General features: G+C 68.2%; 413 protein-coding genes, 3 tRNA genes, 1 other RNA gene and 6 pseudogenes (2 of these 423 cut by a window edge). 212 read left to right on the top strand and 211 right to left on the bottom strand.

What is annotated here, in order from left to right; genetic code table 11:
* From TRAD_RS04475 to TRAD_RS04485, 3 genes are all read left to right on the top strand, one after another.
* On the top strand, nt 1–957 hold the 3' portion of the coding sequence (locus tag TRAD_RS04475; RefSeq protein ID WP_013177399.1) for a Gfo/Idh/MocA family protein. 162 nt of this gene lie to the left of the window's left edge; only the last 957 of its 1,119 coding nucleotides appear in the window; the start codon falls outside the window, past its left edge; the stop codon is at nt 955–957.
* Nucleotides 950–1,726: a sugar phosphate isomerase/epimerase family protein gene (locus tag TRAD_RS04480; RefSeq protein WP_013177400.1), complete on the top strand. Its 777-nt coding sequence runs from the start codon at nt 950–952 to the stop codon at nt 1,724–1,726. The genes TRAD_RS04475 and TRAD_RS04480 overlap by 8 nt, the downstream gene beginning before the upstream one ends.
* Nucleotides 1,727–1,792: 66 nt before the next feature.
* Nucleotides 1,793–2,836, top strand: coding sequence for a M42 family metallopeptidase (locus TRAD_RS04485; RefSeq protein WP_221401655.1), 1,044 nt, complete (start codon nt 1,793–1,795; stop codon nt 2,834–2,836).
* Between the two features lie 26 nt (nt 2,837–2,862).
* Here the strand turns inward: TRAD_RS04485 and TRAD_RS04490 are convergent, their stop codons facing one another.
* Nucleotides 2,863–3,852 (bottom strand): Kelch repeat-containing protein, encoded by a 990-nt coding sequence (locus TRAD_RS04490; RefSeq protein WP_013177402.1) that lies wholly within the window; start codon nt 3,850–3,852, stop codon nt 2,863–2,865.
* A gap of 759 nt (nt 3,853–4,611) precedes the next feature.
* Between TRAD_RS04490 and TRAD_RS04495 the strand changes: the two genes are divergently transcribed.
* The 3 genes from TRAD_RS04495 to lpdA all read left to right on the top strand — a co-directional run bounded on the left by TRAD_RS04495 (nt 4,612) and on the right by lpdA (nt 10,718).
* Nucleotides 4,612–7,386 (top strand): 2-oxoglutarate dehydrogenase E1 component, encoded by a 2,775-nt coding sequence (locus TRAD_RS04495; protein ID WP_013177403.1) that lies wholly within the window; start codon nt 4,612–4,614, stop codon nt 7,384–7,386.
* Nucleotides 7,387–7,511: 125 nt separating this feature from the next.
* Nucleotides 7,512–8,870, top strand: coding sequence for a 2-oxoglutarate dehydrogenase complex dihydrolipoyllysine-residue succinyltransferase (gene odhB / locus TRAD_RS04500; RefSeq protein WP_013177404.1), 1,359 nt, complete (start codon nt 7,512–7,514; stop codon nt 8,868–8,870).
* A gap of 462 nt (nt 8,871–9,332) precedes the next feature.
* Complete coding sequence (gene lpdA / locus TRAD_RS04505) at nt 9,333–10,718, top strand: dihydrolipoyl dehydrogenase (RefSeq protein WP_013177405.1); 1,386 nt, start codon at nt 9,333–9,335, stop codon at nt 10,716–10,718.
* Nucleotides 10,719–10,784: 66 nt separating this feature from the next.
* Here the strand turns inward: lpdA and TRAD_RS04510 are convergent, their stop codons facing one another.
* The 4 genes from TRAD_RS04510 to TRAD_RS16255 form a co-directional block, all read right to left on the bottom strand.
* Nucleotides 10,785–11,624 (bottom strand): phosphatase PAP2 family protein, encoded by an 840-nt coding sequence (locus TRAD_RS04510; protein WP_013177406.1) that lies wholly within the window; start codon nt 11,622–11,624, stop codon nt 10,785–10,787.
* A 32-nt stretch (nt 11,625–11,656) separates the two neighbouring features.
* Complete coding sequence (locus tag TRAD_RS04515) at nt 11,657–12,400, bottom strand: sirohydrochlorin chelatase (protein WP_013177407.1); 744 nt, start codon at nt 12,398–12,400, stop codon at nt 11,657–11,659.
* The gene (gene cobA / locus TRAD_RS04520) at nt 12,397–13,221 is read right to left on the bottom strand and encodes a uroporphyrinogen-III C-methyltransferase (RefSeq protein WP_013177408.1); all 825 of its coding nucleotides are present in this window, start codon (nt 13,219–13,221) and stop codon (nt 12,397–12,399) included. The genes TRAD_RS04515 and cobA overlap by 4 nt, the downstream gene beginning before the upstream one ends.
* Before the next feature lie 123 nt (nt 13,222–13,344).
* Nucleotides 13,345–13,485 (bottom strand): hypothetical protein, encoded by a 141-nt coding sequence (locus TRAD_RS16255; RefSeq protein ID WP_185095199.1) that lies wholly within the window; start codon nt 13,483–13,485, stop codon nt 13,345–13,347.
* 387 nt (nt 13,486–13,872) lie between these two features.
* On the opposite strand from TRAD_RS16255, the gene TRAD_RS04525 reads away from it, so the two are divergent.
* The 3 genes from TRAD_RS04525 (at nt 13,873) to TRAD_RS04535 (ending at nt 17,805) form a co-directional block, all read left to right on the top strand.
* Complete coding sequence (locus TRAD_RS04525) at nt 13,873–15,636, top strand: NADPH-dependent assimilatory sulfite reductase hemoprotein subunit (RefSeq protein WP_013177409.1); 1,764 nt, start codon at nt 13,873–13,875, stop codon at nt 15,634–15,636.
* Nucleotides 15,633–16,307: a phosphoadenylyl-sulfate reductase gene (locus tag TRAD_RS04530; RefSeq protein WP_013177410.1), complete on the top strand. Its 675-nt coding sequence runs from the start codon at nt 15,633–15,635 to the stop codon at nt 16,305–16,307. Before TRAD_RS04525 ends, TRAD_RS04530 begins: the two co-directional genes overlap by 4 nt.
* A 355-nt stretch (nt 16,308–16,662) precedes the next feature.
* Nucleotides 16,663–17,805 carry a PQQ-dependent sugar dehydrogenase gene (locus TRAD_RS04535; protein ID WP_013177411.1) on the top strand — a complete coding sequence of 381 codons (1,143 nt, stop codon included), beginning with the start codon at nt 16,663–16,665 and terminating at the stop codon, nt 17,803–17,805.
* A gap of 108 nt (nt 17,806–17,913) precedes the next feature.
* Here TRAD_RS04535 and TRAD_RS04540 read toward each other — a convergent pair whose 3' ends face one another.
* On the bottom strand, nt 17,914–19,353 hold the full coding sequence (locus TRAD_RS04540; RefSeq protein WP_013177412.1) for a UTP--glucose-1-phosphate uridylyltransferase: 1,440 nt from the start codon (nt 19,351–19,353) through the stop codon (nt 17,914–17,916).
* 525 nt (nt 19,354–19,878) lie between these two features.
* Between TRAD_RS04540 and mqnE the strand changes: the two genes are divergently transcribed.
* Genes mqnE through msrA form a run of 4 tightly spaced genes read left to right on the top strand, consistent with a single transcriptional unit; the run spans nt 19,879 to nt 23,166 of the window.
* Entirely contained in the window at nt 19,879–21,015 is a 1,137-nt protein-coding gene (gene mqnE, locus TRAD_RS04545) for an aminofutalosine synthase MqnE (RefSeq protein WP_013177413.1), read from the top strand.
* The gene (locus TRAD_RS04550; RefSeq protein WP_013177414.1) at nt 21,012–21,860 is read left to right on the top strand and encodes a menaquinone biosynthetic enzyme MqnA/MqnD family protein; all 849 of its coding nucleotides are present in this window, start codon (nt 21,012–21,014) and stop codon (nt 21,858–21,860) included. The genes mqnE and TRAD_RS04550 overlap by 4 nt, the downstream gene beginning before the upstream one ends.
* On the top strand, nt 21,848–22,555 hold the full coding sequence (locus tag TRAD_RS04555) for a Nif3-like dinuclear metal center hexameric protein (RefSeq protein ID WP_013177415.1): 708 nt from the start codon (nt 21,848–21,850) through the stop codon (nt 22,553–22,555). Before TRAD_RS04550 ends, TRAD_RS04555 begins: the two co-directional genes overlap by 13 nt.
* Before the next feature lie 59 nt (nt 22,556–22,614).
* Nucleotides 22,615–23,166 carry a peptide-methionine (S)-S-oxide reductase MsrA gene (msrA, locus tag TRAD_RS04560; RefSeq protein ID WP_013177416.1) on the top strand — a complete coding sequence of 184 codons (552 nt, stop codon included), beginning with the start codon at nt 22,615–22,617 and terminating at the stop codon, nt 23,164–23,166.
* A 22-nt stretch (nt 23,167–23,188) separates the two neighbouring features.
* Here msrA and hutH read toward each other — a convergent pair whose 3' ends face one another.
* The 5 genes from hutH to hutU are packed head-to-tail and all read right to left on the bottom strand — an operon-like array spanning nt 23,189 to nt 29,905.
* Entirely contained in the window at nt 23,189–24,757 is a 1,569-nt protein-coding gene (gene hutH / locus TRAD_RS04565; protein ID WP_013177417.1) for a histidine ammonia-lyase, read from the bottom strand.
* 24 nt (nt 24,758–24,781) lie between these two features.
* The gene (locus TRAD_RS04570; protein WP_013177418.1) at nt 24,782–26,110 is read right to left on the bottom strand and encodes a YjiH family protein; all 1,329 of its coding nucleotides are present in this window, start codon (nt 26,108–26,110) and stop codon (nt 24,782–24,784) included.
* A 24-nt stretch (nt 26,111–26,134) separates the two neighbouring features.
* Entirely contained in the window at nt 26,135–27,331 is a 1,197-nt protein-coding gene (gene hutI, locus TRAD_RS04575; protein ID WP_013177419.1) for an imidazolonepropionase, read from the bottom strand.
* Complete coding sequence (locus TRAD_RS04580) at nt 27,324–28,244, bottom strand: arginase family protein (protein WP_013177420.1); 921 nt, start codon at nt 28,242–28,244, stop codon at nt 27,324–27,326. Before TRAD_RS04580 ends, hutI begins: the two co-directional genes overlap by 8 nt.
* Nucleotides 28,241–29,905 carry a urocanate hydratase gene (hutU, locus tag TRAD_RS04585; RefSeq protein WP_013177421.1) on the bottom strand — a complete coding sequence of 555 codons (1,665 nt, stop codon included), beginning with the start codon at nt 29,903–29,905 and terminating at the stop codon, nt 28,241–28,243. The genes TRAD_RS04580 and hutU overlap by 4 nt, the downstream gene beginning before the upstream one ends.
* An 82-nt stretch (nt 29,906–29,987) precedes the next feature.
* On the opposite strand from hutU, the gene TRAD_RS04590 reads away from it, so the two are divergent.
* The 9 genes from TRAD_RS04590 to TRAD_RS04625 all read left to right on the top strand — a co-directional run bounded on the left by TRAD_RS04590 (nt 29,988) and on the right by TRAD_RS04625 (nt 40,211).
* The gene (locus tag TRAD_RS04590; RefSeq protein WP_013177422.1) at nt 29,988–30,731 is read left to right on the top strand and encodes an IclR family transcriptional regulator; all 744 of its coding nucleotides are present in this window, start codon (nt 29,988–29,990) and stop codon (nt 30,729–30,731) included.
* A gap of 283 nt (nt 30,732–31,014) precedes the next feature.
* Entirely contained in the window at nt 31,015–32,379 is a 1,365-nt protein-coding gene (locus TRAD_RS04595) for an NAD(P)-dependent oxidoreductase (RefSeq protein WP_013177423.1), read from the top strand.
* 23 nt (nt 32,380–32,402) lie between these two features.
* Complete coding sequence (locus tag TRAD_RS16260) at nt 32,403–32,561, top strand: hypothetical protein (RefSeq protein WP_013177424.1); 159 nt, start codon at nt 32,403–32,405, stop codon at nt 32,559–32,561.
* Nucleotides 32,562–33,917: an NAD-dependent dihydropyrimidine dehydrogenase subunit PreA gene (preA, locus tag TRAD_RS04600; RefSeq protein WP_013177425.1), complete on the top strand. Its 1,356-nt coding sequence runs from the start codon at nt 32,562–32,564 to the stop codon at nt 33,915–33,917. It begins immediately after the preceding gene.
* 139 nt (nt 33,918–34,056) lie between these two features.
* Nucleotides 34,057–35,433, top strand: coding sequence for a dihydropyrimidinase (gene hydA / locus TRAD_RS04605; RefSeq protein WP_013177426.1), 1,377 nt, complete (start codon nt 34,057–34,059; stop codon nt 35,431–35,433).
* Nucleotides 35,430–36,251 (top strand): ABC transporter ATP-binding protein, encoded by an 822-nt coding sequence (locus tag TRAD_RS04610; RefSeq protein ID WP_013177427.1) that lies wholly within the window; start codon nt 35,430–35,432, stop codon nt 36,249–36,251. The genes hydA and TRAD_RS04610 overlap by 4 nt, the downstream gene beginning before the upstream one ends.
* The gene (locus TRAD_RS15090) at nt 36,251–38,098 is read left to right on the top strand and encodes an ABC transporter permease subunit (RefSeq protein WP_013177428.1); all 1,848 of its coding nucleotides are present in this window, start codon (nt 36,251–36,253) and stop codon (nt 38,096–38,098) included. Before TRAD_RS04610 ends, TRAD_RS15090 begins: the two co-directional genes overlap by 1 nt.
* Nucleotides 38,095–39,027 (top strand): ABC transporter permease, encoded by a 933-nt coding sequence (locus TRAD_RS04620; protein WP_013177429.1) that lies wholly within the window; start codon nt 38,095–38,097, stop codon nt 39,025–39,027. The genes TRAD_RS15090 and TRAD_RS04620 overlap by 4 nt, the downstream gene beginning before the upstream one ends.
* A gap of 125 nt (nt 39,028–39,152) precedes the next feature.
* Nucleotides 39,153–40,211, top strand: a complete 1,059-nt coding sequence (locus TRAD_RS04625) for an ABC transporter substrate-binding protein (protein WP_013177430.1) — start codon at nt 39,153–39,155, stop codon at nt 40,209–40,211.
* A 119-nt stretch (nt 40,212–40,330) separates the two neighbouring features.
* Here the strand turns inward: TRAD_RS04625 and TRAD_RS04630 are convergent, their stop codons facing one another.
* Nucleotides 40,331–41,239 (bottom strand): SDR family oxidoreductase, encoded by a 909-nt coding sequence (locus tag TRAD_RS04630; protein ID WP_013177431.1) that lies wholly within the window; start codon nt 41,237–41,239, stop codon nt 40,331–40,333.
* Between the two features lie 322 nt (nt 41,240–41,561).
* On the opposite strand from TRAD_RS04630, the gene TRAD_RS04635 reads away from it, so the two are divergent.
* Both TRAD_RS04635 and TRAD_RS04640 read left to right on the top strand, forming a co-directional pair.
* Nucleotides 41,562–43,052: a sulfatase gene (locus TRAD_RS04635; protein ID WP_013177432.1), complete on the top strand. Its 1,491-nt coding sequence runs from the start codon at nt 41,562–41,564 to the stop codon at nt 43,050–43,052.
* Nucleotides 43,053–43,172: 120 nt separating this feature from the next.
* Nucleotides 43,173–43,249 (top strand) — tRNA-Pro (locus TRAD_RS04640).
* A 191-nt stretch (nt 43,250–43,440) separates the two neighbouring features.
* Here TRAD_RS04640 and TRAD_RS15095 read toward each other — a convergent pair.
* From TRAD_RS15095 to TRAD_RS16265, 3 genes are all read right to left on the bottom strand, one after another.
* Nucleotides 43,441–43,857, bottom strand: coding sequence for a helix-turn-helix domain-containing protein (locus TRAD_RS15095; RefSeq protein WP_013177433.1), 417 nt, complete (start codon nt 43,855–43,857; stop codon nt 43,441–43,443).
* Entirely contained in the window at nt 43,854–44,183 is a 330-nt protein-coding gene (locus TRAD_RS04650; protein ID WP_342606925.1) for a type II toxin-antitoxin system HigB family toxin, read from the bottom strand. Before TRAD_RS04650 ends, TRAD_RS15095 begins: the two co-directional genes overlap by 4 nt.
* A 258-nt stretch (nt 44,184–44,441) precedes the next feature.
* Nucleotides 44,442–44,618 (bottom strand): hypothetical protein, encoded by a 177-nt coding sequence (locus TRAD_RS16265; protein WP_013177434.1) that lies wholly within the window; start codon nt 44,616–44,618, stop codon nt 44,442–44,444.
* A gap of 137 nt (nt 44,619–44,755) precedes the next feature.
* Here TRAD_RS16265 and TRAD_RS04660 point away from each other — a divergent pair, with 137 nt between their 5' ends.
* Complete coding sequence (locus TRAD_RS04660; protein ID WP_013177435.1) at nt 44,756–44,953, top strand: hypothetical protein; 198 nt, start codon at nt 44,756–44,758, stop codon at nt 44,951–44,953.
* 49 nt (nt 44,954–45,002) lie between these two features.
* Here TRAD_RS04660 and TRAD_RS15970 read toward each other — a convergent pair whose 3' ends face one another.
* From TRAD_RS15970 to TRAD_RS15100, 3 genes are all read right to left on the bottom strand, one after another.
* A complete protein-coding gene (locus tag TRAD_RS15970; RefSeq protein WP_013177436.1) occupies nt 45,003–45,416 on the bottom strand; it encodes a hypothetical protein in 414 nt (137 codons plus the stop codon).
* A 96-nt stretch (nt 45,417–45,512) separates the two neighbouring features.
* Nucleotides 45,513–46,601 (bottom strand): S8/S53 family peptidase, encoded by a 1,089-nt coding sequence (locus tag TRAD_RS04665; RefSeq protein ID WP_041947147.1) that lies wholly within the window; start codon nt 46,599–46,601, stop codon nt 45,513–45,515.
* 750 nt (nt 46,602–47,351) lie between these two features.
* Nucleotides 47,352–49,934, bottom strand: coding sequence for a tetratricopeptide repeat protein (locus tag TRAD_RS15100; protein WP_013177438.1), 2,583 nt, complete (start codon nt 49,932–49,934; stop codon nt 47,352–47,354).
* 217 nt (nt 49,935–50,151) lie between these two features.
* Here TRAD_RS15100 and TRAD_RS15105 point away from each other — a divergent pair, with 217 nt between their 5' ends.
* Both TRAD_RS15105 and TRAD_RS04680 read left to right on the top strand, forming a co-directional pair.
* The gene (locus tag TRAD_RS15105; protein ID WP_013177439.1) at nt 50,152–51,849 is read left to right on the top strand and encodes a DUF6345 domain-containing protein; all 1,698 of its coding nucleotides are present in this window, start codon (nt 50,152–50,154) and stop codon (nt 51,847–51,849) included.
* 114 nt (nt 51,850–51,963) lie between these two features.
* On the top strand, nt 51,964–53,229 hold the full coding sequence (locus TRAD_RS04680; RefSeq protein ID WP_013177440.1) for an SBBP repeat-containing protein: 1,266 nt from the start codon (nt 51,964–51,966) through the stop codon (nt 53,227–53,229).
* 447 nt (nt 53,230–53,676) lie between these two features.
* On the opposite strand, the gene TRAD_RS16785 is transcribed toward TRAD_RS04680, so the two are convergent.
* Entirely contained in the window at nt 53,677–53,952 is a 276-nt protein-coding gene (locus TRAD_RS16785; RefSeq protein ID WP_425358644.1) for an FxLYD domain-containing protein, read from the bottom strand.
* A 77-nt stretch (nt 53,953–54,029) separates the two neighbouring features.
* Here TRAD_RS16785 and tnpA (TRAD_RS04685) point away from each other — a divergent pair, with 77 nt between their 5' ends.
* Entirely contained in the window at nt 54,030–54,458 is a 429-nt protein-coding gene (tnpA, locus tag TRAD_RS04685) for an IS200/IS605 family transposase (protein WP_013177059.1), read from the top strand.
* A gap of 209 nt (nt 54,459–54,667) precedes the next feature.
* Here tnpA (TRAD_RS04685) and TRAD_RS04690 read toward each other — a convergent pair whose 3' ends face one another.
* Complete coding sequence (locus TRAD_RS04690) at nt 54,668–55,090, bottom strand: PIN domain-containing protein (protein WP_013177441.1); 423 nt, start codon at nt 55,088–55,090, stop codon at nt 54,668–54,670.
* Complete coding sequence (locus TRAD_RS04695) at nt 55,080–55,322, bottom strand: DUF6364 family protein (RefSeq protein WP_013177442.1); 243 nt, start codon at nt 55,320–55,322, stop codon at nt 55,080–55,082. Before TRAD_RS04695 ends, TRAD_RS04690 begins: the two co-directional genes overlap by 11 nt.
* 206 nt (nt 55,323–55,528) lie before the next feature.
* Here TRAD_RS04695 and TRAD_RS04700 point away from each other — a divergent pair, with 206 nt between their 5' ends.
* On the top strand, nt 55,529–56,629 hold the full coding sequence (locus TRAD_RS04700) for an LLM class flavin-dependent oxidoreductase (protein WP_148221187.1): 1,101 nt from the start codon (nt 55,529–55,531) through the stop codon (nt 56,627–56,629).
* A 6-nt stretch (nt 56,630–56,635) separates the two neighbouring features.
* Here TRAD_RS04700 and TRAD_RS04705 read toward each other — a convergent pair whose 3' ends face one another.
* The 3 genes from TRAD_RS04705 to TRAD_RS04715 all read right to left on the bottom strand — a co-directional run bounded on the left by TRAD_RS04705 (nt 56,636) and on the right by TRAD_RS04715 (nt 60,271).
* Complete coding sequence (locus tag TRAD_RS04705) at nt 56,636–57,523, bottom strand: ABC transporter permease (protein ID WP_013177444.1); 888 nt, start codon at nt 57,521–57,523, stop codon at nt 56,636–56,638.
* Entirely contained in the window at nt 57,520–58,440 is a 921-nt protein-coding gene (locus TRAD_RS04710) for an ABC transporter permease (RefSeq protein WP_013177445.1), read from the bottom strand. Before TRAD_RS04710 ends, TRAD_RS04705 begins: the two co-directional genes overlap by 4 nt.
* Nucleotides 58,441–58,753: 313 nt before the next feature.
* Nucleotides 58,754–60,271, bottom strand: a complete 1,518-nt coding sequence (locus TRAD_RS04715) for an ABC transporter substrate-binding protein (protein WP_013177446.1) — start codon at nt 60,269–60,271, stop codon at nt 58,754–58,756.
* Between the two features lie 176 nt (nt 60,272–60,447).
* Between TRAD_RS04715 and TRAD_RS04720 the strand changes: the two genes are divergently transcribed.
* The 9 genes from TRAD_RS04720 to TRAD_RS04760 all read left to right on the top strand — a co-directional run bounded on the left by TRAD_RS04720 (nt 60,448) and on the right by TRAD_RS04760 (nt 72,975).
* The gene (locus TRAD_RS04720) at nt 60,448–61,800 is read left to right on the top strand and encodes a M20/M25/M40 family metallo-hydrolase (RefSeq protein WP_013177447.1); all 1,353 of its coding nucleotides are present in this window, start codon (nt 60,448–60,450) and stop codon (nt 61,798–61,800) included.
* Entirely contained in the window at nt 61,797–62,978 is a 1,182-nt protein-coding gene (locus TRAD_RS04725) for a M20 metallopeptidase family protein (protein WP_013177448.1), read from the top strand. Before TRAD_RS04720 ends, TRAD_RS04725 begins: the two co-directional genes overlap by 4 nt.
* 460 nt (nt 62,979–63,438) lie before the next feature.
* Nucleotides 63,439–64,449 carry a LacI family DNA-binding transcriptional regulator gene (locus TRAD_RS04730; RefSeq protein ID WP_013177449.1) on the top strand — a complete coding sequence of 337 codons (1,011 nt, stop codon included), beginning with the start codon at nt 63,439–63,441 and terminating at the stop codon, nt 64,447–64,449.
* Nucleotides 64,450–64,511: 62 nt separating this feature from the next.
* Nucleotides 64,512–65,858, top strand: a complete 1,347-nt coding sequence (locus TRAD_RS04735; RefSeq protein ID WP_013177450.1) for an ABC transporter substrate-binding protein — start codon at nt 64,512–64,514, stop codon at nt 65,856–65,858.
* Between the two features lie 59 nt (nt 65,859–65,917).
* Nucleotides 65,918–67,183 carry a carbohydrate ABC transporter permease gene (locus TRAD_RS04740; RefSeq protein ID WP_013177451.1) on the top strand — a complete coding sequence of 422 codons (1,266 nt, stop codon included), beginning with the start codon at nt 65,918–65,920 and terminating at the stop codon, nt 67,181–67,183.
* A complete protein-coding gene (locus TRAD_RS04745) occupies nt 67,180–68,400 on the top strand; it encodes a carbohydrate ABC transporter permease (protein ID WP_013177452.1) in 1,221 nt (406 codons plus the stop codon). Before TRAD_RS04740 ends, TRAD_RS04745 begins: the two co-directional genes overlap by 4 nt.
* Nucleotides 68,397–69,686 (top strand): amylo-alpha-1,6-glucosidase, encoded by a 1,290-nt coding sequence (locus tag TRAD_RS04750; RefSeq protein WP_013177453.1) that lies wholly within the window; start codon nt 68,397–68,399, stop codon nt 69,684–69,686. Before TRAD_RS04745 ends, TRAD_RS04750 begins: the two co-directional genes overlap by 4 nt.
* Nucleotides 69,686–71,014 (top strand): glycosyltransferase family 4 protein, encoded by a 1,329-nt coding sequence (locus TRAD_RS04755; RefSeq protein ID WP_013177454.1) that lies wholly within the window; start codon nt 69,686–69,688, stop codon nt 71,012–71,014. The genes TRAD_RS04750 and TRAD_RS04755 overlap by 1 nt, the downstream gene beginning before the upstream one ends.
* Nucleotides 71,015–71,028: 14 nt before the next feature.
* Nucleotides 71,029–72,975, top strand: coding sequence for a S9 family peptidase (locus TRAD_RS04760; RefSeq protein ID WP_013177455.1), 1,947 nt, complete (start codon nt 71,029–71,031; stop codon nt 72,973–72,975).
* Here the strand turns inward: TRAD_RS04760 and thpR are convergent.
* The 3 genes from thpR to TRAD_RS04775 all read right to left on the bottom strand — a co-directional run bounded on the left by thpR (nt 72,972) and on the right by TRAD_RS04775 (nt 74,551).
* Nucleotides 72,972–73,532 (bottom strand): RNA 2',3'-cyclic phosphodiesterase, encoded by a 561-nt coding sequence (thpR, locus tag TRAD_RS04765; protein ID WP_013177456.1) that lies wholly within the window; start codon nt 73,530–73,532, stop codon nt 72,972–72,974. The two genes, TRAD_RS04760 and thpR, sit on opposite strands and share 4 nt — an antisense overlap.
* Nucleotides 73,533–73,628: 96 nt before the next feature.
* Complete coding sequence (locus tag TRAD_RS04770; protein WP_013177458.1) at nt 73,629–74,135, bottom strand: DinB family protein; 507 nt, start codon at nt 74,133–74,135, stop codon at nt 73,629–73,631.
* Nucleotides 74,132–74,551 carry a hypothetical protein gene (locus TRAD_RS04775; protein WP_013177459.1) on the bottom strand — a complete coding sequence of 140 codons (420 nt, stop codon included), beginning with the start codon at nt 74,549–74,551 and terminating at the stop codon, nt 74,132–74,134. Before TRAD_RS04775 ends, TRAD_RS04770 begins: the two co-directional genes overlap by 4 nt.
* 116 nt (nt 74,552–74,667) lie before the next feature.
* Here TRAD_RS04775 and TRAD_RS04780 point away from each other — a divergent pair, with 116 nt between their 5' ends.
* Entirely contained in the window at nt 74,668–74,892 is a 225-nt protein-coding gene (locus tag TRAD_RS04780; RefSeq protein WP_041947148.1) for a ribbon-helix-helix protein, CopG family, read from the top strand.
* Between the two features lie 28 nt (nt 74,893–74,920).
* Entirely contained in the window at nt 74,921–75,325 is a 405-nt protein-coding gene (locus TRAD_RS04785) for a type II toxin-antitoxin system VapC family toxin (protein ID WP_013177461.1), read from the top strand.
* A 7-nt stretch (nt 75,326–75,332) separates the two neighbouring features.
* Here the strand turns inward: TRAD_RS04785 and TRAD_RS04790 are convergent, their stop codons facing one another.
* The 8 genes from TRAD_RS04790 to TRAD_RS04830 form a co-directional block, all read right to left on the bottom strand.
* Nucleotides 75,333–75,695, bottom strand: coding sequence for a DinB family protein (locus tag TRAD_RS04790; RefSeq protein WP_041947149.1), 363 nt, complete (start codon nt 75,693–75,695; stop codon nt 75,333–75,335).
* A 335-nt stretch (nt 75,696–76,030) separates the two neighbouring features.
* Nucleotides 76,031–76,735 (bottom strand): hypothetical protein, encoded by a 705-nt coding sequence (locus TRAD_RS04795; RefSeq protein ID WP_041947150.1) that lies wholly within the window; start codon nt 76,733–76,735, stop codon nt 76,031–76,033.
* Entirely contained in the window at nt 76,732–76,950 is a 219-nt protein-coding gene (locus TRAD_RS04800) for a helix-hairpin-helix domain-containing protein (protein ID WP_013177462.1), read from the bottom strand. The genes TRAD_RS04795 and TRAD_RS04800 overlap by 4 nt, the downstream gene beginning before the upstream one ends.
* Complete coding sequence (locus TRAD_RS04805) at nt 76,947–77,504, bottom strand: dihydrofolate reductase family protein (RefSeq protein ID WP_013177463.1); 558 nt, start codon at nt 77,502–77,504, stop codon at nt 76,947–76,949. Before TRAD_RS04805 ends, TRAD_RS04800 begins: the two co-directional genes overlap by 4 nt.
* Before the next feature lie 465 nt (nt 77,505–77,969).
* Nucleotides 77,970–78,854 carry a VOC family protein gene (locus TRAD_RS04815; RefSeq protein WP_013177464.1) on the bottom strand — a complete coding sequence of 295 codons (885 nt, stop codon included), beginning with the start codon at nt 78,852–78,854 and terminating at the stop codon, nt 77,970–77,972.
* A gap of 25 nt (nt 78,855–78,879) precedes the next feature.
* Complete coding sequence (locus TRAD_RS04820; RefSeq protein WP_013177465.1) at nt 78,880–79,326, bottom strand: VOC family protein; 447 nt, start codon at nt 79,324–79,326, stop codon at nt 78,880–78,882.
* A 54-nt stretch (nt 79,327–79,380) separates the two neighbouring features.
* The gene (locus tag TRAD_RS04825; protein WP_013177466.1) at nt 79,381–79,722 is read right to left on the bottom strand and encodes a YciI family protein; all 342 of its coding nucleotides are present in this window, start codon (nt 79,720–79,722) and stop codon (nt 79,381–79,383) included.
* A 126-nt stretch (nt 79,723–79,848) separates the two neighbouring features.
* Nucleotides 79,849–80,760, bottom strand: coding sequence for a helix-turn-helix domain-containing protein (locus TRAD_RS04830; protein ID WP_013177467.1), 912 nt, complete (start codon nt 80,758–80,760; stop codon nt 79,849–79,851).
* Nucleotides 80,761–81,151: 391 nt separating this feature from the next.
* On the opposite strand from TRAD_RS04830, the gene TRAD_RS04835 reads away from it, so the two are divergent.
* Nucleotides 81,152–84,973: an alpha-amylase family glycosyl hydrolase gene (locus TRAD_RS04835; protein WP_013177468.1), complete on the top strand. Its 3,822-nt coding sequence runs from the start codon at nt 81,152–81,154 to the stop codon at nt 84,971–84,973.
* Between the two features lie 258 nt (nt 84,974–85,231).
* Here the strand turns inward: TRAD_RS04835 and ruvC are convergent, their stop codons facing one another.
* Complete coding sequence (ruvC, locus tag TRAD_RS04840) at nt 85,232–85,738, bottom strand: crossover junction endodeoxyribonuclease RuvC (protein ID WP_013177469.1); 507 nt, start codon at nt 85,736–85,738, stop codon at nt 85,232–85,234.
* Nucleotides 85,739–85,837: 99 nt separating this feature from the next.
* Nucleotides 85,838–87,178 (bottom strand): type I glutamate--ammonia ligase, encoded by a 1,341-nt coding sequence (gene glnA / locus TRAD_RS04845; RefSeq protein WP_013177470.1) that lies wholly within the window; start codon nt 87,176–87,178, stop codon nt 85,838–85,840.
* A 538-nt stretch (nt 87,179–87,716) separates the two neighbouring features.
* Here glnA and TRAD_RS04850 point away from each other — a divergent pair.
* The 14 genes from TRAD_RS04850 to TRAD_RS04915 all read left to right on the top strand — a co-directional run bounded on the left by TRAD_RS04850 (nt 87,717) and on the right by TRAD_RS04915 (nt 103,888).
* Entirely contained in the window at nt 87,717–88,889 is a 1,173-nt protein-coding gene (locus tag TRAD_RS04850) for an ABC transporter substrate-binding protein (RefSeq protein WP_013177471.1), read from the top strand.
* Nucleotides 88,890–89,163: 274 nt separating this feature from the next.
* On the top strand, nt 89,164–90,297 hold the full coding sequence (locus TRAD_RS04855) for a branched-chain amino acid ABC transporter permease (RefSeq protein WP_221401662.1): 1,134 nt from the start codon (nt 89,164–89,166) through the stop codon (nt 90,295–90,297).
* On the top strand, nt 90,294–91,769 hold the full coding sequence (locus tag TRAD_RS04860; RefSeq protein ID WP_013177473.1) for a branched-chain amino acid ABC transporter permease: 1,476 nt from the start codon (nt 90,294–90,296) through the stop codon (nt 91,767–91,769). Before TRAD_RS04855 ends, TRAD_RS04860 begins: the two co-directional genes overlap by 4 nt.
* Nucleotides 91,769–92,641 (top strand): ABC transporter ATP-binding protein, encoded by an 873-nt coding sequence (locus tag TRAD_RS04865; RefSeq protein ID WP_013177474.1) that lies wholly within the window; start codon nt 91,769–91,771, stop codon nt 92,639–92,641. Before TRAD_RS04860 ends, TRAD_RS04865 begins: the two co-directional genes overlap by 1 nt.
* A gap of 23 nt (nt 92,642–92,664) precedes the next feature.
* The gene (locus TRAD_RS04870) at nt 92,665–93,423 is read left to right on the top strand and encodes an ABC transporter ATP-binding protein (RefSeq protein ID WP_373466585.1); all 759 of its coding nucleotides are present in this window, start codon (nt 92,665–92,667) and stop codon (nt 93,421–93,423) included.
* Nucleotides 93,424–93,794: 371 nt separating this feature from the next.
* Complete coding sequence (locus TRAD_RS04875) at nt 93,795–94,667, top strand: SDR family NAD(P)-dependent oxidoreductase (RefSeq protein WP_013177476.1); 873 nt, start codon at nt 93,795–93,797, stop codon at nt 94,665–94,667.
* A 373-nt stretch (nt 94,668–95,040) separates the two neighbouring features.
* A complete protein-coding gene (locus TRAD_RS04880; protein ID WP_013177477.1) occupies nt 95,041–96,285 on the top strand; it encodes an aspartate kinase in 1,245 nt (414 codons plus the stop codon).
* Between the two features lie 237 nt (nt 96,286–96,522).
* Entirely contained in the window at nt 96,523–97,890 is a 1,368-nt protein-coding gene (locus tag TRAD_RS15620) for a CHRD domain-containing protein (RefSeq protein WP_013177478.1), read from the top strand.
* Between the two features lie 435 nt (nt 97,891–98,325).
* Nucleotides 98,326–99,699 carry an O-antigen ligase family protein gene (locus TRAD_RS04890; protein ID WP_185095200.1) on the top strand — a complete coding sequence of 458 codons (1,374 nt, stop codon included), beginning with the start codon at nt 98,326–98,328 and terminating at the stop codon, nt 99,697–99,699.
* A 298-nt stretch (nt 99,700–99,997) separates the two neighbouring features.
* On the top strand, nt 99,998–101,062 hold the full coding sequence (locus tag TRAD_RS04895) for a Kelch repeat-containing protein (RefSeq protein WP_013177480.1): 1,065 nt from the start codon (nt 99,998–100,000) through the stop codon (nt 101,060–101,062).
* Nucleotides 101,063–101,141: 79 nt separating this feature from the next.
* Nucleotides 101,142–101,717, top strand: coding sequence for a hypothetical protein (locus TRAD_RS15110; protein ID WP_013177481.1), 576 nt, complete (start codon nt 101,142–101,144; stop codon nt 101,715–101,717).
* Nucleotides 101,718–101,796: 79 nt separating this feature from the next.
* A complete protein-coding gene (locus TRAD_RS04905) occupies nt 101,797–102,402 on the top strand; it encodes a UbiX family flavin prenyltransferase (RefSeq protein WP_221401663.1) in 606 nt (201 codons plus the stop codon).
* A complete protein-coding gene (gene ispD / locus TRAD_RS04910; RefSeq protein ID WP_013177483.1) occupies nt 102,399–103,064 on the top strand; it encodes a 2-C-methyl-D-erythritol 4-phosphate cytidylyltransferase in 666 nt (221 codons plus the stop codon). The genes TRAD_RS04905 and ispD overlap by 4 nt, the downstream gene beginning before the upstream one ends.
* Nucleotides 103,034–103,888, top strand: a complete 855-nt coding sequence (locus tag TRAD_RS04915) for a 4-(cytidine 5'-diphospho)-2-C-methyl-D-erythritol kinase (RefSeq protein WP_221401664.1) — start codon at nt 103,034–103,036, stop codon at nt 103,886–103,888. Before ispD ends, TRAD_RS04915 begins: the two co-directional genes overlap by 31 nt.
* Before the next feature lie 3 nt (nt 103,889–103,891).
* Here the strand turns inward: TRAD_RS04915 and TRAD_RS04920 are convergent, their stop codons facing one another.
* Entirely contained in the window at nt 103,892–104,167 is a 276-nt protein-coding gene (locus tag TRAD_RS04920; RefSeq protein ID WP_013177485.1) for an Rdx family protein, read from the bottom strand.
* A gap of 516 nt (nt 104,168–104,683) precedes the next feature.
* Entirely contained in the window at nt 104,684–106,375 is a 1,692-nt protein-coding gene (ilvD, locus tag TRAD_RS04930) for a dihydroxy-acid dehydratase (RefSeq protein ID WP_013177487.1), read from the bottom strand.
* 117 nt (nt 106,376–106,492) lie between these two features.
* Between ilvD and TRAD_RS04935 the strand changes: the two genes are divergently transcribed.
* Nucleotides 106,493–107,542 (top strand): UDP-glucose--hexose-1-phosphate uridylyltransferase, encoded by a 1,050-nt coding sequence (locus TRAD_RS04935; protein WP_013177488.1) that lies wholly within the window; start codon nt 106,493–106,495, stop codon nt 107,540–107,542.
* Nucleotides 107,543–107,629: 87 nt separating this feature from the next.
* On the opposite strand, the gene TRAD_RS15115 is transcribed toward TRAD_RS04935, so the two are convergent.
* Nucleotides 107,630–108,046 carry a PKD domain-containing protein gene (locus tag TRAD_RS15115; protein ID WP_013177489.1) on the bottom strand — a complete coding sequence of 139 codons (417 nt, stop codon included), beginning with the start codon at nt 108,044–108,046 and terminating at the stop codon, nt 107,630–107,632.
* Between the two features lie 244 nt (nt 108,047–108,290).
* On the opposite strand from TRAD_RS15115, the gene TRAD_RS04945 reads away from it, so the two are divergent.
* The 9 genes from TRAD_RS04945 to TRAD_RS04985 all read left to right on the top strand — a co-directional run bounded on the left by TRAD_RS04945 (nt 108,291) and on the right by TRAD_RS04985 (nt 116,929).
* Nucleotides 108,291–109,034, top strand: a complete 744-nt coding sequence (locus TRAD_RS04945; protein ID WP_281054494.1) for a DeoR/GlpR family DNA-binding transcription regulator — start codon at nt 108,291–108,293, stop codon at nt 109,032–109,034.
* Between the two features lie 181 nt (nt 109,035–109,215).
* The gene (locus TRAD_RS04950; protein ID WP_049773176.1) at nt 109,216–110,106 is read left to right on the top strand and encodes an ABC transporter substrate-binding protein; all 891 of its coding nucleotides are present in this window, start codon (nt 109,216–109,218) and stop codon (nt 110,104–110,106) included.
* 178 nt (nt 110,107–110,284) lie between these two features.
* On the top strand, nt 110,285–111,820 hold the full coding sequence (locus tag TRAD_RS04955; RefSeq protein WP_013177492.1) for a sugar ABC transporter ATP-binding protein: 1,536 nt from the start codon (nt 110,285–110,287) through the stop codon (nt 111,818–111,820).
* Nucleotides 111,817–112,785: an ABC transporter permease subunit gene (locus TRAD_RS04960; protein WP_013177493.1), complete on the top strand. Its 969-nt coding sequence runs from the start codon at nt 111,817–111,819 to the stop codon at nt 112,783–112,785. The genes TRAD_RS04955 and TRAD_RS04960 overlap by 4 nt, the downstream gene beginning before the upstream one ends.
* Nucleotides 112,786–112,788: 3 nt before the next feature.
* Complete coding sequence (xylB, locus tag TRAD_RS04965; RefSeq protein WP_013177494.1) at nt 112,789–114,273, top strand: xylulokinase; 1,485 nt, start codon at nt 112,789–112,791, stop codon at nt 114,271–114,273.
* Entirely contained in the window at nt 114,270–114,812 is a 543-nt protein-coding gene (locus TRAD_RS04970; protein WP_013177495.1) for a D-lyxose/D-mannose family sugar isomerase, read from the top strand. Before xylB (TRAD_RS04965) ends, TRAD_RS04970 begins: the two co-directional genes overlap by 4 nt.
* On the top strand, nt 114,809–116,254 hold the full coding sequence (gene xylB, locus TRAD_RS04975) for a xylulokinase (protein ID WP_013177496.1): 1,446 nt from the start codon (nt 114,809–114,811) through the stop codon (nt 116,252–116,254). Before TRAD_RS04970 ends, xylB (TRAD_RS04975) begins: the two co-directional genes overlap by 4 nt.
* An 89-nt stretch (nt 116,255–116,343) precedes the next feature.
* The gene (locus TRAD_RS04980) at nt 116,344–116,592 is read left to right on the top strand and encodes a ribbon-helix-helix domain-containing protein (RefSeq protein ID WP_013177497.1); all 249 of its coding nucleotides are present in this window, start codon (nt 116,344–116,346) and stop codon (nt 116,590–116,592) included.
* Nucleotides 116,579–116,929: a type II toxin-antitoxin system PemK/MazF family toxin gene (locus TRAD_RS04985; RefSeq protein ID WP_013177498.1), complete on the top strand. Its 351-nt coding sequence runs from the start codon at nt 116,579–116,581 to the stop codon at nt 116,927–116,929. The genes TRAD_RS04980 and TRAD_RS04985 overlap by 14 nt, the downstream gene beginning before the upstream one ends.
* 262 nt (nt 116,930–117,191) lie before the next feature.
* Here the strand turns inward: TRAD_RS04985 and TRAD_RS04990 are convergent, their stop codons facing one another.
* Nucleotides 117,192–126,434 (bottom strand): translocation/assembly module TamB domain-containing protein, encoded by a 9,243-nt coding sequence (locus TRAD_RS04990; RefSeq protein ID WP_013177499.1) that lies wholly within the window; start codon nt 126,432–126,434, stop codon nt 117,192–117,194.
* Between the two features lie 175 nt (nt 126,435–126,609).
* On the opposite strand from TRAD_RS04990, the gene TRAD_RS04995 reads away from it, so the two are divergent.
* From TRAD_RS04995 to TRAD_RS05065, 16 genes and pseudogenes are all read left to right on the top strand, one after another.
* The gene (locus tag TRAD_RS04995; RefSeq protein ID WP_013177500.1) at nt 126,610–126,909 is read left to right on the top strand and encodes an acylphosphatase; all 300 of its coding nucleotides are present in this window, start codon (nt 126,610–126,612) and stop codon (nt 126,907–126,909) included.
* Entirely contained in the window at nt 126,887–127,762 is an 876-nt protein-coding gene (trpC, locus tag TRAD_RS05000; protein WP_013177501.1) for an indole-3-glycerol phosphate synthase TrpC, read from the top strand. Before TRAD_RS04995 ends, trpC begins: the two co-directional genes overlap by 23 nt.
* Nucleotides 127,755–128,480: an SDR family oxidoreductase gene (locus TRAD_RS05005; protein WP_013177502.1), complete on the top strand. Its 726-nt coding sequence runs from the start codon at nt 127,755–127,757 to the stop codon at nt 128,478–128,480. The genes trpC and TRAD_RS05005 overlap by 8 nt, the downstream gene beginning before the upstream one ends.
* A 59-nt stretch (nt 128,481–128,539) precedes the next feature.
* Complete coding sequence (locus TRAD_RS05010) at nt 128,540–129,811, top strand: M16 family metallopeptidase (protein WP_013177503.1); 1,272 nt, start codon at nt 128,540–128,542, stop codon at nt 129,809–129,811.
* Nucleotides 129,808–131,031 (top strand): M16 family metallopeptidase, encoded by a 1,224-nt coding sequence (locus TRAD_RS05015; RefSeq protein ID WP_013177504.1) that lies wholly within the window; start codon nt 129,808–129,810, stop codon nt 131,029–131,031. The genes TRAD_RS05010 and TRAD_RS05015 overlap by 4 nt, the downstream gene beginning before the upstream one ends.
* 68 nt (nt 131,032–131,099) lie before the next feature.
* Nucleotides 131,100–131,819: a hypothetical protein gene (locus TRAD_RS05020; protein WP_013177505.1), complete on the top strand. Its 720-nt coding sequence runs from the start codon at nt 131,100–131,102 to the stop codon at nt 131,817–131,819.
* 54 nt (nt 131,820–131,873) lie between these two features.
* Entirely contained in the window at nt 131,874–133,901 is a 2,028-nt protein-coding gene (locus TRAD_RS05025; protein ID WP_013177506.1) for a hypothetical protein, read from the top strand.
* Nucleotides 133,902–133,923: 22 nt separating this feature from the next.
* Nucleotides 133,924–135,048 (top strand): LptF/LptG family permease, encoded by a 1,125-nt coding sequence (locus TRAD_RS05030; protein ID WP_013177507.1) that lies wholly within the window; start codon nt 133,924–133,926, stop codon nt 135,046–135,048.
* A 217-nt stretch (nt 135,049–135,265) separates the two neighbouring features.
* A complete protein-coding gene (locus TRAD_RS05035) occupies nt 135,266–136,981 on the top strand; it encodes an Eco57I restriction-modification methylase domain-containing protein (RefSeq protein WP_049772973.1) in 1,716 nt (571 codons plus the stop codon).
* Nucleotides 136,982–137,004: 23 nt separating this feature from the next.
* Nucleotides 137,005–137,687, top strand: a pseudogene (locus TRAD_RS16790) (PaeR7I family type II restriction endonuclease).
* A gap of 583 nt (nt 137,688–138,270) precedes the next feature.
* A complete protein-coding gene (locus TRAD_RS05045; protein ID WP_013177509.1) occupies nt 138,271–140,460 on the top strand; it encodes a RelA/SpoT family protein in 2,190 nt (729 codons plus the stop codon).
* A 50-nt stretch (nt 140,461–140,510) separates the two neighbouring features.
* Nucleotides 140,511–140,607: signal recognition particle sRNA small type (gene ffs, locus TRAD_RS15630), an RNA gene on the top strand.
* Nucleotides 140,608–140,771: 164 nt separating this feature from the next.
* Complete coding sequence (locus TRAD_RS16490) at nt 140,772–142,001, top strand: ATP-binding cassette domain-containing protein (protein ID WP_221401667.1); 1,230 nt, start codon at nt 140,772–140,774, stop codon at nt 141,999–142,001.
* 147 nt (nt 142,002–142,148) lie between these two features.
* Nucleotides 142,149–143,003 carry an ABC transporter ATP-binding protein gene (locus TRAD_RS05055; protein ID WP_013177511.1) on the top strand — a complete coding sequence of 285 codons (855 nt, stop codon included), beginning with the start codon at nt 142,149–142,151 and terminating at the stop codon, nt 143,001–143,003.
* A 6-nt stretch (nt 143,004–143,009) separates the two neighbouring features.
* The gene (locus tag TRAD_RS05060) at nt 143,010–144,791 is read left to right on the top strand and encodes an ABC transporter permease (protein ID WP_013177512.1); all 1,782 of its coding nucleotides are present in this window, start codon (nt 143,010–143,012) and stop codon (nt 144,789–144,791) included.
* Between the two features lie 17 nt (nt 144,792–144,808).
* Nucleotides 144,809–145,450: a hypothetical protein gene (locus TRAD_RS05065; protein WP_041947156.1), complete on the top strand. Its 642-nt coding sequence runs from the start codon at nt 144,809–144,811 to the stop codon at nt 145,448–145,450.
* A gap of 103 nt (nt 145,451–145,553) precedes the next feature.
* On the opposite strand, the gene TRAD_RS05070 is transcribed toward TRAD_RS05065, so the two are convergent.
* Genes TRAD_RS05070 through TRAD_RS05080 form a run of 3 tightly spaced genes read right to left on the bottom strand, consistent with a single transcriptional unit; the run spans nt 145,554 to nt 148,480 of the window.
* Nucleotides 145,554–146,534, bottom strand: a complete 981-nt coding sequence (locus tag TRAD_RS05070; protein WP_013177514.1) for an ArsA family ATPase — start codon at nt 146,532–146,534, stop codon at nt 145,554–145,556.
* A 12-nt stretch (nt 146,535–146,546) separates the two neighbouring features.
* Complete coding sequence (locus tag TRAD_RS05075) at nt 146,547–146,804, bottom strand: cory-CC-star protein (RefSeq protein WP_013177515.1); 258 nt, start codon at nt 146,802–146,804, stop codon at nt 146,547–146,549.
* Nucleotides 146,804–148,480 (bottom strand): carbon starvation CstA family protein, encoded by a 1,677-nt coding sequence (locus TRAD_RS05080; RefSeq protein WP_013177516.1) that lies wholly within the window; start codon nt 148,478–148,480, stop codon nt 146,804–146,806. The genes TRAD_RS05075 and TRAD_RS05080 overlap by 1 nt, the downstream gene beginning before the upstream one ends.
* 348 nt (nt 148,481–148,828) lie before the next feature.
* On the opposite strand from TRAD_RS05080, the gene TRAD_RS05085 reads away from it, so the two are divergent.
* On the top strand, nt 148,829–151,153 hold the full coding sequence (locus tag TRAD_RS05085) for an ABC transporter permease (protein ID WP_013177517.1): 2,325 nt from the start codon (nt 148,829–148,831) through the stop codon (nt 151,151–151,153).
* Nucleotides 151,154–151,210: 57 nt separating this feature from the next.
* Here the strand turns inward: TRAD_RS05085 and pulA are convergent, their stop codons facing one another.
* The 8 genes from pulA to TRAD_RS05125 all read right to left on the bottom strand — a co-directional run bounded on the left by pulA (nt 151,211) and on the right by TRAD_RS05125 (nt 163,194).
* Entirely contained in the window at nt 151,211–154,246 is a 3,036-nt protein-coding gene (gene pulA / locus TRAD_RS05090; RefSeq protein WP_013177518.1) for a pullulanase-type alpha-1,6-glucosidase, read from the bottom strand.
* A 146-nt stretch (nt 154,247–154,392) separates the two neighbouring features.
* The gene (locus TRAD_RS16495; protein ID WP_013177519.1) at nt 154,393–155,688 is read right to left on the bottom strand and encodes a c-type cytochrome; all 1,296 of its coding nucleotides are present in this window, start codon (nt 155,686–155,688) and stop codon (nt 154,393–154,395) included.
* On the bottom strand, nt 155,681–156,862 hold the full coding sequence (locus TRAD_RS05100) for a hypothetical protein (protein WP_013177520.1): 1,182 nt from the start codon (nt 156,860–156,862) through the stop codon (nt 155,681–155,683). Before TRAD_RS05100 ends, TRAD_RS16495 begins: the two co-directional genes overlap by 8 nt.
* Nucleotides 156,859–157,494, bottom strand: coding sequence for a c-type cytochrome (locus TRAD_RS05105; protein WP_013177521.1), 636 nt, complete (start codon nt 157,492–157,494; stop codon nt 156,859–156,861). Before TRAD_RS05105 ends, TRAD_RS05100 begins: the two co-directional genes overlap by 4 nt.
* A complete protein-coding gene (locus TRAD_RS05110) occupies nt 157,491–158,051 on the bottom strand; it encodes a DUF3341 domain-containing protein (RefSeq protein ID WP_013177522.1) in 561 nt (186 codons plus the stop codon). Before TRAD_RS05110 ends, TRAD_RS05105 begins: the two co-directional genes overlap by 4 nt.
* Nucleotides 158,051–159,475 carry an NrfD/PsrC family molybdoenzyme membrane anchor subunit gene (gene nrfD / locus TRAD_RS05115; RefSeq protein WP_013177523.1) on the bottom strand — a complete coding sequence of 475 codons (1,425 nt, stop codon included), beginning with the start codon at nt 159,473–159,475 and terminating at the stop codon, nt 158,051–158,053. Before nrfD ends, TRAD_RS05110 begins: the two co-directional genes overlap by 1 nt.
* Entirely contained in the window at nt 159,475–162,507 is a 3,033-nt protein-coding gene (locus TRAD_RS05120) for a TAT-variant-translocated molybdopterin oxidoreductase (RefSeq protein ID WP_013177524.1), read from the bottom strand. The genes nrfD and TRAD_RS05120 overlap by 1 nt, the downstream gene beginning before the upstream one ends.
* 33 nt (nt 162,508–162,540) lie before the next feature.
* Nucleotides 162,541–163,194, bottom strand: coding sequence for a cytochrome c3 family protein (locus TRAD_RS05125; protein ID WP_013177525.1), 654 nt, complete (start codon nt 163,192–163,194; stop codon nt 162,541–162,543).
* Between the two features lie 751 nt (nt 163,195–163,945).
* On the opposite strand from TRAD_RS05125, the gene TRAD_RS05130 reads away from it, so the two are divergent.
* From TRAD_RS05130 to TRAD_RS05145, 4 genes and pseudogenes are all read left to right on the top strand, one after another.
* Nucleotides 163,946–165,016 (top strand): L-threonylcarbamoyladenylate synthase, encoded by a 1,071-nt coding sequence (locus tag TRAD_RS05130; protein WP_013177526.1) that lies wholly within the window; start codon nt 163,946–163,948, stop codon nt 165,014–165,016.
* 230 nt (nt 165,017–165,246) lie between these two features.
* Nucleotides 165,247–165,765: a 5-(carboxyamino)imidazole ribonucleotide mutase gene (purE, locus tag TRAD_RS05135; protein ID WP_013177527.1), complete on the top strand. Its 519-nt coding sequence runs from the start codon at nt 165,247–165,249 to the stop codon at nt 165,763–165,765.
* Nucleotides 165,759–166,895 (top strand): annotated as a pseudogene (locus TRAD_RS05140) (5-(carboxyamino)imidazole ribonucleotide synthase); the annotation flags it as partial. The gene purE and the pseudogene TRAD_RS05140, both read left to right, overlap by 7 nt.
* Nucleotides 166,896–166,906: 11 nt before the next feature.
* Nucleotides 166,907–168,859, top strand: a complete 1,953-nt coding sequence (locus tag TRAD_RS05145; protein WP_013177529.1) for an amylosucrase — start codon at nt 166,907–166,909, stop codon at nt 168,857–168,859.
* Between the two features lie 216 nt (nt 168,860–169,075).
* Here the strand turns inward: TRAD_RS05145 and TRAD_RS05150 are convergent, their stop codons facing one another.
* Nucleotides 169,076–169,441, bottom strand: a complete 366-nt coding sequence (locus tag TRAD_RS05150) for a hypothetical protein (protein WP_013177530.1) — start codon at nt 169,439–169,441, stop codon at nt 169,076–169,078.
* Between the two features lie 245 nt (nt 169,442–169,686).
* Here TRAD_RS05150 and rpsL point away from each other — a divergent pair, with 245 nt between their 5' ends.
* The 36 genes from rpsL to TRAD_RS05325 all read left to right on the top strand — a co-directional run bounded on the left by rpsL (nt 169,687) and on the right by TRAD_RS05325 (nt 189,827).
* Nucleotides 169,687–170,076: a 30S ribosomal protein S12 gene (rpsL, locus tag TRAD_RS05155; RefSeq protein ID WP_083770908.1), complete on the top strand. Its 390-nt coding sequence runs from the start codon at nt 169,687–169,689 to the stop codon at nt 170,074–170,076.
* 8 nt (nt 170,077–170,084) lie between these two features.
* A complete protein-coding gene (gene rpsG, locus TRAD_RS05160; RefSeq protein ID WP_013177532.1) occupies nt 170,085–170,555 on the top strand; it encodes a 30S ribosomal protein S7 in 471 nt (156 codons plus the stop codon).
* A gap of 172 nt (nt 170,556–170,727) precedes the next feature.
* Nucleotides 170,728–172,800, top strand: coding sequence for an elongation factor G (gene fusA / locus TRAD_RS05165; protein WP_013177533.1), 2,073 nt, complete (start codon nt 170,728–170,730; stop codon nt 172,798–172,800).
* 110 nt (nt 172,801–172,910) lie between these two features.
* A complete protein-coding gene (tuf, locus tag TRAD_RS05170; protein ID WP_013177534.1) occupies nt 172,911–174,128 on the top strand; it encodes an elongation factor Tu in 1,218 nt (405 codons plus the stop codon).
* A complete protein-coding gene (gene rpsJ, locus TRAD_RS05175) occupies nt 174,128–174,448 on the top strand; it encodes a 30S ribosomal protein S10 (RefSeq protein ID WP_013177535.1) in 321 nt (106 codons plus the stop codon). The genes tuf and rpsJ overlap by 1 nt, the downstream gene beginning before the upstream one ends.
* Complete coding sequence (gene rplC / locus TRAD_RS05180; RefSeq protein ID WP_013177536.1) at nt 174,448–175,068, top strand: 50S ribosomal protein L3; 621 nt, start codon at nt 174,448–174,450, stop codon at nt 175,066–175,068. The genes rpsJ and rplC overlap by 1 nt, the downstream gene beginning before the upstream one ends.
* Nucleotides 175,068–175,718, top strand: a complete 651-nt coding sequence (gene rplD / locus TRAD_RS05185; RefSeq protein ID WP_013177537.1) for a 50S ribosomal protein L4 — start codon at nt 175,068–175,070, stop codon at nt 175,716–175,718. Before rplC ends, rplD begins: the two co-directional genes overlap by 1 nt.
* A complete protein-coding gene (gene rplW, locus TRAD_RS05190) occupies nt 175,715–176,002 on the top strand; it encodes a 50S ribosomal protein L23 (RefSeq protein ID WP_013177538.1) in 288 nt (95 codons plus the stop codon). The genes rplD and rplW overlap by 4 nt, the downstream gene beginning before the upstream one ends.
* A 9-nt stretch (nt 176,003–176,011) precedes the next feature.
* Nucleotides 176,012–176,848: a 50S ribosomal protein L2 gene (gene rplB, locus TRAD_RS05195; protein WP_013177539.1), complete on the top strand. Its 837-nt coding sequence runs from the start codon at nt 176,012–176,014 to the stop codon at nt 176,846–176,848.
* The gene (rpsS, locus tag TRAD_RS05200; RefSeq protein WP_013177540.1) at nt 176,848–177,120 is read left to right on the top strand and encodes a 30S ribosomal protein S19; all 273 of its coding nucleotides are present in this window, start codon (nt 176,848–176,850) and stop codon (nt 177,118–177,120) included. The genes rplB and rpsS overlap by 1 nt, the downstream gene beginning before the upstream one ends.
* Complete coding sequence (rplV, locus tag TRAD_RS05205) at nt 177,120–177,458, top strand: 50S ribosomal protein L22 (protein ID WP_013177541.1); 339 nt, start codon at nt 177,120–177,122, stop codon at nt 177,456–177,458. The genes rpsS and rplV overlap by 1 nt, the downstream gene beginning before the upstream one ends.
* A 2-nt stretch (nt 177,459–177,460) precedes the next feature.
* Nucleotides 177,461–178,255: a 30S ribosomal protein S3 gene (rpsC, locus tag TRAD_RS05210; protein ID WP_013177542.1), complete on the top strand. Its 795-nt coding sequence runs from the start codon at nt 177,461–177,463 to the stop codon at nt 178,253–178,255.
* On the top strand, nt 178,255–178,680 hold the full coding sequence (rplP, locus tag TRAD_RS05215) for a 50S ribosomal protein L16 (RefSeq protein WP_013177543.1): 426 nt from the start codon (nt 178,255–178,257) through the stop codon (nt 178,678–178,680). Before rpsC ends, rplP begins: the two co-directional genes overlap by 1 nt.
* Complete coding sequence (gene rpmC / locus TRAD_RS05220; protein WP_013177544.1) at nt 178,667–178,861, top strand: 50S ribosomal protein L29; 195 nt, start codon at nt 178,667–178,669, stop codon at nt 178,859–178,861. The genes rplP and rpmC overlap by 14 nt, the downstream gene beginning before the upstream one ends.
* The gene (gene rpsQ / locus TRAD_RS05225; RefSeq protein WP_013177545.1) at nt 178,858–179,103 is read left to right on the top strand and encodes a 30S ribosomal protein S17; all 246 of its coding nucleotides are present in this window, start codon (nt 178,858–178,860) and stop codon (nt 179,101–179,103) included. Before rpmC ends, rpsQ begins: the two co-directional genes overlap by 4 nt.
* 9 nt (nt 179,104–179,112) lie before the next feature.
* Nucleotides 179,113–179,481 (top strand): 50S ribosomal protein L14, encoded by a 369-nt coding sequence (rplN, locus tag TRAD_RS05230; protein ID WP_013177546.1) that lies wholly within the window; start codon nt 179,113–179,115, stop codon nt 179,479–179,481.
* A gap of 26 nt (nt 179,482–179,507) precedes the next feature.
* A complete protein-coding gene (rplX, locus tag TRAD_RS05235; protein WP_041947622.1) occupies nt 179,508–179,816 on the top strand; it encodes a 50S ribosomal protein L24 in 309 nt (102 codons plus the stop codon).
* 7 nt (nt 179,817–179,823) lie between these two features.
* Complete coding sequence (rplE, locus tag TRAD_RS05240; protein WP_013177548.1) at nt 179,824–180,375, top strand: 50S ribosomal protein L5; 552 nt, start codon at nt 179,824–179,826, stop codon at nt 180,373–180,375.
* A gap of 4 nt (nt 180,376–180,379) precedes the next feature.
* Nucleotides 180,380–180,565, top strand: coding sequence for a type Z 30S ribosomal protein S14 (locus TRAD_RS05245; RefSeq protein WP_013177549.1), 186 nt, complete (start codon nt 180,380–180,382; stop codon nt 180,563–180,565).
* Nucleotides 180,566–180,639: 74 nt separating this feature from the next.
* Nucleotides 180,640–181,035: a 30S ribosomal protein S8 gene (gene rpsH / locus TRAD_RS05250; RefSeq protein WP_013177550.1), complete on the top strand. Its 396-nt coding sequence runs from the start codon at nt 180,640–180,642 to the stop codon at nt 181,033–181,035.
* Nucleotides 181,035–181,574: a 50S ribosomal protein L6 gene (gene rplF, locus TRAD_RS05255; protein WP_013177551.1), complete on the top strand. Its 540-nt coding sequence runs from the start codon at nt 181,035–181,037 to the stop codon at nt 181,572–181,574. Before rpsH ends, rplF begins: the two co-directional genes overlap by 1 nt.
* A gap of 11 nt (nt 181,575–181,585) precedes the next feature.
* A complete protein-coding gene (gene rplR / locus TRAD_RS05260; protein ID WP_013177552.1) occupies nt 181,586–181,933 on the top strand; it encodes a 50S ribosomal protein L18 in 348 nt (115 codons plus the stop codon).
* Nucleotides 181,933–182,406, top strand: a complete 474-nt coding sequence (gene rpsE, locus TRAD_RS05265) for a 30S ribosomal protein S5 (protein WP_013177553.1) — start codon at nt 181,933–181,935, stop codon at nt 182,404–182,406. Before rplR ends, rpsE begins: the two co-directional genes overlap by 1 nt.
* Nucleotides 182,403–182,570, top strand: coding sequence for a 50S ribosomal protein L30 (rpmD, locus tag TRAD_RS05270; protein ID WP_013177554.1), 168 nt, complete (start codon nt 182,403–182,405; stop codon nt 182,568–182,570). The genes rpsE and rpmD overlap by 4 nt, the downstream gene beginning before the upstream one ends.
* On the top strand, nt 182,567–183,061 hold the full coding sequence (gene rplO / locus TRAD_RS05275; protein WP_013177555.1) for a 50S ribosomal protein L15: 495 nt from the start codon (nt 182,567–182,569) through the stop codon (nt 183,059–183,061). Before rpmD ends, rplO begins: the two co-directional genes overlap by 4 nt.
* Nucleotides 183,062–184,381: a preprotein translocase subunit SecY gene (gene secY, locus TRAD_RS05280; RefSeq protein ID WP_013177556.1), complete on the top strand. Its 1,320-nt coding sequence runs from the start codon at nt 183,062–183,064 to the stop codon at nt 184,379–184,381.
* Nucleotides 184,381–184,968, top strand: a complete 588-nt coding sequence (locus tag TRAD_RS05285; protein WP_013177557.1) for an adenylate kinase — start codon at nt 184,381–184,383, stop codon at nt 184,966–184,968. Before secY ends, TRAD_RS05285 begins: the two co-directional genes overlap by 1 nt.
* Nucleotides 184,965–185,759, top strand: coding sequence for a type I methionyl aminopeptidase (gene map / locus TRAD_RS05290; protein ID WP_013177558.1), 795 nt, complete (start codon nt 184,965–184,967; stop codon nt 185,757–185,759). Before TRAD_RS05285 ends, map begins: the two co-directional genes overlap by 4 nt.
* Before the next feature lie 79 nt (nt 185,760–185,838).
* On the top strand, nt 185,839–186,036 hold the full coding sequence (gene infA / locus TRAD_RS05295; protein WP_041947625.1) for a translation initiation factor IF-1: 198 nt from the start codon (nt 185,839–185,841) through the stop codon (nt 186,034–186,036).
* Between the two features lie 30 nt (nt 186,037–186,066).
* Nucleotides 186,067–186,183: a 50S ribosomal protein L36 gene (rpmJ, locus tag TRAD_RS15635; protein ID WP_013177560.1), complete on the top strand. Its 117-nt coding sequence runs from the start codon at nt 186,067–186,069 to the stop codon at nt 186,181–186,183.
* Between the two features lies 1 nt (nt 186,184).
* Nucleotides 186,185–186,565 (top strand): 30S ribosomal protein S13, encoded by a 381-nt coding sequence (gene rpsM, locus TRAD_RS05300; protein WP_013177561.1) that lies wholly within the window; start codon nt 186,185–186,187, stop codon nt 186,563–186,565.
* A 9-nt stretch (nt 186,566–186,574) separates the two neighbouring features.
* Nucleotides 186,575–186,970 carry a 30S ribosomal protein S11 gene (gene rpsK / locus TRAD_RS05305; protein ID WP_013177562.1) on the top strand — a complete coding sequence of 132 codons (396 nt, stop codon included), beginning with the start codon at nt 186,575–186,577 and terminating at the stop codon, nt 186,968–186,970.
* A gap of 86 nt (nt 186,971–187,056) precedes the next feature.
* Nucleotides 187,057–187,674 (top strand): 30S ribosomal protein S4, encoded by a 618-nt coding sequence (gene rpsD, locus TRAD_RS05310; protein WP_013177563.1) that lies wholly within the window; start codon nt 187,057–187,059, stop codon nt 187,672–187,674.
* Between the two features lie 23 nt (nt 187,675–187,697).
* Complete coding sequence (locus tag TRAD_RS05315; RefSeq protein ID WP_013177564.1) at nt 187,698–188,630, top strand: DNA-directed RNA polymerase subunit alpha; 933 nt, start codon at nt 187,698–187,700, stop codon at nt 188,628–188,630.
* Between the two features lie 93 nt (nt 188,631–188,723).
* Nucleotides 188,724–189,086, top strand: coding sequence for a 50S ribosomal protein L17 (gene rplQ / locus TRAD_RS05320; protein ID WP_013177565.1), 363 nt, complete (start codon nt 188,724–188,726; stop codon nt 189,084–189,086).
* Nucleotides 189,087–189,155: 69 nt separating this feature from the next.
* Complete coding sequence (locus tag TRAD_RS05325; RefSeq protein WP_041947157.1) at nt 189,156–189,827, top strand: hypothetical protein; 672 nt, start codon at nt 189,156–189,158, stop codon at nt 189,825–189,827.
* Here TRAD_RS05325 and TRAD_RS05330 read toward each other — a convergent pair.
* The 7 genes from TRAD_RS05330 to TRAD_RS05360 form a co-directional block, all read right to left on the bottom strand.
* Complete coding sequence (locus tag TRAD_RS05330) at nt 189,810–190,976, bottom strand: phosphopentomutase (RefSeq protein ID WP_013177567.1); 1,167 nt, start codon at nt 190,974–190,976, stop codon at nt 189,810–189,812. The genes TRAD_RS05325 and TRAD_RS05330 overlap by 18 nt on opposite strands.
* A 13-nt stretch (nt 190,977–190,989) precedes the next feature.
* The gene (locus TRAD_RS05335) at nt 190,990–191,793 is read right to left on the bottom strand and encodes an ABC transporter ATP-binding protein (protein ID WP_013177568.1); all 804 of its coding nucleotides are present in this window, start codon (nt 191,791–191,793) and stop codon (nt 190,990–190,992) included.
* A 19-nt stretch (nt 191,794–191,812) separates the two neighbouring features.
* Entirely contained in the window at nt 191,813–194,044 is a 2,232-nt protein-coding gene (locus TRAD_RS05340) for an ABC transporter permease (protein WP_013177569.1), read from the bottom strand.
* 6 nt (nt 194,045–194,050) lie between these two features.
* Nucleotides 194,051–194,632 (bottom strand): hypothetical protein, encoded by a 582-nt coding sequence (locus tag TRAD_RS05345; RefSeq protein WP_013177570.1) that lies wholly within the window; start codon nt 194,630–194,632, stop codon nt 194,051–194,053.
* A gap of 10 nt (nt 194,633–194,642) precedes the next feature.
* A complete protein-coding gene (locus tag TRAD_RS05350; RefSeq protein ID WP_041947159.1) occupies nt 194,643–195,617 on the bottom strand; it encodes a hypothetical protein in 975 nt (324 codons plus the stop codon).
* A gap of 420 nt (nt 195,618–196,037) precedes the next feature.
* Nucleotides 196,038–196,757 (bottom strand): thioredoxin domain-containing protein, encoded by a 720-nt coding sequence (locus tag TRAD_RS15975; protein WP_148221190.1) that lies wholly within the window; start codon nt 196,755–196,757, stop codon nt 196,038–196,040.
* Nucleotides 196,758–196,915: 158 nt separating this feature from the next.
* Entirely contained in the window at nt 196,916–197,461 is a 546-nt protein-coding gene (locus TRAD_RS05360; RefSeq protein WP_049772977.1) for a helix-turn-helix transcriptional regulator, read from the bottom strand.
* An 84-nt stretch (nt 197,462–197,545) separates the two neighbouring features.
* On the opposite strand from TRAD_RS05360, the gene tilS reads away from it, so the two are divergent.
* Both tilS and erpA read left to right on the top strand, forming a co-directional pair.
* On the top strand, nt 197,546–199,216 hold the full coding sequence (gene tilS, locus TRAD_RS15120; RefSeq protein WP_013177574.1) for a tRNA lysidine(34) synthetase TilS: 1,671 nt from the start codon (nt 197,546–197,548) through the stop codon (nt 199,214–199,216).
* 70 nt (nt 199,217–199,286) lie between these two features.
* Entirely contained in the window at nt 199,287–199,688 is a 402-nt protein-coding gene (erpA, locus tag TRAD_RS05370; protein WP_013177575.1) for an iron-sulfur cluster insertion protein ErpA, read from the top strand.
* Between the two features lie 72 nt (nt 199,689–199,760).
* On the opposite strand, the gene gcvPB is transcribed toward erpA, so the two are convergent.
* The 5 genes from gcvPB to TRAD_RS05395 form a co-directional block, all read right to left on the bottom strand.
* On the bottom strand, nt 199,761–201,266 hold the full coding sequence (gene gcvPB / locus TRAD_RS05375; RefSeq protein ID WP_013177576.1) for an aminomethyl-transferring glycine dehydrogenase subunit GcvPB: 1,506 nt from the start codon (nt 201,264–201,266) through the stop codon (nt 199,761–199,763).
* Nucleotides 201,263–202,621 (bottom strand): aminomethyl-transferring glycine dehydrogenase subunit GcvPA, encoded by a 1,359-nt coding sequence (gene gcvPA, locus TRAD_RS05380; RefSeq protein ID WP_013177577.1) that lies wholly within the window; start codon nt 202,619–202,621, stop codon nt 201,263–201,265. The genes gcvPB and gcvPA overlap by 4 nt, the downstream gene beginning before the upstream one ends.
* Nucleotides 202,618–203,001 carry a glycine cleavage system protein GcvH gene (gene gcvH, locus TRAD_RS05385; protein ID WP_013177578.1) on the bottom strand — a complete coding sequence of 128 codons (384 nt, stop codon included), beginning with the start codon at nt 202,999–203,001 and terminating at the stop codon, nt 202,618–202,620. Before gcvH ends, gcvPA begins: the two co-directional genes overlap by 4 nt.
* Nucleotides 203,002–203,228: 227 nt before the next feature.
* Entirely contained in the window at nt 203,229–204,317 is a 1,089-nt protein-coding gene (gene gcvT, locus TRAD_RS05390) for a glycine cleavage system aminomethyltransferase GcvT (RefSeq protein WP_013177579.1), read from the bottom strand.
* A gap of 103 nt (nt 204,318–204,420) precedes the next feature.
* Nucleotides 204,421–205,011 (bottom strand): GTP-binding protein, encoded by a 591-nt coding sequence (locus TRAD_RS05395; RefSeq protein WP_013177580.1) that lies wholly within the window; start codon nt 205,009–205,011, stop codon nt 204,421–204,423.
* Between the two features lie 439 nt (nt 205,012–205,450).
* Here TRAD_RS05395 and TRAD_RS05400 point away from each other — a divergent pair, with 439 nt between their 5' ends.
* Entirely contained in the window at nt 205,451–205,960 is a 510-nt protein-coding gene (locus TRAD_RS05400) for a DinB family protein (RefSeq protein ID WP_013177581.1), read from the top strand.
* Here the strand turns inward: TRAD_RS05400 and nrdR are convergent.
* Both nrdR and TRAD_RS05410 read right to left on the bottom strand, forming a co-directional pair.
* Nucleotides 205,957–206,427, bottom strand: a complete 471-nt coding sequence (gene nrdR / locus TRAD_RS05405; RefSeq protein WP_013177582.1) for a transcriptional regulator NrdR — start codon at nt 206,425–206,427, stop codon at nt 205,957–205,959. The genes TRAD_RS05400 and nrdR overlap by 4 nt on opposite strands.
* A 255-nt stretch (nt 206,428–206,682) precedes the next feature.
* Nucleotides 206,683–207,534, bottom strand: a complete 852-nt coding sequence (locus TRAD_RS05410; protein WP_013177583.1) for an SDR family NAD(P)-dependent oxidoreductase — start codon at nt 207,532–207,534, stop codon at nt 206,683–206,685.
* 259 nt (nt 207,535–207,793) lie between these two features.
* Between TRAD_RS05410 and accD the strand changes: the two genes are divergently transcribed.
* Both accD and TRAD_RS05420 read left to right on the top strand, forming a co-directional pair.
* Nucleotides 207,794–208,678 (top strand): acetyl-CoA carboxylase, carboxyltransferase subunit beta, encoded by an 885-nt coding sequence (gene accD / locus TRAD_RS05415; RefSeq protein WP_013177584.1) that lies wholly within the window; start codon nt 207,794–207,796, stop codon nt 208,676–208,678.
* Complete coding sequence (locus TRAD_RS05420) at nt 208,662–209,612, top strand: acetyl-CoA carboxylase carboxyltransferase subunit alpha (protein ID WP_013177585.1); 951 nt, start codon at nt 208,662–208,664, stop codon at nt 209,610–209,612. The genes accD and TRAD_RS05420 overlap by 17 nt, the downstream gene beginning before the upstream one ends.
* A 101-nt stretch (nt 209,613–209,713) precedes the next feature.
* On the opposite strand, the gene rpe is transcribed toward TRAD_RS05420, so the two are convergent.
* Complete coding sequence (rpe, locus tag TRAD_RS05425; protein WP_013177586.1) at nt 209,714–210,418, bottom strand: ribulose-phosphate 3-epimerase; 705 nt, start codon at nt 210,416–210,418, stop codon at nt 209,714–209,716.
* Nucleotides 210,419–210,440: 22 nt separating this feature from the next.
* Nucleotides 210,441–211,253, bottom strand: coding sequence for a TVP38/TMEM64 family protein (locus TRAD_RS05430; protein WP_013177587.1), 813 nt, complete (start codon nt 211,251–211,253; stop codon nt 210,441–210,443).
* Nucleotides 211,254–211,533: 280 nt separating this feature from the next.
* On the opposite strand from TRAD_RS05430, the gene TRAD_RS05435 reads away from it, so the two are divergent.
* Nucleotides 211,534–212,403, top strand: a complete 870-nt coding sequence (locus tag TRAD_RS05435; protein WP_013177588.1) for a sulfurtransferase — start codon at nt 211,534–211,536, stop codon at nt 212,401–212,403.
* Between the two features lie 194 nt (nt 212,404–212,597).
* Here TRAD_RS05435 and TRAD_RS05440 read toward each other — a convergent pair whose 3' ends face one another.
* Nucleotides 212,598–213,842 carry a sulfite oxidase gene (locus tag TRAD_RS05440; protein ID WP_013177589.1) on the bottom strand — a complete coding sequence of 415 codons (1,245 nt, stop codon included), beginning with the start codon at nt 213,840–213,842 and terminating at the stop codon, nt 212,598–212,600.
* 33 nt (nt 213,843–213,875) lie between these two features.
* Here TRAD_RS05440 and TRAD_RS05445 point away from each other — a divergent pair, with 33 nt between their 5' ends.
* The 4 genes from TRAD_RS05445 to TRAD_RS15980 all read left to right on the top strand — a co-directional run bounded on the left by TRAD_RS05445 (nt 213,876) and on the right by TRAD_RS15980 (nt 219,637).
* Nucleotides 213,876–214,316, top strand: a complete 441-nt coding sequence (locus tag TRAD_RS05445) for an RrF2 family transcriptional regulator (protein WP_013177590.1) — start codon at nt 213,876–213,878, stop codon at nt 214,314–214,316.
* A gap of 261 nt (nt 214,317–214,577) precedes the next feature.
* A complete protein-coding gene (locus tag TRAD_RS05450) occupies nt 214,578–215,687 on the top strand; it encodes an LLM class flavin-dependent oxidoreductase (protein ID WP_013177591.1) in 1,110 nt (369 codons plus the stop codon).
* Nucleotides 215,688–215,821: 134 nt separating this feature from the next.
* Entirely contained in the window at nt 215,822–217,531 is a 1,710-nt protein-coding gene (locus TRAD_RS05455) for a tetratricopeptide repeat protein (RefSeq protein WP_013177592.1), read from the top strand.
* A gap of 507 nt (nt 217,532–218,038) precedes the next feature.
* Nucleotides 218,039–219,637, top strand: a complete 1,599-nt coding sequence (locus TRAD_RS15980; RefSeq protein WP_185095202.1) for a hypothetical protein — start codon at nt 218,039–218,041, stop codon at nt 219,635–219,637.
* A 255-nt stretch (nt 219,638–219,892) separates the two neighbouring features.
* Here the strand turns inward: TRAD_RS15980 and gabT are convergent, their stop codons facing one another.
* Entirely contained in the window at nt 219,893–221,209 is a 1,317-nt protein-coding gene (gabT, locus tag TRAD_RS05460; protein ID WP_013177595.1) for a 4-aminobutyrate--2-oxoglutarate transaminase, read from the bottom strand.
* 179 nt (nt 221,210–221,388) lie between these two features.
* Here gabT and TRAD_RS05465 point away from each other — a divergent pair, with 179 nt between their 5' ends.
* Nucleotides 221,389–222,051, top strand: coding sequence for an HAD family hydrolase (locus TRAD_RS05465; RefSeq protein ID WP_013177596.1), 663 nt, complete (start codon nt 221,389–221,391; stop codon nt 222,049–222,051).
* A 381-nt stretch (nt 222,052–222,432) separates the two neighbouring features.
* Here the strand turns inward: TRAD_RS05465 and TRAD_RS05470 are convergent, their stop codons facing one another.
* Nucleotides 222,433–223,647, bottom strand: coding sequence for a lipase family protein (locus TRAD_RS05470; protein WP_013177597.1), 1,215 nt, complete (start codon nt 223,645–223,647; stop codon nt 222,433–222,435).
* 219 nt (nt 223,648–223,866) lie between these two features.
* On the opposite strand from TRAD_RS05470, the gene TRAD_RS05475 reads away from it, so the two are divergent.
* The 3 genes from TRAD_RS05475 to TRAD_RS05485 all read left to right on the top strand — a co-directional run bounded on the left by TRAD_RS05475 (nt 223,867) and on the right by TRAD_RS05485 (nt 227,109).
* Entirely contained in the window at nt 223,867–224,337 is a 471-nt protein-coding gene (locus tag TRAD_RS05475) for a hypothetical protein (protein WP_013177598.1), read from the top strand.
* A gap of 74 nt (nt 224,338–224,411) precedes the next feature.
* Entirely contained in the window at nt 224,412–225,212 is an 801-nt protein-coding gene (locus TRAD_RS05480; RefSeq protein ID WP_013177599.1) for a class I SAM-dependent methyltransferase, read from the top strand.
* A 415-nt stretch (nt 225,213–225,627) separates the two neighbouring features.
* Nucleotides 225,628–227,109 carry a phytoene desaturase family protein gene (locus TRAD_RS05485; RefSeq protein ID WP_013177600.1) on the top strand — a complete coding sequence of 494 codons (1,482 nt, stop codon included), beginning with the start codon at nt 225,628–225,630 and terminating at the stop codon, nt 227,107–227,109.
* On the opposite strand, the gene TRAD_RS05490 is transcribed toward TRAD_RS05485, so the two are convergent.
* A complete protein-coding gene (locus TRAD_RS05490; protein ID WP_013177601.1) occupies nt 227,092–228,492 on the bottom strand; it encodes an RsmB/NOP family class I SAM-dependent RNA methyltransferase in 1,401 nt (466 codons plus the stop codon). The genes TRAD_RS05485 and TRAD_RS05490 overlap by 18 nt on opposite strands.
* Before the next feature lie 384 nt (nt 228,493–228,876).
* Between TRAD_RS05490 and TRAD_RS05495 the strand changes: the two genes are divergently transcribed.
* Nucleotides 228,877–230,076, top strand: a complete 1,200-nt coding sequence (locus TRAD_RS05495) for a metallophosphoesterase family protein (protein WP_013177602.1) — start codon at nt 228,877–228,879, stop codon at nt 230,074–230,076.
* Nucleotides 230,073–232,865: an AAA family ATPase gene (locus tag TRAD_RS05500; protein WP_013177603.1), complete on the top strand. Its 2,793-nt coding sequence runs from the start codon at nt 230,073–230,075 to the stop codon at nt 232,863–232,865. The genes TRAD_RS05495 and TRAD_RS05500 overlap by 4 nt, the downstream gene beginning before the upstream one ends.
* Nucleotides 232,866–232,979: 114 nt before the next feature.
* Here TRAD_RS05500 and TRAD_RS05505 read toward each other — a convergent pair whose 3' ends face one another.
* On the bottom strand, nt 232,980–233,351 hold the full coding sequence (locus TRAD_RS05505; protein ID WP_013177604.1) for a hypothetical protein: 372 nt from the start codon (nt 233,349–233,351) through the stop codon (nt 232,980–232,982).
* A 256-nt stretch (nt 233,352–233,607) separates the two neighbouring features.
* On the opposite strand from TRAD_RS05505, the gene TRAD_RS05510 reads away from it, so the two are divergent.
* Entirely contained in the window at nt 233,608–234,759 is a 1,152-nt protein-coding gene (locus TRAD_RS05510) for an SPOR domain-containing protein (protein WP_148221192.1), read from the top strand.
* Nucleotides 234,760–234,910: 151 nt separating this feature from the next.
* On the opposite strand, the gene trxB is transcribed toward TRAD_RS05510, so the two are convergent.
* The 3 genes from trxB to TRAD_RS05525 form a co-directional block, all read right to left on the bottom strand.
* A complete protein-coding gene (gene trxB, locus TRAD_RS05515; protein ID WP_013177606.1) occupies nt 234,911–235,924 on the bottom strand; it encodes a thioredoxin-disulfide reductase in 1,014 nt (337 codons plus the stop codon).
* 325 nt (nt 235,925–236,249) lie between these two features.
* Nucleotides 236,250–236,323: transfer RNA gene (locus TRAD_RS05520), tRNA-Gln, on the bottom strand.
* A gap of 85 nt (nt 236,324–236,408) precedes the next feature.
* A complete protein-coding gene (locus TRAD_RS05525; RefSeq protein WP_185095203.1) occupies nt 236,409–237,329 on the bottom strand; it encodes a glycosyltransferase family 2 protein in 921 nt (306 codons plus the stop codon).
* A gap of 145 nt (nt 237,330–237,474) precedes the next feature.
* On the opposite strand from TRAD_RS05525, the gene TRAD_RS15125 reads away from it, so the two are divergent.
* Nucleotides 237,475–238,437, top strand: coding sequence for a patatin-like phospholipase family protein (locus TRAD_RS15125; RefSeq protein WP_049772980.1), 963 nt, complete (start codon nt 237,475–237,477; stop codon nt 238,435–238,437).
* 197 nt (nt 238,438–238,634) lie between these two features.
* On the opposite strand, the gene TRAD_RS05535 is transcribed toward TRAD_RS15125, so the two are convergent.
* Together TRAD_RS05535 and TRAD_RS05540 are read right to left on the bottom strand one after the other, a co-directional pair.
* Entirely contained in the window at nt 238,635–239,264 is a 630-nt protein-coding gene (locus TRAD_RS05535) for a ComF family protein (protein WP_013177609.1), read from the bottom strand.
* 92 nt (nt 239,265–239,356) lie between these two features.
* Nucleotides 239,357–240,373, bottom strand: coding sequence for a polyprenyl synthetase family protein (locus TRAD_RS05540; protein WP_013177610.1), 1,017 nt, complete (start codon nt 240,371–240,373; stop codon nt 239,357–239,359).
* A gap of 430 nt (nt 240,374–240,803) precedes the next feature.
* On the opposite strand from TRAD_RS05540, the gene TRAD_RS05545 reads away from it, so the two are divergent.
* From TRAD_RS05545 to TRAD_RS15640, 9 genes are all read left to right on the top strand, one after another.
* Nucleotides 240,804–241,739: a hypothetical protein gene (locus TRAD_RS05545; RefSeq protein ID WP_013177611.1), complete on the top strand. Its 936-nt coding sequence runs from the start codon at nt 240,804–240,806 to the stop codon at nt 241,737–241,739.
* 172 nt (nt 241,740–241,911) lie between these two features.
* Nucleotides 241,912–242,469 carry an elongation factor P gene (gene efp / locus TRAD_RS05550; RefSeq protein WP_013177612.1) on the top strand — a complete coding sequence of 186 codons (558 nt, stop codon included), beginning with the start codon at nt 241,912–241,914 and terminating at the stop codon, nt 242,467–242,469.
* Between the two features lie 45 nt (nt 242,470–242,514).
* Nucleotides 242,515–242,991, top strand: coding sequence for an acetyl-CoA carboxylase biotin carboxyl carrier protein (gene accB, locus TRAD_RS05555; RefSeq protein WP_013177613.1), 477 nt, complete (start codon nt 242,515–242,517; stop codon nt 242,989–242,991).
* Between the two features lie 121 nt (nt 242,992–243,112).
* On the top strand, nt 243,113–244,450 hold the full coding sequence (accC, locus tag TRAD_RS05560; protein WP_013177614.1) for an acetyl-CoA carboxylase biotin carboxylase subunit: 1,338 nt from the start codon (nt 243,113–243,115) through the stop codon (nt 244,448–244,450).
* A gap of 33 nt (nt 244,451–244,483) precedes the next feature.
* Nucleotides 244,484–244,906 (top strand): Asp23/Gls24 family envelope stress response protein, encoded by a 423-nt coding sequence (locus TRAD_RS05565; protein ID WP_013177615.1) that lies wholly within the window; start codon nt 244,484–244,486, stop codon nt 244,904–244,906.
* Nucleotides 244,899–245,396 carry a transcription antitermination factor NusB gene (gene nusB / locus TRAD_RS05570; RefSeq protein ID WP_013177616.1) on the top strand — a complete coding sequence of 166 codons (498 nt, stop codon included), beginning with the start codon at nt 244,899–244,901 and terminating at the stop codon, nt 245,394–245,396. The genes TRAD_RS05565 and nusB overlap by 8 nt, the downstream gene beginning before the upstream one ends.
* Before the next feature lies 1 nt (nt 245,397).
* Nucleotides 245,398–246,255 carry a bifunctional methylenetetrahydrofolate dehydrogenase/methenyltetrahydrofolate cyclohydrolase gene (locus TRAD_RS05575; RefSeq protein WP_013177617.1) on the top strand — a complete coding sequence of 286 codons (858 nt, stop codon included), beginning with the start codon at nt 245,398–245,400 and terminating at the stop codon, nt 246,253–246,255.
* Entirely contained in the window at nt 246,252–247,352 is a 1,101-nt protein-coding gene (locus TRAD_RS05580) for a DegT/DnrJ/EryC1/StrS family aminotransferase (RefSeq protein ID WP_013177618.1), read from the top strand. Before TRAD_RS05575 ends, TRAD_RS05580 begins: the two co-directional genes overlap by 4 nt.
* Before the next feature lie 108 nt (nt 247,353–247,460).
* Entirely contained in the window at nt 247,461–248,399 is a 939-nt protein-coding gene (locus tag TRAD_RS15640; protein WP_013177619.1) for an HD-GYP domain-containing protein, read from the top strand.
* 542 nt (nt 248,400–248,941) lie between these two features.
* Here the strand turns inward: TRAD_RS15640 and TRAD_RS05585 are convergent.
* Both TRAD_RS05585 and TRAD_RS05590 read right to left on the bottom strand, forming a co-directional pair.
* The gene (locus TRAD_RS05585) at nt 248,942–250,024 is read right to left on the bottom strand and encodes an aminopeptidase (protein ID WP_013177620.1); all 1,083 of its coding nucleotides are present in this window, start codon (nt 250,022–250,024) and stop codon (nt 248,942–248,944) included.
* A 59-nt stretch (nt 250,025–250,083) separates the two neighbouring features.
* The gene (locus TRAD_RS05590) at nt 250,084–250,506 is read right to left on the bottom strand and encodes a thioesterase family protein (protein WP_185095204.1); all 423 of its coding nucleotides are present in this window, start codon (nt 250,504–250,506) and stop codon (nt 250,084–250,086) included.
* Between the two features lie 288 nt (nt 250,507–250,794).
* Here TRAD_RS05590 and TRAD_RS05595 point away from each other — a divergent pair, with 288 nt between their 5' ends.
* From TRAD_RS05595 to TRAD_RS05605, 3 genes are all read left to right on the top strand, one after another.
* Entirely contained in the window at nt 250,795–253,269 is a 2,475-nt protein-coding gene (locus tag TRAD_RS05595; RefSeq protein WP_013177622.1) for a PQQ-dependent sugar dehydrogenase, read from the top strand.
* An 84-nt stretch (nt 253,270–253,353) separates the two neighbouring features.
* Entirely contained in the window at nt 253,354–254,256 is a 903-nt protein-coding gene (locus TRAD_RS05600) for an aldo/keto reductase (RefSeq protein ID WP_013177623.1), read from the top strand.
* Between the two features lie 33 nt (nt 254,257–254,289).
* Nucleotides 254,290–255,132, top strand: a complete 843-nt coding sequence (locus TRAD_RS05605; RefSeq protein ID WP_013177624.1) for a CPBP family intramembrane glutamic endopeptidase — start codon at nt 254,290–254,292, stop codon at nt 255,130–255,132.
* 300 nt (nt 255,133–255,432) lie between these two features.
* Here TRAD_RS05605 and TRAD_RS05610 read toward each other — a convergent pair whose 3' ends face one another.
* The 5 genes from TRAD_RS05610 to TRAD_RS05630 all read right to left on the bottom strand — a co-directional run bounded on the left by TRAD_RS05610 (nt 255,433) and on the right by TRAD_RS05630 (nt 261,533).
* Nucleotides 255,433–256,542 (bottom strand): ABC transporter permease, encoded by a 1,110-nt coding sequence (locus TRAD_RS05610; protein ID WP_013177625.1) that lies wholly within the window; start codon nt 256,540–256,542, stop codon nt 255,433–255,435.
* Nucleotides 256,535–257,455, bottom strand: coding sequence for a nickel ABC transporter permease (gene nikB / locus TRAD_RS05615; RefSeq protein WP_013177626.1), 921 nt, complete (start codon nt 257,453–257,455; stop codon nt 256,535–256,537). Before nikB ends, TRAD_RS05610 begins: the two co-directional genes overlap by 8 nt.
* A gap of 150 nt (nt 257,456–257,605) precedes the next feature.
* Nucleotides 257,606–259,123 carry a glutathione ABC transporter substrate-binding protein gene (locus TRAD_RS05620; RefSeq protein ID WP_013177627.1) on the bottom strand — a complete coding sequence of 506 codons (1,518 nt, stop codon included), beginning with the start codon at nt 259,121–259,123 and terminating at the stop codon, nt 257,606–257,608.
* Nucleotides 259,124–259,541: 418 nt separating this feature from the next.
* The gene (locus tag TRAD_RS05625) at nt 259,542–260,945 is read right to left on the bottom strand and encodes a radical SAM protein (RefSeq protein ID WP_013177628.1); all 1,404 of its coding nucleotides are present in this window, start codon (nt 260,943–260,945) and stop codon (nt 259,542–259,544) included.
* Nucleotides 260,946–261,029: 84 nt separating this feature from the next.
* Nucleotides 261,030–261,533 carry a hypothetical protein gene (locus TRAD_RS05630; RefSeq protein ID WP_013177629.1) on the bottom strand — a complete coding sequence of 168 codons (504 nt, stop codon included), beginning with the start codon at nt 261,531–261,533 and terminating at the stop codon, nt 261,030–261,032.
* Nucleotides 261,534–261,638: 105 nt separating this feature from the next.
* Between TRAD_RS05630 and TRAD_RS05635 the strand changes: the two genes are divergently transcribed.
* From TRAD_RS05635 to TRAD_RS05645, 3 genes are read left to right on the top strand one after another with little or no spacing between them, the layout of a single operon-like run.
* On the top strand, nt 261,639–262,142 hold the full coding sequence (locus TRAD_RS05635) for a MarR family winged helix-turn-helix transcriptional regulator (RefSeq protein ID WP_013177630.1): 504 nt from the start codon (nt 261,639–261,641) through the stop codon (nt 262,140–262,142).
* Nucleotides 262,143–262,159: 17 nt separating this feature from the next.
* Nucleotides 262,160–262,609, top strand: coding sequence for a DoxX family protein (locus TRAD_RS05640; protein ID WP_013177631.1), 450 nt, complete (start codon nt 262,160–262,162; stop codon nt 262,607–262,609).
* Nucleotides 262,596–263,477, top strand: coding sequence for a VOC family protein (locus TRAD_RS05645; RefSeq protein ID WP_013177632.1), 882 nt, complete (start codon nt 262,596–262,598; stop codon nt 263,475–263,477). The genes TRAD_RS05640 and TRAD_RS05645 overlap by 14 nt, the downstream gene beginning before the upstream one ends.
* Here TRAD_RS05645 and TRAD_RS05650 read toward each other — a convergent pair.
* Together TRAD_RS05650 and TRAD_RS05655 are read right to left on the bottom strand one after the other, a co-directional pair.
* On the bottom strand, nt 263,474–264,403 hold the full coding sequence (locus tag TRAD_RS05650; RefSeq protein WP_013177633.1) for a histone deacetylase family protein: 930 nt from the start codon (nt 264,401–264,403) through the stop codon (nt 263,474–263,476). The two genes, TRAD_RS05645 and TRAD_RS05650, sit on opposite strands and share 4 nt — an antisense overlap.
* 78 nt (nt 264,404–264,481) lie before the next feature.
* The gene (locus TRAD_RS05655) at nt 264,482–264,943 is read right to left on the bottom strand and encodes a hypothetical protein (RefSeq protein ID WP_013177634.1); all 462 of its coding nucleotides are present in this window, start codon (nt 264,941–264,943) and stop codon (nt 264,482–264,484) included.
* A 268-nt stretch (nt 264,944–265,211) separates the two neighbouring features.
* On the opposite strand from TRAD_RS05655, the gene TRAD_RS05660 reads away from it, so the two are divergent.
* On the top strand, nt 265,212–265,913 hold the full coding sequence (locus tag TRAD_RS05660; RefSeq protein ID WP_013177635.1) for a zinc ribbon domain-containing protein: 702 nt from the start codon (nt 265,212–265,214) through the stop codon (nt 265,911–265,913).
* 460 nt (nt 265,914–266,373) lie between these two features.
* The gene (locus TRAD_RS05665; protein WP_148221193.1) at nt 266,374–266,586 is read left to right on the top strand and encodes a hypothetical protein; all 213 of its coding nucleotides are present in this window, start codon (nt 266,374–266,376) and stop codon (nt 266,584–266,586) included.
* An 18-nt stretch (nt 266,587–266,604) separates the two neighbouring features.
* Here TRAD_RS05665 and TRAD_RS05670 read toward each other — a convergent pair whose 3' ends face one another.
* From TRAD_RS05670 to TRAD_RS05685, 4 genes are all read right to left on the bottom strand, one after another.
* Nucleotides 266,605–267,570, bottom strand: coding sequence for an autoinducer 2 ABC transporter substrate-binding protein (locus TRAD_RS05670; protein WP_013177636.1), 966 nt, complete (start codon nt 267,568–267,570; stop codon nt 266,605–266,607).
* An 82-nt stretch (nt 267,571–267,652) separates the two neighbouring features.
* The gene (locus tag TRAD_RS05675; protein WP_013177637.1) at nt 267,653–268,645 is read right to left on the bottom strand and encodes an ABC transporter permease; all 993 of its coding nucleotides are present in this window, start codon (nt 268,643–268,645) and stop codon (nt 267,653–267,655) included.
* The gene (locus tag TRAD_RS05680) at nt 268,632–269,597 is read right to left on the bottom strand and encodes an ABC transporter permease (RefSeq protein ID WP_013177638.1); all 966 of its coding nucleotides are present in this window, start codon (nt 269,595–269,597) and stop codon (nt 268,632–268,634) included. The genes TRAD_RS05675 and TRAD_RS05680 overlap by 14 nt, the downstream gene beginning before the upstream one ends.
* A complete protein-coding gene (locus TRAD_RS05685) occupies nt 269,594–271,087 on the bottom strand; it encodes a sugar ABC transporter ATP-binding protein (RefSeq protein ID WP_013177639.1) in 1,494 nt (497 codons plus the stop codon). The genes TRAD_RS05680 and TRAD_RS05685 overlap by 4 nt, the downstream gene beginning before the upstream one ends.
* 245 nt (nt 271,088–271,332) lie before the next feature.
* Between TRAD_RS05685 and TRAD_RS05690 the strand changes: the two genes are divergently transcribed.
* Genes TRAD_RS05690 through paaD form a run of 5 tightly spaced genes read left to right on the top strand, consistent with a single transcriptional unit; the run spans nt 271,333 to nt 274,663 of the window.
* Nucleotides 271,333–271,902 (top strand): TetR/AcrR family transcriptional regulator, encoded by a 570-nt coding sequence (locus TRAD_RS05690; RefSeq protein WP_013177640.1) that lies wholly within the window; start codon nt 271,333–271,335, stop codon nt 271,900–271,902.
* The gene (gene paaA / locus TRAD_RS05695) at nt 271,893–272,858 is read left to right on the top strand and encodes a 1,2-phenylacetyl-CoA epoxidase subunit PaaA (RefSeq protein WP_041947164.1); all 966 of its coding nucleotides are present in this window, start codon (nt 271,893–271,895) and stop codon (nt 272,856–272,858) included. Before TRAD_RS05690 ends, paaA begins: the two co-directional genes overlap by 10 nt.
* 4 nt (nt 272,859–272,862) lie before the next feature.
* The gene (locus tag TRAD_RS05700) at nt 272,863–273,402 is read left to right on the top strand and encodes a phenylacetic acid degradation protein (RefSeq protein ID WP_013177642.1); all 540 of its coding nucleotides are present in this window, start codon (nt 272,863–272,865) and stop codon (nt 273,400–273,402) included.
* Nucleotides 273,402–274,157, top strand: a complete 756-nt coding sequence (paaC, locus tag TRAD_RS05705) for a 1,2-phenylacetyl-CoA epoxidase subunit PaaC (RefSeq protein WP_013177643.1) — start codon at nt 273,402–273,404, stop codon at nt 274,155–274,157. Before TRAD_RS05700 ends, paaC begins: the two co-directional genes overlap by 1 nt.
* An 8-nt stretch (nt 274,158–274,165) precedes the next feature.
* Entirely contained in the window at nt 274,166–274,663 is a 498-nt protein-coding gene (paaD, locus tag TRAD_RS05710; protein ID WP_013177644.1) for a 1,2-phenylacetyl-CoA epoxidase subunit PaaD, read from the top strand.
* A gap of 47 nt (nt 274,664–274,710) precedes the next feature.
* Here paaD and TRAD_RS05715 read toward each other — a convergent pair whose 3' ends face one another.
* The 15 genes from TRAD_RS05715 to TRAD_RS05785 all read right to left on the bottom strand — a co-directional run bounded on the left by TRAD_RS05715 (nt 274,711) and on the right by TRAD_RS05785 (nt 289,169).
* A complete protein-coding gene (locus TRAD_RS05715) occupies nt 274,711–276,009 on the bottom strand; it encodes a hypothetical protein (RefSeq protein WP_013177645.1) in 1,299 nt (432 codons plus the stop codon).
* 85 nt (nt 276,010–276,094) lie between these two features.
* On the bottom strand, nt 276,095–277,267 hold the full coding sequence (locus TRAD_RS05720; protein ID WP_013177646.1) for an AI-2E family transporter: 1,173 nt from the start codon (nt 277,265–277,267) through the stop codon (nt 276,095–276,097).
* 448 nt (nt 277,268–277,715) lie between these two features.
* Nucleotides 277,716–278,807: a FecCD family ABC transporter permease gene (locus TRAD_RS05725; protein ID WP_013177647.1), complete on the bottom strand. Its 1,092-nt coding sequence runs from the start codon at nt 278,805–278,807 to the stop codon at nt 277,716–277,718.
* A complete protein-coding gene (locus tag TRAD_RS05730; RefSeq protein WP_013177648.1) occupies nt 278,807–279,841 on the bottom strand; it encodes a FecCD family ABC transporter permease in 1,035 nt (344 codons plus the stop codon). Before TRAD_RS05730 ends, TRAD_RS05725 begins: the two co-directional genes overlap by 1 nt.
* Before the next feature lie 6 nt (nt 279,842–279,847).
* On the bottom strand, nt 279,848–280,795 hold the full coding sequence (locus tag TRAD_RS05735; protein WP_013177649.1) for an ABC transporter substrate-binding protein: 948 nt from the start codon (nt 280,793–280,795) through the stop codon (nt 279,848–279,850).
* Between the two features lie 25 nt (nt 280,796–280,820).
* Entirely contained in the window at nt 280,821–281,177 is a 357-nt protein-coding gene (locus TRAD_RS05740) for a hypothetical protein (RefSeq protein WP_013177650.1), read from the bottom strand.
* A 4-nt stretch (nt 281,178–281,181) separates the two neighbouring features.
* Nucleotides 281,182–281,970, bottom strand: a complete 789-nt coding sequence (locus TRAD_RS05745; protein ID WP_013177651.1) for a HugZ family pyridoxamine 5'-phosphate oxidase — start codon at nt 281,968–281,970, stop codon at nt 281,182–281,184.
* 19 nt (nt 281,971–281,989) lie between these two features.
* Nucleotides 281,990–282,928, bottom strand: coding sequence for a heme ABC transporter ATP-binding protein (locus TRAD_RS05750; RefSeq protein ID WP_425358645.1), 939 nt, complete (start codon nt 282,926–282,928; stop codon nt 281,990–281,992).
* Nucleotides 282,883–283,965, bottom strand: a complete 1,083-nt coding sequence (locus TRAD_RS05755) for a FecCD family ABC transporter permease (RefSeq protein ID WP_013177653.1) — start codon at nt 283,963–283,965, stop codon at nt 282,883–282,885. The genes TRAD_RS05750 and TRAD_RS05755 overlap by 46 nt, the downstream gene beginning before the upstream one ends.
* Before the next feature lie 4 nt (nt 283,966–283,969).
* The gene (locus TRAD_RS05760; RefSeq protein WP_013177654.1) at nt 283,970–284,896 is read right to left on the bottom strand and encodes a heme/hemin ABC transporter substrate-binding protein; all 927 of its coding nucleotides are present in this window, start codon (nt 284,894–284,896) and stop codon (nt 283,970–283,972) included.
* A 151-nt stretch (nt 284,897–285,047) separates the two neighbouring features.
* On the bottom strand, nt 285,048–285,986 hold the full coding sequence (locus TRAD_RS05765; protein ID WP_013177656.1) for an ABC transporter substrate-binding protein: 939 nt from the start codon (nt 285,984–285,986) through the stop codon (nt 285,048–285,050).
* A complete protein-coding gene (locus TRAD_RS05770; RefSeq protein ID WP_013177657.1) occupies nt 285,983–286,198 on the bottom strand; it encodes a hypothetical protein in 216 nt (71 codons plus the stop codon). Before TRAD_RS05770 ends, TRAD_RS05765 begins: the two co-directional genes overlap by 4 nt.
* 291 nt (nt 286,199–286,489) lie before the next feature.
* On the bottom strand, nt 286,490–287,098 hold the full coding sequence (locus TRAD_RS05775; protein ID WP_013177658.1) for a nitroreductase family protein: 609 nt from the start codon (nt 287,096–287,098) through the stop codon (nt 286,490–286,492).
* Nucleotides 287,095–288,096, bottom strand: coding sequence for an iron-siderophore ABC transporter substrate-binding protein (locus tag TRAD_RS05780; RefSeq protein WP_013177659.1), 1,002 nt, complete (start codon nt 288,094–288,096; stop codon nt 287,095–287,097). Before TRAD_RS05780 ends, TRAD_RS05775 begins: the two co-directional genes overlap by 4 nt.
* Nucleotides 288,097–288,176: 80 nt before the next feature.
* Nucleotides 288,177–289,169, bottom strand: a complete 993-nt coding sequence (locus tag TRAD_RS05785) for a ferredoxin family protein (RefSeq protein ID WP_185095205.1) — start codon at nt 289,167–289,169, stop codon at nt 288,177–288,179.
* 147 nt (nt 289,170–289,316) lie between these two features.
* On the opposite strand from TRAD_RS05785, the gene TRAD_RS05790 reads away from it, so the two are divergent.
* On the top strand, nt 289,317–290,630 hold the full coding sequence (locus TRAD_RS05790) for an amidase (protein ID WP_013177661.1): 1,314 nt from the start codon (nt 289,317–289,319) through the stop codon (nt 290,628–290,630).
* Between the two features lie 196 nt (nt 290,631–290,826).
* Here TRAD_RS05790 and TRAD_RS05795 read toward each other — a convergent pair whose 3' ends face one another.
* The 3 genes from TRAD_RS05795 to TRAD_RS05805 all read right to left on the bottom strand — a co-directional run bounded on the left by TRAD_RS05795 (nt 290,827) and on the right by TRAD_RS05805 (nt 293,445).
* A complete protein-coding gene (locus tag TRAD_RS05795) occupies nt 290,827–291,615 on the bottom strand; it encodes a TspO/MBR family protein (protein WP_013177662.1) in 789 nt (262 codons plus the stop codon).
* A 121-nt stretch (nt 291,616–291,736) separates the two neighbouring features.
* Complete coding sequence (locus TRAD_RS05800) at nt 291,737–292,744, bottom strand: hypothetical protein (protein WP_148221194.1); 1,008 nt, start codon at nt 292,742–292,744, stop codon at nt 291,737–291,739.
* Between the two features lie 8 nt (nt 292,745–292,752).
* Nucleotides 292,753–293,445: an ABC transporter ATP-binding protein gene (locus TRAD_RS05805; protein ID WP_013177664.1), complete on the bottom strand. Its 693-nt coding sequence runs from the start codon at nt 293,443–293,445 to the stop codon at nt 292,753–292,755.
* Nucleotides 293,446–293,583: 138 nt separating this feature from the next.
* Here TRAD_RS05805 and TRAD_RS05810 point away from each other — a divergent pair, with 138 nt between their 5' ends.
* Complete coding sequence (locus tag TRAD_RS05810) at nt 293,584–293,949, top strand: four helix bundle protein (protein WP_013177665.1); 366 nt, start codon at nt 293,584–293,586, stop codon at nt 293,947–293,949.
* A 51-nt stretch (nt 293,950–294,000) separates the two neighbouring features.
* Here the strand turns inward: TRAD_RS05810 and TRAD_RS05815 are convergent, their stop codons facing one another.
* The 9 genes from TRAD_RS05815 to TRAD_RS05855 all read right to left on the bottom strand — a co-directional run bounded on the left by TRAD_RS05815 (nt 294,001) and on the right by TRAD_RS05855 (nt 306,194).
* The gene (locus tag TRAD_RS05815) at nt 294,001–295,230 is read right to left on the bottom strand and encodes an ABC transporter permease (protein WP_013177666.1); all 1,230 of its coding nucleotides are present in this window, start codon (nt 295,228–295,230) and stop codon (nt 294,001–294,003) included.
* 1 nt (nt 295,231) lies between these two features.
* Nucleotides 295,232–295,981, bottom strand: coding sequence for an outer membrane lipoprotein-sorting protein (locus TRAD_RS05820; RefSeq protein ID WP_013177667.1), 750 nt, complete (start codon nt 295,979–295,981; stop codon nt 295,232–295,234).
* Between the two features lie 190 nt (nt 295,982–296,171).
* Nucleotides 296,172–297,434: an ABC transporter permease gene (locus TRAD_RS05825; RefSeq protein ID WP_013177668.1), complete on the bottom strand. Its 1,263-nt coding sequence runs from the start codon at nt 297,432–297,434 to the stop codon at nt 296,172–296,174.
* Nucleotides 297,431–298,621 (bottom strand): serine hydrolase, encoded by a 1,191-nt coding sequence (locus TRAD_RS05830; RefSeq protein WP_013177669.1) that lies wholly within the window; start codon nt 298,619–298,621, stop codon nt 297,431–297,433. Before TRAD_RS05830 ends, TRAD_RS05825 begins: the two co-directional genes overlap by 4 nt.
* Before the next feature lie 25 nt (nt 298,622–298,646).
* A complete protein-coding gene (locus TRAD_RS05835) occupies nt 298,647–299,120 on the bottom strand; it encodes a GbsR/MarR family transcriptional regulator (RefSeq protein ID WP_013177670.1) in 474 nt (157 codons plus the stop codon).
* 114 nt (nt 299,121–299,234) lie between these two features.
* Nucleotides 299,235–302,624 (bottom strand): efflux RND transporter permease subunit, encoded by a 3,390-nt coding sequence (locus tag TRAD_RS05840; protein ID WP_013177671.1) that lies wholly within the window; start codon nt 302,622–302,624, stop codon nt 299,235–299,237.
* On the bottom strand, nt 302,621–303,841 hold the full coding sequence (locus TRAD_RS05845) for an efflux RND transporter periplasmic adaptor subunit (protein ID WP_013177672.1): 1,221 nt from the start codon (nt 303,839–303,841) through the stop codon (nt 302,621–302,623). Before TRAD_RS05845 ends, TRAD_RS05840 begins: the two co-directional genes overlap by 4 nt.
* The gene (locus tag TRAD_RS05850) at nt 303,838–304,944 is read right to left on the bottom strand and encodes a TolC family protein (protein ID WP_013177673.1); all 1,107 of its coding nucleotides are present in this window, start codon (nt 304,942–304,944) and stop codon (nt 303,838–303,840) included. The genes TRAD_RS05845 and TRAD_RS05850 overlap by 4 nt, the downstream gene beginning before the upstream one ends.
* A complete protein-coding gene (locus tag TRAD_RS05855; RefSeq protein ID WP_013177674.1) occupies nt 304,941–306,194 on the bottom strand; it encodes a TolC family protein in 1,254 nt (417 codons plus the stop codon). The genes TRAD_RS05850 and TRAD_RS05855 overlap by 4 nt, the downstream gene beginning before the upstream one ends.
* A gap of 794 nt (nt 306,195–306,988) precedes the next feature.
* Here TRAD_RS05855 and TRAD_RS05860 point away from each other — a divergent pair.
* Both TRAD_RS05860 and TRAD_RS05865 read left to right on the top strand, forming a co-directional pair.
* Nucleotides 306,989–308,197, top strand: a complete 1,209-nt coding sequence (locus TRAD_RS05860) for a pectin acetylesterase-family hydrolase (RefSeq protein WP_013177675.1) — start codon at nt 306,989–306,991, stop codon at nt 308,195–308,197.
* A 132-nt stretch (nt 308,198–308,329) separates the two neighbouring features.
* Nucleotides 308,330–308,932, top strand: a complete 603-nt coding sequence (locus TRAD_RS05865; RefSeq protein WP_013177676.1) for an HD domain-containing protein — start codon at nt 308,330–308,332, stop codon at nt 308,930–308,932.
* A gap of 72 nt (nt 308,933–309,004) precedes the next feature.
* Here TRAD_RS05865 and lepB read toward each other — a convergent pair whose 3' ends face one another.
* Together lepB and TRAD_RS16270 are read right to left on the bottom strand one after the other, a co-directional pair.
* A complete protein-coding gene (lepB, locus tag TRAD_RS05870; protein WP_013177677.1) occupies nt 309,005–309,967 on the bottom strand; it encodes a signal peptidase I in 963 nt (320 codons plus the stop codon).
* A gap of 75 nt (nt 309,968–310,042) precedes the next feature.
* Nucleotides 310,043–311,044 (bottom strand): patatin-like phospholipase family protein, encoded by a 1,002-nt coding sequence (locus TRAD_RS16270; RefSeq protein ID WP_013177678.1) that lies wholly within the window; start codon nt 311,042–311,044, stop codon nt 310,043–310,045.
* 182 nt (nt 311,045–311,226) lie between these two features.
* Here TRAD_RS16270 and TRAD_RS15645 point away from each other — a divergent pair.
* Nucleotides 311,227–311,957: pseudogene (locus TRAD_RS15645) on the top strand (IS5 family transposase).
* Between the two features lie 100 nt (nt 311,958–312,057).
* Here the strand turns inward: TRAD_RS15645 and TRAD_RS05880 are convergent.
* On the bottom strand, nt 312,058–313,404 hold the full coding sequence (locus TRAD_RS05880; RefSeq protein WP_013177679.1) for a S1C family serine protease: 1,347 nt from the start codon (nt 313,402–313,404) through the stop codon (nt 312,058–312,060).
* A gap of 176 nt (nt 313,405–313,580) precedes the next feature.
* Complete coding sequence (locus TRAD_RS05885; protein ID WP_013177680.1) at nt 313,581–314,543, bottom strand: DUF368 domain-containing protein; 963 nt, start codon at nt 314,541–314,543, stop codon at nt 313,581–313,583.
* Between the two features lie 113 nt (nt 314,544–314,656).
* Here TRAD_RS05885 and TRAD_RS05890 point away from each other — a divergent pair, with 113 nt between their 5' ends.
* The 4 genes from TRAD_RS05890 to TRAD_RS05905 are packed head-to-tail and all read left to right on the top strand — an operon-like array spanning nt 314,657 to nt 317,004.
* The gene (locus TRAD_RS05890; protein ID WP_013177681.1) at nt 314,657–315,865 is read left to right on the top strand and encodes a class I SAM-dependent rRNA methyltransferase; all 1,209 of its coding nucleotides are present in this window, start codon (nt 314,657–314,659) and stop codon (nt 315,863–315,865) included.
* A gap of 38 nt (nt 315,866–315,903) precedes the next feature.
* Entirely contained in the window at nt 315,904–316,179 is a 276-nt protein-coding gene (locus TRAD_RS05895; protein ID WP_013177682.1) for a DUF3248 domain-containing protein, read from the top strand.
* A gap of 54 nt (nt 316,180–316,233) precedes the next feature.
* Entirely contained in the window at nt 316,234–316,749 is a 516-nt protein-coding gene (locus TRAD_RS05900; protein WP_013177683.1) for a DUF3809 domain-containing protein, read from the top strand.
* A gap of 48 nt (nt 316,750–316,797) precedes the next feature.
* Complete coding sequence (locus TRAD_RS05905) at nt 316,798–317,004, top strand: hypothetical protein (protein WP_013177684.1); 207 nt, start codon at nt 316,798–316,800, stop codon at nt 317,002–317,004.
* A gap of 48 nt (nt 317,005–317,052) precedes the next feature.
* Here the strand turns inward: TRAD_RS05905 and mnmE are convergent, their stop codons facing one another.
* The 4 genes and pseudogenes from mnmE to TRAD_RS05925 all read right to left on the bottom strand — a co-directional run.
* Nucleotides 317,053–318,420: a tRNA uridine-5-carboxymethylaminomethyl(34) synthesis GTPase MnmE gene (gene mnmE, locus TRAD_RS05910; protein ID WP_013177685.1), complete on the bottom strand. Its 1,368-nt coding sequence runs from the start codon at nt 318,418–318,420 to the stop codon at nt 317,053–317,055.
* Nucleotides 318,421–318,422: 2 nt separating this feature from the next.
* Nucleotides 318,423–319,772 (bottom strand): glutamate-1-semialdehyde 2,1-aminomutase, encoded by a 1,350-nt coding sequence (hemL, locus tag TRAD_RS05915; protein ID WP_013177686.1) that lies wholly within the window; start codon nt 319,770–319,772, stop codon nt 318,423–318,425.
* Nucleotides 319,773–320,001: 229 nt separating this feature from the next.
* The gene (locus TRAD_RS05920) at nt 320,002–323,328 is read right to left on the bottom strand and encodes a Swt1 family HEPN domain-containing protein (protein WP_013177687.1); all 3,327 of its coding nucleotides are present in this window, start codon (nt 323,326–323,328) and stop codon (nt 320,002–320,004) included.
* A pseudogene (locus tag TRAD_RS05925) lies at nt 323,328–324,383 on the bottom strand (hypothetical protein); the annotation flags it as partial. The gene TRAD_RS05920 and the pseudogene TRAD_RS05925, both read right to left, overlap by 1 nt.
* Before the next feature lie 65 nt (nt 324,384–324,448).
* Here TRAD_RS05925 and tnpA (TRAD_RS05930) point away from each other — a divergent pair.
* Nucleotides 324,449–324,877, top strand: a complete 429-nt coding sequence (gene tnpA / locus TRAD_RS05930) for an IS200/IS605 family transposase (protein ID WP_013177059.1) — start codon at nt 324,449–324,451, stop codon at nt 324,875–324,877.
* Nucleotides 324,878–324,944: 67 nt separating this feature from the next.
* On the opposite strand, the pseudogene TRAD_RS05935 reads toward tnpA (TRAD_RS05930), so the two are convergent.
* The 13 genes and pseudogenes from TRAD_RS05935 to TRAD_RS16500 all read right to left on the bottom strand — a co-directional run.
* A pseudogene (locus tag TRAD_RS05935) lies at nt 324,945–326,696 on the bottom strand (DUF1156 domain-containing protein); the annotation flags it as partial.
* A gap of 154 nt (nt 326,697–326,850) precedes the next feature.
* A complete protein-coding gene (locus TRAD_RS05940) occupies nt 326,851–327,285 on the bottom strand; it encodes a PIN domain-containing protein (protein WP_221401669.1) in 435 nt (144 codons plus the stop codon).
* Between the two features lie 7 nt (nt 327,286–327,292).
* A complete protein-coding gene (locus tag TRAD_RS05945) occupies nt 327,293–327,613 on the bottom strand; it encodes a type II toxin-antitoxin system Phd/YefM family antitoxin (protein WP_013177689.1) in 321 nt (106 codons plus the stop codon).
* 170 nt (nt 327,614–327,783) lie between these two features.
* A complete protein-coding gene (locus TRAD_RS05950; protein ID WP_013177690.1) occupies nt 327,784–328,038 on the bottom strand; it encodes a hypothetical protein in 255 nt (84 codons plus the stop codon).
* A 73-nt stretch (nt 328,039–328,111) separates the two neighbouring features.
* The gene (locus tag TRAD_RS05955) at nt 328,112–331,594 is read right to left on the bottom strand and encodes a protein NO VEIN domain-containing protein (RefSeq protein WP_013177691.1); all 3,483 of its coding nucleotides are present in this window, start codon (nt 331,592–331,594) and stop codon (nt 328,112–328,114) included.
* Between the two features lie 354 nt (nt 331,595–331,948).
* A tRNA-Leu gene (locus TRAD_RS05960) sits at nt 331,949–332,035 on the bottom strand.
* A 76-nt stretch (nt 332,036–332,111) separates the two neighbouring features.
* Entirely contained in the window at nt 332,112–332,555 is a 444-nt protein-coding gene (locus TRAD_RS05965) for an S-adenosylmethionine decarboxylase (RefSeq protein ID WP_013177692.1), read from the bottom strand.
* 50 nt (nt 332,556–332,605) lie between these two features.
* Complete coding sequence (locus tag TRAD_RS05970; RefSeq protein WP_013177693.1) at nt 332,606–333,928, bottom strand: sugar ABC transporter permease; 1,323 nt, start codon at nt 333,926–333,928, stop codon at nt 332,606–332,608.
* Entirely contained in the window at nt 333,925–335,535 is a 1,611-nt protein-coding gene (locus TRAD_RS05975; RefSeq protein ID WP_013177694.1) for a carbohydrate ABC transporter permease, read from the bottom strand. The genes TRAD_RS05970 and TRAD_RS05975 overlap by 4 nt, the downstream gene beginning before the upstream one ends.
* A 232-nt stretch (nt 335,536–335,767) precedes the next feature.
* Nucleotides 335,768–336,958 carry a sugar ABC transporter substrate-binding protein gene (locus tag TRAD_RS05980; protein ID WP_013177695.1) on the bottom strand — a complete coding sequence of 397 codons (1,191 nt, stop codon included), beginning with the start codon at nt 336,956–336,958 and terminating at the stop codon, nt 335,768–335,770.
* Nucleotides 336,959–337,322: 364 nt separating this feature from the next.
* On the bottom strand, nt 337,323–337,577 hold the full coding sequence (locus tag TRAD_RS05985) for a hypothetical protein (protein ID WP_013177696.1): 255 nt from the start codon (nt 337,575–337,577) through the stop codon (nt 337,323–337,325).
* The gene (locus TRAD_RS05990; RefSeq protein WP_013177697.1) at nt 337,578–338,819 is read right to left on the bottom strand and encodes a Zn-dependent hydrolase; all 1,242 of its coding nucleotides are present in this window, start codon (nt 338,817–338,819) and stop codon (nt 337,578–337,580) included.
* 132 nt (nt 338,820–338,951) lie between these two features.
* On the bottom strand, nt 338,952–339,836 hold the full coding sequence (locus TRAD_RS16500) for a fasciclin domain-containing protein (protein ID WP_013177698.1): 885 nt from the start codon (nt 339,834–339,836) through the stop codon (nt 338,952–338,954).
* A 502-nt stretch (nt 339,837–340,338) separates the two neighbouring features.
* On the opposite strand from TRAD_RS16500, the gene TRAD_RS06000 reads away from it, so the two are divergent.
* From TRAD_RS06000 to TRAD_RS06020, 5 genes are all read left to right on the top strand, one after another.
* Entirely contained in the window at nt 340,339–340,599 is a 261-nt protein-coding gene (locus tag TRAD_RS06000) for a glutaredoxin family protein (RefSeq protein ID WP_041947669.1), read from the top strand.
* Between the two features lie 88 nt (nt 340,600–340,687).
* A complete protein-coding gene (locus TRAD_RS06005) occupies nt 340,688–341,500 on the top strand; it encodes a class I SAM-dependent methyltransferase (RefSeq protein WP_013177700.1) in 813 nt (270 codons plus the stop codon).
* Nucleotides 341,497–342,081, top strand: a complete 585-nt coding sequence (locus tag TRAD_RS06010; RefSeq protein ID WP_013177701.1) for a hypothetical protein — start codon at nt 341,497–341,499, stop codon at nt 342,079–342,081. Before TRAD_RS06005 ends, TRAD_RS06010 begins: the two co-directional genes overlap by 4 nt.
* A 3-nt stretch (nt 342,082–342,084) precedes the next feature.
* A complete protein-coding gene (locus TRAD_RS06015; RefSeq protein WP_013177702.1) occupies nt 342,085–342,864 on the top strand; it encodes an FAD-dependent oxidoreductase in 780 nt (259 codons plus the stop codon).
* Between the two features lie 129 nt (nt 342,865–342,993).
* Nucleotides 342,994–345,690, top strand: a complete 2,697-nt coding sequence (locus TRAD_RS06020) for an AfsR/SARP family transcriptional regulator (RefSeq protein WP_013177703.1) — start codon at nt 342,994–342,996, stop codon at nt 345,688–345,690.
* Nucleotides 345,691–345,898: 208 nt separating this feature from the next.
* Here TRAD_RS06020 and TRAD_RS06025 read toward each other — a convergent pair whose 3' ends face one another.
* The 4 genes from TRAD_RS06025 to TRAD_RS06040 all read right to left on the bottom strand — a co-directional run bounded on the left by TRAD_RS06025 (nt 345,899) and on the right by TRAD_RS06040 (nt 348,938).
* Nucleotides 345,899–346,936: an InlB B-repeat-containing protein gene (locus TRAD_RS06025; RefSeq protein WP_013177704.1), complete on the bottom strand. Its 1,038-nt coding sequence runs from the start codon at nt 346,934–346,936 to the stop codon at nt 345,899–345,901.
* A gap of 82 nt (nt 346,937–347,018) precedes the next feature.
* Nucleotides 347,019–347,480: a hypothetical protein gene (locus TRAD_RS06030; protein ID WP_013177705.1), complete on the bottom strand. Its 462-nt coding sequence runs from the start codon at nt 347,478–347,480 to the stop codon at nt 347,019–347,021.
* Nucleotides 347,481–347,574: 94 nt separating this feature from the next.
* A complete protein-coding gene (locus TRAD_RS06035; RefSeq protein WP_041947168.1) occupies nt 347,575–348,117 on the bottom strand; it encodes a hypothetical protein in 543 nt (180 codons plus the stop codon).
* A complete protein-coding gene (locus TRAD_RS06040; protein WP_013177707.1) occupies nt 348,114–348,938 on the bottom strand; it encodes a 1,4-dihydroxy-6-naphtoate synthase in 825 nt (274 codons plus the stop codon). The genes TRAD_RS06035 and TRAD_RS06040 overlap by 4 nt, the downstream gene beginning before the upstream one ends.
* 174 nt (nt 348,939–349,112) lie before the next feature.
* On the opposite strand from TRAD_RS06040, the gene infC reads away from it, so the two are divergent.
* The 8 genes from infC (at nt 349,113) to TRAD_RS06080 (ending at nt 357,036) form a co-directional block, all read left to right on the top strand.
* Nucleotides 349,113–349,658, top strand: coding sequence for a translation initiation factor IF-3 (gene infC / locus TRAD_RS06045; RefSeq protein WP_013177708.1), 546 nt, complete (start codon nt 349,113–349,115; stop codon nt 349,656–349,658).
* 29 nt (nt 349,659–349,687) lie between these two features.
* The gene (gene rpmI, locus TRAD_RS06050) at nt 349,688–349,885 is read left to right on the top strand and encodes a 50S ribosomal protein L35 (protein WP_041947170.1); all 198 of its coding nucleotides are present in this window, start codon (nt 349,688–349,690) and stop codon (nt 349,883–349,885) included.
* Nucleotides 349,886–349,888: 3 nt separating this feature from the next.
* Nucleotides 349,889–350,239: a 50S ribosomal protein L20 gene (gene rplT / locus TRAD_RS06055; protein ID WP_013177710.1), complete on the top strand. Its 351-nt coding sequence runs from the start codon at nt 349,889–349,891 to the stop codon at nt 350,237–350,239.
* Nucleotides 350,240–350,500: 261 nt separating this feature from the next.
* Nucleotides 350,501–351,688, top strand: coding sequence for an App1 family protein phosphatidate phosphatase (locus TRAD_RS06060; protein ID WP_013177711.1), 1,188 nt, complete (start codon nt 350,501–350,503; stop codon nt 351,686–351,688).
* Between the two features lie 71 nt (nt 351,689–351,759).
* Nucleotides 351,760–352,878, top strand: coding sequence for an App1 family protein phosphatidate phosphatase (locus tag TRAD_RS06065; RefSeq protein ID WP_041947171.1), 1,119 nt, complete (start codon nt 351,760–351,762; stop codon nt 352,876–352,878).
* A 46-nt stretch (nt 352,879–352,924) separates the two neighbouring features.
* The gene (gene ispH / locus TRAD_RS06070) at nt 352,925–353,959 is read left to right on the top strand and encodes a 4-hydroxy-3-methylbut-2-enyl diphosphate reductase (protein ID WP_013177713.1); all 1,035 of its coding nucleotides are present in this window, start codon (nt 352,925–352,927) and stop codon (nt 353,957–353,959) included.
* Between the two features lie 301 nt (nt 353,960–354,260).
* Nucleotides 354,261–354,929 (top strand): hypothetical protein, encoded by a 669-nt coding sequence (locus TRAD_RS16275; protein WP_013177714.1) that lies wholly within the window; start codon nt 354,261–354,263, stop codon nt 354,927–354,929.
* Nucleotides 354,930–355,938: 1,009 nt separating this feature from the next.
* Entirely contained in the window at nt 355,939–357,036 is a 1,098-nt protein-coding gene (locus tag TRAD_RS06080) for a glycerol dehydrogenase (protein WP_013177716.1), read from the top strand.
* Between the two features lie 372 nt (nt 357,037–357,408).
* On the opposite strand, the gene TRAD_RS06085 is transcribed toward TRAD_RS06080, so the two are convergent.
* From TRAD_RS06085 to TRAD_RS06140, 13 genes are all read right to left on the bottom strand, one after another.
* Nucleotides 357,409–358,236 carry a class II fructose-bisphosphate aldolase gene (locus tag TRAD_RS06085; protein ID WP_013177717.1) on the bottom strand — a complete coding sequence of 276 codons (828 nt, stop codon included), beginning with the start codon at nt 358,234–358,236 and terminating at the stop codon, nt 357,409–357,411.
* 106 nt (nt 358,237–358,342) lie between these two features.
* Nucleotides 358,343–359,380 (bottom strand): 5-dehydro-2-deoxygluconokinase, encoded by a 1,038-nt coding sequence (gene iolC, locus TRAD_RS06090; RefSeq protein ID WP_013177718.1) that lies wholly within the window; start codon nt 359,378–359,380, stop codon nt 358,343–358,345.
* A 21-nt stretch (nt 359,381–359,401) separates the two neighbouring features.
* Nucleotides 359,402–360,145 carry an MBL fold metallo-hydrolase gene (locus TRAD_RS06095; RefSeq protein WP_013177719.1) on the bottom strand — a complete coding sequence of 248 codons (744 nt, stop codon included), beginning with the start codon at nt 360,143–360,145 and terminating at the stop codon, nt 359,402–359,404.
* A gap of 124 nt (nt 360,146–360,269) precedes the next feature.
* Nucleotides 360,270–361,754 carry a CoA-acylating methylmalonate-semialdehyde dehydrogenase gene (locus TRAD_RS06100; RefSeq protein ID WP_013177720.1) on the bottom strand — a complete coding sequence of 495 codons (1,485 nt, stop codon included), beginning with the start codon at nt 361,752–361,754 and terminating at the stop codon, nt 360,270–360,272.
* Nucleotides 361,755–361,915: 161 nt separating this feature from the next.
* Complete coding sequence (gene iolB / locus TRAD_RS06105; RefSeq protein ID WP_013177721.1) at nt 361,916–362,749, bottom strand: 5-deoxy-glucuronate isomerase; 834 nt, start codon at nt 362,747–362,749, stop codon at nt 361,916–361,918.
* A 117-nt stretch (nt 362,750–362,866) separates the two neighbouring features.
* Nucleotides 362,867–363,802 (bottom strand): TIM barrel protein, encoded by a 936-nt coding sequence (locus TRAD_RS06110; protein ID WP_013177722.1) that lies wholly within the window; start codon nt 363,800–363,802, stop codon nt 362,867–362,869.
* A complete protein-coding gene (locus TRAD_RS15655) occupies nt 363,799–364,146 on the bottom strand; it encodes a DUF2513 domain-containing protein (protein ID WP_013177723.1) in 348 nt (115 codons plus the stop codon). Before TRAD_RS15655 ends, TRAD_RS06110 begins: the two co-directional genes overlap by 4 nt.
* Nucleotides 364,147–364,154: 8 nt before the next feature.
* Entirely contained in the window at nt 364,155–365,156 is a 1,002-nt protein-coding gene (gene iolG, locus TRAD_RS06115; protein WP_013177724.1) for an inositol 2-dehydrogenase, read from the bottom strand.
* Nucleotides 365,153–367,024, bottom strand: coding sequence for a 3D-(3,5/4)-trihydroxycyclohexane-1,2-dione acylhydrolase (decyclizing) (gene iolD / locus TRAD_RS06120; RefSeq protein ID WP_013177725.1), 1,872 nt, complete (start codon nt 367,022–367,024; stop codon nt 365,153–365,155). The genes iolG (TRAD_RS06115) and iolD overlap by 4 nt, the downstream gene beginning before the upstream one ends.
* A 40-nt stretch (nt 367,025–367,064) precedes the next feature.
* Nucleotides 367,065–368,087, bottom strand: coding sequence for an inositol 2-dehydrogenase (gene iolG / locus TRAD_RS06125; protein ID WP_013177726.1), 1,023 nt, complete (start codon nt 368,085–368,087; stop codon nt 367,065–367,067).
* Complete coding sequence (locus TRAD_RS06130) at nt 368,074–368,961, bottom strand: ATP-binding cassette domain-containing protein (protein WP_013177727.1); 888 nt, start codon at nt 368,959–368,961, stop codon at nt 368,074–368,076. The genes iolG (TRAD_RS06125) and TRAD_RS06130 overlap by 14 nt, the downstream gene beginning before the upstream one ends.
* A gap of 4 nt (nt 368,962–368,965) precedes the next feature.
* Complete coding sequence (locus TRAD_RS06135) at nt 368,966–369,997, bottom strand: ABC transporter permease (RefSeq protein ID WP_013177728.1); 1,032 nt, start codon at nt 369,995–369,997, stop codon at nt 368,966–368,968.
* A gap of 86 nt (nt 369,998–370,083) precedes the next feature.
* Nucleotides 370,084–371,028 (bottom strand): sugar ABC transporter substrate-binding protein, encoded by a 945-nt coding sequence (locus TRAD_RS06140; protein WP_013177729.1) that lies wholly within the window; start codon nt 371,026–371,028, stop codon nt 370,084–370,086.
* A 172-nt stretch (nt 371,029–371,200) separates the two neighbouring features.
* On the opposite strand from TRAD_RS06140, the gene TRAD_RS06145 reads away from it, so the two are divergent.
* Together TRAD_RS06145 and TRAD_RS06150 are read left to right on the top strand one after the other, a co-directional pair.
* Nucleotides 371,201–372,001, top strand: a complete 801-nt coding sequence (locus TRAD_RS06145; RefSeq protein WP_013177730.1) for a DeoR/GlpR family DNA-binding transcription regulator — start codon at nt 371,201–371,203, stop codon at nt 371,999–372,001.
* A 94-nt stretch (nt 372,002–372,095) separates the two neighbouring features.
* The gene (locus TRAD_RS06150; protein WP_013177731.1) at nt 372,096–372,620 is read left to right on the top strand and encodes a DUF2243 domain-containing protein; all 525 of its coding nucleotides are present in this window, start codon (nt 372,096–372,098) and stop codon (nt 372,618–372,620) included.
* A gap of 113 nt (nt 372,621–372,733) precedes the next feature.
* Here TRAD_RS06150 and TRAD_RS06155 read toward each other — a convergent pair whose 3' ends face one another.
* From TRAD_RS06155 to TRAD_RS06240, 17 genes are all read right to left on the bottom strand, one after another.
* Nucleotides 372,734–373,117, bottom strand: a complete 384-nt coding sequence (locus TRAD_RS06155; RefSeq protein WP_013177732.1) for a rhodanese-like domain-containing protein — start codon at nt 373,115–373,117, stop codon at nt 372,734–372,736.
* A complete protein-coding gene (locus TRAD_RS06160; RefSeq protein ID WP_013177733.1) occupies nt 373,114–373,788 on the bottom strand; it encodes a carbonic anhydrase in 675 nt (224 codons plus the stop codon). The genes TRAD_RS06155 and TRAD_RS06160 overlap by 4 nt, the downstream gene beginning before the upstream one ends.
* On the bottom strand, nt 373,785–375,530 hold the full coding sequence (locus TRAD_RS06165) for a SulP family inorganic anion transporter (protein ID WP_013177734.1): 1,746 nt from the start codon (nt 375,528–375,530) through the stop codon (nt 373,785–373,787). The genes TRAD_RS06160 and TRAD_RS06165 overlap by 4 nt, the downstream gene beginning before the upstream one ends.
* 154 nt (nt 375,531–375,684) lie before the next feature.
* On the bottom strand, nt 375,685–377,082 hold the full coding sequence (locus TRAD_RS06170) for an MBL fold metallo-hydrolase (protein WP_013177735.1): 1,398 nt from the start codon (nt 377,080–377,082) through the stop codon (nt 375,685–375,687).
* Nucleotides 377,083–377,357: 275 nt separating this feature from the next.
* On the bottom strand, nt 377,358–378,545 hold the full coding sequence (locus TRAD_RS06175; RefSeq protein ID WP_013177736.1) for an NAD(P)/FAD-dependent oxidoreductase: 1,188 nt from the start codon (nt 378,543–378,545) through the stop codon (nt 377,358–377,360).
* A gap of 52 nt (nt 378,546–378,597) precedes the next feature.
* The gene (locus TRAD_RS06180; RefSeq protein WP_013177737.1) at nt 378,598–379,278 is read right to left on the bottom strand and encodes a DUF1641 domain-containing protein; all 681 of its coding nucleotides are present in this window, start codon (nt 379,276–379,278) and stop codon (nt 378,598–378,600) included.
* Between the two features lie 193 nt (nt 379,279–379,471).
* Nucleotides 379,472–380,365, bottom strand: a complete 894-nt coding sequence (locus TRAD_RS15135; protein WP_013177738.1) for a LysR family transcriptional regulator — start codon at nt 380,363–380,365, stop codon at nt 379,472–379,474.
* 106 nt (nt 380,366–380,471) lie between these two features.
* Nucleotides 380,472–380,861 (bottom strand): hypothetical protein, encoded by a 390-nt coding sequence (locus TRAD_RS16280; protein ID WP_041947173.1) that lies wholly within the window; start codon nt 380,859–380,861, stop codon nt 380,472–380,474.
* 156 nt (nt 380,862–381,017) lie between these two features.
* Entirely contained in the window at nt 381,018–381,755 is a 738-nt protein-coding gene (locus tag TRAD_RS06195) for an ATP-binding cassette domain-containing protein (protein ID WP_083770916.1), read from the bottom strand.
* A 41-nt stretch (nt 381,756–381,796) separates the two neighbouring features.
* A complete protein-coding gene (locus tag TRAD_RS06200; RefSeq protein ID WP_013177741.1) occupies nt 381,797–383,044 on the bottom strand; it encodes a sugar ABC transporter permease in 1,248 nt (415 codons plus the stop codon).
* A 23-nt stretch (nt 383,045–383,067) separates the two neighbouring features.
* Nucleotides 383,068–384,087, bottom strand: coding sequence for a D-xylose ABC transporter substrate-binding protein (gene xylF, locus TRAD_RS06205; RefSeq protein ID WP_013177742.1), 1,020 nt, complete (start codon nt 384,085–384,087; stop codon nt 383,068–383,070).
* Between the two features lie 184 nt (nt 384,088–384,271).
* Entirely contained in the window at nt 384,272–385,228 is a 957-nt protein-coding gene (locus TRAD_RS06210) for a sulfotransferase family protein (protein ID WP_013177743.1), read from the bottom strand.
* Between the two features lie 231 nt (nt 385,229–385,459).
* The gene (locus tag TRAD_RS06215; RefSeq protein WP_013177744.1) at nt 385,460–386,809 is read right to left on the bottom strand and encodes a Kelch repeat-containing protein; all 1,350 of its coding nucleotides are present in this window, start codon (nt 386,807–386,809) and stop codon (nt 385,460–385,462) included.
* 84 nt (nt 386,810–386,893) lie between these two features.
* Nucleotides 386,894–388,123, bottom strand: a complete 1,230-nt coding sequence (locus TRAD_RS16505) for a 3-keto-alpha-glucoside-1,2-lyase-like domain-containing protein (protein ID WP_013177745.1) — start codon at nt 388,121–388,123, stop codon at nt 386,894–386,896.
* Nucleotides 388,124–388,162: 39 nt separating this feature from the next.
* Nucleotides 388,163–388,669, bottom strand: a complete 507-nt coding sequence (locus TRAD_RS06225; RefSeq protein WP_013177746.1) for a hypothetical protein — start codon at nt 388,667–388,669, stop codon at nt 388,163–388,165.
* 70 nt (nt 388,670–388,739) lie between these two features.
* Nucleotides 388,740–390,485, bottom strand: a complete 1,746-nt coding sequence (locus TRAD_RS15140) for a 3-keto-alpha-glucoside-1,2-lyase-like domain-containing protein (RefSeq protein ID WP_013177747.1) — start codon at nt 390,483–390,485, stop codon at nt 388,740–388,742.
* Between the two features lie 38 nt (nt 390,486–390,523).
* The gene (locus tag TRAD_RS06240) at nt 390,524–390,730 is read right to left on the bottom strand and encodes a hypothetical protein (RefSeq protein WP_013177748.1); all 207 of its coding nucleotides are present in this window, start codon (nt 390,728–390,730) and stop codon (nt 390,524–390,526) included.
* A gap of 567 nt (nt 390,731–391,297) precedes the next feature.
* Here TRAD_RS06240 and TRAD_RS06245 point away from each other — a divergent pair.
* Complete coding sequence (locus TRAD_RS06245) at nt 391,298–394,375, top strand: AfsR/SARP family transcriptional regulator (RefSeq protein ID WP_013177749.1); 3,078 nt, start codon at nt 391,298–391,300, stop codon at nt 394,373–394,375.
* A gap of 161 nt (nt 394,376–394,536) precedes the next feature.
* Here TRAD_RS06245 and TRAD_RS15145 read toward each other — a convergent pair whose 3' ends face one another.
* From TRAD_RS15145 to TRAD_RS06265, 4 genes are all read right to left on the bottom strand, one after another.
* Nucleotides 394,537–394,833: a hypothetical protein gene (locus TRAD_RS15145; RefSeq protein WP_185095206.1), complete on the bottom strand. Its 297-nt coding sequence runs from the start codon at nt 394,831–394,833 to the stop codon at nt 394,537–394,539.
* Between the two features lie 108 nt (nt 394,834–394,941).
* A complete protein-coding gene (gene sucD / locus TRAD_RS06255) occupies nt 394,942–395,880 on the bottom strand; it encodes a succinate--CoA ligase subunit alpha (protein WP_013177751.1) in 939 nt (312 codons plus the stop codon).
* A complete protein-coding gene (gene sucC / locus TRAD_RS06260) occupies nt 395,877–397,100 on the bottom strand; it encodes an ADP-forming succinate--CoA ligase subunit beta (RefSeq protein WP_013177752.1) in 1,224 nt (407 codons plus the stop codon). Before sucC ends, sucD begins: the two co-directional genes overlap by 4 nt.
* Before the next feature lie 227 nt (nt 397,101–397,327).
* Nucleotides 397,328–398,878: a sulfatase family protein gene (locus TRAD_RS06265; protein WP_049772988.1), complete on the bottom strand. Its 1,551-nt coding sequence runs from the start codon at nt 398,876–398,878 to the stop codon at nt 397,328–397,330.
* Between the two features lie 153 nt (nt 398,879–399,031).
* Here TRAD_RS06265 and TRAD_RS06270 point away from each other — a divergent pair, with 153 nt between their 5' ends.
* The 3 genes from TRAD_RS06270 to TRAD_RS06280 all read left to right on the top strand — a co-directional run bounded on the left by TRAD_RS06270 (nt 399,032) and on the right by TRAD_RS06280 (nt 401,513).
* A complete protein-coding gene (locus TRAD_RS06270; RefSeq protein ID WP_013177754.1) occupies nt 399,032–399,514 on the top strand; it encodes a DUF456 domain-containing protein in 483 nt (160 codons plus the stop codon).
* Between the two features lie 306 nt (nt 399,515–399,820).
* The gene (lgt, locus tag TRAD_RS06275; protein ID WP_013177755.1) at nt 399,821–400,741 is read left to right on the top strand and encodes a prolipoprotein diacylglyceryl transferase; all 921 of its coding nucleotides are present in this window, start codon (nt 399,821–399,823) and stop codon (nt 400,739–400,741) included.
* A 1-nt stretch (nt 400,742) separates the two neighbouring features.
* Nucleotides 400,743–401,513 carry a sugar phosphate nucleotidyltransferase gene (locus TRAD_RS06280; protein WP_013177756.1) on the top strand — a complete coding sequence of 257 codons (771 nt, stop codon included), beginning with the start codon at nt 400,743–400,745 and terminating at the stop codon, nt 401,511–401,513.
* Here TRAD_RS06280 and TRAD_RS06285 read toward each other — a convergent pair.
* Nucleotides 401,487–402,974: a sulfatase family protein gene (locus tag TRAD_RS06285; RefSeq protein WP_013177757.1), complete on the bottom strand. Its 1,488-nt coding sequence runs from the start codon at nt 402,972–402,974 to the stop codon at nt 401,487–401,489. The two genes, TRAD_RS06280 and TRAD_RS06285, sit on opposite strands and share 27 nt — an antisense overlap.
* A 179-nt stretch (nt 402,975–403,153) precedes the next feature.
* Here TRAD_RS06285 and carA point away from each other — a divergent pair, with 179 nt between their 5' ends.
* Entirely contained in the window at nt 403,154–404,305 is a 1,152-nt protein-coding gene (gene carA / locus TRAD_RS06290) for a glutamine-hydrolyzing carbamoyl-phosphate synthase small subunit (protein WP_013177758.1), read from the top strand.
* Nucleotides 404,306–404,732: 427 nt separating this feature from the next.
* Entirely contained in the window at nt 404,733–405,935 is a 1,203-nt protein-coding gene (locus TRAD_RS06295; RefSeq protein WP_013177759.1) for an AI-2E family transporter, read from the top strand.
* Here the strand turns inward: TRAD_RS06295 and TRAD_RS06300 are convergent.
* Nucleotides 405,880–406,851 carry a trypsin-like peptidase domain-containing protein gene (locus tag TRAD_RS06300; protein WP_013177760.1) on the bottom strand — a complete coding sequence of 324 codons (972 nt, stop codon included), beginning with the start codon at nt 406,849–406,851 and terminating at the stop codon, nt 405,880–405,882. The two genes, TRAD_RS06295 and TRAD_RS06300, sit on opposite strands and share 56 nt — an antisense overlap.
* Complete coding sequence (locus TRAD_RS06305; protein ID WP_013177761.1) at nt 406,848–407,096, bottom strand: hypothetical protein; 249 nt, start codon at nt 407,094–407,096, stop codon at nt 406,848–406,850. The genes TRAD_RS06300 and TRAD_RS06305 overlap by 4 nt, the downstream gene beginning before the upstream one ends.
* Before the next feature lie 260 nt (nt 407,097–407,356).
* On the opposite strand from TRAD_RS06305, the gene TRAD_RS06310 reads away from it, so the two are divergent.
* The gene (locus TRAD_RS06310) at nt 407,357–408,487 is read left to right on the top strand and encodes an AI-2E family transporter (RefSeq protein WP_013177762.1); all 1,131 of its coding nucleotides are present in this window, start codon (nt 407,357–407,359) and stop codon (nt 408,485–408,487) included.
* Here TRAD_RS06310 and TRAD_RS06315 read toward each other — a convergent pair.
* From TRAD_RS06315 to fba, 9 genes are all read right to left on the bottom strand, one after another.
* On the bottom strand, nt 408,439–409,137 hold the full coding sequence (locus TRAD_RS06315; protein ID WP_013177763.1) for a sugar transferase: 699 nt from the start codon (nt 409,135–409,137) through the stop codon (nt 408,439–408,441). The genes TRAD_RS06310 and TRAD_RS06315 overlap by 49 nt on opposite strands.
* Before the next feature lie 190 nt (nt 409,138–409,327).
* A complete protein-coding gene (locus tag TRAD_RS06320) occupies nt 409,328–409,750 on the bottom strand; it encodes an ABA4-like family protein (RefSeq protein WP_013177764.1) in 423 nt (140 codons plus the stop codon).
* A 149-nt stretch (nt 409,751–409,899) separates the two neighbouring features.
* On the bottom strand, nt 409,900–411,084 hold the full coding sequence (locus TRAD_RS06325) for a S8 family peptidase (protein ID WP_013177765.1): 1,185 nt from the start codon (nt 411,082–411,084) through the stop codon (nt 409,900–409,902).
* A gap of 274 nt (nt 411,085–411,358) precedes the next feature.
* Nucleotides 411,359–411,796 (bottom strand): D-aminoacyl-tRNA deacylase, encoded by a 438-nt coding sequence (dtd, locus tag TRAD_RS06330; protein WP_013177766.1) that lies wholly within the window; start codon nt 411,794–411,796, stop codon nt 411,359–411,361.
* Nucleotides 411,796–412,080 carry a DUF1844 domain-containing protein gene (locus TRAD_RS06335; protein WP_013177767.1) on the bottom strand — a complete coding sequence of 95 codons (285 nt, stop codon included), beginning with the start codon at nt 412,078–412,080 and terminating at the stop codon, nt 411,796–411,798. Before TRAD_RS06335 ends, dtd begins: the two co-directional genes overlap by 1 nt.
* Nucleotides 412,080–412,700, bottom strand: coding sequence for a uracil-DNA glycosylase (locus TRAD_RS06340; protein ID WP_041947176.1), 621 nt, complete (start codon nt 412,698–412,700; stop codon nt 412,080–412,082). Before TRAD_RS06340 ends, TRAD_RS06335 begins: the two co-directional genes overlap by 1 nt.
* Nucleotides 412,701–412,874: 174 nt before the next feature.
* Nucleotides 412,875–413,258, bottom strand: a complete 384-nt coding sequence (locus TRAD_RS06345) for a hypothetical protein (protein WP_013177769.1) — start codon at nt 413,256–413,258, stop codon at nt 412,875–412,877.
* A gap of 395 nt (nt 413,259–413,653) precedes the next feature.
* A complete protein-coding gene (locus TRAD_RS06350; RefSeq protein ID WP_013177770.1) occupies nt 413,654–413,902 on the bottom strand; it encodes a hypothetical protein in 249 nt (82 codons plus the stop codon).
* Between the two features lie 86 nt (nt 413,903–413,988).
* Entirely contained in the window at nt 413,989–414,909 is a 921-nt protein-coding gene (gene fba / locus TRAD_RS06355; protein ID WP_013177771.1) for a class II fructose-1,6-bisphosphate aldolase, read from the bottom strand.
* Nucleotides 414,910–415,020: 111 nt separating this feature from the next.
* Between fba and TRAD_RS06360 the strand changes: the two genes are divergently transcribed.
* Nucleotides 415,021–415,305 carry a hypothetical protein gene (locus TRAD_RS06360; protein WP_013177772.1) on the top strand — a complete coding sequence of 95 codons (285 nt, stop codon included), beginning with the start codon at nt 415,021–415,023 and terminating at the stop codon, nt 415,303–415,305.
* On the opposite strand, the gene mqnB is transcribed toward TRAD_RS06360, so the two are convergent.
* The 8 genes and pseudogenes from mqnB to rplM all read right to left on the bottom strand — a co-directional run bounded on the left by mqnB (nt 415,262) and on the right by rplM (nt 421,932).
* Nucleotides 415,262–415,942: a futalosine hydrolase gene (mqnB, locus tag TRAD_RS06365; protein ID WP_013177773.1), complete on the bottom strand. Its 681-nt coding sequence runs from the start codon at nt 415,940–415,942 to the stop codon at nt 415,262–415,264. The genes TRAD_RS06360 and mqnB overlap by 44 nt on opposite strands.
* Complete coding sequence (locus TRAD_RS06370) at nt 415,927–416,448, bottom strand: hypothetical protein (RefSeq protein ID WP_013177774.1); 522 nt, start codon at nt 416,446–416,448, stop codon at nt 415,927–415,929. Before TRAD_RS06370 ends, mqnB begins: the two co-directional genes overlap by 16 nt.
* Nucleotides 416,449–416,641: 193 nt before the next feature.
* A complete protein-coding gene (ftsY, locus tag TRAD_RS06375; RefSeq protein ID WP_013177775.1) occupies nt 416,642–417,586 on the bottom strand; it encodes a signal recognition particle-docking protein FtsY in 945 nt (314 codons plus the stop codon).
* Nucleotides 417,586–419,094: a glutamate--tRNA ligase gene (gene gltX, locus TRAD_RS06380; protein WP_013177776.1), complete on the bottom strand. Its 1,509-nt coding sequence runs from the start codon at nt 419,092–419,094 to the stop codon at nt 417,586–417,588. The genes ftsY and gltX overlap by 1 nt, the downstream gene beginning before the upstream one ends.
* A gap of 132 nt (nt 419,095–419,226) precedes the next feature.
* Nucleotides 419,227–419,987 (bottom strand): annotated as a pseudogene (locus TRAD_RS15665) (IS5 family transposase).
* Between the two features lie 59 nt (nt 419,988–420,046).
* Complete coding sequence (locus tag TRAD_RS06385) at nt 420,047–420,898, bottom strand: undecaprenyl-diphosphate phosphatase (RefSeq protein WP_013177777.1); 852 nt, start codon at nt 420,896–420,898, stop codon at nt 420,047–420,049.
* Between the two features lie 225 nt (nt 420,899–421,123).
* Nucleotides 421,124–421,510 (bottom strand): 30S ribosomal protein S9, encoded by a 387-nt coding sequence (gene rpsI / locus TRAD_RS06390; protein ID WP_013177778.1) that lies wholly within the window; start codon nt 421,508–421,510, stop codon nt 421,124–421,126.
* Nucleotides 421,510–421,932, bottom strand: a complete 423-nt coding sequence (gene rplM / locus TRAD_RS06395) for a 50S ribosomal protein L13 (RefSeq protein WP_013177779.1) — start codon at nt 421,930–421,932, stop codon at nt 421,510–421,512. The genes rpsI and rplM overlap by 1 nt, the downstream gene beginning before the upstream one ends.
* Nucleotides 421,933–422,680: 748 nt before the next feature.
* Between rplM and TRAD_RS15150 the strand changes: the two genes are divergently transcribed.
* The gene (locus TRAD_RS15150) at nt 422,681–423,340 is read left to right on the top strand and encodes a histidine phosphatase family protein (protein WP_013177780.1); all 660 of its coding nucleotides are present in this window, start codon (nt 422,681–422,683) and stop codon (nt 423,338–423,340) included.
* Nucleotides 423,341–423,400: 60 nt separating this feature from the next.
* Nucleotides 423,401–423,976, top strand: coding sequence for a GNAT family N-acetyltransferase (locus tag TRAD_RS06405; RefSeq protein ID WP_013177781.1), 576 nt, complete (start codon nt 423,401–423,403; stop codon nt 423,974–423,976).
* A 29-nt stretch (nt 423,977–424,005) separates the two neighbouring features.
* On the opposite strand, the gene TRAD_RS06410 is transcribed toward TRAD_RS06405, so the two are convergent.
* Nucleotides 424,006–424,701 carry a Crp/Fnr family transcriptional regulator gene (locus TRAD_RS06410; protein ID WP_013177782.1) on the bottom strand — a complete coding sequence of 232 codons (696 nt, stop codon included), beginning with the start codon at nt 424,699–424,701 and terminating at the stop codon, nt 424,006–424,008.
* Between the two features lie 139 nt (nt 424,702–424,840).
* Between TRAD_RS06410 and TRAD_RS06415 the strand changes: the two genes are divergently transcribed.
* The 5 genes from TRAD_RS06415 (at nt 424,841) to TRAD_RS06435 (ending at nt 430,863) form a co-directional block, all read left to right on the top strand.
* Entirely contained in the window at nt 424,841–425,551 is a 711-nt protein-coding gene (locus TRAD_RS06415) for an ABC transporter ATP-binding protein (RefSeq protein ID WP_013177783.1), read from the top strand.
* 210 nt (nt 425,552–425,761) lie between these two features.
* Nucleotides 425,762–427,327, top strand: a complete 1,566-nt coding sequence (locus TRAD_RS06420; protein ID WP_041947694.1) for an ABC transporter substrate-binding protein — start codon at nt 425,762–425,764, stop codon at nt 427,325–427,327.
* A 69-nt stretch (nt 427,328–427,396) separates the two neighbouring features.
* On the top strand, nt 427,397–428,452 hold the full coding sequence (locus TRAD_RS06425; RefSeq protein WP_013177785.1) for an ABC transporter permease: 1,056 nt from the start codon (nt 427,397–427,399) through the stop codon (nt 428,450–428,452).
* Nucleotides 428,453–428,494: 42 nt separating this feature from the next.
* On the top strand, nt 428,495–429,475 hold the full coding sequence (locus TRAD_RS06430; protein ID WP_013177786.1) for an ABC transporter permease: 981 nt from the start codon (nt 428,495–428,497) through the stop codon (nt 429,473–429,475).
* Nucleotides 429,476–429,492: 17 nt separating this feature from the next.
* The gene (locus TRAD_RS06435; RefSeq protein ID WP_013177787.1) at nt 429,493–430,863 is read left to right on the top strand and encodes an FAD-binding oxidoreductase; all 1,371 of its coding nucleotides are present in this window, start codon (nt 429,493–429,495) and stop codon (nt 430,861–430,863) included.
* Nucleotides 430,864–431,061: 198 nt separating this feature from the next.
* Here TRAD_RS06435 and nagA read toward each other — a convergent pair whose 3' ends face one another.
* Nucleotides 431,062–432,195 carry an N-acetylglucosamine-6-phosphate deacetylase gene (gene nagA, locus TRAD_RS06440; protein ID WP_013177788.1) on the bottom strand — a complete coding sequence of 378 codons (1,134 nt, stop codon included), beginning with the start codon at nt 432,193–432,195 and terminating at the stop codon, nt 431,062–431,064.
* A gap of 78 nt (nt 432,196–432,273) precedes the next feature.
* Between nagA and TRAD_RS06445 the strand changes: the two genes are divergently transcribed.
* A complete protein-coding gene (locus TRAD_RS06445; protein ID WP_013177789.1) occupies nt 432,274–433,188 on the top strand; it encodes an AEC family transporter in 915 nt (304 codons plus the stop codon).
* Here the strand turns inward: TRAD_RS06445 and TRAD_RS06450 are convergent.
* From TRAD_RS06450 to TRAD_RS06460, 3 genes are all read right to left on the bottom strand, one after another.
* A complete protein-coding gene (locus TRAD_RS06450) occupies nt 433,185–434,288 on the bottom strand; it encodes a DUF3810 family protein (RefSeq protein ID WP_013177790.1) in 1,104 nt (367 codons plus the stop codon). The two genes, TRAD_RS06445 and TRAD_RS06450, sit on opposite strands and share 4 nt — an antisense overlap.
* Nucleotides 434,289–434,344: 56 nt before the next feature.
* A complete protein-coding gene (locus TRAD_RS06455; protein WP_013177791.1) occupies nt 434,345–436,582 on the bottom strand; it encodes an ABC-F family ATP-binding cassette domain-containing protein in 2,238 nt (745 codons plus the stop codon).
* Nucleotides 436,583–436,749: 167 nt separating this feature from the next.
* A complete protein-coding gene (locus TRAD_RS06460; protein ID WP_013177792.1) occupies nt 436,750–437,244 on the bottom strand; it encodes a DUF427 domain-containing protein in 495 nt (164 codons plus the stop codon).
* A gap of 155 nt (nt 437,245–437,399) precedes the next feature.
* Between TRAD_RS06460 and TRAD_RS06465 the strand changes: the two genes are divergently transcribed.
* From TRAD_RS06465 to TRAD_RS06490, 6 genes are read left to right on the top strand one after another with little or no spacing between them, the layout of a single operon-like run.
* A complete protein-coding gene (locus TRAD_RS06465; RefSeq protein ID WP_041947697.1) occupies nt 437,400–438,767 on the top strand; it encodes a deoxyribodipyrimidine photo-lyase in 1,368 nt (455 codons plus the stop codon).
* Nucleotides 438,768–438,815: 48 nt separating this feature from the next.
* The gene (locus tag TRAD_RS06470; protein WP_013177794.1) at nt 438,816–439,040 is read left to right on the top strand and encodes a ribbon-helix-helix protein, CopG family; all 225 of its coding nucleotides are present in this window, start codon (nt 438,816–438,818) and stop codon (nt 439,038–439,040) included.
* A 44-nt stretch (nt 439,041–439,084) separates the two neighbouring features.
* Complete coding sequence (locus TRAD_RS06475) at nt 439,085–439,405, top strand: hypothetical protein (RefSeq protein WP_013177795.1); 321 nt, start codon at nt 439,085–439,087, stop codon at nt 439,403–439,405.
* A 47-nt stretch (nt 439,406–439,452) separates the two neighbouring features.
* Complete coding sequence (locus tag TRAD_RS06480; RefSeq protein ID WP_013177796.1) at nt 439,453–440,307, top strand: oxygenase MpaB family protein; 855 nt, start codon at nt 439,453–439,455, stop codon at nt 440,305–440,307.
* A gap of 45 nt (nt 440,308–440,352) precedes the next feature.
* Nucleotides 440,353–440,697 carry a hypothetical protein gene (locus TRAD_RS06485; RefSeq protein WP_013177797.1) on the top strand — a complete coding sequence of 115 codons (345 nt, stop codon included), beginning with the start codon at nt 440,353–440,355 and terminating at the stop codon, nt 440,695–440,697.
* A gap of 21 nt (nt 440,698–440,718) precedes the next feature.
* Entirely contained in the window at nt 440,719–441,261 is a 543-nt protein-coding gene (locus tag TRAD_RS06490; protein WP_013177798.1) for a 2'-5' RNA ligase family protein, read from the top strand.
* A gap of 50 nt (nt 441,262–441,311) precedes the next feature.
* Here TRAD_RS06490 and TRAD_RS06495 read toward each other — a convergent pair whose 3' ends face one another.
* Complete coding sequence (locus TRAD_RS06495; RefSeq protein WP_013177799.1) at nt 441,312–442,124, bottom strand: alpha/beta hydrolase; 813 nt, start codon at nt 442,122–442,124, stop codon at nt 441,312–441,314.
* Nucleotides 442,125–442,223: 99 nt separating this feature from the next.
* Between TRAD_RS06495 and lepA the strand changes: the two genes are divergently transcribed.
* Nucleotides 442,224–444,011 (top strand): translation elongation factor 4, encoded by a 1,788-nt coding sequence (lepA, locus tag TRAD_RS06500; RefSeq protein WP_013177800.1) that lies wholly within the window; start codon nt 442,224–442,226, stop codon nt 444,009–444,011.
* Between the two features lie 24 nt (nt 444,012–444,035).
* Here lepA and TRAD_RS15155 read toward each other — a convergent pair whose 3' ends face one another.
* From TRAD_RS15155 to TRAD_RS06520, 4 genes are read right to left on the bottom strand one after another with little or no spacing between them, the layout of a single operon-like run.
* Nucleotides 444,036–444,875, bottom strand: coding sequence for a PulJ/GspJ family protein (locus TRAD_RS15155; RefSeq protein ID WP_013177801.1), 840 nt, complete (start codon nt 444,873–444,875; stop codon nt 444,036–444,038).
* Nucleotides 444,876–444,877: 2 nt separating this feature from the next.
* Complete coding sequence (locus tag TRAD_RS16290; RefSeq protein WP_013177802.1) at nt 444,878–445,363, bottom strand: type IV pilus modification PilV family protein; 486 nt, start codon at nt 445,361–445,363, stop codon at nt 444,878–444,880.
* On the bottom strand, nt 445,360–445,800 hold the full coding sequence (locus TRAD_RS16295; RefSeq protein WP_013177803.1) for a pilus assembly FimT family protein: 441 nt from the start codon (nt 445,798–445,800) through the stop codon (nt 445,360–445,362). Before TRAD_RS16295 ends, TRAD_RS16290 begins: the two co-directional genes overlap by 4 nt.
* Nucleotides 445,797–447,998, bottom strand: coding sequence for a hypothetical protein (locus tag TRAD_RS06520; protein ID WP_148221197.1), 2,202 nt, complete (start codon nt 447,996–447,998; stop codon nt 445,797–445,799). The genes TRAD_RS16295 and TRAD_RS06520 overlap by 4 nt, the downstream gene beginning before the upstream one ends.
* A 460-nt stretch (nt 447,999–448,458) precedes the next feature.
* Between TRAD_RS06520 and scpB the strand changes: the two genes are divergently transcribed.
* Entirely contained in the window at nt 448,459–449,001 is a 543-nt protein-coding gene (scpB, locus tag TRAD_RS06525) for an SMC-Scp complex subunit ScpB (RefSeq protein WP_281054496.1), read from the top strand.
* Nucleotides 449,002–449,060: 59 nt separating this feature from the next.
* Here the strand turns inward: scpB and TRAD_RS06530 are convergent, their stop codons facing one another.
* Nucleotides 449,061–450,020 carry a phosphotransferase family protein gene (locus TRAD_RS06530; RefSeq protein WP_013177806.1) on the bottom strand — a complete coding sequence of 320 codons (960 nt, stop codon included), beginning with the start codon at nt 450,018–450,020 and terminating at the stop codon, nt 449,061–449,063.
* Nucleotides 450,021–450,513: 493 nt separating this feature from the next.
* On the opposite strand from TRAD_RS06530, the gene TRAD_RS06535 reads away from it, so the two are divergent.
* On the top strand, nt 450,514–451,077 hold the full coding sequence (locus tag TRAD_RS06535; RefSeq protein ID WP_013177807.1) for a helix-turn-helix domain-containing protein: 564 nt from the start codon (nt 450,514–450,516) through the stop codon (nt 451,075–451,077).
* Nucleotides 451,078–451,267: 190 nt separating this feature from the next.
* On the opposite strand, the gene TRAD_RS06540 is transcribed toward TRAD_RS06535, so the two are convergent.
* Together TRAD_RS06540 and TRAD_RS06545 are read right to left on the bottom strand one after the other, a co-directional pair.
* Entirely contained in the window at nt 451,268–452,191 is a 924-nt protein-coding gene (locus TRAD_RS06540; RefSeq protein WP_013177808.1) for an ABC transporter permease, read from the bottom strand.
* Nucleotides 452,184–452,262, bottom strand: the 3' portion of a protein-coding gene (locus TRAD_RS06545) for an ABC transporter permease (RefSeq protein ID WP_013177809.1). 905 nt of this gene lie beyond the right edge of the window; only the last 79 of its 984 coding nucleotides appear in the window; its start codon lies off the right edge, out of view; the stop codon is at nt 452,184–452,186. The genes TRAD_RS06540 and TRAD_RS06545 overlap by 8 nt, the downstream gene beginning before the upstream one ends.

Consider the following 452,262-nt stretch of genomic DNA (forward strand, 5'->3'; position numbering starts at 1 on the left):
GTGCCACGGGCCTGCACCGTCGGTGAGCTGCTCGCCGACCCCGAGATCGAGCTCATTATCAACCTCACCATCCCGAGCGCCCACGCCGCGGTGAGCACCCAGATCATCGAGGCGGGCAAATCGGTCTACAGCGAAAAACCCCTCGCGACGGCGCGCGACGACGCGCGGGCGCTGCTCGCGCTCGCTGCGGAGAAGGGGGTGCGGGTCGGCTGCGCCCCCGACACCTTTTTAGGGGGCGGTCTGCAGACCTGCTGCAAGCTCATCGACGACGGTTGGATCGGTCGGCCGATTGCGGTGACCGCCTTTATGCTCAGCCGCGGGATGGAGATGTGGCACCCCGACCCGGCCTTTTTCTACCAGCCGGGCGCGGGGCCGCTCTTCGACCTGGGGCCTTACTACCTCACGGCGCTCGTCAACCTCATGGGGCCTATGGCCAAGGTCGCCGGGTCGGCGGTGGCGAGCTTTCCGGAGCGCGTCGTCACCAGCCAGCCGAACTTCGGCGCGCGCATCCCCGTGGGCACCCCGACGCACGTCACGGCCCTTTTGACCTTCGCCTCCGGGGCGGTCGGCACCCTCCTCACGTCGTTTGACGTGTGGGCCTCGGAGCTGCCGCGCATCGAGGTCTACGGTACCGAGGGGACCCTATCGGTGCCCGACCCCAACACCTTCGGCGGCCCCGTGCGGCTCAAGCGGGGGGGCGCGGAGGTCTGGAGCGAGCTGCCCCTCACGCACGGCTACACCGACAACAGCCGCGGTCTGGGCGTCGCCGACATGGCGCACGCGCTCCGCTCCGGCCGCGACCACCGGGCGAGCGGCGAGCTGGCCTTTCACGTGCTCGACGCGATGCAGGCGGTTTTGGAGGCCGCCGAAGCCGAGCGCACCCTCGAGCTCACGAGCTGCGCCGAACGCCCCGCGCCCTTGCCGCTAGGTTTACTCGAAGGGATTCTCGATGACTGACGCTAAGCCCTACCGCGCCCGACTCGCCGTGCAGCTCTACACCCTCAGAAACCTCGAGCTGCCCCTTGAGGAGGTGCTCAAAGAGGTCGCGGCCGCCGGGTACGCGGGCGTCGAGACCGTCGGGACGCAGGGCGCCGACGCCGAGACGCTGCGGCGCGCGCTCGAGGCGAGCGGCTTGGTGGTCGCCTCGAGCCACGTCGCGTTGGCTGAGCTCGAGCGCGACCTTAAGGGCGTGCTGGCCTTTCAAAAAGCGGTGGGCAACGACACCGTCGTCGTGCCCTACGTGGGTCCCGGCGAGCGCGCCGAGGACGCTGGGGCGTGGCGCGCTTTCGGCGCGCGCCTCGGCGCGTTGGGGGAGCGTTGCCGGGACAAAGGGGTAACGCTCCTTTACCACAACCACGACTTCGAGATGGCTCTCTTGGACGGTAAGACGGCCCTAGAGCACCTGCTGGACGGCGCTCCTGAGGGCACCTTGGGCATCGAGCTCGACCTCGCTTGGGTGGTGCGCGGCGGCCGCGACCCGCTGCAGCTGCTTGAGACCTTCTCGGGCAAGCTCACCCGCGTGCACGTCAAGGACGTCGCGCCGGCGGGCGAGAACGAGGACGAAGACGGTTGGGCCGACGTGGGGTACGGCACGCTCGACTGGCAGAGCCTGCTGAGCGCCGCCGAAGCGGCTGGAGCGGCGTGGTTCGTGGTCGAGCACGACGCCCCCAAAGACCCCCTGGGGAGCATCCGGCGCTCGGCGGCGTACCTCAAGGGCCGGTGGTGAGCCGTGCGTGATGAGCGATGAGGCGTGAGGGTGGCAAGGCACATGGTGGACAACATGGTGGACAGTATGGACAGTAGCGTGGCGCTCGACATGGAGCTTTTAAAGCAGCTCTCCGAGGTCGGCGGCGTGCCGGGGCGTGAGGAGCGGGTGCGCGCGCTTTTGCGGGGGGCCCTGGAGGGGCACGTAGACAGCCTCGAGGAGGACGCCTTGGGCAACCTCGTGGCGGTCAAAACGTCCAAAAAGAAAAAGGCCAAGCGGGTGATGCTGAGTGCGCACATGGACGAGATCGGCTTCTACGTGCGCTTTGTGGACGACGCGGGTTTTTTGCGCGTGCACAACGTCGGCGGTTTCGACACCCGCAACCTCTTCGCGCGGGCTGTGACGGTCCACGCGAAGGAGGGCGACCTCATCGGGGTGCTCAACCCGGCGGTGAAACCGGTGCACCTCTCCACCCCCGAGGAGCGCAAAAAGGTGCCGGAGCTCGCCGAGTTCGCCGTGGACCTAGGCCTCAGCGCGGAGGAGGTGCGCGCGCGTGTGCGCCTGGGCGATCCCGTGACGCTGCGGCAACCGTTCGTTGACCTCGGCGCGGTCGTCACCGGCAAGGCGCTCGACGACCGCGTCAACTGCTTTATCCTGGCGCAGCTGCTACGGCAGCTCGACAAACCCAGCCATCACGTTTGCGCCGTCTTTAGCGTGCAGGAGGAGGTGGGGTTGCGCGGCGCCACGACGAGCGCCTACGCGCTCGAGCCCGACATCGGGATCGCGCTCGACACCACGCTCGCCGTGGACACCCCCGGCGCGCCCCCCGAGGGGCGGGTGACGCAGCTGGGCGGCGGCGTGGCGCTCAAGGTCATGGACTCAGCCAGCATCAGCACCCGCTGGCTGTTAGACGCCTTCGCGGCGCTCGCGGAGGAGCGCGGCGTGCCCTATCAGCTCGAGGTCCTGCCCCTAGGCGGCACCGACGCGGGGGCGATCCAGCGCTCGCGCAAAGGCGTCGCCACGCTCACCCTGTCGATCCCCTCGCGCTACGTCCACACCGTGACGGAGATGGTCGCCAAGCGCGACGTCGAGGCGTCGCTCGCGCTGCTTAAGGCGTACCTGCAGGGGTAGCGCGCGGCGAGACGGGCCCCGAGCGGCTATCTAAAGCGCCCCATCCAGGTGGTCGCCTGCGGTCCGCCGCGCATCCCCGTGGTGACGTAGAGGTGGCCGCCGATAGCACCCGCGACCGGCGACGAGCGCCCTTCGGGGAGCGGAGTGAGGTGGCTCCAACGGTCGCGCGCGGGGTCGTAAGCGACGACGCTCGCGACCCGCCTGCGCCCCTGCGTGGTGCCCCCCACGACGATAAGGCGCCCTTTATGCGCGAAGCTCGAGGCGCCGATGTGCCCGACTGGATACGGCAGATCGGCGACGCGGCGCCAGCGGTCACGCGCGGGGTCGTACGCGTGGACGAGGCGCAGGTTGCGGTTCACCTCATCGCCGAGGCGCTGCCCACCGACGGCGTAGAGCTTGCCCCCCAGCGCCACCCCGGCGAGGTGGTTGCGCGCCCGCGGCAGGGGCGCGGCGCGGCGCCAGGTTGTGCTCCCCCCCTTGACGTCGAGCGTCCAGTGATCGGGGCTGTCGTAGCGGTAGCGGTGTCCCTCGCGCACGGCCCCCCCGAAAAAGTGGAGGGTGCCGCCGAGGGCGACGAGCGCCCCCCCGCCGCGCGCTTGGGGCAACGGGGGCCCCCGGCGCCAGCGGTCGCGTTTGGTGTCGTAGATCCACACGCGGTTGCTAGGTGGGCCCGGGTGATCGCCGAGAAAGCCCCCCGCCAGATAGATGTCGTCGCCGTAGGCGGCTTGTCCGGCGTGCGTCACCGCCTCCGGCAGCGGTCTGAGGGCGCGCCACCGTTTGGTGGGGGCGTGAAAGGCGTAGCTCTTGGTGGTCGCTTGGATCCGGGAGTTGTAAAACCCCCCGAAGACGTAGAGCGTGTCGCCCACCGCGAGCCCCTGCGATTCGTACAGGGCGGTCGGCGAGGCGGCGCGCCGCGCCCAACTGAGCCCCTCGGCGAGCGGCTCGAGCGTTAGCGGCTCCGAGCAGGCGCTAAGGAGCGCTAAGACGACGAGCGGGGCAAACAACCGGACAGTCATCGCACGTCCTTTCTCGAGCCGCGCACCTCGGCGCCTAGCGAGGCCGCCGAGCGTGCACCGTCGGGGGCCTTGACTTGGCTAGCGGGCGCTCGCCTTCGGTCATCCGGCTAACGGCTCACGTCAGCCCCAACCTAAAGGAAGTGCGGAGCGCGCACCCGTAAAAAGTTCACGCGAGCAAGGTCACGCGCAGACGCCGCGCGTCGCCCCTCGGCGCTGGGTTCGCTCGGCGGTAACAGGCCTCTGCCACCGAAAGAGGCCGACGTTACAGCGACGTGCAGCGAAGCCGTCTCAAACACCCTTGGCGAGCCGGGGGCGTAAAAGACGACGCGACCCATCCAGAAGGCCGTTTTCGAGGGGGGCAACGCTGATGGCGAATCCGGCGGCTGTCTAAGAGCGGTGGCGTGTGCGCGCCGGCCAGCTTTCGCCGTGACCTCCTCTGCCATCTTCTGCCACGTGCAAACCAGTACCTGCGATTGCGGCGCTGCGGGAGCGCCTCTAGGGGCGCGTCGCGGGCGTGTCGTGTAACCGAGCGCCGCGCACCCTTGAAGGCCCAGATATCTTGCTAAGATGCTCTTTACGACGCCCGTGCATAACGGGTTGGAGGCGACAGGGGGTGCTCGGCGCCGTTTGGGGTGGCGCGGGGCCCGCTTCGGGGGAAAGGTCCGCAAACGGAAAGGATGGCAGCGTACAACGTCCATGAGTACAGTTGAACGTGCAGTTGACGAAAAACCGGGCGAAAGCCAAAGTGAGGTTGCGCATTTGCTGCTCAACCCGTCGAGCCTCGCGTTTGTCGAGGCGCTCTACGAGAGCTTTTTGGAGGACCCCAGCTCAGTAAGCGACGCGTGGCGGCGCTACTTTGAACACAACGGCCGCAACGGCCTCGGTGGGGCGTACCGCAGACCCACCTTCGCGCCGCGGAGCCTTTTTAACCCCGCGCCGAGCGTCGCCGCCGCGCCCGCGCGGGGTGAGGCGAGCGACGCGGCGTTGCAGCAGCGTGTCGGACGGCTTGTGCGCAACTACCGCGTGCGCGGCCACATCATGGCGCAGCTCGACCCCTTGGGGATGCCCAAGGCCGAAAGGCCGCCCGAACTCGACCCGGCCTACTACGGGTTAGAGGGGGACCTAGAGCGCAAGGTCGCCCCCGACACCATCCCCGGCACCGGCGAGCTGAGCGTGCGCGAGGTGATCGAGCGGTTGCAAAACACCTACTGCCGCTCGATCGGCGCGCAGTTTATGCACATCGACGACCTCGCGGTGCGCAAGTGGTTGCAGCGCCGGATGGAGACGACCGAAAACCGTTTGGAGCTCTCCCGTGAGGAGCAGATCCGCATCCTTACCAAGCTCACCGACGCGGTCATCTTCGAGGAATTCATCCAGAAAAAGTACGTGGGCGTCAAGAGCTTTTCGCTCGAGGGGGGCGAGAGCCTGATTCCGCTGCTCGACCTCGCGATCGAAAAGGCGGGCGCTCAGGGGATCAAAGAGATCGTCTTCGGGATGGCGCACCGCGGCCGCCTCAACGTCTTGGCCAACATCATGGGCAAGAGCCCCAAGCAGATCTTTCGCGAGTTCGACGACCGCGACGCCGAGAGCTACCGTGGCCGCGGCGACGTGAAGTATCACCTGGGGTACTCGAGCGATTGGGAAACGGCCGAGAAGGGGAGCGTGCACCTCTCGCTCTGCTTTAACCCCTCGCACCTGGAGTTCGTCAACCCGGTCGCCATGGGTCGCTTGCGCGCCAAACAAGACCGCGTCGGCGACCGCGCGCGCGAGCAGGGGCTCACCATCTTGATCCACGGCGACGCCGCCTTTATCGGCGAGGGGGTGGTGCAAGAGAGCCTCAACTTGAGCGAGCTCCCCGGCTACCGCGTCGGCGGCACCCTGCACGTGATCGTCAACAACCAGATCGGTTTTACCACCGGTCCCAGCGACGCGCGCAGCAGCGTCTACGCTTCGGACGTCGCCAAGATGCTGCAGGTGCCTATCTTTCACGTCAACGGCGAGGACCCCGAGGCGGTCGCGCAGGTCGTCAACTTGGCGCTCGACTTCCGCCGCGAGTTCAAGCGGGACGTGGTCATCGACCTCTACTGCTACCGCAAGTACGGCCACAACGAGGGCGACGAACCCGCCTTTACCCAGCCGCTGCTCTACAGCGCCATCCGCAAACGCAAAGGGGTGCGCGAGGGGTACATGGAGCGCCTCCTAAAGCTCGGCAAGATCACCCAAGAGGACGCCGACAAGATCGCCGACGCGCGGCGCGACCTCCTCGAGCGGGAGCTCTCGGCCGCCCGCGCCGAGGACTTTAAACCCTCGTACCAAGCCTTCGAGGGGCTCTGGGCGAACTACCGGGGGGGGTGCGACGCCGAGGTGCCCGAGGTCGACACGGGGTTCCCCGAAGCGCGCCTCGGCGAGCTCTTGCGGGCGCAAAACAGGTTTCCCGAAGGCTTTACGCCCCACCCCAAGCTCAAACGGATGCTGGACGGACGCCTGCAGATGGCCTCCGGCGAGCGCCCCCTCGACTGGGCGGCCGGCGAGCTGCTCGCCTACGCCAGCCTCGTGACGAGCGGCACGCCCGTACGCCTGACGGGCCAGGACTCGCTGCGCGGCACCTTTAGCCACCGCCACGCGGCGCTCTTTGACGTCAAGACGGGGCAGCCCTACCTGCCGCTGCAGCACCTCGCGCCCGACCAAGCGCCTTTAGAGATCTACAACTCGCCCCTCTCGGAGGCGGGCGTGTTGGGTTTCGAGTACGGCTACTCGCTCGACTACCCCGACGGCCTCGTGATCTGGGAGGCGCAGTTCGGCGACTTCGCGAACGCCGCTCAGGTGATCATCGACCAGTTCATCGCCTCCGGCGAGGAGAAGTGGCGCCGCCTGTCGGGGCTCGTGATGCTCTTGCCGCACGGTTTCGAGGGTCAGGGGCCGGAGCACTCCTCGGCGCGTCTGGAGCGCTTTTTGCAGCTCTGCGCCTCGGACAACATGCAGGTCGTCTACCCGACGACGCCCGCGCAGATCTTTCACCTGCTGCGGCGCCAGGTCCTGCGCCCGTGGCGCAAACCGCTGGTGGTGATGTCGCCCAAGAGCCTCCTGCGTCACCCCAAAGCGGTGTCACCCCTTAGCGACCTCGCCGAAGGCGCTTTTCAGCGCGTTATCGGCGACCCCGAGGTGGACCCCGCCGAGGTGAGGCGCGTTTTGCTCTGCTCGGGCAAGGTGTTTTACGACTTAGCGGCGCAGCGCGAAGCGGCGGGGCGTCAAGACGTCGCGATCATCCGGCTCGAGCAGCTCTACCCGCTCTCCGAGGAGGTGCTCGAGCGGGCGCTCGCCCCCTTCGACAGAGCGGCGAGCGTGCGGTGGGTGCAAGAGGAGCCCGCCAACATGGGCGCTTGGAGCTACCTGCGCGTCAGGTTTGGCGACACGCTCTTGGGGCGCCCGTTCTCCGGTCTCTCTCGGCCCGCCGCCGCGAGCCCCGCGACGGGTTCGGGGGGCGCGCACAAGCTCGAGCAGCAGGAACTTCTAAACGCCGCGTTCGCCGACTAGCACGCCCGCTTACCCTTAGGCCGCCCTACCAGCTGCCCTGTCACGAGTGCCCCTCCGTAACGGCTGACGGGGGCGGTGGCGGCGGCTGACTGGTTTAAGCTACGACATGTGTTCAAAGGAGAGAGATGGCGATTGAACTGAAAGTCCCCGAGGTCGGCGAATCGATCACCGAGGTCTTTATCGGTACCTGGCTTAAAGAGGAGGGGGAGACGGTAGAGAAGGACGAGGCGTTGGTCGAGGTCGAGACCGACAAAGCGACCCTCGAGGTCCCCGCGCCGAGCGCCGGCACCTTGAGCAAGGTCCTTAAAAAGCAGGGCGAGAGCGCGACGGTCGGTGAGGTGATCGCGCATATCAGCGCCGCTGGGGAGGCTGAGGCGCCCGCCCCGACCCCCGCCGAGGCCGAGGCGGCGCCGGACGACGAGGCCGCCCCCGCCGCCGACGCCGCCCCGAGGGCGACGGACGCCAAAGAGGCCCCCGAGATGGCCTTCGATCCCAAACCGAGCGAGGCGATCGACGCGCAGGCGGGCGCGCAAGCCGCAGGTGACCGCGCGGCCGAGCCGCTGGGCGGCCACGTGATGCCCGCCGCGCAGCGCCTTCTCGACGAGCACGGCGTCAAGGCCCGCGACGTGCGCGCCACGGGTCCCGGCGGGCGGCTCCTCAAAGAGGACGTGCAGCGCTACCTCGAGGCGCGCCAAGCTGCGCCGCTCACCCAAGCGCCGACCAAAGAGGCGCCCGCCAGGGAGGCGCCGCCCAAGCGCGAGGCGCCCGCGCCGGAGGGCGACCGCCAAGAGGAAGCCGTACCGATGAGCCCCCTTCGCCGCCGCATCGCCGAGCGCCTCGTCGAGGCGCAGCGGACGGCGGCGCTCCTAACCACCTTTAACGAGGTCGACATGAGCGCGGTGATGGCTCTGCGCAGCGAGTTCAAGGAGGCGTTTCAGGAGCGCTACGAGGGGACGCGCCTAGGCTTTATGTCGTTTTTCGTCAAGGCGACCATCGACGCGCTTAAGCTTATCCCCGAGCTCAACGCCGAAATCCGCGGGACCGACATCGTCTACAAGAACTACTTCGATATCGGCGTGGCGGTGAGCTCCAAAAAGGGCCTTATCGTCCCCGTGATTCGCAACGCCGAGCGCCTCAGCTTCGCCGAGATCGAGCGCACCATCGCCGACTTCGCCAAGCGTTCGCAGAGCAACAAGATCGCCCCCGAGGAGCTGCAGGGCGGCACCTTTACGATTACCAACGGCGGGGTGTTCGGCTCCTTGATGTCGACCCCCATCGTCAACCCGCCGCAGTCGGGGGTGTTGGGAATGCACGGCATCTTCGAGCGGCCCATAGCCCTCAAAGGCGAGGTGGTGATCCGCCCGATGATGTACATCGCGCTGACCTACGACCACCGCATCGTCGACGGGCGCGAAGCGGTGACCTTCCTTAAACGCATCAAAGAGGCCATCGAGAACCCCGCGCGGATGCTTCTAGAGGTCTAGACTGCTAGACCACGGCCCGAAACGGGCCGCTCGAGCGGCGCTCATCTGCAAAGATGGGCGCCGTTGTCGTGGGTTAAGGGCGCCGAGTGTAGGCGTGCTAGGGGCGACGAGCGATGTCGGGGTGACGTCGCCCGTAAAGAGGCTTAAGGGTGCCGCCGTCACCCGTTTCAAGGCGTGCACGGGCTTTTGGGCATGAGGCCGCCGCGACACACGTTCTCAAGGTGGACGCTCCTATGGTGTTGGCGCCTATAGTGTTGGCGTCCGAGCGCCACCAGGGATAGCGAGACCCTAGAACCTGTCGACGCGTACCGCCCCGATCCGCCGACGCCGCTAACGTCGCCTGTTAGGCGCTTGGCGACGGGTCCTGGTGGCGCTGAGAGCGTCTGTACACCGCGCGGCGTGGCGCGCCGGCGCCGCGCGTAGCCGCCGCGGGCAGGTAAGATGACCCGAGTGGAGGTACGTGTGGCTCAACATGATCTGATCGTCATCGGCGCGGGGCCTGGGGGTTACGTGGCGGCGATCCGCGCCGCGCAGCTCGGCTTCGACGTCGCCTGCGTCGAGAAAGAGGCCGACCTCGGCGGCACCTGCTTGCGGGTCGGCTGCATCCCGAGCAAGGCGCTTTTGGAGTCCTCCGAGAAGTTTCTCGAGACCCAGGGGGCGCTTAAAGAGCACGGCATCGAGGTCGCCGAGGCGTCACTAAACCTAGCGGCCATGCACGCGCGCAAGGACAAGGTCGTGAAGTCGTTGACGAGCGGCATTGCGGGGCTTTTCAAAAAGAACAAGGTGACGCGCTACGAGGGCGCCGCGCGCTTCGAGGGGCCGAACAAGCTTGTCGTAGCGGGGAAAAATGGGGAAGAGACGCTCGGAGCCGAGCGCATCATCATCGCGACGGGCTCTAAAAGCGTCGTGCTGCCCGGCATCGAGCTCGACGGCGAGCGCGTGGGGACCTCGACGGACGCACTGGCCTACCCCGAGGTGCCAGAGCACCTGGTCGTCATCGGGGCGGGGTATATCGGGCTCGAGCTCGGCTCCGTCTGGAAGCGCTTGGGCGCCAAGGTCACGGTGGTCGAGTACTTAGACCGTATCCTGCCGGGGATGGACGGCGAGATCGCCAAGGAGGCGCTCAAGGTCTTTAAAAAGCAGGGGCTCGAGTTCCGACTCGGCGCGCGCGTGACCTCCGCTAGGGCTCAGGGGGAAGGCGCGGTGGTCGAGATCGACGGCCAAGAGCCCCTGCACGCTGAGCGCGTGCTCGTCGCGGTCGGGCGCCAACCCAACACCGACGGGCTCAACGTGGAGGCGATCGGTTTGGAGCTCGACGCGCGCGGGTTTATCCCCGTCGACGCGCACTACCGCACCAAGATCCCCGGCATCTACGCGATCGGCGACGTGATCGGCGGCGCCATGCTCGCGCACAAGGCCGAGGAGGAGGGGGTCGCCTGCGTCGAGGGGATCGCCACGGGGGTGGGCCACGTCAACTACGGCGCTATCCCCGGCGTCGCCTACACGGAGCCCGAGATCGCCTCGGTGGGCAAGACCGAGGAGCAGCTCAAGGAAGAAGGGATCAAGTACAAAAAGGGCGTCTTCCCCTTTTTGGCCAACGGCCGCGCGCGGGCTCTGGGCCACACCGAGGGCAAGGTCAAGATCCTGGCCGACGCCGAGACCGACCGCGTGTTGGGCGTGCACATCATCGGCTCGCGCGCGGGCGACCTCATCGCCGAAGCGGTGGCCGCCCTCGAGTTCGGCGCCTCCGCCGAGGACTTAGCCCGCACCAGCCACGCCCACCCGACCTTGGCCGAGGCCCTCAAAGAGGCGGCCCTGGCGGTTGACGGGCGGGCGCTGCACATCTAAGCTGCACATCTAGAGCGTGTGGCAAGTGGCTCGTGGCGTGTGGCTTGTGGTGACGACGCTTTAGCGTCAGGGACTTTTAAACACGTCGACGCGCGCGGAGGGGGCCCGGTGGGGCGCCTCTTCGCCGCGTGTGAGCGCGTAGTGCGCCGCCAACACCGCGCCGACGACCTCGTCGTCGCTGAGACCGCGCGCCGCGGCGTCTTGCCGGTACGCCGCCACGACCTCGTGCGGCAGCGTGAGCCGCACGCTCCGCCTCGAGCGGTCGCGGCTGGCGTAGCGGTAGAGGGCGTTGACGCCCAAGACCCAGGCGCACCCCAGCGCGAGCCCGGCGAGGACGTCCGAAGGGTAGTGCACCTGCAGGTAGAGCCGCGAGGCCGACACCGAGAGCGCGAAGGCGAGCCCCAAAACGGCCGCGAGCGCGCGCCAGCGCGGGGCGAGCCGAGACACCACCAGGTAGAGCGTGAGCGCGAGCGCCGCGCTGCCGGTCGCGTGCCCGCTCGGAAACGACGATGAGCCGGTCTGCCAGAGGTCCACGTCGGGGAAGAGCTCGGGGCGCGGGCGCGCCAGGAGCACCTTGGTGAGCCCCATGATCGCCGACGCGCCGACCATGCTGGCGGCGAAGAAGACGGCCTCCCGGCGGCTCCGGAACCAGAGGAGGAGGGTGATGAGGGCGGTGAGGCCGACCATGACCTCGACCCCGCCGACGGTGCTCAGCGCGAGCGCGACGCGGGTCCGCAGCGGGGTGATGAGCCCGTAAAACCACCCGAGCACCGGCTCGTCGAAGAAAAAGCCCTCCTGCTCGTAGACCTCGTCGGTGAGTTCGGCAAAGGCCCACACGCTGCCCAAAAGCACCGCCCAGTAGAGCAGCAGGCGCCAGGAGAGGCGCGGCCAAAGGGTGCGATCCATAGACGCTACGCTACCGCGTCGCCGCTCTTTGGTTACGCGGCGCGCTCTGGGGCCGGCTGTGACGCCCTCAGCCGGTCGCGCACGACCGCTAGGAGCAGCGGGTCGTAGGCCAGGTACTCGGCTAAGGTAAAGCGCACCTGCGGGTGCTCGCGCTGCGCTCGTTGCACCGCTTCCGGTAGGTCGGCCGCGACGTGCTCGCCGAGCTGCAAAAAGTAGGGGACGGCGACGACGCGGCGAGCGCCCGCCCGAGCGAGGCTCGAGGCCGCTTCGGCAATCGTGGGCGCGTTACACTCCATAAACCCAAGCTGAACGTGCGCGTAGTGCGCGCGCAGCGCCGCGGCTACCCGGAGGATGGGGCCGTTCGCCGCTTCAAAGGGGGTGCCGTGGGCCATCAGCAGGAGCGCGTCGGCCTCGGGGTCGGCCCCCTGCGCGCGCTTATGGCTCAAGGTGACCAAGGCGGGGTGGTCATCGAACGCTTCGGCTAGGTGAAAGCGCACCGCCGGAAACGCCGCCTGGGCCTCCGCGAGAAGCTTGGGTACGCCGGTCTTGACGTAGTAGCCCGAGATCAAAAAGTAGGGTTGGACAAAGATCTCTGTAGCGCCCTTGCGGACGCACCGTGAAGCGGCGTCTGAGAACGTAGGGCGACTGAAGTTGAGGAATCCGGCGGTCGCGACCGGAAAGTCCCCCGCCTGGCGCAAGAGCGCCGCGAGGCGGATCATCGCGGCCCCCGACGCCTTGCGGAGGCTGCCGTGACCGACGAGGATGGCGGCTTTCACGGGGTGAGCGGCCCGGCGGCTCGCCCGGCTCCCACGGCCTCCGCCACCTCGGGGTGAAAGGGCAGGTCGAACCAGCGCAGCTCATCGCGCAGCTGCACGACCTCGCCGACGATCACCGTGGCGGGGGCGGTTAGGCCAGCGCGGCGCACCTCGGCGGCGATGGTCGCGAGCGTCCCCGTCACGGTGCGCTGCTCTGCGGTGGTGCCCCAACGCACGGCGGCTGCGGGCGTGTGGGGGGCGCGGCCGCCCGCGAGGAGCGCCGCGGTGATCGCCTCGAGGCGCCCCATACCCATCAGCACGACGAGGGTGTCGACCCGTGCGAGCGCCCCCCAGTCGTGCGACGACCCTCCCTTGAGGGGGTCCTCGTGGCCCGCCACGATGGCGACCGACGCCGAGAGGCGCCGGTGGGTGACCGGGATGCCCGCGTAGGCGGGGGCCGCGACCGCCGAGGAGACGCCGGGGACGACCTCGAAGGGGACGCCCGCACGGACGAGCTCCAGAGCCTCCTCGCCCCCCCGCCCGAAGACGAAGGGATCGCCGCCCTTAAGCCGCACGACCTGTTTGCCCGCTCTGGCCTTGGCGATGAGAAGGGCGTTGATGGCCTCCTGGGGGACGGAGGGGTGCAGGGGGTTGTCGCCGTGCTTGCCGACGAACACGAGCTCGGCGTCTAGGCGGCACTCTTTAAGCAGCACGGGGTTGGCGAGGCGGTCGTAGGCCACGACATCGGCCCGCTGCAACCGGCGCAGCCCCTTGACGGTCAAGAGCTCGGGGTCGCCGGGGCCGGCGCCGACGAGGGAGACGAAGCCTGGAGGGTTGGGCATGGGGACTCCTGGAGGGGGCCGCGCGGGGGCGCGGGCTCGCGATGCTTCGGTTATACGTTTAGTTGACAAAACTCGTCAAGTACTCGGCTGACATGAAGGCGGGCGAAGGCAGGAGGTTGCTGCCTAGGGGCGCTCTAAGCGGTAGTGTTCGGCCAACGCGACGATCATCGCGCCCATCCGTTCGTGCGCACTCTGGACGACGCGCGTCACCTTCGCTGCGCGGAGCGCCGCGCCGGTCATGTTTCCGACCGAGGCGGCCAGCACGTCCCCTGCGAAAGCGCCCCTCAGGGCGTCCGCTTTAAAAGCTGAAGGCGCGGCTCTTTGGGTAGCGTTTCGTGCGACGTTTCGCGGCGGCGCGGCCGTCGTGGACTGCGCGCCGTTTCGGTTCGGTCACCCTACGTGGCGCGGCCACGCCCCAATGTCCCACAGACTACTTGATAGAACTTGTCAACTACTATAGAGTAGGGGCGTGAACGCGACGCCACGCCCCCCCACGGCTTGTGTAACGCGACCCCGTTGGCGCGGCGCGCGATGTCGGTGAGGCGACGCTGAAGCCGTCCCTCTGGCCCTATGGGCCGCTCCAACGCCCAACGAAACCCTGAGGTGCTGCGGACACCCGTCCGCAGGCTGCCCGTTAATAGGAGGCGCGCCGTGGCCGCACCCGAAACCCCCGCTCCCAACCGCCCCGCCAGAGCCAAAAAACGCAGCGTCGAGGAGATCAAGTCGGACTCGCATTACCTCTCGCAAGGGATAGCCGAGGAGATGTTCGACGCCTCTTCTGACCACGTGAGCGACGGGGTCTACCAGCTCCTCAAGTTCTCCGGCATGTACCAGCAAGACGACCGCGACCAGCGCAAAGCGCGCCGTCAGGCGGGGCTCGACAAGGCGTACTCGTTCATGCTCCGCTCGCGCGCGCCGGGCGGTCGGCTGACGGCGGCGCAGTACCTCGTCCACGACCGCTTGGCGGATGAGGTCGGCAACGGCACCCTGCGCCTCACCACGCGCCAAGGGATTCAACTGCACGGCATTTTGAAGGGCGACGTCAAGGAGACGATCCGGGCGCTGCACCGCGAGATGGTCAACACGCTCGCCGCCTGCGGCGACGTCAACCGCAACGTGATGGCCTGCCCCGCACCCGAGCGCTCGCGCCAACACGCGCTCTTAGAGGAGGTCGCTCGGGAGATCGACGCGCACCTCCTGCCCCGGAGCGAGGCGTACTACCAGCTCTGGCTGGACGGCGAGCGCCAACCCCTGCCCGCAGAAGCGACGCCGAGCGCGGCCTTCGTCGCACCCACCGACGCCGTTGAACCCATCTACGGCCGCACCTACTTGCCGCGCAAGTTCAAGATCGGGATCGCTTTCCCGCACGACAACTGCGTGGACGTCTTTACCCAGGACATCGGTATCGTGCCGGTGATGGACGGCGAGGCCTTGCGGGGCTTTAACCTCCTCATCGGGGGCGGCATGGGGATGAGCCACACGGACGCCGACACGCACCCGGTGTTAGGCAAAGAGCTCGGCTTCGTCACGCGCGAGCAGCTTTTGCGCACGGTCGAGGGGATCGTCACGGTGCAGCGCGACTTCGGCAACCGCGAGGAGCGCAAGTTCGCCCGCATGAAGTACCTCGTCGAGGCGCGCGGCGTCGCCTGGTTCCGGGGCGAGTTGGAGCGCCGCCTCGGCTTTGCGTTGGGGGACTGGGTCCCCGTGGGGCCGTTTGCCGTGGACGACCACCTGGGGTGGCGCGAGCAGGGGGACGGGCGCTTCTACCTGGGTATCCCCATCGAGAACGGGCGCATCAAGGACGCCGGGCCCATGCGCCTGCGCACCGCGCTGCGCGAGCTTTTGACGCGCTACCCCAACGAGGTGCGCATCACGCCGCAGCACAACCTGCTCGTGACGAACCTGAGCGCGCAGGACAGGGAGCCCATCGAGGCGCTGCTACGCGAGCACGGGGTGCGGACGGTTGGTGAGATCACCCAGGCGCGACGCTACGCCATGGCCTGCCCCGCGCTGCCGACCTGCGGGTTGGCGGTCGCCGAGTCCGAGAGGATGCTGCCGGGGGTTATCGGCGCGCTCGAGCGCGAGCTCGAGGCGCTCGGCCTAGGGGGTGAGGAGATCGCCATCCGCATGACCGGCTGCCCGAACGGCTGCGCGCGCCCCTACACCGCCGAGTTGGCGTTTGTCGGCAGGTCGCTCGACAAGTACAACATCTACGTGGGCGGCGCTTTTGAGGGTACGCGCCTGGTGAGCGAGTACGCGCAGATGGTCGCGGGCGGCGACCTCGCGGCGACCGTGGCGCCCTTGCTGCGCTTGTGGCGCGATCAGCGAGATCCCGGGGAGCGCTTCGGCGACTTTTGCCACCGCGTCGGCGTAGAGCGGCTGCGCGAGGCCGCGCAGGGCGTGGTGGCGGCGTGAGCGGACCGGCGCTAGGGGTGCTCGAGGGGCGCGACCTGGAGACCAAGACCCTGGAGACGATCCGCTGGGCGCTCGCGACCTACCCCGACCTCTTGATGACGAGCGGCTTCAACTTAAACGGTACGGTCTTGATCGACCTCGCCGTGCGCGCGGGCTTTCGGGGCGAGCTGGTCTTTGTCGACACGCTGTCGCACTTTCCTGAAACGCTTTCGACGCGTGACGAGATCGCCGCGCGCTACCCCGAGGTCACGCTGACGACCCTGAGGCCCGAAGCGCGAGGGGGGGAGCTGCCCGCGTGCGGTGCGGCCGAGTGCTGCACCGTCCGCAAGGTGTTGCCGCTGCGGCGCTTTTTAGAAGCGAGGCGGCCGAGCGCGCTCTTAAGCGCCCGCAGCCGCTTTCAGAGCGAGACGCGCGCGCTTCTCAACACCGTCGAAGACGCGGGTGACTACGTCAAGGTCAACCCCTTGGTGGACTGGTCGCAGGAGGACCTCGAGCGCTACGCGCGCGAGCACGAGCTGCCCGTTAACCCGCTCTACTGGCAGGGCTTTTTGAGCATCGGCTGCGCCCCGACGACGCGCGCGGTGCGCGCGGGCGAGGGCGTGCGCGCGGGCCGCTGGGCGGGGCAGGAGAAGACCGAGTGCGGGCTCTGGTGGGGGGATAAGGCGCTCTAAACGGTGCTCATAACATTAGGTTAGACAGTAGAAGCCCTTCGGTGGAAAAGCCCACCGGGGGCTTTTTCAAGGAACGGTGCAGGCGCTTTGGGGCACGATGGGCCGTTCGCTAAGGCACCAGTTGGGTGGTGCGTCCCCGAGCGGCGCCAAGACACCGCCGACGGTGGGCTCTTGAGCTGACCCTTCAAGACCCCGACCGTGGGGAGGTCTACGGTCGAACCACGGGGGAGCCGATAGGGTGAGACAGTTAACGCCAGAGGCTGACGCCAACAAGGGCTGGCGCGTCGCGCGGGGTGATCAGCGAGTGCGAAGACGAAGGTGACGCGGCGCGCGGCCAACTACCAAAGGAGCTACTATGCAACCATCCATAAGACCGCGACGCGCAGTCCTCACCGTACCCGCGGCGCTCGCCGCCCTCTTCGGTGCGGCGCACGCGCAGGACATCGAGCAGCACCTTACCGAAGCGGGCCCCATCGCGATCGAGAGCCTTGCCGAGTTTTCGCACCCCTGGGGGATCGCCTTCTTGCCCGACGGCCGCATGCTCGTCACCGAGCGCGACGAGGCGATCTTGCACATCGTGACCATGGACGGTGAGAAGACGCACGTCGAGGGCGTGCCGCCGGTGTTTACGGGGGGGCAGGGCGGCCTGCTCGACGTCGCGCTCGACCCGAACTTCGAGGAGAGCGGCTACGTGTACCTCTCCTACGCCGAGCAGGGGGGCGAAGGCGCCTCGACGGCGCTCGGCCGCGGCGTGTTGGAGGGGAACGAGCTCCGCGACTTCGAGGTGATCTTCCGGCAGGAGCCCAAGACCGAAGGCGACATGCACTTCGGTAGCCGCATCGTCTTCGCGCCCGACGGGACGCTCTACCTCACGCTCGCCGACCGCTTTCTGTTCGACCCGGCGCAAGACCTCTCCAACCACCTCGGGACGATCGTCCGCATCAACCCCGACGGCAGCGTTCCGGAGGACAACCCCTTCGTGGGCCAGGAGGACGCTCTAGACGAGATCTTCTCCTACGGGCACCGCAACATCCAGGCGGCGGCGCTGCACCCCGAGACGGACGTCTTGTGGGTCGCCGAGATGGGGCCCTTGGGCGGCGACGAACTCAACGTCATCGCCGCGGGTGAGAACTACGGCTGGCCCGAGGTGAGCTGGGGGATCCACTACGACGGTCGCGACATCCCGGACCCCGACACGCGCCCCGAGTTTACCCCGCCGGTGACCTACTGGACGCCCGCCATCGCACCCTCGGGGATGATCTTCTATACCGGCGACGCCTTCCCCGCGTGGCAGGGGAGCGCCTTTATCGGTGGGCTCGTCTCCGAAGGTTTGGTGCGCGTCGAGCTCGATGGCGAGAGCGTCGTGCACGAGGAGCGCATCCCCTTGGGCGCCCGCGTCCGCGACGTCGAGCAGGGGCCCGACGGGTTTCTCTACGTCATCACGGACGAAGAGGACGGCGACCTCTTGCGGCTGATGCCGATGGAAGAAGACGAGTAGCGAGTAGTCCAGACCTATACACCGCACCGTTAAATAGGGGCGAGGCCGATGAACGGGCCTCGCCCCTATTTGGATGCGGGGCCTTGTCGGCCACGCGAGGTGGTAGCGCTACAGCAGCAGCGTCTGGCCCCGCGCGACCTCTTGGGGCAGGTCGCGCTGCGCGAGCTCCTCGGCTGAAAGGGCGGTGAGGGGGGAGATCTCGATCACCGCATCGACCGCGCCCGTTTCGGTGCGGGGCACCCGCACCCCCTGGCGCTCGAGCCACCTCGCCGCGCGCTCGATCTGCAGCTTCTGGCTCGTCTCGGGGGAGTCGGGCCCCTCGGCGTTTTTGATGGGGGCGAACTCCTCGACCCGGTCGGTCTCCAAGATGATGCTGTGACGCGCGAGCGGCAAGGCGTCGAAGATAAAGCGCTCGAGCTTGACCGCGTTGGGCGCCTCCGGGTAGACGTACTCCCCCGTGTAGGGGTCGATGTGCGGTACCGCCTTCTCGGCGCGGTGAAAGGGGAGCTCGAGCCGGTCGCCCTTGCCTTCGGTAAGGCGCCGCACGAAGTCGACGGCGATCACGTGGATGGCGATCGAACCGGCGCCAAACTTGAGGTGGCCCGCTTCGTCGCGCGCGTGGGCGAGCGCGTCGGGCATGTCCGAGTACTCGATGACGCAGAGTTTGCCCCCCGCTTTGCAGAAGTTGCCGACCCGCTCCTTGGGGCTCGCTTTGCGCAGCATCTTTGAGGAGATCTCCGAGCCCTCGAGGTCGTGCAGGCCGATAAACAGGGGGTCGATACAGCGCACGTTGGGGTTGTCGACCTGAAAGTACGAGATGTGCCGAACCCCGCGCGCGACCATCTCGGCGAGCGCGCCGCTCGCCTCGAGGGCGCTCAGGGCGCCGCCGTGACCGTTGGGGTTAAGCGCCAACTCGCCCTTGTCGGCCAGCAGGAGCTTGCCGTCAAAGCCGATGCTCGGCATCATCCCCTGCGAGAAGAGCTTGACGTTCTCCCGCCCCAGGCCGAAGTAGTCGTGCGCTTCGAAAAAGTCCTGCGTCACGGCGTGGTTGGTGGTGCTCGTCATCACGTACCAGGGGAGCACCTGGCCAAAGAGGTCGGCGGTGCGCAGCAGCTGCTCGGCGAAAAGCTGAAAGAGCGGTTTGCGGGAGACCGGGGTAGCCGGAAAGGTCCCTTTGGGGTCGTCCCAGCCGAGGCGCGTCCCCTGCCCCCCGGCGACGGTAAAAGCGGCTACCGCCCCCTCACGAATGAGCTGCGCCCCGCGCTCGCGCGCGCGGGCGTAGCGCGCCACGAGTTCGCCTTTGGGCGTAACGGGGTAGTACGGCGCCGGTTCAATCGGCTCGGGGGCGCTCAGGTTGGGTTTGTTGCGGACGTAGGCCTCGATGAGTTCATCCAGGTACGCCCAGTCGAGCTGCTGCAGCTGCGCCACGAGGCGCTCGCGCTGCGGCGCGGACAGTTGGTCGTAAAAGCGCAGAAGGTGGGCCTGCCCGTGCGCTTCCAACGTCTGTAGTAGCTGCGCGTGCCCGACGATCGGAACGGTTTCACTCATACTCTTCCTCGGTTTCTGCGGGTTGCGACGCCCCTGGGTGCGCCCCGCGTGGCCCTCGTTACGCCTCATGGGCGCGCTCATCGGTGCGCGTCCGGCGAGGTGGCTGCGCGCGCTTTGAGGCTGCGGTGACGCCCATCGCCGCGAGCTGCACACCGCCCGTGAAGGCCGCGCAGCCTTAGTCGGGGTAGTTTAACGCATCGCACCGCCCTAACGATGTGCGTTTAGCGGCCCCTGGGGTACACGGACGCGTGTTGAGGCTGGCGATCTCGGCCACGGGCGTCATGAGCGGCCCCTGGGGTACACGGACGTGTGACGTGCGGTTGGCGGGTGCTGCGCCCCAACCTGAGCGCGCCGGCTGAGGCGGTCCTTGGTGAGGTCGCTAGGGCAGGTACCGGTGAGGTGGGCGCGATCACGGTTGGTTTTGGTCAAGCGGTAGCAAGACGACGCGCAAAAGGTCGGAGGAGACGCCTTGTGAAGGGTTTTGCAAGCTTCGGCCGCGCGTCCCGCGGGGCGCTACAATAGGGCATGACGACCGTTCTCGTAGCTCCCGAGCGTCCGCTACACGTCCGCGACCCCGCGCTCGTCGCGGTCGCCGACAAGGTTCTAAGCGGCCAGCGGCTGTCGTTCGATGAGGGGATGCTGCTCTACCGTACCCCCGACTTGCCGACCGTCGCCCGCCTGGCCGACCTCGTGCGGGAGCGCTTGGTCGGTAACAAAGCCTACTTCGTCCACTCGCTGCGGCTCTCGCAGACCAACATCTGCTACGTCGGTTGCACCTTCTGCGGCTTTCAGCGCCGCTTCGGCGAGGAGGGCGTGTGGGACATGGAGCTCCCCGACGTCTGGGCGTACGTCGAGAAGCACCACCACCCCGACTTGACCGAGATCCACATCGCCTCGGGGCACCACCCGAAACGCCCCTTTTCGTACTACCTCGAGCTGGTGCGCGGCCTCACCGAACGCGGCTACCAGGTCAAAGCCTGGACGGCGGCCGAGATCCACCACTTCACCAAGATCACCCGGCCGCGCCTCAGCTACCGCGAGGTTTTAAGCGAGCTCCAGGCGGCGGGGCTCGTCGCGCTGCCGGGGGGCGGCGCGGAGATCTTCGCCGAACGGGTGCGTCGGCGGATCGCCCGCGCCAAAGTCACCGCCGAGGGGTGGCTCGAGGTCCACCGCACCGCGCACGAGTTGGGCCTGCCGACAAACGCCACCATGCTCTACGGACACATCGAGACCCTTGAGGAGCGGCTCGACCACATGCTGCGGCTGCGCGCCCTGCAGGACGCGACGGGTGGGTTCAAGTCGTTTATCCCGCTCGCCTTTCAACCCGACAACAACGCGCTCGCGCGCGAACTCAACAAGTCGGAGTTTACGACTGGCCTCGACGACCTGCGCAACTTGGCCGTCGCGCGGCTGATGCTCGACAACGTGCCCCACATCAAGGGCTACTGGATCATGATCACCCCCGAGCTCACCCAGGTGACGCTCTCGGCGGGCGTCTCGGACGTCGACGGGACCATTAAAGACGAGCGCATCGCCCACGCTTCGGGGGCGGTGACCGACAAGGGGATGAGCGAGGTGCAGCTCGTGCGGCTGATTCGCGACGCGGGCCGCGTGCCGGTGCGGCGCGACGCGCTCTACAACGAGCTCAAGGTGTTCGCGTGAGGCCTACCCCCGTCGGCGCGCCCGCCCGGTGCGGCGCGCGCCGCACCGAACGCTTGGGCGTCGTCGCCTACACGAACGTCGCGCCGCTACACTGGGGGCTGGCGCCCGGGCCGGGGCTGCGCTTCGTGCGCGGCGTACCCACCGAGCTCAACCGCCAGCTCCTCGCGGGTGAGATCGACCTGACGCTTATCTCGTCGGTCGAGTTCGTGCGCCACCGCGACCGCCTGCGGGCGCTGCCCGACTTTTCCGTCGCCACCTTGGGGCCGGTTTACAGCGTGACGCTCTTTCACTGGCGGCCGTGGGAGGCGCTCTCGGGGGCGCGCGTCGCGCTCTCCACCGATTCGGCGACCAGCGTCGCGCTCCTTAAGGTGCTGCTGCGCGCCGCGGGGCTCCGCGCGACCTTCGTCCCCATGGCGCCCGACCTGGACGTCATGCTGGGGCGCTGCGACGCGGCCCTGCTGATCGGCGACGTCGCGCTCCGCGAGGCCGTCGCCCGCCGCCCCTTGGGCGGCAAAACGCCCCTGATGACCGACCTGGGCGCGGCCTGGTACGCGCTCACCAAGCTGCCCTTTACCTTCGCCGTGTGGGCGTCCCTCGAGAACCGCCCCCCCTCGGAGCGGCTGGTCGCCGAGCTGCGCGCGGCGCGCGAGGCGGGGCTCGGCCAGCTCGGCGCGGTCGCGCGCGCCGAGGCCGAGAAGCTGGGGCTCTCGCCCAGCGTGGTGCAGCGCTACCTCGGCAACTTCCGCTACTACTTAGAGACGCCCGACCGCGACGGGCTCTTGGCCTTCGCCGAACGGGTGGCGCCGGGGATTCGCGCGAGCGAGCTGAAGTTTTGGGCGCTGTAGCGTCCCTCGGGGAGCTGCGGGGGTTTCTCGACGAGTTGCTCCTGGCAGACCGCTTCGCGGGCGATCAGAACGGCCCTTTCGCGCACTACCGCGCGGACGCGCCCGTGGCGCGGCTCGGCGTGGCGCTCGAGCCCAAGGGTGAGCTCGCGGCGTGGGCGCATCGGGAGCGCCTAGACGCCCTCGTGCTGCACCGCCCATGGGGTTTCGCGGGTGACCTCCCCGTGCTGGCCTACCACGGTGCCTTCGACGAGCGCCTGACGACGGGCTTTAACCCGAACCTAGCGGCGGCGCTCGCGCTTTGTGAGCCCGCGGTGCTCGGTTACAAGGAGGGCCGACCCTTGGGGATGATTGGCGACGTGCCGAGCGTGACCTGGGAGGCGTTTCGCGCGCGGGTCGCGGCGCTCTTTGGTGGCCTGGAGGGGGTCTACGGCGCCCCTGCGGGGGACGTCTCCAGGGTCTGCGTCGTCGGGGCGATGCGGCCGCCGCTCGTGTACGAGGCCGCCGAGCGGGGGGCGCAGGTCTACCTCACGGGGCAGTACCGACGCGGGGCGGCGCGCGCGGTTCTCGAGACGGGGCTCGCGGTCCTTGAGCTCGGCCACGCGCGGAGCGAGCGGTGGGGGCTCGGGGTGTTGGCGGCACTCCTGCGGGAGGCATTTCCCGACCTGAGCGTCTCCCTGTACGCGGCCGAGCGTTAGCGGCGGCGCTTGAAGCGGGTGCGACGGGGCGGGGGGCCACGCGGGCGTAGACTCGCCCTATGACCCACGTCCCTCACCGCGACACTGCCACCCTAGCGGGCGGCTGCTTCTGGTGCCTCGAGGCCGTCTATCAGCTCCTGCCCGGCGTCGAGCGCGTCGTCTCCGGCTACATGGGCGGCCACACCGAAAACCCCAGCTACGAAGAGGTCTGCACCGGCCGCACCGGCCACGCCGAGGTCGTGCAGCTGACCTTCGACCCACAGCGGGTCTCCTACGAGGACCTCTTGGGCGTCTTTTTCAGCATCCACGACCCCACGACCCTCAACCGCCAGGGGGCGGACGTCGGCACGCAGTACCGCTCGGCGATCTTCTACCACTCACAGGCGCAGCGCGAGGCGGCCGAAAAGCTCATCGCCGAGCTCGAGCGCGAGGGCGTCTGGAGGGGCATCGTCACCGAAGTCGTACCCGCGGGGACCTTTTACGAAGCCGAGCCCTACCACCAGAACTACTACCGCAACCACCCCTACCAGCCCTACTGCGTGGCGGTGGTGGCGCCCAAGGTGGCGAAGTTTCGCAAGTCCTACCTGAGCAAGCTGCAAAACGCTTCCTAACGCTTCGGCGGTGGGTACCCCTTTAGTGCTGGCTCTGCGTCGCGCTCTCGGGTGGCAGCGTCGGTTCGCCCCCCTCGCGCGCGTCCCCCTCCTCCGTAAAGCTCAGCCCCTTAAGGAGCGCGCCGGAGCGCACGCGCTCGCGGAGCCGCTCGAGCTCGGGTCTAAAGTAGCGGTCCCCCAGGAGCGGCGGCGCGACCTCGCGGATGCGTGCCCTCGCCGCCTGCACCCCCGCGCCCGGCTCGAGGGGCTGGAACTCGAGCGCCTGCGCCGCGCAGAGCAGCTCAATCGTGAGGACCGTAAAGGCGTTCTCGAGGACCGTGCGAAGCTTGCGCGCGGCGTGCGCCCCCATCGACACGTGGTCCTCCTGGTTGGCGCTCGTGGGGATCGAGTCGACCGAAGCGGGGTGCGCGAGCACCTTGTTCTCGCTCACCAGGGCGGCGGCGGTGTACTGGGCGATCATCAGGCCGCTGTTTAGTCCCCCCTCCGGCGTGAGAAAGGCCGGCAGCCCCGAGAGCGCCGGGTTGAGGAGCTGCTCGCAGCGCCGTTCGCTCACCGAGGCGAGTTCGGCGACCGCGACCGCGAGCGCGTCGGCGGTCAAGGCCAAGGGTTGGCCGTGAAAGTTGCCGCCCGAGACGACCTCGCCGGTCTCGGGCAGTAGGAGCGGGTTGTCGGTCACCGAGGCGAACTCGGTCGCGAGCACGCGCTCGGCGTGCGCCAGCACGTCCGCCGAGGCGCCGTGGATCTGCGGCACCGCGCGCAGGCTGTAGGCGTCCTGGACGCGGCCGCAGTGGGCGTGCGAGGGGGCGATCTGGCTGCCCCGCAGGTGCGCGCGCACCTCCGCTGCCACGCTGAGCGCGCCCGGGTGCGGGCGCAGCCGCACGAGGTCGTCGCGGAAGGGCCGGTGACTGCCGCGCATCGCCTCGACCGTCATGGCGGCCGCTAGGTTGGCGGTTTTGAGCAGGAGGCGGGCGTCGAGCACGCTGAGAGCGAGCAGGCTCCCCATAAGCTGGGTGCCGTTAATCAGCGCCAGACCCTCTTTGGCCGCCAACGTGAGCGGCTCATGCCCGAGTGCGCGCAGCACCTCGGCGGCGGGCTGCACGCGGCCCTCGTGTTCGATCTCGCCGAGGCCAATAAGCGCGAGCGCGAGGTGCGCCAAAGGGGCGAGGTCGCCCGAGGCGCCCACCGAACCCCCTTCGGGGATCACCGGGTGCGCGCCCGCGTTGAGCAGCTCGAGCAGGCGCTCGACGACGGTGACGCGCACGCCGGAGTGCCCGAGCGCGAGCGACTGCGCGCGCAGGAGCATGATGCCGCGCACCACCTCGGTGGGCAGGGGCGCGCCCACCCCGACCGCGTGCGAGACGATAAGGTTGTGCTGCAGCTGCGTAAGCTGCGCTTGGTCCACGCGGACGGTGGCGAACTTGCCGAAACCGGTGTTGATGCCGTAGACCGCCTCCTGCCCCGCTATGATGCGCTCGACGAGGCTGCGGGCGCGCGCCAGCCGTGCGCGCGCGGCGTCCGCGAGGGTGACGCGTTCACGGCCGCGCACGACGGCGGCGAAGCTTTCCAAGTCCAAGGTGGTGTCTAGTACCACGGGGTTCCTTTGGGTGTTTAGCGTTTAGGCCAGCCAGCCGAGGGCGACGAGCGCGCGGTAGACGAGGCCCGTGAGGACGATGGTGAGAGCGGTGCGCAAAAGCCAGACGGTGAGCAATCTACCGACACCGATGGGGATTTTGGTGGCTAGGATGCACGGCACGCTCCCCGAGAAGAAGATAACGCTACTTACGCAGGTGACAGCAGCGAGGTAGCGAACGGGTAAAACTGCTTCCTGAAGCAGCGCTGCGGGCAGAAACATCTCGGCAAGCCCAGAAGCGAGCGCGCCACTATGCTCGGTTGCTTCCGGTATGCCTGAGAGAAGTAAAAAGGGCCAGAGAAGAAGCCCTACGACATCGAACACGGGGGTGTACTGCGACAGCACGAGTCCCAAAAACCCAATAGCCAGGATGGACGGTGCGACGACTGATGCCATGGCGAGCCCGTCGCGTAGGTTGCTGAGAAGCATCTGACCTAGCGAGGGCTGTGTCTGTATGGCACGTGTGCCTGCGACAAGGGCTTGTGCGAAACGGTTGCGTCGTTCAGGCGGTTCCTGAAAGACAGGCTTACGGTTGTCGAGCCCAGCGATAGGAGGTAGGTGAGCCGTGATGGCCGTGACGGCGAAGGTAATCAACATGGTAGACCAGAAGTAGACGTTCCAGCTCTCCATAAGCCCTAGCGTGCGCGCTACAACCACCATAAAGGTGGCTGAAACGGTCGAGAAACCCGTAGCGATAATGACCGCCTCGCGCAGCGAGTACTTACCCTCTAGAAAGACGCGGTTGGTGATCAACAGGCCTATCGAGTAGCTTCCGACAAAAGAGGCGACCGCATCGACTGCTGAACCACCAGGAGTCCGGAAGAGAGGCCGCATAACTGGCTCCATCAAAACGCCTACGGTTTCCAAAAGTCCAAAGCCGAGGAGGAAGGTCAGTGCAAGCGCCCCGATGGGGATGAGGATACCCACGACGAGCGCAAGCCGTTCGAAAAGAAAAGGGAGCATGTCGGGTTCTGCTGCCCACCCCGGCGCCAAATCTAGCAAGTAGAGCACAGCCAGCAGAAGCCCGAACCCTTTAAGGACAGTGAAAATCTTGTCGCTTACGCTCGCCTGGAAGCGGCCATCTCGTAGCGGCGCCGCGACACCCCACAGCATAAGCAGGACTAGGGCGGTGACGGCGAGCGGCCGCGCTTGCGTGATGAGCAGGGTCGTGAGATGGTCCGGCACGATGGTGTTGCGCCCGTTGAAGGTGACGGGGACGAAGAAGAGGAAGATTCCGAGAGCGCTGAAGCCAATGAGCTTGGCGAGACTCGTGAGGTCAGGGCGCGTTGGGTCGTGAACGCTGCGGTCAGACACGAAAACCTCCTCGAAACAAAATCCTTAAGGGGTTAGCGCGGTATAGACCTCGCGCACCGGGTTCCTGCCGAGCGTGTAGGGGAGCTCGAGCCACGCTGGGCCCTCTAGCACCAACAGGTCGGCCCGCTGCCCCGGGGCGAGCGCCCCCCGGTCCGCAAGCCCCAGCGCGTGGGCCGCGTTGACGGTGCACGCGGTGAGCGCTTCGGCGGGGGTGAGGCGGTTGAGGCGCACGGCCAGAGCCAGCGCGAGCTGCGCGCTAAAGAGCGGGGAGGAGCCGGGGTTGAGGTCGGTGCCGACGGCGACGCACGCGCCCGCGTCGATGAGCTCTCGGCCGGGGGCGGCGGGGAGCCCTAAGTGCAGCGTCACGCCGGGCAAGAGGGTGGCGACGGTCTCGGAGGCGGCGAGCGCCGCGATCTGCGCTGGCCCGCTCGCCTCGAGGTGGTCGACGCTTAAAGCCCCGAGTTCGCACGCCAGCTCGACGCCGCCCAGGGCGTGAAACTGGTCGGCGTGCAGCTTGACCTTGAGCCCCGCGCGCTGCGCCGCTGTGAGGAGCGCGCGCGACTCCTCGACGCTAAAGGCCTCGCGCTCGCAAAAGACGTCGACCGCCTCGGCGAGCCCCTCGCGGGCGACCTCCGGGATGAGCACCTCGCACACCCCCTGCAGGTACGCCTCGCGCCCCTCGGTGGGGGGGACGTGAACGAGGAGCGTCGGGCGCAGCTCGAACGCGGCCCGGAGAGCTCGGATGGCCCGCAGGCTGCGCAGCTCCGCCTCGGGGGTGAGGCCGTAGCCGCTCTTGACCTCGACCGTCGCCGCGCCGGAGCCCCGCAGCGCTCGCAGCCGCGGCCTGGCGAGCGTGACGAGCGCCTCCACGCGCGCCTCGGCGGTCGCCCGCACGGTGCTGCGGATGCCGCCGCCGCGCGCGAGCAGCGTCTCGTAGCCCACCCCGGCGGCTCTGGCCTCGAAGTCCGCCAACCGGTCGCCGGCCCAGACCGCGTGCGTGTGCGGGTCGACGAGCGCGGGCGTCACCGCGCGGCCCCCGAGGTCGCGCACCCGCGCCGCCGCGGGGGCGTCCCGCTCGGGGCCGACCCAGGCGATGCGCCCGTCGCGGATGAGGAGGGCGGCCCCCTTGAGCACCGTGATCTCGCGCATCGCCGCGCCGCGCTGCGGCCCCGCGCGCGGGGTGGCGAGCTGCGCGATACCGATCAGGAGCAGTTCAGCCATCGCGCTCAAAGGCCGCGCAGAGCGTCTCCATGATAAGCCGCGCCCCCAAGAGGGCGCTGCGCCCGGTCGGGTCGAGGTTGGGGGCGAGCTCGACGAAGTCGAGGCCGACGAGGGGGTTGCGCCGCGCCGTCTCGGCCGCGAGCTGCGCGGCGAGCGCGTAAGGGAGGCCGTCGGGTTCGGGGGAGCTGGTACCGGGCAAGTCGGCGGGGTCGAGGGCGTCGGCGTCGATGCTCAAGTACACGGGTTTGCCGCTCGGCAGCCGCGCCAGCACCCCCGCGAGGTCCCCTAGAAGCGCGCGCATCGGCACCAGGGTGTGCCCGCGCGCGCGCGCAGCCCGCACCGCCTCGGCGTCCGCGCGCAGGCCGCGCAGCCCCAGGGTGGTGATGTGCACGAGGTTGGGGAGCGCCTCGACCGCGCGCCGGAAGGGGCTGCTGTTGGAGTAGCGCGTGCCGTTGCGTTCGTCCGTAAAGTCGAGGTGCGCGTCGAGCTGCACCACGTGCAGCTCCGGCACGTCGTCAAAGGCTTGCAGCAGGGGGAACGAGACGGCGTGGTCGCCCCCCAGAAAGACCGGCAGGCGCACCCGCGCGCGCACGCGCCGCGCCGCTTCGGTCGTGCGCGCGCGCATGAGTTCGGGCTCGAGCGCCGGCAAGTCCACGTCGCCCGCGTCGGCAAACGTCACCCCGGCGAGGTGGTAGCGGTCCCCTTCGAGGTCGTAAAACCCTTCGGGCGGGGGGGCGTAGCGCAAGCTCGCCTCGCGCAGCGCCCGCGGTGCGAAGCGCGCCCCCGGCCGAAAACCGACGGCCAGGTCGAAGGGGACGCCCAGCACGCCCACGTCGGCCCGCCAGTCGCCCTCTGTGGGGACGAGGGGCGCCCGCGCGAAGGTGGCGACGCCGCCGTAGGGGAGGGGACTCACCGGATCCCCAGGGCGGGGAGGTCGAGGCCGCGCTCCCGGGCGACCCGCAGCGCCTTCTCATACCCCGCGTCGGCGTGCCGGATGACGCCCATCGCGGGGTCGTTGACGAGGCAGCGCGAGAGCCGCAGCGCCGCCTCCGGCGAGCCGTCGGCCACCGCGACGAGCCCCGCGTGTTGGCTAAAGCCCATCCCGACCCCGCCGCCGTGGTGAAAGCTCACCCAGGCCGCGCCGCTCGCGGCGCCCACGGCAAAGTTCAACAGGGGCCAGTCGGAGACCGCGTCGGAGCCGTCGCGCATGGCCTCGGTCTCGCGGTAGGGGCTCGCCACCGACCCCGCGTCGAGGTGGTCGCGCCCGATGACGATGGGGGCTTTTAGGCGCCCGTCGGCGACCATCTCGTTAAAGAGCCGCCCGGCGCGGTCGCGTTCGCGCAGGCCGAGCCAGCAGATGCGCGCCGGCAACCCCTGAAAGGCGATCTCCTTGGCCGCGTAGGTCAGCCAAGCTTGCAGGCGCTCGTCGTCGGGGAAGAGCTCTAGAAGCGCCCGGTCGGTCGCGTAGATGTCCTCGGGGTCGCCGGAGAGCGCCACCCAGCGAAAGGGGCCGCGCCCCTCGCAGAACGAGTCGCGGATAAAGGCGGGGACGAAGCCGGGGTATGAAAAGGCGTCCGTGACGCCCGCCTCGAAGGCCCGCTGGCGCAGGTTGTTGCCGTAGTCGAAGGCGACGGCGCCGCGCCGCTGCAGCTCGAGGATCGCCCGCACGTGCGCCGCCATCGCCTCGTAGGCGCGCTCGCGGTACCTCTCCGGCTGCTCGGCGCGGAGCCTGTCGGGGTCCTCGTCGGGGCGCATCACGGGGATGTAGCCCCACATGGGGTCGTGGGCGCTCGTCTGGTCGGTCACCAGCTCGGGGGTAAAGCCGCGCGCCACGAGCTGCGGAAGCACCTCGGCGGCGTTGCCGAGCAGACCGATCGAGCGCGCGGTGCCCTCCTGTTTGTAGCGTTCGGCGCGCTTAAGGGCGTCGCCTAAGCTGCTCGCGACCTCGTCGAGGTAGCGCGTTGCCAGGCGCTTGTCGATGCGCGTCGGGTCGACCTCGACCGTCACGCTCACCCCGCCCGCGAGCTTGACCGCCAGGGGCTGCGCCCCGCCCATCCCGCCGAGCCCGGCGGTGACGGTGATGGTCCCTTTAAGCGTGCCGCCGAAGTGCTTGGCCGCCGCCCCCGCGAAGGTCTCGTAGGTCCCCTGGAGGATGCCCTGGGTACCGATGTAGATCCAGCTGCCGGCGGTCATCTGGCCGTACATCATCAGCCCGGCGCGCTCGAGCGCGTCGAAGGTCTCCCACGTGGCCCAGTGCGGTACCAGGTTCGAGTTGGCCAGGATCACGCGCGGGGCGAAGGGGTGCGTCTGGAGGACCGCGACGGGTTTGCCCGACTGCACGAGCAGCGTCTCGTCGTCCTCCAAGCGGTCGAGGGTCTCAATGAGCGCAAAGAGGCTCGGCCAGTCGCGCGCCGCTTTGCCGCGCCCGCCGTAGACGATAAGCGCCTCCGGGTGCTCGGCGACCTCGGGGTCTAAGTTGTTCAGGAGCATCCGCTTGGCGGCCTCCTGGATCCAACCCTTGGCGGTCTTTTGCGGCCCCCGGGGGGCGCGGAGGGTGGGAGGGGGGTGTGCCATAAGCTATTGTCGGCCGCCCGCCGAGGGCGCTCAAGGGGCAAATCCAGCGATGCGGGACACACGAGGGGCCTAAACTGGCCCCATGCGTTCGCTCGCCAAAGCCAGCGCCGTTTTGGCCGCCTTTCGCGCCGACCGGCCCGAGTGGGGGCCGCGCGCGCTCGCCCTGCACCTCGGGTTGCCGCGCGCGACGGTGCACGCGCACCTCGCCGCGCTCACCGAGGTGGGGCTCTTGCGCCGCGTCGCGCGGGGGCGCTACCGGCTCTCGTGGCGCCTCGCCGAGCTCGCCGCGCAGCTCACCGACGCGCTCCCCTTTCTCCCCCGCGCGCGCCTCGCGCTCGCCGAGCTCGCGGCGCGTGAGCGCGCCCTCGCCTACGTGTGCGTGCTCGAGGACCGCCGCGTGGTGTGCGTGGCCCGCACCCTCGGCGACCCCGCCGCGGGGGACGCGCTGCAGACCGACGTCGTGCTGCCCACTCACGCGACCGCCGCGGGCAAGCTCCTCTACGCCTTTGCCGGGCTCACGCCGCCGGCCTTGACCCCCTACACCGCGAGCACCATCACGACGCCCGACGAGTGGGCGAGCGAGCTCGCGCGCGTCCTCGAGCTCGGGTACGCGCGCGCGGTCGAGGAGTGGCTGCCGGGGCAGTGCGCGCTCGCCGCACCGCTCCTCTGGGAGGGCGGGGTGGCCGCCGCGCTCGGGCTGCAGCTGCCTCTAAAGCGCTTTCTCGCTCGCGAAAAGCGCCTCGTCACGGCCCTCCGGGCGGCCGCCGAGAGCGTGTCGCTACCACCCTCGGTGGGGGAGGCGGGCGCGGCCGCGGGGGCGCTGTGATGAAGCCCGTGCGCCTTGGTCTTGTCAAACGGTAGCTCTCCGATGTACGGAGCTCGCAAAAGTAGGGAGCTTACTGCCTCCGGCTGCACCCTTTTTGCAGAGCGTTCGTCTTTCGTTTGACACCTTGCACCCGAGCTGGTATATCCTGCAGCTAGGGGCGCTTTACAGGCTCTTGGGGCGCGCTTATGATGGTGCCTTCAACCCCCACAGGGAGCGTTCTCGCGACCCTTGCAAGGAGCCCAGATGCGTGGACGTCGTTTCGGCTGGTCGGCGGAGGTGGGCGATGGTGCAGCCTAGTTTGGAGGCGTTAGAGGCGCGCTTTCGCGAGCTTAAACCCCCCATGACGGCGCGGGAGGCCAAAGTGGAGGCGAACCGGTGCCTCTACTGCTTCGACGCCCCCTGCATCCGGGCGTGCCCGACGCACATCGACGTGCCGACGTTTATCCGCAAGATCGCGACCGACAACGTCACGGGCGCCGCCGTGACTATCTTGGAGGCCAACCTCATGGCGGCGACCTGTGCGCGCGTCTGCCCCGTCGAGGAGCTGTGCGAGGGGGCGTGCGTGTTGGGGGCCGACCACAAACCCATCGAGATCGGACGGCTGCAGCGCTACGCCATGGACCACCTCTACAGCCGCCGGAAGCTCCCCTTTACCCCCGCGCCCCCGACGGGCAAGCGCGTGGCGGTCGTCGGGGCGGGGCCGGCGGGCCTCTCCTGCGCAGGCGAGCTCGCGAGGCGCGGTTACGAGGTCACGGTCTTCGAGAAAAACCCCCTACCGGGCGGGCTCTCGACGTACGGCATCGTGGTCTTGCGCGAACCCATCCGGGTCGCGTTGGAGGAGGTCGCCATGATTGAGGCGCTCGGGGTGGAGATCCGCACGGGCGTCGAGGTCGGGCGCGACGTGCAAGCCCCCGAGCTGCTGCGGGACTTTGACGCGGTGTTTCTGGGGGTCGGGATGGGGGCGGTGCCGCACCTAGGCATCCCCGGTGAGGACCTCGAGGGCGTCACCGAGGCGCTCTCCTTTATCGCCGAGACCAAGCTCGCCGAGCGCGAGGGGCTGGAGCGGTTGCGGGCGCTCCCCGTGGGGCGGCACGTGGCGGTGATCGGCGCGGGCAACACCGCGGTCGACGCGGCGACGGTCGCTAGGCGCCTGGGCGCCGAGCGCGTGACGATGGTGTACCGGCGCGGCGAGACCGAGATGACCGCGTACGACTTCGAGGTCGCCTTCGTCCGCAACGAGGGGGTGGAGCTGCGCTTTTTTAGCCAGCCCGTGCGCATCCTGGGCGAAGGGGGGCGGGTGACGGGCCTCGAGTGCCTCCGCGTGGAGCTCGGCCCGCCGGGGCCCGACGGGCGGGCGCTGCCGCGGCCCGTCCCGGGGAGCGAATGGGTGCTCCCCTGCGACCAGGTGATTAAAGCCATCGGGCAGGAGAAGCGCGTCGACCTCTTCGCGCACTTCGGGCTCGAGCAGGAGCGCGGTTACGTCAACGTCGACGCGGCGCTGCGCACAAGCCACCCGAAGGTCTTCGCGGGCGGCGACTGCATCCGCGCGACCGGCGAGGCGATGACGGTGACCGCGACCGAGGACGGCAAGCGGGCGGCTAGAGCCATTCACGCGCTTCTCGGGGCCGCCGCCCTGGCCGCCGACTAGGCAACAGGAGGCGGACCGCGACCGTGGACACCCTAGACCGCAAGAAGCCGGAGCGCGCGGTGGACGTCGTGCGGCGCCGGCTTGTAGCGCTGCAAGAGAGAACCGACGCGCCAAGCACGCGCGCTTTGTCCCCAGTCCCCTACAGCCTCGAGCAGCGCCTCGACGGCTCCCCGGAGGGTTAGATGGCCGACCTCAGCACCGACTTCTGCGGGGTGAAAAGCCCCAACCCCTTCTGGCTCGCCTCCGCGCCGCCGACCAACACGGCCTATCAGGTCTGCAAGGCCTTCGACTACGGCTGGGGTGGGGCGGTCTGGAAAACCATCGGCACCCCCGTCCTCAACGTCTCGTCGCGCTACGGCGGTTGGGAGTACGGCGGCAACAAGCTCGCGGCGATCAACAACATCGAGCTGATTTCGGACCGTCCCCTAGAGGTCAACCTGCGCGAGATCGCCGAGGTCAAGCGGCTTTTTCCCGACCGCGCGGTGATCGTCTCGGCGATGTTCGAGTCCGACCCGCAGGTGTGGGCGGACGCGGTGCGGCGCATCGAGGACACCGGCGCCGACGCCATCGAACTTAACTACGGCTGCCCGCACGGTATGAGCGAGCGCGGGATGGGTTCGGCGGTCGGTCAGGTGCCCGAGTACTGCAGCATGATCACCGAGTGGGTGACGAGCGTCGCGAGCGTGCCGGTGATCGTCAAGCTGACCCCGAACATCACCGACATCAAGGCGCCCGCGCGGGCCGCCATCGAGGGCCGCGCAGCCGCGCTCAGCCTGATCAACACCATCAACTCGGTGATCGGCGTGGACTTAGACGCGTTTACGCTCAAACCGAACGTCGGCGGCAAGGGGGGCCACGGCGGCTACGCGGGGCCGGCGGTCAAACCCATCGCGCTCTCCATGCTCAGCGAGGTCATGCAGCTCCCCGAGACGCGTGACTTCCGCATTCCCATCTCCGGCATGGGCGGTATCCAGACCTGGCGCGACGCCGCCGAGTTTCTCCTCCTGGGGGCGACCAGCTTGCAGGTGTGCACCGCCGTGATGCACTACGGTTTTCGCATCATCGAAGAGCTCACCGACGGGCTCTCGAACTGGCTCGACGACAAGGGGGCGGCGAGCGTGCGCGACGTGATCGGCGCCGCCGCCCCCCGCTACTCGCCCTTTAACCAGCTCGACTTGTCCTACAAGGTCGTCGCGCGCATCGACCCCGCCAAGTGCATCCACTGCAACCTCTGCTTTGTCGCCTGCGACGAGGGCGCGCACCAGTGCATCGACCTGACCGTCGACGGCGTCAAGATCGACCCAGCGACCTACGCGGGGCCGGCGAAGACGCAACCCGTGGTGCGCGAGGACGACTGCGTGGGGTGCAACCTCTGCTCGCTGGTGTGCCCGGTGGATGGTTGCATCACCATGCTCGAGGTCGACTCGGGGCGCGAGAGCGTCACCTGGGCCGAGATCACCGAGCGGTACCCGGAGGTGACGCTGCAGTGGGAGGCGATGGGGCGCTACCGGGCGGAGAAGGGCATCGAGATTCACTGACGCGGGTGGCGCGGCCGCGCCACCCGTATAGGGTTTTGACCGACTGGTTTGACCTGTTCGTTTGACCGGGTCGCGTTGCATCCCCGCAGCGTCCCTATGGGAGCGGGGCGCGGTGAGCGGGCAGCCTTTGGGAGGACCGATGGGCTTACTGATCCGACAGGGCGAGATCATCACCGCCGACACCCGACTAAGAGCCGACATCTACGCCGAGGGCGAGACTATTACCGAGATCGGCGAGAACCTGCGGGCGCCCGCGGGCACCGAGGTCATCGACGCCGCGGGCAAGCTCGTCTTCCCCGGGTTTATCGACCCGCACGTGCACATCTATCTGCCCTTTATGGGCACCTACGCCAAGGACACCCACGAGACGGGCTCCAAGGCGGCGCTCATGGGCGGGACGACGACCTTTATCGAGATGTGCTGCCCGGCAGGCAGCGAGGACGCGCTCGAGGGGTATAGGCTCTGGAAGCGCAAAGCCGAGGGCAGCGCCGCGTGCGACTACGCCTTTCACATGGGCGTGACCCGCTTTGGCGAGGAGACCGAAGGGCAGCTCCGGGAGATCGTCGCGGACGGCACAAGCTCGTTCAAGGTTTTCTTGGCCTACAAGGGCGCTTTCGGTATCGACGACGAGGCGCTCTTTAAAACGCTCCAGCTCGCTAAAGAGCTCGGGGTCATCGTCACGGCGCACACCGAAAACGCCGAGCTGGTCGCGCAGCTCCAGCGCAAGCTGCTTTCCGAAGGCAAGACCGGCCCCGAGTGGCACGAACCGAGCCGCCCCGAGTACGTCGAGGCGGACGGGGTGCACCACTTCGCCACCTTTTTGGAGGCCACCGGGGCAAGGGGGTACGTCGTGCACCTCTCGTGTGAGCTGGCGCTGCAAGCGGCCCTGGCGGCGCGGGCGCGGGGCGTCGACCTCGCCGTCGAGTCGGTGATCCCGCACCTGCTGCTCGACAAGTCCTACGCCGAGCGCCCCGAGGTCGAGGGGGCCAAGTACGTCATGAGCCCGCCGTTGCGCGACAAGCGCAACCAACGGGTGCTCTGGGAGGCGCTTAAGCGCGGCGACATCCAGACCATCGGCACCGACCACGCGCCCTTCGACACCGCGCAGAAGGCGATGGGATCGGGTGACTTTACAAAGATCCCCAACGGCATCCCCGCCATCGAGGACCGCGTGAAGCTGCTCTACACCTACGGGGTGTCGCGCGGCGAGCTGGACGTGCACCGCTTCGTGGACGCGGCTTCGACCCAAGCGGCGAAGCTCTTCGGCCTCTTCCCGCGCAAGGGGACCATCGAGGTGGGCAGCGACGCCGACCTGGTGGTCTACGACCCCGACTACCGCGGCACGCTCTCCGCCAAAACCCAGCACATGAACGTCGACTACAGCGGCTTCGAGGGCTTCGAGATCGATGGGCGCCCGGAGGTCGTCACGCTGCGCGGCGAGGTGATGGTGCGAGAGGGCCGTTTCGTCGGCACCCCGGGGCGCGGCGTCTTTTTGCGGCGCGAGGGGGCGGTTTGAGCGTTTCGGTCCGCCCTACCGCCCGTGGAGCCTCGAGCCCCGCCCTCGGGGGCGAGCCCGTCATCGCCCTGGAGGGCCTCTCGATGGTCTACCGTTCGCGCGCGGGCGAGACGGTCGCGCTGCAAAACGCCACCTTGAGCGTCCAAGCGGGCGAGTTCGTCTCGCTCATCGGCCCCTCGGGCTGCGGCAAGACCACCCTGCTGCGGCTTATCGCCGACCTCGTGCAACCGACCTCCGGCGAGCTGCGGGTCGCGGGCAAAACGCCCAGGGCGGCGCGCGAGGCGCGCGAGTACGGCTACGTCTTTCAGGCGCCGGTGCTCTACGACTGGCGGACGGTCCTCCAAAACGTGATGCTGCCCCTTGAGATCATGGGGTTTCCCAGAGCCGAGCGGCAGGAGCGCGCGGCGCGCCTTCTTAAACTCGTCGGCCTGGAGGACTTTCACCACCGCTACCCCTACCAGCTCTCCGGCGGGATGCAGCAGCGCGTCTCCATCGCCCGCGCGCTCGCTTTCGACCCCAAGCTGCTACTCATGGACGAACCCTTCGGCGCCTTGGACGAGATCACCCGCGAAGCGCTCAACAACGAGCTCTTGCGCATCTGGGAGGAGACGCACAAGACGATCGTGTTCGTGACCCACTCGATCCCCGAGGCGGTCTTTTTGTCGTCGCGCATCGTGGTGATGACGCCGCGCCCCGGCAAGATCGAGCGGGTGATCGAAGTCGACCTGTCCTACCCCCGCACCGACGCGGTGCGCGAGTCGCGGCGCTTTTTCGAGCTCACCACGCAGGTGCGCGAGGCGCTTAAAGGGGCGCACTGATGGCGGGGCCGGTGCGGGCGCTTAGGGCGCGGCTGCCGCTGTTGGTGGTGCTCGGCGCGCTCACCCTGCTCGGCTACCCTTTGGCGCTCGCCTTCGGGTTGCCGCTGGCGCTGCGCGACCTGCGCGACCTGCGCAAGTGGCAGCGGGAGACCGTCACGGCGAGCGCGCCGCAGCGCCTAGGGGACGGCCCGACGCTGACCTTTGCGGACGCCCCCGAGAGGGGGGTGCTCGTCCTGGCGGGGGCGCCGCTGGCGGCGGCGCACACCCAAACGGGGGAGACGGTGACGCTGGCGGCTGGCGTAAGGGCGCCGCTCGTCACCTGGGGGGCGCCTCCGACGCGGCTCTCGGAGACGGTCTACCGCTTGGCGGAGCTCCCCGACCCCTTGACCCTCTACGTCGGCGACACGCTCGCCGTGGGGGGCGCGGTCAGCGCCGCGGCGCCCCCCGACGGCGTGCGCCAGGACTTCTCCTTCGGGGGCGCCGAGGGGCCGGTGCTGCTGGGCGCCGAGGTCTTGGCGGAGGGCGCCGACTACGCCGTGAACGGCGAACGGGTGACCTTTACCGAGCCGCCCCCCTTCGGCAGCGACCTGCGCCGCGTGTCGGGCGACTACGCCGTGCTGGACGCCAGCAAGGGCACGGTCGTGTTCGCCGCGCCGCCCGCCGGCGAGGTGCGCGTCGCATTGAGCGTGGTGCGGCTCGCCGAGGTCTTGGCGGGGGAGACCGACGGGGAGAACCGCCGCTTCTCGCTCGCTCGCCCCCGCGTCGTCGAGACCGACACCTACGCCATCTACGTGGGCGGCACGCGCCTCCCCAGCGATGCCGAGCGCCCCGAGGAGCGCGTGGACGGGGTGCGGGAGACCTTTACCTTCGCGAGCAGTGCGGGCGTCGTCACGGTCGACGGCGTGCCGCAGCCCGAGGACGCCTACACCCGCGACGGCAACCGCGTCACCTTCGCGCGCCCGCCCCCGCGCAACGCCCAGCTGCGGCAGTATGGCGGCGCGTTTTTGGCGGACGCCGCAGCGGGCGAGATCCTCCTGGCACAGGCGCCCCCGGCGGGCTCGGTCGTCTGGACGGACCGCTACACGGTCTACGCGCGGCCCGCGTGCGGCGAGGGGCTCTGGGCGTGTTTTCTCGCGCTGCCGCAGCACCCCGTGCCCTTCCCGCACTGGATCGCCGCCCGCGCGGTGCCCTTTTTCGAGAAGTTCCCCCTAAGCGACGAACGCAACGTCGTCCGCGCCACGCTCTACACCGCCTCGGGGACGCTCGCGGCGCTCGCCTTGGGTGCGGCGCTCGGCACGCTCCTGGCGGTGGTGTTCGTGCTCGTGCGGCCCCTTGAACGCGCCCTGATGCCCTGGGCGGTCGCCTCGCAGACGGTGCCGATCATCGCGCTCGTACCGGTGCTGCTCTTGGTGCTCGGCAACGCCGGCATCACCATCCAGACCTCGCTCCTGCCGACTGCCCTGATCGGCGCCTACATCGCCTTTTTTCCGGTCGTCGTCGGGACGGTGCAGGGCTTGCGCTCGGTGGACCCGCTGGCGCTCGACCTGATGCGCTCGTACGCCGCCTCCCCCTGGCAGGTCTTCACCAAGGTGCGTTTTCCGGCAGCGGTGCCCTCTTTGTTCGTCTCGCTCAAGCTGGCGACCGCCGCGGCGCTCGTGGGGGCGCTCGTGGCGGAGACCGAGTCGAACAACCGGCGCGGGCTCGGTTTTCAGATCCTGGGCCAGGTGCAGTCGGGCAACGTCGCGGACGTCTGGATCCTGCTGCTCATCTCGGCGCTTTTGGGCATCACGCTGGTAGCGTTCGTCGGGCTCGTGCAGCGCCTCGTCGCCCCCTGGGAGCGCCGGTGAGCGCGCTCGCCTCCCTTGTGGTGCTGCTCGGTCTGGGAGCGTCGCTCTGGGCGCTCCTGCCCGGCACCGTGCCGGTCGGCGCGGGCGTCTACTGGGCGCTCCTCTGGGGGGGGCTGGGGTTGGCGTGCGTCGGGGCCTGGTTGGGCGAGCGCTGGGGGGGGCGCTTCGGCCGCCTCTTGCTGCCCGGGGTGGTGCCCTTCGTGCTGCTGCTCCTCTGGCAGGGGTTGGTGGTCGGTCACGGGGTGCCCAAGGGGATCTTCCCGAGCGTCACGGACGTGTGCGCCGCCCTTTTGGCCACCTTCCCCGTCCTCTTGCGCGACGCCTACGTGACCTTTGTCAAGGAGGTCGCGCTGGGCTTCGCCCTGGGCCTGACGGCGGGCTTCGCCGCGGGGGTCGGGGTGGCCGGGAGCCGCTTTTTGCAGCGGGGCTTTCTCCCCTTAGCGGCGGCTTTCGGCGCGGTGCCCATCGTCGGTCTGGCGCCGGTGCTAGGCCGCGCGTTCGGGGTCGACTGGCAGTCGAAAGCGGCGGTGGTCGTCATCGTGACCTTTTTCCCGGTGCTCTTAAACACCGTGCAGGGGCTTACGGCGGTCGACCCCCTACAGCTCGAGCTCCTGCGCGCCTACGCCGCCCGCCCCCGCGAGGTCTTTTTCAAGCTGCGGCTGCCGAACGCCCTGCCCTACCTCTTTAACGCGCTCAAGCTCGCCGCCGTGGTGTCGGTCATCAGCGTGATCGTCGCGGAGTTTCTGATCCCGGGGCCGCCCGAAGGGTTGGGGCAGCGCATCTCCCTCTCCGCGCGGCGCGGCGCGTATGACGTGGTGTTCGCGGCGATCGTCGTCTCGAGCCTCGTCTCGCTCGCCCTCTACGGGGCGCTGTCGTGGCTCGCGCGCCGCGTGACGGGTTGGCACCCCGCCTTTCGTGAGGGCGCGTGAGGCCGGTGGCGTCAACCCGGACGCGCGCGGCTCGAGCCCTTCTGGCCGCGTCGCCCGCGCTCGGGCCGTAGTGCGGGCTGCAAGCTGCCCGAGGCCTACGCCAACCCCACGCTCAGGAGGAAACCGTGAACCGTCCGCTCGCCAAAGCCCTATGTCTCACCCTGCTGGCCGCCTCTCCCGCCGCGTTCGCCCAAGACCTCATCCCCGTGACCTTTCAGTCCAAGTGGTTTCCGCAGGCGCAGTTCGCCGGTTACTTCGTCGCCCAGGAAAAGGGTTTTTACGCCGAGGAGGGGTTGAGCGTCACCGTTTTAGACGGCGGCAACGTCAACCCGACGGTGCAGGTCGCGAGCGGCAACGCCGACTTCGGCACCGACTGGATCGCCAACATGCTGGTGCAGCGCGAGCAGGGCCTAGAGGTCGTGCAGATCGCGCAGATCTTTCAAGACGCGGGCTACCGGATGGTGGCGCTCTCGGACTCGGGTATCGAGACGTTCGCCGACCTCGCGGGGCGCACGGTGGGCGTCTGGGGCTTTGGCAACGAGTTCGTCTCGCAGGCGATCTTCGCCGCCGAGGACCTCACCTCGGACCTGGACCCGACCGTCACGAACCCCGACGTGCGCGCGGTCGTCTACGCCTTCGACCCCTCGTTGGTCTTCCCCAACGAGGTCGAGGTGGCTAGCGCCATGACCTACAACGAGCTCAACCAGATCGTCGGCCTGGGGTACCCGCTCGAGTCGCTTAACGTCCTCGACCCCGCCGAGATCGACGCGGCGCTTTTAGAGGACCTCATCTTCACCACCCCGGCGCTGCTCGAGGCGGAAGACTTCAAGGGCTCCGGCGTCTCGGGGCGCGAGGTGGCCGAGCGCTTTTTGCGCGCCACCATCCGCGGTTGGGAGTACGCCGTCGAGAACCAAGCGGAAGCCGTCGAGATCGTCTTGGGCTTCTGCGGCGACACCTGCGCGGGTTCGGGCGCCACGCAGAGCCCGCAGATCCACCAAACCTGGCAGATGGCGCGCGTCGCCGAGCTGGTGATGCCGGACGAGAACACGGCGGTCGGAGCCATCGACCGGGAGGCGTTTGGGCGCTCCGTCGAACTGCTTGTGCAAGTCGGCCTCATCGCCGAGCCGGTGAGCTTTGAGGAGGTCGTCGACACGAGCGTATACGAGGCGGTAGCGGGGCCGTAGATCCTGCCTAAACCGGACAAAGCAGAGGGGCCGGTACAGTGTCTACCGGCCCCTCTGCGCTGCTGCGCGGCGTCCCCGCTCGAGTCGTGAGAGCGACTACCTGCTCGGAGCGCTCGGCGCTACATCGTCGGTTTGCCGCCGGTGACGGGGATGACCGCGCCGGAGATGTACGAACCGTCTTGTGAGGCGAGGAACACAAAGGCGGGCGCGAGCTCGGCGGGCTGCGCGGGCCGCGCGAGCGGCGTGTCCTTGCCGAACGATTCGACCTTTTCGGGCGGCATCGTGGCGGGGATCAGGGGCGTCCAGACGGGGCCGGGGGCCACGCTATTCACGCGGATCCCTTTTTTCGCGACCATCCCCGCGAGCCCTTTGGTGAAGTTGACGATAGCGCCCTTTGTGGCGGCGTAGGCGAGCAGCTCCGGGCTCGGCTGGTACGCCTGGATCGACGAGACGTTGATGATCGACGCCCCCTCCTGCATGTGCTCGAGCGCCGCTTTGCAGAGGTAGAACATGGCGTAGACGTTGGTGCGGAAGGTGAAGTCGAACTCGTCATCGGGGATCTCGCTGATGTCCTCGCGGCTCATCTGAAAGGCCGCGTTGTTCACCAGGATGTCGAGGCGGCCAAAGGTGCTCACGGTCTTCTCGACGAGGGCCTGGCAGTGCGCCTTGTCGGAGATGTCGCCGGCCACGAGGAGCGCTTTGCGCCCCGCTTTCTCCACCCAAGCGGCGGTGTCGCGCGCGTCCTCCTCTTCGTTGAGGTACGACACGACGACGTCGGCGCCCTCGCGCGCGTAGGCGATGGCGACCGCTTTGCCGATGCCGCTGTCTGCGCCGGTGATCAGCGCGACTTTGCCCGCTAGCTTCCCGGTCCCCTTGTACGACTCCTGGCCGTGGTCGGCCTGGGTCGCCATCTCCCCCTCGGTGCCCGGAACCTGCTGCTCCGGCTCCGGCAGCGGTGGGGTCGGCCCTTGTTTCTGCGGGTTCTGCTCCGCCTCGTTACGCCCGGCGTGTTCATCGTTGTGGTTCATGTCTTGCCCCCTCGGTGACCTAGTGGACTTCCGCGGACGTCGCGGTCCGTTGGTCGGTGTTAAGCGCGCCGCTCGTGATGGCGACGCACCAGAAGCCTAGCGCTCCCCATGCGGGCGCATCTTGGGTAAAAGGCACAGTTTCTGGGGCGGTGAGAGAGGGCGCGGTGGGCTCGCCGCGGCCTCAAGCAGCCCAGCGCAACGCCGTGCCAGGATCTACGCGCGGCGGGTTTTCGTCCAAACGACCCTCTTCTTTAAGCCGTGCTAACTTTAAGCGGTTCGACGCGTAGCCTTGCGCCGAAAAGGTTTTGAGAGGAGCTTTTCCGTGCGCCTTCTGTATATCGACATCGATTCCCTGCGCCCCGAGCACCTCGGGTGCTACGGCTACCTGCGGCCGACCTCCCCGGTGATCGACCAGCTCGCCGCGCAGGGGGTGCGTTTTAGCAACTTTTTCGCCTCCGACACCCCTTGCGTGCCGAGCCGCGCGGCCCTTTTAAGCGCCCGCCCGGGGATCCACAACGGAGTCGTCGCACACGAGACGACCCCCGTCGGGAGCACGCTGCGCTACGGGCTCGCGGAACGCTACGGTGGGGCGCCCCTGTTAACCCACCACCTGGCCGCGGCGGGGTTTTATACGGCGAGCGTGTCGAGCTTCGCCGACCGGCACTTCGCCGGCTGGTTTCACCTCGGCTTCCGCGAGTTTCGTCTCCCCAGCCTCAAGGGGGGCAACGAGGACGCCCCCGAGGTGAACGCGACGGCGCTCCCTTGGCTCGAGCGCCACGCCCGCAGCGACCGCTGGTTTTTGCACCTCAACTACTGGGACCCGCACACCCTCTACACCGAACCCTTGAGCTACTTTCGGGAGATGGCGCGCTACCCCGCCCCCGCTTGGCCGGACGCCGAGACGCTGCGGGCGCAGGGGGCGCTTACGGGGATCCGCACGCCGCGGACGCTGTGGGGGAGTAGCCGCCACGAAGGCTTCGGCCGTTCGCGCGTACCGACCATGCCCGACCGCATCGCCCACAGGCGCGACTTCGAGCACCTCATCTCGGGCTACGACGGCGCCATCCGCTACCTCGACGAACAGCTGGGGGCGGTTCTGGCGGTTTTGGAGCGCCAGGGCGTGCTCGACGAGACGGCGATCCTCATCTCCGCCGATCACGGCGAGGCGTTTGGCGAGCTCGGGCAGTACATGGAGCACGGCGCGGCCATTCCGGCGGTGCACCGCGTGCCGCTCATCGTCCGCTGGCCCGGCCTCACCGACCGCGCTGCGGGGAGCGTGCGCCGCGAGCTGCTGCTCAACACCGACCTCGCGCCGACGCTCTGCGAAGCGCTCGGCCTTCAGGTGCCCCAGGGGTGGCTCGGGAGGAGTTTTTTGCCCCTGCTCAAGGGCGGCGAGCTCGAACACCCGCGCCAGGAGGTCGTCCTGACCCACGGGCTGCACACGCGGCAGCGCGCCCTTTTCGATGGGCGCTTTCTCTACCTGCGGACCTACCACCCGAGCTACTACCGCTACGAACCGCGGATGCTCTTCGACGTCGCGTGCGACCCGCACTTGACGCGCGACCTAAGCCGCGCCGAGCCGGAGCGCCTAGCGGCGATGGACGCGCGGCTAAGCGTTTGGGAGCGCGAGCAGGTCGCCGCGAGCGGGCGCAGCGACCCGCTGCGCGACCTGCAACCCTACCCCCCCGCGGGGGACATGGCGGCTTACCTCGAGCGGCTGCGGCGCGAGGGGCGGCACGAGGACGCCCGGCGCCTCGAGGCCCAGAGCGCGCGCCTTAGGACCGACTACGCCCCCGACGACCTGAGCGTGTAGCTCCGCGCGTCGTGGGGGCTCGCGAGGCAGCGCAGCGTCGCCCGTGAGTTGACGCCCTTCGGGCGACGTGATAGCCTCTTTAAGTATCGCGGGCGTCGCCTGAACGGCCGTCGCGCCCGACGGGGTGTAGCGCAGCCTGGTAGCGCACTTGACTGGGGGTCAAGTGGTCGCTGGTTCAAATCCAGTCACCCCGACCATAGGAATAAGGTGCAGGACGCGGCGTCTTTAGAGCCCGCGTCCTCTCCTTTTACACCTTCGCCCCCGCAGGGTACCCGCACGGCTTCAAACGTCACTTTCGAGGGCGGTTGGGGTGAGCTCGAGCGTTACCCCTGTGCATCGCCTATCACCAAGTGCGCTATGCGAGAGGGCCTCGAAAGGTTGCTCGTTCTTAGATGAATAGCTCGACCTTGACCCCGAAGCGCTCAGCCAACTTTTTGGCGAGTGCCTTGCTGATGCCACGCTCACCCTTGAGAATCCGGCTCAAGGTGCCCTGATTGACCACGCCCTCCTTGTCGAGCTGGTATTGAGTAACACCGTGCTCGCGCATGAGGATAGCCAGCATTTCCTGAGGGGTCGCCACAAGGTTCTTCAGCTCCGGCTCATGCGCCAGCTCCCAATCGTGCATGTACGTGGCGATGAGATCAAAAAGCGAGCCGTAGGGTTCAACATTGCAGTTGTAGCGGTTGGTGAGATCGTTGAGCAGCTCGCGCAGCGTTTCGTAATCGGCCTCAGTCTCGGGGCGCTTGATCCCCCCCGTGGCGGCCTGAAAAGCTTCCCAGGCGCTCACGACGGTTGCAGTGGTCATACGGGCCTCCCTTGGGCATTCCACCGGTCGTATTCGGCGTGCGTCATCACGCGCTTGATGAAGATGGTTTGGGCGCTGTAGCGCACGAAGGTGATGAGACGGTACTTGTTGCCGCTAATGTTGAAGATGGTGAGCTCGTCACTAGCAATGTAGTCAGCGGCACGCCATACGGCGCGTAGCTCGGAAAAGTTCGCGTAGCTGGCACTCTGAACGGCCTTCAACCACTCCCGCAGCGGCGCCTCGGCGTGTGGATGACGCTCCCAGAAGGTGCGCAGGGTGCGGGGGCAATGACGTTCATAAAGCTGTTGTATGACGTAACGCAGTATATGTCAAAAAGCAGTATAAAGCGCTTCTGTACCCACAAAGAGTCGAAAATAAAAAGGCGGGTACTCGGATGCAGTTCTCTGCAAGCCAGAACGCGCCTGAGACGTTATTTTTGCTGGCGATACAAGTTCTTCGTTTAACTGGAGACCAAGTGGTCGCTCGTTCAAATCCAGTCATCCCAACCATAGGTAAGGCGGAGCCTACGCGCCACGGCGGCAGGTCGCGTGGCGAAACCACGGCTTTGCAGATTAAATTAACCATTAACTTGGTGTGACGGGTTGTTCGCCGTCAGGCAGCTCTTCAAACACCTCCTCGTCCCACGTCCCCGGCAGCGGCGCGGGTTTGCGGGGGTCTTCAACCGGCGTGATGCTGTCATCGTCGGGTTCGTGCGGTGGGACGATTCCGGGGGTGGGCTCGAGGTGATCCGGGTGATGCATAGCGCTCCCTTTGCAAGCGAGGGCGGTAGCTGAGCGGCGCGCGGGGCGGTGCGCCGAGCGCGCGTGAGGCTCCAATCTCACCCCTCTACACACATCGCTCCCCCAAAAAGGCGCATAGTAACGACGGGAGGCCCAACATGAGCGATGAGCTAGGCGACGTGCGTAACCCGATCGGTTTGCCCATGGAAGACGGCGCAGCCGATGAGGGAGAGGCGACGGAAGAGGACTACGAGGAGCTCGAGAGGATGGACGAGGCGCTCTCCGACGCGCCTTACGAAGAGGAGGGGGTGGCGTACGACCCCGCCAAACAGGCCCCCAAAGAGGCCGAGCGCTAGAGAACACGCCTAGAGGCCGAGCCGCCCTTTGGGGCGGCTCTTTTTCCCTCTAGCCGAGAGCTGGCGGGTCGATGACGGGGGGCGTGCGCGGGTCGGGGTCCTCTAGGGGCGGTTCATCCGGCGTCTTTGGCGGCAGCTCCGGGTCAGGTGTGGGGGTGGGGGGCTCCGGATCGCCGATGGGCGGCGGATCGTCCGGGGTGGGTATGGGGGGCACGTCGGGGTCGGGTACGGGCGGGTCACGGGGGATGAGCTGCTGCGGCGCTGGGGCGTCCCTGTCACGCTCGGGGAGCCCCGGTTCAGGTTCGCGCGTTGGCGGCAGGTCGGGTTGCGGGTCCGGGGTGGGCGATAGCGGTAGGTCCCGGTTCGGATCGGGGTTCGCGGGCGCTCCTGGCAAGTCGGGCGCCGGTACGAGCGGCGTCGGTAAAAAGGGCGGGTCGGTGAGGCGGTAGGAAAGGGGGAACACGGGTGTCTCCTTTCGTCAGCGCTCTGGTAGCTCGGAAGACGCAACTCTACCGCCAACCCCACGGGGCGACTGCCCGATACGCTACGGTTCTCTAGCTCACGAACAGTACTGACTGAGAGCGTCTTCCAAAGGCACGTTGAGCTTCGGGAGCGGCGTGCTGACCGGCGGGTCGGTGTCGAAGAAGGCTAGCGGCGAGGTGAGCGCGCCGGGTGGGCGGGCGCAGCGTGGCGGGGCGTGCGCGTAGTCGAGCGCCGCGAAGACGCTGAGGGCGGGCGCGGCGAACGAGGTTCCCGCGACGCTGATCTGCGGGTAGGGGCGCCAGGTGTTGCTGGCCGGGTCGAAGGCGCTCAGCGCGTAGAACCCCCCCGGTAAGAGCACCTCGCCGGTGTTCGAGTATGACGCATCTTTGACGGCGGTAGGCGCTGAGACCGCCTGCGCGCTCACGCTGACGAACTCGGGCCAGTAGCCGGGGTAGAGCGCGTAGTCGAGCCGGTAATTGCCCGCCGCCGTGAGGTAGGTGACCTCACCCCCGCCCACAAGCTGCTCCCCGCTCCGCTTGACCAGCGTCACAAAGGGGTCGCTGCCGACCGGGGTGGTGAGGAGGCTGGTGAGGGCGTCCCTGAACGTGTTGGCGTCGAGACCGTTGGCGCTCAAGACCTCCTCCTGGTACGCCTCGAGCGTCGGCAGACGGTCACGGCTGGCGTTAAAGTCCTCTAGCACACTGCACGGCACCAGCCCGAAACTCAAGTTCACCGCGAAGTGCCGCGCACCTCGCACCAGTCGCAGGTGCTGCAAGGTGGCGGCGACCCGACCCACAATGACCTGCGTATCGAAGTCCTCGGTGTCGACCGCTGCCACGGTGAGGCCCAGGTCCCGAAAGTCGGCCAAGATGAGGTCGAAGGGCTCGAGCCCAAAGGGCGCTACCGGCACGTCGAGGCGCACCCGGTCGAACGCCATGTCGAAACCGAGCGGGCGGAGCAGGGCCAGGGTGTGGTTGAAGACCAGGGCGCCGTGCGAGAGCTGACCGCCGGCCTCGAGGGCGGCTAGCTCGAGCGTCTGTTGCTTGGCCCTAGTCGTCAGGTCGGGGGAGAGACGCGCCGGGAGGTTGGCGAGCGTGTCGCCCGGTCTTTGGTCTAAAAAGTAGACGCCGGGTTCCCGCACGCCCACGCCGTTGAAATCGTCCACGACGAGTATGGCGACGGGTCCGGTGAAGGGTGCCGAGGCAAGCTTAGCGAGCTGGTTGCCAGTCGTGAGGGGGTCGCCGGGGGTGGTGCCGAGGGGGTAGGGGGAGACGGCGAGGCCGCCGATAGTTCCTTGAACATAAGCGCCTTCACCAGGAATCTTCAGTTCGTTGATAGGACAGTTACCCGCGCGTTCGTCAATCAGTCTGACGCGTTCAATTTTATTTAGCGGTTGCAGGTTTGGCTCATCTAAACTTTGGGTAGGGCGCAGACCGCTTCCGCCAGTTGGAGGTGGAGGATCCCAGCGACAAGAGACCAACGCGACGAGTAACGCGAGCCATAGCAACCGCTTCATACGCCTTCCTCCTGCGCTGTCCCCGTTAAAGCTTCACTCTACTCCTTATGCGTCAACTCGGCGTGAACTCCATTGTTCCAAGGTTTGAAAAATACGAAGTTGGAGCTAGAGGGTAGTCATTGTGCTATAGTCTGCGGCGGTAAACAACTCGTCTTGTGCCAAATCACGCCCCGCTCTGTTTGCCGAGAGGTAAAAGCTTTGCAGCTTTGTGTAGTACCAAAAAGGAGGCTGGCACGATGAAATCAACCGCTAAAGCATTGGTGTTCGTCACGTTACTGGGACTCTTGGGAACCGCTTTCGCCGGGTCGCGTGTTCAAGGTACTTCTGTTCAACCAAGCTCAGGCGTAACGGTGAACGGCTTGCGCGTGCAAGGTGGCTGAGGACGGCACCTCTCAGCACCTAGCTTGACGTAAGCTCCATTAGCTCGAGGCTTCCTAGCATCTTTTGAACTTGCTGAATTCTTGCTTGTACATCGTTGGCTTCGTAGAGTGCTAGAGCCTCGAGTAGGTAACTTCGCGCTTCTACAGAGCGCTGTTCGTCGCTATACATCTCGCCTAGCTCTTGGAGGGCGTGAGCTTGCCAGAGTTGGTTTTGACGTGTGTTGGCAATTTGCAATGCTTCAAGTCTGAGTGCGACTGCCTCCTCAAAACTACCAAGCTTTCGCTTAGCTTCACCGAGGTTGAGAAGTGCAGAGAAAAGGTTGTAGTCCACACGTGATTGGTCAATGTGACGCACTTGGTGTAAGGAGCGTGCTACTTGAAGCGCTTCCTGATTGAAGCGTTCCATCGCTTTCCAATCCTGACTGGTCCAAGCGACATACCCACGATGTTGTAAAACTTGACCTAATGCAAGTCCATCGTTCGCTTGCTCAGCAAGTTGATAGGCGCGTTCAAATGCCACATCTGAAGGTTGTCCTAAATAGTGATGTGCTATGCCGCAGATGCTGGTAAGAATTGCTTCTCTAGAAGGATTTCGGATAAGCCGCGCTAGCCTCGCGCCCTCCTGATATGCCTCCAGCGCCTTCTCAAACTGGTGGTACTGCTCGCGGTGCGCGTCTCCTAAACGGCCCGCTAGGTGGTGGGCGCGCTCGAGCTGCCCCAACTCCTTCGCCCAACTCACGGCCACCTCCAAGAGCTTGAGCGAGCGCGGCGAGTGGCCGCGGGCGGAGAAGTAGGCGTCGCCCACGACGAGGTTGGCGGTCAGGTCGACCAAAGCGGCGCGGTAGCCCAGCGCGTAGGCGACCTCGAGCGCGCCGATGAGGTTGCCGATCTCGGCGTCTAAGAGCTCAAAGGCGCGCGCGTGCTCGGCGACGAAGCGGCTGCACGCGCGCACCACGGTTTGCGGGCGCAGCGCCCGGTTCTGCCGTGCGAAGCTATAGGAGAGGTCGTGCAGCGCGTAGCGCACGGTGTCGCTGCCGGGGCGGGCGACGCGTTCGGCGAGGGCTTGGGCGTGCAGCTCGGCGAGCGCCGCCTCGGCGGTCTCGGTGTCCCGGCGCAGGAGGTGGGCGAGCAGTTCGGGGGTGACGGAGCCGGAGGCGAGGGCGCCGACGGCCAAGAATGCCTCGTAGGCGTCGTCGGTGAGGCCCTCCAGGCTCGAGCTTAAGAGGGCGCTGATGCTCTCACTCTCGTCCCAGCTCCTCGGTGCGTGGAGCGTGTGGGGTGCGTTGGCGAGACGCGCTAGAAGCTGCGACACGCTGAGCTTTTGGAGCTGCGTCCCGGCGAGGCGGAGCGCGAAGGGGTGGTCGCCCAGGACGTGACAGATTTGGTCCGCTTCGGCCTCGGGCAGCGGCACACCGGCAACTTCTGTGAGGAGGGCGCGCGCGTCGGGGCGCGCCAGCACGCCGACCTCGAGCCGCTTGAAGCCCGCCACCCGGCCCCTCGAGGTCGAGAGGAGCGGCAGCGTCTCCGGCAGGAGCCCGCGCAGCGCGCGCACCGCGTCGCCGTTCCAGACGTCGTCTACGACTAACAGCGAGACTCGTTCGCGCGCCAGCGCTGCACCTAGGGCGGACGCGCTGGGGTTCCCCTGGAGACCGAGCGCGCGCTGCAACGCGTCCACGAGTTCGGGGGCGTCGCTGCGGCCCGCCTGCAGCCAGAGCACCGGGCCGCTCTCCAACTGCACCGCAGCGAACTCGGCGGCCAGCGCCGTCTTGCCGACGCCGCCGAAGCCGTGCAGCAGCGTCGGCCCGGTGCGAACGGCGTCGCTGAGGCGTTCTAGCAGCTCGGCGCGTCCGACGAGCCCCGCCGCGCGCCCCGGTACGCGGTCGCCGGGGCGCAGCAGGGTGCCCTGCGCTCCGGCCCCGTCGGCGCCGAGGAGCTGCCCGCGCAGCTTGAGCGTCTCGGGCGCCGGTTCGCCGCCCACTTCGGCGAGCGCCGTCCGGAGGCGCTCGAAGGTGCTCCGCACCGCCTCGGGGTCGCCGCTCTCGTGCTCTAGACGCATGAGCAGGCGATAGCTGGCCTCGTCCAGGGGGTCGCGTGCTAGCAGGCGCTCGGCATAGGCTTTGGCCTGCGCGTACGCGCCCCGCTCGCGGTTCTCCTGGGCGGCGCCGCGCAGGGTCTCGCGCACGAGCTCGGAGGTCTCGCGGCGGCGCTCCTCGAGCCACTCCTCGAACGCCGCCGACGGGGCCAGGAGCCCGAGCGCAAAGGTCTCGCCGCGCGCGAGGTGGCTCAGCGCGTCGGCGAAGCGCCCCTCACGGCAGGCCCGCTCGAGCGCCGCCACGTCGGTCGCCACCGCCACCCCCACGAGGTCGCCGTCGCGCAGCCACCCCTCGGCCCCCGGCAGCCCCCGCAGCTTGTAGAGCGCGGTGCGCAAGTTCGCGCCCCGGCCCGGCCCCCAGAGGAGTTCGGTGAGGTCGGCGCGGGGGCAGGGACCCTCGAGCGCCACGTAGATGAGTAGCGCCAGCTGTTTGGGCTGCAGCACCACCTCTTGCCCCTGCCACCATAGCGCAGGAGCCCCCAGCAGCGTGAGCAGCGGCCCCGGTTGCACCCTTCCATTATGAGCAAAACTTCCTCGATGTCTAGCGAAGCGCTTAAAAACGCCTTTCGGCAAGGGGTTTTTAGGTCGTCTGAGGTGCGTTGATGCCGCGTTGACGCCCCCCGCGCACACTCAGCCTGCACGTGACAGCAGACGAAAGGAGGTCGTCAAACAGGTTTTGGGGGCTCAACCCTTAAGCGGCGCCCAGAGCGCCAGAAGGAGAAGGCAGATGAACGCTCGAATAGGCTACAGGCAAAGAACGCTCGTCCCCCTCACGCTGCTGGCACTTGCTGCCTGCACGAACACCCCACCGACCGAGTTGGCGGCGCAGAACACCCGCGAACTGCCCGTCTTCGTCCTGCAAGACAGCGGCGTCGGCGCCGAGCAGGTGCAGCGGCTTTTGGAGGGCGTGGGCGTCACCGCGAAGATTAGCCAGGCCGACCCGTCGGCCCCCATCTCGTACCTCGACAAGGCGCGCTTTATGGCAGTGCCGAGCCGGACCGTCGCGCGGGGGACCTCGAAGGAGGGTGAGGGGCCCGTGATCCGGCAGGTGCTCGACTTGGAGGCGCTCAAGAGGCGGCGCCCGCTGCCCGCGCAGGACGCGCTCGGGCGGGCGTTGGAGGCGCTACGGGGTGCGGGGATGTTGCCGGACACCGTCTCCAAATACGTGCGCGCCGAACCGCGCGCCGAGTACAGCACCTTCGAGGCCACCGACCGCAAGGGCAACGTGCTGGCGCGGGTGAACCTGGACACGCACGTGCTGTTCGACCTGCGCCTGTCGGTCGCCGACGGCGTGCGCCTCACGGGGCCGGGCGCCAAGGTCAAGCTGGTCTTCGGCCCCTCGGGTCGCGCCACGCAGCTCTACTACGGGCTCTACGGTCTGGAGGAGGCGGGCAGCGTCGCCGTGTTGGGGGCCCAAGACGCGCAGGAGGCGTGCGCGAAGGCGCTCTCGAGGGGCGCTCAGGTGAACCCCGAACGGGTCACGACCGAACTGCTCTACTACGTCCCCAACGCGCAGGGCAAGTTAGGCAGCGTCAAGGTGACGCCCTCGTACCTGTGCGAGAGCCGCGTGACGCTCGGGGACCGGACGCTGGACTCGAGGAGCGTGTTGATCGACGCGGCGACCGGCAAGCCGCGCTTTAACGCCCGCCCGGCGCCCGGACGGCCTGCGCCACAGATCGCCCAGAACACCCCCTCGCAGAACACCCTCGAGCCGCAGCGCTTGGGCCGCGTGGACGCGGGCACCGAATACGTGGGCGTCTCGCAGGGGCTCGGCGGGTCGCAGGCGAACGCGGGCGGCTTTACGAACACCATGAACGCCCGGGGCGTGCCCGTGCAGTTTCACTGGGGCGACTTCAGCGCGTGGGAAAGCGACTTCAAGGACCCGAGCCGGGGTGGCAATGACCGCGCTTACGTGGACGACGTGGACATCACCTTTTACACCGGGCACGCCGACGGCAACGGCTTCACCTTCCCCGGCGCCAACGACGACGGCTTTTTGGAATACACCGACGCGGTGTGGGGCGAGCGCGACCTCGAGTGGCTGGTGATCGCGGCGTGCGGCCCCTTGCAAGAGACCGAGGGTGGGCTTTCCCACGTGCAGCGTTGGGGACCCGCCTTTAGAGGGCTGCACCAGATGCTCGCCTACGCCACCGTGAGCTTCGACAACACCTCCGAAGGGCGCATCCTGGCCGAAAACCTGCTCGGTATCCGCATCCTCTGGTTCGACCTAGGCGCCAAGATGGTCCGCCAAGCCTGGGTGGAGGCCGCCACGCAGACCCAGCCCAGCAGCGTGACCTGGGCCATCATGGGTCCCTTCGGCCCCGGCTACACCCACAACTACAACGACTTCTTCTGGGGCAAGGGCAGCACGAGCGGCGACATCGGCAGCCCCATCGGGTTCTGGCGTGTGTCCGGTCCCTCGTAAGCGGCATGTTTGGTAAGTGGGCGGGGCTGGGGGCACCCGCTCCCAACCTCGTCCGCCTCGAGCCCCATCTGCTCCCTCCAAAACCCCTTCCAGACCCCTCTTAAGGAGACCCCTATGCTCCGCAAATCCCTCTTACGCTTCTCCCTCCTCACCCTCCTCGCCGCCTGCAGCCAGGCCCCGACCCTGGAGGCCGACGCGCCCCTCGAGCCCCTCACCCTCGGCACCACCGGCTTCGACGCCCTTAGGGGTCTGGCCCCCTACAGCTCCGGCGTCTACGCGGTCGGCGACACCGGCGGCGATCTGCACGGCGCGCCCAAGGGCAACGGCGACGTCTTTATCCGTAAAGTGGACCGCGAAGGGGCGGTGGTCTGGGGGCGGCAGTTCGGCACCCCCGAGTACGACACCGCCGAGGGCGTCGCCTCGGACGCTCTCGGCAACGCCTACGTCGCCGGGATGACCTACGGCAGCCTCGCCGGGTCGCGCGGCGCGAGCGACCTCTTCGTGCGCAAGTACAGCCCTTCCGGCGCGGTGGTCTGGACCCGTCAGTTCGGCACGGGCGACTACGACTACGTCGGCGACATCGCCGTGTACGGCTCTAGCGTCTACGTGGTCGGCTTTACGCAAGGCAACCTCGCGGGCAGCCAGGGAGGCTGGGACGCGTTCATCCGCAAGTACACCGACTCGGGTTCGGTCGTCTGGACGAAGCAGTTCGGCACCGGCGCCGAGGACTTTGCCAAGGATGTCGCCGTGGACGGCCTCGGCAACGTCTACGTGGTCGGCTACACCTACGGCACGCTCGCGGGCACGCACGGCGGCGACGCGGACATGTTCATCCGCAAATATAGCGCCTCCGGCGCCGTGCAGTGGACCCGCCAGCGCCACTACAACGACGAGGACACAGGCGTCGCGGTGGCGACGAGCGGAAGTCACGTCTACCTCGTCGGCGGCTACAACAAGAGCAGCGACCCCTTCAACCCCGACCCCAACGTACGGGTGGTCAAGTTCAGCGCCTCGGGTAGTACCGTGTGGGACAAGGGCTACGGCCCGCCCGGTGTTGACTACGTCTACGACGTCTCGGCCGATCCCAAAGGCAACTTCTACCTGGCAGGGGAGACCTACACCTCGTTTAGCGGCGTCAACAAAGGTGGGGCCGACGGCTACGTGCGGCAGTACACCCCAGCGGGTAGCGTCGTCTGGTCGCGGCAGCTCGGCACCCCCGAATACGACGCGACCTACGCCGTGCTCGCGCGTACAAGTTCAGAGCTCTACCTCGCTGGTACGACCTACGGTACATTGGGCAGCTCGTACAGCGGTAACGGCGACGCCTACTTGCGGCGCACGAACGCCGGAACGGGTAGCACGGTTTGGACCGACCAGTAGCGGTTTGAGCCAAAGAGCAAGCGGGCAGGTGCAACCTTGCCCGCTCGCGGCTGCGTTTTTGAGGCTTCAGAAGGTCATCTCGTAGACGCTGAGCCCCGCGCTGCTCGGTTCCACGAAGGTGATGGGGTGCCCTCTGGGAGGGAGCCTTGGGTGGCCGCCGCGCTCTCGAAGGTGGCGGTGACCTCCACCGGGCCGGTTAGTGAAGATCCAGTTGCAGTTGGCGCTCGCCCTTACCGTGCCCATCTTGTGCCCGTGGATGTCAGTGATGCCTAAAACCCTCGACGAGGCCTATTGTGCGGAAGCGAGCGGCAACGCCAGCATAGAGAAGGCATTCATCCCTCCGCCACCTTGGCCTGCTTTGGTTAGGAGGCAGTGATGGGTTCGGGGGGCACCATTGACGCTTAAATTTCCAACCTCGGTCTCCCTGGTTCCGCTTTGTCCGGCATTTTAGAGGTTCGTCGCTTGGGCGATGACATCACAGGAGGCGACCTCGGTACGTGGTCCTATGATCGTTGTGCTGAATGTTCCCGTTTGCCCTGCGCCTAGGTCAGTAGGGTCAGTATAGGTTGAGCCCGCGTCTGCAAGACGACCACTATCGTCGTAACACACGTAGACAGCTTGAGCAAATCGGCGTGTAACAGCGTCGTCGTTTACGACCCGTCCAATGAGCCTTTGCGCATAAGAGTCGTCTTGAAGCGTTGCTTGGATTACTTTCAAGCGCACGGCCTCTTCATTATTCCAAGCGTAAGGTTGAAACCACCGCCTTTAGGCGGTCAGATTTCATCTGCTAGCCTTGGCGGATGGAGTATCGCTATGGCAGCCATACCGTCTTCAACATCGAGTACCACTTTGTGTGGGTCACGAAGTACCGCTACAAGGTGCTGAAAGGGGACATAGCCGAGCGTGTTAGGGAGTTGGTGCGGCAAACCTGCGAGGCGTTCGAGATACGGATTCTGAGCGGAGTGGTGAGTAGCGACCACGTGCATATTCTGGTGAGTGCGCCGCCGACAATGGCGCCGAGTGAGATCATGCGGCGGATCAAAGGGCGAAGTGCGAGCAAGCTATTCGAGGAGTATCCGAAGCTAAAAGCACGTTATTGGGGGCGGCACTTTTGGGCTAGAGGGTACTTCTGTGCGACGGTGGGGCAAGTCACGGAAGAGATGATCAAGAGCTACCTGGAGCATCACTTCGAGCCGACCCGAGAGGACAACTTCAGGACAGAGGACTGACGGGTCTATGACCCGTATCCCGACTTTCAGTCGCTCTTTCAAACCCTCCGACTTTAGTCGGTGGTTGTTTAGTTGCTGCCCCCTCCGTGCGCAAACCGTAAGTCGTCGCTTTAATAAGGCAAGTTTGCTTGTTCAAGCGTATAAGAGGGATAAACACTTACGCAATCAAAAATCTAACGTTATAGACACAATTGACGGCTTGCCGGATCTCACACAAAAGGCGACCGCACCACCGTATCACCGTAGTATTGTCCGGCGTTTAGGTCCTCTGACCACAGCGTGCTGGCGCCTAGCTCGAGCGCGCTATTTAGAACCATCGCGTCCCAAAAGGAAAGTTGGTGTGCTGCCTGCAAATCGATAGCGGCGAGCACCGACGCGCTTGTTGGGGCGTGGACCACCCAGAGGCTGTAATCTTCGACCGCCTGCCGCGCTGTTGGGACGTCTAGAGGTTTGGAGAGCTTACGCGTCGCGTTGACGTAAAACTCTTGCAGCACCTGCACGCTTAAGCAACCGCTACGCGCCTCCCAGAGTCGGGAAAGCAGCGCCGCGGCGCGCGCCTGCTTCTCCGGCTCGCTGTGATCTACCGCGTAGAGCAGAATGTTAGTGTCTACGAACTCGGGGCTAACGCTCATGCAGCGTTTCGCGTGAGGCGAACGCTTCGCCCTCATGGCGCAGCTTTCTCCCGGAGCGCATCAAGGCTTGCTGCCGCTCCCAAGCGGCGTTATAGGCTTCGTTTCCGCTGGTGATGCGGGTTAGGCTCTCGATGACCAAAGCCGTCATGCTGGTGCCGCGCTCCGCCGCAACCTGCTTAGCCTTCTTCAGCAGCGCTTTGGGGATGCGAAGAGTTACGTTCTGGGTTTCCATGCTTGATTGTAGCACGTATTGCACGTCACTATGTGCAAAGATTGCGATAAGAGAGGGCTGACTGGTTGAATTTAAGGTTAGAGGGTGCTTGAGGGTAGTGCATGCGCCGTGGGGTCGGGTTGTCGGAGGACGGTGCAGGAAGAGCGATCTTTTCACGGTTAGCCAATAGCACGTATCATGACTACAGGCCAGATAAGCTGATTCACATGAGCGACTTCCTCACCGAGTCAGGCACCTCTACCCAGGCGTTTGAGCTCGGCCTCTACTCGTTCGCCGACTGGACCCCGGACCCCGCCACGGGCGACCGCGTCCCGCCCGAGAGGCGTCTGCGCGACCTGCTCGAGGAGATTGAGCTTGCCGACCAGGTGGGCCTAGACGTCTTCGGCCTCGGCGAACACCACCGCCCCGAGTACCTCTCGTCGGCGCCGGCGGTGATCTTGGCGGCGGCGGCGGCCCGCACGAAGCGCATCCGGCTCTCGAGCGCCGTGACGGTGTTAAGCTCCGACGACCCGGTGCGGGTGTTTCAAGACTTCGCCACCCTCGATCTGCTCTCGGGGGGCCGCGCGGAGATCATCGCGGGGCGTGGGTCGTTTATCGAGTCGTTTCCGCTCTTCGGCTACGACCTCAAGGACTACGACGCGCTCTTCGCCGAGAAGTTGGCGCTGCTGCTCGAGCTCCGCCGCAGCGAGCGCGTCACCTGGTCGGGGCAGCACCGCCCGCCGATACCCAACCTCGGCGTCTACCCGCGCCCCCTGCAGGAGCCCCTGCCGGTATGGCTCGCGGTCGGCGGCACCCCCGCCTCGGCGGTGCGCGCCGGGACGCTCGCGTTGCCGCTCGCTCTAGCCATCATCGGCGGGCTGCCCGAGCGCTTCGTGAGCGTCGTGGAGCTCTACCGCCGCGCCGCGCAGGGGGCGGGGCACGACCCCGCGCGGCTGCCGGTCAGCCTCAACATGCACGGCTTCGTCGCCGACGACGCGCGGCGGGCCGCCGACCTCTTCTTCCCGCCCTACGCCGCTGTGATGGACCGCATCGGCCGTGAGCGCGGTTGGTCGGGGATGACGCGCGCGCAGTTCGACGCCTCGTGTACGCTGCGCGGCGCCAACGTGGTTGGCGACCCCGAAGCGGTGACTGAAAAGATCCTCTTTCACCACCGCCTCTTCGGCCACCAACGGCTCTTGCTGCAGCTGACCGTCGGGACGCTGCCGCACCGCGAGGTGCTGCGCGCCATCGAGCTCCTAGGAACCAAGGTCGCCCCGGTCGTGCGCGAGGAGATCGCGCGGCGCACGCCCGCGGCGCTGCGGGGCTAGCGGGGGTCAGTGCGTTCGGGGGTCGAGGACGTCGCGGAGCCAGTCGCCCAGGAAGATCAGCGACAGGCAGAGCAGGGTGATAAAGAGCCCCGGAAAGGTCGCCACCCACCAGGCGGTCGCGAGGTAGTCGCGCCCGTCGGCGAGCATCCGGCCCCAGGTGACGGTCGGCGGTTGCACACCCAACCCGAGGTAGGACAGGGCGGCCTCGAGGATGATCACCGCCGCGACGTCGAGGGTGGCGATCACGATGATGGGCGCCAGGATGTTGGTCAGCACGTGTTTGAGGAGCGTCTTTAGGGCGCGCTGCCCGGAGGCCCTCGAGGCCTCGACGAACTCGCGCTCCTTGATCGCCAGCACCTCCCCGCGCACGACGCGCGCGAAGGTCGTCCAGTTGATGAGCCCGATGACCAAAATCAGCAGCGTCAAACTGGGGCCGAAGACGCCCAGCACGGTTAAGTACAAGAGCACGTTGGGGATAGCGATGAGCGTGTCCACCAGGCGCATGCTCAGGGTGTCCCACCACCCGCCGAAGTAGCCCGAGACGAGCCCCACGCTGACGCCGAGGGTGGCCGAGAGCGCCACCCCGCCGAGCCCGACGATCAGGGCGACGCGGCTGCCGTAGACGAGGCGGCTCAGCAGGTCGCGCCCCAGATGGTCGGTGCCGAGGAGGAAGCGGGTCCCCGCAGCGCTCTCGGTAAGGGGCGGCTCGAGGCGGTGCAAGAGCTGCGCCTCGGCGGGGTTGAAGGGCGCCAAGTAGGGGGCAAAGAGCGCCATCAGCACGAAAGCGAGCAGGACGAGCGCGCCTAAAACCGCCAGCGGGCTTCGCCAGAACTGCCGCCACGCGCGGCGGCCGCGCACGCTCGCGGCGCGAGGTTCGGTCGCCGCGCCCGTCACGCGTACTGGATCCGGGGGTCGATGAGGGCGTAGAGCAGGTCGACGAGCAAGTTGGCGACCATGACGATGAGCGCGACCACGATGACGACTGTCTGCACGACCGCCATGTCGCGGATGTTGATCGCCTGGATTGCCAGGAGGCCGATCCCCGGCCAAGCGAAGACCTGCTCGGTCACCACCGCGCCCGCCATGAGCGTCGCGACCTGCAGGCCGAGCACCGTGACGTAGGCGATGAGCGCGTTGCGAATCGCGTGCTTAAAGAGCACCACCCGTTCGCGCAGCCCCTTGGCGCGGGCCGTGCGGACAAAGTCCTGGCTCAAAACCTCGAGCATGGTCGAGCGCAGAAGCCGCATGAGTAGCGCCGCGAGCGCGGTGCCGAGGGTGAGTGCGGGGAGCACGAGGTGCGCGGTCGTGCCCCGCCCCGAGACCGGAAACCACCGCAGGTGCACCCCGAAGACCAAAATCAGCATGATGCCGAGCCAGAAGTTGGGCATGGCTTGGCCCAGCACGGCGAAGCTCGTGGCGCCGTAGTCCGGCAGCCGGCCCCGCCGGGTCGCCGCCAGGATGCCCAGGGGTAGCGAGATGAGCACGGCGACGAGGATAGAGGCGGCGGCGAGCTCGAGCGTCGCGGGCAGGCGCTCTAACACCACGGGGAGCGCGGCTTGGCCGCGGTAGCGGATGGAGGTGCCGAAGTCGCCGCGCAAAAGGTCGCGCAAAAAGCGCGCGTACTGCTCCGGCAGGGGGCGGTCGAGCCCCAGACTTTCGCGGAGCTGCGCGACCTGCTCGGGCGGGGCGTCTTCGGGCAAGAGCAGGGTCACCGGGTCGCCGGAGACGCGGACCAAAAAGAAGATAATCAGGGTGACGCCAAAGAGCACCGGGATCATCTGCAAAATGCGGCGAACGATAAAGACGCCCATAGCACCTCGTTTACGTTTTCGTGCTGATACGCCTTCGGAGCGGACGGTTCAGCCTTCGGTCCGAGCCGGAATGGGGTGGTGAAGTGCAAGGTAGCGAGCGCTCTGGCTACCTCACTGTTGGATGGTCGTGGCGACGAGCGAAGCCGGTAGCGCGGGGCACGCTGAGGCGACGTTGCGCGCCGCAACGAAGCCATCTCGTTTCAGCGTGCTGCTGTGGAGACGGCTTCGCAGGGCTGGTTTGAACGGCTCTGTTAAAGGCAGCGTAAGGGTGCAACAAGATAACGTCAGGCCGGTGTGACCCGGCCCGACAGGCTTAGCTCGCCGGTTCGGCCTCATACATCCACAGGAGTTCGTCGAGGCGCGGCTCCCAGATGATCTCGGTGCTCACGCCCGCTTGGTTTTCGAGCTGGAAGAGGGTGATCATGGGGCGCTCTTCGACCAGGATGTCGAAGGCTTGGGCGAAGAGTTCGGCGCGCCGTTCGGGGTCGAGTTCGACCAAGCCCTCGTTGACGAGCGCGTCGAAGTCCTCGTTGCACCACCCCGTGCGCCCGAAGTAGGTGCCGCCGCAGAGCATCGGCGTGAGCGCCAAAGAGGCGTCGAACATCGAGTTGGACAGCCCGATAAAACCCAGGTTCTCGATGTTCTCGGCGTCCCAGACCCGCTCTAGGTAGGCGCTCCACTCGAGCACCTCGACGCGGGCGTTGATGCCGACCTCTTGCAGCAGCGCGCCGGTGATCTCCAAAAGCTCCGAGTCGAGCGGGTAGCGGCCCAAGGGGCCCTGCAGCGTGATCTCGAGCTCCCCGGGGCCGTAGCCCGCCTCCTCCAAGAGCGCGGCGGCGCGCTCGGGGTCGTAGTTGTACGCGCCGTAGAGCTCCATCGGGGCGGCGTCGATACCCGGCGTGACGCGGCTCAGCGTGGGGGCGCCCAAGCCACCCATGACCGCGTCGACCAAGAGTTGGTCGTTGATGGCGTAGTCGATGGCCTCGCGCACGCGCGGGTCGCTCGTGGCGCGGCCCTCTTCGGTGTTGACCAGAAACATCATCACGCGCGGGGTCGGCCACGGCAGCAAGGTCGCCTGACCGCTCGCTTCGACCCGTGCGGAGTCCTGTACGGGGATGTTGGTCGCGATATGCACGCCGCCCGTGAGAAGTTCGCCGACCCGCGTCGAGTCCTCGGGGATGGTGCGGTGCACGAGCCGGTCCCAGACGGGGCGGCCGCGCCAGTGGTCGTCGAACGCCTCTAGGATGACGCGGTCGTCGCGGATCCACTGCACGAAGCGAAACGGGCCGGTGCCGATGGGATCAGTTGCGAAGCCGTCCCAGCCGACCGCTTCGATGTGGTGCTTGGGCAGGATGCTCGAGCCGATGCGGCTTAGGCGGTTGAGCAAGATGGGGTCGGGTTCGTGGGTGTGGATGACGACCTCGTAGTCGCTTACGACCTCGACCTCGCGGATGGTGTTGTAGTTGTTGTGCTCTTGCAACGAGGTGTCGGTGGCGACGCGCTCCAAGGTGAACTTGACGTCCTCGGCGGTGAAGGTCTCGCCGTCGTGCCACAAGACCCCCTCGCGCAGGGTAAAGCGCCAGGCGGTCTCGCCGTCTTGCTCCCACGCGGTCGCTAAGGCCGGTTGCAGCTCCCCGTCGCGGTCACGCATCACCAGGTAGTCAAACAGGTTGACGTGCACCGCCTCGACCGCCGTGGTGTTGTGGTCGTGCACGTCGAAGCCGGGGATGTCGATCCCCTGGGCGATGACGATCTCGCGCTCCTGGGCGCTCGCTACCCCGACCAAGGCGAATAAAAAACCGACAAATAGCATCTTTATGCTTCGGCGCATCGATCCTCCCGAGCTGTGGCGTGTTTGCGAAGTGACGAGGGCTTACCCCCCGAGTCTATAACCAACGGCGCTCCGGATGCAACCGCGCTGCCGCACGGGCTTCCGGCGCACCCCGAAGGGGCCGGATTTGGGTGAGCGCGCGCGGGGGGTGTATAAACGCAAGCGAGGTGGATAACGTGCTCGAGGCCGTCTTCGACAAGATAGACCAGAACGCGCAACTGTATACGACGTGGCTGCAGGAGCTGTGCCGCCAGCCGAGCGTGGCGGCGCAAAACCGCGGCATGGCGGAGACCGCGGCGCTCGTCGCGCGCCTTTTGGAGGCGGTGGGGGCGCGCGCCGAGCGCGTCCCCACCGCGGGCTTTCCGGTGGTTTACGGCGAGCTGCAACAGGGCGCGCCGGGGGCGAGGACGCTCGCCTTTTACAACCACTACGACGTGCAGCCCGAGGACCCGCTCGAGGCGTGGGACAGCCCGCCGTTTGCCGCCGAGATCCGCGGCGGGCACCTCTACGCGCGCGGCGCCGCCGACAACAAGGGCAACCTCGCCGCGCGCCTCGCGGCGGTGCACGCCTATCGGCAGGTGGGCGCGCTCCCCGTGAACCTCAAGTTCATCGTCGAGGGGGAGGAGGAGATCGGCTCCCCGAACATCGCCGCCTTCGCCGCGGCCCACCCCGACAAGGTGCGCGCGGACGGTTGCGTGTGGGAGTTTGGTTACAAAAACCCCGACGGGCAGCTGCAGGTGAGCTTGGGCGTCAAAGGCATGTGCTACGTCGAACTGCGGGTGCGGGGCGCCAACACCGACCTGCACTCGGCGAACGCGGCGGTGGTCGAAAACCCGGCGTGGCGGCTCGTGTGGGCGCTCGCGACGCTTAAAGGCACCGACGAGCGGGTGTTGATCGAGGGCTTTTACGACCGCGTGTTGCCGCCCTCGGCGGAAGAGGTGGCGCTCCTCGACGAGATGGCCTACAACGAGGCCGAGACCCTAGAGCAGCTGGGGTTGGGGTCGTTTTTGGGCGGTCGGACGGGGCGCGACCTCAAAGAGGCGCTGGTGTTCGGACCGACCTGCACCATCTGCGGGCTCAGCGCGGGGTACAGCGGGCCGGGCACCAAGACGGTCTTGCCCGCGACCGCGAGCGCCAAACTCGACTTCCGGCTCGTCCCCGACCAGGACCCGCACGAGGTCTTGGCGGCGCTGCGCCGTCACCTGGACGCGCGCGGCTTCGGGGACATCGAGGTGACGCCCTACTCGCTCGAGCACCCCGCCAAGACCGACCTAGGCGCGCCGCTGATTGAGACCGTGTTGGCCCAAGCGCGCCGGGTCTACGGCCGCGAGGCGACCGTGAACCGCCTCTCGCCGGGCACCGGGCCGATGTATCCGCTCTGCCAGGCGCAGGGGGTGCCCGCCGTGTCGTTCGGCGTCGGGCATGCGGGCTCGAACAACCACGCGCCGAACGAGAACATCGCGCTCCAGGACTTTATCGACGGCATCAAGATGGTCGCCGCCGTGATCCACGGCTTCGGGGCAGCGTGAGCGGGTCCGGGGCGGCCGAAGCGTTGGGGGCGCGCCTCAGCGCGTGGCGCCGCCGCCTGCACCGATACCCCGAACTCGCCTTCGAGGAGACCCGTACGGCGGCTTTCGTCGCCGAGACGCTGCGCGGCGTGGGCCTGGGCGTGCAGACCGGCGTCGGCAAGACGGGGGTGGTCGCGCTCGTCGAGGGGCGCGCGCCGGGGCCGACGGTCGCGCTGCGCGCCGACATGGACGCGCTGCCCGTTCAGGACGAGAAGAGCGCCCCTTACGCCTCCGCGCACCCCGGCAAGATGCACGGCTGCGGCCACGACGCCCACACCGCCATGCTCTTGGGGGCGGCGCACCTGCTCGCCGCGCGGCCACCAGGGCGCGGGAACGTCAAGCTCATCTTTCAACCCGCCGAGGAGGGGCTCGCGGGGGCGGCGGCGATCATCGCGGACGGGGTGCTTAGCGGCCCCGAGGTGGCCGCTATCTTTGCCATCCACGTCCACCCCACCGTCGAGGTCGGTTACGCGAGCGTCTGTCCCGGGCAGAGCAGCGCCGCGAGCGACACCTTCGACCTCACCATCGTGGGGGAGGGGGGGCACGCGGCGCACCCGCACCTCTCGGTCGACGCCATCACCGTGGCGGCGGCGGTCGTCACGGCGCTGCAGCAGCTCGTCAGCCGCCAGACGAACCCGCTGCACCCGCTGGTCATCACGGTCGGCAAGATCGCCGGCGGCGCCGCGCGCAACGTGATCGCGCCGAGCGTGCGCCTCGAGGGAACCGTCCGCTCGCTGCACCCGGAGCTCCGGGAGCGGGTGCCGGTGCTCTTGGAGCGGCTCGTGCGCGGCGTCTGCGAGGCGTTCGGCGCCGATTACCGGCTCGAGTACCGCCACGGCTACCCGTCTGTGTATAACGACCCCGCGCTCCTGCCCTTTTTGGAGGCGGCCACCCTCGAGGTGCTGGGGCCGGGCCGCCTCAGCGTCCGCGAGCCCTCGCTGGGAGGTGAGGACTTCGCCTACTACACGCAGCGCGTGCCGGGGCTTATCTTCCGCTTAGGCACTCGTGGTGACGATGAAAGCACCCGCTACCCGCTACATCACCCCAAGTTCGACCTCGACGAGGCGGCGCTGCCTTTGGGGAGCGCGCTACACGCCGAACTCGCCTACCGCTACCTCGAGGGTGCAAGCTCGCTCTGAGGCTCGGATACGCGAGACGTACCGTCCGCTCCCCTGGGGAGCGGACGGTTGTTGGACCATGCTGCCGTTCGAAGCTGTAGGCTGCCAGGCTAAGCAGTTGAAGCGGCGTCGCTAACGCTATAGCGCGTCCAGATACCGGCTTTCCCGCGCAGGGGTGAGGGTGCTGCTCCCAGGCCTACCCGACCCGCGACACTCCGACGACCTCAACGCTGTAACCAACGGGCTCGCGTTCTGGAACGCAGTTCGGCGTGGCGCACCCCCACAGGGCGGTGCGTGGCTGGAGGCTGCGTGTAACTGGTGGTGGGGCGGTTGTATAGCGGTTGTGTACCCGGGTCGCGCTCCGCGAATTGACAGCGCCCACCTGGGGCGTCATACTAGAGGAACAATAAAGTGTAAACGTTTACACTTCCTCGCTAGAGGGTGTTTCGGTGGTGCAGCTGATGGAGGACGTAAGGCACGCATGACGAAACGGAACCTGACCATCTTGGACGTCGCTCGCGAGGCGCAGGTCTCGACGGCGACCGTGTCGCGCGCGCTGAATGGCGGCAAGGTCTCGGCGCGGGCGCGGCGCCGTGTGGAGCGGGCGATCGAGGTGCTCGGCTACCGGCGCAACACGCTCGCGCGCGGGCTCGTCACGGGCAAGACGGGGGTGGTGGGGGTGCTCGTACCGGACGTCTTGGGCCCCCTCTACGCGCAGATGGCGCGCGGCATCGAGGACGTGCTGACGCCCCTGGGGATGCAGTACACGCTCGTCACGAGCAGCCGCGACGTGGCGCGCGAGGGGGTAGCGACGCGCTTTTTGCTCGAGCACCAGATGGACGGTCTGATCCTGATCGGCGTGCAGATGCCCGCCGAGGGGCTTCGCAGCCTTCTCGGGGAGCGCGCGCCGGTCGTGCTGGTGCAGCGCGAGGCGCCCGCGGAGGCCGAGCCTTCGGGTTTCCCGACGGTCGGGCTCGACAACGCTCACGGCGCCGCGGCGGCGATGCGCCTGCTCCTCGAGGCGGGCCACCGCCACATCGCCCACGTCGCGGGCGCGCGCGTCGACGGGGTGGCGCGGCTGCGCGCCTACCACCGCGCTCTCGATGAGGCCGGGATCGCGGCGCGCTACGTCTTCGAGGGGGACTCGACCGAAGCGAGCGGCGTCCGGGCTGGAGGCGCTCTCGCGGAGTACCCGGAGGTCAGCGCGGTCTTCTGCGCGAACGACCGCGTGGCCCTTGGGCTCTACCACGCCCTCCATGAGCGCGGGGTGCGGGTGCCGGAGGGGCTGTCGGTGGTCGGTTTCGACGACCTGCCGTGGAGCGCCTTTTTGGGGCCGCCGCTCACGACCGTACGCCAGCCCGGACGCGAGATGGGGGCGCTCGCCGCGCGCCGCCTTCTAGAGCTGCTGCAAGGGGAGTCGCCCCCGCCCTCGACGCTCGTAGAGCCCGAGCTCGTCGTCCGCGCCTCTGTAGCGCGCGTTGAAAGGGGGTGACCTCGAGCCGCTGTTTACCCGAACCGCTTGACGCGTTCTCAAGACATCTTTGGAGGTTATTGATGTTGTCCCGACCTGCTCACAGGCTGACCCTTAGTTTGCTCACGCTCGCGCTCTGCGGCGCCGCCTCGGCGCAGCTCACCCTCTGGACGACGGAAGAGCAGCCCGATCGCATCGCCGTGCAGGAGCGCATCGCCGCCGACTTCGAGGCGCAGACGGGTATCTCGGTCACCGTGGTGCCCGTCAACGAAGCGCAGATGGGCGAGCGCGTCACCGCCGCGTTCGCTGCCGGTGAGCTGCCCGATGTGATCTACCACCCGCTCAACTACACGCTCGGCTGGACCGAAGCGGGCATCCTCGACACCTTCGCCGCTACCGAAGTTGTCGAGCTGCTTGGCGAGGAGACCTTTAGCGCGGGGGCGCTCTCGCTGGTCGAGGTCGCGGGCGAGTACGCCGCCGTCCCCGTCGATGGCTGGACGCAGCTGCTGCTCTACCGCGCCGACCTCTTCGAGGAGGCGGGGCTCGAGGCCCCTAGCTCCTACGAGGCGATCCTGGCGGCTATCGACGCCCTGCACAACCCCCCCGAGCGCTACGGCTTCGTGGCGGCGACTGACGTGAGCCAACCCTACATGCTCCAGGTCTTCGAGCACTTCGCCCTCGCCAACGGGGTGCAGCTCGTCGACGATGAGGGCAACGTCACCTTGGATACCCCCGAGATGGTCGAGACGCTCGAGTTCTACAAACGCCTGGTCGAGGCGAGCCCCGCGGGCAACCTCTACTGGGAGCAGTCGCGCGAGCTCTACCACGCGGGCCGCGCGGCCATGATCGTCTGGTCGCCCTTTATCTTGGATGAGCTCGCGGGGTTGCGCGACGACGTGCCGGTGACCGCCTTCGACGACCCCACGACGAGCGAGCTAGCCGAAAGGACGGGCTTTTTAACCCGGCTTTCGGGTCCGAGCTTCGCCGAGGGTGCGGGGTGGTCGGACATCCGCTACTTCGGCATCACCGTCGACGCGGACGTCGACGCCGCGATGCAGTTCGTCGAGTACTCGATGAGCGAAGGCTACGTCGATACCCTCTCGGTGGCGGCCGAAGGGAAGATCCCCGTGCGGCGAGGCCCCGCCGACGACCCCGAGGCGTTCGTCGAGGCGTGGTCGAACCTCGAGGTCGGGGTCGACCGGCGCGCGCCCCTCAGCGACTTCTATAGTGCCGAACTGTTGGGGGAGCTCGTGGCTGGGCTCGAGACCGCCAACCGCTGGGCCTTTGCGCAGGGGCAAGGGCTGCTCTATAGCCGCATGGCGGATACCCGCGTGCTGGTCGAGACGCTGCGCGAGTTTCTGGACGGCGACAGGAGCGCCGAGGAGACCGCTAGCCTCATGCAGGAACGGGTGGCCGCGCTGCAGCAGTAGCGGCGCGTGGCGCGCAGCCCGTGTTCACCGCGGGCTGCGCGCCCCTAAGGAGGTCGACGATGGCGGCTCTTACCCCCGCCCCCCGCAGGACGCTGGCCGCGCGCGAGGCGCGCCTCGCCTACTGGATGCTCGCCCCGACGGTGCTCATCGTGCTGGCGATCGTTATCTTCCCCGTGGTGATGGCCTTCTGGCTGAGCGTGAAGCCCGTGACCCTGGGGGACCTGCGCGCGCCGACCCCGGCGGTCAACGAGCGCCTCACGCTCCCCGAGGGGCCGGGCGAACCCTTTGAACTCACCCTCATCGCCCGCAACCGCTCGCAGACGACGCCCCTCGAGGCGGTCACGGTGACCCGCGAGCTGCCCGCCGGTTTGGAGCTCGCGGCGCAAGCGCCCTGCACCTTTACCGGGACGCTCCTCCGCTGCGAGCTGGGCCGTTTGGAGAGGGGGGAGCGGCGCGACCTCGAGCTGCGTTTCACCGCCGGCCCCGCCTTTTTCGAGGTGCCCGAGCCGCGCGGCGAGGGCGCGGAGATCACCGCGCAAGCCCCCAACATCCTCTTTACCCCCGACTTCACTCTGGACAACTTCCGCGCCATCTTGCGCAGCCCCGAGTTCTGGCCCGTCATGCGCGTGACGCTCTCGTACACCCTCTTTAGCGCGGTCTTCTCGATCCTGCTGGGGCTCTTCGCCGCCCAACTGGTCGACGCCCGCTTCTGGGGGCAGGGCTTTATCCGTGGCCTCTTCCTCTTCCCCTACGTCGCACCGGTGATCGCTGTGGCCTTCGTCTGGGCGTTTTTTTTAGATCCCTCCTCGGGGACGGCGAACGCCCTCGGGGTGCACTATGGGCTCCTGGAGACGCCGCTCAACTTCCTGGGTAGCCGCAGCCTCGAGGTATCGCTCCTCGGCGCGCGCTTTACCGTGCCGCTGGCGCTCGCCACCGTCATCGCCTTTAGCGCCTGGAACTACTTCCCCTTTGCCTTCCTCTTTATCCTGGCGCGCTTTCAGGCGATCCCCAAAGACATGTACGAGGCCGCTGACGTCGACGGCGCGAGCCCGCTGCAGAAGTTTTGGTTCGTCACCCTGCCCCAGCTCACCGGCGTGCTGGCGGTGCTTTTCCTGCTGCGCTTCATGTTTTTGATCAACAAGTTCGAGGACATCTTTTTGCTGACCGGGGGCGCGGCCGGTACCAAAACGCTCCCCATCCAGATCTACGACCAAGCCTTTGGGCTCGCCAACTTGGGTACCGGCACCGCCGTCGCGGTGATTCTCTTCGGCGTCTTGCTGCTCTTTATGGTGATCTACTTTCGCGTCGTACCGGAGGAAGCGTGAGGCGGGCGGTCGGGCTGTTGGCGGCCGGCGTCGTCGGCGCGCTCGCGACCGCGCTGGCGGTGGCGAGCTGGTCGCTGCTCGCCACCCTCGTAGGTGGCCTGAGCGCCACCTTGCCGCTCGGCGCAGCGCTCGCTGCGGGCTTCGCTCTGGGCGTGCTCGTCGGCCTCTGGCGGCGCGGCAAAGACACGCCGACGCTGGCCGCCGTGGGGCTCGGGGTGGGCCTCGGGGTGCTCTGGCTGGCGGTGAGCGGGCTGCGGCCGCTCGGGCTGCCGGGGGGCGCGTGGGCGCTCGCTGGGCTTTTGGCCTTCGCCGCCGCCGGGCAGCTCACCCGCTACGCCCTGCGCGCGCTCCCCTTGGAGGCGTTTCGGCGCGACACCGCCGAGGTGCTGGGTATTCGGCTGCTGCGCGGCGCCGGCTTCGCCTTTTTCCTGCTGATCATCCTTTTTCCCTTCTACTTCATGGTGGCCTCGAGCTTTAAAACCCGCGCCGAGATGCTGAGCGACCCGACCGACCTCTCCATCTCACTGGCGCGGCCCGCGTCGGCGCTCTTTGCAAGCTACCGCGCGGTGCTCTTTGACTTCGGCTTTTTGCGCTATATCGGTAACAGCGCCCTCGTCGCCGCCATCACCGTGGTGATCACCCTTGCCCTGGCGGTGCTCGGCGCCTACGCGGTGACCCGCCTCGCGTTTCGTGGGCGCGCCTTTTTATCGCGTGCGATTCTCCTCATCTATATGTTTCCCGCCATCGTGTTGGTCATCCCGCTCTACGCCGTCTTTACCCAGCTTGGGCTGCGCAACACCCTACCGGGTCTTTTGATCGTCTACCCGGCGACGACCATTCCGGTAGCCCTGTATATGCTGCGGAGCTACTTTCAGACGCTCCCCAAAGACCTTGAGGAGGCCGCCATGATCGATGGCTGCACCCGCGCCGAGGTGATCTGGCGCATTACCCTGCCGCTCGCCGCCCCCGCGCTGGCATCCGTTGGGCTCTACGTCTTTATGATCGCCTGGAACGAGTTTTTGTTCGCCTTTATGTTTTTGGACAACCCCGCGCTCTTTACCCTGCCGCGTGGGATGGTGGCGCTCGACAACCAGGAGGTGCCGCGCCAATACCTGATGGCGGGGGCGGTCATCATCACGGTGCCCATCATGCTGCTCTTTTTCGTCTTCGAGCGCTACTTGGTCGGCGGCCTCACCGCCGGCGGGGTCAAAGGATGAGCGTATCGGCGCACCTAGCGGGGGAGGCGCAGCGCATCCTGCGCGACAACGACACCGGCCGCTTCATCAAACCGAGCCCGAAGCAGTACCCCCACCAGTGGAACTGGGACGCGGCGCTCATCGCGCTGGGGCTGGCGACTTTTGACCTCGAGAGAGCCCGAGCGGAGGTGCGCACCCTCTTAGAGGGGCAGTGGAAGGACGGCATGGTGCCGCACATCGTGTACCACGACGGCCCCTCCGACTACTTCCCGACTCCCGACTTCTGGCGGAGCGAAAGGAGCGCGGCCGCCCCAAGCGTGCCGACCTCCGGTTTGACGCAGCCGCCGGTGCTGGCGACCGCCGTGCGGGCCATCGTCGAGCGCGACCCCGACCAGGGGGCGGCGCTCACGTTTCTCCGCGAGGTCTACGGCAAGCTGCTGGCCTGGCACCGCTGGTTCTACGCCGCGCGCGACCCCGAAGGGAGCGGGGTGGTAGCCCTCATCCACCCCTGGGAGTCGGGGATGGACAACTCGACGCGCTTTACCGGGGCGCTAGCGCGCCTTACGCCCACGGACGTCCCAACCTTTCGGCGCCGCGATCAGCAGCACGTTGCGGCCGACGAGCGCCCGGTCGCGGGGGACTACGAGCGCTTCATGTACCTGATCGGTCTCTATCGGGACTGGCGTTGGGACCCGGAGGCGCTCTTCGAGCGGGCCCCTTTCCTGATTCGAGACGCCTTCACCACGGCCATCTTGCACCGCGCGAACGAGGACCTGCTCGAGCTCGCCACCTCACTAGGTGAACCCACGGAGGAGATCGCGGGCTGGCTCGCACGGACGCGTGCGGGTTACAGCGCGCTCTGGGACGAGGCGGCGGGTTTGTACTTCGATCTCGACCTGCGCGCCGGCGCGCCGGTGCGCGAGGACACCTGCGCGACCTTTTTGGCGCTCTACGCGGGGCTCGCCAGCGAGGCGCAGGCGGCGCGGCTCGCTGAGCACCTCCGCGACCCGGACGCCTACGCCCCCGACGCGCGCACCCGCTTCTACCTGCCGTCGGCGGCCAAGAGCAGCCCCTACTTCGAGCCGCGGCGCTACTGGCGCGGGCCAGTGTGGCTCAACATCAACTGGTTTTTGGTGCAGGGGCTCCGGCGCTACGGCTACGCGGCGCTGGCCGAGCGGGTCGTAAACGACACGCTGAGCTTGGTTGCGCGGAGCGGGTTTGCCGAGTACTACGACCCCCGCGACGGTTCACCCTGCGGCGCGCGCGACTTTTCGTGGAGCGCGGCCTTGGTGCTGGAGCTTCTCTAGTGCGCGCTCTGCACCTGGGCACGCGGTTTGCCGGTACGGACGGGGTGAGCCTCGAGGCCGAAAAGGTCGCCTGGGCGCTCGGTACGTTGGGGCTCGAGCCCTTTTTCTGTGCAGGTGAGGTTTCCAAAGAACGTACAGCGGCGGCGAACACCTTCTGCCTCCCCGCGATGCACTTCGAGGATCCCGCGGCGGCGGCGCTCGGCGCGCGCATGTTCGGTGGGGGGGAGGATGAGGGCTTGCGCCGCGACCTCCGCGCCGCCGCCGTAGCGCTTGCGGACGACCTGATGGAGGTGGTGACGACCGTCCGCCCCGACCTGTTGGTGATCCAGAACGCTTGGGCCATCCCCATGCAGCTGCCGCTCGCCGAGGCGCTCGCGCTGGTGGCGACGCGCACGGGGTTGCCCTGTCTGTCGCACGAGCATGACTACTTTTGGGAGCGGGAGCGCTTCGCGGCCTACGCCGACCCGGCCTTCCTGGACACCTTCTTCCCTTTCCACGCCCCCAACGTGCGGCACCTCTGCATCAATACGCCCGCGAGGCGCGCGCTTCACGAGCGGCGCGGGTTAGAGGCGAGGGTGCTCCCGAACGTCATGGACTTCGCGCACCCCGCTCCCGGTGTGGACGCCTACAACGCCGACTTCCGGGAGGCTATCGGTCTCAGCGAGGCGCACACCCTCTTTTTGCAGCCGACGCGGGTGGTGCCGCGAAAAGGTATCGAGCTCGCCATCGACCTCCTGGCCGAACTCGCCGACCCCGCGCACGTCCTGGTCGTCACGCACCGCGCGGGCGACGAGGGGCTCGCCTACCTGCGGCACCTAGAGGCGTATGCGGCGGTGAAGAGGGTGGAGCTGCGCTACGTCGCCGAACGCGTCGACGAAAGTCGCCGCGTGGAGGGAGACACAAAAATCTACGCCCTCTCGGACATTTATCCGCACGCCGACTTCGTCACCTACCCGAGCCTCTACGAGGGCTTTGGCAACGCGCTTTTGGAGACGGTCTACTTCCGCAAACCGGCCTTCGTCAACCGCTACCGCGTTTTTGAAACCGACATCGCCCCCAAGGGGTTTCGCTTCGTCGAGATTAGCGGGGCCGTGACGCCCGAGGCGGTGCGCGCCGTCGCGCAGCTTCTAGAGGACCCCGAGGCGCACCGAGAGATGGTCGAACACAACTACGCGCTCGCCCTGGAGCACTTTTCCTACGACGCGCTCAAGGATGTGCTGGCAGCAGAGGTGGCGGCGTTGGGCTTGAGTCCTGTGTTAGGCGACCCCTTTGGCCCCCCTATACCAACCGCGCAAGGTGTACACCCCCACTTTAGAAAACGCGTTTAGGGCACAATGGGGACATGACGGCAGCGACCACCTCTACCCTGACCCTCATCCCCCGCCGCGCCCTCTTCGGCAACCCCGAGCGCACCGAGCTGCGCCTCAGCCCGGACGGGCGGTTTTTGAGCTTTTTGGCCCCCAAAGGCGGCGTGCTCAACGTCTGGGTCGCCCCCGCCAACGACCTCACGGCGGCCCAGCCCATCACGGACGACACCGGCCGCGGCATCCGCCTCTACACCTGGGCCTGGACGGACGAGCACGTGCTCTACCTCCAAGATGAGGGGGGCGACGAGAACTGGCGCCTCTTTAGCGTCCACGTCGCGACCCGGGAGGTCCGCGACCTCACCCCACTGGCGGGGGTGCAGGCGCGCGTCGTCAAGCTGAGCCCCAAGCACCCTTGTGAACTCATCGTCGGGCTCAACGACCGCGTGCCCGAGTACCACGACCTCTACCGCCTGGACCTGCGGTCGGGGGAGCGGACGCTGCTGCTCCAAAACGACGGCTTCGAGAGCTTTTTGCTCGACGACGACTTTCGGGTGCGCTTCGGCAAAAAGCCGACCTCGGACGGTGGCTATCTCCTGCTCAAACGCGAGGGCGACGCTTGGCGCGACGAACCGTTCGTGACGGTGACGCACGAGGACGCCCTCTCGACCGCCGCGGTAGGGCTTGATGCCGACGGAGACCTGCTCTACCTCTTCGACAGCCGCGAGCGGGACACGGCCGCTTTGGTCGCGTTGGACACGCGCACGGGGGCGCGGACGGTGCTCTTCGAGGACCCGCGCGCCGACGTAGGGCACGTGCTCAGCCACCCCCTGACCCGGCGCGTCCAGGCGGCGGCGGCGACCTACACCCGTACGCGCTGGGGGGTGCTGGATGAGGCCGTGCGGCGCGACCTGGAGATCTTGCAGGCGGCCACCCCCGGGGAGGTGTGGGTGCACGACCGCACCCGCGACGACGGGCTCTGGGCCGTCTCGCTCGAGCGCGACGACGCCCCTACCGCGTACGCCCTCTTTGACCGCCGGGCGGGGGAGGTGCGGCCGCTCTTTAGCACCCGCCCGGCGCTCGAGGGGGCGCCGCTTAGCCGGATGCGCCCGGTCGTCATCCCCGCGCGCGACGGTCTAGAACTCGTCAGCTACCTCACCCTGCCCGCGTCGGTCGCGGGTGAGCGTCCCGCCGCGCCGCTGCCTACCGTGCTGCTGGTGCACGGCGGCCCTTGGGGGCGTGACACATGGGGGTTTAACACCTGGCACCAGTGGCTCGCGAACCGCGGTTACGCCGTTTTGAGCCCCAACTTCCGCGGGTCGACGGGTTTCGGCAAGGCATTTGTGAATGCCGGCGACCTCGAGTGGGGCGCCAAGATGCACGAGGATCTCCTCGACGCCGTGGCGTGGGCCGTTTCAGAAGGTATCGCCGACCCCGCGCGCGTCGCCATCATGGGCGGCTCCTACGGCGGCTACGCGACGCTCGCCGGGCTCGCTTTTACCCCGGAGGTGTTCGCCGCCGGCGTCGACATCGTGGGGCCGTCGAACCTGCAGACGCTGTTGGAGACCGTGCCGCCCTACTGGGCCGCTATGGTCGAGGAGATGGCGCGCCGCGTCGGCGACCACCGCACCGAGGCGGGGCGCGCGTTTTTGTGGTCGCGCTCGCCCCTAAGCCGCGCCGCTGAGATCCGCCGCCCGCTGCTCATCGGCCAGGGGGCGAACGACCCGCGCGTCAAACAGGCGGAGTCCGACCAGATCGTCGCGGCCCTGCAGGAGCGGGGGATCCCCGTCATCTACGCGCTCTACCCGGACGAGGGGCACGGCTTCGCGCGCCCCGAGAACGCGCTCTCGTTCTACGCGCTGACCGAGGCGTTTTTGGCGGAGCACCTGGGCGGCCGCGCCGAGGACTTGGGGGAGGACCTCGTGGGCTCGAGCTTGGAGATCAAAGCGGGCGCGGCGTGGGTGGCGGGGCTGAGGGGCGCCTAAACCCCCTCCCCCCGGTTTAGGGGGGCGCTCAGCAGCACCTCGTAGCGCGCCCCCGTGGGCGCCAGCGTGCTCCGCATCAGCTCGAGGCTGTGGATGGGGGCGGAGAGCGCAACGGGGCGCTCGAGGAGGCCGGGCAGCGCGCGCCGCACGTCGGGCGCGGCCGGCGGCGGGACGCGGCCCAAGGTGAGGTGCGGGTGGTAGGCCGCCGCCCCCGCTGGCCGGAGCCCCTCACGCACGAGGGCGCGGTGGAGCGCCGCGACGCTCTCGGGGTCGGCGACGCCCGCCCAGATGACGCGCGGCCTCGAGCGGTTCGGGAAGACGCCCAGGTGCGTGAAGCGGAGCTCCAGGGGGGCGTGCGCGGCCGCGACGCGCCGCAGCGCGGCCTCCGCCGCGCGCCGCCCCGCGTCTTCGAGCTCGCCCAAGAAGATGAGGGTGAGGTGCAGCGTTTCGGGGTGCACCCAGCGAACGCCCGGGAGGGTTCGGCGGAGCGCCGCGAGGTCGTCGGTGAGGCGCTCGCGCGCCGATGTCGGCAGGTTGAGGGCGATAAAGAGGCGCACGTCAGCGCGTCTTCGCTGGCCTCAGCTGCCGCACCGCCCAAGCGAAGAACACATAAGCCATCTCAATCTGGATGAGCGCGCGTCTCGCCTTACAGGCTAGCCACCCCGCCACGGCCCCCACACCGCGTCCTCGTCGGGGAGCGGGTGCCCAGCGGTCTTGAGCGCTAGTAAAATCTGCCCCCGGTGGTGCGCGTCGTGAACCATCATGTGGATGAGGAAAGCGTCGGGGGAGTCGTGGCTCTCGCCGTACGCGGTCGCGCCCTTTTGGGTGGCGGCTTGGGCGGCCCCAAGCACCGCTTCGTACGTCTCCCGCATCACCTCCCGGATGCGCCCCAGGTCGGTCTCGGGGACGTACGCTTCGGGGTCGTCCTCAGGCAAACCCTCCCGAACGGTGAAGAGCCGGGGCAGCGCCTCCAGACCCGAATCAAACTGCGTCCCCCAGTACTTGACGCTCCCGACGATGTGCGCAAGGTGCTGCGCGACGCTCATCCCGCCGCCGGGGGTCCTCGAGGCCAGCATCTCGGGGCTGAGGTGGCTCAGCAAGACCTGATTGACGCGGAGGTTGTTCTCCCACGCTCGGCGGACGCTTTCCGAAACGCTCATCGTTCCCCTTTCACGGCCTTGGCGAGTTGCCGGATGGCCCCTAAGTGATAGGCCGAGTGGATGGCGATGGTCATCCCGAAGTCGAGCGCGGCCTCGTCCCAGTGCGTCACGGCGCGGGTCGTCCAGCTCCCCTGCCAGTCGGTTTTGCCCTCGAACCCCTCGAAGTAGCGCTCCATCGCCTGCACGTAAAAGGCCGTGTGGAAAGCGTGCGCGGCGATGGTCGTCCCCAGGACTTCCCGCGACGCCTCCTCGGCGGAGAGCGCGTCCAGGGTGCTGAACAAGTCCGCCCCCCTATCGAGGTAGATGCCGCTCGTCTGCGCGAAGGTCTCCGAAAGGACGGCGAAAAGGTTTTGGGTGAAGTGCGAGGCGGAGACGGTCGCGGATGGCGTCGGTTCGGGTGCGGCGGGGTCAGGCATAACCCTCCCAGGGCGTCAAGGCGTTTGGTTGTTGGAGGTGCTGACCAGTGGCGGCGCTCATGGTAACACGTCGGCCAACGCAGGCCTTGGGGCGCGCTGTGGCGTATCATCGGGGCATGGAACGCACCACCGTTTTGCTCCCCCCCGAGTTGAAAGCGCGGGCGGAGCGGGCCGCCAAAGCTGCAGGCGTTTCGCTCGGCGAGCTGATCCGCAGCGCGCTCGAGGCCAGAGTCGCCCAGGCGCGCGACCCGCTCTTCGCCGACGAGGTCGCATTCCCAGAGGATACGGAACCCGATCTCGCCCTCGAGCACGACCGCTACCTCTACGACGACGGTCGTTGACCGTGTTTTTCGTTGACTGTGGCTGTTGATGGTGTTCGTTGACACGTCGGCCTTTCTGGCGCGCTACTTGAGAAACGACCAGTTTCACGGGGCCGCGCTGACCATCTGGCGTGGCCTCGAGCGCTCTGAAGCGCGCCTCTACACCAGCAACTTCGTGCTCGACGAGACCTTGACGCTGCTCGGGCGACGCGCGAACTACGCGTTTGCCGCCGAACGCGGAGCGGCCATCTATGCCTCGCAGGCGCTTCGCATCCTGCGTCCGGACGAGGCGGACGAGCGCGTCGCCCTTGAACTCTTCGCCAAGTATGCGGATCAACGCGTGAGTTTCACCGATGCGGTGTCCTTCGCGCTGATGCGCCGTCACCGGCTGGAACGCGCGTTCAGCTTCGACCGGCATTTTGCTCACGCCGGGTTTGCAGTGGTGGACAACTGACCCGCCCTCACAGCGCCAGCGCCATCTGCCGCATCGCCCCCAGGTGATAGGCCGCGTGCGGCGCGAGCGCCAGAATGCCCGTCAGCGTCGGCAGGTCGAAGGTGCTCAAGTCGCTCTTTTCCAGCGCAGCAAGAAGCGTCTCGTATTCCCGCCGCAAGTCGGCCCGCAGCCGCTCCCACGCGGCAGCGTCCACGCGGTCTACGCTCCAGCTCTCTGACCACTTGGCCTGCGGCTCCTCGCCCCGCGCGAAGGCGTTCGCCATCGCTAAGCTCCAGCGCAAATGCTCGGTGTGCGCCGCAATTGAAGCCCCGCCCAGCTGCTTGGATGCGGCCTCGGCGCTGAGGCCGTCCAGGGTCTCGAGCAGCCCCACGTCTAACGAACCAGGTGTAGGCTTTGGTCTTGCCCAAGTAGGCTTCGCGGAGTAGCTCGAGCACGCTCTCCTTAAACGCTTCTTGCATGTCGCCTCCGTTCATCCGGCTTTGTACATCCACATGCCCCACGTGCCCGGACCGACCGTCTCCAGTGGTGTGAGACGGGGGCTGTCCTCACTGCCTCTACAGTCGCCCATACGCGCGCAGGGTTTTGAGGGCGTTCAAGGTGACGATGCTCCGGCATTCCAGTTCCACCCCCGGGCTGATAGCCTCCCAGCCGATGGACTAGCCGCCGTCCTCCTGCTGCTTAGCGGCTAAGGCGTCCAGATGCCGCTCAAAAAGTGTCCTCTCGTAGAGGCGTGCGGCCTAAGCTGTCTGGCGTGGGCGCGAAGGCGTAGGGCGGAAAGACGTAGCCGGGCGCGTCCGTCGCCAGCTCGGTATTGCGCCGGATATCGTCGGCAAGACGGGTAAGAGCTTTCTCGGCTCTGTCCCGGTCGGGGACGTGCTCCAAAAACACCAGCACGCTCAGCAGCGTGTGCGGGTCGGACTCGGCGAGAACCTCGAGCCTTTCCCAAACGAACGCCGTCGCCGCCCCCAGCCACGGATGCGTCACGCCCAGCGCGTAGAGCAGCCCCGCGACGCTCGCGGTCGGGTTGAGGCTGGCGGGTGGGCCTGGGTCGGTGTTCCACCAGGGCGCGCGGGGTGCGTCGGCCACCGTTTCCAGAACGAAGGGTAAGCCGCCCTCCGGGGTGGTGAGGGTCGGCAAGAAACCCAGGATGCGCTCCAGCGTTCTAGCGTCCGAGCCGATGTCGGCCAAGACCCGAAGCGCCTGCTCCTGGTCGATGGGCTGCGGATTGGAGCTGCGCTTGTCGGGCTCGAGACCGTAGGCGAACCCGCCCACCTCGGTCTGGTAGGCCAGCAGCGAGCGCAGCACGGCCTCGCGCGGGCCGTTTTCGAAGAGGTGGTGAAAGAGGTGGCGTTCCAAGAGCCGCCCGTCTTGCTGAAAAAACGTTTTGGCCCGCTCCAAGATGCCCGTCATGAAGCCCCCTCCGACGAGCTTGAGGCAAACGCCAACCCCCGCTCGGCGAGGGCTTCCCGGAGCACCGCCAGCGCCTTCGGCCCCACGCCGTGGAGCTTGAGCAGTTCGGTTTCGGAGACGCCCGCGAACTGCTCGAGCCGCGTGTACCCGGCGCGCTTCAGCTCCCGAATGGCGACCTTGCCCACCCCTCGCGGAAAGTCGTCTATGCGCGTCACGCCCTGCCGTAGCGGAGCAGCGCGACGCCGCAGGGAAACGCGCGGGCGGCCTCGAGCCTCAGCCTCGCTCTTTCAGGAAATATCGCCATCCCGCTCCCCAGCGCGACCGGGTTGACCAGCAGGTGAAACTCGTCAATGAGGCCGCGTTGGGTGAGGCTCGAGACGAACGTCCCGCCCCCGTAGGCGATGAGGTCGCCGCCCGTCTCCTTCTTGAGCCGGAGGATGGCTTCCGCCAGGTCGCCTGTCGCCAAGGCGGTGTTGGGCCAGGGGGAGGTCTCGAGGGTGTGGGTGAAGACCACCTTGGGCAGGTCGGTAAAGAGCCGTCCGGATTCTCTCTCCGGGTGCTCCGGGTCGGCGGCGACGGCAGCCCAATGCGGGATGAAGCCCTCGGCGAGCCGGCGGCCCAGCACGATGCAGTCCACCGACGCGGTGAGGCCCTCCACGTAGCTTTTGAGGTCGTCGTCCCAGTCGTGGGTCACCCAGTCCATCTCGCCGTTCGGCCCGGCGATAAAGCCATCTACGGAGGTCACGACTTGCAGTTTGAGCTTTCGCACGGCGGTCTCCTATCTGAGGACGCGAAACCGAAGGTGGGTCGCGCCGGGGGACTCGAGCGCGCGGGTCGGCTCGAGCCTGGCCGCGCTCACGCCACCAAACAGGCGGAGGCCCCGCCCGAGCAGCGCGGGGACGATGGAGGGTGCGGCCCGGTTGCCGTTTCAGCTCCTCGACTGCCGTCACCATGTCCCCTTGAAGGGCGGTGGCGTTCCACTCGAGCGCTTCCAGCGTGGTCGTGGCGACGTACTTGGGCAGGCGGTTCATCCGGTCGGCGAAGTCGCTCGTCCCCGCCACCGTCGGCCAGTACGCGGCGAAACCTTCAAAGGTCACGCGGCCCAGCAAGAGGGCGTCGCTCCCGAACAGCTCATCGCGCTTGAACTGACCGATGGCCGCGCTCGGGTAGCCCGGCGGCGGGGCGGGGTCTTCAAACACGCCGTCGAGCGACAAAAATTCGGTCACGACCAGCTTCACGCGCGCTCGAGCACCCCGATATCGAGCTTCTTCATGGGCAGCATGGCCGCCATGACCCGCTCCGAGCGCTCACGGTCGGCGAGCCATTCCGGCAGGGCCGCCGGGACGACCTGCCACGACACCCCGAACGCGTCCTTGAGCCAGCCGCACCCCTCCGCTTCGGGGTGCGCCGAGAGCCGCTCCCAGAGCGCGTCGATTTCAGCCTGCGTCTCGCAGTGGACGATAAAGGACACCGCCTCGGTGAAGGTGAAGCCGTGGTCAAGGCCGCTGTCCATCGCCGTGAAGGTGTGGCCTGCCAGCCTGAACTGCGCGTGCTTGACGGTGCCCGGCGCTTCTTCGCCGGGGCCGTAGTGGAGGACGCCCTCGAGCCTTGAGTCCCCGAACACCTCCTCGAAGACCTCCACGTAGCGCCGCAGCGCCGCCTCGGCCTTGCCGTGCTGCTCGCCGACGAAGAGGAGCGATGGGACGATGGTCTGCTCCGCTTCCCCGAGACTGAGTTGCCACGTGAGGCCGTAGCGGTCGTGGAGCCAGCCGTAGCGGTCGCTCCAGTCGTAGCGCTGCAGCGGCATGAGGACGCCGCCGCCCTCCGAGAGTCCCTTCCAGAGCGCGTCCACCTCCCGTTCGCTGCCTAGGGTGACGAAAAACGACGTCGCCGGGGTGAATTTGAACTGCGGGCCGCCGTTCAGCGCCAAGAAGTCCTGTCCGGCAAGCTGGAAGGGAACGGTCAGGACGCTGCCCTCGGGCATGCCGGAAGCCGCCGCCGAAGCTTCGTCGAAGCGCGCGACCGTCCCGACCGACGCGCCCGGAAAGAGCGACGCGTAAAAGCGCGCGGCTTCCTCGGCCTGGCCGTTAAACCACAGGTTGGGGGTGATTTTTTGCATGATACGCCTCCTCGCTGAACGTTGCTTACTGCGCGGCCGCTTGCCCCGCGTCGCCGGTGTAGCCGACCATCCACTGCACGCCGAACTTGTCGGTGCAGACGCCGTAGCGCTCGGCCCATTCGACCCTCTGCAAGGGCATCTCGGTGTGGCCGCCCTCGGCGAGCGCGCTAAAAAGCCCTTGCGCCTCCTCCGCGCTGTCGGCCTCGAGGTAGATGTAGGCGTTGTTGCCCATCCGCAACGTCTGGCCGAGGGACGAAAGCGCGTCCGTCCCCATCAGCACGGTGCCCTGGCCGAGCGGCAGCGCGATGTGGGCGATCTTGTCCAGGTCGCCCTCCGGCACGTTCATGGCGTTGTCCGGGAAGTCCCGGAAGCGCATCACGCCGAAAACCTCGCCGCCGAAGACGGACTGGTAGAAGGCAAAGGCCTCCTCGGTGTTGCCGCTGAAGTTGAGATAGGGGTGAACGGCTTTCATACTTGCCTCCTCATGGCTGGATGGTCTTCACGGCCTAAGCGCTTCACGGTCTCGTCAGGACTCCGGGTCGAACAGGATTTCGCGGACTTCTTGCGGGCACCGACATCCCTTGGCGATCCGGGCCGCCCACGCGAGCGCCTCCTCGCGCGAAGCTACCTCGATAATCGAAAAGCCACCGATGACCGCCTTCGTCTCCGGTACGGGGCCTGCGGTGAGGTTGCCGTCCGTCGCCACGATGCTCGCCTGCTGGCGCTGAAGCCCGCCGCCGAAGATCCAGACCCCGGCGGCCTTGGCGTCCCGGACGACCGCGTGCGCTGAGGCGTCCACCGCGGGCAGGTCTTCCTCGGGGATGTGATCCATCGAACCGTCGTCGAACGAGATCAGGTAGCGGGGCATTGCTCCTCCTTGCGGTCGGCCGCGACGGGCCGCCTCCGAGTCCAGTTTGGTGACGCCCATGTGGTGCCTCCTTCAACGCTTAGCCTAAAGGGCGCGTTCCGGGATGGCTTCTCGAATCTTGCGCGTTTAGGCAGCTTGTGGCAGCGCGGCGCGGCGCTGGGCCGGGGAGAGGCCAAAACGCGCCTTAAAGAGCGTGCTAAAGGATCCCAGGCTCTCGAAGCCGACGTCGAAGCAGATGTCGGTCACGCTCCGGTCGGTGCTCAAAAGGAGTTCTTCGGCGCGCTCCAAGCGCCGCCGGGTGGTGAGCTGGTGCGGCGTCTCGCCGAAGACCGCCTTGAAGAGCCGCAACAGGTGGTGCGGGGAAAGCTCAGCGGCGGCGGCGATGTCGGGAAGCGTGACGCGCTCCGTGAAAGAGGCCTCGAGAAACTCCCGAGCGCGCCAGAGGCGCCGGTAGAGTTCGGTGCGGGTGGTGGGGCGTGCGGCGGGGAGGCTCTGCGCCTCAGCCACCACCCCCTCGTGCAGCGCCAAAAGCCGCGCCAAAACCGGGTGGAAGCGTTCCTCTAGCTCGCTCTGCAAGAGGTTGCGCTTGCGCACCTCCCAAGATAGCCGCCTCAGCAGCCCCTTGAGCGCCGGGTCGTCCGGGTAGGTGCGCTCGAAGAACTCGGGGTCGCGCCCTTCGGGTGCGGGGTGCTCGAGCAGCCGCTCGTGCGGCAGCGTGAGGGCGGCCTGCACCTCGGCGGCGAGACCGGCGCGAAACATCAGGGTGAAGACCTCGGTGCCCGCGTCGGTCTCGTGGGCGTGCGCGCCAGCATTGAGGAGCAAGTAGCGCCCCGGCGTGACGGCGAAGCGCGCGCGGCCGACTTCGCTCACTTCGCGTCCGGCGCGCACGGTTTTAAGGGTGAGGGGGCTTTGGTGCGCGGGGTAGAAGGTCGCTTCGGCGCGCGCCTGCACCACCACGTTGGGCCAACCGAAAAGCTTGCAGGGCGCGTCCATAGTGACGCCGCGCCGCTGGGGCTGGCTGTAGTCGCGCAGAATCATCGTTCCTCCTTTGCGGAAACCTCCGCGGGGCCCCACCCCTACAGCGGCTCGAGTGAACACGATCCATCGGCTGCTAAGGTAGAATACCTCAATATTTAAGGTATCTCAAGCCGTCAGGGTAGGGGTTGGTGTGCCGACCGGTGCTCCTCGGTGCGACGAGGGGGGGCCAGCGACCTCTTGAGAAGGGCGTGCTAAGCTGCTCGAGAGACAAGGCACCCAGTTAGCCCCTTACAGGTGAGGCGCGTCGCGCAAGCGCCCGGTGGTGCCCCCAAAAACCCTAACGCCGGAGAGGAAGACTTATGACACCCTGCAACGAGCTGCGTGCGCCTTCTGCTCGAGGCGCGAAGCCCTGCCTAGCGTCTTGGTTCCTAGCGAGCACCCCGCGCGGCGGATGGTCGTGAGCTTTTTCTTCTCGCGCCAGCGCGCTCTTCTCCCCGAGCTGCCGCTCGCGCGCCGCGCGCAGGAACGTTACACCTTCGCCGACGACGCTCGGACCGAGTGGGGCGCTCTCAAGGTCATCGACCTGCGCACCGCGCGCCTCCTCGCCGAGCACATCAACAGGCGGCGCGACGCGCTGATGCTCGCGCCGCGCGTGCGCGCGGGTGAGCTCTACGCCGCGGCGCTCTTTCAGGAGACGCTGCGGCTCATCGTCACGAGCTACCTAGAGACGGTCGACCCGAGGGCGCTCGAGCGTGCTTACGCGCACCTCGAAAGGGAGCTCGGCCGCGGCGACCTCGAGGGGACCTTGAAGCGTTACCTCGCCGCGTTTCCGCCCAAAGCGATCGAGCAAGGGGAGGTCACGCCGGACGCCTACCTGGCGGGCACCACGGCCGGTATCCCCAACCGCACGCTCGCCTTCGAGGGGGCGCTGCTCCTCTACCTCGCTGCTGAGAACCCCGCGTTAGAACGCCTGAGCGACCTTTTTGAAACGGCGGACCTGCAGGGGACGCGCTACCGCGAGCTGATGGCCGGGCTCGAGGCGTTTTTTGCCGGTGAGCCAGACTTCGGCGATACGGGGCAGAAGCTCTTCGACCTCCTGCGGGCACCTATGCGCGCTGCGGCGACCTCGTTAGAGGGGCAGCTCGCCTTTATGCGCGAGCGTTGGGGGGCGCTGCCCATGGGGGAGTTGCCGGAGCTGCTCGGGGAGCTTCTCAAAGCCTCGGACACCCTCAAAGAGGAGACCAAGCCGACCTTCGTCGGCGGCCCCGGTCCCGTCGAGGCCCTCAACCCCGCCGCCTACCGCCCCCCGACGGGTGGCGTCACCCCCGACGAGTACGAGGCATTTTCACCGGATTCGTCGTGGATGCCGCGGGTGGTGATGCTCGCCAAGAGCACCTTCGTGTGGCTCGATCAGCTCTCCAAACGCTACGGCCGCGACATCACGCGCCTCGATGAGATCCCCGATGAGGAGCTCGACGAGCTCGCGCGGCGCGGTTTCACGGCGCTCTGGCTGATCGGGCTCTGGGAGCGGAGCAAAGCGTCAAAGACGATCAAGCACCTGCGCGGCAACCCCGACGCGGTGGCCTCGGCGTACGCCCTTTACGACTACGTCATCGCCGAGGACCTAGGCGGGTTCGAAGCCTTTGAAAACCTCAAGGCGCGCGCTTGGGAGCGCGGTATCCGCCTCGCTTCGGACATGGTCCCCAACCACGTCGGTATCGACGGGCGCTGGGTGATCGAGCACCCCGACTGGTTTTTGCAGCTCCCCGAGTCGCCCTACCCGAGCTACACGTTTAACGGCCCCGATTTGTCGCAAGACGAGCGCGTCGGCATCTTTTTGGAGGATCACTACTTTGACTCGTCGGACGCGGCGGTGGTCTTTAAGCGCCTAGACCGCGCGACCGGCGAGGTGCGCTACATCTACCACGGCAACGACGGCACCTCGATGCCGTGGAACGACACCGCGCAGATCAACTACTTAAACCCCGAGGCGCGCGAGGCGGTGATCCAGACCATCTTGCACGTCGCGCGCCTTTCGCCGATCATCCGCTTTGACGCCGCCATGACGCTCGCCAAGCAGCACATCCAGCGCCTCTGGTTCCCGGAGCCGGGGACTGGCGGGGCGATCGCCTCGCGCGCGCAGTACGGCGCGATGCGCACGGAGGACTTCGAAAAGGCCTTGCCCAACGAGTTTTGGCGCGAGGTCGTCGACCGCGTGGCGCAAGAGGTGCCCGACACGCTGCTTCTAGCCGAAGCGTTCTGGATGATGGAGGGCTACTTCGTCCGCACGTTGGGGATGCATAGGGTCTACAACAGCGCCTTTATGCACATGTTCAAAAACGAGGACAACGCCAAGTACCGCCAGAGCATCCGCAACATCCTCGAGTTTGAACCCGAGATCCTCAAGCGCTTCGTCAACTTTATGAATAACCCCGACGAAGAGACCGCCGTGGCGCAGTTCGGCAAAGACGACAAGTACTTCGGCGTCTGCGTGATGATGGCGACCATGCCGGGGTTGCCGATGTTCGGGCACGGCCAAATCGAGGGGTTTACGGAAAAGTACGGCATGGAGTACCGCCGCGCGAAGCTCGACGAGACGCCCGACCGCTGGCTCCTGGAGCGCCACGAGCGCGAGATCTTCCCGCTGCTGCACCGCCGCTACCAGTTCGCCGAGGTGGAGAACTTCCGGCTCTACGACCTGCACACCGCAGGGGGCGGGGTCAACGAGGACGTCTTCGTCTACTCCAACTTAGTCGACGGCGAGGCGTCGCTCGTCACCTTTAACAACACCTTCGCGCCGGCGCACGGTTGGATTCGGGAGTCGACGCCGCTCGCGGGGCGGCCGCAGGCGACGCTGCTGCAGGGTCTCGGGTTGCGCGCGGGGGAGCGCGACTTCGTGACCTTTCGCGACCAGATCTCGGGGCTCTCGTTCGTGCGCCGCAGCCGCGACCTTCAGGGGGGGCTCGCGCTCGCGCTCGAGGCCTATAAGTACCAGGTGTTCGTCGACTTTCGCGAAGTTGAAGACACCGACGGCCGCTTTGAACGCCTCGAGCGGGAGCTCGGCGGCCGCGGGGTGCGCGACCTCGAAGCGGCCCTCGAGGGGGTGACGTACGGCGAGCTGCGGCGGACCTTCGGGGAGCTCGTCAACGCCGAGGTGATCCGGGCGCTGCGCGGGGAGCGCGGGAGCGCTTTTCAGCGCAGCGTGCAGCTCGAGCTGCCAGAGCGCCTCGCGCGGACGCTCGCGGCCGCGGCCGACGTCGCGCGGCGCGAGGGGCTCGGTGCGGGGGCGGCGGCTGACGACCCCGAGAGCGTAGCGGCCCTTCAGGCGCGCTTCGCGGCGCAGCTTGAACAGCTGATCGCCCTACCCGTTTTGGAGCCGCTCGCGCCAGGGGCGCCGGCGGCGCTGCGGGAGGCGCTCGAGCGCGACCTGCGCACGAAGCTCACCGACGAGGGGAGCGGGACGCTCTACGCCGCGCTCGTCCTGGGGGCGCTCGAGGAGGCGACGGGGGCGGGGCTAGAGGCGCTGCGGCTCGCTGCGCCCCTGCGCGAGGCGTTCGCTGGAGCGGGCCTTGGCGACCCCGAACGCACCCTGGCGCTAACCGACCTTCTCGTGCGCTTTGCTCCGCGCTACCTAGAGGGCGCGGCGGCGCTGTTGACCCAGCTCGAAGGCGATCCCGCCGCGCGCGCCTTTCTCGCGCTCGAGGCGACCTCTGGCGAGGGGCGGGCACCGTACGACCGCACTGCTTACGCCGAACTCACCGCGCGGCTCCTCGCCGCGTCGCTCCTAGCGGCCAGCGGCGAGCAAGGCGAGCGCACCCTCAGCGCTCACGCCGAGGTGCTGCGCGCGCTCAGCGAACGCGACGCGCACGCCGCGGGCGACGCGAGCGAGCTCTTCGCGGCCCCGGACGAGGTGGCGGCAGCGGGCGCCGACACGGCCCCGGAGGCGACCGACGCGGTAGCGGCCGTGCCGGAGGCCACGACGGCTGACACCGCTCCCGAGGCGGTGTCCGATGCGCCGCGCGAGGGCTCCGATGCGGCGTCGGCAGCCGCGAGCGAGGCGGCGCCAGGTGCAGCGCCCGACGAGGCGACGGAAGCGGCCGCTGAGACGGTGGGGTCGGGGCAAGACGACGCGGCACCAGCGCCGGCGCCAGCTGCGCCGACCGCGTCGGCTACCGATGAGCCGACCACCGCTGCGAAGCCGAGCGGGGCGGCGGGCACCAAGCGCAGGAAAAAGCCCTCCACCAAGCGCAAAGGGCGCAAGGGGAAAAAGTAAGCGATAAGCAGACGGCAACGACGCGCAACGAGGTGACGCGTGGGGAACGCCCCACGCGTCGTTAGCGCCCTGTAGCACCTCTAAGCGCGGGGGGTGCTGCGCGGCGCGGCCCCTGGCACAAAACATCGTGCTGAATAAGGAGGACGCCGGTGTGCCGGCGATCGCCGGGAGTGCGGGCGCCGTCCGGTGGCGGCGGTCGGGCCACCGGCGCTCGTTTGCCGCGCCTTGCTGAGCGGGCAGTGCGTAAGCGCAGGGGCCTCAGCGCAGCAGCTGGAACTGCCGAGCGCTGAGGTGGGTGAGGGCGAGCGCGAGCGCGTCGGCGACGTGGTGGCTCTCGGGCGTCTCCTTGAGCCCTAGCGTCGCCCGCACCATATAGCCCACCTGCGCTTTGCTCGCCCGCCCGGTGCCGACGAGCGCCTGTTTGACCTGCATGGGGCCGTACTCGACGACCTCGAGCCCGTGTTCTTGGGCCGCTAACAGGCACACCCCGCACGCTTGGCCGACCTTGAAGGCGACCTCGCGCTGCCGGTGGAAGTACTGCCCTTCAAGGGCCAGGACGTCGGGTTCGTAGAGCGCGAAAAACCTCGAGACCTCGCGGTAGAGGGTCTCGAGACGTGCGCTCTGCTCGGCGCTCGGCGAGGTCCGCACGAGCTTGGCGCCCAAGAGCGTCACCGCGCGACCCACCTCGCGCACCGCCCCGAGCCCTAAGTTGGCGAGGCCGGGGTCGAGCCCGACGACCGTCAGGGGGGGGCGGGTGCGGTTCACCCCTCTACCATACACACTTTGTGTACGGGACACAAAATTGGGTGGCCTGTGGCTCGTGACAACCCGCCCACCAGCCACAGGCCACGCGCTACGGGCCCTCTAGTACTCCGCCAAGTAGGTATCCAGCTCCCACTCGTGCACGGTGACGCGGTAGGCGTCGAACTCCTGGCGTTTGGCCTCGACGAAGTGGCTGTAGGCGTGCTCGCCCAGAGCGCTCTTGATCACAGGGTCTTTTTCAAGGGCGTTGATCGCCTCGCGCAGCGTCCCCGGCAGCTCGCGGATCTTGTGCTTGCGGCGGTCGCGGACGCTCATGTGGTAGATGTTGCGCTGAATGGGGGGGGGCGGCATCAGGCGGTTGGCGATGCCGTCCATGCCGGCAGCTAGCATCGCCGAGAGCGCCAAGTAGGGGTTACAAGCCGGGTCGGGCATCCGCAGCTCGCTCCGCGTCCCGACGCCGCGCCGCGCCGGGATGCGGATCATGGCGCTGCGGTTCGAGGCCGACCAGGCGATGTTGGTGGGCGCTTCGTAACCGGGCGTCAGGCGCTTGTACGAGTTGACGGTCGGGTTGGTGAGCGCCACCATCCCCTCGGCGTGCTCTAAAAGCCCCGCGATCCAGTGGAGCGCCGTGTCCGACAGCTGGTACTCGGCCCCCTCGTCGTAAAAGGCGTTCTGGCCGTCTTTAAAGAGCGAGAGGTGGGTGTGCATCCCCGAACCGTTAATCCCCGCGACGGGTTTGGGCATAAAGGTCGCGTGCAGGTTGTGGTTGATGGCGATGCGCTTGACGATAAGCTTAAAGGTCGAGATGTTGTCGGCGGTCGTCAGGGCGTCTTCGTACTTGAAGTCGATCTCGTGTTGTCCCGGAGCGACCTCGTGGTGGGCCGCCTCGATCTCAAAGCCCATCTCGACAAGAGCGTTGACCATGTCGCGGCGCGCCTCTTCGCCCTTGTCGACCGGGGCGAGGTCGAAGTAGCCGGCAGCGTCGTGCGTCACGGTGGTCGGGCGCCCTTCGTGGTCGCGCCAGAAGAGGAAAAACTCCGGTTCGGGGCCCGCGTACATGTTGTCGAAGCCCATCCCCTGCAGCTTTTCGATCTGGCGCTTGAGGACGTAGCGCGGGTCGCCGGGGAAGGGGGTGTCGTCGGGGTAGGCGATGTCGCAGATGAGCCGCGCGACCTTGCCGCGCGCGTCCCCTTCGACGAGCGTCGGGAAGATCAAAAAGGTATCAAAGTCGGGTTTGAGGAGCATGTCCGACTCTTCGATGCGGGTAAAGCCCTCGATCGAGGAGCCGTCAAACATGATCTCGCCGTCGAGCGCCTTGTCAAACTGCGACACCGGCAGCTCGACGTTTTTGTTCATCCCCATGATGTCGGTGAACTGAAGACGCAAAAATTTAACGTTTTCGGAGTCTAAAATCTGTCGGATCTCGCTCTGTGAGTACGCCATCTCGCCTCCTACCGGATAAGCCGGTTGGGATGACTATGACGTACGTTTGGTCAAATGTCAAGCCCAAAATTGCGATTTTAGACTCCGAATTGATGCTTTTGGTGTCACCAAGAGGGCGCTTGTGCAAAAAAGCCGTTCGTGGCGTGCGCCGCGCGTGGTGCGCCCCGCCGGCGGTGGCCCGTCTCCCGGAAAAGTGCCGAGTGTGCTAAAATTCTGTGACGAAGGGCCGCCTTGACCCGTCGTCACTTCCTGGTTGGGGTGCTACAAGGGGGTTGTGAGCCAGATCGCGTGATGAGGACCTGAGTGGTGGCAGAACGTCCGGTGGTGCGTGGAGGTGGCCGCGCGGGTGTATAAAGTTGCAAAGCGTCCCTGTACCGCCGAGGTCGTCGGTGCGCTCCGCCCCACGCTGAACCGATGTTTGCTCCCTAGGGAGGTGGCGCGCTCTTCACCAAACTTTCAGGAAGCGTTGACACACCCGAAAGCCAGTAGAGTATGATGCCCTCGTAAAACACCACAAAGGGCATAAGAGGAGGAAGCGATGAAGCAACCGTTGGTCTCTCTTTCCGTTCTCGCTGCGCTCGCTGGAGGGGTCGCGTTGGCGCAGGAGCCGATCCGCATCGGGGTGAACCTCGAGCTCTCCGGCCGCCTCGTCTCGCTCGGCACCCCCGAGCTCGAGGGGATGGAGGCGATGCAGCAGAGTCTCGGCGAGGTGTTGGGCCGCCCCATCGAGCTCTCGGTCTGCGACAACGCCTCGACGCCGGAGGGTTCGGTGTCGTGCGCCAACCGCTTCGTCGACGAAGGGGTCGTGGCGGTGCTCGGTTCGGGCGCCTCGAGCCAGGCGATCCCCGCCGCCGAGGTGCTCCAAGAGGCCGGTATCGTGATGATCACGCCCTCCTCGACGAACAACGCCACCACCCAGATCGGCGACTACATCTTCCGCGTCGCCTATAACGACGAATTCCAGGGTGCGGTCGCCGCCGAGTACATGTATAACGATCTCGAGGCGCGCCGCGTGGCCGTTTTCCGGCAGCAAGACGACGACTACTCGTTCGGGCTCGCGGGCTTTTTCAGCGACACCTTCCAGGAGCTCGGCGGCGAAACGGTCGTGGTGGACTACACCGCCGGCACCGTGGACTTCGCCGCGCAGATCAACGACATCCGCGCCTTTAACCCCGACGCCATCTACACCCCTGGGTTCTGCACGGAGCTCGCCGCGCTCTTGCCGCAGCTTCTGCAGCAGGGCTTTGACGTCCCCATGATGGGCGGCGACGGCACCGACGACGCGCAGTGCCCCGACGGTGGTGGGCAGGCGTTTGACGGCTTCCGCTTTACCGCTTTCGCCGAACCCGAGCAGCTCGGCAGCGACCCCGAAGCCGCCGCGCGCGCCGAGGAGTTCCGCGCGCAGTTCCAAGAAAGCCACCCCAACGGCACCTTTAACGGCTTTACCCTAGCGGGCGCCGACGCGCTCAACGTGCTGGTCGCCGCCATCGAGGCGGCTGGTTCGGACGACCCGGCGGCGGTGCGCGACGCCTTGGCCGAACTCGAGAACTTCCCCGGCGTCAGCGGCCCGATCACCTACGCGGGTACCGACGGCACCCCCACAAACCGCATCCTGGGCTTTTTCGAGTACCAGGTGCCGGGCGAAGGGGGTGAAGCCTGGACGAAGGTGGCGCTCGAGGGGCTCGTGCGCCAGTTTGAAGGGGCGCAGTAGCCAGCGCCACGCGCTTTAACACGGGGGGCGGGTTTCGGCCCGCCCCTTTTAGGTGAGCTTCGGACGCTGCTATCTTACTACCCTGCAAACGTCTGAGGTGCCCCAGATGGTCCTCGCTGGGACCCGGTCGCTCCCTTTTCGGCTCGAGCAGGCCCTTGTCGTAAGCGGTGTAGGCGATGGGGGGCGCTCGCTATTTCACGCGCTTTACGAGGTGACACACTTGGTTAGTACGCAGGTACAACGGCCCAGGCGGGTTCAGGTAACCCCTTGGCTGGTGATCGGGGGGCTGCTCGCGCTGATCATTGGGCGCGTCGCCTATCTTATCGTCGGGACGGGCAACTACACGCTCGCGTTCTTTGTGGGCGCGCTCCTAAGCGCGCTGCAGCTCGGCAGCCTCTACGCGCTGATCGCCCTCGGTTACACGATGGTCTACGGCATCATCCGCCTTATCAACTTCGCGCACGGCGAGGTGTTTATGGTGGGCGCATTCACCTCCTTTTTCCTCTTCGCCAACACCCCCTACAGCTTGCCGTGGGCGCTCTTCGCCGCGGCTCTCGCCGCCGCCGGGCTGATGTACGCCGTCAACCTCTGGCGCGGCAAGCTGCAAGACCCCGTGGTACTGGGCGCTGGCGCGCTCGGCTTCGTCGGGTTTACGCTCGCGCTGAGCGCCGCGTCGCTCAACTGGATCGCCGCGATGCTGCTGGCGATGCTGATTACCGGCGTCGTCGGGATCACCCTCGACCGGGTCGCTTACCGCCCGCTGCGCGGCGCCCCCCGCATCTCGCTCCTTATCACCGCGATCGCCATGTCGTTCTTTTTGCAGAACTTTGGGCTCCTCGCCTTTACCCGCAACCAGACGCCCTACCGGCCGGCGACCTCGTGGACGCAGTTTTTGCAGTTTCCGCTGGCTGGCAACACGGTCTTTACCTCGCGCATGGTGATCCTCATCCCCCTCGTTACGCTCGTCTTGGTCGTGGCGCTGACGCTATTTGTCAACCGCACGCGCCTCGGCAAAGCGATGCGGGCGAGCGCGCAAGACCCCGAAGTCGCGCAGATGATGGGGATCAACGTCAACCGCGTGATCGCCACGACCTTTTTCCTCGGTTCGACGCTCGCGGCGGCGGCCGGGGTGCTGTGGGGGCTCAACTTCGGCTCGCTCAACCAACCCGCCATCTTCGGCCTCCTGCCCGGCCTCAAGGCGTTTGCCGCGGCCGTCATCGGCGGGATCGGCTCGCTGCCGGGGGCGGTGATCGGCGGCCTTCTGCTCGGCTTTTTGGAGAATTTCGTCCCCGCGATGTTCGCCGGCACGACCGAGTTCAAAGACACCTTTGCGTTTTTTCTTCTGATCGTGATCCTGCTGATTCGCCCAAGTGGTATTATCGGTGAAGACCTCTCGGAGAAGGTATGAGCCGCGCCCCTAGCCCTGCCGTTCGCGCCGACGTGCTCGCGACGTCGGCCCTTTCCGGTCGCAAACGCCTGCGCGACGCCCTCCTGACGCTCGTCGGGCTCGCGCTCTTAGCGCTCCTGATCGCTTTTATCGACGCCGAAGGGACGACCCGGTTCAAGCAGGCGTGCGCCCTGTTCGCCATCTGGGGCGTCGCCGCGATCAGCCTCAACTTGATCAACGGCACCACGGGGATCTTGTCGCTGGGGCATCACGGCTTTATGCTGGTTGGCGGTTACACCACGGCGCTCCTGACGCTCCCCGAGATCCGGCGCCAGCAGATCGCCGAGAGCGCGCGGAGCCAGATGAACGACTTTACCTTGGGCCTGAGCCTCAATAACGGCCTAAGGGCGCTCGGGCTCGAGGCCCTCACCACCCCCGAGACGCTCTGGATCCGCTTTCTCATCGCGCTCTTTATCGGCGGTCTGGTCGCCGCGCTCTTCGGGCTCTTGGTTGGCATCCCGAGCTTGCGGCTGCGCGGCGACTACTTGGCCATCGTCACCTTCGGCTTCGGGGAGATTATCCGGCTGCTCGCCTCGACGAGCTTGCTGGGCCCCTTTACCAACGGCTCGCTGGGGTACACGGGGGTGCCCGCGCAGATCGGGCGGAGCCTCTGGTGGACGTTCGGCTTTCTCGCGCTGACCGTTTTCGTCATGACGAAATTCAAGACCTCGTCGTACGGGCGCGCGCTGCAGGGCATCCGCGAGGACGAGATCGCCGCCGAGGCGATGGGGGTCAACCTGGCGTATCACAAGGTGTTGGCCTTTGCGCTCTCGGCCTTTTTCGCCGGCGTCGCGGGGGGGCTCTACACCTCGTGGCTCTCGGGGGCGCGCCTCGACTACTTCCTCTTTACGCTGACCTTTTTCTTCCTGGTGGCGATCTCGGTCGGGGGGACGGGGTCGTACACCGGCGTGCTCTTGGGCACGGCCCTCGTCGTCTTCGTGCGGCAGTACGGCGACCCCCTGGAGCAGGTGTACCCGCTGACGACCTGGTTCGCGGCGGCGGGGGTGCTGGTCCTGCTCGCCGCGGCGGGCGCGCTCGTGCTGCGCTCGAGGCGGCGGCTGCGCCCGCGGGTGCCGCCGCTTGTGCTCGTCGTCGGAGCCGTGGGGCTCGCGGCGCTGCTGTTTGCGCTCGTCGCGCCCAGCTTCGGCTTGCTGCAGGGGAGCTTTCAAGCGTTCGGGATGCGCGCCATTTTGCTCGCGCTGCTGCTGCTAACTATCATGATCTTCCGGCCAGAAGGGATCATGGGGCGCGCCGAGTTCTCCTGGGCGTGGCTGCTGCGCGAGCATCGCGACCGGCCCTCGGATGAGGAACGGGCGCAGGACGCGTGGCTCACCAACCCCGAGCTTAACCCTGACCGCACTGCCGCGCTGCGCAACCTGCGCGAACCGGATCCGCAGGCCGAGCGCCGCGACGACCAGAAAGGGGCGCGCTGATGGCGATGCTCGAGCTTAGGGGGGTGAACAAAGCTTTCGGCGGGCTGCAGGCGACCACCAACGTCGACTTGACCCTCAACGAGGGGGAGATCGTCTCGATCATCGGCCCCAACGGCGCGGGCAAGTCGACGCTCTTCAACCTCATCACGGGGGTCTACCGGCCCGACTCCGGCGACATCCGCTTCGAGGGGCGTTCGATCGTCGGGTTAAAGCCCAACCAGATCGTCGACTTAGGGATCGCCCGCACCTTTCAGAACCTGCGGCTATTCACCAACCTCTCGGTGCTCGAGAACGTCCTGATCTCGCAGCACCACAAGCTGCGTTCGACCTGGCTCTCGGCGGTCCTGCGCACCCCCGGCTACCGCCGCCAGGAGCGGGAGATGCACGAACGGGCGCTGCAAAAGCTCGCTTTCTTCGGCCCGCGCCTTATGAGTTTTCGCCTCCACCAACCCGTGTACGTGCTCTCTTACGCCAACCGCCGCCGCACCGAGATGGCGCGCGCGATGGCGACCGGCGCCAAGCTGCTGCTTTTGGACGAACCGAGCGCCGGGATGAACCCTAAAGAGACGAACGAGATCACCGGCATCATCCGCCGCATGCGCGACGAGGGGGGGTACACCATCTTGCTCGTGGAGCACAAGATGAATTTGGTCGGTGAGATCAGCGACCGCGTGGTGGTGCTCGACTACGGCCAGAAGATCGCCGAGGGGTCGTACAAAGAGGTCGTCAACGACCCGCGGGTGATCGAAGCGTACCTCGGTAAAAAGGCAGCCGAAGAGGGCAAGACGGCCGACCTCACCGACGAGCTCCACACCGGGTTTGACGAGCCCAGCGGCGCGCGGGGTGCGCCGGAGGGTCGGGTGACCCGGTGAGCGTCGCTCCGAGCCGCGTCGTGGTGCGGCCCGCCCCCGAACCGCGCGCCGCTGGGCACAAGGAGCGGCCCAAGCTGCTCGAGCTGCGCGACGTCACCACGCACTACGGGCCGATCCGGGTGCTTCACAAGGTGAACATGACCATCTACCCCGGCGAGATGGTCTGCCTCTTGGGGGGTAACGCGTCGGGCAAGTCGACGACCCTCAAGACCATCCTCGGTATCGTGCGGGTCTCCGAGGGGGAGCTCTACCTCAACGGCGAACGCGTCGACGGCATGTCGACCGCTGAGCGCATCGAGCGCGGGCTCGCGGTGGTCCCCGAAAACCGGCGCATCTTCCCCAAGATGACCGTCAGGGAGAACCTCGAGCTAGGGGCCTACTTGCGCCACGACCGCGCCGCCATCCGCGAGGACATGGACTACGTGTTCTCGCTCTTCCCCCGCCTCGGCGAGCGCCTGGGGCAGCTGGGCGGCACCATGTCGGGTGGCGAGCAGCAGATGCTGGCGATGGGCCGCGCGCTCATGAGCCGCCCCAAGCTGATCCTGATGGACGAGCCGTCGATGGGGCTCGCGCCCCTTTTCGTCGAGAAGATCTTCGAGATCATCAAGCAGGTCAACGAGCGCGGCATCAGCGTCTTTGTCGTCGAGCAAAACGCCAACATCGCGCTCTCGATCGCCGACCGCGGCTACGTGCTGCAGACCGGCGAGGTGGTGTTGTCGGGTCCGGCGCGCGAGCTGCTTCACAACGAGGCGATGAAGCGGGCGTACCTGGGTGACGTTTAAAAGCGGCGTCTAAGGGCGATGTCTGAGGGGTCGTGCGCGCGGGTCTTTAGGCCAACGCATCGGGGGCGGTGACGTCACCGCCCCTTTTGGTGTGCGCACCTGGGCGTGCGGCCCCTGCGACCGCGCGCAACCCGCCGAAGAGGGACGCCTCGGTGCAGACCTGTCAGGGACGCTGCACCGCGTGCGGCCTCTCTGGCGGGTTTGCGACGTCCCCCGGCGGACAGGGAGAGTCTCCCTAGAGCTGAGCGTAGCATGAGAGCGGGCGCTTAGTACGCGCGTACCGTGACCGCGCGGAGTACCCGCGCTCGAGCGTCAGGGTTCGGCGGCGCAGCGCACGTTTTTCGGGGCCGCGGCGTGCCAGAGTCTGTTGTATGAAAACCTCCAAAGTCGTGCTGGTGACGGGGGCGTCGTCGGGGATCGGGCAGGCGACGGCGACGCTTTTGGCGCGCAAAGGGTACCGCGTGTTCGGGACGAGCCGCGACGGCAAGGGGCCGCCGGGCGCCCCGTACGCCATGCGGCAGCTCGAGCTGTCGTCGGCCACGTCCGTCGAGTACTGCGTCAGGAGCGTTTTGGAGGCGGCGGGGCGGATCGACGTGCTCTTTAACAACGCCGGTTTCGGCGTCGTCGGGGCGGTCGAGGAGACGAGCCTTGAGGAGGCGCAGGCGCAGCTCGAGGTCTTTCTCTTCGGGGTGCACCGGACCACGAGGGCGGTGCTGCCCGCTATGCGCGCGCAGCGCTCGGGGCGGATCATCAACATGAGTTCGGCGGCGTCGACGTTGGCCATCCCCTTTGCGGGGCTCTACTCGGCGGGCAAGTACGCCATGGCGGGTTTTAGCGAGGCGCTGCGGCGCGAGGTGCAGGGCTTTGGCGTCTGGGTCTCCTACCTCGAGGCGACCACCATCCGCACCCAAGCCGCCGACGAGGTGCGGATCGCCGCGCAGCGGATCGCGGACTACGCCCCGCTGCGCGACCGGGTGATCGAAGACTTCCGGAGCGCGATTCGCCACGGCAAAGACCCCGAGCGCGTCGCGCGCACCGTGTTGAGGGTCATCGAGGCTAAACGGCCAAAGCTCGTCTACCGCGTCGATACCGCCTCGAAACTGCTGCCTATCGCCAAAGCGCTCGCCCCCCAACGCACGTGGGACGCGCTCTTCGGGCTTTACGGGCGGGCGCGGGGTGGGGTGGGTGGCCCTCGCGGGGCGTCCGCGCCCGCGCCGCGAGGGTGGGAGGTGGAGCCGTCGTGACGGGCCGTCGGCCGTAGCGGCTGTGACCCGGCGGACGCGGGGGCTGGCCCCCTCAGCCTTGAAGCTGGTGTGGGGCGGCGAGCCCTCTCGGGAGCTCCCGGCTAGCGGGCGAGTCCGGGCGCCAAGGGTGGCCGCAGCTGCTACGCGCTGCCCAGCTCCCAGGTTGCGCCCGGATTCGCAAACCGCTCGGGCGCTCAGAGCGAGAAGGGCCAACGCGCACCGTAGGACGCCTGTCGCAAAAACCCAGACCTTTTGACCGGGACCGTTTTGCCATAGAATCGAAGCTTGTCCGGGGGCGCTGCCTGCAGGCGACGCGCTAGGGCGTGGGCGCTGCCGGACGGGTGGCGCAGCGGAGCCCGCACAGAGGAGTTCTATGTCTAAAATCGTCGTGCAAAAGTATGGGGGCACCAGCGTAGGCGACCTCGACCGCATCCGCAAGGTCGCCTCGCGCGTCGCTCGCGCCGTCGAGGCGGGGGACAAGGTCGCGGTGACGGTCTCGGCGATGGGGCGCACCACCGACGCGCTCGTCTCGCTCGCCAAGGAGATCACCGCGCGCCCCGACCGGCGCGAACTCGATATGCTGATGGCGACCGGCGAGCAGCAGTCGATCGCGCTCCTTACGATGGCGCTCCACACGCTCGGGGTGCGCGCGCGCTCCTTTACGGGGCAGCAGGCGGGGTTTTTGACCGACAGCGCGAGCGGCGGCGCCCGCATCCTCGAGGTCAACCCGGAGCGGCTTCTTGCCGCGTTGGAGCACGACGACGTCGTCGTCATCGCCGGTTTTCAGGGGGTCGATGCGACGGGGATGATCACCACCTTGGGCCGCGGCGGCTCCGACACGACCGCCGTCGCCGTCGCCGCCGCTCTGGGCGCGCGCGAGTGCGAGATCTACACCGACACCGAAGGGGTCTACACCACCGACCCCCACCTCGTGCCGCGCGCCAGCAAGCTCGAGCGCATCGACTACGACGAGATGCTCGAGCTCGCCTCGCTGGGCGCCAAGGTGCTCCATCCGCGCAGCGTCTGGTACGCGCGGCGCTACGGCGTGACGATCCACGTGCGTTCGTCGTTTTCGTACAACCCGGGCACCTTGGTCGCTCGGTTTGACAAGGAGGCAGGTGTGAAGACAGACAGACCGGTGACCGGCGTCGCCCTCGACCGCAACCACGCGCGCATCGATCTCTTGGGGGTGCCCGACACGCCGGGGGTGGCCGCCAAGGTGTTTGGCGCTCTGGGGGCGGCGGGCATCAGCGCCGACACGATCATTCAGGGGGTACCCGGGGACGGGTCGCGGCAGCAGATGGCCTTTACGGTCAACCAAGACGTCGTCGAGGACGCCCTGGAGGCGGTGCGACCGGTGCTCGCCGAGATCGGTGGCGAGGTGCGAGCGGACCGCGACATCGCCAAGCTCTCGGTCGTCGGCATCGCCGTCGGGTCGACCCCGGGGGTCGCCGCCACGATGTTTCGCGCCGTCGCCGAGGTCGGTGCCAACATCGAGATGATCGCTACAAGTGAGGTGCGCATCTCGGTGGTGATCGAGGCCGCTAAGGCCGTCGAGGCGCTCCACGCGGTGCACCGCGCGTTCGGGCTCGAGCGCGACCCCGACGTGCTCGCCTGACGTCCCCGGCACGCCAAGAGGCCCTGGGGGGCGCCCAAGATGAGAAGCGTAAGCGCCCTATTGTATGGGGGGTTATGGTTACCTCGCGCCTCGCGTCGCAGGCTACGGAGCGACACCTATGCCCTCTTTGCTGTGCCCGTTTTGCCGCCCGGCTGGTCTACAGCCGCGCCAAGCGCTCGGGGCGAGCCACGAGCCACCAGGGGCCGCCGCGTAAGAGGGCGACGGAGAGGAGTGCGCATGAACACACGATGGTTGGCGCTCGCCGCGCTCGGCGCGGTGCTCGCAGCTTGTGGCCGCGAACCGGTCACGCCCGAGCCGACCCCCACGACGGTCGCTGACGTGCTCGAGGCGGAGGGCTTCTCGACCCTGCTCGAGGCCGTCAGCGCCGCTGGGCTCGGCGACACCCTCGCCGGTGAGGGGCCCTTTACGGTTTTCGCCCCTACCGACGCGGCTTTTGCCGCGCTGCCCGAGGGGGTGCTGGCGGGACTGCTCGCCGACCCCGACGCGCTTGGCGAGGTGCTGAGCTACCACGTGCTGGGGGCTGAAGTTCGCGCCGAAGCCCTTGCGGGGGCTGGCGACAGCTTTCAGACCACGGTGCAGGGTGCGCCCATCGGGGTGACGATCGGCGATGACGGGGGCGTCGCGCTGAACGCGGTCGCCACCGTGACGCAGACCGACCTGGAGGCGGACAACGGCGTCGTTCACGCCATCGACGCGGTGCTCTTGCCACCGGCGAGCGACTTTTCCGCAGAGCTAAGTAGCGACAACGTCGTGGTCCCCCCCGATGTCGGCTACGAGGCCGTCGACAGCGACGCGACCGGTTCGGTGACCGCCACGCTCGACGTGAGCGCCGAGACCCCCACGCTCTCACTGACGGGCGAGTTCTCGGGGCTGAGCAGCCCGCTCTTGGCGACCGGGGAGAGCCCGGCGCACCTGAGTGGCCCCGCTACCGCGGCGGAAAACGCCCCCGTCCTCTTCCCCTTGAGCGTGAGCGGCGACGCGCAGGAGGAGCCCGCGACGCTCAGCGGGGAGTTCGAGCTCACCCCCGAGACCTTCGGGTACGTCGTCAGCGGTTTAACCTACGTCAACGTGTTGAGTGAGACCTACACCGCCGGGGAGCTCCGCGGCCAACTGCTCCCCGTAGCGGCGCGGCCCATCGGGCAGACGACGTTCGCCGCCGAACTCAGCAGCGACAACGTGGTGCTCACCGACGACCTGCCTTATGACAGCGTCGACAGCGACGGTACGGGTACGGTCACCTTGACGCTCGACCCGCAGACGCTCACCCTCACGGCCGAGGGGACTTTCGAGGGCCTAAGCAGTGCGCCGCTCCCCATCGGTGAGGGCCCCGAGGCGACGCCCGTACACATCCACGAGGCGCCCGCCGGTGAAAACGGCCCCATCGCCTTCCCCCTCACCCTCGAGTCCGGCGACGAACCGACGAGCGGCACCATCTCCGGCGAAGCGACCCTGACCGAGGAGCAGGTCGCGACGCTTTTGAGCGAAGGCTTTTACGTCAACCTCCACACCGAGACCTATCCCGGCGGCGAGCTGCGCGGCCAGATCGTGCCTCTAGAGGTGAATTTGCCGGACGAAGGGTTGTAACGCGCGGCGTGAGGCTACGTAGACACGTAGAGCAGCGCTTCGGCGCTGCTTTTTTGGGATTTGCCTTCTGACCCGGACGTCTTGATACGAGGGGTGGTGCTTGACGTCGGTGCTGCGGGGGTGCCGAGCGCTCTTTGCGCCGAAGAGGGTGCTCTGGAGCTGCATGTACGTGTGTAAGCGCTGTAAGATTGGGCTCGGGAGACGCCGCGTGACGAAGCGAGACCTTACACCTCCAACCCCTGAGGACGCGACGAGCACCACGGGTGGTGTCGGCGGATGACCCACGGCGAGCGGCCCCGAGAGCGCCTCGAGCCGTGGCGACGTGCAGCAGCCCCCCCGACCGCCCCGCCTGCGCCGCGGGTGCGGCGAGAGCCTAAGCGGGGCGCCTATCTCGCCTTTTGGGTCCTTCTCTTCGTCCTCTTTCCGCTCGTCACGATGCCCAAGGCCCTGCTCGAAGCGGTGCCGCCGACGCTCATCACGTTTCCTGAAAACGGCTTTGCCGAGGTGCTCCTCCCCAAACTCGCGGTGTTCGTCGTCCTCTGGGGGCTGGGGGCTTGGTTATGCCTTAAGCGCTGGCGCTCGGGGCAATTTCGGCCGCTGCGTTCGGGTTCGCCCCTACGGGCCCCTTACTTGTGGCTCGCCCTGTTTCTCTTCGGTTCGACGGTCGTCAGCTTTTTAAACCCCTCCTCGTTGGGGTTGTCGCTGCCGCTCGTCAGCAGCCGCTACGAGAGCATCCTCTTCGGGTTGCTCGAGAGCGCCTGGTACGCGCTCGCCGTGTTGGCGGCCGGGGTCTTTTCGAGCCGGGCGCTAAAGCCCGCGCTGCCGCTGCACCTGCTGGCCGCCGGGGCGCTCGCGGCGGGGCTCTGGGCGCTCGCGGAAGCCTACGGCGTTCACCCCATGCGCCTCTTTGACGACACCGCACGGGTCGGTATCAACGTGCAGGCGACTCTGGGGCATCAGGGTTACGTCGCGGCCTTTCTCGCGGTGGTGCTCGTGTTCTGGGTCACTTGGCGGCTGCTGCAAAACCGTCTGCGCCCCTTTGATGTGCTGCTCGTCGCCCTCCTGACCGCCGCGCTCGTCGCGACCGGCGGGCGCGCGGGGGTGCTCGCGGCCGTCCTGACGCTCTCGGCGCTCGGCGTCTACTGGGTGCGCGCGCGGGGGCGTTCGCGCTACCTGCTGCTGCTGGGCGCGGTGATGCTCATCGCCGGCGCCTTGCCGCTACTCACCTCCTCTCACGCCCAGGCGCGCCTCGACCGCCTCGGCAGCGCGGTGCAGGGACGAGACCCGGCGACGAGCCACCGCCTGATCTTCTGGCAGGTCGGGCTGCGGGGGATCGCGCAGCGCCCGCTTAGCGGCTACGGCATCGATAGCTTCGGCAACGCCGCCTGGTTTTTCGCCTCCCCCGAGGAGGCGCGTGAGATGGTCACCGAGTTTTTACCGCGCGAGACCGCCGAGACCTCGTTGCGGATCGGGCGCCTGGTCCTCTACCGCGGTGAGGACGCGGGGCTCGTGCTGCAGTCGCTCGACCCCTACCGGGTGCACAACTACCTGCTCGACATCGCCTTTGCGAGCGGCGTCCCCGTCGCGCTGCTGTTTTTGGGGTTTGTTGCCGCGTCGCTGCGCGCGCTGTGGCGCGAGCGCACCCCGCTCGCGCTCGCTACGGCGCTCGCGCTCCTGACCTATCTGCTCTACGGTATGGCGTGGTTTGCCACCCCCAACGTCGACCCGCTCGTGTGGGGGCTTTTGGGGTTGGGGTTGGGGAGCCTCGAGCCGCGCCCGGCTGCGCCCGAGCACACCGGCGGTTCATAAGCCTCGTTGCCATAGTTCTTAAGCGCCTCTTAACTTGGGCTGGCATGCTTGGGTTGGCATGTCCAGGTCCGGCATGCTCGGGTAACCCCACGAGGCGTGGGGTTGCAGAGCCCCGTGATAGACTCCGCGGGGTCGACCCCGCCGGCGACCGGTGGGGGCTTGGGTGCACGCAGGTCGTCTGTCTGGCCGCAGTGCCCATAAGCCTTTGGTGGCTCGAGGTGACTTGTACCGGGCTCGTCGCTTCTCCCGTAGGTCGCTGTGGTCGATGCTCACCCCCCACGACGTTTTGAGGTGCACTATGTCTAGGTCCTATGTTCAGTCCGCCGCCCCGATCCGTGCGCGCGCACTTGCCGTGGGTTTTGCGCTTTTGCTCACCGCGTGCAGCCAGCAAGCGGCCCACACCCCCCCCGAGGTGCCCGCTTCACCCGCCGCGACGATCACCTGGTCGCCAGCTGCCCCCGCGCCGATCGGGCGCTTCGAGGCGCAGAGCGCCGTCGTCGGCGACAGGCTCTACGTCGTAGGTGGGTACACCGACGCCTCGATCATTCCTCGCGACTATAGCCTCCACGCCTACGACCCGCAGACGGACACCTGGACGGCGCTGCCGGACGCGCCCCGCCCGCTCACGCACGCGGGCGTCACGAGCGACGAGCGCTACATCTACTTCGCTGGGGGGGTGGTCGGCGCTACGGATCCGCGCGTGCTCGCCAAGTTCGACGCCATTGCCGAGGTGTGGCGCTTTGACACCGTGACCGAGACCTGGTCGGCGCTGCCGGATCTGCCGCAGCCGCGCGGTGCGGGGGCGCTCGAGCTCGTCGGGCGCACGCTGCACTTTTTCGGCGGCACCGGCACCGACCGCTACAGCTCGGTCGGTGACCACTGGACGCTGTCGTTAGATGACGTCGAGCGGGGGGGCGGCGTGTGGCAGGTCGCGGCGCCCTTGCCGAACCCTCGCAACCACTTGGCAGCCGTTGTATTAGACGGCAAAATCTACGCCATCGGCGGTCAACACGGCCACAACGAAACGCTCGTGACCCAGCGCGACGTGCACGTGTGGGACCCCGCGCAGCCGGACCGCTGGCAGCAGGTCGCGAGCCTCCCTCATGGGGTAAGCCACGCCGGCAATACGGCGCTCGTGTACGGGGGTAAGATCTACCTCGTCGGGGGGGAGGTCGTGCGCTTTAGGTCGTCCGATGCGGTTCTCGTCTACGACCCTGCGGCCGACCGCTGGAGCGCGACGACGCCCTTTCCGAGCGCCGAGCACTCGCTTTTGGGGGGCGTGATCGGGGACGCGTTGATCGTCACGGGCGGCTCGGACTTAAGCACGCGCACCCTGCGCGGCGAGCTGAGCGCGACACCTTGAGCACGACACCTCGGGGCAGAGCTTGGCCCCGCACCACCGCTTGGTGTAGCTGCGTCCCCTACGCCCTACCGGAGGATAGATGACCCTGACTCGCCCCCTCGCTCTCCGCGCCCTTTGTTTCACCCTCGCGCTGCTTCTGGCCGCTGCGTGGGGCGGGGGCGCCCGCGCTCAGGACCTCGGTGCCTCGCCGCTACTGGGCGCGGTCTCCCGCGTGCCACTCAGCCTGCAGCTCGGCGACGAAAACCTGTTCGGGCCGCGCGTGGGTTTTCGGGTCGGCGGCTCGCTCTACCCCGTACCGCTCCTTGTGCAGCGCGAACTCAATGTAGACGCCTTTGCCGACCTCACCTACACGCTGCGCGCGTCGGCAGGGGGGGCGCTGGCGCGCGCGACCGCCGCCCTCTACGCCGGTGCGGGGCCGCGTTACCGCCTGGTTAACTCCGCGCTGCTATTCGAGGAGGCGCCCGGCGCGTTCTGGGGGGTCGGTGGGGTGGCTGGCGCCGAGTTCCGCCTAGGCGCGCTCGGCTTTCCGCTCGCGAGCGCCTTTGCCGAAGCGGGGAGCGACTACGTTTGGCGGCAGGGCGAGGAGATCGCTTCGGGTCGCTTTAGCCCGCGGGTGCGCGTCGGGTTGGGGCTCCCCTTCGTCGGCGCTTTTTGACGAGCGGCACGGAACGCTTGCGGTAAGCTCGCCGCGCGAAGCGCCCCCGGGGAGCGGCGACTGCGGTATGGTAAGCGGCGTGCCCGAGACAGCTGCGCCGCCACAAAAACGCACGCGCACCCGCAAACGCATCGTCGTAGGCGTGTCGGGTGGCAGCGGGATGCTCTACGCGCTCGACCTCCTCCGGACGCTGCGGCCCTTGCCGGTCGAGACGCACCTCATCGTCACGGGTGGGGCCAAGCAGGTGATCCCCACCGAACTCTCGGAGACGCTCCACGACCTCGAGGGGCTCGCGGACGTCGTGCACAAAGACCGCGACCTCGGCGCGCCGGTCGCCTCGGGCTCCTTTCGCGCCGCGGGGATGGTGATCGTGCCGTGCAGCGCGGGGACGCTCGCCAAGGTCGCCCAGGGCCTGACCGACAACCTGGTCTCGAGGGCTGCGCACGTGACGCTCAAGGAGCGTAGGCCGCTGGTCCTGGTGGTGCGCGAAGCGCCCTTTTCGCGCCCCATGCTCCAGAACATGCTCCTGGCGCACGACGCGGGCGCCGCCGTCTTGCCCGCGTCGCCCGGGTTCTACCACCGGCCGCAGACCATTGGCGAGCTCGTCGCCACGGTCACGGCGCGCGCGCTCGACCTCCTCGGGGTCGACAACGACCACGCGCCGCGCTGGAAGGAGGGGGCGTGAGCGTCGCCGCGCTCATCCCCGCCGCCGGGTCGGGGGTGCGCTTGGGGCAGGGCCCCAAAGCGTGGGTGACGCTCGCGGGGGAGAGCCTTCTCAGCCGCGCCGTGGCGGCCTTTGAGGGGTGCGTCGACGAGGTGTGGGTGGGGGTCGCCCCGGCGCTAAGCGCGCGCGCCGAAGAGGAGCTTTCGGGGCGCGCCCGCGTGGTGTGCGGTGGCGCGACGCGGCAGGAGAGCGTCTACAACCTCCTGCGGGCCGCGCAGGCCGAGGTCGTGCTCGTTCACGACGCAGCGCGGCCTTTCCTGGAGGCGGCCGTGATCGAGCGCGTCGTCGCGGCGGTGAGGGCGCACGGCGCCGCCTCGGTGGTGACCGCCGTCGCCGACTCGCTCATCGAGGCCGCCTCGGGGCGGGTCGTCGACCGCGCCCCGCTGCGGGCGGTGCAGACGCCGCAGGGCTTTCGCCGCGAGCTCCTCTTGGCCGCTCACGAGCGCGCCAGAGAGCGGGCGCTCGAGGCCACCGACGACGCCGCGTTGGTCCGCGCCCTCGGGCACCCCGTCGCGCTCGTCGAGGGGAGCAGCTGGCTCTTTAAGGTCACCACCCCCGCCGACCTCGAGCTCGCCCGCGCGCTCGCCCCCTTGTGGGACGCCCGCTTGAGCGGGCCGAAGTGACGGTGCAGCTCACCGCCCACGCCAAGGTCAACCTCGGGCTCTCGCTCCTGGGGCGGCGCGGCGACGGTTTTCACGAGATCGACACCGTGATGGTTCGCCTCGACCTCGGCGACCAGCTCACCGTCGCTCTGGGCGCGCCGGGGGTGCGGCTGCGCGTCGCGGGTGCGGAGCTCGGCATTCCGCCGGAGGAGAACCTCGTCTACCGCGCCGCGGAAGCCTATCTGGGGGCGTGCTCGAGCGCGTGCGGGGTCGACCTCACCCTCGTCAAACACCTCCCCGCCGCCGCTGGGCTCGGGGGCGGTTCGTCGGACGCGGGCGCGACGCTGCGGGCGCTCGCGCAGTTGCGCCCCGCCGCGGTCGACCTCGCTGCGCTCGCCGCCGCGCTCGGCTCGGACGTGCCCTTTTTCGCCCGCGACCTGCCGGCGGCGCGCGCGACGGGGCGCGGCGAGGTGCTGACGCCGCTCGAGCTCCCCCCGCTGCACCTGGTGCTCGCGAACCCCGGCGTGGCGGTGAGCGCCCGCGACGCCTACGGCTACGTCGCGCGTTACGGCGGCCCGCTCGACGTCCCCGCACTGGTAGCGGGGTTGGCGCGCTACGAGCCGGACTACCCCAACGACCTCGAGCCCGGCGTCATCGCGCGTGTGCCGGTCGTCGGGGAGGTGCTCGCGGCGCTTCGGGGGGCAGGGCTACGAGGCGTGCGGATGTCGGGGTCGGGTTCGACGTGTTTTGGCCTCGCTACGAGCGCGGCGGCGGCGGCGCGCGCCGCCGCCGACCTCGCGCGCGCCCATCCGGCGTGGTGGGTGCGCGCCGCCAAGACCGGCTAAGCGCTACGGGCGGTCGGCGTGCCCCAGGTCGCGCTCGGGGTCGATGCGGTCGCGCACGAGCTGCTTGAGCTCCTTCGCCTCGGGAAAGCCGCCTTGCGCCTTGCGGTCCCACACGAGCGTGCCATCGACGCGCACCTGAAAGACGCCGCCGGTGCCCGGGACGAGTGCGACCTCGCCGAGGTCGCCCCCAAAGGTGCTCAGCAGCTCCTGGGCGTACCAACCGGCCCGCAGAAACCAGCGGCACTGCATGCAGAAGAGGATTTCGACGCGAGGGTGCATCACACTACCGTAGAGCTTTCTGAGCGGGATGGCTTCTTCTTGCAGTACATAGGACGCTTAGGGCTCTGGAACCGCGAGATCTCGACAGATTTTACAGGTCAGCAAGTCGTTAGACCTCGCGGTGCCTCGGTACCGCGGAGCTTCCGCCTGCTTTACGGTTGACGTAGACGGCGCAGCTGCTCCCTTCGCGCAAACGTTCGCAGCCTTGCGTTTCCAGATACTCGATGAGGTCACGAGGCGTCAGGCAGACAGCGCGAAAGCCTCGAGCTTTTCCTCTGCGAGGAGGCGGTTAGCTTCCAAAACGAGCGCGACGGCTTTCTGTAGCTTCGTCCTGGCTGCTTCCAAAGTCGCACCTTGGGTGTGCGCGCCTGGCAGTTCCGCGACGAAAGTGACACAGCCCGCTTGAACCTTTTGAAAGACGGCGGTGAGTCGGGGGGCAGGTCTGTTACCTGTCATACAACCTCCACAAGGTGGCTTTTCCAAGTCGAGGCGCCGCTCACCACCTTAGTCCGTCAGTTAGTCCGTCACCGCCCCCCGAGAGGCGCTCGAGACCAGCTTCGCGTACTTGGCGAGCACGCCGCGCTGGTACTTGATGGGGGGCGCCTGCCACGCTGCGCGGCGGCGCGCCAGCTCCTCGTCGCTGACGTGGAGCTCTAAAAGCCTCTTGGGGGCGTCGATGGTGATGAGGTCGCCCTCCTCGACGAGCGCCAAGGGCCCGCCGACCTGGGCTTCGGGGGCGACGTGCCCGACGACCAACCCGTAGGTGCCGCCGGAGAAGCGGCCGTCGGTGATGAGCGCGACCGCGTCGCCCAACCCCTTGCCGATGATCGCCGAGGTCGGCGAGAGCATCTCGCGCATGCCGGGGCCGCCCTTGGGGCCTTCGTAGCGGATGACGAGCACATCGCCCGCGCGGATGCGGTCGCCCATGATGGCCGCCATACACGCCTCTTCGGAGTCGAAGACGCGCGCGGGGCCGGTGATGGTGGTGCTTTTAAGGCCGCTGATCTTGGCGACCGAGCCTTCCGGCGCCAGGTTGCCGCGTAGCACGGCGAGGTGCCCCTGGGGGTACTTGGGGGCGCTTAAAGGCAGCACCACGTCTTGACCTTCGGGCGGGGTCGCGGGGACGTCGGCGAGGTTTTCGGCGACCGTCTGGCCCGTGACCGTCAGGCAGTCGCCGTGCAGCAGACCCGCCTCTAGGAGCATCTTCATGACGAGCGGAATACCGCCGACGCGGTGCAGATCGGTGGCGACGTACTTGCCCGCCGGTTTCATGTCGGCGATGTGCGGGGTGCGTTCGCGGATACGCTCGAAGTCGTCCAAGGTGAGTTCAACCCCCGCCGTGTGCGCGATCGCCAGAAGGTGCAGCACGGCGTTCGTGGAGCCGCCGACGGCCATCACCACGGTGATGGCGTTTTCAAACGCCTCCTTGGTCAGGATCTGGCGCGGGGTGAGGTCGCGTGCGATGAGCTTGAGCAGCGCCTCGCCGCTCTGGGCGGCGCTCTCGGCTTTTTCGGCGTCCTCGGCGGCCATGGTCGAGGAGTAGGGGAGGCTCATGCCCATGGCTTCAAAGGCGCTACTCATGGTGTTGGCGGTGTACATCCCGCCGCACGAGCCCTTGCCGGGACAGGCGCGGCGCTCGATCTCGCGAAAGGTCTCTAACGGGATGCGCCCCGCGTTGTATTCGCCGACCGCTTCAAAGGTGCTCACGATGGTCAGGTCTTGGCCCTGGTAGTGGCCCGGTTTGATGGTCCCCCCGTAGACGAACACCGCCGGGATGTCGAGGCGCGCCATGGCGATCATCGCGCCCGGCATGTTCTTGTCGCAGCCGCCGACCGCCAAGAGCCCGTCCATACTCTGCCCCCGGCAGACGGTTTCGATGGCGTCGGCGATCACCTCGCGGGAGACGAGCGAGCACTTCATCCCTTCGGTGCCCATCGAGATACCGTCTGAGACGGTGATGGTGCCGAACGTCTGAGGCATTCCGCCGGCGCGGCGAATGGCCGCTACGGCCGCCTCGGTGAGGTCGCCCAAGCCGGCGTTACACGGGGTGATCGTCGAGTGACCGTTGGCGACCGCGATGATGGGTTTGGTGAAGTCGTCGTCGGAAAACCCCACGGCGCGCAGCATCGCGCGGTTGGGGGCGCGCTCGATCCCTTCGGTGACGACGCGGCTACGGCGGTTCAGGGGCTTTTGGGGGGTAACGGTCATGGGGCCTCCGGGGGTAAGCCGCGCGCTGGGGCGCAGCGTTTAAGGTTCCAGTTTACCGGAGCCCCCCTGCGCGGCGAAAGCTAGAGGGGGCCCGCGCGGCGGCAGTAGGATAACCCCATGGACCGCGCCACCCCCCCCAACGTCCCCCATCGCCGCCTCAATGCGCTCACGGGCAGGTACGTGCTCGTCTCCCCACACCGCACGCAGCGCCCGTGGCAGGGCAAGGTCGAGGCGCCAGTGCGCGAGACGCGCCCCACCTATGACCCGACGTGCTACCTCTGCCCCGGAAACGCGCGCGCGGGCGGCGTCCGCAACCCGCCCTACGAGAGCACGTTCGTCTTCGTCAACGACTTCGCAGCGCTGCTGCCCGACCCGCCCGCGTTAGAACCCCCTACGGGGGATCCTATCTTGCAGTGGGAGCCCGTCCGCGGTGAAAGCCGCGTGATCTGCTTTTCGCCGCGTCACGACCTGACGCTAGCGGAGATGGACCACGCGGCGCTGTGCGAGGTGGTCGCGCTGTGGGTGGAGCAGCTCGGGGAGTTGGGTGAGCGTTACCGCTGGGTGCAGATCTTCGAATCCAAGGGGGCCATCGTGGGGGCGTCGAACCCGCACCCGCACGGCCAGATCTGGGCGAGCGACTTCTTGCCCAACGAGGCGCGCGCCGAGGACGCGCAGCAGCGCCGTTACTGGGAGGCGCACGGCCGGCCGCTCTTGGTGGACTACGCGGCGCTCGAGCGCGGCGGGGAGCGGGCCGTGGTCGAAAACGCGCACTGGCTGGTGGTCGTACCCTTCTGGGCGTACTGGCCCTTTGAGACGCTCGTCCTCCCCAAGCGCCACGTGCTCCGTTTGACCGACCTGACGGACGAGGAGCGGGGCGCGCTCGCCGACATTTTGAAGCGGATGCTCGTGCGCTTCGACAACCTCTTTGAGACCTCGTTTCCCTACCTCTCGGGGTGGCACGGGGCGCCGACGGGGGCAGGCTACGACGAAGACGTGCGCCACTGGCAGCTGCACGCGCACTTCTACCCGCCGCTGTTGCGCTCGGCCAGCGTGCAGAAGTTCGTCGCCTCGTACGAGTGGCTCGCCGAGGCGCAGCGCGACCTCTCGGCCGAGGCGGCGGCCGCGCGGCTGCGCGAGCTGCCTGAGAGGCACTACCGCGCGCGGTAGCCGGCGGGGTCAGGGGCGCGGGGCCTGCGGCTGGTCACGGGCTACGAGCCTGGCCGTGACCGCGTTGAATGACACTTGAGGTTTAATTTAAAGGCCGTCTTCCTCGACGATGACGGTGACTTCGTCAAAAGCGTCGAGCTCGCCGTCGGAGACGGTCACCTCGACGAGGTATTCACCTGGGTTCTCGAAGGTGTGCCGCTCGACGGGTCCCCCCGTAAAGCTGCGACCTTCGATCACCCACAAGTAGGTGAGCGGCGCCCCCTCCGGGTCGGTGGCGTTGGCGCGGAGTTCGACCTCTAGGGGGGCGGGGCCGATGTCGGGGAGGGCGACGAGGTTGACCTCGGGTCGCAGGTTGATCGGCTCGGGCTCGGGGGGTGGGGTGCGCTGGCACGCCCCCAAGAGCGCGGTGGCGATCGCCGCCCCCAAGATGTACCGCCCCCGCGCCGCGCTCTCGGGGGCACGGCGCGCCCCGTGCGCGCGTGACGTGTCACGTGGTCTTACCATCACTAGCTCCTTCTACTCAGCTTACCGCGTAGGGCTGCAAGTGGTGCTTTGGCATCTGGCCTCGGGGCAAGCACAGTGCAAGCGCGCGACCCCAACTTGCATAAAGACAAGGGGGTGTGTTTAGCTTATAGACACCGTGAGAGTTGGGCGGCGCGCTTAAGAGGGCCTAGCCCAGGGTCGTCGCAAGCGCCACTGGACGCGCTCATGCGAGGGGGGAGAGGTGCTGGCGGCGGAGCGCCACCGAGTGATACTCGACAGATTGGGCGAGGAGGGCGTGATTACAACGGCGGCGATCGCACAGGCTTTGGGAGTGTCCGAAATGACGATTCGGCGCGACCTCGCCGACTTAGAGCGCCGCGGTCTGCTGCGGCGCGTGCACGGCGGCGCTCAAGCGGCGCCCGGCGCCGAGATCCCCCCTTACGGTCAGCGGTCGCGGCGGCAACCCGCGGCCAAGCAGCAGGTCGGGGCGCGCGCCGCTGCGCTCGTGCGGGATGGTGAAACGCTCTTTCTGGACGCGGGGACGACCTGCATGGAGGTCGCGCGGGCCTGCAAAGACCGTTCGCTAAAAGGGCTTCACGTCCTGACGCACGCCGTGAATATCGCGGCGGAGCTTGCGGGGCAGCCGGGCGTCACCGTTATCCAACTCGGCGGCGAGGTGATCGGCAGGACGTACGCCGCTACCGGGCCGATGACGGTGTCGGCCATCGAGCAGTTTTCGTTTGACCGCGCCTTCGTGTCGGCGCAGGGGGTGCACCCCAAGTTCGGACTCACCTGTAGCAGCCTGCTCGAGGTCGAGATCAAGCGCGCGGTGCTACGGCGTTCACGCTACAACGCGCTGGTGGTGGACTCGAGCAAGTGGAGCCGCCAAGCGATGATCCGCTTTGCCGCGCTCGGCGAGCTGCAGGCGGTGGTGAGCGACGCGGGTCTCCCCGAAGAGGCGCGGCGCTCACTAGAAGGTGCCGGGGTGGAGGTCTTTGTGCCGCCATGAAGGCAGCCTTGGTGCAAGGCCGTGGCGCTGGCTTGGCCCGCGCCTTTCGTCCCCACCCTACGCGAACGCTCTGCTAAGTGTGCTCGACTCCACCAGGGGTGAGCGCTCAAAACACGTGAATCTCACGAGGAGGCCTACCGTGCGCAACCAGACCCTCGCCCTACTCGCCGCTGGCGCCCTGATGGGCGCGGCCTCGGCGCAAGAACTCACCTCCGTCGGCGTGAGCGTCGGCGACCTCGCCAACCCCTTTTTCGTGCAGATCGGCGCCGGCGCGACCGCGAAAGCGCGCGAGCTCGGCGGCGAGAACGTTCAGGTCACGGTGGTCTCCGGCAACTACGACCTCAACACCCAAACGAGCCAGATCGACAACTTCATCGCTGCCGGGGTCGACCTCATCTTGCTCAACGCCGTCGACTTCGAGGGCATTGCCCCGGCGGTGCGCCGCGCCAAAGAGGCGGGCATCGTGGTGATCGCCGTCGACGTCGGCGCCGAAGGGGGGGTCGACGCGACGGTGACCTCGAACAACGTGCAGGCGGGCGAGCAGGCCTGTCAGTACATCGTCGACCGGCTCGGCGGCGAGGGCAACGTGGTCATCATCAACGGTCCGCCGGTGACGGCGGTGATCGACCGCGTCGAGGGGTGCAAGTCGGTGTTCGCCGAGCACCCCGGCATCACCATCTTGTCGGACAGCCAAAACGCCGGTGGGAGCCGCGACGGCGGCCTCAACGTCATGAGCAACCTGCTCACCTCGTTCCCGGACATCGACGCCGTGTTCGCCATCAACGACCCTACCGGCATCGGGGCTGACCTCGCCGCGCGCCAGGCGCAGCGCACGGACTTCTTTATCGTCGGCGTCGACGGCGCGCCCGACGCCGAGGTGGCGCTCGCCGACGAGAACAGCCTGTTCGTCGCGAGCGCGGCGCAAGACCCCTTCGCCATGGCTGAACGCGCAGTCGAGATCGGCTACGAGATCCTGCAGGGCAACGCGCCGGAGGAGGAGACGATCCTTATCCCGACGGAGCTGATCACCCGCGACAACCTCGACACCTACGAGGGATGGACGACCGAGTAGGCGAATAGGGGTCGGCGCGTAAGTGGGTGGAAGCTCCAGGGCGCGCAGCGCGACGATATGAGCGGTTTGGGGGCCCGCGCGGATGGGCGCCCCGAAGCCTGCAGAGTGCTCCTCTGCAGGCTCGCGCTTGCGCGTCCACACAGGTGTGTAACGTAAGTCCGTACGAAAGGCGTAGGCTATGGTAGCGGTCAGCCAAAAGGGTGTAGCGGGGGGGGGCGAGCGCGCCCCCGTGCTCGAGATGCGCGGCGTCAGCAAACGCTTCCCCGGCGTTAAAGCCCTCGACGGTGTCGATTTGAGCGTCTACGCCGGTGAGATCCACGCCCTCATGGGCGAGAACGGCGCCGGCAAGAGCACCCTCATGAAGATCCTGGCGGGCGCCTACACGGCCGACGCGGGGGAGATCTTGCTGGACGGCCAGAGTGTGAGCATCCGCAGCCCGCAAGACGCCAAGCGGCTCGGCGTCACGTTGATCTACCAAGAGCTCAACTTAGCCCCTAACCTGACGGTCGCCGAGAACATCTTTATGGGCAGCGAGCTCGCGCGCGGCGCCCTCGTGCGCCGCGCCGAGATGCAGCGGCGCGCCGGCGAGGTGCTCCGCACGCTCGCGGCGAGTTTCGGGCCGCAGACGCTCGCGGGCAAGCTGTCGATCGCCGAGCAGCAGCAGGTCGAGATCGCGCGCGCGCTCCTCCACAAAAGCCGCGTGCTGGTCATGGACGAACCCACCACGGCGCTCTCGGACCGGGAGACGGAGCGTTTGTTCGCGGTGATCCGCCGCCTCAAAGCCGAAGGCTTGGCGATCATCTATATCAGCCACCGCATGGCCGAGGTGTACGAGCTCGCCGACCGCGTGAGCGTCCTGCGCGACGGCGCCTACGTGGGTACGCTGGCGCGCGCCGAGCTCTCCTCGAGCCGCTTGGTGCAGCTCATGGTCGGGCGCCCGCTCAAGGAGTTCTACCGCCACGAGCGCGCGACGGGGCGCGCCGAGGTGGTGCTCGAGGTGCGTGGGCTCGCGGGCGGCAAGGTCAAACCGACGAGCTTTGCGCTGCGCGCGGGTGAGATCGTAGGGCTCGCCGGGCTCGTCGGCGCGGGGCGCACGGAGTTGGCGCGCCTCATCTTCGGCGCCGACCCCAAGTCGGCGGGCGAGCTGCACCTGTCGGGGCGGCCGGTGCGCGTCTCTAGCCCCGAGGACGCGGTGCGCGCCGGCATCGGCTACGTCCCCGAAAACCGCAAGGAGCAGGGGCTGTTTTTGGAGCTCTCGGCGCGGGAGAACATCACCATGAACGTGCTCGCCCAAGACGGGCGGGCGGGGGTGCTCAACTTCCGCGCGCTGCGCGCGCGCACCGCCAAGGCCATCGGCGACCTGAACGTACGGGTGGCGAGTCAGGCGACAAAGGCCCTGAGCCTCTCGGGGGGCAACCAGCAAAAGCTTTTGGTCGCGCGTTGGCTCGAGATCGGCCCGCGCGTGCTGCTTTTAGACGAGCCGACGCGCGGGGTCGACGTGGGCGCCAAAGGGGAGATCTACCGCATCATGAACGAGCTCGCCGCGCGCGGGGTGGCGATCTTGTTCATCTCCTCGGAGCTGCCCGAGATCATCGGGATGAGCGACCGCGTGCTCGTGATGCGCGAGGGGGCGCTCGCGGGTGAACTGCGCGCGGGCGAGATTTCACAGGAGGCGATCATGACCCTTGCAACCGGGGCGACGGAGGTCGCATGACGGGCGCAACCGCCAAACCGAACCGCCGCCAGGTGGTCTCGGATTTCGTCCAGGGGTTGGGCATTCTGCCCGTGCTGTTGGTGATCTGCGTGCTCTTCGCGCTGCTGACGCCCAACTTTTTAACGGCCAACAACCTTCTGAACGTGGTCCGCCAAGCCTCGATCAACATCGTGCTGGCTGCGGGGATGACTTTCGTCATCCTCACGGGCGGCATCGACCTCTCGGTTGGTTCGATCTTGGGGGCGACCGCCGTGGCCGGCGTTCTCGTCTCGCTGGTGCCCGAGTGGAGCTGGGCGGCGGTGCCCGTCACCCTCTTGGCGGGGCTCGCGATGGGGCTCTTTAACGGGGCGCTCGTCGCCTACGTCGGGCTGCCCGCCTTTATCGTCACGCTCGGTTCGTACACCGGCCTGCGCGGCCTCGCCTACTTGCTCGCAAACGGAACGACGGTGATTAACAACAACCTCCCCTTTGCGTGGATCGGCAACGCCTACTTGGGGCCGCTGCCGTGGCTCGTGGTGATCGCGCTCGCTGTGGTCGCTATGAGCTGGTTTATCCTGCGCCGCACCGTCTTGGGGGTACACATCTACGCGGTCGGGGGGAACCTGCAGGCCGCGCGCCTGACGGGGATCAAGGTCGGTCTGGTGCTCCTCTTCGTCTACGGCTTTTCCGGGCTGATGTCGGGGCTCGGTGGGGTGATGAGCGCTGCGCGTCTGTATAGCGCCAACGGCAACCTCGGGCAGGGGTACGAGCTCGACGCGATCGCCGCGGTGATCTTGGGCGGTACGAGCTTCGTCGGCGGGGTCGGGACGATCATCGGCACGCTTTTCGGCGCGCTCATTATCGCCGTGCTCAACAACGGCCTGACGCTCATGAACGTGTCGTTTTTCTGGCAGCTCGTCGTCAAGGGGCTAGTGATTATCGTCGCGGTAATTATCGACAAGCTGCGCACGCGCCGGGCCGCGTAGCGCGTGCTCTTAGGCATCGACCTCGGGACGGGTTCGGTCAAGGCGCTCCTGCTAACGCCAGAGGGCGCCGTGCTCGCCGCGGCGTCGGCCCCCTACGAGGTAGCGGCGCCGCGCCCGGGGTGGGCCGAGACGGGCGCCGAAGCGTGGTGGCAAGCGACCGTGACGGCGGTGCGGGCGGCTTTGGCGGCCGCACCGCCGGCGCGGAGCGTGGCGGCGGTCGGCCTCTCCGGGCAGATGCACGGGGTGGTGCTCGCGGACGCGGCGGGGGTGCCGCTGCGGCCAGCGGTGCTCTGGGCGGACGCGCGCGCGGCGCCGCTTCTAGAGCCCTACCGCGAGCTCTTGGGGGGGCTCTGCGCGGCGCTCGAGAACCCCGTCGCGGCGGGGATGGCGGGGCCGACGCTGCTGTGGCTGCGGCGCTATGAGCCGCGGCTGTTGGCGCGCGCCCGCTGGGCGCTGCAACCCAAGGACTGGCTGCGGCTGCGCCTCACGGGGGAGGCCGCGGCGGAGCCCTCGGACGCCTCGGGGACGCTCCTCTACGCCCTTCGCGAGGACGCGTGGCTGATAGCGGCCGCCGAGCGTTTGGGGCTCAACCCGGCGCTGCTGCCGCCTTTGGTGCCCTCGAGCGCCCCCGCCGGGACGCTGCGCCCCGAGGCGGCAGCGGCGCTCGGCCTCCCCGCGGGGGTGCGCGTCGTCGCCGGCGGCGCGGACACCGCCTGCGCCGCTCTAGGGAGCGGCCTCGTGCGCGCGGGCGAGGCGCAGCTCACGGTCGGGACGGGGGCACAGCTCCTCGTGGTGGAGCAAGAGGCAGCGGGGCGTGCGGCGCGCGGGGTGCACCTCTTCCGCACCGTATTAGCGCCCCCGCACGCGCCTTTTTACGCGCTCGGGGCGGTGCAGAACGCGGGGCTGGCGCTCGAGTGGGCGCGGCGCGCGCTGGGGGTGTCGTGGGAGCGCCTCGTCGCGCTCGCCTTCGCCGCCCCGCCGGGGAGCGGCGGGGTGAGCTTCGCGCCCTACCTGAGCGGCGAGCGCACCCCGCACCTAGACGCGAGCGTGCGGGGCGGCTGGGTCGGGTTGTCGCTCCACAGCGCGCCGGAGCACCTCGCGCGCGCCGCCTTCGAGGGGGTCGCGTTCGCCCTGCGCGACGCGCTCGTCGCGCTCGAGCTCCCCCCCGAGACGCCGCTCAAGCTCGCGGGGGGCGGCGCCGCGCAGCCGGCGTGGCGGCAGCTTCTAGCCGACACCCTGCGCCGGCCCCTTATCCCCAGCGCCGTCCCGGCGGCGTCGGCGCGCGGGGCGGCGCTCCTAGCGGGGTTGGGGGTGGGGCTTTACGAGGACGTGAGCGCCCTGCCGCCGCCCGGGCCCGCCGGTGAGGTCGTGACGCCGGCCCCCCCAGACGCGCGGCTCGAGGCGGCCTACGCGCGCTTTCGGGCGCTCTACCCGCGGCTGCGCGGCTGGCCGCCGGCTGATGAGACTGTCTTAAAGGAGACGCGATGAAGCGAACCGAATGGGAGCACTTTCGCAACCTGGCGCTGCCCTACTTCGAGCGCGCCGGGATCTACCTCACCGAGGCCGAGAAGGCGGGGCTCGAGGTCGCCGACTTGGGGCTCGGCGAGTTTGAGACCACGGGGCTTGTGCTCCACACGTACGTCAACACGGCGCGCGTCTGCGCCAAGGAGCTCGTGCTGCTCCCGCACCAGACCTGCCCGCAGCACAAGCACCCGCCCGTGGGCGACGACCCCGGCAAAGAGGAGACCTTTCGCGTCCGCTGGGGGACGCTCTACCTCTACGTCGAGGGGGAGCCCACGGAGGCGCCCAAGGCGCGCCCCCCCGAGGGGCGCCAAGGCACCTACACGGTGTTTCACGAGGTGGTGTTGGCGCGAGGGGAGCAGTACACGCTGGCGCCCGACACCTGGCACTGGTTTCAAGCGGGGCCGGAGGGGGCGGTGGTGAGCGAGTTCTCGACCCGCAGCCGCGACGAGCTCGACCGCTTTACCGACCCCGAGATCCGCCGCCTGCCGGAGGTGACGCCGTGACGGGGGAGAGGCCGCTCGCGCTCGGCCTCGACCTCGGGACGAGCGGCGTGCGCGCGGTCGCAGTCGACGAGCGCGGCGCGCTCGTCGCCGAAGCGACCCGCACCTACCCTTTGCTGACCCCGCGGCCCGGCTGGACGGAGCAGCGCCCGGAGGACTGGGTGGACGCCTCCCTGTCGGCGCTCGCCGAGCTCGCGGCGCAGCTGACGGGGGCGCCCGTCGCGCTCGGGTTGTCCGGGCAGATGCACGGCCTGGTCGCCCTGGACGGGGCGGGGGAGCCCGTGCGGCCCGCTCTTTTGTGGAACGACCAGCGCACGGGCGAGGCGGTCCGCGAGCTCGAGGCGGCGGTCCCCAAAGAGACGCTCGTCGCCCGCACCGGTAACCCCGCCATCACCGGGTTTCAGCTCCCCAAACTCCTCTGGCTCCGCGCCGCCGAACCGGAGGCGTTCGCGCGCACGCGCCACGTGCTCTTGCCCAAGGATTTTCTCGGCTTCGTGCTCTCGGGCGAACGGGCCGCCGAACCGTCCGACGCCTCGGGGACGGGGTGCTTTCACCTGGAGACGAAGACCTGGGACGAGGAGGTGCTGGGCGCGCTCGGTCTGAGCGCGGACCTCTTCCCCCCCATCGTCCCGTCGCACGCGGTGGTCGGACGCCTCAGGGGCGCGCTCGCCGAGCGGACGGGGTTGCCGAAAGGGTTGCCCGTGGTCGCGGGCGCCGGGGACAACGCCGCGGCGGCCACGGGGCTCGGGCTCTCGAGCCGCACGCCGAGGCTCGGCAGCGTCAGCCTCGGCACCTCCGGGGTGGTGTTCGCGCCCCTTAAGGCCCCGACGCCCGACCCGGGGGGGCGCGTGCACCTCTTCTGCCACGCCGACGGCGGTTACCACCTCCTCGGGGTGACGCTCGCGGCGGCGGGGAGCCTCGAGTGGTACCGCAAGACCTTCTGCCCGGAGCGCTCCTTTGGCGAGCTCGTCGCCGAAGCCGCCTCGAGCCCCCCTGGCGCTAGCGGCGTGACCTTCAAACCCTATCTGGCGGGCGAGCGCACCCCGCACCTGAACCCCGACCTGCGCGGCTCGTGGACGGGGCTAAGCTTGGCGACGCGGCACGCCGACGTGGTGCGCGCGCTCCTCGAGGGGGTCGCCTTTAGCCTCCGCGACGCGTACGACATCATCCGGCCGCTCAGCCCCCTAGAGCGGGCGCTCGTCACGGGCGGCGGCGCCAAGTCCGAGCTGTGGGTGCAGATGGTCGCCGACGTGCTGGAGCTGCCTCTAGCCAAACCCGAGCAGAACCAGGGGGCGGCCTACGGCGCGGCGCTCCTCGCGTGGCAGGGGGTCGGGCGCGTGGAGCACGCGGCGGACTTGGCGCGTACGGCGGTGGCCGCCGAGGTGACGCCCGCGTCGGCGGCGCCCTACGAGGCGGCGCTGAGGCGTTACCGAAGTGGACATTAGAACCACAGGGTTCGAACGGCAACCCTAAACCGTTGCGGCCGAGAGAATGCACAACGTCGATGTATACAAACCGTGATACGATTTGTAACATGAAGGTGTCCATCAGTGCACGGGTCGATGAGGTGCTCCTTCGGTACCTCGACAGCTATCAACGAGCGCACGCCCTCAAAAGCCGCAGCGAGGTGCTCGAGCAAGCCATCAAAGCGCTTCGGGAGCGGGAGCTGAGCGGGCAGTACGCACAAGCGATGGCCGAGTGGGACGCCTCAGGCGACGCCGAACTGTGGGACCAGACCGCCGGTGACGGCCTACTCACCAAGGACGCCCATGAGGCGGGGTGACATCTACTTCGCCGACCTAGACCCGATCCGGGGCAGCGAGGCGAACAAAACGCGGCCCGTGGTGGTCGTGAGCCACGACGCTCTTAACCGCGTCGTCGAGGAGCGGCGGCGAGGCGTGGTGACGGTGGTGCCGCTAAGCAGCAACGTCGAGCGCGTCTACGCCTTTCAGGTTCTCTTGCCCGCCGAGGTGACCGGTTTGCCAAAGGACGCCAAGGCGCAAGCCGAGCAGGTTCGGGCCCTAGCGTATGAGCGCTTCGCACCTGCCCCTAAGGGCGTGTTACCCGAACGCTACCTGCAAGCGCTAGGCGAAGCGCTGAAGCTGCACCTGGCGCTTTAGGTGCACCCGTTGCCGTGCGCGTTGGGAGGAGTTGTGTGGCTCTGCGATGTTGATGAGCTGCATACTTTCGCGCCGCTTTGGTCGGGCACCAATAGACCTCCTGCGAAAGTGGGAGGCGGGCGAACGCCCGGCTCCGGCTTTCGCCGAGTGGAGCGAGTATGAGCAGACGCGCTCAGTTGAAAAAACAGCACTTTTGCAGGAAGTCTAATGGGAGCGCCTTGGCTGTGCCCCTGCTGCACCGTTTCGGGTTAGACGACAGCGTCTACCACGTAAAGCTCACCCCGAACCCGACCCGCGTGCGGCTCGTTTGCGTCGAGGTCTCGAGCGCCGCGTCTAGGCTCACGAGCGGGCTGAGGTTGTAGGCCAGCGACAGGTTGAAGTCGGTCACCGCCGTGAGGTTGGTGCGCCCGAGCAGGTTGACCCCGCCCGAGAGGTTGAGCTCCAGGGGGTCGAGCACGTAGCGGACCGAAAACTCGTTGGAGAGGGCGTAGGCCTGCGTCGGGTCGTTCGCGCTGCCGACCAAGAGGCTGGCGAAGAGGTTGTCGCCTAGGTAGCCGCCGACGCGCACGGAGACGCCGAAGGGGTCGGCGAGCTGGCCGTCTAGAAGCGTCGAGAGCGAGGTCGTGCGGATCTCGAAGAGGTCGACGCCGATCGCTTCGCCGAGAGCGCTCTGGAGCTCCGAGAGGACGAGCAGGTCGACGGCGGTGTCGAGCGCCGTCTCGGCGACCGACCCCGCGACGCCGCCGGCGCCCGTGAGGGTGGTGCCGAGCTGCAGGCGTCCGAGCGTCAGCAGCGAGACGAGCTCGGTCTCGGTGAGCGCGCGGGGGGCGGCAGCGCCCTCCTGGAGCTGGGCGTTGCTCGTCAGGGTGGGCTCGAGCTCCAACACGGTGCGCCCCGCGAGGTTCTCCTCGAAGCCGCCCGTGACCGCGAGCGTCACCTCGAAGGTCGGGCCGGGGGGGGCGACGAACTCGGCGCTCGTCTGCACCCCGAGCGCCCGGTTTTTGTCGAAGCTGGCCTGCGCTTCGAGCGCGAGCGTCGGGAAGGCCCCCTGGGCGGGGTCGAAGAGCGCGAGCCCCTGGGTCAGCACGAAGTCTTGCCCCGAAAAGCGGACCGTCCCGCGTAGGGCGCGCGCCTCGCCCGCCAAGCGCGGTTGGGCGGCGGTGCCCGTGACGGTGAGGTCGACGCTCAGCTCGGCGGAGCCGAACGCTTCGGCGAAGAGCACCTCGCGGGGGGCGCGCACGGTAAGGCCCTCGAAGCGCACCCGTTGGAGCACCGGGTTGGGGGTGCGCGGGCCCGCCTCGAGACCCGCGCCTAGGGGCGTGGCGGGGTCCGGCACGGTGGGGTCCGTTAGGTCTGGCGCTACGCGTGGGAGCTCGAGCTGCGCGCCGTTTAGGTCGGGTGTGGCGAGGCTAGAGCGCAGCGCCAAGGCGTCCGTCTCCCCGCTCGTCGTAAGCGGGCTCACCGTACCGGTCGCCGAGAGGACTTCGGCGTCGGGGGGTGCGGCGCGCGCCGCCTCGCCGACCTCCTCGCCCGCCGTCTCGTCGTCCGCAGCGGTGGGGCCAGCGTCCGGTGCGCCGCCGCGCGCGGCCAGCGAGAGCTGCGCTTCGCGGGCAAACGCGCTCCCCGAGACGACGAACGCGCCCCCCTCGGCGCGGAGGTTGAGGTTGAGGTCGGTGTCGCTGCGCGCCAAAAAGAGCCGCTCGGCGCGCACGTCGAGCCCTTGGCCCTGGAGCGTGAGGTCGAGCGGGGTGAGCGACCCCGTCACGGTAAAGGGGTTGCCGAGCACCCCTTGCGCCTCGAGCTGCCAGTCGCGCAGCCCCGCCTGCGGGAAGAGGCGTCCGCGAACCTCGCTCACGGTCCCGACGGTGGGGATCGCGGCGCTGCCGGCAAAGCGCAGCGCCACGTTGGAGGCGACGAAGGGGCTTAAGCTCACCTGACCGCTCCCCTGGACGACGAGCGCCCCCCCGATGGGGGAGACGCCGATGAGGTCGGCGCGCAGACCCAGCGCGCCCCCCGAGAGCGTGGCGGCGGTGTTGAGCGCGCGGTAGCTCGAGCCCGCTAGGTTCAGCTCCAACGCGGGGCTAAGGAGCGTGATGTCGGGCGCCGACGGGCTCCCGGCGGCGCGCAGGTCGAGCGACCCGCGCGCGCCGACGTCGAACGCGGCGAGCTGCGGGAAGAGGCTCAAGATCGGGGTGAAGTCGGCCGCTTCGGCCTCGAGGGTAAAGTCGAGCGCCTCCGGGGTGAGCTGGCCCTGGGCGCGCCAGAAGCCGTCGCCGCGAAACTCCGCGCGTTCGACGAACAGCGCGCCCCCCTCGAAGCGCAGCGCGACGTCCCCTTCGGTGACGGGGCCGCGGGGCGCAGGGCCCGTGAGCGCAATCGCGGGCGCGCTCGTGCTCGCGGGGGCGGCGACGCCGCTCTCGGCGCGCCGCAGGGTGAGGCGCTCGCTCGCGACCCGGACGTAGCTAGCGGCCGGGTCGTCGAGCGGCACCTCGAAGCGGGCCGCGCCGGTGGCCGCGGCCACGACCTGCGCCTCACCCAGCGCGGCCTCGGCAAGGGCGCCCAAGGGGAAACCCTCGAGCGTGGCGAGCCCCGCGACGACCCCCCGCCCCCCGCCGCGGGCGTCGTAGGTGGCATTCAAACGGCTGCCGGCGAGCTCGGCGCGCAGCGCGAGGCGCGAGAACGAACCGTTGAACTCAGCCGTCATGGGGAGCGGGGTGGCGCCGGCGCGCAGGTCGGGGGCCGTGAGCTGGCCGACGACCTGGCCCGGCCGGAGCTGCGCGACCCCGCTGACGGGCGCCTCGAGGTAGGGCAGGCGCCGCGCCACCCAGGGGACGGCGGCGAGCTGAAAGCGCTCGAGGCGCAGCGAGGCGTCGAGGACGTCGTCCGCCTCTGGCAGCAGCGCGCGGGTGAGCCCCGCGGGGAGCGCGCGCGCCCAACCGAGCGCGCCGCTCGCGCCCAAGCGCCCGCCCGCGAAGGCGAGGGTGAGCTCGCCCGCGGCGCCGCTCGGGTTGAGCTCGGCCGCGCCGCTTAGGAGCACCGTTTCGTCGCCGGCACGAGCGACCGGCAGCGCGGCGACCTCGAGGGTGCCCTCGGGGCCGCGCGCGCGCGCGTAGCGCAGCTCGGCGCCTAAGCGCCCCTCGCCGAGGGCGAGGTCGCTGCGGAGCGTCACCTCCCCCGCCCCCAGGTCGCCCTCGGCGGCGAGGGTGCCCGCGGGGCCGGTGCTGACGAGCGCCGCGGCGTCCCCGTCGAGGGTGAGCTTAAAGGGCAGCTCGAGCGCCGCCAGCCACGGCAGCGGCGCCCCGCTTAGGCCCACAAAGCGCCCGCTGAGCTCGCCGACGGGGCCGCCGTTCTCGAGCGCGAGCGCGCCGGTGAGCTCGAGCGCGCCCGCAGGGGCCGTCCAGCGCAAGCCCTGCGCTTCGGCCTCCCGCTCGGCCGGCCGCAGCAGGAGGCTCCCCTCGGTGCTCTCGGCGCCCACAAAGCGCACGCCGCTACCGAGCGCGCCCCAGGCGCTCAGCTCGCGCGGTAGGGTGCTCGTCAGGGCCAGGCCGGGCGCCGCGGGGGCGGCGACGGTGAGCGCCAGACCCTCCTCGCGCGCGCCCAGGCGCACCTCGGCGGGGCCGACCCCCAAGCGCAGCGACCCCTGCGCCTGCAGCGCGCCGCCCTGCAGCGTCACCTGCAGCGCTTCCTCGGGACGCGCCGGCGTCCCGAGGCGGAGGTCGAGCGGGAAGCCGCTACCGGTGAGCGTCAGGGGCGCCTCCAGGGGGGCGGCGCTCAGCTCGGCCTCTAGCGCCGCCCCCTGCGGGCTCACGTCGAAGGTGCCCGCGAGGGCGAAGGGCGCCCCCGCGGCGGGGGTGGCGCGGCCGGCGAGGCGCGGCGCCCCGAGCGGCCCCGAGAGCGCGCCCGCGACCTCGACGGGGCCGCCGGTGAGGGTGACGGCGCCCTCCCACGCGGTCCCGTCGGTCTGCGCGCGGGCGCTCAGCGTCCCCCCCGGGAGGTCGCCGCGCGCGCGGAGCCCGAAGCCGTCCTCGCCGTAAACGGCGCTCAGCGGGAGCTCGGGCGCGCCGCCCTGGCCCAGCGCGAGCACCCCCTCTAGCGCCCCCGCCCGCCGGTCGCCGGCACCCGTGGCGCGCAGCGTGAGGTCGCCGAGCGGCAGCTCGAGCCGCTCGAGCCGCCAGGGGAGCGCCCCCGAGAGCGTCGCGGCGGCCTCGAGGGGCGCGCCGAACAGGCGCAGCTGCGTGCCCGCGAGCGCGAGCTCGAGGTCGCCGAGCTCGAGCCCCGGCGCCCGCACGTCGCGCACGCGGCCGCGCGCTTCGGCCCCGAAAAGCGTCCCCGTGAGCTCGAGGTCGCCGCTCACGGTGGGGGTGAGGGCCTCCAGGGGCCCCCGGAGGCTGAGGGCGGTGGTCCGGGGCTCGAGCGCCGCGCGCCAACCCGCGAGCCGGTCTTCGCCGACCAGCACGAGCTCCCCCGCCACCTCGTGGAGGCGCACGCCGAAGTCGCCCACGCGGGCCGTCCCCTGCGCCGTGAGAGCGGGCGTCGCTACGACGCTCAGGTCGGTCTGCAGCGCCCCCAGGCCGAGGTCGCTGGTGAGCGCGAAGCGGCCGCGCTGCGGCGCCGCGGTGAGCGAGACGCTGCCCGTCGCCTCGCCGGCGCCCGTCAGCTCGAGCTGCAGCGCCGGGTCGGCGAGGGTGCCGGTGAGTTCAAGCGCCCCGCCGAGGGTCCAGGCGCCGGTCGCGGGGCCGGCGCCGGTGAGTTCAAGCGCCGCTGCGAGCGCGCCGTCCGCGGCCCCCGACGCCTCCAAGCGCAGCGGGCCGGCGAGGCGCCCCCGCCAGGCCGGGTCGAGGTCGCTTAAACGAGCGTCTAGCTCGAGCGCCGCCGACGCGCCGCGCGGCCCGTCCCAGCGCGCCCGCCCCGAGAGCTGGCTGTCGCCGCTCACGAGCCGCAGATCAGTCAGGTGCGCGCGCGGCGCCTCGCCGAAGCGCCCCGCCACCCGCAGGGCGCCGCTCAGCGACGCCGCTTCAAGCGGCAGCGCCGCCGCGAGGTCGAGCGCGTCCGCGCTCAGCGTGAGGTTGTAGTTTGAGCGCGTGGCGGACGCCGCGACGCTGAGCCCCGGCCCCAGGAGCTGGAGGCGCCCGCCCCCGAGGTCCGCCTCCAGGGAGCCCGCCGCGCTTAGCGCCCCCGTGAGCGACAGCGGCCCCGCGAGCTGCGGGTCGTCCAGGGTCCCCGAGAGCGCGAGCGTCCCCGCGAGCGTCGCCGGCTCGCCCGGCCAGGCGGGTACGAGGTCGTGCAACGGGGCGGTGAGCTCGAGCCGCCCGACGAGCGCCCGGTTGCGCCACGGTTCGGCGGCGAGGGCGGCGCTCACGAGGGCGCGCGCGGCGCCGAGTTCAAGGGCGCCCTCCAGGGTGAGCGCCCCCTCGCCGGTGAGCGCGAGGTGGGCGCGGGGTGAGGAGGCGCCCCCCGCGAGCGCGGCGTCCAGGGTCGCCGCGCCCTCGAACCCGCGCCCCGCTTGCCACACCAGGTTGCTCGTCAGGGCGAGCGCGAGGGGCGCTTCCGGAAGCGCCACGGCGCGCTCGAGCGACCCCTCGAGCCGCACGCGCTGCGGCGTCAGGTCGCGCGCGAGCACGGCGCGCAGCTCGAGGTCCTCTTGCCTCAGGGCGGCGAGGTGCCCCGTCTCGAGGGGGGTGACGCGGAGCGCGAGGGGCGCGCCCGCCGCCGGGACGGCGAGGCGGCCCTCGAGCTCGGCGCGCCCCTCGTCCTCGCCCAGCGCGACGGTGCCCCCGAGCTCGAGGGTGTTCTCGCCCGCGGCGGCCTCTAAGTGAAGTGCCAAGCGTTCCGGCGCCCCCTCGAGCCGCACCTCGGCACTGACGGGGCCCCGCAGCGGCAGGCCGGGGAGGCCAGCAGGCGCGTCCAGGCGCCCCTGCACGCGCGGCGCGCCCCCCGTGGCCGCGCCAGCCAGCGTGCCGGTGAGGGAGGCCGCCCCCCACGACGCCTCGAGGCCGCCCTCCCCCCCGGCGGGGTCGAGCTGCGCGCGCAGCTCGAGCGCCTCCCCCTGGAGGGTGCCGGCGCCGGTGAGCCGAGCGGCCTCCCCGACGCTCAGGGTCGCCTCCAGGTCGAAGGGGACGCGCGGGTCGGCCGCGCTCAGCGTCCAGGGGCCGGTCGGCAGGGGGCCGCGCAGGGCGAAAGGCGCCCCCGCGAGCGTGCCGGTGGCCCGCACCCCCGCCGCGGGGTCGGCGCGGACCGTCAGGTCGAAGGGCGCCCCCAGGGCGTCGCCCGATGCGCGCACGTCGACCTCGTAGAGCGCCTCGCCGGTGGCGGGGGTGCTGAGGCGCACGGTGCCCGACGCGGTGCCGGTGGCGGGGGTGAGCGCGGCGAGCTCAAAGGCGCGGAGCTCGAGGGTCGCGCGCGCCGCGCCCCCCTCGCCCGCGAAGCGCAGCGGCAACCGCTGCGCGGCGAGCTCGAGGGTGCCGGCGCCCTCGTAGCGCGTCCCCGCGCCGCTCAGCTCGGCGCGGAGGGTCACGGGCTGCCCCGCGAGCTGCGCCGTCTGGTCGATCGCGCCCCGCAGCGCCCACGTCCCCGTCGCGTCCCGCTGAGCGCTGAGGCGCGAGGCGCCGAGCGTCAGCGCGAGCCTCCCCTCGCCGAGGTCGCCGGTCACGCGCCAGGGTTGGGGCGCGACGGTGAGCCCCGCGCGGCTGAGCGCGGGCGTCTCGCCCGCCCCCGTGACGGCGAGGGCGCCGACGGGGCCGCGGAGCTCGAGGACGCCCCCGTCGCCGAGCTGCAGCGTGGCGTCCAGGAGGCTCTCACGCCCCCCCTCGGCGGGGACGGCGCGGCCGGTGAGGCGGAGCGCCTGGCCGAACGCCTCGGCCGCCCCGGCGAGCTCGAGCGCGTCCCCCGCGCCCGCCGCGCTGCCCGTTACGGGGACCCCGAAGGCTTCGCCCTCGAGGGCCGCCCGCCCCGTCAGCACCCCGCCGCGCCGCGCCAGGTCGGTCTGCACCCGCCCCGTCAGCGGCAGCCCGAGCGCCTCGCCGAGCCCCCCGAGGGGGAGCGTCCCGTCGGTCGTCCAGTCGCCGGGCTGCGCGCCCTCCCCGCCGAGGCGGGCGCGCAGGGCGCTCTCGCCGTCGCGCAGCGTGGCGTCGGCCTGGAGCGCGCCCGCCGCGTCCGGGCGCACCGCGAGCTCGAGCCCGACCGCGCCGAGCGCGCCCGCGAGGGCCGCGCGCCCCGCCCGCAAGGAGCCCTCGCCCGCGAGCGTCAGGGGCGCCCCGAGGGTGCGCCCCGCGAGCGTCGCGCCCGCTTCGGCCGCGAGCTCGAGCCCGAGCTGCGCCGCGTCGCCCGTGACGGTGAGCTGGGTGCCGGGAGCGCTCGCCCGGAGGTCGAGCGCCAGGGTGTCGGTGAGCGCCCCCAACGCCGCCTCCAGGGTCCCGGTGACGGCGAAGGTCTCGCCGAGCGCACCGACGGGGGTCCCCTCGAACGCGCCGCGGAGCCGCCCCGCCCCCAGCTCGAGCGCCACGCCCTGCGCGGGGTCGCGCAAGGTGGCGCTGGGCGCGTCCCCCCCGAGCGTCACGGTGAAGGGCGCGTCGAGCGTGGGGAGCGTCACGCCCGCGCCCCTTAGCCCCGCGCCCTGGAGGGTGCCGCGCGCCGTAAGCTCGCCGTCCGCGAGGGTCAGGGTCCCCCCCCGGACGCCGACGCGCCCCGCCGCGCGCCCCGCAAGGGGGGTGGGCTCGAGGGTGTAGGCGAGTTCGCCCGCGCGCCCCGCGAGGTCGAGCGCGCCGGTGAGCGCGAGCGGGCCGAAGCGGCCGGTGAGGCCCTCCAGGGTCGTCCCGGCGAGGGTCGCGCGCGCGCTCCCGGAGAGGTCGTCGGCCAGCGTGACGCCCCCCGCGCCCAAGCGCACGCCGCTGTCGCCCGCGAGCTCGAGGGTGAGGGGGAGCGCCCCCAGGGGGCCGTCGGCGCGCAGGGTGGCGTCGACTGGAGCGGCCACGCCGGGCAGCTCGAGCGCTGAGACGCTCAGCGCGCCCGTGAGGGCCTCGCCCGCGAGCGTCGCCTCGCCCGCGAGGCGTGCCCCCTGCCCGTCGGCGCCGCTCGCCTGGAGGCGCCAGGTGTCCCCGTCGGCTTGGGCGCGCAGCTCGAGCTGCGCCTCGCGCCCGAGCGCCTCGCTTTCGAGCGCGAGCGCGGCGCCCCCCGTCAGCCCCGCCTCGCCGCCCGTGAGGTCGAGCTCCAGGTCGGCCGCCACGCCCGCCGCGAGCGGCAGCCCGGCGCCGCTCGCCCGCACCCAGAAGCCCTCGTCGGCGGGGGTGAGCGAGAAGCGAAAGGGCGCCCCGCCGAGGCGCCCCGTCGCCGACGCGCGGGCTCCCGTGGCCGTTTCAAAGCCGAAGTCGACCCGCAGGTCGCGCAGGGGCGCGCCGCGCAGCGCCCCCGCGCCTACCGCGGTGCCCGAGAGGGTCACGTCCTGCCAACCGCTCGCGGTGAGCGCCACGTCGGCGCGGCCCGAGAGGCCGAGCAGCTCGCCGAGGGCCTCCGGCGAGAGGGGCGCGCGCCCCGCGGCGAGCCACGCGGCGGCCTCCGCGAGGGCGGCGTCGCCCGTCACCGCCGCCTCCCAGCGCTGCGCCTCTAGGTCCACCGCGGCGGTGCCCGAAAGCGGCCCGCCGAGCGCGCGGCCGCTGAGCTCGGCCTCGAGCGCCCGGCCGCGCAGCCGCACCGGCCCCGAGACCCCCTCGAGCTCGATCCCGGCGAGCGTCACCGCGCCGCCCTCCAGCCTCAGCTCGCCCGTCGCCCCCCCCTCGTCGACGCGCACGGTGCCGGCGAGCGTGCCCCCCTCAAGGCCGTCGAAAAAGGGCCGAGCGAGCGCGACGTCGGCGTGCACGTCGGCCTCGAGGGTGAGCGGGGCGAGCGTCCCGCTGCCCCGCACCGACGCGCGCGCCTCGCGCTCGGGGTCCTCCCCCGCGGTGAGCGCGGCGCCGAACGCGACCCTCTCCCCCCGCTGCTGCACCGTCAGGTCCGTGAGGCGCAGGTCGGCGACGTCCAGCGGGGTACCGTCGACGGTGAGCGCGACGTCGGCGACCTCGGCCCGGCGCAGCACGGGGGTGACGCGCAGCGGCCCCCGCGGGGCGCCCGTCTCCGCGCGCAGCGCGTCCGCGAGCGCGCCGACGTGCAGGTCGCCGCGCACCCCCGAGAGCTCGAGCCCGAGCGGCAGGGTGCCCGTCGGGAGCGCGCCCAGCGCGTAGCCGAGCGCCACGCGCTCCAATTCGGCGTCGACGCCCGGCCCCGTCACCCGCACCCCCGAGAGCGTCAGGCCGTGCCAGAGGTTGCCGGCGCTCCTTTCGAAGCGCACCGTAAAGCCCGTGCGGCTAGCGGCGTCTTGCGCCAGCCCGAGCAGCCACGCGCGCACCGGCGGTAGGAGCGGCAGCGCGTAGAGGCTCAAGAGGAGCGTGGCAAGCGTCAACACGACCACGAGCGCGCGCCGCGTGCGGCGGCGCTCGGTGGGCTGCGTGGCGGGGTGCGGGCGTTCGTAGGCCATACGGGTCGGGGTAAACAGGGCAAACGCGCCCCGAGGGCGCGCGTAACCCCTAAGATAGCACCCACGGGTGAGGAGGGCTGTGCCGCCTCTTAAGGGGCGCTCATGAGGTGCGCTGCGGACCCTTGTGGGCGCCCGCACCCTATACGCGCGTCCATGGGCGCGCTAGAGTGCAGCTATGAAGCAGCGGCATGAGAGTGGGACCCCCGAGCGCCTGCGGCTCAGCGCCCTCGTCTCGGGGAGCGTGCAGGGGGTCGGTTATCGCGCCTTCGTCCGCCGCCTGGCGCTCGACGCCGGGCTCTGCGGCTACGCTGAGAACCTAGACGACGGGCGGGTCGAGGTGGTCGCGGAGGGGGAGCGGGGTGAGCTCGAGGCGCTCTTGCACCAGCTTAGGCGCGGTCCGGCACACGCCGAGGTGCGCGCCGTCGACGTGACCTGGGGGGAGGCGAGCGGGCTTGAAGGCTTTCACACCTTCTGACGCGCCCGCTGGCGCGCTCGCCGGTGACGCGCTCGCCGAGGCGCTCCCCGCGCCCCTCGGCGCCGAGCAGGCGGCGGCGGTGCCGGGTGTGCTCGGCCGCATCGCGGCGGAGCGGGTGGCGGCCTACGCGGGCGCGGACGTGCCGCTGCAGGAGCTCAGCGTCCCGCAGCGCCCCCCCTTCGCGGCGGCGCTGCGCGCGCCCGGCCTGAGCCTCATCGCCGAGGTCAAGCGCAAGAGCCCGTCACAAGGGGAGATCGCCCCGCTCGAGCCCGCCGCGGCGGCGTCCGCGTACGCCCGCGGCGGCGCGGCGGCTATAAGCGTCCTCACCGAACCCGCGCACTTCGGCGGCGCGCTCGAGCACCTGGAGGCGGTCGCCAAGGCCGTCTCGCTGCCGCTGTTGCGCAAGGACTTCACCGTGCACCCCGCGCAGCTCGTCGAGGCGCGGCGCGCCGGCGCGAGCGCCGCGCTCCTCATCGTGGCCGTCTTGGGGGCGCTGACGGGGCCGTACCTGCGCTTTACCGAGGCGCTCGGCCTAGACGCCCTCGTCGAGGTGCATAGCGAGCGCGAGCTCGAGCTTGCCTTGGCGGTGGGCGCGCAGCTCATCGGGGTGAATAACCGCGACCTCACGACCCTGCAGATCGACCTCGCGACCGCCCCCAGGCTGATGGCGCGGGCGCGCGCGTCGGGGTTTACGGGGCTCCTGGTCGCCGAGTCGGGCTACCGCGACGTGGCTGAGCTGGACGCCGTGCGCGACCTCGCCGACGCCGTGCTGATCGGCAGCAGCGTGGCGGGGAGCGGCGACCTCTCGGGGGCGGTGCGCCGCTTCGTGGCGGCGGGTGGCGTCGGTGGCTAGCGCCTCGCCCCTAGCGGGCAAGCGCGCCGTGGTCACGGGGGCAAGTAGCGGCATCGGGCGGGCGGTGGCGCTCGAGCTCGCCCGCCAGGGGGTGACGCTGCACCTGTTGGGCCGCCGCGAGGGGGCGCTCGCCGAGGTGGTGCGGCAGGTGCAGGGCTGGGGGGGTGCGGCGCGCGCTTACCCCGTCGACCTCACCGACGAAAGGGCGCTCCGCGAGGTCGGCGCGGAGCTAGGGGAGGGCGGCTTGGACGTGCTCGTGCACAGCGCCGGTACGGTCTCGCTCGGCCCGGTGCTAGAGGCGAGCGTGGCGGACTTCGACCGACAGTACGCCCTCAACGTGCGCGCGCCCTTTTTGCTGACCCAGCTCCTCTTGCCGAGCCTTAAGCGGGCGCGCGGCCAGGTGGCCTTTCTCAACTCGGGCTCCGGGCTCGTGGCGCGCGCCTCGTGGAGCCAGTACGCCGCCACCAAGCACGCGCTTAAGGCCCTCGCCGACGCCCTGCGCGAGGAGGTCAAAGCCGACGGGGTGCGGGTGGTGAGCGTCTACCCGGGGCGCACCGCGAGCCCCATGCAGGCGCGGGTCCACGAGCTCGAGGGCCGCGCCTACGACCCCGCGCGCTTCGTGCAACCCGAGTCGGTCGCCGCGATGATCCTCGCGGCGCTCGCCCTGCCGCCCACGGCCGAGGTGACCGACCTCTCCGTGCGGCCAGGGCCCGGTTAGGGGGCGCTAGGGGCGCTCCGAGACGCGCCCGTTGCACGCCCCGGACTATACTGACGGGAATGGACCCGGAACCCGTCATCCATACCCACACCTTCGAGAACGGCCTTACGCTGGTGCTCGAGCCCATGCCCTGGCTGCCCTCGGCCGCGTTTGAGCTGCTGCTGCCCTTTGGCGCCGCGACCGACCCGACCGGGGCTGCGGGGAGCGCGACCGTGCTCCACGACTGGCTCTACCGCGGGGCGGGGGGGCGCGACTCGCGCGCCTTTAGCGACGCGCTCGACGCGCTCGGCGTGCGCCGCGGCGGGGGGGCAGGGCGGGAGAGCAGCTCGTTCTCCGGTTCGCTCCTCGCCGACGCGCTCCCCGAAGCGCTCGGCCTCTACGCCGACCTCGTGCGCCGGCCGCACCTCGAGAGCGGCGAGTTCGAGGGGGCGCGCGCCCTGGCCCTGCAGGAGCTCGCCTCGCTCGACGACAGCCCGACGGAGCGGCTCTTTATCGCCCTCACGGAGGCGCTCTTCGCCTCCCCGCACGCGCGCAGCCCCTACGGCGAGGAGGCTGAGCTGAGGGCGCTGACGCCGGAAGGGGTGCGCGCGGACGCCCGACGCCGCCTCGCGCCGCGCGGCGCGGTGTTGAGCGTCGCGGGCGGGGTGGCCTGGGAGCCCCTCAAGGAGACCGTGGCGGCGCTTTTCGGCGACTGGCAAGGCGACGGGGTCGCGCTCCCCGAGGTCGCCTTGAAGGCGCCCCGCCGCGCGCACGTGGCGGCGCCCACCGCGCAGACGCAGATCGGCGTGGCCTTTGCGGCGCTCCCGCCCGGCGACCCACACTGGTATCACAACGCGCTCGCCGTCGGGGTGTTAAGCGGCGGGATGGGCTCGAGGCTATTCAGTGAGGTGCGCGAAAAGCGGGCGCTCGTCTACAGCGTCGCGGCGGTGAGCCGCACGGTGCGCGGTTTCGGCTACACCCTGGGTTACGCCGGCACCACCCCCGAGCGCGCCGACGAGACGCTGCGGGTGCTCTTGCGCGAGCTCGAACGGCTCCGCGAGGGCGTCACCGAGGACGAGTTGGAGCGCGCCCGCACGGGGCTCCTGTCAAGCCTGGTGATGCAGGGCGAGTCGAGCGGCGCCCGCGCGAGCGCCCTCGCGCGCGACCTCTTCTTGCTGGGGGCGCCGCGCACGGTCGCTGAGGTGCAAGCGGGGGTCGAGGCCGTGACGCTAGAGAGCCTCAACCGCTTTCTCGCAAACCAACGGGCGCCGCGTTTTACCGTCGTGACCCTCGGCCCGAAGCCGCTCGCCGCCCCGAGCACCCCGGACGCCCTGGAGGGGGCGCGCACATGACCTTTTTCGAGACGACGCTGGACAACGGCCTGACCGTTATCGGCGAACACAACCCGCGCGCGCGCTCGGTCGCAGCGGGCTACTTCGTCCGCACGGGGGCCCGCGATGAGGCGCCGGAGGAGGCCGGGGTCTCGCACTTTTTAGAACACATGATGTTTAAGGGGACCGAGCGCCGCAGCGCCGAGGCGATCAACCTGGCTTTCGACGCGCTGGGCGCCAACTACAACGCCTACACCTCCGACGAGCGCACCGTCTACTACGGCGCGGTGCTGCCCACGCGCCTCGAGGCGCTCTTAGACCTCCTCACCGACATGATGCGCCCCGCGCTGCGCGAAGAGGACTTCGCGCTCGAGAAAAACGTGATCCTAGAGGAGATCGCCATGTACGAAGACCGCCCGAGCTTCAAGGTCTTCGAGGAGGGGAACGCCCGTTTTTACCGCGGGCACCCCCTGGGCAACGCGGTGCTCGGGTCGGCCGACTCGATCCGCGCGCTGACGCGCGAGCAGATGATGGCCTACTTCGAGGCGCGCTACGCCGCCGACAACCTCTTTTTGGCGCTCACCGGCCGCTTCGACTGGGACGCGGTGCTCAGGCAGGTCGAGGCGCTGACGAGAGGTTGGCGCCCGAGCGGGGCGACGCGGCGCTACCCAGAGCTTGAGCCGGCCACGGGCGACGTGCGCCTCGAGCAGCCGCCCCTCGCCCGCACGCACACCGCCCTCTACGCCCCCGGCGTGAGCGCGCAGGACCCCTTGCGGAGCGCGGCGGGGGTGCTCGCCAACCTCTTGGGCGACGGCAGCGGCAGCCGCCTCTACTGGGCGCTCGTCGACCACGGCCTCGCCGAGAGCGCGTCCTTGTCGCACGACCCCGCCGACGGGGCGGGGGTGTTCGTCGGTTACCTGTCGACGGGGCCCGAAGCGCACGAGGAGGCGCTGGCGGTCTTTAAGCGGACGCTCCAGGAGGTCCAAACGAGCGGCGTCGGGGACGAGGAGTGGCGGCGCGCGCAGCGCAAGCTGGCGACGCGGCTCACCCTGCGCGGCGAGACCCCCTTCGGCCGGCTTATGTCGCTGGGGGTGCGTTACGAGTACGACCGGCGTTACGCGTCGGTGCAGGAGACCATCGCCGAGATCATGGCGGCGACCCCGGACGACGCCCACAAGCTCCTGGCCAAGCGCCCCTTCGACGCCCTATTTAGCCTGACGCTGGCGCCCGCGGCCTCCTAAAGGCCCCCTTAAGCCGCGCCGTGCGGCCCAAGGACCCTTCTCATACGTCGCGGCGTAAACTCTAGAGCATGCGTTTACGCCGCTCTCTCCTCCGCGGTCTCTGGCTCTACGCCGCGCTAAGCGCCCTCAGCCTCGCCGCCCCCGCCGAACCGCGCGCGCCGCTCGGCACCGAGGCCGACTTCGCCGCGCTCAGCGTGCGCCCCTACGGCGCGCAAGACCTCGACCTCGCGACGGGCATCACCACCCTCCCCGACGGGGGCGAACTCAGCCTCCGCGACCTCGAAGTCACCCTCGCGGGGTCGTTCGTGCGCTTTTTGGAGGGCGACTTCGTCGAGGTCGCGGGGGCTACCGTGACGGGCGCCTTCGGCCGTTTGGAGGCGCCCGCGCTGCACTTCGAGGTCGCCTCGCAGACGCTGCGCGCGGAGGGCGGGGTGCGCTTCGAGAGCGCCCCCGAGGGTGACGCTGAAGGCACCCCTGAGAGCGCCTCCGAGAGCACCGTCACACTCGCGGCGGAGACCGCGACGGTCTTTCTCGAGCAGGACGTGGCCGTGCTCGAGGGGGAGGTGACGAGCAGCGCGCCGGCGCTCTCGGGCGCGCGCGCTTTCGTCGACCTCGCCGCGCCGCAGGCGCTGTTGGTCGGCCCCTACACCTACCAGGAGGGGCCGGTGACGCTGCGCGGCGCCGCGGGGGAGACGTTGGCTCTTAGCTGGGACGAGGCGGGCGCCGTGAGCGCCGACACGGAGGTGCCGCCGGCGCTTCTGGAGCGCTTCGCCCCGCACGGGTTGTGAGGCTCTCGTGAGCTTCGCTCGGGTGACGCCGCGCCTGAGGCGCGCGCCTAGGCTGTGAGCCGCTGCAGGGCCGCGCTCGCCCTCGTGCTCGCGCTCTTGAGCGGCACCTGGGCGGCTGCTTGCAACGCGGCCGACTACCCGCAGGCGCTCGAGCTCGAGGGCCTCGGGACGGTCTTTGTGAGCAGCTTGCGCTTTGAAGCGGCGCGCGACCGCGCCGAGCTCTCCGGCGGGCTCTGCTTCGTCTCCGCAGCGGACGAGGTGCTCACCGTGACGGCGCCGCGCATGGTGGTCGAGCGCCTAAGCGCCGACCCGCGCGTCTCGGTCGAGGCGGCGACGCTGCGCTTCGGGGAGGTCACGGTGTTCGCCGAGCACCTCGGCAGCGCCGAGGGCGGCTTCGCCCTGCGCGGCGTCGCGGTCAGCAGCCCGCAGGCGAGCGGGAGCGCCCGCAGTGCCCACTACACCCTCGCGGACGGGCGCACGGCGCTTAGCGAGGTCACGCTGCGGCTCGGCAACTTCCGGGTGCAGAGCGTCGGGGCGACCTTGACGGGCGGGGCGCTCGTGCTGCGCGAGGCGAGCGCGACGACCTGTGCGTGCGAGGAGGGGGGGCTCTACCTGCTGCGCGCGCCCTCGGCCCGCGTGGACTTTGTGAGCGGCGTCGTGCAGGTCCGCGACGGGGTGCTTGAGACCCTGGGGTTGCGCGTCGCGCTCAACCCCAACTTGCAGCTGCTGCTCGACGGCCCCCCACAACCCGGTGGCCCGGGGCTCAGCGTGGGGGGCGCGCGGCTCTTGCCCTCGCCGGCCGCGCCCGAACCGGTCGGGGAGACGCTCGACGAGGGGACCAAGGTGAGCGTGCCGATCCAGCTGCTGCCGGAAGCCTCGCTCGAGCTCGGCGTCGCGGGGCTCGACGAGGGGCGCCCGCTCGGCCTGGTGTCGCTGCTGAGGCTCGGGCGGGGGAACGTGCGGGCGGCGTTTGGGCGCGCCGGGCCGGGGCTGCGCGCCGACCTGCTGCTGCGGCGCCCCGTAGCCCCCGGCGTCGCTTTCGACTTTAGCTTGACCAACCGCCACTGGGCCGAGGAGGGCTTTTTGCACGAGGGCGCGCTCGCTTTGCACGCGGGGCGCCGTTTGACGGAGGTGCTCGCGCGGCTGCTGCCGCAGGCCGCCCTCGCGCAAGACACCCTCGCGCTGAGCGCTAGGGCCTTTACCGCCTTTTCGAGCCAGCGCCTCCCGAGCGGCCCCGTGCTCTCACCGCGCCTAGGGGTGCAGGGGAGCGCCGTCTACACCCTGCCGCCGCTCCCGGCGGGCACCTTCGCGCTGCGCACCGAGAGCACGCTGACGCACTACCCGAGCGTCCGCGACGAGTTGGGGAACGCGGCGGCGCAGTTTAGCCTGCGCTTCGTGCCGTCGTGGCGCGGGGTCTACGGGCCGCTGACGGCGACGGTGAGCTTCGAGCGGCAGCTCGTGCTGGGGGGCTCGCCCTTTTCGGCGCGACTCGACCGTTTGGAGCCGCGCAGCCTCGTAAGTGGCAGCGCCGAGCTCGCCCTCCCCCCCTGGCGCTTCGGGGTGCAGGCGCGCTACAACCTGCTCGCCGCCGCCGAGGGGCGCAACCCCGTGCGGCGGCTCCACGCGAGCGCGCGGCGCGACCTTAGCTGGGCGGGGGGGCGCGCGGCGGCGCGCGCCGAGGTGGAGCTCGCGGGCCTGCTGGGGCCGCCGGAGCCGAATGTGGACGCCTTCGTGCGCTTTGTCGGCGACGCGGCGTGGGAGGAGCTGGGGCTCGAGCTCGGCACCCAGCTCCGCTACAACCTAGCGCGAGCGGCGACCGGCCTCGAGCTGCTCGAGCTCTCGGCGAGCTACCCCGTGACGCTCTCCGACGTCACGCTGCGCCCCTTTTTGGCGCTTAACGCCGCCCCGCTCCTCACCGGCGCCCCCCTGGAGGCCCCGACGGACGCCGTGTCGGGCTACGGGCTCGAGCTCGCGGTGAGGAGCTGCTGCGGTACACTGATCGCGTCCTACCGCCTCCACGACGGGGCGGTGAGGACCGCTTTCGACGTGCAGATCGTCCCCGCCTCCGAGGTTCAACCATGACTTACCCCCCCTTAGCGCCGTGATGCGCCTCGACCGTTACCTGCTGCGCGAGTGCCTGCCGGCGCTCCTCTTTAGCCTCTTGCTCTATAGCGGCCTGGCGGTGACCAGCGCGAACTTTCCGCGCCTGCAGTGGATCATCGGCACGCCCCTCTGGGGGATGCTCGGTTGGTTGGCGCTGCAGCTGCCCACGGCGATTGTCCAGACGCTGCCGATCGCGCTGCTTCTAGCCGTGCTCCTCACCTTCGGGCGCCTCGCCGCGGCTAACGAACTGCTCGCGGTGCAAGCGGGCGGGGTGGCGCTGCGCCGCCTGAGCGCCCCCATGCTCGCGCTCGGGCTGCTCGCCGCGGGGTGTGCGCTCGCCATGAACCAGTGGGTCTTGCCGCGCGCTAACGTGCGGGTCGGCGCGCTCTGGTGGGAGCTCACAAGTGGCGGCAGCGGGCTTTTCCGGCTCGAGCGCCAGAGCATCCCCTTGGGGGAGTTTTCGCTCTCGTTTGCCGCGACCGACCGCCGCACCGACGACCTCTTCGGGGTGCGCCTGGAGGCCTGGCGCGGGCGCCAGCTGAGCGTGGTGCTCGCCGAAAGGGCCCGCTTCGTCGAGGGGGGGCTCGAACTCTACGGCTACCAGAACGCCGTTTTGGACGTCGGCAGCTTGCGCGACGGCGCTGGCACCCCCGAGGCGCAGCTCCAGGCGCTCGTGCGGCTGCATAACCGCGCCCCCTCGCCCGACGCACCGCTGCGCATCACCTTCGCCGAGGACGTCGACGAACTCATCACCCGCTTTTCCGGCGGCGGCTTCGAGGACACCCGTTCGGTGACCCGCACCCTAAGAGACGCCAACGACCCGAGCCTCAGCGCCGCCGAGCGCCGCGCCGCGGCCGTGCTCTTTCACCGCAAGTTGGCCGAGCCCTTTGCCAACCTCACGCTGCTCGCGGTCGCGCTGCCGCTGGCGGTGCTACACGCCCGCAGCCGCAGCGTCGCCTTCGGTCTATCGCTCGCCGTGACGCTCGCGTGGTATCTGCTCCTCACCCTGGGGCAGCTGCTGGCCCAAGCGGGGGTGCTGCCGGTATGGCTGGGGTTGTGGTTCGGCAACGCGCTGCTGTTGCTCTTGGGGCTCTATCTGCTCTACGCGAGGACCAACCTCAGGTAGCGGCGTCAGCACCGGTGCGACGGGGTCGTGCGCGCCCCGCAACGCCACTCGTTCGCAACCGAGGCGGTGCGGCGGGGGGCGAAGGTCTACGGCCTCAAAAAGGTGCTGGGGCACGCGTCGATTGCGACAACGGGGGTAACCTGCACGCGGACGAGCTCGAGCAGATGGCGGCGGTTGCCGAGTGTGCTTTAGCAGGGCTGACGGTACAATGGCACTGATGACTTCACATCCGGCTCCTTTGTTTGATCTTCCCGAGGTAAGAAGCCCTGACCTTTTAGAGGCTATCGCGCTGCTGTCGGAGGCCGGAATTGAGGAGCGTGGTGCAGTTTTTACCAACCCTGAGGTTGTTCACTTCATGCTCGACCTGGTGGGTTACACCGCTGAACATGATCTAACCCAGCTACGCATCCTGGAGCCATCCTTTGGAGACGGTAGTTTTCTTCTGCCGGTGGTAGACAGGTTATTAGCTTCTTGGAAGCGCCATCATCAGAGTCGTGAACCCTATAGCGTCCTCAAAAACAGTCTAAGAGCAGTAGAGTTACACCGTGATACGGCTCGGGCGACTGAGCAAAAGGTGATCGCCAAGCTAGAAGCCGCCGGGATCAAAGCAGCTACTGCGCAGGACTTGACTAGAGATTGGCTATTGCAAGATGATTTTCTTGCAGCATCTATAGAGGGTAAATTTACACATATTGTCGGTAATCCCCCGTATGTCCGCCAAGAGCTTATTTCGGCACCACTGATGAAGTTTTACCGTAGCAAGTACGCGACGGTTTATGATCGAGCCGATCTCTATGTCCCATTCATCGAGCGCGGTCTGAGATTGCTAGAGCCGGGCGGCAAACTCTCCTTTATTTGCTCAGATCGATGGATGAAGAACCGCTACGGTAGACGGCTCCGTAAGCTTGTGGCCGACAACTACCACCTGAAGCACTACGTTGACATGGTAGGTACTGACGCCTTCAGAACCGAAGTGGCTGCATATACCTCAATCACGACCATCGTAAATGATCGGGGTGACACGACTGCGATAGCCAAGCGCCCGAAGTTGGATGCCGCTTATCTAAAGGAATTGGCTGTGCAGCTTAATAACGAAGATCGTGCTGAGGGCGCCCCAGTCGAGGTGATATCCAACGCAGTCAATGGAGATGAGCCGTGGCTACTGGACTGTGCGCCGCAGCTTCAGCTTATCCGTGCTATCGAACGGGCTTACAAGCCGCTAGAAGAGGCCGGGGGGCGTGTGGGTATTGGAGTTGCTTCCGGCTGTGACCGGGTGTACATAGCGCCTTACGACGCGCTAGACGTGGAGCCGGAGCGCAAGTTGCCTATTGCGATGGCGCAAGACCTGGCCAGTGGCCAGTTTGTCTGGGGCGGCAAGGGCATTATCAATCCCTTTGAGGCCGACGGGCAGCTAGCAAATCCCGACCACTATCCCAAATTCGCTGCTTTCCTCGAGGCTAACCGTAAGACGATAGCTGAACGGCACGTTGCACGGAAAAACCCTTCTGGCTGGTTCCGGACGATCGACCGTATTTATCCGCACCTCGCTGGAGAAAAAAAACTGCTCATCCCCGATATTCGGAACGAGCCGATTGTGGCTTACGAAGAGGGAACCGCCTACCCGCACCACAATCTCTACTGGGTGACAAGCCGGACATGGGATCTGCGGGCGCTCCAAGCCGTCCTGCGTTCAGATATAGCGAAGCTATTTGTCTGGGCCTATTCAGTCAAGATGCGGGGTGGCTGGTTGCGTTTCCAAGCGCAAAACCTGCGCCGCATCTGCCTTCCGGTTTGGGAAACTGTAAGCGAGCAGATGAGGGAAACGCTTATCGAACTAGGCGGTGGCAACGACCATGCCGCAATTAACGCAGCTGTGTTCGAGCTTTACAATCTCGACTGGCGCGACATCGAAATAATTAAATCCATCAACTAACACACAGATGGTATGTGTTTGGGATGGCTCTCGACCTCGCTAATTATCAGGACAAAGTGGCTTCGGCAGTAAAGCGGTTCTGGCAAACCCGCATAAGCTCCGGTGACAATCGGGCTAGCGTTGTGCAAGGCAAGCACCTTGACGGCTTTTTCGACCTTATTACCGACCTCGCCACCGCGAACGGCCTACCCGCTAGCAGTGTTCGCTCAAAGGGCGACGTCGTTCTGCCAGGCTACTTCCGAGCCACGAAAACCTGGGACGTGATTGTCGTGCATAAGGAAAATCTGATCGCAGCTTTCGAGTTTAAGTCCCAAGTTGGCCCTTCTTTTGGTAACAATTTCAATAATCGCTTGGAAGAGGCGATAGGAAGCGCGACAGATCTATGGAGGCTTTCCGAGAGGGAGCTTTTGGCATGGTGCCACGCCCGTTTCTAGGCTATTTGGTGCTACTGGAAGACTGCGAGGCGTCAACGAAGCCGGTGAAGGTGGACGAGCCGCACTTTTCCGTGTTTCCAGAGTTTAGGGGTGCGAGCTACCTCGAGCGCTACAGATTGTTGTGCGAAAAGCTGATGACGGAGCGAATTTATGATTCCGCGACACTGCTTTACTCAGAGCGTACCGCTGCCAGAGACGGTAGTTATGCCGAATACTACCTCCACGATTTCGTGAGTGGCTTTGCTAGTCACGCGGCAAAGGCTGCCACTTAGATAGAGGTAGGTTTATGGATCGCGGTCGTATGGGCAAGAACACGACTATAGAGTGTAATTGAGCGCACAAAAAACTAAACAACAGATCGCGGTAGTGCTCGGCTTGTTTAAAGGTCTTTGTCAACTTGGGTTAGCGCGTCTCTTTTACTCTTTCGTCGTTGTCTGCCGCTCTTCTTCGCGAGCAACACCACCTCGAGCGTCACCCCCCGCGTCGTCACCTCCGTCAGTTGCACATCCGACACGAGCTCCGACACGGGCGCTTTGACCTACTGCTTCTCAAGCTCCCCTCCTCGACCCGGTCGCTCACGGTCACCACCAAACCCGAACCGCTTGGCAGGTCGGGGATCTTGAGCGCGTGCGAGCGCACCGCCGGGGTGCGGGTCGCCACGGAGAGTTTTCGAGCGCCGGGGAGCCCGGGCTGTATTCGGCGCGGATGACCGCTGAGCCCTGGTCGATGGCGAGGTGCGCGAGCGCTTGCAGGTCGCCCACCGTCGCGCTCCGCAGCCGGCAACGGGTTGCCGGAAGCTTCCCGTCGGCTCTTTTGTCAGCCGAAAGGCGTCTGTATGCTAGATTAGAAAGTCTGATGGACGCGCCGCAGAGCCTGCTCGACAAAACCTCCTACCTGAGTGACGCCGCCAGGGCGCGCCTGTGCGAAGCCTACGCGCTCGCCGAGGCGGCGCACCGCGGTGTGACGCGCCGTTCGGGGGAGCCCTACATCACCCACCCGGTCGCCGTCACCGAGCTTTTGGCCGAGATGCACCTCGACGTCGACGCTCTCATCGCGGGGCTGCTGCACGACACCGTCGAGGACACCGACGTGACCTTCGAGGAGATCGAGGCGCGTTTCGGCGCCCCCGTGCGCCGCATCGTCGAGGGTGAGACGAAGATCAGCAAGCTGAAAATCCGTCAGCTCGAGGCGGGGGCGGAGGAGGAGCAGGCCGAAAACCTCCGCCAGATGCTCCTGGCGATGGTCGGCGACGTGCGCATCATCCTCGTCAAACTCGCCGACCGGCTGCACAACATGCGCACGCTGCGGCACATGCCCCCCGAAAAGCAGCGCCGCATCGCCCGCGAGACCCTGGAGATCTTTGCGCCGCTCGCGCACCGCCTGGGGATCAACCACATCAAGAGCGAGCTCGAAGAGCTGGGGTTTTTCTACCTCGAGCCTGAACGCTACCGCGCCCTGCAGCGGCAGGTGCGGATGCGCCGCGCCGAGCGCGAGGCGTACGTGCAGCGCTCGATCGCCCTTTTAGAGGAGCGGCTCGCCCAAGAGGGGCTCACCTTCGAGATCTCGGGGCGGAGCAAGGGGCTCTACAGCGTCTACCGCAAGATGCAGCGCGACGCTAAAAACTTGGACCAGATCTTCGACCTCATGGCGATCCGTGCGATCCTCACCCCGACGGGGGGCGGGGAGAGCGTCGAGGATGAGGAAAAAGCGATCTGCTACCGCGCTCTGGGGATCATCCACTCGATCTGGACGCCGATCCCGGGCCGCTTTAAAGACTACGTGGCGGTGCCCAAACCGAACGGCTACCAGTCGCTGCACACGACCGTCATCGGCCTCCAGGGCCAGCCCATCGAGGTGCAGATCCGCACGCGCCGAATGCACGAGATCGCCGAGTACGGGGTGGCGGCGCACTGGGCGTACAAGCAGGGTTTTGGCGACCCCTCGCAGCTCCAAGCACGCCTGACCTGGATGAAGCAGCTTCTAGACGTCAACAACACCGCCGAGAGCGCGGGCGCCTTTATCGACACCGTCAAGAGCGACTTCCTCTCCGAGCGGGTGCTCGTCTTTACCCCGGCGGGCGACGTGGTCAACCTGCCTTTGGGCAGCACCCCCATCGACTTTGCCTATCACGTGCACACCGAGGTCGGGCACCGCTGCATCGGCGCGCGCGTAAACGGTGAGATCGTGCCGCTCTCCTACGCGCTGCAGACGGGCGACCGGGTCGAGATCCTCACAAACCGCGGCGCGCAGTATGGGCCGTCGCCCGACTGGTTGAGCATCGCGGTGACGCGCGGGGCAAAGCAGAAGATCCGCCACTACTTCCGGCAGCAGGAGCGCGAAGGGGTCCTGGAGAGCGCGAAGCGCACGCTCGAGCGTGCCTTGCGCCGCAAAAACCTCTCGGTCGCGCACTACACCGGCAAAAAGCTCGAAGTCGCCGCCAAAAAGCTCCTAAACGCCGACTCGGTCGACGAACTCTACCTCGCGCTGCACGCCAAGCGCCTGACGACCAAGCAGATCCTCGCCGAGCTCGTGCCGAGCACCCCCAAGGGGCCCGACCCCAAAACGCCTCCGAAAGCGCGGCACGGTACGGGGGGCATCTACGTCGACGGGCTCGACGCGCCCGCCAAGCTGGCGCAGTGCTGTAGCCCCGTGCGCGGCGACGACGTCGTCGGCTACGTCACGCGGGGGCGCGGCGTGACGGTGCACCGCTACAACTGCCCGAACGTCAAGCACCTGCTGCGCAAAGAGAGCGAACGCCTCGTCAACGTCACCTGGGACGCGCCGAGCGGCGAGGTCTACCCCGTGGACTTCGAGGTCATCGGGGTCGACCGCCCCGGGCTGCTGATGGACGTGCTCGACGTCATCGCCTCGATGAACAAGTCGGCCTCGCGGGTAACGGCCGACGTGCAAGACAGCACGAGCGCGCGCATCCACTTTCGCATCGACGTCAAGGATCAGAGCGAGGTCGACCGGGTCAAAGACACCGTGCTGCGCATCGCGGACGTGACCCGCATCTACCGCTCGAGGCCGGGGCTCAAGGTGTGACGCGCAGGTTTTGACGCGGCGGCGGCGGCCGTGTTAGACTCGCTCTTGTCCCGTCGGCTCAGCGCGGTGGCGACCCTCGAACCTGGTCAGGTCGAAAGAAGCAGCCATAAGGGGTGATCGTCAGGTGCCGCTGAATCCCGGCGGGGCTTTTTTGTCACGCCTCGGCATCTCCCGTGAGCACGGTGCCGTGCGGGGCCGCGCCGGTTTTCAAACGACACACCTACGCGCTCAGCGCCGCTCTTACCTCTAGGTGCTACACTGCCGTTATCCGGGTCGAGGTGATGAAGGCGCCTTACATAGCGCTCGAGGGTGTGAGCAAAGCTTACAAAACCCGCGAGGTGTTGACGTCTATCTGCCTCGAGGTCGACCGAGGCGACTTCGTCGCCATCGAGGGGGGACCCGAGTCGGGTAAGTCCACCCTGCTCAGCCTTATCGGCCTGCTCGACACGCCTAGCTCGGGGGCCTACCGCTTAGAGGGGCGCTCGGTCGCTGGGCTTTCCGATACCCAGCGTGCAAGGCTGCGCAACCGGACCTTCGGTTTCGTCTTTCAAACGCCGACGCTGCTGCCGCAGCTCAGCGCGTGGCAGAACGTCGCGAGGCCGCTGCTCTACGCCGGTGTCGCCCGACGCGAACGGCAAAGACGCGCGCTGGAGCTTCTGGAAGCGCTGGACCTCGCCGACCGGGCGCACCTTCGGCCCGCCCACCTCTCCTTCGAGGCGCAGAGGCGCGTCGCGCTCGCCCGGGCGCTGGTCAACGACCCCCCCATCCTCTTGCTCGACGAGCCGACGAGCCGACTGACAGCAGCGCAGTGGGAGCCGCTGCTCAAGCTCGTCGAGGCGCGTCACAGAGCGGGCGCGACGGTGCTTCTGACCACGCGCGACCCCGCCGTCGCGGCGCGCTCGAGCACGCGGTACGTGCTCGATGGTGGTCGGCTCGAGCCGGTGGCGCCGGAGGGGACGGGCGGCACCGAAACGCCCAGCGAGGCGCTAAGGCTCTACGCCCTGGGGAGCCCGCAGGTCTTCTACCGGGGACGACTCTCCCTCGCGCCCCGCCAGCTCGACATCCTAGCGCTGCTAGCGGCCCACCCCGAAGGGCTGAGCGGCGAACGGCTCCTGCTCCTGACCTACGGCGACGCGGGGAAGATGGCGACGCTGAAGGCCTCGCTATCGCGGCTCCGCCAGAGCATCCCGATCACCAACCGCCCCTACCGCCTCGGGGTGGCCTGCTACGTCGACTTCACCGAGGTGACCGAGCTGGTGAAGCGGGGCGAGGTGGCCGCCGCCGTGCAGCGCTACCGGGGGGACTTGCTCCCCGCGTCGGACGCGCCGGGGGTGGTCGAACTGCGCGAGACGCTGCTCGAGGCGCTGCGCCAGGCCGCGCTAGCGTCAGAGGATGCCGACGCGGTGTTCGCCCTCGCCGAAACCCAAGGCGACGACCTGGAGCTCTGGGAAGCTGCCCTTGATCTTCTACCGACCGATAACCCAAAGGTCGCGTTGGCTCAGGCGCATCTCAAGCGGGTTGAGAAGGCGTGGGAAGACTAGGGTACGGGAGACACGGTCGTCTCCCGTTCGCCAACGTGAGCGTGCGGCAACCGTAAAGCAACCTTCACGCGCGCGTGTGTAACGCCAGTTTTGCTGGGCAACCTTTCGGCAACCCCCGCTGTGCTCGAGTAGCAGAGGGAGGTGCGCGTGGGGCTGCAAACGTCACTCGCCATTAGAGACCTTGGGTACCGCTACGGCCCTCGCTGGGCGCTCCGCGGTGTGAGCGCCGCGTTGCAACCTGGCATCACCGGCCTTTTGGGGCCCAACGGCGCGGGCAAGACCACGCTGATGCGGCTCTCGGTGGGGCTTCTCTCGCCCGACGAGGGAGGGGTCTCCTTGCTAGGTGGCGACCCCTACGAGCACCCTCACCTGCGCTCGCGCGTGGGCTACTTGCCGCAGCACTTCAGCCCCCCCAGCTCGATGCGGGTGGGGGCGTACCTCGAGTGCCTCGCGCTGCTTTCAGGCCGGAGTGCGCGGGAGGCGCGTTCCGGCGTCGCCGAAGCGCTCGCTGCGGTCGGTCTGAGCGACCGCAGCCGCAGTACGCTCGGGTCCCTCTCCGGCGGGATGTTGCGGCGCGTGGGGGTCGCTCAAGCTATCGCCCACCGCCCGCAGCTTCTTATCGTCGATGAGCCGGCGGCTGGGCTCGACCCCGAAGAGCGCGCGCGCCTCTACCGCAGCTTGAGGGACGCGGCGGCGGAGCGGCCCGTGCTGGTGTCGTCTCACATGGTGGACGAGATCGAAAGAGAAGCCGACGCCGTGTGGTTTTTGCGCAGAGGTGAGCTCGTGTGGACGGGCCCCGTGGAGGAGGCTCTGGCGCAGATGGCTGGGCGGGTGAGGGAAGGGGAGCTGCCGCGGGGTGCGGCGCCAAGAGGCGTCGTCGTCGCCGAAAAGCGGACTGCGGGCGGCACCCATTGGCGCGTGATCGGCGAGGACGGCAGGCTAAAGGTTTGTCAGCCGACCTTGCTCGACGCCTACCTCGCGCACGTGGGTCAGGGTACTTGAGCTGTGATGAGGCCGCATTTTTTTAGGACGCTCTGGCTCGGTGCGAGGCTCGAGTGGCTGCGCCTGAGGGCAAACCCGGCGAGTTGGCCTCTCGCGGGGCTCCTCATCGCCGGGGGACTCATCGTCGGACGCCTGGACGCTGCCAGCTTTGGGCTGCACAGCCTGTTCGACACCTTGCAGCTCGCGATGTTTTTAACGGTCGTTTCGGCCTTCTGGGGGTGGCAGGCGACCGCAGCGGCGGTTCATCCGCGGGCGAGGGAAGTTTTAGCTGCAAGAGCCGTCGACGAGTGGACCCTGCAGGGGGCTCGGGTCGCCGTGACGGGGCTCTACGGTGGCCTGATCACCTTCCTCGCCTTTCTGGCTCTGGCCGTGCCGCGCTACTACCTCCTAGCGCCCTGGTGGGTGGGGCTGCGTTGGCTCCCCGTGATCGTTCTCGCCCACACGCTGGCGGCGTCCCTAGGAGGGCTAGCTGCTCTCCTTTCTGTACGTAGACCGGGTCTCGGCGTGCCCCTCACCCTAGGGCTGTGGGGTGCCTGGGTGGGGCTCGCGCCGGTGTTCGGCCCGCTGTGGCCCGACCTCTTCTTGCGGGTGCTGCGTTGGAACGACGTGCTGCAAGACGCGGCCATCGAGCCCTTGCGTTGGCCCTTGCTCGTCAGCTTTGCCTTGGCAACCCTGGTTACGCTTACCCTCGGCACCTCGCTGCTATGGGGGCTCGAGCGCCGACGTTTGGCCGTGACGAAACCTCCCGCCATGCGCTCGGCAGCGCTTCTGGGGGTGGTGCTGGCCTTGGGGGTGGGCCTGCTGGGTTTGGGGAGCGCCTGGGCCGCTAGGGAACGGGCGCTCACGCTCGCAGCGCCCCGCCAGGGCAGCGCCGCGCGTAGCCTCTTTTGGAACCCGGCGCGCTTGACGCTCTCGGTAGAGCGTGAAGCCAACCGTGAAAAGCTTCGTGGACCCGCTCGGCCGACCGCCGTCGCCCCCCGCGACTTCATGACCTTCGCCCCCTATATCGGTCGGCACGGCGTCGTCTTGCCGATAGGCCGCGTTGAAGCGGGTCGTTACGACTTCACCGTATATCCTTCGTCCGGCTGGGAGCTTTACGGGTGCTCCCGGGTGGCTCCAAACGGCGAGGGGGTGCGGTGTGCGGGGGCAGACGCCGAGGCGGACTGGTTGCTGATCTTGCCGGAAGGCGCGCTCGAGACGGCGGACCGGGCGATGCGCGCGCTCGACCCGACGCTTTACGAGGCGAAAGCCCTCTACGACGCCTCGGTGCGCGCTGCGCTCGCCAAGCTGGAGCGACCTGTTCCGGAGATCCTACCGTTTGGTGGCAGTGGGTCGCTGTGGTTGGGCGAGAAGACCCTTGCGGGCGCGACGGTGTTCGGCGAGCGCGCGCTGATGCGGCGCCAAGCGGTGCATGAGGCGGCGGTCACCGTAGCGGCGAACCTGCTCGGCGTGAGGAAGCCCAACGAGGCGCTCTATTCGGCGCAGAGCCCGTTGGAACCCAATGTGCCGCTCGCGCTCGTGGCAGTTCTCGACCGGCTGCTCTTGGAGGGCGCCGACCTCGAGCCGGCAGAAGCCGCGGTTCGCGGCGGGGAGGAGGTGGCCCTAGCTGACCGGCGCTATCCCCTCTACCCCTTTGACGACGGTAGGCGCCCGGAGTACAACACGTGGTGGCTCTCAACCCACGACCGCCTTGCGCAGGGTGTGCCCGAGGGGGAGCTGTGGGCCGCCCTTCGCAACGTTACAGATTGGAACGGCGTCGAGTCGTGGAACGACCTCCTGCGCCGCTAAAGCTTACGCGCGCTCGGGTGCCGCCGTGGTCGCGCGTGGAGGGTGCGCTCCGGTTGGCGCTGCTCCTCAACCGCCCCCTCCTGCTGAGCTACCTCGTCGCCGTGCCCACGGCCCTCTACCTGCTCACGCTGATGTCCGACGTCGCTGCGGAGCGGTGGCTCGTCCTGGAGGTCTTGTTCATCCCCTTGGGCGTCGTTTTCAGTGCGGATACGTTTCTAGGACGCTACGAAAGGGGGGAGCTCGAGCTCCTGCTAGCGCGCCGTTCGGCCCGTGCGCTCTTCGTGTGCCTCGTTGCGCCTAGCGTCGCCCTGCTGCTCCTCGGCAGCGGAAGTATCAGCTTGTTGGTGTCGCAAGGGGGTCCGCTCGCTGCGCTCGCTCGCGCAGCGTTGCTGCTCGGCGCGACGCATCTCTTGCTCGTTCTCACGCGTAGCCGTCCGTTCGCCCTGTCGCTCTTCGGCCTGTGGTGGCTTACTGGCTTCGCCTTTATGGTGCCCTGGGTTGAAGCGGCGCCTACAGCGCTGCTGCTCCTGCACCCCATGCGCCTCAGCGGGGGTGGGGCGATGGACGCGGGCCTTGAGGGCGCTACGCTGCTCGTGGGTGTCGGTTCGTTCGTGGCCGCTTGGTGGGCGGTTGGCCGCGCGAAGCGGTGGGTGACCTGAGGCGCGCCGCCCTGCGGGAGCGCTCCCTTGGCGTTTGCGCGACCGGTTACCGGCCGGTCGCTGTGACGGTGACAGGCGTTTTGCCGCTAGGTGTTCCGCGGCGCTATGGCGCCAGCGTGAGGTGTGCCGCAACTTGCTCGAGCCCCGCGACGCCTTCGATGTCCCGCGCAAAGAGCGGAACGTGTAGCTGGGGCCAGTTGGCGAAGCGGGTTGCAATCTCCCCGAGGTACACCCGTTCTTGCGCCCGTCGGGTAGCCCAGAACGGCCCCTCGGCTTCGGCCGGTAGCACGCGGTTGACGACGAGCCCAGCGACCGGCACCCGAAAGCGTGCAAGCGTGTCGAGCGCTTTGGCGCTCTCCAAGATGGGCAGCTTTTCAGGGGTCAACACGAGCACGAAGGCGCACCGATCGGCGTCTAAGAGCAGCCTGCGGGCGCGGTGAAACTTGCGGCGGCGGGCGAGGAGTACGCTAGTGATGCGCCCCTCGCGGCTGTCGGGGAGTGCGTCCGGATCGTCAAAATAGGTGAGGTCGCTCCCCTTGCCGCCGAGCTGAGCGAGCATCCTGCCCAACCGGCCGCTGCGCTCGCGCTGCTGCAGCATCCCGTCGACCCAGGCACCCATCACCTCGGGGAGCGACAGGAGCCGCATGGTGTGGCCCGTCGGTGCGGTATCGAAGACGACCCGGTCGTAACCTTCGCTCGCCGCCTCCATAACGTCGGCGACGCGTTCTAGCAGCGCCGCCTCGAGCGCCCCCGGCGCCTGACGGGTCATGCGCATCTGCCGGTCGATTTCACCGTAGAGGTGAGGGGGCATGAGGGTGCGCAAGGTGCGGCTAACGCCGGCGACATAACGATCGGCTTCCCCTTCGGGATCGATTTCAAGCCCCCACAACCCGTCTGCTAAGGGGTACTCGCGTTCACCGAGCTGGCAACCGAAAAGGTCGCCGAGCGAGTGCGCGGGGTCGGTTGAGACGAGCAAGCAGCGTTCACCGCGCCGCGCCCACTGCAGCGCGAGCGCGGCGGCGGTGGTGGTTTTGCCGACCCCCCCCTTGCCCCCTACGAAGACGATGCGCTGCTGCTCGAGCACGTCGCAAGTACTCTAGCAGCACCTGAAGTGGTCTAGAGGCGAGCGTTCCATCCCCATCCGGGTGTGCCACGCGTGAAAACGGTCGTAGAGCAGGGGTTGTAGCTCGAGGGTGTAGTAGGTGGCGGGGTTTTCGACGCCTAACAGCTCGGCGAAGACCATCAGCATAAATAGGTCGTCTTGGTCGCGTTTGGCTCTCGCCACGGCGCTGCGGTAGGGGGCTGCGTAAAACTCGCTTAAAAAGTCCTGTACGGTTTTGAACGTTGCGCGCATCAGTCCCCCGGTTGGGTGGCGCCCTGGCGGGCGCGGTAGAAGGCGGAGAACGACTCGAGGCTCACCCAGATCGCCGCGATAAGGATCAGCGTGCCCATCGAGACGAGCAGCCAGTTCTGCTGCTGCCAGAAGGTGCCGAGCTGGATAAAGAGGGCCATCACCGTCATCACCACCAGGAAAACCATCGGCAGCAGGGTGTAGATCGTCGGCCTGCCTAGCTTGCGCAGAAAAACGGTGATGACGAGCAACGTAAGGCCGGCGAGAAGCTGATTGGTGGCGCCGAAAAGGGGCCAGATGACGAGCCCCCCGGTGCCGCCCCCCTCACCCGCGCCGAACGCTAGCGCCACGCAGGCTGCAACGGCGAGCCCGGTGGCGACCCAGCCCTTGCCGAGTACGGGCAGGTTGTAGATGGTGCCCCACTCCTGGATGATGTAGCGTTGTAACCGCACCCCCGTGTCCATCGTCGTGGCGGCGAAAAGCACGACCATCACCGACAGCAGCGTAGCGGCGAAAGCGGTCGGGATACCGAGCCCCTGGTTGATGATCGCAGCGCCTCCTTGCACGAACGTGCTCGCCCCACCGGCAGCGAAGCTGCTGTACACCCCCTCCCAGTCGCCCAGCGAAGCGAAACCTGCGGTGCACGCGATGACCGTCGCGAGCGCCAGGGCGCCCTCGCCCGATGAGCCTAAGTAACCCACAAAGCGCGCGTCGGTCTCCTTGTCGAGCTGTTTCGAGGTCGTGCCCGAGGCGACCAGCCCGTGAAAACCGGAGATGGCCCCGCAGGCGATGGTGACGAAGAGCAAAGGGACCAAAGGGGGTACGTCGGTCGGCGGGTTGGGGTTGATGGCCGGGGCGACGACCGTGGGGTTGGCCAGCAAGATGGCGAGGTAGAGGATACCGAGGCCGATGAAAAGCTGCAACCCGTTGACGTAGTCGCGCGGTTGCAGCAGTAGCCAGACCGGCAGCAGCGAGGCGATAAAGGCGTACGTAAAGAGCACGATGACCCACAACCCGTTGGGAGCGAGCCCGAAAACCCCGTCGGGGAGCGAGATGGGTAAAACCTGGCCGACGCCCAAAAACAGGTACAACACGACGAGCGCGCCCACAGAAGGCCAGAGCAGCCCTACCCCACGGCGGTAGAGCAAGTAACCCACGACGAGGGCCACGGCGATCACGATCCACGTCGGGGCGACCGAGGAGGGGAAGTCCACGAACAAGTTGGCGATGACGATCGCGAAGACCGCGTTGACCATGAGCAAGACGAGAAAGATAACGATCATAAACAGGCTTCTCGCCCGTTTACCGACGATGTCTTCGGTGAGCGCGCCGACCGAGCGGGCGCGGTTGCGGACGCTCGCCCAGAGGGCCCCGAAGTCGTGCACACCGGCGAAAAAGATGGTGCCCAGAACGACCCATAAAAAAGCCGGCAACCACCCCCAGATCACGGCGATAGCGGGCCCGACGATGGGCGCTGCGCCCGCGACCGACGTGAAGTGGTGCCCCCACAACACGAAGCGGTTGGTCGGGACGTAGTCTACGCCGTCCTCGAGCTCGTGGGACGGCGTTTTAAAGTTGGGGTCGAGTCGGTAGATGGTGGTGGCGACGAACCTCGAGTACACCCCGTACCCGATGGCAAAGGCGGCCAATCCGACAACGGCTAAAAGAATGGCGTTCATGGTGTCCCCTCTCACGGCCCTGACGGGGTGGTCCGTAACCTCGGCGCCTTTAGGACAGGTTGCTTGACGTTCAGTATAAAGGTTAAAGCGTAACGGTGCTGCAACCCTAACCGCCGTACGCTAGGGATAGGGCGACCGAGGGCGTAGCCTACGCCCACAACGCCCACCGTCGGGTGCGCCTTAGCTAAGGCTGGACGGTGTTACGCGGTGCGTTCGGCGCGACTAGAAGAGGCGCCGCGGGAGGGGCTAGCGTGTCGCCTCGCTCTCGCGGACGCGCCGAACACAGGTGGCGTTGGCCGCTTTGAAAGAGCGGCGGGAAAGGGGTAAGCGCTGCGGTTCACGCTCGCCATGTCGTCCTTCCTGCTCGCACTCATCGTCGGGCTGGGTGGCTGGCTGCTGGTCTTTGGCGCGCGCGCGGTCCGCTGGGTGGAGGGGAGTTCGCGCGACTATGTGGTGGGGCGAGACCCGACCCTCGAGCCCCGTAGCGACGCGAACCTTTCGCTCAGCCACTTCGGGGAGGCGCTGAGGGCGCTGCAGCGCAGCGTCCCCGGCGACTACCGCGCTTACGCCAAAACGTCGCTCACGGGGCGGCGTATCGAACTGGAGGACGGCGCCAGCTTCCCGCTCTTTAGAGAGCTGTATGTGAGCGCTACCTTCTTCAGTGCTAGGGGGGTGGAGGTGCAGCGTGGTCGCCTGTGGGACGAGGCGGAGGGGGGCGCTGCCGTCATCGGCTACGGGCTCGCCCGGAGGCTTTTCGGCGCGGCGCAGCTCGCCGTAGGGAAGCGCGTCCGGCTCTACGCTCCGGGGGCGGTGACAAACACCGAAGAAAAGGTCATCGTCGGGGTTTTGGGGCCGAGCCCCTCTCAAGACCCCGAGCTCGACGCCGACGACGCGCTCGTGTTGCCGCTCGCGAGGCGGCTGGAGGAGGAGCAGGGAGAGCCCCTTTACCTCTTCGTCCGCTTTGAAGGCGCTTCTGAGGCCGAGCGGGTCGTACCCCACATGCGCGCTTGGTCGGAGGCGCACTTTGGCCCGGAGGGTATCGCCGAACCGATAGATAACCTCGTGCAGGAGCGGGGCCGCTTTGCCGAGGACGCCTTGGAAAGTCTAGCGGCTAGGCGCATTACACTCGTCACGTTTACCGTGCTGCTCACCCTTGCTATGGTCACGACGCTCTACACGCACCTCGGTTGGTCGTACGCGCTCGAGCGGCGCCGCTTGGGGCTCGAGCGCGCGCTGGGAGCGTCACGCGTAGGGGCGACGCTCGCCTTCGCCAAGGGCCAGCTCTTGTGGAGCCTCATCGGGGGCGGCGCAGGAGGTATCGGCTTGTGGCTGCTTGGGCCCAGGTTGGGGGCGCGTTTGGGCAGCTTGGAACCCCCGCTGCTCCTCCTCGCGGCGCTGGTTCCTTCACTGACGCTGCTCCCGCTCCTCGTGGCGACCCTCGCACCCCTGATGCGTCAGCCCGTGGCCGTCTCGCTGCGGCCTCCGCGACCTCGCGGGTGCGCTCGCCTCCCCATCTACCTGGCGTACGGCGGGCTCTCGTTGGCGCTTTCGGGCGGGATTGCGGCGACGCAGGTCTACCTGCACCTGCGAGGGGAGGCGTCCGGCTTAGAAGCGCGCTTTTCGAGGCTTTATACCCTCCAGACGGGCGCGAGCGTGCTCGACTTTCGCGCCGAACGCGCCCTCGAAGCGCTTCAAGCCGTCCCCGCTTTTGGTGGGGAGGACGTGAGGGCGCTGACGTCGCTCCCAGGGGTCCGTCGGGGGAGTTTGGCGCAAACGCTGCCACACCTGACGGTCAGCTCGGGTGGGCGGCAGCTCTCCGCGTGGACCGTCGTGGCCGACGGAGCCTACATGGGGCTGTTGGGGCTGAGCTACGGGGAGGGGACGGGTGCGCCGGAGGGGTGCGCGGTGAGTCGGCGCGTGGCTGACGCGTTGAGGGTCGGGATCGGCGCGCGCCTCGAGCTGTCGGGGAGGGGGGGTGTAGCGACCTGCGTCGTCAGCGGCACCTTGGCGCCCCCTCCCGCTCACTGGGGGTGGCTGATCGCCGACCTGCCCGAGGTCGTCGTGGCGCCCGCAGCGGGCCGCGGTTTGACGGGTGCCGTCTCTGCCGAGGCCCCCTTTCGCTCGACGCGGGTGCTGCTCGAGCTCGCCTCGCCAGAAGCTGCGCAGGAGGTCGAGGCGTGGCGCGTGCGGTCGCGGCCCGAGGTGCGAGCGGAGCTGCTGCCGCACGTCCCGGACGTCCAGGTGCTGCTTTCGGCGTGGCGCGCCGAGGTGCGGCTGGCCCTCCTCATGGCCCTACTCGCCCTGGGCGTCGGGGTGACGGGCGTCTTGAGCGGCGGGTTGCTTTTTGTACGCCGCGAACGGGCTCGTGTCGCGCTGGACCGGGCGCTGGGCCTGTCCGCGCGTCGCCTCACCCGACTATGGTGGCTGCAGACGCTCGGTCTGGGGCTGCTCTGCGTCTTGGCCGGTGGGTCGGTCGGATACGCGCTCACCATTAGGCTCTACAACGCCCTGAGCCTCGCTGCGCCGGGCTGGCCTACGCTCGAGGCTGCCGTGCTGCATCCGGGTCTGGTGCTGTTAACGGTTCTGGTACTTTTAGCCGCCAGTACGGCGGGCGTTCTTTTGGCGGCGCGTTGGGTGCGGCGGCAGGCGCTCCTCCCCCATGAGGGCCGTTAACCGCGTTAAGAGGCGGGGCCAGGGCCCCGCCTCGAGTCGCCAGCTTGCTCCCTAGGTCTACTGCCGCGCCCGCTCCACGAAGACCGCCGTCGTCCGCCCCGGTACGATCAAGGTGCCGTCGTCGCGGGCGCGCGAAAACTTCACGAGCGGGTCGCCGCTCCTGCGCTGCACGGGGTGGAGCTGCAGCGCTCTGCCGGCGAGCGCGTCCGCGCGCAGGCGCTGCACCTCGGGGGTGCCGTTAAACACCACGGTGACGCTCGCATGCTCGGGGTCGAGGCCGTGCACGTCGTCGAGGTGCATGACGATCACCCCGGGCACCTGGTCGGGGCCGGTGTTGGAGAACGTCAGGGTGTCCGTGACCTCCTGCGCGCTCCGCAGGCGGAAGAGGGGGGAGGAGCGGCGGATCTGCAGGAGCTCCCGAAAGTGCTCCGCGTTGCGGCGGATGTGGTGCGGCTCGGGCGCGGGGACCGTCCCCAAGATGCGGCTCATGACGGGCCAGTTGGCGCCGTTTTCGCGTTCGGGTGGCAGTCCGACGCCCCAGTTGTTGGTCGTGTAGGAGAAGTCGAGCCGGTTAAACCAGTCGCCCGAGTTGTACGAGTTGCGGTCGAGCGACTTTGAGCGCAAGAGGTCGCTGCCCGCGTGAAAAAAGGGCACCCCTTGGGAGAGGGCGACGAGCGAGAGCCCGAGGTTTTGCATCCGCACGCGTTCGCTCATGGGGGTGTCCAAAGGCGCTTTAAGCGCGATCGCGTCGAAGAGCGTCTCGTTGTCGTGTTTGGAGACGTAGACGATGTTCTCCTGCGGGTCCTCGGTGTACCCCGCCGGCGAACCACCGTAGTCGAGGTCGCGACCGGCGACGCGCTCGCCGACGTGGTTCTCGAAGGTGTACGCGGCGAGGTTGCCCGCCAGCCCGATGCGGATCTGGTCGCTGAGGCGCAGGAGCTCCTGGCGCTGTTCGTCCTCGCTGCCCTGGTCGGTGTCGTTGGGGGCGGTGTAGAGGCCGGTGACGAAGCCCTGCTCCTGGATGCCGGCGAAGGGGTGGCCGCCGCGCGCGCCGTCGCGCAGGCGGTCGTTAAAGGTGCCGACCCCCGTTCCCGCCATGTTGAGCTGCGTCGCGTTGACCCCGCGCGCGTTGTCGGCGACCTCGCCGAAGTTCCAGCCCTCGCCGTAGAGGTAGATGCTCGCCCCGTCGACGCCGTCTTCCTCCTCGGTGAGCGACCCGAGCGCCTCTTGCACCGCCGTCATGTTGGTGAGCATGTGGTGGCCCATGAGGTCGAAGCGGAAGCCGTCGATCTTGTAGTCGCGCGCCCACACCACAAGGGAGTCGATCATGAGTTTTTCCATCATGGCGTGCTCGGAGGCGGTGTTCGGGCAGCAGGTCGAGGTCTCGACCATGCCGTCGGCGCTGAGGCGGTGGTAGTAGCCGGGCACCACGCGGTCTAGCACCGACTTTTCGCTCTGACCGCTCGCGTTGGTGTGGTTGTAGACCACGTCCATCACGACGCGCAGCCCGCTCTCGTTGAGGCTCTTGACCATCTCGCGAAACTCGAGGATGCGCGTAGGCCCTTCGGGGTCGGTGGCGTACGAACCTTCGGGGGCCGTGAAGTGGAAGGGGTCGTAGCCCCAGTTAAAACCGTTCTGGTCGCGCACCGCGTCGACTGCGGCCTGCTGCTGCGGCGAGTTGGGGGGGTAGCTCTCGAGGTCGCCTTCGGGTTCGCGCCAGGTGCTCCGGTCTTCGTCGATGGTGGCGATGTCAAATACCGGCAGCAGGTGCAGGTGCGTGAGCCCCGCCTCGGCGAGCGCGCGCAGGTGGCGAACGCCGTGGGTGTCGTCCAAGGTAAAAGCCAGGTAGGTGCCGCGCAGCTCCTCGGGAACGAGCTCGTCGTGGGCGCTAAAGTCGCGCACGTGCAGCTCGTAGATGGTGATGTCTTCGGGAGCTTCGAGGGGCGGTTTGGCGAGCGCGTCCCAACCCTCGGGTTTGAGTGCCGGATCATTTAAGTCGACGATCTGCGAGCGCGTGCTGTTCATCGACAACGAGAGCGCGTAGGGGTCGGTGACGAGGTTTGTTTCGACCCGCTGGGTGCTCGGCGCGTAGACCACCACCTCGTAGAGGTAGTAGCGCCCGTTCCAGTCGGGGGTGCCGGTGGCCGACCAGATGCCGCTGGCCTCGTCGTAGGTGGGTTCAACGACCTCCACCGCGTCGCCGGTGGCGTCCTCGAAGAGGTGCAGGCGCACCGACTGCGCGGTCGGCGCCCAGAGGCGGAGGGTCGGGGTGCTCTCCTGCCACACCACGCCGAGCGGTTCGTCATAGGCGGCGTCGGCGTAGAGGTCGTCGAGCACGCCGGGGATCTGCACGCCGGTGGCGTCTAAAAGGGCGCCGTCGGCGCCTGTGAGAGCGAGCGCGAGCTGGCCGCGCAGCAGCTCGGGGGCGCGCGCCGCGTCGGCTTCGCCGAGCGTCAGGGCGGTGTAGTCGGCGAGGTGCGGGAAGCGCTCTCGAAGGGCGTCGGGCAGCTCACCGGCGACGCTCAGCTCGAGCGCCTCACCCCCCGTGACGCCCGTTTGGGAGAGCTCGAGCCCCGCGTCTGGGGCGTAGACGAGCGAGACGCTCGCCCCTTCGGGGAGATCTGCGTCCCAAGCGAAGGTCGTCGCGTCCAGCCAGTGGGCCCTGGAGAGGGCCAGGTTGCCCCGCGCGGGTTCCGCGTCCGGGTCGGGGAGGGTGGTGTAGACGGTCGGGTCGCCCGACAAAATCCACGCCTCGCGGCTCTCGGTGAGGTTTAGAAACTGGTCCGGGCCGGGGTCTTTGTCGTCGCCGCGGTGGACGATAAAGCCGAGCGTCTCGGCGCCCTCGACGAGCCCGACGTCCCAGTAGAGGCCGAAGTCGCTCTCGCCCGTGGGCGTCAGCCCCGACTCCCAGGTGACCGACTCGCTGGTGTCCTCCCACACGTGGAGCGTCCAGCCCTCGTAGTCGCCGTCGGGGCGGTTGTAGTGGATGCGGGCGGTGTCGTCGGGGAGCTGCGCGTAGCCGGCTCCCAAGACGCCGAACAGATAGAGGGCGCTAAGCCACCGTAAGGAGCGCGGGGGGATACGTACCGTCATAAACCTCCTAAACGCTGCTTGTGAACTTCCCCTTAGCTTACCCCGTCAGCAAGGTGCGAGCGGGTACGAGCGGCGGCTGGCGCAGGGTACAACGCACAAAAAAAGCGGGCCGAAGCCCGCACAGCCAAGCCGAGAGGAGAAGAGCGCTACTCGCTCCCCGACAGGCCGAGCTGTTGGCGCAGCGCGTAGACGTCGTTGCTCGAGCGCGCTGTGGCGCGCTGCTCGGCGACCTCGGCGGTCGCGAAGGGGGTGAAGCCCTGGAGCTGCTGGTTGCCGTCCCAAGCGGTCACGACGTAGTTGAGGATGTTCGCGATGTCGTCGTCCGAGAGCTGCTGCCAGGGGGGCATGACGCCGTTGTAGGTCTGCCCCTCGACCTGAATCTCGCCCTGCAGGCCGTAGAGCAGGAGGTTGATGAGGTAGGCGCGGCCGCCCTCGGCGTTGTAGAGCGAGGCGGCGTGCCCGGCGACGGGCGGGAAGGCGCCTGGGATCCCCGCGCCGTTGACCTGGTGGCACGACGCGCAGTTGGCTTCGTAAGCCGCTTGACCGGCCGTGAGCACCTCGGGAACGCCGCCCGCAGGGGCCGCTTCGGCGCTCGTCTCACCCGCGCCCGCAGCTTCCGCCGGGGCCTCTGGCGCGGCCGGGGGCTCCTGCGCGGGCGCTTCGGCCATCGCTTCGGGGGCTGCTCCCTCGGCGGGGGGCGCCTCGGCGGTTGGGGGCGCTTGCGCGTCAGCCGGCGCTTCGGCGACGCCTTCTTGCGCTGCGCCCGCGGCGGGCGCCGTATCGGCCGGGGCGGCGGCGAGCGCGGTGCTCACCTCGTCAAGACCCCGCTCGGCAAGGAGCGCCATCGCCTCCTCGATGGGGATGCGGGCGGTTTGGCCGTCGCCGTTAAGCTCGAGGGCGCCCAGGCGCTGCGTGGCCTCCTCGAGCGTGCGCTGGTGCTGCGTGTTGTCAGCAGGGGTGTAGCGCGCGCGGTTGGTCGACGAGGCGAGCGTCAAGATCACCGTGATGACCAGAGCGGCGAGGATCCCGCTCGCGATAAAGAGGTTGCGCAGCGTGTTCGCCGAGACGAGGTAGTCGCGCGGCGCCGGCTCGCGGCGCGGGCGGGGGGGTTCGTCCGCCGCGGCGGCGTTTGCCGCTTCGTCGGACGCGTCCGCCTCGACGCGGTCGACCATGGCGTTGTCCTCGGCGTCGGTGAGGGGCCGGTGCTGGCGCTCCTGCTTGTCGAGCTCGCGCTCACCCTCGGCTTCAAACTCCTTTTCGAGGAGGTTGTCGCGCTCCTCTTGGGCGCGCGTGTCCTCGTTGGGCCGCAGCGCCTTGGCCTCCTCCTGCGCGTCGCGCGGGTTGTCGCCCGGGTGGAGGTCGCTGAGGTCGCGGTGTGGGGTGTCCTGACCGGCGTCCGCGCCCTCGGGCTGGCGGTCGTCGGGGTTTTTGGGGTTAGTCATGCGCAGCAGCTCCTGCGAGTTCGGGTTGTAGCCTCGGGTCGTTCGCCGGCAGGATCGAACGGGCTTTGAGGCGCGCGAAAAAGAAGCTCAGCCAGATACCGCCCAGCGCGAGCACGACGACGAGGTCGAGCAGCCGGAGGGCGAAGCCTTCGCGGTTAAAGGTCGGCACGATGATCCAATAGATGTCGACGAGGCGCATAAAGAGCATCCAGGCGGCGACCCAGACGAGCGCGCGCGCTTTTTGTTTGACCCAGCGGGAGAAGAGGATCAAAAAGGGTACGGCGAAGTGGAAAAGGAGCAAAAACGCGCTTACCCACACCCAACCGGTCGCTAGTCGGGTGACGTACCAGGTGTTGGTCTCGACGACGTTGTTCGACCAGAGGATGATGAGCTGCGACGCCTGGACGTACGCCCAGAACATGGTAAAAGCCATCAGGAAGTTGCCGAAGTCCTGCAGCCGCACCGGCGTAAAGACCGTGGCGAGGGGTTCGACGTGGCGAAAAGCCACGAGCAGAAGGATCATCAGCGCCACCGCCGAGAGCGCCTGGCCGATCATGAAGATGACCCCGTACATCCCCGAAAACCACTCGGGCGTCAGCGACATCCCCCAGTCAAAGGCGGCGAAGGTCATCGTCGCGACGTAGAGGATGATGCCTAGAGCGCCGGCGTTGCGCATGTGCTGCGCCAGATCCTGGCCCTCGTCTTGGCGCCGCGACCAACGCTGGAAGAGCAGGGCCAGGATGATCCAGGTCGTGAAGTAGATGACGCTGCGGGTGACGAACGCCGGCACGTTGAGGTAGAGCGTCTTGGCAGCGACGATGGGGTGCGCCTCGAGGTATGCCGGGTCGCTCCAGGGATACAGGCTGGTGATGCCGAAAAGCAGGGGGAGGAAAAGAACCGCCATAACGACGACGTTAGCGCTGCCCGCCTCGAGAAAGCGGCGCACCATCGCCCCCCAGGGGCCGCCGGCGAGGTGCTGGATCATCAGCAGCGCCAAGCAGCCCAGCGAGAGCCCGACCCAGAAGATGTAACCAAACAGGTACGACTGGTAAAAGGCGCTGAGCCCGCCGCTAAAGGGGATCAGCAGGAGCAGCAAAAAGGTGCCGACGACCGCGAGCGAGGTCGCCGCCCGCTGCCAGCGAGCGAGGCTTTTGGCGTAGAAGTCGTGTGTCACTGCGCGTCTCCTTGCGTAAGCACGGTGTTGCTGGGTGCGCCTTGCGCGTGGCTCGAGGCGGCCTGGAGCCGCGCCTGTAGGTCGGCGGGCAGGTCGGCCACCGTCGCGCTCTGCGAAAGCTGCAGCGCCCGGATATAGGCCGAGATGGCCCAGCGGTCTTCGGGGGGGATGCGCGAGGCGTACGAGTACATGCGCCCGAAGCCGTTGGTGATGGCGTTGTAGAAGTAGCCGACCGGCGCCGCGCGCAGCCGGGGTTCGTGGAACGAGGCGGGCCGCACGAAGCCGCGCTGGACGATGATGCCGCCGCCATCGCCCGAGTAGTTGTGGCAGACCGCGCAGTAGATGTTGTAGCGCTCCTGGCCGCGCTCGAGGACCGCTTGGGTGAGGGGGATCGGCAGCTCGGTCAGCAGCCCGTTTTCGTCTTGGCCGGTAAAAAAGCTCTCGGCGATAGCGCCGCGTTCGCGCGAGACGGTCCCCTCGGGGATGGGGCGGGCGGAGGTGCCGTCGGCGAAGAGCGACGAGGGTTCGTAGGACTCGTAGCGGGCCTGGTCGTACATGTTGCGCCCGCAGCCGCTTAAGAGGAGCGCGGCAATGAGGGGGAGCAGCCGCGCGCGCCTTAAAAGGGGCGTCACGCTTCGACCTCGGAGACGCGCACCGGCCCGAGCTTTTCGAGAAAGCGCGCGGTCAGCCCCAGATCGAACTCCGGGTCGCTCGCCTCGATGCAGAGAAAGAAGCGGTCGCGGGTCGCCGCCTCGAAGTTGGGGGTGTTGAAGATCGGGTGGTAGGGGCGGGGGAGACCGTTGCGGGCCAGCATAAAGAGCCCGGCGGTAAAGGCCGACAGGAGCACGGTGACCTCGAAGGTGATGACGATGTAGTTGGGCCAGGCGTTGAGCGGGCGGCCGCCGATGTTAAGGGGGTAGTGGACGACCTGCGCAAACCACTGCATGAAGAAGGCCGAAGCGCCCCCCAAAAGCCCCATGATCAGCACCACCCAGCCCAAGCGGGTGTTGCTCATCCCGAGCGCCTCGTCGAGGCCGGTGACGGGGAAGGGGGTGTAGGCGTCCATCTTGGTGTAGCCCTCCTCACGCGCCGCGTTGGCCGCCTCGAGAAGCGCCTCGGGGGTTTCGAACTCGGCGACCAACCCGTAGAGCTCGGGCTCGGCGGTGGCCGCAGGGACGGCGTGGGCCATTAGCTTACCTCCGGTTGCGCGCGGTGGGTGGGGGCGTCGTGGTCGTCGTCGTGCCCCGAGTGGTGCATGTCGTGGTGCACGAGCTCCTTGATTTCAGACGTGGCCACGGTCGGCAGCAGGCGGATAAAGACGAACCAGAGCGTCAGGAAAAGCCCCATCGAACCGATAAAGAGCGACCAGTCGAAGACCGTGGGGTAGTAGTTGCCCCACGACGAGGGCAGAAAGTCGCGCATCAAGGTGACGATGACGATGACGTAGCGCTCGAGCCACATCCCTACCGAGACGATCAGCGAGATGATAAAGAGCGCCACCTGCGACTGCCGCACCCGCCGCGACCAGAGCGGCTGAATCGCCACGGCGTTGCAGAGAATCAGCGCCCAGAAGGCCCAGGCGAAATCGCCGAAGAGGCGGTTGTAGGCCATGTAGCGCTCGAACTCGACCCCCGAGTACCAGGCGATAAAGAGCTCGATGATGTAGCCGTAGACGACGATCATGCCGGTGGCCAGCATCACCTTGGCGCAGTTGTCGAGGTGCTTTTTGGTGATCAGGTTTTGCAGCCCGAAAGCGTAGCGCAGCGGGATGGCCAAAATGAGCACCATCGCGAACCCGGCGAACACCGCCCCCGCGACGAAGTAGGGGGGCATGATGGTGTTGTTCCACCCCGGCACCTGCGAGTAGGCGAAGTCGAGGGCGATGGTCGAGTGGACCGAGAGCACGAGCGGCGTGGAGAGCGCCGCGAGCAGCAAGTAGGCGCGCTGATAGCGCTGCCAGTGCTTCGCCGAACCGCGCCAGCCGAGCGCCAGGGTGCCGTAGAAAAGTTTGACGAAGCGGTTTTGCGCCCGGTCGCGCAGCGTCGCGAGGTCGGGCACCAGCCCGATAAACCAGAAGAGCGCCGAGACCGAAGCGTAGGTCGAGATAGCGAACACGTCCCAGTCGAGCGGGCTCCTAAACTGCGGCCACATCCCGTAGGTGTTGGGGTAGGGGAAGAGCCAGTAGAAGAGCCACGGCCGCCCGAGGTGGAGAATCGGGTACATCCCCGCGCACACCACCGCAAAGAGCGTCATGGCCTCGGCGAAGCGGTTGATCGAGGTGCGCCAGTCCTGCCGGAAGAGCAGCAAGATGGCCGAGATGAGCGTCCCCGCGTGGCCGATCCCGATCCACCAGACGAAGTTGACGATCGGCATCGCCCAGGCGACGGGGACGTTGTTCCCGAAGATGCCGACCCCGCGGATGATCAGGGTGGTCACCGAGTAGAGGTAGACCATGAGGAAAAAGAACCCGACCCCGAACCCCAAAAACCACCAGATGGGGGAGCGGGTGAGGTTTTGCAAGATGGGCCGGTTGACCCTGTCGTCGACGCCGGCGTACGTCTGCCCGGGGGCGATGACGCGGTTTGTCTCCTGAATCCCTCTGCGTACGGCCATCAGTGTGCTCCTGTAGCGCGCTCGGAAAGTGCCGGGTGGGGGTTCGTGAGCTTCGCGAGGTAGGTGGTGCGCGGGTGCGTGTTGAGTTCGTCCAAGAGGCTGTAGTTCAGCACCGACCCCCGAAGCTGCGCCACGCGGCTTTCGGGATCGTTCATGTCGCCGAAGACGATGGCGTTGGTTGGGCAGGCGGCCTCGCAGGCGGTGACGATCTCGCCGTCGCGCACGGGGCGGTTTTCGTTACCGGCGCGGATGGTCGCCGCTTTGATGCGCTGCAAGCAGTAGGTGCACTTTTCCATCACACCGCGGCTGCGCACGGTGACGTTGGGGTTGGCGAGCATCGCGAGGCTGTTTTCGTCGAGCTCGGCGTACTGCAAGAAGTTAAAGCGGCGCACCTTGTAGGGGCAGTTGTTCGAGCAGTAGCGGGTGCCGACGCAGCGGTTGTAGACCATCACGTTAAGCCCCTCGTGGTCGTGGACGGTCGCGGCGACCGGACAGACGGGTTCGCAGGGGGCTTTTTCGCAGTGCTGGCACATCATCGGCTGGTGGTAGAACTCGGGGTCGTCGACCGAACCGCCGAAGTAGGCGTCGACGCGGATCCAGTGCATCTCGCGGCCGACGCCGACCTCGCGTTTGCCGACGATCGGGATGTTGTTCTCCGCTTGGCAGGCCGTGATGCAGGCGTTGCAACCGGTGCAGACGTTCATGTCGACGACCATCGCCCACGCCCGGCCCTCGTAGGTCCAGTCGGGGTAGAGGTCGGACGCGTGGTGCGCGACCGGGTGCACGAAGTGCGGGTGCTCGGGTTCGGCTTTGAGCTCCTCCAAGGTGCCGTGGCGGATGATGTGGCGGTTGCGCACCCCGTCGGTGTCGAGCGCGTGGTGCAAAGCGGTGCTCACGAGCCGGTAGCTCCCTCGAGCGCGGCTCAGCTGGACGTTGCCGGTGTGCCAGAGCCCGGCGGAGGTGCGCAGGAGGTAGCTGTTAAAACCCGCGCCGTTGCCGATGCGCCCGGCGTACTCGCGGCCGTAGCCTAGGTGCAGCACCACGAGGCCGTCCGCCTGGCCGGGCATGATCCAGATGGGCACCTCGAGGCTGCGCCCGTCGACCCCGAGCGTGATGAGGTCGCCATTCGAGAGGCGCTGGCGTTCGGCGAGCGCGGGGGCGACCAAAGCGGCGTTGTCCCAGGTGAGTTTGGAGAAGGGTTTGGGCAGCTCCTGCAGCCAGCCGTTGTTCGCGTAGCGGCCGTCGAGGACGTTCGGATCGAGCCTAAAGGCGAGCTCGAGGCCCTCGACGGGGGCCGCGGCGGGGAGCTCTTGCAGCGCGCCCGCTCGGAAGCTGACCTCTTTGGGCTCGAGGCGGGTGCCGTTAATCACCCCCGCGTAGACCGTCTGACGCCAGAAGCTGTCGACCCCCCCTTCGGCGAGCGGTTCGTAGGTCGCCCGCACCACGGCGTAGGCGGTGGCCTCGGGGTCGCCGAGGAGCGCGGCGAGCAGCTCGTGCGGCGAGACGCCGTTGTAAAAGGGCTCGATCAGGGGTTGCATGATGCTCGCGGTGCCGTCGAAGGCGCGCGCGTCGCTCCAGGCCTCGAGCTCGTGCGTCATGGGGACGTGCCAGGTGGTGCGGGCCGAGGTCTCGTCGAAGTAGAGGCTGAGGTGCGCGCTAAAGGGGACGTTGGCGAGCGCCTCGGCGAAACCGAGCTCGCTGGGGGCGGTGTAGACCGGGTTCCCCCCCAAGATCAGGAGCGCTTGTACGCTGCCCGCGCGCATCCTTTCCACAAGACCCTGCAGCGAGGTGAGCTGGTTTTCGGGGCGCGCGACGACGGGGTCGGTGTAAAAGACCGTCGTCCCGACGCTTCCCAAAGCGGCGTTGATCGCGTGCGCGAGGACGTGCACGGCCGCCCCCTGAGCGTCGCCGGGGACGACCACGCAGCGGCCGCCGGCGTTTTGCAGGTCCTCTACAACGGCCTCGAACCACGCTTCGGGGACCCCTTCGGGGAGCTCGCCGCTCACCCCCGCCACCCCGAGGCGCGCCGCGAGCGCGCGCGCGAGCGCCTCGACGCGGCTCGGGCGGAGCGCCAAGCGGTGGTCGGCCATGCCCCCCGTGATCGTCGGCACGCCCTCGACGACGTAGAGCCGGTTCATGGTGTCCTCTGCGCTATGCACCCGCCGCCGGTCGGAGAACGCGCGGCTGTAGGCGAGCTTGCCAGGGCCTTCGCCCAAAAAGTCGGCGTCGAGCGACAGGATCACGTCGGCCTCGGCGAAGTCGTAGCGGACGGCGACGTCCTCGCCGAAAGCGAGCCGCGCACCCTCGAAAGCGCCCGCGCTCCACAGCGGGTCGAACTGGTGCCACTGCGCCTGCGGGTAGCGCTGCAGAAGCTGCGCGAGCTGCCGCGCGAGCGTCGGTGAGGTCACGGTTTCGGTCAGGATGTGCAGGCCCGCGCCCCCTTGGAGCCCGTTAAGTGCCGCCGTCGCGGCCTCGACAAAGGCGCTGAAGGTGGTCGCGTTGCCCACGTTGCGCACGACTTGGGAGCGATCGGGGTCGTAGAGCGCGAGCGTCGCCGCCTGCATCTGGGCGTCCGTGGCGCCGAGGCTCGCGGGGTGGTCGGGGTTGCCCTCGATCTTGGTGGGGCGCCCCTGGTGGCTCTCGACGAGCACGCCTTTGGCGTAACCGCCCTCGGTCAGCGCGCTCGCGTAAAAGTTGGGTACACCCGGGATGAGCTCCTCGGGGGCGCGCACGTAGGGGAGGATCTTCTCCTGCTGGTAGGGGCGGACGCACGAGGTGAGCCCGGCGAGCGCCAACGAGGCGCCGAGCAGCTTGATAAAACCGCGGCGGTCGACGGCGGAGAGCATGGGCGCCGCCTGACGCGGGAACTCCTTATGCAAAAACTCCTCGAACTCGGGCGTTTCGGCGAGCTCCTCGAGGCTGCGCCAGTAGGCCTGGCCGCGCTTCTCGGCGAGCCGAGCGCGAATGTCTTGCAGGTCGAGGCGGGTCGTCTGGGCGTCGCTGGGAGTCGGCGTAGCGCTTGTGGCATCCATAGTTTGCGGTGCGGCACCTTTCGTCATCGTGTCCTACCGGTGGCAGATCGAGCAGTTGGCGAGGGCGTCGGCGTTGATGTTGTACGCCTCGACCAGCTGGGCGCCGATCTCGAGCTGATTGGCCGGGTATTCGTAGGCGAGGTTAAAGACCTCTTCGCGCGGGCGGACGTAGCGAGCGGGGTTGCGGTGGCACTCCAAGCACCACCCCATCGTCATCGGCTCCGCTTTCCAGATCGCCGACATCTGGTCGACGCGGCCGTGGCAGTGGTTGCAGCCGATGCCGCTATTGATGTGAGCGCTATGGTTGAAGTAGACGAAGTCGGCGAGTTTGTGCACCCTGTTCCAGGCAATAGGCGTCCCCGTCTCCCAGCTTTCGTACACGGCGGCGAGCTGCGGCGTACCGACGCGGATCTGCGAGTGGCAGGTCATGCAGACCTCAGTGGGCGGGACGTGCGAGTAGGCCGAGACCTCGACGACGTTGTGGCAGTAGCGGCAGTCGATACCGAGCTCGCCGGCGTGCAGCGAGTGCTGAAACCCGACCGGTTGCGCCACGGGTACCCCCACGCGGTTTCGGGAAATGCGCGCGAAGGCGGTCAGTGAGATGACCAGCAAGATGACGAAGATAACACCTCCGATAATCGTCCAGCGGGCGAAGGTGTTGGCGTTCGGGGGGAGAATCTGTGGCATCAGCGGTTCCTCTTAAACGCAGCGCGCGCTGCGGGCGCAAGACCGTGCTTGGCGCAGCGCGTAGCCGTGAGAGACGCGAACCCGGCGGTGGCGAACGAATAGCGACGTCACAAAATAGGCACCTTTCACTAGCGCGAACCGGTTCGTGAGCCGAGGCCGATATACCGGTGCCGACGCCGGCCCCCCAAAAAGCCCCGCTGGGCGACGGTGAGCCGACCCGACCCCGGCCGGGGTAGCCACGAGGGTTCTACATGAAACGATCCCGACAACCACGTACCTCCTTTGAAGAGCGGCGGTCACGCCAAGAGCGCTGCCGAGTGGAAGCTTCCAAAGCCTGCGCCCGTAGGGTGCCGAGCCCCAAAGCCCCAGCACCCTACCGCTCGCACCCTGCGTCTAGACGAGGCCACATTAAAGGTATCACACGGCCCAAAAAGCCCTGACGGGACATTTGTCCTGTGCGTCTAGAACGGTATAAATCCGACCTCAACGGGGGACAATGAGGTCCGCAGAATGTTCTACGGAGTTTACGTTACACATCATTTCACATCAAGGGCTAACGTCCCTCTAAGCGCCGTGAGAGCCTCGGCGTCGCAGCGTCGCTGACGCGTTTGTCGGCGGCGGCGCATCGACTGGGCGCGTTGCGACGCCAGCTTTAGCGGTGCAGCGACCGAGCCGTTTATACTTTCTGGAGGCGCGGGGTTTTGGTCCTCGTCGCTGCGTCTGCGGACGCCAGGGGAGACACGAAACGGCTTTGGCTCGTACACACCCAGTTTCACCGCAGCACCTCACCGAGGCAGCAGAGGCGCTTCGCCAGGGGCGTCTGGTCGCTTTCCCGACCGAAACCGTGTACGGTCTCGGGGCCGACGCGCGCAACGAGGCGGCCGTGCGCGAGATCTTCCGGATCAAGGGGCGCCCGGCGGATCACCCTGTGATCGTGCACCTGCCCTCGGCTGCGCACCTAGAGGCGTGGGCGGTAGCGGTGCCGGAGCTCGCCTACGCGCTCGCCGAGCGCTTCTGGCCGGGGCCGCTCACGCTCGTGTTGCAGCGGCACCCATCGGTGCTGGACGCGGTGACGGGTGCGCAGGCGACCGTAGGGCTGCGCGTGCCGGGGCATCCGGTGGCGCTCGCGCTGCTCGACGCCTTCGGGGGTGGGGTGGCGGCGCCCTCGGCCAACCGCTTCGGCCGCATCTCGCCGACCACGGCCGAGCACGTCCGCGCGGAGTTGGGGGACGCGGTTCTGGTGCTCGACGGCGGCCCCTGTGCGGTGGGGCTCGAGTCCACCATCCTCGATGTGAGCCGTGTGGGGGACGCCGAGGGAGCGCCGCGGCTCCTGCGGCCGGGGGGGATCGCGCTCGGGGCGCTGCAGGAGGTCGCGCGCGCGCTGGGGCTGGAGATCGAGGACGCGGTGCAACCGGGCGCCGGGACGCGGCGCGGCGCGCCGACGCCGCGCGTCTCTGGGTCCCTGGCAAGCCACTACGCCCCAGCGACCCCGGCGCGCCTCACCGAGGACGCGGCCGCCGACTTGGCCGCCTACTGGGCGCGGCACCCGCGAGCGGGGGGAGTGGGTGAGGTAGCGGTGCTGGCGCGGCGGCCGCAGCCGCCGCTGGGCGCAGCGGCGCGCGCGCTGCGCCGCTGGCGGGTCCTCCCCGAGACCCCGGCCGACTACGGGCGCCTCCTCTACGCCGCGCTACGCGAGCTCGACGCGCTAGGGTGCGCGCTGCTGCTCGTCGAGGCGCCGCCGCCGACGCCCGAGTGGGCAGCAGTCGCCGACCGCTTGCGGCGCGCCACGGCGCCCGCTGCCTCCCCAAACGTCCCCGAATAGCGGTCGCTGGCGAGTTCTGGTGGCTGCTTGCCGCGGTGAACCGTGAGGTCGGCCGGCAGCGCCCACCCCAGGGGGTCGTGGGAGGTTGGCCCCGTGTAGCCGCTGCCGGTAACCTATGTGACTCGGGGGGCGCGACTTGGGGCGCGGCGCCGGATCGCTGAACGCTAGCGCCCCCCAACACCGCTAGGTACGACCGCCAGCCGACAAGTGTCGGACTCGAGAGGAACGCCATGGACCAGCCTCCACCGCAACACCCTACCCCCCTCGTCGCCGTCATCATGGGCAGCACCTCGGACTGGGAGACGATGCGGCACGCCGCGGCGACCCTGGGGCAGTTCGAGGTGCCGCACCTCTGCGAGGTCGTCTCGGCGCACCGCACCCCGGCGAAGCTGGCAGCCTTTAGTGAGAGCGCGGCGGCGCGCGGCTTCGAGGTCATCATCGCGGGGGCGGGGGGGGCGGCTCACCTGCCGGGGATGGTCGCGGCGGGGACGAGCCTCCCCGTGCTCGGGGTGCCCGTCGAGAGCCGGGCGCTTCGGGGCGTCGACTCGCTCTTGTCTATCGTGCAGATGCCCGCCGGCGTCCCCGTCGGCACCCTCGCGATCGGCCGGGCGGGGGCGGTGAACGCGGCGCTCTTGGCCGTGGCGATCCTCGCCAACAGCCGCCCGGCGCTCCGGGCGCGCCTCGAGCGCTTCCGCCGGGAGCAGACCGAGCGCGTCGCGGCCGCCACGCTGCCGCCGGAGGGCGCGTGACGCCGCTGCTACCGGGGGCGACCCTCGGGATCCTCGGGAGCGGTCAGCTCGGCCGCATGTTGGCCCTGGTCGCTAAAAGGATGGGCTACCGCGTGCACGTCTACTCGCCGGACACCGCGACGCCTGCTGGCGAGGTGGCCGACGAGGAGGTCGCGGCGCCCTACACCGACCTCGACCGCGTCGCCGCTTTTGCCCGAGCGGTCGACGTGGTCACGCTCGAGTTTGAAAACGTCCCCGCCACGGCGCTCGAGGCCGCCGCCACCTACGCCCCCGTCCGCCCCGGTTGGCGGGCGCTCTACACCGCGCAAAACCGCCTGCGCGAAAAGCAGTTCTGGGCCAAGCGCGGGCTGCCGCACGCGCCCTTTCGCGTGATCCGCGCGGCTGCCGACCTCGACCTCGCGCTGCGCGAACTCGGAACCCCGGCCGTGCTGAAAACGGCGGGTTTCGGTTACGACGGCAAGGGGCAGCGCACCGTGCAGACGCGCCGCGAGGCCGAAGCGGCCTTTGCCGCGTTGGGTGCCGACACGTACGTGTTAGAGGCCTTTGTCCCCTTCGAGCGCGAGGTGTCGGTCATAGCGGCGCGCCACGAGAGGGGCTTTATGCACTACGGGGTGCTGGAAAACCGGCATCACCGGCACATCCTCGACGTCACCTCGGCCCCCGCCGAGGTGAGCGCCGAGGTCGCCGAGACCGCTGTAGCGCTCACCCGCGAGGTCTTCGAGGCGCTCGAGCTCGTCGGGGTGGCCTGCGTGGAGTTTTTCCTGACTGCGGCGGGGGAGCTTTTAATCAACGAGTTGGCGCCGCGGCCCCACAACTCGGGGCACCTGACGATCGAGGCGTGCGCCGTGAGCCAGTTCGAGGCGCAGCTGCGCGCGGTCTGCGGGTTGCCCCTCATGCCATCGGCGCCCGTGCGACCCGCCGCGATGGCCAACCTTCTGGGCGACCTCTGGGCGGGTGGTGAACCGGACTGGGCGGCCGCGCTCGCTTTCCCCGACGTTCACCTGCACCTCTACGGCAAGCGCGAGGCGCGCCCGGGGCGCAAGATGGGGCACCTCACGGCGCTCGCCGCGACGCCCGCAGCGGCGCGGGAGCGGGTGCTGGCGGCGCGGGCGGCCTTGACGGGCGCCTGATATAACGGGGTGTGCAGAACCTCCGCCTTCTCTCCCCCGAGGCGCGCGCGCACGTTGAGCGCCTCTGGCCGCTCGCCGAGGCGATCCTGGCGCCCGCCGACCGGCAGCTCTTTCAGCTCCGCTTGGTGCGGCAGTTCGAGAACCTCTACGAGGCCCTCGTGCCCCTCTACGGGGCTCGAGACGACTTCGCGGAGCTGCTCGGGCGGCTCGTGCAGCTGCTCGCCCGCGCCTACGCGGCGCGCCCGGAAAAGCTCAAAGCGCTCGACCTCGAGCGCGACCTCACCCCCGACTGGTTTCAGCGCGAAGGGGTAGTCGGTTACGTCGCCTACGCGGAGCGCTTTGCGGGCACCCTTAAAGGGGTCGAGGCGCACCTCGACTACCTCAAAGAGCTCAGGGTCACGTACCTGCACCTGATGTCGGTCATCAAGACGCGCGAGGGCGAAAACGACGGCGGTTACGCGGTCGCCGACTACCTCGACGTGCAGCCGCAGCTCGGGACCCTAGAGGACTTGGAGCGGCTCTGCGCGCGGCTCCGCAGCGAAGGCATCAGCCTCTGCCTCGACTTCGTGCTCAACCACTGCGCCGACACGCACCCGTGGGCCGAGCGGGCGCGCGCGGGCGACCCCTTCTACCGCGACTTCTTCTACGTCTTCCCCGACCGCACCCTCCCCGACGCCTTCGAGCGGACGCTCCCCGAGGTGTTTCCGGACTTTGCCCCCGGCAACTTCTCCTTCGTCCCCGAGCTGGGGTGGGTCTGGACGACCTTTCACCGCTACCAGTGGGACCTCAACTACACCAACCCCGAGGTCTTCCTGGCGATCACCGACACCCTGCTGCAGCTCGCCAACAAAGGGGTTGAGGTCTTTCGGCTCGACGCCGTCGCCTTTATGTGGAAGCGGCTCGGTACCGACTGCCAAAACCAACCCGAGGTGCACGAGATCCTCCAGGCGCTGCGCGCCTGCTCGCGCATTGCTGCGTCCGCGACGCTGCACAAAGCCGAGGCCATCGTCTCACCGCAGCAGCTCATCCGCTACTTCGGTACGGGCAAAGGCTTCGGCAAGGCGTCCAACCTGGCCTATCACAACTCGCTCATGGTGCAGTTCTGGTCGGCTCTGGCGAGCCGCGACACGCGCCTTATGACCTACGTCCTCAAGAACTTTCCGCGCATCCCCCCGACGACCGCTTGGGCGACCTACATCCGCTGCCACGACGACATCGGTTGGGCGGTGACCGACGAGGACGCGGCGGCGGTGGGGTTAGACGGCCACCTGCACCGGGCCTTTTTGTCGGACTTCTACGCGGGACACTTTCCCGGGTCGTTTGCCGTCGGCGAGGTGTTTCAGTTTAACCCCGAGACCCAGGACCGGCGCATCTCGGGGACGTTTGCCAGCTTAGCGGGGCTCGAGCGGGCTTTGGAGCAGGGCGACCCCGACGAGATCGCCCTCAGCCTCGAGCGCATTTTGCTCGGCTACGCTCTCATGCTGGGCTTTGGCGGTACGCCGCTCCTATACATGGGCGATGAGCTGGGGCTGCTAAACGACTACAGCTACACGCAGCACCCGGAGACGGCGGGTGACAACCGCTGGCTGCACCGGCCCTACATGGATTGGGCCAAGGCGGCGCGGCGGCGCGAGGCGGGGAGCCTCGAGGCGCGGCTTTTCGGCGGGGTGCAGCACCTCATCGGCGTCCGCGCGCGGACGCCGCAGCTCCACGCCGCCTACCAAGCGGAGATCGCCGAGACCTACCACCCCCACCTCTTCGCCTACGCGCGGCCGCACCCTCTGGGCACGCTGCTATGCGTCTACAACTTTAGCGAGCGGCCGCAGGAAGCGGATGTCGGCCTGCTGAGCGCCCACGGCCTCGACGCGCCCTACGACCTGATCACCGGCGCGCGCGTCGCAACCGGGCCGCTGCCTCTGCCCCCTTACGGGCGCCGCTGGTTGGTGCAGACGCCGCCCGCTTGAGGCGCGCAGAAGCGGCCCCCGTCGCGCTCGCCGCCCTCAGCGTCGCGTGAGGCGGTCGCCCGAGGAGCACGTCGCGCTCGGCGACCCTCCAGAACGCGCCTTGGGGCAGCATTTGCGAGTGCGCGTCTACTCAGACGTGTAGCGAAAACCCCTTGGCGAGCGGCGCCAAGGGGTCTTTGAGAGCGCGTGAGCTACATCCCGGGGCGCCGCGACCCGCTACGCCCACCACAGCTCCTGGTCCGCCGCGTCGCGCGCGCCAGGCTCTTGGAGGCGGCGTTCGCGGCGCTCGAGGCGGCGCACGTAGCGGTAGGCGGTCTTAACGTCGTTGTCGCCGAGGCTCTGGAGGCGCCGGACGGCCTGGAGGGTTTGCCCTTCGCGGATCAGCGAGGCGAGGCACACCTCCTGCGTGGCGTCGAGGCCGACGGGCTGGTGTTCTGTCAGACGTACCCCGAGGGCGCCCAGGCCCACGACGAGACCGACCACAAAGGGCGGCAGCCCGCGCCCCTCGGCTGAAGCGACAAGGAGCCCGCCCCCGAGAAGAAAGAGGGTTGCGGAGAGTAGAAGCGTACGAGAAGGCGTCATCACCCCTAGGCTAAGCGCCTAGCCTGAAGCTTGCCTTAAGACGCGCGTGGACGCGCCGGGCCTTGCGTTTTGGCGTGGGGCTCCAGTATACTAAGCAAGTTTGCACTCCCCGGCCCGCAGCGTTGGGTCAGGGAGCGGCTTCGTCGTGCGTTTATCTACGTAAGACCCAGCCTAAAGGATCTCGAAGTGGGCCCTGCCCCCGCTGCTGCGCCCCGCGCCAGCAACTTGAGTAAGGAGTGATCGCGCTGCCAACCGTTAACCAACTCTTGCGCAAAGGGCGCAAAGCCCTGCCGAAGAAAAACAAAGTGCCGGCGCTTAAGGGGAGCCCGCAGCGCCGCGGCGTCTGCACGGTGGTTAAGACGCAGACCCCCAAAAAGCCCAACTCGGCGCTCCGCAAAATCGCGCGTGTGCGGCTTTCGCACGGCGCCGAAGTGACCGCGTACATCCCCGGCGAAAAGCACAACCTGCAGGAGCACTCGGTGGTGCTGATTCGCGGGGGGCGCGTCAAGGACCTGCCCGGGGTGCGTTACCACATCGTCCGTGGCGCGCTTGACGCTCAAGGTGTCGGTGTCGGCCGTTACGTACAGCGCAACCAGGGCCGCAGCAAGTACGGCACGAAAAAGCCGAAGAAGTAGGAGTCAAGATGGGACGCAGAAGAAGAGCAGAGGTCCGTCGGCTCGAGCCCGACCTGGTCTACAGCGACACCACCGTCACCGCGTTTATCAACAAACTGATGCGCGACGGCAAGAAAAACTTAGCCAGCCGGATTTTCTACGGCGCTTGCCGGTTGATCCAAGACCGCAGCGGTCAGGAGCCCCTTAAGGTGTTCCGCCAGGGGCTCGACAACGTCCGCCCCCGCATCGAGGTCAAAAGCCGCCGCGTCGGTGGGGCGACCTATCAGGTGCCCGTCGAGGTGCCGCCGCGCCGCGCGCAGTCGCTCGCGCTGCGTTGGCTCGTGGCCGCCTCGAACGCCCGCCCCGAGCGCACGGCAGTCGAGCGCGTCGCCGGTGAACTGCTAGACGCTGCAGCCGGACGCGGCGGCGCCGTAAAGAAAAAAGACGACGTCGAGCGGATGGCCGAGGCGAACCGCGCGTACGCCCACTACCGCTGGTAGGAATGAGCTGAAAGCGTCTATGACGCTAAGCTTTGCTTAGTGGCAGAGGCGCAAGTCAGCCTAAAAGCGTCTGTGACGCCGAGCTTCGCTTGGTGGCAAGGACGCGGACGCGCGCTGCAGCCGCCCCTTGAAGCAGCGCTTCAAGGGGCGCAGGGAAGACCCAGGAGAGAGTATGGCAACAAAAACGGGCATCGACCTGAAAAAAACGCGCAACATCGGGATCGCCGCGCACATCGACGCCGGTAAAACGACCCTGACCGAGCGCATCTTGTTCTTTACGGGGCGCATCCACAAGACCGGCGAGGTCCACGAGGGTGCGGCCACGATGGACTGGATGGAGCAGGAGCGCGAGCGCGGTATCACCATCACCTCGGCGGTAACGCAGGCGTTCTGGAAAGACACCCGTATCAACATCATCGACACCCCCGGCCACGTGGACTTCACCATGGAGGTCGAGCGCTCCATGCGCGTGCTCGACGCGGCCGTAGCGGTCTTCGACGCCTCGCAAGGGGTCGAGCCGCAGTCGGAGACCGTCTGGCGCCAAGCCGACAAGTACCGCGTGCCGCGCCTGGCGTTCGCCAACAAGATGGACAAGACGGGCGCCGACTTTCAGCTCGTGTTGGACTCCATGCAAGAGCGCCTCGGCGCCAACGCCGTGCCGGTGCAGTGGCCGATGGGGCAGGAGGACGCTTTCAAGGGCATTATCGACCTCGTCGAGATGCGCGCGTACACCTACCTCGACGACTTGGGGCAGAAGATCGAGGAGAGCGACATCCCGGCCGAGTACGCCGAGCTCGCCGAGGAGAAGCGCAACCTCATGCTCGAAAAGCTCGCCGACATCTCCGACGACCTGGCGATGCTCTACCTCGAGGGCGAGGAGATCCCGAGCGAGCTCATCCACAACGCGATCCGCGAGGGGACGGTAGGGCTCAAGCACTTCCCCGTACTCTGCGGTTCGGCGCTCAAAAACAAGGGGGTGCAGCGCCTTCTAGACGCCGTCACGCTCTATCTGCCGAGCCCCCTAGACGTCCCCCCGATCAAGGGCGTGATCCCCGGCACCGAGCAGGAGGACAGCCGCCCTGCCGACGAGGACGCGCCGACGGCAGCGTTGGCTTTCAAGATCATGACCGACCCTTACGTCGGGCGCCTTACCTTTATCCGCGTCTACTCGGGCGTGCTCGAGTCGGGTTCGTACGTCTGGAACGTCTCCAAGGGTAAAAAGGAGCGCGTCGGCCGCCTCCTGAAGATGCACGCGAACTCCCGCGAGGAGGTCGAGCGCATCGGCGCCGGCGACTTGGGCGCGGTCATCGGCCTTAAAGACACCACGACGGGCGACACGCTCGCCGACCCGGACCACCCCATCGTCTTAGAGCGCATGGAGTTTCCCGAACCGGTCATCACGGTGGCCATCGAACCCTCGTCGAAGGCCGACCAGGACAAGCTCGCCAACGGCATGGTCAAGCTCGCCGAGGAGGACCCGACGTTTCGCGTCGAGTCGGACCCGGAAACTGGCCAGACGACGATCTCGGGGATGGGCGAGCTGCACCTGGAGATCATCGTCGACCGCCTCAAGCGCGAATTCGGCGTGAACGCCACTGTTGGCGCGCCGCAGGTCGCCTACCGCGAGACCATCACCAAACCCGTCGACGTGCAGGGCAAGTTCGTGCGCCAGTCGGGGGGGCGTGGTCAGTACGGGGACGTCAAGATCAAGGCCGAACCCCTCGAGCGCGGCGCCGGTTTCGAATTCGAGAACGCCATCGTCGGTGGGGTCATCCCCAAAGAGTACATCCCGGCCGTGCAGAAAGGGATCGAAGAGGCGATGCAAAACGGTCCCCTGCTCGGCTTCCCCATCGTCGACATGAAAGTGACCCTCTACGACGGGTCGTACCACGAGGTCGACTCGTCCGAGATGGCCTTTAAGATCGCCGCCTCGATGGCGATCAAAGAGGCGATGGCCAAGGGCGGCGCGGCGATTTTAGAACCCATCATGCGCGTCGAGGTCGTGACCCCCGAGCAGTACATGGGTGACGTCATCGGCAGCCTGAACTCGAGGCGCGGTCAGATTCAAGGGATGCAGCCGCGCGGGAACGCGCAGGTGGTCAACGCCCACGTGCCGCTCTCGGAGATGTTCGGTTACGCGACCGATCTGCGCAGCCTGACCCAAGGTCGCGCGACCTTTACGATGGTGCTCGACCACTACGCGCAGGTGCCGCGCAACATCCAGGACGAACTCGTCAAGAAGTGAGCGTAAGGGTGCCGAGCGGCGCCTTCGGGGCGCCGCTTCGCTTGCGCCTAGACGCGTGGCAAACGGTTGGGGCAGGTAGCCCCTGACATAACGACCAAAAGGAGCAGAAGATGGCGAAAGCGACGTTTGAGCGGACGAAACCGCACGTAAACATTGGGACGGTAGGGCACGTCGACCACGGGAAGACGACGCTAACGGCGGCGATCACGTTTACGGCGGCGGCGGCGGACCCGACGATTGAGACGCTGTCGTACGACCAGATTGACAAAGCGCCGGAGGAGAAGGCGCGTGGGATCACGATCAACACGTCGCACGTGGAGTACCAAACGGCGGCGCGGCACTACAGCCACGTGGACTGTCCGGGGCACGCGGACTACGTGAAGAACATGATCACGGGGGCGGCGCAGATGGACGGGGCGATTTTGGTGGTATCGGCGGCGGACGGGCCGATGCCGCAGACGCGGGAGCACATTTTGCTAGCGCGGCAGGTCGGGGTGCCGTACATCGTGGTGTTCATGAACAAGACGGACATGGTCGACGACGAGGAGCTGTTGGAGCTGGTCGAGATGGAGGTGCGGGAGCTGCTGTCGAGCTACGACTTTCCCGGGGACGACATTCCGGTGATCAAAGGGTCGGCTCTTAAAGCGCTCGAAGCGCTGACGGCGAACCCGAACACGCAGCGCGGGGAAGACGAGTGGGTGGACAAGATCTGGGAGCTACTCGACGCGGTGGACAGCTACATACCGACGCCGGAGCGGGACATTGACAAGCCGTTTTTGATGCCGGTGGAGGACGTGTTTACGATCACGGGTCGCGGGACGGTAGCGACGGGGCGCGTGGAGCGTGGGCAGGTCAAGACGGGTGAAGAGGTGGAGATCGTGGGCTTGTCGCAGACGCGCAAGAGCGTGGTGACGGGGGTCGAGATGCACCGGAAGACGCTCGACGTGGGCATTGCGGGGGACAACGTGGGGGTGCTGCTGCGGGGCGTGCAGCGCGATGAGATCGAACGGGGGCAGGTGCTGGCGAAGCCGGGGTCGATCACGCCGCACACGCAGTTCAAGGGGTCGGTGTACGTGCTGAAGAAAGAGGAGGGGGGCCGGCACAGCGCGTTTTTCTCGGGGTACCGGCCGCAGTTTTACTTTCGCACGACCGACGTCACGGGGGTGTGCACGCTGCCCGAGGGGGTGGAGATGGTGATGCCGGGGGACAACGTGGAGCTCTCGGTCGAGCTCATCAAACCCATCGCCATGGAAGAGGGGCTGCGCTTCGCCATCCGCGAGGGCGGTCGCACCGTCGGCGCTGGCGTCGTGACCCAGGTGATTAAATAATGGCCGCGCCGCGCATTCGCATCAAGCTGCGGGCCTTTGACCACAAGAGCCTCGACTCGTCGGCGACGAAGATCGTCGACACGGTCAAGCGCACGGGCGCCAAGGTGGCCGGTCCGGTTCCCCTGCCGACCCGCATCCGCCGCTTCTGCGTGCTCCGCAGCCCCTTTACCGACAAAGACTCGCGCGAGCACTTTGAGATCCGCACCCACAACCGGCTGATCGATATCAAGACGCCGACAAAGAGCACCATCGACAGCCTTATGCATCTAGACCTCCCTACCGGGGTGGACATCGAGATCAAAACGGTCGGAGGACGGTAGTGAAAGGACTTCTCGGCACCAAGGTGGGGATGACCCAGGTGTGGCAGGGTGACCGGCTCGTACCGGTCACGGTCGTCCTGGCTGGTCCCTGCCCGGTGGTGCAACGCAAAACCCCCGAGACGGACGGCTACAGCGCCGTTCAGCTCGGTTGGATCGCCAAGCGGGACAAGGTGGCGACCAAACCCGAGTTGGGGCACGCCAAAAAGGCGGGGGTGAGCGCGCAGCGCCACCTCGTCGAGTTCCGCGACTACGACCCCGAAGGGGACACCGTGACGGTGGAGATCTTCAAGCCGGGTCAGAAGGTCGACGTGACGGGGACCTCCAAGGGGCGGGGTACGGCGGGTGTGATGAAGCGCTGGAACTTCGCCGGTCTGCCCGCTTCACACGGGGTAAAGAAAAAGCACCGCGCGCCCGGGTCGATCGGTCAGCGCAAGTTCCCTGGCCGCGTCTACAAGGGTAAACGGATGGCGGGGCGTTACGGCAACGAGCGCGTGACGACCCTCGGGCTCGAGCTGCTCGAGGTGCGCCCCGACGACAACCTGCTGCTCATCAAAGGGTCGATCCCCGGCGCCAACGGCGGGCTCGTCGTCGTCAAGGCGTCGACGAGGGGGGCGAAGTGATGGACGTAACCCTAGACGTCATCGGCTCCGAGCGCAAGGTGACGCTGGCGCTGCCCGAGCCCAAAGTATCGGTCTTGCACGAGGTCGTCTCGTGGCAGCTCTCGAAGCGCCGCCGCGGCACCGCCGCGACCAAAACCCGTGGCACGGTCTCGGGGACGACCGCGAAGATGTACCCGCAAAAGGGGACGGGGCGGGCGCGCCACGGCTCCTACAAGGCCCCCATCTTCGTGGGCGGCGGGATCGCTTTCGGGCCGCAGCCGCGCTCGTACGAGTACACCCTGCCCAAACGCGTGCGCCGCTTGGGGCTCAAGATGGCGCTCGCCGCGCGCGCGCAGGACAACAAACTCACCCTGGTCGAAGCCTTCGGCATCGGTGGGCGCACCAAAGAGTTCGTCGCGTGGGCCAAAGACCACGGCTTCGACGGTAGCGAACGGGTGCTGCTGGTCACCGACGACGAGCTCGCGCGGCGCGCCGCGCGCAACCTGCCCTGGGTGAGCGTGCTCCCCAGCCGCGGGCTCAATGTCTACGACATCTTGCGCCACGACCACGTCGTCGCCGACGCCGCGCTCTTTGCCGAGCCGGAGGAGGCGCAGGCCGCCCCGCGCCGCGTCGTCGTGACCGGGCGCCCCGCGGCTAAGGAGGAAGCGTGAACCCGCACGACGTGATTCTAAGGCCCGTGCTGAGCGAAAAGGTGCTCGCCGAGATGGGCGCGGGCAAGTACGCCTTTTACGTGCACCCGAGCGCGAACAAGACGCAGATCAAAGACGCCATCGAGCGCGTTTTTGAAGTCGACGTGCTCAAGCTCAACCTGCTCAACGTGCGCGGCAAAGAGAAAACCATGGGGCGCTTTCGCGGGGTGCGGCCGCGCCGCAAAAAGGTCATCGTGACCCTAAAGCCGGGGCAGCGCATCCAGCAGCTCGAGGGCCTCACCTAAAGGAGCGTTATGCCGACGAAGAAGTACCGTCCTTATACCCCCTCGAGGCGCTTTATGACGACCTCGGACTTTTCGGAGATCACCTCGACGACCCCCGAAAAGTCGCTGTTAAAACCCTTTAAGCGCACGGGGGGGCGCAACAACCACGGCCGCATCACCGCGCGTTTTCGCGGCGGCGGCCACAAGCGCCGCTACCGCGTGATCGACTTTCGCCGCCGCGACAAAGAGGGTGTGCCCGCCAAGGTCGCGACCATTGAGTACGACCCCAACCGGAGCGCCCGCATCGCCCTGCTGCACTATTTAGACGGCGAAAAGCGCTACATCTTGGCGCCCGAAAACCTCGTCGTCGGGAGCCGCGTCGTCGCGGGGCCTGAGGCCGAGCCGGTCTTGGGTAACGCCTTGCCGCTGCGCTTTATCCCCGTCGGTACGGTGGTGCATAACGTCGAGCTGACCCCCGGCAAGGGTGCGCAGCTCGCCCGCAGCGCCGGCACCAGCGTGCAGCTCCAGGGCCGAGACGGCAACTACGTCACCCTGCGCCTCCCCTCGGGGGAGCTGCGCCGCGTGCACGGCGAGTGCTACGCCACCGTCGGCGTCGTCGGCAACGCCGAGCACAAAAACATCGTCTACGGCAAAGCCGGTCGCACCCGTTGGATGGGCCGCAAACCGCACCAACGCGGGCGGGCGATGAACCCGGTTGACCACCCGCACGGTGGGGGGGAGGGCCGTTCGTCTAGCGGTCGTCCGCCGGTGAGCCCGTGGGGCCAGCAAGCGAAGGGGTTAAAGACGCGCACCAAGCGCAAAAACTCCTCGAAGTTTATCGTCCGTCGTCGTAAAGGGAGCAGCTAATGGCGCGTAGCATGAAAAAAGGGCCGTTCGTCGACGACCACCTGCTGGCGAAGATCGACGCGGCCAACGAAAAGGGTGAGCGGCGGGTGATCCGCACCTGGAGCCGCCGCAGCACCATCGTCCCCGAGATGGTCGGCCACACCATCGGGGTGCATAACGGCAAGCAGCACGTCCCCGTGTTTATCCAGGAGAACATGGTGGGTCACAAGCTCGGCGAGTTCGCGCCGACCCGCACCTTCCGCGGGCACAGCGGTAACCGCAAGGGGCAGTGATGGAGGCTAGAGCCCACCTCACCATGCTCCGCGTGACGCCGCAGAAGACGCGGCTGGTCGCCGACCTTATCCGCGGCAAACGCGTGAGCGAAGCCGAGAGCATCTTGCGCTTTACCCCGCGCCGCCCCGCGCAGCCACTTCTCAAACTCTTGCAGAGCGCGAAGGCGAACGCGGTCAACAACCACGACATGTTTGAAGACAACCTCGTGGTCGCCAAGATCATGGTCAACGAGGGGCCGGTCATGAAGCGCTACCTGCCCCGCGCGCGGGGCCGCGCCGACCTGCTGCGCAAACGCACGAGCCACGTCACGATCGTTCTGGAGGAGAAAGATGGTTAGCCATGGGTAACAAGATCAACCCGGTCGGTTTTCGCCTGGGGGTCAACAAAGAGCCCTCGGCGAAGTGGTACGCCAACACCAAGACCTACGCCAAGCTGCTCGCCGAAGACGACCTCATCCGCCGCACCGTCACCGCTGACGTCGGCCACTCGGGGGTGTCGCGCATCGACATCGAGCGCGCCGCGCACAACGTCAACGTCACCATCCACACCGCCAAACCCGGCGTGGTGATCGGGCGCGGGGGCGAGTCGATCAAGCAGCTGCGCCAAAAGCTCGACCACCTGATCGGCGGCACGGTGGCGGTCAACGTCCAAGAGGTCGCCAACCCGAACACCAACGCGGCGCTCATCGCGCAGCGCATCGCCGAGCAGCTCGAGCGCCGCTTCGCGTTTCGCCGCGCGATGAAGCAAGCCATCCAGCGCACCATGGAGTCGGGGGCCAAAGGGGTCAAGATCCGCTGCTCGGGTCGCCTCGGTGGTGCCGAGCAGGCGCGCCCCGAGTCGTACATGGACGGCCGCGTCCCCCTGCAGACGCTGCGCGCCGATATCGACTACGGCACCGCGCGCGCGAACACCACCTACGGCGTCATCGGCGTCAAGGTGTGGGTGTTTCACGGCGAGCTCGTCGGCGACAAACAGCGCCGCGCCGCCAACTTGCCGCGCCCGCGTCAGGATGAGGACAAAAACCGCCGCCGCCGCCGCCCGCAGGCGCGCCGCCGCCCCGAAGGGGGTGCGGGTGGTCGCTCCGGCGACCGCGCCGGCCGCAGCCGTCCAGCCGAGAGGAAAGAGCGTAAGTAATGCTGCTACCAAAACGGGTCAAGTACCGCAAGCAGATGCGCGGGCGGATGAAGGGCGACACCAAAGGGGGCGACTACGTCGCTTTCGGCGACTACGGCCTCGTCGCCTTGGAGCCCGCGTGGATCAAGTCGAACCAGATCGAAGCGTGCCGCATCACCATGAGCCGCTTTTTTCGGCGTGGCGGCAAGATCTATATCCGCGTCTTCCCCGACAAGCCGGTGACCAAAAAGCCCGCTGAGACCCGCATGGGTAAGGGGAAAGGGGCGGTCGAGTACTGGGTGGCGGTGGTCAAGCCGGGGCGGGTGATCTTCGAGGTCGCCAACGTGACCGAGGAGCAAGCGCGCGAAGCGTTCCGCTTAGCGGGCCACAAACTGCCGATCAAAACGAAGATGGTTAAGCGCGAGGTGTACGATGAAGCCCAGTGAGGTGCGCAACCTCAGTCTCGACGAGATCCGCAGCGAGATCGACAAGCGCCGTAAAGAGCTCCTCGAGCTGCGTTTTCAGGCCTCGGTCGGGCAAGCGACCAACCCCAAACGCATCGGCGCTGCCAAACGGGAGATCGCCCGCCTGCTCACCATCGCCACCGAAAAAGGAGGCCGGCTATGAAAAAAACGTTGCAGGGGCGCGTGGTCAGCGACAAAGCCGACAAGACCGTGACGGTCAGCGTCGAGCGCCGCTTTAAGCACCCGCTCTACGGCAAGGTCGTGGCGGTGACCAAAAAGTACCTCGCCCACGATGAGAACAACGAGTACAAAGAGGGCGACATCGTCGAGATCATCACCCGCCGCCCGATCAGCAAACGCAAACGTTTCGCCGTCACGCGCCTTATCGAACGCGCGCGCGGCTAAGGAGAAGGGATGATTCAGCAAGAGTCCTACCTCGAGGTCGCGGACAACTCGGGTGCGCGCCGCATCCAGTGCATCCGCGTGCTCGGCACCGGGAGCCAGTACGTCGGGAGCGTCGGCGACGTGATCGTCGCGGCGGTCAAAGATGCCATCCCGCGGGCGGCGGTGAAAAAGGGTGACGTCGTTAAAGCGGTGATCGTCCGCACCGCCAAGGAGATCAACCGCAGCGACGGCAGCAGCATCCGTTTTGACAACAACGCCGCGGTGATCATCAACAACCAAAACGAGCCGCGCGGTACGCGCGTGTTCGGACCCGTGGCCCGCGAGCTGCGCGAAAAGCGTTTTATGCGCATCGTGTCGCTCGCGCCGGAGGTGCTCTAATGGCAACCAAACCCAAGCGGACGCGTATCCGCCTGAAAAAGGGCGACCGCGTGCGGGTGATCGCCGGGGCCCACAAGGGGGCCGAAGGGGTGATCATCGCTACGCTGCCGGAGAAAAACCGCGTGGTCGTCGAGGGGGTCAACCTGATCAAAAAGGCCCGCCGCCCCACCCAGCAAAACCCGCGCGGCGGTTTCGACGAGCGTGAAGCGCCCCTGCACGCCTCGAACGTGCAGCTCTTGGACCCCAAAACGGGGGAGCCGACGCGTATCGGGGTGCGCTTCGAGGACGGCCGCAAGGTCCGCGTGGCCCTAAAGAGCGGCACGAGCCTCAGCTAGGAGAGGTATGAGCAAGGTAGATGTTGCGCTCAAAAAGCGCTACCACAACGAGGTCAAACCCGCTTTGCAGGAGCGCCACGGGTACACCAACGTCATGGCGATCCCCAAACTCGAAAAGATCATCATCAACGTCGGTCTCGGCGAAGCGCGGGACGACTCGAAGGTGATCGAGCGGGCTTCGCGCGAGCTGGCCCAGATCGCCCTGCAGCGCCCCGTGGTGACGCGCGCGAAAAAGTCGGTGTCGAACTTTAAGGTGCGCACGGGGATGCCGATCGGCCTCAAGGTGACCCTGCGTGGCGACCGCATGTGGGTGTTTTTGGAGAAGCTCATCAACGTGGCGCTCCCGCGGGTGCGCGACTTTCGCGGGGTCAACCCGAACGCGTTTGACGGCCGCGGCAACTACAACCTGGGTCTGCGCGAGCAGCTCGTCTTCCCCGAGCTGTCGATCGACCAGGTCGATGGCACCCGTGGGATGGACATCGCGATCGTTACGACGGCTCAAAGCGACGAAGAAGCGCGCAGCTTGCTCGAGCTTCTCGGCATGCCCTTTAGAAGGTAGGACCATGGCGACAAAGGCACATATCGCGAAATCGAAGAGGACCCCCAAGTTCTCGGCGCGGACGGTTAACCGCTGCAGCCGTTGCGGGAGGAGCCGCGGCTATTTGCGCGACTTTAACCTCTGCCGCATCTGCATGCGCGAGATGGCGCACCAGGGTCTTTTGCCCGGCGTCCGCAAGGCGAGCTGGTAAGGCTAAGCGAGAGAACACTTTAGGGAGGTGATGGTCAGTTCGCTTGAACTGAGACCAACCTCCGCGGAGGAACGATGTACACAGACCCCATTGCTGACATGCTGACGCGCATCCGTAACGGTGTGGCGATCGCCGCCCCCACCGTCGACGTGCCCGCGAGCAAGTTTAAACGGGCGCTCGCGGAGCTTTTGGTGCGCGAGGGCTACCTCAAGTCGGTCGAAGCGGTGACGCAAGACGGCAAACCGGTGCTCCGCATCGGCCTCAAATACGGCCCGCGCCGCACCCCCATCATCAACGAGCTGCACCGCGTTTCAAAACCCGGCCGCCGCGCCTACGCCAAAGCCAAAGCGGTCCCCGTCGTGCGGGGCGGCCTCGGCGTCGCCGTTATCTCGACGCCGCAAGGCCTGATGGTCGACCGCGAGGCGCGGCGCCACAACGTCGGCGGCGAAGTGATCTGCGAGGTTTGGTAATGTCGCGTATCGGAAGAGCACCCATCCCTTTGCCCAAAGGGGTCGATGTCACCCTCGGCAAGACGAGCGTCGCCGTCAAGGGGCCCAAGGGCCAGCTGACGGTCCCCTTGAACCCGCGCCTCAGCGTCAAGCAAGAGGACGGCAAGCTGATCGTCGAGCGCCCCAGCGACGCACCGCGCGACCGCGCACAACACGGGCTCACCCGGACCCTTATCCACAACGCCATCCAGGGTGTCACGGAGGGGTTTACGCGCAACCTGCAGATCCAAGGGGTGGGTTACCGCTGCGCTATGCGCGGTAAAAACCTCGAGCTGCAGCTCGGCTTTTCACACCCCGTGGTGTTCGAGCCCCCGGAGGGCATCACCTTAGCCGCCCCCGAGCCGACGCGGATCACCGTCTCGGGGATCGACAAACAGCTCGTCGGCCAGGTGGCCGCGAACATCCGCAAGGTGCGCCCCCCCGACTCGTACCACGGCAAAGGGGTGCGCTACGAAGGAGAACAGGTCCGCCTGAAACCCGGTAAGGCGGCGGCTCGCTAGAGGAGGATGAGATGAGACCAGCGACCACAGCGGAGCGGCGCCGCCTCCGCACTAGAAGGCGGCTTCAGCGCCCCGTCGAGACCGCGAGGCTGCGCCTCAGCGTGTTTCGCAGCGCTAAACACATCTACGCCCAAGTCATCGACCCCAAACGGGGGCACACCATCGCCGAGGCCAACTCGAAAAGCCTCGGGCTGACGGGGAACAAGACCGAACAGGCGGCGGCCGTCGGCCGCGCCGTCGCCGAGCGCGCCCTCGCTGCGGGCGCCAAACAGGTGGTTTTCGACCGCGGCAGCTACCGCTACCACGGCCGCGTCAAAGCGCTCGCCGACGGCGCCCGCGAAGGAGGGCTCGAGTTCTAATGGCTGAAACGGACTTTGAAGACAAGGTCATCTTTATCCGCCGCACCGCTAAGACCTACCAGGGGGGCCGCCGTTTCCGCTTCGGTGCGATGGTCGCTATTGGCGACCGCAACGGCCGCGTCGGTATCGGCCTCGGCAAGGCCAAAGAGGTGCCTTTGGCGGTGCAAAAGGGCCAGTACGTCGCGCGCCGCAACCTCATCGAGGTACCCATCGAGGAGCCGGGGACCATCCCCCACGAGGTCTTGGGCCAGCACGGCACCAGCCGCGTGATGCTCAAACCCGCGGGCGCCGGTACGGGCGTGATTGCCGGCAGCGTGCCGCGCGCGATCGTCGAGCTCGCCGGGTTTCGCAACCTGCTCACCAAAGAGCTCGGTTCGCGCAACCAGACGAACGTCGCCTACGCCGTGATGGACGGGTTGCGGCAGCTCAAGACCTTCGAGGAAGCGAAACGCGAACGCGAGGCGGCCCAATGAAGATCACCCTCGTGCGCAGCTTGATCGGCGTTCGCAAAGACCAGCGCGCGACGGTGCGCGCGCTCGGCCTACGCAAAACTGGCGACGTCCGCGAAGTCAAAGACACCCCAGACGTGCGCGGCATGGTCGACAAGGTCGCGTACCTGCTAAAGGTGGAATCATGAAGTTAAACGATCTTAAACCCGCTCCGGGAGCGAAAAAGGCGCGCCGCCGCGTCGGGCGCGGGCTCGGGAGCGGCCGCGGTAAAACCGCCGGTCGCGGCCAGAAGGGCCAGTCGAGCCGCTCGGGTTTCTCGCACGGCGCCGGTTGGGAGGGGGGGCGCTCGAGGCTCATCATGCGCCTGCCCAAACGCGGTTTTGTGCACCAGGGCACCGAGTACCAGATCATCAACGTCGGTGACCTCGAGGTCTTCGAAGCGGGCAGCGTCGTCGACGCCGCCAGCCTCCGCGCCCGCGGTTTGATCCGCCACGAAGACCGCCCCGTCAAACTGCTCGGCAACGGCGAGCTGAGTGTCGCGCTGCAGGTCGCGGTCGACGCGTATAGCCGCAGCGCGGTGCGGGCAGTGGAAGCGGCGGGCGGCAGCGTGCGCGGCGACGCTCGCACCGCCCCCGCCGCTGCGCCAGATGAGGGCGCTCAGGGCGAGGGGCGCGCGTAGATGCTCGCAGCCTTCGGCAACGCCTTCCGCATCCCCGATCTGCGCGCCAAGCTGCTGGTGGTGATCGGGCTTTTGGCGGTCTATCGCCTGGGCGTCTTTATCCCGACGCCGGGCGTCGACGCCGAAGCGCTGCGGACGCAGTTCCAGGGTCAAGGGGGTGTCTTCGAGCTGCTCGGCTTCGTCACCGGGGGCAACATCGAGGTCTTCTCGGTGTTCGCCCTCGGGGTCATCCCCTACATCACCGCGAGCATCATCTTTCAGCTCCTCACGTCCGTCTACCCGCCCCTTGAAAAGCTGCAAAAAGAGGGCGAGGAGGGGCGGCGTAAGATCACCCAGTACACCCGCTACGCCGCTGTAGCGTTAGGCGCCATTCAGGGGCTTTTTCTGGCGATCGCCTTGATAGGCCCTTCGGGCGCGCTGCGCGTCGGTTGGAGTAACGGCCCCTTTTTGTGGTTTACCGTGATGATCACGCAGATCGCCGGTATCGCCGTGGTCATCTACCTGGGTGAAAAGATCACCGAGTACGGCATCGGCAACGGCATCTCGCTTATCATCTTCGCCGGGATCGTCGCCGCCTACCCGCAAGCCCTCGCCCAGACGTTTGCGCTCATCGGCACCGGTGAGTCGAACATCTTTAGCCTCATCATCTTTTTCCTGCTGCTGATTTTCACCATCGCGGGGATGGTCTTTATCCAGCAGGGGGAGCGCCGCATCCCCGTGCAGTACGCCCGTAAGGTCGTCGGGCGGCGCGTGATGGGCGGTCAGAGCACCTACATCCCGCTGCGCGTGAACGCCGCCGGGGTGATTCCGGTCATCTTCGCGGTCTCCGTGCTCGTCATCCCGGGGACGCTCATCTCGCTGTTTCCCAACGTGCTCTGGTTGCAGCGCGTCGGCGCTTGGTTTAACCCCGCGCAGTGGCAAGGGCTTATCGTCAGCACGCTGTTAATCGTCGCGTTTACCTACTTCTACACCCAGATCTCGTTTGACCCGCGGCGCATCTCCGAAAACCTGCGCGAGTACGGCGGGTTTATCCCCGGCGTGCGCCCCGGCCAACCGACGACGGACCACCTCAACCGCATCACCACCCGCATCACCCTCTGGGGGGCGCTCTTTTTGGGTCTCGTCAACGCCCTGCCGCAGATCCTGGGTTGGCTGACGGGTCAGGGAACCCTGGCGCTCGTCTTCTCCGGCATCGGCCTTTTGATCGTCGTCGGGGTGTCCCTAGACACCTTGCGGCAGCTCGAGTCTCAGCTCATGATGCGCCACTACGACGGCTTTGTGAGCCGCGGGCGGATCCGCGGGCGTGGGAGGCGCTTCTAGTGACCTCGGAGCTGCAGATCACGACGCCCGAGGTGCTCTTGCTCATCGGACCCCCCGGCGCGGGGAAGGGGACGCAGGCGGAGAAGCTCGCCCGGGCGCGCCGCCTAAAAAAGCTCTCGACCGGCGACATGCTCCGCGACCACGTGAGCCGCGGTACCGAGCTCGGCCTCCGGGCTAAAGCCATCATGGAGGCCGGCGAACTCGTCCCCGACGAGGTGATCGTCGGGATGGTGCGCGATGAGGTGGCCGGCATGACGCCCGTACGCGTCCTTTTCGACGGGTTTCCGCGTACGGGCCCTCAGGCCGAAGCGCTCGACCGGCTCCTGGCTGACCTCGGCGCGACGATCACCGCAGCGGTGCTCTTGGAGGTCGACACCGAAGAGCTCATCGCGCGGCTCGTTAAACGCGCTGCCGAACAGGGGCGCACCGACGACAACGAGGCCACCGTGCGCACGCGGATGAACGTCTATAGCGCCCAGACGGCGCCCTTGGTGACCTACTACGAAACGACCGGCAAGCTGCGGCGCGTCGACGGGGTCGGCTCGGTCGAGGAGGTCTTCGCGCGCATCTCCGAGGTGCTGCCGTGATCCTTAAACGGGCCCGCGAGATCGACGCCATGATCGCGGCCGCCGAGATCAACCGCGCCGCGCTCGAAGCGCTCGAGCCCCTTATCCGGCCGGGGGCGACCACGGCGCAGTTGAACGAAGCGGCCGAGGATGCTATAGTGTCGCGGGGCGGTACGCCCGCTTTCAAGGGCTACCGCGGTTTTCCCGCTACCCTCTGCACGTCGCTTAACGAGGTCGTCGTCCACGGGATCCCCAACGACAAGCCGCTCCGGGAGGGCGACGTCCTCTCGGTCGACATCGGTACCTTTTACAAGGGGTATGCGGCGGACATGGCCAAGACCTACCCGGTCGGCAAGATACCCGCTTCTACGCAGGCGCTTCTGCAGGCAACCGAGGCGTCCCTCTACGCGGGGATCGAGGCGGCCCAGGTCGGCAACCGTTTGGGCGACGTCGCTGCGGCCATTCAACAGGTGGTCGAGGCGGCGGGCTTTTGGGTCGTGCGGGAGTTTGTCGGGCACGGTATCGGCAGCGCGTTTCACGAGCCGCCGGACGTGCCTAACTACGGTCGTGCCGGGACGGGGCCGCGCCTCCGCCCCGGGTTGGTGCTGGCGATCGAACCGATGGTGACCGAGCGCCGCACCGAGGTCAAGATCCTCGGCGACGGGTGGACGGCGGTGACCGCCAACGGTGCGTTGGCGGCGCACTTCGAGCACACCGTCGCGATCACCGAAGCGGGGCCGCGCATCCTCACCGCCAAGGACGCCCCCCTCTACTCGTCGCAGGTGCTACTAGGAGGTAACCGTGGCGCGTAACCGGTCTGGGTCGAGCAGGCGGCGTTCGCCTGCAGGCGGTGAGCGCCCCGAGCGCCCCGAAGAGACCACCCAAGATACCATCCGCACCGAAGGGGTGGTGCTCGAGGCCCGCCCCAACACCACCTTTTTGGTGCAGCTCGACGCCGGCCCCGAGATCCTCGCGCACGTCGGCGGCAAGATGCGGCGGCACTACATCCGCATCCTCCCCGGCGACCGCGTGGTGTTAGAGATCAGTACCTACGACCCCGAAAAGGGGCGCATCGTCTACCGGAAGTAAGCCCCTCGCGGGGTGTAAGGAGTTGTAACCATGAAGGTTCGCGCATCCGTCAAGCCGATCTGCGACCGGTGCAAGGTCATCCGTCGCCACGGCAAAGTGTTCGTCATCTGCTCGGTCAACCCGAAGCACAAGCAAAGGCAGGGGTAACATGGCGCGTATTGCTGGCGTCGATTTGCCGCGCGACAAGCGCATCGAACACGCGCTGCCGTACATCTACGGCATCGGTCTCAGCCGCTCGCAGGAGGTCCTGGCGCAAGCCGGCGTGAATCCGGACACCCGCGTTAAAGACCTCGCCGAGGCCGAAGTCGCGCGTTTGCGCGAGATCGTCGAGAAGACCTACAAGGTCGAGGGCGATCTGCGGCGCGAGATTCAGCTCAACATCAAACGCCTGATGGACATCGGTTCGTACCGCGGTCTGCGGCACCGCCGCGGTCTGCCGGTTCGCGGTCAGTCGAGCAAGACAAACGCCCGCACCCGCAAAGGGCCGCGCCGCACGGTGGCCGGCAAGAAGAAAGCCACCAAGAAGTAAGGGGCCGCGATGACGAAGCAAGCCGCTAAAAACAAGACCAAAAAGCGCGTGCGCCGCAACCTCGTCGAGGGCAAGGCGTACATCCACGCCTCGTACAACAACACCATCGTGACGATCACCGACATGGACGGCAACGCCGTAGCGTGGTCGAGCAGCGGTTCCATCGGCTACAAGGGGTCGAAAAAAGGCACCCCGTACGCGGCGCAGCTCGCCGCCGCCGACGCGACCCGCAAAGCGCAGAACATGGGCGTCACGCAGCTCGACATCGTGATCCGCGGCACCGGCTCGGGCCGCGAGCAGGCGATCCGTTCAATCCAGGCAACGGGCGTCAACGTGCGCTCGATCGTCGACGCGACCCCCGTACCGCACAACGGCTGCCGCCCCCGCAAACGCAAACGCGTGTAGCCGCCCCCGCGCGGGGTGGGCAGTGCCGCTTGCCCCGCCACGAGACCGCACTCAAACCCGTACCACGAGCATAGAGAAGGAGCACCATGGGTCGTCAACGAGATCCCATCGTCAAACTGAGTCGCCGCGAAGGGGTCAACCTCGCGGAGACGCCGAAGGTTCAGAAGTACATGGAGCGCCGCCCCTACCCTCCGGGGCAGCACGGCCAGCGCCGCAGCCGCAAGCTCTCCGACTACGGGGTGCGGCTGCGCGAGAAGCAGAAGCTCCGCCGCCTCTACAACCTCAGCGAAAAGCAGTTTAGCAACCTCTTCGCCGAGGCGGTGCGCCAGCAAGGAGCGACCGGTGGGGTGTTTTTACAGCTCCTCGAGTCGCGCCTGGACAACGTCGTGTTCCGCTTGGGCATCGCGCACACCCGCCGCCAAGCGCGCCAGTTCGTCACCCACCGGCACATCTTGGTCAACGGCAAGGTGGTCGACGTCCCGTCGTACCGCGTCCGCCCGGGCGACGAGATCGCCGTGGCCCCCCGCAGCCGCTCGAACGAGGTCATTAAGAGCAACGTCGAAGCCCGCAAACGCGGCCGCCTAAGCCCCTGGCTCGAGTTCGACAGCGAGAGCCTCAAGGGCAAGTTTCAACGCCTCCCCTCGCGCGAAGACATCACGGTTCCGGTCAACGAACTTCAGGTCATCGAGTACTACTCGAGATAGCGCCTAGCTCGTTAGGAGAAACGGTGCAACTGACACCTGAATTTAAAGCGCGCGTCACCGACCAGTACGGTGAGTTTATCGTCGAACCGCTGCCGCGCGGTTACGGCGTCACCTTGGGCAACCCCCTAAGGCGCATCCTGCTCTCGTCGGTCGCCGGGACAGCCGTCACGAGCGTCTACATCGAGGACGTCTTGCACGAGTTCTCGACCATCCCCGGGGTGAAAGAGGATGTCATGCAGATCATCCTCAACCTCAAGGAGCTGGTCGTTAAGCTGCACGACGACGAACCCGTGACGCTGACGCTGCGCGCCGAGAACCCGGGGCGGGTCACCGCGGCCGACTTCGAGGTGCCGATGGGGGCGACGTTGATCAACCCCGAGCTGTACCTCGCGACCCTGAACGAGGGGGGCAAGCTGGTCATGGAGGTGCGCGTGGAGCCGGGGATCGGTTACGTTCCCGCCGAGGTGCACGCCACAAAAGACCGCATCAACTCGATCCCCGTCGACGCCGTCTTTACCCCCGTGCGCCGCGTCGCCTACCGCGTCGAGGACACCCGCGTGGGGCAAAAGACCGACTTAGACCGCTTGGTGCTGCGCGTCTGGACCGACGGCTCCGTGAGCCCCCGCGAGGCGCTAGACAGCGCCGTCGAGATCCTGCGCAACCAGCTCTCGGTCTTTAGCGGTGGGGTCATCGACGAGCCCCTACCCGTAATGGCGATACCCCCGCGCAGCGCCGACGAGCCCCTCAGCCGCGCTGAACCGGCGCGCATCTCGCTCGAGAGCCTCGAGCTCTCCTCGCGCGTGCTGCACTCGTTGCAAGAGGAGGGGATCGACTCGGTCGACGCCCTCTTGGCGCTCTCCGAACGCGACCTCAAAAAGGTCGGCGGGGTCGGGGACAAGTCGCTAGAGGAGATCAAGGAGCGCCTGCAGGCGCAGGGGCTCTACCTCAAGGAGTAGCGCTCTTACCTCGGAACGCGCCTCCCCGCACGCACCTGCCGAGATGCTACCGGTAGCAACCCGTAACGCTACCCAAACCCAAAGGAGTAAACCGTGAGACACCTAAGCAGTGGGCGCAAGCTGGGGCGCAGCAGCAGCCACCGCGTCGCCCTCAAACGCTCGCAAGCGGCCGCGCTCTTTCGCCACGGCCGCATCAAGACCACCCTGGCCAAGGCCAAGGACCTGCGCCCTTACGTCGAAAAGCTCATCACCACGGCCAAAGGCGGCGACCTGCACGCGCGGCGTCAGGTGCTGCGCGAGATCCACGACGTCGCCTTGGTGCGCAAGATCATGGATGAGATCGCCCCGAGCTTTGCGGAGCGCGCGGGCGGCTACACCCGCATCTACCGCCTCGAGACCCGCCGCGGCGACGGCGCCCAAGAGGCGCTCATCGAGCTCGTCGGGAGCGAAGCGTAGGCGCTCCGCCGCCCCCAACCTTGTGACCTCGAGGCAACCGCCCCGAGGTTTTTTCCTGTAACGTCGGGCATGCCGAGGACGACCGTGACGACCGCGACGGCGCTCTGGGCGCCCTTGCGGGCCCTTTTGACGCTCACCTTGCTCCTCGTGACGCCGCTCGCGCAGGCCGACCACGGCGCCCCCCCGCCGCGCCTCGGCGGGGTGAGTTTCTGCACCGACCGCGACTCCGTCCGCCTCGAGGTCGTCGGTGGCGCGGGGGAGAGGCCTGGATTCGCCGGCGACCTCGCGGCGCGGGCGCTTCAGCACCTGCGCGCGGCGCTCGAGCGCGCCGAGGTGCCGCACGAAGAACGCGAGGTGTGCGCGGGGGAGCGGGGGTACGTGGCGCTCGAGCTCTACGCCCGCTTCCTCGACCCCGAGACCTACCTGGGCTTTCCCGAGGCCTCGTACACCTACGTCGCCGCCACGCAGGTCGGGGCGCACGCCCCCACCCGTTCGCCGGAGGGGGCGCTCCCCGAGAGCGTCTACGTCGCTTCGGCGAGCGACATCTTGCAGGCCCCCAGCGAGGCGGCGTTGGCGGCCGAGCTGCTCGCGCTCACCGACGAGCAGGCGCAGCTGCTGACGCGGACCTGGCTGGAGGCCAACGTGGTGCCGCCGGGCCGCTTCGCGCGCTTCGGGGCGCTCGCGCTCGCGCTCGTGCTCGTGCGCGCGCTCGCCCCCTGGGCGCTACGCGCGCGGGGTTAACGCCGCCGCGAAGCTCGAGCCGGCGCCCGACCAGGGGACGCCCAAAAGCTCGGCGACGGTGGCGCCGAGGTCGGCGAAGCTCCCCCGCGTCCCGAGCGCGCCCCCCGGTGCCCCCGGGCTGTAGGCGAGCACGAAGCCGTACTCGCGGGTGTGGTCGGTGCCCGCGTGCGTCGGGTCGTTGCCGTGGTCGGAGGTCAGGAGCAGCCAGTCGCCGGGGTGCGTGGCCGCGAGGAGCTCGGGGAGCCGCGCGTCGAACGCGGCGAGCGCCCGCGCGTACCCCCGCGGGTCGCGCCGGTGGCCGTAGAGCGAGTCGAACTCGACGAGGTTGCACATCACCAGCCCGTCCGGCCGCGCCGCCATCGCCCGCAGCGTCTTGTCGACCCCGTCCTCGTTCGAGTCGGTGGGCACCTCCTGCGTAAACCCGCGGTGGGCGTAGATGTCGGGGATCTTGCCGATCCCCACGACCGCCCGCCCCGCCCCCTTAAGGGCGTCGAGGACGGTCGGGTGGGGTGGGGCCAGCGAGAAGTCCTTGCGCGCCTCCCCGAGCCGCCGGAAGGCGCCGGGGACGCCGGTAAAGGGCCGGGCGATCACCCGCGCCACGGCGTGCTCGCCCCTTAGGATCTCCCGCGCCGCCTCGCACCACCCGTAGAGCGTCTGTAGAGGCACCCTGTCCGTGTGGGCCGCGACCTGAAAGACGCTGTCGGCGCTCGTGTAGACGATGGGGTCGCCCGTCTCTAAGTGCGCCGCGCCGAGCTCGTCCAAGATGGCGGTGCCCGAGGCGGGGCGGTTGCCGAGGTGGCCGCGACCCGTGCGGGCGTCAAACGCGGCCATCACCCCCTCCGGAAAGCGCTCGAAGGTGCAAAAGGGGTGCTCGAGCACCACCCCCATAAACTCCCAGTGGCCGGTGGTGGTGTCCTTGCCCGGGCTCCGCTCCGCGAGGCGCCCGTAGGACGCTTTCGGCGTAGGGCTGGGGGGGAGCGCCCCGACGCCCTCGACGTTCCCGAGGCCCAAGGCGCTCAGGTTGGGGAGCGCCGTACCGGCCCTTTGCAGCGTGTGGTCGAGGGTGTGGGCCCCCGCGTCGCCGAACGCGTCGGCGTCCGGGAGCGCCCCGACGCCGACCGAGTCGAGCACGATGACGGTGACGGTCATGGCGTCAGTATAGCTAGTGCGAAGGCCCGTCCCCCCGTGCCTCCGGCGCGCCGGCGCGCGTGTCCGACCAGACGCGGCCGTTACGCAGCTGCACGGTGCGCTGCGCGCGCGCGGCGACCTCGGCGCTATGCGTCACCGTCACGAGCGTCGCGCCCCTCGCGTGCACCGCCTCCAAAAGCTCTAAGATGCGCGCGCCCGTGTCGCTGTCTAAGTTGCCGGTCGGTTCGTCGGCCAAGAGGAGCTGGGGGCGGATGACGAGCGCGCGGGCGATGGCCACGCGCTGCTCCTGACCGCCCGAGAGCTCGCTCGGCATGTGCTCGGCGCGCTCGGCGAGCCCGACGCGCGCTAACATCTCGAGCGCGCGTGCCCGCCGCTCCTTGCGGCTCACGCCCGCGTAGCGCAGCGGCAGCGCCACGTTGCGCCACGCCGAGAGGTGCGGCAGCAGGTTAAAGCTCTGAAAGACGAAGCCGACCGTGCGGCCGCGCAGCCGGGAGCGTTCGGCGTCGCTCAAACCGGTCGTATCGCGGCCCAAGAGCTTGAGGCGCCCCGCGGTGGGCGCGTCCATCAGCCCCATGAGGTAGAGCAGGGTGGACTTGCCCGCCCCCGAGGGGCCGACGAGCGCGACGTGCTCGCCGCGCTCGATGCGGAGCGTGACCCCCTGGAGGGCGTCCACCATCCCCTGGCCTTTGGGGTAGCGCTTGGCGACGTCCTGGAGCTCGAGCACGGGCTCCGGGGGGGTGGGGCTCACGGCGGCGACGTGTGGTGCAGGGTGTGGTGCGGCGTTTAGTGCGGTGTGGGTGTTGCGTGTGATGCGCATCCGGTCTCCTCGAGGCGGGCTAGGCTTCGCGCTCGCGCACCGCATCAGCCGGCAGCAGCCGCGCGGCGGCGAGCGCCGGACCCGCGCCGAAAAGGGCGGCTACGAAGAACGCGAGGGCGACGGCGAGAGCGAGGGCGGGGAGGTCGATGAGAAAGGGCACCCCCTGGAGCCGCGCGGCGAGGTAACCCAAACCGACGCCCAAGAGCAACCCGGCGGCGCTCGAGAGGGCGGCGAGGCGCAGCGCCTCGCCGAGGAACTGGGCGAAGATGTCGGTGGTGCGGGCGCCGACGGCGCGCCGCACGCCGATCTCGCGCACCCGTAAGGAGAGTGCGACGAGCATCTGCGCGGCCAGCCCGCCGCCGCCCAGGAGCAGCAAGGCGGCGGCGAGCGCGCGGTAGACCGCTGCGAGGCTCAACAGGGCGCCCCGCACCTCCGGGTAGAAGTCCTCGGCGCGCATGACCGTAAAGGGGATGCGGTCGTCGCCGTAGCGGGCGTTCAGCACGTCGGCCCCCGTTTGCAGGGCCGCCGCCACGTCCCGCCCCGGCGCGACCTCGACCAAGATGCTGCCGAACCCCTGCGCGCGCACCATCGGCCCCGGAAAGAGCACCTGCTCGTCGCGCAGCCCGCCGGGGATATTCTGTGTGCCGCTCCGAAACACGCCGACGACCGTCCAGGCGCGACCGAACGCATGCACCTCGGCACCCAGGGGGTCGGCCTCGCCGAAGGTCTCAGCGGCGATGAGCTGACCCAGGGCTACCTCGGCGGCGTCCGGTGCGGGCCAGCGCCCCGCCAAGAGTTCCGCGCCGATCATCTCGGCGAAGGGTTCCTCGGCGGCTTGCCAGGTCGAGAGGTAGGAGCCCGCCGGACCCTCGAGGGTCGAGAGCGTAAAGGCGCGTTTGTACGCCGTGCGGGAGAACCCCTCGGCGGCGGGGCTCGCTAGCAGCGCTTCGTAGTCGCGGCGGGTGAGCGAGGTGAAACCGCGTGGGTCGCCCAAGCCCTCGGTCAGGACGCTCGCATAGGTGCCGATGCGCTCGCCCACCCCGCCCAGGATGCGACGCGTCTCGGCCTCCGCCGCGCGCGCGGTCGTCGCCTGCACGACGAGCCCCGCGACCCCCAACGCGAGCCCCGCTCCGGCGAGCAGGAGCCGGCGCTGCGGGGCGCTCGAGGCGCCGCCACGCATCACCTGTGCCGGGGGCTGCCGCGCCGCCCACAGTGCGGGGAAAAAAGCCGCTACGGCGACCAGCAGCAGCAAAGGCGGCGCGAGCAGCAGGAGCGACCGGAGCCCTGGCGCGGCGCTCACGCCGGTCGCGCGTGTCAGCAGCGCCGCCCCCAGGTAGGCCAAGGGGGGCGCGAGGACGAGCCCCGCCACGCCCCAGGGGAGCGCCCCCCACAGCTCGCCCAAGGTCACGTCCTGCCGGGTCGCGCCGACCGCGCGCCGCACGCCGAGCTGCCGCACGCGCGAAAGGGCACGCGCGAGGTAAAAGGCCAGTAGGTTTGCCCCGGCGCTTAGCAGCACGGCCGCGACGCCGAAGCCGAGCGCCCCGCCCAGGAGCCGCCCGACCGTTTCGCGCAGCTCGGCGCCGTACTGCTCGGTCAGCGGCAGGACGCGGTAGCCCTCTATCCCCTCGCGTTCTAGCCACGCCCGCAGCGCCGCGCCCGCGCTCCCGAACGCCTCGGGAGTGGTCTCGAGGAAGAGAAAGCTCGGCCCCCCCTCCGGGCCGAAGTAGGCTTCGAGTGGCACGAAGATGGCACCGTCTAGTTCCGCGTCCACCCACCCGCGCGCGCGCACGCTCTCCAGCACCCCCACGACGCGGTACGGAAAGCCGCCCGCCTCCACGGTCTCCCCCAACATCTCGCGGAGGTTCGCGCCGACGACCGCCTCTGTGGGCGCTTCAAAGGGGCGGCCCGCCGCGAAGGCGAAGCGGCGCACGCCGAAGAACGCCGCGTCCACCCCGATGAGCGGGTACGAGACCTCCTGCGTTACGAGCCGCGAGACGTTCGTGCTGAGCGCCACCCCGACCACGCCGGGCAGTGTCGCCAACGCGCTCAGGTCCCCCGGCAGGGGGTCGAGTGGCATAGAGGGCCGCTCCGGGTCTAAGTCCGGCTCCACGAGATAGGTGTGTTGGCCCACCGTCTCCCGCAGGGCGCGCAGGGTGTCGCTCGAGCGCTCCCAGAGCCCCAGCGTTACGCCTAGCACCCCCCCGGCGAGGGCGACCGAGAGGAGCGCGACGAGGTTGCGAAGGGCGTTCACGCGCGCTTACGGCCCCGATACTGCCGCGAGCGCTTGCCGCAGCGAGGCGTCCAGGGTCTCTTCCGCCGCCACTAAGATGAGCGCCGACTCGACGCGGTTGTCTTCGCCTATCACGGCGGCTTGAAACGATCCCCAGCGCAGCACGTCGCTAAGTTCTTCTGGCGAATCTTCCGAGAAGAAGGTCCAATCGGGGAAAGCTGCTTGGAGTGCGTCCCGATTTGCGTCATTCATCGCAAACGCCACCCCCTGCACGCCGTAGCGCTCGAGTAAAGGCGGCAGCGTCTCGAGCAAAAAGCGCGTATTGGAGGCCGGATGGTCGAACTCGGCGTAAGGCACCTCAATGCGGGTCTCTAAGGCAAACGCCTCGTCCACCACCCAGAGCAGATACCGGCCCACCCCGGGCAGTTCGGCGGGTGTGCCGGCGGCGCTGTAGAAGGTGCCCGCTAGTTCCGTCCCCGGCGTCATGAGGGGGTTGTTGTCGGGGAGCGCGAAGATTTTCGGCGGGAGGTCCGTCTGGGTCGTGGCGGCCCCGGCGGTGCCCAGGGAGACGAGCAATCTTAGCGGGCGCGACGTCAAGCTCTCTGTCACGGCGTTCCCCCTAGGGAGCGCCCCCGGCACTCTGCAATGCGAGGTTGAGGAGCGCTGGGGGCGGGTCGCCGGGTTGGGCGGGGGAGAGGAGAAAGGCCGCCTCGACCTCCCCAGATCCATTCACGACGAGCGCTTGCGTCTCTAGAAAGCGCAAAAAAGGCTCAGGTGCGCCGATGGCGACGAACTGCCAATCGGGAAACGCCGCTTCGAAGGTGGGCAGAACTGCTTCATCCCCGGTCACGAGCCCGACGCCCGGCACGCCGTAACGCTCTAGGAGCTCGGGCAGCGCTTCCAGCACCGCGCGCTGCTCGGCGGCGATGGCGCGGTCGTTGTCCGTCCCCTCTCCAGAAGCGTCTACGGCGAGGGCGCTGACGCGCATGAGGAGTGCGGGAGCGCTCACCGGCAGCGCCTCCTCTGGCACCTGCGTCCCGCGCGCCGCCGGTATGGGGGTGAGCGGGGGTTCATCGCCCGCCAAAAAGGTGCGCGCAGCCTCCGTGACGAGCGGCACGAGCCCCTGCGCCTCCCAGATACCGGGTAGCAGGAAGCGGTAGGCGACCCTCTGCCCTTCCATGAGGTAAAGCCCCGACAGGTTGGTGTCCCGCGCGAAGCCGCCCGACGAGACCTGTAAGGGAAGCGCCTGCGCGTCGTCGAACAAGACCTGCGCCACCGGCAGCCGCGCCGCTACCTCCGCGCGCTCGGCGTCCCCCGGCAGCGCCCCGAGCCGCCCGTAGAGGAGCGCTACGCTCTCCCCCTCGAGCTGAGGCCAGAGGGTCGTCACGGGGTTAACAAGGGTCGCGGCGGGATCGGCTTGGGGGTTAAGGTCGGCGAGCGGCAGCGCGTCCCGCGTGTCGAGGGCAAAGACTGCGTCCTCGACCCAGAGGAGATAGCGCCCGGTGGTGGGCAGCGTTTCCTCAGTGTCCTGAGCGTTTGTGAAGCTTATTTCGAGAAAGCTTCCCGGTGTGAGTGCAGCGTTTTCAAAAGGCACGGCGATAACATTCTGGGCACCTGCCCAACCAGATGCTATAAGTAAACATAGCGTCCAGTGCGTTCTCCGTTTTGCTGAAAGAAAGAAGTGCAACACGGTGGGCCTCCTAAGCTTTCAAGTGTAAGTAAAGAAGTAAGAGAAACCAGTTGCAGGCATGCTAGGTTGTGACAACTGGTTTCATCTAATCTGATTACACTACACAGAATGATTGACAAGTTCCGCAGCTTGGAGTTCCCGTCCGAGCGTTACACTGCGAGTCATAGAAGACAGGGGCACTGCAGTTTCTCGACCGCCCCTGTCCGCAAAACTGGCAGAAGAAGATTCTGCTTGGACCGCAATTCGTGTTTGCGAAAGCGGGCGAGAGTCCGATGAACCCGGATAGGATAGCAAAAACCAGAAGAACCTTTTTGCAGACTTTTCTCACCTTTTAACCTCCCCTTCTGTTGCCACGAGCGCTTCCGCAACCTCTCGAAAGTCCTCGCGGTAACCTAGGTCGACCCAGGTAACTAAACCCTCTTTTAAATACACCATTGAGGGAACCCCCGGCAGTTGCCACGCAATCGCTGTATCTCTAGCATGCTCGTGCTGGCTCGGACACCCTTCAAAAAGAGGCTCTTCACCTCTTGTGACAAGCACCGTGATATTCAAAGCGGTGTCTCGGCAAACTTCAGCTAGAACGTCACGCCCTCTCAAGCAAGCTTCGCAGCTCTCTCGGTAGAACACCAATAAGCCTGTGTAGTTTGCAAAGACCCCTTCAACGCGCTCTCCTATCGCAATGTTGTAGGCGTAGTCTAATAGGCGCGTTCCGTTCGCGACGTCTTCAACCATCATCCGCACTTCAGACGTCGCGATGGGTTCGGTGTACCCCTCGGCAATCTGACCATCTTTGAGGACAAGAACTGTCGGTGTTGTTTCAACCCTCAAGGTGCGTGCAACTAGCCTGTGAGACGTGTCCTGCAAATAAGGTTCATAGTCGAGTTCGGGTTCAGAGCCGATGTAGGTTACGGGGAGCCCTTCAAGCTCTTGTCTGAGGACTTCGCACGCCTTGCAGTCGGCGCTAACAAAAGCAAGTACATGTACGCCGCTCTCGAGCCCCAGACCATAAGGCACCATTTGCGCAAGACCAATGTGGAGTAGCATGAAGCCCATCGTAATGACGTTGAACCGAGCTAAGCGCATCGCTACCCCCTCCTTCTGCAACCTTGAAAACCATAAAAGCTTGTCTTTCGTTTGCCTAAAAGCTAGCAGTTTTTAACCCGCTGTACAAGTTATCGGTTCACGCCTTAAGCGTGAACCCTTCACGCCCCTGCCAACATCTCCTGCCAGAGCGAGAGCAAGTCGAAGTAGGCGAGCGCGAGCTGCACGCGGTTCTCTACGCCTACCTTCTCGCGGACGCTCATGACGAGGTTAGAAACGCGCCCCCCGGAGAGCCCCAGGCGGCGGGCGATAGCCGCGTTCGTGTGGCCCGTGGCGAGAAGCCGGAGCACGGTGCGTTCGCGTTCGGTGAGGGGGTCGGGGGGGAGCGGCGGCCCTTCATAAAAGGTCTCGCCGCGAGCGACGCGCTGCGCGAGGTCGGCAAAATCCACGGGTTCGCGCCCCACGACGGCGAGGCCCTGGGGGCCGAAGCCGAGCAGGTCGTGGAGGTAGAAAGGCGAGCGGTTGGCGGTGACGACGAGGGTCGGGGCGCTGGAGCGGGCCACTGCGATGAGCTGCGCGAGGGCGTAACCGGGGCGGTCGTCGACGATGAGGGTCAGCGGCCGAGCGGGCGGGCGCGCGGCGAGCAGCGCCGCGACCCGGGCCCGCGTCGCGCTGGTGTCGGCGTAGATGCGCACGGCCTCCTGCACCCTCCTAGTTTAGCGAGGTGCTTCTCTAAACTTTCTGGACTTTTGGGCGGGGCGTACACACCCGCCGCAGGGGATAATGGGGGGGTGACGCTCCCCGAGACGCTGCGCCGCGCCCTTTTGCGCCTCGCCCCGGAGGCGCGGCGCCTGCTCGTGGCGGTCTCCGGCGGTGGCGACTCGGTGGCGCTGTTGCGGCTGCTGCTGGCGCTCCCCGAGCCGCGGTGGGGGCTCGAGGTCGCTCACCTCGACCACGCCCTGCGCCCCGACGCGGCCGAGGCGGCGGCTTTCGTCCGGGCGCTCTGCTGGGAGCACGGGGTGGCTTGTCACACGGCGCGTGTCGACGTGGCGCGCATTGCAAAAGATAGGGGGTGGAACCTCGAGGACGCCGCGCGGCGGCTGCGCTACGGCTTCCTGACGCGCACCGCCAAGCGCGTGGGGGCGGACGCGGTGGTCACCGCCCACACCCAGGACGACCAAGCGGAGACGGTGTTGATGCAGCTCCTGCGCGGCGCCGCTCACCTCCAGGGGATGCCCGCGCGGCAGGGGCGGGTGCTGCGGCCGCTTCTGGAGGTGCCGCGTTCGGCCTTGCGCGCCTACCTCCGGGCGTTGGGGCAGGACTGTTTGGAGGACCCCACCAACGCCGACACCTCGCGCACGCGGGCGTGGGTGCGGCACGTCCTGCTGCCCACCCTAGCGGCGCGCGCGCCGCACGTCAAGGCGACCCTCGCGCGCCACGCCGCGCTGCAGCGCGACCAGGCGGCGCACTTTCGGCGGCTCGCGCAGGGGCTTATAAAGGACGCGGGGGCGGAGGTGCGCGCGCTACTCGCCCAAGACGTGGCGGTGCAGCGCGCCGCGGTGGCTGAGCTGCTGCGGTGCGCGGGGGTGCCGGTGGACGCGGGCCACGTGGAGGCGGTGCGCGCGGCGCTCCCCACCCCGCACCCGGTGCGTCTGTCGCTCCCGAAGGGGTACGCGGCGCGCGTCGCGTACGGGCGGCTCGAGCTCGTGGCGCCCACCGCCCCCCCGTCCCCTGCCCCCCCGCTCGAGCTGCCCGCGGAGCTCGACGCGGCGAAGCTCGCGGCGTTTCCGGCGGCGCGCTTTCGCACCCGCCGCCCGGGCGACCGCGTGCGGCTGCCCGGCGGTTCAAAAACGCTCGCGGACCTGCTCATCGACCGCAAGGTGCCGCGCGAAGCGCGCGACCGCCTGCGCGTGCTCGCCGCGCACGGCGAGGTGCTCTGGGTCGAAGGGGTGTTCGTCGACCCCCGCGTGGCGCGCGCGCCACCCGCCCCCGACGAGGACGCGCGCTGGATGCGGCTCGCGCTTAACGAGGCGCGGCGCGCGGCCGAACGGGGCGAGCTGCCAGTGGGGGCCGTCGTGGTGCGCGGCGGCGCGGTGCTGGGGCGCGGGCACAACACCACCCGCGAGAGCGGCGACCCGAGCGCCCACGCCGAGCTGCACGCGATCAGGCAAGCCGCTGCGGCCTTAGGCGACTGGCGCCTAGCGGGCTGCACGCTCTTTGTAACGCTCGAGCCCTGCCCGATGTGCTTCGGCGCCCTGCTCAGCGCGCACCTCCCGCGCGTGGTCTACGGCGCCACGAACGCGCGCGAGGGGGCGCTGGGCGGGGTGGCGGACCTGCAGCAGCACCCCTGGAAGCGCACCGTCGCGGTGCGCGGCGGCGTGCTCGCGGCCGAGGCGGGGGCGCTCCTCACGGCCTTTTTTAGGGCGCGCCGACAGGCGGCGTCGGGGCGGGGCGCACGTTAGAGGCGCGTCTCGGGGCGGCCCGGGGGTGTGCTATAACGTAGAGGAGCGTAGGTAGATGGTTGGAGGGCCGATGCAAGAAGAGACGTTGACACCGACCCCCGCGCGGGGGATGACCATGACCGCCGCCGCCGCTAAAAAAGCGAGCGAGCTTTTGCTGGCCAACAACAAGGAGAACGCCGCGATCCGCGTTTTCGTCAAGTCGGGGGGTTGCAGCGGTTACTCGTACGGCATGGCGATCGACGACCGGACGCTCGAGGGCGACAGCCTGTTCGAGGACCGCGGCGTCAAGATCGTGGTCGACAAGATGAGCCTGCCGCTCCTCGCGGGCTCCGAGATCGACTACATCGAGAACATGATGGGTGGCGGCTTTAGCGTGAATAACCCCAACGCCACGAGCGCCTGCGGCTGCGGGCACTCGTTCCGCACCGACGGCAAAGCAGCCCCCGACGGCCAAGGGGCGAGCTGCCACTAGGCTTGCGAGACCTGCGAACACCGCAAGTAGAGGCGGCTAAAGCCGCCTCTTTCGCTTGGGGTGGCAGGAGCGCTACGGGGTGTAGCGCAGCACCGGTTTGCGCGCCGCCTTGACCTCGTCCAAGCGGCGTACCGGCGTGGTGTAGGGGGCGTTTGGCAGCGCGTCGGGGTCTTCCTGGGCGCGCCGCAAGATGTCCGCGAGCGCCGCGGCAAAGGCGTCGAGCGTCTCTAAGCTCTCGGTCTCGGTCGGCTCAATCATCATCGCCTCGCGGACGATCAAGGGGAAGTAGACCGTCATCGGGTGCATCCCGTAGTCGAGGAGCGCCTTGGCGACGTCGAGCGTCTTGACGCCCGCGGGGGGTTGCGCGACGAACTCGTGCATGTTGACGCGGTCGAAGGCGATCTTAAAGCCCGCCTCGCGCAGCTTAACGCGCAGGTAGTTGGCGTTTAAAACGGCCGCGCTCGAGACCCCCCGTAGACCCTCGCGGCCGAGCGCGCGGATGTAGGTGTAGGCGCGCACGAGGTTGCCGAAGTTGCCGTAAAACGACCGCATCCGCCCGACCGAGTGGGGGAGGTCGACGTCGACGTCGAAGCGCTCGCCTTCGGGGGTCGCCACCTTTTTAATGATGGGCGTGGGTAAAAAGTCGCGCAGGTGCGCCTTGACCCCGACCGGGCCGGTGCCGGGGCCGCCGCCGCCGTGCGGGGTGGTAAAGGTTTTGTGGAGGTTTAGGTGCACGACGTCAAAGCCCATGTCGCCGGGGCGCGCGCGCCCGACGATGGCGTTGGCGTTGGCGCCGTCGTAGTAGAGGAGCGCGCCGACCTCGTGCGCGGCGCGGGCGATCTCCAAGATGTTGGTCTCGAAGATGCCCAGCGTGTTGGGGTTGGTGAGCATCACCGCCGCGACCTCGGGGCCGAGCGCCGCCCTAAAGGCCGCGAGGTCGACCTCGCCGCTCTCGGCGGTCGGCACCTCTTTGACCTCGTAGCCGACCATCGTGGCGGTCGCCGGGTTTGTACCGTGCGCGCTGTCGGGGACGATCACCACGCGCCGCGTCGCCCCCTCGCCGCGGTGCTCGTGAAAGGCGCGGATCATCAGGATGCCCGTGAGTTCGCCGTGCGCCCCGGCCGCAGGTTGGAGCGTCACGGCGTCCATCCCGGTGATCTCGGCGAGGTCGCGCTGCAGGTTGTAAAGGAGCTCCAGAGCGCCCTGCACCGCGTCCGGGTCGGCGTAGGGGTGCAGCTCGGCGAAGAGCTTGGCGGCCTCCTCGTTGACCTTCGGGTTGTACTTCATGGTGCACGACCCGAGCGGGTAGAAGTTGCCGTCAATCGACATCTGCCGGTGCGCGAGGCCGGTGTAGTGGCGCACGAGCTCGAGCTCGGAGACCTCCGGCAGCTTGGGCGGCGCCGCCCGCAGGTGTTCGGCGCCGAGGAGCGCCTGGAGGCTCTCCCCGTCCGGTTTGGGGGGGTGCGCCGCGCGCCGCCCCGGTTTGGAGCGCTCGAAGATGAGGGGGAAGTCGCCCGCTCGGGGCGCTTCGGGGGTCTCTCGCGGGGCCGCGGGCGTGGGCCCTGGGGCGGTGGTCATACGGACGCCTCCACAAGGTTTGCGCGCTCGGTCGGGGGGGGCGCCAAGACGCGCCCGAGCGCCGCGACGAGCAGGTCGATGTCTTCGGGGGTGGTGAGCTCGGTGGCGGCGAAGAGCGCCGCGTCGCCCAGGCCGTAGCTCGCGGGCACCGGGACGGCGGCCGCGACGCCGTGTTCGGCGAGCGCGCGGCGCAGGGCGCGGGCGCTCACGGGGAGGCGCACGGCGAACTCGTTGAAAAAAGGTTTGTGCGTGAGCGGCGCCAACCCCGCCTCGGCGAGCCGCCGCGCCAGCAGGTGCGCGTTCTGCACGCTCTTGGTGGCGGCCTCGCGGAGCCCTTGGGGGCCGAGCGCGCTCAGGTTCACGGCGGCCATGAGGGCGCTCAGTTGGTGGTTCGAGCAGATGTTCGATTTGGCCTTCGAGCGGCGGATGTGCTGCTCACGCGCCTGCAGGGTCAGCACGAACGCGCGCCGCCCCTCTAGGTCGGTCGTCTCGCCGACCAAGCGCCCCGGCAGCTGCCGCAAGAGCGGTTCGGTGACGACCATGAAGCCGAAGTGCGGGCCGCCGAAGGCGACCGGGTTGCCGACCGTCTGCCCGTCGCCGACGGCGACGTCCGCGCCGTACTCGCCGGGCGATTTAAGCACCGCCAAAGAGAAGGGGTCACACACCGCGACGAAAAGCGCCCCCGCGGCGTGCGCCGCCTCGGCGAGCGCGGGCATGGGCTCTAGGTAGCCCAAGAAGTTGGGGTTCTGCGCGACGACGCAGGCGACGTCCTCCCCGACCGCCGGTTCGGGGGTGGTGAGGTCACGCAGCGCGACCTCTTCGAGGGCGACCTCGAGCGGCCGCAGGTAAGTCGCGAGCACCTCGCGCGTCTCGGGGTGCACCCCTTGGCTCACAAGGACGCGGTGGCGCCCCTTGTGGCGCACGGCCAAAAGCGCCGCCTCGGCGACCGCGGTAGCGCCGTCGTACATCGAGGCGTTGGAGATGGGCAGCCCGGTGAGCTCGCTCATCATCGTCTGAAACTCGAAAGTCGCCTGCAAGATGCCCTGCGAGACCTCGGGTTGGTACGGCGTGTAGGCGGTGACGAACTCGCTCTGCAGCGCTAGGTGCGGTGTCACGGCGGGGATGAAGTGCCCCTTTAAGCCGCCGCCCAAAAAGCTCGCCCGCACCGGTTTGTTCTTTGCCGCGAGCGCGCGCAGGTGCCGCAGCAGGGCGGCCTCGTCGAGCCCTTCGGGGAGCCTCAGCTCGCCTACCTGGAGCGCCTCGGGGAGGTCGCCAAAGAGCGCGTCGACGCTCTCGACGCCGATCGCGGCGAGCGCCCGCGCGACGTCCTCGGGGGTGTGCGGGAGGTAGTTCACCCCTGCTCCTGAAGCGCTTCGTAGTCTTCGGCGCTGAGAAGCCCCGAGAGCGCGTCCTCGCCGGCGACGCGCAGCCGGAACATCCAGCCCCCGCCGTAGGGCTCGCTGTTGATGGTCTCGGGGGAGGTCTCGAGCTCGCTGTTGACCTCGGTGACGGTGCCGGCGACGGGCGCGTAGATGTCCGAAGCGGTCTTGACCGACTCGACGACGGCGACCGCCTCGCCCGCGGCGACCTCGCGGCCGACCTCGGGGAGCTCGACGAACACGACGTCGCCGAGCTGGTCTTGCGCGAAGTCGGTGATGCCGACGGTGAGGGTGTCGCCCTCTAACTTCGACCACTCGTGGGTGGGGCTGTAGCGGAGATCTTTGGGGGTGTTCATAGGGGCTCCTTAAGCGGGGCTATAGGGCTTAGCCTACCGGAAACGCCGCTTCGGGGGTGTGTACGGTCTTCCGTTGTCGTGGTCTACGTTTGGCTACGATATTTGTACTTGATTTGTACTTGCGTCTGCTGTCTCGCGCGGCGCTCAGCGGTCGCCGTCGGCTCCATTAGGAAAACCGCTCCTTACACGCGCGCCGTGACGACGGCGGTAGCGACCCGTGCGGGCGCTCACCCGTAAAAGGGCGGTTTGACCACCACCGCGGGCACCGGCTGCCCCCGGATCTCGACCGCGAGCTCGGTCCCCGGCTCGCTGTAGGCGCGCCGCACCCAGGCCATGGCGATGCCCTCGCGGGTCAGCGGCGAGATGGTTCCCGAGGTGACCTCGCCGACTTTGGTGCCTTCGTCGCTTTCCGCTTCCAGGACGTCGGCGGCGCCCGCCAAGACGCGGTAGCCGGGGCGAGCGACGCCGCGCTGCTTGAGCCTAAGCCCCACGAGCCGCCGCGTGCAGGTCCGGTGCCACATCGCCTCGCGGCCGAAAAAGGGTTTGTCCTTGACCACCCAAGCGAAGTCGGTGCAGCGGGGGTTGGTCTCGGGGCCGAGCTCGTGGCCGAAGAGGGGAAAGCCCGCCTCGAGCCGCAACGTGTCGCGCGCCCCCAGACCGCACGGGGTCGCGCCCGCCCCGACGAGCGCGCGCCAGAGTGTCGGGGCGTCTTCGGGGCGGCAGAAGATCTCAAAACCGTCCTCGCCGGTGTAACCCGTGCGGGCGAGCGTCACGGCGCACCCCGCGAGGGTGGTCTGCAGGGTGCGGTTTTTTTTGAGCGCGGTGAGTTCGGCCTCCGCGTGGCGCCCCGCGAGGAGGGCGGCGCCGGGACCCTGCAGGGCCAGGAGCGCCCACGCGTCCGACTCGTCGGTCACGGTGGCGTCGTAGTCGTAGCTGAGGCGGGTGAGGTGGGCGACCACGGCCTCGCGGTTGGCGGCGTTGCAGACGATCAGAAAGGCCTCCGGGGCGTCCCGGTAGACGTAGAGGTCGTCGATCAACCCGCCGCGGTCGTTGGGCAGCATCGAGTACTGGCCCTGCTGCGGTTTGAGCCGGCTCGGGTCGTTGAGGGTCGCGTAGCGTAAAAACGCCTCCGCGCCCGGCCCCGTGACGCGCACCTCACCCATGTGGGAGACGTCGAAGAGCCCCACCCCTTCGCGCACCGCCAGGTGCTCGGTGTGGATGCCGGTGCGGTACTGCAACGGCATCTCCCACCCCGCAAAATCCACCATGCGGGCGCCGTGCTCGAGGTGCAGGTCGAAAAGAGGGGTGCGTTTCATGGGTTTCAGCGTAGCACGGGCCTAGCGCCCCATCGCCCTGTGTTGATGTCTGAGGCGTACCTGGTTTGCCTTGGTTACGGCGCGTGAAGCGTCCGGATGGCCTCTAGGCGGTTTGGGCGAGCTTTTCGAGCACGCGCTGGGAAACGGCGCGCAGGGGCTCGAGCACCCCCTGACAGTGCAGCGCCGAAGCCTCGAAGACGGGCAGCCGCCCCTCGGGGTCGAGCACCGCGCGGAGCATGTCAAGGGGTAGCGCGTCGGGTAGGTCGCGCTTGTTGAACTGCAGGGCTAGGGGCAGCTCGGCGAGCTGCACGTGGTACTCGGCGAGGTTTTCGCGCAGGTTGCGGAGCGCCTCGGCGTTGGCGCGGAGCCGATGGGGCGCCGAGTCGGCGACGAAGACGACGCCGTCGACGCCGCGCAGGATCAGTTTGCGAGCGGCGTTGTAAAACACCTGGCCGGGGACGGTGTAGAGGTGAAAGCGCGCCTGAAAGCCGCCGACGTGGCCGAGCTCGAGCGGCATAAAGTCGAAAAACAGCGTGCGCTCCTCCTCGGTCGCCAAGCTGACGAGCTCCCCCTTGCGCTCCGCCGGGAGGTGCTCGAAAAGGCGCCTGAGGTTCGTCGTCTTACCCGACATCCCCGGGCCGTAGTAGACGATCTTGAAGTTGATCTCGCGGGCCGCGAAGTTAACCGTGCTCATGCCTCTGCCTCCGGTGTCTGCGGTGCGGCCGACCGGTGCGGTAGGGTGCTCTGGAGGTGGCTGTAGGCGGCGTTGCGGCGCAACACCCCCCAGCCGCGGCGGACGCGGCTGCCAAGAGGCCTCGAAGGGGGTAGGCCATCCCCTGACTATATCGGCGGCGAGCCGAGCACCGCGTGCAAATCCCCATTTTGGCCTAGCGGGCTGCTATGCTTGGTACCTCTAGGTGATCCAGCCCCGGCCGTCTGTGGGGGGTAGCCATACGGCGTAGCCAAGACGCTTGGCCTTTAGCCTGTGGACCGTTTGGCCGGGGGTTGTCGCCCGTGGCCTGTCGTGGCCCGTGGGCCACGAGTTATGAGCCCCAAGCCGGGGCCAGCATCGGCTAGGCAGCGCATTGGGTCGGCGGAACCCACCCGGCAGTCCTCTCCGTGTAAGCTAAAGCATGTTCTCCCAGACCTTGCTGACGCGTTTCGGCGAGACGCCGGAGGCGGCCAAAGCGGCGCTCGAGCGTGAGCTGACGCGCTTCGAGGCGCTGCTGCCAAAGCTCGAGGGGCGCTGGACGGAGCCCCTTAGAGCGGGCGCCTGGTCGCCCGCCGAAGTCACCGAGCACGTGCTTAAGATTAGCGTCTCGATGAGTAAAACCCTCTACCTCCTGCGGCAGGGGCGCGCCACGCCGCCGGAAGCGCCGCGGACGCCCGGGGTGCTCGTCGAGGGGCGCGCGCAGTCGCCCGAGTTCGGCCTTCCAGGTGAGCCGCAGCCGTGGTCGGCGCTGGCCCCGCGCTGGGCGGCGATGCGCTCGCGGCTTCTAGAGGAGGTCGACGCGACGACCGAGTGGCACGGCCGGAGCTGGTTTCACCCGTACTTCGGCGACCTAAGCGCGCTCGGGTGGGTGCAGGCCGCCGCGCTGCACCTCGCGCACCACCGCAAACAGCTCGAGGCGGTCGCGCGCTAGCGCTTTTCGGGCTCCGCTTCCGACGAGGGGGCGCCGAGCTGTTTGATCTCCTCGATAAAACGCTCTACCGAATCGAAGTCGCGGTAGACGCTCAAAAAGCGGATGTAGGCGACGTCGTCGAGGCTTTTGAGGAAGCGGAGCGCGTGCAGGCCGATCTCCTCGGCGCCCACCTCCGGCGCCTGCAGCGTGTCCTCCAAGGTGTAGGCAAACTCGCGGAGCTGCTTTTCGGTGATCGGGCGTTTGTTGCAGGCGATGCGGAGCTTTTGCAGGAGCTTGTCGGGGTTAAACGCTTCGCGCCGCCCCGAGCGCTTGATCACCATCAGCGCCTCGAACTGCGCGCGCTCGTAGGTGGTGAAGCGGCGCCCACACACCGTACACTCGCGCCGCCGCCGGATCGCCGCGCCCTCGTCCGAAGGGCGCGAGTTGACCACGCGCGTGTCCGCCGAAGAGCAGTAGGGGCAGTTCATCTGAATCTCGCGGGGGGTGCCAGCGGGGGGACAACGCGCGCTGTGTGCGCTGTCGGGCCGGCTGCGCGCTCACCCCTATACCCGCGCCACACGTCACGCCCACCGTGAAAGAGGCTGCCGAGCACGCGCTCTTGGGCGCCCGCAGCGACGGTTCGCGGCGCTGCTGCGGACGCTCTACGCCGCGCGGGGGCGCGTTGTGACGCTCCAGTTGACGCTCCAGCGACGGACCCCGGGTCGCGCCTGCTGGAGCGCTCGTTAAAGGCGGTCGGCGTTGGGGACGCTCTCGTCGAGGTCATCGAACTCATCGTCGCGGAGGTCGCGCTCGAGGTCGTCGTCGAGGTCGTCGAGGAGACCGAAGTGCGCTTCGCCCGCCTCTAGCTCGGCGTAGACGCTCGCCTCGAGGTCATCTTGGCGCACCGTCTCGTCGAGCGCGGCGCGCACCTCGGGCAAGAGCGCCTCGATGTCGTTGGGGGGTGGGGGGAGCGTGACGTAGAGCCGGTGCCCGGAGAGCCCGATGCTCCTAGATCCCAAGTAGAGCACGTTTTCGACCAAGGGCGCGTCGTGCTTGGGGTCCGAAGCCGCGCGCGAGGGGACCGCGACGTTGACGCTCAGGGTGTCGTAACGCGCTTCGAAGCCCGCGGCGAGGCGGGTGATCGCCCCGCGCACGGCGACCATGTGCGGCTCGGTGGCGTTTTTGGGGGGGGCGACGACGACCACCCAGGCGTCGTCCAAAAGCCGCGCGGCCGCTTTAAGGACCAAAAAGGTGCTTTTGAGGTTTTCATCGATGAGCTCGGCGAACTCGTTTTCGCCGAGCTCGCTAAAGCGGGTGTTGGACTCGAACGACGCGACGTGTACGACCCCCGAGAGGTCACCGAAGATCTCGAAAACCTTGTCGAAGGTGTTTTTGACGTCCATCTGTACGGACATGTCGGCTTGGATGGGGATCGCTTGCCCGCCCAACTCTTCGATCTCGGCGGCCGTTTTCGAGGCCAGCGTGACGTTCCTGTCGGCGCACACGACGTCGTAGTCGGCTTGGCCGTAGGCCAGCGCGATGGCTCGGCCAAACCCCTGACCGACGTTGGTAACGAGGACGACGCTGACGCTCATGACGTTTCAGCATACCGGCAGGGGCGCCTAGCGGCAAGGGGGCGGTTTTACCCGCGGTGGCGGGGGGCGCTGCGGGTAGCGGTATGTTATCTTCACCCAAGCGGCGGTTGTGGCTTTGGGAGACCACCCGAGCGGGGGCGCAGGGCGTTACAGGGTGCGCCGGGTGACGCACCGATTACAATAGCGTGATGATTGGCAGCCTGATGATCATAGGGCTGATAGCCAAAAAGCTCATGAACCCGACCGTTAGGGAGACCCGATGGCGCTAGAGAGATGGTTTCGCCGCAAGCGCCCGACGCGCAGCGACGAGGACAACAGCCCGGCAGGGCTGTGGCTAAAGTGTGAGGGGTGCAGCGCGCAGATCTACCGCAAAGACCTCGAGGAGAACCTCTACGTCTGCACCGAGTGCGGGTATCACTACCGGATGCCGGTCGAGGCGCGCGTCGCGATGCTCGCCGACGAGGGGACGTTCGAGAGGTGGTCGGGGGAGATCCGCGCGGGTGACCCCCTGGGGTTCGTCGACACCGAGCCCTACCCCGAGCGGCTCGCGCGCAGCATCGACAAACAAAAGCGTCCCGACGCGATCTTGACGGGGGGCGCGACCCTCGCGGGGACGCCCGTGGCGCTCGCGGTGATGGACTTTTTCTTCGCGGGGGGGTCGATGGGCTCAGTTGTTGGCGAGGAGATCGCCCGCGCCGCCGAGCGGGCCGCCGCCGAGGGGCGCGCGCTCATCTCGGTGGCCGCCTCGGGGGGGGCGCGGATGCAAGAGGGCGCCCTCTCTCTGATGCAGATGGCGAAGACCACGGTGGCGCTAGAGGCGCTTTCCAACGCGCGCCTCCCCTTTATCAGCGTCCTCACCGATCCTACGACGGGCGGTGTCACCGCGAGCTTTGCGACCCTGGGCGACCTCATTATCGCCGAGCCGCAGGCCCTTATCTGCTTCGCGGGGCCGCGTGTGATCCAGCAGACCATCAAGCAGGACCTGCCGCCAGGTTTTCAGCGCGCGGAGTTTTTGCTGCAAAAGGGGATGCTCGACGACGTCGTAAGCCGCACGGCGCTTAAAGCGAAGCTCGCCTTTTATCTCAACATCCTGTTAAGTGGGGCGCAGCCCCGCTCCGAGGAGGCGCGTGCCCTTACCGTTTGAAAAGCCCATCGACGAACTTGCGGCGCGTATTCAGGACATGCGCGCCTACGCGCGGGAACAGGAGATCGACTTAAGCGAGGAGATCGGCCTTTTAGAGGCGCGCCTCGAGCGCCTGCAGGCCGAGATCTTCGAAAACCTGACGCGCTGGCAGCGGGTCCAGGTCGCCCGCGCCCCCGGCCGGCCGACCGGGCTCGACTACATCGAGCACGTCTTCGACGACTTTAGCGAGCTGCACGGCGACCGCGCGCTCGGCGACGACAGCGCGGTGGTCGCGGGCCTGGGCGTCCTCGGGGGGCGGAGCGTGGTGGTCGTCGCGCAGCAAAAGGGTCGCGACACAAAGGAGAACATCGGGCGCAACTTTGGTATGGCGCACCCCGCGGGTTATCGCAAAGCGATCCGCATGTTTAACCTCGCCGACAAGTTCCGGCTCCCCGTGGTGACGCTTATCGACACCCCGGGGGCTTACCCGGGGGTGGCCGCCGAGGAACAGGGCCAAGCGTGGGTGATCGCCGAGAGCATCCAGCGGATGTGCCGCCTCAAGGTGCCGGCTGTGGCGGTGGTGATCGGCGAGGGGGGCTCAGGTGGCGCGCTCGCTATTGGCGTCGCCAACCGCGTGCTCATCCTTGAAAACGCCATCTACTCGGTTATCAGCCCCGAGTCGTGCGCCGCCATCTTGTGGCGCGACGCCGCGCAGGCGCCTAAAGCCGCCGAAGCGCTTAAGCTCACCGCCTACGACCTGCTCGAGCTCGGCATCGTCGACGGGGTGATCAAAGAGCCCATCGGTGGCGCTCACCGCGACCCCAAGACGACGATGAAGTGCGTTGCCGAGAGGCTTAAAGCGGAGCTCGAGGGGCTCGTCGGGTTGTCCGAGGAGGAGCTCGTACGGGGTCGCCACCAGCGCTTTCGGAACTTGGGGTACGTCGAGCCGGTCTAGGCGCCCGAGCACCGTCGACCCCGGTGCACGCCCCCTTCGCTAGCAGCCCTAAGGGGCGCACGCGGTGTCCGCCTGCGCGTTGGCATCCCTCGCACCCCGCGCTAGCCGTCCGCGCGCTGCACCGCCTCGCGGAGCGCGGTGAGGTTGTGCGCGACGCCCCCTTCGCCGCCGAAGACAGCGCTACCGGCGACCAACACGTCGGCACCGGCGTGGTAGGCGCGCGGCGCCGTTTCGTGGTTGATCCCGCCGTCGACCTCTAAAAGACATCCCGGACGCTGCGCGTCGATTATCGCGCGGGCCGCCCTGAGGCGACGCAAACTCCCCTCGATAAAGGTCTGCCCCCCAAACCCGGGGTTGACGCTCATGACGAGGACGAGGTCGACGAGCGCGAGCACCTCGTTAAGCACGGTTAGCGGGGTCGCCGGGTTGAGGGCGACCCCGGCTTGGACGCCGCACTCGCGAATGAGCCCCAACGCCCGGTGCAGGTGCGGGGTCGCTTCGGCGTGGACGGTGATGATGTCAGCGCCCGCCTCGGCGAAAGCGCCGATGTAGCGTTCGGGGGAGCTGATCATCAGGTGCACGTCGAGGGGCAGCGAGGTGACGCGCCGGCACGCCTCAACGATGAGCGGCCCGAGCGAGAGGTTGGGGACGAAGTGGCCGTCCATGACGTCGACGTGGATGAGGTCGGCGCCCCCCGCTTCGGCGGCGCGCAGTTCGTCGCCCAAGCGGGCGAAGTCGGCGGCGAGCAGGGAGGGGGCGAGCTTGAGGGCGCGCGCTACAGGGGGGGGCGCTTGGGTGTCGTTCACGGTGCCAGTATATCCGCCCGCTTTACGCGTCCTCCGCACCGCCCCCGCGGCGCCTGTCCCAGAGGACGTAGGCGACAAAGAGCCCTAAGCTGATCACCGACACCCAGATAAGCCCGCCTCTAAGCTGCTCGAAGTCGCGCCCCAAAAAGGCGATCAGCGCGACCAGCGGCAGCGTCCCGAGGGCAGTCGCAAACGAAAAGCGCCAAAAACCCATCTTGACAAGCCCAGCGACGAAGCTGACGGCGTCCGTCGAGAGGGCAGGGGAGACTCGAGCGGCGACCACCCCCCAGACGCCGTAGCGGGAGACGAAGCCGGCAACTTTCTTCTCCGTGTCGTGGCCGATAAAGCGTTCGACCGTCACCGGTCCGAGCGAACGCCCGATGCCGTAGGCCACCCAGGCCGCGAGGATAAGCCCGCTCCAGGCGACGAGGCCGCCCCAAAACGAGCCGTAGGCGAGGACGGGGACGAGCGTCACCAAAAGCGACGGGATAAAAGCCAGCAGCGTCTGCGCGACCATGAGGCCGTAGATGAGCAGCGCTCCCCAGACGCCGAAGCCGCTAACCCAGTTTTGCAGCGCCTCGCGGTCGCCGCTCGCGACCATCTGGTAGGCTTGATCGATGAGGTTGCGGTAGCCGGGCCAGATGAAGTAGAGGAGCACGAGCACCGCGATGACGCCCACGGGGACCAGCCAGGTCAGGCGGCTCTGCTCACCCCCCTCTCGGCGGGTCGGCTCGGCGTCGCTCCGGTGACGCTCCTGTCGGCGTTGTCGCTGCTCTTGGTCCTTGTTAAAGGTGCGGAGCAAGCGTTCGTGGTCGTTTTGCGATTTCGGTTGCATGGCTCCCCCAAAGGCGCCCGCGCCTCTCGCGCGTCGCGCTAGCACTATAGCCCTTTGATTGCGCCGATAGTAGCGGCCAAGACGCACTGCGCCTTAAGCCGACTGGCCAGCGCCTCACGGCTCGTAGGCTGTAGGGCACCGTAAGGTAGAAGCTTGCGAATAGTTGACCAGACATGTAAGTATTAGAGCGTTTGGTGCTGTCGCGGCTGCGGCGCCTTGAGGGCGCGCCGCGTTAAGCTAGCGAGGTTTGACACCCCGCGTCTAAGTGCTAGGAGGAGAGATGGCGTACGCACACCCCGAGGTTTTGGTTTCGACCGACTGGGTTATGGAGCACAAGGACGACCCCAAGGTGCGGCTTTTGGAGGTCAACGAGGACGTCTTGCTTTATGATACCGGCCACATCCCGGGAGCGCTCAAGATCGACTGGCTCCTCGACCTCTGGGACGACACCATTCGCGAGTTTATCCAACCCGAAGAGCTCGCGCAGCTCTTCGAGCGCCTGGGCATCTCCAACGACACGACGATCGTCCTTTACGGCGACAAGAACAACTGGTGGGCCGCCTACGCCTTCTGGTTCTTTACCTATAGCGGCCACGAGCACCTCAAGCTGATGAACGGTGGGCGCGCGAAGTGGGTCGCCGAAGGCAAACCCATGACGACCGAGGTGCCGCAGGTCGCGCGCGCCTCGTACACCCCGGGTAAGCGCAACCCCGAGCTGCGCGCCTTTAAAGAGGACGTGCTCAAGCACCTTGAAAAGGTCAGAGCGGGCCAGGGCGCGCTGGTCGACGTGCGCAGCCCCGCGGAGTTTCGCGGCGAGGTGACGCACATGCCCGACTACCCGCAAGAGGGTGTTTTGCGCGGCGGCCACATCCCCGGGGCGCAGAGCATCCCCTGGGCGCAGGCGGCGAACGCCGACGGCACCTTTAAGAGCGTCGAGGAGCTGCGCGCGCTCTACGAACCCAAAGGCGTCACCAAGGACAAGGAGATCATCGCCTACTGCCGCATCGCCGAGCGCAGCTCGCACAGCTGGTTCGTCCTCAAGTACCTGCTCGGCTACCCCAACGTCAAAAACTACGACGGCTCTTGGACGGAGTGGGGCAACAGCGTAGGGGTACCGATCGAAAAGGGTGACGCGCAGCCGGCGCAGTAGGGCTGGTAGCAGGTGTCGTCCGGTTGGCTACGCTCTTGCATCAAAACGCGTCGTTAAGGCGAGCCCATGCCGCGGTGATACGTGCGACAGCTTTTGGTGGCGCGGCTGTGAGCGGTGCCAAACGGTAGCTAAAAGGTTGTACCGAGAGGGCTGGGAGCAATCTCAGCCTTTTTGCTCGTCTGGTTAGTTGCTCCCTACCGGACCGACAACCGCACCCGCTGCACCCCATTAAACTCGTACCCCGCCGGGTTCCAGCCCGCGCCCTCTAGCGGCTGCACGTTGCCCGCGCTGTCGCCCGCGCGCACCCACAGCTCGCGCTCGCCCGCTTCCAGGGTCAGGGTCAGCGACCAGGGCCGCCACGCGTAGGGGCTGGCGGCACCCTCCAGTTCGGCGCGCTGCCAGCTCGAGCCGCCGTCGTGGGAGACCTCGACGAACTCGAGCGCGCTGCGCCCGTCCGTCCACGCGACACCCCGCAGGGTCACCGGCCCCGCGCGCAACGTTTCACCGACCAGCGGCTCCCAGAGGAGGCTTTTGACGCCCATGCGCCAGCTCGGGCGGCTGTTCTCCGAGGTGGGCTCGAACGCCTCACCGGGGGCGAGCGGGGTGAGGGGCAGCCGGTAGCGCGCCGTCTGGTAAAAACCGTCCGTCGTTTCGGCGTCCAGGCTGATGTGGGTCAGCCACTTGACGTTGTTGACGCCGAAGTAGCCGGGGACCACGAGGCGCACCGGCCCGCCGTGGAGCGCACTGAGCGGTTCGCCGTTTAGCGTCGTGGCGAGGAGCGCCGTGTCCAAAACGTCCGCTAAAGGCACGCTGCGTTCAAAAGGCGGCAGGTCCGGTTCGTGCGCCTCCCCGGCGCCGCGCGCCGTGAGGTAGCGCGCCCCCTTCGGGATACCCAGCGGGCTAAGCACGTCTGCCAGCCGCACCCCGCCGAAGACCACGTTGGCCACCGCGCCGTCTTGCCACTGCGCGCCGCTGACGGGGCTCGCGCGGCCGTACTGCGCGCGCGAGTTGCCCGCGCACTGAAGCACCATCTCGGTTTCAACCAGGGGGTAGCGCTTTAGCTCGGTGACCTCGAGCGTTACCGAACGCGTCCCGCGGAGCTCGAGCCGCCACGGCCCCGCCGCCGCTGCCGCCGAGAAGCTGCCCGCGAGGTCTTGGTTGTTGCGGACGTAGAGCAGCGCCGTGGGCGTGACGCGGTGTTGGCGCAGCAGCGAAAGGGGGGTTTCGCACTGCAGCGGGGCGCGAACGTGCAGGGTGAGCCAGGGGGTTTTGCCGGCGATGCCTGTAGTAGGCGCAGCCGTGGCTTCGGGTGCGGGTGCCTCGAGCGTCTCTTGTGGGGTTGGCATGGCGTCTCCCAAGGGGGCCACCGGTGTGGTGAGCGTGGCGGCGCTGCCGCTCAGCCTACAGGCGTTGGCGCACATGTCGAGGGTCCAGGGCACATTTTAGGCTACTGACCTGCTAGACTAAACGCGATGATCTCGCTCACGCAAAAGGCGAAGTACGCCCTTAAAGCGCTCGTGTTCCTCGCCAAAGCGTACGGTAAAGGGCCCGTGCTGATCGCTAACATCGCCGAGTCGGAGGGGATCTCCCAGAAGTTTTTGGAGCTCATCTTGCTAGAGCTGAAAAACCACGGCATCTTACAGTCCAAAAAGGGGCGGGGTGGCGGCTACTGGCTCAACCGTCCGCCGGAGGAGATCTATCTAGGCCACGTCATCCGCATCTTCGAGGGGGCCTTGGCGCCCTTGCCCTGCGCCAGCAAGCGCTACTACAGCCGCTGCGAGGAGTGCGCCGACGAGGCGACCTGTGAGGTGAGGGCGGTGATGCTCGAGGTGAAAAAGGCGACGCTCGGTGTGCTCGACACCACCTCGCTCAAAGACACCCTCGCTTACGGTCAACCGGTTCCGCTCCGTTGAGCTGCTGCGGGCATGCCCCTGGTCACCGAGCGCGCGGTAGCTCCCGCGCTGCTACGGGTGTGCCTTCTCACCGTCATTGCACCTCCGCCTTACCCGCGCCGTTTGTCGCCCTGCATCGCGGGCGCGCCGCCCTACCCGAGGGGTGACGGTCGGAGCTGTGTACTTGTGTACTCAACTGTCAAGGTGTAGGCTAGGGCAAACCACGTGTAGGTGGCAACGTGCGCCCGCGCGACGGGTGCGGCAGAGGAGGCTGCTATACAGATGCCCGAAGACCTCGACTTTTTGTGGTTCTGTCAACTCTCCCGTGACGGCGAGTTCGTCGGCACCAAAACGCTCCCGCCGCGAAAGCCGACGCTCGAGTACCTCTCGAGCATTGTCGAGACGGCGGCGGAGGCGGGTTTCTCAAGCCTCCTGACGGCGACCAACTACCACCACGAGTTAGAGACCTGGACGGCCTCGATCGCCACCCTCGCCCGCACCCGCGGCGCGGGCCTCCTCATCGCCGCGCGCCCCGGCATGTTCCACCCCGCCAAGTTCGCCAAAATGGCGGCGACGGCGCAGAACCTCTTCCCGGGGCGGGTGCGCATCAACATCGTCACCGGTTCGTCGCCGGCTGAAAACGTGATGTACGGCGACTTCGCCTCGCACGCGCGGCGCTACGAGCGTACCCGCGAGTTTATGCTGCTCTTGCGCCGGCTCTGGACGGAGACGCCGGTCACGCACAAGACCGACCTCTACCAGATGGAGAACACCGTTTTAGAGCCCAAACCCGTGCAGCCGATCCCGCTCTACTTCGGCGGCGCGAGCGACGCCGCGCAGCGCATCGCCGCCGAACTCGCCGACGTCTACCTCATGTGGGGCGACCGCTACGAGGCCATCGAGGAGCGCCTTCAGCGGATGAAGGCGCTCGAGGCCGAGTACGGCCGCACGCTCCGCTACGGCCTGCGCACCCACGTGATCGTCCGTGAAACGGAGGCCGAAGCGTGGGCGGCGGCCGAGCGCATGATCTCGCGCATCGACCCCGAGGTGCGCCGCGCCTTTCTCGAGTCCTACAAGCACGTCGATTCGGTCGGGCAGCGCCGGCAGATCGAGATGGGGCTCGCGCAAGACCTGCTCGTCGAGCCGAACCTGTGGGCCGGCATCGGGCTCGCGCGTAGCGGCGTCGGCGTCGCGATCGTCGGCGACCCCGAGCAGGTCGCGGCGAAGCTGCGCAGCTATCAGCGTCTGGGGATTGATACGTTTATCCTCTCCAACTACCCCCACCTCGAGGAGGCGCGGCGTTTCGGCGAACTCGTCATGCCGCTCTTTCGCGCTCAGCCCCGCGAAAAAGAGCGGGTCATCCACACGGACAAGGTGGCGCCGGCGGCGTAAGGCCTACGTCGATGACGTCAATAGGGTGCGCGACCGGGCAACGCAGCATCCGCGGGGGTATCCCCGCGGACGTTGCGTTGTAGAAAACCCCGCTGCACCACGAAGCACCCTTTAAGATCGCTTACAATCGAGTTATGAACCGCAGTAACGTTACCCTTCAGCGGCTACGCGAGCTGTACGTGGAGGGTGAAAACGACGTTATTGTGAAGCTCCTGACGGCCAAGCGAACCCTGACCCCACGGGAGAGCGTCTACCTCGTGTCGGCGTTTATCAATATCGATAACGACGCCGCTGCCATTCGCTATATCAACGAGGCGCTGCCTCGAGCCGAGGGGGCGGACAAGGCCGACCTGATCGCCTTAAGCGCTCTTATCGCCTCCGTCAGGGGTGACGAAGACGGTTATTTGCGGCTCTCCAGGGAGGCGGTGGCGGTTCATGCCACGCCGCTCGCGCTGCATCACCTCGGTCTGGCGCTCCCCGATGTGCGCGAAGGCATCCGCATCCTTCAAGGGGCTCTGCGCGCGGCCGAAGAGGCGGCTGACGCCTATGCAGAGGCGCGTAGCGCCTACGCCCTCGCCCTCTCGTACCTGCGCATCGGCAGCTTTCGAGAATCGCTCGGCTGGTCGCACTTCGCCTACACGCGCACCGCGCACCCCGTTTTGAGGCTCGTGGTCCTCAACCTGCGCGCTTACACAAAAATTCTCGTCGAGTCTACAGAGGGGCTCGAGGCGCTCCTCAAGGGGACGCTCGACGCGACGGAAAAGACCGCCTACGCCTTTCAGCGAAGGCAGACCCTGACGACGCTCGCCGACCTCTACCAAGCACAAGGGCGTTACAAAGAGGCACTTGCGCTCTACGAAACCGCGCTAGAGCAGGCGCCGCGCCACCTCTGGGCGATGCTCACTTACGGATGCGTCAAAGCGCTCCGTGCGCTCGGCCGCCAAAGAGAGGCCGAGGAGCTTGCTGAGACAGCCGTCTCGGTGACCCGAAACTTAGCTTTGTACTACCAAGACTACGCTATGTTGGTGTTGGGCGTGTCGCGCTGGCCCTCTGAGGCGGGCGTTCGCTTGTTGGATGAGGTGTATCCGAGGTTGAGTGACATCGTGCTCACGTCCGAGGCGACGTTCTATCTCGCGGCAGCGGAACAGCTGGGCATGAAGCTGCAAAGAAGCTATGTCGCGCTGGCGCGAGAGCTGCGGCGGCCCCTCACCACGACGGGGTTGCGGCTCCTCGCGGGAGAGGCCCTGCCTTACCTCGAGCCGCTATTTGTGGAGGAGCATGCGCTGCGCGTGCACGTTTTAGGTACCTTGGAGGTCTACCAGCGGGGCAACTTCGTGCGGGTGCGGCAGCGCACCGCAGAGCTGCTCGCACTCCTCCTGCAAGAACCGCGGGGCTACACCGCCGAGGCGCTCAGCGAAGCGCTCTACGGCACCCTGCAGCTCTCGGCGCTGAGAGTCGAGCTGCACCGCCTCCGCAAAGACCTCGGGCTGACGGTTCACACCCAACCCTACCGCTTGGGGACGCCGTTGTGGGCGGACGTACTCGAGGTCGGCCAAGCCCTTAATGAGGGGCGCGTCAAAGACGCCGTCGCCCTCTACCGCGGTCCGCTGTTGCCCACTTCGACCTCTCCGGGGATTACCGAGCTGCGCCGCGGGCTCGAGGCCGAACTCCAGGGGGCGGTGCTCGCCGCGGAGGACGTAGAGCTGTTGTGGTCGCTCGCGCAGATCATGCCCTACGACCTCGAGCTGTGGGAGGCGCTCAGGGAGAGGCTCCCCAAAAACGACCCTCGCCGCAAGGTGGCGGCGGGTAGAAGCACGCGCGTTCGGCACGAGCTCGAGCTTTGACTCACCTCAGCAGGGCGTCTTGAATAGGGTTTGGGCACGCGACTCTTCCCGAACCTTTGACCGTCCCGTTGGCCAAGGCGCCAGCACTGCTGACGACGAGAAAGAGCACCACGGCCCACCGTCGCACATTCCGCATCCCCACATCCTCCCTGCTTTGCAGCGTATGAGGACCACGTTACCCGCGCGTTACCTCGGCGTTACCTGCGCGTTACTGGTCTGATCCTGCCCCTCGGGTAAGGGGGAGGTAATCGGGGGGCGCTAAGGTGGCGGTGGCTTGACAAGCCTAGTGGGGGTAAAGAGTAGACTTCTCGGTTCGGCTGCTCTGATTCGACCTCACCGCACAGATCATACTCTCTCAGAGGAGGCTATTTTGGATTATTTAAATTAAGTAGTTTTTTCGTGCAGCTCTCCTAACCATAGGCGCTTGTGAAATAAGCTGGAAAGAGAGGCGAAGAAATGCGGTTGAAGTGGGAGTCACTTGCGAGAGCGGTTTTTTGGACTATTGGAGTGCTGGTTCTGAATGCGTGTAGTAGCGGAATTCAACAAGATCCACCTGCCGGCGAACCGGGCCTTGAACTCTCAACTCAGGCAGCTACTTCTCATAACGTCCCCAACTCGGCAAGCGACGCAGAAGAATGGAACGGCGTGACCTACACTATGAGCCCTGTTTTGGAACTTGGTTACAAGGACCAGTCAACTGGGCTTGCACAGACGACGGGGGTGCGTTTTAGTGGAGTCAGCATACCGCGAGGGGCCACGATAACCTCTGCTTACATCGACTTCACAGCCGTAACTAGCCAGTCAGATGCGACCTCGCTGCGGATCCATGGCCAAAATGTCGGTAGCGGCGGACCGTTTGTGGAGGGTGCGAGTAACGGCGTCACGGGACGCGTGAAGACCTCCAACAGTGTCACCTGGTCACCGGAGCCCTGGACTGGTGGTTTCAAGTACTCTACCCCAAACCTTGCCCCCATAGTCAGAGAAATCACTAGCCGGTCAGACTGGGTTCAAGGGGCAGCGATGGTCTTCATCATTAAAGGTACGGGGCAGCGCAAAGCTCACGCGTTTGATGCTGGCAACAACTTGCAGCCTGTGTTAAGAGTGACTTACCAAACCTCATTGCGCACCTGTTTGCCAAGTAAACCAACTGAAGTGCTGAGCGGAGTGTACAATTCTAGCCTCAAACGTACGGGTAATGGCGAGACTGCCTTAAGCATCAATGCGGTCAGTGCTAAAATTGCTCCTGTATTTACAGAGCTTGGCCCTTTAGCAAGGTTGCGGTACTACAAATCGCTTTGCTTGAGCGGCGGGGTCTATACGCTTAATGAGGCGGCGGATCCTGAAGTCAAAGGAGATGACTCAAGCTGGGAAAAAGTCTTTCACCGAGGCACTGTGGGCGTGGAGTTCTGGGATTCACCGAGCACCGTGATCGAGCAGGTCGCAATAGAACTGTCTGGTGATGGCATCTCGCCACGAGGTTACAAAAACCATAACTGGTTGATTCGAGACTCTTACATTAGACACGCGGGCGATGATGGTGTTGAGAACGATTGGATGACGTCCGGAACCATCGACGGCGTACTTATTGATTGGGCCTATACAGGCATTTCCTGTAGAGCTGGTGAGAGCCAAAGGAACGACTTGTCCAGTATCACCCCCGGTACGATAACGATCAAAAATAGCCTCATCCGCCTTAGGAAACAGAAGTGGGGTTACAATAACGCAACTAATTTGCACAATCATTTGTTCAAGTGGGAACAGGATCAACCGGATAAAGGCTACGTCGCCAAGAAGGGGTGTAAGTTAAGGCTCATAAACAACGTGTTTATGGTCGACCAGAATGCGGGTTATTTGGATCCAGCTCAAAATCCCAAAGTCAACTATGGGCAGGTGCTCGTCGAAAGTAGCAACAACATCCTGATTTGGAGTGGACCAGAAAGCGCTTTGCCGAATAGTTATAAACAAGCCAATCTACCGTCGGGTTTTACGCTCAAAATGGGATCTGAAGGCGCAAGCATTTGGAACACGCGTCGTAACCAGTGGTTTGATTACTACAAGCAGTTCGGCCTCTTCCAGAATTACAGAACGTTTCAAAAGCTCTATTAGTGACCACACAAGAAGACCCCCCTGGCAGGTTTATGCTGCCAGGGGTCTTTGAGTTTAGCAGATAGCGCAAGTGCTTTTGCTTAAAGAGTACATTCCTACATGCGCAACAATCTGCTTCGAGCGTACCGGACTGCTGAAATATTGTGCGGTTGTCTTTACCTCAACTCTCACGCGGTGTGATCGACCGCGGCTGCTCACAGAGAAGACGCTTTGTGTCTCTTTCACCCTGAGTAGGTAGTAACAATATGACAGAATTTACGCCCCCACCACTACCGGCTCGAGCACCGTCCGCAGGGCCGCCTCGAGCTTGTCGAGACCCTCCGAAAGCTCCGCGTCCGTCATGCGAATGGGCGGCAGAAGCCGGATGACGTTGCCGTAGGTGCCGGTCGTCAGGAGCAGCAGGCCGTCGTTGCGAGCGTGCTCCAAAACCGCTTGAGCTGCCTCGGGGAAGGGGGTCTTCTGGTCGTCTTTGACGAACTCGATGCCGACCATTGCGCCAAGGCCGCGCACGTCGCCGATGGCGCTGAGTTCAGCCTGCAGGGTGCGAAGCCGCGCCATCGCCCTCTCGCCGATCTCCCGGGCGCGCTCCAAGAGCCCCTCTTCCTCGATGACCTCCAAGGTCGCCAAGGCCGCCGCGCAGCTCACCGGGTTGCCGCCGAAGGTGCTGCCAATCTGCCCTGGCGAGAGCTGGTCCATCACCTCGGCTTTGCCGATCACAGCCGAGAGCGGAAAGCCCGACGAGAGCGCCTTGGCCGAGGTGATGAGGTCGGGCTCGAGCCCGTAGTGGTCGACCGCCCACCAGGCGCCCGTGCGGCCGATACCCGCTTGCACCTCGTCGTCGATCCAGAGCGCGCCGATCTCGCGGGCGTACGCGGCAACACCTTTTAAGAACGCGCCAGGGGCGGGGATAAAGCCCCCCTCACCGGCGACGGGCTCGAGGATAAAGGCGGCGACTTCGCTCTCGCCGACAGTGGTTTTGACCTGATCTTTGAGCGCGGCTAGAGCCCGCTCGGCGAGCTCCTCCTCGTTTCGAGCGCCCCAGGGGTTGCGGTAGAGGTAGGGGTACTGGGCGCGGTAGATCTCGGCGGCGCGGGGGGCGAACCCCATCTTGTAGGGGTTCCATTTGGCGGTCAGCGAGAGCGCCATGTGGGTGCGGCCGTGAAAGGCGTGGGTAAAGGCGACGATGGCGGGGCGCTTGGTCGCGGCGCGCGCGATCTTGATCGCGTTCTCGACCGCTTCGGCGCCCGAGTTGACCAGAAAGGTCCGCTTCGGCGCGCTTCCCGGAGCGAGCGCGTTGAGCTTTTCGGCGAGACGGACGTAGGTCTCGTTCATGCCGACGGCGAAGCAGAGGTGTTGAAAGGTCTCGGCTTGTTTCTTGACGGCCTCGATGACCTTGGGGTGGGAGTGGCCGACGTTCATCACGGCGATGCCGACCGTCCAGTCGAGGTACTTGTGGCCGTCTTCGTCCCACACGTAAGCGCCCTCGGCGCGGGCGGGGTAGATAGGGTGGGTGGAGTACGCCGCGCGCGGTACGGCGTGCCGGCGGCGCTCGGCTAGGCTTTGGTTGCTCATCGAAACCTCCAAGGCTGAGATGCTTTTGATATGTAAAAACCGGTGGCTTTTTTGTTCGTATTTTTAGGTGATGCAGCCTTTAGGCTTAACTTTGCTTACTCATCATAGCACGTTCACCTGCCGCTGTGAACCCCGCAGGCGAGACGTCCTCAAGGCGCGCGCGGGGTATAGACTAACGCATGGACCTGCGCGCCCTCATCTTCGACATGGACGGGACCCTTATCCACACCGACGACCTCCACTTCGACGCCTACGCGCGCGTCTTGGCCGACGAGGGGGTCGTTTTAGAACGCGAGTTCTACAACACGCAGATGAGCGGTCGCCCCAACCTCGACATCCTCCGCGACCTCTTTCCCGAGCACACCGACGAGCGGCGCCGCGAGCTGATGCACCGCAAGGAGGCGGCCTTCCGGGCCTCGTCGGGGGTGTGGGAGACGCTCCCTGGGCTTTCCGATGTGTTGGCGTGGGCGGAGCGGCAGGGGCTCGCCCGTGGCCTTGTGACCAGCGCGCCGCGCGAAAACGTGGCGTTTTTGCTCCAAGCGGTGGGGCTCGAGGGGGCGTTTAGACCGCTCGTCTACGCCGACGAGTTGCCGCGTGGCAAACCCGACCCCCTACCCTACCTCACGGTGCTGGACGAACTGGGCCTCTACCCGGAACAGGCGCTCGTCTTCGAGGACTCGCTCGCCGGGGTCGCGTCGGCGGTCGGGGCGGGGATCTCGACGGTGGGGGTCGCCACGACGCAAGACGAGGGGGCGCTCGCGGCCGCCGGGGCGACCTTGGTCATCCGCGACTTTAGCGAAGCGGCGCTCTGGGAGGTGCTGCGGGCCGCCGAGCGCGGCTAAAGCTCGGGAAGTTGCGCCACAAAAGGCGGCCGACACTGTATGACGCCGGGGTCGTCGACCAGCTAACCTGCTCGAAGTAGCGGCTTGCTTTAAAACCGAGCGTGAGTGCGCACCGCATACGCTTATACGCTTTTGCTTCGACGACTGAGCGAAGAGCGCGTGAAAACGATTTGGTAGCTATGGCCAAGCAGACGTTTCGTCTCGCTTCAGGGATGAAGGCAAAGCTGTATCGGCGCCTTTGGACTGTGCGTGTCAAACCCGTTTTGCGATTTGCGGGTCGAGCCAGCTACCCAAGGACGCTGCCCCAACCGTCGGGGCAGCGTCTAGCCAAGGGGTGTCTTAACGGTAGTCGGCGTGAGCGCGTCTAGCGGGACGCGCGGGCTACTGCGCCGCGCAGTCGTTGGGGGGGGTCTGACCTACCGTGAGCGCGCGCATCCACGCCAACGTGGCCTCCATCGCGACCCAACGGGTGTCGTGCAGCACACCCTCGTAGATGGGGTAGTGGACGGTGGCGCCGGTTGCGCAGAGCTCGTCGACGTAGCGGTTTTGGCTGCTGAGGCGCACCACGGTGTCGTTTTCGCCCTGGGTGAGCTTGACCGGTACCCCGTGCCCGGCAAGACCCGGCTTGTTCTCCTCTAGGGCCGCGTGAAAGGCGGGAAACGCCTCCGCGAGCCCCTCGCCGTAGAGCGCCGCGATAAAGTCGGGTTGAAAGAGGGCTTCGGGTTCGCGGGGGAAGTTGCGCTGAATGCCGTCGACGCAGTTTTCGGTCACTTCGGCGAAGAGGTTCTCAGCGTAGTAAGGGACCAGGATCTCGGCGGGGTCGATCTCGGGGTAGAGGCGACTCATGACAAAGACGATGTAGGGCGCGGCGACCTGCCAGTCGCGCAGCAGCGCCTCTAGGTCGGCCGAGGAGCCGTAGCCGATAACGCCGGCGAGTTCAACGTCGGGCGCGTACTCGGCCCACAGGTCTGCGCCCGCCAGCGAAGCGTGCCCCCCCCTCGAGTACCCACCGAAGAAGACGGGGCCCTCCGGCGCCTCGGGGCGCCTTTCGGCGAGAAACTGCTCGAGCGCGCGGGCGCCGTCTAACATCACGTGCGCCTCGTCGCGCGAACTCATGTAGGGTTGAATGCGCTCGGGGTCGCCGAGCCCCAGGTAGTCGGGTAGCAGCGTCGGGACGCCGAGCGCGGCCATCGCCGAGCCGTAGGTCAGGTAGTTGGAGATAACGACCCCATCGGTCAGCTCGCGCGAGGGGGCGCAGCGGTCGACCAGACCCGTCGTGCCGGGGCCGAAAATGTAGCGCATCGGCTCGAGCACCTCGGCGGGTAAAAAGAGCTGTGCGGTGATGATGACGTCGTCGCCGTTGCGGTCGACGCTCGTGTACTCGACCAAAAAGGCCTCGACGTCGACCTGCGCCTCTGGGAGGGCCGTACCGTTGGCGGCCGCCTGCGCCGACGTGGCGATGTCCGAGGCGGCGAAGGTGCTGATCAGCTCGGCGGAGACGAGGTTGCCGGTCTGTGCCCAGCCAAGGGCGCTCGCGGCGAGCGTGGCACTTAGGCAGAGGGGTCGAAGGGTTCGCAGCGGAAGGGTTGGCAACATAGTGAGGCTCGCTTTCGGTGAGATAGCATCCCCCTAGAGCCTACCGCCCTTTGATGTGAAAACACTGCCCTGCACCGCACAGAAACTTCGGAGCGGGCGGGGTTAGAGGGGCTAGGAGGGTGCGCCGCTTAGCGGCTACAAGCCGCAGGGCGGAACCGCTAAAACTGTAGGGTGCGCCCAAGTGCGCTAGCGCCTCCGACCTCTACGGTAGGTGTGCTCATGCTGAACTCCAAGGAGGTGTTTGCGATGCTTAGGCGACTCTTGTCTGTGGGTTTGAGCCTCTTTTTCGTAGGGCTGTACGCGTTCGGGGCGGGTGCGGGCGGTCAGGTGATCAACGAGACCGTCGGGTTGACGATGTTCCCAGGCGCCAGCGAGGTCGAGATCGCCGAGGACGGGCTTGACACCACGGTCCGCTTTAGCGCTGAGGCTTCGCTCGAGGAGGTGTACGCCTTTTTTCACGACGAGCTCACCGCGCTGGGGTGGGAGCGCACCGATCTGGAGACCAGCGACGACGAAATTGAGGCGACCTATCGGCGCGAGGGGCGCGAGCTGGAGTTCGAGCTCGAGCGGGACAACGGCCGCTACGTGCTCGAGCTCGACGTCGACCGCGACAACCCCGCGGTCGGCCGCGAGGACGCTGGCAGCGGCAGCGCCCGCGATGATCACGACGACGATCATGACGACGACTAGCGCAGCCCGCTAAACCCCCTTGGGCGCCCGCGTGGCGCCTTTTTTGCTGGGCTTTCGGGCACTATGCTAGCCTCATGACGGGTTCTGCAAACGGTGCACCCCCTGTCGCGGTCTCCTGGGAGGCCGGCCTCGAAGAGGCCGCGCGAGGGCTGGCGGCGCGGCTCGGTCTACCGCTGGCACTCCCGGGCCATGAGGTCGCCCCCTTGCACCTGCACCTCGGTGCGGCGCGGCTCGAGCTGCGCGAAACCGGCTTAGAGGCCGCCGGGCCGGTCTACGCGGACTTCACTGCGGGCCGCGCCGATTACCGCCGGCGTTTCGGCGGGGGCAGCTCGCAGCTCATCGCCCGCGCGGTGGGGCTTCGGGGCGCGGTTAAACCGCACGTCGTGGACGCCACGGCGGGGCTCGGCCAGGACGCCTTCGTGCTCGCCTCGCTGGGCGCCACGGTGACGCTCATCGAGCGCTCGGGGGTCGTCGGGGCGCTGTTGGACGACGCCTTGACCCGCGCGCGCGCGCACCCCGTCGTCGGGGAGATCGCCGCGCGGATGCACCTGGTTCTCGGGGACGCGAGGGAGGTCTTGGAGGGGCTTAAGGGCACGGAAGCGCGCCCCGACGTCGTCTATCTCGACCCCATGTACCCACACCGCCGCATGCGCGCGCTGCCGAAAAAGGAGATGCGCGTCTTTCGGCGTCTGGTTGGCGATGACGCGGACGCGGAGGCGCTGCTCCAGGCCGCGCTAGGGTGCGCCCGCTCCCGCGTCGTCGTCAAGCGTCCGCGGGGGGCGCCCGCGCTCGGCGCACGGCCGAGCGGACACCTAGAGAGCAAAAACACCCGCTTCGACCTCTACGTCCTACCTGGCGCCCCGAGCGACGTGTGAGCTTGGCCGAGCGGCGCAGGGCGTCTAGCAGCGTGTTCTGCAGCCGCTTAACATGAGAGCGGGCGCCGCTGCTGTAAGATTTCTGTCAGCTTGCCCAGGTAAGCTCTTCCGTAGCGGGCGCTCCACGATTTATGCTGCCCAGCGACTCCGGAGCGCCTCGCCGAAAGCACCTCCTCGTGGGGGTGCTTTTTGCTTGCGGCTCGGCGGGTGTCGCCGTGACGCGTGTCCATGACCCGTAGGTGTCCCGTAGGTGTGAGGTGCGCGCGACGAGGCGCAGTCGTCGCTAACCCTCGGCAAAGCGCTCGAGCGGGGTCGGCGCCAGCCGCTGTCGCGCTCTTTCGTGACCCCGGCTGCGGGTGAGGTCGAGGTTTTAGGGCGCCGCAACGCTGGCTGCGCCTGTGGTAGCGTAGCGCTCATGGAAGCGCCCTACGCGCAGACAGAACCCTCCCGCGACGCCTACGACGCCGTGGTGGTCGGCTCGGGACCCAACGGCCTCGCCGCCGCGATCACGCTCGCGCGCGCGGGGCTCTCGGTAGTGCTCCTCGAGGCCAAAGACGCCCCTGGCGGCGGTCTGCGCTCGGCCGAGCTGACCCTGCCGGGTTTTACCCACGACCTCTGCTCGGCGATCCACCCCTTCGGGCGCGCCTCCCCCTTTTTTCGCTCGCTCCCCCTCGAAGCCTACGGCCTTAGCTGGGTGGAGCCGCCGCTGCCGCTCGCGCACCCCTTGGGCGGCGGGGACGCGGTGGTGCTCGAGCGCTCGCTAGAGGCGACGAGCGACGCGCTCGGCCGCGACGGGGCCGCCTACCGTTGGCTGATGGCGCCCCCCGCGCGCCACTGGGAGGCTTTAGCGGACGACATCCTCGGCCCGCTATTGCGCGTGCCGCGCCACCCCGTAGCGCTGGCGCGCTTCGGCGTGCGCGCGGGCCCGAGCGCCTCCTGGACGGCGCGGGCGCTCTTTCGGGAGGAGCGCGCGCGCGCCCTTTTCGCCGGCCTCGCTGCCCACACCATCTTGCCGCTGGAGCGGCTCACCACCTCGGCGATCGCGGTGGTTCTGGGCGCCCTCGGGCACGCGGTGGGCTGGCCCTTTCCGCGGGGGGGCGCGCAGAGCCTCGCCGACGCGCTCGTCCGCTTTTTCACCGCGCTCGGGGGTGAGGTGGTCGTCAACGCCCCCGTGCACCGCGTTGACGCCCTGCCGAGAGCGAAGGCGGTCTTTTTCGACCTCACGCCGCGTCAGCTCGTCGCCATCCTGGGCGAGCGCCTCCCCGCGCGCTACCGCCGCCGTCTGCTGCGCTACCGCTACGGGGCGGGGGCGTTCAAGGTGGACTACGCGCTGAGTGGCCCCGTACCGTGGCTTGCCGAGGCGTGTTCGCGCGCCGGTACGGTGCACTTGGGCGGCACCCTGGCGGAGATCGCGCACGCCGAGCGCGAGGTGGCGCGCGCGCGGCACCCGGCGCGCCCCTACGTGTTGGTCGCGCAGCAGAGCCTCTTCGACCCCACGCGCGCGCCCGCGGGGCAGCACACCCTCTGGGCCTACTGCCACGTGCCGCACGGCTCGGCGCAGGACATGACGCGCGCCATCGAGGCGCAGCTCGAGCGTTTCGCCCCGGGCTTCGGGGCGCGCGTCATTGCGAAAAGCGTCCGCACCCCGGCTGAGCTCGAGCGTTACAACCCCAACTACCTAGGGGGCGACATCAGCGGCGGGGTCAACGACCTTCTGCAGCTCCTCGCGCGCCCCGTGCTGCACCCCAACCCCTACCGGACGCCCGCCACGGGGGTCTACCTCTGCTCGGCGTCGACGCCGCCGGGGGGTGGGGTGCACGGGATGGCGGGGTTTAACGCCGCGCGGCGGGCGCTCGCCGAGGTGTGGGGCGTAGGGGCTTCAGCCGGTGAGCCGTAAGCCCCGCGGGTAAAAGTTCTTCACCGTCCCCTTGACCCGTCGCCCCCAGCCGAGCGCGAAACCCAGGGTGGTCACGAGCAGCCAGCCGTCCTCGCCGGAGCTCTCGACGACCTCGCCGCGCCGGTAGCTCCCAAGTCGGGGGTCTTCGGGGGCGAGCTCGAGCTGACGCGCCGCCGCGACCGCCTCCGGGGGGAGCGCGAGGGCGAGGCTGTGCGAGGGTTCGAAGCGCCCCTTTTTAGGGGTGCCGAGCCAGAGGCCGCTGCGCAGGACGCGCAACCCGCGCCCCTCGGGGGCCGCCTCCGGCAGGGCGACGAGGCGCTCGCCCTGGAGCTCGAGCGCGCGGTCGGCGAAGGGGGGCGCGGCGCGGAACGTGTCGCGGCAGAACGCCTCCCATGCGTCGCGGACGGGGCGCGGGAGGGCAGGGGGGCGGCGGGGGGCGCGCGCGCCCGAGGGGGGCGTGCCCTCCGGCGCGCGGTGGAGCCGCGCGACGAAGTGTCCCTCGCCGGGCGCGCGGTGCGGCCAGAAGCGCGCGGCATGCGCCAAACTCGCGTCCGCTTCATCGGCGGCCCAGTCGGGGCGGCCCGGCGCGGCGCCCGGCAACGTCAGCGGTGCGAGCGTAAACTCGGGGTGCGCGCGCAAAAACGCCGCCACGGCCCCCTCGTTCTCTTCGGGGGCGAAGGTGCAGGTGCTGTAGACGAGCACCCCCCCCGGTTTGACGAGCGCCGCCGCCTCGCCGAGGAGCGCGCGCTGCCTGAGCGCGCAGCGCGCGACGGTCGCTGTGCTCCACATGGCGAGCGCGTCGTCGGATTTGCGGAACATCCCCTCACCTGAACAGGGGGCGTCGAGGAGGACGTAGTCGAACAGCCCGCCCCAACGCGCCGCTAAGCGCTCGACCGGTTCGCTGACGAGGAGCGCGTTCGGAACGCCGCAGCGCTCGAGGTTTTCGCCGAGCGCGCGCACGCGCCCGGGAACGACCTCGTTGGCGACCAAAAGTCCCGAACCCCGAAGGAGCGCCCCGAGGTGCGTCGCCTTGCCGCCGGGGGCCGCCGCGAGGTCGAGCACCCACGCCCCCGGCTCGGGGGCGACGGCCTCGGCGACCGCCATCGCCGAGGGTTCTTGCAGGTAGTAGACGCCCGCGGCGTGCAGCGGGTGCAGGCCGGGGCGGGGGGCGCCCTCTGGGACGCGCAGCCGGTAGCCGCTGCGGCACCAGGGGAGACGCTCGAGCGGCCAGGGCGAGAGCGCCTCGAAACGCTCCGGCGCGCTCTTTAAGGTGTTGACCCGCAGACCGACGTGCGGCGGCCCCTGCAGCGCCCCAAAGAGCGCCTCGGCTTCGCCCCCCAAAAGCGCCTGCATGCGGGTTCGGAACTCGAGGGGGAGGCTCACGTCTGATGGTAACAGGGTGGCGGTGTCGGGGCAAACAGCGTAGCGCCACGTACGCTGCGTAGTTCGCTCGGGGCTTCGGGTCACCCGTGTGCGTTCTTTTGGGGCCGAAGACGACCGATGGTCCGGTGTCCAGCGAGTGCATACGGCTGGGTAGTCCGCAGGCTGCAAACCCCCGCCGAAACGGTCTTGACGCGTTGACACAGGTTGAAACGGGGACGTCAACAGGACCCAGAGCGGTTTGCCTCTGTTGAGGCTAGCGGCGTTGTGGTAGCAGCGCACTCAACGCCCGTTGCGTAAACACCATCCCGCCGTGAGTTCTACCGCGTCCGAAGACGCGCAAGGTTCTAACGCCTTGAGCGCCCTAGTGCACGGTAGAGTGGGTTTATGAAGCTGCTTCACACCGCCGATTGGCACGCCGGACGGGTGCTGCACGGTCAGAGCCGCACGCCGGAGGTGCGGGAGGTGCTGCGCGAGATCGCCGAGCTCGCCCGCTCTGAAGCGGTCGACCTGGTGCTCGTCGCGGGCGACCTCTACGACACCAAACACCCCACCCCCGACGCCGAGGCGGCCGTCTACGAGTTTTTCGGGACCCTGGCGCAAGCGGGGATCCCCAGCGTGGTGATCGCAGGCAACCACGATTCGCCGGTGCGCCTCGACGCGGCGGGTGGGCTCTTGGGGCTCGCTGGGGTGCGGGTCTTGGGCAACGCGCGCGTCGCCCAGCAGGGCGGGGTGTTCGAGCTCTACGCGGGTGGCGAGCGCGCCCGCATCGCCGCGCTGCCCTTCGTGTCGGAGCGGCGTATCGTCAAGGTCACCGAGCTTTTGGAGGAGGACCCCGGCAGGTGGCGCGAGCGCTACCGGCAGGGGATGCGCAAACTGATTCAAAACCTCACGGCCGAGTTCCGCACGGACGCGGTCAACCTGCTGCTGCTGCACGGCACCATGCGCGGGGCGACCCTCGCCAACTCCGAATACCAGTTTCACTGCACCGACGACTACACCTTAGACGCCGACGTCTTCCCCGAGGCGTGCAACTACGTCGCGCTGGGGCATATCCATAAACCCCAAGGGGTTGAGGGGATGCCGGAGGAGGCCGCGCGCTACGCCGGCAGCCCCTTGCAGCTCGACTTCGGCGAGGTAGGGGACACGAAGTACGTCTACCTCGTGGAGGCCAGGGCGGGCGCGCCCACGCGGATCCTCAAAGCGCACCCGCTCGCTGCGGGGCGGCGCCTCAAGGCGGTGCACTGCAAGCGCGACGAGCTCGACCGGCGCCTCGGTGAGCTCGAGTTCGACGGCTGGCTCAAGCTCTCGGTCGCCCTGGAGCGCCCCGAACCGGGCCTTAAAGACCGTTTAAAGCGCGACTACCCGAACCTCTTGGTGGTCGAGCAGCGCCTCCCCGAACGGGGGCTCGAGGGGGGTAACGGGATTGACCACACCCGCGTGGAGCTCGTCGAAGCCTTTGGGCAGTTCTACCGAGACACGCGTGGGGAGGCGCTGCCGGCGCCGCTAGCGGAGGCTTTCGGGGAGCTCTACCGCGCAACTGACCCGCTCGCCGACGAGCCGTCGCCCGCTGAGGGGGCGGCGTGAGGCCGCTCCGGCTCGAGCTGCAGGGCTTCGGGTGCTTCCGCGAGGTGACAGCGGTCAGCTTCGACGACCTCGAGCTCTTCGCCATCTCGGGGCCGACGGGGGCGGGGAAGTCGACGCTGCTCGACGCGATGACCTACGCCCTTTACGGGTCGACGGCGCGCCTCGGCAGACAACCCGGTACGACCCTCTTTAGCGCCGGCAAAGAGCAGCTCGCGGTGGCTTTTGAGTTTGCGCTCGGCGCGGAGCTCTACCGCGTGACGCGCGTCGCCGAGCGCAAGGGGGGGCGCAGCCCCAAGAGCGAGGTGCGCCTCGAAGCGTTCCAGGGCGGGGTGTGGCGGCAGCTCCCCGAGAGCGAAAAGATCGCCGAGGCCAACCGCAAGGTCGAGGCGCTCGTCGGTCTCGACTACGACTCGTTTACCCGCGCCGTGCTGCTGCCGCAGGGCGCTTTCGATCAGTTTCTGCGCGGCAGCGCCAAGGAGCGCATAAAGCTGCTCACGAGCCTTTTGGGGTTGGAGCGGGTCGAGCGGATGCAGCGCCTCGCCGGTGAACGGGCGCGGCTCGCCAAAGCGCGGATGCAGGGCCTGACGGAGCGGCTCGAGGGGGACTACGCGGGGGTGACGCCGGAGCGCCGCGGGGCGCTCCGGCGCGAGTTGGAGGCGGCTGAGGGGTCGCAGCGCGAGCTCACGGCGCAGCGCGCCGCGCTCGGCGAGCGCTTGCGCGACCTCGAGGCGCTAGCGGTGCTGGCCGAAAGGGCTCAGTGCGCCCGGGCGCGCCTCGAGGCGCTGCGGGCGCAGGCGGCGGAGATCGCGGCGGCGCGCCAGGCGCTCGAGCACGCCCGCGCCGCTCAGGCGCTCGAGCCGCCGCTGGAGGCCGAGGCGGCGCTGCGGGCGCGGCTCGAAGGGGTGCGGCGCGAGGCGGCGGCGTGCGCCGCTCGCGCCGAGCGCGCCGAAGCCGAGCTCGAGCGCGCGCAGGCGGCGCTGCAGGAGGCGGCCGCCGCCCACGCGCGCGTACCCGAACTCAGCGCGCAGCTCGAGGGGCTCGCCGAGGTGCGCCCCCTGATGGCGCAGCTTAGGGCGCGCGGCGGCGACTTGGCGCTCGCTCAAGAGACGCTGCCAGCGAGCCAAGCGGCCGACTGGGACACCGCCTGGGACGCCCTAGGGCGCCTCGAAGCGGCCCTGCCGGGGCTGAAGCGCGCCCAAGAGGACGCCCAGGAGGCGGCGGCCGCCGCCGAGCGCGCCGAGCGCGCCGTGACCGAGACCGAGGCGACCATCGCGCGCACCAAAGAGCAGCTGCGCGTTACCTGCGAGGAGGGCAAGGCGGCGGGGGCGCACAAGGAGCGGTGCAAAGAGGCGCTCGAGGCGGCGCGGGCGCAGGACCAGGCGGCGGCGCTGCGCCCGCACCTGCACGTCGGGGAGCCGTGTCCGGTCTGCGACCAGGTCGTGCGTGACCTCCCGCCGCCCCGTCCGAGCCAGGTCGCGGCGCTGCAGCGCGCCTTTGACGACGCCGAAGCGCGCCTCCAAGCGCTGCGCGAACGCTACCAGGCGGAGAAAGGGCGCTTGGGGATGCTTCGCCAAACCCTCGACGACCGCCGCGAGGCCCTCGAGCGCGCTCAGGCGCTCCGAACGCGCCAGACGGCGCGCTTGGCCGAAGCTGAAGCCGTCTTTCGCGAGCTCGGTACGACCGACCCCGAGGCGTTGGCGCGCCTTTTACGGGCTCGCCGACGCGAGCTGTTGGTGCGCCTCGCGCAGCGGATCTGCGAGCGGACCGGTGGCCGCGACCCGGAGGTCGCTTACCGCGCCCTGAGCCGCGAACGGGGGGCGCTCGAGGCGGCCCTGCGAACGGCCCAGAGCGCTCTGGCGGAGGCGAGAGCGGCGCGCGAGCGCGAGCGCGCCGCAGCGAGCGCCGCGGCGTCGCGGCTGCGCGACCAGGAGGCCGAGGCCCTCGCGGCTGCGCAGCGCCTCTCGGAGGCGCTCGCGCAGAGCCCCTTTAAAGACGCCGCGGCGGTGCGGCAGGCGGCGCTAGCCGCAGATCGCCAAGCGGCGCTCGCCACCCGTCTGGAGCGTTACGCGCGCGACCTCGAGGCGGCCGAGCGGGAGAGCGCTAAGTTCAGCGCGGAGCTCGCGGGGCGCACCTTCGACGCTGAGGCGCTCAGCGCCGTGCGGCGCGAGCTATCGGAGACCGAAGCGGCCCTCGAGGCCGCGCAGCGGCGCGTCGGTGAGCTCTCGGGCGAGCTCGGGCGCCTCGAAAGGCAGCTGGAGCGGGCAAAGGCGCTGCGCCAGGAGCTCGCGCAGGCGCGCGACGAGGCGAGCCTCTACACCGAGCTCGACCGCGACCTGCACACCCAGCGCTTCCCCTCGTACCTGCTCGACCGGGTGCAGCGCGAGTTGGCGCTGCGCGCCTCGGACATCTTGCGGCGCGTGACCGACGGGCGCTTCGATCTGCGCTTCGAAGGGGGTGAGTATAGCGTGCTAGACGCCTGGAGCGGTGAGCTGCGAAGCGCCAAAACCCTCTCTGGGGGCGAATCGTTTATCACCTCGCTGGCGCTGGCCTTGGCGCTCTCCGACACCCTGGCGGGCAGCACCGCGCTGGGCGCTCTGTTTCTCGACGAGGGCTTCGGCACCTTAGACGCCGAGACCCTGGACGCGGTCGCGGGGGTGCTCGAGTCGCTGACCGTCACCGGCCGCATGGTCGGCGTGATCACGCACGTCCAGGAGCTCACCGAACGTCTCCCCGCGCGGCTCATCGTGCGCAAGACGCCGGCGGGGTCGGTAGCGGCGTGGGAGGTCTGACGGGTCACGCGCGCACTCTCTTGCGTACCGGAGCGCGTCGCTAGTGGCGCGCCCGAGTCGGTAGTGCGAGCCGAGCGCGCTGCCAGCTCGGCGGCACCTGCTCCCGCCCTGGGCCTAGCGCCGCAGGGTGAAGGTGACGTCTTGCATCGTGCGGAGCCAGCTGCGTAGCGACACCAAGTCGCCGTTGTTGCGCACCATGATGTCGTCGCCGGCGGCGCTCACGAAGCCGCTCAAGGTGACGACCTGCGCTTCACCACCCGAGATGTCCGCGGCGCCACCCGTGCTGATGAGCAGCACGACGCTCGCGAGCGGCTCGAGCTCCGCCTCGAGCTGCAACCGGTAGTCTTCGATCACGGCCGTGTCGAGGACCTTGGTCAGGTTGGGTAGGGCGAGCTGGACCTGGGTCCCCTCACCCAAAAGGCTCAGGTCGCCGAGCGCGTGGCACATCGCGAGGTGCAGCACGAGGCCGATGAACGCCGATGTCACCGGTCACTCCGCGAACGCAACGGCCACACGGGCGTCTGTGCGTCGCCACGACGGGGCGCGGGTGGACGAAACGGGCGTATGGGTATCAAGGTACCCACACAATAGAACCTCGCCCTTGCGCGATGCTGAAGGGAAGATGAGAATGCCCCGTGCTTTTGTAAAGCGCGCGGGGTGCGGTGAGGGGGGGCGCTTGGAGGGCGCGACGCGAAGATGCTAGGCTACGGGCGTGCGCTTGGCCCTAGCTGTAGCCTTTCGTATGCGCTCTGCTGCTCGAGCGGCGGCGCGCCTAGCTGTCCTGACGCTCCTCGCCCTGGCGCTGTTCGGCTCTGGAAACGCTGCGGCGATCTCCTACACGGTCCAGGTCGCAGCGCTCTCCGACGAGGCGGCGGCGCGCGGCCTGTTGCAGACCCTGACCGAGGCGGGTTACCCCGCCTACTTGGTCAGCGTTCCCGGGGAGGCGCAGACCGTGTTCCGCCTGCGGGTGGGGGCCTTTACCGACCGCGACGCCGCGCAAGCCTTTGCGACCGCGATGCGCGGCGTCGGCGGGACGGTGCCGGTGCCGGCGCTCGCCGAGGGCATCCCACGGGACCTCATCCCGCTCGAGCCGCGCCTCGTCGCGCGCTACCCCTTTGACCCCGCGTTCGACCGCTTCGCGGTGGTGCCCTGGGGCGAGGGGGGGGCGGCGCTGCGCATGCAGGGGCGTTTCGAGGACGAACCCCTCGAGCCGACCTACCACGTGCTGACCCCCGAGCTCATCGGCGCGCCCTTTCGCGCGTGGCGCGCGGCCCCCTCGCGAGCGGGCGGCGGGCGGCCCGGGGTCGTCGAACGGGTGACCAACCTGTGGCTTTTCGACCCCGACGCGCCCTATGCGGGAGACGGCGCTTTAGACGCCTACGGCGAGGCGCAGCTGCGCGAGGCCGCCGAAGCGCTCGGTCTGACCCCGGACCAGGTGCGCTCGTACCTCTTTTATGAACCGGGGCGTGGCGCGCCCTTTCTGGTAGTCGCCGAGCGCTACCGGCCAGCCGAGGGCGCCGGTGGGCGCTACCCTGCCCTCGGCAACCCGCGCGACGCAGCCATGCCCGCGTCCGGCCCCGAGCTTACCTGGTTCGGTCGCGCCGCGCCCGAGGGGTTTCCAGCGAGCGTCCCCGAAGCGCTCTTCGAGCTCTCCTCGGTCGTCACCGAGATGGGGCCGTCCCGCGACGACGCCGCCACGGAGGCCGTCTCGGGGGCGTCGTGGCGCGCACGCCGCGACGGTGCCTACACCCGCCTCGAGGTCGGGGGGCGCTCGTGGCGCGCGCTCGTCGGGGTGCCCTTGTGGGCGAGCGGCGACGCTCTGCTTGTGCTCGAGGGTGAGGACGTCGTGATCTACGACCTCGAGCACGAGCCGGAAGGCGCGTCGGGGACGTAGCACCAAGAAGCGGGGCCCTCTCGCTTCACGCCCTTCGCGCGCCCCGTAGCGGGTGCCGGTCCACCACGCGAGCGCTGCCCCGAGCGTTACCGTCTGGAGCGCCTGTTGGACGTGACCCCATCGATGAGACGGGGCATGAACGTCACAGGACCTAGGAGACCGCCTCGGGGTGCAAGATGTCGGCTTCGGAGCGCGAGACGTGCGCGTGCGCTTCGCGCTCCGCGAGGTAGCGCTCAGCCGCCATCGCCGCGCGCGTCCCCGCCCCGACGCTCGTACCGAGCTGACGGTAGATCTCATCGGCGACGTCGCCGGCGGCAAACAGCCCCTCGACGTTGGTGTAGATCTCGTCGCGGACGTCGATGTAGCCGCTTTCGCGAAGCTTGACGAGGCCCTCGAGGTAGGCGGTGTTGGGGACGTGACCGATGTAGACGAACACCCCGTCGGCGGCGAGCACGCTGCGCTCACCCGTTTTGAGGTTGTGCAGCCGCACCCCCTCGACCTGTTCGCCGCCCAGGATCTCCTCGACGACGCTATTCCACACCCAGTGCATCTTGGGGTTGGCAAAAGCGCGCCGCTGCGCCTCTTTGTTGGCGCGCAGTTCGTCGCGGCGGTGAACGACGCTCACGCGCTCGGCGAACTTGGTGAGAAACATCCCCTCTTCGACCGCCGCGTCGCCCCCACCGACGACGACGACGTGTTTGCCGCGGTAGAAAAAGCCGTCGCAGGTCGCGCAGGTCGAGACGCCGCGCCCGTAAAAGGTGTCCTCGCCGGGGACGCCCAGACGGCGCGGGTTGGCGCCGGTGGCGATGATGACCGCTCGGGCGTGGTACTGCGCGTCGTAACCGGTCACCAAAAACCCGCCGTCTTGCGGTTCGACCCGCTGCACCTCCTCCATGAGGATCTTCGCGCCGAACTTCTCGGCTTGGCGTACCATCCGCTGCGACAGCTCCGCGCCGCTAATCACCTCGTCGAAGCCGGGGTAGTTCTCGACCTCTTGGGTCTGCGCGATCTGCCCCCCCGGCAACCCCTTTTCGAGGATCAAGGTGCTGAGCTGGGCGCGCCCCGCGTAGATGCCCGCCGTAAGCCCGGCGGGGCCACCCCCGACGATGATGACGTCCGCTCGCGTGATCTGGGTCGGTTGCGCGTCTCGTTGTCCGTCCGTCACGGTCTCCTCCTACGTTCAGGCTAGCACGCCCCCTCACGGGTTCCGGTCAAACCCCGTACACAGCAACCACGGCGCAGCTTCTACCCAGCGCGGGTGAACGTTCGGCTCCGGCTTTACCGAGAGGAGCGCGCGTACGCAGCCGCCCGCGGTGGACACGGCGGTGCGTTTGCAAACGGTACGCTTGCATGGAGGCTTGGGGCGTCTCGCGAGCGCACAAGGGTGTCTTCGCGCAGCGGGTGGAGGCTAGCGCTCAGCAGCGATGTGGCAGCGCACAGGGCGCGCGGCGCTTTGTGGCTCGAGGTGCCGACGAGGTAGCGCTTAAGCATGGCTCAGGAACCTGGATTCGAACCAGGACTAACGCATCCAGAGTGCGTCGTGCTACCGTTACACCATTCCTGAATGTCGTGCGGGCCGCCGCGGCAGCCTACCGGGGCCCAACTAGCGCCAAGTATACCGCAACCCGCCAAGGGCGTGTTGGCGGCCGCTACGCGTCGGTGTCGGAACCGAGCGTCGCGCCGAACGGCGAGCGGTCGAACTGCTGGTGACGAAACATCTCGAAGATGGCGTCAAAGGCGGCCCTGGTGTGCGCCTCGCGCCCCCAGCGGCGCAGCAGCGCGCTCTGGGCGAGCACGGCGGAGCGGTGAAGGGCGCGGTAGAGGGGACCCCGAAAGCGCTGCGAGAGCCGGTAGCCGCCCCGGTACCCTTCGATGAGAAAGCGCGGGTCGCGCGGCGTCGAGGCTCCGCCGAGGTGGACGACCTCGGTGGCGACGAGGCGGCACGTCCACCCCGCGCGCCACAGCCGAAAGCACCACTCCATGTCCTCGTTGTAAAAGCGCAAGGAGGCGTCCATCCCGCCGACGTGCGCAACCGCCCGCCACTTCAGGACTTGCAGACACCCCGAGAGCCAGGGTACGGGGAGGCTCGCGGGCTCGCCGCGCTGCGCGGCGAGCCGCCGGTAGAGAAGGGTGTACGTCGGCCCTTGGTGCTGGCGCCGGCCGTCGGCGGTGCGCGCGACGGGGCCGGTCATGGCGACCTCGGTGGGCTCGAGCGCCGCGAGCAGGGCCGGAAAGGTCTCCGGCGTGACCCACACGTCGGCGTTCATGTGCGCGACGAAGGGGGTGCGGACGAGGCGCAACCCGCAGTTGACCGCGTGGGCGAGGCTGTGGTTGGGGACGCCCAAAAGTTCCGCCCCCAAAAGCCGTTCGCGGAGCGCCGGCCGCTCGCTCGGGGGGCCGCTGTCGACCACGATGACGCGCGCCCCCACCGCGTAGCGCGCCAGGCGCGTCAGGCATTCGCCGAGCAGCTGCGGCGTGCGGTGGTGGATGACCAGGATGGTGAGCGCTTCGAATGTCGGGGCGGTCAGTTTGGCTCCTCGTCGGTCTACCTCTAGCTCCGGGTGGGTCATGGGGCCCGCGGCGAAGCCCATGGTGACGCGGGGCTGAGCATAGCACGGCGCTTTGGTGACGCGCCGCGCGAGGGGGCGACGTGCTCCCCTACACATGCCGGCGGGTACACAGGCGCCTAATGAAGCCCTTTCGTATACTGAAAGGGTGAGCGACCCAACCAGCGACCCGACCGCTGCGCCCTTATCCGTTGCGCCGCTCTCCGCGCCGACTGCTGAGCGCTCGGCCCCCGCTACGCGGATCGGGGTCGCGTTGGGGGGTGGGAGCGCTAGGGGCTACGCCCACATCGGCGCGCTCGCCGCGCTCGAGCGCCACGGCCTCGTCCCCGACCTCGTCGTCGGCACGAGTTTCGGCGCCATTATTGGCGCGCTCTACGCGGCGGGCCTAAGCCCCGCACAGATCGCCGAAACGGCGACGAGCGTGCGCTTGCGCGACCTCTGGCGGGTGCTCGACTTCGGTCTGCACCGCGCGGCGCTCTTTCACGGCGACCGGCTCGAGGCCTACCTCGACGCGCTTTTGGAGGGGCGTCACTTTAGCGACCTCACGCGCGACTTCGCCGTGATCGCGACCGACCTCACGAGCGGGGAGCGCGTTACGCTGCAGTCGGGCCCCTTGGCGCGCGCCCTGCGCGCGAGCGCCTCGATGCCGGGGGTTTTCGCGCCGGTTCCGTGGGAGGACAGAAGGCTCGTCGACGGCGGTTTGGGGTCGCCGATGCCGCTAAGCACCCTCGAGGGTTATGACGTCGACCTCGCGATCGGTATCGGGGTCGGGCTCGAGGGGACCGAGTCGGGGGCGATCCGCCTCGCGCAGCGCTGCCTCAAAGCGCCGTGGGGGCAGCGGGTCTACCTGTCGCTGCGCGACCGGCCTGGAGATCACCCGCTGCGGCAGCTCGGGCGCTCGTTCGCGCACACCTTGACCGCGTGGCAGAGCGCTCAGGCGCTCTCCGAAGAGGACCTCTACGTCCACGCCAAACCGCCCATTCACTGGCTCAACTTTCACCGCGCGCAAGACGCCATCCTCGCCGGCGAGGCGGCGTTGGAGCGCTTTATCCCGCGCATCCAGGGGGCGCTCGAGGCGCTCGCTTCGGATCGCGAACCCGTGGGTTTGTAGCGCCTGGCCGGTATGGTCCGTAGCGCTGTCCGTCGGCGACCTGCTCACGTCAGGGGTGTCGGGAGAGGGGTGTGAGGCGCGTCGTCGCGCCCGCACCTTTGGAGGTCGTTGGAGGTCGGTACCGGTGGTCCGCCTCGCGTGCTGCTGCCTCCAACCGCCAGGGGGCCCGCAGCACGTGACCCGTGGTCGTGTGGCGGTCATGGGGGCGCTTTCAAGGGGGCTCCGTGGGTAGCGGCCAGAGCCCCGGGCGCCGCCGCGGCGAGCGTCGCGAGGTAGACGCGCGCGGCGCCGGCGGCAAAGAGGGCGAGCGCGCATTCGGTGGCGGTTGCGCCGCTCGTGCTCACGTCGTCGACAAGGAGGATCCGCTCCCCCGCGAGCGGGGCGCAGCGGAAGGCGCCGGCGACGTTGTCTGGCCGCGCGGGGGCCGCGAGGCGGGCCTGCTGACGCGTTCTGCGCGTGCGCCGCAGCACGGGGCGGTAGGGGAGGCGGAGGTGCCGCGCCGCGACCTCGGCGACCAAGGCCGACTGGTTGTAACCGCGCGTGAGCCGCCGCAGCGGGTGCAAAGGGACGGCGCACACGGCGTCGAGGGGCCAAGCGGCGCGCGCGACCTCGAGCGCGAGGCGCGCGCCGAGGGGTTCGCAGAGGCGCCGCGCGCCCCCGAACTTAAGGGCTCTTACGGTGCGCGCCAGAGCCCCCTCATAGGGGCCGAGGCTGAGGGCAAAGGCCTCTACGCGCGGGGAGAACAGCGTGGCCTCGCAGCCCGCGCAGAGACCCGAAGCGCGCCCGGGGGCGCTGCGGCAGGCGGGGCAACGCAGAAGGGCGAACACCCCGCAGTGTAGGGTGTCGGGGCGCGCGGCGTGGTGGCGTTTTTGGTATGGCGTTCGGTGTAGCCGTGACGGGTGCTGCGTCGCGCATGGCGTTACGTGCGGCGGCTCGCCGCTTGGCTGAGCAGCTCGAGGATGTGCGCCGCGGCCTCCTGGCCGGGGAGCGCTGCGAGCGCCTCGCGGAGCAGCGCCAAACCGCGCGCGGCGCGCGCTTCGGCGACCCCTTGCGCGTAAGCGAGCGAGCCGCAACGCTTGAGCTGTTCGAGCACCGCGAGCATCTCCGCGCCCTTGGCGCTGCGCGGGCGGGCGAGCGCGCGCCGCGCAGCGTCGGCCTCGGCGGGGGGGGCGTGCGCAAAAAAGTGGGCGAGCACGAGCGTCCGCTTCGCCTCGAAAAGGTCGCCGGCAAACTCTTTGCCGTAGGCAACGTCGGCCATGAGGTTGAGCACGTCGTCGCGGATCTGAAAGGCGACGCCCAGATCCTCGCCGGCTCGCCGCAGGCGCGGGTCCGGTTCGGCGCCGGCGCAGAGCGCGCCGAGCTCGAGCGGCCCCACGACCGTGTAGTAGGCCGTTTTAAGGGTGACCATCTCCAGGTACGCCGCTTCGGAGATCTCGAAGCGGCCCTCGGCGACCCACGTCAGGTCGAGGTGTTGCCCCTCGGCGGTGCGCGAGATCATCCACTCAAACGCCTCCAAAAGGCGTGGCAGGGTCTCGGGGGCGGCGCGCGCGTCGCCTCTTAGCTCGCGCAGGAGGGTGCGCCACATGTAGATGTGCAGCGCGTCCCCGACGTTGAGCGCCACCGGCACCCCGGCGGTGCGGTGGAGCGCTGGGCGTCCGCGCCGGTCTTCGGAGTCGTCCTCGATGTCGTCGTGGATCAACACCCAGTTCTGAAAGAGTTCAAGAGCCGCCGCGACGTTGAGGCCCCGCTCCCACGGCGCGCCGTGAGCGGCGGTGCTAAGGAGCAGCAGGGTGCCGCGCAGGCGTTTGCCGCCGCGCGCGGGGTAGTCGCGTAAAAGCGCGTAGAACGCGCTTACGTCGGGGTGCGGGTGCGTCTGGGGCAGCTCACGGAAGATGGCCTCGTCGAGCGCCCTTTGAAGCTCGCTTAGCTCGAGCATGGGGGGGCAAAAAGAGAGGGCGGCGTCACGGGTTCGAGTATAGCCCGCGCCGCCGAGGGGGGCAGGAGGGTGTGCGGGTGGGCTAGTCACGCCCACAGCTACCGGATCCTACCGGACTAAGGTGTCGCTCCCAGAGGGCCGCACGGAAGCCAATGTAGCAACCCCCGGCGCCGCTTTGGTCATGGCTTACGTTTAGGTTTTTGCTTACGTGTAGGTGTTTGCTTACGTGCGTTCTGGGGGCTGCGGCACCGGTGACCTGAGGCGCCCGTTGCAGAGGCTGCGGTAGAGTGGGCCGCGTGAACGTTCGTGGGTCGATACGGATGCCCAGGGGGCCGCGCGCGGGGGCGGCGCACCGCGCACAACCGCCGGGCCGAGCCGGCGCGCCGCGCTACTCCGCCGGGTTCTTCGTCGGCCGTGAAAGGCAGGGGTGATGGGGGCAGGGCACGGTGGCGAGCCGACCAAGCGGGTCGTCAGCGTCTCGCTGTCGGCGGCGAGCCGCGACGTCGAAGGCACCCTCGAGCTGCTCGGCGAGACGGTGGCGCTGAGGCGCGTCGGTACCGACGGCGACCGCGCGCGCGCGGCCGCGCTCATCCGCGAGCTCGACGGCACCGTCGACGCCATCGGTCTGGGGGGGATCAACCTCTACGTCTACGTCGGCAGCACCCGCTTCCGGCTCCGCGACGCCGCGCGCCTAGCGGCGCTCGCCCTGCGGACACCCGTCGTCGACGGCTCGGGGCTCAAAAGGAGCCTAGAGGGCCGCGTCGTCGCCGCGTTGGACGCGCGCGAGCGCCTCGCCGGCCGGCGCGTGCTGATGGTCTCGGCGGTCGACCGCCACGGCATGGCGCAGGCGTTTCGGGCGGCGGGGGCCGAGGTGCGCTACGGCGACCTGGCGTTTTTGGTGGGGGTGCCCTACGTGCTGCGGAGCGCGTGGACGCTCCAGGCGCTCGGTTACGCGCTCGCGCCGATCGCCAAAGAGCTGCCCATCGAGCTGCTCTACCCGACCGGCGCGGCGCAAGAGCGCGAGCAGCGGGGTTGGGTCGCTGCGCGCCTAGGCGCCGCGTACGCTTGGGCGGAGGTTATCGCGGGGGACTGGCACCTGATCCGGCGCTACTTGCCGGAGCGTCTGACGGGCAAGGTGATCGTCACCAACACCACCACGGCGGCGAATGTGGCGCTCCTTAGGGAGCGCGAAGCGCGGCTTCTGGTCACCACGACGCCGCGCCTCGGCGATAGGAGCCTTGCGACGAACCTGCTCGAGGCCGCTTTCGTGGCCGTGTCGGGGGGGGAGGCGCTCACGCAAGCGGCGCTAGACGACCTCGTCGCCCGTGCGGGGTTGTGCGGGACGTTTACCGAGCTGCAACCCTGAAGCCGTGTTCTACGGGCGAGGCTGCCGCTTTCAAGGGACGAGCGCGCGGGTGTTAGACTGCTTGCGTGTCTGGTGCAGAGCACCTTAGGAGACTCGGGGGCAAAGCACCTTGGGGGCGGCCGCGGTGCGCGCGCGTGCACCCGCGGCGCCCTCACTTCTGCGGAGGCTAGCGATGATCAGCGTAACGGAACTGCGAAACGGCACCAAGGTCGAGATGGACGGCGGCCTGTGGGAGTGCCTCGACTACCAACACCTCAAAATGGGCCGCGGCGGCGCCAAGGTCGTGACGAAGTTTCGCAACCTCGAGAGCGGCGCCATCGTCGAGCGCACCTTTAACGCCTCGGAAAAGCTGCAAGACATCTTTATCGACTACCGCAAGATGCAGTTTCTCTACTCCGACGGCGACACCTACACCTTTATGGACACCGAGACCTACGAGCAGCCGACCCTGACGGCCGAGCAGATCGGTTCGTCGGCAAAGTTCCTCAAGGAGTCCATGGAGGTCACCGTCGACTACTACGGCGACAAACCGCTCAAAGTCACCCTGCCCAACGTCGTCGAGCTCACCATCACCCAGACCGACCCGGGGGTCAAAGGCGACACCGTCTCGGGAGGGTCGAAACCGGCCGTGCTCGAGACCGGCGCGACGGTCGCCGTACCGCTCTTTATCGACCAGGGTGAAACGGTGCGCATCGACACCCGCACGGGCGAGTATCTGGGGCGGGCGTGATCGCCCCCAAAGCGCGGCTACAGGGGGGCGACGAAGGGGTGAGGCATGGACGTTAAGGACCTCAAACGGCTGCTCGAGTCAGTCCGCGAGTCGGACATCAGCGAGCTGGTGCTCGAAACCGGCGACTACAAGCTGAGCGTCAAACGCGGCGGCGAGCTCGCCTACGCCCCCCCCGCGCCCGCGCCCGCCGCCGCCGCGCCCCCCCCGGCGACGCCAGCCGCCCCCCCCGCTACCCCCCCGACCGAGGCCCCGCCGGCCGCTGCGGAGGCGGCTGCAGGCAACCTCGTCGAGGTCACCGCCCCGATTGTCGGCACCTTTTACGCCGCCCCCAGCCCCGACGCGCCCCCCTTCGTCAAGGTCGGCGACCGCGTCGAAGCCGGTGCGGTGTTGTGCATCATCGAGGCGATGAAGCTGATGAACGAGATCGAGGCGGAGGTCGGGGGCACCGTGCGCGAGATTCTGGTGCGCAACGAAGAACCGGTCGAGTACGGGCAGGTGCTCTTCCGGCTCGAGCCGAGTTAGCGCGCGGGGGCGACGTAGCGATGGTAAAAGCTGCTCACTCTCCAAGAAAGTCGGTAGTCAGCCGTCAGAAGTCAGCGTGGACCTCGCCTACTGACTTCTGGCTCCTGACTACTGGATACTGATGTTTAAAAAAATCCTCATCGCCAACCGCGGCGAGATCGCTCTGCGCGTGCTGCGCGCCGCCCGCGAGCTCGGGATCAAGACCGTCCAGGTCTACTCGACCGCCGACGAAAACTCGCTCCCCGTGCTTCTAGCCGACGAGTCGATCTGCATCGGCCCCCCTGCCTCGGCGGGGTCGTACCTCAACGTGCGCAACCTCCTCTCGGCGGCGCTCGTCACGGGCGCCGAGGCGATCCACCCCGGGTACGGTTTCCTCAGCGAAAACGCCGAGTTCGCGCAGAAGTGCGAGGAGCACGGCATCACCTTTATCGGGCCGCGCCCTGAAAACATCCGCGCGATCGGCGACAAAGCGAGCGCGCGGCGGGTCGCGCAGGAGAGCGACGTGCCGGTGGTGCCGGGTTCGGGGGCGCTCGCCTCACTAGACGAAGCCAAGGCGTTCGCCGCCAAGATCGGCTACCCCGTGATCCTTAAAGCCTCGGCCGGGGGGGGCGGGCGCGGGATGCGCATCGTGCGGAGCGAAGAGGAGCTCGCGCGCAACCTCGCCAACGCCCAGGAGGAGGCGCGGGCGGCTTTCGGCAACGGCGAGATGTACATGGAGAAGTTTTTGGAGGAGCCGCGCCACGTCGAGATCCAGGTGTTCGGCGACGGCGAGGGGCACGTGATGCACTTTTTCGACCGCGACTGCTCGATCCAGCGCCGCTACCAGAAGGTTCTGGAGGAGGCCCCGAGCACGCTTGACACGGCGCTCAGGCTCGAGATCGCCGAGGCGGCGGTGCGGCTCGCGCGCCACATCAACTACCGCGGGGCGGGCACCTGCGAATTCCTCGTCGACCGCGACGGTTCGTTCTACTTCTCCGAGATGAATACCCGCATCCAGGTCGAGCACCCCGTGACCGAGATGGTCACCCGTTTCGACCTCGTGCGCGAGCAGTTTCGCGTCGCCGCGGGGGAGGGGTTGTCGCTCGCGCAGGAGGACGTGACGGTCTCGGGCCACGCCATCGAGGTGCGCGTCAACGCCGAGGACCCCGACCGCGACTTTCGCCCCTCGGCCGGGACCTTGACCGACGTGCACTGGCCGGGGGGGCCCGGCATCCGGGTCGACTCGCACGTCTATGCGGGGTACCGCATCCCGCCGCACTACGACTCGCTGGTCGCGAAGATCATCGCGTGGGCGCCCACGCGCGACGAGGCGATCGCCCGGATGCGGCGGGCGCTGCAAGAGACCGTGTTAGAGGGCATCAAGACCACCATCCCCTTTCACCTGCGCGTGTTGGACAACGCGTTTTACCAGCGTGGGGCCGTCTACACCACCTTCATCGCCAAACGGATGCAGGGATAGGGCTCAATGGATAGGGCTACACGAGGAGAGACCATGCGCGACCCTGACCCCCCACCCCCCTCCCCGACGGGCGCGCCCCTAGCGACCCGCGACTTAGACCTCGATATCGCTCAGGACGTGCTCTACGGCATCGCGCAGCTCGCTTTGGAGGGCGTCCACGGCGTCGTCCCGGCCTCCCCGCCCGCCCGCATGGGGGAGCTACTCACTGGACGCCGCACCAAAGGCATTGAGATAGAGCGCACCGGCGACGGACTCGTGGTTAACCTCAACGTGCACATGCGTTACGGGCTCGAGATCCCCAAAGTCGCTGCCGAGGTGCAGCAGACCGTGCGCGAAGCGATCGCCTCGATGACCGGCATGCGGGTGCGGAGCGTCAACGTCACCGTCGAGAAGATCGACCCCCCCGAGGAGCCCGCAGCGCCCCCCGTAGTGCGTGAGGACGCCGGCCGTGGCTAGGCGCCGCGCTCGCGAACTGGCGTTTCGCGCCCTTTTCCAGTCCGAGCGCGGCGGCGAACCGCTTTTAGAGGTCTGGGAGGGCATCCGCGACGACGTTACCGAGCAGCCGCCCGACGAGGCGGAAGAGGCCTACGGCGACCCCTTGGAGGAGGAGGGGTTGGCGTTCGCCGAGCGGCTCCTGCGCGCGTTTCACACCCACCGCGAGGAGGTCGACGCGCGGCTCTCTGAGGCGCTCGAGGGGTGGACGTTCGCGCAGATGGCCCAGACCGACCTCGCCGTGCTCCGCCTTGCTCTGACCGAGATCCTCTTCGAGCCGGAGGTGCCCAAAGAGGTCACCATCGAGGTGGCCGTGCGCATCGCCAAGCGCTACGGCGGCGAGGAGTCGGGCCGCTTCGTCAACGGCGTGTTGGGGCGGCTCTACCGCGAGGTGCGGGGCGACGCGCCAGGCGGCGAAGGTGCCTCCCCCCTCGCCGACGCGGTGCGGGAGTAAGGTGAGCGCCACGACGCTTGACGGCAAAGCGGTCGCCGCGCGGCTCAGCAGCGAGCTCCGGGCGACGTTGTCCACACTCCCCTTTAGCCCGCAGCTCGTCGTCGTGCGCGTCGGGGAGGACCCGGCGAGCGTGTCGTACGTGCGCGGCAAGGACCGCACGGCCAAGGCGCTGGGCTTACGCTCACGGGTCGAAGCGCTTCCGGAGGCTACCGACCAGGGGACCCTGATGCAGCTTGTGCAGGCGCTGAGCGCCGACCCCGACGTCGACGGCATCTTGGTTCAAGACCCCTTGCCGCCCCACCTGAGCATCCGACCCGTACAGGAGGCGATCGACCCCGCCAAGGACGTCGACGGTTTTCACCCCGTCAACGTCGGGCGGCTCTGGAACGGCGAGGAGGCGCTCGTGCCCTGCACCCCGGCTGGGCTCGTGCGCATCATGGACCACTACGGTCTCCCCATCGCGGGGCGAGAGGTGGTGATCGTTGGGCGTTCGACCTTGGTGGGCAAACCCGCCGCCGCCCTCTTTTTGGGGCGCCACGCCACCGTGACGGTGGCGCACTCCAAGACCCGTGACCTGGCTACCGTGACCCGCCGCGCCGACATCTTGGTGGCCGCGGTCGGTCGCCACGCGCTCATCACCCCCGAGATGGTCAAACCCGGGGCGGTGGTGCTCGACGTCGGCATCAACCGCGTAGACGGCAGACTCAAGGGCGACGTGCACCCAGGCGTCGCTGAGGTCGCGGGGTACCTGACACCCGTGCCCGGCGGCGTCGGCCCCATGACGGTCGCTATGCTCATGCAGAACACCGTCACCGCAGCGTTGCGGCGCCGCGGGGACGGGCCCGTGGGGGTGCGGTGACGCCGCCCATCCGTCTCTTTGACATCACGCTGCCTCACGAACTGCAGCTCGAGCTCGAAGCGCGGGTGTTGGAGACGCTGCGAACGGGCGCGTTTATCCTGGGCGAGCGCGTCGCGGCATTTGAGCGCACTTTTGCCGCCTACAGCGGGGCGGCTCACGCCGTCGGCGTCGCCTCCGGGACGGACGCGCTCGTGTTGGCGCTGCGGGCGCTCGGCATCGGGCCCGGCGACGAGGTGATCGTCCCGGCGCTCTCGTTTTACGCTTCGGCCGAGGCCGTCCTGCTCGTCGGCGCGGAGCCAGTGCTCGTCGACGTCGACCCGCACACCCTGACGCTCTGCCCGGAGGCGGCCGCGGCGGCCCTCACGCCGCGCACCAAAGCGCTCTTGCCCGTCCACCTCTACGGCGTCCCCGCCGACATGCCCGCGCTCGCCGCGCTCGCCGCGCAGCACGGCCTCAAGATCATCGAGGACGCGGCCCAGGCGGTGGGCGCTACCCTGAACGGCCAGCCCGTCGGGAGCTGGGGGGACGCCTGCTGCTACTCCTTTTACCCCACCAAAAACTTGGGGGGCGCGGGCGACGGTGGTCTCGTCACCACGCCGCACGAAGCGGTCGCGGCGCGCGTTCGGCTGCTACGCGTTCACGGCACCACGCGGCCGTACTATCACGAGGCGGTCGGTTACACCTCGAGGCTCGACGCGCTGCAGGCGGTCGTCTTGAGCGCTAAGCTGCCCTACTTAGAGGCCTGGAATGCCCGCCGCCGCGAACTGGCGCGGCGCTACGACGCCGCGCTAAGGGCGCTCCCCGTGCGGCTCCCGCGCCACCAGGGGGGGGTGTATCACCTCTACGTCGTGCGCGTCCCCGAGCGCGACCGCGTGATGGCCGCCCTAAACAGCGCCGGTGTCGAGGCGCGCGCGTACTACCCCCACGCGCTCCCCGACCTCCCGCCTTTAGCGGGTAGAGCATCCGGCCCCTGTCTAGAGGCGCGGCGCGCCGCCGCCGAGCTGCTCGCTCTGCCCATGCACCCCAACCTGCGCGACGACGAGGTCGACAGGGTCGTGCAGGCGCTCGGTCGGGCCCTCCTCACGCTTTCGCGCTGACCCCCGCTTCGTGTGGGCTGTGAAGAAGCCCACAAGGTCAGCGTGCTAGGCTTAAACTGTAAGAATCTCGTAAGCCACGGAGTGCCATAGTTGCCTCAGGAGACCTCTATGGACGCGCTAATCAAACCACTTCAACTGCAGCAGACCCAAAAAGGGTTAATAGTTAGGCGTCAAGGGGAGTGCATAGAGGCTGTAAGCTCGAAGGTAACAGATATTCGCCTGCTTACCGCACATCAGCAAGTAGAGATCATTGAAATAAGTTTAAGGAAGGATGCACGTTTAACGCTGGTTCCTAGTGGATCAGCTGTTGAAACATATTATGTTCTAGCGGGTTATCTGACTTGCACTGTCTCAGATGGACTTAACACACTTAGTGCTGGTGACCATGTCATTGCACAGGCCCTTGAGGAGCCAGCTATCCTTTCCGCAATCACTGAAGCGCGGATACTTTATGTCACGTCACAGCCTCAGTTTCACGAAATAAGTGAGGATTTAGGGCAACTTCGCAGACTTTCTGTAGAAGTAGAGATGAAGGATGGCTATACCGCCGATCATTGCGACCGTTTACAAGCATTGTCTTATGCTACGGGCTTAGAGCTTGGCTTAAGTACTAGCAGATTGCGGTTACTTGACCAAGGCGCTTACCTGCATGATGTTGGTAAAATTAGCGTCCCTATTGAAATTTTACAAAAACCTTCTTCTCTCACCTCTAGTGAGTGGGATGCTATCAAGCGTCACCCCACCGCTGGCAGGGAGCTATTAGATAAAACATTTATGAAGGAAGCAGGTAAAATCGTTGAACAGCATCACGAACGTCTTGATGGCAGTGGTTACCCCTATGGTTTAGCTGGCAGTGATGTGCTCATTGAAGCAACTATTGTGGCTGTGGCCGATACGTATGATGCAATGACCACAGATCGCCCCTATCGCCGCGCGCTATCTCGAGATGAAGCACTCGCAGAAATACAAAAATACGCGGGTGTACACTATCCCAAAGAAGTGGTGAGAGCGTTTATGTCAGCCATTAAAAAGCTAGAAAAGCTTTAGTGTAGTTATGCAAGGAAGAGACTGTCAAGTGCACAGCTCACCAATTCGTGTGAAGAGCGTAAGTGTAAAGTTTTACGCTCGCGTTTTTCTTACCTTGCGCTAGAGTAAGTCAACGAAGGCGAATGCCAGAGCGTCTTCGCGCGGGGCGCAACTCAGACGTCCCACAACTTATGCACAAGGAGTTGGTGGACATGGTTCGGAACAAAATCGTCGCAATGTTGGTTGTTGTTGGGTTGCTCTTTTCCTCTGCTGCGTTTGCCAATACGTCCGCTTCAAAAACGGCGGTATCGGTTCAAAAATTTGAGGTCAACAAGTAGCGCCTAAAGCAAATACTGCTAGTTTATAGCGTCAAAGCTAGAGCCGAGAAGCCTCGGCTCTATTTTTGTGCATTTTCCCACACCTATAACCTCGAGTAAGATTTCCGTCATAGTTGAAGGCGTAAACTTTCTCTCAAGAGGCAGCCCCCTCCGAACCATGCCTCCACCCGCCCCTCACTCCGGAACTCTGGCCCAGGACCTGTGAGGGGATTTTTACCTCTACCCCTACTTGAACACGCCGTTTTCCTGAAACAGCTCCCCGTCTAGGTAGATCGCCCCACCCTGCCGCAGGTCGCAGATCATGTCCCAGTGGATCGCCGAGGCGTTCGTGCCGCCGGTCTCCTCGTACGCTTGCCCGAGCGCTAGGTGCACGGTGCCGCCGATCTTCTCGTCGAAGAGGATGCTTTTGATCGGCCGCTGGATGCGGCTGTTCGTCCCGATGCCGAGCTCGCCCAAGTAGCGCGCGCCCTCGTCGGTGCCGAGCTGCGCTTTCAGCAAGTCTTCGCCCTTTTCAGCGGTGGCGTGAACGACGCGGCCCTCCCTGAACTGCAGGCGGACGCCCCGCACCTCGACGCCGCGAAGGGTGCTGGGGACGTTGAAGGTGACCGTGCCTTCGGCGCTACTCTCCAAGGGGCCGGTAAAGACCTCGCCCGAGGGCATGTTGCGGCGCCCGTCCGAGTTGACCCAGCGGCGCCCACCTACCCGCAGCCGGAGGTCGGTGCCGTCGCCAATGATGCGGACCTCGTCGGCGCGGCTCAGCCGTTCGATGAGCGCAGCTTGCTGCTCGCGCAGCTCGAGCCACCGCGCGGTGGGGTCGTCGTCAAAGAGAAACATCGCGTCGTAGACGAAGCGTTCAAAGTCGTCCAGGCTCATGCCGGCGTCCTGGGCGCCCGAGGCGGTGGGGAAGAGGGTGCCGCACCACTTCGTCTTCAGCCGCAGGTTCTGCACGGGGCGGTTGCGCGTCTGCAGCTTGCCGAGCTTTGTTTTGTCGGCGCTTTGCAGCGCGCGGCTGTTGGTCGGCGCGGCGACCCGAAGCCAGGCGTGCGTGTGCCTTATCTCGGCGAGCTCGAGGGTGGGTTCGGCGGTGAAAAAGGCTTCCGGCGCGCACGCCAGGAGGTCTTCGGTCAGTTCGGGGTAGCTGACGCGCAGGTGCGGCACGCCGCCCCGCGCGAGCACCGCGCGCACGAGCGGCCGCGCGAGCGCCATGGCGGGGGACTCAAGGTTTAAAAGGACGTTCTCGCCCGGTTGCACGTCCATGCAGTACGCCACGAGCAGGTCGGCGTAGCGTTCGTGAAGGGGGTGGATCATAGGTCCACCCTAGCACGGGGCGCTGCTAGCGTCGGGCGGCTACAGGGGCGCGTCCCCCGTCACCGCGCGACGTTAAAGACATTGCTGCCGAGCGCGACGAGCGTGCCGAGCTCGTCGTGCAGCTCGCTGCGCACCACCACGACGCGGCTTCCCGAGCGCATGACGTCGCTGGTGGTGAGCAGCTGCACCCCCGCGGCGGGCTTTAAGTAGTCGACGCGCATGTCGATGGTGGCGACGCCGGGGATCCTCTCGGGGTCGCCGACCGCTACGGCGGCAGCGGCGCCGGCGGTGGCGTCGATCAGCGCCGAGAGGAGGCCGCCGTGCGGCATACCGCGAAGGGCGTTGCCGATGTGTTCGGGGCGCAGCTCGAGGCGGCTCACCACCTGCGCCGGGGTGCGGGTAAAGCGCTCGAGCTTGAGGCCCAAAAGCTTGTTGAAGGGGATGAGTTCCTCGAACAGGGTGCGTAGCGCAGTTTCGTCCACGTCGCCGAGCATACCCGCTTCTGCGCGCTTTGGCGGTGGGGGTGCCGGGCGGCGTTGTAGTCAGCGGTGAGGGGTGCGGTCCGGAGGGCGTATGTGTGATGCGTGGGCAAATGATGAAAAAGCTGACACGAGAGGTGCCGATTTGGCGTAGACTCGAGGCACCTTAGCGCAAAGGAGATGTAACCGAGAGGGTGACCGAAGAGGCGTAGCCAGGACCTTGAGCACGCGGTGGGGTTCCCAAGGGGTGCAGCCCGGCGCACGACGCGCCGTGAAGACGGGAGGTCGGGGATGATCGGTCGATTCGGTTGGGCGGTGTGGGTGGCGGTCGTGCTTTTCATCAGCGCTTGTCGCGCGCCGGCTGACGTGCCGGCCGCGGCGCCGTCGCCGGACGCGCTAGCGGTTCCGAGCCAGTTCGAGGACGTTCGGCTCGCCTCGCTCGAGGCGCCCACGGCGCTCGCCTTTACGCCCGACGGGCGCCTGCTGATCACCACGCAGACGGGGCAGGTGCGGGTCTATCAGAACGGGTCGCTGCGCGCGGCGCCGCTTCTAGACCTCAAGGGGCAGATCTGCACGAACGGGGCGCGGGGGATTTTCGGCATCGCGGTCGACCCCAACTTCGCTACAAACGGGTTTATCTACCTCTACTACACCTTCGACAAAGCCGGTACGGGAACCTGCGAGCGCGGCCGGAACGGCAGGGCGGTCAACCGCGTCTCGCGCTTTACGGTTTCGGGCAACGCGGCGGCTTTGAGCAGCGAAAGGGTGCTGATCGACAACATCCCCGCGCCCTTTGGCAACCATAGCGCCGGGGACGTCGCGATCGGTAAAGATGGGCTTTTGTACGTCACCGTCGGGGACGCGGGGTGCGACCCGAGCGGCCGTAGCGGGTGCTCTGCCGAGAACGCCGCCGCTAGGGACCGCCACACGCTCCTCGGCAAGGTCATCCGCATCACCCGTAGCGGCGACGTCCCGCAAGGCAACCCCTTTAGGGGCGTCGACAGCGTCCGCTGCAACCGCGGGAGCGCCGCGCCGGGGAGCGTCTGTCAGGAGATCTTCGCGCTGGGCTTGCGCAACCCCTTCCGCTTCGCCTTCGACCCCAACAGCAGCGGCACCCGCTTTTTCATCAACGACGTCGGGCAGGCGGCCCGCGAGGAGATCAACCTCGGCCGCGCCGGGGCAGACTACGGTTGGAACGTGCGCGAGGGCAGCTGCAAGGTGGGCGGCACCGACTGCGGAGCCGCGCCGGCGGGGATGACGAACCCCATCTTCGAGTACGCCCACGGGGCGAGCGGCCTCTTCGCGGGGTGCACCTCCGTGACGGGGGGTGCGTTCGTACCTAGAGGCGTGTGGCCCGCCGCGTTCGAGGGCGCCTACCTGTTTAGCGACTACGTGTGCGGCAAGATCTTTGCGCTCACCCCCACGGACAGCGGGTACCGCGCCAGCCTCTTTGCCGACGGGCTCGGCAACAGCAGCGCCATTCACCTGCGTTTCGGCCCGCACGGGGGTTCACAGGCGCTCTTCTACACCACCTACGCGGGGGGCGGCCAGGTGCGCCGCATCGCCTACACCGGCGCACTCAACCGCGCGCCCCAAGCGGTCGTGACGGCTAGTCCGACCTCGGGGCCGGCGCCTTTGCGGGTCACCTTCGACGCTTCGGGGAGCCGCGACCCGGAGGGCGAGGCGCTCAGCTACACCTGGCGTTTTGGCGACGGCGCGACGGGCAGCGGGCCGCGCGTGACGCACACCTACGCCAAGGGCGACTACACGGCGACGCTCATCGTGCGCGACCCGCAAGGCGCCGAGGGGCGGGCGGTGGTGCGTATCAGCGCGGGCAACACCCCGCCGCAGCCGGTGATCACCGCCCCCGCGCCGGGCGCGCTCTTCGGGGTCGGCGAGCGGATCACGCTGCGCGGCGCGGCGACCGACGCCGAGGACGGGACGCTCTCCGGGAGCCAGCTGAGCTGGCGGGTGCTGTTGCGCCACGACGACCACACGCACCCGTACGAGCGCGCGACCGGGCGCGAGGTGACGATCACCATGCCCCCCCCCGAGGATCTGGCGGCGACCACGACGTCGTTTCTCGAGGTCTACCTGAGTGCGACCGACAGCCAGGGGCTGAGCCGCACGGTGCGGCAAGACGTCCACCCGCGCATGGTCGGGGTGACCTTCGACACCGAGCCGAGCGGCCTCAAGCTCACCGTCAACGGGGAGACGCTGACGACCCCCCGGACGATCGCCTCGTGGGTGGGGTACCGGCTCAACGTGCGCGCGGACGCGCAGACGACGCCCGACGGCCGGCGGGCGACCTTCGCCGCTTGGTCGGACGGCGGCGCGGCGGCGCACACCATCACCACCCCTAGCGCCGGGGGGCGCTACACGGCGCGCTTCGACGTCGCCGCGTCGGGGAGCCAAGCGGTCTCGAGCTTTACGTTGATCAATGCCGACACGAACCGGCCCATCGCGGGGTACGACCCCATCCCCGACGGCGCCACCTTGGACCTCGCCGCGCTGCCCACGCGCCGCCTCAACGTGCGCGCCAACACCACCCCGGCGCGCGTCGGCAGCGTGCGGTTCTTCCTCAACGGCAGCCTCTACCGCACGGAGAACGGCGCCCCCTACGCGCTCGCGAGCGATACCCGCGGCGACTACCACCCCTGGACCCCCGCGCGCGGCACCTACACCCTGCGCGCCGTGCCCTATAGCGGCTCGAGCGGGGGCGGCGCGGCGGGGACGGCGGGGACGGTGCGGTTTACCGTGAGGTAGGCGACCCCGGCGCACGCTACCTCGGCGCACTCTACAATCGGCCGCCAGCGCTCGGTGCTACAATGGCGGCCGAAAGGTGGGACGATGACGCAAACGCGACTGGACGCAAGCTTGAGCGGAACCTTTTTGCTGGGGGGCGACCTCGAGGTCAACCGCCTCGGTTTCGGGGCGATGCGGGTCACCGGCAAGGGCATCTGGGGCGAACCCGAAGACCGCGACGAGGCCCTGCGGGTGCTGCGCCGCCTCCGTGAGCTAAACGTCAACTTTATCGACACCGCCGACTCCTATGGCCCTTACGTCAGCGAGGAGCTGCTCTGCGAGGCGCTGCACCCTTACGAGGGGATGGTGATCGCCACCAAAGGCGGCCTCACCCGCCACGGGCCCGACATCTGGCGCCCGGTCGGGCGCCCGGAGTACTTGCGGCAGTGCGTGTTGATGAGCCTGCGCCGCCTCAAGGTCGAACGCCTCGACCTCTGGCAGCTCCACCGCATCGACGCCAAAACGGACCGCGACGAGCAGTTTGCGGAGATCGCCAAGATGCAGCAAGAGGGCCTTATCCGGCACGTGGGTTTGAGCGAGGTGAGCGTCGAGGAGATCGAAGCGGCGCGGCAGCACTTCGAGGTGGCGAGCGTGCAGAACCTCTACAACCTCGTGACGCGCGGGAGCGAAGCGGTGCTCGAGTACTGCGAGCGCGAAAGCATCGCCTTTATCCCCTGGTTCCCGCTGGCAGCGGGCAGCCTCGCGCGCGAGGGGAGCGTATTAGACGAGGTCGCCAAGCGCCTCGGGGCGACCCCCTCGCAGGTGGCGCTGGCGTGGGTGTTAAAGCGCAGCCCCGTGATGCTGCCTATTCCCGGGACGAGCAAGGTAGAGCACTTGGAGGAGAACGTGGCGGCGGCCGGGCTCGAGCTGAGCGATGAGGACTTCCGCGCCCTCGACGAGGTGGGCCGGCAGGAGTCGGAGCGCCTCGCGCGGGAGAACGCGGCTTAAAGGGGGGGTGGGCGTGTTCTAAGCGGTCGGTTCATGAGCACCCTGCACGCCCCCACCCAACAGGTAGCGCGCGTCGCTTGGCGAGCGCTCGCGCTCTACCTCGTCATCACCTTTGCGTGGTCGTGGACCCTCGGCGCGCTACTGATTGCTAGCGCGCGCGGCGCGCTGGCGCTACCCATGGCGCTGCACTACCTCAGCGCCTACGGCCCAGCCGTCGCCGCTGTGACCGTGACCGTCGCCGTCGGCGGGCGCCGGGACCTAAAGGCGTTGGGGCAGCGGATCGTCAAAGCCGACGTCGGCGCGCGGCTCTGGTTGCTGACGCTGGGCACGCCGCTGGCGCTGGGGGGGCTGGCGGTCGCCGTGTACGCCGCGCTCCACGGACTCGAGGGCGCGTTCTCACGCTTCGGCGACCTCGAGTACCTGGGGCGCGTCGGCGTCCCGGCGGCCCTCGCCGTGTGGCTGGCAACCTACGGCTTCGGCGAGGAGATCGGCTGGCGCGGCTTCGCCTTTCACCACCTGCAGCGCCTCGGTTGGGTGCGCGCGGCGGTGCTCGTCGGCGTGGTGTGGGGGCTTTGGCACCTGCCCTACTTTTTGTATAAACCCACCTTCGTGGCGCTGGGGCCGCTTGGCTTCGTCGGTTTTCTGGCGAGCATCACCCTGGGCTCGGTGCTGCTCGGGTGGTTTTACCGCCAAAGCGGCGGGAGCATCTTGATCGTGGCGCTCTGGCACGGCCTTTTCGATTTCGTCAGCGCTTCGCCGGTCGCCGCGGGTCCAGGCAACGCCGTGATCAGCGCGGCGGTGATCGTCTGGGTTCTCGTCATCGTGCGGCGGGCGCGTCGCGCGGAGTCGGCGAGCGGTGCGGGGGAGCCCAACTAGCGCGCGGCAAACCGGACCGCCGCTCTCCGCCCTGCGTCCCGCCTCGAGAGCCGCAGGGCGCGCGGACGCTCCTACACCATGGGTCGCCCGACCGCTCGCCGACGGCGACCCGGGCTTTGGGCGTAGCGGCGACCGGCGCACCTGTTACCGGCCGCTCATCCGCCCGATGTCGCGATGTCACGCTGCTAGCGACCACGGCGGTTTTTGGGGCTGCTCGTGAGCTGTGCCCGACGGAGCGCTTGCCGCTCAGGGACACCCCGAGCGGCGCCGCGCGTTGTTATAGCTGGCGCGACGGCACCGCTACTCCTGCCGCCGCGGGTCGAGCGCGTCGCGCAGGGCGTCGCCGACCAAGTTAAAGCCGAGCACCACGAGGATAATGGCGAGCCCCGGAAAGGTCGCCACGTGTGGGGCGGTCGCGAGGTACTCGCGCCCGCGCGCGAGCATGAGCCCCCACTCCGGTTGCGGCGGCCGCGCGCCGAGACCCAAAAAACCGAGCCCGGCGGCGAACAAGATGGCGACCGCCATCTGCAGGCTCGACTGCACGATGATGGGGGCGAGCGCGTTGGGGATGACGTGTTGGATAAGGATCGGCACGTCTTTTTTGCCGAGCGCTTTAGCCGCTTCGATATACTCGCGGCTCCTGACGGAGAGCACCGAGCCGCGCACGAGCCGCGCGTAGATGGGGATGCTGGCGATGCCCACGGCGATCATGACGTTGGTCAGCCCGGTGCCGAAGGTGGCGACGAGGACGATGGCGAGGAGGATGCCGGGAAACGCCAACATGACGTCGATAAAGCGCTGCACGACGAGGTCGAAGGTGCCGCCGTGGTAGCCCGACAGCGCCCCGATGGGCACGCCGACCGCGATGCCGATGGCGACCGCGATCAGCCCGATAAAGAGCGAGATCCAGGCGCCATGGACCAAGCGGCTAAAGACGTCGCGCCCCTGTTCGTCGGTGCCGAGGAGGTGAAAGCGGACGTTCGCCGGCCCGTCGACCCCGAAAAGGCGCACGTTGCTCGAGACGAGCCCGAAAAACCAGGTCCAACGCGCCCCCTCGACGAACCACCGCACCGGATAGCGCTCGCTCTCGTCGACGACCACGCCGCCGGTTGGGCTGCGCGTGACGGGGCTCACCCAGAGGCCGAACGCGCCATCTGGCCCCGACCAGTGCACGCCGACGCCCGGGGGGATGTAGGTGGTGCGGAGGCTCTGTTGGGTGGGGCTGTAGGGGGCGATAAAGGGGGCGAAGAGGACCACCAGGAGAAAGACCGCGATGATAAAAAAGCCGATGCGCGCGAGCGGGCTGCGCAACAGGCGCCGCTGCCAACCGCGGCGCGCACGCACGCGCGCGCTCGTCTGGGGCTGGCCGGGGGCGCCGAGGCCGCCCTGTTTGGTGACGGGTTTAGTCATAGCGGATCCTCGGGTCGATGAGGGCGTAGAGGAGGTCGACAAGGATGTTGATGACGATAAAGCTCACCGAGATGAGCAGCACCGCGCCCTGCACGACGGGGTAGTCTCGAGCGAGAATCGAGTCGACGAGCAGCCGGCCGATCCCGGGCCAGTTAAACACCGTTTCGGTGAGCACGGCGCCGGCCATCAGGGTGCCGAACTCGAGCCCGCCGACGGTCACGATGGGGATGAGCGCGTTGCGCAGCGCGTGCTTGTTGGTCACGACGCGCTCCCGAAGGCCCTTGGAGCGGGCGGTGCGGATAAAGTCTTGGCTCAAGATCTCCAACATCGACGAGCGGGTCATGCGCGCGATAATGGCGGTGCTGCTCACCCCCAAGGTCACGGCGGGCAACACCACGTGCGCGAGCGTGCCCCGGCCCTGGACCGGGAACCAACCGAGCTGCACGCTAAAGTACAAGATAGCCAGCAGCCCGAACCAAAAGACCGGCATCGACACGCCGATCAGCGCGATGAGCGTCACCGTGACGTCGGCGACGCTGTTGGGCCGGAGCGCCGAGATGACGCCCGCCGGGACGCCGATGAGAAGGGCGATCAGGATCGCTGCGGAGGCGAGCTCGAGCGTGCTCGGGAAGTAGCGCGCGAGCTCGTCGATGACCGGCCGCCGCGTGCGGGTCGAGTTGCCGAGGTCGCCCTGCACCAGGTCGCGCATAAAGATGCCGAACTGCACGTGGGGCGGCTCGTTGAGCCCGAAGCGTTCGCGGATGCGCTCGACGGTTTCGGCGCTTGCGAACTCCCCGGCGAGCAGCACGGCCGGGTCGCCGGGGGCGAGGCGCACCATGGCAAAGACGATAACGATCACCCCGAGGATCGAGGGGAGGGCGATGAGCGAACGCCGTAAAAGATAGCTGAGCATATCACCTTCTGAGTTGCGCGGTAGGGGGCGGGCGCGCTGAGGCGGAAAGAGGGCGCGCCCCCTTTAGGCGCGCCCCGGAGCTTGCAACCGCCACCTGTGGGCCCTCGGGGCCAGGTGGCGCCTCGCCGGTTGCGTGTTTGGCGTCGCTCCTTAGCGGAAACGCGCGTTGTAGGCGAGAACGCGCTCGGTCGGGTGCACGATGATGCCTTCGACCTCGTCGCGAATCGCGGTGAGCTGGCTTTCGCTATGCAGGAAAAGCCACGCCGCGTCGTCCCAGATGATCTGCATCGCTTCGGCGTAGAGCGCTTCGCGCTCGGCGGGGTCGGTGCTCGTGCGGGCCCGGTCGAGGAGGCTGTCGACCTCTTCGTTCGAGTAGAACGCACGGTTCGAACCCGTCGGGACCCACTGGTCGGTGTGGAAAAGGGCGTAGAGACCGTAGTCGGCGTCGCCCGTCACCGTGCCCCAGCCGAGCATGGCGAACAAGACGTCGTTCTCCTCGGGCGGCCGGTTGGTGAGCTCGAGGTAGGCGGCCCACTCGAGCGTTTCGATGGTGGCGTTGATGCCGACCTCGGCGAGCTGGTTCTGGATCGCCTCGGCGATCTGGATGTCTTGGAGGTAGCGGCCGCTCGGGCTATACATGGTGATGTCGAGCCCGTTTTCAAAACCCGCCTCGGCGAGCAGCTCGCGCGCCCGCTCGGGGTTGTACTCGTACTCGCCGACCGGGGTGTAGCCGAACACGCCGGGGGAGATGGGGGCGTCCGAGACGCGGGCCGCGCCGCCCAGCAAAAACTCGGTGATCTCCTCTTTGTCGACCGCGTAGTTGATCGCTTGGCGCACGCGCACGTCGTTGGTGGGTTCGCGGAGGGCGTTGAAGTACATGTAGATGGTGCGCACGCTGCTCGTGTTCTCGACCGTGATGTTGGGGTTGGCGTCTAGGCGTTCGACGTCTTGCGGCGGCACCCGCACCGCGACGTGCGCCTCGCCGGTCTCGACGAGCGCCATCCGGCTCGTGCTCTCGGCGGCGGTGATAAAGCGCACCTCGGTGATCTCAGGGCCCTCGTTCCAGTAGTCCTCGTACGCCTCGAGGGTGATCACGCCCTCGCCGCGGTCCCAGCTCACGAAGCGGTAGGGACCGGTGCCGACCGGGTTGTCGCCGAAGTCTTCACCGGCGGCTTCGATGGCGGCGGGGCTCTGCATCGCGGTCGAGGAGTGGGTAAAGTGCGCGAGCAGCGGGGCGAACGGTTCGTCTAAGGAGAGCTCGAGGGTGAGCTCGTCGATGACGGTGATCTCGCTGATGGGGGCGAGCAAAAAGGCGAAGGCGAAGGCGTTGTCGGGGTCTGTGAGCCGCTCGATGTTGTACTTGACCGCCTCGGCGTCGAGCGGCTCGCCGTCGTGGAAGGTGATGCCGTCATGGAGCGTCAGCGTCCAGGTGCGCGCGTCTTCGCTCACCTCGTACGACTCGACGAGCCACGGGACGATGCTGCCGTCGGGCTCGAGCTTAAAGAGGGTTTCGCTGATGTGGCTGATGACGGTCGCCGAGGGGGAGTCGGTGGCGTCGTTCGCGTCCAAGGTGACCGCGTCGGTGCCCTGGGCGATGATGAGCGGTTGCGCCCAGGCGGTGCCGAGGCCGAGACCGGCAGCGAGGCAGAGATAGCGAAGCGTTTTCAACGGACAACTCCTTTCGCTTGGGGGCGTACAGGTGTACCGTCGTCTGCGGCGCGGCGAGGGGGCGCGCAGACCCCGTGGCGGCGGGGCGCCGCTTGGGAGTTTATACACCGTAGCGCTGACCTCAGTTAACCCCGTCCGCCCCGAGACGTCAATACGTCCTCGCTGCAGCCGTACACCGGCGCGGCAGGCCCACAGGGTGCTCAGCCGAAGCGTACCCTGAAGCGCACGAGGGCTTTAAGGGTTCGGCGCGTCGCTGGGCTAGCTGCAGAGCGCTGTGATGGCGTCGGTCGCGCCTGCTGGCCGCGAACTTTTCTAAACCGCCCCACGCGCGTCAGCACCGGCGCCTTTAGCGCGCGCGGCTGCTGTTACGATGTCACCGATGTCACAAGGCTGACGTCAAAAGGTTCAGCGAAAGGCTCTAGTGCTGCCGCGCCGCCTCTTTGATGGCGTGGGTCGAGAAGCCGAACTGCGGCCCGTGGCGTTCGCCCACGTCGCTCAAGATGGCTTCGGCGAGCTCGGCGAGCGTCGTGCCCCCGACTTCAACCCGCATCTTGAGCCCCTGCCGGAGGTCGTCGAGGGTGCGGTCGTCGAGCAGGGTCTCGGTGCCGTACTTGAGGACGTTCGGGGAGACGAGCAGCAGATCCGCTTCCCCCGGCCTGATCTGCGTCAAAAAGTCGCGCCCCGCGAGGAGCCCCGCGACGGTCGTGACCTCGCCGAAGGTGCGGTTTTTAAGGGCGCGGACCTCGAGCGCCAACCCCTCGATCGCGCGCAGGGGGGCGACGGCGCGCGCCAAGACGGGGGCGAAGAGCTTGCCCGTTCCCAAGATGACCTTGCGCGGCCGCTCCAAACGCGTCGGCAGCGCGGGCAGCGGCTCGCTCAAAAAGTCCTGCACCATCCCGACGCCGTTCTCTAACATCGGGAAGCCCTCGTAGGCGTCACTCGCGGGCAGCGGTTCGTCGGCGAGCAGGTAGAACTCGTCGCTCGCGAAGACAAAGCGCGTCCCACGCGCCTCGAGCATCCGCCGCTGAAACCGGTGCACCCGCCGCAGCACGTCGCGCGCCTCTTGGGGGGTGTACGGGCGCAGCTCGGGGAGGTTGCGGCGGTGCTCGGTAAGGCCGACGGGCACGCACGCCACCGCCTGGACGTTGTCGTACGTGGCGAGGTGCTCCAGGGTCTCGTCGAGGTGCTCGCCGTCGTTGCGGCCCGGCAGCAGCACCATCTGCGTGTAGAGGTCGATGGGCTCCAAGCGCTGCAGCATCTCCCGGATGCGGGTTGCGCGCTCGTCTCTAACCTTAAGGCGCCACCACTTCATCATGTCGCGGCGCAGGTCCTCGTTGACCGTGTGCACGGAGACGTAGAGCGGCGAGAGGTGTTCGTCCAAGATGCGCGCGATGTCCTCCTCGCTCAAGTTGGTGAGGGTGACGAACGAGCCGTACAAAAACGAGGTGCGAAAGTCGTCGTCCATGATGTAGAGGCTTTTGCGAAAGCCCTTGGGCATCTGGTGGACGTAGCAGAACTCGCACTTGTTGGCGCACTTTTTGAGCCCGTCGAAGATGACCTCGGCGAACTCGAGCCCGGGGTCCTCCCAAGCGACCGCGAAGCGCACCTCGCGCCCGGTGAGAGGGTCACGCGCGTCGAGCGTGACCTCGCCGCGCGCCAACTCGCGGCGGTAGGCGAGGACGTCGGTCACCGCCCCCCCGTTGACCCGCAACAGCTCCCACCCGGGGCGCACGCCCGCTCGGTAGGCGGGCGAACCGCGCTGCACCTCGGAGATGGTGGCGGGGTAGAGGGTCTCTTCGGTCGGGGGGGCGGCGAGCGGCATAACGCACTAGTTTAGCAGACCCCTCCGGGGGCGTCCAAGCGCAGGCTACGTTGCTCTCGCGCGCACGAAGCTTTGCGGGGGGCTCTACAGAGGGAAGGCGACGCCGAAACAGCCCTCGAGCGTCGGCCAGAACCCAGCGCTGAGGCCCGCAAAACTCCGCACGTACGTCCGGACCTCCCCGAAGGGGCGGGGGGCCCCGAGGTAAGGTTCCTCGTCGACGACGTACTGCCCACCCAGGATGACGCGCAGATCGCTCCCGCTCGGAAAGTAGAAGTAAAAGCTCGCGCTAGCCCCTACCCCCGCGTAGAGCTCATAGGTCGGGGCCTGGGAGAAGGTGTAGAGAAAGTCGACGCCCAGCTGGCTCGCCACCAGCAAGGTCTCCAGGGTCCCGCGGACCGTCAGGGTGTCCGTCAAGGGGCCGCCGACGTGCAGCGCGGGGAGGGGCGGGAAAGAGGGCAGACCCACTGGCGCGTAGGAGACGCCTAGACCGACGTAGGCGCCTCGTGGCTGCGGGCTCTGCACCTGTGCGCTGGCGGCGCTCAGCCACAAAAATCCCACCAGCCATACTAGAAGGGCGGCACGCTTCATTCGTCTCCTTAAGAGAGCGGTTTGGAGGAGTGTAGCACATCCCAACGGTCTACGAGGGGGCTGCTTGACAAAACTTGTTGCAACATCTATCGTTTAAACAACTATATGCGGGAGGTGAGGACGTTTAGCGCAGACATCCGCAACGCCATCAAACAGGCCAAACCGTTCGCGAGCCTCGAGCACGAGCTCTACCTGACGCTGCAGCGGCTCGCGGGGGAGCTCGGCGCCGAACTCGGGGAGCTCTTTCGCGCGGCGGGGCTCAGCGGGCCGCAGTACAACATCCTGCGCATCCTGCGCGGCGCCGGCGCCGCCGGGCTCCCCTGCAGCGAGGTCGCCGAGCGCCTGGTGACCAAAGCGCCCGATGTGACGCGGCTGCTCGACCGGATGGAAAAGCGGGGTTGGGTGACGCGCTGCCGGCACGCCGGCGACCGGCGCGTGGTCACCGCCCGCATCACCGCGGCGGGGCTCTCGCTCCTGGCGGCGCTCGACGCACCGGTCGCGGCGCTTCACGAGGCGCAGTTCGCCCACCTGACGCCGGAGCAGCGGGGGGGATTGCTCGAGCTGTTGCGGGCGGCTCGAGCCCGCCCCGGCGAAACCTCTCAGCCTTGACACGCAAAGGAACCTCTATGTTGACCCCTACTCACCCGACTTCGGACGCCTCTGCCGCGGCGACGCGGCGGCAGTTCGGCCTGACGCCGCTGCGCGTCACCGTCGGCCTGGTCTTTTTCGCCCACGGCCTGCAAAAGTTCGGCTTCGGCGTCGCCGGCACCACGGCGGCGTTTACGCAGCTGGGGGTGCCCCTGCCGGAGTTGTCGGCGCCGCTTGTTGCCACCGTGGAGCTCGTGGGCGGCCTGCTGTTGATGCTGGGGCTTTTCACCCCCGTCGCGGCGCTTCTGCTCGCCTTCGTCGCGCTCAGCGCGACGCTCCTCGTGCACCTGAGGGCGGGCTTTTTCGCGCCGGACGGGGTCGAGTTTACCCTCACCCTCTTCGCCGCGACCCTCGCGCTCACCCTCACGGGCCCGGGCGCCCTCGCCTTGGACGGGTGGCGGCGTGGGCGCGCGCATGAGCCCAAGTAACGCGCCTTTGCCGCCCTACACCCTGCCCCCAACGACCCGGCTCGGGCGGGTGCGGCTTCAAGTCAGCGACCTCGCGCGCTCGCTGGCGTTTTACGGCGACCTCCTGGGGTTTACCGTGCTCGAGCGCGAGGCGCACCGGGCGGCGCTCGGGGTGGGGGAGGAGGTGCTGCTCGAGCTCGTCGAGCGCCCCGGCGCCCGACCGGTGCCTAAGCGCGGCAGGTTGGGCCTCTACCACGTCGCCGCGGTGCTGCCTGGGCGTGAAGCGCTCGGCCGCGCCCTGCGCCACCTCGAGCGTGCGCGGATCTCCTTCGGCGCGGCCGACCACGGGGTGAGCGAGGCGCTCTACCTGAGTGACCCCGACGGGTTGGGGTTGGAGCTCTACGCCGACCGCCCCCGTGACACCTGGCGCTGGTCGGCGGGCGAGCTGCAGATGACGACGGCGCCGCTCGCCGCAGAGAGCCTGCGCCGCGCCGCCGGCGCGGCGGCCTGGAGCGGTATGCCGGCCGGGACGGCGATCGGTCACCTCCACCTGCAGGTTGGCGACCTGGAGCGGGCGGCGGCCTTTTACGAGGGGCTGCTCGGTCTGACGACCACGGTGCGCAGCTACCCCGGGGCGCGCTTCCTGGCGGCGGGGGGTTACCACCATCACCTGGGGCTCAACACCTGGGCGGCGGGCGCCACCCCGGCCGCAGACGACGAGGCGCGGCTGCTCGAGTGGTGCCTCGTGCTGCCGCGCGCAGCGGACGTCGCGGCGCTGTCGGAGCGGTTGGCGCGCGCGGGCGTGGCGCACCGCCGCGCCGGGCCGGCGGGGGTGCAGGTCGATGACCCGTGGGGGACGACGCTCCGGCTACTGAGCGAAGTGCGCTAGGTTGGGTAGCCCGCGAAGACCTCCCGAAGGGCCTCGACGCCGCGCGCGTGCGCCTCGACCGTGACCTCGATGTCGCGGTGATAGCCGCCCCCCATGGTGTAGACCACGGGGACGCCGGCGGCGCGCAGGAGGCCGTACACGAAGCGGTCGCGCGCCTCGGCGCCCGCGAGGCTCAGCGCGGCGCGGCCGAAGCGGTCGCCCGCCAGGACGTCGGCGCCGCCCACGTAGAGCGCCAACTCGGGGCGAAAGCGCGCGACGGCGTCGGGGAGGGTGGCCTCGAGCCGCGCGAGGTACGCCGCGTCCGTCACCCCGTCCTCGAGGGGGACGTCGCACGCGCTCCGCTCTTTGTGAAACGGGTAGTTGTGCGCGCCGTGCACGCTGTAGGTAAAGACGTGCGGGTCGAAGGCGCAGAGGTGCGCGGTGTCGTCGCCCTGGTGCACGTCGAGGTCGATGATCATCACGCGCGCGGCGAGGCCGCGCTCGAGCGCGTGGTAGGCCGCGACCGCGAGGTCGTTAAAGACGCAGAAGCCCTCGCCGCGGTCGGCGAAGGCGTGGTGCGTGCCGCCACCCAGGTTGACCCCGTACCCACGCGTTCGCGCGTCGTAAAGGGCCGCCAGGGTGCCGCCGACGGTGTGGCGTTCGCGCGTCAGCAGGGCGCGCGACTGCGGCAAGCCGAGGCGCCTTTCGGCCTTGGGGGGGAGCGCGAGGGCCTCTAAAGCGGCCAGGTAGGCCGCCGTGTGGACGCGGGCGAGGTCCTCGCGGGGTGCGGCGGGCGCCTCGTCGACCTGCCACCCGAGCTCGCGCAGCCGCGCCGCGAGCTGCGCGTACTTCTGCGCCGGGAAGCGGTGCCCCGGGGGCAGGGGGAGGGGGAGGTGCGCTGAAGAGAACGCTCGAGGCGCGTAAGGTGGCGGGGGGGTGAGCTGCACAGCCCTAGTCTCGCCTGTAGGGGCGGCGTGCACCGTAAGGTACTCGCCCGTCGACCTACGCGGAGCTACACGCGGCGCCTAGATCTCGCTGTCGGTGCCCGACGGGCCGCGGGCGCTCTGCGGCACCACGAAGCCGTGAACCGGCGGCAGGGTGTCGAAGCGGAGCCAGTCGCCGGCGGCGACGTCATCGGGCAGTTCGGCGAAGCTGCCGGTGACGAGCGGTACCCCGGCGTCCACGACGACCATCCGGGCGCGGCGCAAGAGGACGAGCCCGCGAACGTGGAGCCGGCTGAGGCCCGTGACCTTGAGGCAGCGCTCGCGGAGCTCGGTCTTCTCGACCCGCTCGGTGACGGGGTGCAAGATGAGCTGCGCGGCGCCGGGGCGGGCGCTATAGGGGCCGGTGCGCTCGAACACCCCGAAGATCACCCCCGCAGCGCTGCACTCGAGCAGGGGGCTCCCTTCCGTGTGGGCGAAGAGCTGCACAGACGCAGCGTAGGGGCGCCACTGGGCGAGAAAGCTCTCGACGGACTCCTCGAACATGGCGCCAGTCTACCGCGCCCCTGCACGCCAGCGGCGAGGTGACGTGCGGCGCGTGTGGGCGGCTCGAGCGCCTCGAACGGAAGCTCGCGGGTGCCCCGAGCGGTGTCGGGGCCGCGGCGAGGTGTGCTAGAGTGAGGCAGTGAACGTTTCCCCCCCGCACGTGACGCCGCCCAGCCGCTTGGCTCGGCGGCGTTTTCGCGTTTGGGCCCCCTAGCCGCTTGCGCTAGCGGGTGCTGCACGCGTCGCGGGCTGGGGTGCAGGAGGGTGCATGCTCGACAAGCTTAACCAGGTTCAGCTCCGCGATTTGGACCTCGACGCGCTGCGCGAGGAGCGTGAGCGGACGCCAGAGGAGCTGCTCGCGCTGCGCGAACGCAAAGAGCGGTTACAGGGTGAGCTCGCGCGGACGCAGGAGAAAGCTGGGGCGCTCCGGCGCGAGGTGAGCCAGAGCGAGCTCGAGATCCGCTCCCTCGACGAGCGCCGCAAGGGCGCCTCGCGCGCCGCGCTCGAGGCCAGCTCGCCCAAGGAGGCGTCGCAGTACCAGAACCAGGAGCTGCAGTTCGCGACCCGCTTGCAGGAGCTCGAGGAGGACACGCTGCCTCTGATTGAACGCCTAGAGGCGCTCGACGCCGAGGTCGCGCGGCTGCAGGGCGAGCTCGACGCCCTCGAGCCCGAGCTGGAGGCGAGCACGCGGGCCGAGGAGGCACGGGTGAGCGCCCTTGAAGCGAAGATCACCGCGCTGACCGAAGAGCGCGAGGCGCTCGCGGCGTCGGTCGACGCGCCCTTGCTGAGGCAGTACGAAGGGGTGCGCCGCGCCAAACGCGGGGTCGGGCTGGTGGAGGTCGTCGACGCGCAGCGCTGCGGTGGCTGCAACGTGCGCCTCCCCATCCACGTGGTGCAAAAGGCGCGGAGCGCGCGCGGCGTCACGCGCTGCCCGAGCTGCGGGCGCATCCTGTGGGTGAAAGCGGCGTAAGGGCGTCGCTCGCCCCCCAAACTGGGCGAGCTCGGCGTCCTTGCCGAGGCGGTGAGCGTGGGTACCGCGCTGCCGCTCTTTATGGGGCGAGCGCGGCAGCGCGCTGCGCCTACGTACCCCTTGATGACAGGCTACGAGAGCCTCGCCCGCGTCACGCAGGTCGGCGAAGGTGTCGACCGCGCGCTTGTGGGTAGGCGATTGTAGCGCCCTACGGCCACCACACGGCGGCGCTGCTAGACGAGGTGAGTCGCATGCTAACGATGATGCGCCGCCGGGAGCGGGAGAATCGAGAGAGGTGAGCGAAAAGGAACGAGCAGAGAGAGGTTGCTCTCATACCTCGCTTCTCACGCTTTTCCCCCTCTTTTCTCGTTTCTACAAAGGCACGCAGGGCTTGGCCGAGGCCGTGCGTTGTGAAGGTCGATGCTGCGTGCTCTCAGACGGCAACGTGGAGCCGTTGGTTTTGGAACCTCACGTTCTCGAGCACGAACTCAGCGTCGTCGCCTCCTCAGACGTTAAAGGCTACACCGGCCACGCGGGGGCGTTCTGGACCTATTGGCGGAAGACGAGAGCGCCTCTGGCGGCGCTTTTCGGGTGGCGCGTCGCGGCGCCGGAGCTGCCAGGAGCGTTTGAGCGGGCGGCCTGTGAGCCGCCCGTCAAGATCTTCGTCTCTTAAGACTGAGCTGCGCCAGCGTTAGAAGTTGAAGTCGGCGATGTTGCTCGCGTCGAAGATGAAGGGGTCGCCGAGCAGGATCTGCAGGCTAATGTCGTCCTCTGTAACGGTGTAGCTGCCGAGGCGGCCGGCGTCGATCGTGTCGCCCGCAGCGACCTCGCCGGTAGCGGCGGCGACGGCGGCGTAGACCGATAAGTAGCCCAGATCGATGGGGTTCCAGAGGATGACGTCGCGCACCGTGCCGTTTTCGACGAAGGGCCGCATCTGCGTCGGGGTCGAGAGCCCTACCACGGCGACCTCGCCCGAGCGGCCCGCTTGCGCGACCGCGTCGGCGGCGCCGGGGAAGGCCACCGACGAGAGGGCGAAGATCCCCTCGACCTCCGGGTTGGCGTTAAGGACGTCTTGTGTCGCCTGAAAGGCGCGCTGCTGGTCTTCGCCGGGGGCGCGCGTATCAATGATCCGAAACTCCGGATAGTCCGAGGCGATTTTCGCCTCCATGGCGGCGATCCAGGCGTTCTGGTTGGGCGCCGTGAGGTCGCTCGTGATGATCGCTGCTTGGCCGTCCGGGCCGATCTGGTCGACCATGGATTCCAAAAGCGCCTCGCCGATGCCCTGCGCGGTCGCCTGGTTGACGAAGATGTCGCGCGCGTTCGCGTCGGCGTCCCAGGTAATGACGGTGATGCCCGCGTCCATCGCCCGTTGCAGCGCCGGGGCGAGCGCCTCGGGATCGTTCGCGGCGACCGAGATGACGTCGACTTGGGCGGTGATAAAGTTCTCGATCAGCTCGACCTGACGGTCGGCGCGCGCCTCGGTCGGCCCCTGATAGATGAGCCGCACACCGAGCTCTTGTGCCGCCTCCTGAGCGCCCTGCTGGGTGGCGTTAAAGTAGTCGATGCCGACGAGTTTGGGGATCATGGCGATGGTGATCTCTTCTTGCGCCAGCGCGACGCCACCAACGGTGAGCAGAGCAGCGAGAAAACGTTTCATAGAGCCTCCTTGAGGGCGTAGGTGGGGTGAAGGGCCGGGTAGGGGAGAAAACCTTGTGACTTGCCTTCTAAAGCCAACCTCCTTAGGCGCGGCTCGCGCCCCAACGCGCGAGCTGGCTGACCAGCACCGCGAAGAGCAGGATCGCTCCGACCACGATGTTCTGGATTTCGGTGGGGACAAAGGCGAGCGTCAGGCCGTTACGCACGACCGCGACGAGCAAAAGCCCGAGGACAGTACCGCCGACGCCGCCCGTCCCGCCGGTGATGGCGGTGCCGCCCAAGATCACGGCGGTGATCGCGTCGAGCTCGTAACCGATGCCCGCGTCGGCGCGCGCCGAGGAGATGCGCGCGACGAAAACCCCGCCCGCGAGCCCCGCGAGGAGCCCCGAGAGGGTGTACACCCCTAACAGCACGCGCCCGACGGGCACCCCGCTAAAGCGCGCGGCGGTGACGTTGTTGCCGATCGCGTAGACCATGCGCCCGAAAGTGGTGCGCGCGAGGAGAAACCAAACACCGGCGGCGACCCCGAAAAGGACGAGCGCTTGTAGCGGCACAGGGCCCAAGTAGGCGCGGCCCAAAGCGAGAAACCCTTCGGGAAAGGCGCCGAACGAGCGCGCTTGGCTGATGCCCAGCGCGAGGCCGCGGTAGATGGCGAGCGTTGCCAAGGTGACGATCAGCGGTGGGATGCCGACGCGCGTGATGATGAGGCCGTTGAGAAGCCCCAAGAGCGCCCCCGCGAGGAGAGCCAGCGCGAACGCCAGCCAGACGTTGAGCCCGAGCGAAAAGGTGAACCCCAGCAAGATCGCGCAGAGCCCCAGGATGGAGCCCACCGAGAGGTCGATCCCAGCCGTTAGGATGACGAGGGTCATACCGAGGCTAATCAGGCCGATCTCGGTGCTGAAGCGGAACACCTCGGCGAAGTTGCGCACGGTCAAGAAGGCGGGCGAAAGGCGGCTCATGATGATCACGGCTACTGCCAAGAGCGCGAGCAAGAGGAGTTCGGACGGCAGGCGCCGCCAGAGCGGGACGTGGCCCCGGCCTTCCCTGGGGAGCGGGGGGGCGTCAGGTCGGGACATCTAGGGGCTCCTCGACGTGGGTGCGGCTGAGGGGGGTGCGGCGGCTCCGGATGGCGTCGAGCGTCACCGACACGAGGATGAAAAGCCCCTGCAGCGCCCCTTCCCAAAAGGCGGAGATGCGCAAAAACGTCAGCGTGGTGCCGGTCGCCGAGACGAGCAGGGCGCCTAAAAAGGTGCCTAAAAGCGTCCCCGAACCCCCGAAGATGTTCGTCCCGCCCACGACGACTGCGGTGATGACCAGAAACTCGAAGCCGCTCCCGGTGTTCGATTGAATGGTGGTAAAGCGCGTGGCGAAGGCCATCGTGGCGACCCCGACGAGCGCCCCCTGAAAGACAAAGACGCTCAGCTGCGTCCAGCGCACGGGGATACCGGCGAGCCGCGCCGCTTCGGGGCTCGAGCCGAGCGCGTAGACGCTCCGGCCCCAGCGCGTGTGCGACAGCAGATACCAGCCCAGAAGCGTCACGCCCGCCATCAGCCACACGGGGATGGGCACGCCCAGCAGGGTGCCGGTGCCGAGCGCGCGGAAGTTCGCGGGGAGGTCGTAGATCCAGCTGCCACCGGTGATGAGGATGATGGCGCCGCGAACCACCGCGAGCGTGGCGAGCGTCACCACGATCGAGTGCACCCGCACGTACGCCACCAGCGCGCCGTTGACGGCCCCGAGCGCCGCGCCGGTAGCGACGGCCAGGAGAAAAACGGCCGGGATGGGGACGCCCGCTTTGGCGCTGTAGCCTGCCACGGTCGCGCAAGCGGCTAGAATCGCCCCGACCGAGATGTCGATCTGGCCCGTGAGGATAACGGCGGTCATCCCGACGGCGGCGATCATCAGGTAGGACATGTTGACGAGCAGGTTGAGCGCGTTGCTGGTGTTGTAAAACCCGGGGGCAAAGAGCGCCAGCAAAAGCGCCAGAAAGGCCAGAAAGACCGCGACCGACAGCTCCCGCGACCTCACGCTACCGCCTCCACGGCGGCGCCTGCTCGGGCGCCGGTCGCCGCGCGCATCACATCCTCTTGCGAGGCGCCGCGCGGCAGCTCCGCGACGATTCGACCGCCGCGCATCACCAGAATGCGGTCGGCCATGCCGAGTACCTCCAGGAGTTCGCTCGAGATCATCAGCACGCCGAGTCCCTGCGCCACGAGCGCGTCCATCAGGCGGTGAATCTCGGCCTTCGCGCCGACGTCGACCCCTTGCGTGGGTTCGTCTAGGATGAGGAGTTTGGGCTGGGTCGCCAGCCACTTGCCGATGACGACCTTTTGCTGGTTGCCCCCCGAGAGGTTGCGCGCCGCCATCTCGCCGTTGGCGGGGCGGATGCCGAGCTCGGCGATCGCCTCGCGCGCGCGCGACGCCTCCCGCGCGAAGTCGAGGCGTGTGCCGAGCCGCAAGGTCGCGAGCGAGAGGTTCTGCTGCACGCTTAAAGCGCCGATGAGCCCCTCCTTGCCGCGGTCCTCGGGGACCATCGCCAGGCCTTGGCGCACCGCCCGCCGCGGGTTGCGCGGCAGCGGCTCCCCGAGGAGCGTGGCCGTCCCGCTCGCATAGGGGTCGATACCGAAAAGCGCGCGCGCGACCTCGCTCCGCCCCGAGCCGACGAGCCCCGCAAGCGCCACGATCTCGCCCTCGTGCACCCGAAACGACACGTCCTTGAAAGCACCCGGTTGGCTGAGACCCTGGACGTCTAGCAGCACCCGCCCGGGAGGGCGCAGCGTGCGCGGGTAGAGCGCCTTGTGGACGCGCCCGACCATCTTGGCGATCAGCCAGTCTTGGTCGATCTGCGCGACCCGGCCCCAACCGACCGCCTCGCCGTCGCGCAGCACCGTGACCTGCTGGGCGATCTCGAAGATCTCCTCCAAGCGGTGCGAGATGTAGATCATGCTGACCCCTTGCGTTTGCAGTTCGCGCAGGGTGACAAACAGGCTCCGCACGTCGCGCTGGGTCAGGGCTGCCGTGGGTTCGTCCAGGATGAGAAGGCGCGCTCGCTGCAAGAGGGCCTTGGCGATCTCGACGAGCTGCGCCCTGGCCTTGCCGAGATCCCCTAGGCGTGCGTTAAGGGGTAGCTGCAGGTTGAGGCGCCTCAAAAGCGCCTCCGCTTCGGCGCGCATCACGCCCCAGCGGATGCGGCCCCCCCGCGTCGGCTGCCGCCCCATAAAGAGGTTCTCGAGGACGGAGAGGTCGGGAAATAGGCTCGTCTCCTGGTGAATGGTGGCGATGCCGGCCGCCTGGGCGTGCCGTGGCGAGCTGAAAAGAACGCGCTCGCCGTCTAGGACGATCTCGCCCTCGTCGGGGCGATAGACGCCCGAGAGCACCTTGATCAGGGTCGACTTGCCCGCGCCGTTTTCGCCGACGAGCGCGTGCACCTCCCCGGCGCGGAGGGTGAACGAGACGCCCTTAAGCGCCCGAACGCCCCCGAAGCTCTTGCGGATCCCTTCTAAGCGCAGTAGATCCATGACCCGTAACCATCTGCGACGCGCTGCGGCGACCCGTACACGTCAGCACCAAAGCCGTAGCGACACGCCCTGCTCCGCTCCCACGCCAGCGACAACGCCCGCCTCCTTCTCTGTAAAAGCGCCCTCAGCTTAGCACGGTGCCGGGTGTGGTGCAAGATTATGTTGCCTTCTGTGATTCTCTGTGAGAGTAGCGGCTGCACCCACCACCCTTGCCTAACGAACGCTTGTTCGGTATACTGGACCCAATGGACCGCCGTAGCGAAATCCTTACCACCGCCGGTCATCTCTTCCGCGAGCGCGGCTACCACGCGACCTCGATGCGCGACATCGCCGCCTCGCTCGAGCTGCGCGGCAGCTCGCTATACGCGCACATCGATTCCAAAGAGGAGGTGCTGTGGGAGATCGTCAACCGCGCCGCCGACGCTTTTTTAGCGCACGCCGAAGCGGTCGAGGCGCGCGCCCTGGCGCCCCGCGAGCGCCTGCGCGCCCTTATCGCGGGGCATCTGCAGGTGATCGTGCAGGAGCTGCCGCGCGCCACGGTCTTTTTCCACGAGTGGAAGTTCCTTTCGCCCGAGCGTCGCGCGCAGGTCACCGAGTGCCGTGACCGCTACGAGGGCTTTTTTCGGCGCGCCGTCGAGGCGGGGGTCGCGAGCGGCGACTTCGCTACCGAGGATCCGAAGCTAGCGGCGCTCTTTATCCTCTCCGCGCTCAACTGGACCTATCAGTGGTTTCGTGAGGGGGGCGAGCTGGCTCTGGAGGCGCTGACGGAGCGCTACACGAGCCTCGTCTTAAACGCTCTAGGAGGATGTCCGTGACCATAGCAGGAGTGGAGACCGACCCGGCCTACGAGGCCAAACTCGCCGCCTTCGAGGCGCGCATCGCCGCGGGTGAACGCATCGAACCCGGTGACTGGATGCCCGAGGCGTACCGCAAACAGCTCATTCGCATGATCAGCCAACACGCGCACAGCGAAGTCGTCGGGATGCTCCCCGAGGGCGAGTGGATCGGCCGGGCGCCCAGCTTGCGCCGCAAACTCATCTTGATCGCCAAGGTGCAAGACGAGGCGGGGCACGGCCAATACCTCTACCACGCCGCCGAAACGCTCGGCGCTACCCGCGAGGAGATGACCGAAGCGCTGCTGACGGGCAGAGCCAAGTACTCTTCGGTCTTTAACTACCCTACCCTCACCTGGGCGGACGTCGGCATGATCGGTTGGTTGGTCGACGGCGCCGCCATCAAAAACCAGACCATGCTGGCGCGCTGCTCGTATGGGCCCTACTCGAGGGCGATGGTCCGCATCTGCACCGAGGAAACGTTCCACCACAAGCAGGGCAAAGAGATGGTGATCCGCTACGCGCAGGGCACCCCTAAACAGCGCCAGATGGCGCAAGACGCCCTCGACCGCTGGTGGTGGCCCAGCTTGATGATGCTCGGGCCGCACGACAGCGACTCGCCCAACACCCCGCAGCTGGTCAAGTGGGGCATCAAGACCAAAACCAACGACGAGGTGCGTCAGGAGTTCATCGCCGAGCACGCTCCCGAGCTGCAGGAGGCGGGGCTGGTGATCCCCGACCCCGAACTTCGGCAGAACCCCGACGGCACCTGGCACCACGGACCGATCGATTGGGACGAGTTTTGGCGGGTCGTTAGAGGCGACGGTATCTGCAACAAGGCGCGGCTTGAAGCCAAGAATAGGGCGCACGACGAGGGCCGCTGGGTGCGCGAGGCGCTGCAGGCCTATAGCGAACGCGGGCGCGCGCAGGCCGCCTGAGACGATGGAGACGCAGTGGCCCCGCTGGGAGGTCTTTAAACAAGACGCCCCCAAGCGCCCCCACCAGGCGATCGGTACGGTGCACGCCACCGACCCCGAACACGCCCTTTTGGTCGCTCGCAACGTCTTCGTGCGGCGCCCGAGCGCTGTGAGCCTCTGGGTCGCACCCGCGGACAGGGTCCTGACGGTGACGCAAGAGGAGCTGCAGGGGGGGCGGCGAGAGGAGGCGAGTGCGGCGAAAGACGCGCAGCGCTTCCAGGTCTTCTGCAAAACGTCGCACAAGCAGTCGCTCGCGTTTGCCGACCACCAGGGGGAGGTGCGCGCGCGTTCCCCTTGGGAGGCTCTGGCGCGGGCACAGGAGACCTTTGCGGTCGCTACCCCGCTCGCCTGGATGATCGTCCCGGAAGACGCCATCGTCCGCACCCGCGACGAAGACGCGCCGAGCTGGTTCGACCCAGCTCGCACAAAGACCTACAAGCAGCAGTCCGCCTATGGGACGGTCAGCGCCGCCCCCAGGGCGAAGGCGCGGCCCGGGGGGGTGTGATGGACGACGCGCTCAAAACAGCCCTCATCGCCAAGCTCACCGCGCTAGCTGACGACGAACTCGTCCTCGCGCATCGCAACGCCGAGTGGACGGGCCACGCGCCCATCCTAGAAGAGGACATCGCGCTCGCTAACCTCGCGCAGGACGAGCTCGGCCACGCCACGCTGTGGTACGAGCTGCGCGCGGCCTTGGACGGCAGCGACCCCGACCGCGTGGTGTACTTCCGGGACGCGTCCGCGTACCGCAACGTCCCGCTCGTGGAGCTGCCCAAGGGCGACTGGGCGCTCACCATGCTGCGCCAGTTTCTCTTCGACGCCTACGAGTGGGTGCTTTTAGAGCGCCTGGAGGGGAGCGCCTACGCGCCCATCGCCGAGGCGAGCGCCAAGATGCGCCGCGAGGAGCGCTTTCACCTGCAGCACGCGCGCGCTTGGGTCGAGCGCTTGGGGCTCGGTACCGAGGAGTCGCACCGGCGCATGCAGGAGGCCCTGGGGGTGTTGTGGCCGCACACGGAGGCGCTCTTTACGCCCCTAGCGGGGGACGCGCAGCTCGTCGCGGCGGGTTTCGCGCCCGACGTGTCGGTGCTGAAAACGCCCTGGTTGGCCCTCGTCGAGCCGCATCTCAAGGCGTCGGGGTTGCGCGTGCCGGGGTTTCAGCGCACCCCCTACGGGCGCACGCGTCACACCGAACACCTCGAGGCGCTCCTTGAGGAGCTGCAGGCGGTAGCGCGGCTCGAGCCCGACACGGCGATCTGGTAGGAGGTAGGATGACGCAGGCTGCCGCGCAGACGCAGAAGACGCCGGAAGAGGTGTGGGCGCTCCTTGAAACGGTGATGGACCCGGAGTTGCCGGTGGTCTCGGTCGTCGAGTTGGGCGTGGTCCGGGAGGTGATGGTCGAAGGGGGGCGCGTTCGCGTCACCCTCACCCCGACCTTTTCGGCGTGTCCAGCGCTGCGGGTGATGCAAGACGAGATAAGAGGGGTGCTCGAGCCCTTTTTCACCGAGGTCGTCCTTGCAACGAAGCTGTCGCCCCCCTGGAGCAGCGACTGGATCGCCGAGAGCGCGCGGGCGAAGCTGCAAGCGTTCGGGATCGCGCCGCCGCAGCCGAGCGCTGAGCTGCTCTCGCTGCAACCCGCGCCGACGCCCTGCCCCCGCTGCGGGTCGCTCGACACCGAAGTCAAGAACACCTTTGGGCCCACGCTGTGTAAAGCGCTCCTCTACTGCAACCGCTGCCGGGAGCCGTTCGAGGGGTTTAAGGCAGTGTAGAACGGCGCGCGCCACGTTAGCGGCCGAACACGCGAGTACAGCCCAGGCTAGGGGGCGTCCGGCGCTGAGCCGCTCGCTTGCTGCTCTTCCCCCTCGGCGAGGAGGAAGAGCATCGCAGCAGAGAGGTTCATCTGGCCTGCAGCGTAGTTGTTTTCGGAGGTGAGCTCTAACTCGTCGTAGGCGCGGCGCACGAGGGTCTCGAGGCGCCCCGTGGGGTCCCACTTGCCGATCGTAGCGTAAGGGAAGTTGACGAAGTGAAAGGCGACGCCCCTAGTGCTGCGGCTGCGGGTTGGCCGCAACCCCGCTTGGTATTGGCCGCCGCAGATGTCGCCTGCAAACGATCGGTATCCGTCACGCACCACGAGCTCCGTCATCGAGGTCGCGACGCGCTGCATAAAGGCGTCGTCGAAGACGCTAAAGCCCTCCATGGCGAGGTCTTGAAACGCCTGAAAGGTCAGCTGAAGGTAGACGAACGGTTGACAGCTAAGGACATCCCCTCTAGCTTCGGGCAAAAACCGCTGGTTCCAGACGTAAGCGGGGCCGCCAGGGGTGGCGACTTCGCGCACCTGAAGGGGCACTTGCCGCGCCATCCGCTCGGCTTCGGCGTAATATGACGCGTCACCCGTTAGGCCGTACATGTAATAGTGAAAGCGGATCCACTGCACGTAGGGGTGCATGAGGTCACGGCTCAAAAAGGGAAAGCCGCGCGGTACGTCGTTGCGCCTGCGCCACTTGGCCTCGAAGTCGTTCTGGAGGTAATCCGTCCAAAACGCCGCGCGCTCGGCGTAACGCGCGTCGAAGTCGGCGTTGGCCTTAAACGCGTAGGCTACGGCGGCGACCATCGAGTGCGTGAGAATCTCGTCCATTTCGTGGTAATCATCGCCGATGAAGGCGGCGCTATCAGCGCCCGTAAGTGTCAAATAACGCCAGTTGCGAAAGCCGTCGGCGTTGTAGTCGCGCAGCTCGCCGGCGGCCAGCTGCATAAGGCGGTCGACTTCGTCGAGGATGGCGAGGTCGCCGGTGACCCGCAGTACCGTCAGAAGGCTCGTCACGTAGACATTGAAGTGCCTACCGAGCTGGAAGAGGTCGCCGCTCGAGGCGAGCGTCTCGGGGTTGTAGAACCTATCCGTCGTATTGACGTACTCGATACCGTTCCAGAAGCGGCTGTGCCAGAGCCGCATCTCGCGTGGTAGATGTTCGGGGGAAAAGTTTGGGTCGCCGCGCAGCGAAAAGGTGGGGACGGGCTCGAGGGGAAGCGGTTCGAGCGTGACAGCTTGGGCTCCCACAGCAGGCAAGGTGCAGCTTGTCAGAAAGGTGGCGAGCAAGCAGCCGAGCAGAAACTTCATTGCTACAGCCTAACCCTCTACCGTGATAGCCGTGTGACGGTCGGGTTGACTGGTAGTTGGCAGTGCGCTCGAGGGGTGTGGCCGATTACTCATCATAGCTCGAGACCGCAGCCCGCTCCTGCGTAAACGCGGCGACGGGGCTCGGGGTAGGTTCGACCGAGGGCTCGAGCGAGGAGGTGCGCCGCCGGTACCACGCGCTGGTCTTGTAGTAGTCGCGGTAGAGCAGCTGTAAAAAGGCTGTGACCGGAATGGCTGTAATCACGCCCCAGAACCCGAAGAGCGCCCCACCAGCGGTGACGGCCGACAAGATGGCGACGGGGTGAACGTCGACGCCTTTGGAGAGCAGCATCGGCCCGAGGATGTTGCCGTCGATCTGTTCAATGGCGAACATCACCAGCGCGGTGATCAAGGCGAGCTGCCAGGAGACCGTAAGCGCCACGAGGGCCTCGATCATGGTGGCGATGATAGGCCCGATATAGGGCACGGGGTTGAGCATGGCGTTGATCAACCCGAGCGCCAAAGGGTTCGGGACGCCGAGGAGCGACAAGACGGTCGCCGAGACGACGAACATGATACCGGCCTCGAGCACCTTGGCGCGCAGGTAGCCCCCTACGGCCGCGTCGAGCTTCATCCCGAGGTCGCGCGCAAGGGGTTGCCTACGTTCGGGGAAAAGTTCGTAGAGGCTCTGCCGGATGGTGGGAAACCCGGCCATGGTAAAGGCGATAAAGACGAACAGGATAAAGAGGTTGAAAAACCCCGTGACGAGCCCCTGGGTTCCCTGGATAATCTGGCGCACGAGGGTGCGCGCGTTCAGTTCGAGCCAGTTCAGGACGTTTTGCCGCAGGTCGCTCCAGAACACGAGCAGCTCCTGCTGGTTGTCGGCTAAAAGGTTGAGGTTTTGTAGCCATTCGGGCGGGTCTTCGGACTGCAGCCAGCTGGGGAGTTGGGTGAGCGAACGGCCCAGGGCGGCTGGCAGCTGCGCTAAGTCGACGAGAATGCTGCTAAGGAGCAACAACGCGACGATGACAAAGAGCACGAGCGCCGTCATGATGAGCGAGACGCCTACGGCGCGCGGCACGCGGCGGCGTTCGAGCCGCACCAGAAGCGGGTTGACCAGGTAGGCCACGAGCAGCGCGATCAAAAAGCTGCGCCACGCGAGCCGCGTCAAGTTGAGCACGTAAAGGGCGAGCGCGACGCCGGCGACGATGATGAGGGCGCGCAAATATACGTTGTCCCAGATGAGCCTTAAGCTCTTCACGAGGTCTCCTTATCGCGAGCGGCCCATACGCTTAAACCCGCACCCGTGAGGCGCTCGGAGCGAGGGCCATGCAGCTAGACGCCTCCTCGAGCGTTCCCGTGGGGCCGCTAGCACCGCCCGCGGCGCTATACCGGTGACCAGGAGCATCCTTGGGTCGTGCGCGCTCACAGCGCTTCGTCCACCGAGCGTGCTCGCCAGGTGTTGTGACACCTAAAGGTACTGCTAAAGGCGTTGCAAACGACATAACAGAAACGACATAACAGGTGGTGTGCAAAATGCATGTGTTAACGTGTGCCAACGTGGGCGTTTATATAGATGTGGTCGACGAGAGAGCGCACATAGCGACGTCAAGGGTGCCACTGGTACGCCCTCTATTTTACACACGCTTTGGCGAGGGGGCGTCAACCGTGCGCTAGCGAGGGGGTTGCCCCGCGACGCTCATCTTGCGCTAGGGCCCGGTGCGCGCGAGCAAGAAGAGAAAGTACGGTGCGCCGATGGCTGCAACGACGATCCCTACGGGGAGCTCGACGGGTGCAAAGAGGTTGCGCGCCAAGGTGTCGGCGATGACCAAGAGCAGGGCCCCCGAGAGCGCCGCAGCGGGTAGCATCACGCGGTGATTGGGGCCCACGAGCCGCCGCGCTAGGTGCGGTGCCACGAGGCCGACGAAGCCGATCCCCCCCGATACGGCCACAGCCGACCCGGCGAGCGCGACGGCGATGCCGACGAGGAGGAGCCGCTGCCGCTCCACGCCGGCGCCTAGGCCGGTAGCGACGTTTTCCCCCAAGTTGAGCACGTTGAGGGTGCGGGCCTTGGCGAACGCGAGCGGCGCGAGGAGGGCCGTCCAGGGCAGGAGGGCCACGACGTAGCGCCACGAGGTGCCGGCGATGGTGCCCTCCAACCACGCCACCGCGTAGCTGTAGAGCTGCTGGTCGAGGCGCAGCGACAGGACCAGCATGGCGGCTCCCAGGCCGGCGTTGACGGCGATACCGACCAAAAGCAAACGACCTGGGGTGACGGTGCCACCTTTGTAGGCAAAAGCGTAGATGAGCACTGCCGCCCCCGCCGCTCCCACGAAAGCGGCAGCGGGCAGCGCAAAGGCCGGTGCGGTGCCCGCTGCCGTGAAGTAGAGAAGGGCGACGACCGCCACCCCTGCGCCCGCGTTGATCCCTAGGATGCCGGGGTCGGCGAGCCCGTTTTGCGCCACCCCTTGTAAGATGCTCCCCGAGAGCGCCAAGGACACCCCGACGAGCAGGGCGAGGACGATCCGAGGCAGCCTGAACTGGTACAGCACGAGCTCCTGCTGGTCGGTGCCCTGGCCCAAAAAGGTCTGGAGAACCTCCAGCGGACCGATGCGGATAAAGCCCAGGTTGAGGCTCAACAGGCACGCTGCGACGACGAGCCCCCCCAATACGAGGAGCGTGAGCGCCGGTCTACTAGGTCCACGCGAGCCGCGCCCGTACCCCCACAACCGACCGCGCGCGCTGCGGTCGCGGGGCTCGGGGTGGTGCGGGTGACGAACCTCGCGCACGGGGTCGCCCATCACATCCCCCGCTTGTCGCGCCGCGCGAGGTAGAGAAAGAAGGGGACGCCGACGAGCGCGGTCAGGAGCCCGACGGGGGTCTCGAAAGGGGGGTTGACCATGCGGGCGCCTAGGTCGGCTAGAACCAGCAGAAGCGCCCCCAAGAGCGCCGACGAGGGGAGGATGAGGCGGTAGTCGAGCCCGACGAGCGCGCGCGCGACGTGCGGCACGACGAGTCCCACGAAACCGACGCCTCCGGCGACTGCGACCGACGCGCCCGCGAGGAGCAACACCACCACGGTGCAGAGCGCCCTGACGAGCCCCGTTCGGAGCCCGAGCCCTTTGGCTACGTCCTCACCGAGGCTGAGCAGGGTGACGCTGCGGGAGAGCGCGAGGCCGCCGACCATCGCGGCGCCAAACCAGGGCAGCATCAGCCGCACCTGCTCCCAGCGCGTCCCCTGCAGCCCTCCAGCGGTGTAAAAGAGGACGTCTTGCGCCAGGTTAAAGGTGATGATGAGCCCCGAGGTGAGCGAGGCTAAAAGCGCTGCGACCGCCGCTCCGGCGAGCGCCAGCTTGACCGGGGTGAGGCCACCTCTGGCGAGCGAGCCGACGCCGTACACGAGCGCGGCTCCAAACCCTGCCCCGCAAAACGAGATGAGGATGAGCTCCGTGTAGCCCGTTCCCGGCCGCAGCACGAAGGTGAGTACCAGAAACAAGCTGGCGCCGGCGTTGAGCCCTAGGATCGAGGGGTCGGCGAGCGGGTTGCGGGTCATCCCCTGCATGATGGCCCCGGCCACGGCGAACGACGCACCGACCATCGCGCCGCTAAGGACGCGCGGCAAGCGCACCTCTTGGATGATCTGGTGCGCGGTGAGCTCCGGGTTGGGCGTAAAGACGGCCGCCCAGACGGTTTTGAGGTCGATGGTCGCGGCGCCCACCGACACGGACCAGACGAGCCCGGCAGCGAGCGCCGCGAGGCAGCCCAGCATCAAGAGGGTCGCGGCGAGCGGGCGGGAGCGAACGTCGGGGGAGGCGGGCTCGAGGCTGCGGTTCATGGAAGGTTACTCACCCCTTGGCGCCCCGCTCGCGCGGGTGTAGTGCTCTAGGTAGATCTCGAGGTCATCTAGGATGCGTTCCGCCGCGCCGACGCCGACGCCCAGCATCCAGATGTCTTCGGCGACCTCGTAGACGCGCCCCCGTCGCACCGCCTCGAGGCCCGCCCAGAGCGGCCCGCTGGTAACGCGCGGGTAAGCGGTCTCCGCTTTGGGACCGTACACGCTGACAAAGAGGACGTCGCCGCCGATCTCGGGCACGCCCTCCTCGGTGATGCTCGCCGCAAAGCCGTCGACGTCACCCGACGGCGGCCGCGGCAGTCCGGCGTCCGCCAACACGCTACCGCTAAAGGACGCTCTTTGATAGACGCGGATTTCGCGGGGTAAAAAGCGCACGACAGAGATCGTGGGTGCTCTGTCGCCGAGCCGCTCCCGAAAGGCCGCCGCGCGCGCTTCGTAAGCCTCCAAGAGCGCCTGCGCTTCGGCCGCGCGGCCGAGCGCTTCGCCGTGCAGCCGCAAGTTCTCCTTCCAGGGGGCGCCGACGGTTTCGGTGAAGACCGTCGGGGCGACTTGTGACAGCTGCGCGTAGAGCGCCTCGTGCCGCAGCTTGCTGCCCAAGATGAGGTCGGGTGCAAGGGCGGCGATGGCCTCCAAGTTGGGCCGATCCCCCAGACCGAGGTAGGTCGTGCCCCCAAGCGCGTCCGCTAAGTAGTCCGGCCAAGGGTCATCGGCGCCGAGCCACGACCCCGCACCGACGGGCGCTAGCCCGAGCATCACGGCGCTGTCCAGTTCGCCGGTCTCGAGCGCGACAACGCGCGTCACGGTCTCCGGCACGCAGGTGTTACCCATGGCGTGCGTGACGAGCCGGCCGCTACACGCCTGAGCCAGGGCCGCGTTGTGGACAACGCTGAGGACAAGCAGGAGCCCTAGGGCGAGGGTACGTTTGGGGTCTCTCATCGCGTCGTGCTTCCTCCCGTTCCCGCTAGTTCAGCTGGCGACAACCCGGCTGCGCGGCGCTTAGCGGTGGGGCTGCCGTGCGGCTGTGAAGGCGCTCCTGAGACCGCGCCAGCATCTCGCGAAAGGCTTCGAAGTCGGGCGGCGACAAGCGCAACCCCACCGAGAGGAGCCAGACGTGCACCGCGCCCGCTGCGGTGCTCACCTGTAGGTCTCCCGGACTGCCTTTGGGGGGCGCCTGGAGCGCGCGCACGACACCGCTGAGGTCCCCTTGGTGGAGCCGGATGGTGGCGTTGTCCCAGACCAGGTGCAGCGCGCCGCAGGTGCAGAGGGCGAGAAAGCGGGTGTCGCCGACTTTGGCGAGGAGGGCGAGGGGGCCGCACATGGCGTTAGGCGCCGAGCGCGGCGCGCGCGGCGGCCGCGAGACGCACCATCTCGTCGCGCACCCCTCGGGGGTCGTTGACGGGCCGCTCGAACGCCAAGCGGACGGTCTTGACGCGCTCCTCCTCGTCCGCGCCCCCTCGCACCTCGAGGTCAAAGCCGTAGCGGTCGAGGCCGAGCATGGTGGCCCTAGCAGCCCAGGAGACGCCCACCAAGGCGCGGGCGTAGGCCACGAGGTTGTGCGCGTGATCCCCATTCATGTGCGCCAAGATGGCGGGGGCGGCGCGCCGCAAAGGATCGGGTTCGGCCCGCCGGTACGCCTCCGCGTCGACCCACCCCATGCGCCCGAAGCCGCCGATGTAGAAGGCGCGCTGCGGGCGCAGGCGGTAGCGGTGAAAGTCGGCGAAGCCGCTATAGGCCGCGGCGCTCGGGTGCAGCTCTAGGTAGGCCGGTAACAGCGCTGGGTCGGGTTCAGGCTCGAGCACCCCGATGAGGCTGAGGCGCGCTTGCGCCAGCACGCGCTCGCTCTCTAGGTCGGTGGCGACGAGCAGGGAGGCTTTGGGGTCTCTTTTAAGGTTTTTGGTGTGTTCGGCGAGGTCGCTGAGCAAAAAGAGCGCGTCGCCCCCCTCGAGCGGTAGGAGTTCGACCACGGAGGTGTAGGGGTAGCCGCGCGCGTCGGAGGTGGCGAGCACCCCGTGGCGGCTCCCGGCGAGCAGCGTGCGCGCGGCCTCGGCGTAGGAGGGGCGTTTGGGGTCGGGGCGGGGGGGACCTTTGGCGTGAGGTTGGGGGTCGAGCATCGCGTCTCCTTTCGCTTGGCTACACTTCGGGGGTGATCCGGTCAGCTCTGGGTAGGGGGGCTACGGACGCGCTTCCGTCAGCTCCAGCTGCTGAGACGATGAGCGGGCAGTCCAGACAGGGGTGCGCCACGACGCGCACGGGCGTCTCGAAGGTGGCGTGCAGGGTCGCCTCGGTGAGCACCTCTGCGGGCGCGCCCCAGGCGACGACCGCCCCGCCCCGCAGGAGGAGCACGCGGGTCGCGTACTGCGCCGCGAGGTTGAGGTCGTGCAGCACCGCCAGCACCCCGGCGCCCTGCGCCGCGAAGCGCCGAGCGATCCCCAACGCAGCGTGCTGGTGGGCGAGGTCTAGGTTGTTGGTGGGTTCGTCGAGCAGCAGGTAGCGCGGCCCCTTGTTCTCCCAGATCTGCACGAGCGCGCGCGCGAGCTGCACGCGCGCCTTTTCGCCGCCCGAGAGGCTCGGGTAGCGGCGCTCGCTGAGGTGAGCGGTGTGGGTCTCGCGCATCGCCTCGAGGGTGAGGGCGTGGTCGGCGGGACCCTCGCTCCCGCGTACGTGCGGGTGGCGACCCATGAGGGCGACCTCGAAGGCGGTAAAAGGAAAACGAAGGAGCGCTTCCTGCGGCAGCACGGCGCGGCGCTTCGCCTGCTCGAGCCGCGGCACCCGCCGCAGCGGTGCGCCGTCTAACGTGACCTCGCCGGCACTCGGGGGGAGGTCGCCGCAGAGCACCTTGAGGAGCGTCGACTTACCCGCCCCGTTGGGGCCGACGACGGCCAAAAGCTCGCCGGGGTGCACCGCCACGCTCACGCCCCGTAGGAGCGTGGCGTCGCCTACGCGCACCGAGACCTCGCGCGCGGCGAGGCCCGACCCGGACGATGCGGGGGTGCGGGGTGGTGCAGGCAGGGGGCGCGTTACGCTCACCCGGAGACCCCCCGCCCGCTTCTGTCCCGCAGCAGGAGCCACAAAAAGAAGGGGCCGCCTACGAGCGAGGTCACGATGCCGATGGGCAGCTCCGCAGGGGCGACGACGGTGCGCGCGAAGAGGTCGGCGAAGAGCAGCAGGGCGGCGCCCAGGAGCACCGAGCCAGGTAGCAGCGTCCGGTGGTCCGGCCCCAGAGCGAGCCTCAGCAGGTGCGGCACCACGAGCCCCACGAAGCCGATAATGCCCGAGACCGACACCGCCGCCCCCACCGCTAGGGCGGTGAGTACGATGATGGCGGCTTTGACGACCTCGACCCGTACGCCTAGGTGCCCCGCTTCGGCTTCGCCCAGCAAAAAGGCGTTGAGGGGCCGCGCGAGCTGCGGCATAAGGAGGATGCAAAGCAGCAAAAAGGGCGCGGCGGAAAGGAGCGCGCGCCAGGTCACTCCGCCCAGGCTCCCCAAGCTCCAGAAGGTCAGGTCGCGTAGCTGCGCGTCGTCGGCCAAAAAGGTGAGAAAGCCCGTCGCCGAACCCGCGACGGCGTTGACCGCGACCCCCGCGAGGAGCATCGTGGCGACCGCCGTGCGCCCCTGCGAGGTGGCGAGCGCGTAGACGAGCAGCGTCACCAAGAGGCCGCCCACAAAGGCCGCGACGGGTAGCAGCCACGCCCCGCCGACGCCTAGCGCGCCCCCCAGCACGATCACGGTCGCTGCCGCGAGGGCCGCGCCGGTCGAGACGCCCAGGAGGCCGGGGTCGGCCAGGGGGTTGCGGAAAAGCCCCTGCATGGCGGCGCCGGAGACCGCCAAGGCCGCCCCGACGAGCGCGCCCAGCGCCACGCGCGGCAGGCGAATGGCGAGCAGCACCGCCGCTTGCTGCGTCTCGAAGGGGACGTCCAAGGGGACACCGAGCCGGTCTAGCAAGATCGCCGCGACCTGCGGGGGCGCGATCCGCACCGCGCCGAGGCCGACGTTGAGCAGCACGGCGGTCACGAGCAGGGCGCCGAGCACGCCGAGGACGAGGCCGCGGCGCGGAGGTCGGGTGGTCGCGGCGGGGTGCTCGCGCGCGGGGGCGTAACCGGTCACCGCTCTAGCGCGCCCCTCCGGCGAGCTGCGCTTCCGGGTAGAACGCCTGCGTCAGCTCCCGGACGGCCTGCCCGACGCGCGGCGTAAAGCCCAGCAGGTAGAGGTCGTCGAGCGCGACGATGCGGCGCGCCGCCCAGGCGGGCGTCTGGGCGAGGCCGGGGAGCGTCCCGACCCCCTCGACGCCGCCGACGCTCTCCAACCCACGCGCGAGAAAGAGCAAAACCTCGGGTGCAGCGGCGACGGCCGCCTCCGCTGTCAGCGGTTTGTACCCCTCGTATTCGGTGACCGCGTTGGCGCCGCCCGCGAGCGCGATCATCGCGTGGGCGCTCGTACCCGTCCCCGAGACAGAGAGCGCGCCCGCGCCGCGCGCGTAGATAAACATCACCTTGGGCGCGCGGTCTGCGCGCGCGGCGTCGGTAATAAGGCGCGCCTCGAGCACGTCTAGGTCGATCTGCCGCTTGAGCGCCTCCGCGCGCTCGGGTACGCCGAAAAGGGCCGCTACGAAGTCGATCTTGGCTTTGGCCCCCGTTACGCTGTCCTCTTGGGGCACCGTGACGAGCTGAACGCCCGCCTCGCCGAGCTGCGCGAGCACCTCGGGCGGCCCGGCGTCTTCCCCCGCCAGGATGAGGCTGGGGTTGAGGGCGAGGACCCCCTCGGCCGAGAGCTGCCGGACGTACCCCACCTTCGGCAGCGCGGCGACCCCCTCGGGGGGGTAGAGGCTCGAGGTGTCGACGGCGGCGAGCGTGTCGCTCTGCCCCAGGGCGAAGACGATCTCGGTGAGGTCGCCGCCCAAGGTGATGACGCGGCTGAGGTCAAGGGTGCTGGGGTCGATCTCCTGGCCGCGCGCGTCTTGCAGCGTCTGCGCGAAAGCGCTCGCGAACAGCGCCCACAGGGTGGCGAGAACCTTGAGAACCTTGGGTGTGCGGGTCATCTCCTCCTCCTAGTCCTTGTGACGTGCTTGTGTACACGTGCTCAGCCGAGGCGTTGCAGCCCCTGCGTGGTGGCGAAGGCGGCGAGCTCGACGGCTAACGCCGCCGCGACGAGCAGCAGGAGCCTAAGCCAGAGGCTCCCAGCGCGCCCCTTCACCGCGACACCTCGACCCCGAAGGCCGCGAGGATGTCGCCGAGCTGCGCCCGCCGCCCCAGGGGGCCGTTGGCCGTCCACACCGACGGGTCGACGACGCTTACCCGCCCCTCCTGGACCGCCTCTAAGTTCGTCCACGGGGGCGAGGCGAGGGTAGTGTCGGCGAGCGCCGGGTCGTTGACGGCGACGAAGAGGTGCGTGGCGCCGAGGTCGGCGACGACTTCGGTGGACAACGGCAGCGGCCCCGTAGCGTCACGGTTTTCCGCGACGAGCGGCGCGGGGGTGAGCCCCAGGTCGCGGTAGAGGAGCGGGGCGAGCGCGTACGGGTAGAGGATGGGGCCGCTGGGGGTTAAAAACACCGCCGCGACGCGGGCCGCGCCGGCGGCGGGGGCGAGCGCCTCGCGGGCCGCGGCGACGCGCGCGTCGTGCTCCGCCAAGACCCTCTCGGCTTCGGCCGTGCGCCCGAGTACCTGCGCGACCGCTAGGAGCTGGGTGCGCATCCGGTCCTCGCCGGCGGGCGCCAGCGGCAGCGCGACCGTGGGGGCGATCTGCGAAAGCTGTGCGTAGCTCTCGCCGACGAGTTCGGTGGGCGCCACGATGAGGTCGGGCGAAAGGGCGAGGATGGCCTCGAGGTTAGCGCCGTCGCTGCTGCCGACCTCCGCGGCGTCCGCCAGATAGGGCGTCAGGTAGGCGTTGCTGGCGCCGAAGTAGACGCCGATGCCGACCACCTCGGCGCCGAGCGCGAGCGCCGCGTCGGCGTGGCCGGAAAAGAGCGCGACGAGGCGCGCGGGCCGCAGCGGGACCCGCGCCTCGCCGAGGTCGTGGCGGACGAGGCGGGCCTCGGCCCCCTCCTCGACCTCGAGCGCCAGCGCGAAGGGGAGGCAGAGGAGCGCGAGGGTCAGGGTGAGGCGCCAGAGGGCGCGTCGAGGGGTGTTCATAAGACCTCCTGGGTGTTGGGTGCTGGCCTACGCGGCGCGTCGCCATCTAAAAGCCTCCCGGTAAGCCACGCCTCCGCCTCGCGCAAGGTGGCGAAGGCGCGCATGGGCGCGCCGAAGACCTTGGGGCCGTTCTGCGCGACCGTAGCGGCGTAGGCCGCGCGCCTTTCTGGGTCGGCGACGACGAAGGCGACGCCGCGGCAGAGCCGCCGCATGGCCTCCCGGTGCCCCTTGACGCCGAGCGCGTAGGCGCGGTGGCAGCGACGTTGAGAGCGCCACGCGGCCAGGACCCTTGACGCCGAGCGCGTAGGCGCGGTGCGTCTCGGGGGGGAGCGCGCGCGCAAACTGCGCGGGGTGGGTGACGATGGCGAGCGCGAACGGCTCCTCGCGGCCGAGGAGCGCTGCAATGTCCGCCAAAAACGCCCGCACCTCACCGTCGCCGTAGGCGTCGCTGTAGCGCACCACCGCGAGCGGCCAGCGCCGCGTGTCGGTGAGCGTCGCCGGGGTCACGGCGCGCCTCCCGTGCGGCGAAAGTCGACCAGCACCGCGCTCAGCCCCCGTCTGCGCCGCCCCTGGGGGACGCGCTCCGGCACGCCGTAGAAAAAGGTGCCGACGACCTCGGTCGCTTCGGGGGGGGCGGCGTGGCCAAGGAGCGGCCAGAAGGCCTCGTGCTCCCACACGGCGGCCGTGCTCCACTTGCTCCCCAACCCCGCCGCCCAGAGGTGCAGCATGAGGTTCTGCGCGGCGCAGCAGCACGCGGCGTAGTCCTCCTTGCGCGTCAGTGCGTCCGCGCCTGGGGCGCTCGAGCACGTCAGCACGAGCACGCCCTTGGCGCCCCCCCACTCCTGGCGTTTGCGCGCGACCCGCTCCGGTTTGGCCCCCTTGCGCGCCTGCAGCTCGGCCCACAGCTCGCCCAGACGCGCGATGCGCTCCCGGTCCAAGAGGTAAAAGCGCCACGGCTCGGTGAGGTGGTGGTTGGGCGCCCAGCGGGCGGACTCGACGGCCTCTACAACCGCGGCGTGGTCGGGCTCGAGGTCCGCAAAGCTCCCCTGCGAGACCGTGCGCCGCTCCCGCAGGAGGTGGGCGAGGTCGGTCGCGTCGCGGGGCGTCGTCACCGGCCCGCCTCCGCCGTCTCGCCGGCGGGCACCTGGGTGGTGGGGTCGCCGTCGATGGCGGCCGCCAACCTGGGTACGAGCCCGTCCAAGAGGTACGGCAGGCTCAAGGGGGTGACGAACGACGTCGCGGCGCCCAGCGGGTCGGTGTAGGTCGCTAGAAACACCTCGCGCCCCTGCTGGTGCACCCTCAGGTTCCGGTAGAGGGGGTTGGCGAGCGGCTCCGCGTCGGGGTCCGCGTCGAGCCAGAGGAGCACGTCGACGTCCAGCAGGTCGATGCGCTCCATGCTGAGGTTGCCGCCAAACGACCCCTCGGCGATGGCGCCCAGGCCCTCCGGCAGCCTAAAACCGAGGTCGGTGAGCAGGCGGCCGCGCAGGTCCTCGGGGCCGTAGAGGTAGATGCCCTGGTAGGGGGTCGCCACCACGGCGGTTGCCCCGACGAACTCGGGGTGCGCCTCCTGCACCGCTTGAAAGCGCGCCTCGACCTCTGTAACGACCCGCTCGGCCTCCTCGGCCTTGCCGACCGCGCGCCCGACGGTGCGGGTGAGCTCCTGCCACGGCACCCCCCAGTCGACGTAGGCCGCGGGTTGCGCGACCGTCGGCGCGATCTGCGAGAGCTGCGCGTACTGCTCGGGGGTCATGGCCGAGTAGAGCCCCAAGATGAGGTCGGGCTGCAGCGCCAGGACGCGCTCGAGGTCGACCCCGGTCTGGGTGTTGCCGACGACCTCGGGCAGCGCGCCGCCGAGCTCGTCCAAGCGGGGGCGGGCCCACGGCCAGATGCCGTTGTCGTGGTCGCCGCTGATCCACTCGGTCACCCCCACCGGCGCGATCCCCAAAGCCAGCAGCGCGTCCTGCTCGACCGCGCCGACTGTCACGACGCGCTCGGGCGGGCGCTCGATGGTGGTAGCGCCGTAGCGGTGCTCGAGGGTGACGGGAAAGCCCGCTTGGGCGCTCCCCAGGGAGAGGGCGAGGAGGAGTGAGAGGGTCAAGAGGTGTCTCATGGAGGGTCCTTTCGTGAGGGGTAGGCGTGATGGGGTGATGGGGCCTGAGGGTCTACGGCTCTAAAGGGGAGGGGCCAGCTTCAGGGCGGCGCGGCGGCGCTAAGCTGCGCGACCCGGTACTGCGGGTACGCATAATCCTCCTTGCTGGTCGTGCTGTGGGGGGTCGTGACGCTCGGCGCGAGCTCGACGTGCGCTTCAAACGCGCCCGCCGTACCGTCCGGGCGCCAGAACTCGAGCCGCACCCGCTCCCACGCGCTTTCGCCGGCCTCAAGCAGCGCGCCGCCGCGAGCGAGCGTCAGGCCGCGCTTTTTGACGTCCAGCCACCCCCACCCCTCGCGCCGCCACACCTCGCGCTCGGCCGCCTGCAGAAAGCTCGAGTCGAGCCCCGCCCACCCGCGGTAGTGGCCGCAGAGCCTTTCGACGTCGCCCGTCAAGCTGAGGAGCTGCGCGGCCGCGTCCCCCTCCAGGTACCCCCAGGCGCGAGCGCTGGGGAGCTCCAGAAGGGTCGGCGCGAAGACGTGACCGCCGAAGTGCGTCACCCGCCAGACGCGCACCCCGTCGGGCGCCGCGGCGCGCAACCGGCGAAAGAGCGGAAAGCCGAACTTGGCGCACGCCGCGTCGACCGCGCCGTGGGTGCAGACGAGCAGGTCGCGCGTGCTCTGCTCGGGTTCGCGGTAGCGCTTAAAGGCGCCCAGCGTCTCGGGCTCTAGCAGGAGCGCCCAGATAAGCGGCCCGAGGCGCGCTTCGGGGAGCCGGTAGCGCTCCCCGACAAAGTGCGCGAACGGCCCCTCGGGCCGGCGGTGAACCATCACGAGGCGCTCGCCGGGCACCGAGTACGCGGGGTCGGGGGCGACGGCCAGGGGGCGCAAACGGGGGCGCGGGGTGTGGGGGTCGCCGTACCAAAGTTCGATGAGCCGCCGCACCTCCGCGGGCACCCCCGGGCTGCGCCAGAGGTCATACGGCCACGGCAGGGGCAGCTCGAAGGTGACGAAGAGGTCGCACGCCCCCGCGGAGCCCACGGGGTCGAGCCCGCGTTGGCGGGCGAGGAGGTTGCAGAAGGGGGTGGCGTTCACGGGCGTGAGGTGCCCTCCGGGGGTGGGTCTGGGGGAAGCCGACTGCACCGAGCTTAAATCCGACAAGGCTGGTCGGTTTTTCCGCCGCCATCATACGGGGCTTAATCCCGAGTGTCAAGCTCGGGATTAAGGGGGTATACTCGCGCCATGGACGTCACCGCGCTCCCTTTAAGCGCGCTCGCCCGCGCCTACCGCGCGGGTGCGCTGCGCCCCACGGAGGTCACTAGAGCCTACTTGCGCCGCCTCGAGCCCGGGGCGGTCTACCGCGCTGTGAGCGCGGAGCGGGCGCTAGAGGGGGCGCGCCGCGCCGAGGCGCTCTTCGCTCAAGGGGTCGACCTGGGGCCGCTGCAGGGGGTGCCGCTGGCGCTCAAAGACCTGATGGACACCCGCGGCGAGGTCACGGCGGCGGGGGCCAAGGTGCTCCTGGAGCGGCCGCCGGCGGCGCAAGACTGCCCCGCCGCCGAGCGTCTGGCGGCGGCGGGCGCGGTATTTTTGGGCAAGACCACGATGACCGAGCTTGCTTTTTCGGGCCTCGGGTTAAATCCGCACTTCGGGACGCCGCCTAACGCCCGCGACCCGTCGCGCATCCCCGGCGGCTCCTCGTCGGGGTCGGCGGTCGCCGTGGCCTCGGGGCTCGCGTGCGCGGCCATCGGTTCGGACACGGGCGGCTCGGTGCGCATCCCGGCGGCTTTTAACAACCTCGTGGGGCTTAAAACGACCGACGGCGCGGTGCCGATGGCGGGGTGCGTGCCGCTCTCGACGACGCTCGACACCTTAGGGCCCATCACCAAGACGGTCGAGGACGCGTGGCACCTCCTGCGCGCCCTCACCGGGCGCCCCCCCGCGCCCTTTGCGCCCCGGAGCGTGCGCGGCCTGAAGCTGCTCGCGCCCACGACCGTCTTGCAAGAGGACCTCGACGAGGCGGTGCGGGGGGCGTTCGCGGGGGCGTGCGAGCGCCTGCAAGCGGCCGGGGCGCGCGTGACGGTGCTCGAGCTCCCCGTTCTCGCCGAACTGAATGGGCTCTACGGGCGCTTCGGGAGCTACGCGGCGATGGAGGCTTTGGCGCTCTACGAGGACCTCTTGCGGGAGCGCGCAGGGGACTTCGACCCGCGGGTCGCGGCGCGTATCCTGGCGAGCCGCGGGCGCCTAGCGACCGACTACATCCGCCTCGGTTACGAGCGTTCGCGGCTCCAGCGCGCCTTCTGGAGAGCGTGTGAGGGCTTTGACGCGGTGCTCGCGCCGACGGTCGCCGCCCTGCCGCCCAAGCTAGCCGACCTCGCGGAGGACGACGCCTACTTCGCCGCGAACGCCCGCGTGCTGCGCAACACCACGCTCTTTAACCTCCTCGGTGTGCCCGCCGTGAGCGTGCCGTGCGGCGAGATGGTGGGGCTGATGATCGCGGCGCGGCCTCACCAGGAGGCGCTGGTGCTGGCGGTGGCTAAGGGGCTCGAGCCTTCTTGACAGGGAAACCCCATGACGCAACCTCACGTGGCAACCCCCAAACACTGCTCCGCACCCGTGGGCTTGGCTGAAGATAGGCTTGAAGTTGGGTGCTGCCGGGAACGTAGCGTGACGACCCAGAGCGGCGGGTGACGCGACGGCGCCAGAAAAAACCCCTCGTCCACCTGAGACGAGGGGCCTCGCTGGCGCTTCGCCGCTAGACGTGCACCGCACCCCCGCGCCGCGCCCGCTGCAGAGCGGCTGCGGCGAGCACCCCGGCGGCGACGAGGGCGATGAGGGCGACCAGCGTCGCGGCGCCCCAACGCGCGACGGCGATGCCGATAAGCGCCCACACCAACACCCCGACGAAGGCGACGTCGCCGCGGCGGCGGAGCACGGCGAGCCCGATGAGCGTCGCGGCGGCGATAGCCACCGCGGCCCAGAAGGGGGCCAGCGCGCCGCCCGTGACCCCGAGAGCGACGAGCGTGACGCTGACGTTGGCGACCGTGGCGACGGTGAGCCACCCCAAGTAGATGCTAAAGGGCAGCCGCACCGCGAGGCTCTCGGCTTTGTGAACCCTCGTCCGGCCGACCTCGAGGCGCTCGTAGATGAGCACGAGGCTGAGGAGAAGCCCGACGATCATGATCGTCGAGAGCGCGATCTGCAGGTAGTGCCAGGAGAAGATCCAGGCGATGTTAAAGGCGCACGAGAGGACGAAGAGGGGGCCTGGGCGCCCCAAGCGCGGGTTGTCGCGCTGCTTGGGGAGGATCTGATACACGACGAACACCGCCAGCAGGAGGTAGATAAGCCCCCAGATGGAGAAAACGTACCCCGCCGGGGTAAAAAGGGTGGGGTAGCGGTCCGAGATGTCACCGGTGGTGAGGTTGTTGAGCGGCAAGGTGTTGGCGAGCGCGTTGACGACGACCACCGCAGCGAGCGCGACGATGTTCAGTACGCGCCAGAAGAGGTCGCCGCGACCCGTCGAAGGGACGACCGTTACAGCCATGGGTGCTCCTTTGCGTTCGTAACGCGTACCGAAGCGGCCGGTACGCGAGGACGTGCCTCCAGTATGGCGGAGCTGCGCGCGGTTGCCATCGGGCGGCTTACAATCGGCTCCGGCGCCCCCGTCAGAAAAAGCTCCGCACCCCCACCGACACGTTGAGGGCGCGGACCCGTTCGCCCCAGCTGCCGCCGGCGCTGAGGGTGAGCTCTTCGTCGCCGCTTAGGGCGCTGTAGGTGAGCGCCGGTTGCAGCTCGGGGGTGTCGGCCACAAGGAGCCGCACGGTCCCGGTCAGCGCGTCCGCCTCGCGCTGCAGCAGCGTGAGCTGCCCGGCGAGCTGCGGCGCGGGCGCGGTGCTCGGGGGGGGCGCGGCGTAGGCGGCCTCGAGCGTCCAGAGCCGCGCGCCCAGGTAGCCGCTCGCCCCGAGCGCGCCGCGCGCCTCCAGGGGCTGGGTGAGCAGCCACGCCTCGCCGTAGAGCACCGTGGCCCCGAAAAGGCCGCTGCCGCCGAGCCCCACGACGAGGCTGGAGGTGCCGTGCGCGCTGGGGTAGAGGGCGGTGGCCTCGAGCTCGAACCCCCCGAAGCTCCCCCGGACGCCGAGCAGGGGGGTGGGGGCGCTAAAAGCCGCCCCGTGGGTCGCGGGGTAGAGGAGCGCCCCGCGGACGCGCCACGAAGCGCCGAACGCTTGCGGGTACCACGCCGCCCGCACCCCCAAGACCCCCCGGGGGAGGCCGCGCGCGTTGCGCGCCTCCACGCTAAAGGGCGCGCTGAGGCGCGCGACCTCCAGAGGGAGCCGCTCGAGCCCCGCGCTCAGGTCCACCTCCCCCCGCCGCACGAGGGCGTAGGCCTCGGTGAGGCCAGCGTCGAAGGCCACGCCGCCGAAAGTTCCAGCATCGAACGCCGCAGCGCCAAACGCCGCGGCGCGCCCGACGCGCACGCTGGGGTCCAAGGCGAGGGTGAGGGTGGCCTCCAAGGGCGCGCCGAGGGTGTGCGCCGCCTCCAGGTGGCCCGCGAGCGTCCAGGAGGGCGCCGCCCGCACCCCCTCCGCGAGGTCGGCGCCGAGCGCGACCTCGAGCGCGCCTTGGGTCCTGAGCTGCGCGTGCGCCATTCCCATGAAAAGGAGCGCAAGAGACACCGCCCACCTCATGCCGCCTGCGCCTCCTCGCCGACCACGCGTCCGTCCTGCAACCAGACGGTCCGCCGCACGTGTGACAGGAGGCGGGGGTCGTGGGTGCTAAAGAGGAACGTCACCCCCTCCTCGCGGTTGAGCCGCTGCATGTGCGCGATGAGCGCCTCGCCGGTCGCGCTGTCTAGGTTGGCGGTCGGTTCGTCCGCCAGGATGAGCTTGGGCCGCGCCGCGAGCGCCCGCGCCACCGCCACGCGCTGCTGCTGCCCGCCGGAGAGTTGGTTGGGGCGGCGCTCGCCAAGGTCGGCGATGCCCAGGACCTTAAGCGCCGCGAGCGCGCGCGCCTCGCGCTCGCGTTTGGGGACGCCCTGCAGCTCGAGCACGAAGGCGGCGTTTTCAAGGGCGCTCAAGACGGGGATGAGGTTGTACGCCTGAAAGACGAAGCCGAAGTGCGTGAGCCTTAAAGCGGCGAGCGCCGAGGCGCTCAGGCCGTCGATACGCTCGTCTCCTAGCCACACCTCCCCCGCGCTCGGGTGATCGAGGCCGCCCAAGAGGTGCAGCAGCGTGCTCTTGCCCGAACCCGAGGGGCCGGCGATCGCGGTGAACTCCTGCGGGTAGATCTCGAGGTCGACCCCGCGCAGGGCGTGCGTCTCGACCTCGCCGGTGCGGTAGCTTTTGCGGAGGTTGCGGGTGCGTAAAAGGGGGGGCATGGGGTCCTTTCGGAGGGTGGGGAGTCCGTAGTCAGAAGGCAGTAGCCAGTAGTCAGTAGGCAAGTCAGTAGCCAGTAGTCAGGGGGTGGTAGTCAGAAGTTCACTGCTCGGCAGGGGGCAGTTGGGTAGGGTTGGGGGGTGAGGCAGCCTGCGAAGGTGTTTACGGACCTGCTCGTTTGGCAGAAAGCGCACCGGTCTGTCCTAGAGGTGTACGCCTATACGCGCGGCTTTCCCAGGCACGAGCGTAGCGGGCTTGCGGGGCAGTTTCGCCGCGCAGCCGTCTCGGTGCCCGCAAATATCGCGGAGGGGTTTCGGAGGCGCGGCAAGGCGGACAAAGCTCGCTTTTACAACATCGCGCAAGGCTCGCTCGAGGAGTGCCGCTACTACCTCATTCTGGCGCACGACCTCGGCTACGGTGAAACGCACGAACTCATGTCCCTCCTTAGCGAGGTCAGCCGTTTACTGGACAGCTTCACGAGAACCCTGCTGACCCCTGACTCCTGATTTCTGACTCTGACTACTGACTCCTGTCTACTGACGACTGACTTCATATCTTCACGCCGAAAACCTCATCGCCTCGACCGGCTCGAGCCTGAGCGCGGTGAAAGCGGGTAAGAGCGCGGCGCAGACGCCCGTGAGGACGGTAAAGAGCGTGGCGACGGCGACCTGGGTGGGCGTGAGGGTGGCGTAGAGCACTTCGGGCAAACCGGCGTCCCCCAAGAGCTCGGTGTAGGCCGGCGGGAACGAAAAGCCCTGCGCCATGACCCCGACCACCCCGAGCCCGAGCGCAGCCCCGGCGAGCGCGCCGAAGCCGCACAGGATGAGGCTCTCGGCGAGCACCATGCCGAGCACCCGGCCTCGGGGGGCGCCGAGCGCTTTGATGACGCCGAACTCGCGCACCCGCTCGATGACGCTCAGGTAGACGGTGTTGGTGACGAGCAGCCCCGCGAGGACGAAAAAGACGAGCGTCACGACGGAGGTCGTCGCGGGGATGATGTCTAGGTACGCCGCGACGCCCGGGTTGAGCTCGCGCCAGGTGGGGAGGCTCACCCCGTCGCCGAGGCGCTCCCCGAGCGCCGCTTGCAGGGCGGGGAGGGTGGGGTCGTCGGAGCGCCCGAAGTCGGCGAGGTGCAGCTCCATGCGGGTCACGGCGTCCGGTGCGGCCAGCTCCTGGGCCGCCGCGAGCGACACCTCCGCGACGGGCGCGCCCCCCGGGATCTCCAGAAGCCCCACGACGGTGTAGGCCGCCGCGCCGTACCCCTCGGTGCCGGGGGCGTAGACGTACACCGTGCCGCCTAGCCCCACCGCGAGCGCGCGCGCGAGGCTCTGGCTGAGCGCGACGCCCGTCAGGTCATCCTCCGCGGGGAGGCGCCCCGCGGCGAGCGCGCGTGCGGTGTAGCGCGCCTGGAGACCGGGCGCGCGCGACACCCCCTCGAGCACCACCCCGCGGCTCCGGCCGTCGCCCTCCACCAGCCCGGGGACGCTCAGCGCGGCGACCAGTTGGGCGTTCTCGGGCGCCTCCGCCTCGAGCCGCGCCCGCAGCGCGCCTGCGTCCCGCAGCAGCAGGTCGCTAAACGCGCGCAGCTCGCGGTAGTTTGCGGCGCGCACCTGAAGGTGCCCGGTGCTCGCGGTCAGGTTGTCGTACATGCCGTTTTGGAGCGCGCCCGCGAGGCCGAAATAGATGAGCGTCAAAAAGACCACCACCGCGACCGCGCCCGCGCTCACCGCGCTGCGCCCGCGTTTACGCAGCAGGTTGCGCCACGCGAGCTCTAAGGTCCCGCGCACCTCAGCACCCCCGCTCGAGCGCGGCTTCCGTAAAGCAGCCCGAGACCTCGGCGCCGAACTCGGGGTCGCGGATCACGAGCACCGTGCGCTCCCCCTCGCGCAGCAGGTTCGTGACCTCGAGCCGCGTCGGAAACGCCACCTCCGCGACCTGCACGACCTCGGAGAAGGTGACGCGCCGCACCGCCGCGCCGCGCTGGTCGTAAAAGGTGTATTCGAGCGGCGTGAGGTCGCCCTCCTCGCTCACGCCGGCTACGATGACGACCCGCCCGTAGGGGGTCGGGGCGGTCGGGGTGGGGGTGAGGGTGAGCTCAATGGCGTCCGCCGTTTCACCGGTGATCTCGGCGGTGTAGTCGGTCTCGAGGTCGCGCCCCGAGAGGTCGCCGTAGGCGAGGTCAGAGCCCAAAAAGGCGTCGCTCTGGGCGCTCGGCGGCAGGCGCAGGGTGCGGCGCAGGCGTGGGTTGTAGAGAAAGAGCTCGTCGCCGCGCCGCAAAAACGCCTGCCCCGCGTCGCGGGGTGGCGCGGTGACCCGGATGAGGCTGCGCGCCTCCCCGTCGGTGACGAGTTCCAGCTCGAAGACCTCCTCTCGGCCCGGTCGGGAGATGCGCATCGTGACCCCTCCGCGCATCGTCTGCGCCCCGCGCTGCGCGTCCAAAAGGGCGCTTAGAATCGCGTCCGCGCCTTGCTGGGCGAAGCCGAGGGGGGTGAGGCTGAGGAGGGCTAGGGTGAGAAACTTAAGGGTGGGGCGTTTCATAGGGGACCTCTTTGGGGGGCGAGCGATGAGCCATGAGGAGATGAGTGATGAGTCATGAGCAACGAGCCATGAGCAATGAGTCATGCGCGACGTGTGGTGTTGACCGACTTCTGACCCCTGGCTTCTGACTACTGACCCCTGACTACTGACCCTGGCTGCTGACTACTGACCCCTGACTGCTTCTGCGTCCCTACTCCGCCCGCATCGCTTGGGCGGGCCTTAGCCGCGCGACCCGCCGCGCCGGCACGAGCAGCGCAAAGGCCGCGGCGAAGGCGACGGGGGCGGCGGCGTAGAGGGCGTAGCGCGGCGACGAGGTGGTGTAGAGTTCGTCGCCGATGCCGTAGGCGGCAAAGCCGTCGAAGATGCCGGCGAAGGCCGCGCCCAGGAGGTTCCAGGTGCCAAGCGTCCAGGTGAGCGCGTAACCGAGGGCGAGCCCCGTGAGCCAGCCGAGCGCCGTGGCGAACACCGCCTCCAGGACCACCATGCGGGCGAGCTTGGGCGGCGCGAGGCCGATGGCGGCCATCACGCCGAACTCGCGTTGGCGCTCCAAGACGCTCACGACCACCGTGCTGGTCACGGCGAGGGCGGCGAGCACGGCAAAGAGCAGACCGATAGGGATGCCCGAGAGGCGGCTCGCGTCCACCTGCGCTGCGAGCGGCCCCAAGAGGTCGCGTAGGGAGTAGGCGCGCACGCCGCCCGGCAGGGCGCCCTGCACGCGCGCCGCCACCGCCTCCTCCTGGCCGCGCGGCACGTCCAGAGCGACGCCGGTTGCGGTGTCGACGCCCGTGAGCGCGCGGGCGTCCTCTAGGTGCACGAGCACCGCGGCGTCGTCGACGGCGGCGACGCCCGTCTCCAGCAGGCCGACGACCTCCAGCCCGGTCGCCTGCGGCCCGGCCAGCGCCGCCGCGTCGAGCGCCAGGCGCTCGCCGACGCGCACGTCGAGGCGCGCCGCCAGCTCCGTGCCGAGCACCGTCTCCCCGGGCGCCTCGAGCATCCGCCCCGCGGTGACGCTCCCCGGAAGGTCGCTCACGGCGGGCTCGAGCGCCGGGTCGACCCCGCGCACCTGAGCGCCAAGAGCGGTGTAGGGGGAGCGCAAGAGCGCGTAGAACTCGAGCCGCGGCGCCGCCGCGCGCACCCCCGGCACCCCCCGCAGGGTTTCCAGGAAAGCGAGCGTCGGCAGCGCGTTCTCGGGGTCGGGGTCGTCCCCGTACGCGGGGGTCGCGACGAGGGTCGGGGCGCTCAGCAGCCGCGCCTGACTCGCCAGCATCGACTCGGTGACGCCCTCGGTGTAGCCCCAGTAGAAGACGGTGGTGAGGGTGGCGTAGGCGACGACCACGATAAGTAGCAGCGTGCGCCGCCGCTGCCGCCAGAGGTTGCGCCACGCGAGGCGCACCAAGGGGCCCAGGCGCGCGCCCCCCCCGCGCTGGGTGGGTAGCGGGGTGCGCGTGTTCATCGCCCCTCCTGCGCGCCCTCGCCGAGCGCGGCCAGGAGCCCACCGTAGAGCCCCAACAGGCGCGCCTCCTCCAGGGGGGCGTCCTCGCGGTTTTGGGTGACGCTGACGCAGTAGGTGCTCGCGTCCCCCTCGAGATAGGTCGTCAGGTTCATCACCCCCGGCTCCGAACCGCCCTTAAAGGCCACGCGCGTCCACCTATCCGGGTCGGCGACCCCGGGGTTGACGCTCATGAGGGGCAGCTCTGACACCTCCGCGATGAGCGCGCACAGCTCGCGGGCGCTGACAAACCACTCCACGTCGAGCGCGGTCGGTTCGGTGGGGAAACTCAAGGGGTCTGGCAGGTCGCGCGCCGCGGCCTCCTCCAAGACCCTGCGCCGCGCCGCCTCGTCCCCCTCGCGGTAGCGCGCCAAGAGGTCGGCGTGGGCGGGGGTTTTGAGCACGAACGCCTCGCGGGTCGTGAGGAGGGGGCGGTTGCGTTCGCCGAGCTGCGCCTCGACGGCTTCGCGCCCGAGCGTGTGCATCAGCGCGTCGGTGGCGGTGTTGTCGCTGACGGAGATCATCAGCGTGGCGAGCGTCTCGAGCGTCAGCGCGCTCCCCTCCGGCCAGTCTTGGAGGAGACCGCTCGGCAGGCTCTTCCAAGCCGCCTCTAGCGTCACGACCTCGTCCCAGGCGCGCTCGCCCGCCTCGACGCGCTCTTGCAGGGCCGCCAGCACGGCGAGCTTGAAGCTCGAGCCCACCGCGAGCGGCGCGTCGGGGGCCATTGCCGCGCGCTCCTCGCCCCCCTCGAGCACCAGCACGCTCACCTCGCCGGGGAGCGCCTCGAAGCCCGCGAGCGCCGCCTCTAGGTCCGCGACCGCCGGGATGGGGGCCAGAAACTGCAACCCCGTGATCCGCCCCTCGGCGTTGAGGATGATGCGCGCGGGGAGCGCCCCGTTTTCAAAGAGCACGGTGTACTCGCCGGCGTCGCCCTCGACGCTCCGGTAGGCGCCGAGGTCGGCGGTGAGCTGCGCGATGATCGGCGCGATCTGCTCGGCGGGCACCTGCTCCAGAAAGCTCTGCGCGAACCAGGCGGGGTCGACCTCGGGGGCGGTGAAAAAGCGCTCCAGAGCCGCCTCGGGGGTGAGCGTCTGGGCCCAGCTCCAGGGGAGCAGCGCGGCCACGGCGAGCGCGAACAGGGTACGTTTCATGGTCAGCCTCCTTGCGGCGCGCGGCTCAGTCTTCGCGCGCTGACGCGTCCCAGCGTTGTAGCAGCGCGGGGAGCTCCCTTTCCCAGTGCGCGAAGTAGTCGCGCATCTCGACTAGGCCCCGCCGCACCTCGGGGTCATCGGTCTCGAGCAGCGCGAGCCCCCGTTCGGCCATCGCCTTAAAGGTGCCGATGATGGCGAGGCGGGTTTTGAGCGTCTCGTTCCAGGCGTTGGGGCGGTTGCGGTAGCGGTCGCGGCGCTCGCCCGGACGCCGCACCCGGTCGATGATGCCGGCGCGCTCGAGCATCCGGGTGGCGGCGCTGATCGACCCGCGGCTCGCCCTTAGCGCCCCCGCGAGCTCCTCGGCGCTCATCTCGGGCGGGTCGGCCAAGAGAAGCGCCCCGAAGACGCGCCCGGCCATGCGCGGCAGCCCGAGCCCGGCCATGAGGAGCCCCATCTCCTCGATAAACGCCGCTTTGTCGTCGGCCATCTTGGGTGCCAAGGTCACCTCCTCCGGTCAATCGAGTTTAAGAGTTTTTGAATTTTCAGTCAAGACTGAAAATTCTGAACGCTAGCGGGGGTGAGAAACCCCCTCGAGCGCCTCGAGGGGGTGGGCTTACGGGAGCTCGTTGAGCGCCGGTTGCGTGGTGGGGTCCTTGGCCGGGTGCGGCGCCGGCGCGACCACCACGGCGCCGCCGGAACCCGCCTGCGGCCGGTCGTGGGCGCCGCGGTCGTAGGCTCGGCGCTCGAACTGGTAGAACGCGGCCGGCACCACGTAAAACGTCAGCAGCGCCGAGGTCATCACCCCGCCCAGGATGACGAGCCCCAAGGGGTAGCGGAACTCGGCCCCCTCGCCGAGCCCCAAAAGGAGCGGTACGGAGATGACCACCACCGTCGAGGTGGTCATCAAGATGGGGCGAAAGCGGACGCTGGCGGCCTCTAGGAGGGCGTCTTTAAGCGTCATGCCGCTGCCGGCGCGGGCGAGCGCGACGTCAAGGAGCAAAATCGCGTTTTTGGTGACCAGGCCGACGAGCATGATCACCCCCAAGACGCTGATGACGTCGAGCGAGGTGCCGCTCAGGTAAAAGAGCCAGATCGCCCCGACGAGCGCCAAGGGGACCGTCAGGAGGAGGTAGAGCGGGTACTTAAACGAGTTGAACTGGCTGCCGATGGCGAGGTAGTTGAGGAGCAGCGCGAGGGCGAAGGCGATGGGGGCGTAAAAGAGAAGGTCGCCTAAGAGGTCGAAGTTGGCCCCCTGCTGCTGCACCACGCGGTTGTCGAGGATGCCCTCGGCGGTGAGGCGCGCCTCGACGCGCGCTTGGACCTGCGACAAGCTCGCCCCCGGCAGCAGTTCGGCGCTGAGCGTGGCGTTATACGCCTGGTTGACGCGGCTGATGGTCGCGGGGGCGGCGCGGGTCTCGAAGCCGCCGAGCTGCCCCAAGGGCAGCGCGCGCCCCAGGGCGGGGGCGAGGATGGGCAGCCCCAAAAGGCTCCCCTCGTCGCCCAAGGCGAGCGGGTCGGCGCGCACCCGGATGGGCACCTCGTCGCCGAGGGCGCGCAGCCGCCCCGCCTCGCTGCCGACGTTATAGGCCGAGAGCGTGTTGAAAACGTCGCTCACCGTGAGCCCCGTGCCGTCGAGCGCCGCCGGGTCGACCACGAAGACGCGCTCGGTGGTGGTGTCGGCGAGGTCCGCAGCGGCCCCCCGCAGCCCCTCGGTGTCGCGGAGCACCTCGAGGGCCGCTTCGGTGCGCTCGCGCAGCAGCTCGAGGTCATTCGACGCCAAGTTGAGGGTGTAGCCGCTGCTGCCGGGGGGGCCGCCCGCGCCGGCGTTGGCGACCGAGACCTCGGCTTCGGGCACCCCCCGCAACAGCTCCCCGAGGGTGCGCTCGAGCGCCACGATGTAGTCGGTGGTGCTCAGGGCGCGTTCGCGTTTGGGGACGAGCTGCAAGACGAAGCTCGCGCGTTCGGCGTTCGAACCGCCCAGGATCCCCCCCGACCCGACCGTGACCTGCACCGTCGCGATGGTCGGGTCGGCCAAAAGGGCGCGCTCGAGCGCGCTCGCTACAGCGTTCGTGCGCTCCAAGCTGGTGCCGGCGGGGAGCTCGAGGGTCACGCCCACGAGCCCCGAGTCGTCGGGCGGCTGAAAGTTAAAGCCGATCTGCGGAAAGATGACGAACAAGCTGCCAAAGAGCGCCGCCGCGACGAGCAGCACCGCCCAGGCGTGGCCGAGCACGGCCCGCAGCGAGCGCACGTAGGCGCGGCGCCCCCAGCCGACGAGCGCGTTCGTCGCGCGGTGGAGGCTGAGGAGGAGCGCGCCTAGGAGCAGGAGCAGAAGCCGCCCGAGGTAGCGCAGGAGAAAGAGCGACGGGGGCACCGCGAGGAGCAGGGCGAGCGCCACCGGGCCCCACCGCCAGAAGAGCAGGGCGCCGGCGGCGGTTAGGAGCACCCAGAAGGGCGCGCAGCGCAGGAGGCCAGCGCTCCACGCCGCGTCCGCCTGAAAGCGCCGCGTCGCCCCCCCCAGCGCCTGCCACCCCGCGGGGAGCGGGTCGGGGGCGAGCGCGAGGCGCACGGTCAGGAAAAACATCGCCTCGAGGTATGAAAACGCGATCGCCGCGGCTAAGGTGATGCCGAACTGGCTGAAAAACTGCCCCACGACCCCCGGGAGAAACGAGATCGGCAGAAAGACGGCGAGCAGCGAGAGCGTCGCCGCGAGCACCGCGGTCGCCACCTCCCCCGTACCCTTGAGCACCGCCTCGCGCTGCGACAGCCCGGCGGCGCGGTAGCGGTCCATGTTCTCGGCCACCACGATCGAGTCGTCGACGACGAGCCCGATCGCCACCGTGATGGCGAGCAGGGTGATGAGGTTAAAGGAGAAGCCGAGCAGCCCGAAGACGACAAAGGCCCCCGCGGCCGAGATGGGGATCGCCAAGACCACCCCGAAGACCGAGCCGAGGCGGCCGGTAAAGAGCAGCACGATAAGCGACACCGCGAAGGCGGCGATGAGGAGCTCGCGCAGGGTGTCGCGGACGCTCGAGGCGATGTAGACGGAGGTGTCGCCGACGACCGAGACCTCGTAGCCGGGGGGGAGGGCGAAGGCCTCGAGCGTCTCGCGGAGGTTCTCGGCGGTCGCGACGGTGTTGCTCCCCGCGAGCTTGCGCACCTCTAAAAGCACCACCGGTTCGCCGTTGAGCCGCGCGTAGGTGGTGACCTCGCGGGTGCCGTCGCGCACCGTCGCGACGTCGCCGACGCGCACCCCCTGCGCCGAGTCGACCCGGATGGCGGCGACCGCCGCGAGGTCTTCGGGGGTCGCTCGCCCCGCGAGCAGGAGCCGGTTGTCGCCCACGGTCAGCGTCCCCGCCGAGACGTCGACGGCCGAGGCGGCGACTGCGCCCGCGACCGCCTGCGGGGTGAGCCCGTAGGCGGCGAGCTGCGCGGGGTTGAGCAGGACCTGGACCTCGCGCGCGGCGGGGCCCACGACCGTGACGTCGGCGACCCCCTGCACGCGCCGCAAGGCGGGTTGCAGCTCGTCTTCGGCAAACGCCTGCACGGCGCTCAGCGCCTCGCCGGGGGCGGCGACGGCGACGCTCAAGATGGGTTCGTCGGCGGGGTCGAACTTCTGCACCGCCGGGGTGCCCGCGCCCTCGGGGAGCAGCGGCGCGATGGCGTTGACGCGCCCGCTCACGTCGATGGCGGCCTCGTTGACGTTGACGCCGGCGTTAAACTGCGCGATCACGACGCCGAAGCCCTCGGAGGCGATGGAGGTGACCGCGTTAATACCGGGCAGGGTGCTGAGCTGCCCCTCGATGGGTTCGGCGATCCCCCGCGAGACCTCCTCGGGGCCCGCCCCCGGGTAGGTGGTGCTCACCGCCACCACGGGGATCTCGATTTCGGGCAGCAGATCGACGCCGAGCCCGAGCGCGCTGATCACGCCAAAGAGCGTGAGCGCGCCGAAGAGCGAAATCGTCAGGACGTAGTTGTCGACGAAAAAGCGGATGAGGCGCGTCACGGCGCGCCCTCCTCGATGACCTGGACGGGGGTCCCGGGCGGGAGGTCGGCGGGGACGGGGAAGACGACCTCGGTGCCGGGCGCGAGCCCCGTCACGGCGACCTGCGCGCCCGCTTCGCCCACGACCTGGACCGTGCGCGCCTGCACGACGCCCCCCTCGACGACGAGCACCTGCGCCTCGCCGCCGCTCGCTCTCAGCGCGGCGCTCGGCAGCAGCGTCCCTTCGGCGAGCGTCAGCTCGTACGAAAACTGCGTCACGGTCCCCGTCGGGATGGGCGTTTCCGAGGGGTAGATCTCGGCGACCAGGGTGACGAGGCGCCCCCCTTGGGTCTGCGAGGCGCGCAGGGGGCGCGCCGCGTAGTCGAGGCCGCCGTAGGGGAGCCAGATGAGCCCCGCTTCCAAAAGCCGCGGCGCGTCCGCGGGGGGGACGTCGAAGCGGGCGAGCCGCCCCTCGGTGCCGACGACGCGAAACGCCGGGGAGCCCGCGCCGATAAACTCCCCCTCTTCGACGAGCAGCTCGGCGATCTCGCCGGAAAAGGGCGCGCGCAGCTCGGCGTCGCGCAGGGCCGCTTCGGCTTGCCTCAGCTGGGTCTGCGCCTGCTCGAGCTGCAGCCGCAGCAGCTCGAGGTCCTCGCTGGGGGCGAGGCGGCTCGCCTCGGCCGTCCCTTTAGCCTGCAGGTACGAGGCCTCGGCCTGCTCGAGCTGCACGCGCAGCTGCGTCAGCTCGCTGCGCGCGAGGCCGCCCGCCTCGAAGAGCGCCGCGCCCGCCTCGTACGCCTCGCGCGCCGCCTCGAGCCCCGCGCGCGCCGCCTGCAGGGCCGCTTGCGCCTGGGCGTCGCCGGAGGCGCTGGCGCGCTCCGCGCTCTGCAGGTTGATGCGGGCGCTCTCGACGGCCAGGGCGGCGTTGTCGCGGTTTAACCGCAGCGCTTCGTCATCGAGGTACACGACCACCTCCCCGGCCGCGACGCGGCTCCCCTCACGCGCCGCGATGCGCGCGACCTGCCCGGTGGTCGCGGCCGAGACGCGGCTCTCGCGGGCGGGTTCGATGGTGGCGGTGGCGCTGCGCGTCACCGTCAAGGTGCCCGTCTCGGCGCGCACCGTGCGGACGCTGCGGACGAAGAGCTCGCCGCCCGTCTGCGGCGCGGCGCTCGCCACGCCGGGTAGCAGCGCGAGAAGGGCGAGCGCGGCGCACAGAAGCGGGTGCAGGGGCGCTCTCACGGCCGCTCCTGGGCGCGGGTCTCGTCGCTCTCTGGCGCCGAGGCGTCTGGCGCAAGGGCGGCGAACGGCCCGCCCAAATTCACGAGCGTCCCCGCCTGCAGCTCGAGGAGCGCGGTGAGCAGACCCTGGCGCGCGCTCTGGAGCTCGGTGCGGGCCCCTTGCGCCTGCAGCTCGGTCTGCTGCAGCTCGATCTCGGCGATCAGCCCCGCCTCGAAGCGTTGGCGCTGGGTCTTAAGGCGCGCCTCGGCGCCCGCCAGGGTCTGCTCGGCCACCTCGAGGGTGCTGCGCGCCGCCTCGAGCTGGTTGTAGAGCCCGCGAATCTGCAGCTCGAAGCCGCGGCGCGCCTCGGCGAGGCCGCTCCGCGCCCCCTGCAGCTGCAGCTCGGCGCTCGCGATCTGCGCCCGCGGCGCGTAGAGCGGGTCGAGCACCGCCCGGCTCAGCTCGGCGAGCTCGAGCTGCTGGCGCACGGCCAAGAGGTCGGGGTGGCGCGCGGCGGCCTCCTGGGCGCGCCCCAGGGGGGGCGGCGCGACGAGGTAGCGCTCGGGGATCCCCGCGAGCGCCGCCGCCGTCACCCCCTCCCCGGCCTCGCCCAGCAGCCCGCGGAGGCTGGCGAGGGCGAGCTCGAGCCCCTCCTCGGCGGCGCGCAGACCGCTGCGCGCCTCCTCGAGGGCGACCTCGGCGTCGGCGAGGTCGAGGCGGGTAGCCGAACCGTTCTGCAGCCGGATGTGGGCGATGCGCAGCCCCGCTTCGCTCACCGCGACGCTCATGCGGGCGAGATCGCGCTGCGCGCGCGCCCCCAGCACCCCCGTGTAGGCGCTGCCGAGCTCCTGCAGGGCGGTGTAGCGCGCGCTCTCGAGCGCCGCCTCGGCGAGCGCCACGCGCTGCTCGGCCTGTACGAGGTCGGCGCGCACCGCGAGCGGGTCGCGCGCCGTGCGTTCGGCGGCCGCGCGGGCGTCCTCGAGCTCGCGCCGCGCGCTCTGCACGTTGGGCCGCGCCTCGGCGTAGCCGAAAGTCTCTTCCAGGGTGAGCGCGTGGGCGAGGGCGAGGGCGCCGAGAAGGGCGAGCGCCAGCAGGAGGCGGGGGACGGTTCTCAAGGGGGTCATGGCTGGGTCTCCGGCAGGGGTTCTGAAAGCGTCTCCGAGGGGGGTAGGGCGTAGAGGGTGTAGAGCTCCAGAAGGGCGCTCAAGGTGCCCAGCTCGGCGCTGCGGCGCGCGAGGTCGGCCTGGAGCAGCTCGAGGAGCGCCCCTTGGGTCTCGAGCGCGGAGGCGAGCCCGAGCTCCTCGCGCGTCCTCGCCTCCGCGTAGGTGACCTCGGCGTCTTCGAAGGCGCGGCGGGCGCCCGCGAGGTCGCGCGCGGCGTTGCCGTAAGCGGCGCGCAGCGCGACCTCCTGGAGCGCCGCCCCCTCGCGCGCCGCCTCGAGCCCCGCGCGCGCCGCCTCGGCCTGGCGCGCGCTCGCCTCGAGGGCGCTAAGCGCGCCGACCGACAGGTTCGCCGACACCCCGACGGTCAACGACGAGCGCACGGCGCTCTCGGGGAGGGTGCGGCCGGGGTCGCGGTAGCTCACCCCGAGGCTCGGTTGCAGCGTGCGGCTCTCCAGCGAAGCGGTGAGCGCGGTTTCGTCCGAGAGGTTCCAGGCGTAGCTCACCTGGGCGACGGGCCAGAGGGCGCGCTCGGCAGCGGCGACGCCGAGTTCGGCCTGCAGCGCGGGCACCTCCGCCCGTTGCAGGGTGGCCGGAACGCCCCCGTCGGGGGGCGCCAACGCGGCGAGCGCCGCCGCGGAGGGCGCGGGGGTGTCGCCGACGAGCGCCCGCAGGTTGCGGCGCGCGGTCTCGGCGTCCGTGCGGGCGTTGTGCAGGAGCGTCTCGGCCTCGCGGAGGGCTGAGCGCGCCTCGCGCAGCTCGCGCGCGGTCGCCCCGCCGCGCTCAAAGCGCCTCTGGGTCGCCTCAAGGCCGCGCTGCGCCGCCGCCTGCCCCGTTTCGGCGAGCGCCACCGAGCGCTCCGCGAGCTGGAGGTTGAGCGCCGCTACCAGGGCGCGGGCCTCGAGCCCCGCGCGCGCCTCGCGCAGCTCCAGGTGGCGGCTGCGCACCTCCAGCTCGCGCCCGCGCACGGCGTCGGCGACGTCGCCGAAGGGGTAGGGGCGGAAGACGAGGGTGGCCGAGAGCTGCGTTTGGGTCTCCGGCAGCGCCACCCCGCCGGGGGGGGGGAGCTGCGTGACCGTGAGCGCCTCGTCGAGCCCGAGGCGGGTGTAGGCGCCGCTCGCCTCGAGGGCGACCGGGTCATAAGCGGCGCGCAGCTGCAGCTCGGCGGCCTCGAGCGCCGCTTCGGCCGCGCGCAGCTCGGGGTGCGCGGCCAATGCCGCTAGAAAACGCCGCAGCGCGGCCGTGTCCGGAGTCGCGTCAGGCGCTGTGTCGGGGACTGTGTCAGCGGATAAGCCAGGGAGACGGCTTTCACCGACCGGCGAGGGGGCGCTCAGCGCAAAGGCGGCGAGCGCTAGCGCGACGGTTGCGCCTAGGCGCGGCGTCCCACCACGGGCGCGCGGGGTCGGAGCGTCGGGCGCCGAACGTGCGGGGGGTGGGGGGGCGGCGTCATCGGGGGGGTAAGACGGTGTAGGGGAGGGCGTCTCATCGTTCTCCAGTCGGTTGCGGCGGGGCCAGCGCCCCTGGACGGACGGTTGCAAAGGGGGCAGTTGGGGCCCGTGAAAGCGCCGAGGGTGTCGCCCCTACCCGTCACGAAGCGGTGGCGTACGCTTTTAGATTGTAGGGGTTTGCGCGTCCACCAAGAACGCGCTGTCCTACCTTGTCCTACCTTCGCGTGTCTCACTCGTCGCACGCTCGTCACAACCATGCGTGCTGCGGGGCTCGTCACGCGTATTATCGCGTATCATCGCGGTGCACTGTGAGGCGTTCGGTAGGGTTTCCTTAAGCGCCGATGAAGGTGGGGTGCAACCGACGCGCTTTTGCCCCACCTGCGACCGATGAGCTGGCCGACGTGCCGCTGACCGACCCGTGTCCAACTGACCCATGCCCAACCGTCCGCCTCGGAGCGCGCCGCGCGCTGTAACGCGCCCCCTGAGGTGCCCGCGCATGTTGGGCGAGAGCGCGGTTTCGGGGCCCCTTTTTCAGTAGGGTGGCCTGGAAGGGAGACGCGATGTTTGGATTAGCCCCTCGAGGCGCCCACGGCCTCCTCGCCCTCGTCCTCCTCCTCGGCGCCTGCGTGCAGCCGCCGGTGGATCCCAGCCCCGACCCCGAGCCGCCCGCTGCGGCGCCGACGCTGCCCGACCTGACGCCCGGCGTCTGGACCGCCCTCTCGCCGGGGGGGGAGACGACCTGCTCAGACGGTTCGCCCTACACCTTTTTCGTCCGCCCCGGGACGGTCAACAAGGTGGTGGTGGACTTCGAGGGGGGTGGCGCCTGCTGGAACGACGGCACGTGCGGTCCCAACGGGCCCTATCAACCCAACCTCGCCGCCTCGATGAGCGCGCGCTACCGCGAGGAGAACCCCACCGGGTTGTACGACAAGAGCAACCCCGAGAACCCCGTGCGCGACTGGTACCACGTGTTCGTGAGCTACTGCACCGCCGACGTGCATCTGGGTGACAGCGTCGAGACCTACACCACGCCGCAGGGCGAGCGCACGGTCTACCACAAGGGACAGGCGAACGTCCGCGCGGTGCTCGCCTGGATGGCGGAGCACTTCAGCGCCCCCGAAGCGGTGTTCGTCACGGGGTGCAGCGCTGGCGCCTACGGCGCGGCGCTCTACACCGCTGAGCTCGCCGCGATGTACCCCGAAGCCGACGTCAGCCAGATGGGTGACTGCGGGGCCGGCATCATTCCCGAGAGCTTCGTTCAGGAGGGCCTGAACCGCTGGAATATCGAGGGGGCGTTGCCCGCAGGGGTCGACCTCGAGGAGGGCGTCCCCGCGACCTTTTTGGCCGACGCGTACGTCGTGATCGGCCAGCAGTTCCCCGAGGCGCGCCTGTCGCAGTACAACAGCGCCTTCGACGGGGTGCAGATCGCCTTTTACGCGCGGATGCTGGAGCGCAACCTGCAAGACCCCGAGGCGCTGCAGGAGGTGGCCGAAGCGTGGTTTACGGGGCTCGTCACCTCGTTGCAGGGCATTCAGGTGGAGCTGCCGAGCTTTTCGAGCTACACCAGCTTGCTCGACGACAACGACGACCTGCAAGACGGCACCGCGCACTGCCTGCTCTTCCGACCCGAGTTCTACACCTTGGTGACGTCGGAGGTGCGTTTCGTCGACTGGCTGGGGGACCTCATCGCGGGGGAGTCGGGGCAGACGGTCTTTACGCCGCTCCCCGAAGCGCTCGAGCCGCCGGTAGCGGTAGGGGCCAGCAGGTAGTAGGCCGTAGCCAGTAGTCAGTAGCCAGTAGTCAGTAGCCAGTAGTCAGGGGTCGGTAGTCCGTAGTTAGGGAACGGTAAAAGTCCTGCCGGCTTCTGACCCCTGACGTCTGGCTTCTTGCTAAAGTGCCCTATGGCAGACACGCCTGTTTCTCACCCCGCGCTGTCGCGCGAAGGGGCGCTGGAACTCATGCGCGCCTGGACCGCTTCGGAGAGCCTGCGGAGCCACATGCTCGCCGTTGAGAGCGCCGTGGCCGCCTACGCCCGCCACTACGGCGAGGACGAGACGCTGTGGCGCGTCACGGCGCTGTTGCACGACTTCGACTACGAGCGCTACCCGGAGCCGAGCGAAAGCGGCCACCCGTTCGTCGGGGTGGCCTACTTGCGCGAGCAGGGCTTTCCCGAGGAGGTCCTGGAGGCCATCCTCGGTCACGCCGACTACTCGGGGGTGCCGCGCAGGTCGCGGCTCGCGAAGGTGCTCTACGCGTGCGACGAGCTCACGGGTCTCATCACCGCCGCGGTGCTCGTGCGCCCCGACAAAGACATCGGCAACCTCGAGCTAAAAAGCCTCAAAAAGAAATTCAAGGACAAGGCCTTTGCCCGCGGCGTCAGTCGCGACGACGTCGTGCGCGGCGCACAGGAGCTGGGTGTAGAGCTGTGGGAGCACGCCGCGTTCGTGTTGCGGGCGATGCAAGAGGACGCGGAGGTGCTCGGCCTGGGCGGCGACCGCGCCTAAGGCGAGCGGAACATAACAAGCGGGACGCTTAAGCGTCCCGCTGCTTCGCCTGTTTGCTTCGTCTCGCAGGCCTTACGGCGTCAGCGCCAGGGCGGTCGCCGCCCCTTCGGGTTGCCGCTCCGTTTGGTCCGTTTGGCCGTCGGGGTCGGGGATCGCCCCAAACGCCGCTGGCGGGGTGAGGCGGCGCCAGTTCCACGCGCCATCTCGGCGCGGGGGCCAGATGACGGCGGTGGCCCGTCCGGCGATCGCGATGCTGTCGATGGGACCGAAGTAGCGCGAGTCCTCGCTGCCGCCGCGGCTCGCCTGCCGGTTGTCGCCCATGACGAAGTAGTGCCCTTCGGGGACGATGAGCTCGTGCAAAAAGGGCTCCCCTTCGGGCGCACCCTCGGGGATGGGGGCGAGCGCGGCGATGGTGTCGCCGTAAAAAAAGGTCATCGCCTCACCGCCCACGGGTGCGGGGCCGCCCGTTAGCGGGTCGAACGTGCCGCGCACCAGCCCCTGAAAGCCCACGACCTGACCGTTTTGCACGACCACCACGGGAAAATCGATGGGGTCGGGGGTGATCTCGCCGGAGTCGGTGATAAAGCTCTGATCGACCGCGACCCCGTTGATAAAGACCTGGCCGTTGTCGATGCGCAGCCGGTCGCCGGGGCGTCCCATCACGCGTTTGATAAAGAAGGCGCGGCGCGCGCCCTGGCGCAACGAGGGGGCGTTTTCGGGTTCACGGACGACGACGATGTCGCCGAGCGGGTAGGGTCCGAGGAGGCCCATACGGCGCAGCCACGTGTCGTACTTGGGGATAAAGACGCGGTCGCCGGTAAAGAGCGACTGCGGGAGCCGGCCGCTGCCGCCATCGAGGGTGGGTTGCATCGACGAACCGACGACGCCCACGGTGGTAAAGACGAAGGTGACGATCAAAAACGCGATGATAAGCGCTTCGGCGTAGCCCCTCACTTCGCGCCAGAAGCGGCTGCCCGATCCTTTGGCGGCGCGTTTTCCCGCCTTGGGATCGCCCTTGTGGGTGTCGGTAGTCATAGGGTGCAGTCTACCCCGTTCCGCTCCCCGGGCTTGCAATCTGGCGGCGGGCGCCGCCGGTGAGGGTGGGGCGCGCTAGCCTCTGGTTTTAAAGGGTGCGCGCGGTTTGGCTTTGAGCGCCTTGGGGAGCGCAGGGTGCGTCGGTTCCGCCGCTTCGCCCTGGTGTGGGGGGTGGGTGCTCTCGCTGAACGCTTTGACGGCCGGGGGGGGTGCGACCTCCCCCAAGGCCTCCTCGGGGAGGAGCCCCGCGCGCACAAAGACCTGCAGCGCGCTCCACTCGCCGATCGCCACGATCTCGTCGAGCGCCCAGAACGACTCGATGTTGAGGTGCGGCATGGGGTACTGCACGCGCAGATCAGCGGGGTGCATGGTGTACTGCAGCTCGGTGAGGATACTCCCCATGATGTCGGTGGCGCGCAGCAGGGTCTGCGCCATCGGGTTGCGGCGCTCGAGCCGAAAGGTGGCCATCATCCGCTCCCACCACCGCCCCTCGTCGCTCGGGTTGCTGAGGGTGGCGCGGCGCGGTACGGTGGCGTCGCCGGCGATGGTGAAGTTGGCGTGTAAAAACGACACGGCGTTGATCGGCAGGTTGTTGACGATGCCGCCGTCGGCGAGCGTGCGGCCGTTAAAGGTGACCGGCTCGAAAGCCCCCGGAAAGCAGCTCGAGGCCCGCACCGCCGTGATCAGGTCGCCCTCGAAGATAAACACCTCTTCGCCGCTCTCGAGGTCGGTGGTGGCGACGACCAAGGGGGTTTGCAGTTCGCCGAAGGTCTCGGGTAGGTGCGACGCCAAAAACGCGTGCAGCTTGAGCCCTTTAAGGAGCCCGTTGTGGAGCGACAGGTCGATGAGGTCGCGCCAGGTGACGCTTTTGGCGATCCTGTAGATGTCGTCGGCAGTGTGGCCGCTCGCGTAAAAGGCGCCTAGAATCGCCCCCATCGAGGTGCCCGCGATCACGTCCACGGTGATGCCGGCGCGCTCCAAGACCCGCAAGAGCCCGATATGCGCAAAGCCGCGCGCCGCCCCGCCGCTGAGAATCAGGCCGACGCGCTTTTTGGGTGGCGCGTTCCCCGTCTCCATCTCCCGCTAGCTTAGCACCGCTCGCGCGGCCCCTACGTTCAAGGTTCGGGTGGACCTCAGGTGTCACCCTACGTGGCCGTGAGCTGCTCTCGTTCGGCCACAAAGCGCTAGGTTCTGTTGACACTTTAACGAGCGTAGATGCTAGAAATAGGTATGAGCACGGTAGAACTCAGGCAAGACCAGTGCGAAAAATCCTCAAGTTTCTACGCGAGCACCCTCGGGTACATGTGGGCAAAGCGCGTAAGTGCAAACGCTTTATCGAGGCTGTGATGTGGATGGACCGCAGCGGCGCACAGTGGCGCTTGTTGCCAGAGAAGTATGGCAGTTGGAACAGCGTCTACAAACGCTTTGACCGCTGGAGCGAGCGGGGAGTCTGGCATGAGATGTTCGAGCATTTTGCCGCCGACCCCGATATGGAAAGCGTAATGATTGACAGCTCAGTGATTCGCGCACATGCTTGTGCTGCGGGCGCACCCAAAGTAAAAGGGGGCAAGAAGCGCAAGCCCTCGGTTACAGCAGAGGTGGGTTCAGCAGCAAGATTCACGTAACCGTCGATGCTTTGGGCAATCCTTTGCGTCTCTTGCTCACGGCAGGTCAAGCGCACGAGGCACCTCACGCTGAGGCCTTGCTGACGGGGTACGAAGCCGACTTCGTTCTTGGCGACAGAGGCTACGACGCCGAACACATCCGCACCACTATCGCCGAGAACGGAGCACAAGCGGTTATTCCACCCAGGTCAAATCGCAAAGACCCCAGCGCGTATGACCCGGAGCTTTACAAAGAACGCCACCTCATCGAATGTTTCATTGGCAAGCTGAAACACTACAGACGTTGCTTCTCGCGCTTCGACAAGCTCGCTCGCAATTACCTCAGTTTCCTCCATTTTGCCTCTACCCTCATCTGGCTACGGTGAAACGTCAACAGAACCTAGCCTTTGCGCTGACCTGAACCCGGCAAAAAAACGCAAAAGAGGCGCCTAGGCGCCTCTTGCTTAAGACGTAGCGCCCTGGACGCTACTCCTCCTGTCCCGAAGGGGTCAGCTCACGCGCCGCGACCAAGGTGACTTCGACTTGGCGCTCCTGGCCGTCGCGCCAGAGGGTCAGCTCGACCGTGTCGCCGGGTTGACGCTCGAAGACGATGTTTTGAAGGTCGCGGATGGTGCTGATCGCTTGGCCGTCGACGGCGGTGATGATGTCGCCCCCGACCGGCCACGTCCGGCCGGCGGCGGTGACGGCGAACTGCGCCGCTTGCAACCCCGCTTCGGCTGCTGGGGAGCCCGGCGCTACCGAGGTGATGACCGCGCCGTCGTCGGGCAGGTTGATCGAACCGCGCAGCTCCTCGGGGTACTCGCTGACGCTCACCTGCGAGGTAATGCCGATCACGGGGCGGTTGGGGTTTTCTAGCTGCCCGATAAAGCCGCCGAGGCCCCCCTCCTCGAGCGCCGCCAAGCTTTCGCTGAGCAGGTTGCTCGGCACCGCCAGGCCGATGCCGGCAAAGGCTCCGGAGGGGGTGATGATGGCGTTGTTGACGCCGATCAGCTCGCCGCTCGAGTTGAGCAGAGGCCCCCCCGAATTGCCGCGGTTAATCGCGGCGTCGGTTTGGATGTAGGGGATGTCGATGCCGCCAAAGCCGGTGACTTCGCGCTCGATGGCTGAAACGATCCCCGTCGTGACGGTAAACGAAAACCCGAGCGGGTTGCCGATGGCGATCACCTTTTGGCCGACCTGCACCGCGTCGGAGTCGGCGATGGGGATGGGTTGCACACCCTCGGGGAGGTCGTCTGGGTTTTCGAGCTCTAAAAGGGCGAGGTCGTAGTCGGTGTTGATGCCGACGACGCGCACGGGCAGCTCGGCTTCGGGGTCGTCTTGGAACGACACCGTGATGCTGCCCCCTTCGACGAGCCCGATGCCCTGCTCGTCGGAGGTGCTCGCGAGGTCGACCGCACCCTCGATCACGTGATAGTTGGTAACGATGCGGCCCGCTTCGGTCACGACGAAGCCGCTACCGCTCCCCTCACGGACGCGCGGTTCTTGGTCGGGGAAGCGGAACTGCTCGAAAAAGCGGCGGAACTCGGGTGGCAGCTGGCGCGGGTCGAAGGGGAGGTCGGAAAAGGGGTCAAAGGGTTGACCGCGCACCGCGACGTTGACCGCGACGACGCTGGGACCGTAGTTCTGCACCACCTCGATGGTGTTGCGTTCGTCTTCGATAAGAGCGCCGTTTGGGGCGACCTCGAGCGCCTGCTGGCTGACCTGGGTACCCTCTTGCGCCGCGTCCTCTTGCGCGTTTGCCCAGAGGCCGAGCGCACCGGCGCCCAAGACGGCGCTCAGGCTAAGGGTTAAAGCTACCTGTCGTGTTTTCATGTTGCTCCTAAAACGTGAAGGTTACAGGGCGCAGCCCACCCCTTAGGCTACCCCTTTGAGATGAGTCTGCCGCCTTTGCGCTATGAAGTATGTGAGCTGGGCTCAACGAGATGAACGCGTCGTAGCCGAGGTTTGGGTGCCTTTGGTGAAAGCGAGGTGGCCGCAAGATGAAAAATTTAAGGGCGCGGCGCGGCGCGGCGGGGGTGGTCGAAGGTGTAGACGAGGGCGAAGCCGAGCGCCATGAGGCCGAGCGCCACGAAAAGCTCCGCGTTCACCGTGGGCCAGACGTTGACCCCCAGAGCCCCCGCTTCGGACGCCGCTTTCCACGGCCACACGCTCCGCAGCGCGCCCAACATAAAGCCGCAGAGCAGCGCCACGGTGAGGTCGTGAAAGCGCCGGAACATCCACCCCAAGACCTGCGTAAAGAGCAGGATGCCGACGACCATCCCCGACATCAGCGTGAGGAGGGTCGCGACGTCGCCGCGGTTTAGGGCCGCCAAGATGTACTGGTATTTACCCAGCAGCACGAGGATAAAGGCGCCGGAGATGCCGGGCAGGATGAGGGCGCACACCGCGATCGCCCCGCTTAAAAAGAGAAACCAGGCGGTCTCGGGCGTCTGAGTGGGTCTGAGGCCGACGAGCACGAAGGCGAAGAGGGCGCCAAAAGCAAATGCCGCTAGGGTGGCCGGCGTCCAGCGGGCGACGCGCGCGCCGACGGTAAGTACGGAAGCGGCGATGAGCCCGAAGAAAAAGCTCCACACCAAGACGGGCTGCTGTGCGAGAAAGTGCTCGAGCACCCGCGCGAGCGTCAGGACGGCGAGCACGATCCCCCCGCCGACGGCGAGCAAAAAGCTCAGGTTGCCGACCCGAAAGGCCTCGAGCAGCCGCCCGCGCACGAGCGCGCGCCAGAAGGGGGGGCGGGCGAGGCCGCGGATGCTGCCGATGAGCTCTTCGTAAATGCCCAGGATGAGCGCCATGGTGCCCCCCGAAACCCCCGGCACGATGTCGCAGCTGCCCATGGCAAAGCCCTTGAGTACCAGGGCGCCGTAGTCCTTGGGGGTGCGCTCGGGGGCGGCGTCGGTGGCCGCGGGGAGCGGGTGACGAGCGGGTTGGCTATAGGAGGCGTCAACGTCGCGCATGGTGCTTACGCTATCACCTGCGGCGTGAGAGGGGCGTGCGCTTAGGGGGAGCGGCGCGCCCCCGTCCGCTGCGTAAGGGCGTGCCCTGCGGCAGCGTGCTAGGGTGAGGGGTGATGAAAGCGCTCGAGCGAGCGGTCAGTGGGAGCGTGGGGGTCAGCCCCAAGGGGTTGCGGCGCCTCGCCGGGGGGCACCGGTGGGTGTTTCTGGACGATTTGCGGCGGCGCCCCGACACACCCGCGGCGCCCGCCGCCGTGGAGGTGATCGGCCCAGGGGGCGAGCGGCTCGGCGAGGGGTGGTTCAACCCCAAAACGAAGCTCGCCCTGCGGCTCGTGACCCGCGGCGAAAGGCGTCTCGGCGACGACCTCATCGAGGCGCGGTTGCGCGCCGCCGCGCGCTACCGCGAACGCGTAACGGCGGGGTTCGAGGGCTTTCGGGTGGTGCATAGCGACGCCGACGGGCTACCCGGCTTGACGGTCGACCGCTACGGCGAGGTGTTGGTGCTGCAGCAGCACGCGGCCGCCCTCGAGCCGTGGGTGCCCCTCGTCGTCGAGACCCTAAGGGCGCTCTACCGGCCGCGCGGCATCCTGGCGCGCAACACAAGCCCCGTGCGCGCGCTTGAGGGCCTGCCGCAGGAGACGCGGGTGCTCTTTGGCAGCGTGCCTGAAAGGGTCCCCTTTCGCGAGGGGGAGGTGACGCTCTTCGCCGCGCCCTACACCGGGCAGAAGACGGGGGCGTTTTTGGACCAGCGCGAAAACCACGTCTACGCGGGCGAGCACGCGCGGGGCCGGGCGCTCGACGTCTTCTGCTACCACGGCGGCTTCGCTCTGCAGCTCGCGCGGCGCGCCGACGAGGTCGTAGCGGTCGACTCGAGCGCGGCGGCGCTCGCCGAACTCGAGCGCGGCGCCGCCGAGAATGGCCCCGAGGTGGCGCGGCGCGTCTCGACCCGGCGCGGCGACGCCTTCGAGCTGCTGCGCGCGGCCGTGCGCGCGGGCGAACGCTTCGACACGGTGGTGCTCGACCCACCCGCTTTCGCCAAGGCGCGCGCGCACAAAGAGCGGGCGCTCGCCGGCTACCGCGAGCTCAACGTGCAGGCGCTCAAGCTCCTCAATGAGGGCGGGCGCCTCTTTACGGCGAGCTGCAGCCACTTCGTCGACGACGTGGCGTTTGGGGAGATGCTCGAGGGGGCGGCGCGGGACGCGGGGCGGCTTCTGCGCGTGCTCGCGCGGCGCGGGGCGGCGGCCTGCCATCCGGAGCTTTTGGGGCTGCCGGAGAGCCGCTACCTGAGTTTCGTGGGGCTCGAGGTGATGGAGGTCTATGCGTAAAGGGTCTACGGCAAGGGGTTGGGCAACGAGGGGTGGCGATGGCTGAGGAGACCCTGTCGCGCCTTCTGCGCGAGGCGCTCGCAGCGCACGAACTCTCCGAAGAGACGCTGAGCGCGCTTGCCTCGAGCCTGCTGTGGCGTTTCGGCCGCGCCGCTAGCGAGGGGGAGGCGGGTCCCGTCGTCGTACGCGTCGGTTTTGCCAAAAGCGCTCGGCGCTTTGCCGAACTGCCCCGGCTCAAAAGCGTTTCCGACGCCGAAGTCGAGGCAGCTGCGCAAGAGGGCTCGTTGCGCGTAGAATGGGTGGGAGAACGCTAAGAGGATCCCACGGAGCGTACGCGGCGCTCGTGCAGGGTTCGTGAAAGGCCACCTATGAAGATCGCCCACGCCGTCCACTTCACCTTCGACCTCGCGCTGAGGTTGCCGGACGCCGTGGCGTTCGTCCAGGACGTTCGGACGAGCCTCTGTAAAGCCTCGTTTTTGCACGACATGCAGGTGACGCAGGTCGGCGAGCTGCAGCACGTGCGCGCGAGCATCCCGATCAACGCTGCGCTCTTCGGCCAGCGCGAGCTCTCTTTTGAGAGCGTCGCCAAACCCGAACCGCGCGGCGCTACCCTCTCGCCGCTCCCCTTTAGCGAGCCGCGCCTCGGTTGGGCCGAGGTCGCCGGTCGCGCTGCGGTGAGCCCCTTGCCGAGCGGCAGCCGGGTCACCTATGACTTCGACATCACCATCCACCTCGACCTCCCCGAACCCGAGAAGTGGGGCGGGCGGGCCCTTTTAAAGATGATCCACTTCACCGCGCAGCGCGTGTTGGAGAGTATCGCCGCCGAGTTCCCGCGGGCGGTGCAGATGGCCGCCGCCGAGCGCGTGGCAGCCGGTTCGACCTAAGGCTCCACCTGTGCGCCCACAAAGGTCTGCTGGGTTCAAGGGGCCGAGATGAGCCAAAAGCTCTGGAACCGGCCAAGCGACCCGTACTACTTGCTGTTCATAGGCGCCATGATCTTTCTCTTGGAGGTGTTCAACGGCGGCTCCGGCTGGCTCGAGGCGGCGCTGCTGGCGCTCGTAGCCATCACCCTCGCCCTGCCGGTCGTAGGGGTGACCCGCTGGCTAGTGCGAAAGATGGTGGATCAAGGATCCTCGTAAAGCACTCAAAACCCCGCTTGAGGAGCACGTCTCGAGCAGGTCTTCAGCTCACTTCCCCACGCAGAAGTTCGCAAAGATGTGCGCCAGCGTCTCCTCGGCGACCTCCCCGCGCCCCGTGAGTTCGCCCAGCGTTTTCAGGGCGTCCTCGAGGTCCAAGGCGGCGAGGTCGTCGGGGGCCGCCTTGGCGCGCTCCAAATGCTCCCGCACCGCCTCCAGAGCGGCGATGTGGCGCTCGTTGGTGAGCCACAGGGCGCTCCCCCCCGCGTCACCGACGAGGCGCTCGCGGATGGCCTCTTTGAGCGCCCCTAGCCCCTCGCCGGTCGCCGCCGACACGCGCAGCACGGGCCCGACCCCCAGCTCGCGCTGCGCCGCGCAGGGGTCCCAGGCGGGCGGCAGGTCGCTCTTGCTCGCCACCACGAGCAGCCGCGCGGGGGAGAGCTCGCCCACGAGCGCGCGGTCGTCGGGCGCGAGCGGGGTGCTCGAGTCGAGCAGCAGGAGGCCGAGGTCAGCGTGCTCGGCGATCTCCTTGGCCGCTTCGACCCCGGAGGCCTCGACCGCGTCGCCCGTATCGCGGATGCCGGCGGTGTCCACCGCCGTCACGGGGACGCCCAGGATGTCGACGGGCGCCTCGAGGTAGTCGCGCGTGGTGCCCGGCGTGCTCGAGACGATCGAGCGCCGATACCCCAGAAGCGCGTTAAGTAGGCTTGACTTGCCCGCGTTGGGCCGGCCGATGAGCGCGAGCCGCGCCCCCCGCTGCGCCACCCGGCCCGCCCTGGCCGTGCTCAAAAGGCCGCGGACCCGCCCCAGAGCGCGCTCCAAGGGCGCCTGAAAGGCGGCCTCCGGTACCCCCTCGTCGGGGTAGTCGAAGACCGCCTGGATGTCGCCGTAGACGCGCGTGATGTCGTCTTGGATGAGGCCTAGCTGCTCGGTGAGCGCTTTGGAGAGCCCCAGCGCGGCGTTGCGGCGGGCGCTGTCGCTCTGGGCGTTGACCAGGTCCAAGACCGCTTCGGCCTGCACCAGGTCGAGGCGGCCGGAGAGAAAGGCGCGCAGCGTAAACTCGCCGGGGCCCGCGAGGCGCGCGCCGTGCGCCGTGCAGAGGTCTAAGACCCGCCGGAGCACGGCCGGGCCGCCGTGGGTCTGCAGCTCGAGCACGTCCTCGCCCGTGTACGAGTGGGGGGCGCGGAAGGTTAGGAGCAGCGCCTCATCGACGGTCTCATCCGTCGCTGCGTCGACGATGCGCCCGTAGACGACCCGCCCCGGGGGCAGCGCCGCGACGGGGGCGCCGCTGCGCGGGGCGAAGAGCCTCTCCGCGACCGCGTAGCTCTCCGGCCCCGAGAGCCGGACGATGCCGACCGCGCCGACGCCCGGGGCGGTGGCGATGGCGGCGATCGTGTCCCCGAGGGGTGGCAGCGGCACGTCTAGACGCCGACCCCGAGTTCGGCTTCGGGGTCGCTGTCCGGGGTAGGGGCGTTCTGATGCTCGGCAAGGGCGAAAAAGGCCTCGCGCGCCGCCGCCACCATCGCCTGGATGTCGGCTTCGGTGTGCGCGTAGGACAAGAAGGCTGCCTCGAAAGCGCTCGCCGGCCAGTAGACGCCGCGCGCGAGGAGGTGGTGGAACCACCTCCCGAAGGCGGCCGTGTCGGTGCGGCTGGCGCTCTCAAAGTCCACCACCGGCTCGTCCGTAAAGAAGACGGTGAGCATCGAACCCACGCGGTTGAGCGTGACGGGGACGCCAGCGTCTTGCGCGGCGCGCCTGAGCCCCTGCTCCAGCTGCGCGGTCCTGGCCTCCAGCACCTCGTAGAGGTCGGGCGTCTCGTCGATGACCTCCAAGGTGGCAATCCCCGCCGCCATCGCCAGCGGGTTGCCGGAGAGCGTCCCCGCCTGGTAGACCTTGCCGAGCGGCGAGACGTGGTCCATGAGGTGCGCGGGGCCGCCGTACGCGCCCACGGGCAACCCGCCGCCGATGACCTTGCCCCAGCACACGAGGTCGGCGTCTAGGCCGAAGCGCTCGACCGCCCCGCCGCGCGCGAGGCGAAACCCGGTCATCACCTCGTCGACAATAAGCAGCGCGCCGTACTCGCGGGTGAGCGCGCGCAGGCCCGCCAAAAACTCGGGTGTCGGGACCACCACGCCCATGTTGCCGACGACGGGCTCGAGGATCACCGCCGCGATGTCGCGCGGCCGCGCCTCGAAAAGCGCCCGCACCGAGGGGAGGTCGTTGTAGCGCGCGACCAAGGTCGTCTCGGCGGTGCTCTTCGGCACCCCCGCCGACGAAGGGACCCCCGTGGTCATCGCGCCCGACCCTGCGGCGACCAGCAGCGCGTCGGCGTGGCCGTGGTAGTTGCCCGCGAACTTGACGATCACGTCGCGCCCCGTCGCCCCCCGCGCGACCCGCAGGGCGCTCATCGTCGCCTCGGTGCCGGAGTTGACGAAGCGCACGCGCTCGCAGCCGGGGTAACGCTCGAGAACCCGTTCGGCCAGCCGGACCTCGCGCTCAGTGGGCGCGCCGAACGAGGTGCCCCCCTGCAAGGCCGCCTCGACCGCCGCCAGCACGCGCGGGTGGGCGTGACCCAGGATCATCGGCCCCCACGAGCCGACCGCGTCGAGGTATTCGTTGCCGTCGGCGTCCCAGAGCCGCGCGCCTCTGGCGCGGGCGATAAAGCGGGGCGTGCCGCCGACCGAGCCGAAGGCGCGCACGGGTGAGTTGACGCCGCCCGGGATGAGCCGCTGCGCGCGCGCGAAAAGGGCCGCTGAGGTGCGTGTCTCCATAACGCTATGCTCTCACGCGCCCCGCGCCGCTGCAAGGCGCTGGCTTACGCGCCCTACGCCCCTGCGAGACCCATGCGCCTCCAAACGCGCCCAAGGGGAGAGCGCGCTTAGACCGACCTCGCGCTGCCCGTCAACCCCCGCATGAGGCCTGACGCGCCTTGTCAGTGTGCCCTCGCGTTGCCGAGTCCGGTTGTGGATGCTCCCCTCGAACGCGCACCTCGGACGTCGCCTACCCCTCTTCAAACCCCGCGCTGGTAAACTTAAGCGTCCGGCAGTTCTCGGTCACGGTGCGCACCACGTGCTCCGGCACCTCTTTGTCGAAGCGGGCGTGGATCTCGAGCGTGACCTCTACCTCCGCCCCCTCTAGACCGCTGAGGTGCTGCAACACCGCGTCTGCGATGCTCCCGGCGTCCCGCAAAAAGCGGGTGGACCCGAGCTTGGCAGCGCCGTAGAACCGCTTGAGCTGCGCGCCTCGCGTCTCGCCAACCGTCACCGTATCCGTCGCCTCAGGGGTTGGGTGGGCGCTCTGGCCGTCTGGCGGCGCGGGGGGGACAGGGGGAGCCGCCGCCTCGTTGACGGCGCGCTCCGCCTCGAACTGCTTGATCGCCGCCTCCGCTTTGACGAGCAAGCCCTTGGTGGCGTCTAGGGGCACGTCCCCGGTGCGCAGCCCGAGGTAGCGGCCCTTTTCAGCGTCCCAGCCGTCCGCGTAGGCGAACGACTCCACCGACCAGGTCAGCAGCCTCAGGCCGTCTCTAATCGCATTGAGGAGCACCTGCGTGTCTTTGAGGCGGGGCAGGTAGAGGTAGCTGGCGAAGTCGTCAGAAAGCTGCCCCACGCCGACGTGGTCGCCGCGCCAGAGCGGGACCCCGTCGAGTTCGCGCTTGAGGAGCGTACCGGCCAGAACGGTGATCAGGGTGTCGTCGGCGCGGAGGCGTTTGGCGGCGCGCGCGACCAGCCCGTCTTTCGCCGTCAGCTTGGCCTCCTCCCACACCACCGGACCGCGCGGGTCGGGCTGGGTGGGGACGAGCAGCCACACATACGCCTCTGGAACGCGCGACTGAACCGTCTTGTCGGCGTCGGCCACCTTGGTCTTAGCCTGGTTGCGCTGGAAGGTGTCGAGGTTTAAAAGCTCCTGTTTGGCATCCTCTTCGATAGACCGCCACGCGAGATAGGTGCGCACGGCCCCCTCGAGGTCCTGGAGCCGCGCCGCGTCGGGCGCCAAGAAGACCAGGGTGTTCTTGTAGGTGCGGGCCCCGCCGCCACGGGTCTCGAGGATCGCCGCGGCCTCTTTGAGCGCGGCGCTCTCCCGCGCTCTGGCAGTGTGGCTAGCCTTAGGCCCAAGGATCACGAGCGCCGCGTTAGGTTCGTTCGGTACGTCGCCGCTGCCCTCTGGCATCACGTGTACGCGGGCGAAGTCGGCGCGGTTCGCGGCTTCGGCTTGGAGGCGCCTGCGGATCTCCTCTTCCACCGCGTCCTCGGAGAGGTCCCCGGCGCGGTCTTGCGCGAGCCTCGAGACGCTCGGCTGGGTGGCGTACCAGTAGCGTTCGCCGTTGACGTAGAGGTGCGTCGCCCCATCGGTGAGCCGCCGCAGCGCGTCGCCAAAGGTCGAGACGGTCTCGCCGGGTTGCGCGCAGCCCAGCTTGACGGTCTCCGCCGTGACGCCCCGGTTCTCGGAGCGCAGCGTCGGTGCGGAGCCCAGGTAGAGCGTCCGAGCGACCCGCCGACAGGCCGAGTAGCGGCCCAAGTTGGGGTACTCGCGGTCGAGCTTTAAGGGGAGCGAGTCGGGGCCGTCCACGTCTTTTTCGAGCACCGGCAGCCAGTTGTCCTCCAGATAGCGCGTCAGCTCCGACTGTACGGGCGGCGCGTCGATGGGGATGGTGGCGGGGAGGATGAGCAGGTTTTTGTCCTGCCGCTCCCACAGCTCGTGAATCACCGCCGCCATGAGCCGCAGTACCCCGCGCGTGCGCTGGAACTTCTCCAGGGAGGACCAGTCCGTGTAGAGCCGCTCGAACAGCTCGGGGTGGATGGGGTAGGCCGCGCGCATCCGCCTCTCGTACTCCGCTTCGCGCGTCGCCGAGGGGAACTCGCCCGCGTTGTCGCGGTACAGGCTCATGAACGCCCGGATCACGGCGTCGCGCTGCGCGTAGGTCTCGGGGTTCATCTCCTGGAAGAGCCGCCGCCGGACGATCTCGAAGCTCTCGTCGCTGCTCGCCGGGCGCCAGGCCGACTCGAGCCGCCCGATAGCGTTTTTGAGCCGCTCCAAAGCCAGCCGCCCGCGCTCGCCGCCCACCTCGATGTGCGTCCCGCCAGAGGCGCCCGTGTTCGACTCGCTCGCGGGGATGCTGACCACCAAGAGCGTCTGTGGTGCCGCCTTCGCGGCCTCGGTTAGGGTTTGCGCGAAGGTGAAGTGCGTCTCGGAGCTGCCGCCGGGCAGGTCGCTCTCGGTGTGGAGCTGCCGCGCATACGCCACCCACTCGTCGATGAGGATGAGGCACGGCCCGTAGCGGACGAAAAGCTTGCGCAGCGCGTCGCCGGGGTTTGTCGAGGTCTCGTCGGCCTCGCGCACCATCTCGAAGCCCTCGCGCCGCCCGAGCTGATAGGCGATCTCGCCCCAGAGCGTCCGCACCACCGTACCGTCGGCCTTGTGCAGGGGCTGCCCCGGCGAGATCTTGTTGCCGACCAAGACCACCCGCTTGACCCCCGAGGGCCGCGTGGTGCCGACCTCCTGCAGGACCGGCTCGAGCCCCGGCAGCTCGTTTAAGTTTTTGCCGGAGAAGAGGTGGTATAGAGCCAGCATCGAGTGCGTCTTGCCGCCGCCGAAGTTCGTCTGCAGCTCCACCACCGGGTCGCCGCCCCTGCCGCAGAGTCGCCGGATGGCGTTGCTGAGGAGCCCTTTAAGCCCGGCGGTGAGGTAGGTGCGGCGGAAGAACTCGCCCGCGTCCATGTACTCGCTGCTCGCCCCCTCCCCGACAAAGACCTGCCAGAGGTCGGCGGCGAACTCGGCCTGCCGGTAGGTGCCCTTGGCCACGTCCTTGTGCGGGGTGATCAGCTCGCGCCAGGGTTTGAGGGCGGCGTTGGGCGTCCCCTCGATGGCGGCGACCTTGCGCGTCTCGCGCCGCGCCTGCTCCTCGTAGACCTGGCGGCGCAGCTCCTGCTTGCTGCGCTCGACCTCCGCGGCCTCCGGGGCCGCGCTCACCGCGTTCAGAAGGCGCACCATCGTGTCCAAACCGCGGTCGGTGTCGTCGCTGCTAAAAGCCTTCTGGTGTGCCCACCGGTTGCGCACCTCCCGCAGCTCGCTCACGTAGGTGCGTTCGGCGTGCGAGAGCGTCCGCCGGAAGACCTCGTTCCACTGCCCCCACATGATGAGCAGCAGGGCGTGAACGTCGAGCTCGCTCTTGCCATCCACAAAGTCGTGCGTCTCGCGCAGGGTGCGCAGCGCCACCGAGGCCCACGCCTCCCCGTGAACCGAGCGCATCTCCCGTTCGACGAAGGGCGTGAGACCCTGTTTGAGCAGCTCCAGACCCTTACCGATCCGCTCTGCGTTCGTCACCGCCATCAGTTCCCCCCGAAGGCACTGGGTTGCGTCACCGTGGATGGTTGCGGCAGGTTGGCCGCCAGTTTCGTCAGCTCCGGCCACACGCTCACCAGCGCGTTATACGCCAGGGCCTCCTGCGCCCACTTTTTGCGCTCACAGAGGCTGTAGAGCCGGTACGCCAGGTCGCGCGCCACCTCGGCGGTGCTGCCGAGTGCCGCCAGGAGCGCCGCCGCCTTCTCCTCGCCGCCCTCCTCGAGCCGCTTGACCAGGTGCTGCGTCGCCTCCCAGACGGGCACCTCCTCGCCCGCTCGCGGCTGCCAGTCACTCGGCAGTTCGCTGCGCGCCAGCAGCCGCACCTTGCCCGCCCGCGCCGAGATGATACCCGCCTCGACCATCCCCGCGACCGCCGTGTTCTTGGCCTTGGAGAGCGTCTCCGCGTCGCCGTAGGCCCCGTCGTTCATGCCGAACTGCTCGAACCAGGCGAGCGCCCAGCGCGTGTCCGCGTCGAACTCGCCCTCCTGCTCGGCCAAGACTTCATCCAACATCCCATTGATGATAGCGAGCGCGGCCCGCACCGGCATGGGTCTGCCGTCGGACTCCAAGACCCGAGCGTAGCGGCTGAAGACCGCCATGCCGGGACCGATGGCGGCTTGGGCCAAGTCCACCGGTGCGATAGAGCCCTGCTGCAAGTTGCGCAGCGCGTCCGGCAGCTCGCGCCGCAGGGCGGTGAGAAACTCGCGCCTCGTGGCGGTGGGGGCGGTCTCACTGCGGGGGCGGCAGACGAGGACGATGGAGGAGGCGAGGGCGTTAGCGCTATTAGCGTTACTACGCCCCTTCCGTTCTGTACGCATAGGCCAAGTGCCGGTTATCTGAAAGTTTGCATCTAATAAGCCTGTAAGCATCGTTTCCCAGCCAGTAGAGGCAACTGATATTCCTACGGCGTTCTCGTCCGCATCTTCGGTTTCAGATTGTTTGAAGGCGTAGTAAACAGTCAGAGGAAACTCTGGGTGTGTGGCTTCGCGAATTTGTGTAAAAGCGTGTTTCAAGCCGTTTTCGAAGAACTTCCGAGCTTCATTATTCCAAGCGTAAGGTTGAAACCACCGCCTTTAGGCGGTCAGATTTCATCTGCTAGCCTTGGCGGATGGAGTATCGCTATGGCAGCCATACCGTCTTCAACATCGAGTACCACTTTGTGTGGGTCACGAAGTACCGCTACAAGGTGCTGAAAGGGGACATAGCCGAGCGTGTTAGGGAGTTGGTGCGGCAAACCTGCGAGGCGTTCGAGATACGGATTCTGAGCGGAGTGGTGAGTAGCGACCACGTGCATATTCTGGTGAGTGCGCCGCCGACAATGGCGCCGAGTGAGATCATGCGGCGGATCAAAGGGCGAAGTGCGAGCAAGCTATTCGAGGAGTATCCGAAGCTAAAAGCACGTTATTGGGGGCGGCACTTTTGGGCTAGAGGGTACTTCTGTGCGACGGTGGGGCAAGTCACGGAAGAGATGATCAAGAGCTACCTGGAGCATCACTTCGAGCCGACCCGAGAGGACAACTTCAGGACAGAGGACTGACGGGTCTATGACCCGTATCCCGACTTTCAGTCGCTCTTTCAAACCCTCCGACTTTAGTCGGTGGTTGTTTAGTCTTATTCCCATCGAAACGATACGGTGTAGCCACAAGCTCTTGTGATTTTGGGACAAGTAATGTTCCAAAAATACTCGGATATGTATTGGCGAGCGAGCGCCGCAACCAAATATAAAAGTAGTCGGAAAGGTCTGCGTAACCAATATTGTCGTAGTAGGGTGGGTCTGTCGAAATAATGGGTGTTTCATCCCTGTGTAGCGTTGCAGCGTTATCTTGCTGAGCCATGCCCTTCGCTTGAGAATTTAGTCTATTAAGTACCTTTTCTATCCATCCAAGCAAAATATCGACACTACCCGTAGAACTTGCAAACATGTTTGCTTCTGCATAGTCCCACATCATTGGAAGAGCTTGACGGGCGAACGTGCCTCGCACAATTTCCATCTGAGGGTTGTTTGCCCAAGTACAGACTGTTGAGCAGTATTCAGACATTCGGTCTACCGCACATGCCAAGTAAACCGCCACCGCATCCGCATACGCCCTCGCCCCGCTGCCACCACCCTCGAGCCCCTCGCCTTCGGGCATGTGGGCCTCGAGGGCGTCTTGCAACACTTTGTCCCTTGCCTCTTGCACCAAATCGCTAAAGGTTGTCAGGGCGACGAGTTGGCGGGGGGTGAAGAGGTCGGCAAAGGTGCGCATTCCGTAGTTCGGCGTTTTGAAGTCTCTTGGGTTGTGCGGTAGGTCAGCTTCGGGTTTCCATTCAGGTTTGGCTTCTGCTGCTGTATATACGTGCTCTTGTGTCGGTGCAAGATAGTTGCGGCCTCGGTCGCCCTCCGCTACTACCGCCATAAGCTGCGCACCCATCCTTCCAGCACGTCCTTCTGAACGGATGTGGTCGAGCGAAACAGGCGAACCACAGGCGACGCAATACGCTCCTTTCCGTCCGACCGTCCCCTCTTTTGGCGCACCTGCCCCGCTCTTGACCTCAAAGCGAATCCGCGGCGGCTGCTGCTCCCTGTCGATCACCGGCTCGGCGTAGGCTTCCTTACCCTTCTTGGAGGACAACACAAACGAGCGCACCAGCGGCATCTGCGCCCCGCACGCGGGGTTCGGGCACGTCACCGTGCGCGCCCACAACCACGCGATCACCGTCGCCTCACCGCCATCCGGCAGCTTGGCCTTGGGGTAGAGGTGCCCGATGCGCTTCTCGGCCTCGTCCCGCATCCACTTGCCGTAGTAGCGCACGTCTTCGGCCAACCCCTGCGCCCCCCGCCAGTCCTGCCGTTTGATGGTATGCCGCTGCGCCTCCGGGTTGATGGGCGCGCGTCCGGCGAACTTTGGCGGGATTTCGATGAGGGCTTTGTTGATCAAGACCGCCACCGGGTTGAGGTCGCTGGCGTGCGCCTCCAGACCGAGCCGCTGCGCCTCCAGGGGGATGCTGCCGCCGCCCGCGAAGGGGTCCAGGACGGGCGGTGGGTTGCCGCCTGTGGACTTGAGGATTTCGGCGCGGGCCGCGTTTAAGACCTTTTCGTTCGTCGTGTTTTCCCACTTCACCAGCTCTTCGATAAGCCTAAATAAGCGCTGCCGCTCCTCGTCCTGGGCCTCCTCGGTCGGGAACTTATCGGGGTGACTGCTGGGGTCATCGACGAGGCTGGCGAAGAGCACGGCGCGGCAGGCGGCGAGCGGGCGGCGTGCCCACCACAGGTGCAGGGTGTTGGGGTGGCCGTGGCGGATGCTCTTCTCGCGGGCGGACTCCTTGTTGATGGCTTCTAGCGGCAGCGCCACTTCGATGAGTTTGCGTTTGGGCATTGTAGTGGGTATGGTCATACAAACCTCGATTGAATTGCACATAGATTGCGGCGATTGCTTTTTAGGCTATGCCGTTCCAGACGGGAGAGAAGCCAATCTATTGCACAATGATTACACGGTAATTGCGCGTGGCGTAGCACAGATAGGCTTATCTTCATGGCGTCTCTGTGAGGTGGTGATGCACGTGATGTTGCAAGACCTGGGTGCGCCAAGTGGGCAGGCCACAGCCAAAAAAGTCTCGGTCTTCGGTCCAAATACCCGCGTCTAGCGCGAGTGCCAGGGCAACCGTGGGCCAGTCGTTGGGGTCTTGGGGGACGCGGGCGCGGGCAGCGAGTTCGAGATCGGCGTAAAACGTATGCACAATCACATCCAAGTTGCGCCTAGCGAGCAAGAGCGCCTCAGTCAGGAGCTCCTTGGCAATAGCGTCGGGCAGCCCGCGGCGTTCGGCGATGGTCCGCAGGCGTTTGGGCAACTCATAGGTCGCCTCGTCCCAAGCCGCCGAAGCGATATAGAGCTGCACGCGCGCGTCGCTCAGCAAGCGGCGCCCCCTCGCGCGCAGCACCTCGGCGACCAAAATGTTCGCGTCCACAACGAGTCTAAGCAACCTTATGTTCCTGGCTACCGTCTTCGTGGCTCTTGTGTCCCTGACTATCGGCAGTGCCCTCTTGGCGCCCCCAGTTTTCGGTCAGTTCGGCCACGAATTCGTCTTCACTCATACCCGTTCGTGCCAGCACCTCTGCCATGAGTGCGTCCAGCCGCTCCACCGACGCCTTGATCTCGGAGCTGCTCTTGTCTTTGGGTCTGATGGGCATGTAGAACCCGACTGGTCTGCCGTGCTTTTCAATCACGAGCGGCTCAGCGTCCGAGATATACGTTGTGGCCTTGTCCTTAAATTCGCGTACACCCACACGTTTCATGATTTTTCCCTCTCACATTCGTTCCGGTAGTCACCGCTTCAACGCCTGGAAGATGCTGGACCTAGAGGGTGTTCAGCTAGCCTCGCTAGCCCAAAACCCTCATACAGAGCGCCAAACCCCATGTGCGCAGCGCCTTCCCGACGGCGGTGCTGGCGTCCAACACGAGCAGCTCACACGGAATCGGCTTTACCTGCCTCTTCCCGAGCCGCCTCGAACGCCTCGCGGGTCATACCGGTGTGCCCCAGCATGTCCGCGATGACACGCTCGAGCCTTTCGGTCTCCTCTCTCGATTTGGCGCCGTCTTTTCTGGCGAGGGGGATGTAGAGGCCTATCGCCCTACCGCGCTCCTCGATCACCAAGGCCTTCTCTTCGGCTATAAGCGTCGTCGCCTTGTCTTTGAACTCACTCACACCTACACGCTTCATGTCCCTCGCCTCCTCTCGATGCCCTTCGTTGCTACCAGTGTAGCCCGTGTGAGACCAAAGGTCATCCATAGCGTTATGCGGGGACGGAGGCGCCCGCTAGAAGCTCACGCAGGGTGTAGTTCACGCTGGCCGCGCCAAAGTCGGGCTCGCGCACGAAGGGGGTCCGGACATAGCGCGGCGTTGCGCTGTCGCCATCGACCTCGACCAACGCCAAGATGAACGACTCGGGTTTGTTGAGAGCCGTCAAGATCTCGTTTTTGGTGACCGTGACGGTCTCCGTACCCTTCACCCGCCCCTTGACCTCGATAAAGCGCAGGGTGCCGCTCTTTGGGTCGCGCGATTCGATGTCGTAGCCGAGCTTCTGAGCACCTACGTCTCTGGGTTCAAACCCCAACGCTCGCTCAGCGGCCATCACGGCGTCCATCGCTAGGCGCTCGACCCGTGCGGTCTCCCTGGCTGCCACTGCATCCTGCACGGCGTCCTCGGGGAGCAGGAGCCCCGCGGGCACCACCAGCACCGACCCGACGATGACCGGCGGCTTCTGGGAGAGCTGCGCCTCCTCATCGAGTTCGCGCATCCGCCTGTCCAGACGCCCTTGCAGGTCGTCCGCGCGCCGCCGAGCCAGCTGCGGGTTCATCCGCGGCTGCTTCCCCGCCTGCTCCTGCAAGTAAAGCTCGTTCGCGCGGTGGTCCCAGTAGGCGATCTCTTTGGTCAGGCGGTCGCGCACCGCCGCGCGCGTCTTGGCGATCAGCGCCTCCTTGCGCTTTTTGACCTCTGCAAAGTGCGGCGGCATGAGCTCGAGCACCGCGTGGTTGAGCGCGCGCTCCTCGAGCTGCGCTTTGGTCAGCGGGTAGCTTTGCAGCGCCTCCTTGATGGCGGCCTGCTCATGAGGCGCCAGCGGTCGGTAGTCCAGGTAGGGTGCATATCCGGCGCTCCGGGTAGACCCATCCGCAGCGATCTCGACGAAGTGCAGCTGCCGCGAGACGATCACCTCGCGTCCGCTGCGGTCGCGGCGCGCGTCTTGGATGGTGTGCTCGAGGTAGAAAAGCGCACGCACCTCGGTGCCGGGGTCGTTCTCATCCACCAGCACCGCCCCTTGCGTGAGCAGCGGTTTGTAGCGCTCGAGGATCAGGTCGGTGACCGCGGCCAGCAGCGGGTGACCCGGCGCCAAAAACTCCGCCGAGGCCCGCCCGCGCACGTTGATCAGTCCCTTGTCGAAGGTCACACGCTCGTACCGCTCCAACACGGGCGTGCGCAAGCCGATCTGCCGGTCCCGGTTGCGGACGGCGGTGGGCACGTGGGTGATCTCGAAGCGGCCCGGCTCGCGCTCGTAGATGCTGCCGCCGAGCTGTTTAAAGGCCGTCAAGAAAAACCCGGCGACGAAGTGCGGCTGCAGCCGCCGCGCCTCGGCGCGCTCCATCGCCTCGCGGATGCGCTGCACCCGGCTCACGTCCATCGTGTCGTGGGCCAGGGCGTGGTCGCTCAGCAGGTCCTGCAGGTGAGCGCGGTCGAGGGCTGCGTCCAACACCTGATCGAGGCGCGCGCGCACCTCGGGGCGGTCGCCGTAGCGGACGGCCTCGAGCAGCAGGTCGCGCAGCGGTTTGTTCTCAAAAGTCAGCTTGCCGAGCACGTCGAAGACGCTACCCCCGAGGGCTTCGCGTTCGCGCTCGAGCTTGTCGAAGAGCCTCTTGAACACGTCCCCCTCGCGGGTTTCTTGGGCCACGAGGTTCCAGAGGTGGCAGACCTCCGTCTGCCCGATGCGGTGGATGCGGCCGAAACGTTGCTCCAGGCGGTTGGGGTTCCACGGCAGGTCATAGTTGACCATCAGGTGCGCGCGCTGCAGATTGATCCCCTCACCCGCCGCGTCGGTGGCTAAAAGCACCAGCACGTCCTTGTTCTGGGTAAAGGTGGCCTGAACCTTGCCCCGCTCCTCGCGCCCCGTCCCACCGTGAATCGCTACGACCGCTTCAGGGCGGCCCAGCAAGCGGGTGACGCGTTCCTGCAGGTAAAGAAGCGTGTCGCGGTGTTCGGTGAAGATGACGAGCTTGCGCCTGCTCCCCTCCGGGCTGAGCATCTCGCTGCTTTCCTGCAGCAGCCGGGAGAGCTCCTCCCACTTGCGGTCGGTCCCGCTTTGCTTGACCCGCGCGGCGAGCGCCTCCAGCCGTTTGAGAATGGCGATCTCCGCCTCCAACTCGGAGATGGTGCGGGCCGCCGACGCCTGATCGACCACCCAGTCGGCTAACTCTTCGGCCTCGGTCCCCGGAACGTCCTCGAGGTCGTCGAGGTCGGGCAGGGGGACGTCTAAACTAGGTTCCAAGGGGGCCCCGCGTCTTAGCAGCTTCTCCTCCCGCAGCCGCGTTTCGAGCCGCGTTCGGCGGCGCACGAGGCTCTGATAGATGGCCTCAGGGCTCGAGGCGAGGCGCCGCTGCAAGATGGTGAGCGCAAAGCCGACCGTACCCTTGCGCCCGCCCTCCTCCAACGCGTCGGCGCGGTTAAACTCCTCGCGCACGTAGTTCGTGACCGCGGCGTAGAGCTCGGCCTCGAGGTCGCTCAGCGTGTAGGGCACGGTGTACGCCCGCCGCTCCGGGAAGAGCGGTTTGCCGTCAAAGGTGACGAGCTGCTCTTTGACAAGCCGCCGCATGAGGTCCGCGGTGTCCACCTGATGCACCCCGTCGCGGAACCGGCCCTCGAACCGGTCGCCGTTTAGAAGCGCCATGAAGAGCTGAAAGTCCGCCTCCTTACCGTTATGCGGGGTGGCGGTCATCAGGCAGAAGTGGCGCGTGAGCTTCGAAAGGAGCTGCCCCAACTTGTAGCGTTTGGTGTACTTGACCTCGCCGCCAAAGAACGTGGCTGACAGCTTGTGCGCCTCGTCGCAGACGATGAGGTCCCAGTCGGTCAGCTCGAGCTTGGCCTGGAGGTCGTCGCTGCGCGCGAGCTTGTCCAGCCGGGCGATCACCAAAGGCTCCTCGGCCAACCAGTTACCGGTGCGGGCGGCTTCCAAGCGGTCGCTTGTCATGATCTCGAAGGGGAGCCCGAAGCGCCCGTAAAGCTCATCTTGCCACTGCTCGACCAGGCTGCCGGGGCAGACGATGAGGCAGCGGCTCAGGTCGCCGCGCGCGAGCAGCTCCTTGATGAGGAGCCCCGCCATGATGGTCTTGCCTGCACCGGGGTCGTCCGCCAGGAGAAAGCGCAGCGGCTGCTTGGGGAGCATCGCCTCGTACACGGCGGTGATCTGGTGCGGGAGCGGCTCCACCAAGGAGGTGTGCACGGCCAAGTGCGGGTCGAACAGGTGAGCTAGCCGGATACGGTGCGCTTCCGAGACGAGTCGCAGCAGCTGACCGTCGGCCTCTGGGTTCCAGGAGGCGTCTATTTGAGCCAGCTCGAGCGTCGCCTCCCGGCTGCGGTAGAGCATCTCGCTGCCGGTATGGCCGCTTCGCGTCTTGTAGGTGAGTTCGACGGCGGCTGAGCCGTACCACTGGGTTGCTAAAACTGTAACGGTCTCGCCGGGAACGATCCCTCGGACCTCGGTGCCAACGCTTAAATCTTCAAGACGCACGGGCAAAGCTCTCCATTTCCCTCTTCCTGACGCCTCCTAAGCACGTCGCTTCAGCCGTGGGGTCCAAGTGCTCAGGGTTGACCTCAGTCACCTTAAGGCTTCTTCCTCAAGCGTAGCAAAAAGAATTTTACGCCTCTTCGCGGATCCAGAGTCTCGCAGCCAAAGCTTCGTACTCGGTTCGTCTCAAGGCAGCAGCGGTTACGCGCTGGCGTCAGTTGCCCACCTGTGAGCGGGAGCGGAACGCGTCACCAGCCCGCAGTTGCGCGTTGCGCTCGAACCCGCCAACCCTAAAAAAGCACCTCGCTTAGGAGGTGCCATTTTTCTAGAAATTTTATAGAAATGCCGTCTAGAACGTGGTGCCGAGAGCGGGACTTGAACCCGCACGCCCCTAGGGGCAACAGATTTTAAGTCTGCAGCGTCTACCGATTCCGCCATCCCGGCGTGCACGTTAGTATACGCGCCCCCAAAGGGGGCGTCAACGCCGCAGGTTGCGCGCCCTGGCGGCTTCGCAAGCAGGCTAGTAGGCGAGCAGCGTATCGTCGAGGCGTAAGTCGGCGTAGGTGCGTTCGCCGAGCAAAAAGGTGCGGGCGCGCTCCTCGTCGTGGGGCAAGACCACGCTGCGGCTGTCGAGGTGGCTCTCGAGCCGCCCGAGGCCGAAACGGACCCTCAAAAGCTCCAGGACCTCGCCGAGCGCGAGCGTCTGGCGGCTAAAGATCCCTAGCGACAGGCGCTGCGCTGGCTGAAAGGTGTGCAGCGTCAGGTGCGACTCGGGGAGGGCGACGCCCACGGAGAGGCCGTCTCGAGCGCGGTGGGTGAGCGTGAGCGTGGGCGTGCTCCCTAAGCCGAGCGCCTCTAAAAGCTCGCGTGCAACCCCTAGCGCGTGCGCTTCGTCGACGAGCGGGGCCTCTTTCGCCCCGTACCCGTCGACGATGAGGTGGGCGCCGTAAGCTAGCGTGTCCATGGCTCAGGCTACCACAGCCACCCTGGCGCCAAGGGGTGAGGAGGGACCCCCTAGCCCTTGACCCCACCCGCTTGATACTGGCCGGTGAGCGCGTTTTGAAACGAGTAGAAGATGATGAGAATCGGCAAGCTGCCCAAGACGGCGCTCGCGGTGAGCGTCCCCCACTGGGTCGCGAACTGGCCCGAGGTAAAGGCGCGCAGCCCGATGCCGATCGTCCAGCGGTCGTCACCTGTTAGGAGCGTGTTGGCGAGGATGAACTCGCTATAGGTGCCGATAAACTGCAGCAAAAAGATAAAGAGCAGCATCGGCACGCTGATGGGGAGGATGATCCGCCAAAACGCCCCCCAGCGGGTGGCGCCGTCGACCATGGCGGCCTCCTCGAGGCTCGGGCTGATCGACTCTAGGTACCCTTTAAAGATCCACGAGGCGAACGCGATAGCGCCCCCCGAGTAGGCCAGGATAAGCCCGGTAAAGGTGTTCAGCAGCCCGAGGTAGCTCATGAGGTAAAAGATCGCCACGAGCGCCATGAAGCCGGGGAACATCTGCACGAAGATGAACGCGAGCAGCACCCCGTAGCGCCCCTCAAAACGCATGCGGGCAAAGGCGTAACCGGCCGTGGTCGAGATGAGCACCGCGAAGAGCCCCGTGATCCCCGACACCAGGAGCGTGTTGCGGATGTAGAGCACGACCTTGCGGTTGCTCCCCGAAGGGACGCGCTGGCCCTGTTCGTTGATGCTGTAGAACTGGTCGTTGGTGATGCTGATGACGAGCGCGACCGCGCCCAGGATAAGCGCCCAACCGGCGATTTTGGAGGCGCGCTCGAGCGCCCGCCCCTCGAAGCTAAAGCGGCGCGCGAGGTTAAGCGCGATCAGCACGAGGCCCGCGACCAGCAGAAGTCCCAAGAGCACCCACTGAATGGGGAGCAGGTGCGTTTCCGAGAGCACGGTGCGGTACTGAACGAGCGAGAAGTTGTTCGGGTCGGGCAAGATACCCGCGCGGACCAAGAGCCAGCCCTCGCGCGGCGGCGGTTGGTTAAGGTTGTTGACGCGGTTAAACGACACCGCGAGCAGGTTGATCACCGGGTAGAGCGTCAGGATGATGACCACCCAGATAAACAGGTGGGTCACGGCGGTCACGGCGTAGTTGCCGGCTTTGCCGGGTTTGGTCGCGCGGCCGTAGAGGTAGCTGGCGAGCGCGACGCCCCCGGCGATGAGCACGAAGCCGATCAAAAAGCGCAGCCAGCCGTAGGGGATGATGAGGAAGCGGTTGCGGTCGACCTGCGCGAAAGCGTGCGACAGGCACGTGAGCGCGAGCAGCGCGCCCGGAAGGGCGCCCAGACGGCGGGGGTGCAAACGGTTGAGTGAGCAGCTCATGTGTTCGACGTCTCCTTCAAAGCACCGGTGACGCGGAAGTTGATCAGGCTGATCGCGATGGTGATAAAGAAGATGAGGAGCGAGATGGCCGAGCCGAGCCCGTAGGCGTAGCCGCCCTGCGAGCGGAAAGCTTCGTTGTACGCCCACGAGATGAGGATGTCGGTGCCGCGCGCCGTCGAGATACCCCCCTCGTAGGCGGGCCCCCCGTCGGTGAGCAGGTAGATGATGTTAAAGTTGTTGAAGTTAAAGGCGAAGCTCGTCAAGGTGATCGGGACGAGCGCGGTGCGCAGCAAGGGGAGGGTCACGCCGGAAAAGCGCTGCAAGGGCCCCGCGCCGTCGATTTTGGCGGCCTCGTAGAGGTCACCCGGGATCGCGGAGAGCGCGCCCAAGGTCGCCGTCATCATAAAGGGCAGCCCGAGCCAGAGGTTGACGAGCAGCACCGCCGCGCGCGCCGCCCACACCTCGTTGAGCCAGTCGAGGACGGGGAGATCGAGAAGGGCCAGAGCGCGGTTGATGGCGCCGAAGTTCGAGTTCAAAAACCCCTGCCACACCTGAATGGTGACGATGTTGGGGAGCGCCCAGGGGATAATCAGCAGCGTCCGGTAGAGGTTGCGAAACTTCAGGTCGGGGTTGTTCAGCAAGACCGCGATAAAGACGCCAAAGGCCGTGTTGATGAGCACCGTGCTGACCGCGAAGAGGATGTTCCAGACGAACACTGGCCAGAGCGACGAGGTCGCCCGCCGCAAGATCGTCTGGAAGTTCGCCCAACCGACGAAGCCGAAGTCGTTGTAGCGCAGGATGCTGGTCGGCTCTACCCCTTCGGGGAGCGCTTCGTTGAGGGTCACGGTGTTGCCGTCGATGGCGGTGATCTGCCGTTCGAAGACCTCGCTGGCGACCTGCACCTCGATGGTCTCGAGGTTGACCTCGCCGGGGGGGGTGCGGGCCAGGACGAGGGTGTTGCCGACCACTTCGGTCACGGGAAACTGGGCGCGAAAGCCGATGTCGATGAGTTCTAGCGACACCTCAGTGACGCCGACGGCGTCCGAGAGGTCCTCGGCGACGGTGAGGACGTTCTCTTCAAGCGCGACGCCGGTGACCTCGAGGCTCGCTGCCGCCTCGACGCGGGCGCGGATGCCCAAGCAGTTGTTGCGCGCCGCCTGGCAGTTGAGCGAAGCGATGTCGGAGAGCTCGAGGCGTGCCCCCTGGGGGTCGACGGCGACGATATCGGTGCGGCTGCCCGGGTTGAGCTGACCGTTGCGGATGCCCGCGTAGTCGGTGAAAGCGAGCACGACGGTGAGGACCACGGGGAATAGGGTAAAGGTCGCCAAAAAGAGAATAGCGGGCAGAAGGTAGTACCAGGGCATGATCCACGAAAAGCGCTGCGAGATCCACCGGAGCACGGCGATAAGCGCGATCAGCCCGACGATGACGCCGACATAGGGTTCGAGGGTGGGGACGAGCTGGCTGAGCCCCAAAAATCCGAGGGTGCCGATGGCGGCGGCGGCGAAGATCGCCAGGAGCAGGAGCACGAGGGCTTTCCACAGCCGCGCTCCGGTACCGCCCGAACCCTTGGGGAGGTAGTCCGAGGAGGGTCTTGAAAGGTCCATGATTCCCTTTCGACACGTAAACTTTAGGGTCTTAAACTTTAGGGTTTAGAGGTCTAGCAGCCGCTCCGAGGGGGAGGATAAGGGTGTCGACTCGGAGCGTAGGTGCTTGAGTCGGTACTCAAGGGGGGTGAGGTGTAGGTGGTGGCCAACCGGGTTGTGCTGCTGTAGGAGCTTGTGATGGGTGAAAAGGCCAGGGTACCCCCTGGCCTTTGGTGGTCGCGTCGGTCTTGGGTCAGTTCCCCGTGATCTGCGCAACCGCGCGCTCGAGCGCCTGCGCAGCGTTCGTGTTGGGGCCCTCCAAGATGGTCGCGAGCGCGTCGCCCATGGGCGCCCAGACGTTACCCATCTGCGGAATGTTGGGCATGGGCTCGGCGATCGCCAGCGCTTCGGCGAAGCCCGCGATAACAGGGTCGTCGGCGACCTGTTCGGCGGCGCTCTGCGACGAGGGGATGCGGCCGCTGCGCTCGGCCAGAGCGACCTGCGCGGCGGGGCGGGTGAGCCACTTGGCGAAGTTTGCCGCGTCGGCTTTGTTCTGCGAGAACTCGTTCATCAAGACGCCCTGCACGCCCATAAAGCCGCTGAACTCGACGCCGTCTTCGGTCGGCGGTACCGGCATGACGGTAAAGGGGACACCGGCCGCTTCGATGTTGGCGACCGTCCAGGGGCCGTTATACATCATGGCGAGCGAGCCTTCGTTGAAGAGCCCCTCGGCGACGGCGCTGTCGGCGCCGGCGGGGATGAGGCCGCGCTCAAACTGCAGCGCGCGGATCTCCTCGGCGCCGCGAATGGCCCCCTCGTTGGCGAGACCGATGTCGTTGGGGTTGAGGTTACCGTTCTCGTCGCGCCCGAAGACGTACCCGCCGAACGAGTGCAACCAGTTGTAGGCGAAGTAGAAGTTGCGCACATCGAAGATGAAGCCGTAGTTGTCACCTTCGGTGAGCTCTTCGGCGATCTGCAGCATCTCTTCGTAGGTCGCCGGGGGTTCGGGGACGAGGTCGGTGTTGACGATCAGGGCCGGCCCCTCGACGTACATCGGCAGGCCGAAAAGGCGGTTATTCAGCGTAAACGCGAGGCGCGCCTGCTCGCCTAAGTCGGCGAGGTAGTCCTCGGTAGCGAACTGCGACATGTCGGCGAGCACCCCACCCTCGACCATCTCACCGATCTGGTCGTGCGGCACTGGCACCACGAGGTCGGCGGCTTCACCCTGCGGGGCCGAGAGCAGCATCTGCTGCTTGATCTCGTCCAAGACGACCGTCGTGATGGTCACGGGGACGCCGAAGGCGGCCTCGAAAGCAGCGGCTTCGCTCTGAAGCCACTCGAGGTCGCTGTCGCCGAAGTGCGACCAGACGGTGATGCCCTGGCCCTGAGCGAGCGCGCCGCCAAGACCTACCATGAGACCGAGAGAGAGAAGAAGCTTTTTCACCCAGAAACTCCTTTCGGGTCGTGCGCCCCCAGCGCACGTACCGTGCAACCCCGCCTAGGACCGCCCCGCCAGCGGGCAACCTAGGCTTATCACTATGGTTTGCACAGGTAGTTTACTGTGGCTTTAGAAGCGTGTCTAGTGAGTCGCGCCACTGCGCCCTTTACCCAAACCCCGTCTGCGCGGGGGGCGCTGCGAGGCGTGGCCGCTCTGCACTGAAGGGGGGCGTCAGCCATAAACCGAGCTCTCCAACCGAGCGGCGGCCGGAGTGGGGCGGGGCAGGCTCTCGGGTGCTGATTCCGCCACCCCTCACTGCCACCCCGTCCGCCGTATTAGCATCATGCCGCTCGCCGCGTACCGCCCGGGCCTAACGCGCCTCGATCAGCTCGACCGCCCACGTCTCCTGGCACCGCGCGCACCGTTTGGTCATCCTAAAGCGCCGCTGCACGAGCGCAAAACGCTCGTGGTCGTGGAAAGTGACGCCGATGGGCTCTTTTGAGAGGACCTGCACCTGCGCGCTTTTACAGCGCGGGTAGCGCGCTTTGGGCCGCATCAGCCAGGGGAGCAGCAAAGCCGCGAGGCCGCCCGCGAGGACCAGCAGCCAGGCGAGCAGGTCGGGCATCTAGCCCTGAGCCCCAAGGCGCGCCACGACCTTGTCGGCGAGCTTGGCGAGCGCTGCCACCGCCAGCTCGAGGTGCTCCTCTTGGGTGTCCTCGATCTTGTTGTGCGAGATCCCGTGAAGGCTCTGCACGAACATCATGACCGTCGGGACGCCCGCCCGCGCGACCTCGGCGGCGTCGTGCAAGGGGCCACTCGGCAGCCGGTGCGAGGTGCCGCAGACCTCGCGGATGGCCTCGTCGCAGAGGTCGATGAGCGCGCCGTCGAACAAGATGGGGTCGATGCGCCAGAGCCGGTCCCAGTTGACCGTCACCCGACCCTCCGCGGCGAAGCGCTCGCTGGCCCCCTTGGCGTCGGCGAGCATCATGGCGAGCGCGTCCGCGTCGAGGTGGCGCTGGTCCAAGGTGATGCGGCACTCCTCGACCACGCTCGTGACGATGCCCGGCTTTGTCGTGCAGCTGCCGATCGTGCAGACCCCGCCCCGCCGCGCGGCGATAGCGTAGCTTTCGGGGCTCATCTTGGCGGCGGCCAAAAAGGCGTCTTTGCGCCGCTCCATCGGGGTCGAGCCGGAGTGAGCGGCTTGGCCGTGAAAGGTGACCGCGTGGCGCTCGACGCCGAAGGTGCCTAAAACCGCGCCGAGCGGTTTGTCGAGGTCGAGCAGCACGGGGCCCTGCTCGATGTGCAGCTCGAGGTAAGCCGCCGCGTTCTGGAGTTCGGTCCCAGCCTCGTGCATCCGGTCTAGCTCCACGCCGCAGCGCCGCAGCGCGTCCGGCAGCGCCACGCCGTCCTTGTCGGTGCGGCCGCGTTCGTCATCCGGGTTGAGGGTGCCGCAGCAGGCCGACGAGCCGAGCAAGCTGCGCCCGAAGCGCGCGCCCTCCTCGTCCGCCCAATCGACCAAACGCACGGTCACGGGGGGGCGGCCGCCGTAGGTGTCGCAAAGGTGCCGCAGGACCTCGAGCCCGGCGAGCACGTTCAAGCACCCGTCCAGCCAGCCGCCATTGGGCACCGAGTCCAGGTGCCCACCGATGAGGAGCGCGCGCTCCGAGGCGCCCTCTAAGGTGGACCAGACGTTGCCCGCCGCGTCCATGTGGGTCTCTACGGGCAGGTCGTCCAGCTTCGTGCGGAGCCACGCCCGCGCCTCGAGCCACGTGTCCGTCCAAGCGACGCGCTGCGCGCCCGCTTCGTTGCCGGTCAGCGCGCGCAGCTCTTTAAGTTCCGCCACCGTTCGTTGGGGTTGGAGCGCCATAGACGATTCTAAGCGAAACGTCGTGCGGGTAACACCCCATGCCGAAAAGGGGCAGGGCGCGAGCAGCCCGAACGGGTAAAGCCAAAAGAGCGCCCCCGCAAGGGGGCGCTCGTGGCGGGGGCGGGTCGGGGCTTAGGAGCCCACTTCGCCGCAGGCGACGACCGCGCCGCCCGGCGCCTCGAAGATGCGGAGCGCGTGGTCGCCCCCCGTGATGGTCTCGAAGGGGAGACCTACGACCGTCGTACCGAAACCGGTGCTGCCGGAAACGTCGCTCAGGTCGGCGAGCGCCTCGCCGGGGGCGTCGCAGCTGCCGGCGACCAGCTGCGCGGGGTAGGTCGCGTCCGCGGCGGTGCCGATGAGCGACACCGTCAGGACGCTGCGCGCCTCGTCGCCGTAAGCCGCGACCAGCACGGAGCCCGTTACGCCGCTCCCTTCAACTTCGTCCAAAAGGTAGCGGGCGCGCGCTTCGGCGGTGCTGACGTAGAGCGCGTCGTCCGCGTCCACCTCCGCTGCGACCTCCTCCGGCGGCGTAAGCACCGTGTCGATGGCGAAGACGACGCCGTTAGAGGCCTCGAGGTTGACCGCTGTCACGGTCGCCGTACCGACGCCCTGCTGGGTAATGGGCAGCTCGCTCCCCTGGAGGGTGTCGAACGCGCGCATCTCCGGGCCGATGTCGGCGGTGGTGTAGCGCCCCGGCACCACGTGGTAGGTGAGCACGTTGCGGAGCGCTTCGCGGTCGGCCAAGAGGGCGTCGAGCTCGTCGTCCGAAAGGGCGGCGAAGGCGCTGTTGGTGGGGGCGAAGAGGGTAAAGGGGCCCTCGCCCCGCAGCTCTTGGGTCAGGCCGGCGACCTCGAGCGCGCTCAGCAGGGTGCTAAAGTCGGGGTTTTCGGCGGCGACGCCAATCACCGTCGTGTCTGCTTGCGCCCAGGCTGCGGGCAGTAGCGCCAGCAGGATGAGCGGGGGGAAGAGCCGTCTGGGGAGAGCTAGCCTCACGGGCGGGTTGCGGGTAGGGTGCATGAAGTCCTCCTCGGAGCGCCCCGGCTCGCCCGAGCGTCTGTCACCGAGCTCACCAACATGCGAGTTGCGTTCACAACGTGTCGGGCGCGCTAGGCCCCATTATGCCAGGGTTGTGTGGGGCGAATGCGCCCTTCTGTACGGTTTGCCAAAGGGCGCGCCCGTGACGTGACCGTCGAACACGTGACCACCGAGCGCGCGACGACCGAACGCCCGACCAGCCTCTGGCGAGCGGTTGAGTGGCGGCGTAGGGCGGCTCTGGTTGTGGCCTCGGGGTTGTAGGGGCTCTAGGCTGGGTCTGCATGGTCTATCGGTGTCGCGCAAGGCTCGCAGGTCGGGCGTCGCGTGGCGACGCGCGTAAAAGGAGGCGCCCGGCATGTCAAGCAGCCGACACCACCACACAAAGGGCGTGTTACCTTGGGTGCTTGTTGGAGGCATGCCGATGAGTGACACCCCCCAAAAGCTCGACGAAGAGGGCCGCGAGGCGCCTATCTCGCCCATCACGATGTACACCACCTCCTGGTGCGGCGACTGCGTGGTGACCAAGAGCTACCTGCAAAAGTTCGCCATCCCCTTTCGGGAGATCAACATCGAGGCCGACCCGGAAGCCGCCGAGTTCGTCATGAAGGTCAACGGCGGCCGCCGCAGCGTACCGACGCTCGTCTATAACGGCGACGCGGCGAGCCTCTCGGGGTTTAGCCGGGCCAAGCTCGACGCCTTTTTGGCGCGCCACCAACTGCGACCACAGCGACCACAGTCCGTGTAGCCGCCTAGCTAGCACCGGGCGCAAGCGTGCGGTGGGTGTGGTGTAAGCGCTTTTTCAGAGCCCTGCCCTGCGTGATACGCTTTTGACTATGAAGCCCGCGGCGCACTCCGACCTTCCCCCCGAGCGGGCGCAAAAAGCCGCGCAGGTGCAAGCGATGTTCGGTGCCATCGCGCGGCGTTACGACCTTCTCAACGGCCTCCTCAGCGCCGGTTTTGACCGGCGCTGGCGCGCGCAGGCGACCCGCGCAGCGTTTCGGGGGTTGCCCCAGGGGGTGCCCCTGCGCGTGCTCGACGTGGCGACGGGCACCGCCGACCTCGCGCTCGCTTTAAAGCGCGCGCGCCCACAGGCCGAGGTCGTAGGGGTCGACTTCGCTGAACCGATGCTGGCGATCGGCCGCCGCAAAGCGCGTGCGCGCGGCCTCTCGGTGCGCCTCGAGCTGGGCGACGGCCTCGCCCTACCGTACGGCGACGCGCAGTTCGACGTCGTGACGATCGCCTACGGATTGCGCAACTTTGCCGACATCGACCGCGGGCTGCGCGAATTTTTGCGCGTCCTGCGCCCCGGCGGGCGGCTCGTGGTGCTCGAGTTTCCGCCGCCGCCAAAGGGGCTTTTTGGGCGCGCTTTTCGCTTCTACTTCCTGCGCGTCCTGCCGCGCCTCGGCGGCCTCGTGTCGGGGCGAGGAAGCGCCTACCGCTACCTGCCCGCGTCGGTGCTCGCGTTCCCCGACCCGCAGGCGCTCGCCGCGCGCATCGCCGCTGCGGGGTTTGTCGGGGTGCGCTTTCGCCTACAGACGCTGGGGGTCTCAGCCCTCCACACCGCGTTCAAACCGCCGCTACCGGCGCCTAGCGGCGACGCCGTCCAAGCCCCCCACGCCGCGACCGACCCAAAGGAGACGCCTTGACCCAGCCGCCGCAATTTGAAGTGAACACCGATGTCGAGCTCCTCGGCCCCAACTGGGAGGACCTTACGGCTTTGCACGAGCACCGCTACGGGCTCGCGATCGCCTACGTCAAAGAGGCCATCAAGGGGACGTCGTACTCAAACGCCGTGATGAACCTCGTCGTCGGGCCGTCGGGGTTTTACGCGCAGTCGAAAAACTTCCCCGCCGCCTTCTATGGCGACCTAGGGGAGCTCGAGCTGCGCTGGCTGAGCCTCGAGGAGGCGCAGGCGCTCGCCTTTGAGGCTGTGGCGCTCTACCGCGCGGGTGAAGCGCAGTCCCTGACGGCGCTCTACAGCGAAGCGCCGGCGGACGTTTTCTTCGGCTACCGCGCCTCCGAAGGGGAGCGCTTCGAGCTCGGCCACATCCGGCCGGCGCTGCCTTTGCACCTACGCGTGATGGTCGACGCCCCCGAGGCGAGCGAGCTGCTAGGTGACCGCAAGGGCGCGCTGATCTACCAGCGCACCGAGTCGGGCGCGCACCTGATGTTGCGCGCCCCCGGAAGGCGCCAGCCCTTCGCCCTGCTCGACGGCTTCGAGGAGTAACCCTTGAGCGCCCCCGCCTCTACTCGTCCGCACGACCTGCTCGTCGTCGGTGCGGGCCTCGCGGGGAGCGAACTCGCGCTGACGTGCGCGCGCGCTGGCCTCGACGTGCTGCTCGTGACGACGAGTTTGGACACGGTGTGTAACCTTTTCGGCGACGGCGCGAGCCTCCGGCCGCCGCCGGGGACCGTGTTGGCGGAGCTTGTAGCGGGGCTTTTGGAGGCGCAAGAAGCCCAGCTGCAACCCGACGGCAGCGTCTACGTCGGTGCGTGGGCGCTCCACCGGCGCGCCAAGTGGGCGCTCGAGACGCACCCTAAGCTGCACCTGTTGCAGTCGAGCGTCTCGGCGCTCAAGCTCGAGGCGGGGCGGGTCGTCGGGGTCGCGACGTGGGAGGGGGTCGACCGCTTGGCGCGGTGTGTCGCCCTCTGCGCGGGGAGCTTTTTGGGCGCGCGCCTCAGGGTCGGCGAGCTGACCGAGGCCGCCGGCAGGCTCTCCGAGATGGCCTACGACGAGCTGTTTAGTGACCTCCGCGCGCGCGGCGTGGCCTTCGAGCGCACCGAGCGCGCGGCCCCGGCGAGCAGCGGGGCGCTCCCCTACACGGTGTCGTTTCACCACCTGAGCGCGGCAGCCTGGGACCCGGAGACGTTCGCCGTGCCCGCCCTGCCCGGCCTCTACGCCGCCGGGGTCTGCGCCGTGGGCGAGCTCGGCTACGAGGCGGCGGCCGAACAGGGGCGGGCGCTTGCGGAACGGCTCGTGGTGAGGTTGCACCCAGCGGGGCCGCGCTAGCCAAACGCAAGCGTCGGGCGAGGCGCCTGGGGCTTCGTTGACCTGCAGGGGGCTCGAGCAGCTAAACTAAGTTGATGTGAAAAGTCTGAGTGTGCGGTGTCGCGGCGGGTCTGGTTAGGCGTACCACCGGTGATCGACGTTCGCCCAAGACCGAGCCCTCTCTTGCTCGAGCGTGCGCGGCTGCTGGCCGGGTTGCCCGAGGCGGCAGGTTACGTCGTCGTGCTGAGCGCCCCCTACGGCTACGGCAAGAGCGTCCTGGCTGCGCAGTGGGCGGCGCGCCTCGAGGGGTCGGGGTGGCGCGTGCTGTGGGCGGCTCCCGCTGGGCGCGACCTCGTAAGCGCCCTTGGGCGCACCGTCGGCTTCCCCGATAAGACCCCGTGGACGTTCCTGCTAGAGGAGCTGTGGCGCCTGCCCACGCTCTTGGTGCTCGAGGACCTGACGGGTGAAGAGCACCTCGAGCCCCTGCTGCGCGGCCTCGGCGGCCTTCTGCTCTTGGCGAGCCGCAAACCGCTGGCGTGCGCCGGTCTGCTCGAGCTGCAGGCCAAGGGGGCGGTGCTCCGCTTCGGAGCGGCTGAACTCGCGTTCACCCGTGAGGAGGCGCGCGCCCTCATAGGGGACGCCACCTGGGCGGAGGAGGTGTGGCGGCAGAGCCAGGGGTGGCCGCTCCCGCTGCACCTCGCCGCGCTGACCGGCAAACTGCCGGAACCGCGTGCGCTCCTGGGGGGCGTCCGGGAGAGCGTACACGCGGGCGCGTGGGAGGAGCTTCTGTTCCTCTCGGCGCTCCCTTTGTTGCCGTACGCGGCGAGCGGTGAGGCGACGGCCTATCTTGCGGAGATGGGGTTCGTGCAGGCGCTCGGAGCGGGCTACCGGCTCCACCCCTTGATGGCAAAGGTGCTCTCGAAGGTGCATCCGCAAGGGGTGCGTGAGGCGGTGGCCGCGCACGCCCCCCGGTTGCCGCCCCTCGTGCGCGGCGCGGCGCTCGAGCACGCCGGGCTGCTTGCCGAGCTCGCCGCCCTCTTCGACGACCTCGACGAGGGGCTGGTGCGCGAGGACCCCGCGGCGGTGCTCCGCTGGGACGCGCGGTTGCCCCACCCCCGCACCCCGTTGCGGGCGCAACAGGTCGGCCGCGCCCTCTGTTTGGTCGGCCGCGCCGAGGAGGGGATAGCGCTCCTTACCGAGGCCGCCGAAGCGCCCGCCGCGAGCCCCGAGGCGCGCCTCGTCGCGTACGGGCAGCTCGTGTGGCAGCTCGCCGCTTCCGATCCCGAACGCGCGCGGGAGGTCGCCGCGCGCGCCGAACCGCTGCTCGCGCAGGCTGACCCCGAGTGCGCGGGTCGCTTTCTCAGCAACGCGCATAGGACGCCCTTTCGCGCCGGAGCGTGGGCGGCCGCCGAGGCGGTGTTGCGGCGCGCGCTCCGCTTCTACCCCCCGGCGAGCCCTTACCGAGCGATCACCGAGAGCAATCTGGCCGTCGTGCGCTGGCACCGACTAGGCGACCTCGAGGGCGTGCTGCGAGGGCGCGCCGCAGCCCTCAAGAGCAACCTCGTGCATCGTCCCGGCAACGTCCCCGGCGACGCGTTGCAACTCGGTGAGTTAAAGCTCCTCTGCGGCGCACGCGAGGCGGCGCTGGAGCACTTTCGCGAAGCGCGGCGCACCCTGCACGCGGACCCGCAGTGGGGGCTTCTCGCGGACGCGCAGCGCGCCGCTCTCGAGGGGGAGCTGGGGGCGTTTGCGGGGCTCGCCGAGTGGGCGCGGCCGTGGCCACAGACGCGCGAGCGGATCGTGGCGCTGTGGGCGAGGGCGCTGCGCGAGCACGGCGACCGGGCGGGCGCCCAGGCACTCCTGGCCGACGAAACGGGCTTTTGGAGCCGCCTCGAGCGCGCGCTTAACGCCTTGGGAGCCGGTGACCGCGCAGGTGCGCTCGCCGCCCTCCCCCCCGAACCGGACGAGACGGCCCAGCGCGAACCTCGGCTCTACTATCAGGCCGCCCGCTACCGCATCACGCGCAAGCCCGCAGACCTCGCCAAGCTGCTTCACCTCACGCTGGTGCGCGAGCGCGTCCTCCCCGGCTTGGTGCCCTTGGCGGAGCTTCCCAAAAGCCGCCCCGAGCTGGCCGCCACCTACCCCTTGCGCGAGGTGTTGGCTTCCGGCTGGAAGGCGGCCATAGCCCTCCGGCTGAGCGACCTGCCCCCCCTGAAGCTGCACACCTTGGGCGGCGTCGAGGTGTGGCGTTTCGACGAACCCCTCCCGCTCACCCCCAAACTCAAAACGGTCCTCGCGCTTTTCGCGCTGCGCTGGTCCCGCGAGCGCGTCGCCGAAACCCTCTGGCCGGACCTTCCGCTCGAGCGGGCCAAAAACAACCTCTACGTGAGCTGCAGCCTGCTGCGTAAACTCCTCGAGCCCTGGGGCGTGCCGACCTACCTGGGCGACGGCGGGCTCCTGCGGACCGACGCCGACCTCTGGCGGCTCGAGCAAGCCTTTGCGGCAGGGGACGCCGAAGCGGTGCTAGCGCTCTACCGCGGCCCCTTCGCCCCCGAGGTAGACCTGCCCGCCGTGGACGAGGTGCGCCGGGGGTTGCACGACAAGGTGGTAGAAACCCTCTTCCGCGCCGCACGGGGCGCTGGGCCGCTCGCCGAGGACCTCCTCAAGCGCGCGCTGGCGCTCGAGCCCCTGCACGAGCACGCCCTGCAGGAGCTTCTCAAGCGCCTGCTGCGCCGCGGCCGCCGCGTCGAGGCGCTCAGGCGCTACCACGAGTTCGCCAAGAGGTTGGCGGAGGAGACGGGGCTCGAGCCACTGCCGGAAACGCAGGAGATCGTGAAGTTGACGTGATGAGGTTACGGTCCTAAGCATCATATCGGTACCTCTATGGACCGTGAACGTGTGGCTGCGTTAGAGCCACCAACCCGACCAGATCCCTTGCGCCGCGGCGAGGTGGGTCTTAAGAGCAGGGGTGTGACGAGCGGTGCGCGCTGGCCTCTCTTGCCAGCGCGTAAGCCGCCGCGTCGTGGCGCGGTTTGCCCGCTGGCCCCGTTTTGGCTCAGGGGACACACTGTATCTCCACCTTTTCCAGCTGCGTTCTGCGGTTGTCGCTGTCACTCAGCCTCACGTCGTAGGTGGCTAAAACTGGTCTCGTGCCTCCACCCCTGCAAACGACGCTGTAGACGAGCGGGTTGGCCGCCTCTTCATACCTCTGGTCCGTCAGCCGACACTCGACTTCCGCCGGGCAGTCCGGGCGCCTAAGCTCCATCGTGACGGGAAAGGTGACGGGGTGACCCTCCCAATACACCTTGATCTCTCCGGGGGCTCCGTTAAAGGTGATCGGTGCAGGTGGCTCAACCCGCGTAATCCGAAAGTCGCTCTCTTGTGGGGGCTCAAACGTGAAGGTGTAATCGGTCGCTACCTCCTCGCGGTAGCGGTCCTCCTGATCGCGTCCCACCGTGAAGATAACGAGCCTCACCGCGTCTATCGTGACCGTCTCGTCGAACGCGCCGGGGGTAAGGCTTGGGTAGAAAGAGAGCGTCCTCGAGCCCTGCGCCTGCCTGGGCGTAAAGGACTGAAACACGATCTTGTTGTAATCCTTACCATCCAATGGGGTCGTGAGGACTCGGCCGCCGCTAAGGGGCACCGCGCTAATGGCGACGGTACCGACATCGGCTTCGGCCAGGGCGTAGCTCAGGGTCACCTCAACCCTACCGTTTCTATCCAATGTCGCTGGCGAAGGCGGGGTCATGGTGTAGCCCGTGATCCTGCTCCCCGTCTGCGCTTCGAACGCCGCCTCGACCTGCTTCCTACCGTCCATCGTCACCGTGCAGGTGCCCGCGCCGCTACAGGCCCCGCTCCAACCCGAGAAGCTCGAGCCGGCCGCCGCCGCCGTCAAGGTGACTCGGGTGCCTGCCGGGTACGCCTCGGTGCAGTCGTCGCCGCATGAAATACCCTCCCCCGTGACGGCGCCGTTACCCACGACGGTGACGGTAAGCGTGTGTCTCGTCTCCGGTTCGGAGCTAGAGCCGCCGCACGCCGCGAGCAGCCAGACGAGGAGGGAGCCCAGGTAGAAAGGTCGCGTAACTGCCGACATCGTAACCTCCGTTTGTGCGCCTCGCCGCTTGCCGGTTGGCGCCACGAGAAGGGGTGGGGGCGGCCAGCGTCAGCGGAACGCGCTAGGGGATGCCGAACTGCCGCTTGATCTGCTCGAGGTAATCGTCTACCTCCCCGAGTACGCTGTAGGTTTGTGAGATGTAGCTCATGCGTTCCCACACGAAAGGGGCTTCGCTCACCTCTGCGCCGAGCAGCTGCATGACGAGGAGCAGGTTCTGCTCGGTGAGCGGTATGGGCGCGCCCGTCGCCCCGAAGTGCTGCGCCTGGAGCGCGCTGACCCCGCGTGACAGCTGTTGCTGCCGGGGCGTCAGCGAGTTCCACCAGCCATGCTGCGCTTCACCGGAAAGCTCCGCCATGCAGCTGTAGTACGGCCCGTAGTCGAAACCGCCGAGGCCACCCGGAGAGCTGCTGGGGAGTCGGCTGCAAGCGGAGCCCTGCGCTAACGCGCCAGCGGGTGCGAGCAGCGCCAGGAGCGCCAGGAGAAGCCCCCTGTGGGCGCGGACGTAGAGGGCAGACTCGTTCATCGCGACCTCCGCCAAAAGGCTAGCAAGGAGGCGCTTAAAAAAGTCTTAAAGCCGGCTGCTGCGTGCCAGTCGACCTTTTTGCTGCTAAAAGTGGCTAGAAGACGTAGCTAAAAGCGACGAGCAAGGCGGTGAGGATGAGGAGCGGAAACCCGTAGACGAAGAGCGCGTAGAGCACCACGACGCGCCACGCCGGACGCCCTAAAAAGACCGACAGCCCGACCCGCAGCACGCCCAGGTGCCAGAGGAGGGTGCCCGCTAGGAGCACCGCGAGCGCGGGGAGCGGAAAGACGAGGAGCGGGACGAGCAGCGAGAGGGCGGCGAAGAGCCCTACCGACCAGCTCCAACCCGAGACCTCCCACGCGCGCACGTCGAGCTCGCCGGGGCGCTGCACGAAGAGGCTCGAGAACCCCCAGGCGTAGCCGAAGCCCACCCCGCCGAAGAGCAGGGCGAAGAGCAGCACGGGCGCATAGGCGTCCGAGGCGGTCGCGCGCAGAAAACCGAGGCCGAGCGCGAGCGCGAGCGCGGCGAAGCCCAGGGCGGCGGCGAGGGCGGCGCGCGGGATGCGGGGGGGCTGGGGCTCGAGCGCTCCAAAAAAGGCCCGCGGCGCCGAGGCGGCGCGCCACATCTCCTGAATCACGCGCGCGCTTCCCGAAAGAGCGGCTCGCGCCCCGCGGGTACGAGGCCGCGCGCCTGAGCGCGCGCCTGCAATTCCCGCACCGCCCGCTCCCCCGTCTCGCCGAGGTCGTGTGAGAGCGCGTTGACGTAGAGGTCGATGTGCTGTTGGCGCACCCTGTCGCTCAGCTCCTGGGCGTGCGCGGCGACGTACGGCTTCGTCTCCTCCGGGTGCGCGTAGGCGTAGCGCAGGCTCTCCTGGATCGCTTCGTCAAGTCTCGCTAGGCGCTCCTCGCCGAGGTCGCGCCGCGCCATGATGCCGCCCAAGGGCAGCGGTAACCCCGTCTGGGCCTCCCACCACGCCCCGAGGTCGAGGTGCGCGTGCAGGCCGTAGTCGGGGTAGGTAAAGCGCGACTCGTGGATGATAAGCCCCGCGTCGACCTCACCGGCGGCCACCGCCGGCATGATGCGGTCGTAGCGCAAGGCGACCTTGTCGACCTCGGGTTCGAAGAGGCTGAGCAGCAAGTTCGCCGTCGTGAGCCCGCCGGGGATCGCCACGCGGAGCCCTTTGAGGCTTCCCTGCGGCCGCTTGGTGACGACCAGCGGGCCGACCCCGTAGCCGAGCGCGCCGCCCGCGCGCAGCATGATGTAGCTCTCGGTCAGGTGAAAAAAGGCGTGGTAGCTGATCTTGGTGACCGCCAAAGCCCCCGTGCGGGCGCGCTGGTTGAGCGCCTCGACGTCCTCGAGGGTCACCTGCACGGCGAGCTCCGGCGCGACGCGCTCGTGCGCCAGCGCGTAGAAGATAAAGCAGTCGTTGGGGCAGGGGGAGAAGCCGAGGGTGAGCATCCCCTTAGTCTACGTTGTCGGTCTACCTCGCCCCTCGTCCACGCTGCCAAAAAGGGGGGGAGCCTTCGGGTTGGGCGGCGTACGCCCCGTGTCTCGGCACGCGTTGAAGCGCGCGCACATATTTGCTAAACTTTAGCGCTGTGCGCTCCTCGTGAGCCACAACACTTCTTGGAGGTGAAGTTCATAGCCAGAGAGTTGAAGGTCAACGAGCAGATTCGGGTGCGGCAGGTGCGGCTTATCGGCGCCGACGGGCAGCAGCAGGGCATCATGGAGACCCGCGACGCGCTGCGGCTCGCGCGCGAAGCCGAACTCGACCTCGCGCTCGTCGGTGAGGGCGCCCAGCCCCCAGTCGCCAAGCTGATGGACTACGGCAAGTACCGCTACGAGCTGCAGCAGCAGGAGAAAGAGGCGCGCCGCAAGTCCCGTCAGCAGGAGATGAAGGCCATCAAGTTCCGCGTCAAGATCGACGACCACGACTATGAGACCAAGGTCAACCACGTCAGGCGGTTTCTAAAAGGTGGGCACAAGGTCAAGCTGACTATCATGTTTCGTGGACGCGAGCGCACCCATCCCGAACTCGGCCAAGAGATCCTCAACCGCGTCGCCAGCGACGTCTCGGATATCGCGGTCGTGGAATCTGCTCCCAGCCTCGCCGGTATGGATATGAACATGGTGTTGGGGCCGATCAAGTCCCCAGCCAAGGAGTCACCTCAACGTTAACGCCGCAGAGCGGCCGAGAAAGGTTTGAGATGCCGAAGTTAAAGACCCATAAGGGCACCAAAGCCCGTGTCAAAGTCACTGGGCGAGGTAAGGTCAAGGCCATGAGGAGCGGCAAACGCCACCTCAACTACAAAAAGAGCGGCAAGCGCATCCGCCAGGGCCGCACCGACCTCGTGATCGCCGCACCGGACGCGAAGCGCATCAAAGCGCTCCTGCCTTACGAGTAAACGATGCCGAGAGCTAAAACGGGAACCGTCCGCCGTCAGAAGCACAAAAAGGTCCTAAAGCGCGCCAAGGGCTTTTGGGGGTTGCGTTCGCGCAGCTTCCGCATCGCGCAGCAGACCCTGCTGAACGCCGCCGACTACGAGTACCGCGACCGCCGTGACAAAAAGGGTGATTTTCGCCGCCTGTGGATCGCCCGGATCAACGCCGCCGCGCGCCAAGAGGGGCTCTCGTACTCGGTCTTCGTGAGCGGGCTGCGCAAAGCCGGCGTCGAGATCAACCGCAAGATCCTAGCGGACCTCGCCGTTCAGCACCCTGACGCTTTTAAACGCCTTGTGGAGATCGCCAAAGCGGCCTAGGACGCCGGGTGCCCACAAGGCAAAGCAACCGCGGCCCGCTTCGGCGGGCTTTTTTCGTGCGGTTGGGGCTCGTAGCGGTGCGCCCCCCGACGCGCGGCCCACGAGCCACAGGCCACGAACCCGTGTGGTCCATGCGAAGGCCGAAACAGAGGGGCGAGGCGGCCTACACCCCAGCCGTAGAGATGGGCTTTTGGTGAGAGCTGCGCGGTATAGTAAAGGGGTGACGAGGCAGCACGGTCGGCAGCGCGTGGGGGTGGGGTGATGAGCGCACTTAAGCGCCTGCTCGCGCGTTTTTTCACCGAGCTCGAGAAAGACTTTTCCACCTTCCGCACCCAGCTCGGCCGGTTTCGGGCAGCGCGACCCTTTGAGGTCGTGCCCTACCTAACGTTTGGCACCCCCACGCACCTCTTCGTGCGGGGGCGGGTCATCGAGGAGAAGGGGTTGCAGCTCGCGACCCCCGACGCCTCGCGCTGGCGCAACCTGAGCGACACCTACAAACGCTTCGTCAGCACCAAGGTACCCGACGCGCGCGTGCTCGTGAGCTACCCCGGGGGCGAGCGGGAGCTCGTGACCGACGCCAACGGCTACTTCACGGGGGAGCTTAAGCTCACCGAGGCGGCCCCTGCGGGTTGGTGCGAAGTGTCCTACACCCTGCTAAGCCCCCAGCGCCAACCGCGCGGGGACACCCCGCCGACGCCCCCGACCGCCAAGGGGTTTGTCCTCATCCCCGACGCGCGGGCGCGTTTCGGCGTCATCAGCGACATCGACGACACCGTGGTGCAGACCGACGTCGCGCGCTGGCTGCGGGTGCTCGGTACGGTGCTCTTCGGCAACGCCTACACGCGGCTGCCGTTTCGCGGCGTCTCGGCGTTTTATCGCGCGCTGCAGCGCGGCCGCGGTGCGGGGCGCAACCCGCTCTTTTACGTGTCGAGCAGCCCCTGGAACCTCTACGATCTGCTGCTCGAGTTTTTAGACCTCGAGCAGATCCCCTTGGGCCCTTTGATGTTGCGCGACTGGCGTGGCGGGGCCGGAGAGCTTTTCCCCGCCGGGCACGGCGACTTCAAGGGGGGCGAGATCCGCCGCATTTTAGACACCTATCCCGAGCTGCCCTTTATCCTCATCGGCGACTCCGGCGAGCAGGACCCCGAGATCTACGGCGAGATCGTCAGTGCTTACCCCGGCCGCATCCTGGCGGTGTATATCCGCAACGTCAGCGGCGAAGCGCGCCGCGGGGCGGTCGCGCAGCTCGCCGAGCGGGTGCGGGAGATGGGGAGCAAGCTGATCCTCGCCGACGACACCTTGGCGGCGGCGCAGCACGCGGCGCAGGAGGGGTGGATCGACCCGCAGACGCTCGCCGAGATTCGCGTGCGGAAAGAGCGCGACACCTCGCTGTTCGACAACGCCGGCGAGACGGTCGCGACGGTGATTGAGCGCAACGTGCGCGCTTAGGCCGCCGGCGCTCGGCTCGAGCCCTGGCCGCTCTGATGAGCCTGCCGGAGAGCGTTGCTAGAGAGGAACCGATGGCGCGCTGGCGCAGACTGATTCAGCAGACCGAGACCCAAGTCGACCGTCTCCGCGGACGGCTCGACGCCCGCGTCGGGGACAAACCGCTGTTGATCCAGAGCTATTTGGGTTACGGCACCCCCGAGCGTGCCTTTCTCTTGGGGCGCGTGTTGGAAGACAAGGGCATCACGCCTTCGGAGGCCGACGCGTCGCTCTGGGAGAACTTTAGGGGGACCCTCAAGCGCTTTCGCAGCAACGAGGTGCCGCACGCGCGTATCGGCGTCGCGGTCGGGGGCGCCCTCCAAGAGATCATCGCCGACGACGAGGGGCACCTGAGTACGTGGTTGCCGCTCCCCCCAGGGGTAGCGCAAGCGGGCGAGCTGCTGAGTTTGCAGCTGACGCTGCTCGAGCCGCAGCGCGAGGGGACGCCGCTCGAGGCGACCGCTTCGGTGCTCATCCCGGGCCCGGGGGCGCGTTTTGGGGTGATCAGCGACATCGACGACACCGTGCTCCAGACGGGCGCCACGAGTCTGCGCAGCTTGGCGCGGCAGGTGCTCTTCGGCAACGCCCACACGCGCCTGCCGTTCGAGGGGGTGGCCGCCTTTTACGAGGCGCTCGGCCGCGGTCGGGGTGCGGAGGAGAACCCGCTCTTTTACGTGTCGAGCAGCCCCTGGAACCTCTACGACGTGCTGGTGCAGTTTATGGAGCTCAACGACATCCCGCTGGGCCCCCTGTTGCTGCGCGACTGGGGGATCGGCGCGACCGAACTGCTGCCCTTGTCGCACGGCGCGCACAAGCGCCACGCCATCGAGCAGATCCTCACGACCTACCCCGAGCTGCCCTTTATCCTCATCGGCGACTCCGGTCAGGAGGACCCCGAGATCTACCACCAAGTGGTCCACGACTTTCCGGAGCGCATCCTGGCGCTCTACATCCGCGACGTGAGCGCGCGCGCGGGGCGCCGCGAGAGCGTCCTGGCGCTCGCGCGCGAGGTCGAGGCGGCGGGGAGCTTCCTGCTCCTTAGCGACGACACGCGAGCTGCCGCCGAGCACGCCGCCCTGCAGGGGTGGATCGCCGCCGAGGGGGTGGAGAGGGTCGCCGAGCGCCGCGCGGAGGACCTCGCGCAGCCGCGCTAGCGGCCCGCCCTACCTGGGCCGCTAGCGGGCGCCGGTATAGTGGGGTATGGACAGGACGGGGATACAGGTCGACACGCTCTACCTCGCCAAACCGCGCGGCTTCTGCGCGGGCGTCGTGATGGCGATTCAGGCGGTCGAGGAGGCTGCCGCGGAGCGGCGCGCGCACGGCGAAGGGTTAGCCGTCTACCACGCCATCGTGCACAACAACACGGTGGTCGAGCGCCTGGAGGCGGAGCACGGTGTGCACTTCGTCGAGGACCTAGCGGAGCTGGCGCCCCTAAGGGAGAAGGCCGCGGCGGCGGGCCGCCCCCTAAGCGAGACGGTCGTCTTTTCGGCGCACGGCGTCTCTCCAGCGGTGCGGCAGGGCGCGCGCGAGCTCGGCCTCGCGACCATCGACGCGACCTGCCCGCTGGTGACCAAAGTCCACTCCGAGGCCAAAAAGTACGCCCGCGAGGGGTTTCACATCCTGCTCATCGGCGACTCGAGCCGCCACCAGGAGGTCATCGGCACCAAAGGGGAGGCCCCCGAGGTGACGACGGTGGTGAGCGTCATCGGCAACCGCAAACACGACCCGGATTTGGCCGACCCCGAGACCGTCACCGTACCCGACCCCGAGAAGGTGGTGGTGCTCACCCAGACGACGCTCTCGGTCGACGACGTGCAGAAGACCATCGCGGTGCTTAAGCGCCGCTTCCCGGCGCTCGTCATCCCCCCGTCGGACGACCTCTGTTACGCCACCAAAAACCGCCAGGACGCGGTGAAGCGCATCGCGCCGCACGTGGACCTCTTCTTGGTCGTGACCAGCGACTACTCTTCGAACGGGATGCGGCTTTTAGAGCTCGCGCACGACCTCACCGGCAACGCGCGGCGTATCGAGAGCGTTCGCGACCTCCGTCCCGAGTGGTTCGAGGGGGTGCGTTCGGTCGGCGTCACCTCGGCGGCCTCGACCCCGGACGATCTGGTGCAGGACCTCGTGGCCTACTTCAGGGGGCACAACGCGGCCTTGCGCGTCGTCGAAGAGGGGGAGTGGGAGAACATCGTCTTCCGCAAACCCAAACGGGTGCCTGCGCCGGTGGCGTAACGCGCCGTGGGGGGGCGCAGGGCCGGTTGCGTACGGAGCACCGCCAGCGGCTGGCGAGGTGGCGTGGTGGTGCGAACTCATCTGCGTCACCGCAGCGAGGTCCGGTAGCCGCGTCGTTCGCTCACGGGACGTAGCCGCAGCACCGAGGCGGTGCGACGCCGCACGCCCGCCGGTTTGTCGCCGCAGGCTTGCGCTGCCAGCTCCTTTAGCTCTATGCTGCGCTCGGGGAGATGGGGTTTCGGGCCGCCCTTGGGGCATCGGCGCACGGGGCGGCGTCCTCGTATGCGGTAAGGAGCACCCTATGCGTCGGCTGCCGGTCTTTCCCCTGTGGTTTTTGTTGCTTCTCGTGCTCGCGGCCTGCGGGGGAAACCCCCCACCGGAGCCCACCCCACCCCAACCGCCAACGCTCCCCGTCGTCCCCAACCCGCCCACGGCGCCTCCAGTCACGCCGCCAACCCCGCCGACCCTGCCCGAACCACCGACCGAACCGCCGACGACCCCTCAGCCCCCTGCAGCCGTTCCCTACAGCGGCATCTGGGCATGGTTCGTGGTGTTTGACGAGACGAACTACGTCTTCGGTGGCCTCTCGGTGACCCAGCTCGAGAGCGCGCCGGTGCTCTTTACCGATTCGGGGGAGGGCCCTTACATCGAGTGTACGGAGACGGCCTGCGCCGACATCCCCAGCGGCATCGGCATCATCGGGACGTACGTCGAGGGCTCGAGCCGCAACCTCGCGACTGCGTTTTTCGACAGCCGACTCGGCGGCCTCCGCTTCGTCGCCTTCGACGCGGACAACCGCCTGGGCAACGAGATCGAGGGACAGGAGACGTTTTTGGGGTCCGGGATCTGGCTGGCGGATGACGGCAGCCAACTCGACGTCGCCGTCGCGCTCGTGCGCGTCCCCGAAGACGTTACCGGCGCGGCGCAGCGCCTAGCGCCCAGCGTCCTTCGTGCAGCTTTGTTCAAGTAACGCGAAAACCGCCAACTCGCGCAGGGGCGCTGTAACATCGCAGCGCCCCTGCCGCCCTTTCGGAGCAGCTCTTCATCACCCGCACACCCTGCTGACGGTCGAATCAGAGCGCCGCTGGCTTCTGTTAGCTTTCGGCTACCGCCTTACGCCGTCAAACTGATAGCGTAGGGCGGCCTGCAGCTTACGCCTCATGACTGTAAGCGAGCTTTTGAACCCCATCAGGGCGCGCGCTGCGGAAAGGGGCATGATCAGCGGGATGTCGCTTCCCCTTAAATCCCCGCAGCAGCTCGAGCTAGGCCATCCCCGTCAAGGGCGCTTAAACGTGTGGGTGACGGCGGCCATTCACGTCAGAGCCCTACAAAGCCGTCACAGGCGACGGTTGTACGCAGTAGCGGTACGCGATCCGTCAGCATTGTAGGGCGTTCCCAATGGTCGCCGCTTCGGTGAGTGTGGGCGACGAAGCTGCGTGGTGTATGGGATGTGTGGGGCAGCGCCGAGCGTAAGCGCAATGGCTCCGTGCTCGTTCTCGGCAGTGCGACCCGCTCCAGCTCGACATTGACGCTTAGTCCATCTGGTCTAGCGACGCTCTCACATGAAAGCCCTGCATGCACCTCCCGAGGGGGTATCGGTAGCCTCTCGTGAAACGATCGGCTGTTGCCCCTATACGCTGCTGCGTTGACGTGGCTACCCGACCTTCCACCCAGTTGTTCGTACGTGTTGGCCCCCGTCGACGCGCGTTGCAGCCCTCGTGCGCCGACCCGCGGCGGCAAGGTGCTCGCTGGAAGCGCCGCTATTTTGTCAGCGAGGCTGCTTTCAAGACGCTTTTGTGGATAAAGGGTGTAAGGTGAGGCTTTGGTGGCGGCGCCCGTAGAGGAGCTGCGCAGAGCCCTCCGTGTGTAGGCGCGCCTTTTAGGGCGCAAGCTGTTACTGCCGCGGCGCTCTGGGTCGGGTGCCGCAACGGTTGTGGACTCGCGTCCCAAGCTAGATGTCCTAGCCCAAGGAGGTTGAGATGATCACCACCACCATCTTCCCGAGCCGCTACGTCCAGGGTTTTCGGGCGACCGAGCGCCTCGGCGAGGCGCTTAAACGCTACGGACAGCGGGCGTTTTTGATCTGCGACCCCTTCGCCCTCGACGAGCTCGTCCCCCGCTTTCGCGAGGCGCTCGAGCGGGAGGTCACGGGGCACTTCGAGCGCTTTGGCGGCGAGAGTTCGGAGGGGGAGATCGGGCGCCTCGCTGACGCGGCGCGCGCGCAAGAGGCCGAGGTCATCGTCGGGATAGGGGGCGGGAAAACGCTCGATACCGCCAAGGCGGTCGCGCACGCCCTCGAGCGTCCCGTCGCGATCGTGCCGACGATCGCCTCGACGGACGCCCCCTGCAGCGCGCTAGCTGTGATCTACTCCCCCGAAGGCGCTTTTGAGCGCTACCTCTTTCTGCCCAAAAACCCCGAGTTGGTCCTTGTCGACACCGATATCATCGTACGGGCCCCCGTTCGCTTTCTGGTCGCCGGTATGGGGGACGCGCTCTCGACGTACTTCGAAGCGGACGCGTGCCGGCAGCGCTACGCGCCCAACATGACCGGCGACCCCGGGTCGGTGACGGCGTACGCCCTCGCCGAGCTGTGCTACCACACGCTTCTCGAGTACGGCCTCGCGGCCAAGACCGCCTGTGAGCGTCAGGCGGTGACGCCTGCATTTGAACGCGTCGTCGAGGCGAACACCCTGCTCAGCGGTCTGGGTTTTGAAAGCGGCGGTTTGGCGGCCTGTCACGCGATTCATAACGGGCTTACCGTGCTACACGAGACGCACGGGGCGTGGCACGGTGAAAAGGTCACTATCGGCGTGCTCGCGCAGCTCTTCTTGTCGGACAAGAGCTGGGCGACCATCGACGAGGTCTACCGCTTCTGCGCCTCGGTCGGGTTGCCGACGACCCTCGAAGACATCGGCCTCAAAGGGGTCGACGATGCGGCGCTGCGGCAGGTGGCCGAGCGCGCGTGCGCCGAAGGGGAGACCATCTACCACGAACCGCGGCCGGTGACGCCGGAGGCGGTAGTCGACGCGCTCAAAGCGGCCGACGCCGAGGGGCGGCGACGGCGCCAACAGGCGTAGACGCGGAAGAAGAGGTTTGTTGCCACGCCGAGCGCGACTGCGCGCTTACACGCTGCTTTGATTTGCTCTGACGACGGAGCGAAGGGGCTAAGGCAGGATAGCGCATGAATCAAGCGGTCTCCTGCGATGGGAGGCGGGCAGCCGCCCGCCTCCGGCTTCTGCCGTGGGGAGCGCGTATGAGAACCACACGCAGTTGACACGACGGTCGTAGGGAGTCTCGTGTCAGCAGAAGGGACCAAGGAGACGTTGTGCGCCCTCTCAGGGATGGAGGCGGCGACGCTCCCAGAGTCTCGGCCCCTCGTGGGGGTTGATGCCCCCTCAGGAATGGGCGTAGCCGTATCGGTATCTCTAGAAGGTGGGTGCTAAACCCGACTAGGGTGGCGGCGTGTCAAACGGGAGGCTGCTTTTAGGCTGCATCAGCTGCAGCTTGTCTCGTGCAACCCGGTAGAGCGCCGCGCGCGCCGCCGCGTACACCGCGCGGTGGTTGGGGAGCGTAGCCCCGCCCTCCCACGTCCCCCTAAGCGCGCGGTAGAGAGCCGAACCGACGTTGACCTTGACGACCCCCAAGGCCCGCGCGGCTGCCAAGTCCTGCGCCGGGATACCGCTCCCGCCGTGGAGCACCAGAGGCGAGCGGAGCAGGTGCGCGAGGGCCTCTAGGCGCGCGATGTCGAGGCTCGAGACGCGCCCGTGCTCCGAGCCGACCGCGACGGCGACCATGTCGGCGCCGGAGCCGTCGCGGAGCGCGAGTGCCGCGTCGGGTTCGGTGAGCGCCCCCGCACCGCTGAAGCTCTCCGCCGCGACCTCCACGGCCGCCCCTTGCGCGTGTGCGACCTCGGTGAGGGTGCGACCGAGGCGGACCACCTCCGCTAGCTCCCTACCCGCGCCGTCGAACATGACCGACGAAAACCCCGCCCGCAAGCAGGCGTAGGCCAGCTCCAAACTCGGCCCGTGGTCGAGGTGGAGCATCACGGGCACCGAGGCGTCCTCAGCAAGCGCTTTGACGAGCGCGGCCATGGGTTTGGGGGGGAGCTGCTCGAGGTCGCTCGGGTAGGTCTGCACGATGACAGGGGCGCCGAGCGCTTCGGCGGCCTCGAGGCACGCCCGCACCATCTCGGCGCTACAGACGTTGAACGCGGGGAGCATGCGCCGCGCCCCGAACGCCTCCCTGATGAGCGTGCGCCCGTCGGCGACGAAGGGCATCAGGGTCGCCCCAACGCGAAGTGGTGCGACGAGGTGCGAAATCCCCCGAGTAGCACGGGGGAGCAGGTGCTTCTCTCGGTGTCGGTTGCGGCGAGCTTAGCCCGCATCAAAAGCCCCCACGCGCCTCGACAAACGCCATCACCTCGTCGAAGTAGCCCATAAAGTTCGCGCAGCCGTGGCGGGTGACCACGATGGCGCCGCAGGCGTTGCCGAGTCGGGCGCTCTTGTAGGCGTCCCAACCCTTGAGCTGACCGTAGATAAACCCGCTCGCAAAGGCGTCGCCCGCCCCCAAGACGTTAAAGACCTCCACAGGGAAACCGGGCACGTCCTGGCGCTCGCCGCCGCGCCGGTAGAGGCTTGCGCCCTGCGCGCCGCGCTTGACGACGAGCAGCTCCGGGCCGCTCGGTGCGCCCAAAAGCTGCGCGATGTTGGCCCCCAAGTCCCCTTTGATGATAGGCGCCGAGATCTGCTGGTGGCGGATCTCGAGGTCCTCGGGACGTGTGAGCATGGCGGCGTTGACCTCCTCCTCGGTGCCGATGGCGACGCTTACGAGCGGGAGGATCGCGCGCACGTTCACGCCGAAGGCCCTGGGGTCATGCCACTGGTCGGCGCGGAAGTCGAGGTCGAGAAACACGGGTTTGCCCGCCGTGCGCGCCCGTTCGGCGGCGAAGAAGGTGGCGCTGCGCCCCGGTTCTTTGGCTAGACCGGTGCCGGAGATCTCGAGCGCCCCCGCTGTTTCGACTCGCGCGGCGAGCACGTCGTCGATGGTGAGCGCGGTGTCGGCGGCGCCCTCACGGTAGTAGACCAACGGGAAGGTGTCGGGCGGTTGGATGCCCAAGACCACCGCGCTGCTGCGCCGCCCCGGTTTGCGCGGGATAAAGCCGGTGTAGACGCCCTCGCGCGCCAAAAAGTGGAGGATGAAGTCACCCACCTTGTCGTCGCCGACGGCGCTCAGCAGCGCGGTGCGTAGGCCCAGTCGCCGGGCGCCGACAGCGATGTTCGTGGGGCTGCCGCCGACGTAGGCGGCAAAGCTCTCGATGCGTTCAAAGGGCGCGCCGATATCGTTGGCGTAGAGGTCGATGCTCGAGCGACCCATGGTGATGAGGTCGAAGGGTTCGGGTGGGGGGGGCGAGGGAGGTGCCAAAGGGGTCTCCGCTTAGGTGGGTTAGAAGGTCACCTCAAGCCCGTCATGAGCGACCTCGAACTCGAGCGCCTCACCCGCCCCCAGCCGTTCGAGAAAGGCTCTGCCGAGGTGGGTCAGCACGAGGCGTTTGCAGCCGAGCTCGCCGTAGCGCGCTTTGAGCGTGGCGTAGTCGAGGTGTTGGGGGGTGCTCTGGTCGAAGGTGTAGGCGTCGCAGACGAAGAGATCGGCGTCGCGGGCGAGCCTGCTCAGCGCGGGGGTCCACACCGTGTCGCCCGAGTAGGCGAGCACCTTCCCCCCGAGCTCGAAGCGCAGACCCGTGCAGACGAGCGGTTTGGCGTGCTCGACTTGGTAGGGCGTCACCGTGACGCCCCCGACCTCGCCCCGCACGTCGGGGGGGAGCTCGAGCACCGAGAGCTCAAAGGGGAGCTGCAGCTCGGTGCCGGGAAAGAGCGCCTCTATGAGCTTGGGCAGGTGCGCTTTTAACCCGGGCGGGCCCGCGATCGTCAGGGGGGCGGTGCGCTTGTCGACCAAGCTGGCCTCGAGGAGCAGAAAGGGGAGCCCGCCCACGTGGTCGCCGTGGAGGTGGGTGATGAAGATGAGCGGAAGGTCGCGCACGCTCCGTCCCGCGCGTTTAAGCGCTGCCAAGGACGACGCCCCGAAGTCGATCAAAAAGTGCGCGGAGGGCGCCTCGACGAGAAAGCAGGTGTTAAAGCGTCCGCCGCTCGAAAAGGCGTCGCCGCAGCCGAGAAAGGTCAAAGAGGCCATGCTTTAGGTTACGTCCTGGGAGCGTCGGGAGTCGGGTCAAAGGTCCGAAGGGGGCAAGTGGCTTGTGGTATGTAGCGAGCGAAAGCACGTCCTCCACAAGCCACGAGCTACTTGCCCCTGGCCCCTAGAACGTCCTGCTCCACTCCTTCGGCCAGCGTTCGACGACCACCTTGGTTTCGGTGTAGAACTCCACGCCGTGCCGACCCTGCGCGTGCAGGTCGCCGAAGAACGACTCGCCCCACCCTGAGAAGGGGAAAAACGCCATCGGCGCGGCGACGCCCAAGTTGATCCCGACGTTGCCCGCGCGGACCGCGTAGCGAAACCTCCGCGCGGCCGCCCCCGACGAGGTAAAGAGGCACGCTTGGTTGCCGAACGCGCGCGCGTTGACGAGCTCGATGGCCTCCTCGACGGTGTTGGCGTGCATCATGCTGAGGACGGGGCCGAAGATCTCGGTGTGGGCGAACGTGCTGTTGGGGTCGACCTCGTCGACCACGGTCGGGTGCACGAAGTAGCCGTCGCGAAAACCGTCGACCTCTTTGCCGCGCCCGTCGACCAGCACTCGAGCCCCCCCCTGCACGCCCGCTTCGACGAGCCCTTCGATGCGCGCTTTGCTCTCGGCGCTGATCACCGGCCCCATCACCACGTCCTCGTCTAGGCCGAAGCCCACCTTGCGCGAGCGCGCGTCGGCGACGATGCGTTCGGTAAATTCCTCCCGCGCGTCGCCCACGGTGATCGCTACCGAGGTCGCCAGGCAGCGCTGCCCCGCGCAGCCAAACGCCGAGTCGGCGAGGATGCGCGTGGTCATCTCCATGTCGGCGTCGGGCAGCACGACCGCCGGGTTTTTCGCGCCCCCTTGGCACTGGGCGCGTTTGCCGCTCTTCGTCGCGCGGCTATAGATGTACTTAGCGACCGGCGTCGAACCGACGAAGGACACTGCCCGGACGTCCGGGTGGTCGAGGATGGCGTCGACGGTATCCTTGCCGCCGTTGACCAGGCCCAAGACCCCTTTGGGGAAGCCCGCCTCCTCCGCCAAGCCGTAGAGGCGCTGGGTGGTCATGGGGACCTTTTCGGAGGGCTTGAGCAAAAAGCAGTTGCCCGCGGCGACCGCGTACGGCAAAAACCAGAGCGGGATCATGCCGGGGAAGTTAAAGGGGGTGATCGCCGCCACGACGCCCAGGGGTTGGCGGAACATGTGCTCGTCGATGCCGCGGGCGATGTCCTCGTTGTTGGTGCCCTGGATCAAGGTGGGCATGCCGCAGGCGACCTCGAGGTTCTCGACGCCGCGCTGCATCTCGGCGAGCGACTCCTTGTAGGTCTTGCCGCACTCGAGCGTGATCGTCCGGGCGAGCTCGTCGAGGTTGGCTTCGATGAGCGCTTTGAGCTTAAAGAGCGGCTGCACCCGCTCGGTCACGGGCGTCATGCGCCACGCCCCAAAAGCTTCTAGCGCGGCCTTGACGGCGCTGTCCACCTCCTCTTTGGCGCTAAGAGGCGCTCTGGCGATGACCTCGGCGGTCGCGGGGTTGTGCACGTCCAGGTAGTCGCGCGTCTTGGAGCGCGTCCAGCTCCCGCCGATGTAGTTGAGTAGCTCCTTGCTTGCCGTTGTGGTCATGGTGCCCTCTTTTGCAGGTATCATCTGGTTTCAGAAGCTCTCAAAAACCTCTGTGCTGTCCAGCGCTCACACTCTGAGGATGATACCTGCAGGCGTCTCAGAGATGCTTTCTGCCTTGACAGCCATGCCTCAATATCTTACGACCTAGCGCATCTTACGGCCTAACGCCCCGTCCCCTGCAAAGGCAGCCGCATCCGGTCGGGGGCGCCCTCCCAGGCGTCGCGCACCCAGGCCAGATTGGGTTCGTCTTTGGCGGCCCACGAGGGGGTCTCACCCGCTAGGAAGTTGAGGTAGTAGAGGTCGTAGCCGGGCGTTGTCACGACGGGGTGATAGCCGCAGCGCACCAACACCGTGTCGCCGTGACCGACCAGCAGCCGCTCGTCTAAGCTGCGGTCGTCCGTGTAGAGGCGCTGCACCGCCCAGCCGTCCTCGGGGTGCAGGCGGTAGTAGTACACCTCCTCTAGGTCGACCTCCTCGGGGGGGTTTTGCACGTCGTGTTTGTGCGGCGGGTAGCTCGACCAGTTCCCCGACGGGGTGTAGACCTCGACGCAGAGGAGGTGCTCGGCGTCGCCGGGGTCCAGGATGTGCGAGATCTGCCGGGTGACGTTGTGGCCCCCCCGCATCTCGACCGTGACGTCGCCCGGGGTGATGAGGCGGGGGGGCAGCTTGCCGTCGGCCGGAGCGGCGCCGACGGCCACCTCTACCCGGCTCCGTGCGCGGACCTCGCAGCGCTCCCCCGGGGGCAGATAGACGCTGTAGGGGAGCCCCGCGAAGACGCTCCGGCGCCCCTCGAGGCGCCACACGTCGCCGCCGACCGCGACCTCAGCGTCGCCCCCCAAAAAGACCAAGCAGCGCTCGTTGCCGTCGCGTGGCGTCGCGAAAGCTTCGCCCTTTGAGAGCGTGTGAACCCGAAACCCCAGCATGCGCCACCCCGCCCGCTCGGGGGTGATGTCGGTCTGCACGGGGGCGTTTTGTGCGTGAATGAGGTGTTCCATCCGGCTCCTAACTCGCCACGACGGGTACCATCGGATCGGCGACGCGCTCACCCGAAGAGGCGCCTCCTTGCACGCACCTTCCGAGGTAGTACCGGTCGCCATGTCTAGCCGCCATCTTCACAAGCCGAACCGCCGCAAAAAGGCGCGGTTGCGTTCGGCGCTCTCTCTAGGGGTGCCGAGCCCCGGCAGCACGTCCTGCTCGACGGTGACCCACCCCTCGTAACCGAGCGAGCGCAAGCGGCCCGTGACGTGGCCGAAGTCCACGCAGCCCCGGCCGAGTTCACAGAACACGCCCCTACCGACGGCGGTCTTGTAGTCCCACCCCTCCCGCCGCGCCCGCGCCGCGACGCTCGCGTCTACATCTTTGAAGTGCACGTAGCGAACCCGTTTGTGCAGGCGCTCCAGGGCTTTTGTGACCGCCTCGGGGTGGCAGCCGCCGGTGCCGTAGAGGTAGTGGCCGGTGTCGAACACCAACCCAATGAGCTCGGGGTCGGTGAGCGACAGAAAGCGGTCGATCTCGTCGGGGGTCTCGATGAAACCCGCGCAGTGGTGGTGGAAGAGGGTCTTGAGCCCCGTCTCGCGCTTTACTGAGCGCGCAACCGCCTCGGCGTTCGCGGCAAAGGTTCGCAGCTGCGCCTTATCCAGCGCCATCTCGGGGACGAGGCGGCCCGCATGGCGAAAGCGCTGCGGGTCGCGGCTGTGCGCGTCGGCGAGGATGAGGTACGGCGTCCACTGTGGGTCGCCCACATCGGCCACGCTCGCTAGAAGCCGCGCAACGGTCGTTGCCCGCGCCGTACCCTCCGCGAGCGCCGCCGGGTCGGCGAGCGCGACGTCCACATAGGCGCCCAGCATGGTGAGGCCTCGAGACGCCAGTTCACGCCGGAGCGCCGCGGGGTCGGTCGGCAAAAAGCCGTAGTCGCCGAGTTCGGTGCCCGCGTAACCCGCCTCTACGAGCTCGTCGAGCATCCTCGTGTAGGAGATGCGCTCGTCCTCGCCAGTGAGCCCCTCGATGGTGCCCCACGAGCAGGGTGCGTTGCCGAGTTTGAGGCTCATAGCCCCACCGCCTGACGGGTGAGGTGCGTCAACACTGCTTTGAGGACGTCGAACGTCAGCGCTTCTCCTTTTTCCTGAACGTGTTTTTTAGCCTTTTGCCAAATGGTGTCATCCTCTGCTGCTTCTAGAAAGTCGTGCCCTTGCCAAGTAAGGTCGTTGGCTTTCCAATCGACATCAGAGCCCGTTTCTGTAGTGCCTTCGGCTTCTACAAGACCGGCTTTGGCAAGCTGCATAACGTGATAACTAATGTCTCGCTCGGTGCGCCCTTCGAGATGGATGTCTACCCAAGATACGGTGCAAGGCGCATTCTTAATCTCGAGCATAATCTGCCTTGCCAAGTCCATGTCCCGCCTCACGAGCAGATCTCCGCGACCTCGACCGGTCGCCCCTCGCGCAGGCTTAGGGTGGCCGCGAGCGCGAGCTTGAGCGCGGCGACGGCGTCCTCTGCCCCCGGCGTCGGCGCGCGCCCCTCGCGCACGGCGTCCACGAACGCCTGCAGCTCGAGGCGGTAGGCGTCGCGGAAGCGCTCCAAAAAGTAGTGGATGTAGTCGCCCCGCACGCCACTCTCGCCGTAGCGCCAGACGGGGGTCGCGCGTTCGACCTCGGTCACGAGTTTGCCTCGCTCCCCGTGGACTTCGACGCGGAGGTCGTAGCCGTGGACGGTGCGCCGCGAGTTCTGCACCACGCCGAGCGCGCCGCTCGCGAACTCGAGCGTGACGATGCTCGTGTCCACGTCGCCGTAGTCTCCGAGGTAGTCGGCCACCAGGACGCGCCCCAAGGCTGTGACGCGCGTCACCTCGCCCATGATGAAGCGGGCGGTGTCGAGGTCGTGGATCGCCGAGTCGAGGTAGAGGCCGCCGGAGACGGCGGCGTACGCCCTGGGTGGGGGGGCTGGGTCGGAGGACTGCGAGCGGAACATCTCGGGTCGTCCGAGCTCGAGCGCGTGCACGGCGCGCGCCACTTCGGCGTAACCGGGGTCGAAGCGGCGGTTGAAACCGATCTGGAAGGGGACGCCCGCCGCCGAAACGGCCCGCAGGGCCTCCTGCGTCTCCCGCAGGCCGAGCGCCACGGGTTTTTCGCAGAAGATGGCCTTGCCGGCCGCCGCCGCGAGCCGGATCTGCTCGGCGTGCAGGTCGGTCGGCGAGGCGATGACGACCGCCTCCACGCCGGGGTGCCGCAAAAGCGCCTCGACGCTCGTCACGGCGGCCGCGCCGGAGAACGCCGAGCGCCCCGCCGCCTCGGGGTTCGCGTCCATCACCGCGACCAAGCGCGCACCGTCGACCGCCCCCGCGAGGTGCCGCGCGTGCAGCGCGCCGATGCGGCCCGCGCCGATGACGCCGAAGCCGAGCGTCACCGCGCCCCCCGTTTGAAGACGACCTGCTTGGCCTTGTCCGCCTCGTACTGGGCGCGCTTTTCGCGCACGCTTTCCTGCACGGAGACCTCAGCGATGGGCACGTCCCACCAACCGCCGAAGGCGTAGCCGCCGACGCGCTTCTCGGGGTCGACCTCTACGACGACGACGTTGACGCCGCGCCGCTCTTTGGCCTCCGCGAGGGCGCGCCGGAAGGCGTCCGCGGTCTTCGCGAAGACCGCGCGCGCCCCCATCGCCTCGGCGTGGGCGCGGTAGTCGACGCGAACGTAGGGGCCGTCTAAGAGCCCGCGCGCGTCCCGGTGGCGCAGCTCGAGCCCGAAGTGCGGCGTGCCCGTGCTGCGCTGGAGCCCGTGGATGCTCCCGTAGCCGTGGTTGTCGACCACGACGACGGTGAGGTCCAGACCCTCGGCGACCGCCGTAACGATCTCGCTATTCATCATCAGGTACGAGCCGTCGCCGATCAGCACGACGACCGGCCGCGCCGGTTCGGCGAGCTTGACGCCCAGCCCCGCCGGGATCTCGTAACCCATACACGAGTAGCCGTACTCGACGTGGTAGGCGCGCGGGTCGGTGGGGCGCCAGAGCTTGTGCAGGTCGCCGGGCATGCTGCCGGCGGCGCAGATCACCGTGGCGTCCCCGCCCATGACCGCGTTCACCATGCCCAAAACGGCGCCCTGGGCGAGGTTTTCGGGGTCACCCACCTCGAGCAGGCGGTCGACGGTGGCGTCCCAGTCGCGTTTGAGCTTTTCGGCGCGCGCGCGGTAGGCGCCGTCGCCGCAGTGGGGCTCGAGCGCCGCCGCGAGCGCTTCCAACCCCCGTTTCGCGTCCCCAATCAAGGGCAGCGCGAAGAGCTTGTGCGCGTCCATGGGGGCGACGTTGAGGCCGAGAAAGGTCGCCTCGGGGTGAAAAGTCGTCTTGCTGCCGGTGGTGAAGTCGGCCAGGCGCGTACCGACGGCGAGCACGACGTCGGCTTCGGCCGCGAGCGCGTTCGCCGCGCTCCCCCCCGTCGCCCCGACTGCCCCGACGTTGAGGGGGTGGTTCCAGGGGATGCCCCCTTTGCCCGCCTGCGTCTCGCCCACGGGGATGCCGAAGCGCTCGGCAAAGGCAGCCAGGGCGTCCGAGGCGCCGCTATACTTGACGCCGCCGCCCATGACGATAAAGGGGCGCTCGGCGCCGCGGAGCAGCTCGGCGGCCCGCGCGACGAGTTCGGGTTCGACGGGGGGCCGCCGGACGCGCCACACCCGCTTTTCGAACATCACCGCGGGCCAACTGAAGGCTTCGGTCTGCACGTCCTCGGGCAGCGACAGCGTCACCGCGCCCGTCTCGGCGGGGTCGGTGAGCACGCGCATGGCTTCGGGCAGCGCGCTTAGGAGCTGCTCGGGGCGCGACACGCGGGTGTAAAAGCGCGACACGGGGCGGAAGCAGTCGTTGACCGACAGGTCGTGCTCCGTGGGGTGCTCGAGTCCCTGCAGCACGGGGTCGGGGAGCCGGTTGGCGAAGTGGTCTGAGGGCAAGAGCAGCACCGGCAGCCGGTTGATGGTCGCCAGGGCCGCGCCGGTGAGCATGTTCGTGCTGCCGGGCCCGACCGAGGCGGTGCAGGCGAACGTGGCGAGGCGGCTTTTGTGCCGCGCGAAGGCGGCGGCCACGTGTACCCCTCCCTGCTCGTTCTGCGGGCGGTAGAAGGGCATGACCTCGGGGCCAAGTTCTTGGAGCGCTTGGCCGAGCCCCGAGACGTTGCCGTGCCCGAAGATGCCCCACATCCCAGCGATGAGGCGCTGCTCGGCGCCGTCGCGTTCGGTGTACTGAGCGCTCAGGAACCTGACGAGGGCTTGGGCGACGGTCAGGCGCACCGAGAGGAACCCCCCGTGGCGGGTGGATCGTAAGTAGGCGTCATGCTGCAACTCCTTCGCGAAAGGTGGCGACCGCGACTGCGCTGCCGGTCTCGAGCGAGCGCTGCGCGGCGAGCGCGAGCTGGAGGCTCTTGGTGGCGTCGGCGGCGTCGGGGCTCACCGGCTGCCCGGCGCGAAGGCACGCGAAAAAGGTCAGCAGCTCCCCGCGGTAGGCGTCGAAAAAGCGCTCTTCAAACCCCCGTGGCCGGACGAACGAGCCCCCCGCGGCGTCGTAGCGCCGCAGGTGGAGGCGGCTGTCCATCTCCAGGTGGAGCCGCCCCCGCTCGCCCAGGATTTCCGCCCGGACGTCGTAGCCGTAAGCGGTGCGCAGCCCCAGCTCGAGCGTGCCCAAAGCGCCATTGTCAAAGCGCAAGGTGGCGACGGCGGTGTCGAAGAGCCCGTACTCTTTGAGCCTCGGTTCGACCTGCACGCTGCCGACCGCGTAGACCTCGCGCACCTCGCCGACGAAAAAGCGCGCGGTGTCGAGGTCGTGGATGCCAAGGTCGACCATCAACCCGCCGCTCGAGCGCAAAAACGCCAGCGGCGGCGGTGCGGGGTCGCGCGAGACGCCGCGAAAGCCCTCGAGCGCGCCCAGCTCGCCCGCGTCCACGAGCCGCTTTGCCTCCACGTAGGCGGGGTCGAAGCGGCGCTGAAAACCGACCTGGCACGCCACTCCCGCGCGCGCGACGGCCGCCACGACCCGCTCGGCCTCCTCGAGGGTGGCGGCGACGGGTTTCTCGACGAAGACGTGTTTGCCGGCTTCGGCGGCGCGCGTCACGAGGGCCGCGTGGGTAGGGGTCGGGGTGGTGATGAGCACGGCGTCGACGTGCGGGTCGTCGAACACGCGCGCGGCCTCCGTTACGGCGGCTGCGCCGAGGGGCTCGGCGAGGGCGCGCGCCGCCGCCTCGCGGGGGTCGCACACGGCGCGCACGCGCACCCCGGGGAGCGTGGCGAGCACCGCGGCGTGCGTCTGGGCCATGCGGCCCGCGCCGATGAGGGCGACGTGCAGCCTAGTGGAGGGCATCGCGCTCCTCGCGCACCGCCGCCGCGAGCGCGACCACGCCCATGTCGCTCCCATGCGCGTCGCTCCGGGCGAACTCCTTGAGCTCGGCCTCCAAGGCGTCGAGTTCCTGCCCGCCCGCCATCATCTCCAGGACCTGCTCACGTGTGACGTCCGCCTTGCGAAACGTGCCGTAGCTTCTGCCGCGCTTGAGGATGGTAAAGGCGTCGGCAACCGGGTAGGCGTGGTGGACGTTGTGGGTGATAAACACCACGCCCAAGCCTCGAGCCTTGGCCTGCGCGATGTAGCGCAGCACCACCCCGGCCTGTTTGACCCCCAACGCTGAGGTCGGCTCGTCGAGGATCAGCACCTTGGCGCCGAAGTAGACCGCCCGCGCGATGGCGACGCACTGCCGCTCGCCCCCTGACATGGTGCCGACCGCTTGCGACGGGTCGCGGATGTCGATCCCCATTTTGAGCATCTCCTCGCGCACCGTCCTCTCGGCGAAAGCGAGGTCGAAGCGGCGAAAGGGCCCCCACCCCCTGGTGGGTTCGCGGCCCATGAAGAAGTTTCGCGCCACGCTCATGAGCGGTTGAATGGCGAGGTGCTGGTGCACGGTGGCGATCCCGGCGTCCAGGGCGTCCTTGGGGGAGGCGAAGGTGACGGCGCGCCCCTCGACCTTGAGCGTCCCCTCGCTAGGCCGGTGCACCCCCGAGAGGATCTTGATGAGGGTCGATTTGCCCGCGCCGTTGTCGCCGAGTAAGCACATGACCTCGCCCGCGCGCACGCGCATGGAGATGTCTTTGAGGGCGACCACTGAGCCGAAAAACTTGCTCACGCCGCTCACTTCGATGAGGGGGGGGGTGACGGCGGCGCGGTCGGTTGAGGGCTGCGACACGGCCTCACCTCGCTTCCGTGGCGCGTTTGCGGATCACGTTGTTCACCATCACCGCGACGAGGAGCATCGCGCCTAAAAAGACCTGGAACCAGTCGGTGTTGACGCCGGTAAAGAAGATGCCCTGCTGCACCATGCCGAAGATCAACGCGCCAAAGACCGCGCCGATGGCCGAACCGTAGCCGCCCGTTAAGAGGCAGCCGCCGATGACGGCGGCGATGATCGCCTCGAACTCCTTTTGCAGACCGCGCGTGACGTCGGCGGAGCCAAACGACAGCACCTGCAGGGCGGCGAAGATGGTGGCGGCGGTAGCGGTCCCCATAAAGAGCAGGATGCGCACCCGCTCGACCGGTACGCCCGTGCTGCGCGCCGCCTCGGCGTCGCCGCCGACGCCGAAGATCCAGTTGCCGAAGCGGGTTTTGAGCAGGATCCAGGTCGCCAGCGCGGCGAGCGCGGCCCACCAGAAGACCGAGACGGGGATACCGAAGGGGCTACCCGTAAAGAGCGCCGCTAAAGGGTCGCCCGCGGCGGCGGCGCGCAGCCCCGAGACCTGGGTGCGGCCGGTGAGAAGGCGGGTAAAACCGATGGTGAGCCCCCGCAGGACAAAGAGCAGCGCCAAGGTGACGATAAACGAGGGCAAGCGGGTGCGGTTGACGATGGTGCCGTTAAGAAAGCCGACCAGCAGCGCCGCGCCGAAAGCGAGCAGGATGGCCGCCCAGGCGGGCCAACCGTAGAGCGCGATGGGGATCGCGATGACCATGCCCGCCGCGCCGATCATCGAGCCGATGGAGAGGTCGAACTCGCCGCCGATCATGAGGAGCGCGGCGGCGACCGCCAGGATGCCGAGCTGGGCGGAGACCTCGAGCCAGCTCACCACGCCGCGAAAACTCAAGAAGCCGGAGTCGCCCGCTACGAGCGCGAAAAAGGTGAAGACGAGCGCCGCCCCCGCGACGGCGCCGAGCTCGGGGCGGCTCAAAAGTTTGCGCCAGGGGCTCATCCGGCGAACGCGTTCGTCGTGGGCCTGGGTGGTTACGCTCATAGCTCGCCTCGCTGCACTTGGGTGTGTGGTCTATGGCTGGTGGCCCGTAGACACCCCTCTACCGGCCACGAGCCACGCGCTACCTGCTACCGGATCCCCTGCTCGCTCAGCGCGATGACCTGCTCGGCGTTCTCGGGCGTCACGAAACCGGGGCCGGTCAGGATGATGGGGTTGGCGGGCAGCATGCCGTACTGGATGTAGGTCGTCAAAAAGACGATGGGTAAGTATCCCTGGAGGTACTGCTGCTGGTCGATGGCGAAGCTTATCTCCTCGTCGACGAGCGCCTGCAGGATCGTGGGGGAGAGGTCGAAGATGCCCACCTCGACCGCGCCGAGCTGCCCGCCCTGGCGCAGCGCCTCGATGGTCGGTTCGCCGCCCAAGGGGCCGACGGCGAGCACCCCCTCGATCTCGGGGTTTTGGGTAAACGCCGCCGAGACCGCGTTACGCACCTCGACGGGGTCGGCGCTCACCGCGAGCACCTCGACCGAGGCGCCCTCGCCGAGACCGTCGCGAAAACCGTCGCAGCGCTCGTCGAGCCCGACGTTACCGACCTCGTGGTTGACGCAGATGGCCGCGCTCACGCCCGCTTCGGCCATGCGCTCGCCCGCGCCGAAGCCCGCTTCGTACTCGGTCTGCCCGACGTGGCGCAGCACCCCGAGCTCCTCGAACACCTCGCTGCCCGAGTTCATCGAGATGACCGGGATACCGGCGTCGACCGCGCGGCCGATGGCGTCGCCCAGGGCTTCGGCGTCGGGGATGGAGACGACCAGACCGTCGGGCTGCGACGCTACGGCAGCGTCGATAAGCTGCGACATCCGCGGCATGTCGAACGTCTCGGGGGCGCGGTACTCGACACTCACGCCCATGTCCCGCGCGGCTTGCTGCACGCCGTTGCTGGCGACCGACCAGAAGGGGTCGGCGGCGGTGCCGTGCGTGACCACCACGATGCGGATGTCCTCGCGCGCGGGGGCCTCTTGTGCGGCGCAGAGGGCGGCACCCATGAGGAGGAGGGGGGCGGCGAAACGCTTCATAGCCACTCCTTTGCTGGCGAGCGCCTTTGGGGATGCCCGGAAGACGCTGCGCGCGCTGTTGAGATGGACAAACTATAAAGGTTCGCTTTCGGTGTGTCAATACTCGAAAGATAAAAGCTTTCATTCGTAACTTTGTTGTAGGGTGTGTGCTATGCTGGTGGGGGAGGCAAGGATGATTAGCGCGCATCCGGTGGGGCTGACCGAGCGGCAGCAGGCGATTCTAGAGCGCCTCGAGCGCAGCGGGCGCGTGAGCGTTGCCGAGCTGTCGCGCGAGCTCGGGGTCTCCGAGGTCACGACGCGCAAAGACCTGCAGGAGCTCGAGGAGCGCAGCCTCTTAAAGCGCGTGTATGGCGGCGCGGTCGCCGCGCACCGCTCGAAGTACAACCTGTCACTGGGCGACAAGGTCGGGCACTTGGCGCTCAACAAGCAGCGTATCGCCGAGGCGGCCCTGGCGCTTATCCACGACGGTGACACCCTGATCCTGGACGCGGGTTCCACGACGCTCGCGCTCGCGCGGCTCCTGCCGGGGCGGCGGCGCGGTCTGACGATCATCACCAACGCGCTCCCCATCTTGGCCGAGCTCTCGTCGGCCGAGGGGTTCGAGCTCATCTCGCTGGGCGGGCTCGTGAGGTCGCACTCGCTCGCTATGATCGGCCCGCAGACGGTCGCTAACTTGCGCGCGCTGCACGCCGATAGGGCGTTTTTGGGGGCGACCGGGGTGACGCTGCGCGGCGGGCTGTCGACCCCCAACCTCATCGAAGCGGAGACGAAAGCGGCGATGGTCGCGGCCGCCGAGAGCTGCGCCGCGCTCGTCGACCACTCCAAAGTAGGGAGCTCGAGCCTCGCCCCCTTCGCCCCCTGGGAGGCGCTCGACGTTTTCGTCACCGACGCCCCCTTGCCGCGGGACTTGAGCGAGCACCTAAGAGCTTGTGGCGTGCGCGTGATCTGCGCGGAGCCCGCTGGAGCCCTCTAAAAGCCCGGGTTGACGCGGGGGTCTGGGTTTGCTAGGCTAATGCGTCAAACAAACGGCCTAGACGTTAGCCTCAGCCGTGGTGACAGGGGGGAACATGACGACGAAGCGAGCCGTTGGGGTCTTTTCCGAAGCTGCGCAGGGCGCCGTAGACGCAAAGACGCACAAGCGCGCCAACCGGCGCGTCTTCTGGCTCGCCTTCTGGACCGGTTTCGGGTTGATGGGGGCACTTGACGCCATCGCCTTTCACCACCTTCTGCGCTGGCACAACTTCTATATTCACGCCGGCGCCGACTGGCGCGCGATCAGCGACGGGCTGTTGCACGTGATGACGACCGCGCTCCTGTTTCTCGGCGTCGTGCTGCTCTGGCGTAACCGCCACTTCGTCGTGCAGGCGCGGGCGACGGGGCTCGCGCTCGCGGCGGGGTTCTGGCTCGGCATGGGGGTGTTCCAGTTCATCGACGGGACGCTCTTTCACAAGGTGTTGCGTTTTCACCCGGTGCGCGAGGGGGTCGAGAACATCTTGCCCTATGACCTCGCCTGGATCGGTTCGGCGCTCCTCTTGATGCTCATCGGGGGCGTGCTGTGGGGGCGCGTCAGGGAGCACGAAAAGCGGTTCTGACGGGCCAGCGCGTCCGCGACCCGTATCGAGGCAAACGGCAACAGCCGCGCGCCACGGTAAGGGGGACCAGCTCGAGCTGGTCCCTCCAAACGTTGCTTGGCGTTCGTGAGCCGCTAACGGACAGTGGGGAGCCCCGCCCGTTCCCACGCGATCATGCCACCGGCGACGTTGATCGCCCTGAAGCCCGCGCCTGAGAGCAGCGCGCTCGCTTGCGCCGAGCGGTTGCCGGAGCGGCAGATCACCCAGATGGTCTCGCCTTCGGGCAGCTCGTCCAAGCGTTCGGCGAGCTCACCGAGCGGGATGGGGGTCGCCTGCGCGACGCGCCCCTCTGCGACCTCCCACGGTTCGCGCACGTCGAGCACGAAGGTGTCGGGCGCGTCTCCCAGTTGCGCTGCGAGGGCGGCGACGTCGCGGGTCTCGAAGTTGGCCCCCCGCTGCGACAGGCCGAGCGAGGCGGCTATAAGGGGGATGGCAAGCAGGATAAAGAGTCTTTTCATAACCGTTCCAAAAGCGGGCCGTGAGCGGGCGCGCTGGGTAAAAGGGGTGTCGGCAGCAGCTCGAGCCCGCCCGTCTCGAGGTCGTACACGGCGCCGACGACGGCGAGCGTGCGCTGGGCGATGCGCGCCTTTAGGGGCGGGTGCGCGGCGATGAGGCGAACGGACGCCTCGACGTTCTCCCTCACGGCCCCCTTGAGCGTACACCCCGTCCCCCCCTCAGCCGTGTCGCAGCGACGAGCGGCGCGCCGCAAAGCGGGCTCGAGCGCCCGCACGAGGGGCGTCAGCGAGGGGTCGGCGCCCCCCTCCTCGAGGGCTGCGGCGGCGGCCGCGACCGCGCCGCAGCCGGTGTGCCCCAGCACCACGATGAGCGGCACGCCGAGCACCGAGACGCCGTAGGTGAGGCTCGCCAAAATCGCGTCGTCGACGATGTTGCCGGCGACCCGGTTGGTAAAGAGGTCGCCCAAGCCCTGGTCGAAGATGATCTGCGGCGGCACGCGCGAGTCGGCGCAGCCGAGCACCGCCGCGAAGGGGTGCTGCTCGCGCGTCAAGGACGCGCGCCAGCGCGCGTCTTGGTGCGGGTGCGCCATGCGCCCCTCGAGGTAGCGCTGGTGCCCGGCCAACAGGCGCTCGAGCGCCCCTTGGGGGGTCAGGGGCGTCTGGGGGGCGGTCATCGCCGCTCGAGCGCCGCGCGCGCGCCCGTCGGGGCGTCGGGGGCGGGGGAGAGGGTCTCGCCAAAAGCGCGCAGGGCGTGCTCGAGCGAGAGGTGCGCGGCGCGCGCGCGAAAGCGCTCCGGCCACGCCGCGCGCGCGACGAGGTCGCGCACGGGCCCTTTCATACCGGCGAGGTGCACCTCAATGCCGATCTCTTCAAGGGTCGCCATCAGCTCGCGCAGCGTGTCGAGCGCCACGGCGTCGACGTCGTTGACCCCCGAAAAGTCGAAGAGCAGGCGTTTGGCGTCGGGGTGCTCGCGCAGGGTCCGGTCGACGAACGCCTCCAAAAAGCCCATGTTGGCGAAGTAGAGGGCGGCGTCCTCGCGGATGATGATCGTGCCGGGGAAGAGGCGCACCTGCGGAAAGCGTTTGACGTTGCGAAACACCCCTTCGGACTCGAGGTAGCCCACCACCGCCGTGTGCGGGTAGGCGCTGCGCCACACGTAGACGAGGAGCGAAAAGGCGACGCCGATGAGGATGCCCTGCTCGATCCCGATGAGCAAGGTCGCGGCGAACGTCACCAGCAGCGTCCAACCGTCGATGGGGCGGACGCGAAAGAGGTGGCGCGGCTCCTTGAGGTCGACCAGTCCGACGACCGCGACCACCACGATGGCGGCGAGCGCGGCGTTCGGCAGGTAGTAAAAGAGCGGGGTGAAAAAGAGGAGCGTGAGGAGGACCAAGAGCGCCGTGAGGAGCGACGCGAGCCCCGTGCGGGCGCCCGCTTGGTAGTTCACCGCGGTGCGCGAAAAGCCGCCGGTCACTGGGTAGGCCGAGAACAGCCCGGCGACGAGGTTGGCGAGCCCGAGCGCGCGCAGCTCGGCGTTGGCGTCTAGCGGGTAGCGCTCGCGCGCGGCGATGGACTTGGCCACCGCGAACGACTCCATGAAACCGACGAACGCGATGGTGAGCGCGGCCGGGAGCAGGTTCACGAGCGCCGCCCCGTCGAAGGGGGGGAGGGTCAGTTGCGGCAGCCCCGAGGGGACCTCGCCGACGATGCGCAGGCCGTAGTCCTCGAGCCCCAGAGCGTAGGTCGCCAGTGTGGCGAGCACCACCACCCCCAAGGGCACCGGCAGGCGCGGCGCGAAGCGGCGCCCCAAAAGGAGCAAAGCGATACTCACCGCGCCGAGCGTGAGCGAGGCGGGGTTGGTCTCACCGAGCCGCGTGGCCGCCTCCCACAGCAAGAGCGGCACCGAGTGGGTGTTCTCAAGGCGGATACCCAGGAGGTCTTTAAGCTGACTTAAAGCGATCACCACGGCGGCGGCCGAGGTAAACCCGCTCACGACCGCGTGCGACAAGAAGTTGGTGATAAAGCCGCCGCGCAGCACGCCGAGCAGCAGCTGCGCGGCGCCGACCATGAGCGCCAAAAGCGCCGCGTAGAGGATGAAACCTGCAGTGCCCGCCTCGGCGACCGCCGAGACGCCGGTCAGCGTCAGCAGCGACACGATGGCGACCGGGCCGACGGCGAGCTGCCGCGACGAGCCGAAAAGGGCGTAGACGATGAGCGGGAGCGTCGAGGCGTAGAGCCCGACGACGGGGGGGAGCCCCGCGAGGAGCGCGTAGGCCATCCCCTGCGGGATGAGCATCACGGCGACCGTCAGACCGGCGACGAGGTCGCCGCGCAGGTCGCTCGGGCGGTAGCGGCGCAGCCACGCCAGCGCGGGCAGCAGCTGCTCCGTTCGGGTGGGGGGATCGGAGAACGTCATGGCTTCCTTCGTGTAGTGCCGTGGAGTGCGGGTTGTGGTGCGAGGTGGTGAGGCTAGACGCAAGTCGCCCCGTGCGACCGGCGCGCGTGGCGCGGCGTCCACGGGGCGGCGTGACCTAGAGCCTGAGAGTTCTAAACCTTGAGGCCGGGGGCGCTCAGGCGGAGACGCGGCGCTCCTGCGCCTTTTTCCACGCGGCGTAGGAGCCCTCGAGCTCGACGACGTTGCTAAAGCCCGCGGCCCGCAGCGCGCTCGAGACGACCGTGTTGCGCGCGCCCGACTGGCAGTGCGTGACCAAGGGGCGGTCTTTAGGCAGTTCGTCTAGGTGCCACATCACCCGCCCGCCGTGGATGCGGTGGGCGCCTGGCAGGTGCCCCGCGTCGAACTCGCTCTTGGTGCGGATGTCGAGGATAAAGGGGTTGTCAAGCTCGTCCAAGGCTTCGGGGGCGACCGACGTGACCGGCTGGCGCTCGAGGCGGCCGAAGTGGGTCACGAAACCGACGACGTTGTCGATCCCCACGTACGAGAGCCGGTCGCGCAGCGCGGCCGCCTGCGCCGCGTCCTCGGCGAGGAGCACGATGTCACGTTCGTCGCGTTCGGGGTCGATGACGTATGAGGCGTAGGTAACAAACGATTTGCTGATGGGGATGTGGAGCGCACCCTTGACGGCGTCTTTGTCGAACGCTTCTTTGGGTCGGGTGTCGATCAGGATGAGGGTGTCGCCGATGCCCGTGAGCGTGTCGGGGTCGAGCTCTTTGGGGGTGCCGCGCTCACCGAGCAGGGGCGGTCCGGCGCGGTTCATACGCTTCATCCGGCTGAAGTAGACGGGCGCGTCGGGTTGACCCTCTAGAAGCGCCCGCACGAAGGCCTCCTCGTCGCCTTTCTCGACAAAAGGCGCCCACCAGGAGACGAGCTTTTCATACCCGACGGTGCTCGAGGCGACCGCGCCGAGCGCCTTGCCGCAGGCCGAACCCGCCCCGTGGCCGGGCCACACCTGGACGAAGTCGGGGAGCGACCAGAACTCCTCGCGGAGGCTCCGGAAGAGCTCGCGAGCCATCGGTTCGCGGGTGTCTTTGCCGATGCCGGACTCGTCTAAGAGGTCGGGGCGGCCGAGGTCGCCGACGAAGACGAAGTCGCCGGTGAGAAAGAACCCGGGGGCGTCGGTCGCTGCGCCATCAGTCAGTAGAAACGACAGGTGCTCCGGGGTGTGGCCGGGGGTGTGGCGCGCCTCGAGCGTCAGGTTGCCCACGCCGATGGTGTCGCCGTGCTTGAGGCCCTCGTGCGGGAACCGGTACTGCCACTCCTCCCCACCCTCGTCCGAGAGGTAGAGGGTCGCGCCCGTCGCGGCGGCGAGCTCGCGGCTGCCGGAGAGGTAGTCGGCGTGGATGTGCGTCTCGGTCACCGCCCTAATCGTCATACCCTGAGCCTTGGCCTCGTCCAGGTAGACCTGGACGTCGCGGCGCGGGTCGACCACGATGGCTTCACCCGTCCTCTGGCAACCGATAAAGTAGCTTGCTTGGGCGAGATCCTCGTCGTAGATGCGCTTAAAGAGCATGGTGCCTCCTTCTTCCCTCTTTTATACCCCCAGGGGGTATAAGAGTGCAAGCTCGATATGACGTCCGCTTATAAACGTTATGCAGGGATTAGACTTCCTGCAAAAGTGCTGTTTTTTCAACTGAGCGCGTCTGCTCATACTCGCTCTACTCGGCGAAAGCCGGAGCCGGGCGTTCGCCCGCCTCCCACTTTCGCAGGAGGTCTATTGCATAACAAGATGACGCGCGCCCGCCCAGCAGCCGCTGGGCGGGCAGCATGGTCGGCGCCGGGGGGGACTTAGGCGCGGCCGCGCAGCATCCCGTGCCAGTAGAGGTTGGGCAGCCCGACCTTTTTGAGCAGGTACATGCTGTAGCGCTCCTTGCTCTGGTCGAAGGGGAAGCTCTCGGCGGGGTTTTTGTCGTAGTCGAATTCGGCCAGGATGAGGCTGCCGTAACCGGTCACCAGCGGGCACGAGGTGTAGCCGTCGTAGCTCGCGCCTAAGGGCTCCTTGGCGCGCAGCTTGAGGAGGTTTTCGGCGACGACGGGCGCCTGTTTGCGGATCGCCGCCCCCGTCTTCGAGGTCGGCAGGCTGCTGTTGTCGCCGAGCCCGAAGACGTTTTTGTACGTCGTGTGTTGCAGCGTGTGTTTGTCGACGTCGACCCACCCGTCGGCGTTCGCGAGCGGGCTCTTTTTGATCACGTCGGGGGCGCTCATCGGCGGGGTGACGTGGATCATGTCGTAGGGCATGGTGACCTCGCCCCCGGGGTAGGTGAACACCGCCTCTTTGCGCTCGGGGTGGAGCGCTTTAAGTTCGTGCTCCCAGCGGGGCTCGAGGCCTTTACGCGCGATGACCTTGTCGAGCTCGTCGGCGTACTTTTTCACCGCGAAGATGGTCTTTTTGGGAGAGCAGTAGAGCAGGCGCGAGCGCTCGCGCACCCCTTGGCGCCGGAAGGCGTCGTCGGCAAGGTACATGATCTTCTGCGGCGCGCCGCCACACTTGATCATCGTCGAGGGCTCCGTAAAGATGGCCGTGCCCCCCTTGAAGTTGCGGATGTTGTCCCAGGTCGACGTGACGGTGTTGTAGTCGTAGTTGCTGCAGACGCCGGTGCCGGGTTTGCCGACCGACTCTTTGAGCCCGGGGATCTTCTCCCAGTCGAGCTGCAACCCCGCGGCGACCACCAGAAAGTCGTAGCTGTAGGTCTTGCCCGCGCGCGTCGTGACGCGGTTGTTCTCGGGATCAAAGCTCTCGGCGGCGTCTTGCAGCCAGGTCGCGCCGGGGGGGATGAAGTCGGCCTCGTTGCGTTCAGACGCCTCTTTGGGGAAGACGCCCGCGCCCACGAGCGTCCAGAGCGGTTGGTAGTAGTGCTTGGTGTTGGGCTCTAAGATGGCGACCTCGGGGGGGTTGGGGTGGTTGCGCAGCCGCGCGGCGACGGTCAGGCCGGCGGAGCCTCCGCCGACGACGAGCACTTCGACGTGGTCTTTCATCGTCTCCTCCTCACAAGTAGCGACTCGGTGCGTGGTGGCTCGGGCGTGTGCGTCACGGGCGCGGCGCGGTGGGGACGCGCTCTAGTGAGCGGCCGAGGTGTTTGGCGAGCACCAGGAAAAAGGTGAGCGCGCGCCGCACCTCGAGGTCGCTAAGCAGCCTCAGCACCCCGAAGGGGGTGGGGAGCGGTTTCGTACGGCTCTCGGCGAGGGCGTGGGTGGTCGCGCCGCGCAGGTCGCCGAGCAGGGTGGTGCCGCTCGCCAGCAGCTCCTCGGGGCCGAAGCCGGCGGCGCGGGCGCTCTGCGCGTAGCCGTCGAGGGTGTCGACGGCGGCGGCGAGGAGGCCGGGGGCCTCGTCGGCCAGCGCGAGCAGCTTTTCGAGCTCGCCGGCGCGCTCGAGGAGCGCACTCAGGACCCCCACCGTCTCGGGGCGGGTGAGCCGTTCGGCGAGCTCGAAAAGCGCCGGGAGCCTCGCTTCGAGGTCGAAACCGGCGCGCTGCGCGCCGCGCAGGGCGTCGTCGAGCGCGTCGACGGCGGTAGCGACCGTGGCGGGGGCCTGCTCGGTGAGCGTTTCAAGCGTGCTGCGCTCGCCGAGGGCGGCCTCGAGGCGCCCCAGCCGCGCCGAGAGGTCGCCTAGCGCCTCCAAAATGGCGTTCGCCGTGTCCGCGTCGTTGGTGCTGGCCCGCCCCGGGGGCGCGTCGCGCCGACCTCCGGCGGGTGCTGTAGCCCTCTGCATGAGATAACCTCCTCCGGGCGCGGTGGTTCGCCGTCGCGGGCGCAGCGTACCCACCAGTCGCGCCGTGTCTCCGGTTGTCCTTTGGAGGTAGTTTAGCGGTCGGCCGCGCTATAAGCAAATATCATCTTGCTATTACGCTTATAGAAAAACCAAATAACCGGTCGGCGGGCGTACGGGTACCCACACCCTGGGGTCACGGCACGAGGGTACTGAGCGCCGTCCAGGCGGCGCGGTCGTACGTGTCGGGTGCGCGCGTCACCAGCTGCACCCCGGCGATAAAGCCGTCCGCTTCGAAACCGACGGTGCGCAGCAGGGCCGCGTCGACCTCAGCTTGGACAAAGCTCCGCACCGAAACGCCGATGCCCAGACCCTCGAGCACCGCGCAGCGCACGGCGAAGGGGCCGCTGACTTCGATCACCCGCCCCGGGGTGATAAGCGCCGAGGCGAGGTAGCGCTGCAAGCGCCCATGCAGCCAGCTGACCGAAGCGGGCAACACGAGCGTCTCACCGTGCAGCGCGCTGCTCGGGACGAGCGCTTGAGCGGCGAGGGGGTCGTCGGGTTTGACGAGCAAGCAGAGGGGCTCTTCGCTGATGCGCCTCGCGACGAGCGCGTCGGGGAGGTCTTGGGCGTCGCCCAACACGAGCGCCGCGTCGAGCGCGCGCTGCGCGACCGCGTCCAGGAGCTGCTGCGAATACCCCTCGCTCATGTGCACGCTCAGCTCGGCCCCCGCTGCACTAGCCGCGCGCAGGTTGCGCAGCAAGCGCACGGTGTAGGCCGTGACGAGGTGATGGCTGAGCCCGACGCGCAGCGTGACGCGCTCCGGGTGTTCGCCCTGCAAAAACCGCTGCGCCCGCTCGAGCGCCTCACTCACCGCCCGCGCGTGCGGCAGCAGCGCCTCGCCGAAGGGGGTGAGGTCGACCCCCGTCGCGGTGCGGCGGTAGAGGGGGCGGCCGAGCGCCTCCTGCAGCTGAGCGAGCTGACGGCTGAGCGCCGGTTGGCTGAGCCCCAAGGCGCGCGCCGCTTGGGTGACGCTGCGGTAACGGGCGACGGCGTCGAAGGCGCGCAGCTGTTCCGCTTTGGGTGGCATACGCTTATTGCATCACGTCTCGCGCCGCGTCACGCACACATCGCATCACGTACCGCACCGTAGCGCCGCGTCACGCAGCGCGGCGGCCTGCGGGGCGCGCTGAAGGTTATGCAGAAGGGGCGAGGGGGGCGGTGAGGTCGCTCAAAAAGCGCTCCATAAGCGCGTCGAAGGGGCGCGGCAGCTCCGACCAGGAGCGCTGCCAGCGCCCGAGCAGCGCCGCGCGCTCCTCGGGCCCGAGTTCGTCCGGGCAGCAGGGGAGACCGAGCTGACGCAGGTGCGCCAGCAGCGCCGTCTCTTGCGTGGCGTGGTGGTCTCTAAGCACCTGCTCGGTGCCGTAGGCGCGGCGGTAGAGCCCGCGCAGCTCGTGCAGCAGCGCGAGCGCGACGGCGTGGTCGTCGCTTAAGCGCCCGAAGACGAGGGAGCGGAGGTGGATCGCCGCCTTGGAGACGCGCTGCTCTTCGGGGTCGGCCTCGAGGCTGCGCAAAAAGGTGTTCACGAGTCTCATTCTAGGCTAACGCTACGTTCAGTGTCATGAGGAGCGTGCACCACCCGAGCGTTACGCGTCACACGCGTGCGGTGTGCATACCACGCACTGCGCGCTCGGCCCAGGGGAGTGAGGCGTCGGCCTACGCCGAGCACGTCGCCAAGGTCTTCAGGCGGCGCTCGCACTCCCCTTGAGGTCTCGGCCCAGGATGATCATGCTGAGCACGTCGTCTTGGGTCACGTCGGCGACCGCGTGGGTGCCGACCAGGCGCCCGTTATGCATCACGCTGATGCGGTCGGCCAAGCCGAAGACGTCGTGGATGTCGTGGCTGATCAGCACGATCCCCAACCCCTGGGTTTTGAGGCTGCGGATGAGGTCGCCGACCTTGCGCGTCTCCTGCGGCCCGAGGGCGGCCGTGGGCTCGTCCATGATGAGGACCTTGGCGTTAAAGAGGAGCGCGCGACCGATGGCGACCGCTTGGCGCTGCCCCCCCGAGAGGCTGCGCACGGGGACGCGCAGCGAGGTGATCTTGAGGTCGAGCCGGTCCAGCACGCGCCGCGCCTCGCTCTCCATGGCGTCGTCGTCGAGGCCGCCGAAGGGCCCCGTGAGCTCGCGCCCCAGAAAGATGTTAGCGGGCGCGTTGAGGTTGTCCGCGAGCGCGAGCGCTTGGTAGATGGTCTCGATCCCGTAGGCTTTGGCGTCGCGCGGGGAGCGGATGCTCGCGCGCCGCCCCCCCACCCAGATCTCCCCCTCGTCGGGGACGAGGGCGCCGGAGAGGATCTTGATGAGCGTCGATTTGCCCGCGCCGTTATGGCCCAACAGGCCCAAGACCTCCCCCGGAAAGAGGTCGATGGAGACCCCCTGCACCGCGTGCACCCCGCCGAAGGCTTTCGAGACGCCTCGCATCGCGACGAGGGGCGCGGGTTGAGGGGCCGTGCGCTGGGGGGTCACGGGCCCTCCAGCGCGCCGCTGCGGCGGCGGTAGAGGACGTCGAGCCAAACCGCGAGGATCAGCACGAGACCGATGACGACCTGCTGCAAAGGGCTCGAGAGCCCGAGCAGCACCATACCGCTCTGCAGGCTCTGCATCAGGAGCGCTCCCAAGAGCGCCCCCGAGATCGTGCCGTAGCCCCCGGCGAGCGAGGTGCCGCCGATCACGACCGCGGCGATGACGTAGAGCTCGGTGAGCGTCCCCGTGGAGTTAGCGCCCGCATTCAGGCGCGCCGAAGCGACCGCCCCGGCGAGCGCGCAGAGGACGCCGGTGATGACGAAGACGAGCAGGCGCACGCGGCGCGTGTCGATGCCGGCGAGCTGCGCCGCTTCGGGGTTGCCGCCGATGGCGTAGACGTAGCGGCCGAAGCGGGTGCGCCGCGCCGTGAGGCTCATGGCGAGAGCCAGCGCGAGGGTCACTAGGACCGGTACGGGGATGCCGCGGGGGACGGTGCTGCGCGGCTGGGTGTAGGCGTTCATGACCATCACGAAGCCCACGATGAGCGCCACGAGCACCCCTTGGGTGACGACCTCGGCCCAGAGCGGTTTGACGTGAAAGCCCAAGCGGCGGCGTTTGGCGCGTGCGCGGGCGTTGCCGATCAGCAGCGCGGCCACCGCCACCCCGCCGACGACCCAGCTCCAGGTGCCGCCGATAGAGCCGCTGACACCGCCACCGAGAATCTGAAAGGTGGGGTCTAGGGGCGCCACGGTGCGCCCCTGCGTGACGAGCCAGGCGCCGCCGCGAAAGATGAGCAGCCCCGCTAAGGTCACGATAAACGACGGCACCCCCTGATAGGCGACCCAGTAGCCCTGAAAGGCGCCCAAAAGCGCCCCCAGCAGGAGCCCCACGAGGAGCGTGGCGAGCCAGTTCCAAGGGGCGCCCGCGGGGAAGAGGTCGACTTGCAAGACCGCCATGACCATCCCCAAAAAGCCCAGCAGCGAGCCCACGGAGAGGTCGATCTGCCGCGTGACGATGACGAACACCATACCGGTGGCGATGATGCCGACGACGCTCGTCTGCACGGCCAGGTTCCAGAGGTTGCGCGCGGTCAAAAAGGTGCCCCCCGTGAGCACGTGAAAGAGCAGCCAGATGGCCAGCAGCGCCCCTACCATGCCGAGCAAGCGGGTGTCGAGCTCGAGCGCCCGCAAAACCCCGCGCGCGCGGGCGGGCGCGCGGCGGGGTCGTTTGGTTGGGGTGGAGATCATGCGGTGAGACCGCCCGGCGCCCCTTACTGGCAGGCGCTCGGGGCGTTTTCGGGGTCGACGCCGGCGCAGACGGTGTCGCGGTCGACCCAACCGGCGTCGATGACCACCTCGAGGTTGTCGCGGGTGATGGGGATGGGCTCGAGCAAGATCGCGTTCATCTCGACGCCGCGCGGGCCGTCGCTCCAGGTGGTCGCCCCCTCGATCTCGTCGAGGGCGGCGCCTTGGGCGAGCGCCACGGCGATCTCGGCGGCGGCCCGCCCGAGTTCGCGGGCGTCTTTCCAGACGCTCACCGTCTGCGTACCCAGCGCGATGCGGTTAAGGGCCGCGTGGTCGCCGTCTTGGCCCGAGACCGGGATGCCCTCGAGCCCCTGCGCCGTGAGCGCCGCGACGACCCCGCCCGCCGTGCCGTCGTTCGAGGCGACGACCGCGTCGACCTCGTTGTTGTTGGCGGTAAGGATCTGCTCGGTGTTGCGCTGCGCGTTCTCGGGAAGCCAGCCGTCGGTGTACTGCTCACCCACGACGGTGATGTCGCCGCTGTCGATGGCGCTCTGCAGCACCTCGAGCTGCCCCTGGTGCAAAAAGTCGGCGTTCGGGTCGGTGGGGCTCCCCTTGATAAAGACGTAGTTGCCCGTGGGTTGCACGTCGTAGACCGCTTGCGCTTGCAGGCGCCCGACCTCGACGTTATCGAAGGTGAGGTAGAAGACCCCGGGGTCCTCGATCAGCCGGTCGTAGGCGACCACCGGGATCCCCTCCTGCGCGGCGCGCGAGACCGCCGGCAAGATGGCCTCGTTGTCCTGAGCGAGGATGATAAGCGCGTCCACGCCGCGCGTAATGAGGCTCTCGACGTCGGCGAGCTGCTTTTCGGGTGAGCTCTGGGCGTCGGCGCTCACGTACTGCGCGCCGAGCGCCTCCAGCGTTTCCCGGATCGCCGCCTCGTCGGTGCGCCAGCGCTCCTCCTGAAAGTTCGACCAGCTCACGCCGACAGTCTGTGCGGCGGCCACCGCACCGAAGACAAACACACCCAACACCCCGAGTCGCTTCACGACCTACTCCTTTCGCGCCCCTAGAGCGCCGTAGCGCCGGCTCGGGGCGGCAAGTATGCCCAACGCCTTAGAGCAGGGGATGCCCAGCTGTCGCCAAAGTAGCTCAACTGTACGGGTCGGCGAAAAGCTTGTCAAGACGCCTAAAAGCGCGCGTGCAGTGCTGACGCGCGCCAAAGCCCGCGGGCTAGAGCGACCACGCCCCCAGCGACAAGCCGGTCAGCGCGCGCAGCGCCTGAACGTCCTCCTGGAGCATGGCGGTGAGTTCGGCGCGCAGCGCCGGGGTGACCTGCGGCGTCTTGATAGGCGGGCCAAAGACCCACGGGGCGTTGCGCTCGAGCCAGTAGACGCCGCGCAGTTTGCGCGCGACCATCCAGTTTTTGAGCGGGCTGCGGCGCCGGGTCGCGGCGGCGGGCATCGTCGCGGAGGCTTTTGTAAAGCGCGAGTCCTCGTAGGTGGGGTCGACGCCTAAAAAGGCGAAGACCTCTTGCAGGGTGCCGAGCGGGTCGCGGTAGAGCTCTTCGAGCACGACGACCTTGATCTGGCTCGGGTCGTAAAAGCGCCGGTACTGCTCGAGCTGGAAGTGGTAGAGGCTCGAGACCAAGTAGCGGTTGTTCTTTCGCTCGAGCATCGCCTCGGCGAAGGGCCGGTGTTCGCGCCCCAGCGAGTAGGAGTGCACGTAGTGCGACACCATCCGTTTGATGGGGTCGCGCACGCAGTAGAGCAGCTTGGCGCCCGGCAAGACCCTGTGCATCCGCTCGGGCACCCCCGCGTAGAGGGGGAAGCGCGTGTAGTTGGGTGAGGACTCGCCGATGACCCGCTTTTTCTCCGGAAAGTGTGACCGGTACCAGGCGAGCCCCTTTGCCCAGTTGTGCTCGGCGACGAAAAAGTTCGTCTCCTTGCGCCGCGACATAAAGACCTCGGGGTGGCAGTCGAGGTACTCGTGCAGGCTCGTGGTGCCGCACTTCATCGCGCCGATGATGACGAGGTTGGGGAGCGTACCGACCGCTTCGGCGCTCGCCGCCTCGGGTCGGTAGGGACGCGCCGGGCGCGCGGGGCGAGGGCGGGTGACGATCGGGCGCACGGGTTGCGGGGGCGACGGAGGGGTCGAGGGACCGATGGGGTGCCGCGCGTTTTTGTCCATGACCCTACCTTGCCGCTTGCAACTTGCGGTGCGCTTGCGGTAACCCCGGCCTCGGTTCGGGTGCACCGCCCGCGAACCGGTCGTGAGCGCCCCCTGAGGGCAGTTCCGCGCGGCGTAGCTACCAGCGGCCTCGCGGCGTGCAGGGGGGCGCTTTATGTCAAGGCGCGCCACAAAGCTGAAGCGCGGGGGGCAGGCCCCCGCGCGGCGCGGTCTCGAGGTCTTAAGGGTGAGTTAGTCCTGCGGGGTCGCGCGGTACGTCTCGGCGCGCCAGCCGCCGCCCGAGCCGCCCGTCAGGAAGATCTCGCCGTTGATCTCGTCCGCCACGGCCGACTGCAGCGCGTGCGGCAGGTCGGTGAGCGAAGTCCAGGTGTCGGTCTCGGGGTCGTAGGCGAAGACGTCGGTGATCGGCTTGAGGTGCGCGATCTCGCCGCCGACGACGATGATGCGCCCGCCCATGGCGAAAGTCGAGTTCGAGATGTGCGACACGGCTTTGGGCAGCGGTGCGAGCGTCTCCCAGGTGTCGGTCTCGGGGTCGTAGGCGTGGACGTCGTTTTGCGTCACGAGGTTGTGGTCGTGGTCGTGCTGGCCCGCGACGGCGTAGATGCGGCCGCCGAGCACCGCAGAGCCCATGTGGTTGCGCGGGTTGGGTAGCGGCGCGGCCTCCGTCCAGCTCTGCGCTCCCCCCGCGAGGTCGAGCACGAAGTGCTCGGGGGTGTCTTGGGTGCGCGCGAGGTTGGAGCCGCCGAAGTAGTGCAGACGGCCGTCCAGGTACTCGAGCTGCCCCGCCGAGCGCTCGACCGGGAGGTCGGGGAGGCGCGTGTAGCTGTCTTCGGCGACGTTGTAGCGCCACACCTCTTTGGTGCCGAAGATCTGCCCCGTCCCGCTGTTATTCGCGGTGTAGCCGCCGGCGAAGAAGAAGTCGGTCCCGTCGGTCGCCATGCCCGCGTGGGTGACGCCGCCGTGACCGGTGTTGTTCATCGGCGGCAGCGGCGCGAGCGGCGTCCAGGTGTCGGTCTCGGGATCGTAGACCTGGGCGCGGTCGGTAGGGGTGCAGCAGCGCTTCTCTTTGTCGAAGCCGCCAAACACGTAGAGTTTGCCGTTAAGCGCGCGGCCCTGCGCTTCGGCGACGCCGATGGGTTGCGGCGCGGCGGGGCTCCAGGTGAGGGTGGTGAAGTTGCCGCTCGCCCCCGTGACCGTGACGCTCGGGCCGCTGCGCGAGGTGCTCTCGCCGCCGGCGGCGACGCGCAGGGTCGGGGAGAAGGTGCCCGGCGCCGCGTAGGTGTGTTCTTGGCTGCCGCTCAAACAGGCCTCGCCCTCGAAGGTGTAGTCGGGGGCGCCGTCGCCCGTGACGTCGAGGGTGCAGCGGAGCGCCGAGGCGTCAGCGCCGCGCACGCGCCAGCTAAAGGTGACGGGTTCGCCCGCCGTGGCCGAGAGCGGCGCCGCGTCGAGGGTCTCGATGGTGAGGCCCGCCGGTGGGTCGACGGGGGGGCGGGCGTCGCGCTCGCAGGCGCCGAGCACCCCGAGCAGCGTCAAGGCCGAGAGGGAAAAACCGAGCTTTTTAACATCCGTACGTCTCAACATAGCCCTCCTTAGGTGCATTGTGGCAAGAAACCGGATGAAACGACCGTAACACGTGTCGGCGCCGCTCCCGCGCTCCGGGGTAGGCTAGAGCGGCTCGAGCCACACGTTGCGGAAGCGGACGCGGCTGCCGTGGTCTTGCAGCACCACGGGGCCGTCCTCCGGACCCTCGGGGTCGCCCAGGAGCGTGTGGCGCGGGATCTCGACGTCGTCATGAACCAGCACGCCGTTCCAGCGGACGCTGACGCGGGCGTTTTCGACCTTGCGCCCCCCCGCAAAGCGCGCCGCGCGGAAGGTGATGTCAAAGCGCTGCCAGGTTTCGGGGGGGAGGCTCGCGTTGACGTCGGCGTCTTTAACCCCGTAGATCGCCCCCGCGTCGTCGGCGCCTGTGAGCGTTACCCCGTACGAATCGAGGATCTGCACCTCGTAACGCCCCTGCAGGTAGACCCCGCTGTTGCCCCGCGCTTGGGGGGGGGTGCCTTCGGGGGTCGCGGGGACCCAGAACTCGAGGTGCAGCCGAAAGTCGCCGAAGGTTTCTTTGGTGCGGAGGTTGTTCTCGCTGACGCGTGCTCCCGGCAGCACCTCGAAAGCGCCGTCCTCGACCGGCCAGTTGGCCTCGCCGCCGGCGACGCGCTCCCACGCCTCGAGGTCGCTGCCGTCAAAGAGCACGAGGCGCTCGCCGCGCGCGGCGAGGGGCTGCGAGGCGCTCGCGCTGCCGCCGGCGCCCTCGACGGTGAGCGTCACGGTGTAGTCGCCGGGGGCGGCGTAGCGGTGGGTGACGCGCGCGCCCTCCGCGGCGCTCCCATCGCCGAAGTCCCAGCGCAACGCGCGGCCGGTCGGCGCGTCGTCTGCCTCGAAGACGAAGCTCAAGGGGCCGTCGCCGGGGAGGACGCGGAAGCGCGCGGTCGGCGCCTCGAGGTCGCCGTCAGCGTCGCCGACGACCTCGAAGGTGAGGCTGCGCTCGGCGCGGCCCCCGGCGGCCCCGAGGGCGCTCAGCGTGGCCTCGAAGCGGCCCGCGTCGGTCGTGGGGTGGTCCAAGCTCCCCTGGGCGCAGTTGTCGGGCTCATAGGTCGTCCCTGCAGGGGCGCCCCCCGCTACGGGGGTGACCTCGAGGGTGCACGCGCTCGCCCCTTCGGTCCGCCACGTCAGCCTCAGCGTCTGGCCGACGTTGAGCGTTTCCGAAGCGGCTTCAAAGCTCTGAATGACGACGCCGGGGACGGGGGTAGCCCGCTCACACGCGCTCAAAAGCGCGCCCAGCGCGAGGGCGCCGAGCGCGAGCCGAGAGGGGCGTAAAGGAAAGAGGGTCAGCGGCCACATAGCCTTACCTTAACCGCCGCTCTCTGTGCTGTGTGAGGGTCATTTTCCGACACGCGCGCACGCGCTCACAACCTGTTGCGTCAGGTAGCGCACCTCTCGCTCCATGAGCTGCGCCGCTACGAAGTCGCCCTTAAGGCGCAGGGTGTGGGCGAGCCGCGTGAGCGTCCCGACCTCCTCGTCGAGCCACGCGCGCAGCGCCTCGTCGAGAGCGTCCGCTGGCAGCGCTGTAGGAACGGACGGGTGGGGGGGAGCAGGGTGCTTGGGCCGCCGTGCGGGGCGCGTCGGTAGTGCGGGGGGGGGAGCGGGGGCGTGCCGTTCCCCGAGCGCCAAGCTGAGCGGGGCGCGCCGGTGCAGGTGTGCGCGCCTCGGTTGGGCGCGTTTGGGCCGGACGCCCTTTGAGCGCCTCCGTGCGGCGTCGAGGGGGGAGGCGGCGTGCAGCCCGCGACGCCGCTCGGTGAGAGCGTGCGGCGTCGCGGTGTCCACGCGGCCAAGGTCGGGGCGGCAGTCGGTCGTGGGGGCGTACTCGGACACGGCGTACTCGGACATGCTGTCCTCTCCTTTGGAGGGTGCGGGGCGAGGGCCGGCGCCTGGGTCGTCGGCGCGCCCGGACGCGCCGCTACGGCAGGTCGTCTCGGGCGGCTTGCAGCGGGCGGATCTCGATGTTGCGGAACATGATCTGTGCCCCTTCGGCCTGGAGCAGGATGCGGCCACGGGTCAGGGGCACCTTCTGGCCGTCGGGGCCGGGTTGAAAAAGGCCGTAGGCGCGGTTGTTGACCCGGCCGTTGATGAGGTGCACGGCGGTGTTGCCGCGGACGATCACCTCGGCGGTGTTCCACCCCTCGAGCCGTTCGTAGGTGCCGTCTTTGACGACGCGGACAAAGCGGCCGGGGCGGCTCGTGTAGGGTTCGCCGTGCTGTTTGTAGCGCGGCTCGGCGGCGCGCGTCGAGGCGACCGTGGTCGCGAGCGTGGTGCCGCCGATCAGCCAGAAGTCGCCGGTGTCGCCCTCTTGGATCTGGTACTCGACGCCGCGCGGCCACACCCCGTCGGGGCCGGTGACGTGGTAGATAATGCCGCTGTCGCGTTTGGCGCGCTCGCGCGGGGGGAAGCGCTTCTCCCCCCAGCGGTACTCGAGCCGCAGGTGGTAGTTTTCAAATTCCGCGTGCGTGGCGATGTAACCGAACTCGCGGCGCCCCCGCTGCGGCACGTCGAGGATGTGCAGCACGCCGTCTTCGACCCTGAACACCCCTTCCGGGTCGTGGTCGACGCCGTGCGAGGGGAGGTAGGTGTACCACCCCGTGAGGTCGCGCCCGTTAAAGAGGGGTTGCCAGGGCGACTCGAGCTCGGTCGGCAGCAGCGCGCTCGAGGGTTGGGCGTTGTGGAGGACGAACACCGCGTCCTGGTAGTCGCCGTTGGTGGCCTCTTCAAAGGCGATGAGGTAGCTGTTGCGCAAGGGGCGGCCGACGCGGTCGCTAAGCGGGTAGACGCGGATGGCGCGCGCGAGCCCCGTGTTGAGCGCGCTGATTGTGCTCCCTTCGCGCGACCCCGAGCGGACGTACACGCCGAACGGGGTGTCACCCGGGTCAAAGCTCGTCTGACCGCTCTGCAGCGGCGGCAAGAGGCGCTGCGCGTCCTCGGGGGCGACGCGCCCGAGCTCGTGGCGCTCTGGCTGCTGGCCGTCAAAGGTGACGAAGCCAAAGCGCAGCAACGCTTCGGGGCCGTAGCGGGCGACGGGGGTGAGCGTCACGGGCGCTTCGGAGGCGCGCTCAAAGAGGGTGACGGTGATCTCGTCGCCGATGGGAGCGTCTTTGGTGCTCAGGATGAGTTCGGTGCCGCCGACGTCGATGGCGTACCCGAGGGTCTGGACGATCTCGTGGAGGCTGGGCTCGAGCGCCCCCCCCTCGCCGCGCGCGGCGAGGCCGTAGAGCGCGACGCGCGCGGTGCTCTGGGGGCTGGCGGTGGAGAGCTCCAGGGTCGCGTTCTGGCTGCCCGCGTGAGGTGGCGCAAAGCCGATGGTGAAGGTGTAGCTGCTCTGCGGGGCGATGCGTAGCGGCAGAGCCGGGGGCGACTCGAGGAAAAAGGCGTCGGCGTCGACCCCGCCTAGCGACACGTCGCTCACCTCGAGCGGTTGGTCGGTAGGGTTGCGCACGGTGACCTCTTGCAGGGGGGCGCGCGCCCCCTGCGGCGCCGAAAAGATCAGCGTGTGCGCGCTCGGGCTCGCGACCTCAAGCCCCGACACGCGCGGTCCGAGGTCGTTTTCGGTCGTCGCGCCGTTACACGCCGCGAGCGTCACGAGAAGGCCCAGAAGGGCCCAGAGGGGGTTTGGCGGGAGGCGGTGGGGGAGCGAAGGACGCGTCAGGTGCATAGCGACTCCTTTGACGGGGGGCTAGTGGGACGGGGGGGCTAGTGGTAGGTCTGGGCGTGAACGGTCTCGAGGGCCTGCGCGAGCTCGCGCAACGTCCGCGGGGCGAGGGCTTCGAGGAGCCGCAGCTCGTGCTCGGGGACGCCCTCGGCGCGGAGCGTCGCGCGCAGGTTGTCGAGCAGGCTCCGGCGGTACTCGAGGTCGATGAGCGCCCGGTTAAACACCCGGTTGAGCGCTCGGCTGCGCACGGCTTAGGCGCCCGTATCGCCGGGGCGAGCGCGGCGGTAGCAAGGATGGAGCAGCCGAGGGGAGCGAAAGAGCCTACCGGGGCGCGGCTGCCGCCAAAAGAACCCTCGGGCGCGGAGCGCTTGGTGCGACGCCGTGGAGGCGGCGCGACGCGGACGGTGGGGGAGCGCATTTCGTGGTGTGTTCATGGCCCGCAGCTTGGCGCAAGGGGCTTGCGACCCCCTTGCGCAACCCTTGCGGCGGCCTTGGTCGCAAGCTTGCGGCCCTTTCGGGCTAGCGCTGCGACGGTCGCCTAAGCTCTCGTGACGCTCCGCTGACGCTCGCGTGCTAAGGTGCGGCGTTTTGCAAGGCGCTTCCCCGCGGCCCCCGCCGACGGGGTTGTGTGAGGGGGATGAGCGGATGTGAACTTTTTTACTGTTTAGCGGTGTGTAAAACGCCACACTGCCGTGTATGGCTCTAAAATCCTCATGAGTTTGGGGTGAGTCGGGGGGGTAGCCTTCACATCCGGTGACGGATGCGGCCCAAAGGGTTGCGAACTGCGGGTCAAATAGAGGCGGAGGGCGACATTCGTGAAATGGTTTTTGCCGCAAAAGGTCATCCGACCATACGCGCCAGCTGCGCTGATCGAACGACCTCGTCTGCACGAATGCGTGCTCGCCAACCTCGACCGCAAGCTCACCCTGATGGTGGCGCCCGCCGGCTACGGCAAATCCGTGCTGGCCCTCGAGGTCGCCAAGCGCGCCCCTTACCTCGACTGCTGGTACGAGCTCGATGAGCACGACGCCCACTTAGAGACCTTCTACGCCTACCTCTGCGAGGCGGTCCGGCAGCGCATCCCGAACTTTTTAGACGAGCTCCCCGAAACCCCCAAGCCCTGCACCCCGTGGGAGCTCGCGGGCCTCTTTACGGCGACGCTCTACCGCTTCGGCGAACCGCTGCTTATTACCCTCAGCAACTTTCACCGCGTGGGCGACGCCGAAGCGGTGACGCGCTTTGTCGACACCCTGATCACCTACTTGCCCCCAACGTGCCACCTGATGATCCTCTCGCGCAGCCCCACCCAGCTCAACTTGGCGCGGCTCGTGGCCAACCAAGAGGTGACGCTCCTGACGCAGGCGCAGCTCGCGCTCAGCGCCGAGGAGAGCGCCGCGATGGCGCAGCTTCTGGGGTGTGATGACGCCGAGCGCGCAGAGGCGCTGCACGCGCAGCTAGGGGGGTGGGCGGCGGGGTTGTCGCTGCTGCTGGCGGGGGCGGGCTCGAGCCGCGTCGAGGGGGCGGGGGACGCCGAGGGGCTCATTCACGCCTACCTCGAGACCGAGGTGCTCGGCGAACTCAGCGACGAAGAGCGCCGCTTCGCCTTTTTGGCGGCGCTTCTGGCCCCCTTTAGCGAGCTCGAGCTCGCCCACTACTGCACCCCCGAAGAGCGGCTTCTGCTCCCCGCGCTCGTGAGGCGCCACGCCCTGCTCTTTGCGACCGGCAAGGCGCGCGGCGCCGAGGCGCTCTACGACATGCAACCGCTCGTCAAGAGCTTTCTCAAAGAGACGCTCGAGCACACCCAGCCGGAGCTGTGGCGCGAACTCAACCTCAAAGTGGGGGTCGGCCGCTTCGACGCCGGCCACGTCGAGGCGCTGCAAAACCTCGTCGCCGCCGGGGCAGTCGGGGCGATCGTCGAGCGGCTCGAAGGGCTGCGCCGCGCGTTTCGTGAGTCGGGGGATTACAGCCGTTTCGCCCTCTGGCTTAAACGCCTCCCCGAAGCGGCGCTCCAAGACCACCCGGAGCTCCTCATCCTCATGGGGGAGGCGCTCGTGCAGAGCGACGCGGCCGCCGCGCGGGCGCTCTACAGCCGCGCCCTCGAGCTCGGCGTGCGCGACAAGCGGCTCCACGCCGCCGCGCTCAGCGGGCTGTTGCGCGCCGAGCACAACCTGCGCCACTACCGCGAGCTGCTAGCGCGCGCGCCGGAGGTGCTGACCGAGCTGCGGGAGCTGCGCGAGCTGCGCGAGCTCGCTTTCTCGTACAACTCGGTCGCGCGGGCGCACATGAGCCTGGGGCAGTTTAGCGCGGCGGCGCGCGCCTTTGAGATGGTGCAGCGCGTCGGCGACGAGCTCCGCGATCCCTACTTCAAAGCCCTAGCGACCCGCGGCCTAGCCGCTCACGCCGAATACACCGGCGACACGCAACGCGCGCTGCTCCTCAACCAGCAGGCGCTCGGCTTCTGGGAGGCGTGCGGCAACTCCTACCAGATCACCGGGGCGCTCAACAGCTTGGCCGCTTGCTACTACGACCTCGGCGAGCTAGAGGCGGGGCTCTCGGCGGGGTTGCGGGCGCTCTCGCTATGGAACGACCTCGCGCTCGACGAGAGCCCCGTGCTGCTGCACTGCACCCTGGGGGACTTGCTGCTCGCCCTAGGGCGTCCGGAGGAGGCGGCGCGCCACTTCGAGGCGGCGCTGCACGGCAGCCCGACCGACGCCTTTGCGCACGCCTACGCCCTCGTGGGGCGGGGGCGCCTTTTTAGCCTCGAGGGGGGGGAGGCGCGGGCGAAGACCTACGCCGAACGGGCCCTCGAGCTCGCCCTCGCGCACGGCTTCCGCTTCTGCGAGGGGCTCGCGCGCACGCTCCTGGCGCAGCTCGCCGCGCTCCAGGGGGCGCGCGCCGAGGCGGCCGAGCAGCTCGGGGCGGCCGAGCGCCTTTTCGCCGAGATCGGTGCTCGCCGCGAGTTGACGCGGGTGCTGTGGCTGTTAAGCAGCGTCACCGAGCAGCGCGACGCGGCGGCGCGGGCGCAGGCGCTCGAGGACGAGCTCGGCTGTCCGGCGCGCCCCCTGCGCTGCGGGCCGGCCGAGCCGGAGGCGGCCGCCGCGCCCGCACCGAAGTCGGCTTTCGGCCCCTCGGTGAGCGGCGCGGCGACCCCGCGGGCGGTGCTCGAGCTCTTTACCTGTGGCCACACCGACATCGTGTTAAACGGCGAACCGGTCGCCATCAACGATTGGAACGGGCGTAAACCGCGCGACGTGGTGCTCTTTCTCGCTTCGGTCGGGGGCGGCGCCTCGCGCGACGAGTTTATCGAAGCCCTCTGGGACGACGAGGGCCGCGACCCCGAACAGCAGTTTAGCGTCGCCTTAAGCCGCGCGCGGCGCACCCTGGGCTGGCGCGAAGCGATCGTCCGCGACGGCAACCTCTACCGCTTCTCGGCTGAGCTGCACGTGCGCGAAGACGCGGCCACCCTAGAGCGGCTCCGCCCCGGCGCCCCTATCGCGGCGCTCATGGAGGCGCTCGACGCCTACCGCGGCGACTACCTCCCGGGGTACTACGCCAACTGGGTGGAGCGCCGCCGCCAGAGCCTCCAAGAGCACGTGCTCTTGCTGCTCGCCGACCTCCTGCCGCGCCTTAGCGAGGAGGGGCAGCGCCACCTCATCCCGGCGTATGCGAAGCTCGCTTTTAAGCTCGACCCCTGCCATGAACCGAGCACCTTCGAGCTCATCCGCTACCACCTCGAGAACCGCAACCTCGAACAGGCGCGGCGGCACTTTAGCCTCTACGAAGAGGCGATCACCGAGCTCGGGCTCGAGCCGAGCCCGGTCATCGTCAGCTTGCTGTCGCAAGGGATCCCCGCCGCTTCGCCGCGCCTCGGCGAGCGGTTTCTGGATCTTTAGCGCGCAAAACCTCGAGGGTGTCTTAGCGTGTCTTTTTGCTCGGGGGTCAGCCGACCGGGCTGGTATTCATGTACGGCTTGGAGCGTGGTGGCGCCGAGCCGTCACGTCTTGCCGCCCCCGACAGAGCGCCAACCGAGCTCTTTGCGGATGCGTCGTATCTGCTAAGCGAAAGCGTCGTCTGGGCGCACGGACGCAATGTGGCTGTCGCTTTGGCCGGCCCAACGGAAGGTCTGTTCGATGCTCCCGTAACCACGTCTAAACGCTCTGGTGAGCTTGAGCGTGTTTTCGCGAGTAGGGGCTGTGGAGAGGATGACGCGCAGTTCGTCATCGGTCCACGGTTTATGGTTGTTGTCTTCGGGGTGCTCGATGGAGCGCTCGTACTCAAACAGCGCTTTTCTGGCCAAAGCGCCCTTTTCACTCGGAGACAGTCCCGCGACGTCTGAGTTCAGCAGCGCCAAGAGCCGCGCTCTAAACGCGTCTTTGTGCATTCAAGACCCCCCTAGCGTTTGTTCGGTAGCTTGCCAGGGCGGCGGAGCCCGAAGGCCCCGCCACAAGGCGCAGCACCCTTAGACCAACGCCGCTTTTTGCATCGCCGCCATCATCGCCGCGCCCATGTCGGTCGGGGTCGGTGCGATAACGACGCCGGCGGCCTCGAGGGCGGCGATCTTGTCGGCCGCGGTGCCCTTACCGCCGGAGATAATGGCGCCCGCGTGGCCCATGCGTTTGCCCTTCGGCGCGGTGGTCCCCGCGATAAAGCCCGCGACGGGTTTTTGCATGTTGCTCGCGATCCACGCCGCGGCGTCCTCCTCGGCGGTGCCGCCGATCTCGCCGATCATGATGACGCCTTCGGTCTGGGGGTCGTCGTTAAACATCTTGAGCACGTCGACGAAGTTCGTGCCGTTGACCGGGTCGCCGCCGATCCCGACCGCCGTGGTCTGACCGAGGCCGTTTTGGGTGAGCTGGTGCACCGCTTCGTAGGTCAGCGTCCCCGAGCGCGAGACGACGCCGATACGGCCCGCGCGGTGGATGTAGCCGGGCATGATGCCGATGCGGCACTCGTGCGGGGTGATGACGCCGGGGCAGTTGGGGCCGATGAGACGGGTTGGTTTGTCGGCGAGGTAGCGCTTGACGCGCACCATGTCCATGATGGGGATCCCTTCGGTGATGCAGATCACGAGGGGCAGCCCCGCTTCGGCAGCTTCCATGATGGCGTCGGCGGCAAACGGCGCGGGGACGAAGACGACCGAGGCGTTGGCGCCGGTCGCCTCCACGGCCTCTTTGACGCTAAAGAAGATGGGCACCTCGGCGCGGTAGGTGTCCCCGCGGCCCGGCACGCCAGAGTGGTCGGTCTCGCCCTCGAAGACCTCGGTCTGCCCGGCGCGGCTCGGGTGAACCGCCCCGACGACCTGGGTGCCGTAGGCGACCGAGCGGTCGGCGTGAAAGCGGCCGAAGTTGCCGATGCCCTGAACGAGTAGTTTGGTGTCTTTACCGACTAAGATGCTCATTTGGCCAACTCCACGATCTTCTGCGCACCGTCTTTCATGTCCTTGGCCGACACGACGTTCAGCCCCGACTCGTCGATGATCCGTTTGCCGAGGTCGACGTTGGTGCCCTCTAAACGCACCACCAAGGGGACCTCGAGCCCGACTTGCCGCACCGCCTCGACGACGCCGTTGGCGATGGTGTCGCACTTCATGATGCCGCCGAAGATGTTGACGAAGATGCCCCTGACGTTGGGGTCTTTCGTGATGATCTTAAAGGCCGCCGTGACGTTTTCGGTGGTCGCCCCGCCGCCGACGTCCAAAAAGTTGGCGGGTTCGCCGCCGACGTGCTTGATGATGTCCATCGTGGCCATGGCGAGCCCCGCACCGTTGACCAAGCAGCCGATGGTGCCGTCGAGCTTGATAAACGAGAGCCCGTAGTTGCTGGCCTCGAGCTCCGCGGGGTCCTCCTCGGAGGTGTCGCGCATCTCGGCGACCATCTTATGCCGAAACAGGGCGTTGTTGTCGAAGCTCATCTTGCCGTCTAGGGCCATCACCTGCCCCTGTTTGGTGACGACCAAGGGGTTGATCTCGATCATGTCGGTGTCGAGCTCTTCGGCGGCTTTAGCGAGCGCGCGCATAAAGCGCACCCCGTTTTTGAGGGCGTCGCCGGTGAGGCCGAGGCCGTGGGCGAGGCGGGCGGCCTGAAAGTTAGCGAGCCCGACGAGCGGGTCGATGTGCTCGCGCAGGATCTTTTCGGGCGAGCGCTCGGCGACCTCTTCGATCTCCACGCCGCCCTCGGTGGAGGCCATCATGACGTTGCGGCCGACCGCACGGTCGAGCACCACCGAGAGGTAGAGCTCGCGGCCTATGTCGATCCCCTGCTCGATGTAGAGGCGGTTGACCTGTTTGCCGCTCTCACCGGTCTGCACCGTGACGAGGGTCGAACCGAGCATCGCTTTGGCGAGCTCGCGCACCCGCTCCTCGGTAGCGCGCACGCCGCCCTTTAAGCCGTCGGTGATGACGTTGACGCCGGCGACCTCGGGGTGCTCTTTAAAGCGGCCCTTGCCGCGCCCGCCCGCGTGGATCTGCGACTTTAGCACCACGACCGGGTTGCCTGTCGCCTCGACGAGCGGGCGCACCGCCGCCACGGCCTCCTCGACCGTGCGGGCGACCGCCCCCTGCGGCACGGCGACGCCGCGCGCCTGCATCAGTTCCTTGGCTTGGTACTCGTGGATATTCAAGGCTCGCCTCCAGCGGAGGCCGCACGCTCCTCGCGGGATCAGCGTGCGGTCTCGGACTCCGGGGGCGCTGTCGGGTCAGGCCGAGCCGGCAGCGCCCCTCACGGTGCTCTAAGCCTACCCCGTGAGGGCGCGGCGCGTGAGCGCGCCCCGGGGGGGGCGTACAACGCGCGCGGCGACAACGGGGGGCTGGCCTCTCGGCGCGGCTTTTGGCGGTCGGGCCGCCGGCCTCAAGGGACCGCTTGGTCCTCGAGCGCGCGGCAGGTGGCGCCCGCGCAGCCCTGCAGCGCCTCGGCGTGCGCGGCGAGCGCCGCTTTAAGCGCAACATCGGCGCCCGCGTAGAGGTTGGTGAGTTCGAAGGGGTCGTTTGTCAGGTCGTAGAGTTCGCCCTCGCGGGTGCCGTCGGCGTACCGGTACTCGACGTAGAGGCGCCCGAGCGTCCGCACGGCGCGGTACTGGGGGACGGGCACCTTGGGGTGGTGCTCGGTGGGGCGGTGCTCGGGGTCTTCGCCGAGGGCGCGGCGGGGCCAGAACTCGGTGAGGACGCTCTGGCGCCACCCCTCAAGGGGCACGGGGCGAGGCCGCAACACCGGCGCTAGCGAGCGCCCGTCGACCCACGCGGGGGGGGAGACCCCCGCCCAAGCGGCGATCGTCGGGGCGAGGTCGGTGTTTAAGACCAGGTGTTCGCGCACCTCCCCCTTGGGGATACCGGGGCCGCGGATGACGAGCGGGAGGCGCACCGAGGCGTCGTAGGGGGTGAGCTTGAGGTGAAAGAGCCGGTGCTCGCCCGAGTGCCAGCCGTGGTCGGAGGTAAAGACCAGGTAGGTGTTGTCAAGGGTGCCCGTCTCGCGCAGCGCGTCTAGGAGCGACCCGAGGAGCTCGTCGACCGCTAGGAGCATCTGGGCTTGCGCGCGGTAGGTGGCGTCGATCGCCGCGATGTCGGCGTCGCTCAACGGGGGCAGCTCTAGCCACCGCGCTTTGCCCTGCGGGTCGGCGTTAAAAGAGGGGGGGCGGGGCGCTTGAAGGTCCCTAAAAGCGTCCGCGTGGCGCGGCGCGGGGACGGCGGGGAGGTGCGGGGCGGTCGGGGCGAGCAGCAGAAAAAAGGGCCCGCGGCGGGCCGAGCGCCGCACGAAGTCCACGGCGAGGCCGGCGAGCACGTCCGTCTGGTAGTCCTGTGGGCGGCTGCCGTAGTGCCGGATGCGCCCGTTGGCGTTGATCTTGTAGTCGTACATCGCGTAGGGGCTGTTGCGCGGGTCGCGGGGCACGTCGATAAAGCCGTACCACTCGCTCCACCCCGGCGGCACGTAGTTGACGCGGGGCCCCCTGTAGCCAGAGGGGTTCTCGCCCTCCGGGCCGTAGGGGTAGGCGTTGAGGTACTTGCCCATCAGTGCGGTGCGGTAGCCCGCCCCTTGAAGCCAGGTCGCGAGGCTCGAGGCTTCGGCGCCGGTGTCGTAGAGCTTGGGAAAGCCCCCCTCGGGACCCCCGTTCGAGCGCACGCGGTGGTTGTGCGCGTACTGGCCGCGCAGGAGGGAGACGCGCGCGGGGCAGCAGAGCGGGGTACTCGTAAAGGCGTTGGGGAGGTGCACGCCCTCGCCGACGAGCTCGCGTTGGAGCGTCGGCATGAGCGCCAGCGAGGCGGCGAGCTGGTCGTCGGTGAGGATCAAGATGACGTTGGGACGGCTTGGTTGGGTGCTGCAGGCGCTCAGCAGGGTGAGCGCGGCCCAGGCGAGCGCGACGGCGAGCCGCCGGACACGGGGGCGAGGGGGTGCGAAGGGGGGCACGACGCGCCACCATACCACGGGGGCCGCGCCGCCGGACCTGAAAAAAGCCGCTCGCTGCGCGCCGCCCTCGAGCAGAGCCCGCGTCCGTTACGTCGTTCGCCGAGGGGGGCAGACCCGCACCTCTCACGCGCTTTTCTGCTACAACTGGCGCATATGACTGCGACCTTTTTAGCGGCCCTCGTCTTTACCCTTTTCTACCTCGTCGGCCTCGCGGGGGTCATCCTGCCCGCTCTCCCCGGCGTACCGATGGTGGCGCTCGGGGCGCTGCTGGCCGCCTGGATCACGGGGTTCGAGGTGCTCACCTGGACGACGGTGATCATCACCGCGCTCCTGACGGTGCTCGCGCAGGGGCTCGACTACGTCGCGGCGGCGGTCGGCGCCAAGCGCTTCGGCGGCAGCCGCGCGGGGTTTTGGGGGAGCATCGTCGGGGCGCTCTTGGGGCTTTTCGTCCCGCCTTTCGGCTTTATCATCGGGGCGCTCGTCGGTGCGGTCGGGGCGGAGCTCCTCACGGGGCGGCCTTTGGACGAGGCGTGGCGCGCGGGGATCGGCGCGTTTGTCGGCACCCTGGGGGGGATGCTCGTCAAATTCATCATCATCGTCACGATCGGCTTTCTCATCTACCCGCGCTTTTTCTAGGCTATTTCTGGGTTCGGCGCGCCCCTAGCGCGCGCTGCTAGAGGGCGGTGCCAAAGGTTTGTCGCCTCGTGGTCTGCAGGTCACCGGCGCTGCGCGCCCCGGCGACCGAGCGGGCCTGCCCGCCAGGGCTCGCCGCGTCTGCGGTGGGCTGACGTGGCGGGTTTATACTGAGGCGCTCGGGCGCCGCTAGCGGCGCCGCACCTATGGCGCGTCCTCTGGAGCTACCCGAAGCGGGCGGCGCGTGGCGACGAAGCGACGAACAGAGACGAACAGACACGAACAGAGACGGACTGAAAAGAGGTTTTCATGGACCCCATCATGATTCAAATCGGGCCGCTGGCGATTCACTGGTACGGCTTTCTCATCGCCCTCGGGGTGCTCGTCGGGACCTCCTGGGGGCTCCGCGAGGCCGAGCGGCGTGGGCTCGAGCCCGATCGCATCACCGATATGACGCTCTGGCTGGTGCTCGCGGGGCTTATTGGGGCGCGGCTCGTCTACGTCGTGACGAGCCCGGCGGCGTACTTCGGCCCTGGCGGTGACCCGCTCTCGGCGTTTGCCATCTGGGAGGGGGGGGCGAGCATCCACGGCGCGGTGTTGGGGATTGTCGTCGCGCTGTGGTTCTACGCCCGCCGCCACAACCTCAACATGTGGGCGTACCTCGACGTGCTCACGCCCATTGGGGCCTTGGGGGTGATCGGCGGCCGTATCGGCAACTTCATGAACGGGACCGACACCACCGGTCGCCTGACGGGGTGGCCGATCGGTTTTACCTGGCCCGAACCCGGCACGCAGACTTTTGGCGCGCTCGGCCGCGTGATCTTCGGCGAGAACCTCTGGGCCAACGCCCCGCAGTTCGTCGTTAATGGCGAGCTGGTGCGGGGGCCCGTGCACCTCACGCAGCTCTACGGGGCGCTCATCGGGGTCGTCTTGGTCTTTATCCTCCTCTGGGCGTTTCGTAGAAGCCGCACCCCGGGGTTTGTCTGGTGGCAGTTCGTGCTCTGGTACTCGCTGCTGCGCTCGGTCTTCGAGGAGACCTTTCGCGACAACCCGCTCTTTTGGCCCGTCTACCTCTCCGAAGGCCCGGACGCGCCCGGCATCGGGCTCTTTACGCTGACCCAGCTCGTGAGCGTGCCGCTTATTCTCATCGCGCTCTACATGCTGCTCACCATGAACCCGGACCAGGCGACGCGCCGCGAGACGCTCGCGCGCAAAGCGCGGGGGCGCTGACGTGCTGGCGGCGGTGGTGCTCGCGGCGGGGCAGGGGACGCGGATGCGCTCGAGCCTGCCCAAGGTGCTCCACGAAGCGGCCGGCAGACCGCTTTTAGAGCACGTGCTCTTGGCGGTGACCCCGCTCGAGCCCGAGGTGACGGTCGTGGTGGTCGGCCACAAGGCCGACGAGGTGCGCGCGCGCTTCCGGAACGTGCCGGTCGCCGCTGGGGTGACGTGGGTGTTGCAGCGCGAGCAGCTCGGCACCGGTCACGCGCTCGCGCAGGCGCGCGGGGTGCTCGAGGGGCCGCTCGGGGCGGGCGGCGCGGTGTTGGTTGTCAACGGCGACGGGCCGCTCTTGCGCACCGAGACGCTGCGCGCGCTCGCGGCCGAGCAGCTCGAGCAGGGCGAGGGGATGACGCTTCTTACCTGCGAGGTCGCCGACCCGACCGGTTTGGGGCGCATCGTCCGCCGCGCCGACGGCAGCGTTCTGCGCATCGTCGAGGAGAAGGACGCTTCGCCCGAAGAGCGCGCCATCCGGGAGATCAACCCCGGCATCTACGCCTTCGACGCCCACGTGTTCTCGCTTTTAGAGCGCCTGAGTAGCGACAACGCCTCGGGGGAGTTTTACATCACCGACCTCGTCGGCCTCTACCTCGAGGCTGGCCTGCCCGTGCGGGCGGTGCTGGGGCGTGACGAGACCGAGGTCTTAGGGGTCAACACGCCGGAGCAGCTGGGGCGCGCCGACGCGCTGTTGCGGGCGCGGCTAGGGGCGGATGTAGAGCACCCCTAGCTCGGCCCCCGGCGCGGCTTCGGTGGGGGCGCTGCGGGGTGCGAGGGCCGCTACCGGGGGGCCGCCCGACACGCCGTAGCGGCGCAGCAGGGGGTTGTCGAAGCGCTCGGAGCGCGCGACGAGCTTGTCGCGCAGCGCCTCCAAGACGTCCCGGTAGTCCGCTACGTGGGCGAGGTTGCGCTGTTCGAACGGGTCGCTCTGAAGGTCGTAGAGCTGCTCGGGCGCGACGAGGCGCGGGGGCCAGCCCTCTTTGAGCCAGAGCGCTTTGGTGTGCGTCGCGTCGGTGTTGGCGGGGCGCGCGCGGTAGGGACCACTCAAGCGGCGGATGTAGCGGTAGCGTGCGGTGCGCACCGATGCCTGCGGCTCGGGGACGACGTGCGCTTCGTGCTCGGCGTAGACGGCGTCGTGCAGCTCGCGGACGTCGCCGCGCACGAGCGGCACGAGCGACGCCCCTTGCAACCAGGGGGGCGGCGGCAGCGCCAAAAGGTCGCAGAGGGTGGGGAAGAGGTCGAGGTGCGACACGAGCGCGTCGATGACCTTGCCGCCCGAGAACCCCTTGGGGCCGCGCATCATGAGCATCACCCCGAGCCCGCCGTCGGTGTGGTTGGCTTTAAAGCCGGGGAGCGGAACGCCGTGGTCGGTGGTGATGATGACCAGGGTGTTCTCAGCCAGCCCGCTACGTTCCAGCGCGTCGAGGACGCGGCCGATGGCGTTGTCTAAAGCGCCCGCCGAAACGGCGAAGTCGGCCATGTCGCGCCGCGTCTGGGGGGTGTCGCGGAGCGCCCCGGGGCGCTCCGCGCGCTCGGGGTCGCCGCTAGGGTAGCCGAAGTAGGACCCGTCGGGGGTGGGGTCGAGCGTGTGCGTCTCGACAAAGCCGACGTCGAGGAAAAAGGGTTTGGTGGGGGGGCGCTCGAGGTAGCCGACCGCCGCCCGGGCGACCGCGTGCGCGTAGTGGCTGCGTAGCGGCAGCAGGGTGTCGTAACCGATCTTTCGGGCGCACGTCCAGGGGTCGCCGGCGGCGATGTGCTGCACCCCGGCGAGCGCCGTCGTGTACCCCGCGCGTTTAAGGAGCGGTACGAACGTCTGATTGTAGTCGCTTAGGGCGTAGCCGCGGTGGGCGAGCCCCCACATGCCGTTGCAACCGGGGGTTATCCCCGTAAAGAGGGCGGCGCGCGAGGGGGAGCAGGTAGGGGAGGCGCAGAACGCTTGGCGGAAGAGCACCCCTTGGGCGGCGAAGCGCTGCAGGTTGGGGGTGGGGACGTCGTAGCCGTAGGGGCCTACGTAGCGCCCCGTGTCGTGCGAGTGGAGGTAGAGGATGTTCGGCCGCCGAGGGTCCTGTTCGGGCGGGGGGGCGCTGCGGCACGCGGACGGCAGGACGCCGAGCAGCGAGGCCGCCCCGATCAGCTTGAGGGCGTCGCGCCGCGTCAGGGGGCGCTCGAGCGGGGCGTTTTCGGGTGCCATAGGCGTCCTTTCGAAACGTCCAAAACGGCTTTACTTTATCATTTTGAGAGCGGCCCTTTGCACCTTTGCCGACACCTTCGCCGACGTCGCCGACGCTTTGAAGTGCGCCGCCAAGGGGTGTTACGGTGGAGCCAAATTGCGGCGCCGGGTGGCGCGCCGCGCCCCTGAGCGAGGTTAGGATGGCGCTACTTAAAAAACCCCCAGCGGTACTCGCCCTCGAGGACGGCACCGTCTACTACGGCTACGCTTTCGGCTATCACGGCGAGACGGTCGGCGAGATCGTCTTTAACACCTCCATGACGGGGTACCAGGAGATCCTGACCGACCCCTCGTACAACGGCCAGATCGTCACCATGACGTACCCGCACATCGGCAACTACGGTGTGTCGGTCTACGACATGGAGTCGAACAAACCCTTTGCGCGCGGCTTTATCGTCCGCGAGTTTTCGCGCGTGGCCTCGAACCACCGCGCCAACCAGGACCTGCAGAGCTTTATGGAGGAGCACAAAATCGTCGGGATCGAGGGGATCGACACCCGCGCCCTGACGCGGCGGCTCCGGCAGGGCGGCGTGGTCAAGGGGGTGATCCGGCACGGCGAGCTCAGCAAGGAGGCCGAAGCGGAGCTCGTCGAGCGCGCGCGCCGCCATGAGGACATCGACGGGCGCGACATGACCCCGGAGGTCACCACCCCGCTGCCCTACGCGCGGCCGACCTTTAAGGACAACCCGCGGGTGGTGGTGATCGACTTCGGCATCAAGCACTCGATCGTCTACAAGCTCGAGCAAGCCGGCGCCGAGGTCATCGTGGTGCCCGCCCAGACGACGCCCGCGCAGATCATGGCCCTAAACCCCTACGGGCTGGTGATCTCCAACGGCCCCGGCGACCCCGACGGCCCCAAGTACGCCCACGACACGGTCTGGCAGATGCTGGGGCTCTTGCCCACCTACGGCATCTGCTTGGGCCATCAGCTCCTGGGCCTCGCGGTTGGCGGCAAGACCTATAAGCTCAAGCACGGCCACCACGGCGCCAACACCCCGGTGAAAAACCTCGTCACGGGCGAGGTCGAGATCACCAGCCAAAACCACAACTACGCGGTCGACATCGGCTCCATCCCGGGCGGGCAGTTTAGAGCGACGCACATCAACTTAAACGACGGCACCTTGGAGGGGATGGCGCACACCCGCTACCCGGTCTACAGCGTGCAGTACCACCCCGAGGCGAGCCCGGGGCCGCACGACGCCTCGTACTCGTTTCGCCGCTTTATCGAGGAGGTCAACGCCTTCGAGGGGGCGACGGCGCTCCCGGCGGCGCGGGCGCTGGGCGACCTCTAACCAGAGCGCTCCGGCGCCGCAGCCCGCCAAAGCGCACCCGCGTCACCCGGTGGCGGTCGCCGGAGGGCGACCGCTGCCTCGTAGAGCGCAGCCTTAAAACGCAGCGCGAAGGACGCCCGCAGGGCGACCAACGTGAAAAAAGCGCCGAGCGCGCGCCGCCCGCCGCGTCGACCGTGGCGATCACCCGCTCCGCCCGCTCAGCGCTCGAAGCCCCCGTGACGGCGTCGACGCGCGGCAGGGGGCGCAGCCGCACCTCGAGAAGCCGCTGAAGCGGGGTATCGTCGCCGGGCACGCTCGTGGCGTACGGTACAGGGTGGTGCGCGGCGTGAACCGGGCGTGACGCTGGGGGTTTCCCAGGGGTATACGTAGTGTACGGGGGGCCTAACGAAAGCGTTGCGGTGCTCCCCTCGAGAAAGGCTTGTACTCTATGGTCCACGCCACGTTGGCTGAGCTCTGGCGGAGCCCCTATGTGCGCCTCGCGTGTCTGCTGCTCCTCGCGAGCGGGGCGGTGTGGTTTTTCTACGAGACGCGGGGCGTCTGGCTGCTCTTTTTCTTGGCCTACACGATCGCCTACCTGACCAACCCCCTGACGCTCTGGTTTCAGCGCCGGCGTTTGCCGCGGTGGTTGGGGGTGGGGGTGGTCTTGCTGCTCCTAACGGCGCTGTTCGCGCTCGCTTCTTTCGTGATCGCGCAGTTTGTCCACCAAGCTTCGCTCTTTATGCAGGAGCTGCCGAACCTCAACGAACCGCTGCTGCGCTGGTACGAGGGGCTCCCCGAGGTGCTGCGCGGGCTCGTGCCGACGCCGGTGGTCGACTTTTTGGGGCAGCCGGGCGCGCAGGCGGGGGCGGAGTTGGGGGCTGAGCTGATCGCACCCTTTGAGGGGATGGTGGGCTACTTGGGCGGGGTGCTCACGCAGTTTAGCGCGAACGTCTTCGCGCTGCTCGTCAACTTCGTCGGCGGCCTTTTGCAGGCGGTCGTGCTGCTTTTTCTGACGCTCTTTTTGCTCTACGACTTTAACGGCATCAACCGCACCTTTTTGCGCCTTATCCCCGAGCGCTACCGCGAGGGGGGGCTCGAGACGCTCCAGCGGCTCGACGTGAGCGTCGGCGGGTACATCCGCGGCCAGATCCTGATCGCTTTGGTGGTTGGGTTTAGCATCTGGTTGGGGCTGACGCTCCTGGGGGTGCCGCTCGCTTTCGGCGTGGGGTTCGTCGCCGCCGTCTTTAACGTCGTGCCCTTTCTGGGGCCGATCGTCGCCTTTATCCCGGCAGGGCTGCTGGCGCTTACCGTGGGGTGGCCCTACGTCTTGGCGACAGCCGCCCTTTTTATGGTGATCAACTTTCTCGACGGCAACGTGATCAGCCCGATTATCTTCTCCAAAACGGTCAAAGTTCACCCGCTCACGGTGATTTTGTCGGTCGCCCTCGGCGCGAGCCTGCTCGGGCTCCTCGGCGCCGTGCTCGCCGTACCGACCGCGGCGTTCGTCAAGGTGCTCTACCAGGAGTACTACTTAACGAGCCGCTGGTACCAGCGCGAGCGCTATAGCGCGCTGCGGGCGGACCCCCCGGCACCCCTCACCTTAGAAGCCCAAGCGCCTCGAGCGACGCCCGCGCCGGGCAAGCGAGCGTGATGGTGCCGTCGCCGGCGTAGAGAAACCCCACCAGACGCCCCTTGAGGTCGTAGATACCGCTGCCGCTGTCACCGGGGGCGCTAAAGGTGCTCCCGTTTAGCCCTTCGATGATCACGCTGCCCTCGAACGCTGCGCTGCCAAACCCGTACGCGACGCGCGGTACGCGGGCGCCGACCGCGCTGACGGTGCCGAAGGTGAGCCCGCTCGTACGACCAACCTTAAAGACCCGCTGGCCCACCCTCGGGGCGGCGAGTTGGGTGGCCCCCGGCGCGGGGCGGCCTCGGGGGGGCAGAAAGGCGTTTTCAAAAACCGTCTCCGGCAAGAGCGCGGCGCTCGCGATATCGGCGCGGTTCGGGGCGGTGGGGGAGAGCGGCACCCACGCGCTAAGGCGCGCGACGACGCGCCCCCGCCCGCGCTGCGCTTGGTAGATGGGGTCGCCGACCCGCGCGTGCTCCTCGTCGGGGGTGTTCTCCGCCGCGATGACGTGGTTGTTGCTTAACAGCAGCGTCCCCCCCTCCGGCGCCGGGTAGAACGCGCCGAGCGTGCCGACGCCGTAGCCGCCGGAGCGCTCGTCCGCGGCGCCGTTTTGGATCTGCGCGCCCAACACGACGGGGTCGAGCACCTCCTGCTCGGGGGTCAGCGCTTCGCCTTGGGCGCGCGGCAAGTAGCTGGCGGCGCGCAGCGGCCCGGGGGTCTCGCGCACGACCATGGGGACCTCGGGGAGCGCCGCGCGCAGGGGGGCTTCCGCGCTGCTGAGCGCGCTTAGCGCGCGGGAGCCCGCGTACGTCACGACGAAGAGGGCGGGGCGGCGCGCGCGCTGGGTGAGGCCGAGCGCTTTGACGTGCGGCGGCAGCGGGGCGTGGGCGATCAGCGCCGCTAGGTCGGCTCGAGCGGGGTGCTCTCGGCCCCGGCTCACCGCGCGTAGGCGAGGAGCCGCCCCCCCCGTTCCCGCGCGACGACCCGAACGCGCTCACCGGCGACCGTCACCCACTGCGGGATGGGGCGGTCGAACTCGGGGGGGACGTAGAGCACGATGCAGCTGTGGCGCGCGTCCTCCGGATCGCGGCCGACGCCGACGACGACCTCCGCGGCGCGGTCGCCGGCGAGCTCGGTGAGCAGGTCGCGTTCTTGCAGGTGTTTAGCGAGGCGCGCGCTGCGCATCGTGGAAGCTCCTCCCGTCATCTCAGCTCCGCCCCTGCGGGCGCCGGTGACGCCGTCTGGTGTGGTGCTGGCAGCGGCCTGACCTGATTGTAGCAAGTGTAGCAGCGGCCGCGTGGCGCGTGCGCTGCAGCGCCCCGGAGGGTCGTTCGGTGTGGCTTTAACGCGCAGCCTCCGTTGACGGCGCTTTGTCCTCGCCCCCGTGTTCCGTCGCCTGGTGCGTTCCGCGCTGCCCTTTACAAAGGGGTCATATACTACCAGGCATGACCACCTTCGCTTCTTGGCCTAGCCGCTACGCGCGCCCCGCCCTCATCGTCGCGGGCGCCGCCCTCGTGCTGCTCTTTTTGTACCGGTCGCGCGGCGCCTGGCTGCTGTTCTTCCTCGCCTACGGCATCGCTTACTTGCTGAACGCGGTCGTCGGCGCGCTCGAGCGCCGCCGCGTCCCCCGTTGGGGGGGGATGGTGTTGGCGCTGCTGCTGCTGCTTGTGCTCTTTACCGCAGCGTCATTTGTCGTCGCGGGGTTTATCCAGCAGATGTCGGAGTTCGTCGCCCGCGTCCCCGACCTCGGCGCGCAGCTGAGCGCCTGGTACGCCGCGCTCAACGAGCTGCAGCGCTTCGTCCCCCCGCCGCTGTCGGCCTTTGCCGAGGGGCTGGGCCGCGGCGCCCAGTCGGGGGCCCTCGAGTCGGCCCTGAGCGCCCTCGGTGAGAGCGCCGTACGCCTCAGCACGGGCGCCTTTTTCGCCCTCACCGGCCTTGTCGGCGGGGTGGTGCAGGCGGTGGTGCTGCTCTTTTTGACCGCCTTTTTGCTCCTCGACTTTGACGGTTTCAACCGCGCGCTGCTGCGCGCGGTCCCCGAACGCTACCGCGCGCAGGTGCTCGAGCTCGCCGCCAAGGCCGACAGGAGCGTGGGCGGCTACTTCCAGGGGCGGCTCGTGGTGTCTTTTATCGTGGCGCTCTGCATCTGGGCGGGGATGGTGCTGCTAGGGGTGCCGCTCGCGTTGGGGATCGCCTTTTTGGCGGGTGTGTTTAACCTGGTCCCCTTTTTGGGGCCGATCATCGCCTTTATCCCGGCGGGGCTGCTGGCGCTGACCCTCGGCTGGGTGCACCTGCTCGCGACCGCGCTCATCTTTACGGCGGCCAACTTTTTAGACGGCAACGTGCTGAGTCCGGTTATCCTCTCGCGCACCGTGCAGGTGCACCCGCTCGTGGTGCTGCTTTCGGTGGTGGTGGGTGCGAGCGCGTTCGGCGTGCTCGGCGTGGTGCTCGGCGTCCCCGTGGCCGCGTTTTTAAAGCTGCTCTACGAGGACTACTACCTGACGAGCCGCTGGTACAGGCTGCCGGCGTCTCAGACGGGCCGCTCGGAGCGCCAACCGCCGCGCCGCACCGCGCCGTGACCGAGGGCGCGCTCGTGCTCGAGCGCCCGCGCTAGCGCCCGCGTATTGAGCCGCTCCCCCCACAAGATGACGCCGACCGTCCGCACCAAGATCTCGAAGTCGAGCGCGAGCGACCAGTTGTCGACGTACCAGACGTCGAGCGCGATGCGCTCCTCCCAGGGGAGGTAGATGCCCCCCGAGACCTGCGCCCAGCCGGTGACGCCGGGTTTGAGGCTCAAGCGCCGCGCCTCGAAGTCGTCGTACTCGGCGACCTGCTCCAAGAGGGTGGGGCGCGGCCCCACGAGGCTCAGCTCACCCGTAAGCACGTTGAGAAGCTGCGGCAACTCGTCGATCTTTAAGCGGCGGATCACGCGCCCGACCCGCGTGACGAGCGGGTGTTCACCCGTCACGGCGCCCATGGTGGCGACGGGGAGGTCGTTGACGCGCATGCTGCGGAACTTCAGGATGGAGAACGTCTTGCCCCCCTGACCCGCGCGGACCTGCCGGAAAAAGATCGGGCGGCCGTCCTCGAGCACGATCAGCAGCGCCGTTATGAGCAGCAGCGGCGAGAGGATCAGCAGCGTGGCGAGCGCGACCGTGACGTCTAGAAGGCGTTTGACCGCGAGCGACAGGGGGCGCAGGGAGGGGGTAGAGGGTAGGGAACGGGTCATGCTGCCTCACCCTATCATCTTTGTCGGGGTCGCCGCTGTGCGGTTTTGGAGCGGCTGCCGGTTCGCCGCTAGCGTGACGCCCACTCACCCGTGACGGGCTGCTGGTTTTCGTCTTCGCCCAACGGCTGTCCTGGCGTCCAGCGAGCGCCCGTGGCTGGTGGCTTTGCGCTCCACGGGCCGCGGGCCCCGCTCAGTTGACCCGCAGCGGGTCGTGCCGGGCGCGGTGCTCGCGCGCCACGAGATACGCCCCCAACCCGAGGGGGCCAAAAAAAAGCGTGACGAAGAGAAACGCGCGCGGGTTGAGGCCCCAGTACTTGGCGTCGCGAAAGATCCACACGCCGGCGAACAGGTCGAGCGTCACGAGGTGCGCCCACACCGCCAAAAAGGGCCAGGGCAGGGTAAAGGTCGTGCGGAGCCCGCCAAACGACAGGTCGAGCGAGGCGCCCCCTAGGAGCGCGGCGAGCAGCAGCAGCGTGTACAGCGCGGCCAGAGCGATAAAGGGCCAGGCCGCGCGGACGAGGCGTTCGGTAAAGCGCGACCTGGGGAAGAGCAGCATCCCGAGCCACACGGGCAAGGGCAGCAGGGTGGTGAGGTTGAAGAGAAACTCGGCCATACCTCACCATACCGTGCCCATACCGTGCGGCGTTTGCCCGAGAGCTAGCGCGGCCGTGGCCCCCACGCGCGGACAGTGGCGCGCCGGCACCGCTCGAGGCGCGCCTCGAGCGGTGCCTAGGGAGCTAGCGGGGTGAGCCCCGCGTGGGGTTACCAGGTGCCTTTGAAGAGGAGGCGGTTGGGCGAACCCGTGCCGATGCTCGAGAGCACGCCCGTGGTGGCGTTGCGGATGAGTTGGTCGGCGACGGTGCTCGGCGAGGCGCTGCGGTTGTTTTGCAGGTAGAGCGCCGCGGCGCCCGCGACGTGGGGGCTCGCCATCGAGGTGCCGCTAATCGTGTTGAGCGCGCCCGTGCCGGTGTGCCAAGCGGCGGTGATGTCCTGCCCGGGGGCGAAGAGGTTGACGCACGAACCGAAGTTCGAGAAGGAGGCGCGGCTGTCGCTGCGCGTCGAGGCGCCGACGGTGAGCGCGGCGCTGACGCGCGCCGGGGAGGTGTTGCAGGCGTTGCGGTTTTCGTTGCCCGCGGCCACGACGTAGGTGACGCCGGCGCGGATGGAGGCGCTCACCGCGTCGTCGAGCGCCCTCGAGGCGGCGCCGCCGAGGCTCATGTTGGCGACCGCAGGTTTGCGGTGGTTGTAGGTGACCCAGTCGACACCGGCGATGACGCCCGAGTTGGCGCCGCTCCCGGCGCAGTCGAGCACCCGCACGGCGAAGAGCCTGACCCCTTTAGCTACCCCGTAGGTGCTGCCGCCGACGGTGCCGGCGACGTGCGTGCCGTGGCCGTTGCAGTCGCTCGAGCCGCGCCCGTCGCTGATCGCCGTGACCCCACCGACGACGCGCCCGCCGAACTCCTGGTGGTCGGCGCGGATACCGGTGTCGATGACGTAGACGGTGACGTCGGGAGCGGTGGTGTTGTAGGTGTAGCGCCCGTCGAGGGGGAGGGTGCGTTGGTCGATGCGGTCGAGCCCCCAGGTAGCGTTCGTTTGGGTCGCGCTCAAGCTCACCACCTGGTCCTGCTCGACGTACGCCACCCGCGGGTCGCTCTGGAGGCGCCTGAGCGCAGCCTCATCGACGTTTTCGGCGACGAAGCCGTTAATAACGCGCAGCGGGAGGGTCATCTGCACCCCCAAGTCGGCGGCCACGCGGCTGACGGAGAGCGCGAAGTCCTCGGCGCCCTGAGCCTGCGCCGCGAGCCCCCGGTCCTCCGCGCTTAACGCGACGATGTACTGCCCTTCAATGGGGGTGCCCGCCTGCGGCGCCGTTTCGGGGAGGGCGGTGTCGACGCGGCCGCAGGCGGCGAGGAGAAGCAGGATGAAAGGGACCCAAAAACGCTTCATCGGCTACCTCTTGAGTCTGGTGTTCTCCCGACGCGGCGCGCGAGCCAAAAGCTCCTGGGGCGCGCTGGGTGCTGGCCCCCCGTGCGTCCAGTCGGCCCGGGTTCGAGAGACGTCCGCACCCTATCACGTGTGGCGGAGCTCAAAAATGAGAGTGATATGAAACAGCGCCATCGTGAAAGTGGCAGCTAAAGCGTCTGGAACGGTAAAAACCCACCTAAAGATAACTTAAAGAAGGAGCGGCGTTAAAAATTTTACTTCTCGCATTTTAAAGGGTTCAGAGCTCGAGCATCAGGGTGACGGGGCCGTCGTTGGTGAGGCTCACCTGCATGTCGGCGCCGAAAACCCCCGTCGCGACCTCGAGCCCCTGCCCTTTAAGCGCCGTGACGAAGTGACCGTAGAGCTTCTCCGCGCGCTCCGGCGGGGCGGCGTCCGTGTAGCTCGGGCGGTTGCCCCGCCGCGCGTCGGCGTAGAGGGTAAACTGGCTGATCACCAGAGCCGCCCCCCCGACGTCGCGGACGCTCCGGTTCATCTTGCCCGCTTCGTCGCCGAAGATGCGGAGCTTGGCGACCTTTGCCGCGAGCGCCTCCGCCCGCGCCGCGTCGTCGCCACTGCCTACCCCGAGCAGGACGAGCAGCCCCGCACCGATGGCGCCGACGACCTTCCCGCCCACCTCGACGCGGGCGCAGCTGACGCGTTGCACAAGCGACCGCATCAGCTTGGCGCGTCGGGCCTCTCGGGAGGCGTCCCGGGGGCGCTGAGCCGCGCCTGCAGGGTGCTGATCGCGTGGTGCAGGGCGCTCTGCTCGGTGTCGTCTAAGTTGCCGCGGGTCTTGTCCTGGAGCATGAGCAGCAGTCCCAAGCTCCGCTCGCCGGTGCGCCGCGCGAGCAGGCCGTCGCGGCTCAGGTGCCGCGCCATGGGGCTATGCTCTTCGCCGAGGGCCGCTTCGGCAGAGCTTAAAAGCGAGTGCACCAGGCCGATAAACCGCGGGTCGGCCACTAGAAGAGCCCCTCTTGGCGCGCCGTGTCGACGACGAACACGGCGGGTTTCGGTCCGAGCTCGTCGATCGCCGCTTTGAGCGCCCGGATGTCTTGCCACATGAGCCACTTCGGGGAGCCGCGTTCGCGGCTCGGGTTGCGCAGCAAGTAGGCGGGGTGGAACATCGGAAACACCCGCACGCCGTGCCACGAAAACCACCTGCCGCGGGTTTTGGTGATGCCCTCTTTTGTCCCCGCAAAGTACTGCGTCGGAAAGTTGCCCAACGTCGCGATGATCTGCGGGCGGATCAGCCGCAGCTGCTCTAGGAGCAAAGGGGCGCTCGCCTCGATCTCCTCGGGTTTGGGGTTGCGGTTGCCGGGCGGGCGGTACTTGAGGATGTTGGTGATGTAGACGTCTTCGCGTTCGATGTGGGCGCTTTCAAGGATGCGGTCGAGGAGCTGACCGGCCCGCCCGACGAAGGGGCGGCCCAGGAGGTCTTCGTCCTCGCCCGGCGCCTCACCGACGATCACCACGTCGGCGTCGGGGTTGCCCTCACCGAAGACGAGGTTGTCCGAGAGCTCCGCGAGCGCTGCGGGTTTCGGGGTGTTCCGGGCCTGCTGCTCGAGGTCTGAAAGCGTCATGGGGCCTAGTGTACCGCGCCAGGGCGCCCGCACGAGCATCTGGCCGGGTACGCAGCGGCCGTCGCGGGCCGTGTCGGGTACGCATCTTTCGGCGACGGGCCCGCGGCTCCCACTGTCCACGCACCCCGCGCGTAAGACGCCGAGCGGCTCAGCGTGACGCGCTCGGTAAGGGGTCTACTTGGCTGCGGCTTGGGCGAGCTTGGGGCGCTGGCTGCGGACCTCGCGGCGGACTTTGGGCTCGAGGCCGATCATCAGGAAAAAGTTTTCGAGCGCGTTCTCCTGCCCCTTGATGTCGGCGTGCTCCCCGTCGGGGGTGCCGCTCACGAAGGGGAGCGCTTTGTAGGCCTCGAGCGCAGCGTGCACGACGGCGCTGGGGCTCTGCGTTTCGGCGATCTCGGTGAGCTGCGCGTAGACGCTGCGCCGCGCTTCGGCGTGCGAGCGAAACGCTTCGGGGTTGTCGGTCTCGGGCGCGCGCAGCACGTCCTGCTTGGCGATGCGGCGGTAGTGCTTGAGGCCTCTAATGATCTCGTCCGAGCTCAGAACCACCCTTACGTCCATCTGTCACTCTCCCTTTTCCCTTTCACGTGCTCTCAACGTATGTCGCCCTATCTATACCCTAATTTGGGGTTTTGGGGGGTCGACTCCTTTATATTCTCCCGCAGGTTCTAGGTGTTGAGTGCAGGCGTTTGGCGTGCGCGAGCCGGTTGCGTGGCTCCGGCGGGCCGTGGCGACGGTGGCGCTTGCACGAGACGGCTGTGAGCGGCGAAGGGGTGAGGCGACGCGGCGACCAGGCCACGCCCGAAAGGCTCGCTCCTCCCTTGGGCGCTGGTTGGTCGTCAAGGGCGCCCGTTGATGCAGCATTATAGGGGTGGGTGCAGGGGCTGTCAAAATGACCTGTGAGACGCCCGGGTCACGGCTAGCGGTGGGGTGCCAGCAGCGCCGCTCGGGGTTCGCTACGCCTCGAGCTTTTTGAGCGGTACGGGGGGGCGCTGCGCCCGCCCCTCGCGCAGCTCGCCGGGGTAGCGCGTGAGTTCGCCGATCGCCTCGGCTTCGGTGGAAAACCCGCAGCTGCGGCACTCGAGCTCGGAAAACCCCTCGGGGTAGCGGTAGGTCACGGTGTCGGTGCTCGCGCACTGCGGGCACCTTTCCCCCTCTTCAAACCCCTCCGCGCCAAAGTCCCACCCCTGCGGCCGATCGGTCATGGCAAAGCCTCCGGCGTCTAGTGTAGCGGACGCCGGAGGTAAGAGGGGACGCTGGGCGACGCCCCGGGGCTGCGCCCAGCGCGTCGCTACGCCTTGCCCACCGACTTAAAGAGCTCGAGGCGTTTGCGCACGACCTCTTTCATCTCGTCGCGGGCGGGCCCCAGGATCTTGCGCGGGTCGAACTCACCGGGCTTTTGCCGCAGCACCTCGCGCACGCGCGTCGTAAACGCGAGGCGCAAGTCGGTGTCGGTGTTGATCTTGGCGATACCCTGCTCGATGGCTTTTTGCACGTCCTCGTCGTGGATCCCAGAAGCGTACTGCAGTTCGCCGCCCGAGGCGCGAAAGCGTTCGACGAGGGCGTTCGGCACGCCGCTCGCGCCGTGCATCACGAGCGGGTTGGGGATGCGCGCGGCGATCTCTTGGATGCGTTGGTGGTCGATAAAAGGGCGCCCCTTGCCCTTGTTGGCGCCGTGCGAGGTGCCGATGGCGACGGCCAGGTAGTCCGCGCCGGTCGCCTGCATAAAGCGTTCGGCCTCGTCGGGTTTGGTGAGGATCGCCTCCTCTTCGGAGACCACGACGTGCTCTTCGATACCGCCCAGACGCCCGATCTCCGCCTCCACCGTGACGCCCACGGCGTGCGCGGCCTCCACCACGCGCTTCGTCTCGCGCGTGTTGGTCGCCTCGTCCTCGTGCGATTTGTCGATCATCACCGAGGAGAAGCCCCATTCGATACACTGCATGCACGACTCATATGACGAGCCGTGGTCGAGGTGCACGGCGACCGGTACCGTCGCCCGCTTGGCCTCGTGGATGACCATGTCGACGAGCTGACGTTTGCCGTACTTGATGGCCCCTTCGGAGAGCGCCAAGAGCACGGGGCTGCGGGTCTCCTCAGCTGCCTCGAGGATGGCCTGGGTGATCTCCATGTTGTTGGTGTTAAAGGCGCCGACGCCGTAGCCGCCCGCGCGGGCCGCCGCGAGGATCTCGAGTCCGGTAAGAAGTGGCATGGGGGGAGTATACCAAGTCGCTGAAGGCGGCTTTCGGCAGGGGGGGCGGTGTACCGGCTGTCGCGTCTGGGTGTGCGTGGGGGGCCCGGCGCCTTGTGGTAGGCTGAACCCATGGGGATGCTCGAGCTCGGCCGCACGCGGTCACAAAAACGCAAGGTCAGCGTCCTCTTGACCGCTCTTCACCTGCTGGCGCTGGGGGCCCTCGTCGCCCTCTTCTGGCTTGCCGGCGGCCCCCCAGCGACGCCCCTGGGCGGAGCGCTGCTGGTCGTCGCGACGACGCTCTGGCTGCTGAGCTTTGTCCTGCTCTGCGTCAACGTCGCCTATTACGTCTTCGCTTACGTCATCCACCCCCCTAGAGGTCGAGAAACGCCTTCAGAGCGGCGTTCACGGCCCTGACGGCGCCGGGGAGGTCCCAGCGGGCCTTGTCGCGTTCGCCGACCCGGTTGCTGACGCCGCGCACCTCGGCGAAGGGCACCTTGAGAGCGGCGCAGACCTGCGCGGCGGCGGCGCCCTCCATCGACTCGATGGCGGCGCCGAAGCGCGCGTAGAGGCGCGCTGCGGCCCCAAAGCTGCCCGTGACGCACTCCGAGGTGCCGAAAAGGACGCGCGGCGCGCGCGCCGCTTCGGCGAGGGCGGCGCTCAGCGCGAGGTCGGTGGGGAAGTGGTTGAAGCGGGGTGGGGGACCCGGCAAGAGGGGGAAACCGAGCGCCTCCATGTCCTGCCAGCCGCGCTCTAGTTGCACGCCGGTGTCCATGTGCACCTCGCCGCTCGCGACCGCGACCCCCCCGAGGGGGAGGCCAGAGGCGGCGAACGCCCCGCCGACGCCGAACTGCACGACGGCCTCGGGGGCGAGCTGCTGCAGGGCCAAAGCGAGCCCGGCGGCGGTGTTGACCTTGGCGACCCCCAGGTGGGCGAGGTAGAGCCCACCCGGCAGCGCGTAGAGCTCGCCTAGCGGGAAAGGGCGCGCCCGCCAGGGGAGTGCCTTGAGCGGCGCGGCCTCGAGCGCGGTCGCCGTGATCAGGAGCGTAGACACCAGACCTCGAGACCGCTCGCCGCTAGAGCTTCACGGTTGACACGGTCGCAGCGAACACGGTTGAACAGGTAGGTGAACAGGTAGGCGCGCAGACCGCGCGCGTCCGCTTCGAACGCGAGGCGCGCGGTGAGCGCCGCGCGGGCTTCGTCGCTAGCGGCCTCGAGGATAGGAGCGCAGAGCATGCCAGCTGCGCTGAGCGTCACCATCGCGCCGACCGGCCGGTCGCGGTAGGCTACGAAGGCCTCGAGGTCTGCCCCTTGCTGCAGCGCCCGCGCGGCGGTCTGTGCCGCGGCGGCGCCGTAGGGGGGGAGGCCGTAGACGGCTGCGAGCACCTCGCCGAGGGCGCGCGCCTGTGCCCAGCTCACCTGTTCGGTGATGATCTCGCCCGCCGTCGGGGGCGCGGTGGGCGCTTCGAGGGGCTGCCAGGAAAGGCGCGCCCAGCGGGTAAAACCGGCCCCCCGCAGCGCCCCCGATAGGTCGCTCTGGGAAAGACCGGCGTCGAGCACGACCGACGCGTCTACCCCCTGCGCCGCGTAAAAGGCGGGCGCGCGGGCGACCGCGTCGGCGTCGGGGTACCAGAGGGCGTTGGCGAGGACGAAGGGGGCGAGCGTGTTGACGAGCGCGCGCCCCCTTCCGAGCGCCTCGCTGCGCTGCGCGAAGCGCTCCCAGAACCCGAACGCCAGCGCGTAGGGGGGGGGTTCAAGCAGCCGTCGGCTCCGGCATGTCGAGAAGCGCCCTGACGTAGGCCGCCGCGTCGTAGGGTTGCAGGTCTTCGGCCTTCTCCCCGACGCCGATGAACTTGATCGGCAGCCCCAACTCGCGCACGATGGGGAGCAGGATACCGCCCTTGGCGGTGCCGTCGAGTTTGGTGACGATCACGCCCGTGAGCCCGACCGCCTCGTGAAACTTCTTGGCCTGCGCGAGCCCGTTCTGGCCGGTCACCGCGTCGAGGACCAACCAGACCTCCTTGGGTTCGTCGGGGTCGGCTTTGGCGATCACCCGCTTGACCTTTTTAAGCTCTTCCATGAGGTTGTGCTTGGTGTGGAGGCGGCCAGCGGTGTCGACGAACAGGAGGTCGTAGCCGCGGGCGCGGCGCTGCTGCGCGGCGTTAAAGGCGACCGCGCCCGGGTCGGAGCCGTCGGGGCCGGTGACGGTGGGGATGCCCAGGCGCTCCCCCCAGACCTCGAGCTGCGCGGTGGCGGCGGCCCGGAAGGTGTCGCCGGCGGCGAACATCACGCGCCGACCGCGCTCGGTGTAGTACTGCCCGAGTTTGGCGATGGTGGTGGTTTTGCCGACGCCGTTGACGCCGACCACCATGACCACGCTGCCTCTCACCTCGACGGTGTGGCGCGTGACGTCGAGGGTAAAACCGACGCGCCGCAGCTTTTGGCGCATCCGGTCGGGCTCGAGCTGATCCAAAAGGGCTTTTTCGAGGGCTTCGCGAAACGAGACGCCCCGTTCGCGCTCGCGTTTGGCCTCCGCGACGACCTCGGCGGCGATCTTAGAACCCGTGTCGGCGCCGATAAGGGCGAACTCGAGGTCGTCCCACGGCATCTCCCAGACCGAGCCGAGGTCGCGCACGTCGGTCGTGAGCACGTCGCGCGTCTTGCCGAGGCCCCGTTTAAGGCGGTCGAACCACGACATTATAGGGGCGCCCCTTCGCGACTTTCATCCGCGCTGTGCGCGTCTTTGGGCGGTTTGACGGGCCTATCGTCGGGGAGCCCTTGGGTCAGCGCGGTCAGGGCGCGCCCGAGGCGCCCGAGGACCCTTTCGCGCCCGAGAAGGCTCACGACTTCGGTCATCCCCGGCGAGTGGGTTGTGCCGGTAAGCGCGGCCCGCAGCGGTTGCAACACCTTGCCCATACCGACGCTCTGCGACTGCACGTAGTCGTGGAGCAGGTCGTCGACCGAGTCCTCGTCGAAGGAGTCGAGGCGGGCAAAGGCGCGCTCGAGGTCTTCAAGGTAGGCTTGGCCGCTCTTGAGCTTTTTCTTCGCCTCGTCGGTGTAGGCGAAGTCCTCGGTGAAGAAGTAGGGGTGCTCGGCAAAGTCGCGCAGCGTCTCGGCGCGCGGCCGGAGCACTTCGAGGACGTCGAGCAGGTAGTCCTCGTCGTTCCACGAGAGGCCCGCTTCCTGCAAAAAGGGTTTAACCCGCCGCGCGAGCTCCTCGAGGGGCAGCTCGCGCAGGTAGCGCGCGTTGTAAAAGCGCAGCCGCTTGGGGTCGAAGATGGAGCCGCCTAGCGACACGCGCTCGAACGAAAAGTGCGCGATCATCTCCTCTAGGGTGAAAAACTCGCGCCCGTCGGGCATGCTCCACCCCATGGTGGCGAGGTAATTTAAAAACGCTTCGGGGAGGATGCCCTGACGGCGGTAGGACTCTAGGTTGGTGTCGTCTTTGCGTTTGCTGAGCTTTTTACCGGCGGCGTTTTTCAAGACCGGCATGTGCACCCACACCGGTTCGGGCCACCCGAACGCCCGGTAGAGCAGCACGTGAATCGGTGCGGTCGGCAGCCACTCCTCACCGCGCACCGCGTGCGTCACCCCCATGAGGTGGTCGTCGACGACCACCGCGAGGTGATAGGTCGGCAGCCCATCGCTCTTTAAGAGCACGGCGTCGGGCACCTCGCGGTTGGGGATACGAACCTCGCCGCGCAAAAGGTCACGCACGACCGTTTCCCCCTCGTCCGGGGTCACGAGGCGCACGGCGAAGGGCTCGCCGGCCGCGGCGCGGCGGTCGGACTCCTCCTTGGAGAGCGCTCGAGCGCGCCCGTCGTAACCGTGGCCGAGGCCCTTGGCCTGCAGCTCGAGGCGGATGGCCTCGAGCTCCTCGGGGGTTTCAAAGGCGCGGTAGGCTTTGCCCTCGGCGAGGAGCTGCTCGGCGTAGCGCGCGTAGAGGGCGCGCCGTTCGGACTGGCGGTAAGGGGCGTTAGGCCCCCCTTTTTCGGGGCTCTCGTCGGGTTCTAGGCCGAGCCAGCGCAGCGCCTCGTAGAGGCGGGCTTCGGCCTCCGGTCGGTAGCGCTTCTGGTCGGTATCCTCGATGCGGAGGATAAAGGTGCCCCCTTGCTGTTTGGCGAACACGTAGTCGAACAGGCTCATGTAGGCCGTGCCGACGTGGGGGTCGCCGGTCGGTGAGGGGGCGATGCGTGTGACAGTCATGGGACCTCCCAAAGTCTCTCTAGTTTAGCCCAGACCCTTAGAAGCCGCCGTTATGCGTAAGGGAAGGTGTGGCTTGTGACCCGTGGCGTCTAGAGGTGTTTTACGAGCCCCAAGCTAGGTTCTGTTGACGTTTCACCGTAGCCAGATGAGGGTAGAGGCAAAATGGAGGAAACTGAGGTAATTGCGAGCGAGCTTGTCGAAGCGCGAGAAGCAACGTCTGTAGTGTTTCAGCTTGCCAATGAAACATTCGATGAGGTGGCGTTCTTTGTAAAGCTCCGGGTCATACGCGCTGGGGTCTTTGCGATTTGACCTGGGTGGAATAACCGCTTGTGCTCCGTTCTCGGCGATAGTGGTGCGGATGTGTTCGGCGTCGTAGCCTCTGTCGCCAAGAACGAAGTCGGCTTCGTACCCCGTCAGCAAGGCCTCAGCGTGAGGTGCCTCGTGCGCTTGACCTGCCGTGAGCAAGAGACGCAAAGGATTGCCCAAAGCATCGACGGTTACGTGAATCTTGCTGCTGAACCCACCTCTGCTGTAACCGAGGGCTTGCGCTTCTTGCCCCCTTTTACTTTGGGTGCGCCCGCAGCACAAGCATGTGCGCGAATCACTGAGCTGTCAATCATTACGCTTTCCATATCGGGGTCGGCGGCAAAATGCTCGAACATCTCATGCCAGACTCCCCGCTCGCTCCAGCGGTCAAAGCGTTTGTAGACGCTGTTCCAACTGCCATACTTCTCTGGCAACAAGCGCCACTGTGCGCCGCTGCGGTCCATCCACATCACAGCCTCGATAAAGCGTTTGCACTTACGCGCTTTGCCCACATGTACCCGAGGGTGCTCGCGTAGAAACTTGAGGATTTTTCGCCACTGGTCTTGCCTGAGTTCTACCGTGCTCATACCTATTTCTAGCATCTACGCTCGTTAAAGTGTCAACAGAACCTAGGCGCCACGACCAGCTACCGCGGCGGCCCGGCGTCGACGAGCACGTCGAGGGGCTCGAGCCCGCCAAAGAGCACGAACGCGAGCACGGTAGCGCCCAGAGCGACGCGGTAGAGCACGAAAGGCAAGTAGGAGTGCGTGCTGACAAAACGCAGCAGCCAGGCGATCGAGGCGTAGCCGGTGACAAACGCGAGAAGGGTGGCGAGCAGCGTCGGTGCGAGCCCCGCGCCCCCTTCGGCGAGCGCGTCGGGGAGCTTGTAGAGCCCGGAGGTGACGACCGCCGGGATGGCGAGCAAAAAGGCGTAGCGGGCCGCGGTGGCGCGTTCGTAGCCGAGCGCGAGCCCCGCGCTAATCGTCGCCCCCGAGCGCGACACCCCCGGCACGAGCGCCAGCGCTTGCGCCAAGCCGTAGAGGAGCGCGTCGCGTACGGTGAGCTCCTCCAAACGCTTGTGGTGGCGCCCCGTGCGGTCGGCGATAAAAAGAACGACCCCGAGGCCGATGAGCGTCCCCGCGATAAGCCGCAGGTCGCGCGCCACGGTGTCGATCTGCGCCTCGAACAGCAGCCCCAGGACGCCTATGGGGAGCGTACCGACGAGGATGTACCAACCCATCCGGGCGTCTAGGCTTTGGCGGAGCGCGGGGCGAAAGAGCGAGCGCAACCACATAAGGCCGATGCGCAGCAGGTCGCGCCAGAAAAAGAGGATCACGGCCGCTTCGGTGCCGATTTGCGAAACGGCGGTAAACGCCGCACCCGGGTCCTTCCAACCGAAGAGCGCGGGGAAGATGCGCAGGTGCGCGGAGCTAGAGATCGGTAGAAACTCGGTGAGACCCTGCAAAACACCTAAAACAGCAGCCTGAAAGAGATCCATGGGGCGTCCTAAGGGGCGCGGCCCGCGAGCGCGATGTCGGCGGACGACCCGCCACGAGCGCCACCGGCCGAAGAGGGGTTGCACTTGCTACCGGTACCACCGTTGACTCTGAAGGTGGGTGCAGGGCGACGCCGTTTCGCGGGAGGGCGTCGCCAACCAGGTGCTACCCGCCAAAAAAAGAGGCTGAGCCGAAACCCAACCTCTGCGCGTCGTCTGCCGAGGGCGTTAGCGCTTGCTGTACTGCGGCGCGCGGCGCGCTTTGCGCAGGCCGTACTTTTTGCGTTCGACCTCGCGGGCGTCGCGCGTGAGGTAACCGCCGGGTTTGAGGCGCGCGCGAAACTCGGGGTTAGCGGCAACCAGCGCGCGGGCGACGCCGAGCTTGATGGCGTCGGCTTGACCGCTCGGACCGCCGCCCTTGACCGTGATCAGGGCGTCGTAGCGGCCGGCGGTGCCGGTCACTTTAAGGGGCTCGAGGGCTTGCACGCCGACCAAGATGCCGCGGAAGTAGTCCTGGAACTCCTTGCCGTTAACCACGATGCGGCCCGCACCGGGGCGCAAAAACACCCGCGCGACGGCGGCCTTGCGGCGTCCCGTACCGTAATACTGTTCCATTAAAGGCTCATCTCCTTGGGTTGCTGCGCGCTGTGGGGGTGCGTGGGACCGCTATAGACTTTGAGGCGGCGGATCATCCGGCGGCCCAGGCGGTTTTTCGGCAGCATCCCCCAGACGGCGTGCTCGAGGACGCGCTCGGGGTGTTTGGCGAGCGCCGCGCGGGCCGTGGTCTTTTTGAGGCCCCCTTGGTAGCCGCTGTAGCGGGTGTAGACCTTTTGGTCGAGCTTGTTACCCGTAAAGACCACCTTGTCGGCGTTGACGACGACGACGAAGTCGCCGCAGAGCTGGTTTGGGGTAAAGTCAGGTTTATGCTTGCCGCGCAGCACGCTAGCGATCTTCGTCGCTAGCCGCCCGACCGTCTGCCCTTCGGCGTCGACGAGCACCCAACCGTTTTGGGCGGTTTTGGGAAAGTACGTTTTCACGTTCACATCCTCTTTTGATTTGTCTTCAGGGCGCTTGGTGACGACCGGGAGAGTCGGGGCCAGCCGTTCACAAGACCAAAGGCCACTCTAGCATAGGTACGTGCGCGCCGTAAAGCCGCCCCAAAACGGCACGAGGCGCGAACGCCGCTCACAAATCTCGGGAGCGCGGTCGCCAAACCCGCCTTGCGAGGGCGCAGCCGGTCAGATGCGGCTAGCGGTCACCGCGCAGCCGCGTGGGTTTTGCGGGCCGAGCGAGCCGAAGCGCCCTCGATCGCGCTCTGGCTGACCCTAGCTGGCACACAGCGCTCGTGGGGTGCGGCGTGCTCGCGGCGCCGCAGCTCCTTGGGTGCTCGTGGTGCCTGCTGCTACGTGGTGCCCCACGAGCTGCGAGGGGGTAAACTAAAGAGGCGGGTAAAGTAAAGCTTTACATAGCTCGCCCAGCCGCCCCCTGCTAGGCTAGCGCCACGCCTCGGGGGGCACCGGGACGCTCTTGCCGGACGCTACGCCTCGTTTAAAGGTGCTGGGGGGAGGCGGAGCGCGGCGCCCTCTAATGGGGCGCAGCCAATCTTGCGGTAAAGGAGTGAGTCATGGAGGCGCCGGGGCCTCGACAGATGCACGCTATAAGCCGACGGGGGCGAAGCCGAAGTGTGGGGCGCCGACCCGTGTGGGGTGGGCAGACGGGTCGGTCGGTTGCGCCTGGAGCCGCGCGTCGCGGCTGCGCTCGCTCCCGAGCGGCGCCAAGGGCGCTGTGAAACTCTTTTTCGTCCGTCACGGCGAGACCGATTGGGCGAGCCTCGAGGCCCGCGGGGTGCGCGGTTGGGCGCGCTCGTTCGCGCCGCTTACCGCGCGCGGCAGGTTGCAGATAGACGTCATCGCGAGCGACTACCGCCTGCAGGAGGCCGAGGCGATCTTGACGTCGTCGTACGCGCGGGCGCTCGAGTCCGCCGCGCGGCTTTCACGCGCGCTCGACAAACCGCTTCACGTCGAGTACGACCTGCACGAATGGCTCCCGCAGAAGGACTCCTTGGGCGAGATGGACGACGAGATCATCCGTCACGCCAACGAGCAGCTCAGCTACTACACGGGTTTTATCCCCTTTCCCGACCGGCGCGTCTGCGCCGACCCGCACCGCCCGGCGGCTCTAGAGCGCCGCGTCCCGGTCGCCGAGCGCAGAGCGCCGCCGCCCGAAGCGCGCAGTTGGGAGAGCGTCGAAGAGGTGCGCGAGCGGGTCTTCGGGGTGTTGCGCCGTTACAGCCACCTAGAGACCCTGATCGTGGTGTCGCACGCGGTGGTCATTACCAGCATGCTCGGCGTGCAGCGCTCGGTCGACCACGCCGAGATCGTCCCGATGGAGTTCGACCTTAAGCAGCTGGGGCTGAGCGCAGCGGCCGCAAAGGTGCCCACGTAGCCACGTAGGCCGCCCCGAGCTCGGCTAGGCAGGGGGGGGTCGCGGGTGTAGAGTGGCGTCGTGAACGCCCTGGTCCTCACCGGTCCTACCGTGCGGCTCGAGCCGCTCGCCCGGGAGCACGTAGCGCCCCTGATGGCGATCGCCAAAGCCCACGCCGAACACTACCGCTACACCTCGACGCCGACGACCGACGCGGAGGCAGAGGCCTACTTCGAGCGCGCCTTTCGCGAACGCGAGGCGGGTCGGGCCTACCCCTTCGCCCTCGTGCGCGAAGGCCAGGTCGTCGGGACGAGCCGCCTCGCCGAGGTGCGTTTGGACCACCGCAACTGCGAGCTCGGGTATACCTGGCTCGCGCCCGAGGTCCAGGGGACCGGGGTCAACCCCGAGAGCAAGTACCTGCTCCTTCGCTTCGCCTTCGAGACCCTCGAGCTGCTGCGCGTCTACTTCTACACGGACACGCGCAACGTGCGTTCGCAGCGCGCGCTGGAACGCCTGGGCGCCGTCTACGAGGGCACGCTGCGCGCCGAGCGGATCATGCGCGACGGCTACCTGCGCGACACCAAGGTGTACGCGATCTTGCAGCGCGAGTGGCCGGGGGTGAAAGCGACGTTAGAGGCGCGCTTGGGGCCCTTCTAGGCTGCGCCACATCGCAACCGCCGCAGCGGCTAGCGGACGCCGTGCAGGATCTCCTCCAAGCCGTCGGGGTCTTTGATGAGCACCTCTTTGGGGCGCGTGCTGATGACCCCCTCCTCCTCGAGCGCTTTAAGCGCGCGCGTCACGGTTTCGCGGCTCGTCCCCGCGAGGCTCGCGAGCTCCTGGTGGGTCAGGCGTAAAAGGGCGTGGCCCGTCTCGCCAAAGTCGATGTGCCCCCCCCAGTAGAGGCGCAAGATGACGTAGGCGACTCGCCCCTGGGCGTCTTTGTAGGAGAGCACCTGCGCCTCGTCGCCCATCCCCCGAAGGCGTTGCGACAGGGTGTTGGCGACGTTGAGGCTGATGCTCGGGTACTCCCTTAGGAGCCGTTCGAAGTCGTCTTTAAAGAGCAAGTAGACGTGCGTCTCGCGCAAGCACACCGCCGTCGCGCTCCGCCCCCCCTCCCCCAAAAGGGCCATCTCGCCGAAGAACTCGGGGGGTTTAAGGATGGCGAGCGTTTTTTCGTGGCCCTCGAGGTCGATCTTAAAGAGCTTGACGGTGCCTTTGTGGAGGATGTAGAGCACCTCGCCGCGGTCGCCCTCGCGAAAGAGCACGGTGTCGGCGTCGAAGGTGCGGGGTTGCACGGCTTCGGAGACGATCTCGAGGGCGCGCGCGGGGGCCTTGTGAAAGAGCGGAACCTGCGCGAGGAAGGTGGGGTCAGCAGTGCGCATCGTGAGACCTCAACCGGTGACGTGTCGGTGGACGCGCGGGGCGCCCGGAGAGGGGGTCCCGAAAAGGGGAGCAGGGCGGGTCATTGCTGAAAGCCTACCATAGCGTGTGAAAAAAGATACCTTTTCGGAGCGCGGTATAGTGCGGAGCGTGAACCCACCCGCCCCGACGTACGAACCTGCGCAGGTGAGGGCGCTCGCGTGTCGCCAGCTGACCCGCACCTTCCCCACGCCGGGGGGCCCCTTACACGTCTTGCGGGGGGTCGACCTAGAGGTCGCGCCGGCGCAGATCGTCGCCATCTTGGGGCCTTCGGGCTCGGGTAAGAGCACCTTGCTGCACCTTTTGGGTGGCCTCGACCGGCCGAGCAGCGGGGTGGTGCTGTGGGGCGCGCGCGAGGTGCAGGGGTTGCCGCAGGGGGTGCTCGCGCGCGAGCGCGCCCGGACGCTCGGGCTCGTCTTTCAGCATCACTACCTGCTAGAGGACTTGACGGTGCTTGAAAACGTGACCCTGTCGGGACGCTTGCGAGGGCGCGTCGACGAGGCGCGCGGCCGCGACCTCCTGGCGCGCACGGGGCTATTAGAGCGCGCTTCGTTCCTGCCGCGGCGCCTCTCCGGCGGGGAGCGCCAGCGCGCCGCCGTCGCGCGCGCCCTCTACAACCGTCCGCGCGTCGTGCTCGCCGATGAACCGACCGGCAGCTTGGACCGCGTCAGCGCCAGAAGCGTCTACGAACTCCTCGCGCAGCTCGCCCAAGAGGAGGGGAGCGCCGTGGTGATGGTGACGCACGACGAGGGGCTCGTCGAACGGGTCGACGCCCGCTTTCGCCTGCAAGACGGGGTGCTCGTCCCCGCTTAGGGGCGCCCCAAGCCGCGCGGCGGTCTCCGCGAGCGGCCCCTGACGCCGCGGTTCGCCGCGCGGCGTGTGCTAGACTCGGTGAGCATTGGACTGCGGACGTGTGGCGCTTGGGGGTGCGGCTACCGCACCACCCCGGGGGTGGTGCGGGACCGGTAGGCGGGGGTGGGGGCCACGCGGCGCGTCGACCAGTGCAACATCCTGGAGGTCAAGGTGAAACGAGTTGTGGCGGCGTTGACGGCGTTGTTGGCGCTCGGGTCGGGGAGCGCGCAGACCCTCGTTTTCGGTCAGAGCGGCCTGCCGGTCAGCATGAACGCGGCGACCGACGGAAACTCGCTGACGGTGATGTACCAGGTGCTCGAAAACCTCGTCTTCGTCGAACCGGGGGGTACCGAGCTGATGCCGGGGCTGGCGACCGCGTGGGAGAGCAACGACGAGGGGACGGTCTGGACCTTTACCCTGCGCGAAGGGGTGACCTTCCACGACGGCACCCCCTTTAACGCCGAGGCGGCGAAATTTAACTTCGACCGCTGGAACGACCCCGAGTTCGAGTTCGGTTTCCGCGACGAAGGGGCCACCTACGAAGCGTGGGGGTACGTCTTCGGGGGCTTTTTGGGGGATGAAGCGGCCGTGCTGAGCGAGGCCAACGTCATAGGTGAGTACACCCTCGAGCTCGTGCTCACGCGCCCCATGGGCTTTCTGCCGGCGGCGCTCTCGTCGTCGTACTTCGGGATGCATAGCCCGGCGGCGATCAGGGAGGCGGGCGCCGACTACGGCACGCCGACCGTCGGCGCGGTGGGCACCGGCCCGTTCCGCTTCGTCGAGTGGGTCGACGGCTCTCAGGTCACCCTAGAGCGCTTCGAGGACTACTGGGGCGACGCGGCGGGCGTCGAACGCCTCGTGTTTCGCGGTATCGAGGACCCGACCGCGCGCTTGGCCGAGCTGCAAGCGGGGAGCATCGACATCGCCGTCAACCTCTCGCCGGACGACCGCGCGACGGTCGAAAACGACCCCAACCTCGAGGTCGTGACCGCTGAGAGCAACCTCAACGTCGGCTACCTGGCGATGCACCAGGCCAACGAACCGTTTGACGACCCCTTGGTGCGCCAAGCGGTCGCCCACGCGATCGACTGGAACGAGATCGTGGCGGCCTTTTTCGGCGAGGATGCGGTCGTCGCCACGCAGTTCGTGCCGCCCGGCCTCATCGGCCGCGACGAGAGCCTCGAGCCCTACGCTTATGACCCCGAACGCGCCCGCGAGCTGCTCGCCGAGGCGGGCTACGAGGGCGGCTTCGCGACCGAGCTCTGGTACATGCCGGTGTCGCGCCCCTACTTCCCGGCGCCCGAACCCATCGCCGCGGCGATGGCCTCGTACCTCGCGGACGTCGGGATTCAGGCGAGCTTGATGACGCAGGACTGGGGGACCTACCTCGACAGCTACCAGACCGGGGCGTTCCCCATGTACATGCTCGGTTGGAGCGCCGACTTCGCCGACCCCGACAACTTCCTCTACACCTTCTTTAGCGCCGCGCAGCAGCAGAGCGACCTGGGTTGGAACGACCCCGAGGTCGCGCAGATGCTCGAAGAGGCGCGCCAAGAGCCCGACGAGGAGGTGCGCGCGCAGCTCTACGCGGAGGTCAACCGCCGCGTCCACGAAGCCGTGCCCTCGATTCCGGTCGCGCACAACCCGGTCCTTAACGCCGTTCGCGCGGGCGTCGAGGGCTTTATGCCGAGCCCTTTGGGGAGCACAGTACCCTTTAGCACGGTGACCAAGGACTAACGTGTGAGGGTGGGCACGCCCACCCTCTAGCTTTCGCAGCCTTGTATCGTCTCGCTTCGAGGAGCTTTCGTGACGCGGTATCTTGTTCGGCGCATCTTGGGGCTTATCCCCGTGCTCGTCGGTGTCAGCTTGCTCGTGTTTACGCTGACGCGCATCGTCCCCGCCGACCCCGCACTCCTGATCCTGGGCGAGCGCGCTTCGCCCGAGGCTCGAGCGCGGCTTCAAGAGCAGCTCGGCCTTAACCGCCCGCTCTTTTTCAACCTGCAAAGGGCCCGCGAGACGGGGAACCCGGCGGCGCTCTTGGATTCCCAATATTTCGCCTTTGTCGGCGGCGCCCTCACGGGCGACTTGGGCCGCTCGTACTTTACCCGCATCGACGTGCGCGCGGGGCTCGCGCAGCGCTTTCCGGCGACCTTTGAGCTGGCGGTGGCCGCGATGCTCTTCGCGCTTTTCGTCGGTATCCCGGCGGGGGTCCTAGCGGCGCTTCACCGCGGCCGCGTGCTCGACACGGCGCTGATGCTTGGGGCGCTTTCCGGGGTGTCGTTCCCCGTCTTTTGGCTGGCGATCATCCTTATCTACGTCTTCGCTGTCAACCTAGGGTGGTTTCCGCCCTCGGGGCGCCTGGACGTCTCGCTGAGCCTGCGGCCGATCACCGGCCTGTTCGTCCTCGACGGGTTGTTGCGCGGCCGCCCGGATATCGCCTGGGACGCGCTGCGCCACCTCGTGCTGCCGGGGATCGCGCTGGGCACGATCCCCTTAGCCATCGTTGTGCGGATGACGCGGAGTGCGATGTTAGAGGTTCTCGGTCAGGACTACGTCCGCACGGCGCGCGCCAAGGGGTTGCAGCCACGCTTGGTAGTCAACAAGCACGCCCTGCGCAACGCCCTGCTACCGGTCGTGACAGTTGTCGGGCTGTCGTTCGGCAGCCTCCTGTCGGGCGCTATTCTGACCGAGACGGTGTTCTCGTGGCCGGGGATCGGGCGCTGGATCTACGACGCTATCGCCGCGCGCGACTATCCCATCATCCAAGGCGGGGTGATCTTCGTGGCCTTCGTCTTCGTCGTCGTCAACCTCCTCGTCGACCTCTCCTACGCGCTGATCGACCCGAGGATCCAGTATGCGTAGCGGCGCGCGCGGCGCGGTGGGGGCGACCAGAGGGGTGAACGCGTGAACGTCACCGATTCCGGTGGGGCGGCCGCGTCGGTGGGGGCGCTCGCGGGCCGGACGGAGCGGCGGCGCACCCGAACCCAGGAGCTGCTGCGCCGCTTTTTTCGCAACCCGACCGGCGTCACGGGGCTCGCCATCGTGGGCTTTTTCGTGCTGGCGTCGCTTTTGGCGCCCCTGCTGCACCCCTACGACCCGACCACCGACCGCAACCTGCGCCTGCGCCTTGCCCCCCCGTCGTGGACGTTGAGCGAGGAGGAGCGCGCCGAGCTGAGCCGGCGCGCGGGTCAGGAGATCACGCGCTGGTCGCTGCCCTTTGGCGCCGACGAGAACGGGCGCGACCTGTTGGTGCGGGTCTGGCACGGGGGGCGCATCAGCTTGCGGGTCGGGCTCATGGCGGTCGGCATCGCGGCGGTCATCGGGGTGCTCTTGGGGCTTCTGGCGGGGTACGTGGGCGGCTGGCTCGATACGGTGGTCGTCTGGCTGGTCGACATCCTGCTCGCTTTCCCCGGCATCTTGCTGGCGATCGCCATCGTCGCGACGCTCGGGCCGAGCCTGACAAACGCGCTCATCGCCATTTCGATCACGCAGATCCCCGCGTACGTGCGCATCACCCGCGCGGTGGTGTTGGGGCTGCGCACTTCGGAGTACGTGCAGGCGGCGCAGGCGCTGGGTTCGGGGGGCGCCCGCGTCGTCTTCCGGCACATCTTCCCGAACAGCCTCTCGCCCATCTTGGTGCAGCTCACGCTCTCGATCGGCGTGGCGATTCTGGACGTGGCCGCCCTCGGCTTTTTGGGGCTCGGGGCGCAGCCACCCAACCCCGAGTGGGGGGTGATGATCCGCGACGGCTACCGCCAATTCCTGCGGGCGCCCTGGATGAGCATCTTCCCGGGGCTGGCGATCTTCTTCTCGGTGGTCGGCTTTAACCTCTTGGGCGACGCCATCCGCGACGTGCTCGACCCGCGGCTGAAGAGTGTCTCGTAAGGCGTTGTGAGGTGACTGTGGACGCGCTTTATGATCTTTTACGACCCGACCAGGTGAGCACGAGCCCGTCCGAGCGGGCGCTGCACGCCCGTGGGGAGTCCTACGACGAGGGGGTGCTGCCCGACGCGGTGGTGTTCCCGGAATCCACCGAGGACGTCGCGCGCGTTTTGCGCTACGCCCACCAGCGCGGCGTGCCCGTGACGCCGGTGGCGGTCAACTCGAGCCTAGAAGGCCACACCGTCCCGCTGCACGGCGGCCTGTCGCTCGACCTGACCCGCATGAACCGCGTGTTGGAGTACCGCCCGCAGGACCTGTTGGCCGTCGTGCAGCCCGGCGTCACCTACCCGCAACTCAATGAGCGCGCGCGCCGCGACGGGCTCTTTTTCCCCGTGGACCCCGGCGCGCACGCCTCGCTAGGCGGGATGATCTCGACGAACGCCTCCGGTACGGCGGCGGTGCGTTACGGCGTGACGGCGGACTTCGTGCTGGCCTTGGAGGTCGTGCTGCCGACGGGTGAGGTGATCCGCACGGGCTCGAGGGCGCGCAAGTCCGCGAGCGGCTACAACCTTACAAAGCTCTTCTGCGGCGCCGAGGGCACCCTGGGCGTCATCACCGAGGCGACGGTGCGGCTCGTCGGGCTGCCCGAAGCGGCGGCCGCCGCGCGCGTGCCCTTCGCGGACGTGGAGGCGGCGACGCGCTTCGTGACCGCGCTCATCCAGGCGGGGGTGCCGGTCGCGCGCTGCGAGCTCGTCGACCCCTTGAGCATAGCGGCGGTGAACGCCCACTCGGGGACGCGCTACCCGGAGGAGATGACGGTGTTTTTAGAGTTCCACGGTAACCCCGCGGGGATCGCCGAGGAGGTCGCGCTCGCGCGCGAGCTCGCCGAGCACCACGGGGCGCTAGCGTTCGAGGCGAGCCACGACGCGGCGGCGCGCGCCGAGCTCTGGCACGCCCGCCACGGGGCCTTTTACGCCATCGTCGCCCAGAACCCCGGCAAGCGGAGCCTGATTACCGACCTCGCCGTGCCCATCTCGGCGCTGCCCGAGGCCGTGACGCGCTCGCTAGCCGCGTGCCGCGAGGCGGGCTTCTCGGCCTACCTCATCGGGCACGTCGGCGACGGCAACTTCCACCTGACCATCTTCTACGATGCGGGTGACGCGGGGCAGGCGCAGCGCGTGGCGGCGCTCGGCCACGCGCTCGTGGCGCTCGCGCTCTCGCTCGGGGGCACCTCGACGGGCGAGCACGGGGTGGGGCTGCGCAAACTGCGCTACATGGCGCGCGAACACGGCGCTGCACTGGACGTGATGCGCACCCTTAAGCGCGCGCTGGACCCGCACAACATCATGAACCCGGGCAAAAAGGTGCCGCTAGGGGAGATCGAGACGTGAGGGTGGGGCCTATGGGCTTCTACGAGGTCGTGATCCTGCTCGCGTCCCTGGGGTTGCCACCTGGGTGACGTGGGCGATCTTCACGTCGCAAAAGCACACCCTTACCCATCAACTGCTCTTTTTGCTCGTTACCTGGCTCGTCTCCCTCATCGGGCCGGTAGCGACGCTCGTCTTGCTTCGGCGACCGGTGGCGGGGGGTTAGCGGACGCGCTGGCCTGAGCGGTAGACCCTTTCAACCTCGAGCCTTTCATTCATGACCACCAGGTCGGCGCGGAGGCCGACCTCGAGCCGCCCTCTATCGCTTAGGCCTAGGTAGCGCGCGGGCGTCTCCGACAGGAGGCGGCTCGCGCGCGCCAAGGGCACCCCCGCCGCGACCGCGTGGCGCAGCGCGGCGTCCAAGGTCAGCACGCTCCCCGCGAGCGTCCCGTCCGGCAGCCGCGCCGCCCCGCCCCGCACGGTGACCCGCTGTCCGCCGAGCTCAGTCTCGCCCTCGCCGAGGCCGCACGCGCGGATGGCGTCGGTCACGAGGTGGAGCCCGCTGGGTTTGGCGGCGAGGGCCGCTCGAAAGCTCCCCGGGTGGACGTGGTGCAGGTCCAAAATGAGCTCGCTGAAGGCCGCCGCGTCCGCCAGCGCGGCCCCGACGGCGCCGGGGTCGCGCCCCGCGAGGCCCCCCATGGCGTTGTAGAGGTGGGTAAAGCCCAAGGTGCCGCCCGCCGCCCGCACGGTCTCAGCGAGCGCCGCGACCTGCTCGAACGTCGCGGCGGTGTGCCCGACGCTGACGCGCACCCCCGCCGCGGCGAAGCGCCGCGCTGCGTCGCACGCCCCGGGCAGTTCGGGGGCGAGCGTCACCACGCAGACGACGCCCGCGGCGAGCACCGCGTCCACGCGCTCCGGCGTGGGAGCGACCGCGTAGGGCGGTTGCGCCCCCAACCGCTCGGGGTTTAAAAAGGGGCCCTCGAGGTGCACCCCCGGCAGGTCGGGTAGCTCCGGGCTGGCCTCGGCGCGCACCGCCCGCACCCCCTCCAAAGCCGCCAGGACGCGCCCCCACGGGTTCGTGATGGTCGTCGGCAGGAGCGTCGTGGTGCCGTGCTGCAGGTGCAGCCTGCCGAGCGCCCGCACCCCCTCGGGGCCGTCCATGGTGTCGCCGCCGCCGCCGCCGTGGACGTGCGTGTCGATAAAACCGGGCAGGATCAGGGGGCCGGCGGCGTCACCGGTTCGCTCGAGGCGCCGGAGGTGGGTGCCAAACTCGAGCCGCCCGGGCACGACACCCTCGGGCAGCACGAGGCGTCCAGTGAGGGTCTGGAGGGGCGCGGGCTTTTGTAGGGGCGTCATGAGCGCACTCTACCGCGCGTGAAGGGCGGTCCGGGGGTTAGATTAGGGCGTCATGCCGCCCCTCGCAGAAAGGCCACCGTGACCGCTGCGCTTTTCAACGTCCTCTTACCCGTGTTCGTCGTGCTCGCCGCCGGGGCCGTGCTGGGCCGCACGCTGCGGCTCGAGATCGCGCCCTTAAACCGCCTCGCGCTCTACGGCGCGGTGCCCGCGCTCGTCTTCTCGTCTCTGGCGACGACCGCGCTGGCAGCAGCTGACATCGGCGTGCTCGTGGCGGGTCAGCTCCTCTTTCTGCTGACGATAGCGCTCGCGGCGCTCGCGTGCTCGCGCCTCCTGGAGGGGGCCAAGCGGCGCGCCTTCGTCGCGACGAGCCTCTTCGGCAACGCCGGCAACATGATGCTGCCGCTCGCGCTCTTCGCGTTCGGTGAAGCGGGGCTGGAGCGCGCGCTGGTGCTCTTCGTCCTCTCGTCGGTGGTGCTCTTTTCCTGCGGGCCGCTCGTGCTGGCGCCGAGCCGCGGGTTTCGCGAGTTGCCCTTGGGCGGCGTGCTGCGGCTGCCGGTGCTCTGGGCGGCCCTGTTGGGGCTCACCTGCAACGCGCTCGGGGCGCTGCCGCCAGCCGGGGTGATGCGCGGCCTTGAGCTCCTCGGCGACGCGGCCATCCCCCTGGTGCTCCTCGTGTTGGGGCTGCAGATCGGTAGCGCGGGGGTGCTCCGGCCGAGCCCCATGACCCTCTTCGCGGCATCCTTTAAACTCGTGGGCGGGCCGCTTGTGGGTTTCGCGTGCGCGTGGCTCGTCGGTGCGCGCGGCCTCGACCTCGCGGTGCTCGTGCTGCTCGCGGCGATGCCGCCCGCAGTCAACACGTTCATGCTCTCCTTGGAGTTCGGCGGCGACGCCGAGGAGGTCGCGCGCACGGTCGTGGTGGCGACCTTCGGGGCGGCTCTAAGCGTCTCGGCGACGCTGTGGCTGCTCGGTGCGCTGCAGGGCGTCGGGTTCTAGGGGCCAGCCTCGAGCGCCACCTCGAAGCGCCCGCTGGCCGCGTCGAAACGCAGCAGCCCCGAACGCTGCGCCCCTACGAGCAACTCGGTCGCGCGGTCGTAGTCGGCGACGCCCGCGCCGACGCCCTGGCTGCGCAAGTAGGTGTCGTAAAAGAGCGTCTGCAGCCAAGCCGCCGGGCGCGGCGGGAGGAAGCGGTCGTAGACCGCCCGCAAGGCCGCAATGTCCTCGCGCGCGACCGCGGGGAGCGCCGCGTAGAGCTCCCGGTAGGCGTCTCGCTCCAGACTGCGTGCGGCCCTTGAAAAGAGCGTCAGCGCGGTGCTGTAGCGCAACAAGGGGTCGTCTGCGGTGAGCCCCGCGAGACCCGTCACGAAGTCCGTCTCGGCCTCGCTGCCGTAGCCCGCGAGGTGCGCCAGCTCGTGGAGCGCCGTGCCGAGGGCGTAGGGGAGGGGGAGGGCGCCGTCGACGTGCGCTTCTAACGTCCACGGCACGACGATGCCGGTCGCCTGACCCGAGAAGATAAGCAGCCCCGGCGGGGTGCGTTTGACGTAACGCGGCAGGGTGAGGGTGCGACCCTCGAGGGCCGCCACGGTCTTTTCGAGCGCCGTGCGCGCCGCCGCGACCCCCCGCGCCCACGCGTCGGGGGGCCTCTTCGCCGGCGCGTCTTGCGCGATGACCTGCGCGAGGTCTCTCGCGAGCTGCGCGACCTCGGCGCTCCGGGTGGGGCCCTCGGGGAGGCCGTAGCGGGTCTCGAGCGGCGTCCGCGCGTAGTTGGCGCCCCACATGACGAGAAAGAGTGCCCAGAGGACGGTGCCGAAAAAGAGCGCGCGCAGCCCCCAGCGTTGGAGGAAGGTGCGAAGACCGAGGCGCCGCCACGACCTGACGAGGCTCACGCCGAGCCAGAGCGCGCCGCCTAGTCCCAACAGCCCCGCGAGCGAGAAGGGGAGGGCGCCCGTGACCGGGATGATCGCGCGCGCCACGCCCGCGTAGAGCACGGGGGTGTACACGGCGTCGATCCACGCGGCGGGGGGTGGGGCGAGCGTCCAGACGAGCAGCAGGAGTGCCGAGAGGGCCCAGAGGGTGATGGGGAGGAGGCGACGCACCTTTTTAGCCTACGCTGCTGCCGGTCGAACGGGGTAAAGGGTACCTAAAGGCCCTCTCACCGAGCGTTCTTGGGGGCCGCGCGGGCCGGTGTCCGCTTGCGCCTACGCTTTCGGAAGCGCGCGTGGGGAGGGCCCCGCACGTACCCCGCGAGCCGCTCGTAGCGGTCTCTGTCTAGAAGCCACCACCCCTCGCCCGCGCTCTGGAAGCCGGCGGCGGCGAGCGCCTCGGTGAAGCTGCCCGTCCGCTCGTCGGCCCCCACCTGAAGCTGCACCACCCGCAGCCCCAGGTGCTCGAACGCGAGCCGCACGGCCCCCCTTAGCACCGCCGCGCGCGCCCAGGGGAGGACGCAGCGACCCGGCGGCGGGTTGAAAGCGAGGTGCCCCGCAGCCGCCTCCCGGAACAGGCGCACGGTGAGCCCCGCGCCGCTCTCGAGCACCACGGGCGCGCCGAGCCCGTCCGTCCAGACGGCGACGCCCGCGTGAGCGGTGCGGTAGGCGGGCCCGGGGGGCGGCAAGCGGGCGTCGTAGCGCTCGGAGCGCTCGTGCGTCAGCTCCCGGAGGCGCCGCCGCAGGCGTTCGCGGTCGCGCTCCGTCAGCCGCGTGGGGTCGGCGAGCCGGTCTTCGATCGCCAACGCTTCGTCCTCGAGCCGCCCTAGCGCCGCCTCCGGGTCCTCCGCCTCCTCGGGGTCGGGCGCCGCCAGCTCCGGCAGGTCGGGCTCGAGCCGCCGCGTCCCCGCGAAAAAGCCCGCGAGCCCGCCCCGGTACTCGGTGAGTTCGCCGTCTTGGATGGCCAAGACCCGCTCGGCCACCCCCTCGACGAGCGCCGCGTCGTGCGTCACGAGCACCACGGCGGCCTCGGTGCCTTGTAGGGCGGCCTCGAGGCGCTCGGTGGTGGCGGCGTCGAGGTGCTCGCTCGGTTCATCTAAAAGCAGCACGTTGGCCTCGGTCGCCATCACAAGGGCCAGGGCGGCGCGGGCGCGCTCGCCACCCGAGAGGGTTTCGGGAAGCGCGTCCCACGCGCTGCTCAGCTCGGCGAGCGCCAAGAGCGAGCGGGCGCGCGGCTCCGAAACGAAGCGCGTGAGGTGTTCGCTTAGGGGCACCCCGTCCTCTAGACCCCGCGTCTGCTGGTCGAACAACGCCAGACGAACCCCGCGGGCGTACCGGACGGTGCCCTCGGGGTGTTCGGAGGCCGCTTCGCCCGCGAGGAGCCGCAGCAGGGTGCTCTTGCCGCTCCCATTGGCCCCGACGACGGCGAGCTTGTCGCCCGCGTAGAGGCGCACGTGCGCGTCCGCGAGGAGCGTCCGTCCGCCGCGCTCGGCGCGCAGGTGCCGCGCCTCGACGAGGACCTCGCGGGGGCGAGGCGCTTCGGTGCCCAGGGCGAGCGGCGCTGCGCGCGCGGGCGTCACCTCCGCACCCCCCGCCAAGCGCGCCAAGCGCTGCGCCACCGCCTTCCGGCGCTCGGCCGTGGGTTGGGCCCGCAGCCTCTGCGCTAGTAGCGCCCGCTCCCTGGCGCGGCGCCGCGTCTCCCTGGCAGCGCGCAAACTGGCGTGCTCGCTCTGCGCCCGAAAGCGGCTGTAGGGGCCGCGGTAGCGCGTGAGCTGCCCCCCGTGCAGGTGCAGCGTGTGGGTCGTGACGGCGTCTAAGAGCGCGCGGTCGTGCGAAGCGAGCAGGAGGGCCGCCGGATGGGCCGCGAGCGCGCCCGCTAACCAGCGCCGGGCCGGCAGGTCGAGGTAGAGGCTCGGTTCGTCGAGGAGCAGCACATCGGGCCGCTCGGCGAGGGCGCGAACCAGCGCGAGGCGCACCCGCTCACCGCTCGAGAGGGTCTCGGCGCCGCGCGCCTCGTTTGCGTCACCCAACCCCACCTGCGCGAGGTGCGCGCGCAGCGCCGCCTCGGCGGTGTAACCGCCCGCGCGTTCAAACGCCTCGAGCAGCGCCCCGTAAGCCTCCAAGCGGTCCTCGCCGCGGCTGAGGCGCACCTCTTCGCCCCTCAGGGCGGCCTCGAGCTCCCGCACGTGCGCGAGCGCCCCCGCCGCGACCTCCCAGACGGTGCCGCGCAGCGCGCCGCCCCCCTGCGGCACATAGGCCACGCGCAACCCGGGCGCGCGCACCACCCTGCCCTCGTCCGGGGCGAGCTGGCCCGTCAGGAGCGCCAGCAGCGTGCTCTTACCCGCGCCGTTGCGCCCGACCAGCCCGACCTTCTCCCCGGCGCGCAGCGACAAGCTCACCCCGCGCAGCAGCGGCTCCGGTTGGCCCCGGTGGCGGTAGGTGAGGTCGGTCGCGCGCAGCAGCTCCACGCGCTCTAGCTTACAGAGCGGGGTGCCCCGCGGTCCGCTCCGCCCCTACCGCGCCGCCCACCCGCCGGCTGAGGGGGCGGTGCGAGAGCCCCTTGAGCTGCGGGGCCTCGAGCGCGCGGGCTGGCTGCCCGTGCTGACGACCCACGCTCTGCGCCCCGCTGGTCGGTTTACCACCCCCACGTCCCCGGCCCCCCCTTGAACGGCCCGACGATGTCCCCCGTGATCCACCCCCCGTAGAAGTCGCCCGCTTGCGCCGTGACCCGTTCGCCGTCCACCCAGCAGCTCTCCACGCGGCTCGGGTAGAAGGCCAGGTAGTCCTTGAGCGCCTCGTAACCGGGCGCGGGGTGGGGGTAGCTCCAGGCGGCGCTCTCGCTCCGCCGGCCGCCGGCGTGCAGCGTCCAGTAGACCGCGCGGCCCTTGAATTCGCACAGGGTGCTGCGCGCCGTCCTCTCCAGCAGGTCGAGCCGCACGTCCTCGGGCGGGAAGTAGTAGACCGGTGGGTGTGAGGTCTCGAGCACCCGCAGCGCCCGCCGCGTTTCGGCGACGGTGACGCCCGCGAACGCGACGCGCAGGTGTCTGGTGGTGGGCTCGAGCTTTGGTGGGCGCGGGTAGTCCCAGACGGACTCCTGGCCGGCTTTCGGGGGGATGCGTCGGGGGGGCATGGGGCTACTCTAGGCGCGCCACCCCCTAAACGGCGTAAGGCGGCGCCACAGTCGTGCTAGAAGCGTGCTGGGAACGCACCGGGAACGCGTCGAAGGCGCCCGTCACCGTAAGCCCCGCCGCTGCGGTGCGCGCGCGCGGCGCCCAAGATGGCGCTATGACAGGCGTTCAGGACGCGCGCGTAAAGGCCCTCAACGACCACGACCTCGCGGACGGGCGCTACGTCCTCTACTGGATGCAGCAATCGCAGCGCGCGCGCTTCAACCACGCGCTCGAGCACGCCGCGATGTGGGCGAACGACCTCAACAAACCCCTCTTGGTCGCCTTCGGGCTGATGGACGACTACCCCGAGGCGAACGCGCGGCACTACGCGTTTCTGTTAGAGGGGTTGCAGGACGTCGCCGAGGCGCTCGCGGAGCGCCGCATCGCGTTCGTGGTGCAGCGGGGGCGTCCGGACGAGGTGGCGCTGCGCCTCGCACAGGACGCTGCGCTGCTCGTCTGCGACCGCGGCTACTTGCGGCACCAGCGCCTCTGGCGCGAGCGCGTGGCCCGCGAGGCCCGCTGCAGGGTGGTGCAGGTCGAGAGCGACGTGGTGGTGCCCGTGGAGGTGGCGTCGGACAAAAAGGAGCACGCCGCGCGCACCCTCCGGCCCAAGCTCACGCGGCACCTGGAGACGTACCTGCGCGACGTCGAGGAGGTGGCGCTGCGCGCGCCGTCACGGGAGCTCGGGGTCGAGGGGCTCGACCTCACCGACCCCGGGGCGCTCCTGGCGTCTTTAAAGCTCGACACCAGCGTCGCGCCGGTTCGGCGCTTTCGCGGCGGCACCCGCGAGGGGGAGCGGGTGCTGCGGGCCTTTTTGAGGGAGCGTTTCGGCGACTACGCGGCGACGCGCAACCAGCCCCAGACGAACAACGTCTCGCACATGAGCAAGTATCTGCACTTCGGGCAGATCTCGCCCGTGTTCGTCGCGCTCGAGGTGCAGCGGGCGGGTGCGGGCAAAAACGCCGAGGTCTACCTTGAGGAGCTCATCGTGCGCCGCGAGCTGCCGATGAACTTCGTGTTCTACGAACCCCACTACGACCGCTACGACGCCCTCCCCGCGTGGGCGCGCAAGACTTTGGACGAGCACCGCGGCGACGCGCGCGAGCACCTCTACACCCGCGAGCAGCTCGAGGCCGCCGAGACGCACGACCCCTACTGGAACGCCGCTATGAAGGAGATGTTGCACACGGGCTACATGCACAACTACATGCGCATGTACTGGGGCAAGAAGATCCTCGAGTGGTCGCCCTCGCCGGAGGAGGCCTTTGAGACGGCGCTGCATCTCAACAACCGCTACTTTTTGGACGGCCGCGACGCCAACTCGTACGCCAACGTCGCCTGGGTGTTCGGCCAACACGACCGCCCCTGGGCGGAGCGGGCGGTTTGCGGCAAGGTGCGCTACCTGTCTGCGGGCGGGCTCGAGCGCAAGGCCGACCCGAAAGCCTACGTCCGCAAGGTCGAGGAGCTCATCGGGGCCGCGTGAAGCTGGATGCCGTACTTTTGCCGTAGACTGTCAGCATAGGAGGGGCTCATGGCCTCGTCGAACGCGCGGACGGTGCGCCTCACCGTCGACCTCTCGCCCGAACTCAACGCGCTCTTAGAGGAGTTGGCGCGCGCCTCGCACACCTCTAAGAGCGAGGTGCTGCGCCGCAGCATCGCCCTCATGGACTTTGCGCAGCGCGCCAAGCGCGAAGGGAAAAAGGTCGGCGCCGCGACCCCCGACCAAGAGCTCGCCACCGAAGTCGTCGGTTTCTAGCCCTTTCAGCACGCCCCCGCCTCGACCCCGTCGGCGGCTCCCTCATGCCTGACCTGCAGGGCAGCGATCCCAAAGCCTACAACCTTCAAGACGCCCTCGGCCCCAACATGACCGTCGAGGTGCGCACCGAAGAGCACCCCGACGACCGCGCCGCGCGGCTCGTGCGCGAGCGGCGCGAGCACCTCTTCGGCCTGTGGGTCAAGGGGGCCGTGTTTTTGCTGCTCGTCGCCGCGCTCCTCTATAGCGGCTGGCGGCTGCAGGACCCGGCGCTCGACCCTCACAACCGCGAGCTCGCCGTAAGGGTCATAACGTCGATCATCACGGGTTTTCTCGGCTACTTCGTGGGGCGCCGAGAGGGCGCCTAGCGGCCCGGGCGACGGTGCGGACGGGGGGAGCGCCTTAGACTAAACGGGTGAAGCGTAAGGGTCTGCGCCGCAACGTCACGCGCGAGATAGCTCGCCTCGACCCGGTCCGGGACCATCAGCGCATCGTGTACCTAACGAGCGCCTTCGACCTGCCCTGGGACTCGCAGCGCGCGCTCGAGCGGGCGCTCTTGCGCACCTTCGGGGTGCCGCACAGCTCAAAGCTGATGGTCGCGACGGGCGAGTTCGTCCACCGCACCCAAAAGCGCTACGACGACACGGTGATCCTCGTGAGCACGATCGGCCTTTGTGGCTACGACTCGCCCCCTGGCCGCGCCGCGATCCGCCGGATGAACCAGATCCACCGGCGTTACAAGATCCCCAACGACGAGTTTTTGTACGTGCTCTCGACCTTCGTCTTAGAGCCCCTGCGCTGGAACGCCCGCTTCGGCGTGCGCCCTTTAAGCGACAACGAGCGCGCGGCGATCTTTCTCTTCTGGCGCGAGGTCGGGCGGAGGATGGCGATCCGCGGGATCCCGGACACCATCGCCGAACTCGAGCGCTTTAGCCTAGCTTACGAGCGCGAGCACTTCGCCTATAGCCCCGACAACCAGCTTTTGGCCGAGGTGACCCGCGACCTCTTTCTCAGCTGGGTGCTCCCCAGACCGCTCCGGCGTTTCGGCAAACCCGTCGTTCACGCCCTGTTCGACGCGCGAATGCGCCTCGCCTTCGGTTTCGCGCTGCCGCCCTGGTGGGTGCGCGTGGGCGTCGTCGCGGCCCTTAAGCTCCGCGCCCGCGTCGCGCGCCTTTTGCCCCCGCGCCGCAGACCCTACACCCTGCCGCCGACGCGCACCTATCCGCGCGGGTACCGGCTCGAGGAGATCGGACCGGCACATGTCCCCTGACGCCCTCTCACGCGCGCTCACGGCGCGCCGTGTCACACTAGAACCTTGGACACCCTGCAACCCACGCTGCTAGCGACGCTTTTGGGCCTCTTCTGCCTCGTGCTCGTGCGCGTGGGGCGCGTTCCGCAGCTCTCCGGGGCGGCGCTCCTCAAAGGGGGGGCGTTCGCGGCGCTCCTCGTCGCGCTCGCCTTCTCGGACTACCCGGCGTCGTGGCGCCTGGCGGACCTCATGGCCTACCTCGCCGAGGTGACGCTGGCGCCCTTTCGCGTGCTGCTGGTGATCGTTATCGGCGCGGCGCTCTTTGGCGGGATGCTCGGGCTCCTCTACCTCGTGGGTCGCGGCCGCCGACCGCGGGGGCGCGACCTCGCCTTGCGCCGCGAACAGGAGTAGCGCCGCCGGTAAGCTGTAGGGATGGAGAAGACGCACCAAACCGCCCTGGTGATCATCCCGCCGCCGACGGTGTGGGGGCCCATCCAGGAGATTCGCCGCCTTCACGACCGGCAGTTCCGGCGCTGGATGCCGCACCTCACGCTGCTCTACCCCTTCGCCCCCAAACGCGACTTCAACCGGGTCTTGCCCGAACTGGCGCCGGTAGGGTGGGAGCAGCGGCCTTTCGAGGTGACCCTGGCGCGCTTTTCCTGGTTTCGCCACGGCCAGGAGCGCTACACGCTGTGGCTCGCGCCCGAGCCCCGAGAACCCGTCGTAGCGCTTCAGGAGGCGCTCTACCGGGCGCTGCCGAGCTTTGGTGACACCCGCTCGTTTAAGGGCGGTTTTACCCCGCACCTCAGCGTCGGGCAGGTCGCGGGCAAGGGGCGGTTGCGGAGCCTCGTGGAGGAGCTGTCGGCGTCGTGGGAGCCCGTGCGCTTTACCGTCTCGGAGGTGTGCCTCATCTCCCGCAAGGCGCCGCCCAACGACATCTTCCAGGTCGACCGGAGGATCGTGCTGGAGGGGTGAGCGGCGCGCGCTCGCGCGACCCGCGCGGCGGCACGCCGCTAGGCACGCCGCTACAACAGCTCCCGCTCGAGCCGCTCGCAGAGCCCGGCGAACTCGGGGCCACCGGGCGCGATGAGGTGATGGCTGCCGGGCACCTCGAAGAGCGTCACGGGGCCGCCGAGGCGCAGCGCCAGGCGGCGGGTGTCGGTAGCGGCGACGGTGTCGTCATCAAGCCCCTGGATGACGAGCGCGGGCGCCCGCACGCGGGGGGCGGCGCGGTAGGCTTCGGCGCCGAGGCGCTGCAGCTCGACGAGCGCGGAGGTCGGCAGGGCGACCTGCGTGCGGAGCGCCTCCTGCACGGCGGGGTCGTCGAGGTCCAAGCTGGGCTCGAGCCGCGCGAACTGCGCCCGCACGGTGCTGGCGCTAAAGTCGGTGTTCTCGAAGGGCCTCAGCTCGCGCACCGCGTACTGCAGCGCGGGGAGCCACCGCGCCCTGGGGTCGCGCAGCCGCCAAAAAGGGGCCAAGAGGACGAGCTTGTCGGGGGGGGCGCCTCTGGCGGCGACCTGAAGCGCGAGGGCGCCCCCCATCGAAAAGCCCAATAGGACCGTCTGCGCCCCTTGCCCCTCGCGCAGCGCCTCCCAAGCGCGGCGCGCCGCCCCGAGCCACGCCGCGCGGCGCGTCTTGCCGAGGTTGGGGATATCGGCGCCGAAACCCGGCAGCAGCGGGGCGTGGACCCTAAAGCCGCGCGCGGCGAGCCAGCCCCCTAGCGCCCGCAGCTCCGCCGGCGTCCCCGGGAACCCGTGCACGAGAAGGGCGCGGCGGGGGCCCTCGCCCAACCAGAAGTCCTGGTGCCGCTCGTGACCGTAGAAGCGTGCAGCGTCCACGCCGTGATGCTGACACAAAAGCGGCAGGGAGAAAGCGACGAACGCTCACGTGGGCGCCCCTCCGACGGCCGGCGCTGGCGGCGCGCGCTAGAATGAGGCGTGGAGATTCGCAACTTCTCGATCATCGCGCACGTGGATCACGGCAAGTCGACCCTTGCCGACCGCATCCTCGAGCTCACCCAAGCGGTCTCGGAACGGCAGCGCCGCGACCAGATGCTAGACACCTTAGAGCTCGAGCGCGAGCGGGGGATCACCATCAAAGCCACCCCGATGCGCCTCTTTTACACCGCCAAAAGCGGCCAGCGCTACCTCTTTAACCTCATCGACACCCCCGGCCACGTCGACTTCAACTACGAGGTCTCGCGCGCGCTGCGCGCCTGCGAGGGGGTGCTCTTGGTCGTCGACGCCTCGCAGGGGGTCGAGGCGCAGACCATCCAGAACGCCTACCTGGCGATCGACAACGGGCTCGAGGTGCTGCCTGTGATCAACAAGATCGACCTGCCCAACGCCGACGTGCCGGGGGCGATCGCCGAGCTCGAGGAGGTCATCGGCATCCCCGGCGACACCGCCGTGGCGGTCTCCGCGAAGACCGGCGAGAACGTCGAGGCGATCCTAGAGGGGATCATCGCCCACCTGCCCCCCCCCAAGGGCGACCCCGACGCGCCCCTGTCGTGCCTCATATTCGACGCGATGTTCGACTCCTATCAGGGCGTCATCTCGTTCGTGCGGGTAATGGACGGCACCGTTAAAAAGGGCGACGTCATCCGGATCTTTAGCACCGGCAAGACCTTCGAGGTGGACAAGGTGGGCTACTTCTCGCCCGCCCCGACCGTGTCGGACCAGCTCGGCCCGGGCGAGGTCGGCTGGATCACCGCCGCGATCAAAGACATCGCCGACACGCAGATCGGCGACACCATCACCTCCGACAAAAACCCCGTATCGGCCCCCATCCCGGGGTTTAAACCCGCGCAGCCGGTGGTCTTTTCGGGGCTCTACCCGACCGACTCCGAGGACTACCCCAAGCTGCGCGAGGCGCTCGAAAAGCTCTCCTTAAACGACGCCGCCTTCTCCTTCGAACCGGAGACCTCCGAGGCGCTCGGCTTCGGCTTTCGCTGCGGCTTTCTGGGTCTGTTGCACGCCGATATCGTCCAGGCGAGGCTCGAGCGCGAGTTCGGGCTGGGGCTTATCGCCACCGCCCCGGCTGTTATCTACGAGGTCGAGCGCACGGACGGCTCAAGGGAGCACATTCAAAACCCCGCCGACTTGCCCGAACCGGACAAGATCGCGCGCATCCTTGAGCCCTTCGTGCGGCTGAACGTCTACGTCCCCGAGGAGTACGTGGGCAACGTCATGGGGCTTTTGCAAGAGCGCCGCGGCGAGATGAAAAACATGGTCTACCACGGCCGCCGCGTCGAGCTGCGCTACGAGATCCCCTTCGGCGAAATCCTCTACGACTTTCACGACCGCCTCAAGAGCTTGACGCGCGGCTACGCCAGCATGGACTACGAACCGCTCGAGTACCGCGAGGGCAAGCTCGTCAAGCTCGACATTTTGGTTAACGACGAAAAGGTCGACGCGCTAGCTGTTATCGTCCACCGCGACAAGGCCTACAGCTTGGGCCGCAAGATCGTCGACAAGATGGCCGAGGTGATCCCCCGGCAGATGTTCGCCGTCCCCATCCAAGCGGCCATCGGCGGCAAGATCATCGCCCGCGCGACCGTGCGCGCTTTCCGCAAGGACGTCACCGCCAAGTGCTACGGCGGCGACATCACCCGCAAACGCAAGCTTTTGGAAAAGCAGAAAAAGGGCAAGGAGCGGATGAAGCAGCTGGGCACCGTCGAGGTGCCGCAGGAGGCGTTTTTGGCGGTGCTCTCGGGGGACGAGTAGGTTTGCTGCCCTAGCGCCCCGGTTTTAGGGCACGTTGCGCGGGTAGACGCGGGTGCTCAGTGGCGCTAAACCGGCGGGGGCCGTCAGCGCCTTGCCGACGCGGCGCTGCAGCATCCTGAGCTCAAAGGCCACCGAGTAGACCGTACCGCCCTGTTCGTCGGTGCTAAACATCGTGTAACGGGGCGCGAGCGTGGTCGGCTGCACGTAGTCGGCCAGCATCTGCGCCGAGCGGCTGCGGTAGAGGTCGGGCCGGTCGAGGGGGGGCTGTGCGACCTGGTCGAGCGTGCGGTCGACGCCGTCGAAGAGGTTGGCGCGGTACTCCATCAGCACCCAGGTGTCGTCGTTTTGGGGGTCGTGAGGTGGCGCCGAGGCGAGGCCGGAGCGCACGAGCGTCCCGCGGTGCACCGGGTAAAACGCGTGGAAGGTAAAGCAAAACTGCCGGTTGGCGTTCTTGACGCTCGTCGAGGCGGCGTTGGCGGGGCACTGGCCGCGACCGGTCGGGGGCAGCAGCAGCGCGATAAAGGGGTCGGTGCCGACGCGCCACTGCTGGCCCGCGCCGCTACGGGTGGTGTTTTGCGTGGTTGCGCCGCTCTGCGAAAGTTGGATGGCGCTGCCGCTCGGGTAGACGTAAAACGCGTTTTGGAGCTTCGCGGCGACGAACTGCTGGGCGATCTGCGCCTCGCTGAGCAGTTCGTTACGCGCGTTCAGCTCTCCGGAAGCGCGCAGCGAGCCGCCAAACACTTGGGTAAAGGCGAGCATGAGCACCCCCATGAGGGCGGCGGCGACGAGCAGCTCGACGAGGGTCATGCCGGCGTTGTGGCTAGGGGTGTGCGGTGAGGTGCTAGGGCGGTAGGGGTGCTGCATGGCTACGGCTTCGGTACGTCGAGCGTGAGGTGGCTCTGGGTACCGTCGTCGGCGCTCAAGGTGACTTTGAGGCGCTTTAGCGGGGGGATGGTGGCGGGGCTTGTGGCGGGGCACGTCTCGTGCCACGTCAGGCGGCTGACCTCGTTACCGCGGCGATCGAGCGCCCACACCTCGAGCTGCAGCCGCGCGCCACTCACGCGTGGCAGCTGAAAACAGGTCTTCTCGTAGCGTTCGCGGTTTTGGGCGCGCAGCTTCTGCTGCGCCTCCGACTCTTGGCTGCCGTCTGCGGGGTAGGGAATAGCGCGCCACTGGCCCCGAATGCTCTCGGCGATCTCTTGGGCTTGGGTGGTGAGCCGGAGCGTCCGACCGCTCACCGCCGTGCGCGCAAAGAGCTGTGTCAGCGGCGACAGGACGACGGTCATCAGCACGCCTAGGATGACGATCGAGGCGAGCACTTCAAGGAGCGTCAGGCCGCGCGCCGACTTCACGGACCGACTCCCGTATACACTTTGCCGGTCACCCCTATGACCCGAACGTAACGCGGCTGAGCGCGGCCGCGCTGCAGCTCGACGGTTAAGGTCACGTTGGTGCCGCTCGTTTCGCCAAAAGGGGCGTGGTAACGGATAGCTGTCGGCGACGGGGTCCTTAGCTGTGTCCCCGCCGGCAGCCGGCGCTCGGTGCTCCGGCCGTTGATGGTCAGGGTATACGCGCTCGCCGTGGTCGCTCTGACCTCGAGCTCGGCGTTCTGGTTGTAGCGCTGGGCGGCGCTCCGCGCCCGCTGCAGGTCCCCGACGAGCTGCGCGCTCGCTTCGGCGAGGCGGCTGCGGTTGATCGCCCCCGTAAAGAGCACGCCCCCTACGCCTAACAGGAGCCCTATACAGGCGCAGACGATCAGGAGCTCGAGGAGCGTAAACCCCTTGCTCATGGGCTAGCGACCTGTTGCCAGATCCCCCGCCCGACGCCGAGCATGGCGCGGTTTTGCCAGGTGACGGGGGCGTGTGGGTTGGTGATGTCGGCTTGGTCTGGAAAAAAGGGGGGGGCGTAACCGTCGTTAAAGCGGGGGTCGTAGGTGTAGTTGCGGATGTAGCCGCCACTGCCCGTGCTAATCGTTTGGGATTGGTGTTCGATCACGCCGCCTAGGAGGTTGAGGCGAACCCTTCGCCCGTTGACCAACCCCAGGTTTTCGTTGTGCCGCGCCGCGCCGAAGCCCTCGCCCTTTCTGGCGCTCGTCGGCGAGCTGCTGATCTGCTTGGTCGCCATGATCGAAGCGTGGATGGTGAGGTCTCGGTTGTTGGCGCCGTCAGCGAGGATGCTGCCGCAGCGCAGCGGGGGCGAGGGGGTCTCGTTGCACTTGTCGCCGCTTGAATAGATGCCTAGCACGTTCACGACGTTTTTATTGGTTTCAGTCGGGATGTGCGTGTAGGTGATGTCGTCTTTGAGCAGCACGCGTCCGGTTGAGGTCACCATCAGCTTGCTGTGACCCGCGATGTCGGGGGCGCTGGTGCCGTCGCCGCGCATGTCGTTGATGTTGCCGTCGACGTAGATCATGCCGTTAAACTTGCCCGTCAAGGTCCGCGTCGTGTTGCCGCTACGGACCGTCCAGCTGCCGTTGGCGTTCTCCTCGAAGGTCGTGGTCGTTGATCCTTGGCGGAGGCGAATCACTTGACGCCCGCTGCTGGTCGACAGCCTCAGCTCGTCGACGTCGCCTTTGACGTAGATGCCGCCGCCAATGTTGACGCTCGGGTCGTTGTTCCAGGTCGTCGCTTGGTTGGGGGTGTTCGCGCCGTCCCCGCGGCTATAGTACACCCCCTCGGGGAGCACGCCGGGAACCGTCTGGGTTTCGGTAATCGTCCGCGTCTCCGTCCGCCAACACTCGGGGAGGTGCGCCCAGAAGGAGAAGTGGCAGTACCAAGGAAGCGGTGAGGCGGGGACGCGCACCGTCTCCGTTCGGGTCGTCGTCGTGGTCTGCGTGATTTTAAGCCCCCACGCCGTTTGCATCTCGGCGTCCGTAAGGTCGCGTTTGTCTTTGGGGTCGCCGCCGAACGAGGCGCGCTTCTGGTTGTTGCTGTTGGTAGGGAGCGCGATGCAGTCTTCCAGGTCGAAGCGAGGGGGCAGGAGCGGGTTGGTAAAGGTTCTGCGAATATCCGGGTTGTTGAAAAAGGTGTCGTCAAAGGTGGTAACGAGGCTTGTCAAGCCGCTGTAGCCGGAGAACCGCGCCGACTTCGCGCAGCTCGTAAATTCGCTCGTAAAGGTCGGCGTCCTCCCGGAGGAGGCGGAAAAATTAGGACGCGTGTTGGTGTGAACCGGACCGTCAAAGACCTCGTCGGCCCCAAATGACAGCGGGTCACCCGAGGTGCTCGTCGTCTCGTTGCGAAAGACGAAGTTGCGCGCAAACGACGGCACAAAGATGCTTAGGGTGTTGGTGCCGCTGACTTGCTGTACGATCCTGCGGGTGGCTACCGTGCGGTTATCGAGGCGCACCTCTCCCGTCGAACGGATTTCGGGGACGGCGAAGGTGAACTCGTAGGTGTTAGGGCTCCGGAAGGTAAAGCTCTCGGGCAGAAGCTGATAGGAGACGCGGTAGAGCACCTCATGTCCTTGGCCTGCGCGGCTGATAGTGGAGACCACCGGGGTCCCGGAAGCGAGCGCTTCCCAGTAGGCTGCGGGCTGCATACCGCCGTACTCCTCGGCGTTTGCGGGGATGTAGCGGGTAAAGAGCGCAAACGCATTGCGGGCGTCGACCCCTCTTACCGTGCAGGACGTGACGTTTTGCGAGAAGTCGAGGTTTCTCCCGCAGAAGTTCGTCGCCTGCGTTCGCAGGTCGACGACGCTCGTGTTGCGGACGCTGACCTTGTTGAGGAGCGCGTTGACGTCTTGGAGGTGCGCTTGGGCCCGTGCGAGACCCGACTCGGCCGCGTATTGGGCTTGCAGCGTGACGGCTTGGTCGACGGTGAGGCGCCGACTCGTGAGGCTAACAGTAGCGCTTATGGCGATGATCGTCGTTGAGAGCACCACGGCGGCGAGGAGCACGACGATGAGCGCAACACCTTGCGTCCTGCGCTCTGGAGTTGGCGTCCGCTGGAGGACATGCGGGGAGGCGCGCGGGGACCACTTGGCCGGCATGGCCTTCAGCGTAGCGTTCTGCGCGCCCGCTCTCTGCGAAAAATCCGCCACGGGCGTACGGAGGGCTTGGCCGCTTAGAGCCCCATGCGACGTGTGGCGACGCCGCGTGTCGTCGGCTACGCCTTGACGCCGAAGGTAACGCTGAGGTCGCTCCGGTAACCGGGCCTCAGCACGGCCTCACCGCCCGTGGGTGCTGCTAGGCACCGACCGTAGCGTGGCGAGGGGCGGGTGGTTTCTCGGGAGAGCGTGGTAGCCCGCAAACCGGAGGCCACGAGCGTAGAGGCGCCGCAGACTTAAAACCGCTAACCTAGGGCGCTCGTTCCGCTCGCTTAGCCTAGGCCATCTCCTAGAGCGGGCTCACCGGCTCGCAACACCTCGGGGGTTCTGGTGGGCCTTCGGGTAGCTTCACGGTTCTTCGCTCTAATCCAAGGCGTTCGCTCGAGCGGGGTATAGTTGGCTCGTGAGTGAACACGTGACGTCGCGCGCCAGGGGCCTTCTCTGCGCGGCGCTGCTCGCCGCCGGGCGGCCCCTTGGCGCTCGTGAGCTCGCTACGGTGCTCGGTGTGGCGCAAGGCGAGGTGGCGAGCCTCGTAGCGGCGCTGCAGGCGGCGCTGCAGGCGCAGGACTTGGGGCTCGTGGTCGAGGAGGTCGCGGGGGGCTACCGCCTCGTCGTGGACCCCGCGCTGACCCCGGCGCTGTCGCCCCTGCTCGCCCCGCCGCCGCTGCCCGCGCTCTCGGCGGCGGCGCTCGAGACCCTCGCGCTCGTGGCCTACCAGCAACCCATTACGCGCGGGGAGCTCGAGGCGGCGCGGGGTGCGTCGTGCGCGTCGACCCTGGAGACGCTGCAGGAGCGCGAGCTCATCAAGGTCGTCGGCCGCAAAGAGGTGATCGGGCGGCCGCTGCTCTACGGCACCACGGAGCGGTTTCTTTTGGAGTTCGGCCTCAAGTCGCTGCAGGACCTGCCCCCCTTGGAGGAGGCGCCGACCGACTTTTTGCGGGGCTAGGCGCTGGCTGCGGCCGGGCCGCCGTTATCTGGGGTCAGCGAGCGCGCCGACAGCTAGAGCTAGAGGGGCGGCCTGTCTTTGAGGCGTTCAGCGAGCTGCAGGCGGTAGCGCGCGATCTGGTGCGGGAGGTGGGTGAGCGCGCGCGCGTAACCGAGCAGCGTGAGGTGCAGCTGGTAAAACGTCAGGCGTTCGCGCTCCCACACCGATAGGGGGCCGTAGCCGCGCAAAAAGGCTTTCTGCACCCCCCGCGCGGCGAGGTCGGTGAAGTAGATGGCGGCGAGGTCCACCATAGGGTCGGCGCGGCTCGCGTCAAACCAGTTAAGCACCTTGACGACGCGCCCCCTGGGCGGGTCGAAGAGCAGCGCGTCGGCGTTTGGGGAGCCGTGGCAGAGGGCGATGGGGGCCCCCTCGACGGTCTCTAAGCCGCGCTGCAGGGCGCGCGTGAGCTTCGGGGTGTCGACCATGTGGTCTTTGACGGCGTGCACAAGCGCCCGCTGCCACTGCGCCTCGAGCGCGTCGCCGAGGCGCCGCCCTTCGCTCTCGGGGTAGGCGAGGTCGCCCGCTAGGTCGGCCCGGACGTGGTGCAGCGCGCGCAGCGTGCGTCCCCAGGCTTCGGCCGCTCGGGCTCGGGCGCGCTCGTCGAGGTGCGGCCACGCGTCGGCGAGCGTCGGCGAGGGGAGGTAGCGGGTGATGAGGTAGGGGTACTCGAGCCGCGTGCGTGTCGTGTCGGCGCGCACGATGGGGGGGCACAGCTCGGGGAGCAGCTTGGCGGCGGCGACGCAGCGGCCGATCTTGGGTTCTTGCGGCGCGCGTTGGTTGATCCACAGCACCTGCTCCTCGCCGGTAGCCAGGAGGACGTAGTAGGCGGCGTCCAAAGGCTCGGTCTCGAGCCGCTGCCAAGCGAGGATGGGGGTGTCAAAAACGCGCGTCAACCGCTGTGGGGGGGCGCTATGGCAGACCCCCAGCCGAGACCCCCTGACGCGCGCGCCGCCGGGGCGCTGCCGCTCTATGCGCTCCACATCGCCTTCTTTCCGCCCCCGACGGCTCCCTCTCGGGTGGCCGTGTGACCGCTGCACGTCGCTTTCTGTCAGCATAGTGTAAAGGAGCAGCGTTTGAGAAGGGTGGCAGCCACCGTTTCCAGACCGCCCCGCGACACCCCCCGAGACGTCGCCCCAGTAGGGAGTCGGCGACGCCCTTTTCGGGGGGGAGCGCCGTCGCCGACAACGACCAGCTGCCTGCTGCTACGGGGGGTTGCGCACGCTCGAGAAGCGCCCCACATCCCCGGTGCAGGTGACGGCCGTGGGCGGAGCGCGCAGCCACGCCAGGCCGCCCGGGCCACGGGCACCGGTTTGGCGTCCCGGAGGTGGAGGCGCGACGTTGACGAGCAGTGCCCTGCAAAAGGTCCTAGTCAAGCTCTGCGGGATCTAGTAGATTGAACCTTATGTCCAGATTATTGAACACACCCCGGCAGCGCGGCGCTCGCCTGACGCCTGAGCGGCCGTCTGCGGCGCGATGAACCGCCACCACCTGGGCCACCGCCTGCGCGCGCTGAGGCTGGCGCACGGCTACACCCTGCAGCAGGTCGCCGAGCGCAGCGGGCTCTCGCGGTCGTTTCTCTCGATGCTCGAGAACGGCCGCACGAACGTCTCGGCCGTGCGCCTGCAAAAGCTCGCGGGGGTGTTCGGTTTGGGCCTCAGCGACCTGTTGCCGAATGAGGGCGGCCAGAGCGGCCTGCGGGTGCTGCGCGCGGGCGAGGGGGAGCGCCTAGCGGGGTTTCCCCCCGGCGTCGAGGCCACGCTCTACTTCCGGGACCCGCACCGGCGGGTGCAGCCGGTGCACCTGACGCTGGGGCCGGGGGCGGTGAACCACAACGAGGAGGGGCACGCGGGCGACGAGTTTCTCCTCGTGTTAGAGGGCCGCGTCGAGGTGGCGGTGGGGGAGGGGGACTTCACCGTGCTCGAAGCGGGGGACGCGGCGTTCTACTCGAGCGCCCTGCGCCACACCTACCGCAACCCCGGTCCGGAGACGGCGCGCCTACTCACCCTGAACGCGCCCCACAGCTGGCACCGGTTGTAGCGGGTGTCATCCGGTCGGCTGCGCCCGCAGGGCAACAAGCGTCGCCACGCACCTTTCGATACCCGTAGCGACCACTTACGGACCTGCCGGGTCGGGCCCCTCTAGGCGCCCGTACAGGGTCGTGAGGTGCCGCAGACCGCAGGGGCCTAGCCACGCGCTACAGGCCACGTGCCCCATCTACGTGGCTGCGCTACCCCCCCTCATCGAGCCGCGTGTCGAAGACGTCGCGCAGCCCGTCGCCGAGGAGGCTAAAGCCGAGCACCGTCAGGGTGATGGCGAGCCCCGGGTAGAGCGTGACGTGCGGCGCCGTGCGGATCGCTTCGCGCCCGATGCTGAGCATCCGGCCCCAGCTGATCTCGGGCGGCTGCGTGCCGAGCCCCAGAAACGACAAGGACGCCTCCGCGACGATGGCCGTGCCCATCCCGAGGGTGCTGAGGACCAACGCGGGCGCCCAGGCGTTCATCAGGATGTGCGTGAGCACGCGCGCGTGCGACCCGCCGAGCGCCCGCGCCGACTCGACGAACTCCTCTTCGCGCAAAGCGAGCACGTCGCTGCGCACGAGGCGCGCCATGGTCGGGATGCGCACGACGGCGATCGCGAGCATCGCGTTGACGATGCTCGGGCCTAAAGCGGCGACGATGGCGATCGCCAAGAGGATGCCGGGGAGCGCCAAGAGCACGTCCATGACGCGCATGATGAGGTTGTCGAGCCAACCCCCCGCGTAGCCCGCCACGGCGCCCAGCAGCACCCCGAAGACGAGCGACAAACCGGTCGCCACGAACCCCACCAGCAGCGACACGCGCGCGCCGAACACCAGGCGGCTCAGGAGGTCGCGGCCCAACTCGTCGCCGCCCAAAACGTACTGCGTGTTGAGCCGCCCCGCGACCACGAGCCCGCGCGGCGCCTCGTAGCGCGCCCAGATGTCCTGTGCGTGCGGGTCCATGGGCGCTAACCACGGGGCGAAGAGGGCGACCAGCACGAGCGCGGCGATGAGCCCGCCGCCGATCACCACGTTCTTGTTGCGCAGCGCTCGACCCACCCAGCGTGGGCGCGCCGAAGCGCCCACGCTGGGGCGCGCGGCGTCCACGGGGTCGCCGGTCGCGCGGCTAGTCATAGCGGATCCTCGGGTTTAAGAAGCCGTAGGAGAGGTCGACGAGGAGGTTTGCCAGGGCGAAGACGACCGCC

The sequence above is a fragment of the Truepera radiovictrix DSM 17093 genome (assembly GCF_000092425.1).
GTDB classification, from domain to species: domain Bacteria; phylum Deinococcota; class Deinococci; order Deinococcales; family Trueperaceae; genus Truepera; species Truepera radiovictrix.

What these genes read in the sequence shown, in the direction of transcription:
- TRAD_RS05885 (WP_013177680.1), bottom strand. Translation starts at nt 314,543, where the DNA reads ATGCGCGACGTTGACGCCTCCTATAGCCAACCCGCTCGTCACCCGCTC.
- tuf (WP_013177534.1), top strand. Translation starts at nt 172,911, where the DNA reads ATGGCGAAAGCGACGTTTGAGCGGACGAAACCGCACGTAAACATTGGG.
- TRAD_RS05595 (WP_013177622.1), top strand. Translation starts at nt 250,795, where the DNA reads ATGATCGGTCGATTCGGTTGGGCGGTGTGGGTGGCGGTCGTGCTTTTC.
- TRAD_RS16500 (WP_013177698.1), bottom strand. Translation starts at nt 339,836, where the DNA reads ATGCACCCTACCCGCAACCCGCCCGTGAGGCTAGCTCTCCCCAGACGG.
- TRAD_RS05780 (WP_013177659.1), bottom strand. Translation starts at nt 288,096, where the DNA reads ATGAGACACCTCTTGACCCTCTCACTCCTCCTCGCCCTCTCCCTGGGG.
- TRAD_RS05880 (WP_013177679.1), bottom strand. Translation starts at nt 313,404, where the DNA reads ATGAAAACACGACAGGTAGCTTTAACCCTTAGCCTGAGCGCCGTCTTG.
- TRAD_RS16270 (WP_013177678.1), bottom strand. Translation starts at nt 311,044, where the DNA reads ATGGAGACGGGGAACGCGCCACCCAAAAAGCGCGTCGGCCTGATTCTC.
- TRAD_RS05970 (WP_013177693.1), bottom strand. Translation starts at nt 333,928, where the DNA reads ATGAGCTGCTCACTCAACCGTTTGCACCCCCGCCGTCTGGGCGCCCTT.
- nrfD (WP_013177523.1), bottom strand. Translation starts at nt 159,475, where the DNA reads ATGGCCGTACGCAGAGGGATTCAGGAGACAAACCGCGTCATCGCCCCC.
- TRAD_RS15135 (WP_013177738.1), bottom strand. Translation starts at nt 380,365, where the DNA reads ATGCCACCCAAAGCGGAACAGCTGCGCGCCTTCGACGCCGTCGCCCGT.
- TRAD_RS15110 (WP_013177481.1), top strand. Translation starts at nt 101,142, where the DNA reads ATGACCCTGACTCGCCCCCTCGCTCTCCGCGCCCTTTGTTTCACCCTC.
- rpsS (WP_013177540.1), top strand. Translation starts at nt 176,848, where the DNA reads ATGGCGCGTAGCATGAAAAAAGGGCCGTTCGTCGACGACCACCTGCTG.
- TRAD_RS04795 (WP_041947150.1), bottom strand. Translation starts at nt 76,735, where the DNA reads ATGACGGGCATCTTGGAGCGGGCCAAAACGTTTTTTCAGCAAGACGGG.
- TRAD_RS05635 (WP_013177630.1), top strand. Translation starts at nt 261,639, where the DNA reads ATGCGGGAGGTGAGGACGTTTAGCGCAGACATCCGCAACGCCATCAAA.
- TRAD_RS05865 (WP_013177676.1), top strand. Translation starts at nt 308,330, where the DNA reads ATGGCAGACACGCCTGTTTCTCACCCCGCGCTGTCGCGCGAAGGGGCG.
- TRAD_RS06465 (WP_041947697.1), top strand. Translation starts at nt 437,400, where the DNA reads ATGACAGGCGTTCAGGACGCGCGCGTAAAGGCCCTCAACGACCACGAC.
- TRAD_RS04715 (WP_013177446.1), bottom strand. Translation starts at nt 60,271, where the DNA reads ATGCGCCGAAGCATAAAGATGCTATTTGTCGGTTTTTTATTCGCCTTG.
- rplE (WP_013177548.1), top strand. Translation starts at nt 179,824, where the DNA reads ATGAGCAAGGTAGATGTTGCGCTCAAAAAGCGCTACCACAACGAGGTC.
- TRAD_RS05400 (WP_013177581.1), top strand. Translation starts at nt 205,451, where the DNA reads ATGTTCTCCCAGACCTTGCTGACGCGTTTCGGCGAGACGCCGGAGGCG.
- TRAD_RS15155 (WP_013177801.1), bottom strand. Translation starts at nt 444,875, where the DNA reads ATGCAGCACCCCTACCGCCCTAGCACCTCACCGCACACCCCTAGCCAC.
- TRAD_RS05735 (WP_013177649.1), bottom strand. Translation starts at nt 280,795, where the DNA reads ATGAGAGACCCCAAACGTACCCTCGCCCTAGGGCTCCTGCTTGTCCTC.
- TRAD_RS04630 (WP_013177431.1), bottom strand. Translation starts at nt 41,239, where the DNA reads ATGAACCACAACGATGAACACGCCGGGCGTAACGAGGCGGAGCAGAAC.
- rplF (WP_013177551.1), top strand. Translation starts at nt 181,035, where the DNA reads ATGTCGCGTATCGGAAGAGCACCCATCCCTTTGCCCAAAGGGGTCGAT.
- TRAD_RS05330 (WP_013177567.1), bottom strand. Translation starts at nt 190,976, where the DNA reads ATGACCGTCACCGTCATCGTGCTCGACTCGGTCGGCGTCGGGGCGCTC.
- TRAD_RS05600 (WP_013177623.1), top strand. Translation starts at nt 253,354, where the DNA reads ATGACGCAAACGCGACTGGACGCAAGCTTGAGCGGAACCTTTTTGCTG.
- TRAD_RS05335 (WP_013177568.1), bottom strand. Translation starts at nt 191,793, where the DNA reads ATGCGCATCACACGCAACACCCACACCGCACTAAACGCCGCACCACAC.
- TRAD_RS05790 (WP_013177661.1), top strand. Translation starts at nt 289,317, where the DNA reads ATGGACGTCACCGCGCTCCCTTTAAGCGCGCTCGCCCGCGCCTACCGC.
- TRAD_RS04480 (WP_013177400.1), top strand. Translation starts at nt 950, where the DNA reads ATGACTGACGCTAAGCCCTACCGCGCCCGACTCGCCGTGCAGCTCTAC.
- TRAD_RS06175 (WP_013177736.1), bottom strand. Translation starts at nt 378,545, where the DNA reads ATGAAAGACCACGTCGAAGTGCTCGTCGTCGGCGGAGGCTCCGCCGGC.
- TRAD_RS04540 (WP_013177412.1), bottom strand. Translation starts at nt 19,353, where the DNA reads ATGAGTGAAACCGTTCCGATCGTCGGGCACGCGCAGCTACTACAGACG.
- purE (WP_013177527.1), top strand. Translation starts at nt 165,247, where the DNA reads ATGGACCAGCCTCCACCGCAACACCCTACCCCCCTCGTCGCCGTCATC.
- iolG (WP_013177726.1), bottom strand. Translation starts at nt 368,087, where the DNA reads ATGCCCTCCACTAGGCTGCACGTCGCCCTCATCGGCGCGGGCCGCATG.
- TRAD_RS04775 (WP_013177459.1), bottom strand. Translation starts at nt 74,551, where the DNA reads ATGCCTGACCCCGCCGCACCCGAACCGACGCCATCCGCGACCGTCTCC.
- TRAD_RS06080 (WP_013177716.1), top strand. Translation starts at nt 355,939, where the DNA reads ATGATCACCACCACCATCTTCCCGAGCCGCTACGTCCAGGGTTTTCGG.
- TRAD_RS06030 (WP_013177705.1), bottom strand. Translation starts at nt 347,480, where the DNA reads ATGAACGAGTCTGCCCTCTACGTCCGCGCCCACAGGGGGCTTCTCCTG.
- TRAD_RS05950 (WP_013177690.1), bottom strand. Translation starts at nt 328,038, where the DNA reads ATGAAGCGTGTAGGTGTGAGTGAGTTCAAAGACAAGGCGACGACGCTT.
- TRAD_RS05895 (WP_013177682.1), top strand. Translation starts at nt 315,904, where the DNA reads ATGGCTGAGGAGACCCTGTCGCGCCTTCTGCGCGAGGCGCTCGCAGCG.
- TRAD_RS05975 (WP_013177694.1), bottom strand. Translation starts at nt 335,535, where the DNA reads ATGGACCTTTCAAGACCCTCCTCGGACTACCTCCCCAAGGGTTCGGGC.
- TRAD_RS16505 (WP_013177745.1), bottom strand. Translation starts at nt 388,123, where the DNA reads ATGTGGCCGCTGACCCTCTTTCCTTTACGCCCCTCTCGGCTCGCGCTC.
- rpsM (WP_013177561.1), top strand. Translation starts at nt 186,185, where the DNA reads ATGGCGCGTATTGCTGGCGTCGATTTGCCGCGCGACAAGCGCATCGAA.
- TRAD_RS06270 (WP_013177754.1), top strand. Translation starts at nt 399,032, where the DNA reads ATGACTGCGACCTTTTTAGCGGCCCTCGTCTTTACCCTTTTCTACCTC.
- TRAD_RS05670 (WP_013177636.1), bottom strand. Translation starts at nt 267,570, where the DNA reads ATGAAACGTTTTCTCGCTGCTCTGCTCACCGTTGGTGGCGTCGCGCTG.
- TRAD_RS04510 (WP_013177406.1), bottom strand. Translation starts at nt 11,624, where the DNA reads ATGGATCGCACCCTTTGGCCGCGCCTCTCCTGGCGCCTGCTGCTCTAC.
- TRAD_RS05675 (WP_013177637.1), bottom strand. Translation starts at nt 268,645, where the DNA reads ATGTCCCGACCTGACGCCCCCCCGCTCCCCAGGGAAGGCCGGGGCCAC.
- TRAD_RS06215 (WP_013177744.1), bottom strand. Translation starts at nt 386,809, where the DNA reads ATGTTGAGACGTACGGATGTTAAAAAGCTCGGTTTTTCCCTCTCGGCC.
- TRAD_RS05900 (WP_013177683.1), top strand. Translation starts at nt 316,234, where the DNA reads ATGAAGATCGCCCACGCCGTCCACTTCACCTTCGACCTCGCGCTGAGG.
- TRAD_RS05700 (WP_013177642.1), top strand. Translation starts at nt 272,863, where the DNA reads ATGGAGACGCAGTGGCCCCGCTGGGAGGTCTTTAAACAAGACGCCCCC.
- lepB (WP_013177677.1), bottom strand. Translation starts at nt 309,967, where the DNA reads ATGACTACCGACACCCACAAGGGCGATCCCAAGGCGGGAAAACGCGCC.
- TRAD_RS16495 (WP_013177519.1), bottom strand. Translation starts at nt 155,688, where the DNA reads ATGACTAACCCCAAAAACCCCGACGACCGCCAGCCCGAGGGCGCGGAC.
- TRAD_RS05795 (WP_013177662.1), bottom strand. Translation starts at nt 291,615, where the DNA reads ATGGCTGTAACGGTCGTCCCTTCGACGGGTCGCGGCGACCTCTTCTGG.
- TRAD_RS05325 (WP_041947157.1), top strand. Translation starts at nt 189,156, where the DNA reads ATGCCGAGGACGACCGTGACGACCGCGACGGCGCTCTGGGCGCCCTTG.
- iolB (WP_013177721.1), bottom strand. Translation starts at nt 362,749, where the DNA reads ATGGAACACCTCATTCACGCACAAAACGCCCCCGTGCAGACCGACATC.
- TRAD_RS05455 (WP_013177592.1), top strand. Translation starts at nt 215,822, where the DNA reads ATGAACCGCAGTAACGTTACCCTTCAGCGGCTACGCGAGCTGTACGTG.
- TRAD_RS05075 (WP_013177515.1), bottom strand. Translation starts at nt 146,804, where the DNA reads ATGCGCGCAACGTTCAAAACCGTACAGGACTTTTTAAGCGAGTTTTAC.
- TRAD_RS06285 (WP_013177757.1), bottom strand. Translation starts at nt 402,974, where the DNA reads ATGGCACCCGAAAACGCCCCGCTCGAGCGCCCCCTGACGCGGCGCGAC.
- TRAD_RS05820 (WP_013177667.1), bottom strand. Translation starts at nt 295,981, where the DNA reads ATGAAACGCCCCACCCTTAAGTTTCTCACCCTAGCCCTCCTCAGCCTC.
- TRAD_RS04985 (WP_013177498.1), top strand. Translation starts at nt 116,579, where the DNA reads ATGAGGCGGGGTGACATCTACTTCGCCGACCTAGACCCGATCCGGGGC.
- carA (WP_013177758.1), top strand. Translation starts at nt 403,154, where the DNA reads ATGGCGCTACTTAAAAAACCCCCAGCGGTACTCGCCCTCGAGGACGGC.
- TRAD_RS05540 (WP_013177610.1), bottom strand. Translation starts at nt 240,373, where the DNA reads ATGCTCGAGCTAAGCGAGCTTCAAAGGGCGCTCGACGAGGCCATCTTC.
- TRAD_RS16265 (WP_013177434.1), bottom strand. Translation starts at nt 44,618, where the DNA reads ATGCATCACCCGGATCACCTCGAGCCCACCCCCGGAATCGTCCCACCG.
- tnpA (WP_013177059.1), top strand. Translation starts at nt 54,030, where the DNA reads ATGGAGTATCGCTATGGCAGCCATACCGTCTTCAACATCGAGTACCAC.
- TRAD_RS04935 (WP_013177488.1), top strand. Translation starts at nt 106,493, where the DNA reads ATGGACCGCGCCACCCCCCCCAACGTCCCCCATCGCCGCCTCAATGCG.
- TRAD_RS05545 (WP_013177611.1), top strand. Translation starts at nt 240,804, where the DNA reads ATGGGGGCAGGGCACGGTGGCGAGCCGACCAAGCGGGTCGTCAGCGTC.
- TRAD_RS04660 (WP_013177435.1), top strand. Translation starts at nt 44,756, where the DNA reads ATGAGCGATGAGCTAGGCGACGTGCGTAACCCGATCGGTTTGCCCATG.
- TRAD_RS05965 (WP_013177692.1), bottom strand. Translation starts at nt 332,555, where the DNA reads ATGGACACGCTAGCTTACGGCGCCCACCTCATCGTCGACGGGTACGGG.
- nrdR (WP_013177582.1), bottom strand. Translation starts at nt 206,427, where the DNA reads ATGAACTGCCCCTACTGCTCTTCGGCGGACACGCGCGTGGTCAACTCG.
- TRAD_RS05825 (WP_013177668.1), bottom strand. Translation starts at nt 297,434, where the DNA reads ATGAACACGCGCACCCCGCTACCCACCCAGCGCGGGGGGGGCGCGCGC.
- TRAD_RS06345 (WP_013177769.1), bottom strand. Translation starts at nt 413,258, where the DNA reads ATGGACGTAAGGGTGGTTCTGAGCTCGGACGAGATCATTAGAGGCCTC.
- tnpA (WP_013177059.1), top strand. Translation starts at nt 324,449, where the DNA reads ATGGAGTATCGCTATGGCAGCCATACCGTCTTCAACATCGAGTACCAC.
- accD (WP_013177584.1), top strand. Translation starts at nt 207,794, where the DNA reads ATGGCGCTAGAGAGATGGTTTCGCCGCAAGCGCCCGACGCGCAGCGAC.
- TRAD_RS06145 (WP_013177730.1), top strand. Translation starts at nt 371,201, where the DNA reads ATGATTAGCGCGCATCCGGTGGGGCTGACCGAGCGGCAGCAGGCGATT.
- ftsY (WP_013177775.1), bottom strand. Translation starts at nt 417,586, where the DNA reads ATGTCGTGGTTCGACCGCCTTAAACGGGGCCTCGGCAAGACGCGCGAC.
- secY (WP_013177556.1), top strand. Translation starts at nt 183,062, where the DNA reads ATGCTCGCAGCCTTCGGCAACGCCTTCCGCATCCCCGATCTGCGCGCC.
- TRAD_RS04835 (WP_013177468.1), top strand. Translation starts at nt 81,152, where the DNA reads ATGGTCGTGAGCTTTTTCTTCTCGCGCCAGCGCGCTCTTCTCCCCGAG.
- TRAD_RS06490 (WP_013177798.1), top strand. Translation starts at nt 440,719, where the DNA reads ATGGAGAAGACGCACCAAACCGCCCTGGTGATCATCCCGCCGCCGACG.
- fusA (WP_013177533.1), top strand. Translation starts at nt 170,728, where the DNA reads ATGGCAACAAAAACGGGCATCGACCTGAAAAAAACGCGCAACATCGGG.
- TRAD_RS06305 (WP_013177761.1), bottom strand. Translation starts at nt 407,096, where the DNA reads ATGCGCAGCGCGCGCCTCGCTAAACACCTGCAAGAACGCGACCTGCTC.
- TRAD_RS04995 (WP_013177500.1), top strand. Translation starts at nt 126,610, where the DNA reads ATGAAGCAGCGGCATGAGAGTGGGACCCCCGAGCGCCTGCGGCTCAGC.
- ispH (WP_013177713.1), top strand. Translation starts at nt 352,925, where the DNA reads ATGGACAGGACGGGGATACAGGTCGACACGCTCTACCTCGCCAAACCG.
- accC (WP_013177614.1), top strand. Translation starts at nt 243,113, where the DNA reads ATGTTTAAAAAAATCCTCATCGCCAACCGCGGCGAGATCGCTCTGCGC.
- gcvPB (WP_013177576.1), bottom strand. Translation starts at nt 201,266, where the DNA reads ATGACCACCGCCCCAGGGCCCACGCCCGCGGCCCCGCGAGAGACCCCC.
- hydA (WP_013177426.1), top strand. Translation starts at nt 34,057, where the DNA reads ATGGGCTTACTGATCCGACAGGGCGAGATCATCACCGCCGACACCCGA.
- TRAD_RS05475 (WP_013177598.1), top strand. Translation starts at nt 223,867, where the DNA reads ATGCTGAACTCCAAGGAGGTGTTTGCGATGCTTAGGCGACTCTTGTCT.
- TRAD_RS06315 (WP_013177763.1), bottom strand. Translation starts at nt 409,137, where the DNA reads ATGACCCGTTCCCTACCCTCTACCCCCTCCCTGCGCCCCCTGTCGCTC.
- TRAD_RS04695 (WP_013177442.1), bottom strand. Translation starts at nt 55,322, where the DNA reads ATGGAAACCCAGAACGTAACTCTTCGCATCCCCAAAGCGCTGCTGAAG.
- TRAD_RS05630 (WP_013177629.1), bottom strand. Translation starts at nt 261,533, where the DNA reads ATGAAGCGTGCCGCCCTTCTAGTATGGCTGGTGGGATTTTTGTGGCTG.
- TRAD_RS04785 (WP_013177461.1), top strand. Translation starts at nt 74,921, where the DNA reads ATGGTGTTCGTTGACACGTCGGCCTTTCTGGCGCGCTACTTGAGAAAC.
- TRAD_RS05740 (WP_013177650.1), bottom strand. Translation starts at nt 281,177, where the DNA reads ATGTGCGGCCCCCTCGCCCTCCTCGCCAAAGTCGGCGACACCCGCTTT.
- TRAD_RS05410 (WP_013177583.1), bottom strand. Translation starts at nt 207,534, where the DNA reads ATGAGCGTCAGCGTCGTCCTCGTTACCAACGTCGGTCAGGGGTTTGGC.
- TRAD_RS05765 (WP_013177656.1), bottom strand. Translation starts at nt 285,986, where the DNA reads ATGAACACCCCTCGACGCGCCCTCTGGCGCCTCACCCTGACCCTCGCG.
- TRAD_RS05485 (WP_013177600.1), top strand. Translation starts at nt 225,628, where the DNA reads ATGGAAGCGCCCTACGCGCAGACAGAACCCTCCCGCGACGCCTACGAC.
- lgt (WP_013177755.1), top strand. Translation starts at nt 399,821, where the DNA reads ATGGACCCCATCATGATTCAAATCGGGCCGCTGGCGATTCACTGGTAC.
- TRAD_RS05610 (WP_013177625.1), bottom strand. Translation starts at nt 256,542, where the DNA reads ATGACTAAACCCGTCACCAAACAGGGCGGCCTCGGCGCCCCCGGCCAG.
- TRAD_RS05585 (WP_013177620.1), bottom strand. Translation starts at nt 250,024, where the DNA reads ATGATCCACCCCCTTCACGAACGCTACGCCGACCTGCTCGTGGCGTAC.
- gcvH (WP_013177578.1), bottom strand. Translation starts at nt 203,001, where the DNA reads ATGAACACCCCCAAAGATCTCCGCTACAGCCCCACCCACGAGTGGTCG.
- TRAD_RS04875 (WP_013177476.1), top strand. Translation starts at nt 93,795, where the DNA reads ATGAAAACCTCCAAAGTCGTGCTGGTGACGGGGGCGTCGTCGGGGATC.
- TRAD_RS04595 (WP_013177423.1), top strand. Translation starts at nt 31,015, where the DNA reads ATGGTGCAGCCTAGTTTGGAGGCGTTAGAGGCGCGCTTTCGCGAGCTT.
- TRAD_RS04880 (WP_013177477.1), top strand. Translation starts at nt 95,041, where the DNA reads ATGTCTAAAATCGTCGTGCAAAAGTATGGGGGCACCAGCGTAGGCGAC.
- TRAD_RS15140 (WP_013177747.1), bottom strand. Translation starts at nt 390,485, where the DNA reads ATGCACCTGACGCGTCCTTCGCTCCCCCACCGCCTCCCGCCAAACCCC.
- TRAD_RS04770 (WP_013177458.1), bottom strand. Translation starts at nt 74,135, where the DNA reads ATGAGCGTTTCGGAAAGCGTCCGCCGAGCGTGGGAGAACAACCTCCGC.
- TRAD_RS15090 (WP_013177428.1), top strand. Translation starts at nt 36,251, where the DNA reads ATGGCGGGGCCGGTGCGGGCGCTTAGGGCGCGGCTGCCGCTGTTGGTG.
- TRAD_RS05890 (WP_013177681.1), top strand. Translation starts at nt 314,657, where the DNA reads ATGAAAGCGCTCGAGCGAGCGGTCAGTGGGAGCGTGGGGGTCAGCCCC.
- TRAD_RS05945 (WP_013177689.1), bottom strand. Translation starts at nt 327,613, where the DNA reads ATGAAACGTGTGGGTGTACGCGAATTTAAGGACAAGGCCACAACGTAT.
- TRAD_RS06475 (WP_013177795.1), top strand. Translation starts at nt 439,085, where the DNA reads ATGCCTGACCTGCAGGGCAGCGATCCCAAAGCCTACAACCTTCAAGAC.
- TRAD_RS06095 (WP_013177719.1), bottom strand. Translation starts at nt 360,145, where the DNA reads ATGGCCTCTTTGACCTTTCTCGGCTGCGGCGACGCCTTTTCGAGCGGC.
- TRAD_RS16275 (WP_013177714.1), top strand. Translation starts at nt 354,261, where the DNA reads ATGCGTCGGCTGCCGGTCTTTCCCCTGTGGTTTTTGTTGCTTCTCGTG.
- TRAD_RS05045 (WP_013177509.1), top strand. Translation starts at nt 138,271, where the DNA reads ATGGACGCGCCGCAGAGCCTGCTCGACAAAACCTCCTACCTGAGTGAC.
- TRAD_RS15095 (WP_013177433.1), bottom strand. Translation starts at nt 43,857, where the DNA reads ATGACCACTGCAACCGTCGTGAGCGCCTGGGAAGCTTTTCAGGCCGCC.
- TRAD_RS06000 (WP_041947669.1), top strand. Translation starts at nt 340,339, where the DNA reads ATGTACACCACCTCCTGGTGCGGCGACTGCGTGGTGACCAAGAGCTAC.
- TRAD_RS04680 (WP_013177440.1), top strand. Translation starts at nt 51,964, where the DNA reads ATGCTCCGCAAATCCCTCTTACGCTTCTCCCTCCTCACCCTCCTCGCC.
- paaC (WP_013177643.1), top strand. Translation starts at nt 273,402, where the DNA reads ATGGACGACGCGCTCAAAACAGCCCTCATCGCCAAGCTCACCGCGCTA.
- TRAD_RS06025 (WP_013177704.1), bottom strand. Translation starts at nt 346,936, where the DNA reads ATGTCGGCAGTTACGCGACCTTTCTACCTGGGCTCCCTCCTCGTCTGG.
- TRAD_RS05035 (WP_049772973.1), top strand. Translation starts at nt 135,266, where the DNA reads ATGACTTCACATCCGGCTCCTTTGTTTGATCTTCCCGAGGTAAGAAGC.
- TRAD_RS06410 (WP_013177782.1), bottom strand. Translation starts at nt 424,701, where the DNA reads ATGCGCACTGCTGACCCCACCTTCCTCGCGCAGGTTCCGCTCTTTCAC.
- TRAD_RS05435 (WP_013177588.1), top strand. Translation starts at nt 211,534, where the DNA reads ATGGCGTACGCACACCCCGAGGTTTTGGTTTCGACCGACTGGGTTATG.
- efp (WP_013177612.1), top strand. Translation starts at nt 241,912, where the DNA reads ATGATCAGCGTAACGGAACTGCGAAACGGCACCAAGGTCGAGATGGAC.
- TRAD_RS05565 (WP_013177615.1), top strand. Translation starts at nt 244,484, where the DNA reads ATGCGCGACCCTGACCCCCCACCCCCCTCCCCGACGGGCGCGCCCCTA.
- rpsQ (WP_013177545.1), top strand. Translation starts at nt 178,858, where the DNA reads ATGAAAAAAACGTTGCAGGGGCGCGTGGTCAGCGACAAAGCCGACAAG.
- TRAD_RS04485 (WP_221401655.1), top strand. Translation starts at nt 1,793, where the DNA reads ATGGACAGTAGCGTGGCGCTCGACATGGAGCTTTTAAAGCAGCTCTCC.
- TRAD_RS06195 (WP_083770916.1), bottom strand. Translation starts at nt 381,755, where the DNA reads ATGCGAGGCGTCTCGAAAGCCTTCGGCGGGGTGCACGCGGTGCAGGGG.
- TRAD_RS04780 (WP_041947148.1), top strand. Translation starts at nt 74,668, where the DNA reads ATGGAACGCACCACCGTTTTGCTCCCCCCCGAGTTGAAAGCGCGGGCG.
- TRAD_RS05470 (WP_013177597.1), bottom strand. Translation starts at nt 223,647, where the DNA reads ATGTTGCCAACCCTTCCGCTGCGAACCCTTCGACCCCTCTGCCTAAGT.
- rpsK (WP_013177562.1), top strand. Translation starts at nt 186,575, where the DNA reads ATGACGAAGCAAGCCGCTAAAAACAAGACCAAAAAGCGCGTGCGCCGC.
- TRAD_RS06520 (WP_148221197.1), bottom strand. Translation starts at nt 447,998, where the DNA reads ATGCCGGCCAAGTGGTCCCCGCGCGCCTCCCCGCATGTCCTCCAGCGG.
- TRAD_RS05860 (WP_013177675.1), top strand. Translation starts at nt 306,989, where the DNA reads ATGTTTGGATTAGCCCCTCGAGGCGCCCACGGCCTCCTCGCCCTCGTC.
- TRAD_RS05605 (WP_013177624.1), top strand. Translation starts at nt 254,290, where the DNA reads ATGAGCACCCTGCACGCCCCCACCCAACAGGTAGCGCGCGTCGCTTGG.
- TRAD_RS04825 (WP_013177466.1), bottom strand. Translation starts at nt 79,722, where the DNA reads ATGCCCCGCTACCTGATCTCGTTCGACGACGGTTCGATGGATCACATC.
- TRAD_RS04980 (WP_013177497.1), top strand. Translation starts at nt 116,344, where the DNA reads ATGAAGGTGTCCATCAGTGCACGGGTCGATGAGGTGCTCCTTCGGTAC.
- TRAD_RS06140 (WP_013177729.1), bottom strand. Translation starts at nt 371,028, where the DNA reads ATGAAGCGTTTCGCCGCCCCCCTCCTCCTCATGGGTGCCGCCCTCTGC.
- TRAD_RS06135 (WP_013177728.1), bottom strand. Translation starts at nt 369,997, where the DNA reads ATGAGCGTAACCACCCAGGCCCACGACGAACGCGTTCGCCGGATGAGC.
- TRAD_RS04690 (WP_013177441.1), bottom strand. Translation starts at nt 55,090, where the DNA reads ATGAGCGTTAGCCCCGAGTTCGTAGACACTAACATTCTGCTCTACGCG.
- TRAD_RS05060 (WP_013177512.1), top strand. Translation starts at nt 143,010, where the DNA reads ATGAGGCCGCATTTTTTTAGGACGCTCTGGCTCGGTGCGAGGCTCGAG.
- TRAD_RS04730 (WP_013177449.1), top strand. Translation starts at nt 63,439, where the DNA reads ATGACGAAACGGAACCTGACCATCTTGGACGTCGCTCGCGAGGCGCAG.
- hutI (WP_013177419.1), bottom strand. Translation starts at nt 27,331, where the DNA reads ATGGCTGAACTGCTCCTGATCGGTATCGCGCAGCTCGCCACCCCGCGC.
- hemL (WP_013177686.1), bottom strand. Translation starts at nt 319,772, where the DNA reads ATGGAGACACGCACCTCAGCGGCCCTTTTCGCGCGCGCGCAGCGGCTC.
- TRAD_RS06350 (WP_013177770.1), bottom strand. Translation starts at nt 413,902, where the DNA reads ATGACCGATCGGCCGCAGGGGTGGGACTTTGGCGCGGAGGGGTTTGAA.
- TRAD_RS06170 (WP_013177735.1), bottom strand. Translation starts at nt 377,082, where the DNA reads ATGCTCTTTAAGCGCATCTACGACGAGGATCTCGCCCAAGCAAGCTAC.
- TRAD_RS04820 (WP_013177465.1), bottom strand. Translation starts at nt 79,326, where the DNA reads ATGAAAGCCGTTCACCCCTATCTCAACTTCAGCGGCAACACCGAGGAG.
- TRAD_RS05805 (WP_013177664.1), bottom strand. Translation starts at nt 293,445, where the DNA reads ATGCCCCCCCTTTTACGCACCCGCAACCTCCGCAAAAGCTACCGCACC.
- dtd (WP_013177766.1), bottom strand. Translation starts at nt 411,796, where the DNA reads ATGCGGTCGCTTGTGCAACGCGTCAGCTGCGCCCGCGTCGAGGTGGGC.
- TRAD_RS15640 (WP_013177619.1), top strand. Translation starts at nt 247,461, where the DNA reads ATGGACGCGCTAATCAAACCACTTCAACTGCAGCAGACCCAAAAAGGG.
- fba (WP_013177771.1), bottom strand. Translation starts at nt 414,909, where the DNA reads ATGCCACTTCTTACCGGACTCGAGATCCTCGCGGCGGCCCGCGCGGGC.
- TRAD_RS06110 (WP_013177722.1), bottom strand. Translation starts at nt 363,802, where the DNA reads ATGAGCCTCAAACTCGGCAACGCACCCTGCTCGTGGGGCACCATCGAG.
- pulA (WP_013177518.1), bottom strand. Translation starts at nt 154,246, where the DNA reads ATGACGGTACGTATCCCCCCGCGCTCCTTACGGTGGCTTAGCGCCCTC.
- TRAD_RS15115 (WP_013177489.1), bottom strand. Translation starts at nt 108,046, where the DNA reads ATGGTAAGACCACGTGACACGTCACGCGCGCACGGGGCGCGCCGTGCC.
- TRAD_RS04890 (WP_185095200.1), top strand. Translation starts at nt 98,326, where the DNA reads ATGCCCAAGGCCCTGCTCGAAGCGGTGCCGCCGACGCTCATCACGTTT.
- odhB (WP_013177404.1), top strand. Translation starts at nt 7,512, where the DNA reads ATGGCGATTGAACTGAAAGTCCCCGAGGTCGGCGAATCGATCACCGAG.
- TRAD_RS05770 (WP_013177657.1), bottom strand. Translation starts at nt 286,198, where the DNA reads ATGCGGCGGCTCTGCCGCGGCGTCGCCTTCGTCGTCGCCGACCCAGAA.
- gltX (WP_013177776.1), bottom strand. Translation starts at nt 419,094, where the DNA reads ATGACTGTCACACGCATCGCCCCCTCACCGACCGGCGACCCCCACGTC.
- rplR (WP_013177552.1), top strand. Translation starts at nt 181,586, where the DNA reads ATGAGACCAGCGACCACAGCGGAGCGGCGCCGCCTCCGCACTAGAAGG.
- TRAD_RS06085 (WP_013177717.1), bottom strand. Translation starts at nt 358,236, where the DNA reads ATGCCCTTCGTCGCCGACGGGCGCACGCTCATCAGGGAGGCGTTCGGG.
- rpsJ (WP_013177535.1), top strand. Translation starts at nt 174,128, where the DNA reads ATGGCCGCGCCGCGCATTCGCATCAAGCTGCGGGCCTTTGACCACAAG.
- TRAD_RS04850 (WP_013177471.1), top strand. Translation starts at nt 87,717, where the DNA reads ATGAAGCAACCGTTGGTCTCTCTTTCCGTTCTCGCTGCGCTCGCTGGA.
- TRAD_RS05745 (WP_013177651.1), bottom strand. Translation starts at nt 281,970, where the DNA reads ATGCTCGACCCCCAACCTCACGCCAAAGGTCCCCCCCGCCCCGACCCC.
- ilvD (WP_013177487.1), bottom strand. Translation starts at nt 106,375, where the DNA reads ATGACCGTTACCCCCCAAAAGCCCCTGAACCGCCGTAGCCGCGTCGTC.
- TRAD_RS05760 (WP_013177654.1), bottom strand. Translation starts at nt 284,896, where the DNA reads ATGACCCGCACACCCAAGGTTCTCAAGGTTCTCGCCACCCTGTGGGCG.
- TRAD_RS05245 (WP_013177549.1), top strand. Translation starts at nt 180,380, where the DNA reads ATGGCGACAAAGGCACATATCGCGAAATCGAAGAGGACCCCCAAGTTC.
- TRAD_RS04760 (WP_013177455.1), top strand. Translation starts at nt 71,029, where the DNA reads ATGACGGCAGCGACCACCTCTACCCTGACCCTCATCCCCCGCCGCGCC.
- TRAD_RS06155 (WP_013177732.1), bottom strand. Translation starts at nt 373,117, where the DNA reads ATGAAAAGACTCTTTATCCTGCTTGCCATCCCCCTTATAGCCGCCTCG.
- TRAD_RS06470 (WP_013177794.1), top strand. Translation starts at nt 438,816, where the DNA reads ATGGCCTCGTCGAACGCGCGGACGGTGCGCCTCACCGTCGACCTCTCG.
- accB (WP_013177613.1), top strand. Translation starts at nt 242,515, where the DNA reads ATGGACGTTAAGGACCTCAAACGGCTGCTCGAGTCAGTCCGCGAGTCG.
- TRAD_RS06320 (WP_013177764.1), bottom strand. Translation starts at nt 409,750, where the DNA reads ATGGCCGAGTTTCTCTTCAACCTCACCACCCTGCTGCCCTTGCCCGTG.
- rpsD (WP_013177563.1), top strand. Translation starts at nt 187,057, where the DNA reads ATGGGTCGTCAACGAGATCCCATCGTCAAACTGAGTCGCCGCGAAGGG.
- TRAD_RS06150 (WP_013177731.1), top strand. Translation starts at nt 372,096, where the DNA reads ATGACGACGAAGCGAGCCGTTGGGGTCTTTTCCGAAGCTGCGCAGGGC.
- TRAD_RS05905 (WP_013177684.1), top strand. Translation starts at nt 316,798, where the DNA reads ATGAGCCAAAAGCTCTGGAACCGGCCAAGCGACCCGTACTACTTGCTG.
- TRAD_RS04700 (WP_148221187.1), top strand. Translation starts at nt 55,529, where the DNA reads ATGAGCGACTTCCTCACCGAGTCAGGCACCTCTACCCAGGCGTTTGAG.
- TRAD_RS04955 (WP_013177492.1), top strand. Translation starts at nt 110,285, where the DNA reads ATGGTAGCGGTCAGCCAAAAGGGTGTAGCGGGGGGGGGCGAGCGCGCC.
- TRAD_RS06325 (WP_013177765.1), bottom strand. Translation starts at nt 411,084, where the DNA reads ATGAAGCGTTTTTGGGTCCCTTTCATCCTGCTTCTCCTCGCCGCCTGC.
- rpsH (WP_013177550.1), top strand. Translation starts at nt 180,640, where the DNA reads ATGTACACAGACCCCATTGCTGACATGCTGACGCGCATCCGTAACGGT.
- TRAD_RS05730 (WP_013177648.1), bottom strand. Translation starts at nt 279,841, where the DNA reads ATGAACCGCAGCCTCGAGCCCGCCTCCCCCGACGTTCGCTCCCGCCCG.
- paaA (WP_041947164.1), top strand. Translation starts at nt 271,893, where the DNA reads ATGTCCGTGACCATAGCAGGAGTGGAGACCGACCCGGCCTACGAGGCC.
- rplB (WP_013177539.1), top strand. Translation starts at nt 176,012, where the DNA reads ATGCCGACGAAGAAGTACCGTCCTTATACCCCCTCGAGGCGCTTTATG.
- erpA (WP_013177575.1), top strand. Translation starts at nt 199,287, where the DNA reads ATGCAAGAAGAGACGTTGACACCGACCCCCGCGCGGGGGATGACCATG.
- TRAD_RS04970 (WP_013177495.1), top strand. Translation starts at nt 114,270, where the DNA reads ATGAAGCGAACCGAATGGGAGCACTTTCGCAACCTGGCGCTGCCCTAC.
- TRAD_RS04590 (WP_013177422.1), top strand. Translation starts at nt 29,988, where the DNA reads ATGCGTTCGCTCGCCAAAGCCAGCGCCGTTTTGGCCGCCTTTCGCGCC.
- TRAD_RS05830 (WP_013177669.1), bottom strand. Translation starts at nt 298,621, where the DNA reads ATGAAACGTACCCTGTTCGCGCTCGCCGTGGCCGCGCTGCTCCCCTGG.
- TRAD_RS06200 (WP_013177741.1), bottom strand. Translation starts at nt 383,044, where the DNA reads ATGATCTCCACCCCAACCAAACGACCCCGCCGCGCGCCCGCCCGCGCG.
- TRAD_RS04490 (WP_013177402.1), bottom strand. Translation starts at nt 3,852, where the DNA reads ATGACTGTCCGGTTGTTTGCCCCGCTCGTCGTCTTAGCGCTCCTTAGC.
- mqnE (WP_013177413.1), top strand. Translation starts at nt 19,879, where the DNA reads ATGACGACCGTTCTCGTAGCTCCCGAGCGTCCGCTACACGTCCGCGAC.
- rplO (WP_013177555.1), top strand. Translation starts at nt 182,567, where the DNA reads ATGAAGTTAAACGATCTTAAACCCGCTCCGGGAGCGAAAAAGGCGCGC.
- TRAD_RS06100 (WP_013177720.1), bottom strand. Translation starts at nt 361,754, where the DNA reads ATGACCACAACGGCAAGCAAGGAGCTACTCAACTACATCGGCGGGAGC.
- TRAD_RS05480 (WP_013177599.1), top strand. Translation starts at nt 224,412, where the DNA reads ATGACGGGTTCTGCAAACGGTGCACCCCCTGTCGCGGTCTCCTGGGAG.
- nikB (WP_013177626.1), bottom strand. Translation starts at nt 257,455, where the DNA reads ATGCTCAGCTATCTTTTACGGCGTTCGCTCATCGCCCTCCCCTCGATC.
- TRAD_RS04895 (WP_013177480.1), top strand. Translation starts at nt 99,998, where the DNA reads ATGTCTAGGTCCTATGTTCAGTCCGCCGCCCCGATCCGTGCGCGCGCA.
- TRAD_RS05525 (WP_185095203.1), bottom strand. Translation starts at nt 237,329, where the DNA reads ATGACCCACCCGGAGCTAGAGGTAGACCGACGAGGAGCCAAACTGACC.
- TRAD_RS05125 (WP_013177525.1), bottom strand. Translation starts at nt 163,194, where the DNA reads ATGCCACAGATTCTCCCCCCGAACGCCAACACCTTCGCCCGCTGGACG.
- TRAD_RS05010 (WP_013177503.1), top strand. Translation starts at nt 128,540, where the DNA reads ATGGACCCGGAACCCGTCATCCATACCCACACCTTCGAGAACGGCCTT.
- TRAD_RS15620 (WP_013177478.1), top strand. Translation starts at nt 96,523, where the DNA reads ATGAACACACGATGGTTGGCGCTCGCCGCGCTCGGCGCGGTGCTCGCA.
- nagA (WP_013177788.1), bottom strand. Translation starts at nt 432,195, where the DNA reads ATGACGCCCCTACAAAAGCCCGCGCCCCTCCAGACCCTCACTGGACGC.
- TRAD_RS05850 (WP_013177673.1), bottom strand. Translation starts at nt 304,944, where the DNA reads ATGACCCCCTTGAGAACCGTCCCCCGCCTCCTGCTGGCGCTCGCCCTT.
- TRAD_RS04920 (WP_013177485.1), bottom strand. Translation starts at nt 104,167, where the DNA reads ATGCACCCTCGCGTCGAAATCCTCTTCTGCATGCAGTGCCGCTGGTTT.
- TRAD_RS05430 (WP_013177587.1), bottom strand. Translation starts at nt 211,253, where the DNA reads ATGCAACCGAAATCGCAAAACGACCACGAACGCTTGCTCCGCACCTTT.
- TRAD_RS06210 (WP_013177743.1), bottom strand. Translation starts at nt 385,228, where the DNA reads ATGGACAAAAACGCGCGGCACCCCATCGGTCCCTCGACCCCTCCGTCG.
- rpsG (WP_013177532.1), top strand. Translation starts at nt 170,085, where the DNA reads ATGGGACGCAGAAGAAGAGCAGAGGTCCGTCGGCTCGAGCCCGACCTG.
- rplN (WP_013177546.1), top strand. Translation starts at nt 179,113, where the DNA reads ATGATTCAGCAAGAGTCCTACCTCGAGGTCGCGGACAACTCGGGTGCG.
- TRAD_RS04815 (WP_013177464.1), bottom strand. Translation starts at nt 78,854, where the DNA reads ATGCAAAAAATCACCCCCAACCTGTGGTTTAACGGCCAGGCCGAGGAA.
- TRAD_RS04750 (WP_013177453.1), top strand. Translation starts at nt 68,397, where the DNA reads ATGAGCGTATCGGCGCACCTAGCGGGGGAGGCGCAGCGCATCCTGCGC.
- TRAD_RS04535 (WP_013177411.1), top strand. Translation starts at nt 16,663, where the DNA reads ATGCAACCATCCATAAGACCGCGACGCGCAGTCCTCACCGTACCCGCG.
- TRAD_RS06060 (WP_013177711.1), top strand. Translation starts at nt 350,501, where the DNA reads ATGAGCGCACTTAAGCGCCTGCTCGCGCGTTTTTTCACCGAGCTCGAG.
- gcvT (WP_013177579.1), bottom strand. Translation starts at nt 204,317, where the DNA reads ATGAAACGCACCCCTCTTTTCGACCTGCACCTCGAGCACGGCGCCCGC.
- TRAD_RS05015 (WP_013177504.1), top strand. Translation starts at nt 129,808, where the DNA reads ATGACCTTTTTCGAGACGACGCTGGACAACGGCCTGACCGTTATCGGC.
- TRAD_RS05510 (WP_148221192.1), top strand. Translation starts at nt 233,608, where the DNA reads ATGCGCTCTGCTGCTCGAGCGGCGGCGCGCCTAGCTGTCCTGACGCTC.
- TRAD_RS05085 (WP_013177517.1), top strand. Translation starts at nt 148,829, where the DNA reads ATGTCGTCCTTCCTGCTCGCACTCATCGTCGGGCTGGGTGGCTGGCTG.
- TRAD_RS05625 (WP_013177628.1), bottom strand. Translation starts at nt 260,945, where the DNA reads ATGCCGCTCGCCGCCCCCCCGACCGAAGAGACCCTCTACCCCGCCACC.
- rpmD (WP_013177554.1), top strand. Translation starts at nt 182,403, where the DNA reads ATGAAGATCACCCTCGTGCGCAGCTTGATCGGCGTTCGCAAAGACCAG.
- sucD (WP_013177751.1), bottom strand. Translation starts at nt 395,880, where the DNA reads ATGAGCATCTTAGTCGGTAAAGACACCAAACTACTCGTTCAGGGCATC.
- TRAD_RS04735 (WP_013177450.1), top strand. Translation starts at nt 64,512, where the DNA reads ATGTTGTCCCGACCTGCTCACAGGCTGACCCTTAGTTTGCTCACGCTC.
- TRAD_RS04950 (WP_049773176.1), top strand. Translation starts at nt 109,216, where the DNA reads ATGGGCGCGGCCTCGGCGCAAGAACTCACCTCCGTCGGCGTGAGCGTC.
- TRAD_RS05395 (WP_013177580.1), bottom strand. Translation starts at nt 205,011, where the DNA reads ATGAGCACGGTTAACTTCGCGGCCCGCGAGATCAACTTCAAGATCGTC.
- TRAD_RS06040 (WP_013177707.1), bottom strand. Translation starts at nt 348,938, where the DNA reads ATGCTCACCCTCGGCTTCTCCCCCTGCCCCAACGACTGCTTTATCTTC.
- TRAD_RS06005 (WP_013177700.1), top strand. Translation starts at nt 340,688, where the DNA reads ATGAAGCCCGCGGCGCACTCCGACCTTCCCCCCGAGCGGGCGCAAAAA.
- TRAD_RS06340 (WP_041947176.1), bottom strand. Translation starts at nt 412,700, where the DNA reads ATGACGCTTTCAGACCTCGAGCAGCAGGCCCGGAACACCCCGAAACCC.
- TRAD_RS05660 (WP_013177635.1), top strand. Translation starts at nt 265,212, where the DNA reads ATGCTCGACAAGCTTAACCAGGTTCAGCTCCGCGATTTGGACCTCGAC.
- gabT (WP_013177595.1), bottom strand. Translation starts at nt 221,209, where the DNA reads ATGAGCAACCAAAGCCTAGCCGAGCGCCGCCGGCACGCCGTACCGCGC.
- TRAD_RS06460 (WP_013177792.1), bottom strand. Translation starts at nt 437,244, where the DNA reads ATGCCCCCCCGACGCATCCCCCCGAAAGCCGGCCAGGAGTCCGTCTGG.
- rpmJ (WP_013177560.1), top strand. Translation starts at nt 186,067, where the DNA reads ATGAAGGTTCGCGCATCCGTCAAGCCGATCTGCGACCGGTGCAAGGTC.
- rplD (WP_013177537.1), top strand. Translation starts at nt 175,068, where the DNA reads ATGGACGTAACCCTAGACGTCATCGGCTCCGAGCGCAAGGTGACGCTG.
- TRAD_RS16295 (WP_013177803.1), bottom strand. Translation starts at nt 445,800, where the DNA reads ATGAGCAAGGGGTTTACGCTCCTCGAGCTCCTGATCGTCTGCGCCTGT.
- TRAD_RS04860 (WP_013177473.1), top strand. Translation starts at nt 90,294, where the DNA reads ATGAGCCGCGCCCCTAGCCCTGCCGTTCGCGCCGACGTGCTCGCGACG.
- TRAD_RS05495 (WP_013177602.1), top strand. Translation starts at nt 228,877, where the DNA reads ATGAAGCTGCTTCACACCGCCGATTGGCACGCCGGACGGGTGCTGCAC.
- TRAD_RS05030 (WP_013177507.1), top strand. Translation starts at nt 133,924, where the DNA reads ATGCGCCTCGACCGTTACCTGCTGCGCGAGTGCCTGCCGGCGCTCCTC.
- TRAD_RS05640 (WP_013177631.1), top strand. Translation starts at nt 262,160, where the DNA reads ATGTTGACCCCTACTCACCCGACTTCGGACGCCTCTGCCGCGGCGACG.
- TRAD_RS06160 (WP_013177733.1), bottom strand. Translation starts at nt 373,788, where the DNA reads ATGACCGCCCCCCAGACGCCCCTGACCCCCCAAGGGGCGCTCGAGCGC.
- TRAD_RS05120 (WP_013177524.1), bottom strand. Translation starts at nt 162,507, where the DNA reads ATGGATGCCACAAGCGCTACGCCGACTCCCAGCGACGCCCAGACGACC.
- TRAD_RS05655 (WP_013177634.1), bottom strand. Translation starts at nt 264,943, where the DNA reads ATGTTCGAGGAGTCCGTCGAGAGCTTTCTCGCCCAGTGGCGCCCCTAC.
- rplV (WP_013177541.1), top strand. Translation starts at nt 177,120, where the DNA reads ATGGAGGCTAGAGCCCACCTCACCATGCTCCGCGTGACGCCGCAGAAG.
- TRAD_RS05685 (WP_013177639.1), bottom strand. Translation starts at nt 271,087, where the DNA reads ATGGATCTACTGCGCTTAGAAGGGATCCGCAAGAGCTTCGGGGGCGTT.
- TRAD_RS04710 (WP_013177445.1), bottom strand. Translation starts at nt 58,440, where the DNA reads ATGGGCGTCTTTATCGTTCGCCGCATTTTGCAGATGATCCCGGTGCTC.
- TRAD_RS05715 (WP_013177645.1), bottom strand. Translation starts at nt 276,009, where the DNA reads ATGAAGTTTCTGCTCGGCTGCTTGCTCGCCACCTTTCTGACAAGCTGC.
- TRAD_RS04740 (WP_013177451.1), top strand. Translation starts at nt 65,918, where the DNA reads ATGGCGGCTCTTACCCCCGCCCCCCGCAGGACGCTGGCCGCGCGCGAG.
- TRAD_RS06310 (WP_013177762.1), top strand. Translation starts at nt 407,357, where the DNA reads ATGACCACCTTCGCTTCTTGGCCTAGCCGCTACGCGCGCCCCGCCCTC.
- rplP (WP_013177543.1), top strand. Translation starts at nt 178,255, where the DNA reads ATGCTGCTACCAAAACGGGTCAAGTACCGCAAGCAGATGCGCGGGCGG.
- TRAD_RS15655 (WP_013177723.1), bottom strand. Translation starts at nt 364,146, where the DNA reads ATGGACTTGGCAAGGCAGATTATGCTCGAGATTAAGAATGCGCCTTGC.
- TRAD_RS05465 (WP_013177596.1), top strand. Translation starts at nt 221,389, where the DNA reads ATGGACCTGCGCGCCCTCATCTTCGACATGGACGGGACCCTTATCCAC.
- msrA (WP_013177416.1), top strand. Translation starts at nt 22,615, where the DNA reads ATGACCCACGTCCCTCACCGCGACACTGCCACCCTAGCGGGCGGCTGC.
- TRAD_RS05445 (WP_013177590.1), top strand. Translation starts at nt 213,876, where the DNA reads ATGATCTCGCTCACGCAAAAGGCGAAGTACGCCCTTAAAGCGCTCGTG.
- TRAD_RS04865 (WP_013177474.1), top strand. Translation starts at nt 91,769, where the DNA reads ATGGCGATGCTCGAGCTTAGGGGGGTGAACAAAGCTTTCGGCGGGCTG.
- TRAD_RS06540 (WP_013177808.1), bottom strand. Translation starts at nt 452,191, where the DNA reads ATGACTAGCCGCGCGACCGGCGACCCCGTGGACGCCGCGCGCCCCAGC.
- TRAD_RS06180 (WP_013177737.1), bottom strand. Translation starts at nt 379,278, where the DNA reads ATGCAGAGGGCTACAGCACCCGCCGGAGGTCGGCGCGACGCGCCCCCG.
- TRAD_RS05985 (WP_013177696.1), bottom strand. Translation starts at nt 337,577, where the DNA reads ATGCCCGACCTGCTCGCCTGGCTGCTGGTCCTCGCGGGCGGCCTCGCG.
- TRAD_RS06065 (WP_041947171.1), top strand. Translation starts at nt 351,760, where the DNA reads ATGGCGCGCTGGCGCAGACTGATTCAGCAGACCGAGACCCAAGTCGAC.
- cobA (WP_013177408.1), bottom strand. Translation starts at nt 13,221, where the DNA reads ATGCCCAACCCTCCAGGCTTCGTCTCCCTCGTCGGCGCCGGCCCCGGC.
- TRAD_RS04960 (WP_013177493.1), top strand. Translation starts at nt 111,817, where the DNA reads ATGACGGGCGCAACCGCCAAACCGAACCGCCGCCAGGTGGTCTCGGAT.
- rpsC (WP_013177542.1), top strand. Translation starts at nt 177,461, where the DNA reads ATGGGTAACAAGATCAACCCGGTCGGTTTTCGCCTGGGGGTCAACAAA.
- TRAD_RS15975 (WP_148221190.1), bottom strand. Translation starts at nt 196,757, where the DNA reads ATGCTACTCCACATTGGTCTTGCGCAAATGGTGCCTTATGGTCTGGGG.
- TRAD_RS06385 (WP_013177777.1), bottom strand. Translation starts at nt 420,898, where the DNA reads ATGGATCTCTTTCAGGCTGCTGTTTTAGGTGTTTTGCAGGGTCTCACC.
- TRAD_RS15105 (WP_013177439.1), top strand. Translation starts at nt 50,152, where the DNA reads ATGAACGCTCGAATAGGCTACAGGCAAAGAACGCTCGTCCCCCTCACG.
- glnA (WP_013177470.1), bottom strand. Translation starts at nt 87,178, where the DNA reads ATGGCGTACTCACAGAGCGAGATCCGACAGATTTTAGACTCCGAAAAC.
- TRAD_RS05990 (WP_013177697.1), bottom strand. Translation starts at nt 338,819, where the DNA reads ATGGCGCTCCAACCCCAACGAACGGTGGCGGAACTTAAAGAGCTGCGC.
- TRAD_RS05690 (WP_013177640.1), top strand. Translation starts at nt 271,333, where the DNA reads ATGGACCGCCGTAGCGAAATCCTTACCACCGCCGGTCATCTCTTCCGC.
- TRAD_RS06295 (WP_013177759.1), top strand. Translation starts at nt 404,733, where the DNA reads ATGGTCCACGCCACGTTGGCTGAGCTCTGGCGGAGCCCCTATGTGCGC.
- TRAD_RS04990 (WP_013177499.1), bottom strand. Translation starts at nt 126,434, where the DNA reads ATGGCCTACGAACGCCCGCACCCCGCCACGCAGCCCACCGAGCGCCGC.
- TRAD_RS06360 (WP_013177772.1), top strand. Translation starts at nt 415,021, where the DNA reads ATGGGGATGCTCGAGCTCGGCCGCACGCGGTCACAAAAACGCAAGGTC.
- rplT (WP_013177710.1), top strand. Translation starts at nt 349,889, where the DNA reads ATGCCGAGAGCTAAAACGGGAACCGTCCGCCGTCAGAAGCACAAAAAG.
- TRAD_RS06225 (WP_013177746.1), bottom strand. Translation starts at nt 388,669, where the DNA reads ATGTCCGAGTACGCCGTGTCCGAGTACGCCCCCACGACCGACTGCCGC.
- TRAD_RS05110 (WP_013177522.1), bottom strand. Translation starts at nt 158,051, where the DNA reads ATGGCCCACGCCGTCCCTGCGGCCACCGCCGAGCCCGAGCTCTACGGG.
- TRAD_RS05080 (WP_013177516.1), bottom strand. Translation starts at nt 148,480, where the DNA reads ATGAACGCCATTCTTTTAGCCGTTGTCGGATTGGCCGCCTTTGCCATC.
- preA (WP_013177425.1), top strand. Translation starts at nt 32,562, where the DNA reads ATGGCCGACCTCAGCACCGACTTCTGCGGGGTGAAAAGCCCCAACCCC.
- rpsI (WP_013177778.1), bottom strand. Translation starts at nt 421,510, where the DNA reads ATGGAACAGTATTACGGTACGGGACGCCGCAAGGCCGCCGTCGCGCGG.
- TRAD_RS05020 (WP_013177505.1), top strand. Translation starts at nt 131,100, where the DNA reads ATGCGTTTACGCCGCTCTCTCCTCCGCGGTCTCTGGCTCTACGCCGCG.
- TRAD_RS06165 (WP_013177734.1), bottom strand. Translation starts at nt 375,530, where the DNA reads ATGACGTTCTCCGATCCCCCCACCCGAACGGAGCAGCTGCTGCCCGCG.
- TRAD_RS05450 (WP_013177591.1), top strand. Translation starts at nt 214,578, where the DNA reads ATGCCCGAAGACCTCGACTTTTTGTGGTTCTGTCAACTCTCCCGTGAC.
- TRAD_RS05920 (WP_013177687.1), bottom strand. Translation starts at nt 323,328, where the DNA reads ATGGCGGTGACGAACGCAGAGCGGATCGGTAAGGGTCTGGAGCTGCTC.
- hutU (WP_013177421.1), bottom strand. Translation starts at nt 29,905, where the DNA reads ATGGCACACCCCCCTCCCACCCTCCGCGCCCCCCGGGGGCCGCAAAAG.
- rpsE (WP_013177553.1), top strand. Translation starts at nt 181,933, where the DNA reads ATGGCTGAAACGGACTTTGAAGACAAGGTCATCTTTATCCGCCGCACC.
- TRAD_RS05645 (WP_013177632.1), top strand. Translation starts at nt 262,596, where the DNA reads ATGAGCCCAAGTAACGCGCCTTTGCCGCCCTACACCCTGCCCCCAACG.
- rpmI (WP_041947170.1), top strand. Translation starts at nt 349,688, where the DNA reads ATGCCGAAGTTAAAGACCCATAAGGGCACCAAAGCCCGTGTCAAAGTC.
- TRAD_RS06535 (WP_013177807.1), top strand. Translation starts at nt 450,514, where the DNA reads ATGAACCGCCACCACCTGGGCCACCGCCTGCGCGCGCTGAGGCTGGCG.
- rpmC (WP_013177544.1), top strand. Translation starts at nt 178,667, where the DNA reads ATGAAGCCCAGTGAGGTGCGCAACCTCAGTCTCGACGAGATCCGCAGC.
- TRAD_RS05150 (WP_013177530.1), bottom strand. Translation starts at nt 169,441, where the DNA reads ATGACGCCTTCTCGTACGCTTCTACTCTCCGCAACCCTCTTTCTTCTC.
- paaD (WP_013177644.1), top strand. Translation starts at nt 274,166, where the DNA reads ATGACGCAGGCTGCCGCGCAGACGCAGAAGACGCCGGAAGAGGTGTGG.
- TRAD_RS05725 (WP_013177647.1), bottom strand. Translation starts at nt 278,807, where the DNA reads ATGGGCGACCCCGTGCGCGAGGTTCGTCACCCGCACCACCCCGAGCCC.
- TRAD_RS04830 (WP_013177467.1), bottom strand. Translation starts at nt 80,760, where the DNA reads ATGATTCTGCGCGACTACAGCCAGCCCCAGCGGCGCGGCGTCACTATG.